Annotated in this window: 418 protein-coding genes, 3 tRNA genes, 1 other RNA gene, 1 pseudogene and 2 riboswitches (1 of these 425 running past the window's edge); of the genes and pseudogenes, 202 read left to right on the forward strand and 221 right to left on the reverse strand. The window is 64.5% G+C overall.

Annotated elements, in window-relative coordinates; translation table 11 throughout:
• Positions 1–48: 48 nt before the first annotated feature.
• Positions 49–1,131, reverse strand: coding sequence for an extracellular solute-binding protein (locus KYK29_RS02445; protein ID WP_437437209.1), 1,083 nt, complete (start codon positions 1,129–1,131; stop codon positions 49–51).
• Positions 1,132–1,161: 30 nt separating this feature from the next.
• Positions 1,162–1,851 carry a TetR family transcriptional regulator C-terminal domain-containing protein gene (locus KYK29_RS02450; protein WP_437437226.1) on the reverse strand — a complete coding sequence of 230 codons (690 nt, stop codon included), beginning with the start codon at positions 1,849–1,851 and terminating at the stop codon, positions 1,162–1,164.
• 354 nt (positions 1,852–2,205) lie between these two features.
• Here KYK29_RS02450 and KYK29_RS02455 point away from each other — a divergent pair, with 354 nt between their 5' ends.
• Genes KYK29_RS02455 through KYK29_RS02470 form a run of 4 tightly spaced genes read left to right on the forward strand, consistent with a single transcriptional unit; the run spans position 2,206 to position 6,881 of the window.
• A complete protein-coding gene (locus KYK29_RS02455) occupies positions 2,206–3,825 on the forward strand; it encodes a phytoene desaturase family protein (RefSeq protein ID WP_254689257.1) in 1,620 nt (539 codons plus the stop codon).
• Entirely contained in the window at positions 3,812–5,389 is a 1,578-nt protein-coding gene (locus tag KYK29_RS02460) for a phytoene desaturase family protein (RefSeq protein ID WP_254689258.1), read from the forward strand. The genes KYK29_RS02455 and KYK29_RS02460 overlap by 14 nt, the downstream gene beginning before the upstream one ends.
• Complete coding sequence (locus KYK29_RS02465; RefSeq protein ID WP_254689259.1) at positions 5,386–6,609, forward strand: aminomethyl transferase family protein; 1,224 nt, start codon at positions 5,386–5,388, stop codon at positions 6,607–6,609. The genes KYK29_RS02460 and KYK29_RS02465 overlap by 4 nt, the downstream gene beginning before the upstream one ends.
• 5 nt (positions 6,610–6,614) lie before the next feature.
• Positions 6,615–6,881, forward strand: coding sequence for a hypothetical protein (locus KYK29_RS02470; RefSeq protein ID WP_254689260.1), 267 nt, complete (start codon positions 6,615–6,617; stop codon positions 6,879–6,881).
• Positions 6,882–6,890: 9 nt separating this feature from the next.
• On the opposite strand, the gene KYK29_RS02475 is transcribed toward KYK29_RS02470, so the two are convergent.
• The 9 genes from KYK29_RS02475 to KYK29_RS02515 form a co-directional block, all read right to left on the reverse strand.
• Positions 6,891–7,544 carry a TetR family transcriptional regulator gene (locus KYK29_RS02475; protein ID WP_254689261.1) on the reverse strand — a complete coding sequence of 218 codons (654 nt, stop codon included), beginning with the start codon at positions 7,542–7,544 and terminating at the stop codon, positions 6,891–6,893.
• A gap of 4 nt (positions 7,545–7,548) precedes the next feature.
• Positions 7,549–10,683, reverse strand: a complete 3,135-nt coding sequence (locus KYK29_RS02480) for a multidrug efflux RND transporter permease subunit (RefSeq protein WP_254689262.1) — start codon at positions 10,681–10,683, stop codon at positions 7,549–7,551.
• An 11-nt stretch (positions 10,684–10,694) separates the two neighbouring features.
• The gene (locus KYK29_RS02485) at positions 10,695–11,957 is read right to left on the reverse strand and encodes an efflux RND transporter periplasmic adaptor subunit (RefSeq protein WP_254689263.1); all 1,263 of its coding nucleotides are present in this window, start codon (positions 11,955–11,957) and stop codon (positions 10,695–10,697) included.
• Between the two features lie 190 nt (positions 11,958–12,147).
• On the reverse strand, positions 12,148–13,149 hold the full coding sequence (locus KYK29_RS02490; protein WP_254689264.1) for an ABC transporter ATP-binding protein: 1,002 nt from the start codon (positions 13,147–13,149) through the stop codon (positions 12,148–12,150).
• An 11-nt stretch (positions 13,150–13,160) separates the two neighbouring features.
• Positions 13,161–14,225, reverse strand: a complete 1,065-nt coding sequence (locus KYK29_RS02495; protein ID WP_254689265.1) for a Gfo/Idh/MocA family protein — start codon at positions 14,223–14,225, stop codon at positions 13,161–13,163.
• Entirely contained in the window at positions 14,222–15,061 is an 840-nt protein-coding gene (locus KYK29_RS02500) for a carbohydrate ABC transporter permease (RefSeq protein WP_254690059.1), read from the reverse strand. The genes KYK29_RS02495 and KYK29_RS02500 overlap by 4 nt, the downstream gene beginning before the upstream one ends.
• Before the next feature lie 19 nt (positions 15,062–15,080).
• Positions 15,081–16,031, reverse strand: coding sequence for a carbohydrate ABC transporter permease (locus tag KYK29_RS02505; RefSeq protein WP_254689266.1), 951 nt, complete (start codon positions 16,029–16,031; stop codon positions 15,081–15,083).
• Between the two features lie 221 nt (positions 16,032–16,252).
• Complete coding sequence (locus KYK29_RS02510; protein ID WP_254689267.1) at positions 16,253–17,512, reverse strand: ABC transporter substrate-binding protein; 1,260 nt, start codon at positions 17,510–17,512, stop codon at positions 16,253–16,255.
• Positions 17,513–17,555: 43 nt separating this feature from the next.
• Complete coding sequence (locus KYK29_RS02515) at positions 17,556–18,449, reverse strand: N-acetylmuramic acid 6-phosphate etherase (protein ID WP_254689268.1); 894 nt, start codon at positions 18,447–18,449, stop codon at positions 17,556–17,558.
• Between the two features lie 194 nt (positions 18,450–18,643).
• Here KYK29_RS02515 and KYK29_RS02520 point away from each other — a divergent pair, with 194 nt between their 5' ends.
• The 6 genes from KYK29_RS02520 (at position 18,644) to KYK29_RS02545 (ending at position 24,270) form a co-directional block, all read left to right on the forward strand.
• Positions 18,644–19,549 (forward strand): glucosamine kinase nucleotide-binding domain-containing protein, encoded by a 906-nt coding sequence (locus tag KYK29_RS02520; protein WP_254689269.1) that lies wholly within the window; start codon positions 18,644–18,646, stop codon positions 19,547–19,549.
• Positions 19,546–20,310, forward strand: coding sequence for a GntR family transcriptional regulator (locus tag KYK29_RS02525; RefSeq protein ID WP_254689270.1), 765 nt, complete (start codon positions 19,546–19,548; stop codon positions 20,308–20,310). Before KYK29_RS02520 ends, KYK29_RS02525 begins: the two co-directional genes overlap by 4 nt.
• Positions 20,311–20,347: 37 nt before the next feature.
• A complete protein-coding gene (locus KYK29_RS02530) occupies positions 20,348–21,370 on the forward strand; it encodes an SIS domain-containing protein (RefSeq protein WP_254689271.1) in 1,023 nt (340 codons plus the stop codon).
• Positions 21,367–22,527: an N-acetylglucosamine-6-phosphate deacetylase gene (gene nagA / locus KYK29_RS02535; protein ID WP_254689272.1), complete on the forward strand. Its 1,161-nt coding sequence runs from the start codon at positions 21,367–21,369 to the stop codon at positions 22,525–22,527. Before KYK29_RS02530 ends, nagA begins: the two co-directional genes overlap by 4 nt.
• Positions 22,528–22,644: 117 nt before the next feature.
• On the forward strand, positions 22,645–23,700 hold the full coding sequence (locus tag KYK29_RS02540; RefSeq protein ID WP_254689273.1) for a dipeptidase: 1,056 nt from the start codon (positions 22,645–22,647) through the stop codon (positions 23,698–23,700).
• A 114-nt stretch (positions 23,701–23,814) separates the two neighbouring features.
• On the forward strand, positions 23,815–24,270 hold the full coding sequence (locus KYK29_RS02545) for a CreA family protein (RefSeq protein WP_254690060.1): 456 nt from the start codon (positions 23,815–23,817) through the stop codon (positions 24,268–24,270).
• A 225-nt stretch (positions 24,271–24,495) separates the two neighbouring features.
• Here the strand turns inward: KYK29_RS02545 and KYK29_RS02550 are convergent, their stop codons facing one another.
• Complete coding sequence (locus KYK29_RS02550; protein ID WP_254689274.1) at positions 24,496–24,849, reverse strand: hypothetical protein; 354 nt, start codon at positions 24,847–24,849, stop codon at positions 24,496–24,498.
• A 171-nt stretch (positions 24,850–25,020) separates the two neighbouring features.
• Entirely contained in the window at positions 25,021–25,485 is a 465-nt protein-coding gene (locus KYK29_RS02555; protein WP_254689275.1) for a chemotaxis protein CheW, read from the reverse strand.
• Positions 25,486–25,662: 177 nt separating this feature from the next.
• On the opposite strand from KYK29_RS02555, the gene KYK29_RS02560 reads away from it, so the two are divergent.
• The 4 genes from KYK29_RS02560 (at position 25,663) to KYK29_RS02575 (ending at position 29,889) form a co-directional block, all read left to right on the forward strand.
• On the forward strand, positions 25,663–25,821 hold the full coding sequence (locus KYK29_RS02560; protein WP_254689276.1) for a hypothetical protein: 159 nt from the start codon (positions 25,663–25,665) through the stop codon (positions 25,819–25,821).
• Between the two features lie 145 nt (positions 25,822–25,966).
• Positions 25,967–26,566, forward strand: a complete 600-nt coding sequence (locus tag KYK29_RS02565; protein ID WP_254689277.1) for an SCO family protein — start codon at positions 25,967–25,969, stop codon at positions 26,564–26,566.
• A 105-nt stretch (positions 26,567–26,671) separates the two neighbouring features.
• Positions 26,672–27,550 (forward strand): 50S ribosomal protein L11 methyltransferase, encoded by an 879-nt coding sequence (locus KYK29_RS02570; protein WP_254689278.1) that lies wholly within the window; start codon positions 26,672–26,674, stop codon positions 27,548–27,550.
• 503 nt (positions 27,551–28,053) lie between these two features.
• Positions 28,054–29,889 carry an aminopeptidase P family protein gene (locus tag KYK29_RS02575; protein ID WP_254689279.1) on the forward strand — a complete coding sequence of 612 codons (1,836 nt, stop codon included), beginning with the start codon at positions 28,054–28,056 and terminating at the stop codon, positions 29,887–29,889.
• Here KYK29_RS02575 and KYK29_RS02580 read toward each other — a convergent pair.
• The 4 genes from KYK29_RS02580 to panC form a co-directional block, all read right to left on the reverse strand.
• Positions 29,879–30,193, reverse strand: coding sequence for an AzlD family protein (locus KYK29_RS02580; RefSeq protein ID WP_254689280.1), 315 nt, complete (start codon positions 30,191–30,193; stop codon positions 29,879–29,881). The genes KYK29_RS02575 and KYK29_RS02580 overlap by 11 nt on opposite strands.
• A 2-nt stretch (positions 30,194–30,195) precedes the next feature.
• Complete coding sequence (locus KYK29_RS02585) at positions 30,196–30,930, reverse strand: AzlC family ABC transporter permease (RefSeq protein WP_254689281.1); 735 nt, start codon at positions 30,928–30,930, stop codon at positions 30,196–30,198.
• Positions 30,931–31,056: 126 nt separating this feature from the next.
• Positions 31,057–31,881, reverse strand: coding sequence for a 3-methyl-2-oxobutanoate hydroxymethyltransferase (panB, locus tag KYK29_RS02590; protein ID WP_254689282.1), 825 nt, complete (start codon positions 31,879–31,881; stop codon positions 31,057–31,059).
• Position 31,882: 1 nt separating this feature from the next.
• Entirely contained in the window at positions 31,883–32,758 is an 876-nt protein-coding gene (panC, locus tag KYK29_RS02595; RefSeq protein ID WP_254689283.1) for a pantoate--beta-alanine ligase, read from the reverse strand.
• A gap of 292 nt (positions 32,759–33,050) precedes the next feature.
• Here panC and KYK29_RS02600 point away from each other — a divergent pair, with 292 nt between their 5' ends.
• The 4 genes from KYK29_RS02600 (at position 33,051) to KYK29_RS02615 (ending at position 37,415) form a co-directional block, all read left to right on the forward strand.
• Entirely contained in the window at positions 33,051–35,000 is a 1,950-nt protein-coding gene (locus KYK29_RS02600) for a DEAD/DEAH box helicase (protein ID WP_254689284.1), read from the forward strand.
• 116 nt (positions 35,001–35,116) lie between these two features.
• Positions 35,117–35,980 carry a TIGR02587 family membrane protein gene (locus tag KYK29_RS02605; RefSeq protein WP_254689285.1) on the forward strand — a complete coding sequence of 288 codons (864 nt, stop codon included), beginning with the start codon at positions 35,117–35,119 and terminating at the stop codon, positions 35,978–35,980.
• A gap of 7 nt (positions 35,981–35,987) precedes the next feature.
• Complete coding sequence (locus tag KYK29_RS02610) at positions 35,988–36,398, forward strand: TIGR02588 family protein (RefSeq protein ID WP_254689286.1); 411 nt, start codon at positions 35,988–35,990, stop codon at positions 36,396–36,398.
• A gap of 102 nt (positions 36,399–36,500) precedes the next feature.
• The gene (locus KYK29_RS02615; protein WP_254689287.1) at positions 36,501–37,415 is read left to right on the forward strand and encodes a M23 family metallopeptidase; all 915 of its coding nucleotides are present in this window, start codon (positions 36,501–36,503) and stop codon (positions 37,413–37,415) included.
• Between the two features lie 2 nt (positions 37,416–37,417).
• Here KYK29_RS02615 and ligA read toward each other — a convergent pair whose 3' ends face one another.
• The 26 genes from ligA to KYK29_RS02745 form a co-directional block, all read right to left on the reverse strand.
• On the reverse strand, positions 37,418–39,574 hold the full coding sequence (ligA, locus tag KYK29_RS02620; protein ID WP_254689288.1) for an NAD-dependent DNA ligase LigA: 2,157 nt from the start codon (positions 39,572–39,574) through the stop codon (positions 37,418–37,420).
• 72 nt (positions 39,575–39,646) lie between these two features.
• Positions 39,647–41,317: a DNA repair protein RecN gene (gene recN / locus KYK29_RS02625; RefSeq protein WP_254689289.1), complete on the reverse strand. Its 1,671-nt coding sequence runs from the start codon at positions 41,315–41,317 to the stop codon at positions 39,647–39,649.
• Positions 41,318–41,336: 19 nt separating this feature from the next.
• The gene (locus KYK29_RS02630; protein WP_254689290.1) at positions 41,337–42,203 is read right to left on the reverse strand and encodes an outer membrane protein assembly factor BamD; all 867 of its coding nucleotides are present in this window, start codon (positions 42,201–42,203) and stop codon (positions 41,337–41,339) included.
• A 149-nt stretch (positions 42,204–42,352) separates the two neighbouring features.
• Positions 42,353–43,309: a UDP-3-O-acyl-N-acetylglucosamine deacetylase gene (gene lpxC / locus KYK29_RS02635; protein WP_254689291.1), complete on the reverse strand. Its 957-nt coding sequence runs from the start codon at positions 43,307–43,309 to the stop codon at positions 42,353–42,355.
• Between the two features lie 328 nt (positions 43,310–43,637).
• A complete protein-coding gene (gene ftsZ / locus KYK29_RS02640) occupies positions 43,638–45,338 on the reverse strand; it encodes a cell division protein FtsZ (protein ID WP_254689292.1) in 1,701 nt (566 codons plus the stop codon).
• Between the two features lie 94 nt (positions 45,339–45,432).
• Positions 45,433–46,764, reverse strand: coding sequence for a cell division protein FtsA (gene ftsA / locus KYK29_RS02645; protein WP_254689293.1), 1,332 nt, complete (start codon positions 46,762–46,764; stop codon positions 45,433–45,435).
• Positions 46,761–47,684, reverse strand: a complete 924-nt coding sequence (locus KYK29_RS02650) for a cell division protein FtsQ/DivIB (RefSeq protein WP_254689294.1) — start codon at positions 47,682–47,684, stop codon at positions 46,761–46,763. Before KYK29_RS02650 ends, ftsA begins: the two co-directional genes overlap by 4 nt.
• Positions 47,672–48,598 (reverse strand): D-alanine--D-alanine ligase, encoded by a 927-nt coding sequence (locus KYK29_RS02655; RefSeq protein WP_254689295.1) that lies wholly within the window; start codon positions 48,596–48,598, stop codon positions 47,672–47,674. The genes KYK29_RS02650 and KYK29_RS02655 overlap by 13 nt, the downstream gene beginning before the upstream one ends.
• Positions 48,599–48,990: 392 nt before the next feature.
• The gene (aqpZ, locus tag KYK29_RS02660) at positions 48,991–49,677 is read right to left on the reverse strand and encodes an aquaporin Z (RefSeq protein WP_254689296.1); all 687 of its coding nucleotides are present in this window, start codon (positions 49,675–49,677) and stop codon (positions 48,991–48,993) included.
• A 169-nt stretch (positions 49,678–49,846) separates the two neighbouring features.
• Positions 49,847–50,821: a UDP-N-acetylmuramate dehydrogenase gene (gene murB, locus KYK29_RS02665; protein ID WP_254689297.1), complete on the reverse strand. Its 975-nt coding sequence runs from the start codon at positions 50,819–50,821 to the stop codon at positions 49,847–49,849.
• Positions 50,818–52,233, reverse strand: a complete 1,416-nt coding sequence (murC, locus tag KYK29_RS02670) for a UDP-N-acetylmuramate--L-alanine ligase (protein WP_254689298.1) — start codon at positions 52,231–52,233, stop codon at positions 50,818–50,820. The genes murB and murC overlap by 4 nt, the downstream gene beginning before the upstream one ends.
• Positions 52,230–53,351: an undecaprenyldiphospho-muramoylpentapeptide beta-N-acetylglucosaminyltransferase gene (gene murG / locus KYK29_RS02675; protein WP_254689299.1), complete on the reverse strand. Its 1,122-nt coding sequence runs from the start codon at positions 53,349–53,351 to the stop codon at positions 52,230–52,232. Before murG ends, murC begins: the two co-directional genes overlap by 4 nt.
• A 46-nt stretch (positions 53,352–53,397) precedes the next feature.
• A complete protein-coding gene (ftsW, locus tag KYK29_RS02680; RefSeq protein WP_254689300.1) occupies positions 53,398–54,549 on the reverse strand; it encodes a putative lipid II flippase FtsW in 1,152 nt (383 codons plus the stop codon).
• A 64-nt stretch (positions 54,550–54,613) separates the two neighbouring features.
• Positions 54,614–56,014, reverse strand: coding sequence for a UDP-N-acetylmuramoyl-L-alanine--D-glutamate ligase (gene murD / locus KYK29_RS02685; protein WP_254689301.1), 1,401 nt, complete (start codon positions 56,012–56,014; stop codon positions 54,614–54,616).
• 7 nt (positions 56,015–56,021) lie between these two features.
• Positions 56,022–57,122, reverse strand: a complete 1,101-nt coding sequence (gene mraY, locus KYK29_RS02690) for a phospho-N-acetylmuramoyl-pentapeptide-transferase (protein ID WP_254689302.1) — start codon at positions 57,120–57,122, stop codon at positions 56,022–56,024.
• A gap of 124 nt (positions 57,123–57,246) precedes the next feature.
• On the reverse strand, positions 57,247–58,680 hold the full coding sequence (locus KYK29_RS02695) for a UDP-N-acetylmuramoylalanyl-D-glutamyl-2,6-diaminopimelate--D-alanyl-D-alanine ligase (RefSeq protein WP_254689303.1): 1,434 nt from the start codon (positions 58,678–58,680) through the stop codon (positions 57,247–57,249).
• Positions 58,677–60,128 carry a UDP-N-acetylmuramoyl-L-alanyl-D-glutamate--2,6-diaminopimelate ligase gene (locus KYK29_RS02700; protein ID WP_254689304.1) on the reverse strand — a complete coding sequence of 484 codons (1,452 nt, stop codon included), beginning with the start codon at positions 60,126–60,128 and terminating at the stop codon, positions 58,677–58,679. The genes KYK29_RS02695 and KYK29_RS02700 overlap by 4 nt, the downstream gene beginning before the upstream one ends.
• A 66-nt stretch (positions 60,129–60,194) precedes the next feature.
• Positions 60,195–61,943 carry a peptidoglycan D,D-transpeptidase FtsI family protein gene (locus KYK29_RS02705; RefSeq protein ID WP_254689305.1) on the reverse strand — a complete coding sequence of 583 codons (1,749 nt, stop codon included), beginning with the start codon at positions 61,941–61,943 and terminating at the stop codon, positions 60,195–60,197.
• Positions 61,943–62,332 carry a cell division protein FtsL gene (gene ftsL / locus KYK29_RS02710; RefSeq protein WP_254689306.1) on the reverse strand — a complete coding sequence of 130 codons (390 nt, stop codon included), beginning with the start codon at positions 62,330–62,332 and terminating at the stop codon, positions 61,943–61,945. Before ftsL ends, KYK29_RS02705 begins: the two co-directional genes overlap by 1 nt.
• A 3-nt stretch (positions 62,333–62,335) precedes the next feature.
• Positions 62,336–63,361, reverse strand: a complete 1,026-nt coding sequence (gene rsmH, locus KYK29_RS02715) for a 16S rRNA (cytosine(1402)-N(4))-methyltransferase RsmH (protein WP_254689307.1) — start codon at positions 63,359–63,361, stop codon at positions 62,336–62,338.
• A gap of 14 nt (positions 63,362–63,375) precedes the next feature.
• Complete coding sequence (gene mraZ, locus KYK29_RS02720; protein WP_254690061.1) at positions 63,376–63,816, reverse strand: division/cell wall cluster transcriptional repressor MraZ; 441 nt, start codon at positions 63,814–63,816, stop codon at positions 63,376–63,378.
• A 409-nt stretch (positions 63,817–64,225) separates the two neighbouring features.
• Positions 64,226–64,622: RNase P RNA component class A (gene rnpB / locus KYK29_RS02725), an RNA gene on the reverse strand.
• 33 nt (positions 64,623–64,655) lie between these two features.
• Positions 64,656–65,834, reverse strand: a complete 1,179-nt coding sequence (locus tag KYK29_RS02730; RefSeq protein ID WP_254689308.1) for an NAD(P)/FAD-dependent oxidoreductase — start codon at positions 65,832–65,834, stop codon at positions 64,656–64,658.
• A gap of 72 nt (positions 65,835–65,906) precedes the next feature.
• A complete protein-coding gene (locus KYK29_RS22620) occupies positions 65,907–66,641 on the reverse strand; it encodes a lytic transglycosylase domain-containing protein (protein ID WP_254689309.1) in 735 nt (244 codons plus the stop codon).
• A gap of 237 nt (positions 66,642–66,878) precedes the next feature.
• On the reverse strand, positions 66,879–67,643 hold the full coding sequence (locus KYK29_RS02740) for an N-acetylmuramoyl-L-alanine amidase (protein WP_254689310.1): 765 nt from the start codon (positions 67,641–67,643) through the stop codon (positions 66,879–66,881).
• On the reverse strand, positions 67,640–68,380 hold the full coding sequence (locus KYK29_RS02745) for a J domain-containing protein (protein WP_254689311.1): 741 nt from the start codon (positions 68,378–68,380) through the stop codon (positions 67,640–67,642). Before KYK29_RS02745 ends, KYK29_RS02740 begins: the two co-directional genes overlap by 4 nt.
• 235 nt (positions 68,381–68,615) lie before the next feature.
• Here KYK29_RS02745 and KYK29_RS02750 point away from each other — a divergent pair, with 235 nt between their 5' ends.
• The 3 genes from KYK29_RS02750 to KYK29_RS02760 all read left to right on the forward strand — a co-directional run bounded on the left by KYK29_RS02750 (position 68,616) and on the right by KYK29_RS02760 (position 71,570).
• Entirely contained in the window at positions 68,616–69,830 is a 1,215-nt protein-coding gene (locus KYK29_RS02750) for a pyrophosphate--fructose-6-phosphate 1-phosphotransferase (protein ID WP_254689312.1), read from the forward strand.
• A 111-nt stretch (positions 69,831–69,941) separates the two neighbouring features.
• The gene (locus KYK29_RS02755) at positions 69,942–70,571 is read left to right on the forward strand and encodes a LysE family translocator (protein ID WP_254689313.1); all 630 of its coding nucleotides are present in this window, start codon (positions 69,942–69,944) and stop codon (positions 70,569–70,571) included.
• Between the two features lie 117 nt (positions 70,572–70,688).
• A complete protein-coding gene (locus KYK29_RS02760) occupies positions 70,689–71,570 on the forward strand; it encodes a transglycosylase SLT domain-containing protein (RefSeq protein WP_254689314.1) in 882 nt (293 codons plus the stop codon).
• A 93-nt stretch (positions 71,571–71,663) separates the two neighbouring features.
• Here KYK29_RS02760 and KYK29_RS02765 read toward each other — a convergent pair whose 3' ends face one another.
• Positions 71,664–72,251 (reverse strand): GNAT family N-acetyltransferase, encoded by a 588-nt coding sequence (locus KYK29_RS02765; RefSeq protein WP_254689315.1) that lies wholly within the window; start codon positions 72,249–72,251, stop codon positions 71,664–71,666.
• An 83-nt stretch (positions 72,252–72,334) separates the two neighbouring features.
• On the opposite strand from KYK29_RS02765, the gene KYK29_RS02770 reads away from it, so the two are divergent.
• Positions 72,335–72,736 (forward strand): ketosteroid isomerase-related protein, encoded by a 402-nt coding sequence (locus tag KYK29_RS02770; RefSeq protein ID WP_254689316.1) that lies wholly within the window; start codon positions 72,335–72,337, stop codon positions 72,734–72,736.
• Here KYK29_RS02770 and KYK29_RS02775 read toward each other — a convergent pair.
• Both KYK29_RS02775 and KYK29_RS02780 read right to left on the reverse strand, forming a co-directional pair.
• Positions 72,721–74,112, reverse strand: a complete 1,392-nt coding sequence (locus tag KYK29_RS02775) for a serine hydrolase domain-containing protein (protein WP_254689317.1) — start codon at positions 74,110–74,112, stop codon at positions 72,721–72,723. The two genes, KYK29_RS02770 and KYK29_RS02775, sit on opposite strands and share 16 nt — an antisense overlap.
• A gap of 68 nt (positions 74,113–74,180) precedes the next feature.
• The gene (locus KYK29_RS02780) at positions 74,181–75,761 is read right to left on the reverse strand and encodes a putative bifunctional diguanylate cyclase/phosphodiesterase (protein WP_254689318.1); all 1,581 of its coding nucleotides are present in this window, start codon (positions 75,759–75,761) and stop codon (positions 74,181–74,183) included.
• 239 nt (positions 75,762–76,000) lie between these two features.
• Here KYK29_RS02780 and KYK29_RS02785 point away from each other — a divergent pair, with 239 nt between their 5' ends.
• The 3 genes from KYK29_RS02785 to KYK29_RS02795 all read left to right on the forward strand — a co-directional run bounded on the left by KYK29_RS02785 (position 76,001) and on the right by KYK29_RS02795 (position 79,116).
• A complete protein-coding gene (locus KYK29_RS02785; protein WP_254689319.1) occupies positions 76,001–76,777 on the forward strand; it encodes a glycoside hydrolase family 25 protein in 777 nt (258 codons plus the stop codon).
• A 96-nt stretch (positions 76,778–76,873) separates the two neighbouring features.
• Complete coding sequence (locus KYK29_RS02790; protein WP_254689320.1) at positions 76,874–78,082, forward strand: lytic murein transglycosylase; 1,209 nt, start codon at positions 76,874–76,876, stop codon at positions 78,080–78,082.
• 104 nt (positions 78,083–78,186) lie between these two features.
• Positions 78,187–79,116, forward strand: a complete 930-nt coding sequence (locus KYK29_RS02795; protein ID WP_254690062.1) for a DMT family transporter — start codon at positions 78,187–78,189, stop codon at positions 79,114–79,116.
• Positions 79,117–79,528: 412 nt separating this feature from the next.
• Here the strand turns inward: KYK29_RS02795 and metF are convergent, their stop codons facing one another.
• The 3 genes from metF to ettA all read right to left on the reverse strand — a co-directional run bounded on the left by metF (position 79,529) and on the right by ettA (position 83,433).
• A complete protein-coding gene (metF, locus tag KYK29_RS02800; RefSeq protein WP_254689321.1) occupies positions 79,529–80,431 on the reverse strand; it encodes a methylenetetrahydrofolate reductase [NAD(P)H] in 903 nt (300 codons plus the stop codon).
• A 1-nt stretch (position 80,432) separates the two neighbouring features.
• On the reverse strand, positions 80,433–81,455 hold the full coding sequence (locus KYK29_RS02805) for an ArsR/SmtB family transcription factor (protein WP_254689322.1): 1,023 nt from the start codon (positions 81,453–81,455) through the stop codon (positions 80,433–80,435).
• 328 nt (positions 81,456–81,783) lie between these two features.
• On the reverse strand, positions 81,784–83,433 hold the full coding sequence (gene ettA, locus KYK29_RS02810; RefSeq protein WP_254689323.1) for an energy-dependent translational throttle protein EttA: 1,650 nt from the start codon (positions 83,431–83,433) through the stop codon (positions 81,784–81,786).
• A 202-nt stretch (positions 83,434–83,635) separates the two neighbouring features.
• Between ettA and KYK29_RS02815 the strand changes: the two genes are divergently transcribed.
• The 4 genes from KYK29_RS02815 to KYK29_RS02830 all read left to right on the forward strand — a co-directional run bounded on the left by KYK29_RS02815 (position 83,636) and on the right by KYK29_RS02830 (position 88,526).
• Complete coding sequence (locus KYK29_RS02815; RefSeq protein ID WP_254689324.1) at positions 83,636–84,595, forward strand: alpha/beta fold hydrolase; 960 nt, start codon at positions 83,636–83,638, stop codon at positions 84,593–84,595.
• The gene (locus KYK29_RS02820; protein WP_254689325.1) at positions 84,592–85,533 is read left to right on the forward strand and encodes a DMT family transporter; all 942 of its coding nucleotides are present in this window, start codon (positions 84,592–84,594) and stop codon (positions 85,531–85,533) included. Before KYK29_RS02815 ends, KYK29_RS02820 begins: the two co-directional genes overlap by 4 nt.
• A 150-nt stretch (positions 85,534–85,683) precedes the next feature.
• A complete protein-coding gene (gene caiB / locus KYK29_RS02825) occupies positions 85,684–86,880 on the forward strand; it encodes a succinate--glutarate CoA-transferase (protein ID WP_254689326.1) in 1,197 nt (398 codons plus the stop codon).
• Complete coding sequence (locus KYK29_RS02830; RefSeq protein ID WP_254689327.1) at positions 86,877–88,526, forward strand: thiamine pyrophosphate-binding protein; 1,650 nt, start codon at positions 86,877–86,879, stop codon at positions 88,524–88,526. Before caiB ends, KYK29_RS02830 begins: the two co-directional genes overlap by 4 nt.
• Positions 88,527–88,599: 73 nt before the next feature.
• Here the strand turns inward: KYK29_RS02830 and KYK29_RS02835 are convergent, their stop codons facing one another.
• Together KYK29_RS02835 and KYK29_RS02840 are read right to left on the reverse strand one after the other, a co-directional pair.
• Positions 88,600–88,938: a protein tyrosine phosphatase family protein gene (locus tag KYK29_RS02835; RefSeq protein ID WP_254689328.1), complete on the reverse strand. Its 339-nt coding sequence runs from the start codon at positions 88,936–88,938 to the stop codon at positions 88,600–88,602.
• Positions 88,939–89,024: 86 nt separating this feature from the next.
• Positions 89,025–89,879, reverse strand: coding sequence for a DUF4432 family protein (locus tag KYK29_RS02840; RefSeq protein WP_254689329.1), 855 nt, complete (start codon positions 89,877–89,879; stop codon positions 89,025–89,027).
• 328 nt (positions 89,880–90,207) lie between these two features.
• Here KYK29_RS02840 and KYK29_RS02845 point away from each other — a divergent pair, with 328 nt between their 5' ends.
• Complete coding sequence (locus KYK29_RS02845; protein WP_437437227.1) at positions 90,208–91,572, forward strand: L,D-transpeptidase family protein; 1,365 nt, start codon at positions 90,208–90,210, stop codon at positions 91,570–91,572.
• Between the two features lie 124 nt (positions 91,573–91,696).
• On the opposite strand, the gene KYK29_RS02850 is transcribed toward KYK29_RS02845, so the two are convergent.
• The 8 genes from KYK29_RS02850 to KYK29_RS02885 form a co-directional block, all read right to left on the reverse strand.
• Positions 91,697–93,220: a globin-coupled sensor protein gene (locus tag KYK29_RS02850; protein ID WP_254689331.1), complete on the reverse strand. Its 1,524-nt coding sequence runs from the start codon at positions 93,218–93,220 to the stop codon at positions 91,697–91,699.
• A 283-nt stretch (positions 93,221–93,503) separates the two neighbouring features.
• Positions 93,504–94,649: an iron-containing alcohol dehydrogenase gene (locus tag KYK29_RS02855; RefSeq protein WP_254689332.1), complete on the reverse strand. Its 1,146-nt coding sequence runs from the start codon at positions 94,647–94,649 to the stop codon at positions 93,504–93,506.
• A 5-nt stretch (positions 94,650–94,654) separates the two neighbouring features.
• Positions 94,655–96,034: an aldehyde dehydrogenase family protein gene (locus KYK29_RS02860; RefSeq protein ID WP_254689333.1), complete on the reverse strand. Its 1,380-nt coding sequence runs from the start codon at positions 96,032–96,034 to the stop codon at positions 94,655–94,657.
• A gap of 63 nt (positions 96,035–96,097) precedes the next feature.
• Entirely contained in the window at positions 96,098–97,468 is a 1,371-nt protein-coding gene (locus KYK29_RS02865) for a glutamine synthetase family protein (protein ID WP_302795376.1), read from the reverse strand.
• Between the two features lie 112 nt (positions 97,469–97,580).
• Entirely contained in the window at positions 97,581–98,648 is a 1,068-nt protein-coding gene (locus KYK29_RS02870; protein WP_254689334.1) for a TRAP transporter substrate-binding protein, read from the reverse strand.
• A gap of 127 nt (positions 98,649–98,775) precedes the next feature.
• Entirely contained in the window at positions 98,776–100,104 is a 1,329-nt protein-coding gene (locus KYK29_RS02875; protein WP_254689335.1) for a TRAP transporter large permease, read from the reverse strand.
• Positions 100,101–100,613 carry a TRAP transporter small permease subunit gene (locus KYK29_RS02880; protein ID WP_254689336.1) on the reverse strand — a complete coding sequence of 171 codons (513 nt, stop codon included), beginning with the start codon at positions 100,611–100,613 and terminating at the stop codon, positions 100,101–100,103. Before KYK29_RS02880 ends, KYK29_RS02875 begins: the two co-directional genes overlap by 4 nt.
• 119 nt (positions 100,614–100,732) lie before the next feature.
• On the reverse strand, positions 100,733–101,503 hold the full coding sequence (locus KYK29_RS02885) for an N-formylglutamate amidohydrolase (protein ID WP_254689337.1): 771 nt from the start codon (positions 101,501–101,503) through the stop codon (positions 100,733–100,735).
• A 192-nt stretch (positions 101,504–101,695) separates the two neighbouring features.
• Here KYK29_RS02885 and KYK29_RS02890 point away from each other — a divergent pair, with 192 nt between their 5' ends.
• From KYK29_RS02890 to KYK29_RS02915, 6 genes are all read left to right on the forward strand, one after another.
• Positions 101,696–102,574 carry a MurR/RpiR family transcriptional regulator gene (locus KYK29_RS02890; protein WP_254690064.1) on the forward strand — a complete coding sequence of 293 codons (879 nt, stop codon included), beginning with the start codon at positions 101,696–101,698 and terminating at the stop codon, positions 102,572–102,574.
• A gap of 99 nt (positions 102,575–102,673) precedes the next feature.
• Positions 102,674–103,777 (forward strand): ABC transporter substrate-binding protein, encoded by a 1,104-nt coding sequence (locus KYK29_RS02895; protein WP_302795377.1) that lies wholly within the window; start codon positions 102,674–102,676, stop codon positions 103,775–103,777.
• 76 nt (positions 103,778–103,853) lie between these two features.
• A complete protein-coding gene (locus KYK29_RS02900) occupies positions 103,854–104,729 on the forward strand; it encodes an ABC transporter permease (protein ID WP_254689339.1) in 876 nt (291 codons plus the stop codon).
• Entirely contained in the window at positions 104,726–105,514 is a 789-nt protein-coding gene (locus KYK29_RS02905) for an ABC transporter permease (protein WP_254689340.1), read from the forward strand. Before KYK29_RS02900 ends, KYK29_RS02905 begins: the two co-directional genes overlap by 4 nt.
• A gap of 13 nt (positions 105,515–105,527) precedes the next feature.
• Positions 105,528–106,589, forward strand: coding sequence for an ABC transporter ATP-binding protein (locus KYK29_RS02910; RefSeq protein ID WP_254689341.1), 1,062 nt, complete (start codon positions 105,528–105,530; stop codon positions 106,587–106,589).
• Between the two features lie 92 nt (positions 106,590–106,681).
• Positions 106,682–106,830: riboswitch (FMN riboswitch) on the forward strand.
• 90 nt (positions 106,831–106,920) lie between these two features.
• Complete coding sequence (locus KYK29_RS02915; protein WP_254689342.1) at positions 106,921–107,394, forward strand: 6,7-dimethyl-8-ribityllumazine synthase; 474 nt, start codon at positions 106,921–106,923, stop codon at positions 107,392–107,394.
• Between the two features lie 291 nt (positions 107,395–107,685).
• Here the strand turns inward: KYK29_RS02915 and derI are convergent, their stop codons facing one another.
• From derI to KYK29_RS02945, 6 genes are all read right to left on the reverse strand, one after another.
• Positions 107,686–108,126, reverse strand: coding sequence for a D-erythrulose-4-phosphate isomerase (gene derI, locus KYK29_RS02920; protein ID WP_254689343.1), 441 nt, complete (start codon positions 108,124–108,126; stop codon positions 107,686–107,688).
• 28 nt (positions 108,127–108,154) lie between these two features.
• The gene (locus KYK29_RS02925; protein ID WP_254689344.1) at positions 108,155–108,922 is read right to left on the reverse strand and encodes a triose-phosphate isomerase; all 768 of its coding nucleotides are present in this window, start codon (positions 108,920–108,922) and stop codon (positions 108,155–108,157) included.
• Complete coding sequence (locus tag KYK29_RS02930; protein ID WP_254689345.1) at positions 108,919–109,704, reverse strand: DeoR/GlpR family DNA-binding transcription regulator; 786 nt, start codon at positions 109,702–109,704, stop codon at positions 108,919–108,921. The genes KYK29_RS02925 and KYK29_RS02930 overlap by 4 nt, the downstream gene beginning before the upstream one ends.
• A 204-nt stretch (positions 109,705–109,908) precedes the next feature.
• A complete protein-coding gene (locus KYK29_RS02935) occupies positions 109,909–110,622 on the reverse strand; it encodes a L,D-transpeptidase (protein WP_254689346.1) in 714 nt (237 codons plus the stop codon).
• A 187-nt stretch (positions 110,623–110,809) separates the two neighbouring features.
• Positions 110,810–111,817 carry a glycoside hydrolase family 25 protein gene (locus KYK29_RS02940; RefSeq protein WP_254689347.1) on the reverse strand — a complete coding sequence of 336 codons (1,008 nt, stop codon included), beginning with the start codon at positions 111,815–111,817 and terminating at the stop codon, positions 110,810–110,812.
• 131 nt (positions 111,818–111,948) lie between these two features.
• Positions 111,949–112,923, reverse strand: coding sequence for a GlxA family transcriptional regulator (locus KYK29_RS02945; protein WP_437437228.1), 975 nt, complete (start codon positions 112,921–112,923; stop codon positions 111,949–111,951).
• Between the two features lie 114 nt (positions 112,924–113,037).
• Here KYK29_RS02945 and bcoG point away from each other — a divergent pair, with 114 nt between their 5' ends.
• From bcoG to KYK29_RS02990, 9 genes are all read left to right on the forward strand, one after another.
• Positions 113,038–113,952 carry a 3-dehydrocarnitine:acetyl-CoA trimethylamine transferase BcoG gene (gene bcoG / locus KYK29_RS02950; RefSeq protein WP_254689348.1) on the forward strand — a complete coding sequence of 305 codons (915 nt, stop codon included), beginning with the start codon at positions 113,038–113,040 and terminating at the stop codon, positions 113,950–113,952.
• Positions 113,953–113,999: 47 nt separating this feature from the next.
• On the forward strand, positions 114,000–115,493 hold the full coding sequence (locus tag KYK29_RS02955) for a carnitine 3-dehydrogenase (RefSeq protein WP_254689349.1): 1,494 nt from the start codon (positions 114,000–114,002) through the stop codon (positions 115,491–115,493).
• Between the two features lie 122 nt (positions 115,494–115,615).
• A complete protein-coding gene (locus tag KYK29_RS02960) occupies positions 115,616–116,776 on the forward strand; it encodes an acyl-CoA dehydrogenase family protein (protein ID WP_254689350.1) in 1,161 nt (386 codons plus the stop codon).
• Positions 116,777–116,778: 2 nt separating this feature from the next.
• On the forward strand, positions 116,779–118,845 hold the full coding sequence (locus tag KYK29_RS02965; RefSeq protein WP_254689351.1) for an acetate--CoA ligase family protein: 2,067 nt from the start codon (positions 116,779–116,781) through the stop codon (positions 118,843–118,845).
• Between the two features lie 5 nt (positions 118,846–118,850).
• Positions 118,851–119,633 carry a carnitinyl-CoA dehydratase gene (locus KYK29_RS02970; protein WP_254689352.1) on the forward strand — a complete coding sequence of 261 codons (783 nt, stop codon included), beginning with the start codon at positions 118,851–118,853 and terminating at the stop codon, positions 119,631–119,633.
• 268 nt (positions 119,634–119,901) lie between these two features.
• Positions 119,902–121,491 carry an ABC transporter substrate-binding protein gene (locus KYK29_RS02975; RefSeq protein ID WP_254689353.1) on the forward strand — a complete coding sequence of 530 codons (1,590 nt, stop codon included), beginning with the start codon at positions 119,902–119,904 and terminating at the stop codon, positions 121,489–121,491.
• Positions 121,491–122,606: an ABC transporter permease gene (locus KYK29_RS02980; RefSeq protein WP_437437210.1), complete on the forward strand. Its 1,116-nt coding sequence runs from the start codon at positions 121,491–121,493 to the stop codon at positions 122,604–122,606. Before KYK29_RS02975 ends, KYK29_RS02980 begins: the two co-directional genes overlap by 1 nt.
• Positions 122,603–123,430: an ABC transporter permease gene (locus KYK29_RS02985; protein WP_254689354.1), complete on the forward strand. Its 828-nt coding sequence runs from the start codon at positions 122,603–122,605 to the stop codon at positions 123,428–123,430. Before KYK29_RS02980 ends, KYK29_RS02985 begins: the two co-directional genes overlap by 4 nt.
• Positions 123,423–125,054 carry an ABC transporter ATP-binding protein gene (locus KYK29_RS02990; RefSeq protein WP_254689355.1) on the forward strand — a complete coding sequence of 544 codons (1,632 nt, stop codon included), beginning with the start codon at positions 123,423–123,425 and terminating at the stop codon, positions 125,052–125,054. The genes KYK29_RS02985 and KYK29_RS02990 overlap by 8 nt, the downstream gene beginning before the upstream one ends.
• A 4-nt stretch (positions 125,055–125,058) precedes the next feature.
• Here the strand turns inward: KYK29_RS02990 and KYK29_RS02995 are convergent, their stop codons facing one another.
• The gene (locus KYK29_RS02995) at positions 125,059–125,493 is read right to left on the reverse strand and encodes an ACT domain-containing protein (protein ID WP_254689356.1); all 435 of its coding nucleotides are present in this window, start codon (positions 125,491–125,493) and stop codon (positions 125,059–125,061) included.
• The gene (locus KYK29_RS03000) at positions 125,490–126,443 is read right to left on the reverse strand and encodes an alpha/beta hydrolase (protein WP_254689357.1); all 954 of its coding nucleotides are present in this window, start codon (positions 126,441–126,443) and stop codon (positions 125,490–125,492) included. Before KYK29_RS03000 ends, KYK29_RS02995 begins: the two co-directional genes overlap by 4 nt.
• Before the next feature lie 162 nt (positions 126,444–126,605).
• On the opposite strand from KYK29_RS03000, the gene KYK29_RS03005 reads away from it, so the two are divergent.
• The gene (locus tag KYK29_RS03005; protein WP_254689358.1) at positions 126,606–126,779 is read left to right on the forward strand and encodes a DUF1328 domain-containing protein; all 174 of its coding nucleotides are present in this window, start codon (positions 126,606–126,608) and stop codon (positions 126,777–126,779) included.
• A 102-nt stretch (positions 126,780–126,881) separates the two neighbouring features.
• Complete coding sequence (locus KYK29_RS03010; protein ID WP_254689359.1) at positions 126,882–127,397, forward strand: hypothetical protein; 516 nt, start codon at positions 126,882–126,884, stop codon at positions 127,395–127,397.
• A gap of 131 nt (positions 127,398–127,528) precedes the next feature.
• Here KYK29_RS03010 and KYK29_RS03015 read toward each other — a convergent pair whose 3' ends face one another.
• The 3 genes from KYK29_RS03015 to KYK29_RS03025 all read right to left on the reverse strand — a co-directional run bounded on the left by KYK29_RS03015 (position 127,529) and on the right by KYK29_RS03025 (position 132,895).
• Positions 127,529–129,073, reverse strand: a complete 1,545-nt coding sequence (locus KYK29_RS03015) for a trimethylamine methyltransferase family protein (RefSeq protein WP_254689360.1) — start codon at positions 129,071–129,073, stop codon at positions 127,529–127,531.
• A gap of 38 nt (positions 129,074–129,111) precedes the next feature.
• Entirely contained in the window at positions 129,112–130,341 is a 1,230-nt protein-coding gene (locus tag KYK29_RS03020) for an aromatic ring-hydroxylating oxygenase subunit alpha (RefSeq protein ID WP_254689361.1), read from the reverse strand.
• 103 nt (positions 130,342–130,444) lie between these two features.
• Complete coding sequence (locus KYK29_RS03025) at positions 130,445–132,895, reverse strand: GcvT family protein (RefSeq protein ID WP_254689362.1); 2,451 nt, start codon at positions 132,893–132,895, stop codon at positions 130,445–130,447.
• Positions 132,896–133,024: 129 nt separating this feature from the next.
• Here KYK29_RS03025 and KYK29_RS03030 point away from each other — a divergent pair, with 129 nt between their 5' ends.
• On the forward strand, positions 133,025–133,879 hold the full coding sequence (locus KYK29_RS03030) for a LysR family transcriptional regulator (protein WP_254689363.1): 855 nt from the start codon (positions 133,025–133,027) through the stop codon (positions 133,877–133,879).
• A 56-nt stretch (positions 133,880–133,935) separates the two neighbouring features.
• Positions 133,936–134,193, forward strand: coding sequence for a hypothetical protein (locus KYK29_RS03035; protein ID WP_254689364.1), 258 nt, complete (start codon positions 133,936–133,938; stop codon positions 134,191–134,193).
• A gap of 60 nt (positions 134,194–134,253) precedes the next feature.
• Here the strand turns inward: KYK29_RS03035 and KYK29_RS03040 are convergent, their stop codons facing one another.
• From KYK29_RS03040 to KYK29_RS03085, 10 genes are all read right to left on the reverse strand, one after another.
• Positions 134,254–135,027, reverse strand: a complete 774-nt coding sequence (locus tag KYK29_RS03040) for an SDR family oxidoreductase (protein ID WP_254689365.1) — start codon at positions 135,025–135,027, stop codon at positions 134,254–134,256.
• An 83-nt stretch (positions 135,028–135,110) separates the two neighbouring features.
• Entirely contained in the window at positions 135,111–136,466 is a 1,356-nt protein-coding gene (locus tag KYK29_RS03045) for a sensor histidine kinase (RefSeq protein ID WP_254689366.1), read from the reverse strand.
• On the reverse strand, positions 136,463–137,119 hold the full coding sequence (locus KYK29_RS03050) for a response regulator transcription factor (RefSeq protein WP_254689367.1): 657 nt from the start codon (positions 137,117–137,119) through the stop codon (positions 136,463–136,465). The genes KYK29_RS03045 and KYK29_RS03050 overlap by 4 nt, the downstream gene beginning before the upstream one ends.
• A 118-nt stretch (positions 137,120–137,237) precedes the next feature.
• Positions 137,238–138,866, reverse strand: coding sequence for a phosphoethanolamine transferase (locus KYK29_RS03055; protein ID WP_254689368.1), 1,629 nt, complete (start codon positions 138,864–138,866; stop codon positions 137,238–137,240).
• Between the two features lie 111 nt (positions 138,867–138,977).
• On the reverse strand, positions 138,978–139,874 hold the full coding sequence (locus KYK29_RS03060; RefSeq protein WP_254689369.1) for a sugar phosphate isomerase/epimerase family protein: 897 nt from the start codon (positions 139,872–139,874) through the stop codon (positions 138,978–138,980).
• 91 nt (positions 139,875–139,965) lie between these two features.
• On the reverse strand, positions 139,966–140,904 hold the full coding sequence (locus tag KYK29_RS03065) for an ABC transporter substrate-binding protein (RefSeq protein ID WP_254689370.1): 939 nt from the start codon (positions 140,902–140,904) through the stop codon (positions 139,966–139,968).
• A gap of 68 nt (positions 140,905–140,972) precedes the next feature.
• The gene (locus tag KYK29_RS03070; protein ID WP_254689371.1) at positions 140,973–141,956 is read right to left on the reverse strand and encodes an ABC transporter permease subunit; all 984 of its coding nucleotides are present in this window, start codon (positions 141,954–141,956) and stop codon (positions 140,973–140,975) included.
• A gap of 46 nt (positions 141,957–142,002) precedes the next feature.
• Positions 142,003–143,544, reverse strand: a complete 1,542-nt coding sequence (locus tag KYK29_RS03075) for a sugar ABC transporter ATP-binding protein (protein ID WP_254689372.1) — start codon at positions 143,542–143,544, stop codon at positions 142,003–142,005.
• A complete protein-coding gene (locus tag KYK29_RS03080) occupies positions 143,541–144,938 on the reverse strand; it encodes an FGGY-family carbohydrate kinase (protein ID WP_254689373.1) in 1,398 nt (465 codons plus the stop codon). Before KYK29_RS03080 ends, KYK29_RS03075 begins: the two co-directional genes overlap by 4 nt.
• A gap of 2 nt (positions 144,939–144,940) precedes the next feature.
• Positions 144,941–145,720, reverse strand: a complete 780-nt coding sequence (locus KYK29_RS03085; protein WP_254689374.1) for a DeoR/GlpR family DNA-binding transcription regulator — start codon at positions 145,718–145,720, stop codon at positions 144,941–144,943.
• Positions 145,721–145,924: 204 nt separating this feature from the next.
• On the opposite strand from KYK29_RS03085, the gene KYK29_RS03090 reads away from it, so the two are divergent.
• From KYK29_RS03090 to KYK29_RS03100, 3 genes are read left to right on the forward strand one after another with little or no spacing between them, the layout of a single operon-like run.
• Complete coding sequence (locus KYK29_RS03090) at positions 145,925–147,043, forward strand: class II aldolase/adducin family protein (protein ID WP_367880964.1); 1,119 nt, start codon at positions 145,925–145,927, stop codon at positions 147,041–147,043.
• The gene (locus KYK29_RS03095; RefSeq protein ID WP_254689375.1) at positions 147,040–148,326 is read left to right on the forward strand and encodes an FGGY-family carbohydrate kinase; all 1,287 of its coding nucleotides are present in this window, start codon (positions 147,040–147,042) and stop codon (positions 148,324–148,326) included. Before KYK29_RS03090 ends, KYK29_RS03095 begins: the two co-directional genes overlap by 4 nt.
• Positions 148,323–149,168: a TIGR01459 family HAD-type hydrolase gene (locus KYK29_RS03100; protein WP_254689376.1), complete on the forward strand. Its 846-nt coding sequence runs from the start codon at positions 148,323–148,325 to the stop codon at positions 149,166–149,168. The genes KYK29_RS03095 and KYK29_RS03100 overlap by 4 nt, the downstream gene beginning before the upstream one ends.
• Before the next feature lie 27 nt (positions 149,169–149,195).
• Here the strand turns inward: KYK29_RS03100 and KYK29_RS03105 are convergent, their stop codons facing one another.
• The 7 genes from KYK29_RS03105 to KYK29_RS03135 form a co-directional block, all read right to left on the reverse strand.
• Complete coding sequence (locus KYK29_RS03105; RefSeq protein WP_254689377.1) at positions 149,196–150,860, reverse strand: glycerol-3-phosphate dehydrogenase/oxidase; 1,665 nt, start codon at positions 150,858–150,860, stop codon at positions 149,196–149,198.
• A 13-nt stretch (positions 150,861–150,873) separates the two neighbouring features.
• A complete protein-coding gene (locus KYK29_RS03110) occupies positions 150,874–152,397 on the reverse strand; it encodes an FGGY-family carbohydrate kinase (protein WP_254689378.1) in 1,524 nt (507 codons plus the stop codon).
• 72 nt (positions 152,398–152,469) lie between these two features.
• Positions 152,470–153,324, reverse strand: coding sequence for a DeoR/GlpR family DNA-binding transcription regulator (locus KYK29_RS03115; RefSeq protein ID WP_437437211.1), 855 nt, complete (start codon positions 153,322–153,324; stop codon positions 152,470–152,472).
• A 118-nt stretch (positions 153,325–153,442) separates the two neighbouring features.
• Positions 153,443–154,390 carry a D-ribose ABC transporter substrate-binding protein gene (locus tag KYK29_RS03120; RefSeq protein WP_254689380.1) on the reverse strand — a complete coding sequence of 316 codons (948 nt, stop codon included), beginning with the start codon at positions 154,388–154,390 and terminating at the stop codon, positions 153,443–153,445.
• A gap of 122 nt (positions 154,391–154,512) precedes the next feature.
• Entirely contained in the window at positions 154,513–155,553 is a 1,041-nt protein-coding gene (locus KYK29_RS03125; protein ID WP_254689381.1) for an ABC transporter permease, read from the reverse strand.
• 12 nt (positions 155,554–155,565) lie between these two features.
• Positions 155,566–157,107 (reverse strand): sugar ABC transporter ATP-binding protein, encoded by a 1,542-nt coding sequence (locus KYK29_RS03130; RefSeq protein ID WP_254689382.1) that lies wholly within the window; start codon positions 157,105–157,107, stop codon positions 155,566–155,568.
• A complete protein-coding gene (locus KYK29_RS03135) occupies positions 157,104–157,754 on the reverse strand; it encodes a DUF2291 family protein (RefSeq protein WP_254689383.1) in 651 nt (216 codons plus the stop codon). Before KYK29_RS03135 ends, KYK29_RS03130 begins: the two co-directional genes overlap by 4 nt.
• 747 nt (positions 157,755–158,501) lie before the next feature.
• Here KYK29_RS03135 and KYK29_RS03140 point away from each other — a divergent pair.
• The 5 genes from KYK29_RS03140 to KYK29_RS03160 all read left to right on the forward strand — a co-directional run bounded on the left by KYK29_RS03140 (position 158,502) and on the right by KYK29_RS03160 (position 163,968).
• Complete coding sequence (locus KYK29_RS03140; RefSeq protein WP_254689384.1) at positions 158,502–160,052, forward strand: FGGY-family carbohydrate kinase; 1,551 nt, start codon at positions 158,502–158,504, stop codon at positions 160,050–160,052.
• Between the two features lie 49 nt (positions 160,053–160,101).
• Entirely contained in the window at positions 160,102–161,613 is a 1,512-nt protein-coding gene (locus KYK29_RS03145; protein WP_254689385.1) for a glycerol-3-phosphate dehydrogenase, read from the forward strand.
• A gap of 7 nt (positions 161,614–161,620) precedes the next feature.
• Entirely contained in the window at positions 161,621–162,556 is a 936-nt protein-coding gene (locus tag KYK29_RS03150; protein ID WP_254689386.1) for a sugar phosphate isomerase/epimerase family protein, read from the forward strand.
• Positions 162,557–162,623: 67 nt separating this feature from the next.
• Positions 162,624–163,568 carry a sugar-binding transcriptional regulator gene (locus KYK29_RS03155; protein WP_254689387.1) on the forward strand — a complete coding sequence of 315 codons (945 nt, stop codon included), beginning with the start codon at positions 162,624–162,626 and terminating at the stop codon, positions 163,566–163,568.
• Positions 163,569–163,752: 184 nt separating this feature from the next.
• Entirely contained in the window at positions 163,753–163,968 is a 216-nt protein-coding gene (locus KYK29_RS03160; RefSeq protein WP_254689388.1) for a hypothetical protein, read from the forward strand.
• A gap of 26 nt (positions 163,969–163,994) precedes the next feature.
• Here the strand turns inward: KYK29_RS03160 and KYK29_RS03165 are convergent.
• Positions 163,995–164,091, reverse strand: a tRNA-Ser gene (locus tag KYK29_RS03165).
• Between the two features lie 129 nt (positions 164,092–164,220).
• Between KYK29_RS03165 and KYK29_RS03170 the strand changes: the two genes are divergently transcribed.
• The 13 genes from KYK29_RS03170 (at position 164,221) to KYK29_RS03230 (ending at position 173,446) form a co-directional block, all read left to right on the forward strand.
• Positions 164,221–165,591 carry a tyrosine-type recombinase/integrase gene (locus KYK29_RS03170; protein ID WP_254689389.1) on the forward strand — a complete coding sequence of 457 codons (1,371 nt, stop codon included), beginning with the start codon at positions 164,221–164,223 and terminating at the stop codon, positions 165,589–165,591.
• A gap of 155 nt (positions 165,592–165,746) precedes the next feature.
• Entirely contained in the window at positions 165,747–165,938 is a 192-nt protein-coding gene (locus KYK29_RS03175) for a helix-turn-helix transcriptional regulator (protein WP_254689390.1), read from the forward strand.
• Positions 165,939–166,004: 66 nt separating this feature from the next.
• Complete coding sequence (locus tag KYK29_RS03180; RefSeq protein WP_254689391.1) at positions 166,005–166,244, forward strand: hypothetical protein; 240 nt, start codon at positions 166,005–166,007, stop codon at positions 166,242–166,244.
• Positions 166,241–168,601, forward strand: coding sequence for a bifunctional DNA primase/polymerase (locus tag KYK29_RS03185; protein WP_254689392.1), 2,361 nt, complete (start codon positions 166,241–166,243; stop codon positions 168,599–168,601). The genes KYK29_RS03180 and KYK29_RS03185 overlap by 4 nt, the downstream gene beginning before the upstream one ends.
• Before the next feature lie 384 nt (positions 168,602–168,985).
• Entirely contained in the window at positions 168,986–169,396 is a 411-nt protein-coding gene (locus KYK29_RS03190) for a hypothetical protein (protein ID WP_254689393.1), read from the forward strand.
• Positions 169,393–169,596, forward strand: a complete 204-nt coding sequence (locus KYK29_RS03195) for a hypothetical protein (RefSeq protein WP_254689394.1) — start codon at positions 169,393–169,395, stop codon at positions 169,594–169,596. The genes KYK29_RS03190 and KYK29_RS03195 overlap by 4 nt, the downstream gene beginning before the upstream one ends.
• Entirely contained in the window at positions 169,593–171,107 is a 1,515-nt protein-coding gene (locus KYK29_RS03200) for a terminase large subunit domain-containing protein (protein ID WP_254689395.1), read from the forward strand. The genes KYK29_RS03195 and KYK29_RS03200 overlap by 4 nt, the downstream gene beginning before the upstream one ends.
• A 154-nt stretch (positions 171,108–171,261) precedes the next feature.
• Positions 171,262–171,729 carry a hypothetical protein gene (locus tag KYK29_RS03205; RefSeq protein ID WP_254689396.1) on the forward strand — a complete coding sequence of 156 codons (468 nt, stop codon included), beginning with the start codon at positions 171,262–171,264 and terminating at the stop codon, positions 171,727–171,729.
• Entirely contained in the window at positions 171,726–172,115 is a 390-nt protein-coding gene (locus tag KYK29_RS03210) for an XkdF-like putative serine protease domain-containing protein (protein ID WP_254689397.1), read from the forward strand. Before KYK29_RS03205 ends, KYK29_RS03210 begins: the two co-directional genes overlap by 4 nt.
• A gap of 2 nt (positions 172,116–172,117) precedes the next feature.
• Positions 172,118–172,567 (forward strand): hypothetical protein, encoded by a 450-nt coding sequence (locus KYK29_RS03215; RefSeq protein ID WP_254689398.1) that lies wholly within the window; start codon positions 172,118–172,120, stop codon positions 172,565–172,567.
• On the forward strand, positions 172,564–172,794 hold the full coding sequence (locus tag KYK29_RS03220) for a hypothetical protein (protein WP_254689399.1): 231 nt from the start codon (positions 172,564–172,566) through the stop codon (positions 172,792–172,794). Before KYK29_RS03215 ends, KYK29_RS03220 begins: the two co-directional genes overlap by 4 nt.
• Complete coding sequence (locus KYK29_RS03225) at positions 172,791–172,982, forward strand: hypothetical protein (protein WP_254689400.1); 192 nt, start codon at positions 172,791–172,793, stop codon at positions 172,980–172,982. The genes KYK29_RS03220 and KYK29_RS03225 overlap by 4 nt, the downstream gene beginning before the upstream one ends.
• A gap of 233 nt (positions 172,983–173,215) precedes the next feature.
• A complete protein-coding gene (locus KYK29_RS03230) occupies positions 173,216–173,446 on the forward strand; it encodes a hypothetical protein (protein WP_254689401.1) in 231 nt (76 codons plus the stop codon).
• A gap of 384 nt (positions 173,447–173,830) precedes the next feature.
• On the opposite strand, the gene KYK29_RS03235 is transcribed toward KYK29_RS03230, so the two are convergent.
• Positions 173,831–173,906 (reverse strand) — tRNA-Ile (locus KYK29_RS03235).
• Positions 173,907–174,060: 154 nt separating this feature from the next.
• Between KYK29_RS03235 and KYK29_RS03240 the strand changes: the two genes are divergently transcribed.
• Positions 174,061–174,810, forward strand: a complete 750-nt coding sequence (locus KYK29_RS03240; RefSeq protein ID WP_254689402.1) for an SIMPL domain-containing protein — start codon at positions 174,061–174,063, stop codon at positions 174,808–174,810.
• A gap of 138 nt (positions 174,811–174,948) precedes the next feature.
• Here the strand turns inward: KYK29_RS03240 and KYK29_RS03245 are convergent, their stop codons facing one another.
• The 5 genes from KYK29_RS03245 to KYK29_RS03260 all read right to left on the reverse strand — a co-directional run bounded on the left by KYK29_RS03245 (position 174,949) and on the right by KYK29_RS03260 (position 177,104).
• Positions 174,949–175,338 (reverse strand): hypothetical protein, encoded by a 390-nt coding sequence (locus tag KYK29_RS03245; RefSeq protein WP_254689403.1) that lies wholly within the window; start codon positions 175,336–175,338, stop codon positions 174,949–174,951.
• A 103-nt stretch (positions 175,339–175,441) separates the two neighbouring features.
• Entirely contained in the window at positions 175,442–175,798 is a 357-nt protein-coding gene (locus KYK29_RS03250; RefSeq protein WP_254689404.1) for a nuclear transport factor 2 family protein, read from the reverse strand.
• Between the two features lie 68 nt (positions 175,799–175,866).
• Positions 175,867–176,289 carry a secondary thiamine-phosphate synthase enzyme YjbQ gene (locus KYK29_RS03255; RefSeq protein ID WP_254689405.1) on the reverse strand — a complete coding sequence of 141 codons (423 nt, stop codon included), beginning with the start codon at positions 176,287–176,289 and terminating at the stop codon, positions 175,867–175,869.
• A gap of 3 nt (positions 176,290–176,292) precedes the next feature.
• Positions 176,293–176,421, reverse strand: a complete 129-nt coding sequence (locus KYK29_RS22435) for a hypothetical protein (RefSeq protein ID WP_302795378.1) — start codon at positions 176,419–176,421, stop codon at positions 176,293–176,295.
• 107 nt (positions 176,422–176,528) lie between these two features.
• Positions 176,529–177,104 carry a transglycosylase SLT domain-containing protein gene (locus KYK29_RS03260; RefSeq protein WP_254689406.1) on the reverse strand — a complete coding sequence of 192 codons (576 nt, stop codon included), beginning with the start codon at positions 177,102–177,104 and terminating at the stop codon, positions 176,529–176,531.
• Between the two features lie 280 nt (positions 177,105–177,384).
• Between KYK29_RS03260 and KYK29_RS03265 the strand changes: the two genes are divergently transcribed.
• Positions 177,385–178,494 carry a branched-chain amino acid ABC transporter substrate-binding protein gene (locus KYK29_RS03265; RefSeq protein WP_254689407.1) on the forward strand — a complete coding sequence of 370 codons (1,110 nt, stop codon included), beginning with the start codon at positions 177,385–177,387 and terminating at the stop codon, positions 178,492–178,494.
• An 88-nt stretch (positions 178,495–178,582) separates the two neighbouring features.
• Here KYK29_RS03265 and KYK29_RS03270 read toward each other — a convergent pair whose 3' ends face one another.
• A complete protein-coding gene (locus tag KYK29_RS03270; protein ID WP_437437212.1) occupies positions 178,583–180,226 on the reverse strand; it encodes an alpha/beta hydrolase in 1,644 nt (547 codons plus the stop codon).
• A 104-nt stretch (positions 180,227–180,330) separates the two neighbouring features.
• Between KYK29_RS03270 and KYK29_RS03275 the strand changes: the two genes are divergently transcribed.
• Complete coding sequence (locus KYK29_RS03275) at positions 180,331–180,723, forward strand: DUF1801 domain-containing protein (RefSeq protein ID WP_254689408.1); 393 nt, start codon at positions 180,331–180,333, stop codon at positions 180,721–180,723.
• A gap of 67 nt (positions 180,724–180,790) precedes the next feature.
• On the opposite strand, the gene rpoD is transcribed toward KYK29_RS03275, so the two are convergent.
• Both rpoD and KYK29_RS03285 read right to left on the reverse strand, forming a co-directional pair.
• A complete protein-coding gene (gene rpoD / locus KYK29_RS03280; protein ID WP_254689409.1) occupies positions 180,791–182,842 on the reverse strand; it encodes an RNA polymerase sigma factor RpoD in 2,052 nt (683 codons plus the stop codon).
• Between the two features lie 404 nt (positions 182,843–183,246).
• Positions 183,247–183,594: a GFA family protein gene (locus KYK29_RS03285; protein WP_254689410.1), complete on the reverse strand. Its 348-nt coding sequence runs from the start codon at positions 183,592–183,594 to the stop codon at positions 183,247–183,249.
• A 185-nt stretch (positions 183,595–183,779) separates the two neighbouring features.
• Between KYK29_RS03285 and KYK29_RS03290 the strand changes: the two genes are divergently transcribed.
• Positions 183,780–184,550 (forward strand): SDR family oxidoreductase, encoded by a 771-nt coding sequence (locus KYK29_RS03290; RefSeq protein ID WP_254689411.1) that lies wholly within the window; start codon positions 183,780–183,782, stop codon positions 184,548–184,550.
• A 10-nt stretch (positions 184,551–184,560) separates the two neighbouring features.
• Here KYK29_RS03290 and recQ read toward each other — a convergent pair whose 3' ends face one another.
• The 3 genes from recQ to KYK29_RS03305 all read right to left on the reverse strand — a co-directional run bounded on the left by recQ (position 184,561) and on the right by KYK29_RS03305 (position 189,020).
• A complete protein-coding gene (gene recQ / locus KYK29_RS03295) occupies positions 184,561–186,408 on the reverse strand; it encodes a DNA helicase RecQ (RefSeq protein WP_254689412.1) in 1,848 nt (615 codons plus the stop codon).
• A gap of 98 nt (positions 186,409–186,506) precedes the next feature.
• The gene (dnaG, locus tag KYK29_RS03300; RefSeq protein ID WP_254689413.1) at positions 186,507–188,474 is read right to left on the reverse strand and encodes a DNA primase; all 1,968 of its coding nucleotides are present in this window, start codon (positions 188,472–188,474) and stop codon (positions 186,507–186,509) included.
• Between the two features lie 96 nt (positions 188,475–188,570).
• A complete protein-coding gene (locus KYK29_RS03305; RefSeq protein ID WP_254689414.1) occupies positions 188,571–189,020 on the reverse strand; it encodes a GatB/YqeY domain-containing protein in 450 nt (149 codons plus the stop codon).
• 338 nt (positions 189,021–189,358) lie between these two features.
• Between KYK29_RS03305 and carA the strand changes: the two genes are divergently transcribed.
• On the forward strand, positions 189,359–190,567 hold the full coding sequence (carA, locus tag KYK29_RS03310) for a glutamine-hydrolyzing carbamoyl-phosphate synthase small subunit (protein WP_254689415.1): 1,209 nt from the start codon (positions 189,359–189,361) through the stop codon (positions 190,565–190,567).
• Between the two features lie 109 nt (positions 190,568–190,676).
• Here the strand turns inward: carA and KYK29_RS03315 are convergent, their stop codons facing one another.
• Positions 190,677–192,065: an MATE family efflux transporter gene (locus KYK29_RS03315; protein WP_254689416.1), complete on the reverse strand. Its 1,389-nt coding sequence runs from the start codon at positions 192,063–192,065 to the stop codon at positions 190,677–190,679.
• 378 nt (positions 192,066–192,443) lie between these two features.
• Here KYK29_RS03315 and yddG point away from each other — a divergent pair, with 378 nt between their 5' ends.
• Positions 192,444–193,358 carry an aromatic amino acid exporter YddG gene (gene yddG / locus KYK29_RS03320; RefSeq protein ID WP_254689417.1) on the forward strand — a complete coding sequence of 305 codons (915 nt, stop codon included), beginning with the start codon at positions 192,444–192,446 and terminating at the stop codon, positions 193,356–193,358.
• A gap of 13 nt (positions 193,359–193,371) precedes the next feature.
• Here yddG and ypfJ read toward each other — a convergent pair whose 3' ends face one another.
• The gene (gene ypfJ, locus KYK29_RS03325) at positions 193,372–194,310 is read right to left on the reverse strand and encodes a KPN_02809 family neutral zinc metallopeptidase (protein WP_254689418.1); all 939 of its coding nucleotides are present in this window, start codon (positions 194,308–194,310) and stop codon (positions 193,372–193,374) included.
• Positions 194,311–194,539: 229 nt separating this feature from the next.
• Here ypfJ and KYK29_RS03330 point away from each other — a divergent pair, with 229 nt between their 5' ends.
• From KYK29_RS03330 to pseI, 11 genes are all read left to right on the forward strand, one after another.
• The gene (locus KYK29_RS03330) at positions 194,540–195,199 is read left to right on the forward strand and encodes a dihydrofolate reductase family protein (RefSeq protein ID WP_254689419.1); all 660 of its coding nucleotides are present in this window, start codon (positions 194,540–194,542) and stop codon (positions 195,197–195,199) included.
• Between the two features lie 77 nt (positions 195,200–195,276).
• Entirely contained in the window at positions 195,277–196,305 is a 1,029-nt protein-coding gene (locus tag KYK29_RS03335; protein ID WP_254690069.1) for a zinc-dependent alcohol dehydrogenase family protein, read from the forward strand.
• A 229-nt stretch (positions 196,306–196,534) separates the two neighbouring features.
• Positions 196,535–200,017 carry a carbamoyl-phosphate synthase large subunit gene (gene carB / locus KYK29_RS03340; protein ID WP_254689420.1) on the forward strand — a complete coding sequence of 1,161 codons (3,483 nt, stop codon included), beginning with the start codon at positions 196,535–196,537 and terminating at the stop codon, positions 200,015–200,017.
• A 159-nt stretch (positions 200,018–200,176) separates the two neighbouring features.
• Positions 200,177–200,653: a transcription elongation factor GreA gene (greA, locus tag KYK29_RS03345; RefSeq protein WP_254689421.1), complete on the forward strand. Its 477-nt coding sequence runs from the start codon at positions 200,177–200,179 to the stop codon at positions 200,651–200,653.
• A 53-nt stretch (positions 200,654–200,706) separates the two neighbouring features.
• Positions 200,707–201,807: a glycosyltransferase family protein gene (locus KYK29_RS03350; protein ID WP_254689422.1), complete on the forward strand. Its 1,101-nt coding sequence runs from the start codon at positions 200,707–200,709 to the stop codon at positions 201,805–201,807.
• Positions 201,808–202,042: 235 nt separating this feature from the next.
• The gene (gene pseB, locus KYK29_RS03355) at positions 202,043–203,041 is read left to right on the forward strand and encodes a UDP-N-acetylglucosamine 4,6-dehydratase (inverting) (RefSeq protein ID WP_254689423.1); all 999 of its coding nucleotides are present in this window, start codon (positions 202,043–202,045) and stop codon (positions 203,039–203,041) included.
• On the forward strand, positions 203,041–204,204 hold the full coding sequence (gene pseC / locus KYK29_RS03360) for a UDP-4-amino-4,6-dideoxy-N-acetyl-beta-L-altrosamine transaminase (RefSeq protein ID WP_254689424.1): 1,164 nt from the start codon (positions 203,041–203,043) through the stop codon (positions 204,202–204,204). The genes pseB and pseC overlap by 1 nt, the downstream gene beginning before the upstream one ends.
• Positions 204,201–204,905, forward strand: a complete 705-nt coding sequence (gene pseF / locus KYK29_RS03365) for a pseudaminic acid cytidylyltransferase (RefSeq protein WP_254689425.1) — start codon at positions 204,201–204,203, stop codon at positions 204,903–204,905. Before pseC ends, pseF begins: the two co-directional genes overlap by 4 nt.
• Positions 204,906–204,909: 4 nt before the next feature.
• Positions 204,910–206,010 carry a UDP-2,4-diacetamido-2,4,6-trideoxy-beta-L-altropyranose hydrolase gene (gene pseG, locus KYK29_RS03370; protein WP_254689426.1) on the forward strand — a complete coding sequence of 367 codons (1,101 nt, stop codon included), beginning with the start codon at positions 204,910–204,912 and terminating at the stop codon, positions 206,008–206,010.
• Complete coding sequence (locus tag KYK29_RS03375) at positions 206,007–206,522, forward strand: GNAT family N-acetyltransferase (protein ID WP_254689427.1); 516 nt, start codon at positions 206,007–206,009, stop codon at positions 206,520–206,522. The genes pseG and KYK29_RS03375 overlap by 4 nt, the downstream gene beginning before the upstream one ends.
• A gap of 4 nt (positions 206,523–206,526) precedes the next feature.
• Positions 206,527–207,585, forward strand: a complete 1,059-nt coding sequence (gene pseI, locus KYK29_RS03380) for a pseudaminic acid synthase (protein WP_254689428.1) — start codon at positions 206,527–206,529, stop codon at positions 207,583–207,585.
• A gap of 31 nt (positions 207,586–207,616) precedes the next feature.
• Here the strand turns inward: pseI and KYK29_RS03385 are convergent, their stop codons facing one another.
• Entirely contained in the window at positions 207,617–208,084 is a 468-nt protein-coding gene (locus KYK29_RS03385) for an Lrp/AsnC family transcriptional regulator (RefSeq protein ID WP_254689429.1), read from the reverse strand.
• A 255-nt stretch (positions 208,085–208,339) separates the two neighbouring features.
• Here KYK29_RS03385 and trxB point away from each other — a divergent pair, with 255 nt between their 5' ends.
• The 5 genes from trxB (at position 208,340) to KYK29_RS03410 (ending at position 213,583) form a co-directional block, all read left to right on the forward strand.
• Positions 208,340–209,314 (forward strand): thioredoxin-disulfide reductase, encoded by a 975-nt coding sequence (gene trxB / locus KYK29_RS03390; protein ID WP_254689430.1) that lies wholly within the window; start codon positions 208,340–208,342, stop codon positions 209,312–209,314.
• 113 nt (positions 209,315–209,427) lie between these two features.
• Complete coding sequence (locus KYK29_RS03395) at positions 209,428–210,324, forward strand: LysR family transcriptional regulator VtlR (RefSeq protein WP_254690070.1); 897 nt, start codon at positions 209,428–209,430, stop codon at positions 210,322–210,324.
• Positions 210,325–210,827: 503 nt separating this feature from the next.
• The gene (locus KYK29_RS03400) at positions 210,828–211,133 is read left to right on the forward strand and encodes an ArsR/SmtB family transcription factor (protein ID WP_254689431.1); all 306 of its coding nucleotides are present in this window, start codon (positions 210,828–210,830) and stop codon (positions 211,131–211,133) included.
• Positions 211,134–211,167: 34 nt separating this feature from the next.
• The gene (locus KYK29_RS03405) at positions 211,168–212,289 is read left to right on the forward strand and encodes an alkene reductase (RefSeq protein ID WP_254689432.1); all 1,122 of its coding nucleotides are present in this window, start codon (positions 211,168–211,170) and stop codon (positions 212,287–212,289) included.
• 193 nt (positions 212,290–212,482) lie between these two features.
• Entirely contained in the window at positions 212,483–213,583 is a 1,101-nt protein-coding gene (locus KYK29_RS03410; RefSeq protein WP_254689433.1) for a calcium:cation antiporter, read from the forward strand.
• Between the two features lie 68 nt (positions 213,584–213,651).
• On the opposite strand, the gene KYK29_RS03415 is transcribed toward KYK29_RS03410, so the two are convergent.
• Positions 213,652–214,854, reverse strand: a complete 1,203-nt coding sequence (locus KYK29_RS03415; protein ID WP_254689434.1) for a pyridoxal phosphate-dependent aminotransferase — start codon at positions 214,852–214,854, stop codon at positions 213,652–213,654.
• Positions 214,855–215,170: 316 nt separating this feature from the next.
• Between KYK29_RS03415 and KYK29_RS03420 the strand changes: the two genes are divergently transcribed.
• The 6 genes from KYK29_RS03420 to KYK29_RS03445 all read left to right on the forward strand — a co-directional run bounded on the left by KYK29_RS03420 (position 215,171) and on the right by KYK29_RS03445 (position 219,981).
• Positions 215,171–216,058, forward strand: coding sequence for an EAL domain-containing protein (locus tag KYK29_RS03420; RefSeq protein ID WP_254689435.1), 888 nt, complete (start codon positions 215,171–215,173; stop codon positions 216,056–216,058).
• Positions 216,059–216,228: 170 nt separating this feature from the next.
• Positions 216,229–216,429 (forward strand): hypothetical protein, encoded by a 201-nt coding sequence (locus KYK29_RS03425; RefSeq protein ID WP_254689436.1) that lies wholly within the window; start codon positions 216,229–216,231, stop codon positions 216,427–216,429.
• A 73-nt stretch (positions 216,430–216,502) separates the two neighbouring features.
• On the forward strand, positions 216,503–217,672 hold the full coding sequence (locus KYK29_RS03430) for a PQQ-dependent sugar dehydrogenase (protein WP_254689437.1): 1,170 nt from the start codon (positions 216,503–216,505) through the stop codon (positions 217,670–217,672).
• A gap of 204 nt (positions 217,673–217,876) precedes the next feature.
• Positions 217,877–218,776 (forward strand): DMT family transporter, encoded by a 900-nt coding sequence (locus tag KYK29_RS03435; RefSeq protein WP_254689438.1) that lies wholly within the window; start codon positions 217,877–217,879, stop codon positions 218,774–218,776.
• Positions 218,777–219,188: 412 nt separating this feature from the next.
• Complete coding sequence (locus KYK29_RS03440) at positions 219,189–219,404, forward strand: cold-shock protein (RefSeq protein ID WP_254689439.1); 216 nt, start codon at positions 219,189–219,191, stop codon at positions 219,402–219,404.
• 133 nt (positions 219,405–219,537) lie between these two features.
• Complete coding sequence (locus tag KYK29_RS03445; RefSeq protein WP_254689440.1) at positions 219,538–219,981, forward strand: BA14K family protein; 444 nt, start codon at positions 219,538–219,540, stop codon at positions 219,979–219,981.
• A gap of 32 nt (positions 219,982–220,013) precedes the next feature.
• On the opposite strand, the gene KYK29_RS03450 is transcribed toward KYK29_RS03445, so the two are convergent.
• Both KYK29_RS03450 and KYK29_RS03455 read right to left on the reverse strand, forming a co-directional pair.
• Positions 220,014–220,655: an MBL fold metallo-hydrolase gene (locus KYK29_RS03450; protein ID WP_254690071.1), complete on the reverse strand. Its 642-nt coding sequence runs from the start codon at positions 220,653–220,655 to the stop codon at positions 220,014–220,016.
• A 184-nt stretch (positions 220,656–220,839) separates the two neighbouring features.
• Positions 220,840–221,004: a hypothetical protein gene (locus KYK29_RS03455; RefSeq protein WP_254689441.1), complete on the reverse strand. Its 165-nt coding sequence runs from the start codon at positions 221,002–221,004 to the stop codon at positions 220,840–220,842.
• Between the two features lie 239 nt (positions 221,005–221,243).
• Between KYK29_RS03455 and KYK29_RS03460 the strand changes: the two genes are divergently transcribed.
• On the forward strand, positions 221,244–221,507 hold the full coding sequence (locus KYK29_RS03460) for a hypothetical protein (RefSeq protein ID WP_254689442.1): 264 nt from the start codon (positions 221,244–221,246) through the stop codon (positions 221,505–221,507).
• A gap of 176 nt (positions 221,508–221,683) precedes the next feature.
• Here KYK29_RS03460 and KYK29_RS03465 read toward each other — a convergent pair whose 3' ends face one another.
• Positions 221,684–222,571 (reverse strand): branched-chain amino acid aminotransferase, encoded by an 888-nt coding sequence (locus tag KYK29_RS03465; protein WP_254689443.1) that lies wholly within the window; start codon positions 222,569–222,571, stop codon positions 221,684–221,686.
• A gap of 241 nt (positions 222,572–222,812) precedes the next feature.
• Here KYK29_RS03465 and KYK29_RS03470 point away from each other — a divergent pair, with 241 nt between their 5' ends.
• The 3 genes from KYK29_RS03470 to KYK29_RS03480 are packed head-to-tail and all read left to right on the forward strand — an operon-like array spanning position 222,813 to position 225,491.
• Positions 222,813–223,319 carry a MarR family winged helix-turn-helix transcriptional regulator gene (locus tag KYK29_RS03470; protein ID WP_254689444.1) on the forward strand — a complete coding sequence of 169 codons (507 nt, stop codon included), beginning with the start codon at positions 222,813–222,815 and terminating at the stop codon, positions 223,317–223,319.
• Between the two features lie 59 nt (positions 223,320–223,378).
• Positions 223,379–224,086 carry a response regulator gene (locus KYK29_RS03475; RefSeq protein WP_254690072.1) on the forward strand — a complete coding sequence of 236 codons (708 nt, stop codon included), beginning with the start codon at positions 223,379–223,381 and terminating at the stop codon, positions 224,084–224,086.
• 22 nt (positions 224,087–224,108) lie between these two features.
• Entirely contained in the window at positions 224,109–225,491 is a 1,383-nt protein-coding gene (locus tag KYK29_RS03480) for an ATP-binding protein (protein ID WP_437437213.1), read from the forward strand.
• Between the two features lie 3 nt (positions 225,492–225,494).
• Here KYK29_RS03480 and KYK29_RS03485 read toward each other — a convergent pair whose 3' ends face one another.
• The 4 genes from KYK29_RS03485 to KYK29_RS03500 all read right to left on the reverse strand — a co-directional run bounded on the left by KYK29_RS03485 (position 225,495) and on the right by KYK29_RS03500 (position 227,887).
• Positions 225,495–225,836, reverse strand: a complete 342-nt coding sequence (locus KYK29_RS03485) for a tRNA-binding protein (protein ID WP_254689445.1) — start codon at positions 225,834–225,836, stop codon at positions 225,495–225,497.
• 84 nt (positions 225,837–225,920) lie between these two features.
• Positions 225,921–226,739: a pyrroline-5-carboxylate reductase gene (gene proC, locus KYK29_RS03490; RefSeq protein WP_254689446.1), complete on the reverse strand. Its 819-nt coding sequence runs from the start codon at positions 226,737–226,739 to the stop codon at positions 225,921–225,923.
• Positions 226,740–226,741: 2 nt separating this feature from the next.
• On the reverse strand, positions 226,742–227,242 hold the full coding sequence (locus KYK29_RS03495; protein WP_254689447.1) for a type III secretion system chaperone family protein: 501 nt from the start codon (positions 227,240–227,242) through the stop codon (positions 226,742–226,744).
• Positions 227,243–227,629: 387 nt separating this feature from the next.
• Positions 227,630–227,887 (reverse strand): accessory factor UbiK family protein, encoded by a 258-nt coding sequence (locus KYK29_RS03500; RefSeq protein WP_254689448.1) that lies wholly within the window; start codon positions 227,885–227,887, stop codon positions 227,630–227,632.
• Between the two features lie 212 nt (positions 227,888–228,099).
• On the opposite strand from KYK29_RS03500, the gene lgt reads away from it, so the two are divergent.
• The 13 genes from lgt (at position 228,100) to ychF (ending at position 242,209) form a co-directional block, all read left to right on the forward strand.
• Entirely contained in the window at positions 228,100–228,945 is an 846-nt protein-coding gene (gene lgt / locus KYK29_RS03505) for a prolipoprotein diacylglyceryl transferase (RefSeq protein WP_254689449.1), read from the forward strand.
• A 13-nt stretch (positions 228,946–228,958) separates the two neighbouring features.
• A complete protein-coding gene (locus KYK29_RS03510; protein WP_254689450.1) occupies positions 228,959–230,059 on the forward strand; it encodes a class I SAM-dependent methyltransferase in 1,101 nt (366 codons plus the stop codon).
• 84 nt (positions 230,060–230,143) lie between these two features.
• Positions 230,144–230,935, forward strand: coding sequence for a peptidoglycan editing factor PgeF (pgeF, locus tag KYK29_RS03515; RefSeq protein WP_254689451.1), 792 nt, complete (start codon positions 230,144–230,146; stop codon positions 230,933–230,935).
• A 26-nt stretch (positions 230,936–230,961) separates the two neighbouring features.
• Entirely contained in the window at positions 230,962–232,113 is a 1,152-nt protein-coding gene (locus KYK29_RS03520; protein WP_254689452.1) for a M24 family metallopeptidase, read from the forward strand.
• A gap of 121 nt (positions 232,114–232,234) precedes the next feature.
• On the forward strand, positions 232,235–232,960 hold the full coding sequence (locus KYK29_RS03525; protein ID WP_254689453.1) for a hypothetical protein: 726 nt from the start codon (positions 232,235–232,237) through the stop codon (positions 232,958–232,960).
• A gap of 129 nt (positions 232,961–233,089) precedes the next feature.
• On the forward strand, positions 233,090–234,022 hold the full coding sequence (locus tag KYK29_RS03530; RefSeq protein WP_254689454.1) for a ribose-phosphate pyrophosphokinase: 933 nt from the start codon (positions 233,090–233,092) through the stop codon (positions 234,020–234,022).
• Positions 234,023–234,195: 173 nt separating this feature from the next.
• Positions 234,196–234,681 carry a Kazal-type serine protease inhibitor domain-containing protein gene (locus KYK29_RS03535; RefSeq protein ID WP_254689455.1) on the forward strand — a complete coding sequence of 162 codons (486 nt, stop codon included), beginning with the start codon at positions 234,196–234,198 and terminating at the stop codon, positions 234,679–234,681.
• Positions 234,682–234,831: 150 nt separating this feature from the next.
• Positions 234,832–236,016 carry a benzoate/H(+) symporter BenE family transporter gene (locus tag KYK29_RS03540; protein WP_254689456.1) on the forward strand — a complete coding sequence of 395 codons (1,185 nt, stop codon included), beginning with the start codon at positions 234,832–234,834 and terminating at the stop codon, positions 236,014–236,016.
• A 207-nt stretch (positions 236,017–236,223) separates the two neighbouring features.
• Positions 236,224–236,838 carry a 50S ribosomal protein L25/general stress protein Ctc gene (locus KYK29_RS03545; RefSeq protein ID WP_254689457.1) on the forward strand — a complete coding sequence of 205 codons (615 nt, stop codon included), beginning with the start codon at positions 236,224–236,226 and terminating at the stop codon, positions 236,836–236,838.
• Positions 236,839–237,049: 211 nt separating this feature from the next.
• On the forward strand, positions 237,050–239,446 hold the full coding sequence (locus KYK29_RS03550; protein WP_254689458.1) for a putative bifunctional diguanylate cyclase/phosphodiesterase: 2,397 nt from the start codon (positions 237,050–237,052) through the stop codon (positions 239,444–239,446).
• Between the two features lie 15 nt (positions 239,447–239,461).
• Positions 239,462–240,214: a substrate-binding periplasmic protein gene (locus KYK29_RS03555; protein WP_254689459.1), complete on the forward strand. Its 753-nt coding sequence runs from the start codon at positions 239,462–239,464 to the stop codon at positions 240,212–240,214.
• 71 nt (positions 240,215–240,285) lie between these two features.
• The gene (pth, locus tag KYK29_RS03560; protein ID WP_254689460.1) at positions 240,286–241,002 is read left to right on the forward strand and encodes an aminoacyl-tRNA hydrolase; all 717 of its coding nucleotides are present in this window, start codon (positions 240,286–240,288) and stop codon (positions 241,000–241,002) included.
• A 103-nt stretch (positions 241,003–241,105) separates the two neighbouring features.
• Positions 241,106–242,209, forward strand: coding sequence for a redox-regulated ATPase YchF (ychF, locus tag KYK29_RS03565; RefSeq protein WP_254689461.1), 1,104 nt, complete (start codon positions 241,106–241,108; stop codon positions 242,207–242,209).
• 132 nt (positions 242,210–242,341) lie between these two features.
• Here ychF and KYK29_RS03570 read toward each other — a convergent pair whose 3' ends face one another.
• The 6 genes from KYK29_RS03570 to KYK29_RS03595 all read right to left on the reverse strand — a co-directional run bounded on the left by KYK29_RS03570 (position 242,342) and on the right by KYK29_RS03595 (position 249,815).
• Complete coding sequence (locus tag KYK29_RS03570) at positions 242,342–242,884, reverse strand: adenine phosphoribosyltransferase (RefSeq protein ID WP_254689462.1); 543 nt, start codon at positions 242,882–242,884, stop codon at positions 242,342–242,344.
• Positions 242,885–242,998: 114 nt separating this feature from the next.
• Positions 242,999–243,877, reverse strand: coding sequence for a cytochrome c1 (locus tag KYK29_RS03575; protein ID WP_254689463.1), 879 nt, complete (start codon positions 243,875–243,877; stop codon positions 242,999–243,001).
• A gap of 27 nt (positions 243,878–243,904) precedes the next feature.
• A complete protein-coding gene (locus KYK29_RS03580) occupies positions 243,905–245,164 on the reverse strand; it encodes a cytochrome b (protein WP_254689464.1) in 1,260 nt (419 codons plus the stop codon).
• A 14-nt stretch (positions 245,165–245,178) separates the two neighbouring features.
• Complete coding sequence (gene petA, locus KYK29_RS03585; protein ID WP_254689465.1) at positions 245,179–245,757, reverse strand: ubiquinol-cytochrome c reductase iron-sulfur subunit; 579 nt, start codon at positions 245,755–245,757, stop codon at positions 245,179–245,181.
• A gap of 249 nt (positions 245,758–246,006) precedes the next feature.
• Positions 246,007–247,875: an ABC transporter ATP-binding protein gene (locus KYK29_RS03590; RefSeq protein ID WP_254689466.1), complete on the reverse strand. Its 1,869-nt coding sequence runs from the start codon at positions 247,873–247,875 to the stop codon at positions 246,007–246,009.
• An 89-nt stretch (positions 247,876–247,964) separates the two neighbouring features.
• Positions 247,965–249,815: an ABC transporter ATP-binding protein gene (locus tag KYK29_RS03595; RefSeq protein WP_254689467.1), complete on the reverse strand. Its 1,851-nt coding sequence runs from the start codon at positions 249,813–249,815 to the stop codon at positions 247,965–247,967.
• A gap of 376 nt (positions 249,816–250,191) precedes the next feature.
• Here KYK29_RS03595 and KYK29_RS03600 point away from each other — a divergent pair, with 376 nt between their 5' ends.
• Positions 250,192–250,656, forward strand: a complete 465-nt coding sequence (locus tag KYK29_RS03600) for a tRNA (cytidine(34)-2'-O)-methyltransferase (protein ID WP_254689468.1) — start codon at positions 250,192–250,194, stop codon at positions 250,654–250,656.
• 13 nt (positions 250,657–250,669) lie between these two features.
• On the opposite strand, the gene KYK29_RS03605 is transcribed toward KYK29_RS03600, so the two are convergent.
• Both KYK29_RS03605 and KYK29_RS03610 read right to left on the reverse strand, forming a co-directional pair.
• Positions 250,670–251,950 (reverse strand): hemolysin family protein, encoded by a 1,281-nt coding sequence (locus tag KYK29_RS03605; protein WP_254689469.1) that lies wholly within the window; start codon positions 251,948–251,950, stop codon positions 250,670–250,672.
• A gap of 121 nt (positions 251,951–252,071) precedes the next feature.
• Complete coding sequence (locus KYK29_RS03610; protein ID WP_254689470.1) at positions 252,072–252,329, reverse strand: hypothetical protein; 258 nt, start codon at positions 252,327–252,329, stop codon at positions 252,072–252,074.
• Between the two features lie 159 nt (positions 252,330–252,488).
• Between KYK29_RS03610 and hemF the strand changes: the two genes are divergently transcribed.
• The 3 genes from hemF to KYK29_RS03625 all read left to right on the forward strand — a co-directional run bounded on the left by hemF (position 252,489) and on the right by KYK29_RS03625 (position 254,105).
• Positions 252,489–253,400, forward strand: coding sequence for an oxygen-dependent coproporphyrinogen oxidase (gene hemF, locus KYK29_RS03615; protein WP_254689471.1), 912 nt, complete (start codon positions 252,489–252,491; stop codon positions 253,398–253,400).
• Positions 253,401–253,498: 98 nt separating this feature from the next.
• Positions 253,499–253,747 (forward strand): hypothetical protein, encoded by a 249-nt coding sequence (locus KYK29_RS03620; RefSeq protein WP_254689472.1) that lies wholly within the window; start codon positions 253,499–253,501, stop codon positions 253,745–253,747.
• A gap of 166 nt (positions 253,748–253,913) precedes the next feature.
• Positions 253,914–254,105 carry a DUF1059 domain-containing protein gene (locus KYK29_RS03625; protein ID WP_254689473.1) on the forward strand — a complete coding sequence of 64 codons (192 nt, stop codon included), beginning with the start codon at positions 253,914–253,916 and terminating at the stop codon, positions 254,103–254,105.
• A gap of 179 nt (positions 254,106–254,284) precedes the next feature.
• On the opposite strand, the gene KYK29_RS03630 is transcribed toward KYK29_RS03625, so the two are convergent.
• Genes KYK29_RS03630 through KYK29_RS03640 form a run of 3 tightly spaced genes read right to left on the reverse strand, consistent with a single transcriptional unit; the run spans position 254,285 to position 256,790 of the window.
• The gene (locus KYK29_RS03630; protein ID WP_254689474.1) at positions 254,285–255,544 is read right to left on the reverse strand and encodes a CCA tRNA nucleotidyltransferase; all 1,260 of its coding nucleotides are present in this window, start codon (positions 255,542–255,544) and stop codon (positions 254,285–254,287) included.
• Positions 255,541–256,176, reverse strand: coding sequence for a CoA pyrophosphatase (locus KYK29_RS03635; RefSeq protein WP_254689475.1), 636 nt, complete (start codon positions 256,174–256,176; stop codon positions 255,541–255,543). Before KYK29_RS03635 ends, KYK29_RS03630 begins: the two co-directional genes overlap by 4 nt.
• Positions 256,173–256,790 carry a DUF1285 domain-containing protein gene (locus KYK29_RS03640; protein WP_254689476.1) on the reverse strand — a complete coding sequence of 206 codons (618 nt, stop codon included), beginning with the start codon at positions 256,788–256,790 and terminating at the stop codon, positions 256,173–256,175. The genes KYK29_RS03635 and KYK29_RS03640 overlap by 4 nt, the downstream gene beginning before the upstream one ends.
• A 181-nt stretch (positions 256,791–256,971) precedes the next feature.
• Here KYK29_RS03640 and KYK29_RS03645 point away from each other — a divergent pair, with 181 nt between their 5' ends.
• From KYK29_RS03645 to KYK29_RS03665, 5 genes are all read left to right on the forward strand, one after another.
• Entirely contained in the window at positions 256,972–257,985 is a 1,014-nt protein-coding gene (locus KYK29_RS03645) for an AAA family ATPase (protein ID WP_254689477.1), read from the forward strand.
• A gap of 14 nt (positions 257,986–257,999) precedes the next feature.
• Positions 258,000–258,920 carry a DUF58 domain-containing protein gene (locus KYK29_RS03650; RefSeq protein ID WP_254689478.1) on the forward strand — a complete coding sequence of 307 codons (921 nt, stop codon included), beginning with the start codon at positions 258,000–258,002 and terminating at the stop codon, positions 258,918–258,920.
• Positions 258,917–261,718 carry a DUF4159 domain-containing protein gene (locus KYK29_RS03655; protein ID WP_254689479.1) on the forward strand — a complete coding sequence of 934 codons (2,802 nt, stop codon included), beginning with the start codon at positions 258,917–258,919 and terminating at the stop codon, positions 261,716–261,718. Before KYK29_RS03650 ends, KYK29_RS03655 begins: the two co-directional genes overlap by 4 nt.
• Position 261,719: 1 nt before the next feature.
• On the forward strand, positions 261,720–263,792 hold the full coding sequence (locus tag KYK29_RS03660; RefSeq protein WP_254689480.1) for a hypothetical protein: 2,073 nt from the start codon (positions 261,720–261,722) through the stop codon (positions 263,790–263,792).
• A 208-nt stretch (positions 263,793–264,000) separates the two neighbouring features.
• On the forward strand, positions 264,001–264,543 hold the full coding sequence (locus KYK29_RS03665) for a glyoxalase superfamily protein (RefSeq protein WP_254689481.1): 543 nt from the start codon (positions 264,001–264,003) through the stop codon (positions 264,541–264,543).
• Positions 264,544–264,567: 24 nt separating this feature from the next.
• Here KYK29_RS03665 and KYK29_RS03670 read toward each other — a convergent pair whose 3' ends face one another.
• Positions 264,568–265,074 (reverse strand): GNAT family N-acetyltransferase, encoded by a 507-nt coding sequence (locus KYK29_RS03670; protein ID WP_254689482.1) that lies wholly within the window; start codon positions 265,072–265,074, stop codon positions 264,568–264,570.
• 299 nt (positions 265,075–265,373) lie between these two features.
• Here KYK29_RS03670 and KYK29_RS03675 point away from each other — a divergent pair, with 299 nt between their 5' ends.
• Positions 265,374–266,363 (forward strand): glutathione S-transferase family protein, encoded by a 990-nt coding sequence (locus KYK29_RS03675; protein ID WP_254689483.1) that lies wholly within the window; start codon positions 265,374–265,376, stop codon positions 266,361–266,363.
• Between the two features lie 6 nt (positions 266,364–266,369).
• On the opposite strand, the gene KYK29_RS03680 is transcribed toward KYK29_RS03675, so the two are convergent.
• On the reverse strand, positions 266,370–266,870 hold the full coding sequence (locus tag KYK29_RS03680; RefSeq protein WP_437437214.1) for an NUDIX domain-containing protein: 501 nt from the start codon (positions 266,868–266,870) through the stop codon (positions 266,370–266,372).
• A 109-nt stretch (positions 266,871–266,979) separates the two neighbouring features.
• Here KYK29_RS03680 and KYK29_RS03685 point away from each other — a divergent pair, with 109 nt between their 5' ends.
• The 3 genes from KYK29_RS03685 (at position 266,980) to KYK29_RS03695 (ending at position 269,207) form a co-directional block, all read left to right on the forward strand.
• Positions 266,980–267,882, forward strand: a complete 903-nt coding sequence (locus KYK29_RS03685; protein ID WP_254689484.1) for a metallophosphoesterase family protein — start codon at positions 266,980–266,982, stop codon at positions 267,880–267,882.
• A gap of 133 nt (positions 267,883–268,015) precedes the next feature.
• Positions 268,016–268,366, forward strand: a complete 351-nt coding sequence (locus tag KYK29_RS03690) for a hypothetical protein (protein ID WP_254689485.1) — start codon at positions 268,016–268,018, stop codon at positions 268,364–268,366.
• 1 nt (position 268,367) lies between these two features.
• Positions 268,368–269,207, forward strand: coding sequence for an anti-sigma factor family protein (locus KYK29_RS03695; protein ID WP_254689486.1), 840 nt, complete (start codon positions 268,368–268,370; stop codon positions 269,205–269,207).
• A gap of 80 nt (positions 269,208–269,287) precedes the next feature.
• Here KYK29_RS03695 and leuA read toward each other — a convergent pair whose 3' ends face one another.
• The 5 genes from leuA to KYK29_RS03720 all read right to left on the reverse strand — a co-directional run bounded on the left by leuA (position 269,288) and on the right by KYK29_RS03720 (position 277,968).
• The gene (leuA, locus tag KYK29_RS03700) at positions 269,288–270,994 is read right to left on the reverse strand and encodes a 2-isopropylmalate synthase (RefSeq protein ID WP_254689487.1); all 1,707 of its coding nucleotides are present in this window, start codon (positions 270,992–270,994) and stop codon (positions 269,288–269,290) included.
• Between the two features lie 497 nt (positions 270,995–271,491).
• On the reverse strand, positions 271,492–272,070 hold the full coding sequence (locus tag KYK29_RS03705; protein WP_254689488.1) for an ATP-dependent Clp protease proteolytic subunit: 579 nt from the start codon (positions 272,068–272,070) through the stop codon (positions 271,492–271,494).
• Between the two features lie 146 nt (positions 272,071–272,216).
• Positions 272,217–273,137: a cation diffusion facilitator family transporter gene (locus KYK29_RS03710; RefSeq protein ID WP_254689489.1), complete on the reverse strand. Its 921-nt coding sequence runs from the start codon at positions 273,135–273,137 to the stop codon at positions 272,217–272,219.
• 163 nt (positions 273,138–273,300) lie between these two features.
• Positions 273,301–275,484: an anthranilate synthase gene (locus tag KYK29_RS03715; RefSeq protein ID WP_254689490.1), complete on the reverse strand. Its 2,184-nt coding sequence runs from the start codon at positions 275,482–275,484 to the stop codon at positions 273,301–273,303.
• A 264-nt stretch (positions 275,485–275,748) separates the two neighbouring features.
• Positions 275,749–277,968: a TonB-dependent hemoglobin/transferrin/lactoferrin family receptor gene (locus KYK29_RS03720; protein WP_254689491.1), complete on the reverse strand. Its 2,220-nt coding sequence runs from the start codon at positions 277,966–277,968 to the stop codon at positions 275,749–275,751.
• A gap of 202 nt (positions 277,969–278,170) precedes the next feature.
• Here KYK29_RS03720 and KYK29_RS22440 point away from each other — a divergent pair, with 202 nt between their 5' ends.
• Positions 278,171–278,998 (forward strand): extensin-like domain-containing protein, encoded by an 828-nt coding sequence (locus KYK29_RS22440; protein ID WP_302795379.1) that lies wholly within the window; start codon positions 278,171–278,173, stop codon positions 278,996–278,998.
• 7 nt (positions 278,999–279,005) lie between these two features.
• On the opposite strand, the gene KYK29_RS03730 is transcribed toward KYK29_RS22440, so the two are convergent.
• From KYK29_RS03730 to KYK29_RS03760, 7 genes are all read right to left on the reverse strand, one after another.
• Complete coding sequence (locus KYK29_RS03730) at positions 279,006–280,685, reverse strand: formate--tetrahydrofolate ligase (RefSeq protein ID WP_254689493.1); 1,680 nt, start codon at positions 280,683–280,685, stop codon at positions 279,006–279,008.
• A 219-nt stretch (positions 280,686–280,904) separates the two neighbouring features.
• Positions 280,905–282,038, reverse strand: a complete 1,134-nt coding sequence (locus tag KYK29_RS03735; protein WP_254689494.1) for a DUF2333 family protein — start codon at positions 282,036–282,038, stop codon at positions 280,905–280,907.
• Complete coding sequence (locus tag KYK29_RS03740) at positions 282,031–283,332, reverse strand: DUF6638 family protein (RefSeq protein ID WP_254689495.1); 1,302 nt, start codon at positions 283,330–283,332, stop codon at positions 282,031–282,033. The genes KYK29_RS03735 and KYK29_RS03740 overlap by 8 nt, the downstream gene beginning before the upstream one ends.
• 88 nt (positions 283,333–283,420) lie before the next feature.
• On the reverse strand, positions 283,421–285,328 hold the full coding sequence (locus tag KYK29_RS03745; RefSeq protein WP_254689496.1) for an AAA family ATPase: 1,908 nt from the start codon (positions 285,326–285,328) through the stop codon (positions 283,421–283,423).
• 4 nt (positions 285,329–285,332) lie between these two features.
• Entirely contained in the window at positions 285,333–286,481 is a 1,149-nt protein-coding gene (locus KYK29_RS03750) for a hypothetical protein (RefSeq protein ID WP_254689497.1), read from the reverse strand.
• Between the two features lie 58 nt (positions 286,482–286,539).
• The gene (locus tag KYK29_RS03755; protein WP_254689498.1) at positions 286,540–287,628 is read right to left on the reverse strand and encodes a coiled-coil domain-containing protein; all 1,089 of its coding nucleotides are present in this window, start codon (positions 287,626–287,628) and stop codon (positions 286,540–286,542) included.
• 177 nt (positions 287,629–287,805) lie between these two features.
• Positions 287,806–288,195 (reverse strand): c-type cytochrome, encoded by a 390-nt coding sequence (locus KYK29_RS03760; protein ID WP_254689499.1) that lies wholly within the window; start codon positions 288,193–288,195, stop codon positions 287,806–287,808.
• 299 nt (positions 288,196–288,494) lie between these two features.
• Between KYK29_RS03760 and KYK29_RS03765 the strand changes: the two genes are divergently transcribed.
• The 6 genes from KYK29_RS03765 (at position 288,495) to ade (ending at position 294,751) form a co-directional block, all read left to right on the forward strand.
• The gene (locus KYK29_RS03765; RefSeq protein ID WP_254689500.1) at positions 288,495–289,445 is read left to right on the forward strand and encodes a choline ABC transporter substrate-binding protein; all 951 of its coding nucleotides are present in this window, start codon (positions 288,495–288,497) and stop codon (positions 289,443–289,445) included.
• Positions 289,446–289,535: 90 nt separating this feature from the next.
• Complete coding sequence (gene choW, locus KYK29_RS03770; RefSeq protein ID WP_254689501.1) at positions 289,536–290,411, forward strand: choline ABC transporter permease subunit; 876 nt, start codon at positions 289,536–289,538, stop codon at positions 290,409–290,411.
• Positions 290,408–291,451, forward strand: a complete 1,044-nt coding sequence (gene choV, locus KYK29_RS03775; protein WP_254689502.1) for a choline ABC transporter ATP-binding protein — start codon at positions 290,408–290,410, stop codon at positions 291,449–291,451. The genes choW and choV overlap by 4 nt, the downstream gene beginning before the upstream one ends.
• A 125-nt stretch (positions 291,452–291,576) precedes the next feature.
• Positions 291,577–292,347, forward strand: a complete 771-nt coding sequence (locus tag KYK29_RS03780) for a HugZ family pyridoxamine 5'-phosphate oxidase (RefSeq protein ID WP_254689503.1) — start codon at positions 291,577–291,579, stop codon at positions 292,345–292,347.
• Between the two features lie 179 nt (positions 292,348–292,526).
• Positions 292,527–292,865, forward strand: a complete 339-nt coding sequence (locus tag KYK29_RS03785) for an ArsR/SmtB family transcription factor (RefSeq protein WP_254689504.1) — start codon at positions 292,527–292,529, stop codon at positions 292,863–292,865.
• Between the two features lie 179 nt (positions 292,866–293,044).
• Positions 293,045–294,751, forward strand: a complete 1,707-nt coding sequence (ade, locus tag KYK29_RS03790; RefSeq protein ID WP_254690075.1) for an adenine deaminase — start codon at positions 293,045–293,047, stop codon at positions 294,749–294,751.
• 16 nt (positions 294,752–294,767) lie between these two features.
• Here ade and bglA read toward each other — a convergent pair whose 3' ends face one another.
• Positions 294,768–296,411, reverse strand: a complete 1,644-nt coding sequence (gene bglA, locus KYK29_RS03795; RefSeq protein WP_254689505.1) for a beta-galactosidase BglA — start codon at positions 296,409–296,411, stop codon at positions 294,768–294,770.
• Between the two features lie 176 nt (positions 296,412–296,587).
• On the opposite strand from bglA, the gene KYK29_RS03800 reads away from it, so the two are divergent.
• Positions 296,588–297,502, forward strand: coding sequence for a sugar kinase (locus KYK29_RS03800; protein ID WP_254689506.1), 915 nt, complete (start codon positions 296,588–296,590; stop codon positions 297,500–297,502).
• 14 nt (positions 297,503–297,516) lie between these two features.
• On the opposite strand, the gene der is transcribed toward KYK29_RS03800, so the two are convergent.
• The 3 genes from der to KYK29_RS03815 all read right to left on the reverse strand — a co-directional run bounded on the left by der (position 297,517) and on the right by KYK29_RS03815 (position 300,330).
• The gene (der, locus tag KYK29_RS03805) at positions 297,517–298,947 is read right to left on the reverse strand and encodes a ribosome biogenesis GTPase Der (RefSeq protein WP_254689507.1); all 1,431 of its coding nucleotides are present in this window, start codon (positions 298,945–298,947) and stop codon (positions 297,517–297,519) included.
• A 35-nt stretch (positions 298,948–298,982) separates the two neighbouring features.
• On the reverse strand, positions 298,983–299,657 hold the full coding sequence (locus KYK29_RS03810) for a tetratricopeptide repeat protein (protein ID WP_254689508.1): 675 nt from the start codon (positions 299,655–299,657) through the stop codon (positions 298,983–298,985).
• Positions 299,658–299,745: 88 nt separating this feature from the next.
• Positions 299,746–300,330 (reverse strand): NnrU family protein, encoded by a 585-nt coding sequence (locus KYK29_RS03815; RefSeq protein ID WP_254689509.1) that lies wholly within the window; start codon positions 300,328–300,330, stop codon positions 299,746–299,748.
• Positions 300,331–300,481: 151 nt separating this feature from the next.
• Between KYK29_RS03815 and KYK29_RS03820 the strand changes: the two genes are divergently transcribed.
• Entirely contained in the window at positions 300,482–301,507 is a 1,026-nt protein-coding gene (locus KYK29_RS03820; RefSeq protein ID WP_437437215.1) for a polysaccharide deacetylase family protein, read from the forward strand.
• Between the two features lie 7 nt (positions 301,508–301,514).
• Here the strand turns inward: KYK29_RS03820 and sbmA are convergent, their stop codons facing one another.
• The 3 genes from sbmA to glpK all read right to left on the reverse strand — a co-directional run bounded on the left by sbmA (position 301,515) and on the right by glpK (position 305,438).
• Complete coding sequence (gene sbmA / locus KYK29_RS03825) at positions 301,515–302,780, reverse strand: peptide antibiotic transporter SbmA (RefSeq protein ID WP_254689510.1); 1,266 nt, start codon at positions 302,778–302,780, stop codon at positions 301,515–301,517.
• A 309-nt stretch (positions 302,781–303,089) separates the two neighbouring features.
• On the reverse strand, positions 303,090–303,842 hold the full coding sequence (map, locus tag KYK29_RS03830) for a type I methionyl aminopeptidase (protein ID WP_254689511.1): 753 nt from the start codon (positions 303,840–303,842) through the stop codon (positions 303,090–303,092).
• Between the two features lie 102 nt (positions 303,843–303,944).
• Positions 303,945–305,438, reverse strand: coding sequence for a glycerol kinase GlpK (gene glpK, locus KYK29_RS03835; protein WP_254689512.1), 1,494 nt, complete (start codon positions 305,436–305,438; stop codon positions 303,945–303,947).
• Between the two features lie 264 nt (positions 305,439–305,702).
• Between glpK and KYK29_RS03840 the strand changes: the two genes are divergently transcribed.
• Positions 305,703–306,476, forward strand: coding sequence for a 3-hydroxybutyrate dehydrogenase (locus KYK29_RS03840; RefSeq protein ID WP_254689513.1), 774 nt, complete (start codon positions 305,703–305,705; stop codon positions 306,474–306,476).
• 138 nt (positions 306,477–306,614) lie between these two features.
• Positions 306,615–307,097, forward strand: coding sequence for a transcription elongation factor GreA (greA, locus tag KYK29_RS03845; protein ID WP_254689514.1), 483 nt, complete (start codon positions 306,615–306,617; stop codon positions 307,095–307,097).
• Positions 307,098–307,116: 19 nt separating this feature from the next.
• On the opposite strand, the gene KYK29_RS03850 is transcribed toward greA (KYK29_RS03845), so the two are convergent.
• On the reverse strand, positions 307,117–307,731 hold the full coding sequence (locus tag KYK29_RS03850; protein ID WP_254689515.1) for a LysE family translocator: 615 nt from the start codon (positions 307,729–307,731) through the stop codon (positions 307,117–307,119).
• Positions 307,732–308,023: 292 nt separating this feature from the next.
• Here KYK29_RS03850 and guaD point away from each other — a divergent pair, with 292 nt between their 5' ends.
• Positions 308,024–309,331 (forward strand): guanine deaminase, encoded by a 1,308-nt coding sequence (gene guaD / locus KYK29_RS03855; protein ID WP_254689516.1) that lies wholly within the window; start codon positions 308,024–308,026, stop codon positions 309,329–309,331.
• Between the two features lie 28 nt (positions 309,332–309,359).
• Here the strand turns inward: guaD and KYK29_RS03860 are convergent, their stop codons facing one another.
• The 3 genes from KYK29_RS03860 to puuE form a co-directional block, all read right to left on the reverse strand.
• On the reverse strand, positions 309,360–309,869 hold the full coding sequence (locus tag KYK29_RS03860; protein ID WP_254689517.1) for an ureidoglycolate lyase: 510 nt from the start codon (positions 309,867–309,869) through the stop codon (positions 309,360–309,362).
• Positions 309,870–309,950: 81 nt separating this feature from the next.
• Complete coding sequence (uraD, locus tag KYK29_RS03865) at positions 309,951–310,457, reverse strand: 2-oxo-4-hydroxy-4-carboxy-5-ureidoimidazoline decarboxylase (protein WP_254689518.1); 507 nt, start codon at positions 310,455–310,457, stop codon at positions 309,951–309,953.
• Positions 310,454–311,383, reverse strand: a complete 930-nt coding sequence (gene puuE, locus KYK29_RS03870; protein ID WP_254689519.1) for an allantoinase PuuE — start codon at positions 311,381–311,383, stop codon at positions 310,454–310,456. Before puuE ends, uraD begins: the two co-directional genes overlap by 4 nt.
• A gap of 124 nt (positions 311,384–311,507) precedes the next feature.
• Between puuE and KYK29_RS03875 the strand changes: the two genes are divergently transcribed.
• On the forward strand, positions 311,508–311,903 hold the full coding sequence (locus KYK29_RS03875) for a PRC-barrel domain-containing protein (protein ID WP_254690077.1): 396 nt from the start codon (positions 311,508–311,510) through the stop codon (positions 311,901–311,903).
• 4 nt (positions 311,904–311,907) lie between these two features.
• Here KYK29_RS03875 and KYK29_RS03880 read toward each other — a convergent pair whose 3' ends face one another.
• Positions 311,908–313,089, reverse strand: coding sequence for an NAD(P)/FAD-dependent oxidoreductase (locus tag KYK29_RS03880; RefSeq protein WP_254689520.1), 1,182 nt, complete (start codon positions 313,087–313,089; stop codon positions 311,908–311,910).
• Here KYK29_RS03880 and mnmC2 point away from each other — a divergent pair.
• Entirely contained in the window at positions 313,088–313,813 is a 726-nt protein-coding gene (gene mnmC2 / locus KYK29_RS03885; protein ID WP_254689521.1) for a tRNA (5-methylaminomethyl-2-thiouridine)(34)-methyltransferase MnmC2, read from the forward strand. The two genes, KYK29_RS03880 and mnmC2, sit on opposite strands and share 2 nt — an antisense overlap.
• Positions 313,814–313,816: 3 nt before the next feature.
• On the opposite strand, the gene KYK29_RS03890 is transcribed toward mnmC2, so the two are convergent.
• A complete protein-coding gene (locus KYK29_RS03890) occupies positions 313,817–316,981 on the reverse strand; it encodes a response regulator (RefSeq protein ID WP_254689522.1) in 3,165 nt (1,054 codons plus the stop codon).
• 136 nt (positions 316,982–317,117) lie between these two features.
• Positions 317,118–317,570, reverse strand: coding sequence for a host attachment protein (locus tag KYK29_RS03895; RefSeq protein WP_254689523.1), 453 nt, complete (start codon positions 317,568–317,570; stop codon positions 317,118–317,120).
• 405 nt (positions 317,571–317,975) lie between these two features.
• Between KYK29_RS03895 and KYK29_RS03900 the strand changes: the two genes are divergently transcribed.
• A complete protein-coding gene (locus tag KYK29_RS03900; protein WP_254690078.1) occupies positions 317,976–319,409 on the forward strand; it encodes a DEAD/DEAH box helicase in 1,434 nt (477 codons plus the stop codon).
• 63 nt (positions 319,410–319,472) lie between these two features.
• On the opposite strand, the gene KYK29_RS03905 is transcribed toward KYK29_RS03900, so the two are convergent.
• The 7 genes from KYK29_RS03905 to chvE all read right to left on the reverse strand — a co-directional run bounded on the left by KYK29_RS03905 (position 319,473) and on the right by chvE (position 328,830).
• Positions 319,473–320,369, reverse strand: a complete 897-nt coding sequence (locus KYK29_RS03905; protein ID WP_254689524.1) for a DMT family transporter — start codon at positions 320,367–320,369, stop codon at positions 319,473–319,475.
• Between the two features lie 146 nt (positions 320,370–320,515).
• Entirely contained in the window at positions 320,516–322,261 is a 1,746-nt protein-coding gene (gene araD, locus KYK29_RS03910) for an L-arabinonate dehydratase (protein WP_254689525.1), read from the reverse strand.
• Between the two features lie 53 nt (positions 322,262–322,314).
• A complete protein-coding gene (locus KYK29_RS03915) occupies positions 322,315–323,748 on the reverse strand; it encodes an aldehyde dehydrogenase family protein (RefSeq protein WP_254689526.1) in 1,434 nt (477 codons plus the stop codon).
• A gap of 51 nt (positions 323,749–323,799) precedes the next feature.
• Positions 323,800–324,795: an AraD1 family protein gene (araD1, locus tag KYK29_RS03920; protein WP_254689527.1), complete on the reverse strand. Its 996-nt coding sequence runs from the start codon at positions 324,793–324,795 to the stop codon at positions 323,800–323,802.
• Between the two features lie 105 nt (positions 324,796–324,900).
• The gene (gene mmsB / locus KYK29_RS03925) at positions 324,901–326,109 is read right to left on the reverse strand and encodes a multiple monosaccharide ABC transporter permease (protein WP_254689528.1); all 1,209 of its coding nucleotides are present in this window, start codon (positions 326,107–326,109) and stop codon (positions 324,901–324,903) included.
• Positions 326,109–327,644, reverse strand: a complete 1,536-nt coding sequence (mmsA, locus tag KYK29_RS03930) for a multiple monosaccharide ABC transporter ATP-binding protein (protein WP_254689529.1) — start codon at positions 327,642–327,644, stop codon at positions 326,109–326,111. Before mmsA ends, mmsB begins: the two co-directional genes overlap by 1 nt.
• A gap of 115 nt (positions 327,645–327,759) precedes the next feature.
• Entirely contained in the window at positions 327,760–328,830 is a 1,071-nt protein-coding gene (chvE, locus tag KYK29_RS03935) for a multiple monosaccharide ABC transporter substrate-binding protein (protein WP_254689530.1), read from the reverse strand.
• A gap of 236 nt (positions 328,831–329,066) precedes the next feature.
• Here chvE and KYK29_RS03940 point away from each other — a divergent pair, with 236 nt between their 5' ends.
• The gene (locus KYK29_RS03940; protein ID WP_254689531.1) at positions 329,067–330,077 is read left to right on the forward strand and encodes a LysR family transcriptional regulator; all 1,011 of its coding nucleotides are present in this window, start codon (positions 329,067–329,069) and stop codon (positions 330,075–330,077) included.
• 27 nt (positions 330,078–330,104) lie between these two features.
• Positions 330,105–330,578: a hypothetical protein gene (locus KYK29_RS03945; protein WP_367880965.1), complete on the forward strand. Its 474-nt coding sequence runs from the start codon at positions 330,105–330,107 to the stop codon at positions 330,576–330,578.
• A gap of 30 nt (positions 330,579–330,608) precedes the next feature.
• Here KYK29_RS03945 and KYK29_RS03950 read toward each other — a convergent pair whose 3' ends face one another.
• The 5 genes from KYK29_RS03950 to KYK29_RS03970 all read right to left on the reverse strand — a co-directional run bounded on the left by KYK29_RS03950 (position 330,609) and on the right by KYK29_RS03970 (position 334,398).
• Entirely contained in the window at positions 330,609–330,836 is a 228-nt protein-coding gene (locus KYK29_RS03950; protein ID WP_254689532.1) for a hypothetical protein, read from the reverse strand.
• 62 nt (positions 330,837–330,898) lie between these two features.
• Positions 330,899–331,693 (reverse strand): 3-methyl-2-oxobutanoate hydroxymethyltransferase, encoded by a 795-nt coding sequence (locus KYK29_RS03955; protein ID WP_254689533.1) that lies wholly within the window; start codon positions 331,691–331,693, stop codon positions 330,899–330,901.
• A 22-nt stretch (positions 331,694–331,715) separates the two neighbouring features.
• Positions 331,716–332,942, reverse strand: coding sequence for an NAD(P)/FAD-dependent oxidoreductase (locus KYK29_RS03960; RefSeq protein WP_254689534.1), 1,227 nt, complete (start codon positions 332,940–332,942; stop codon positions 331,716–331,718).
• An 8-nt stretch (positions 332,943–332,950) separates the two neighbouring features.
• On the reverse strand, positions 332,951–333,268 hold the full coding sequence (locus tag KYK29_RS03965; RefSeq protein ID WP_254689535.1) for a MocE family 2Fe-2S type ferredoxin: 318 nt from the start codon (positions 333,266–333,268) through the stop codon (positions 332,951–332,953).
• A gap of 38 nt (positions 333,269–333,306) precedes the next feature.
• Positions 333,307–334,398, reverse strand: a complete 1,092-nt coding sequence (locus KYK29_RS03970; RefSeq protein ID WP_254689536.1) for a fatty acid desaturase family protein — start codon at positions 334,396–334,398, stop codon at positions 333,307–333,309.
• A gap of 164 nt (positions 334,399–334,562) precedes the next feature.
• Here KYK29_RS03970 and KYK29_RS03975 point away from each other — a divergent pair, with 164 nt between their 5' ends.
• The 6 genes from KYK29_RS03975 (at position 334,563) to iolG (ending at position 341,520) form a co-directional block, all read left to right on the forward strand.
• On the forward strand, positions 334,563–335,594 hold the full coding sequence (locus tag KYK29_RS03975; protein WP_254689537.1) for a LacI family DNA-binding transcriptional regulator: 1,032 nt from the start codon (positions 334,563–334,565) through the stop codon (positions 335,592–335,594).
• Between the two features lie 156 nt (positions 335,595–335,750).
• Complete coding sequence (locus tag KYK29_RS03980) at positions 335,751–336,563, forward strand: TIM barrel protein (protein ID WP_254689538.1); 813 nt, start codon at positions 335,751–335,753, stop codon at positions 336,561–336,563.
• Between the two features lie 247 nt (positions 336,564–336,810).
• Positions 336,811–337,740, forward strand: coding sequence for a sugar ABC transporter substrate-binding protein (locus KYK29_RS03985; RefSeq protein ID WP_254689539.1), 930 nt, complete (start codon positions 336,811–336,813; stop codon positions 337,738–337,740).
• Positions 337,741–337,831: 91 nt separating this feature from the next.
• Positions 337,832–339,370, forward strand: coding sequence for a sugar ABC transporter ATP-binding protein (locus KYK29_RS03990; RefSeq protein WP_254689540.1), 1,539 nt, complete (start codon positions 337,832–337,834; stop codon positions 339,368–339,370).
• Positions 339,371–339,407: 37 nt separating this feature from the next.
• On the forward strand, positions 339,408–340,427 hold the full coding sequence (locus KYK29_RS03995; protein WP_254689541.1) for an ABC transporter permease: 1,020 nt from the start codon (positions 339,408–339,410) through the stop codon (positions 340,425–340,427).
• A 100-nt stretch (positions 340,428–340,527) separates the two neighbouring features.
• Complete coding sequence (iolG, locus tag KYK29_RS04000; protein WP_254689542.1) at positions 340,528–341,520, forward strand: inositol 2-dehydrogenase; 993 nt, start codon at positions 340,528–340,530, stop codon at positions 341,518–341,520.
• A 211-nt stretch (positions 341,521–341,731) separates the two neighbouring features.
• Here the strand turns inward: iolG and KYK29_RS04005 are convergent, their stop codons facing one another.
• The 4 genes from KYK29_RS04005 to KYK29_RS04020 all read right to left on the reverse strand — a co-directional run bounded on the left by KYK29_RS04005 (position 341,732) and on the right by KYK29_RS04020 (position 344,679).
• On the reverse strand, positions 341,732–342,775 hold the full coding sequence (locus KYK29_RS04005; RefSeq protein ID WP_254689543.1) for a Gfo/Idh/MocA family protein: 1,044 nt from the start codon (positions 342,773–342,775) through the stop codon (positions 341,732–341,734).
• Between the two features lie 7 nt (positions 342,776–342,782).
• On the reverse strand, positions 342,783–343,568 hold the full coding sequence (locus KYK29_RS04010; RefSeq protein WP_254689544.1) for a ThuA domain-containing protein: 786 nt from the start codon (positions 343,566–343,568) through the stop codon (positions 342,783–342,785).
• A 147-nt stretch (positions 343,569–343,715) separates the two neighbouring features.
• Complete coding sequence (locus tag KYK29_RS04015) at positions 343,716–344,087, reverse strand: DMT family transporter (RefSeq protein WP_437437229.1); 372 nt, start codon at positions 344,085–344,087, stop codon at positions 343,716–343,718.
• Between the two features lie 31 nt (positions 344,088–344,118).
• A complete protein-coding gene (locus KYK29_RS04020; protein ID WP_254689546.1) occupies positions 344,119–344,679 on the reverse strand; it encodes a TetR/AcrR family transcriptional regulator in 561 nt (186 codons plus the stop codon).
• Positions 344,680–344,799: 120 nt separating this feature from the next.
• Between KYK29_RS04020 and KYK29_RS22445 the strand changes: the two genes are divergently transcribed.
• Both KYK29_RS22445 and KYK29_RS04025 read left to right on the forward strand, forming a co-directional pair.
• Positions 344,800–344,931: a hypothetical protein gene (locus tag KYK29_RS22445; RefSeq protein ID WP_302795382.1), complete on the forward strand. Its 132-nt coding sequence runs from the start codon at positions 344,800–344,802 to the stop codon at positions 344,929–344,931.
• A gap of 20 nt (positions 344,932–344,951) precedes the next feature.
• The gene (locus KYK29_RS04025) at positions 344,952–345,317 is read left to right on the forward strand and encodes a DUF423 domain-containing protein (RefSeq protein WP_254689547.1); all 366 of its coding nucleotides are present in this window, start codon (positions 344,952–344,954) and stop codon (positions 345,315–345,317) included.
• Here KYK29_RS04025 and KYK29_RS04030 read toward each other — a convergent pair whose 3' ends face one another.
• The 4 genes and pseudogenes from KYK29_RS04030 to KYK29_RS04045 all read right to left on the reverse strand — a co-directional run bounded on the left by KYK29_RS04030 (position 345,318) and on the right by KYK29_RS04045 (position 347,735).
• Entirely contained in the window at positions 345,318–345,593 is a 276-nt protein-coding gene (locus KYK29_RS04030) for a hypothetical protein (RefSeq protein ID WP_254689548.1), read from the reverse strand.
• Positions 345,590–345,910: pseudogene (locus tag KYK29_RS04035) on the reverse strand (DUF2325 domain-containing protein); the annotation flags it as partial. The pseudogene KYK29_RS04035 and the gene KYK29_RS04030, both read right to left, overlap by 4 nt.
• 439 nt (positions 345,911–346,349) lie before the next feature.
• Positions 346,350–347,243 carry an energy transducer TonB family protein gene (locus KYK29_RS04040; RefSeq protein WP_254689549.1) on the reverse strand — a complete coding sequence of 298 codons (894 nt, stop codon included), beginning with the start codon at positions 347,241–347,243 and terminating at the stop codon, positions 346,350–346,352.
• A 60-nt stretch (positions 347,244–347,303) separates the two neighbouring features.
• Positions 347,304–347,735, reverse strand: a complete 432-nt coding sequence (locus KYK29_RS04045) for a hypothetical protein (protein ID WP_254689550.1) — start codon at positions 347,733–347,735, stop codon at positions 347,304–347,306.
• A 221-nt stretch (positions 347,736–347,956) separates the two neighbouring features.
• Here KYK29_RS04045 and KYK29_RS04050 point away from each other — a divergent pair, with 221 nt between their 5' ends.
• The 6 genes from KYK29_RS04050 to KYK29_RS04075 all read left to right on the forward strand — a co-directional run bounded on the left by KYK29_RS04050 (position 347,957) and on the right by KYK29_RS04075 (position 353,005).
• Positions 347,957–349,003, forward strand: a complete 1,047-nt coding sequence (locus KYK29_RS04050) for a hemin-degrading factor (RefSeq protein WP_254689551.1) — start codon at positions 347,957–347,959, stop codon at positions 349,001–349,003.
• Positions 349,004–349,029: 26 nt separating this feature from the next.
• Positions 349,030–349,974 carry a heme/hemin ABC transporter substrate-binding protein gene (locus tag KYK29_RS04055; protein ID WP_254689552.1) on the forward strand — a complete coding sequence of 315 codons (945 nt, stop codon included), beginning with the start codon at positions 349,030–349,032 and terminating at the stop codon, positions 349,972–349,974.
• Positions 349,961–351,082, forward strand: a complete 1,122-nt coding sequence (locus tag KYK29_RS04060; RefSeq protein ID WP_254689553.1) for a FecCD family ABC transporter permease — start codon at positions 349,961–349,963, stop codon at positions 351,080–351,082. The genes KYK29_RS04055 and KYK29_RS04060 overlap by 14 nt, the downstream gene beginning before the upstream one ends.
• Before the next feature lie 23 nt (positions 351,083–351,105).
• Positions 351,106–351,894, forward strand: a complete 789-nt coding sequence (locus KYK29_RS04065; protein ID WP_254689554.1) for a heme ABC transporter ATP-binding protein — start codon at positions 351,106–351,108, stop codon at positions 351,892–351,894.
• A gap of 142 nt (positions 351,895–352,036) precedes the next feature.
• Positions 352,037–352,435 carry a hypothetical protein gene (locus tag KYK29_RS04070; protein WP_254689555.1) on the forward strand — a complete coding sequence of 133 codons (399 nt, stop codon included), beginning with the start codon at positions 352,037–352,039 and terminating at the stop codon, positions 352,433–352,435.
• A 108-nt stretch (positions 352,436–352,543) separates the two neighbouring features.
• A complete protein-coding gene (locus KYK29_RS04075; RefSeq protein WP_254689556.1) occupies positions 352,544–353,005 on the forward strand; it encodes a hypothetical protein in 462 nt (153 codons plus the stop codon).
• A 21-nt stretch (positions 353,006–353,026) separates the two neighbouring features.
• On the opposite strand, the gene KYK29_RS04080 is transcribed toward KYK29_RS04075, so the two are convergent.
• The 3 genes from KYK29_RS04080 to KYK29_RS04090 all read right to left on the reverse strand — a co-directional run bounded on the left by KYK29_RS04080 (position 353,027) and on the right by KYK29_RS04090 (position 355,353).
• Positions 353,027–354,541 (reverse strand): sensor histidine kinase, encoded by a 1,515-nt coding sequence (locus KYK29_RS04080; RefSeq protein ID WP_254689557.1) that lies wholly within the window; start codon positions 354,539–354,541, stop codon positions 353,027–353,029.
• Between the two features lie 67 nt (positions 354,542–354,608).
• A complete protein-coding gene (locus KYK29_RS04085) occupies positions 354,609–355,163 on the reverse strand; it encodes an RNA polymerase sigma factor (protein WP_254690081.1) in 555 nt (184 codons plus the stop codon).
• Between the two features lie 7 nt (positions 355,164–355,170).
• Positions 355,171–355,353, reverse strand: coding sequence for a NepR family anti-sigma factor (locus KYK29_RS04090; protein ID WP_254690100.1), 183 nt, complete (start codon positions 355,351–355,353; stop codon positions 355,171–355,173).
• A 164-nt stretch (positions 355,354–355,517) separates the two neighbouring features.
• Here KYK29_RS04090 and KYK29_RS04095 point away from each other — a divergent pair, with 164 nt between their 5' ends.
• Positions 355,518–356,306, forward strand: coding sequence for a response regulator (locus tag KYK29_RS04095; protein ID WP_254689558.1), 789 nt, complete (start codon positions 355,518–355,520; stop codon positions 356,304–356,306).
• A gap of 298 nt (positions 356,307–356,604) precedes the next feature.
• Here KYK29_RS04095 and KYK29_RS04100 read toward each other — a convergent pair whose 3' ends face one another.
• The 9 genes from KYK29_RS04100 to KYK29_RS04140 form a co-directional block, all read right to left on the reverse strand.
• Complete coding sequence (locus tag KYK29_RS04100) at positions 356,605–358,188, reverse strand: FGGY-family carbohydrate kinase (protein ID WP_254689559.1); 1,584 nt, start codon at positions 358,186–358,188, stop codon at positions 356,605–356,607.
• 23 nt (positions 358,189–358,211) lie between these two features.
• Positions 358,212–358,880, reverse strand: a complete 669-nt coding sequence (locus tag KYK29_RS04105) for an HAD family hydrolase (RefSeq protein WP_254689560.1) — start codon at positions 358,878–358,880, stop codon at positions 358,212–358,214.
• Positions 358,881–358,916: 36 nt separating this feature from the next.
• Positions 358,917–360,401, reverse strand: a complete 1,485-nt coding sequence (locus KYK29_RS04110) for a mannitol dehydrogenase family protein (protein ID WP_254689561.1) — start codon at positions 360,399–360,401, stop codon at positions 358,917–358,919.
• A 190-nt stretch (positions 360,402–360,591) separates the two neighbouring features.
• Entirely contained in the window at positions 360,592–361,365 is a 774-nt protein-coding gene (locus tag KYK29_RS04115) for an L-iditol 2-dehydrogenase (protein ID WP_254689562.1), read from the reverse strand.
• Positions 361,362–362,363, reverse strand: a complete 1,002-nt coding sequence (locus KYK29_RS04120) for an ABC transporter ATP-binding protein (RefSeq protein ID WP_254689563.1) — start codon at positions 362,361–362,363, stop codon at positions 361,362–361,364. Before KYK29_RS04120 ends, KYK29_RS04115 begins: the two co-directional genes overlap by 4 nt.
• A gap of 40 nt (positions 362,364–362,403) precedes the next feature.
• Positions 362,404–363,228: a carbohydrate ABC transporter permease gene (locus KYK29_RS04125; RefSeq protein ID WP_254689564.1), complete on the reverse strand. Its 825-nt coding sequence runs from the start codon at positions 363,226–363,228 to the stop codon at positions 362,404–362,406.
• 15 nt (positions 363,229–363,243) lie between these two features.
• Positions 363,244–364,116 carry a carbohydrate ABC transporter permease gene (locus tag KYK29_RS04130; protein WP_254689565.1) on the reverse strand — a complete coding sequence of 291 codons (873 nt, stop codon included), beginning with the start codon at positions 364,114–364,116 and terminating at the stop codon, positions 363,244–363,246.
• A 203-nt stretch (positions 364,117–364,319) separates the two neighbouring features.
• A complete protein-coding gene (locus KYK29_RS04135; RefSeq protein ID WP_254689566.1) occupies positions 364,320–365,630 on the reverse strand; it encodes an ABC transporter substrate-binding protein in 1,311 nt (436 codons plus the stop codon).
• 153 nt (positions 365,631–365,783) lie between these two features.
• Positions 365,784–366,737, reverse strand: a complete 954-nt coding sequence (locus KYK29_RS04140) for a sugar-binding transcriptional regulator (RefSeq protein ID WP_254689567.1) — start codon at positions 366,735–366,737, stop codon at positions 365,784–365,786.
• Positions 366,738–366,988: 251 nt separating this feature from the next.
• Here KYK29_RS04140 and KYK29_RS04145 point away from each other — a divergent pair, with 251 nt between their 5' ends.
• Together KYK29_RS04145 and preA are read left to right on the forward strand one after the other, a co-directional pair.
• A complete protein-coding gene (locus KYK29_RS04145; RefSeq protein ID WP_254689568.1) occupies positions 366,989–368,350 on the forward strand; it encodes an NAD(P)-dependent oxidoreductase in 1,362 nt (453 codons plus the stop codon).
• A gap of 13 nt (positions 368,351–368,363) precedes the next feature.
• Complete coding sequence (preA, locus tag KYK29_RS04150) at positions 368,364–369,677, forward strand: NAD-dependent dihydropyrimidine dehydrogenase subunit PreA (RefSeq protein WP_254689569.1); 1,314 nt, start codon at positions 368,364–368,366, stop codon at positions 369,675–369,677.
• Between the two features lie 54 nt (positions 369,678–369,731).
• On the opposite strand, the gene KYK29_RS04155 is transcribed toward preA, so the two are convergent.
• Positions 369,732–370,370, reverse strand: a complete 639-nt coding sequence (locus KYK29_RS04155; protein ID WP_254689570.1) for an exopolysaccharide biosynthesis protein — start codon at positions 370,368–370,370, stop codon at positions 369,732–369,734.
• A 93-nt stretch (positions 370,371–370,463) separates the two neighbouring features.
• Between KYK29_RS04155 and KYK29_RS04160 the strand changes: the two genes are divergently transcribed.
• Positions 370,464–371,393 (forward strand): DMT family transporter, encoded by a 930-nt coding sequence (locus tag KYK29_RS04160; protein ID WP_254689571.1) that lies wholly within the window; start codon positions 370,464–370,466, stop codon positions 371,391–371,393.
• Here the strand turns inward: KYK29_RS04160 and rutR are convergent, their stop codons facing one another.
• Positions 371,394–372,068 carry an HTH-type transcriptional regulator RutR gene (gene rutR / locus KYK29_RS04165; RefSeq protein WP_254689572.1) on the reverse strand — a complete coding sequence of 225 codons (675 nt, stop codon included), beginning with the start codon at positions 372,066–372,068 and terminating at the stop codon, positions 371,394–371,396.
• 271 nt (positions 372,069–372,339) lie between these two features.
• Here rutR and KYK29_RS04170 point away from each other — a divergent pair, with 271 nt between their 5' ends.
• The 11 genes from KYK29_RS04170 to KYK29_RS04220 all read left to right on the forward strand — a co-directional run bounded on the left by KYK29_RS04170 (position 372,340) and on the right by KYK29_RS04220 (position 385,363).
• On the forward strand, positions 372,340–373,590 hold the full coding sequence (locus tag KYK29_RS04170) for a Zn-dependent hydrolase (protein WP_254689573.1): 1,251 nt from the start codon (positions 372,340–372,342) through the stop codon (positions 373,588–373,590).
• Between the two features lie 64 nt (positions 373,591–373,654).
• Positions 373,655–375,109 carry a dihydropyrimidinase gene (gene hydA / locus KYK29_RS04175; RefSeq protein ID WP_254689574.1) on the forward strand — a complete coding sequence of 485 codons (1,455 nt, stop codon included), beginning with the start codon at positions 373,655–373,657 and terminating at the stop codon, positions 375,107–375,109.
• Positions 375,106–375,483 carry a hypothetical protein gene (locus tag KYK29_RS04180; protein ID WP_254689575.1) on the forward strand — a complete coding sequence of 126 codons (378 nt, stop codon included), beginning with the start codon at positions 375,106–375,108 and terminating at the stop codon, positions 375,481–375,483. Before hydA ends, KYK29_RS04180 begins: the two co-directional genes overlap by 4 nt.
• Before the next feature lie 160 nt (positions 375,484–375,643).
• Positions 375,644–376,456 carry an ABC transporter ATP-binding protein gene (locus tag KYK29_RS04185; protein WP_254689576.1) on the forward strand — a complete coding sequence of 271 codons (813 nt, stop codon included), beginning with the start codon at positions 375,644–375,646 and terminating at the stop codon, positions 376,454–376,456.
• On the forward strand, positions 376,456–376,791 hold the full coding sequence (locus KYK29_RS04190) for a hypothetical protein (protein ID WP_254689577.1): 336 nt from the start codon (positions 376,456–376,458) through the stop codon (positions 376,789–376,791). Before KYK29_RS04185 ends, KYK29_RS04190 begins: the two co-directional genes overlap by 1 nt.
• A gap of 2 nt (positions 376,792–376,793) precedes the next feature.
• Entirely contained in the window at positions 376,794–377,678 is an 885-nt protein-coding gene (locus tag KYK29_RS04195; RefSeq protein ID WP_254689578.1) for an ABC transporter permease, read from the forward strand.
• Positions 377,675–378,547, forward strand: a complete 873-nt coding sequence (locus tag KYK29_RS04200; protein ID WP_254689579.1) for an ABC transporter permease — start codon at positions 377,675–377,677, stop codon at positions 378,545–378,547. Before KYK29_RS04195 ends, KYK29_RS04200 begins: the two co-directional genes overlap by 4 nt.
• Positions 378,548–378,575: 28 nt before the next feature.
• Positions 378,576–379,568, forward strand: a complete 993-nt coding sequence (locus KYK29_RS04205) for an ABC transporter substrate-binding protein (protein ID WP_254689580.1) — start codon at positions 378,576–378,578, stop codon at positions 379,566–379,568.
• Between the two features lie 360 nt (positions 379,569–379,928).
• On the forward strand, positions 379,929–381,080 hold the full coding sequence (locus KYK29_RS04210) for an efflux RND transporter periplasmic adaptor subunit (protein ID WP_437437230.1): 1,152 nt from the start codon (positions 379,929–379,931) through the stop codon (positions 381,078–381,080).
• Between the two features lie 118 nt (positions 381,081–381,198).
• Complete coding sequence (locus tag KYK29_RS04215; RefSeq protein ID WP_254689582.1) at positions 381,199–384,510, forward strand: efflux RND transporter permease subunit; 3,312 nt, start codon at positions 381,199–381,201, stop codon at positions 384,508–384,510.
• Positions 384,511–384,679: 169 nt separating this feature from the next.
• The gene (locus KYK29_RS04220; RefSeq protein ID WP_254689583.1) at positions 384,680–385,363 is read left to right on the forward strand and encodes a Crp/Fnr family transcriptional regulator; all 684 of its coding nucleotides are present in this window, start codon (positions 384,680–384,682) and stop codon (positions 385,361–385,363) included.
• A 41-nt stretch (positions 385,364–385,404) separates the two neighbouring features.
• Here the strand turns inward: KYK29_RS04220 and KYK29_RS04225 are convergent, their stop codons facing one another.
• The 8 genes from KYK29_RS04225 to KYK29_RS04260 all read right to left on the reverse strand — a co-directional run bounded on the left by KYK29_RS04225 (position 385,405) and on the right by KYK29_RS04260 (position 392,615).
• Complete coding sequence (locus KYK29_RS04225) at positions 385,405–386,301, reverse strand: GGDEF domain-containing protein (RefSeq protein WP_254689584.1); 897 nt, start codon at positions 386,299–386,301, stop codon at positions 385,405–385,407.
• An 83-nt stretch (positions 386,302–386,384) separates the two neighbouring features.
• Positions 386,385–387,011 carry a Urease operon accessory protein gene (locus tag KYK29_RS04230; RefSeq protein WP_254689585.1) on the reverse strand — a complete coding sequence of 209 codons (627 nt, stop codon included), beginning with the start codon at positions 387,009–387,011 and terminating at the stop codon, positions 386,385–386,387.
• A gap of 104 nt (positions 387,012–387,115) precedes the next feature.
• Entirely contained in the window at positions 387,116–388,234 is a 1,119-nt protein-coding gene (locus tag KYK29_RS04235; RefSeq protein WP_254689586.1) for a branched-chain amino acid ABC transporter substrate-binding protein, read from the reverse strand.
• Positions 388,235–388,348: 114 nt separating this feature from the next.
• A complete protein-coding gene (locus KYK29_RS04240) occupies positions 388,349–388,693 on the reverse strand; it encodes a DUF6867 family protein (RefSeq protein WP_254689587.1) in 345 nt (114 codons plus the stop codon).
• Between the two features lie 20 nt (positions 388,694–388,713).
• Positions 388,714–389,439 (reverse strand): ABC transporter ATP-binding protein, encoded by a 726-nt coding sequence (locus KYK29_RS04245; protein WP_254689588.1) that lies wholly within the window; start codon positions 389,437–389,439, stop codon positions 388,714–388,716.
• Positions 389,439–390,317: an ABC transporter ATP-binding protein gene (locus KYK29_RS04250; RefSeq protein WP_254689589.1), complete on the reverse strand. Its 879-nt coding sequence runs from the start codon at positions 390,315–390,317 to the stop codon at positions 389,439–389,441. The genes KYK29_RS04245 and KYK29_RS04250 overlap by 1 nt, the downstream gene beginning before the upstream one ends.
• Positions 390,317–391,708, reverse strand: a complete 1,392-nt coding sequence (livM, locus tag KYK29_RS04255; protein WP_254689590.1) for a high-affinity branched-chain amino acid ABC transporter permease LivM — start codon at positions 391,706–391,708, stop codon at positions 390,317–390,319. The genes KYK29_RS04250 and livM overlap by 1 nt, the downstream gene beginning before the upstream one ends.
• A gap of 4 nt (positions 391,709–391,712) precedes the next feature.
• A complete protein-coding gene (locus KYK29_RS04260) occupies positions 391,713–392,615 on the reverse strand; it encodes a branched-chain amino acid ABC transporter permease (RefSeq protein WP_254689591.1) in 903 nt (300 codons plus the stop codon).
• Positions 392,616–393,254: 639 nt separating this feature from the next.
• Between KYK29_RS04260 and KYK29_RS04265 the strand changes: the two genes are divergently transcribed.
• The 3 genes from KYK29_RS04265 to KYK29_RS04275 are packed head-to-tail and all read left to right on the forward strand — an operon-like array spanning position 393,255 to position 396,143.
• Positions 393,255–394,652 carry a KpsE/RkpR family capsule polysaccharide export protein gene (locus KYK29_RS04265; RefSeq protein ID WP_254689592.1) on the forward strand — a complete coding sequence of 466 codons (1,398 nt, stop codon included), beginning with the start codon at positions 393,255–393,257 and terminating at the stop codon, positions 394,650–394,652.
• Positions 394,653–394,674: 22 nt separating this feature from the next.
• The gene (locus tag KYK29_RS04270; RefSeq protein WP_254689593.1) at positions 394,675–395,469 is read left to right on the forward strand and encodes an ABC transporter permease; all 795 of its coding nucleotides are present in this window, start codon (positions 394,675–394,677) and stop codon (positions 395,467–395,469) included.
• Complete coding sequence (locus tag KYK29_RS04275) at positions 395,466–396,143, forward strand: ABC transporter ATP-binding protein (protein WP_254689594.1); 678 nt, start codon at positions 395,466–395,468, stop codon at positions 396,141–396,143. Before KYK29_RS04270 ends, KYK29_RS04275 begins: the two co-directional genes overlap by 4 nt.
• Positions 396,144–396,159: 16 nt before the next feature.
• Here the strand turns inward: KYK29_RS04275 and KYK29_RS04280 are convergent, their stop codons facing one another.
• The 3 genes from KYK29_RS04280 to KYK29_RS04290 all read right to left on the reverse strand — a co-directional run bounded on the left by KYK29_RS04280 (position 396,160) and on the right by KYK29_RS04290 (position 402,372).
• A complete protein-coding gene (locus tag KYK29_RS04280; RefSeq protein ID WP_254689595.1) occupies positions 396,160–398,181 on the reverse strand; it encodes a capsule polysaccharide biogenesis protein in 2,022 nt (673 codons plus the stop codon).
• Positions 398,182–398,242: 61 nt separating this feature from the next.
• Positions 398,243–399,457: a polysaccharide biosynthesis/export family protein gene (locus KYK29_RS04285; protein WP_254689596.1), complete on the reverse strand. Its 1,215-nt coding sequence runs from the start codon at positions 399,455–399,457 to the stop codon at positions 398,243–398,245.
• 593 nt (positions 399,458–400,050) lie between these two features.
• Positions 400,051–402,372, reverse strand: coding sequence for a methyl-accepting chemotaxis protein (locus KYK29_RS04290; RefSeq protein ID WP_254689597.1), 2,322 nt, complete (start codon positions 402,370–402,372; stop codon positions 400,051–400,053).
• 383 nt (positions 402,373–402,755) lie between these two features.
• On the opposite strand from KYK29_RS04290, the gene KYK29_RS04295 reads away from it, so the two are divergent.
• The 3 genes from KYK29_RS04295 (at position 402,756) to KYK29_RS04305 (ending at position 405,592) form a co-directional block, all read left to right on the forward strand.
• The gene (locus tag KYK29_RS04295) at positions 402,756–403,709 is read left to right on the forward strand and encodes a ring-cleaving dioxygenase (protein ID WP_254689598.1); all 954 of its coding nucleotides are present in this window, start codon (positions 402,756–402,758) and stop codon (positions 403,707–403,709) included.
• Positions 403,710–403,796: 87 nt separating this feature from the next.
• On the forward strand, positions 403,797–404,378 hold the full coding sequence (locus KYK29_RS04300) for an NADPH-dependent FMN reductase (protein ID WP_254689599.1): 582 nt from the start codon (positions 403,797–403,799) through the stop codon (positions 404,376–404,378).
• 191 nt (positions 404,379–404,569) lie between these two features.
• Positions 404,570–405,592 carry a helix-turn-helix domain-containing protein gene (locus KYK29_RS04305; protein ID WP_254689600.1) on the forward strand — a complete coding sequence of 341 codons (1,023 nt, stop codon included), beginning with the start codon at positions 404,570–404,572 and terminating at the stop codon, positions 405,590–405,592.
• On the opposite strand, the gene KYK29_RS04310 is transcribed toward KYK29_RS04305, so the two are convergent.
• The 3 genes from KYK29_RS04310 to KYK29_RS04320 form a co-directional block, all read right to left on the reverse strand.
• On the reverse strand, positions 405,570–407,126 hold the full coding sequence (locus tag KYK29_RS04310; RefSeq protein WP_254689601.1) for a VOC family protein: 1,557 nt from the start codon (positions 407,124–407,126) through the stop codon (positions 405,570–405,572). The two genes, KYK29_RS04305 and KYK29_RS04310, sit on opposite strands and share 23 nt — an antisense overlap.
• A 146-nt stretch (positions 407,127–407,272) precedes the next feature.
• Positions 407,273–407,485 carry a hypothetical protein gene (locus KYK29_RS04315; RefSeq protein WP_254689602.1) on the reverse strand — a complete coding sequence of 71 codons (213 nt, stop codon included), beginning with the start codon at positions 407,483–407,485 and terminating at the stop codon, positions 407,273–407,275.
• Positions 407,486–407,967: 482 nt separating this feature from the next.
• Positions 407,968–408,135 carry a hypothetical protein gene (locus KYK29_RS04320; RefSeq protein ID WP_254689603.1) on the reverse strand — a complete coding sequence of 56 codons (168 nt, stop codon included), beginning with the start codon at positions 408,133–408,135 and terminating at the stop codon, positions 407,968–407,970.
• Here KYK29_RS04320 and KYK29_RS04325 point away from each other — a divergent pair.
• On the forward strand, positions 408,134–409,564 hold the full coding sequence (locus tag KYK29_RS04325) for an efflux transporter outer membrane subunit (RefSeq protein WP_254689604.1): 1,431 nt from the start codon (positions 408,134–408,136) through the stop codon (positions 409,562–409,564). The genes KYK29_RS04320 and KYK29_RS04325 overlap by 2 nt on opposite strands.
• Positions 409,565–409,617: 53 nt before the next feature.
• Here KYK29_RS04325 and KYK29_RS04330 read toward each other — a convergent pair whose 3' ends face one another.
• Positions 409,618–410,292, reverse strand: coding sequence for a GntR family transcriptional regulator (locus tag KYK29_RS04330; protein ID WP_254689605.1), 675 nt, complete (start codon positions 410,290–410,292; stop codon positions 409,618–409,620).
• A 129-nt stretch (positions 410,293–410,421) separates the two neighbouring features.
• Between KYK29_RS04330 and KYK29_RS04335 the strand changes: the two genes are divergently transcribed.
• Complete coding sequence (locus tag KYK29_RS04335; RefSeq protein ID WP_254689606.1) at positions 410,422–411,261, forward strand: fumarylacetoacetate hydrolase family protein; 840 nt, start codon at positions 410,422–410,424, stop codon at positions 411,259–411,261.
• A 101-nt stretch (positions 411,262–411,362) separates the two neighbouring features.
• On the opposite strand, the gene KYK29_RS04340 is transcribed toward KYK29_RS04335, so the two are convergent.
• Together KYK29_RS04340 and KYK29_RS04345 are read right to left on the reverse strand one after the other, a co-directional pair.
• A complete protein-coding gene (locus KYK29_RS04340; RefSeq protein ID WP_254689607.1) occupies positions 411,363–411,524 on the reverse strand; it encodes a hypothetical protein in 162 nt (53 codons plus the stop codon).
• 119 nt (positions 411,525–411,643) lie between these two features.
• A complete protein-coding gene (locus tag KYK29_RS04345) occupies positions 411,644–412,270 on the reverse strand; it encodes a thermonuclease family protein (protein WP_254689608.1) in 627 nt (208 codons plus the stop codon).
• Positions 412,271–412,463: 193 nt separating this feature from the next.
• Here KYK29_RS04345 and KYK29_RS04350 point away from each other — a divergent pair, with 193 nt between their 5' ends.
• From KYK29_RS04350 to KYK29_RS04365, 4 genes are read left to right on the forward strand one after another with little or no spacing between them, the layout of a single operon-like run.
• Positions 412,464–412,874 carry a GtrA family protein gene (locus KYK29_RS04350; RefSeq protein ID WP_254689609.1) on the forward strand — a complete coding sequence of 137 codons (411 nt, stop codon included), beginning with the start codon at positions 412,464–412,466 and terminating at the stop codon, positions 412,872–412,874.
• Positions 412,871–413,872 carry a glycosyltransferase family 2 protein gene (locus KYK29_RS04355; RefSeq protein ID WP_254689610.1) on the forward strand — a complete coding sequence of 334 codons (1,002 nt, stop codon included), beginning with the start codon at positions 412,871–412,873 and terminating at the stop codon, positions 413,870–413,872. Before KYK29_RS04350 ends, KYK29_RS04355 begins: the two co-directional genes overlap by 4 nt.
• Positions 413,869–415,377: a glycosyltransferase family 39 protein gene (locus KYK29_RS04360; RefSeq protein WP_254689611.1), complete on the forward strand. Its 1,509-nt coding sequence runs from the start codon at positions 413,869–413,871 to the stop codon at positions 415,375–415,377. The genes KYK29_RS04355 and KYK29_RS04360 overlap by 4 nt, the downstream gene beginning before the upstream one ends.
• An 8-nt stretch (positions 415,378–415,385) precedes the next feature.
• Positions 415,386–416,135: a ChbG/HpnK family deacetylase gene (locus tag KYK29_RS04365; protein WP_254689612.1), complete on the forward strand. Its 750-nt coding sequence runs from the start codon at positions 415,386–415,388 to the stop codon at positions 416,133–416,135.
• Between the two features lie 236 nt (positions 416,136–416,371).
• Here the strand turns inward: KYK29_RS04365 and KYK29_RS04370 are convergent, their stop codons facing one another.
• Positions 416,372–418,819 carry a GcvT family protein gene (locus tag KYK29_RS04370; RefSeq protein WP_254689613.1) on the reverse strand — a complete coding sequence of 816 codons (2,448 nt, stop codon included), beginning with the start codon at positions 418,817–418,819 and terminating at the stop codon, positions 416,372–416,374.
• Positions 418,820–419,069: 250 nt separating this feature from the next.
• On the opposite strand from KYK29_RS04370, the gene KYK29_RS04375 reads away from it, so the two are divergent.
• Entirely contained in the window at positions 419,070–419,675 is a 606-nt protein-coding gene (locus KYK29_RS04375; protein WP_254689614.1) for a cupin domain-containing protein, read from the forward strand.
• An 86-nt stretch (positions 419,676–419,761) separates the two neighbouring features.
• Complete coding sequence (locus KYK29_RS04380; RefSeq protein ID WP_254689615.1) at positions 419,762–420,766, forward strand: GlxA family transcriptional regulator; 1,005 nt, start codon at positions 419,762–419,764, stop codon at positions 420,764–420,766.
• A 57-nt stretch (positions 420,767–420,823) separates the two neighbouring features.
• Here the strand turns inward: KYK29_RS04380 and KYK29_RS04385 are convergent, their stop codons facing one another.
• From KYK29_RS04385 to KYK29_RS04400, 4 genes are read right to left on the reverse strand one after another with little or no spacing between them, the layout of a single operon-like run.
• Complete coding sequence (locus KYK29_RS04385) at positions 420,824–421,774, reverse strand: ABC transporter substrate-binding protein (RefSeq protein WP_254689616.1); 951 nt, start codon at positions 421,772–421,774, stop codon at positions 420,824–420,826.
• Between the two features lie 35 nt (positions 421,775–421,809).
• Positions 421,810–423,357, reverse strand: a complete 1,548-nt coding sequence (locus tag KYK29_RS04390) for an ABC transporter permease (protein WP_254689617.1) — start codon at positions 423,355–423,357, stop codon at positions 421,810–421,812.
• A 4-nt stretch (positions 423,358–423,361) separates the two neighbouring features.
• Positions 423,362–424,423 (reverse strand): quaternary amine ABC transporter ATP-binding protein, encoded by a 1,062-nt coding sequence (locus KYK29_RS04395; protein ID WP_254689618.1) that lies wholly within the window; start codon positions 424,421–424,423, stop codon positions 423,362–423,364.
• Between the two features lie 17 nt (positions 424,424–424,440).
• On the reverse strand, positions 424,441–426,774 hold the full coding sequence (locus tag KYK29_RS04400; protein WP_254689619.1) for a trimethylamine N-oxide demethylase: 2,334 nt from the start codon (positions 426,772–426,774) through the stop codon (positions 424,441–424,443).
• A gap of 139 nt (positions 426,775–426,913) precedes the next feature.
• On the opposite strand from KYK29_RS04400, the gene KYK29_RS04405 reads away from it, so the two are divergent.
• Complete coding sequence (locus tag KYK29_RS04405; protein WP_254689620.1) at positions 426,914–427,912, forward strand: LacI family DNA-binding transcriptional regulator; 999 nt, start codon at positions 426,914–426,916, stop codon at positions 427,910–427,912.
• 35 nt (positions 427,913–427,947) lie between these two features.
• On the opposite strand, the gene KYK29_RS04410 is transcribed toward KYK29_RS04405, so the two are convergent.
• A complete protein-coding gene (locus KYK29_RS04410; RefSeq protein WP_254689621.1) occupies positions 427,948–428,937 on the reverse strand; it encodes a helix-turn-helix domain-containing protein in 990 nt (329 codons plus the stop codon).
• On the opposite strand from KYK29_RS04410, the gene KYK29_RS04415 reads away from it, so the two are divergent.
• The 5 genes from KYK29_RS04415 to KYK29_RS04435 all read left to right on the forward strand — a co-directional run bounded on the left by KYK29_RS04415 (position 428,915) and on the right by KYK29_RS04435 (position 434,543).
• Positions 428,915–430,051: an ABC transporter substrate-binding protein gene (locus KYK29_RS04415; RefSeq protein WP_254689622.1), complete on the forward strand. Its 1,137-nt coding sequence runs from the start codon at positions 428,915–428,917 to the stop codon at positions 430,049–430,051. The two genes, KYK29_RS04410 and KYK29_RS04415, sit on opposite strands and share 23 nt — an antisense overlap.
• Before the next feature lie 46 nt (positions 430,052–430,097).
• Positions 430,098–431,207: an ABC transporter ATP-binding protein gene (locus KYK29_RS04420; protein WP_254689623.1), complete on the forward strand. Its 1,110-nt coding sequence runs from the start codon at positions 430,098–430,100 to the stop codon at positions 431,205–431,207.
• 51 nt (positions 431,208–431,258) lie between these two features.
• On the forward strand, positions 431,259–432,152 hold the full coding sequence (locus KYK29_RS04425; protein ID WP_254689624.1) for an ABC transporter permease: 894 nt from the start codon (positions 431,259–431,261) through the stop codon (positions 432,150–432,152).
• 37 nt (positions 432,153–432,189) lie between these two features.
• A complete protein-coding gene (locus KYK29_RS04430) occupies positions 432,190–432,987 on the forward strand; it encodes an ABC transporter permease (RefSeq protein ID WP_254689625.1) in 798 nt (265 codons plus the stop codon).
• 146 nt (positions 432,988–433,133) lie between these two features.
• Complete coding sequence (locus KYK29_RS04435) at positions 433,134–434,543, forward strand: amidase (RefSeq protein ID WP_254689626.1); 1,410 nt, start codon at positions 433,134–433,136, stop codon at positions 434,541–434,543.
• A 154-nt stretch (positions 434,544–434,697) separates the two neighbouring features.
• Here KYK29_RS04435 and KYK29_RS04440 read toward each other — a convergent pair whose 3' ends face one another.
• The 4 genes from KYK29_RS04440 to mnmA all read right to left on the reverse strand — a co-directional run bounded on the left by KYK29_RS04440 (position 434,698) and on the right by mnmA (position 438,826).
• On the reverse strand, positions 434,698–435,729 hold the full coding sequence (locus tag KYK29_RS04440) for a methionine synthase (protein ID WP_254689627.1): 1,032 nt from the start codon (positions 435,727–435,729) through the stop codon (positions 434,698–434,700).
• 27 nt (positions 435,730–435,756) lie between these two features.
• Positions 435,757–436,746: a DUF1852 domain-containing protein gene (locus KYK29_RS04445; protein WP_437437216.1), complete on the reverse strand. Its 990-nt coding sequence runs from the start codon at positions 436,744–436,746 to the stop codon at positions 435,757–435,759.
• 98 nt (positions 436,747–436,844) lie between these two features.
• A riboswitch (cobalamin riboswitch) is annotated at positions 436,845–437,056 on the reverse strand.
• A 360-nt stretch (positions 437,057–437,416) separates the two neighbouring features.
• A tRNA-Met gene (locus tag KYK29_RS04450) sits at positions 437,417–437,493 on the reverse strand.
• 136 nt (positions 437,494–437,629) lie between these two features.
• The gene (gene mnmA / locus KYK29_RS04455; protein WP_254689628.1) at positions 437,630–438,826 is read right to left on the reverse strand and encodes a tRNA 2-thiouridine(34) synthase MnmA; all 1,197 of its coding nucleotides are present in this window, start codon (positions 438,824–438,826) and stop codon (positions 437,630–437,632) included.
• Between the two features lie 294 nt (positions 438,827–439,120).
• Between mnmA and sciP the strand changes: the two genes are divergently transcribed.
• A complete protein-coding gene (gene sciP, locus KYK29_RS04460) occupies positions 439,121–439,396 on the forward strand; it encodes a CtrA inhibitor SciP (RefSeq protein WP_254689629.1) in 276 nt (91 codons plus the stop codon).
• 171 nt (positions 439,397–439,567) lie between these two features.
• Here sciP and KYK29_RS04465 read toward each other — a convergent pair whose 3' ends face one another.
• Entirely contained in the window at positions 439,568–440,014 is a 447-nt protein-coding gene (locus tag KYK29_RS04465) for a paraquat-inducible protein A (RefSeq protein ID WP_254689630.1), read from the reverse strand.
• A 120-nt stretch (positions 440,015–440,134) separates the two neighbouring features.
• On the opposite strand from KYK29_RS04465, the gene KYK29_RS04470 reads away from it, so the two are divergent.
• The gene (locus tag KYK29_RS04470) at positions 440,135–440,416 is read left to right on the forward strand and encodes a GNAT family N-acetyltransferase (protein WP_254689631.1); all 282 of its coding nucleotides are present in this window, start codon (positions 440,135–440,137) and stop codon (positions 440,414–440,416) included.
• A 107-nt stretch (positions 440,417–440,523) separates the two neighbouring features.
• Here KYK29_RS04470 and KYK29_RS04475 read toward each other — a convergent pair whose 3' ends face one another.
• On the reverse strand, positions 440,524–440,874 hold the full coding sequence (locus tag KYK29_RS04475; RefSeq protein WP_254689632.1) for a flagellar export protein FliJ: 351 nt from the start codon (positions 440,872–440,874) through the stop codon (positions 440,524–440,526).
• A 521-nt stretch (positions 440,875–441,395) separates the two neighbouring features.
• Here KYK29_RS04475 and ctrA point away from each other — a divergent pair.
• The gene (gene ctrA / locus KYK29_RS04480) at positions 441,396–442,094 is read left to right on the forward strand and encodes a response regulator transcription factor CtrA (protein WP_254689633.1); all 699 of its coding nucleotides are present in this window, start codon (positions 441,396–441,398) and stop codon (positions 442,092–442,094) included.
• Between the two features lie 155 nt (positions 442,095–442,249).
• Here ctrA and KYK29_RS04485 read toward each other — a convergent pair whose 3' ends face one another.
• A complete protein-coding gene (locus KYK29_RS04485; RefSeq protein ID WP_254689634.1) occupies positions 442,250–442,612 on the reverse strand; it encodes a response regulator in 363 nt (120 codons plus the stop codon).
• A 104-nt stretch (positions 442,613–442,716) separates the two neighbouring features.
• Positions 442,717–443,388 carry a histidine phosphotransferase ChpT gene (gene chpT, locus KYK29_RS04490; protein ID WP_254689635.1) on the reverse strand — a complete coding sequence of 224 codons (672 nt, stop codon included), beginning with the start codon at positions 443,386–443,388 and terminating at the stop codon, positions 442,717–442,719.
• Positions 443,389–443,605: 217 nt separating this feature from the next.
• Here chpT and KYK29_RS04495 point away from each other — a divergent pair, with 217 nt between their 5' ends.
• Both KYK29_RS04495 and KYK29_RS04500 read left to right on the forward strand, forming a co-directional pair.
• The gene (locus KYK29_RS04495; RefSeq protein ID WP_254689636.1) at positions 443,606–444,190 is read left to right on the forward strand and encodes a DUF1134 domain-containing protein; all 585 of its coding nucleotides are present in this window, start codon (positions 443,606–443,608) and stop codon (positions 444,188–444,190) included.
• Positions 444,191–444,311: 121 nt separating this feature from the next.
• Positions 444,312–445,400, forward strand: a complete 1,089-nt coding sequence (locus KYK29_RS04500; RefSeq protein WP_254689637.1) for a coiled-coil domain-containing protein — start codon at positions 444,312–444,314, stop codon at positions 445,398–445,400.
• A 7-nt stretch (positions 445,401–445,407) separates the two neighbouring features.
• Here the strand turns inward: KYK29_RS04500 and KYK29_RS04505 are convergent, their stop codons facing one another.
• Together KYK29_RS04505 and KYK29_RS04510 are read right to left on the reverse strand one after the other, a co-directional pair.
• Entirely contained in the window at positions 445,408–446,232 is an 825-nt protein-coding gene (locus KYK29_RS04505; RefSeq protein WP_254689638.1) for a TrmH family RNA methyltransferase, read from the reverse strand.
• A gap of 5 nt (positions 446,233–446,237) precedes the next feature.
• Positions 446,238–446,624 carry a hypothetical protein gene (locus KYK29_RS04510; RefSeq protein ID WP_254689639.1) on the reverse strand — a complete coding sequence of 129 codons (387 nt, stop codon included), beginning with the start codon at positions 446,622–446,624 and terminating at the stop codon, positions 446,238–446,240.
• A gap of 38 nt (positions 446,625–446,662) precedes the next feature.
• Between KYK29_RS04510 and KYK29_RS04515 the strand changes: the two genes are divergently transcribed.
• Positions 446,663–447,706, forward strand: a complete 1,044-nt coding sequence (locus KYK29_RS04515) for an RluA family pseudouridine synthase (RefSeq protein WP_254689640.1) — start codon at positions 446,663–446,665, stop codon at positions 447,704–447,706.
• Between the two features lie 224 nt (positions 447,707–447,930).
• A complete protein-coding gene (gene rpoH, locus KYK29_RS04520) occupies positions 447,931–448,836 on the forward strand; it encodes an RNA polymerase sigma factor RpoH (protein ID WP_254689641.1) in 906 nt (301 codons plus the stop codon).
• A 96-nt stretch (positions 448,837–448,932) separates the two neighbouring features.
• On the opposite strand, the gene KYK29_RS04525 is transcribed toward rpoH, so the two are convergent.
• Complete coding sequence (locus KYK29_RS04525) at positions 448,933–451,071, reverse strand: hypothetical protein (RefSeq protein WP_254689642.1); 2,139 nt, start codon at positions 451,069–451,071, stop codon at positions 448,933–448,935.
• 68 nt (positions 451,072–451,139) lie between these two features.
• On the reverse strand, positions 451,140–452,444 hold the full coding sequence (locus tag KYK29_RS04530) for an adenylosuccinate synthase (RefSeq protein WP_254689643.1): 1,305 nt from the start codon (positions 452,442–452,444) through the stop codon (positions 451,140–451,142).
• Between the two features lie 199 nt (positions 452,445–452,643).
• Between KYK29_RS04530 and KYK29_RS04535 the strand changes: the two genes are divergently transcribed.
• The gene (locus tag KYK29_RS04535; protein WP_254689644.1) at positions 452,644–453,528 is read left to right on the forward strand and encodes a DMT family transporter; all 885 of its coding nucleotides are present in this window, start codon (positions 452,644–452,646) and stop codon (positions 453,526–453,528) included.
• A 72-nt stretch (positions 453,529–453,600) separates the two neighbouring features.
• Here KYK29_RS04535 and serA read toward each other — a convergent pair whose 3' ends face one another.
• Positions 453,601–455,196 carry a phosphoglycerate dehydrogenase gene (serA, locus tag KYK29_RS04540; RefSeq protein WP_254689645.1) on the reverse strand — a complete coding sequence of 532 codons (1,596 nt, stop codon included), beginning with the start codon at positions 455,194–455,196 and terminating at the stop codon, positions 453,601–453,603.
• Between the two features lie 75 nt (positions 455,197–455,271).
• Positions 455,272–455,898: the 3' portion of a phosphoserine transaminase gene (locus KYK29_RS04545; RefSeq protein ID WP_254689646.1), read on the reverse strand. 555 nt of this gene lie beyond the right edge of the window; 627 of the gene's 1,182 nt are visible here — the last part of the coding sequence; its start codon lies off the right edge, out of view — the gene reads right to left on this strand; its stop codon occupies positions 455,272–455,274.

Below are 455,898 nucleotides of genomic sequence, written 5' to 3' on the forward strand. Positions count from 1 at the left end.
GGCCCGCAAGGGCGAAGGGATATCGGAGAAAGGTGGCCGCGCCGCCTGTCAGTACCCCGCCTTGATCTTCTCGAACTCCGCGATCATCTTCTGGCGCAGTTCTATCGGCATGGGCGACTGGAACAGCGTGTTGGCGACAAAGGCGTCGACATCGTCATAGCCTTTTTCGGCGAGAATCTCCGGTGCGACGGCGGCCATGCCCTTGGCGTTGGAATGGCCGTAGCCCCAGCTTTCCACCATATAGGCGGCGGCTTCCGGGTCGGTGATGGCGTTGAGATAGTCATAGGCGAGCGCCTCGCTGCCCTCCCCGTCCTTCAGCCGCACATAGCCGCAGACCCAGGTTGAAAGCCCCTCCGTCGTGCCCTTGTTCATGGCCACCGGGATATCGTCGGCCTGAAGCGTGGTGGCGGTCTCGTTCCACGCCCAGGCCAGATCGACCTCGCCGCTGCCCATCGCCTGGCTGAGATCGGTGTTGTCCGTCCAGTAGAGCCGCACGTTCTTGTGCACGGCACGCAGGAAATCCGACGCTTCGGCAAATTGCGCATCGGTCATCTGCGCCCAGTCCTTGAGCCCGATCGCCAGGCTCGCCAGCGCATAGGCGTCGTCCACATTGTCGCCGATCGACACCCGGTCCTTGAACTTCGGGTCCGCGAAGGCCTTGAGCGAGGTCACCTCTTCGGGCTGCACGGTATCGGTGCGATAGGTCAGCACGGTATTGCCCCACTCGAACGGCAGGAACCAGGCCGTTCCGTCCTCCGAGGTCATCAGGTTCTTCATGCCGGAAATGCTCGGCAGGACATCAGCCCAATGGGTAAGCTTCGATGTATCCAGCGGCTCCAGCAATCCCGCCTCGCGCCATTTGACGACGCTCTGCGAGCAGGGGTGCGCAAGGTCCGCCTTGAAGCCGGAGCGCAATTTCTGGAATGCTTCCTCCTCATCGCCGAAAAAGCTGAAATCCGGCGAGCCGCCATGCTTTTCCGTATAGGCCGGGTGGAACGCCGGGTCCTCGTAGCCCGACCAGTCGAACACGGTCAGCGTATCGTCGGCAAGGACCGGAAGGGCGGTCCCCAGTGAAAGGAGCGCGGTCAACGCCGCCATCGTGAAACGTCTTGCGATGATTGCTCTTGTCATGCCGTTCTCCTCCTCTTGTGCAGACCCGGTCTAGGGCGCGGCGGGTCCTTGCCGCGTCAGATGCCTCGGAAAAATATTGACGACAAACTCGATGGCCGCCTCCAGCGCCTTCTCGCGCGTGGTCCCGTCCCCCATCATCAGGCGAAGCCAGAGACCTTCGAGCAGGGCGCAAAGCGAGATCGCCATCGGCTCCGGCGCATAGCTGTATCCGCCCTCCGCCTTCAGTTCAGCGCAAAGCTGGATCACCGTCTCCTGATATTTCACGTCGCGTGCACCGCATAGCGCCTGATAGGTTGGCCGGGATTTCGCCTCGCCCCAGAAGGCGCACCAGGCGGCAAGCTTGCGTTTCGTGCAGATACGGCGGTCGAAATCGGCCTGCACCAGCGCCCAGAGGCGGCTTGCGGCGGAAGGACCGACCCGCTCCAGCGCGCCGCCCCAATGGTCCGCATATTCCTCCGCCATATATTGCAGCGTGGCGACGAGCAGGTTCTCCTTGCTCTCGAAATGAAAATTGACGATGCCGCGCGAAAGCCCCGCTCCGTCCGCGACGTCGGCAAGTGTGGTCTCGGAATAGCCGCGCTTGGCAAGCGAATCGATCGTCGCCTCGATGAGCTGCTGCCGCCGCGTCTCCTTGGAAGCCTTGCGCCCGCGCTTTTCGCCCTCGCCCGAAACCCGCTCCGCAGCCTTCATCGAAGCCTTGCCCGCCGTGCCTGCCCGCATCTTCGTCGCCGCCTTTCCGTCAGGGTCACGCAGCATCGCGATCAGGATCCCGATCCGGCCGGCCCGCTGCCGCCGGGATAAGCGGAAGAAAACGGCCGGCCGTCAAGAACCTTCCGCAGCTTGAACCCGAAGGCGGCTGCGCGCGCCGCGACGGCCCGCCGCTGCCCTGCCGTATCCTGTCTGCCCGCCGTCGCCATGACTTTCCTTCGCCTTCCGCCTCGTTGCGGCTCCGATACCTGAAAAAATTGTAGCGGATAATCAGCCCATTGCAATAACCTTGCTGAACGATCATTCAGAATAACTGGACAACGTTTTGCTTTTGATGCAGCTTTTAGAAACAAGGGAGGCATCGATATGCGGAAATTCGACGCGATTATCGTCGGCGGAGGACATAATGGGCTGGTGACCGCCTGCTATCTCCAGCGCGCCGGCCTCAATGTCGCGGTTCTGGAAAAGAACGGCTGGGTCGGCGGTGCGGCGACGAGCCGGGAGCTGACGCCCGGCTTCCTCTATTCGAACTGTTCCTACGTCTGCTCGCTCTTCCGGCCGGAGATCATGCGCGATCTCGAATTGCCGAAACACGGGCTCCAGGTCATCGCCTACGAGGGCGGCGCGGTCTTCACCCGCGATGGCGACTATCTCGCCTCCTACCGCGACCACGACAGCCATCGCCGCGAGTTTTCCCGCTATTCGAAGCGCGACGCCGAAGCCTACGACCGTTACGCCCGCGACGTCACCCGGCAATGCCGTTTCATTCAGCCGCTGCTGATGCGGACGGCCCCCGACCCCTTCGGCTTCCGCCCGCGCGATATTTCCGAACTGCTCTATCTGGCGCGCAAGTTCGGCGAATTCGGCCCGCAGGAAATGGCGCAGACGCTGCGCTTCTGGACCATGTCGATTGCCGATTTCCTCGACGAATATTTCGAGACCGACGTGATCAAGGCCTATCTGGCGCTCTCGGGCATCATCGGCACGGCGCTGGGGCCGATGTCGCCGGGCACGGCCTATGTGCTGCTGCATCATTACATGGGCGAGGTGGACGGTTCGGTCGGCGCCTGGGGCTATGCGCGCGGCGGCATGGGCGCCGTCACGCAGGCGCTTGCCCGCTCCTTCGAGGCCTCCGGCGGCACGATCCGCACCGATGCCCCCGTGGACAGGATCCTGTCGCGGGGCGGCCGGACGAGCGGCGTCGTTCTGGAGGATGGAGAGGAAGTGCGCGCGCCGCTCGTCGTGTCCAACGCCGATGTGAAGCGGACCTTCCTCGATCTCGTTTCCGAAAAGGACCTGCCGGGCGACTTCGTGCACCGCGTGAAGCATTTCAAGATGCGCGGCTCCTCCGGCAAGGTGAATATCGCCCTCGACAGCCTGCCGGAATTTCCCGCCCTGCCGGAGGGCTCGGCCTGTATTCGCGGCGACATGCATTTCACCGATTCCGTCGAACGGATGGAACGCGCCTATGACGACTGGAAGGCCGGGCGCTGGTCGGCCGATCCCTTCCTCGACATGATGATCCCGACCACCATCGACCCGACCATGACGTCCCCCGGCAAGCATTTCATGAGCTGTTTCGTGCAATATTGCCCGCCGAAACTTGCAGGCCGCGAGTGGACGGACGCCGACCGTGACGCCTTCGCGGAAACGGTGGTCAGCCAGATCGCCGAATATTCTCCCGGCTTCCGCGACCGCATCGTGCATATGGAGGTGCGAACCCCGCGCGAGATCGAACGCGAGGTCGGCATCACGGAAGGCAATATCTTCCAGGGCGAACTGACGTTCGACCAGTTGCTGTTCAATCGGCCGGTGCCCGGCTATGCGCAATACCGCAGCCCCATCGCCGGCCTTTACATGTGCGGCTCCTCCACCCATCCGGGCGGCGGGGTCATGGGCGCGCCGGGCCGCAATGCGGCAATCGAGATCCTGCGCGATCTCAAGCGTCCCACCGAACGGATGAGCAAAGCCCATGAAGTCGTCTGACACGTTGCAATCTTCCTATGACGTCATCGTCATCGGCGCCGGCCACAACGGGCTTGCCGCCGCTGCGAAACTGGCGAAAGCCGGCCGCAGCGTGCTCGTTCTCGAAGCGGCGGCGGAACCGGGCGGCGCGCTGGTCGGCCGGGAATTTTCGCCCGGCTACCGCTCCGCCGGCCTCGGCCATATCCTCAACCGGCTGGACGCCGAGGCCGCGCGGGATATCGGCCTCGACCTGGCCGTCGGCCGCAGCCTCGCCCCCACGACGGCCCTCGACGGTTCGGGACGCGCGGTGGTCCTGCGCGGCGCCTATGGCGAGGAGGTCGAGGGCGTGAGCGCCGCCGACGCCGACGCCTTTTACCGGCTGCGCAAGAAACTGATCTTCCAGGCCGCCGTGCTCAAGCGCTTCCTGCGCCGGCCACCGCCAAGGCTCGACGGGGTTTCGCCCGGCGACATCGCCGGCTTTGCCGCCGCCGGCCTCGGCCTTTTGCGCAAGGGGCGCGGAGAGGCGCGCGACTTCCTGCGCATGTTGCTGATGAATGTCGCCGACGTGGCCGACGAATATCTCGCCGACGACCGGCTGAAAGGGCTTCTGGCCTTCGACGCGACCCTCGGCATCCATCTCGGCCCCCGCTCGCCGACATCGCTTCTCGGGCTCTACTATCGCCTGACGGGCGAGATATCCGGCAAGCCCGGCGGCCAGATCGTTCCCGAAGGCGGAATGGCGGCGCTCGCCCCGGCCTTTCGGCGGGCGGCGGAAAACGCCGGCGTGACGATCCGCTGCAACACGCCCGTCGCACGCGTCCTTGTCGACCGGGGGCGCGCCAGCGGCGTTTTGACGGAGGACGGAACGGAAATCGCCGCCACCGTCATCGTCTCGGCGATCCATCCGCAGAAGACCTTCCTCGATCTGGTCGACCCCGCCGAAAGCGACACCGGTTTCATCCGGTCGATGCGCAATCTGCGCAGCCATGGCAATGTCGCAAGGCTCGACCTCGCGCTCGACCGGTTGCCGACCTTCTCCGGCCTTCCCGCCGATGCGCGACACGGCCGCATCGTGCTTGTCCGCTCGATGGAGCAGGTGGAAACGGCCTTCAACCCGGCGAAATATGGAGAATTCTCCCCCGATCCGGTGATGGAGATCACCTTCCCGAGCCTTGCCGACCCTTCGCTGGCCCCGCCGGGCGGCTGCACGCTTTCGGCGCTCGTCCAATATGCCCCCTACCGCCTGAAACAGGGGTGGGAGAGCGGAAAGCCGGCGTTCCTGAAGATCCTTCTCGACACGCTCGAACAGCACGCGCCCGGCATCGGCTGGTCCATCGCCGCCGCCGACCTGATGACGCCCGTCGATATCGAACGGGAATACAACCTGCCCGGCGGCCACTGGCACCACGGCGAGCTTCAGGCCGACCATCTTCTGGTCAACCGCCCGATCAACGCCGCCTCCCGCTACGCGACACCCGTCGAGGGGCTTTATCTCGCCAGCGCCGGCGCGCATCCGGGCGGCGGCATTTCCGCCCTGCCCGGCTGGAACGCCGCACGCCACATTCTCGCGGGAGCCACGCCATGACCACGATCTTTGCCGAGGGACGCCGCGCCGCGCAAACCCATATTCTCACACCGCGCCTCGAAACGCCTTTCCATGCCCGTCTTGCCGCGCTGGATACGCTCAACGAATGGTACACATGGAGCGGCTGCAAAGCGCCGCACGCCCTTTCCGATCCGGAACTGGAATATTTCGCCATCCGCTCGACGGCAGCGCTTTTCGATATCTCGCCGATGGTGAAATATCGCATCGCCGGCCCGGATGCCGAACGTTATCTCAACCGGCTGACGCTGCGCGACGTGCGCCGGCTCGCCGTCAATCGTGTCCATTATACCGCCTGGTGCGACGACCACGGCCATGTGCTGGACGACGGCACCCTGTTCCGGCTCGGCGAGACGGATTTCCGCCTGTGCTGCCAGGAACGTCACCTGCCCTGGCTTCTGGACAGCGCCTTCGGCTTTTCCGTCGATATCCGCGAGGAAACCGAGGCCGTCGCCGGCCTCGCCCTTCAGGGGCCCACCAGTTTCGCGGTTCTTGCAGCAGCCGGCTTCGGGGACGTCCAGCAGTTGAAGCCCTTCGACAGCACGACGCTTCCCCATGACGACGTCAGCGTGACGATCTCGCGCACCGGCTTCACCGGCGATCTCGGCTACGAGCTGTTCGTGCCGCGCGCGCGTGCGCTCTCGCTCTGGGACCGGCTGTGGACGGCGGGTGCGGCCCACGGCATCCGCGCCATCGGCTATGACGCGCTCAACCAGGCTCGCATCGAGGCCGGCTTCATCGTAGCCAATGGCGATTTCATCACCGCCGACGGCGCGCTTCGCGCCGACCGTGTGCGCATGCCCGACGAGATCGGCCTCGACTGGCTGGTCGATCCGGACAAGCCGCACTTCAACGGCCGCAATGCGATCCTGGCGGCACGGCGGAATCAAACTCTTAAAAACATCCTCGTCGGCCTTGAAATCGAAGGAAATATTCCGGCGGAGCATGCATTGGTCTACCATCGCCGTAAGCATGAGGCCGGCATCGTCACCGCCGGCATCTGGTCCCCCACCGCCAAGCGCAATATCGCGATCGCCAGTCTCGAGCGCCCATATGGCTCGCTCTACAAGGACGATCTCTGGGTGGAGATCTACGCCCTGCGCGAATTGAAATACCAGAAGATGATGAAACGGGCGAAGATCGTACCGCGCCCGTTCCTTCGGCTGGCGCGGCGCAGCGCCACACCGCCGGGCCTGAGGTAGAGATCATGGATGCGCAGACACGCCGCAACTGGCGGATCATCATGACGCCGCCGGGGGCGGAATGGTCCGGGCGGGCGCGCTACGCCGCGGCGATGTATTTCTATCAGCGCGGCGACATGGCGTCGGATACGCTGGAGGTCTATCGCATCTGTTCCAGGATCGACACGGAAAACCCCGTCGACGTCCTCAAGCGCTGGCGGATCGGGGCGGAATGGATCGGGCGGCTGGAGGAGGCTTGCCGAGCCATGGACAGCGCACCGGATCCGCAATGATGGTATCCCTCAACGTCCGCCGGGACACCCATCGCGATCGCTTTCAAGGATCTGGCCGAGCGCGAAGCTGCGGAACAGCCGGCTGACGCCTTCGCGTCCTTCCGCCACGATATCGAAGCGGCGGCCGAACAGCAGCCATTCCGCGCAAAGCCCCTTGATCATCCAGCGCAGGGTCGACGCCGCCGACTGCGGCGTCCAGATCCGGTTCATGCGCCCCTGCTCCAGGGCCCGTGCAAAAACCGTTTCCAGCGCGAGCATATGACGGTCGTCGATATCGTGCTGGCGGGTGCAGACATCGGCGAATTCGCCGCCATAATCGCAGCGCAGCAGGATCGACAGGATGCGCTGGCGTTGCTCATCCCGGGAAAGAAGCTCGATCCATTCGCCGACGAGCCGCTCCATCAGCGCCAGCGCATCGGTTTCCGGAGCCTCCAGTCCTCGGGCGAGAAGGTCTTCCTGCGGCAGCGGCACCGAATTGCAGAGAGCCATGAACAATTCGGAGCGATTGGCGAAATGCCAGTAGATGGCGCCCCGCGTGACGCCGGCCGCGCGCGCGACCTCCTCCATGGAGGCATTGGCGACGCCCTTCTCGTAGAAGACCCGCTCGGCCGCCAGCAGGATCTGCTGGCGGGTTTCCCTGGCCCGCGCCTTGCTTCGACGCATGGCGTCACTCCACGGCGGTCGGCGCGCTTTCGGCGGTCTCCTTGCGCTTGCCGTAACCGAACAACCGCATCACGAAGACGAAGAACACCGGCACGAAGAACACCGCAAGCACCGTCGCCGAGATCATCCCGCCCATGACGCCGGTGCCGATGGCCCGCTGGCTGCCCGAGCTTGCGCCCGAAGCGATCACCAGCGGCAGAACGCCGAGCGTGAAGGCGAGCGAGGTCATGAGGATCGGACGGAAGCGCAGGTGGCAGGCCTCGATGGCCGCCTCCAGCAGCGGCTTGCCCTCCGCCATCTGCTCCTTGGCGAACTCGATGATCAGGATCGCGTTCTTCGCCGACAGGCCGATGATCGCGATCAGGCCGACCTTGAAGTAGACGTCGTTCGACATGTCGCGCAGCATGACGAACAGCACCGAGCCGATCACCCCGAGCGGCACCGCCAGGATGACGGCGATCGGAATCGACCAGCTTTCATAAAGGGCCGCAAGGCACAGGAAGACGAGCAGGCACGACAGGCCGATGAGGATCGGCGCTTGCGAGCCCGACTGGATTTCCTGCAGCGACTGCCCCGTCCATTCGTAGCCGAAGCCCGGCGGCAATTGCGCAAACAGCCGCTCCATTTCCGCAATGGCGTCGCCGGAGGAGAAGCCCGGCTTGGTGTCGCCGCTGATGCGGACGGCGGGATAACCGTTGTAGCCCACGGTCTGCGTCGGCGCCTTGACCCATTCCACCACCGCGAAGGCGGACAGCGGAACCATGCCGCCATTCGAGTTGCGGACGTTGAGGTTGAGGAGATCGGCAACCTGCATGCGCTTGTTCTCGTCCGCCTGCACCGTCACGCGCTGCATGCGGCCCGCATTCGGAAAGTCGTTCACATAGGTCGAGCCGAGATTGGTCGAGATCGTCGAATTGATATCGGCGAAGGTCACGCCGAACGTGTTGGCCTTCTCGCGATCGATGACGATATCGAGCTGGGCGGCGTCCGGCATGCCTTCGAAGCGGACGCCCAGCAGGACGGGGCTCTCGGCGGCAAGGCCGATAAGCTGGTCGCGCGCTGCGGCCAGCGCCGCCTCGCCAAGACCGGCGCGGTCCTGCAGGCGGAAGGAGAAGCCCCCCGTCGTGCCGAGGCCCTGGATCGGCGGCGGCGACAGCGCGAAGCTGATCGCATCCTTGATCTGGCTCATGGCCATCGTGGCCCGGCCGGCGATCGATTGCGCCGAATCGTCCGGCCCGCGCGTGCTCCAGTCATGCAGCGTGACGAAGGCGAGGCCGGCGTTCTGGCCGCTGCCGAAGAAGGAAAAGCCGTTGATCGCGACGATGGTGTTGACCGCGTCCTCCTGGCCGAAGATCTTCTCCGTCTGGGCGATCACCTCGTCCGTCCGGTGGCCGGTCGCCTCCGAGGGGAGTTGCATCATCACGATGACGAAGCCCTGGTCCTCATCCGGCAGGAAGGAGGACGGAAGCTGTATGAACAGATAGCCGAGGCCGGCCAGAAGCGCCACATAGATCACCATGACGCGGCCGATCCGGTGCACCAGCCAGCCGACCGTCGAGGAATAGCCGTGCGAGGTGCGGTCGAAGGAGCGGTTGAACCAGCCGAAGAAGCCGCGCTTCACCTGATGATGCCCCTTCGGCACCTGCTTCAGGAAGCTGGCGCAAAGCGCCGGCGTCAGCGACAACGCGAGGAAGGCCGAGAACAGGATCGATACGACCATCGTCAGCGAGAACTGCTGGTAGATGACGCCGACCGCGCCGGGAAAGAAACCCATCGGAATGAACACCGAGGCCAGCACCAGCGTGATGCCGATGACGGCGCCGGTGATCTGCTTCATCGCCTTGCGGGTGGCTTCCCTGGGCGGCAGCCCCTCCTCCGACATGATGCGCTCGACGTTTTCGACGACGATGATCGCATCGTCCACGAGAATGCCGATGGCCAGCACCATGGCGAACATGGTCAGCACGTTGATCGAGAAGCCCATCGCCAGCATCACCGCGCAGGCCCCGAGCAGCGCGATCGGCACGACGATCGTCGGGATCACCGTGTAGCGGATGTTCTGAAGGAAGAGGAAGATCACGAGGAAGACGAGCCCCACCGCCTCGAGCAGCGTGTGCAGCACTTTCTCGATCGAGACCTTCACGAAGGGAGAGGTGTCATAGGGGATCGAATATTCGAGGCCCGGCGGGAAGAACTTCGACAGTTCGTCCATCCGCTCCTTGATGGCGGCGGAGGTTTCCATGGCGTTGCCGGTCGGGGCGAGCTGGACGCCGATGGCCGCGGAGGGCCGGCCGTTGAGGCGGGTCGAGAAGTTGTAGCTTTCGCCGCCGACCTCGATGCGGGCGACGTCGCGCAGCCGCACGGCCGAGCCGTCGGCATTGGCGCGCAGAACGATGGCGCCGAATTCCTCCGGCGTGCCGAGCTGGCCCTTGATATTGACGGGCGCCGCGATCTGCTGGGTGATCGGGTTCGGCTGCGCGCCGATGGAGCCGGCGGCGATCTGCGCGTTCTGCACCTGGATTGCGGCCGTCACATCGGCGGCCGTCAGGTTGAGGCCGAGCATCCGGTCGGGATCGAGCCAGACGCGCATGGAGCGCTGGGTGGCGAAGACCTGTGCGCGGCCGACACCCGGCACGCGCTGGATCTCGCTGAGCACGTTGCGGTTCAGGTAATCGCCGAGGCCGATGGCGTCCGTCGACCCGTCAAGCGAGGTCAGCGCCACGATCAGCAGGAAGCCGGAGCCCGCCTCGTCGACCTGAACGCCCTGACGCTTGACGCTGTCGGGAAGGCGCGGCTCGACGCGGCGCACGCGGTTCTGCACCTCGACGGCCGCCTGGCCGGCGTCCGTACCCGGCGCGAAGGTGACGTCGATGCCGACCGAGCCGGAAGACGACGAGGTCGATTCGAAATAGAGCAGCCCCTCGATGCCGTTCAACTCGTTCTCGATGAGTTGCGTGACGCTCTGATAGGTGTCCTGCGAGGACGCGCCGGCATAGGTGGTGTTGATCGAGATCTGCGGCGGCGCGACATTCGGATATTGCGAAACGGGCAGCAGCGGGATCGCGATGACCCCGGCCAGCATGATGAAAATGGCGACGACCCAGGCAAAGATCGGCCTGTCGATGAAAAAACCGGGCATCGTTCAGATCCTCACTTCGCTTCCGTTGCGGGCGCGGCATCCGAACCGTCTCCGGCCGTGTCCCCGTCGGGAGAAGGGGCGGCCTCGTCGGTTTTGGCCGGTGCGGCTTCGGCCGGCTGATCGCCCGAAAGCGCTTCTGCGGCAGGCGTCCATTCGGCCGGAGCGACCTCGCCGCCGGGCTGCACCTTCTGGAAGCCCTCGACGATGATCTTCTCCCCGTTCTTCAGGCCGTCGGTGACGACCCAGCGCGTGTCGACCGCCCGGCCGACGGTCACCTGCCGGATGCTGGTCTTGTTTTCGTCGTTGACGACGTAGACCTGCGCCCTGCCGGAGCTGTCGCGCTGAACCGCCTGCTGCGGCACGAGGATCGCATCCTTCTGCACGCCCTGTTCGATCAGCACGCGCACATACATGCCCGGCAGAAGATCGCCCTCGGGATTGGGGAACTCGCCGCGCAGCGTCACCTGTCCGGTCGAAGCGTCGACCGCGGCTTCGGAGAAGAGCAGCTTGCCGTCATGGGCATAGGTGGTGCCGTCGTCGAGAAGAAGCTTCACATCGGCCGCATTGCTGTCGTCGATGAGGGCGCCATCCTCCAGCGCCTTGCGCAGGCGCATGAGATCGGTCGCCGGCTGGGTGAAGTCGGCATAGACCGGATCGAGTTGCTGGATCGTCGCCATGTTCTCGCCGCTGGCGCTGACGAGCGCGCCCTCGGTGATGAGCGCGCGGCCGATGCGGCCGCTGATCGGCGCCGTCACATTGGCGTATTCGAGATTGAGCTGCGCGGAAGCAAGACCGGCATCCGCAATGCCGACGTCGGCGTCGGCCTGCGCGAGCTGGGCGACAGCGTCGTCATATTGCTGGGCCGATGCGACATTCGACTTGCGGAGCTGTTCCTGCCGGTCGGCCGCCTGCCTTGCCTGCATCTGCACTGCCTGGGCGCGGCGCAGCGTCGCCTCGGCGCTGTCTACCTGCACCTGGAAGGGCTTGGGATCGATCCGATAAAGCACGTCCCCCTGCTGAACCATCGAGCCCTGCTCGAACACCCGCTCGACGATGATGCCCGAAACACGCGGACGGACCTCCGCCGTACGGGTGGCGGCGATACGTCCCGGCAGATCGTTGGTCAGCGGCAGCACTTCGGCCTTTACGGTCACGACGGCCACTTGCGGCGGCGGGAAGGCGGCGTCTGCCTGCTGCGCCTGTTCCTCCTTGCAGCCGGCCAGGATCATCAGGGCGCAAAGGGTCGCAATCGAAAAGGGTCTCGTGAAACGCATGGGATCTTCCATCGTCGAAATTCGGCCAGAAGGGCCGCAAAGCTGAAAACAGGCCGATGCGGCGGATCCTTGCCCGGCCTCATCGCAACATACAAACAGGGCTGTATGTTAAATCCTGCCTTTTGACAATCGCGCCGAAAACACAGGCGTGAAGAAATGGCGGATCATCACGATTTTATGATGAGGGGCCTCATCGTATCGCTCGTCCATCAGCGCCGAAGCGGTGCATCTGTTCGCCCGCCGGCGTGGCGAAGACCTCTTCGCCGGGGTGATAGTGATGCTCGCCGAACAGCCGGACCGTGACGATCCCGGCCTTTTCCGATTCGAGATAGAGGATCGTGTCGGCCCCGAGATGTTCCACATGCGCGACATTCGTCGCCCATTCGCCGCTCTGGCGCGACAGCGTGATATGCTCCGGGCGAATGCCGATCGTCCTCGCCTCCTGAATGCCGAGACGCTCCGCATCGATGAAATTCATGCTCGGCGAGCCGATGAAGCCCGCCACGAAGAGATTGGCCGGCCGGTTGTAGAGTTCCATCGGCGAGCCGATCTGCTGGATCACGCCACCGTCGAGCACGACGATCTTGTCGGCGAGCGTCATCGCCTCCACCTGATCGTGCGTGACATAGATCATCGTCGCCTTCAGGTCCCGATGCAGCCGGGCGATCTCCAGCCGCGTATTGACGCGCAGCGCCGCATCGAGATTGGACAGCGGTTCGTCGAACAGGAACAGCTTCGGCTCGCGCACGATGGCGCGGCCGATGGCGACACGCTGGCGCTGCCCCCCGGACAGTTCGGCCGGCCGGCGGTCCAGATAAGGCTCAAGCGACAGCATCGCCGCCGCCGCCTTCACCCGCGTCGCGACCTCCGCCTTCGACGCGCCCGCCTGCTTGAGGCCGAGGCCCATGTTGTCGCGAACATTCAGGTGCGGATAGAGCGCATAGGACTGGAACACCATGGCGATACCGCGTTTGGCGGGCGGCACCGCCGAGACCTCAGCGCCGTCGATCAGGATGGCGCCCGAGGTCGCATCCTCCAGGCCGGCGATGATGCGCAGCAACGTCGATTTCCCGCAGCCCGATGGTCCGACGAAGATGACCAGTTCCCCGTCCTCCACCTCCAGGTCGATGCCCTTGAGGACATCGACCGAGCCGAAGGCTTTGTGCACGGATTTCAATGTGAGAGAGCCCACGAAACGTCCCCTTAGAGCTTGACCGGCCGGCCGGTGCGGACGCTTTCGTCCGCCGCCAGGCATATGCGCAGCGACTGCACGGCGTCGTCCATGTGCCGCGACAGATCGAGGTCCTCGCGGATGGCCCTGAGCACGAAGGCCTGCTCCCGGTCGCACAATTCCTGATGCCCCGGCTCCCCGTCCATGACGAGATCCTCGTCCCGCCGCACGAAAGCGCCGTCCGGTCCCGTTTCGGCGCTGTGCAGGCGGATGACCGCGGTCTTCGTATGGGTGTCGATATCGTCGGACCGGGCGTTCGGGTCCATGACGATGGAGACCGATCCCTTCGGCGACATGACGTCCTTCACGAAAAAGGCGGTTTCCGAGATCATCGGACCCCAGGCGGCCTCGTACCAGCCGAGCGAACCGTCGGCGAACAGAACCTGCAAATGGCCGTAATTATACATCTGCGGCGCGATCTCGTCGGACAGGCGCAGCCCCATGCCGCGAACCTCGACGGCCTTCGCGTCGGTGATCTGGCACATCACGTCGAGGTAATGCACGCCGCAGTCGACGATCGGCGGCGTGCTTTCCAGCAGCGCCTTGTGGGTCGCCCAGGTCGGTCCGCTCGACTGCTGGTTCAGGTTCATGCGGAAGACATAGGGGCCGCCGAGCTTGCGGGCTTCCTCGATGAGACGCATCCAGGACGGATGATGGCGCAGGATATAGCCGACCACCAGCTTGCGGCCGTTGGCGCGGGCGCAGGCGACGACGCGCTCCGCATCCGCCACCGTGGTCGCCAGCGGCTTCTCCACGAAGACATGGGCGCCCGCCTCCATCGCCATGACGGCATAGTCCGCATGACTGTCGGAATAGGTATTGATCGAGCAAAGTTCCGGCTGCAACGCCTTCAGCGCCTCCTTGAAGGAGGGCAGGATCTCGTAGCCGGACAGCGCTTCCGGAAGCGCGACCTTCGAGCGGTTGACCAGCCCGGCGATCTCGAAGCCGGGGTTCTCGTGATAGGCGAGCGCATGGCTGCGCCCCATATTGCCAAGGCCCGCGGAAAGAACGCGGATGGGGGATGCCGTCAAGGTCATTTCACTGCTCCGGAAGTAATGCCGCGGATGAGCTGCCGCGAGAAAGCGAGATAAAGGACGAGAACCGGCAGAATCGCCAGCGACAGCGCCGCAAGCACGGCGTTCCAGTTGGTGACGAACTGGCCGATGAACATCTGTGCGCCGAGCGTCACCGTCTTGGTCGCCTCGCCGGGTGCGAGAATCAGCGGGAACCACAGGTCGTTCCAGATCGGGATCATCGTGAAGACGGCGACCGTCGCCATGGCCGGGCGCACCAGCGGCAGCACGAGACGGAAGAAGATCGCATATTCCGAAAGCCCGTCGATGCGGCCGGCATTTTTGAGGTCGTCGGAAACGGTCCGCATGAACTCCGACAGGATGAAGACCGCAAGCGGGATCCCCTGCGCCGTATAGACGAGGATCAGCGCCGTCAGCGTGTTGACGAGCCCGGTCGCCACCATACCCTGGAGGATCGCCACGGTGCCGAGCCGGATGGGAATCATGATGCCGAGCGCAAGATAGAGCCCCATCAGCGAATTGCCGCGGAAGCGGTATTCCGACAGCGCGAAAGCGGCCATCGCGCCGAACAGCAGCACCAGCGCGATCGCAACGACGGTGACGATCATGCTGTTCTGGAAATAGCTGGCGAAATCGCCCTGCTTGAGAACCGTCGCATAGCCGACAAGGTCGAAGGTCTCCGCCGTCGGCAATTGCATGGGATTGCGGAAGATCGCGTTCCGGCTCTTCACCGAATTGATCAGCGTCAGGAAGACCGGAAAGAGCGAGACCAGTGCATAGGCGACGAGCGCCAGATGGACCAGCGCCATGCGTGAAAACGAAATGCGTGCCCTGGGCAACATGCCAGCTTCTCCCGGCTCAGAACTGGTAGCGGCGGATACGCCGCTGCACGACGAAGAGATAGAAGGCGACGCCGGCGAGGATGATCAGGAACATCACCGTGGCGATGGTCGCGCCCATCGAGCGGTCGCCGAGCTGGAGCTGGAAGCCGAAGAAGGTGCGATAGAGCAGCGTGCCGAGGATGTCGGTCGACTTGTCCGGCCCGGCAAGCGCGCCCTGCACGGTGTAGACGAGGTCGAAGGCGTTGAAATTGCCGACGAAGGTCAGGATCGAGATGATGCCGATGGCCGGCAGGACCAGCGGCAGCTTGATCTTCCAGAACTGGCTCCAGCCGGTGACGCCGTCGCATTCGGCCGCCTCGATCACCTCGTCGGGAATGTTGAGCAATGCGGCATAGATCAGCATCATCGGAATGCCCACATATTGCCACACGGAGATCAGCGACACGGCGATCAGCGCCGAATCCGGCTTGCCGAGCCAGGGGGAAAACAATGATTTCAGCCCGACCAGATCCATCAGATAGGGCGAGACGCCCCAGATCGGCGAGAGGATCAGCTTCCAGATGAAACCGACGATCACGAAGGACAGGAGCGTCGGCAGGAAGATCGCGGTGCGGTAGACGGCGGAAAACCGCAGCTTCGGTGTCGACAGCATGGCGGCGAGCGCCACGCCGATCGGGTTCTGCACCAGCATGTGGATGGCGAAGAAGATGAAGTTGTTCTTCAGCGCATTCCAGAAGTCCGCAGCCCAGCGGGCATCCCCGAACAGCACCTTGAAGTTGCCCAGGCCGACGAAGGTCGACTGGCCGTCCACCGTATTGAACAGCGACAGGCGCAGCGTCTCGACGAGCGGCAGGATCATCACCGCCGTATAGACGAGAACGGCCGGCAGCAGGAACACCGCGATATGCCAGCGGCGAGGCCGTCTCGCCACGCCGGCTGCATCCTGAAAGAGGGTTGCGTCGCTCATGGCCCTGCTTGCTCCGTCCGGTCCATCAATGCCTGCCGTTCCTGCCTGTCGCCCATGCCTGTCGCCCATGGCAACGCGCGCGGTACGCGCGGCCCGCGACCGTCCATGCGAACCTCGGCCTGCAAGATTATGCCGGGGCGGCCGCTTCAGCCCTCCTCCCCGGCGGGGAGGAGGATGACAGGCGAAGGAAGCGCCTGCCGAAAGACGGCAAGGAGCTTGCCTTACTCAGCCGGCTTGTACCAGCTGTCGAGTCCGTCCTGGAGCTTCTTGGCCGCCTCTTCCGGCGTATCGATGCCGTTGATGACGTTGGCCGATTCCGTCCAGGTCTCGTTTTCCAGATTCGGCGTTCCGCGCGACAGGATCTGGTAGGTCGAACGGATCGTCGGCTGGCACTTTTCACGCCAGGAGACGAACTCCTGCGCCAGCGGATCCTCCATCTTCACCGCCGTCGAGTTCAGGCTGAAGAAGCCCGGCAGCGAATTGGCGTAGATGTCGGCGAATTCCGGCGACGCCACGAAGGACAGGAACGTCTTCGCCGCATCCGCATTGGCGCTCTTGGCGTTGAGGCCGATGCCGATATCGTTGTGGTCGGAGATATAGCAGGTGTCGCCCGCCGTCTTCACCGGCGGCGGGAATGCGCCCATGTTGAACTGGGCCTGGGTATTGAACAGGCCGATTTCCCAGGATCCGGCCGGGAAGATCGCCGCGCGGCCGAGCGAGAACAGGTTCTGGCTGTCGGGATAGGTCTGCGCCTCGAAGCCATCGCCGAGATAGTCCTTCCACTTGGCGAGAACGCGGAACGGCTCGACCCAGCCCTCATCCGTCAGCTTCTGCGTGCCGGCGATCAGCGCCTTGCGGCCCTCCTCGCCCTTCCAGTAGGTCGGGCCGATATTCTGGTAACCCATGGTCGCGGCTTCCCAGAGGTCCTTGGTGCCCATGGCCATCGGGATGTAATTGCCGTCGGCCTTGATCTTGTCGAGAAGCGCGAAGAACTCGTCTTCCGTCGCCGGCGGCGCAAGTCCCAGTTCGTCGAAGATGTCCTTGTTGTAGATGAAGCCGTGAATGACCGAGGCCATCGGCACGCAGAAGGTGGTCGCGCCATCGTCCGTCGTCCAGGCGGACCGGGCGACATCGGAGAAGTTCTCCATGCCCGGCAGATCGTTGAGGCTGGTCAGATGCCCCTTGTTGTAGAGTTCCAGAGAGGCGTCGAAGGGGCGGCAGGTGATGAGGTCGCCCGCCGACCCCGCGTCGAGCTTGGCGTTCAGGGCGGCGTTATACTCGGTCGGAGCCGATGGCGAGAACACCACCTTGATGCCCGGGTTCTTCGCCTCGAAGGCCGGAATGATCTTCTCCTGCCAGATGGAAAGGTCGTCGTTGCGCCAGCTTTCGACGGTCAGCGTCACGTCCTCGGCCTGCGCCGCTCCGGCCATGGCGAGAACGCTCGTGGCAAGAAGCAGGCCCCTGATTGTGCTGCGTGTCATGTCTTTCTCCCCTTTTTTGCGCGCATGCGCGATCGAGTTCGTCCTATCCGAATGTTTCGAGGGCCCGGCGCAAGCTCTGCCCCGACCGTTCGAGCGCCGCCGCCGCAGCGCGCGAATCCGCCGCACCCGCCGCCAGCAGCACCGCCGTCTTGACCGAACCGCCGGAGCGCGCAAGCAGGCGTTCCGCCTCGTCGAAATCGACGCCGGCGATATCGGAGACGATGCGCGCCGCCCGCCCCCTCAGCTTGATATTATCCGCCTTGAGATTGACCATATGCCCGTCATGGACATGGCCGAGATGAATGCCGACAAGCGTGGAAAACAGATTGAGGGCGATCTTCTGCGCCGTGCCCGCCCCCATGCGCGTCGAGCCGGAAACCACCTCCGGCGGCGTCGCCAGCACAATGGACGCGTCCGCGCCCGAAAACAGCGGCGCGCCGGGGTTATTGGCAAGCGCCACAAGACGCGCGCCTCTTGCCCGGCCATATTCGGCGACCGCCACCGCATAGGGTGTCGAACCGCTGGCCGAGACGACGACAACGCAATCCTTCGCGCCGATCGCCGCCGCTTCGGCGTCCGCCGCCCCTTGCGCCCGATCGTCCTCGAAGCCGCCGGCCAGATCCTCAAGGCTCGCCATGCCGCCAGCAAGCAGGATAACGATACGTTCGCGCGCGATACCATAGGTCCCGGGAAGCTCAAGCGCATCCGCCATTGCCATCAGGCCCGAACTGCCGGCGCCGGCATAGACGAGGCGCCCGCCCGCCGAAAGCGCGTCCGCCGCAAGCCGCGCAGCCGTCGCGATATCCGCAAGGGCTGCATCGACCACCGCCGCGGCCGCCTTCTGGGCGTCTGCCAGCACCTTCAGCACGTCGACCGGGCGAAGCTCGTCCAGTCCCGCCGCGCTCCGGTGCCTGCCCTCGGTCTCGCCTGTGGCCATCCTCGCTCCTCCTTGGATAAATTAATGCCAAAAAAAGACCAATTGTCTACCGCAAATTAACTTTCGGTTTCATTTTCCCAATACGAAATATTTTAATCTTTATTAATCAACAGGCTACGGTTCGCCCGCATTGCCCGTCAGCTTTCCTCTTGGTTATTGGTATTTTTTTGGTATCGTCAGCGCCGGAGGTTCTCATGGCTCATCACATCCTCGGCATCGATGGTGGCGGCACCAGTTGCCGCGCGGCGGTCGCCGACCGGCAAGGCGTCGTCCTCGGGCGCGGGCGCAGTGGTGCGGCCAATATCCTGACGGACCCCAACAGCGCCATCGTCTCCATCACCGAGGCCGCACGCGCCGCCTTCCGCGACGCCGGGCTCGACGAGGACGGCGTCGCCGACGCCTCGGCCTTCCTCGGCCTTGCCGGGACCAATGTCGGCGACCTGACCCGATATGTGCGCGACCGGCTGCCCTTCCGGCATACGGATATCGATTCCGACGGCCTGATCGCCTTGCAGGGCGCACTCGGCGATGGCGACGGAGCCGTGGCGATCCTCGGCACCGGCTCCATCTATATGGGCCGCCTCAAGGGCGTCACCCGTTATGTTGGCGGCTGGGGTTTCGTCGTCGGCGATCTCGGCGGCGGCGCGCGGCTTGGTCATGCCCTGTTGCAGGAAGCGCTGCTGGCCCATGATCGCGTCCATCCGCCAGGCAGCGCGACCGAAGCCGTACTTGCGGAATTCCGGCACGATCCGCGCCACATCGTCGAATTCGCCCGCCTGTCGAAGCCCGGCGATTTCGGCCGCTTCGCGCCGCTGGTCTTCGAGCACGCCGGAAAGGGCGACGCCTGCGCGCTCGCCCTCATCGAGGCGGCTGCCGCAGCGGTCAACGAATCGCTCGACGCCATCGCGACGCTGAGCGGCGCGCCGCGTCTCTGCCTGCTCGGCGGCCTCGCGCCGCTCTATCCGCCATGGCTTGCACAACGGCATCGGTCGATCCTTGTCGAGCCCGAAGCCGATGCGTTGGCCGGCGCCGTGGCGCTGGCCGCCAGCCACCTCCGCGACCGGATGGGGAAGCAGGCCAGGACGGGGGAACAGGCATGACCGGGACGCTCGCGGCGATCCTCTCGCCGCAAAGCCTTCAGGCCGGCGGCCCCGGGCCGCTCTATCTCAAGCTGCGCCAGGCGCTGGAAGATGCGATCAGTTCCGGAAAGCTCAATCATGGCGACGCCCTGCCACCCGAACGCGATCTCGCCGGCTATGCCAATATCAGCCGCGTCACGGTACGCAAGGCTGTCGACGACCTTGTGAAGGACGGACTGCTGGTGCGCCGCCAGGGGTCGGGGACCTTCGTCGTCAAGCCGGTGGCCAAGGTGGAGCAATCCCTCTCGCGTCTCACTTCCTTCACCGAGGACATGGCGCGACGCGGCCTTGCCACCCGCGCGCGCTGGCTCGACCGCGACCTCTGCCATCCCTCCCCGGACGAGATGATGATGCTCGGCCTGCCGGCGGACGCGCTGGTCGCCCGGCTGGGGCGCCTGCGCATCGCCGGCGACATGCCGCTCGCCATCGAACGCGCCTGTATCTCCGCGGAATTCCTGCCCGACCCGCTGGAGGTGACGGGTTCGCTCTATGCGACGCTGGAGCGCCGTGGCTGCCGGCCGGTACGCGCCGTCCAGCGCATCTCCGCCTACAACATGAAGGACCCCGACGCCTCCATCCTGGATGTTCCGGTCGGCGCGGCCGGTCTGTCCATCGAACGGGTCTCCTACCTTCGTTCCGGCCGGGTGGTGGAGTTCACCCGTTCGGTCTACCGTGGCGACGCCTACGACTTCGTCGCCGAACTGACGCTCTCCGGCCCGTGACGGCCAACGGACGCCGCCAACCGACGAAAGGCAAATCATGCAGACCGATATGCGCCGTGAAATCGATGAGATTCCCGAGGCGGCCGCCCGCTTGCTGGCCAATGCCTCGGATGCCATCGCCGGCACCGGCCGCGCATTACGCAGGCATGACCCGCGCTTCCTGGTCACCGTGGCGCGCGGATCGTCCGATCATGCCGCCCTCTTCCTGAGATACGCCATCGCGCTGACCGCCGGCCGGCCGGTCGCCGCGCTCGGCCCGTCGCTTGCGTCCATTTACGGCGCCCCCCTGAAACTGGAGGGCGGCGCGGCGATCGCCATCTCGCAATCCGGGAAAAGCCCGGACATCGTCGCCCTGGCCGAAAGCGCCACGGCGGGCGGCGCGCTTTCCATCGCGCTCACCAATACGCTCCCCTCGCCGCTTTCGAGCGCCTGCACCCACGCGCTCGACCTGAACGCCGGACCGGAGATCAGCGTCGCGGCGACCAAGTCCTATGTGAACTCCATCGTCGCCGGTCTCGCCATCCTGGCGGAATGGACCGGCGACAGCGCGCTGACGCGCGCCGTCGCAGCGCTTCCCGATCACCTTGCCCGCGCCGTCGCGCTCGACTGGAGCAACCTGTCCGAGGGACTGGCCGGCGCGCAATCGCTCTATGTCCTCGGGCGCGGGCCGGCGCTCGCCATCGCCAGCGAGGCGGCGCTGAAGTTCAAGGAAACCTGCGGCATGCACGCCGAGGCCTATTCGTCGGCGGAGGTGCTGCATGGCCCGGTCGCGCTGGTCGGCCCCGCTTTTCCGGTCATCGCCCTTGCCGCGCGCGACGCCGCCGAGGCTTCGGTGCGCGCCATGGCCGACGAGATCGCCGGACGCGGCGCCTTCGCCTGCGTCACCGCCGATGGCGCAAAACGCGCAGCCGGCCTGCCTTACGTGGCGACCGGCCACCCGCTCACCGACGCGCTGGCCCTGATCGTTCCCTTCTACGGCTTCGTGGAATCCTGGTCGCGCAGCCGCGGCCTTGATCCCGACAAGCCGGTCAATCTCAAGAAAGTGACGGAAACCCGATGAACGCCCTAACCGCCATTACCGGAGCCCGGATCTTCGACGGCGACCTCTGGCACGACGACAGCGCCCTCCTGTTCGAAGACGGCAGGATCGCCGGCATCGTCGGCGAGCGTGAGGTGCCGGCGGCCGCCCGGACGGTGGCCATGGCCGGGCTTTCGCTCGTTCCCGGCTTCATCGATCTCCAGGTCAACGGCGGCGGCGGCGTGCTGCTCAACGAGCGCCCCGACATCGACGGCATCCGCGCCATTTGCGCCGCCCATGCCCGCTTCGGCACCACGGCGCTGTTGCCGACGCTGATCACCGACACGCCCGACGTCACCGAAGCCGCCATCGACGCCGGCGTGAAGGCCCGTCGCTCCGGCGTCCCGGGCTTTCTCGGGCTTCATCTGGAAGGGCCGCATCTGTCGCTTGCCCGCAAGGGAGCCCATGATCCGCAATTCATCCGGCCGATGGAGCAGGCCGATCTCGACCGGACCGTCGCCGCCTGCGCGCAACTCGATGTTCTGCTCATGACGCTTGCACCCGAAAACGTCACCAATGAACAGATCGCCGCTCTGGCCGCCGCCGGCGTCATCGTCAGCCTCGGCCATTCGGACACCGGCTACGCCACCGCCGCCGCGGCGATCGAGGCCGGCGCGCGGATGGCGACCCATCTTTTCAACGCCATGAGCCCGCTTTCCCATCGCGAGCCCGGACTGGTCGGCGCGGTGCTGGATCTCGGCCATGTCCATGCCGGCCTGATCGCCGACGGATATCATGTCGATCCCGCCGCCATCGGCGTGGCGCTGCGCGCCAAGCGCGGGCCCGGCCGCATCTTCCTCGTCACCGACGCCATGGCGCCGCTCGGTACCGACATGACCGGCTTCCGCCTTAACGGCCGCGAAATCTTCCGCAAGGACGGGCGGCTGACGCTTGCCGACGGAACGCTCGCCGGCGCGGATACCGACATGATGGCCTGCGTGCGCTTCATGCACCGGCACGTCGGTCTCGATCTCGACGAAGCCTTGCGCATGGCCTCGCTCTATCCCGCCGAAGCCATCGGCATGACCGGCCGCAAGGGACGGCTGACCCATGGTCACGACGCCGATTTCGCCGCGCTGGATGCAAGCCTCTCGGTCGCCGCCACCTGGATCGGCGGCAGGCCTGCCTTCGCCGCATGAGACCCGCGACCGCTACCACGCGCCTTGCGAGGCGTGGTGGAATCGGCTCTACCCTTGTCCGTGACCGCCGCCGGAATCCGGCGCAGACGGCTCTCAACCCTTGCCCCGGAGTGGCGGATGCAACTGATTTTCGATGGCCATAACGATGTTCTTTCAAGGCTTTGGGATCATGCGCGCGAAGGCGCGGACCCGGTTGCCGAATTCGTCGAGGGAACCGGCAAGGGCCATATCGACGCGCCGCGCGCGCGCAAGGGCGGGCTTGCCGGCGGCTTCTGCGCCATCTATGTCGCGACCCCCGGCGGCTATCCGCCCCGCGTCGTCGACGAGAACGGCCATTATGACATTCCCATGGTCGGGCCGCTGGATCAGGCCGCAGCCCTCGACACGGCGCTGGAAATGGCCGCCATCGCCTTCCGGCTGGAACGCGCCGGGGCGCTCTCGATCTGCCGTTCGACCGCCGAGATCCGCGCCGCGATGGCGGCCGGCCGCTTTGCCGCCGTGCTCCACATCGAAGGCTGCGAGCCGCTTTCCGACAATCTCGCCACGCTGGAAACGCTTCATGCCGCCGGGTTGCGCTCGCTCGGACCGGTCTGGAGCCGGCACAACCGGTTCGGCCACGGCGTGCCCTTCGCCTTTCCCTCCTCGCCCGACACCGGCCCCGGCCTCACCGACGCCGGTTTCGAACTGGTCAGGGCCTGCGACCGGCTGGGCGTGATGATCGACCTTTCCCATATCACCGAACAGGGCTTCTGGGATGTGGCCCGGACCAGCACCGCGCCGCTCGTCGCCACCCATTCCAACGCCCATGCCCTGACGCCGATCTCGCGCAACCTCACCGACCGGCAACTCGACGCCATCCGCGAACGCAAGGGCGTCGCCGGCCTCAACTACGCCACCACCATGTTGCGTCCCGACGGTCTCGAAAACGCCGACACGCCGCTTTCCGACATGGTGCGCCACATCGACTATATGGTCGAACGGATGGGCATCGATTGCGTGGCGATCGGTTCCGACTTCGACGGCGCGACGATCCCGGCGGCAATCGGCGACGCGGCGGGCAATCAGGCGCTCGTCCAGGCGCTTGCCGCTGCCGGATATGACGAGCAGGATCTGGCGAAACTGTGCCGCGAAAACTGGCTGCGTCTTCTGGGAACCGTCTGGCGCGAGACCTGAACCGGATCCCCGCGCGGTTTTGTTGAATGCTCAAGGCCCTGGCAAGCGAACAAGGAGATCCGCATGTCGCAGAAAACGAACCGGGCGAAACGCCTGACGCCGATCGCCGTTCTCATGGCTGTCTTCTCCGCCCTGCCCGCCGCCGCCGAGACCGTGGGCAAGGTCGGCGTCGACTGGATCGGCAACGACATCTATGTCGACGCGGTCACCGATCCCGAGGTCGAGGGCGTCACCTGCCACATCACCTATTTCGACCGCAGCGTCATCGACCGGCTGAAGAAGGGCAACTGGTTCGAGGATCCCTCGAACAACGCGATCGCCTGCCGGCAGAGGGGGCCGGTGACGGTCGGCGATATCGATCTGGGGAAAGGCGGAGAGGAGGTCTTCAAGTCCGGCCTGTCGCTGATCTGGAAGTCCCTGGTGGTCACCCGCATCTACGATCGCAAGAACGATACGCTCATCTATCTCGCCCATTCGCGGCAGGTCACCGAAGGTTCCGCGAAAATGTCGATCTCGACCGTGCCGCTCTACGGTGAAGCGGTCACCTGGAAGAACGGCAAGCCGGAATAAGAGCACCTGATAAAACCTCCGGGCGGAGGATGGCCGAGGGATTCTCCTGCGTCCGCAAGGCGGCAACCGCAGTCGATGCCAGAGGTATCGGCGAGGATTGACGGCGCAGCAGGCGACCAAAAGAACCGGCCAGCCGTCCCCATGAGGTTTCATGGGGTGCTCCAGAAGACGCCCCGGCCATCAACGGGCCGGGGCGCGTTCCGGAATGAATCCTCGAGAAGACCATTACTTGACGTAGACGATCCGGCTGCCGTCGGCGGCGGACTGGATGTCGACGACATTCTGGAGCTGGACGTTCTGCGCGGCAAGCGCTGCTTCCAGAGCCGGATCATTGGCGAGTTCGGCCTGGGTCTTTTCCACCTCGCCGGGCGTGTTCATCTTGCTCTGGAGGCGGTTGAGGTCGGCGCTCAGATTGCTGTCGCCTTCCATCGAACCGATGTTCACGACGCGGATGCTGTCGGTCGAAATCGCGCCGGTGCTCATCGTATCGGCGGGCATGGTTTCCTGCGCGTAGGCCACGCCGGCCAGCGGAGAAACCGCAAGCATCGACGAAACGACGAGTGTAACCATCTTGTTCATGACAATCTCCATTGGTTTCCAGGTGCGGAAAGCAATGGAAAAACGACGACAAGCCCGGACGGTTCCCATAAATTTACGGAAACTGCCGATTGTTACCACATGGTAATCTTCCATCACGTTGACGTGAACCGCCTGAAGCCGGCGGTTCACGCATCAGGAAGAGCCCGATCGTCAGGCGGCCTGGGCGAGTTCGTCCGCGATGACGGTATCCAGATTGAGGAAGCAGACCATCGACTTCTCCAGTGCAACGATGCCGCGGCAGAAGGCGCGCTGGGCTTCGGGAATGATCTCCGGCGGCGGTTGCAGGTCCTCGGCGCGAATGGTCATCATGTCCGAGACCTGCTCGACCAGAAGCCCCACGAGCTTTCCGGCGATGTCGGTGACGATGATCGCCGACCGTTCCGACGGCTCCGTCATCTTCATGCCGAGCCGGCAGGCCATGTCGATGACCGGGATGACCGCACCGCGCAGGTTGATGAGACCGAGCACGTAGGACGGCGTGTGCGGCATCGGCGTCACGGGGGCCCATCCGCGGATTTCCCGGATGGCCATGATGTCGATGCAGAACTCCTGGTCCGCAAGGTGAAAGGAGACGATCTCGAGATAGTCGCCGGACTGCTTGATGGCATTGGACATAACTGGAACTCTTCCCGGATGCATGAATTTTGATGAACCGTGCCAAAGATACATTAACAAAGCCTGAGGAAAGGCCGCTAAAGCTGGCGATCGCCGCTGCCGGAGCCCTTTGGCCCGGCACCGCCGCACCCGCCGGCGGGCATTTTCATTCCCGGCTTTCGACGCTATAGTGACGGCATGAACAGAACCGGCCCATCGCTTGCCCTGCTTTCCCTCGCCCTGCTTGCCGCGGGCGCCGGCGGCGCGCTTCTCGCGGCCGCCTTTTCCGGCTGGATCGAGCACGGGTCCGCGATCTTCCTCAGCCTTGCCGAATCCGGTCTTGCCTGGTGCCTGTAATGCCGTGCTTGCGGCAATTGGCGCCTTTTCCGGTCCTTGCAAAAAGCCTATGGAACAGGCAGCCCGCAGCGTGGCGCCGGCAAAGCCTGACAGGCCGACGTAAAGCCTGACGGGTGAAGGCCTGCCGCATTTCCGAAGGATAGCCATGAAAACCGTACGCCTCACCCTCTGGATCGCCGTTGCCCTCGTCGCGGCCCTTCTCGGCTGGCTGACGCTGGAAATGACCCGCTCGAACCAGGCGACGGCCGAAGGCCCCTTCGGCGTGCCTTTCCAGCTTGTGGCCCAGGATGGATCACCGATCACCGAAAAGGCGTTCACCGGCAAGCCGTCCGCCCTGTTCTTCGGCTTCACCCATTGCCCGGAAGTCTGCCCGACCACGCTGTTCGAGCTGGACGGCTGGCTCAACAAGGTCGATCCCGACGGCTCGAAGCTCCAGGCCTATTTCGTGACCGTGGATCCCGAGCGCGACACGCCGGAGATCGTCGGCCAATACGTCGGAAACGTCTCCAAGCGCATCACCGCCATTTCCGGCGCGCCGCAGGACGTTCTCGCCATGGCCAAGGGGTTCCGCGTCTATTACCGCAAGGTGCCGCTCGACGAGAAGAAGCCCGACGGCGACTACACGATGGATCACACCGCATCGGTCTTCCTGCTCGATTCGCAAGGGCGGTTCCGCGGCACGATCGCCTATGGCGAAAATGCCGAGGTCGCCGAGCAGAAGCTCGCCAATCTCTCCGAAAAATAGCGCAACCGGCAGGAACGCCGGAACCCGCGCAGGACGGCCCGCCCGGCTTTGACCGCGGGCCACCCGCCGTGCTAGGCGGACGCCAGCGCAACAGGGACCGCCACCGTGAGCGAAATCCGCCTCTATACCTCGACGACCGAAAAGGATGCCGGGGCGATTCTCGATCTTCTGACGGATGCCTTCGAGGAAGAGGGCTACGCCATCGCCACCATGGAGGTCGACGAGAAGAACGACGTCTGGGAAGCCTCGGTCTACCTGATGACGAGCGAGGCGGAGGCGATAGGCGAACGGTTCGCCGCCCTGCTCGCCGCCCCCTTCCCCGGCCTTTCGATCGAGCGCGAGGTGCTGCCGGACGTCGACTGGATCGCGCTGTCGCTCGAAGGGCTGAAACCGGTACGGGCCGGACGCTTCGTGGTGCACGGCTCGCATGACCGCGGCGCCGTGCGGGCCGGCGAGATCGCCATCGAGATCGACGCCGGACAGGCCTTTGGCACCGGTCATCACGGCACGACGGCCGGCTGTCTCGAAATGATCGCCGGCGTTCTGCGCTCGCGCAAGATCCGGCGCGTGCTCGATCTCGGCACCGGCAGCGGCGTTCTGGCGATCGCCGCGCGCAAGTTCGCGCCCGTCCGCGTGCTGGCGACCGATATCGATCCGGTCGCCACGAAGGTCGCCCGCGAGAACGTCCGCCTCAACGGCATCACCTCGGATATCACGCTCGAGACCGCGCCGGGTTTCCATTCCACGGCCTTCCGCCGGCACGGACCGTTCGATCTGATCATCGCCAATATCCTCGCCCGGCCCCTGATGCGCATGGCTCCCCGGCTGGCCGCCGAACTTGCGCCGGGCGGCCACGTCATCCTGTCGGGCATTCTCGCCGAACAGCGCTGGAAGGTGCTCGCCGCCTATAACGGCGCGGGCCTGCGCCATGTGCGCACGATCTGGCGCGACGGCTGGGTCACCATTCACCTCGATCGCAACTGAGCGGGAACAAAAAAGAAAGGCGGTGCCAGAGGCACCGCCTTCGGACCGGAAACCCGGCCTTGCCCGCGAGCTGAGGAGGAGGAGTGCTCAAGCGGGCCTATGCATTCCGAACGTCTTCCCGGAGGAGGGAGGAGGAGTGACCGGCAAGACGCCTGATCGGAATGCCTAGCTTTTTCTCCACGTCTGCGAGATCTTCCAAGCAAGATGTAAAGCGTTGACTTTCCATCTCTTTTTCTTGAAGCGCATCTCGCGTTCGCTTCGATGAGGGCCTTATAAAGGATTCGCGCCGAAGGGACAGCATTTTTCGGGCATGGGAGCCATGCAATGAATGCATACGTCCGGCATCAGCGACGGACGGGGCAGTCCTTCCCCTGAAAACGCCGGCGGAGAACCCGTCTTGCGACGCGACTGCGGGCCGCTATTCCCCTGCGCGGGCGTTTCCTCGCCCGCACCGATGCGATAGATTGCCGGCAAGATTCACCAGTCCCCCGGAAGTTTCCCCCATGTTCCAGAGTTTCGACGTCACCTCCACGTCCCGGTTCGGCCGCGAGCGCGCCGATGCTCTCCGCGCCACCTTCGACGGCCTCGGCATCGACGGCTTTCTGGTGCCCCGCGCCGATGAATATCAGGGCGAATACGTGCCGGCATCGGCCGAGCGGCTCGCCTGGCTCACCGGCTTCACCGGATCGGCCGGCATCGCGCTGGTGACGCGCGATCAGGCGGTCGTTTTCGTCGATGGCCGTTATGTCACGCAGCTTGCCGAACAGGTGGACGGCAGCGTTTTCACCGGCGGCGACCTTGTCGACGAACCGCCGCACCTCTGGCTGCCGAAACACGCGCCGAAGGATTTTCGGCTCGGCATCGATCCGTGGCTGCATACGGGCGCGGAAGTGCGGCGGCTGGAAAAGGCGCTGGCCGCCGTCGACGGCGCGCTCGTTTTCCTGCCCCACAATCCGCTCGACCGCCTCTGGACCGGCCGGCCGGCCGAACCGCTCGGCGCCATCGCCATCCAGACGGTCGACCATGCCGGAGAGCTTGCCGGCGACAAGCTTGCCCGGATGGCCGAAGCCACGCGGGCGGCCGGCGCCGATGCGCTCGCGGTCACCGATCCCTCCTCGATTGCCTGGATCTTCAATATCCGCGGCAGCGACGTGCCGCACACCCCGCATCCGCTTGCCCGCGCCATCCTTCCCGCCGAGGGCCGCCCGCAAATTTTCCTCGACAAGCGCAAGACCGGCATCGAGCAGGAAGCCTATCTGACGCAGTTTTCCGACATGCTGCCGCCCGCCCGCTTCGACGGCGAGATCGCCGCCCTCGCCGAGGCGGGACGCCGCATCCTGATCGACCCCGACCACGCACCCTTCGCGCTTGCCGAGGCGATCCGCCGCAAGGGCGGAACACCCGTCGAGGGAGCCGACCCCGCCCGCCTGCCGCGCGCCTGCAAGAACGCCGTCGAGCTGGAAGGCTCCGCCCGCGCCCATCTTCAGGACGGCGCGGCGATGGTCGAATTCCTGGCCTGGCTCGACGGCACGGAACCCGGCTCCCAGACGGAGATCGCGGTCACGAAAAAGCTGGAGGACCTGCGCCGCGAGGTCGGCGAGCGGATGCAGAACCCGCTCAGGGACGTTTCCTTCGACACGATCGCCGGCGCGGGCGCCCATGCCGCGATCATGCATTACCGGGTGACGACGGCCAGCGACGCGCGACTTGAAACCGGCACGCTGTTCCTGATCGATTCGGGTGCGCAATATATCAACGGCACGACGGATATCACCCGCACCGTCGCCATCGGCACGGTGCCGGAAGAGCAGAAACGCTTCTTCACGCTCGTCCTCAAGGGAATGATCGCCATCAGCGTCGCCCGTTTTCCGAAGGGCACGCGCGGCTGCGATCTCGATCCCCTCGCCCGCATCGCGCTGTGGAAGGCAGGCGTCGATTTCGCCCATGGCACCGGCCACGGGGTCGGGTCCTACCTTTCGGTGCACGAGGGGCCGCAGCGCATTTCCCGCCTGTCGACGCAGGAATTGCTCGCCGGCATGATCCTTTCCAACGAGCCCGGCTACTATCGGCCCGGCAGCTTCGGTATCCGCATCGAAAATCTCGTCCATGTCCTGCCGGCCGCCCCAGTCGAGGGTGGCGACATCGCCATGCTCGGCTTCGAAACGCTGACCTTCTGCCCCATCGACCGCCGTCTCATCCTGACGGACCTGCTGACGCAAGAGGAACTGGACTGGCTCAACGCCTATCACGCCGAAACCCGGGAGAAGATTTCGCCTCTTCTCGCTTCGGCGGAAACGCGAGCCTGGCTGGACGCCGCGACCGCGCCGGTCAGCCGGTGACGAACTGCCGGAAGACCATCACCGCCACCCAGCCGATCGCCAGCATCGCCATGGTGCCGGTGCGCATGCCGGCGACGAGGGCGACAAGGATGGCGAAGGCCATATCGATCCCGCCCGTCACGGCGGCCGGGACGACGAGCGTCGTCAGGACGGCGGCAGGCACGGCGCTGAGCGCTGCTTCCATGCGCGGCGGAATGCGCTTCATGCGGGTGATCAGCACATAGCCGCCGAACCGCGTCGCATAGGTGGCAAGCGCGGCACAGACGATGAGCCATACCATATCGGGACGAAACAGCGTCTCCATCGTCACGCCTCCCCTTTCACGGGCAGGCCGACGGGCTCCTCCGCCTCGCCGCCATCCGTCGGCAGCAGCGCGGCGACCGTAATGCCGGCGAGCGCGCCCAGGCTCACATGCCAGGGCGAGCCGACGAAATGCAGCGCCGCCACCGAGCCGACGCCGGAGGCGAACACCACCGGCAGGAAATTCGCGCGGCTGCGGAAGCCGAGGACCAGCCCCATGAAATAGATCGGCAGCAACACGTCGATACCGATGGCCCTGGGATCGCCGATCAGGTTCCCGAGCACTCCGCCGAGAACCGTCAGGAGCAGCCAAGGCAGATAGACGCTGATGCCGAGCGTCATGTACCAGACGAAACTGACCCGCACGCCGCTTTCGCCGCGCCGCTCCGCCTCGGCGAAAAGCGGATCGATCAGCAGGAAGAAACCGGCAAGCTTCTGGCCGAGCGTGAAATGCCGGATATGACGGGCGATGGCCGCCGAATAGAGCACATGGCGAAAATTCACCGCGAAGATCGAAAGAATGATCAGCCAGGGCGCGACATTATGGTTGAACAGTTCGACGCCGACGAGCTGGCTTGCCCCGGCATAGACGATGGCGCTCATCAGCGTCGCTTCGGCGATGGTCAGCCCGTTGTCGACCGCGACCGCCCCGAACAATACGGCGAAAGGCCCGGCCGAAACGGCCACGGCCAGACCGCGCCGCAACGCATCGCGAATTTCCGCTGATCTTTCCGAAGACATCGATACGCCCTATGGTGAACGGTCACAGCCATAGAGCAGGCCCCGGCCCACCACAATCCAATTGGCTTGATGGATGGATCAGGGACACTGATCCGTCCGGCTCCGGTCGGCCCATGCCTTGAAGCCTCACCCCTTGTGCGGCTGGAACGTATGCTCCGGCCCGGGGAAGCTGCGGGCCTTGACCTCTTCCGCATATGTCGCGACCGCCTCGCTGATTTCCGGCGCGAGATTGGCGAAACGCTTCACGAAGCGCGGCTTGAAATCGGTGAAGATGCCGAGCACGTCGTCGATCACCAGAACCTGCCCGTCGCAGGCCGGCGATGCGCCGATCCCGATGGTCGGCGTCTTGATCGTGCCCGTGATTTCCTTCGCCAGCGGCTCGACCGTTCCCTCGATGACGATGGCGAAAGCGCCGGCCTCGTCGAGCGCCACGGCGTCGCGGCGGATCTTGTCGGCCTCCTTGTCGCTCCGGCCGAGCGAGCGATAGCCACCGGTCGTATTGATGAGCTGCGGCATCAATCCGACATGACCGAGGACCGGAATGCCGCGCTGCGTCAGGAAATGCACCGTCTCGGCCATTTCCGCGCCGCCTTCCAGCTTGATCGCGCTGCACCCCGTCTCCTTGAGCACGCGGGCGGCGCTGCGGAACGCGAGTTCCCGGGATTCCTGGTAGGATCCGAACGGCAGGTCGACCACCACGCAGGCGTGGGACGACCCCCGCATGACGGCCTGACCATGGGCGATCATCATCTCGATCGTTACGCCGACCGTGGAATCGAGGCCGTAAAGCACCATGCCGAGCGAATCGCCGACCAGCATGAAATCCACATGCGGATCGAGCAGCTTGGCGATCGGCGTCGTATAGGCGGTGAGGCTGACGATCGGCCGCTCGCCCTTGAGCGCCGTGATGTCGGTCGGGGCAAGCCGGCGTTTGGCTGTGTGTACACTCATCTCAAGCCACCTTCGCGGTTGTCGTGGGTTGCGGGCCGATCACCCGGTTGTCAAGAAGACGCGTGCCGCCGAAACGGACGAAGAGCAACAGCAGCGCCGGCCGGTCGCCGACGCACGGGATTTCGGACAGCGTATCGGGATCGCACAGCGCCACCACCTCCGGATCGGCCAGCGGCTCGGCGCGGATGAAGGCGGTAACGGCCGCCTCGACGCGGCGCGGATCGGTCTCACCGGCGGCGATCAGCCGCTCCGCCTCATCGAGCGCCCGCGGCACGATGGAAGCGGCGGCGCGCTCGTCGGGCGAAAGATAGACATTGCGGGAAGAGCAGGCGAGCCCGTCGGCCTCGCGCACCGTCGCCACCCCGACGACGGTCACGGGCTGGGCGAGATCCTCCGCCATCCGCCGGATGATGGCGAGCTGCTGGTAATCCTTCTCGCCGAAATAGGCGCGGTCTGGCTGCGCGATGTTGAACAGCTTGCTGACGACGGTCGCAACGCCGGCGAAATGGCCCGGACGCACGGAGCCTTCCAGCTTCGCGCCGAGCGCCGGCACGTCGACCACCGTTTCCATCGGGCGCGGATACATGTCGCCGACGCCGGGCGCGAAAAGAAAGTCCACCCCACCGGCCTCCAGCAGCGCCTGATCGCGCGGCAGGTCGCGCGGATAGCGCGCCAGATCCTCGTTGGCGCCGAATTGCAGGGGATTGACGAAGATCGTCGCCACCACGACGTCGTTTTCGGCGCGCGCGCGCCGCACCAGTTCCATATGGCCGACATGCAGATAGCCCATCGTCGGCACCAGGCCGATGCTGCGGCCGCCGCGCCGGTGCGGCGTCAACGCCGCGCGCAGGTCCGCGATGGTGGTGAAGGTCTGCATCGGCGGTTTCTCCTTGCCCTCTCCCGACGATCGCGCCCCGCGATCGGCGCAACGGTCCCTCCGGGCAGCGGCGTTTTATCTTGTGCAGCGCAAAAATACAATCGGCAAAGCCGGCCCTGTGCAATGCGCGGATAGCTGCCCTGCGCAATGCGCGATACCTGCCCTGCGCAATGCGCACTGTACTTTTCCGGCGACCGGCAGTAGGAAGCACGCAAATGAAGCCGGCAGGCTGCCGGACTGAAGCGCGGTCACCCCGAAGGAGGCCGCGTCAACCGATTCCGAAAGATTCCAGATGAGCAATTTCGAAGGCCTCGTTCCGGCGATGGCAAAAGCGTTGGAAAAACGCGGCTATACGTCCCTCACTCCAGTGCAGCTTGCCGTATCCGATCCGTCGATCGGCTCGGCCGACGCACTGGTTTCCGCCCAGACGGGATCCGGAAAGACGGTGGCCTTCGGCCTGGCGCTCGCTTCAACCCTGCTTCCCGAGGCCGGCCGCTTCGAACGGGCTGCAAACCCGCTTGCGCTGGTGATCGCGCCGACGCGGGAACTGGCGTTGCAGGTCAAGCGTGAACTCGAATGGCTTTACGAACTGACCGGCGCAACCATGGCCTCCTGCGTCGGCGGCATGGATATGCGCACCGAGCGGCGCACCCTCGAACGCGGCGCGCATATCGTCGTCGGCACGCCGGGCCGGCTGCGCGATCATATCACGCGCGGCAGCCTCGATCTTTCGGACCTGCGCGCCGTCGTACTGGACGAAGCCGATGAAATGCTCGACCTCGGTTTCCGCGAGGATCTGGAATTCATCCTCATGGCCGCGCCGGAAGACCGCCGTACGCTGATGTTCTCGGCCACCGTGCCGAAGGAGATCGTGGCGCTCGCCGCCAATTACCAGCGCGATGCGCTGCGCATTTCGACGGCGGCCGAACGAGACCAGCACGGCGACATCGACTATCGCGCCCTCGTCGCCGCGCCGGCCGACCGGGAAAACGCCATCATCAACGTGCTGCGCTACTACGAAGCGCGCAACGCCATCGTCTTCTGTTCGACACGCGCCGCCGTGAACCATCTGACCGCCCGGTTCAACAATCGCGGCTTTTCCGTCGTGGCGCTTTCCGGCGAACTCAGCCAGAACGAACGCACCCATGCGCTTCAGGCGATGCGCGACGGGCGCGCCCGGGTCTGCATCGCCACCGACGTCGCCGCGCGCGGCATCGACCTGCCGCATCTCGAACTCGTCGTCCACGCCGATCTGCCGACCAATCCCGACACGCTGCTGCATCGCAGCGGCCGCACCGGCCGCGCGGGCCGGAAGGGCGTGAGCGCCCTCATCGTGCCGCTGCCCGCCCGCCGGCGCGCCGAGCGCCTGTTGCAGGCCGCAAACCTCAAGGCGACCTGGGCGACACCCCCCTCCACCGAGGAGATCCTGCGCCGCGACGACGAAAGGCTGCTGGCCGACCCGATGCTGATCGAAGCAGAAGCCGAGGACGACGGGGCGACCATCGACGCCCTGCTCGAACGCTTCGAGCCGCGCCAGCTGGCCGCCGCCGTCACCCGCTTCTTCAAGACCGGCCGCTCCGCGCCGGAAGAGCTGATCCCGGTATCGCTGGAGCCCCGCAAGCCGCGTGAGCGCATCCATGACGCAGAGACCTTCCCGCGCGAGCCGCGGCCGCCGCGCGAAGCCTTCGGCCCCAGCGTCTGGCTGTCGCTTTCCGTCGGACGCAAGCAGAATGCCGAGCCGCGCTGGCTCATTCCCGTTCTCTGCCGCAACGGCAATATCACCAAGAACGAGATCGGCGCGATCAAGATGCAGCCGGAGGAGACCTATGTGGAACTCTCCGCCGACGCCGCCGACGGCTTCTTCCTCAGCATCGGCCCCAACAGCATGCTGGAGCGCGGCATCCGCGTGAGCCGGCTCGATGGTCAGCCGGACCTCAACGCCCCGCCCCGCAAGCCCCATCGCCCGTACGAAAAGGATGGCCCGCGAGCCGGCCGGAAGCCGGAGGGCGGATTCGGCAAGAAAGGCGGAAACGACCGCAAGCGCGATTTCGACAAGCCCGGCGAGGCCTCAAGGCCGGCAAAGCCGTGGTTCGGCAAGGAACCGGTCGATGGCGGCGATCGCCCCGGCAAGCCCGCCAAGGCCTTTGCGGGGAAAAAGCCCTTCAAGGGCAAGACGGAAGGCAAGCCGGCCAAGCCGGCCACGGGCTACAAGCCGAAGGTTCGCAAGCCCGACCACAGCTGATCGCGGAGGGCTATCCGCCAGGACGCCCCCGGTCCCCGCCCGCCCGCAGACGCAAGGCATCGGAACGGAACCTTGTTCGCAGGGCCGCGTTGTTTCCCGTTCGAGGGGGATAAACGATGCGTAAGGCTGCGGATGGGGACTGCCGGCGGGCGAAAGGCCAGCCGGACAGGCTCGGCCACTTCATCAACGGCCTTGGCCGTGGCGGCGCGGGCGCGTTGCTGTTCGGCATTCCGATGTTGATGACGATGGAAATGTGGTCGCTCGGGTTCTACATCGCCCGCGAGCGCCTGCTCGTCCTGCTGATCGCCCTCCTTCCGCTCCTCGTCCTTCTCGCCCGCCGCATCGGCTTCGAAAGGGTGTCGTCCTGGCGCGAAGCCGGCCGCGACGCGATCGTCGCCTATGGCATCGGCATTTCGGCAAGCGCCATCGTTCTCCTCACCCTCGGCCTGATCACCGGTCATATGTCCGCCCATGAGATCGTCGGCAAGATCGCCATCCAGAGCGCTCCGGCCAGCATCGGCGCGATGCTCGGCCGCAGCCAGCTTGCCAATCGCACTGGAGACGGCAGCGGCGAGACCGAGATCGAGACCTCCTACGGCGGCGAACTGTTGCTGATGGCGACCGGAGCGCTGTTTCTGTCGCTCAACATCGCGCCGACGGACGAAATCATGGTGCTCGTGTACAAGATGACGCTCTGGCACATTCTGGCCGTCGCCCTGCTGTCGATGGCGCTCATGCACGGTTTCGTCTATGCGGTTTCCTTCACCGGAGGGCACGAACTTTCCGCCGGAACGCCGGCCTGGCACGCATTCGTCCGTTTCACCCTGCCGGGCTACGTGGTGGCGCTGGCCGTCAGCTTCGCCGCGCTCTGGATATTCGAACGCCTCGACGACCGCTCCGCTCTGGAAACGCTATCCTGCATGATCGTCCTCGGCTTTCCCGCTGCGATCGGCGCCGCCGCCGCCCGGCTGATCCTGTGAGGCTGCGATGACCAGAACCACCGAGGGGCGCCATCGCGAAAGGCACGATCCGCATTGGATCGAATGGCGGACCGGCTGCATATCGGCTCTTCTCGTCACGGCAATGATCGGCTGGATCGCCTATGAAGCGGTGACCCGGCAAGAAACGCCGCCGGAGCTTGTTGTTACGGCAGGCCGGAGCGAAGCGGTGGCCGGCGGCTATCGCGTACCGTTCGAGATTTCAAATCGCGCACCCACCACGGCTGCCAATGTGATGATCATCGGTCGCCTTGCCGAGAACGGCCGCACTATCGAGGAAAGCCAGGTGCTGCTCGATTACGTGGCTGCGGAATCACGCTCCGCCGGCGCACTTCTCTTCGCGGAAAACCCCGCCGGCCGCACGCTCGATATCCGCCCGGTGGGCTACACGGATCCGTGAACTGGCCATAAGCAAGGAACCATTCGCGTTCCTCGCGGATTTTCCCCGCAGTTCCACCCGTTTCCATTGCAACGAAGAGTATGGAGCCGCGAGACAAGAACCATGGCGACATCCATCCTCATCCTGCTTTCCACCCAGTTGCTCCTGCCGCTGTTCTTCATCCTCTGGCCGTGGCTGCCCCGTCCTGCCGACCGTCTCGGCTGGCTGGTGCGGATCCTCTACGGGGCGTGTTACCTCACCTTCCTCTCGCTCGTCGCGCGCTGGGACTGGATCGCGGTGCCACTCGGCACCGTCTTTCCCCTGGCCTTCCTCGTCGGCGGCGTGCTTTCCTGGTTGCGGGTCATGCGCCGGCCGTGGAACGTTTCGAGGTCCATCCTGCGCGCGCACGGCTTCACCCTGGCGATGGCGATCTTCTTCCTGGCGCTCGCCGCCCGTACGCTGTCCGGCTATGGCTACGGTCCGCGCGCAGTCGTGCTGACCTTTCCGCTTTCGGGGGGAACCTATTTCGTCGCGCAGGGCGGCGGCAACGCATCGATCAACCACCATGCCGCAAACGCCGTCCAGCGCTATGCGCTCGATATCGTCGCCCTCGATCGTTTCGGGCGGCGGGCAAACGGCCTGACGCCGCCCGACCTCACCGACTATGCGATTTTCGAACGGCAGGTGGTAAGCCCCTGCAACGGCGTCGCCATCGCCGTGCATGACGGCAGGCCGGACAATCCGATCGGCCGCACGGATGCCCGCATGCCGGCCGGAAACCACGTCGTCCTTGCCTGCGGCAACGTCCGGGTGATGCTGGCGCATCTGGAAAGAGGATCCATCCTCATCGACGGCGGAGCGGTCGTGCAGGACGGCCAGCCGATCGGCCGCGTCGGCAATTCAGGCAATACGACCGAACCGCACCTGCATATCCACGCCTATGAGGGCGGGACCTTCGACAGCGAGGCGGGACACGGCGTGCCGATACTCTTCGACGGCCGCTTCCTCGTGCGCGGTTCCGTAGTGACGGTCCCCTGACGTCAGGATCCGATTCGCACGAACCAGCCGTCCTCGTCGATAATCTCGATATCGAACTCGCGCGCCTTGTCGAGCTTGGAGCCCGCCCCCGGACCGGCGACCACGAGATCCGTCTTGCGGGAGACCGAGCCGGCCACCTTGGCCCCCAGCCGCTCCGCCATCGCCTTTGCCTCGTCGCGCGTCATCTTCTCCAGCGATCCGGTGAACACCACCGTCTTGCCGGCGACGGGGCTCGAAACGCTTGCCGGCGTATCGTCGGCCTGCGGCGTCACCTCTTCCAGAAGGCGGCCGATGACATCGATATTGCGCGGCTCCTTGTAGAACTCGACGACCGCGCGGGCCACCACGTCGCCGATACCGTCGATCGTGTTGAGTTCGGCCCAGGCCTCGCCCGAAAGCGTCCCGGCCTCTGTCATCGCCGTCCGGAAAGCATCATAGGTGCCATAGGCCCGCGCGAGCGCCTTGGCCGTCGTTTCGCCGACATGGCGGATACCGAGCGCATAGATGAAACGGTGAAGCGCGATGGCGCGGCGCGCGTCGATGGCATCATAGAGCTTGCGAACGCTCACCTTGCCGAAACCGTCGATATTCTCGAGCTTGGCAAGCGATCCCGCCTGCCGCTTCGCGAGCGTGAAGATGTCCGGCGCGGTCCGGATCGACAGCGCCGGATCCTCCGCCCCGAAGAAGAAATCGATCTGTCGCGCCCCCAGTCCCTCGATGTCGAAGGCGTTGCGCGAGACGAAATGCTTGAGATGCTCGACCGCCTGGGCGCGGCAGACGAAGCCGCCGGTGCAGCGGGTGACCGAATCCAGCCGCCCCGTCTTTTCGTGGCGTTCGCGCACCGCATGGCTGCCGCAGACGGGGCAGGTCCTGGGGAATTCGTAAGGATGCGTCTCCGCCGGCCGCTTCTCCATGACGACGTCCAGCACCTGCGGAATGACATCGCCGGCCCGCTGCACGATGACCGTATCGCCGACGCGGATATCGTGCCCCTCGGCGCGGATGCGTTCGCCGCTATTGCCGAGGCCGTCGATATAATCGGCGTTGTGCAGCGTGGCGTTCATCACCACCACCCCGCCGACCGTCACCGGCGCAAGCCGCGCGACCGGGGTCAGCGCACCGGTGCGTCCAACCTGGATGTCGATCCTCTCGACGGTGGTGAAGGCCTGTTCGGCCGGGAATTTGTGCGCCGTCGCCCAGCGGGGCGAGCGCGATCGGAAGCCGAGACGCTCCTGTAGCGCCAACTCGTCCACCTTGTAGACGACGCCGTCGATATCGTAGTCGAGATCGGGCCGGGCAAGACCGATCGCGCGATAATGCGCGATGATATCCTCGACGCGGCAAAGCGTTGCCGTCAATGGATTGACCGGAAAGCCCCAGTTCCTGAAGACCTCGACCATGCCGGACTGGGTTTCCGCTGGCATCTCCGACATCTCGCCCCAGGCATAGGCGAAGAATCGCAGCTTGCGGCTTGCCGTCACGCTCGCATCGAGCTGACGCAGCGATCCGGCGGCCGTGTTGCGTGGATTGACATACGTCTGCCGGCCTTCGGCCGCCATCTTCTCGTTGAGCGCGAGAAAGTCGCTCTTGGCCATATAGACCTCGCCGCGCAATTCGACGACGGCAGGTGCACCCGCAGGCAGGCGATCCGGGATTTCCGCGATCGTCCGCACATTCGCCGTGACGTTCTCGCCGGTCGTGCCGTCGCCGCGCGTGGCGGCGCTGACCAGCCGGCCGTCTTCATAACGGATCGACATGGAGAGCCCGTCGATCTTCGGCTCTGCGGTAAAGGCGATGGAATCGTCCGGCAGGCGGCCGAGGAACCGATAGACGGAGGCCACGAAATCCCGCACGTCGTCATCGGAAAAGGCGTTGTCGAGCGAGAGCATCGGGCGGGAATGGGTGATCGGCGCGAAGGTCGGCAAGGGCGCGGCGCCCACCCGCCGCGAAGGGCTGTCGTCGCGCACCAGCGCGGGAAAGCGCGCCTCGATCGCCTCGTTGCGCCGCTTCAGCGCGTCGTAGTCGGCATCCGGAATCTCCGGCGCATCCTGCCCGTGATAAAGTTCGTCATGTCGCGCGATCTCGGCGGCGAGAAAGGCAAGCTCGGCGGCCGCTTCTTCTTCGGTCAGGGTTTCGACGGGGGTCTTCGCGTTCGCCATGGGATGCTCCGGATTTCGAAAACAGGTTTTAGAGCAAAACCGGAGAAAGGAAAGATCGGCGGGCGACCGCCTCTACAGTCCCCCCGACAGCAGCCGCGCCGCCGCCGCCCGCGCTTCATCCGTAACCGACGCGCCCGCCAGCATGCGGGCGATTTCCTCGGTGCGGGCGCCGTCGTCCATCCGCGCCACGCGGGTCGCGACGGTCTCGCTGCCCGCCACGGGCGCCTTGGAGATCAGAAGATGTGTGGCTGCCCGCGCCGCGACCTGTGGCGCATGGGTGACGGAAAGGACCTGAACGGTTGCCGAAAGCCGCTTCAACCGCTGGCCGATCGCATCGGCCACCGCCCCGCCGACGCCGGTATCGATCTCGTCGAAGACCAGCGTGGGCGCCGAGCCCCGGTCGGCGAGCGCCACCTTGAGCGCCAGCAGGAAGCGGGAAAGCTCACCGCCCGAGGCGACCTTCATGATCGGCCCCGGTCGTGTGCCGGGGTTGGTCTGGACGTGGAACTCGACCGTGTCGATCCCCTGCTCCGTCCCGCCTTCGGGGTCGGTGGAGATCACCACGCTGAAACGGGCGCGCTCCAGCTTCAGCGCCGGCAGTTCGGCCATGACCGCCGCGGCGAGCGCATCGGCCGCATGATGCCGCCTTTCCGACAGCGCACGGGCCGAAAGTTCGAAAAGGGAGCGGGCCTCGCCGAGTTGTCCTTCGAGTTGCGCCAGCTTCTCCTCTCCGGCGTCGAGATCGGCAAGATCGGCGATCATCCGCTCCGTCAGGGCGGGAAGCTCCGTGACCGGCACGGAAAACTTGCGCGCGGCAGCCCGCAGCGCAAACAGCCGCTCCTCGGTCCGTTCCAGTTCCCGGGGATCGAATTCGGTCTTGCGTAGCGCGGCTTCCACCGCCATCTGGGCGTCCGACAGCTGGGCCAGCGCCTGATCGAGCAGTTCGACCGTTTCCTCCAGCAGGCCCGGGGCCTCATGGCTCTTGCGTTCCAGCCGCCGCACCATCGAGGCGATGAGCGGGACCGGCGAGGCGTTGCCGTTGAGGAAATCGCTCGCCTCGCTGATATCGCCGGCGATGCGCTCGGCCTTCATCATGCGCGCGCGGCTGTCGGCCAGTTCGTCCTCCTCCCCGTCCTGCGGGGAGAGCGCCTCCAGTTCCTCGACCGAAGCGCGCAGGTAATCCGCCTCCCGCGCGGCCGCCTCGACCTTCTCGCGATGGCGGCGCAGCGTGCGCTCCGCCTCCTTCCAGCGATGATAGAGCGTACCGACCTCCGCCGCCGCCGGGAAAAGACCGCCGAACGCGTCGAGAAGCTGCCGGTGGGCGTCGGTGTCGACCAGCGCCCGGTCATCGTGCTGCCCGTGGATTTCAACGAGGTTCCGCCCGGCCTGACGCATCAGTTGCACCGAAACCGGCTGGTCGTTGACGAAAGCCCGGGTGCGGCCGTCCGCCGATTGCTGGCGGCGGAAGATCAGATCGCCGTCGTCGTCGATGCCGTTCTCGCGAAGCAGGGTGCGTGCTGCATGGCCCGCCGGAACGTCGAAGACCGCCGTCACCTGTCCCCGCTCGATACCGTGACGCACGAGCGCACCGTCGCCGCGCCCGCCGAGCGCCAGCGAAAGACTGTCGAGAAGAATGGACTTGCCCGCGCCGGTCTCGCCGGTCAGGACCGAAAGGCCGGGCTCGAAACCGAGATCCAGCCGCTCGATCAGGACGATATCGCGGATCGATAGCTGCGACAGCATGTCGTTCCGTTATCTCCGGTCAGGCGCCGATCAGGTTCTTGCCGGCGCGCGAAATCCACGATCCCGAATTTTCGCGGGGTTCCAGCCCCTTGGTCTGCAACAGCTTGTAGCTGTCGGCATACCATTGGCTGTCGGGATAGTTATGGCCGAGCACGGCGGCCGCCGTCTCCGCTTCACTGGCCAGACCCATGGCATAATAGGTCTCGACGAGACGGGCCAGCGCCTCCTCGATCTGGTTGGTGGTGGGATAACGCTCGACAACCGTCCGGAAACGGCTGGCCGCCGCGACATATTCCCTGCGTTCCAGATAATAGCGGCCGATCTGCATTTCCTTGCCGGCGAGCTGGTCGCGGGCAAAACGGATCTTGGTCTGCGCGTCCTCGACATATTCCGACTTGGGATGATTGTCGATCACCGCCTGCATGGCCTCGATGGTCTGCTGGGCGGCGCGCTGGTCCTGCGTCACGCTCGGGATCTGCTTCCAGTAGGCGAGCCCGACGATATATTGCGCATAGGCCGCATCCTCGGACTGCGGATAAAGACTGAGATAGCGCTTGGCGGCGGTGATCGCCTCGTCGTTGCGCCCCTGCCGATAGTTGACGAAGGCGTTCATCACCAGCGCCTTGCGCGCCTCTTCGGAGAAGGGATGCTGGCGGTCGACGGCCTCGAACTTGCGGGCCGCCTCCGTCGTCTTGCCGGCATTGAGGTTCGCCAGGCCCTGCGTATAAAGCGTATCGGCAGGTTCGACCTCGCCCGTGAGCTTGGTGATGTCGATATCCGGATCCGACTGGCAAGCCGACAGAATGGCTGCCGGAGCCGCGACGGCAAGCGCGAGGCAAAGCATGCGCGCCGTCTTCTTCACACCCATCGATCCTGCAACTACCATTTCACAATCCCAAATCGGCGGTGCCCGCTCCGCGGAGCGTTTCATGCCCGCGTTTCTATCTCCAAATGCGCGCGAACCGCAACGCCATGGCGGCGCATTAACGCATTTTTATGGCAGGCGTATCGGGAAAGCGGCAAGTCCGCCTGCCTTCAGGCGGACCAGGGCGCGAATTCGGGAGCGTTGACCGCGATCAGTTCGCGCTGGCCGACGCGCGACCGCGGCGCGGCCGCCTCGACGACCTCATAGGCCGAACGGTCGGCCAGGAGCGCCTTCAGCGCCTGGGCGTTCATCCGGTGCCCGCCGCGATAGGAGCGATAGCAGCCGATGAACTGCGTGCCGGCAAGCGCCAGATCGCCAACGGCATCGAGCGTCTTGTGACGCGCGAATTCGTCCGCATAACGCAGGCCCTCGATATTGATCACCGTATCGTCGTCGGAAATGACGACCGAATTCTCCAGCGACGATCCGAGCGCATAACCGGCCGCCCAGAGCTTTTCCACATCCCGCATGAAACCGAAGGTACGGGCGCGCGACAGCTCCTTGCGGAACGTTCCCGGGGTCAGATCGCCCTTCCAGGACTGTCGCCCGATCAGCGGGCAATCGAAATCGATCTCCACCTCGAACCGCATGCCGTCGTCATAGGGCAGGAACTCCGCCCAGGAAGCCCCCGCCTCGACACGAACCGGCTTGACGATGCGGATATACCGGCGCTTGGCGGCAAGCGTCATCAGGCCGACCTGATCGATCGCTTCGATGAAGGGAGCGGAACTGCCGTCCATGATCGGCATTTCGGCGCCATGCACCTCGATAAGCACATTGTCCAGCGCCAGCGCGTAGAGCGCCGCCATCACATGTTCGACCGTGGCGATCGAGGCCGAGGGGGAAAAGCCCAGAACGGTGCAGAGATCGGTGTTGCCGACCTGGGAGGAAACCGCCCGATACTCATTGACCGTACCGTCGTCGTGCACGCGCTGGAACACGATGCCGCTATCGGCTTCGGCCGGGTGGAAGGTGATCGACACCGGCGCGCCCGAATGGACGCCCGTACCGGCCACCGTCACCGGATTGGCCACCGTCGTCTGGAAACCGAGCATACCGACCGTCATCTTCATTCGCCTCGTTTGGTGCCGGCGGGCGTTCCGTCGACCTGTTTCATGATTGCGGCCCAAGGGAGCCCATGGCGGCGACGCGATGCGCCCGCCTTTCAAATCTCATCCATGTGTCCGACAGCGTCGACCCGATCCGGCAGCCACCGGCGACCGAATCCCGATCGCCCTTGAATTCCGCGTATATCTAGTAGGTCCCTCAGCGTTACACAAATCACTGTTTCTTTCTAATTGTTACGTTAACCCCTCAGCACAAACCATTGGAAAAGCACTCAAAAAAAATGCCCGGAAGAAAATCCGGGCATTTTCGTGACACGACCCGAAGGCCTCAGCTGGTCTGGCGGCGCAGGAACGCCGGGATTTCCAGCTGATCGTCCTCGCTCAGCGCGCGCGGTTGCGGGCTGGCGCGGCCGTGGTCGTCGAGATTGCCGCGACGCGGCGCATAAAGGCTCGCTTCAGCCGACAGCGGCCGGCGCTGTGCCTGGGCCGGCGCCGCGACGGGTTCGCCGGCATGCTGCTCTTCATCCTCACGACGGCCGAGCGACGAGGTGATGCGGCGCAGAAGGCCCATCGGTCCGCGTTCTTCCTGATGTGCTGCGGCCGGCTGCTGGTGCTGGGCGGCGCGATGATCGATTTCGGCCTTCACCACCGGCGGGAAGTCCTCGATCTTCGGCATGCGCACGGCCTGCGGCTCCTGGCGGACGACCGGGGCGGCCGGCTCGAAGCGATGCTGGGCGGCCGGAGCCGGCTGCGGCTGGACCGGGACGGCGCGCTGAACGACAGGCGCTTCGGCCGGAGCGGCGAAGAGACGGCTCTGCGGGCGGAAATCCTCCTGCGGTGCCGCGGCATGCTGCACCGGCGCGGACCGGCCGGCCGGAATGGCCAGTTCCTGCTCCAGGTCGGTTTCCGCGGCGCGGATCGTCTCGGCGACCATGTCGACCGGTGCCGGCTGCGGCGCGGGCGCGGCGGCCTGGAACTGCGGCTGGGCCGGAGCGGCGGCGGGGCGGGCTACAGGCTTGCTGACGTTGCGAAAGTCAGCAGTCCGCGCAGCCACCTCCGAGGCCGCGCGATCGATACCGGTTGCCACGACAGAGACGCGGATAACGCCTTCGAGGTCTTCGTCGAAGGTTGCGCCGAGGATGATGTTCGCGTCCGGATCGACTTCCTCGCGGATACGGGTCGCCGCCTCGTCGACTTCGAACAGGGTGAGATCGCGGCCGCCGGTGATCGAGATCAGCAGGCCCTGCGCGCCCTTCATCGAGGTCTCGTCGAGCAGCGGGTTGGCGATCGCGGCTTCGGCGGCGGCCATGGCGCGGCCCTCGCCGGACGCCTCGCCCGTACCCATCATCGCGCGGCCCATCTCGCGCATCACCGAACGGACGTCGGCGAAGTCGAGGTTGATCAGGCCTTCCTTGACCATCAGGTCGGTGATGCAGGCGACGCCCGAATAGAGCACCTGGTCGGCCATCGCGAAGGCGTCGGCGAAGGTGGTCTTGTCGTTGGCGATGCGGAAGAGGTTCTGGTTCGGAATGACGATCAGCGTGTCGACCGACTTCTGAAGTTCCTGGATGCCTTCCTCGGCAAGCCGCATGCGCCGGCCGCCCTCGAAGTGGAACGGCTTGGTGACAACGCCCACCGTCAGGATGCCCTTGTTGCGGGCCGCCTGCGCGACGATCGGGGCAGCGCCCGTGCCGGTGCCGCCGCCCATGCCGGCGGTGACGAAGCACATATGGGTGCCGTTCAGGTGATCGATGATCTCGTCGATGCATTCCTCGGCGGCGGCGCGGCCGACTTCCGGCTGGGATCCCGCTCCCAGACCTTCCGTCACCTGCACGCCCATCTGGATGATACGCGTCGCCTTGGTCATGGCGAGAGCCTGCGCGTCCGTATTGGCGACCACGAAGTCGACGCCTTCGAGGCCGGCGGTGATCATGTTGTTGACGGCGTTGCCGCCGCCGCCGCCGACACCGAAGACGGTGATGCGGGGCTTCAATTCGGTGATATCCGGCTTTTGCAGCTTGATAGTCATTGTACCCGTTCCTTTCGTTTCCGGCTGCATCGCCAAGCCGGTTGTTCCTAGAATTCGTTGCCGGTCTTTCCCGAAGCTTGCCTCGGCAAAGCCATCAGAAACTGTCCCTCAGCCATTGCCCCATCCGGGCGATACGGCCATTGCCCCCAGTGATTTGCGAGAGCATGCCGCCCTGCGCCGCATGTTCCTCCAGTTCGGCGACCTGCGGATAGATCATCAGGCCGACTGCGGTGGAGAAAGCCGCCCCCTTCGCCGCCGCCGGCAGGCCGGATACACCGAGAGGCCTGCCGATGCGCACGTTGCGGGCCAGGATGCGACGGGCCGCTTCCGGCAGGCCGGTAAGCTGGCTTGCGCCGCCCGTCAGCACGATCCGCTTTCCGACGATCGGCGAGAAGCCCGAGCGCTGGATGCGGTCGCGAATGAGTTCGAGCGTCTCCTCAATGCGCGCACGCACGATGCGCGACAGCAGCGCGCGCGGCACATGGGTCGGCTGGTCGCGGTCGTCCTCGCCGATCGGCGGGATCGCGACGACATCGCGCTCGTCGCCGGCATTCGGCAGGGCCGAGCCATGCACGACCTTGAGCCGCTCGGCATCCTCGATCCGGGTCGACAGGCCGCGCGCCAGATCCGTGGTCACATGATGACCGCCAAGCGCCACCGCATCGGCGTGAACGAGCTTGCCTTCCGCGAAGACCGAGATCGTCGTGGTGCCGCCGCCCATGTCGATGCAGGCGCAACCGAGTTGCATCTCGTCGTCGACGAGCGCCGACAGGCCGCTGGCATAAGGCGTCGCCACCATGCCCTCGACCGTCAGATGCGCGCGGTTGATGCACAGTTCGAGGTTCTTGAGCGCGGCGCGCTCGGCCGTCAGCACATGCATGTCGACCCCGAGCGCATCGCCGAACATCGAGAGCGGATCGCTGATGCCGCGCTCGCCGTCGAGCGAGAAGCCGGTCGGCAGCGAATGCAGGATCGCCCGGTCCTGGCGCAGCGACTGCTGCCCGGCCGCCGCCAGAACCTTGCGCAGGTCGTTGGCGTCCACCTCCTGGCCGCCAAGATCGATGGTGGCGGTGTAGATGTCGCTTTGCAGGCGGCCCGTCGACACATTGACGATCAGGCTCTCGATGGTCAGCCCGGCCATCCGCTCGGCCGCGTCGACGGCCAGCCGCACGACGCTTTCCGCCGAATCGAGGTCGGTGATAACCCCGTTCTTGACGCCGCGCGAACGCTGATGGCCGATGCCGATGACCTCGACATTATGCGTGCGGCCCGGAAGGATCTCGCTTTCGGCGCGCGGCGTCAGCCGGCCGATCATGCAGACGACCTTGGTCGAACCGATATCCAGCACGGACACCACATGGACCCGCTTCGAGGAAAGCGGCTTGAGGCGCGGCAGGCCGAAATGGGAGGAGCCGAAAATACTCATGTTTTCTTCGCTGCCCTTTTCAGTTCCTTCGTCCTTTTCTCCACGGCGGCGGCGCGGCGTTCGAAGGCGCCTTCGCTCAGCCGGATCGTCGTGCGGTCCTCAAGGCGCAGGTCCACGGCCGCGATATCGCGCTCCAGGATCGCCTGCTCGGCTTCGAGCCTTGCGAGAAGGTCCATGGCGCGCGCGACATTGTGCTCCGGCAGCTTCACCACGATGCCGCTATCGAGAAGCAGATTCCAGCGGCGGCCCGCGACCCGCACATAGGCCTGCACCTGCGCCTTGATGTCCGGCCAGTTGTCGAACTCAGCGGAAAAATCGGCCGCAGCCGTTTCCGCATCGCGCCCCACGAACAGCGGCAGCGTGGAAAACTTGTTGTCGCGCAGCGGCGCGATGACGCTGCCGTTCTTCTCGATCAGCGACAGGTCGCTGCCGTGCTGCCAGATCGCGAAGGCCTCGCGCTCCTGCAAGGCGATCTCGACGGTGCCCGGATAGACCTTGCGGACGGTGACGTCCCGCACCCAGGGCAATTCGGCAAGTTGCCGGCGCGCCTCTTCGGCGTCGAGCGCCATGAGCGAGGTCGTGCCGTCCAGCCCGAGTTGCTCCAGGATGTCGATCTCGGACGTCTGGTGATTGCCGGACACCCGCACGTCCTCGATGGCGAAGCCCATCGCCGTCGTCGACGCCTGCGCGACATCCTGCCCGTGCCCGCCAAGCGACATCCCGTAGAAACCGGTCGCACCGAGGAAAAGCACGGCGGAAACCGTTCCCGCATGCCGCGGGATATGGACGCGGCCGGTGACGAGGCTGACGAGCAGGCGCACGGCACGGCGCAACGGCCGCGGCAAAACACGTCCACCTTCCGTCTCAACCGGGCCGCCCGATCGCGCCCTGCCCTTTTGCCTGACGCTCAACGCAAACAAGACGCGTCCTCCACGATCCACTTCAGGAACTCTCCAAAGGAATAGCCCGCATGTTCGGCCATCTCGGGCACGAGCGACGTCGGGGTCATCCCGGGCTGGGTATTGACCTCCAGCCACACGAGATCGCCATCCTGCGAGAACCGGTCGTCATAGCGGAAGTCGGAACGGCTGACGCCGCGGCACCCGATCGCCTGATGCGCCTTGAGCGACAAGGCTTGTATCTTCTGGTAAACATCCGGTGAAATCTGCGCGGGAAGAACGTGCTTCGAACCGCCCTTGGCATATTTCGAATCGTAGTCGTAGAAGGCGTGCCCCTGCGGCACGACCTCGGTAACGCCGAGTGCGACGTCCCCCATGACGGCGCAGGTCAGCTCCCGGCCGTGAACGTAGCGTTCCACCATCACCCGGTCGCCGTAGCGCCATTCGCTGGAGGTGATGACCTGCGGCGGATGCGACTGGTCTTCCCGGACGATCACCACGCCGAAGGACGAGCCTTCGCGCACCGGCTTGACCACATAGGGCGGCTCGATCGGATGCTCGCTCGTGAAGTCGAAGCGGTTCATCACCCGCTCCTCGGCCACCGGGATATCCGCCGCCCGCGCGACGATCTTCGCCTGCGCCTTGTCCATCGCAAGCGCCGAGGCGAGCACGCCGGAATGGGTGTAGGGAATTTCCAGATATTCGAGAATCCCCTGGATCGTGCCGTCTTCGCCGAAAGGCCCGTGCAGGGCGTTGAAGGCGACATCCGGCTTCAGCGCCGCAAGAACACCGGCGATATCGCGGCCGACGTCGACACGCGTGACGCGGTAGCCGACAGCCTCCAGGGCATCGGCACAGGCGTTCCCCGAGGAGAGACTGACCGGTCTCTCCGACGAAAATCCACCCATCAGCATCGCCACATGCTTCGCGCTCATAGAACCCCCGGCGATCCGCGCCCGTTTCGTATTTCCTGTCCGCCCGTCCCGCCCGGACCCGAATTCCTCTCCCGGTCCCGACTCGTCGAGCAGCTTGACACCACTAGAACGGCATTAAGGTTAATGAAGCGTTTACTTTCGTTAACCCGCCGCGTCCGGCACGCAATTTTTCCGCACCGAATCAGGATGCGTCCCGATTCCCCTTCTGGAATCAGAGAGTTGCGGCTGAAGCAAGAGAAAGTGAAAAAATCGCGGAAACGAAAACGGCCGCATGCGGCGGCCGGAAGCGGCAAACCCGCGGTAAACGGCGTTCCGCCGCCGTCTGTCCCCGAGGAAAGGTCGTCACCAGCAGGTGCCGGCCGCCCGTGCGGGGAGCGGCCGGCGTTGCAGGATCAGTCGTCGTCGCCGACGACCTTCCAGATCACGGCGCCCAGCGCCGCGCCGACGATGGGTGCGATCCAGAACAGCCACAATTGACCGAGCGCCGCCGTCTCGGCAAACAGCGCGACGCCGGTCGAACGCGCCGGATTGACCGACGTGTTGGTAACCGGGATCGATATCAGATGGATGAGCGTCAACGTCAGGCCGATGGCCAGCGGCGCGAAGCCCACCGGCGCACGGCCATGGGTGACGCCGAGGATGACGAACAGGAAGAAGGCCGTCAGCACCACTTCCGCGACGAGCGCCGCCATCAGGGAGTAGCCGCCGGGCGACAGGTCCCCATAGCCGTTCGACGCGAAACCGCCGGCCGTGAAACCCGCCGTTCCCGATGCGATGACGTAAAGCACGGCGGCGGCGAGCACCGCGCCGATCACCTGCGCCACGATATAGGGTACGAGGCTGGCGACGGGAAACCGCCCGGCGACCGCCAGCCCGACCGAAACGGCCGGATTGAAATGCCCGCCGGAGATTCCGCCCACCGCATAGGCCATCGTCACGACCGTCAGGCCGAAGGCGAGCGCCACGCCGAGAAAGCCGATCCCGACCTGCGGAAAGGCGGCGGCCAGCACGGCGCTGCCGCAGCCGCCGAACACCAGCCAGAACGTACCCAGAAGCTCTGCCGAAAATTTCCTGAACATTGAAACCCCCTTCGAAACAGGGAATTCCGCCCCTCGCGGAATTCCGTCGCGCAACCTTGACGCGACGGACGCCTTTTCACCCTATCGTTGTGAATGGGGGATGAACGGTTCGGATCGACGGACCCGTCCTGCCGGAACGGCGCCGGCAGGACGGGAAAGCGAAGCGGGATCAGGCCGTGGCGCGGCCGAGGAATTCCTTGATCTCGTATCCCGGCAGGAAACGGCCGATGCGCCGGATTTCCCATTGCAGCAGCACGCCGGAATGTTCCAGAACGCGGCTGCGGACGGTTTCGCCCAGATATTCCAGCTCGTAGCCGGTCGCCTGCCCGGTATTGATCATGAAATTGCAATGCATCGGCGACATCTGCGCGCCGCCGATCATCATGCCCCGGCAGCCCGCCTCGTCGATGACCTTCCAGGCGGAATGACCGTCCGGATTCTTGAAGGTCGAACCGCCGGTCTTCTCGCGAATCGGTTGCACGGTCTCGCGGTGGCGGCGCACGCTATCCATGCGCTCGCGGATTTCGCTCTTGTCGCCGGCCTGCCCCTCGAAGATCGCATGGGTGAAGATCAACCCCGCCGGAACGGAAGAATGGCGATAGGAATAGCCCATGTCGGCATTGCTGAGGACGTGCTTTTCGCCCCTGCGGTCGATGGCGTGCACCTCGACGACCAGATCCTTCGTCTCGCCGCCGTTGGCGCCGGCGTTCATGCGCAGGGCGCCGCCGATGGAGCCGGGAATGCCGTAGTAGAACTCGAAGCCGGCGATGCCGTGATCGAGCGCCATGGCGGCGATATTCTTGTCGGGGCAGATCGCGCCCGCCTTGATCCTGTTCTCGCCGACAAGCTCCAGATCGCCGAACCCCTTGGCCGACAGGCGGATCACCACGCCGGGAATACCGCCGTCGCGGACCAGCAGGTTGGAGCCCACGCCGACCACGGTCAGCGGAACGTCCTCCGGCACGAGCTTCAGGAAGGCCGTCAGATCGTCGACGTCATGCGGCTGGAACATCAGTTCGGCAAGGCCGCCGGCCCGGAACCAGGTCACGCGGTCCATCGGCGCATCGGGCGTCAGACGGCCGCGAATATCCTTCACGCCGTCGCCCAGCGCCTCCAACAGCTTTGCACCATCAACCCGCTTCATGCCACCTGCCCTGAAATTCCCGCCAGTTCGCCCGGCAATGCATGCGCCCAATGGGTGATGTTGCCCGCGCCCAAGAGAACCACAAAGTCGCCGGGCTTTGCAATGCCGGCGACAATCGGCCCCAGCGCCTCCGGAGACGGCAGAAAGCGGGCGTCGCGATGCCCGGCCGCCTTGATGCGCAGGACCAGTTCCTCGGACGTCACCCCTTCGATCGGGTCTTCCCCCGCCGCGTAGATCGGCGCGATCATCACCGTATCGGCCTCGTTGAAGCAGCCTGCGAATTCCTCGACGAGACTGTGGACACGCGAATAGCGATGCGGCTGGTGGACCGCGATGACCCGCCCCCTGCATGCTTCGCGCGCCGCCATCAGCGCGGCCCGGATCTCGACCGGGTGATGGCCGTAGTCGTCATAGATATGGACGTCGTTCCATGTCCCCGTCAGCGTGAAACGACGCTTGACGCCGGCAAAGCCCGCCAGTCCCCGGACGATGGCCTCGGCGCTGATGCCGAGCCGCTGGGCGACGGCGATGGCTGCGGTGGCATTGGAGACATTGTGACGGCCGGGCATCGGCAGGCGCAGGTCCTTGAACGCGATCACTTCGCCGGTGCGGCGGCGGCGGATCTCCACGTCGAAGACCGAGATCGCGCCGTCCATGCGCACATTGCCGAAGCGCACGTCGGCCTGGGGGTTTTCGCCATAGGTAATGACCTTGCGGTCTTCGATCCGGCTGACCATCGCCTGCACCTCGGGATGATCGAGGCACATGACGCCGAAGCCGTAGAACGGCACGTTCTCCACGAACTGCCGGAAAGCGGCGCGCACGGCGTCGAAACTGCCGTAATGATCGAGATGTTCCGGATCGATATTGGTGACGACCGCCACATCCGCCGGCAACTTGAGGAACGTGCCGTCCGATTCGTCGGCCTCCACCACCATCCACTCGCCCTCGCCCATGCGGGCGTTGGTGCCATAAGCGTTGATGATGCCGCCGTTGATGACCGTCGGGTCGAGCCCGCCGGCTTCCAGCAGGGTCGCGACCATGGAGGTCGTCGTCGTCTTGCCATGGGTGCCGCCGATGGCGATGGCGTTGCGGAAGCGCATGAGTTCCGCCAGCATTTCGGCCCGGCGAACCACCGGCAGCAGCTTTTCGCGCGCCGCCATGAGTTCCGGATTGCTCTTCCTGATGGCCGTGGAGACGACGACCACTTCCGCGTCGCCGAGATTTTCCGCCTTGTGGCCGACAAAGACCTCAATGCCCTTGTCGCGCAGGCGCTGTACATTGGCGCTGTCGGCCTGGTCGGAGCCCTGCACGCGGTGGCCGAGGTTGTGCAGCACCTCCGCGATACCGCTCATGCCGATGCCGCCAATGCCGATGAAATGAACGAGCCCTATGCTCTGGGGCATCTTCATGGCCGTTCTCCCTTGAATTGCGCGATCGTCTCGCCGCCCGCAATAGCCTCAACCATGGAGGCGAGCAAGCGCGCGGCATCGGGTTTTCCCGTCTTTCTGGCGCTTGCGGCCATCGTCGCCATGCCGGACGGATCGTGCATCGCTTCGGTTATGAGGGCGGCGAGGCGCTCCGTCGAAAGCGCCGCCTGCGCGATCACCCGCGCGCCGCCCAGCGCCGAAAGCGCCGCCGCGTTCGCCGCCTGGTCGTGATCGAGCGCATGGGGATAGGGCACCAGAATGGCCGGGCGGCCGATCACCGCCAGTTCCGACACCGTCGAAGCGCCGGAACGGCTGATCACCAGATGGGCGGCGGCGATACGCGCGGCCATGTCGTTGAAGAACGGCGAAACCTCCGCCGGAACGGCAAGCTCCTCATAGGTTCGCACGACCTCGCCGCTGTCTTCCGGCCGCGCCTGCTGGGTGATCGAAAGCCGCGCCCGGTCTTCCGGCGCGAGCGCGGCGATGGCCGACGGGATGGCCTTGGAGAAGAATTGCGCGCCCTGGCTGCCACCGAACACGACGAGACGGAACGGCCCGGCCTGCGAGGGCAGATAGGGATTGTCGGCCGCCGCGATCACGGCGGGGCGGACCGGGTTTCCCGTCGCCACGGTCTTCTGCGCATGGCGGCCGCCGCTCTCCGGCAGGAAACCGCCGGCGATCGCCGTGACGCGGTTCGCCAGCGCCCGGTTGGCCCGGCCCATGACGGCATTCTGCTCATGGATCATCGACGGAATGCGCATGCCGGTCGCTGCCAGCAGCGGCGGCAACGTCGGATAGCCACCGAATCCGACCACCACCTTCGGCCGTAGCCGCGCCATCAGCCGGCGCGCCGCGCGCAGGCCCCGCCACAGCGTGAACAGCGAGCGGGCGACGCTGACCGGGTTCTTCGAGCCGATCGTCGCGGAAGGAACCACATGGATCTCGTCTGCGGGAAACTTTCCGGCGAAGCGCTCGGCGCGGCTGTCGGTGACAAGGTGGACCGACCAGCCGCGAGCCTGCAATTCATACGCCAGCGCCTCGGCGGGGAAGAGATGGCCGCCGGTGCCGCCCGCGGCGAGAAGAACGATACCCTTGCTCATGGGACGAGTGCCTTATGCGTTGAATGGAAGCGGACCATATCCCGCATCACTCCGCCGCCACGATGCCGCCGCGAAACAGGCTGCGCTCGGAGGCCCGCTTTTCCGGCCGGCGGCGGGTGAGCGCCAGGATGAAGCCGGCCGTCACGCAGATCGCGATCATCGACGAGCCGCCGTAGGAAATCAGCGGCAGCGTCATGCCCTTGGCCGGCAGCAGTTCGAGGTTCACGCCGATGTTGATCATCGACTGGATGCCGAGTTGCAGCACGAGGCCGGCGACGGCGAAACGGGTGAAGTCGTTGCGCTCGCGGAAGGCATGGTTCAGGCCGCGCATCACCACGAAGGCGAAGATGGCGACGACGACCATGCAGAAGACGATACCGAATTCCTCGGCCGCCACCGAGAAGATGAAGTCGGTATGACTGTCCGGGATGATGCGCTTGACGATCCCCTCGCCCGGTCCCTGGCCGAACCAGTCGCCGCGAATGATCGCCTCGCGGGCGGTGTCGACCTGGAAGGTATCGCCTTCGCCGGTGAGGAAGCGGTCGATACGGCCGGCGACGTGCGGAAGCATCGTATAGGCCGCGAGCAGACCGCCCGCGCCGAGCCCGCCGAGAAGAATGATCCACAGCCACGGCATGCCGGCCATGAAGAACATCCCGCCCCAGACCGCCGCCGTCAGGATCGTCTGTCCGAGGTCGGGCTGGGCGACGAGAAGCACTGCGACGATCCCGAACAGGAGGATGGCGAAGAAGTTTCCGGGGATTTCCGGCTGGCGCGCATGTTCGGCGAAAAGCCAGGCGCAGATGACCACGAAGGCAGGTTTCATGAATTCCGACGGCTGGATGGAAAGGCTGCCGATGGAGATCCAGCGCCGCGACCCCTTCACCTCCACCCCGAAGAACAGCGCCAGCAGCATGGCGGCGAGCGACAGGACGAGCAGGATCATCGCCGCCCGGCGCACCTGACGCGGCGTCAGGAAGGAAGCCCCGAGCATCACCGCGATGGCCGGCAGCAGAAAGGCCGCATGGCGCTTGACGAAATGGAAACTGTCGAGCCCGAGCCGCTCGGCCACCGCCGGGCTCGCGGCGAAGGACAGCATGAAGCCGAGCCCCAGCAGCAGGATGAAAGCCGCAAGGAAGAACCGGTCGATGGTCCAGAACCAGTCCGCCAGTGCACCACGTTCAGCACGACTCACCATGTTTCTATCCTCTCAAGGCGCTTTCCGCCGGCGGTCGCGCCGCCCCGGAAAATCTTGTCAAACGTCAGCCATCGGCCGAAACGAGCATGGTCACGCCCGGCAGCGCCGCCACATGGCCCACGAAGGCGTCGCCCCGCACCTCGAAACTCTTGTACTGGTCGAAGCTTGCGCAAGCCGGGGAAAGCAGTACGGCGGCGGGACCGCCCGCCCGCTCCGCATCCGCCGCCGCGTCCCGCACGGCCTGCTCGAGCGTTCCCGAAATCACGTAAGGCACGGCGGCGCGCAACGTCCCGGCGAAGGTCTCCGCCGCCTCGCCGATCAGATAGGCCTTGGCGATCTTCGGGAAGAAGCCGGACAGCGTCGTGATGCCCCCCTCCTTGGCGAGCCCGCCGGCGATCCAGTAGATACGCTCGAAGCTTGACAGCGCCGGGGCGGCTGCATCGGCATTCGTCGCCTTGGAATCGTTGACGAAAAGCACCTCTGCCCTGCGGCCCACCGGTTGCATCCGGTGCTTCAGGCCGGGAAAGGACGTCAAGCCGGCCCGGATGTCGGCCTCGTCCATGCCGATGGCGAGGCAGGTGGCGATGGCCGCGGCGGCGTTTTGCGCATTATGCGCACCCCGCAACGTCTCGATACCCGCCAGATCGACGATCGCGCGCGCCGCGCCGCCCCGATCCTGCAACAGCCGGGTTCCCTCGGCATGAATGCCGTCGGCAAGCGGATGGCGCTTGGAGATTCGGACGACCGTGGCGCCCGTACGTTCGATCCGGTCGGCGATCCGTTCGCAGAAACCGTCGTCGACGCCGACGATGGCCGTGCGGCTTGCCGCCACCAGCCGTTCCTTGACCCCGGCATAGTGCTGCATCGTGCCGTGCCGGTCGAGGTGGTCGGGCGTGAGGTTGAGCAGGATGCCGACCGACGGATCGAGCGTCGGCGCAAGGTCGATCTGATAGGACGAGCATTCGACGACATGGAAGCGGCCGGCCTTCGGCGGATCGAGCGTCAGGACCGCCGTGCCGATATTGCCGCCGAGTTGCGTATCGCGCCCGCTCGACAGCAGGATATGGGCGATGAGCGCGGTGGTGGTCGACTTGCCGTTGGTGCCGGTTATGGCGATGAACGGGCTGTCGGGCGCATGGACGCGCCGTTCGCGCGCGAAAAGCTCCACGTCGCCGACCACCTCGACGCCGGCGGCATGCGCCAGTTCGGCGCTCCAGTGCGGTTTCGGATGGGTGAGCGGAACACCCGGCGACAACACCAGCGCATCCACCGTGGCCCAGTCGAGCGCACGCAGGTCGCCGGTGGCGATACCCGCGGCGGCGGCGTTCTCGACGCTTGCGGGATTGTCGTCCCAGGCGACGACTTTCGCCCCCCCGGCGGCGAGCGCCAGCGCCGTCGCAAGCCCCGATCCGCCGAGGCCGAACAGCGCGGCCGTCTTGCCCTTGAAGGTGGTGACGGGGATCATCGCCGCCTCACCGCAGCTTGAGGGTGGACAGCCCCACCAGCGCGAGAATGACCGCAATGATCCAGAAACGCACCACGACCTGGCTTTCCGTCCAGCCCTTCTTCTCGAAATGATGATGGATCGGGGCCATCAGGAAGACCCGCTTTCCGGTGAGCTTGAAGGAGGCGACCTGGATGATCACCGACAGCGTCTCGATGACGAAAAGACCGCCGATGATCGCCATGACGATCTCGTGCTTGGTGGCGACGGCGACAGAACCGATGAGACCGCCGAGCGCCAGCGAGCCGGTATCGCCCATGAAGATCGCCGCCGGCGGGGCGTTGAACCACAGGAATCCGAGGCCGGCCCCGATCACCGCCCCGAGCACGACGGCCAGTTCGCCCGTGCCGGGCACGAAATGGATTTGCAGGTAGTTGGCAAAGACCGCATTGCCGGCCAGATAGGCGATGACGCCGAAGGAGGCGGCCGAGATCATGACGGGAACCGTCGCCAGCCCGTCGAGGCCGTCCGTCAGATTGACCGCATTGCCGGCCGCCACGATGACGAAACCGCCGAACAGCACGAAGAAGATGCCGAGATTGACAAGCAGGTCCTTGAAGAACGGAAAGGCGACGGAGGAGCCGAAGGTGGAGCCGGCCGCCCCCGCCGAAAGCGAGGCCCGCATCATGAAATAGGTGGCGATGCCGGCGATCACGAATTCCAGCCCGATCCGCGCCTTTCCGGAAAACCCCTTGTCGGTCTGCTTGGTGACCTTGAGATAGTCGTCGTAAAAGCCGATCGCCCCGAAGCCGAGGGTCACGAGCAGCGTCGCCACCACATAGACGTTCGAAAGGTCGGCCCACAAGAGCGCGCTGCCGACGATGCCGGCGAGGATCATCAGCCCGCCCATGGTGGGCGTACCGGCTTTCTTGAAATGCGTTTGCGGTCCGTCGGCGCGGATCGGCTGGCCCTTGCCCTGGCGGATGCGCAGCGACGAGATAATCATCGGGCCGAACAGGAAGACGATGATCGCCGACGTAAACAGCGCCGCGCCGGTGCGGAAGGTAATGTAGCGAAACAGGTTGAAGACCTGAACGGTATCGGCCAGTTCCACGAGCCAAAGCAGCATTGTCGCCCTTTCCCCAAACAAAGGTTGTCCGCGATCGTCGGCGCCACGCTCGGCCCTGCCTGACGGAACCGGTATCCGATAAAAACAAAGAGGTCCGGCGGACGGGCGTCCGGCCGAACCTCGGTCAGGTGTCGCGCTCCCTCTCCGGGAACGGCGAATATTTGTCAAGCAGGGCGGCGACGATGCGGCTGAAACCGATCCCGTTGGAGGATTTCACCATCAGCACATCGCCGGGGCGCACCGCTTCCAGCGCGAAGGCCGCAAGTTCGTCGGCGTCCTGCCGGTATTCCTTGCGGACGTCCTCCGGGAGAGCGGAAACCAGCGCCGCCATCTCCGGGCCAGCAAGCCAGACATCCTTGATGCCCGCCTCGGCAAGCGGGCTGGCCAGTTCCGCATGGGCTTCGGCGGAAAACGCCCCCATCTCCAGCATGTCGCCGAGAAGCGCCACGCGCCGCCCGCCGTCGTGGGGTTCGCTGTCGCGCAGCAAGGCCAGGGCCGCCTGCATGGAGGCCGGATTGGCGTTGTAGCTTTCGTCGATCAGCGTGAACCAGCCGGCGCCGTGGGAGAGGCGATGGCGACGGCCGCGCCCCTTTTCCGGTTGCAGCGTGACAAGGCCCGCCATCGCCTTTTCGAGGTCGCCGCCGGCCAGATGCACGGCCCCCAGGACGGCCACGGCGTTTTCTGCGATATGCCGGCCTGCCGCGCGCATCGGCACCTCCAGCGTATGCCCGCCGATGAAGGCGCGCAGCACCCCGCCGGCGGGCGTTCCCGTATAATCGATCAGCCGGAATTCGGCGGCGGGATCGGCCCCGAAACCATGGATGTTGGCGACACCCGCCGCGCGCGCGGCTGTTTCCAGCGCTCCATATTGCGCATTGTCGCGATTGAGGATGGCATGGCCGCCCGGCACCACGCCCTCGAAAATCTCGGCCTTGGCGGCCGAAATCTCCTCAAGGTCACGGAAATTGCCGAGATGAGCCGCAGCAATGGTGGTGACCAGCGCCACATGCGGACGGACCATGGCGACCAGCGGGCGGATCTCACCGGGATGGTTCATGCCGATCTCGAATATTCCGTAGTCGGTGTCTTCCGGCATGCGCGCCAGCGTCAGCGGCACCCCCCAGTGATTGTTGAACGAGGCGACGGAGGCATGCACCGCGCCGGAGGGGGAAAGCGCCAGCCGCAGCATCTCCTTGCTGGTCGTCTTGCCGACCGAGCCGGTGACCGCGACGATGCGCGCGGCCGTCCGGTCGCGCGCCGCGCAGCCGAGATCGACCAGCGCCTCCAGAACATCGGGCACGACGATCATCGGCGTGGTGAGGCGGCCGAGCGCCGGCAGCTTCGCCTCGCTGACGACGAGCAGGGCCGCGCCGTTGGCCGCCGCGAGCGTGGCAAAGTCGTGACCGTCGACCCGGTCGCCTTTGATCGCGAAGAAGGCCTCTCCGGCCGAAATCGCCCGGCTGTCGATGGAAATGCCGGTCACGCCCTCCGGCATCGGGCCGACCGGCCGGCCGTGCATGGCGGCGATGAGATCAGCGCTGGTCCAGAGCCATTTCACCGGTCGCACACCTCCAGAGCCTTGCGCAATTCCGCGTGGTCCGAAAACGGCAGGGTCACATCGCCGACGGTCTGCCCTTCCTCGTGCCCCTTGCCTGCGACGATCAGCGTATCGCCCGGTTGCAACATCCCTGCGGCGACACGGATGGCCTCCGCCCGGTCGCCGATCTCGGTCGCGCCCTTCGCGCCCGCCAGAACCTCGGCGCGGATGGTCGCCGGAACCTCCGAGCGCGGATTGTCGTCCGTAACGATCACCACATCGGCAAGCCGCGAGGCGATTTCGCCCATGATCGGCCGCTTGCCCCGGTCACGATCGCCGCCGCAGCCGAAGACCACGATGACCCGGCCGGTGGTGAAGGGACGCACCGAGGCGAGCACCTTTTCCAGCGCATCCGGCTTGTGGGCATAGTCGACATAGGCGAGCGCGCCGTTTCGGGCGTGGCCGACCAGTTCCAGCCGCCCGGATGCGCCGCTCAGCCGTTCGAGCGCCGCCATTGCGACGGAAGCCGGCACGCCCGTCGAAAGGGCGAGACCCGCCGCGACGAGCGCATTGGCGACCTGGAAATCGCCGGCAAGCGGGATGTCGACCTCGTGGATGCCGCCGTCGAAATGGATTTCCGCCGTCTGCTTGTGGCGAAAATGCTCGACCCGCTTCAAGGTGAGATAATCGCCCTTGCGGCCGACCGTGCGAACATCGAGCCCTGCCTTGCGGGCGCTTGCGGCAGCGGCGGCCGACCATTCGTCATCGGCATGGATGACGGCCGGCGCGCCCTTGGCCAGCAGCGTATCGAACAGCCGCATCTTGGCCGCCAGGTAATGTTCGACCGTCGGATGATAATCCATATGATCCCGGCCCAGATTGGTGAAGGCGGCCGCCGAAAGGCGCACACCGTCGAGGCGCGCCTGATCGAGGCCGTGGCTGGACGCCTCCATGGCGGCATGGGTGACGCCCGCCTCGGAAAGTTCCGCCAGAAGGGCATGCAGCGAGACGGGATCGGGCGTCGTCAGCGAACCGTAGTCGTTGCGGCCGGGGGCGATCACCCCCGTCGTGCCGATCATCGCGGCGGCATGCCCCGCCTTCTCCCAGATCTGCCGCGTGAAGGACGCCACGGAGGTCTTGCCCGCCGTGCCGGTCACCGCCACCATGGTTTCCGGCTGGCGGCCATAGAAGCGCGCGGCGGCCAGCGCCAGGAAGCGGCGCGGCTCGGCGACGGTGAAGACCGGCACCGGCGCATCCACGCCCGTTGCGGATGCCACCGCCACGGCCGCCGCCCCGCGCGACACCGCGTCCGCGATGAAAGCGGCGCCGTCCGCCCGGCTGCCGGAAAGCGCGACGAAGAGATCCCCCGGCTTCACCTTGCGGCTGTCGCTGGCGATACCGCCGACATCCGTCGCGGCGGCTACGCCCAGGTCGTATTGTTCGGGTCCGGCAAGGTCTCTGATCTTCATCGTTCGCTCTGTTCGTTCCGTTGCACGCCGTTTCGCTGCCGAATCGGCCTTTCAGTCTTTCTCCGTTCAATAAGACACCAGCAAGGCGGAACCGTCCTCGCCGAACTTCGGCTTTACACCGAGAAGCGCACCGGTCCGCCGGATGATCTCGCCGACCATCGGCGCGGCGTTGAGGCCGGCGGTGCGGCCTCCGTTTTCCCCCGTCTGCGGCGCGTCGATGAAGGTCAGCACCACATATTTCGGATCGTTGATCGGGAAGGCGGAAAGAAAGCTGTTGAAATTCTGGTTGTTGGAATAGCGGCCGTTCACGACCTTGTTCGCCGTCCCGGTCTTGCCGCCGACGTCGAAGCCCGCCACCTGCGCCCGCCGGCCGGAACCGTCATTGGCGTTGAGCTGGAAGAGATAGCGCATCGCATCGACCGTCGAGGGCTTGACCACCACGCGGGCGATGTCGTTCGCCTCTTCCTCCGTTCGCGGCAGGAAGGTCGGGTTGATGAGCTTGCCGCCGTTCATGAGCGCCATGGCGGCGACCGCCGTCTGGAGCGGCGTCGTCGAAACGCCGTGGCCGAAGGAAATGGTGATCGAGTTGATCTTCTTCCATTCGCGCGGCTGCGACGGCGTCTTCACCTCCGGCAGCTCCGTTTCCATCCGGGTGAGCAGCCCCATGCGCGTCAGGAACTCCTTATGCGCGGGAATGCCGACGACATCGGCCATCTTCGCCGTGCCGATATTGGAGGAATACTGGAAAATCTCCGGAACGGTGAGGACGCGATGCTTGCCGTGGAAGTCCTTGATGGTGAAGCCGCCGATGCGGATCGGCGCACGCGCGTCGAAACTGTCGGTAAGCTTCACCTTGCCCGAATCGAGCGCCATCGCCGTCGTGAAGCTCTTGAAGGTCGATCCCATCTCGAACGTGCCGTTCGACATGCGGTTCATCCAGCCTTCCTTCGCCCCTTCGGCCGGATTGTTGGGATCGTAATCGGGATAGGACGCCATCGCCAGCACTTCGCCGCTATGCACGTCGAGCACCACCGCGCCGGCGGCCAGCGCCTCGTATTTCTCCGTGCTGGTCTTGACGACGTCGCGCACGATCGACTGCACCCGCAGGTCGATGGAAAGACGCACCGGCTCGAGCTTGGCGTCGCTGGTCATGCCGATGGCGGCGAGATCGGCAAGCCCCTGATTGTCGATGAAGCGCTCCATGCCGGCGATGCCGCGGTTGTCGATATTGACATGGCCGAGAATATGCGAGGCGACCGGCCCGCCCGGATAGAAGCGCCGCTTCTCCGGCCGGAAGCCGACGCCCGGAATGCCGAGCGCCAGGATGCGGCTCTGCTGCTTCGGCGTAAGCTGCCGCCGCAACCATTGGAAGCGTGATTTCGCCACCAGCTTGCGATAGATCTCGCGGCGGCTAAGATCGGGCAGAACGGTCGCCAGCAGTTCCACCGCCTCGTCCGGATCGACGATCTTGTGGGGTTCCGCATAGAGCGAAACGGTGCGGATATCGGTAGCGAGAAGCTCGCCGTTACGGTCGATGATATCCGGCCGCGAAGCCATGAGGTGGTCGGCCGGCCCGATCGAGGAAACGCTCTCGGGCGAGGCCATGCCATATTGGACGAGACGCCCGCCGATGACCGCGTAGACGAGCCCGAAGCAGCAGATGACGATGGCGACGCGATTGCGCGCCTGCGTGCCGGAGCGCTTGCGGGTGCCTTCGAAGGTCGAGCGGCCCGGCGCGCTACCGGCGCGATTGTCGCCGCCGGCGTTGAAATGCGCCTTGCTCTTGATGACCATGATACGGGACAGAAACGACATCAGCGCGCCACCGATCCGGTTGTGATTGCATCCGCGCCGCCGGCGGGCTTCTTTGCCCTGGCGACCTTGTCCCCGTCCTTCTCGTCCGGTTGCGGCAGGTCGGCGCGCAGCATCGGCAACTCCTGCGACCTGACGATCTGGGTCGGATCCGTCGGGACGAGCTTGAGGTCGTCCTCGAAGACATTCACCAGGCTGTTGAGCCGGCTCGGCTGCGTCAGCAGCGCCCAGTCGGCATTGAGGAGATCGATCGTATCCTCCTCCAGCTTGATTTCCGCATCGAGCTTGCGCACGACTTCGAGCTTGTTCTCGGCCTTGTGCTTGATCGAGTAGGTGACGGTGGCGGCGGCGGTCATGATGGCGATCATCACGATATCGAGCGTTCGGAACATGGTTCAGCCTCCCATCTTCTCAAGGCCGGCAAGGTTGGGCAGGTTGAAGAGCGAAAGATCGTCGTCGCGGGCGGGCGCGTGCGTGCGCTCCCCGGCTCTCAGCTTGGCGGAGCGCGCGCGCGGATTGGCGAAACCTTCCGCCTCGCCCGCCGTCACCATCGGCCGCCCCGCCGGGATAAACGTCGCGGCGCGCTCCACGATCTGCGGAAGATGGCGGGAACCACCGGCCTTGCCGGAACGGTCCTGGAAGAATTTCTTGACGATGCGGTCCTCGAGCGAATGGAAGCTGACGACGACGAGCCGGCCGCCGGGCTTCAGCACCCGTTCGGCGGCCAGAAGCGCCCGCGCGAGCTCTCCCAGTTCGTCATTGACGAAGATGCGCAACGCCTGAAAGACGCGCGTCGCCGGATGGATCTTGTCCTTGGCCTTGCGCGGCGTGACGGTCTCGATGAGGTTGGCAAGCTGTCGGGTCGTCGTGAAGGGCTCTTTTGCACGCGCCTTCTCGATCGCCCGGGCGATGCGGCCAGCCTGTTTCTCCTCGCCGAGAAAGCCGAAGATGCGGATCAGGTCGGAGACTTTGGCGCGGTTCACGACATCCGCCGCCGAGACGCCGGCGCCCGACATGCGCATGTCGAGGGGGCCGTCCTTCTGGAAGGAGAAGCCGCGCTCCGCCTCGTCGATCTGCATGGAGGAAACGCCGATATCGAGCACGACGCCATCGAGCCCGTCGGCGGGCGCATGATCCGCAAGCGCGGAAAAACGTGCGTGAACGAGTGAAAGCCGCCCCTGCGACGCGCCTGCCAGATCCTGCCCGCCGGCAATGGCCGCCGGATCGCGGTCGAGCGCGATCACCCTGGCGCCGGCGGCGAGAATGGCGGAAGTATAGCCGCCCGCACCGAACGTTCCGTCGAGGATGATTTGGTCCGGCTTGACGCAGAGCGCCTCCACGACCTCCGCAAGAAGAACCGGAATGTGACGAATCGGTCCGCCTTCGGCATCAGTGAAACCTCCGCCAAGATCCGCCGCCATTCCGTTTCTCCATTCTACCCCGAGCCCAGTCCTCTCGTCCTGAACTCCCGTCGGGCCTCCGCCTGCGCAGCCTCGAATGCCTGCGGCGCCCAGAGCTGAAAATGATCCGCCCGACCGACAAAGGTCACCTCCGTCGTGACGCCGGTGTAGTCGCGGATGAAATCCGTAACCGCCAGGCGCCCTTCCGAATCGAGCTTCATGAAGACGCCGCCCCCGTGAATGAGGAGCGACATCCGGTTCGCATGCGGCGAGAACGCATCCTCGCCCGCGATCTGGCGCTCGAACCGGTCGAGCAACTCCAGTCCGCCGACGCTGATCGCCGGGAACATGAAATCCTGGAAGCAGTACAGTTCCCGGATATCGCGCTGCGACAGGACGGAGCGGAACGCCGAAGGGACGGAAACCCTCCCCTTTGCGTCGATCCTGTTTGTCGCACTCGACAGGAACCGGTTCATCACGAAATACAGCCGCTTCCCCGGCCGGAGAAAAATGCACGCTCCCCGGCTCATCCAACACAACGCAAAAAGCACTGACCGGCATCGATGCGGCGCGCGAACGCCCCACCGTCCCCGTCCGGCCGGCTTCAAAACTTTGCGATAAACGGACGCTCATGCGTCCTCGTGCAGTATGATTCTGGGATAACATGGGACCATTTGGGCGTCAATGGGAAAGGGCCTCACTCCCGGCTGCGAACCGTCAAACGTTTATGAGCCGTTAAGTTTAACAAATGGTTAGAAACCGGCGTCCTGCGGCTTGTATTTCAGCACGGGGCGCAGGCGGCGCGCTTTCGCCGCCATTGCGCCATCTTAAAAATAGAATAATAAATTCAATTATTTATGGAAAACAAACATCAGGGGGAAAGAAAATGCCAGTTGGCCTGTAAGCCGGGTTCTGTAAGGCTCCGGCCGAAACCGGAACGCGGCAGCCATTCATCTGGGACCGGACTTGCGCCCGGCCTCATGCAACCCACCCGGATGACTGGCCCGGAAACAGGCTGGACCGCTTGCGCGCTCCACGTCATCCCTATTCGGTCTTGCTCCCGGTGGGGTTTGCCGTGCCGGCCATGTCACCATGCCCGCGGTGGGCTCTTACCCCACCCTTTCACCCTTACCTTCGCGCGGAAGGCGGTTTGCTTTCTGTGGCACTTTCCCTGGAGTCGCCCCCGCCGGACGTTATCCGGCACCGTGTTTCCGTGGAGCCCGGACTTTCCTCACCCCGCGGTCTTTCGACCGTTGCGGAGCGCGGCTGCCCGGCCAACTGGCAGGGGCTGCCTATCGCATCAGCAGCCAAAAGACTAGCGAAAATGGAGGGCGAAGTCCGTCGTATAGTCCGGCTCGTCGAGATGGCCGGAGATCAGCAGATCCGCGCCGATGCGGCCGATCTCGTCCGAACTCTTCGCCGCCGTGCCGTTGCCGCCCGCCACAAGCGCCACCCGTTCCCCCTCGACGAAGCCGGCATAGGGATATCCGTGCGTCGTATAGGTCGTGACGCAGGGAAGGGACAGGGCGCGGATCGGCGCAAGCCCGACGATCGACCGCTCGATCATGCGCGTCAGATGCGCGATCGCCGAGGCATCGCCATCGCCATGGAACCAGTCGCGGAGTGCTGCGTCCCCGATGACGATATCCGTCGGATCGCCGCCAATCTTCAGATAATAATGACCGTCCGGATAAAGCACCGGCGGCAGCAGGTAGAAATGCTCGGCCGGATCGCCGCTCTCATCGATCCAGGAGGGCATGTCGCGCCAATCCTGCGCCTGCGCCTCGTCGAGACGGGCAAGCACCACCGTCCGCGCCTTGACGATCAGATCCGGCGTGCGCGCGAGAAGCCCTGCCGCACGGGAAAAGCCGCCGGTCGCGACAAGGACACGCCCGGCGCTCACCGTCTTGCCCGACATAAGCGTGACGACGGCCCGATCCGTTTCGGCGCGCACGCGAACCGCCTCCTCCGGGATCGATACGCCGCCCGCCCGCTCCATGCAGGCGACCTGGGCGGCAACCATCTTGCGCGGATCGATATGGCCTGCGCCACGTCTTTCGAAAATCCCCGCCGCATCGTCCGGCAGGCTGAACCAGGGAAAATCGGCGCGGATCGCCGCCCGGTCGAGGGCCGGCGCATCGAGGTCGAAGCGGCGGGCGACCTCCACCACCCGGCCGACGAAATCGCCGCCCGCCGGGCCGCTGATCAGGCAACCGGTCTCGCTGTAGAAGGGGATGCCGCTTTCGGCCTCGATGGCGCGATAGCGCGCGATGGAACGATTGGCGAGCAGCGCCCAGTCGGGGTCGCCGTCGATGGTGCGTGTGATACGGCCGCTGTCGTAGTGGCTGGAGAAGACGCCGTCATGACGTTTGCGGTCGGCGGGTTCGCCGGGCCCGACAAGCGCCACCCGGGCGCCGTGCCGTGAAAGATGCCGGGCCGCGGCCGCTCCCATCATGCCCCTGCCGACGACCACGAAATCGAAATGCCGCGCCATGCGCTCCTCCATCCTGAACCGGCCCATCACCGGATAAGGGCCGATTCGCTATTGGTAGAAGAGGACGCGGGCTCAGTCGATGATGCTCTGCACCTTGCCGCAATAGCGCTTGGAAACCGGGTTCATGCGCTTGGCGCCGTGACCGGCGTTATACTTGAGGATGGTCCCGCAGGTCGTACCGCCGCCAAGCTGATGGGCGAGCGCGAGATACTTCATGCCGAACTTGATGTTCGTTTCGGGATCGTAGAGCCCCTTGGCGCTGCCGCGATAGCCCATCATCCGCGCCGTCGCGGGTTTGATTTGCATGAGGCCGACTTCACCGGCCCGGCCACGCGCCCGCGGATTGAAGTTGCTCTCCACCCGGACGACCGCATGGGCAAGATCGGCGGGAACGCCATAGGCCGTCGCATAGCTCTTGATCAGCCCGGAATAGCCGCCGCCTGCGCCCGCCGTCTCCACCGGATTGCTCACCTTGGGAAACCCGGCGGTGCTGCTGAAGCTGCGCAGCTTGCCGACGCCCGCCACGTTCTTGCGGTCATCCGTCCGCGTCTTTCCCCTCTTGCCCTCCGCCTTGGCCCTGGACGTAGCCTTGGATTTGGCTTTTGACTTGGTTTTGGAATCGGCTTTGGTCTTGTCTCCCCCCTTGCCGGCCGTCGCCTCGTTGCGGGCAGCGGCGCTCTTGCTTTGGAGCAAGCTCTGGATCGTGACCGTTTCGCTTTTCTTTTCAGCGGCGAAAGCCGCCGAACCGGGGAACATGACGGACGTAGCAAGCCAGGCCGCTCCGCAAGCAGCAAGAAATCTTCTCATCAGGTTTTCTGTCTCCAATGGGCGCAAAGGCAAAGCCCCGGCCGCGCGGCGGTCTTGCCGCGCGTCCCGCGCATTCATATCGATTATCGTTGGTGGCGAGCGCGCCGGTCAGGCCCCTGACCGCTTGCTGCGCTGCAAACAAACGCAACCGGAAAAGACATCCCCAATCGGGTTACCATGTGGCAACACGATAAACTTATCTTACAGTTCGAAATAAATCCGTGAGAACGATGCGTCTCAGGCGCCGGGTCGCGCAAGCCCGGAAAGCAGGCGGTGCAGCGTGTCGATGGTGGAGAAATCCGCGATCCCATCCACCCGTTGCGGCCGGAAATGGCGCTGGAAAGCGGCAATGTCGCCCTCCATTCCTTCCGTATAAACGCCAGTGATTTCCGTAGCATAACCATAGAGCGACAGCATCGTCTGCAACGCCTCGACCGGCTGGCCGCAGTCACCGCGCTGAAAGAAGCGGCCACCGGTGATCGCAGTCGGCTCCACCCAGTGTCCGACACCGGCCGCAAACAGCCGCCCCCAGGGGAAGTTTTCCCCCGGATCGACCTTCCGAATCGGCGCGACATCGCTATGGCCGAGCACCCGTTCCGGCGCGATATCCCATCTTTTGCCGCAATCGAGACACAGTTCGATGACCGCCGCGACCTGTGCTTCCGGGAAATCCGGCAGGCCGCCCGGATGGCCGGCATTGGCGATCTCGATGCCGATGGAGGCGGAATTGATGTCCGTCACGCCCTTCCACTGGCTCTTGCCCGCGTGCCAGGCGCGGTCGGCCTCGCGCACCAGCTGCTCGACGCGACCGTCTTCATGCACGAAATAATGCGAGGATACCTGGCTTTCCGGTGCGCACAGCCATTCGAGCGCGCCCTGCGCCGTCGCCATGCCGGTATAATGCAGCAGGATCATATCCGGCGTGCGCCCGCCGGCCCGCTCGCCGAAATTCGGCGACGGCGCAGCCGTCGCCCCGGCATAGTCGCAGGCAAAGGCGCTCATGCGGCGCAGCGTTCCTTCTCGATCGCCTCATAGGCGGCGTTCAGCGCGGCCATCCGGTCATTGGCGATGCGGCGGAACTCCTGCGGCACCCCACGCGCGACCAGCCGATCCGGATGATGCTCCGACGCCAGCACGCGGTAACGCTTGCGGATCACGGCAAAATCGTCGAAAGGCGAAACGCCGAGAACCTTGTAGGGGTCGCGGCCGCTCACATGGACGTGGCGGGCCGTGATCTGCTCGAAGCGGTCCTCGACCATGCCGAAAATTTCGGCGACGCGCGACAGGAAGGCCATTTCCTTATCGTGGATCACGCCGTCAGCCTTGGCGATATGGAACAGGCCGTCGATGATATCTTCGAGGATCGGGCAGTCGTTCTCACAGGAGACGCATAGCGCGCGCATCTTCTCCGCATAGGCCTCGTAGCCGGCCACGTCCTGACGGGCGAGATTGTAGAGCCGGGCGACATTGGCGGCCTGGTCATCGGGGTATCTGAAGATATCCTTGAACGCATCGACCTCCGAGATGGTGACGATGCCGTCAGCCTTGGCCATCTTGGCCGAAAGGGCGATCATCGCCACGGAAAAGGCGACCTGGCGGCGCGTCTCGGGATCGCCTTCGAACAGCGTGCGCACCGCCTCGACCACGCCCGAAAGCACGCTGGTCGTCGTTTCGGCGACCATGCCGACGAGGCGGTCCCAAACGGCGCTGATGAAGCAGGTGGCGGAATTCTGGAACATGCTGCGATCTTGACCAGACAATTGCGGGGAAAGCAAGATGAACCATGCTTCTCGCAACCGGCGATGACACGATTTTGATGGCCCTCATGAAGCGGTGGCATCTCATCGCACGAAACTTGCTCGACACCGCCCCGTCACGCAATGCGGATAACGTCGCCGTGCCGTTTCCCTTGATGGGATTCTGCGCTAGACAACCAGCCATCATCGAGACGATGCGAACGCTGAAGGAGGAACGATGGCCAGGCAGAAAGTCGCAATGCTGACGGCGGGGGGCCTTGCACCCTGCCTTTCGTCGGCGGTCGGAGGTCTGATCGAGCGCTATAGCGATATCGCACCCGACATCGAACTCATCGCCTATCGCTCCGGCTACCAGGGCCTGCTCCTGGCCGACCGGATCGAGATCACGCCGCAGATGCGCGAAAAGGCGCCGCTTCTCCATCGCTACGGCGGATCGCCCATCGGCAACAGCCGCGTGAAGCTCACGAATGTCGCCGACTGCGTGAAGCGCGGCCTCGTCCAGGATGGCGAGAAGCCGCTGCGGGTCGCCGCCGAACGGCTCGCCGCCGATGGCGTGACGATCCTCCACACCATCGGCGGCGACGACACCAATACGACCGCGGCAGATCTTGCCGCCTATCTCGGGGCCAACGGCTACGACCTGACCGTCGTCGGTCTGCCGAAGACGGTGGACAACGACGTGGTGCCGATCCGCCAGTCGCTCGGCGCCTGGACGGCGGCCGAAGTGGGCGCCGGTTTCTTCGACCATGTCAGCAACGAGCAGAGCGCTGCGCCGAAAACGCTTGTCGTGCACGAGGTCATGGGGCGTCACTGCGGCTGGCTCACCGCCGCCACCGCGCGCGCCTACATCCAGAAGACCCGCGATAATGACTATGTCGACGGCTTCATGATGAACACGGAACTCAAGAATATCGACGGCCTCTACCTGCCGGAAATGGCCTTCAACCTCGAAGCCGAGGCGGAACGGCTGCGGGCGGTGATGGACCGCAGCGGTTTCGTGACGCTCTTCGTCTCGGAAGGCGCCTGCCTCGACGCCATCGTGACCGAGCGTGAAGCCGCCGGCGAAACGGTCAAGCGCGACGCCTTCGGCCACGTCAAGATCGATACGATCAATGTCGGCAACTGGTTTACCAAGCAGTTCGCCTCGCTGCTCGGCGCGGAACGCTCCATGGTGCAGAAGTCAGGCTATTATGCCCGCTCCGCTCCGGCCAATCGCGACGACCTCCGCCTGATCCAGAGCATGACGGATCTCGCCGTCGAAAGCGCGCTCAACAAGGTGTCCGGCGTTACCGGCCATGACGAGGCGCAGGACGGCAGGCTGCGCACCATCGAGTTCCCCCGCATCAAGGGCGGCAAGCGCTTCGACACGTCGGCCCGCTGGTTCGGCGAAGTCATGGAGAGCATCGGCCAGAAGTGGTCCGCATCGGTCTGAGCCGGCCTGCCGTCTCGCCGGGCAAGCCCCGGTCTCCCCGGCGAGACGGCTTGACACGCCCGCCACCCCGTGGCTTGCTTTCCGCACGCCGTTGAGGACCGGGGAGTTTGCATGTCCTTTGAGCACTGGCTGGCGTTTACCGCCGCCGCCACCATCATGCTGGCCATTCCCGGGCCGACGATCCTGCTCGTCGTCTCCTACGCACTCGGCCACGGGCGCCGTACCGCCGGTGCGACGGTCGCCGGCGTCGCGCTCGGCGACTTCACGGCCATGACCGCCTCCATGCTTGGTCTCGGCGCACTGCTTGTGACGTCGGCGATGGTCTTCACAGGGTTGAAATGGGCGGGAGCGGCCTATCTGGTCTGGCTTGGAATCAAGCTGTGGCGCGCGCCGCTGGCGATCGCGCAGGACGGCGACGCGCCGGCGGCGGAACGATCCTCGCGGGTCTTCGCCCATGCCTATGCCGTAACGGCGCTGAACCCGAAAAGCATCGTCTTCTTCATGGCGTTCCTGCCGCAGTTCCTGGACCCCGAACGGCCGCTGCTGCCACAAATGATGATCTTCGAGGCCACGTTCCTGGTTCTCGCCACGGTCAATGCGCTCGCCTATGCACTGCTGGCTTCCGCCGCCCGCCGGACGATCCGCAGGCCGTCGGTGCAGCGGACGGTCAATCGCACCGGCGGCGCGCTTCTGATCGGAGCCGGCATTCTTACCGCCGGCCTGCGGCGCGCAGCCGCATAACCGCCCCGCTTGCCGCTCCGGCCCCGATGGGTTATGGACAAAAAACGGTCACGGCCGATTGATTTGTTCTCTTCCGCGGAACGAAATCCGTTCCCCGGCGAACAGAAAGCGACCACCATGGCATATTTTTCCAGCCTGCGTCCGGCCTGCCGCGCCACGCTTGCCACCACCGGCGTTCTCTTCGCCCTCGCCGGCTGCGCCAGCGTCGCCGACGATGTGACCGCCGGGAAAGCCGTGACGCCGGCTGCGGAGACAGCCTCATCCGGCACGGACGAGGGCGGTGCGGAAGTGGCCTATGCCATCGTTCCTCTCACCAAGCCCGGCACCGAGAATACACCGGATGCCCTACCCGCACCGGTCGCCGGCGGTCCGGCAAGCCCGGAAGCCCCGGTTTCGGCTCTTGCCGGAGCACGCCCCGTGACGGGCGCCGTGGCAGCCGCCACCGCCGCCCTTGCGGAAGGCGAAGCCGATACGCCCGCACCGGAAGCCATGCACATTTCGGCCATGGAGCCCGACTTCGACAGCGGCGAGCCGGAAGGACTGGAACAACTCGTCGCCACGCACAAGGTCGTGCCGCTCGGCAGGCCCGAGCGGACCGCGTCCATCGCGCCGGCAGCAGTGCGGGCCGAGACGCCCTCGCCCACGTCCGGAACGCCGCTCGATGCGCTGATCAGCAAATATGCCGCCCATTACGGCATTCCCGAAACCCTTCTCCACCGCGTCGTGAAGCGTGAAAGCCGGTATAATCCCAAGGCCTATAATCGCGGCCATTACGGCCTGATGCAGATCAAATACGCCACCGCCCGGAGCATGGGCTACGACGGACCGGCGGAAGGCCTCTTCGACGCCGAGACCAATCTCAAATATGCCGGCAAGTATCTGCGCGGCGCTTGGCTCGTCGCCGACGACAAGAACGACGGCGCCGTTCAGCTCTATGCCGCCGGCTACTATTACCACGCCAAGCGCAAGGGCCTGCTGGAAGAGACCGGCCTGCGATAGCCGGTCGATCGCTTTCCGCCCCCGCCGGAAAGTGAAAAGCCGGTAACGGAGGAGGAACACGCCTTCCCCATCCGTCCGGTTCGTCGCCTGCACTCAGATAACCGCCTTCAGCCAGAAGGACATCGGCTTTTTCGTTTCGACGGCCTCCCCGACATCCCGCCAGGAGAAGGTGGTTCGCAGGTCCGGACGCGGCGTATAGCCCCGCCGTTTCCAGAAGGTGTCGAGCGGCATGTAGTCGGCCGGCCGCAACGAATGATCGGCGGGGCGCTCGACGGCGCAGAAGGCGCACCAGTCGAAACGGCCGAGCCGCGCCGCATAGGCCTCGCGCTCCTCGAAGAAGCGCACGCCCAGCCCCCTGCCCCGATAATCGGCCAGCAGCACCGATTCGCCGTAGTAGAAGATCCGTTCGGGCGCGAGCCCGGCGGCGGCGAAAGGCGCCTTGAAGGCTTCGGTCTCATCGGCCATCGGCACGCCCGTCGAGGCCCCGACGATCCGTTCGCCATCGAGGGCGAGCACGAAGAGGCTTTCCGGCGAGCGGGCATAGGTGGCCAGATAGTCCGCCTCGTAATCCTCGCTGCCCTCGTAGAGATAGGGAAAGGCGCGGAACACCGTGATGCGCAGGCGCGCGAGATCCGGGATATAAGGCGATATCGCTTCGCCGTGGACGACTTTGATCTGCATGACCCCTCAACGTTCCCAAAATCCTGAACAATGCTATAAAGCGGCCGGGCCCTTGCCCGTAGGTTCAGGATATGAGGGAAGACATGCCGGCAAAAGAGACGATTCGTGCCTATTATGACGCTTTCAACAGGCAGGATATGGAGGCCTTCTTCAACCTGCTGCACGAAGACGTCGTGCACGACATCAACCAGGGGAGCCGACAGGTCGGCAAGGCGGTTTTCCGCGATTTCATGGTGCACATGAACCGCTGCTATCGGGAAACGCTCACGGATATGGCGATCATGTCGAATGACGACGGCACACGCGGAGCGGCCGAATTCGTCGTGAACGGCCAGTATCTCGCCACCGACGAGGGGCTGCCGGACGCCAGCGGCCAGACCTATGTGTTGCCGGCCGGAGCCTTCTTCGAGATCCGCGACGGCAAGGTCGCGCGCATCAGCAACTATTACAATCTCAACGACTGGGTCGCTCAGGTCGGCGCCTGATCGGCATCCAGCACGTCGAGGATGCGGCGGACGAGCGGCTGCGGCAGATAGCCGAGCCGCGACGGCGTCAGGCCGAGCCGGATCACGGCCAGTCCGCGCGAGGGAATGATGGCGGCCGACTGGCCGTCATGTCCCAGCATCCAGAACGTGTCCGGCGGCAGGCCGTGGGCGGCGTCGCTTTTCGCCCCCGGCCCCTTCAGCCAGGTCTGCATGCGGCTGTAGACGCCGTCCGAACTCGCATTCGGCATCGCCATCGCCGCGACGAACCCGACGGGCAGCAGCCGTTCCCCCTTCCAGACGCCATCCTCAAGCAGGAAGAGCGCGAAACGCGCCCAGTCCCTTGCCGTGGCGTACATATAGGACGAGCCGACGAAGATCCCGGTCTCGTCGGTTTCCATGACGGCGCTTGCCATGCCGAGCGGCCCGAACAGCGCCCTGGCCGGAAAGGACAAGGCCGAAACCCGCCCGCCGACCGCGCCCATCCACAGCCGCGAGATGAGAACGGCCGCGCCGCTCGAATAGTTGAAGCGTTCGCCGGGGCTCGCCGCCAGCGGCCGGGCAAGCGCAAAACGGCTCATGTCGGGCTCGAGGAACAGCATCCGCGTGACATCGGTGACGCTGCCGTATTGCTCGTTGAAGGCAAGCCCGCTTTCCATGGCCAGCAATTGCGTGAGCGTGATGCGGCCGCGCCCGTCGTGCTGCCATTCCGGAAACAGGCCTGAAAGTCCCGCCGGCAGCAATCGCAGCGCCAGCGCCCGGCCGACCAGCGCCGCATTGACCGTCTTGGTCATCGACCACCCGAGAAGCGGCGTCTGCGCATCGAAAGCCAGCCCGTAGGTCTCGCCGACGATCCGCCCCTGATGCACCACCACGGCGGCACGCAGCCCCGGACCGGCAAGCTCCGGATCCTCGAGGAGCGCCACGATACGCGCATCGGCGGCGACAGCCTCGCCGTCGGGCCAGCCGATCGCCGGATCGCCGGCGGCGATCGCCGGCAGGCGAATATCGGAAACGGCCTGGCGGGCCGCGTCGAAGTCGCCATCCGGCACGCTCCCGCAACCGAAGCTTCCGTGCCAGGCGGCATAACCCGGCGCAAACAGCCCGAGGAAATGCACGGTGACGGTTCTGGCGACCGGGTCGACGTCCTGCCGCATCAGCCTCAACAGCGGGTGGCCGGGCGCCTGCACGTCCCTGGCAAGCACCGCCTGCGGATCGCGTCCGGAGACGAAGACGCTGGAGCAGACGGTTTTCGCCGCATAGCCCGAACCGACGAGCAGCAGCGCCGGGGGAGAAACGATGAGCCAGCTCGCTCCCACCGCGAGCAACAGCAGGAGGGCGAGGACCGCCCAACCGGCCAGCCGATAGATTCGTCGCATCGCGGCGTCTCCTTTTCAGCCGGCAGACAATCAGGAAACGTCCGCCATGGAAAGCCTTTTGCCCACGATCATGCCGAGCGCCGCTCCGGCGGACGGGAAAGAAACCCGGTCACGGCCTCGGCGGCGACCGGAGGCGAAACGAGGCTTCCCTGCAATGCCGACGCGCCGCAGTCACGAATGAAGGCAAGCTGGTCCGGCGTCTCTATTCCCTGCGCCACTGTCGGAAGGCCAAGGGCCTTGCCCATCCTGACGATGACGCCGATCAGTTCCGCCGCCTCCCCGCTTTCCGCCGCGGCGGCCACCAGCGCCTGCCCGATCTTCAGCTGGTCGACGGGAAGCGAACGCAAGGCGTTGATGGCGGAAGGCCCGACCCCGAAATCGTCCAGCGCGATGCAGATGCCGCGCCGACGCAACACCTCCAGCCGCTCGCAGACCGCCTCCCTGTCCTCCGCGAAAGCCTGCTCCCGGACCTCCAGCGTCAGCCGGCCGGGCGCAAGGCCGGCGTCTTCCAGGCTGGTCAGGACGTGATCGGAAAAGCCGTCTGCAAGAATCTGCGTGGCGCTGATATTGACGGCGACACCGGTCGGCCCGGGCCATCGGGCCGCTTCGCGACAGGCCTCGCGAATCACCTGCCTGCCGAGGGGAATGGCTAGGCCGGTGCGCTGCGCGACGGGCAGGAAAAGATCCGGCGGCAGAACGCCGCGCGTCGGATGCGCCCAGCGCAGAAGCGCCTCGAAGCCGCGGACCGAACCGCTCTCGGTCCCGACGATTGGCTGGTAGAGCAGGAAGAACGCGTCGTCGCGAAGGGCCTGTTCCAGATCCCGCTCGATTTCCAGCCGGCCCGACAGTTCGGCGGCAAGCTCCGTATCGAAAAGCCGGAAACTGTTGCCGGACCGTTCCTTCGCCCGGTAGAGCGCCAGATCGGCGCGCTTCAGGAGATCGGCGACACGGCGGTCCGAAGGCGCAAGGAAGGTCGCCCCGATGCTGCATCCGCTCGCCACGCGGTTGCCGCCCAACTCGAAAGGATCGCCGAACAGGGCGCAAACCCGCCGGCAAAGATCGGCAACCCTGGTCTGGGACGGAAAACCCGGAACGATCAGCACGAACTCGTCGCCGCCGAACCGGTAGACCCGCGCATCGTCAGCGAAATTGCGCTGCAACCGCCGGGCGATCGCCGCCAGCAGCGCATCGCCGGCATCGTGGCCGAGACTGTCGTTCACATGTTTGAAACGGTCGAGATCGAGAAGCAGCAGCGCCGGCCGTTCGTCTCCCGCCACCGCAACGCTCTCCACGTCCAGCTCCAGCCGCAACCGGTTCCACAGTCCGGTCAGGCGGTCGTGCCAGGCCTGATGCCGCAACCGGTCCTCGATCCGCCGCTGCCGCACAAGCTCCGCAAGAAGCCGCGCCCGCGACCGCCCGATCCCATAGAACCCCAGACCGAAGAGAACCGGCGTCAGCCCGAGGAGGACGGCCACCGGCAGGGAAAGCCCGGACAGCCGCTCTCCGGCGGGAACGCCGGCCACCGCCTCGACAGCGAAGTATGCAGCAGGAAGGATTGTCCCGAAGACGACGCCGGCAAGCGCATAGCGCCGGGCGACCTTGGGCGAAGAAGCTATCGACATCATGTAACCCCGGACCGTTGTGATCATGACAACCTGGGGGCGGCGCGGAAAGCCGCCGGGACCGTTTCTAACGGGCAAATGATGATGGAGTCTTAACAGAGACTTTCCATTCGCCCCCTTAAATTTGCGGAGTGTCAAGGCCGCCTCCCTTCCTGCCGGCAGGAAGGGAGGCCCCCGCGAAGAACGTTTCGCGGCGCGGTCATCCCCCTTTACCGGCCCGGCCATTCGGGGCAGGATCGGGAAACACCTTGGAAAACGGGATTTTCATGCGTCGGTTGCTTCTGGCCCTCCTTCCCTGCGCATTGCTGGCCGCAGCCTGCTCCACCACGGATTACGACGTCCTTTCCACGGTTTCGCCGTCGCGTTTCGATGACAGGGATCCCCACGACTTCGGCACCCGCTCGCCGCATGGCCATCCGGTCCACGGTATCGACGTCTCGAAATGGAACGGCGACATCGACTGGCCGAAAGTGCGGCAATCCGGCGTCGCCTTCGCTTTTCTCAAGGCGACGGAGGGGTCCGACCGCGTCGACAGCCGGTTTTCGCAGTATTGGCGCGGCGCGAAGGCTGCCGGCCTGCCCCATGCGCCCTATCATTTCTATTATTTCTGCTCGACCGCCGACGCCCAGGCCGACTGGTTCATCGCCAATGTGCCGAAGGAGGCGGTACGCATGCCGCCGGTGCTGGATGCGGAATGGAACCCCGCCTCGCCGACGTGCAGGATACGCCCGGCCGCCGAAGACGTCCGGGCCGCGCTCGCGCGCTTCCTCGAACGGCTGGAGAAGCATTATGGCAAGCGGCCGATCATCTACACAACCGTGGATTTCCACCGCGACAATCTCGTCGGCCATTTCGAAACGCATCCCTTCTGGCTGCGATCGGTCGCCAATCATCCCGGGGCGATCTATCCCGCGCGCCGCTGGGCCTTCTGGCAATATACCTCCACCGGCGTCGTGCCGGGCATCGCCGGCGACACGGACATCAATGTTTTCGCCGGCTCGGCCAGCCGCTGGAAACAGTGGTTGGCAGAGGTTTCGCGATGATTTTCGCACAAGCCGCCGCGACCGTCCTCTTTCTTCTTGCTTCCGTCACATTCATCTGAGACAGGCGGGCGAGCAACGGAACAAGGAGCCACCCCCATGCGCGCCATCATGCGGACGACGATCGCTGCAACCTTGACGGCATTTCTTCTCGCCGGCGGCGCCCATGCCCAGGCATCCTCGCAGGCGCCGTCGGCCTGCGGCGGCGATCTTGCGACCTTCCTCGAGGGGGTGAAGGCCGAAGCGATCGCACGCGGCGTCGCGCCGGAGGTGGCGGACCGCGCGCTGGCCGGCGCGCGCATCGACGAGAAAGTGCTGTCGCGCGACCGCGCGCAGGGCGTGTTCCGCCAGACCTTTCTCGAATTCTCGCAGCGCACGGTCAGCCAGTCCCGCCTCGATATCGGCCGCAGGAAGCTGAAGGAACTATCTTCCGTCTTCGCCCGCGCCGAGCAGGACTATGGCGTGCCGGGGCCGATCATCGCCGCCTTCTGGGCGATGGAGACAGATTTCGGCGTGGTCCAGGGTGACTTCAACACGCGCAACGCGCTGGTGACCCTCGCCCATGACTGCCGCCGTCCCGAACTCTTCCGCCCGCAGCTTCTCGCGGCCATCGAGATGGTCGGCCACGGCGACCTCGATCCTGCCGGCACCACCGGCGCCTGGGCCGGCGAGATCGGCCAGGTGCAGATGCTGCCGCGGGACATCATCGCCTTCGGCGTGGACGGCGACGGCGACGGTCACGTCAACGTCAAGCAGAGCGCGCCGGATGCCATCCTGACGGCCGCGAAATTCATCCAGAACCTCGGCTTCAGGCCGGGGCAGCCGTGGATTCAGGAGGTCACCCTGCCAGAGAGCCTGCCCTGGGAGCGTACTGGCCTGCAATCCGGCATGACGGCGGCGGACTGGTTTGCCGCCGGTGTCGTCCCGCGCGACGGGGAGACCGCCTTCGGCCAGCTCGAAGCCTCGCTGGTGCTGCCGCAGGGCCGAAAGGGACCGGCTTTCCTGACCTATCCCAATTTCGATATCTATCTCGCCTGGAACCAGTCCTTCATCTACACCACGTCGGCCGCCTATTTCGCGACCCGGCTTGCCGGCGCGCCGCCCTATGCCCGCACCACCCCGGAGGAAGGCCTTTCGGACGAAAGCATGAAGCAGCTCCAGACCAGATTGCAGGCGCTCGGCCATGACGTCGGCAAGATCGACGGCATCCTCGGTTCCGGCACGCGCACGGCGATCCAGAAGGAACAACTCCGCCTCGGCATGCCGGCCGACGGCTGGGCGACGCGGGCGCTTCTCGACGCGCTCTGAGCGTTTCCGCAAATCGGGTGGCCGCCGGCGCACCGGGTGCTATACCGGGGCGTCCAGGATAATCCGGGGGGTCCTCCGTGGCCGAAGCGACCGCAGCGCTGCGCATGAATGCCCGAACCTGGAGCCTGCTCGCCCTTCTCGGCATGATCTGGGGCGGCTCCTTCTTCTTCGCCCGGGTGGCGGTCGTCCATGTGCCGCCGGCCACGCTGGTCCTCTTACGCGTCGCCATCGCCGCCCTCGCCCTGCATGTCTATGTGGCGGGGCGCTTCGACCTCTATTCGACGCTATGGGCGCGCCGGCGCGAATTTCTGGTTCTCGGCCTTATCAACAATGCCGTGCCGCATATGCTGATCTTCCTCGGCCAGACGGAGATCGGCGCGGGCCTTGCCTCCATCCTCAACGCCACGACGCCGATCTTCACCGTGCTTATCGCCAACCGGCTGACGGAGGACGAAAAGCTTTCCACGCGGAAGCTCGCCGGCTGTCTGGTCGGCCTTGCGGGAACCGCGGTGCTGATCGGCCCGAGCGCGCTTGCCCCTTTGGCCGGGGGTGACGGACCGCCGCTCTGGGCCGTCATCCTGCCCGTGCTCGCCGCCGCCTCCTACGGCGCCGCCGCCACCTATGGCAAACGGTTCCGCACCGTCGCGCCTCCCGTCACCGCCGCCGGGCAGCTCACCGCGTCCACCCTGCTGATGCTGCCCGTCGCCTGCATGATCGACACGCCCTGGCTGCTGCCCGCGCCCCCGCTTCCGGCCGTCCTGGCCGTTCTGGCGCTCGCGCTGCTGTCGACCGCTTACGGATATATCCTCTTCTTCCGCATCATGGCGGAAGCGGGCGCCACCAATACGTCGCTGGTGACGCTGCTGGTTCCCCCGAGCGCGATCCTCGCCGGCATGGTCTTCCTCGGCGAGAAGCTGACCACGCTCGGGATCGCCGGCATGGCGCTGGTGCTTGCCGGACTGGTCGTTCTCGATGGCCGTCTGCCGCTTTTCCGCCGCCGGCCGTCCCGCGCGCGCCGAGGAGAAAAGGCGTGATTCGCGCCACAATGGTAAATGCGCCCTGCCGCCATCCCCTAATCCGGTAAGAATTATGAATTTTTTCTGGCAAAGAAAAAGAACGGAGAATTCAATCCGTTAAGCTTGGATGAGACGGGATTTCCACCCCGCCATGCTGCGCCGCGTCAAAAAAACGTCTTTTCAAGGGCGTTCCTTCGATCGTAATATTAACGTTGCAACACAAGGAGGCAGCCATGGGACTCACACATTCCTTGAATGTTCTGATGATCGGCGCAGCATTCCTCTTCGTCGCAACGATGATCTTCATCTAGGACGATAGACAGTCCGGTAATCAGGACAAAAGAGGGAAAAACCCCCTTCGTGACAATTTGCGCAGATGCATGGCCCGGAATTCCTGGCCATGCATTTTCCGTATGGAGCCCTGAAAACGTCAGGCCGCCGCGCCGGCCGCGCAAGCCGGACGCCGGGCGAAACCCACCCGGTCGCAGACCGCCGAAACCAGCTTGGCGCGGTTCATCGTATAGAAATGGAATTCCCCGATCCCGAGGGCCATCAGGTCCTCCACCTGCCGGGCGGCAAGGTCGGCGGCGATGGCCGCACGCTGGTGCGGATCCTCGTCATGAGGCCCGAGCCGCTCGACAAGCCATGCCGGCACGCTCGTTCCGCACAGGCCGGCGAACTTCCGCACCTGCGCCAGATTGTGGATCGGCAGGATGCCGGGCACGATCGGGATTCCGATGCCGGCGGCGCGGACCCGTTCCAGATAACGCTCGAAGGCGTCGTTATCGAAGAAGAACTGCGTCAGCGCGCGGTCGGCGCCCGCGTCCGCCTTGCGTTTCAACATGTCGATATCCGCTGCCACGTCCAGGCTTTGCGGATGCTTTTCCGGATAGGCCGAGACGGAAATCTCGAAGTCCGCGATGGCGCGCAGGCCGGCGACCAGTTCCGCCGCATTGGCGTAGCCGCCCGGATGCGGACGATAGGGCGTGCCGACGCCGCCGGGCGGATCCCCGCGCAGCGCCACGAAATGACGAACGCCCGCCGCCTGGAAATCGGCGACCACGGCATTCACCTCCTCGCGCGTCGCACCGACGCAGGTGAGATGCGAGGCGGCCGGCAGACCCATGGAGAGCAACCGGCGCACCGTGGCGAGCGTCGGCGCCTTGGTGGAGCCTCCCGCACCATAGGTCACGGACATGAAGCCGGGCCCATAAGCCGAAAGCGCGGCCGCCGTTTCCCACAGTTGGCCTTCCGCTTCAGGGGTCTTGGGCGGAAAGAACTCGAAGGACAGGCGGATATCCCTGCCGGTCGGGCTGATGGTCGCCGGGTTCATGTCAACTCCTTTGTCGGACAGGCCCTTCCAGGGCGGCAGCCTGCCGGCCGTCGTCGCTGCGACGGTCGCGGGCAAGCCAGATGGTGACGGTGAGTGCATCGGCAGCAGGCCGGGGCGCGGAGAGATCGACGATCTCCTCAACCGCAAGCCCCGCCTTCTCCAGCCAGTCCGAAAGCGTCTGATGCGAGAAGCCGAGGCGGATATGCGCATGCTCGTCGCGCAGATGCTCCAGCGCATGCGGCGCAAGATCGACGATGACCAGCCGGCCGCCGGGCCGGAGCATCCGCGCCGCCTCCTCGACCGCCGCCTCGGGCTCGCCGAGGAAATGCAGCACCTGATGGATCGTCACGACGTCGAACTCGTCGCGCTCCAGCGGCAGGTTGAAAATGTCGCCATGGCGGATCGACGCCTTGGTGATGCCGGCCTTGTCGAGATTGGAACGGGCGACGGCGAGCATGTCCCGGCTGGCGTCCACCCCGACCCCGCGCCGGTAAAGCCCCTCGAAAAGCTGGAGGATGCGGCCGGTGCCGGTGCCGAGATCGAGGAAGGCGCCGACCGGCGCATCGCCGATCAATTCGACGAGCTTGGCCTCCACCGCCGCCTCGCTGACATGCAGGCGGCGCATCGCGTCCCATTCGGCGGCATTGCGGCTGAAATAGGCCTGGGCCTTCTCCGCACGGACCTTCTTGAGCGCCCTCAGCCGTTCATCGTCGCGCGCAAGAACGGCGTCCGATCGGTCCGCCGTTTCCAGCAGGCGGTGGACCAGCGCCACGGCCGGCCCGCTCTGGGAGAGCCGGAAATAGGCCCAGGCCCCCTCCTGGTAGCGATCGACCAGTTCCGCCTCCGCAAGCAGTTTCAGATGACGCGAGATGCGCGGCTGCGACTGGCCGAGAATATCCGTCAGATCGCTCACCGTCAGATCGCCGCCGGAAAGCAGCGCGAGCAGACGCAGGCGCGTCGGCTCGCCCGCCGCCTTCAATATCTCAACGATGTCGTCCAGTCCGAGACTGCGCACAGGGCTCATGATCAATCCAATCAAGACATAAAGATATGTTTATGTAATTAAGCCGGCAAAGGCAAGCACCAATTCCGGCCATGATCTTCCCATCAACAGCGGCAAAGAAAAACCCCGGCAGGCGGGGTGCATCGCAGGCCGGGGTTCCGGAAAGTGGGAAACGCGCGCCGGAAGCCGCCGCCGGTGCTTATCCTTTCGTCCGCCGAAGCCTTTCCCGGCAGGGAGAGGAAGGACGAGGAGGCGGCACCCCGGCACAGGCCTGCGGCGTCTTCATCCCGCGCCTGTATCTTCTTGCCCGTGGGCGGAAAATACAGGCGCAGAACAGCGCAAACGGCAATCAGCGCGTCAGGCGCTTGTAGGTCACGCGCTTCGGATTGACGGAATCCGGGCCGAGGCGGCGGATCTTGTCCTTCTCGTAGTCCTCGAAGTTGCCCTCGAACCATTCGACGTGACTGTCCCCCTCGAAAGCCAGAATATGGGTGGCCAGCCGGTCGAGGAACATGCGGTCGTGCGAGATGATGACGGCGCAGCCGGCGAAATTCTCCAGCGCGTCCTCGAGCGCGCCCAGCGTTTCCGTATCGAGGTCGTTGGTCGGTTCGTCGAGCAGGATGACGTTGTAGCCGCCCTTCAGCATCTTGGCGAGATGCACGCGGTTGCGCTGACCGCCCGACAGCGTGCCGACCTTCTGCTGCTGGTCGCCGCCCTTGAAGTTGAAGGCACCGCAATAGGCGCGGCTGTTCATCTCGTGCTTGCCGAGCTTGATGACGTCGTTGCCGCCGGAGATTTCCTCCCAGACAGTCTTGTTGCCGTCGAGCGCGTCGCGGCTCTGGTCGACATAGCCGAGATCCACCGTTTCGCCGACGGTGATCGACCCGTTGTCGGGCGTTTCCTGGCCGGTGATCATGCGGAACAGCGTCGTCTTGCCGGCGCCGTTCGGGCCGATGACGCCGACGATGCCGCCCGGCGGCAACTTGAAGGTGAGGCCGTCGATCAGCACGCGGTCGCCATAGGCCTTGCCAAGCCCCTCGGCCTCGATGACCGTATTGCCGAGCCGCTCGCCGACGGGAATGACGATCTGGGCGTCGCCGGGACGCCGGTCGGCCGCCGCCTTCACCAGTTCGTCATAGGCCTTGATGCGGGCCTTCGACTTGGCCTGGCGCGCCTTCGGGCTGGAGGCGATCCACTCCTGTTCACGCGAAAGCGCCTTCTGCCGGGCGCCCTCCTCCCGCTCCTCCTGCGACATGCGCTTGGATTTCGCCTGGAGATAGGCGGAATAGTTGCCCTCGTAGGGAATGCCGCGACCGCGGTCCAGTTCGAGAATCCATCCCGTGACGTTGTCGAGGAAGTAACGGTCGTGGGTGATCATCAGCACCGCGCCCGGATATTCGCGCAGGTGCTTTTCAAGCCAGGCGATCGTTTCGGCGTCGAGATGGTTCGTCGGTTCGTCGAGCAGCAGCAGGTCGGGCTGCGCCAGAAGCAGCCGGCACAGCGCAACGCGGCGCTTCTCGCCGCCGGACAGGCTTTCGACCGAAGCCTCGCCCGGCGGGCAGCGCAATGCGTCCATCGCCATCTCGACCTGGCTTTCGAGATCCCAGAGGTTCTGGCTGTCGATGATGTCCTGGAGCTTCGCGCCTTCGTCCGCCGTCTCGTCGGAATAATTCATCATCAGGTCGTTGTAGCGGTCGAGGATCGCCTTCTTGTCGGCGACCCCTTCCATGACGTTTTCCATCACCGTCTTGGCGTTGTCGAGTTGCGGCTCCTGCGCCAGATAGCCGAGCGTCGCCCCGTCGGCGAGCCACGCCTCGCCGGTGAATTCCTTGTCGAGCCCCGCCATGATGCGCAGCACCGTCGACTTGCCGGCGCCGTTGGGGCCGAGAATGCCGATCTTCGCATCCGGGTAGAAGGAGAGATGGATGTTCTCCAGTATCTTCTTGTTACCGTAGGACTTGTTCAGCCCCGACATGTGGTAGATGAATTGACGTGCCATTCAGCGTGCTCCGCATCCAGAAAAATTGCCCGCTATGTAGGCGATTAATCCTCCCGCGGCAATGCGCCCGCCCTCGTCGGACCGGCCACGGAGCCCGATTGCATCGGCGCATCGGACCGCGCTCACCAGTGACATGTCAAAACCGGGTCATTGCCTTTCCCCGCCAAATCGCTTTGATGGACGGCGAAGAGGAGATCCGCCGGTGTTTTCTGCGTGGCAGCCATTGGAAAGCCCGAGCGGCGCCACACTCGCCCTGCGGCATGCGCCCGCCGGGGCGGCAGAACGCAGCGTGCTGCTGGTCAGCCACGGCCTTGCCGAGCACGGCGGCCGATATGCGGCCTTTGCGGCGCGCATGGCGGCGGAGGGCCTCCACGTCTATGTTCACGACCATCGCGGCCACGGCCATACCGCAGCGGCAGATGCGCCGGTCGGCCGTTTTGCCCGCCGCGACGGCGCATCGCGCGTGCTGACCGACATGCATGCGGTGCGCGATTATGCCGCCGCCCGCCATCCGGGCCTGCCCGTCCTTTTGTTCGGCCATTCGATGGGCGGCCTCCTCGCGCTCGCCTACGCCGGCCATCATCCCGCAGCGCTCGACGGCCTGGCCGTCTGGAACGCCAGTTTCGAACCGGGGCTTGCCGGCCGCGCCGCCCTGGCGATCCTTGCAATCGAGCGGATGCTGAAGGGCTCCGACGTGCCGAGCGCCTGGCTCGCCCGCCTAACATTCGAGGCCTGGGGAAATGCGGTTCCCGGACATCGAACCCTTTGCGACTGGCTTTCGCACGATCCCGCCGAGGTCGACGCCTATATCGCAGACCCGCTCTGCGGCTTCGATCCCAGCGTTTCCCTGTGGCGCGACATCTTGCGGCTTGCCTATTCGGCCGCCGCACCGGCCGCGCTCGCGCGCCTGCCGAAACGCCTGCCGATCCACATTGCCGGCGGCGACGAGGATCCGGCGACGGATTATGGCCGGGCGATCACCGCCCTCGCGCGACGACTGAAGAAATCCCGTCTTGAGGACGTTACCACGGTCGTCTATCGAGGCTGTCGCCATGAGACGCTGAAGGAGATCCGGTCCCTGCGCGATCCAGCCGTCGACGCGCTGGCCGGCTGGTGCCGGCGGGTCACCCTTGCAGGCCGCCGTTATCCGGAGAACGCATGACGACATCCGCCATTCCGCCGCTGCGCAACGAGATCGGCCTCGGCCTTTTCCTCATGGTGCTTTCGGTGCTGATCTCGCCGGTCATCGATATTTTCGCCAAGCTTGCGGTCACCGCCGTTCCGGCGACGGAGATCACCTTCGTCCGCCTGCTGTTCCAGATGATCGTGCTGGGACCGATCGGCCTGATGCGCGGCACGCTCTTCGACCTCACCTGGCGCAAGACCGGCCTGCACGCGGCGCGCGGCGTCCTGATGGCCGTCACCATGATCAGCTTCGTCACCACGCTTGCGGTCATGGAAGTGGCGGACGCCATCGCGATCTTCTTCGTCGAGCCGATCATCCTGACGATCCTCGGCGCGATCGTCCTCAAGGAGACGATCGGCTGGCGTCGCTACACCGCCTGCGGCGTCGGTTTCTTCGGCTCGCTGCTCGTCATCCAGCCCAGTCTTCAGGAGGTAGGGCCGATCGCGCTCCTTCCCGTCGTCGCGGCCTTTTCGCTGGCGCTGTTCTTCCTGCTGACGCGGCTCGTCTCCCAGAAGGAGGACCCATGGTCGATGCAGTTCCATGCCGGCTTCTGGGGCGCGGTCTTCACGGGCCTGCTGCTGCTCGCCGGCCATGAACTGGACATCGCCATGCTGCAACCGGTCGTGCCCGATCTGGAGAATACGCTCTATATCGCCGGCGCCGCGGTGGCCGCGACCGTTTCCGGCGTCCTCGGCGTCTATGCCTATCGCGCCGCGCCGGCCTCCACGCTGGCGCCGCTGCAATATCTGGAGATCGTCTCGGCCACCATTCTAGGCTGGTGGGTCTTCGGCCATCTGCCGGATGCGGTGAAATGGCTCGGCATCGCCATCATCGTCTCCTCGGGCCTTTACGTCATCTGGCGTGAGCGCCAGATCGGCAGGACGACGGTTCCGTCCCTGCCGCCGGTGATCTGACGGACAGCGGCCGCAGGCGCGGCGGGCATCAGGTCAGTCCCAGCCGTCATGACCTGTCCTGCACCCCCGGCTATCCCCCCTGCCGGCTTTTTGTTATCCAGATGCAGAATGGCGCGGTCCGTGCGCGGCGCATTCTGCGGAGGAGATGGAATGGAGAAGAAGAGCCTGCCCTTGTCCGGCATCAGGGTCGTCGAGCTGGCGCGGGTTCTCGCGGGACCATGGGCCGGCCAGATGCTGGCCGATCTCGGAGCGGACGTCATCAAGGTGGAGCATCCCGAAGGCGGCGACGACACCCGCGCCTGGGGGCCGCCATTCGTCACCGGAAAGGACGGCGAGAACCTCTCCGCCGCCTATTACCACGCCACCAACCGCGGCAAACGGTCCATCGCGGCCGATCTGAAAAGCGACGAAGGCCGGCAGACCGTGCAGCGGCTGATCGCAACCGCCGACGTGGTCATCGAGAACTTCAAGGTCGGCGGCCTCGTCAAATACGGCCTCGATTATGAAACCCTCACCGCGAAGCATCCCCGTCTCGTCTATTGCTCGATAACCGGCTTCGGCCAGGACGGCCCCTATGCCCCTCGCGCCGGCTACGATTATATCGTGCAAGGCATGTCCGGCTTCATGTCGGTCACCGGCGCCCCGGACGGCGAGCCGATGAAAGCCGGCGTGGCGATCGCCGATATCTTCACCGGCATCTATGCGGTGGCGGCGATCCAGGCGGCGCTGATCCACGTCATGAAGACCGGCGAAGGCCAGCATATCGACATGGCGCTGCTCGACGTCCAATCCGCCGTGATGGCCAACCAGAACATGAATTTCCTCGCCTCCGGCGTCGCCCCGGTGCGACTGGGCAACGCCCATCCGAACATCTCGCCCTATGAGGTCGTGCCGACAGGCGACGGCCACATCATTCTCGCTGTCGGCAACGACGGCCAGTTTGGCAAGCTCTGCACGATCCTCGGCCTTGCCGGCATCGCAGACGACGAACGCTTTTCCACCAACCGCGCCCGTGTCGCCAACCGCACCGAGGTGCGCCGCATCGTCACGGAAAAGACCGCGGACTGGACGAAGGCCGACCTGCTTTCCGCCTGCGAACGCGACGGCGTGCCCGCCGGCCCGATCAATTCCATCGCCGAGACCTTCGACGACCCGCAGATCAGGGCGCGCGGCATGCGCATCGATCTTGCCGACGCCGACGGCAACCTCATCCCCGGCGTGCGCACGCCCATCGTCTTTTCCGGCACGCCGCTCGTCTACGACAGGCCGAGCCCCCGGGTGGGAGAACACACCGACGCGGTGCTCGCGGAACTCGAAACCATCGAAACAGGAAAGAAAAGCGCATGAAGACCGGCGGCCAGCTCATCGTCGACGCCCTTGTCGCCAATGGCGTGAAACGCATTGCCTGCGTGCCGGGCGAGAGCTATCTCGCGGTGCTCGACGCCCTGCACGACACCGATATCGACACCCTCGTCTGCCGCCAGGAAGGCGGCGCGGCGATGATGGCCGATTGCTGGGGCCGCCTCACCGGCGAACCGGGCATCTGCATGGTCACGCGGGGACCGGGCGCCACCAACGCTTCGGCCGGCCTGCATATCGCGCGGCAGGATTCGGTCCCGATGATCCTGTTCATCGGCCAGGTGCAGCGCGACGCCCGCGAGCGCGAGGCCTTCCAGGAGATCGAATACCGCCGCGCCTTCACCGAAGTCGCAAAATGGGTGGCCGAGATCGACGATGCCCGCCGCATCCCCGAATTCGTGACGCGCGCCTTCGCCGTAGCCACCTCCGGCCGGCCCGGGCCGGTGGTGCTGGCGCTGCCCGAAGACATGCTGACGGAAGCGGTCGAGGCCCCGGCGGCGCTGCCCTATATGCCGGTGGAGGCTCATCCCGGCGCAACGCAGATCGCGGCGCTGGAGGCGCTTCTGGAGAAAGCCGAACGTCCTGTCGTCATTGTCGGCGGCACGCGCTGGAGCGAGGAAAGCGTCGCCGGTCTGACCGCCTTCGCCGAACGCTGGTCGCTCCCCGTCTCCTGCTCCTTCCGCCGGCAGATGCTGTTCGATCACCTTCACCCGAATTACGCCGGCGATTCCGGCATCGGCATCAATCCGGCGCTCGGCAAGGAGATCCGCGAAGCCGACCTCGTCGTGCTGATCGGCGGCCGTTACTCGGAAATGCCGTCGTCCACCTACAGCCTGCTCGAAAGCCCCTATCCGAAGCAGACGCTGGTCCATGTCCATCCCGATCCGTCGGAACTCGGCCGCGTCTACCGGCCGGCGCTCGCCATCGCTGCCGCGCCCGACGATTTCATCGCCGCTCTTTCCGGTGTCGCGCCCAAGACAGAACCGCGCTGGGCGGCGCGCACCGGCGTCATGCATGAGGCCTATCTGAAATGGTCCGTCCCGCCGAAGACCGGTCCCGGCGACGTCCAGATGGGGCCGATCATGGAATGGCTGGAGGCTAATACGGCCGAGGACACGATCTTCACCAATGGCGCGGGCAATTACGCGACATGGCTGCATCGTTTCCACCGCTTTCGCCGCTTCGCCACCCAGGCCGCTCCGACATCGGGCTCGATGGGCTACGGCCTGCCGGCCGCCGTGGCCGCCAAACAGCTCTTTCCCGGCCGTGAAGTCGTCTGCTTTGCCGGCGACGGCTGCTTCATGATGCACGGCCAGGAGTTCGCAACCGCCGTGCGCTACGGCCTGGCGATCATCACCATCGTCGTGAACAACGGCATCTATGGCACGATCCGCATGCATCAGGAGCGCGATTATCCCGGCCGCGTCAGCGCCACCGATCTGACCAATCCGGATTTCGCGGCACTTGCGCAGGCCTATGGCGGCCACGGGGAAACGGTGGAAAAGACGGAAGACTTCGCCGCCGCCTTCCTGCGCGCCCGCCAAAGCGGCAAGCCGGCGATCATCGAGGTGAAGCTCGATCCCGAGGCGATCACCCCCGCCCGCACGCTTTCGGATATCCGCAGCGGAAAATGACAGAAGCCGGCAGGGGTTTCGCCCGCCTGCCGGCTTCCTTCCCATTCGGGAACGGGGGTCGTTTAGCGAAAACTCATCCGCGGATATGCTGCGTCTGCTCGTAAACCCGCGTCGAGCGGGCGCCGGACCGGCAATAGCCGAGCATCGGCCGCGGCAGCTCGTCAAGCGCGTCGACCATGCCGTGAACGGCGTCGGCCGTCACGCCCATCGAGCCCACCGGAACATGCATCACCTCAAGGCCGAGTTCCTTCGCCCGCGCGGCGATGGCGGAAAATTCGGGCTGGCCGCCCTCCTCGTGATCGGGGCGATGGCAAACGATCGACTTGAAGCCAAGCGCCGCGATCGTGTCGAGATCCTCGACGGAAATCTGGCCGGAAACGGAATATTCGTCATTGATCGCGCGGATATCCATGGGTCTTCCTTTCGAACTCTGCCTGTCGGAACCAACCGGCCACCCAATAAGCGCCGGCCTGCCGGTCGTCAATCCGTGGCGCGCCTTCAGCGCAGCCCGAAGGCAAGGCCATAGGAGGCGCTTTCGCCGGGTGTGAAGGCCGGCGCTTCCCCCGAAGCGATCAACGCGTCACGGGAGGCAAACCTGTGGCTGACCGGCTCGATGCCGAGCACCGCGCAACCCGGCGACTGATTGCGCCATATCTGCAAATAGGGCAGCGTGTCGACACGGAAACGGACATGCAGGCTGCGGCCACCGAGCGCAGCGACGGGGCCAACGGCGATCTCCGCCCACCCCTGCCGCGCCGTTTCGGCCGCCGGCACGCAGAAGACCTTCATGTCGCCCTCATCGAAACGCCAGGGCAGGCCGCCGTCCGGCAACATCGCGCCGGTGAGCCGGGCCTTGTCGTCGAAAAGTTCCGTCGCGATATTGAGATGGTACATGGCAAAGCGCGGCCAGTCGCTTTCGCCGGTGTTGCGCACGACATCCTCCAGCGTGACGCCACCGCTCCGGCGGTCGGCGCGCCAGCGGCGAAAAAGCTCCGCCCTGCCGTTGCGGGCCAGCGTCACCGGCACGCGGCCGCTACAGGAAACGCTGTCCTCGTTCTCCTCCAGCCGGATATCGAAGGCCGGATGCGACGACAGCGAGCCATGCAGGGGATAGCGCCGTCCGTCCGCCGCCCCTTCGACCGGTTCCGGATGGCGGATATGATCCGGCCCGCAGGTAAAGAGCAAACCCGGAAGCGCCCTGTCGATACGCGGGTCGCCATCCGAGGGGATCGCCGCGCCCGGAGCAAGCTCGACGCCATGAAAGACGGCGCTCCCCAGATCGAGCGCCGAATCGGGCGTCAGTTCGATGCGAAAGCCTTGTTCGGGCGTATCTGCGGCAAGCGCCAGGGTCATGGGCCGGATCTCCGGATGAAAGAAGGGACAGGTGTCGGGGCGGGTCCCCCAGTCTGATCGAGTTTCGCCGTCAGGGCAATCGCCGCCGCGCGCCGGCCGTCTTCTGTGTCCCCCAGACAAATCCAGCCACCGGCGACCGGCGTGACAGGATTTCGCAAACCGCGTTGACCAAACGTTCACCATCAGTTCAGAATTTTCATATAAAGGTCGAATTTGGAGTGTTCCGTCCGCCGGACATGGGCTAGGCAGCAGGGCAAGATTCGTGAATTCCATTTTTAAAACAAGTATTTCACTTCTCGCGGCGGCAACTGTCGCCGGCGTCTTCTCGCTGCCCGCCGCAGCCCAGCAGGGTTATGGCCAGCGTGGCGCCGATACCGTCCTCGTCACGCCGGAAGGCGATGTCCTCGACTATGTCCCCTATGATGCCCGGCGCATGCGCGACGGCCGGGGCCGGACGGTCTTCGTCGATGCCTGGGGCAATATCGTCGCCACCGCCATGCGCGCGGACCGCTACTTCGGCCGCAACGAACGCCATGACCCGCGGCGCGGCCGCTATCGGCCGGTGCGCGACTATTCCGGCATGAGCCCGGACTATTATCCGCCGCCGCCGGGCGCCTATGACGGTTTCGGCGACGATCTGACGACCGGCTCCGTGCCGGAAACGCGGGAGGCCATGCCCGGAGACATCGAACGCCAGGCGCTGCCCGAGCCGGATTTCGGCGAAACGCAGCCGCTGCCCGATTTTTCCACCGGCAACGACTCGTTTGCTTCACTGCCGGAGAATGGCGGCGCGGACGGGGAATTCGTGCCCGGCCCGAAATTCGAACCGGCCATCACGCTCGGCAAGCGGACGTCTGCGGAAATCACCGCTCTCCAAGTCTTTCTCGACCGGGAAGGCTTTTCGCCGGGCGTGATCGACGGAAAGAAGGGCTCCAACGTCACCAAGGCCATCGAAGCCTGGCAGAAGGCGACCGGGGAAACGCTCGACCCGAACGATACGGACAGTGTGCTGGAGCGCCTGCGCCTGTCCGGCGGCATGGCGTTCACCACCTATGAAATCACCGCCGCAGACGCGGCCGGCCCCTATGTCGCCTCCATTCCGTCCGACTACGCGGAAAAGGCCGCCATGCCGCATCTTTCCTATACTTCGACCGCCGAAATGCTCGCCGAGAAGTTTCATATGGACGAAAACTACCTGCGGGAGATCAATCCGGGCGTCGATTTCACCATTCCCGGTACGATCATCAAGGTGGTCGACATCGGCCGGCCGAAAACCGGCAAGGTCGCGAAGATCCTCGCCGACAAGGGGCGCAGGCAGGTGCTCGCCTATGACGCGGACGGCCTGCTGATCGCCGCCTATCCCGCAAGCATCGGCTCGACCGATACCCCTTCGCCCTCCGGCACGGTCACCGTGGAACGCGTCGCGCTGAACCCGGGCTATACCTACAATCCGAAAATCAATTTCAAGCAGGGCAACAACGACAAGGTCCTGACCCTCCAGCCCGGCCCCAACGGCCCGGTCGGCGTCGTCTGGATCGCCTTGTCCAAACCGACCTACGGCATCCACGGCACGCCGGATCCCTCGAAGATCGGCAAGACACAGAGCCACGGCTGCGTTCGCCTCACCAATTGGGATGCGACCGAACTCGCCAAGATGACCAGCCCGGGGGTCGTCGTCGAATTCGTCGACTGACCCCGGGAAAAGACCGGTCCCGACCGTGATGCCGGCCGGGCCGTCCCCGTCCTGCACCCGGCCTTGACGGCGAAGGCCGGCGACGCGCCGGCCTCCCTCCCGTTTCCGTTCGTTTTCGCGCGGCTTAGGCCGCGCGCGAATAGCCGGAGTTCACACCCGCCGCCGCGCTGCCGCTGGTGCGGAAGGCGCTGAGCTGGGTGGCGATGGAGGCCGCCTCCTCGGTCAGCGCCTGACTTGCCGCATTGGCCTGCTCGACCATGGTGGCGTTCTGCTGGGTGATCTGATCCATCGCGTTGATCGCCTGGTTCACCGCCAGCAGGCCCGTTGCCTGTTCGGCCGTGCTCGCCCGGATCGACGTGAAGACCGCGCTGACCTCCACGACCTGCGACACGATCTGGCGCAGCGACTGGGCGACATCGTTGACGGAGCGAACACCGTCCTCGACCTGCGCATGCGATTTGGCGATCAGGTTCTGGATGTCCTTGGCGGCGTCGGCGCAACGTTGCGCCAGCGCGCGCACCTCCGAAGCGACGACGGCGAAACCCCGCCCCGCCTCGCCGGCGCGCGCCGCCTCGATACCGGCGTTCAGCGCCAGAAGGTTCGTCTGGAAGGCGATCTCGTCGATCACCTCGATGATATTGGCAATCGCCGAGGAGGAATTCTGGATTTCACCCATGGTGGTGATGGCCTCTTCCACGACGCCGCCGCTGCGCTCGGCGTTCTCGCGGGCCGCCGTCACCAGATTGTTGGCCTCATTGGCGCTTTCGGCCGTCTGGCGCACCGTGGTCGTCACCTGTTCGACGGCGGCCGCGGTCTCCTCCAGATTGGCGGCCTGCCGCTCCGTGCGCCTTGCCAGATCGTCGGAGGCGGCGGCGATTTCCTGCGCGCTCCGATGGATCGATCCGGCGCCGGCACCAATGCTGCCGATCGCCTGCGACAGGGTGGAAAGCGCATAGTTGAAATCCTCGCCGAGCGCCTCATAGGCTTCCGGCAGCGTGCCGGTGATACGCGCCGTCAGATCGCCTTCCGCCACGCGCCGCAGCGCCGCGCCGAACGTATCGCCGACAAGCTTGCGTTCCCCTGCCACCACCTGAGACTGCACCGCCTCCTGCTTGGCGAGGTCGGACATGTCCATATAGACGGAAATCGACAGGTCCATGTCGAGGAACATCGCTTTCACGAGGCTCACGATACGCGCGGCGAAATCATCCACGCTGGCCTGCTCGCGCGAAAAGAGGCCGCCCTTCGGCCAATGGGCCTTTACGGCCTCGGTCAGCAGGTGTTCGGCGACCAGCGCATAGGCGCCGATATACCAGCGCGGCTCAAGTCCGATACGGGCATGAACCTGGCCGATGGTCTGCACCCGCTCGGCATATTCCTTCGAGAACTCGCCAGCGGCGATATTCGCCCAATGGCCGAGTTGCGCATTCTTCGCACGGTTCATATGCGCATCGGAAGAAAACAGATGGCTGACTTCCGGAGTCTTGCGGACGACACCGTAGAAGGTATCGAGCGCGGGACCGAATTCCTTTTCGATCAGCGGCTTGAGCGCGCGCAGGTGACGGCGGGCGGCTTCGTCGAGTCCCATGAACTCCAGGCGACGTTCGAGATCCGGATTCATGCTGGCGGCGTTTTGGGCAGGCTTCATTCCTGGCGATCCTGAGGGAGAGAGGGAGGAAGAAAGCAATATGTCCCGAAAACCGGCTCATCGAGCCGGCCTCGTCCCGTCATGGGCCGCGACGAAGGTGCAAGGCCTTCGCCGGAACAGCGTTCCTTCAGAATATCATTAGGTTAGCGTGGTAAATTGTTTCTTACGCTTACGTCAGAAACGGGGCTTCAGTCGGGGTATTCCACCCCGCCTGTCCAGAGGACGCAAAGAACCCGGAAAGCCGTGCCTTCCGGGTCCCGTATCAGCGCCTGCAAGCGCGTTTTCAGATGCACTCGATGAACAAGGCCCGCGCCGCTTCCAGCGTCAGTTCCACCGGATTACCGCCAGCCGTCGGGTCGACGACCGCCATGGCGGACATCTCGTCGAGCCGGTCCGTGCCGACGCCCAGCGCCGAGAGCTTGTCCGGCACGCCCAGTTCCTCGCGAAGCCTGAGCACATAATCGAAAAAGCCGTCGAAGCCGCCGGCGATGCCGAGATAGGCGGCGGCGCTGGCGATCTTCGCCTCGATGGCCCGGCGATTGAACGTCAAGACCGCCGGCATCACGACGGCATTCGTCATGCCGTGATGGGTGTTGTAGATCGCGCCGACCGGATGCGACAGTGAGTGGATGGCGCCGAGCCCCTTCTGGAAGGCGACCGCCCCCATGGCCGCCCCCGACATCATATGGGCGCGGGCCTCGATATCCGTCCCGTCCTTATAGGCGCGCGGCAGATATTCCTTCACGAGGCGCATGCCCTCCAGCGCGATCCCCTGGCTCATCGGGTGATAGAACGGCGAGCAATAGGCTTCCAGGCAATGGGCGAAGGCATCCATGCCGGTGCCGGCGGTGATGATCTTCGGCATGCCGACCGTCAGCTGCGGATCGCAGATCGTGACCGAAGGCAGGATCTTCGGATGGAAGATCACCTTTTTCGTATGCGTCTCGGAATTCGTGATGACCGAAGCGCGGCCGACCTCCGAGCCGGTGCCGGCCGTCGTCGGCACGGCGACGATCGGCGCGATACCCTCGGGGCTCGCCCGCGTCCACCAGTCGCCGATGTCCTCGAAATCCCAGACCGGCCGCGTCTGGCCGGACATGAAGGCGACGGCCTTGCCGAGATCGAGGCCCGAGCCGCCGCCGAACGCGACGACGCCGTCATGGCCGCCGTCCTTGAAGGCGATGACGCCGGCGTTGAGGTTCCGGTCGCTCGGGTTCGGATCGACCTCGGCGAACATCGCCCGGCCCAGTCCGGCGGCCTCGAGAATGTCGAGCGCCTCCCCGGTGATCGCCATCGTCGACAGGCCGCGATCGGTGATCAGCAGCGGCTTCGTCATGCCGACCGCCTTGCAGTGGTCAGCGAGTTCCTTGATGCGGCCCGCGCCGAACTTGATGGCGGTGGGGTAGCTCCAGTTGGCGGTGATGGTCATGCTGTTCAAGCTTTCCTGAAGTGATAGGACTTGGGTCTCGTGAGGTTATGGAAGCCGATGACGGAGAGGGAGCCGCCGCGGCCCGTTTCCTTGACGCCGGTCCAGCACAGCGCCGGATCGAGATAATCGGCGCGGTTCATGAAGACGGTGCCGGTCTCCAGCTCCCCGCCGATCCGGGCGGCGCGTTCCGGATCGCTCGTCCACAGCGAGGCCGTGAGGCCGTATTTGCAGTCGTTCATCAGGGCGACCGCCTCTTCGTCGCTCTTCACCTTCATGATGCCGACGGTGGGGCCAAACGTCTCCTCCGTCATGAACTCCATCGAATGGTCGACGTCGACGAGGATCTGCGGCGCGACATAGGCGCCGCCGTCGTCGGCCGGGAAGAGCTTGGGATCGACCAGCGCCTTCGCGCCCTTCGCGACAGCATCGGCGACCTGCGAGCGCACGGTCGCCGCGAAACGCTTGTGCGCCATCGGCCCGAGCGTCGTGTCCTGATCCAGCGGATTGCCGAGCTTGTAGTTGGAAACCCAGGCGACGGACTTCTCGACGAAGGCGTCATAAAGATTTTCGGCCACATAGATGCGCTCGATACCGCAGCAGCACTGACCCGAATTGTAGGTCGCGCCATCCATCAGCGTGTCGACGGCGGCGTCGAGATCGGCGTCCGCCATGACGTAACCCGGATCCTTGCCGCCCAGTTCGAGCCCGAGCGGCGTAAAGGTGCCGGCGGCGGCCCGCTCCATCGCCCGCCCGCCCTCGACGGAGCCGGTGAAATTGACGAAGTCGAAGCTCCTGGCGGCGATCAGCGCCGAGGTCGTGTCATGATCGAGGAAAACGTTCTGGAAAACGTCCTCCGGCACGCCCGCCTCGTTGAAGGCCCGCACCAGACGCTCGCCGACGAGCAAGGTCTGCGCCGCATGCTTGAGGATCACCACATTGCCGGCCATCAGGGCCGGGGCGACCGTGTTGATCGCCGTCATGTAGGGATAGTTCCAGGGCGCGACGACGAAGACGACGCCATGCGGCTCCCGTTCGATGCGGCGTTCGAAGCGGTCGCTCTCCTCCACGACGATCGGCGCCAGCGACGCGCCCGCGATCTCCGCGACATAGTTGGAACGCTCGTTGAATCCCTTGAACTCGCCGCCGTAGCGCACCGGCCGGCCCATCTGCCAGGCAAGTTCCGGCACGATCTCGTCGGCCATCTCGTTCACGCGGGCAACACCCTTCAGCACCAGCTGGACGCGCTCTTCGAGCGGTCGTTGCGCCCAGGCTTTCCGGGCTTTTTTCGCGCGGGCGACCACGGCCTGCGCTGCCGCAAGCGGCATCGCTTCACGCTCGGCGTAAACCGAACCGTCAACCGGGGATATGCATTTGATCACGGTCATGATCGATGTCCTGTCGTTCTATCGGAATGTTCAATTCTGGCGCGGGCGCACGCCAGACCGTTCTTACGCTCTCTCGAAACCGCGCGCCACTTCCCAATCGGTGATGCGGCGGTCGTATTCCTCCTGCTCCCATTCCGCGGCCCGCACATAGTGATCGACGACATCGTCGCCGAAAGCCGAGCGCAGCATGTCCGAGTTCCTCAACGCCACCGTCGCATCGCGCAGCGTATGCGGGATTTCCCTGATGTCCTTCCCGCCATAGGCATCGCCGACGAAGGGCGGCTCCAGTTCCAGCTTCTCCTCGATGCCCGCGATCCCGGCCGCCAGCTGCGCGGCCATCGCGAGATAGGGATTGAGGTCCGAGCCACCGACCCGGCATTCGATGCGGATGCCCTTGGTGCCTTCGCCGCAAAGCCGGTAGCCGGCGGTGCGGTTGTCCTTGCTCCAGATCGCCTTGGTCGGCGCGAAGGTGCCGGCGACGAAACGCTTGTAGGAATTGATATAGGGCGCGAGGAAATAGGTGGTGTCGCTCGCATAGGCGAGCAGCCCCGCGACATACATCCGCATCAGGTCGGACATGCCGTAGCGTGCCCCGGTATCGTAGAACTCCGGCGTCTTGCCATCGAGGCTCCAGAGCGACTGGTGAACGTGCGAGGAGGAGCCGGCGGCGTTGTAGTTCCACTTGGCGAGGAAGGTCACCGCCTTTCCGCGCTGCCAGGCGATTTCCTTGGTGGCGTTCTTGATGATCACATGCCGGTCGGCCATTTCCAGCGCATCGGCATAACGCACATTGATCTCGGCCTGGCCGGCCGACGCCTCGCCCTTGGAGTTTTCGACCGGAATGCCCGCGCCGTGCAGCCCGTTGCGCAGCGCGCGCATCACATCTTCCTCCTTGGTGGTCTGGAAAATGTGATAATCCTCGTTGTAGCCGCTCGCCGGGACGAGATCGCGGTAGCCGCTGAGCCGGGCGTCGTCATAGGTCTGGTCGAAGAGGTAGAACTCCAGCTCCGTCGCCATGAAGGCCTTGAACCCCAGGGCTTCGAGCCGCTTCACCTGCTTCTTGAGGATGCCGCGCGGCGAATGGGGCACATCCTTGTGGGTCTGATGGTCGAGCACGTCGCAAATAACGATCGCCGTGCCTTCGAGCCACGGCAGCTTGCGCAACGTCGCAAGGTCCGGCTTCATCGTATAGTCGCCATAGCCGGCTTCCCAGCTTGTCGCCTTGTAGCCCGGCACCGTCTCCATCTCGATGTCGGTCGCCAGCAGATAGTTGCAGCTATGGGTCTCCTCATAACCGCTGTCGATGAAATATTGCGCATGGAAGCGCTTGCCCATCAGGCGCCCCTGCATGTCGACGAGGCATGCGAGAACGGTGTCGATACGGCCTTCGGCCACATCCTTCTTCAGGTCTTCAAAGCGATAGGTCACGGTCATTTGGAGGCGGCCCCGGGGGTTATCCTGTCATGCCGGACCGGACGAAGGCCGTCCGGTCCGCTCTGCTGGGAACCGGCCGCAAAAGCGGCCGGTCCGTGCGTCGTTCGCCGGCTCAGCCGTAGCGATAGGGAGCGCCTGCATTGCGCATCGTTTCCTGATATTTCTTCAGGATCTCCACCACCTTGGCGTTGCGCGGGCTCTGGGCGGCGATCTCGTCCCAGAAGGAAAGCGCCATGTCTTCGACCGTCTTCCACTCGGCTTCCGGAATCGTCGTGAGTTCGAGCTTGCCGCCGGTCGTGCGGTAATGCGCCTCGCCCCACCAGTACCAGTGCTGGCGGTAGTAATGCGAGGAGTCCATCGTCAGCTTGAAGATCTCCTTCAGATGGTCGGGGACTTCGTTCCACTTGTCGGTATTGGCGAAGAACGAGCCCGACCACGCGCCGGAGATATTGTTGGTGAGATAGTATTTGGTGACCTCGGCCCAGCCGACGCTGTAGATCTCGGTTGCGCCGCACCAGGCGATGCCGTCGATCTCGCCGGTTTGCAGGGCGACCTCGATATCTTCCCACGGCAGCGTCACCGGCACCACACCGAGACGCGAGATGAACTGGCCGCCCGTCGGGAACGTGTAGACGCGCAGCCCCTTCAGGTCCTCCAGGCTGCGGATCGGCTTGGTGGTGGCGAAGTTGCAGGGGTCCCATGCGCCGGCCGAAAGCCAGGTCACGCCCGGCACCTCGCCGTAGGCCTCCTCCCAGATCTCCTTCAGGCCGTACCAGTTCCAAAGGACCGGCACGTCGAGGCTGTAGCGCGACGCGAAGGGGAAATAGGCGCCGAACACCGATACGTCGACCGGCGAGGCCATGGAATCGTCATCGCTCTGCGCGGCGTCGATGGTGCCGGCCTGCACGGCGCGGAACAGTTCGCCCTGCGGCACGAGCTGGTCCGACGTATAGAGTTCGATGACCATCTCGCCGTTCGCCGCCCGGTTGAAGGCGTCGATCGCCGGCTTGACGACGTGATCGGCAAGAGCCGGGCCGGCATAGGTCTGAAGCCGCCACTTGATCGGGCTTTGCGCCTTCACATAAGGAGCGGCGAGCGTGGTCGCGCCGACCGCGCCGACACCCGTCAGCACGGATTTGCGCAGGAAATCGCGCTTATTCATAGTCTTGATATCAGTCATTCCAAGCCTCCCATTGAAATAATCGGATCAACTCAGGTGCGGCGGCGGGCTGACCCCTGTCAGCGCAACCGCCGTCTCCTTGTCGTTTTACGCCTTGCTCCATGGCTCCTCCCCGAGCAGTGAACGTTTATCTTTTTCCGGAATAGACCTCCGGCAGCCACATCGCGATGTCCGGGAACACCATGATGATGATCATGCACAGCACCATCAGGAAGAAGAAGGGAACGATGGAGCGGTAAATATCGACGATGGTGATCTCCGGCGGCGCCATCGCGCGCATCAGGAACAGGTTATAGCCGAAGGGCGGCACGATATAGGCGATCTGGCAGGTGATCGTGTAGAGGATGCCGAACCAGATCAGGTCGAAGCCGAGGATCTTCACCAGCGGGATGTAGAGCGGCGCGACGATGACCAGCATGGCCGTATCGTCGAGGAACATGCCGAGGATGATGAAGGAAAACAGCATCATCGACAGCACGCCCCAGGGGCTGAGTTCCCAGGTGTGCAGCAGCAGGTTCTCGATCGCCTTGATCGCGCCGAGACCGTCATAGACGGCGCTGAAGCAGAGCGCGCCCAGGATGATCCACAGGAACATCGCCGAAACCGCCAGCGTGTTGCGTGTCGTATCGTCCAGCACCTTGAAACTCAGCCGTCCCGTCGCCCAGGCCGCCAGCAACGCCAGCAGCGCACCGACCATGGAGGTTTCGACAAGGCTGGTGGTGCCGGTGAGGAACAGGCCCATGATGACGGCGAACAGGCCGAACGGCAGCAGCCCCTCGCGCAGCAGGACGAGCTTTTCACGCAGCGTGATGGTGGCGCGCTCCTCCGCCGGCAAGGCCGGCCCCAGTTCCGGCTGAAGGCGGCAGCGGATATAGATATAGGCCGTGAAGACGATCGCCATCAGGATGAACGGGCCGATGCCGGCGAGCCACAATTGCAGCACCGGCTGGCGCGCGATCATCGCATAGAGGATGAGCACGACGCTCGGCGGCCCCATGATGCCGAGGGACGAGCCGCCCTGGATGACGCCGGTGATCATCACCTTGTCGTAGCCGCGCCGGAGAAGCTCCGGCAGCGCCACCGTGGCGCCGATCGCCATACCGGCGACAGACAGGCCGTTGACCATGGAGATGATGATCATCAGGCCCATGGTGCCGATCGCCAGCCCGCCGCGCACGCCCCCGAACCAGACGTGGAACATGCGGTAGAGATTGTTGGCGATGCCGGATTCCGAGAGCATGTAGCCCATGAAGACGAAGAACGGCACGGTGATCAGCGGATACCAGTTGAGCACCTGGAACGCCGCGTTGAAAGGAAGCTCGAAGGATCCCTTGCCCCACAGCCAGAGCGCTGCTGCGGTTCCCACCGCACCGATAACGCCGTAGACGCGCTGGCCCGTGGCCATGAGCACGAGCATGGAGGCGAACATGAAGACGGTGATAAATTCGGAACTCATGCGATCGGCTTTCCGCGCGCTTCAGCGACATCTTTGAAGAACTGGGCAATCGTCTGGAGCAGCATCATGAAGATGCCGAGCGTCATGACGGTCTTGACGGGCCACAGCAGGGGCGCCCAGGCCGTGTAGTTCTTCTGATTGTAGGTGATCGAATACTGCGTGGAGGAAAGGCCGCCCCAGAACAGCACGATCAGGTAGAAAATCACGAACAGGATGGTGATCGAATCGGTGAACGCCCGCGTTTTCGGCCTCATCATTCCGTAAAAGAGATCCATGCGGACATGCGCGTTCATCTGCATCGAATAGGCGCCGCCGAGCAGATAGTAGGCCGACAGCATGAACTGCGACATCTCCATGATCCAGTTGACCGGGTAGCCGAAAATGACGCGCATCACGGTCGAATAGAGCAGGATCGCACCCATCGGAAAGATCAGGTACATCGCGAAAATGCCGACCTTCCGGTTGATCCAGTCGATGGCGCGCACATAGTGCTTGATGAACTCAGGCATGATCCGGGCTCCCGTCCATGGCGGCCACGTCGCCCGCCTGGCCGAACCGTTCATAGTGCAACGAAAACATCCGTCTCCCCCCTTTCCCGTTCCTTCGCCCGCGGCACCAGCGGCTCCGCTCAGCCCACTTCCGGCGACGACAGGCTCTCGACCAGCAGGTCCGCCAGATAATCGGCGACAGCGCGTTCGCCGGCCTCCTCCCGTATCAGGTCGTTCCGCACCTCGATCATCACGTTGGCGAGGCCGTTGGCAAGCCCATGCTCCCTGAGCGTATGCGTGACGCCGTCAGCAGGCCCGTAGGGCTCGTTGCAGCGTACGTTGTAACGCCCGCCCGCCCGGCCGGCCGCCGCAAGCATGGCCTCGGCAAGCCGCTTGTCCTCGTCGTGGAGGATTCCGATCTCCACATCGCGCCGCTGTCCGAAATAGACCGGCGTGAAGGAATGCACGGTGACCAAGACCGGCCGCAAACCCTCGGCCGCCCGGGTCGCGAGCAATTGCGAAAGCGCCTCGCGGAACGGCAGGTAGAGCGCCTGCGTGCGCGCCTCGCGCGCCGCCTGGTCGAGCCCCTTGTTGCCGGGAACGGCAAAGACCTCGCTGCTCTCCGGCATGGCCGCCGATGCCTCCGGCGGACGGTTGCAATCATAGACGAGACGGGAAAAGCGCTGCCGCACGAGAGGGGCGTCGAGGCGCTCGGAAAGGCGGCGGGCGACGGCAAGGGCGCCCGGATCCCAGGCGATATGACTGTGCAGCGCCTCGTCGCTCAGCCCCAGGGTGCCAAGCGACCTCGGTATGCGCCGCGACGCATGTTCGCAGACGATCACCGCACGACCGCGTGCAGATGTATTTTCGAGAGCGACGGCGTCGCCCTCCTCCTTGGACAGAATTCCCACGCGCCTGATCCCCTCGACCGGCAATTTTTATTATTGAAGAGAATTCTTCACAGATACGCCGGTGTCAACGGCATTATGAAGAAATCTCTTCAAAAAACCATTTGACACACAAGATCGCAGCGATGTTTACTTTTCGAAACTCCGGCAGAGACCGGGGCGCAGGGGAATAATTTGACATCGAATCAAACACCCATGACGGTGTCGGATGTGATCAACGCCCATTTCGCTGCGCTCACGCGCGCCGAGAAGCAGCTGGCCGCGTCACTGCTCGACAATTATCCCGTCTCCGGCCTCGGCAGCATCACGACGGTCGCCGAGAACGCCGGCGTTTCGACGCCGACCGTGGCGCGCATGGTGCAGAAGCTGGGCTATCGCGGTTTTCCGGATTTCCAGGCGCGCCTGCGCCATGAACTGGAAGCGACGCTTTCCGGCCCCATCGCCAAGCACGACCGCTGGGCCGCCAACGCCCCAAACACCCATATTCTCAACCGCTTCGCCGAAGCCATCACCACCAACCTGCGCCAGACGCTGGCGCAGCTCGAAACGGCGGAATTCGATACCGTCGCCGCGCTGCTGGCCGACCGCAAGCGCAGCATCTACATCATCGGCGGGCGGATCACCAAGGCGCTTGCCGACTACCTGTTCACCCATCTCCAGGTCATCCGCCCGAACGTCACGCAGATCTCCGCCAATCCGAGTTCCTGGCCGCATTACGTGCTGAACATGCAGGCGGGCGACGTGCTGGTGATCTTCGATATCCGCCGCTACGAGCAGGAGATGGAGACCCTTGCCCGCACCGCCCACGAGCGCCGCGTCGAGATCGTCCTTTTCACCGATCCCTGGGTTTCGCCCGTCGCCAAGGTCGCCGAACATGCCTTCCGGGTGCATATCGAAGTTCCATCGGCCTGGGATTCGTCGGTCCTGACGCTTTTTATCGTGGAAGCGCTGATCGAAGCGGTGCAAAGTTCCGCCTGGACGGAGACCAGCGGTCGCATGAAAACCCTGGAACAGCTTTTCGAGGCAAGCCGGCTCTTTCGCAAACCGCATCCGCCACCCGGCGACACGTCATGAACCGCCGGGAAAAACTGAGTTGAAACTGTCACGTATCCGTCATCGGCCACCAGTATCAGCTTCACCGAAGCTGCCCGACACACAAAGGAGAACACCGTGATGTCATCCATGCGACGCCTGCTTTCGCTCTCCACCGCCCTGGTGGTCGCCTCCTCCTCGCTGGCCTTTGCCGAACCGAGCGCAGAGCTTGTGGAAGCCGCCAAGAAGGAAGGCAAGCTCACCACGATCGCGCTTCCCCACAGCTGGTGCGGCTATGGCGAGGTGATCGCCGCGTTCAAGGCGAAATACCCGGAGATCCAGATCAACGAACTGAACCCCGACGCCGGTTCGGCCGATGAGATCGAGGCCATCAAGGCCAACAAGGGCAACACCGGCGATCAGGCTCCGGACGTCATCGACGTCGGTCTGGCCTTCGGCCCTTCCGCCAAGGCCGAAGGGCTGATCCAGCCCTACAAGGTCTCCACCTGGGATTCGATCCCCGACGAGGCCAAGGATCCCGAGGGTTACTGGTACGGTGACTACTACGGCGTTCTCGCCTTCATGGTGAACACCGATATCATCGAGAACGTGCCGCAGGACTGGTCCGACCTCCTGAAGCCGGAATATGCCAACAGCGTCGCGCTGTCCGGCAATCCGCTCGGCGACAACCAGGCGATCCTCGCCGTTCAGGCCGCCGGTCTTGCCACCGGTGCGGCTGCCGGCGCCGACGCCGCCGAAGCCGGCGTCAAGTATTTCGCCGAACTCAACAAGAGCGGCAACCTCGTGCCGATCACCGCGCGCACCGGCACGCTCGCCCAGGGCGCCACGCCGATCGTCGTCTACTGGGACTACAACGCCCTTTCAGGCAAGGACGAGCTCAACGGCAATCCGCCGGTCGAGGTGGTCGTCCCGGCGTCCGGCGTCATCGCAGGCGTCTACGTCCAGGCGATCTCCGCCCATGCGCCGCATCCGAACGCCGCCAAGCTGTGGATGGAGCATCTTTATTCGGACGAAGGCCAGCTTGGCTGGCTGAAGGGCTATTGCCACCCGATCCGCTTCAACGATCTCGCCAAGAACGGCAAGATCCCGCAGGAACTGCTCGACAAGATGCCGCCGGCGGCCGCCTATGAGAAAGCCGTCTTCCCGAGCCTTGAAGAACAGGCCGCCGCGAAGGAAGTCATTTCCAAGCAGTGGAGCGCCACGGTCGGCGCGAACATCGAGTAAGCTCGATTCCAACGCATGACCCTTCCCGCTGGATACGGCGGGAAGGCTTTCCGCAAGCCGAAGGGTAGACCGTCCCATGGCCACCATCCCGAGCTTCACGCTCAACCGTCGCACCGTCATCGACTGGCTCGGCGTCGCGCCCTTCATGATCTTCGCGATCCTGTTCCTGATCCTTCCGACGCTTTATCTGGTGCGCGGCGCCTTCCTCACGCAGGAGGGAGCCTTCACGCTCCGCAACATCGCCGATCTCTTCACGCCGACGATCCTCAGTTCCTACTGGATCAGCATCCGGGTTTCGCTGGCGTCCTCGCTCGGCGGCGTGGCAATCGGCTTCATGCTCGCCTGGGCGATCACCCTCGGCGCCCTTCCCGCGTGGATACGCTCCAGCCTGCTCACCTTCTCGGGCGTCGCGTCCAATTTCGCCGGCGTGCCGCTGGCCTTCGCCTTTGTCGCCACGCTGGGGCGCACCGGTCTCGTGACCCTGCTTCTGCGCGACTGGCTCGGCTTCAATCTCTATTCGACCGGCTTCAACCTTCTGTCCTTCCTCGGCCTCACCATTACCTATATGTTCTTCCAGATTCCGTTGATGGTGCTGATGCTGACGCCGGCGCTCGACGGCATGAGGAGGGAGTGGCGCGAAGCGTCGGAAATCCTCGGCGCATCCAACTGGCAATACTGGCGCATGATCGCGCTGCCGATCCTCTGGCCCAGCCTGCTTGGAACGTTCCTGCTGCTGTTCGCCAACGCCTTCGGCGCGGTGGCCACCGCCTATGCGCTGACCGGCAGCTCGCTCAATATCGTCCCGATCGTGCTCTATACCCAGATCCGCGGCGACGTGCTCAACAACCCCAACCTCGGATATGCGCTGGCGCTCGGCATGATCGTCATCACCGGCCTGTCCAACGTCCTCTATCTGTGGCTGCGCTCGCGCGCGGAACGGTGGCAGAAATGAAGTCGTCGCGTCTTTTCGCCTGGATCGCGCTCGCCATCGGGGCCACCTATTTCCTCGTGCCGCTGATCGGCACCTTCGAGTTCTCGCTGCGCATGCGGCGCGGCGAATATTCCTTCGATGCCTATCAGTCGGTCTTCTCCGACATGCAGTTCCGCGCCACCTTCGGCTATTCCATGCTGATGGGATTGCTCACCATCGTCTTCGGCATGCTGCTCGTCGTGCCGACCGCCTATTGGGTGCGCCTGCGGCTGCCGCAGATCCGGCCGCTCATCGAATTCCTGACGCTCCTGCCGCTGGTCATTCCCGCGATCGTCATCGTCTTCGGCTATCTGCGCCTCTATAATTCCTCCTCCTTCCTGCCGCTCACCAATTCGACCAACGGCACCAACCTGCTCCTGATGTTTTCCTATATGACGCTGTCCCTGCCCTATATGTACCGGGCGGTGGATACGGCGATGCGGTCGATCGACGTGGCGACGCTGACCGAGGCCGCCGAAAGCCTCGGCGCGAAATGGCCGACCATCCTGTTCCGCTGCATCTTCCCCAATGTCATGAGCGGCGTGCTGTCGGGCGCCTTCATCACCTTCGCCATCGTGATGGGCGAATTCACCATGGCGGCGCTGCTGAACCGCCCGGCCTTCGGCCCCTACCTCCAGTTCGTCGGCGCCAACAAGGCCTATGAACCCTCGGCGCTCGCCATCATCGCCTTCGCCATCACCTGGCTCAGCATGGGGCTGCTCCAGATCGTCTCCCGTTTCCAGAAAACCGCGCCTGTGAAGGCCTGAGGATTTCCCGTCCATGTCGTTTCTCACGCTCAGCAACATCCAGAAGTCCTTCGGCCCCACCCAGGTGGTCAAGGATTTCGACATGGCCATCGAGAAAGGTGAATTCGTCTCCTTCCTCGGCCCGTCGGGCTGCGGCAAGACCACGGTGCTGCGCATGATCGCCGGCTTCGAGACGCCGAGCGGCGGCACCATCACCATCGAGGACCGGAGCCTGGCGGACCTCAAGCCCAACCAGCGCAATATCGGCATGGTGTTCCAGGCCTATGCGCTCTTCCCGAACATGACGGTCGCCGAAAACGTCGCCTTCGGCCTCAAGGTCGCCGGCAAGCCGAAGGCCGAGATCGACGCCCGGGTGAAGGAGATGCTCGGCCTGATCAAGCTCGATCATCTCGCCGGGCGCTATCCCTACCAGATGTCCGGCGGCCAGCAGCAGCGCGTGGCGCTTGCCCGCGCGCTTGCCCCGAAGCCCCAGGTGCTGCTGCTCGACGAGCCGCTTTCGGCGCTCGACGCCAAGATCCGCGTGTCGCTGCGCGAGGAGATCCGCCAGATCCAGCAGCAGCTCGGCATCACCACCGTCTTCGTCACCCACGACCAGGAAGAGGCGCTTTCGATCTCCGACCGCATCGTCGTGATGAACGCCGGACGCGCCGACCAGATCGGCACGCCTGCGGATATCTACAATCGTCCCGCCACCCGCTTCGTCGCCGGTTTCGTCGGCACCCTCAACCTCATCAAGGCGACGGTGGTCGACCCGGCGGCACATCGTGTCTCGATCGGCGATCAGGGCGTGACGCTGCGCGAGGCGCTCGACGATGCGAAACCGGGCGATGCGATATCGCTGGCGCTGCGTCCAGAAGCCGGCTCGATCGCTCCCGACGCCCGCGGCGACACCGCGCTTGTCGGCACCGTGACGTCCTCCAACTTCCTCGGCTCGGTGATCCGCACCCGCATGGACGTCGGCGGCAGCAGCATCTCCTTCGACATGTTCAACAGTCCCGGCCTGACCCCTCCGGCGGCCGGCGAGACCGTGACGCTGCGCTTCACCGCAAGCGATCTCCTGATCATCCGCGATTGAACGGACCGCAGGGACCGCGCCCCCCATGTCGCGACAGGCGCTTTTTCCGTCGCCTGAGGGTTTGATCCCGGCGCGCCGGTGCGCTAGTCTCCGGCTGTTCTCAGGGCGGGGTGAAACTCCCCACCGGCGGTATCGGGAGAGATCCCGGAGCCCGCGAGCGCCTTTCGCAACTGCGGAAGGGTCAGCAGATCCGGTGCGATGCCGGAGCCGACGGTCATAGTCCGGATGGAAGAGAGCAGGCATGCGGCCCCGCCACGCGGGTTCCACGGACGCGTGCATGTTCGCCCAAGGGGACCGTTGAAAAATGGCTCAACCCTTGAAAGGCCTCCGCATGAATATGAATGCCACTCCCGCCACCCGGATCGCCGTCATCCGCGCCCGCTGGCACGCGGGCATCGTCGACCGGGCGGTCGATTCCTTCGTCGCCGAATGGGTAGCGCTCGGCGGCCGCGCCGAGACTGTCGATATCATCGATGTGCCGGGCGCACTGGAGATCCCGCTGCATGCCCAGTTGCTCGCCCGCACCGGCCGCTATGCGGCGATCCTCGGTGTCGCGCTCGTCGTCGACGGCGGCATCTACCGTCACGATTTCGTCGCCGGAACGGTCGTCGACGCCCTCGTTCGCGTGGGTCTCGAAACGGATGTTCCCGTCCTTTCCGCCGTCCTGACGCCGCATAACTTCCAGGAATCGGAAGCCCATATCGCCTTTTTCCGCGAGCATTTCGTCATCAAGGGAAAAGAAGCCGCCGAGGCCGCCCGTCAGATCATCGACGCTCGCGCGCAGATCGCCATGGCGACGGCCTGACGGCAGAGCGCGGCCGGCTGAAATCTGGCATGAGCTTGTTGAATCTCCATCTCAACGTCTGGAATCAACTTTCAAGCCGCCGCCGGCAATCCTCTGGAATCATTGCTGAAAACAGCAACGCCCGGTCGCATGGACCGGGCGTTCCGTCGAGGGCCTGAAGGGAGGAAAGCCCTCTGTTGTCGCAAAAGCATTTCCCGCTGAAGCGGGGTCGCTTCGGCGTCGGATAATGCGGAAAAAACAACAAGCCGGCGCAATCCCGGTGAACCGGAATTGCCCTGGGCCGCGATGAATTCAGGCCTTGCCGGCGTCGAGCCGGTCGATCGCCTTGACGTTTTCGGCCGAGGAGCCGTTCGGATCGAATTCCGATTCCAGCCAGGTGTCGACAATGGCCTTGGCCAGTTCCGGACCGATGACACGCGCGCCCATGGTGATGATCTGGGCATTGTTCGACTTGGCCGCCCGCTCCGCCGAATAGGTGTCATGCGTCAGCGCGGCCCGGATGCCCGGAACCTTGTTGGCCGAGATGCAGACGCCGATGCCGGTGCCGCAGATGAGGATGCCGCGCTCGTTCTCGCCGGAAACGATGGTTTCCGCGAGCCCCTTGGAAAGGTCGGCATAAAAGCCCGACTTGCTGAGGTTGGTGACCGCGAGGTCCTTCTTCGTGGCGAGATGGGCTTCGATGACGTCGAGAAGCGGCTTGCCGGCGCTGTCGGCTCCGATGACGATTTTCATGGCGAGGTCCTTTCTTGGCTGTAACGGTTCATAGTGCGTTGGAAACGCGGGAAAGAATGTCGAGGTAGCCGTCCACGGCCCAGGCCGAACGGCCGATGAACAGTCCGTCGATATGAGGCATGGCGATGAGTTCGGCCGCATTGCCCGGATTGACGCTGCCGCCGTAGAGCACCGGCACATGCCGGCCCAGAAGACCTTCGGCGACCTTGGCGATCATCGCATGACGCTCGTCGGCATAATCGGCGGTGGCCGGGATGCCGTTGACGCCGATCGCCCAGACCGGCTCGTAGGCGAGAAGGATCTGCGCCTTGCGGGCGTCACCCTCCAGCAGTCCCAGCGCGCCCTCCACCTGCTGCTGTAGCACCGCGTCGGCCCGGCCCGCCTCCCGTTCGGCAAGCGTTTCGCCGATGCAGATCAGTGGCGTGAGGCCGTGGCGCACCGCCGCCGCCGTCTTGAGACCGACGGTCCGGTCGGTTTCGCCGAAATGCTCGCGCCGCTCGCTGTGGCCAAGCTCGACGATATCGAGGCCGCAATCCTTCAGCATCAGCGGGGAAACCTCGCCGGTCCAGGCGCCGGCGTCGTCCCAATGCATGTTCTGTGCGCCGACCTTGACGCTGGTGCCCGCCAGAACCTTCTTCACCTCGCGTACCGCGGTGAACGAAGGGATCACGAAGCGCTGGACGCGCGAATCCCGTTCGCCGTCCGCCGCCTTCAGCGCCTCGGCGAAGGCCAGCGCCTCCGCCAGCACCTTGTTCATCTTGAAACTCGTTCCGACCCAGAGACCCGTCTTGCTCATGCTGCCTGCTCCGATGTTTGCGTGTTTGCCGTCATGAGGGCGATGCCTGCCTCGGCGAGCGCCTCACGGGCGGCCGGCGATACCGTCCCTCCGGTCAGAACCGCGTCGAAGGCGTCAAGCCCGGTGAAGAAATGCAGCGCCTGCCGGCCGAATTTTTCCCGGTCGGCAAGCAGATAGCGGCGGCGCGCCGAGCGCAGCATTTGCCGCTTGATCTGGATCACCTCCTGGTCCTGATGGAACGCCCGCGCGTCCTCGATGGCGGAGGTGGAAAGGAAGGCCGTATCGGCGCGAAGCGACTTCAGCGCCTCCTCCGTCACGATGCCGAAAAAACCGTTGAACTTCTTGTTGAACTGTCCGCCGAGCGCGATCAGCGTCACGCCGGGAACGCCCGAAAGCGTGACGATCGCCGAAAGATTGTTGGTGATCACCGTCAGCGGGCGGATATCGAGCAGCAGTGGCGCCATCGCGCCGGCCGTCGAACTGTCGTCGAGGATGACCGTCTGGCCCGGCTCCACCAGTTCGGCGGCGCGCGCGGCGATCGCGCTCTTCTCGGCCTGCGCGATCCGCTCGCGATAACGGAAGTCGCTCTCGAACTGCGGGCTCGATTCGATCGAGGCGCCGCCGTGCACCTTGCGCAGCAGCCCGGCCTGTTCGAGATCGTCGAGATCGCGGTGGATGGTCATGCGGGAAACGCCGAAGCGATTGGCCATGTCCTCGACGGAAGCGCTTCCAGCCTCCATCAGCAGGTCCATGATGCTGCGACGTCTTTCTTCCGGCTTCATACCTCAAGCGCAGCAGGCGGCCGCGCCCTCCATTACGTGACGAACGGCCGGCTCATTTCCGACCACACGGAAAATATAACATTATTTTGTGATTTTTCAATGTTACATTTCCGAAGGATGTGACATTCCCCGAAAAGACGGCATCGACGAAAACGCCGCCCGGAAACCGGACGGCGCTCATGGACGCAGGCGACGGTGGGCCGGTCAGACCGACAGCGTCGGCTTTTGATAGACGACGATGCGCGCGTGATAGGGAACACGCTTGTAAAGGTCGATCACGTCCTGATTCAGGAGCCGCACGCAGCCCGAGGTGACGGCCTTGCCGATCGATTTCCATTCCGGTGTGCCGTGCAGACGGTAGAGCGTGTCCTTCCCGTCCTGGAAGATATAGAGGGCGCGGGCGCCGAGCGGATTGCGGATGCCCGGCTCCATGCCGCCGTTCTCGACGGAATATCTTTCCAGCGACGGCTGGCGCGCGATCATATCCGCCGGCGGCTTCCAGCGCGGCCAGGGCTGGCGCCAGTGGATGATGCCCTCGCCGCCCCAGGCGAAGCCCTCCCGCCCGAGACCGACGCCGTAGCGCATCGCGGTGCCGCCGGGTTCGACCAGATAGAGGAAACGGTTCGGCGCGTCGACGACCACCGTTCCGGCAGGTTCCCCCGTCGGATCCTTCACCCGCTGGCGAAAATGTTTCGGGTCCATTTCCCGGAAGGGGATGGCGGGAATGAGGTGCCCGCCGTCCTGCACCGCCGCGTAGCGGGCTTCCAGTTCCGCGTCCGACGCCGGCGCGATCGGATAACTGACCCGCCGCGGAACCGGCACGTTCTTCGGCTCCGTTCCAGCGGTGGCGCAGCCGGCAAGCGCGCCCGCAGCCCCCAGAACGAATGCACGGCGCGACAGGATGCTGACGCTGGACATCTTTGAAACCATTTCCCTGGTGAATCGGAACAATAGCCGACCGCTAGCCAATGGGGCGGGCCCATGGCAAGGAAAATCGGGATCACATCTTCGGCATCGGGAAAATACCTGTGGCTCCGGTCAAGGCGGTCGCCCCGCGATGGTTTCGGGCAACGGCCTTGCAATCCGGTGTCCTCTGCGGGGCGCGTCAGCTCGACTGGCCGGCCACCCAGGCGTGCCAGTTCTCCTCGGAGCCGGTGAAGACGTTGAGGTCGATCCGGCCGGAAACGCCCTGCGACAGACCGGACCCGGAATATTGCCAGAAGACCCAGCGGCGGCCGGGATAACGCTGCGAGGGATGCGCGGCGACGGAGCGCAGCCAGAAGGGATAGTCCTTCAGTTCGCCGGTCAGGTTGTCGTCATAGAAATCGGGCGCCGTATAGATGATCGGCCGCTTGCCGTAGTGGCGCTCGACCTTATCCATGAAGACCCGCATCTTCTCCAGCACCACGGCCCGCGAGGGCCGCTTCTTGCATTTGGAGAGCCCGTTCCATTCGACGTCGATCACCGGCGGCAGCGCATCGGGATCGCGCGGAACGTTGCGGATGAACCAGTCGGCCTGCTCTGCCGCCGTGCGGCACCAGTAGAAGAAATGATAGGCGCCGCGCCGGATGCCGGCCTCCTTCGCCTTGCGCCAGTTGGTGGCGAACATCGGGTCGATGTGATCGCCGCCGTCCGTCGCCTTGATATAGGCGAAATTCGCTCCGTGCGCGCGCAGCTTCGTCCAGTCGATATCCCCCTGCCAGCGCGAAACGTCGACGCCATGCACCGGATAATGACGCGGGGTACGCTTGCCGAAATTGATCGGATGGGCGTCACCGAACTGCTGGCCATAGATGCGCGAACGCTTGCGCGAGCGGCCCTCCGTCGCCGGCCTTTCGCTCGGGACGGCGGATTGCGCCCTGGTCACCGCATTCAGGGCGTCGCTGCCGGGCGCCGGGCCGGCCCAGGCGAGCATCTCCTGCGTTTCCCCGGCCTTGACCTCGCCCTGCCCGACCGCGACGGTCGGCACCGGGCCGCTGCTCCGGCTGACGGAACTCGTCGTTTCAACGGAGGGCTTGAGCCCCAGTGCCGCGACGGGATCCGAACTTGAGGATGCGCAACCCGCCAGCGAGACGCAGGCAAGCAGGGTCGCTGAAACAATCGACAGACGCATAGGCACTCGCACGCAAAACAAACCGAGCCCCGCCCCGGCGAATCTGGGACGAATTGCTAACGGAAGATTACCGGCAAATGTTAAATGCAAGGTTTACGCCGGCTCCGGCTTTTCGGGCGACCGGAAAAGCCTCAGCCCTTGGCCGCGGCCCGCAGCCGTCGCCGCGTCTCCGTCGGGCTTTCCCGGTAATGCGCCCGGTAGCTTCGGGAAAAGGCCGAAGACGAATTGAAGCCCGTAAGCGCCGCGATATCGGCGAAATCGCTTTTCGTCTCGATCACCTTGCGGCGCGCCATATTCAGCCGCAACGCCAGATAATGCTGATGCGGCGCGACCCCCATCGTCTCGTGGAAGAGATCCTGGAGATGGCGCGAGCTGATGCCGACCCGCCGCGCAAGGCGCGAAAGCGTCATCGGCGCGTCCACCGTCTCCTCCATCAGCCGCACCGCCTGGCTCACCCGCTGGTCGGCGATCCGCATGTTGCCGAGCGCCGGCACCTGCAAGAGGCCGCCCGCGCGCTCCTGCTCGTAGATGAAGAGCCGCGAGACTTCGAGCGCCAGCGAATAGCCTTGCCGCCGGCGGATGATCTCCAGCATCAGGTCCAGCGTCGGCAGCGAACCGCCGGTGGTGACGCGCTTGCCGTCGATGACATAGCGCTCCTGCATCACCGCGATATGCGGATAGGCGGCGGCGAATTCCTCCCGATCCTCCCAGTGGACCGTCACCGAACAACCGTCCAGAAGACTGGCCTGCGCCAGCAGCCAGCTTCCCGATTCGATGCCGGCCATCAGGCTGCGGTAACGGGCGGTGCGCGAAAGCTGCATGCGCAGCGCCGACGTCGCGCTCGTCCGCCACTGGTAGCTGGAGAGCACGAAAAGCGGCTGCGTCTCCTGCTCCGGCCGGAATGCGCCGTCGACGGGTACGGGAATGCGGCTCAGCGTCTCGACAGGCAGGCCGTCCGGCGAGAACAGCCGCCAGCGATAAAGCTGCCGGCCGGAGATACGGTTGGCGGCGCGAAGCGGCTCGATCACCGAGGCGACGAGAATGAGATTCGTTTCGGGCAGGACGAGGATATCGAGGTCGAGTGTTTCGGAAGAAAGGTCCAGCATGGGGTAAGCTTCAGCGATCACCGCCATAATTGTCAAGATTGCCTCCGAAAAGTGAAAGCATCAAAGTCTTTCTTGTCCCGTAATGACGGCAATGGAATTCTGGGAGGGACAGCCATGCCGCTAGCCATGAACCGCGACGTCTTCATCACCTGCGCCGTGACCGGCTCGGGCGACACGGTCGCCAAATCCAATCTCGTGCCGATCACCCCGAAGCAGATCGCCGATGCCGCCATCGACGCCGCCAAGGCGGGCGCCGCTATCGTGCACTGCCATGTGCGCGACCCGGAAACCGGCGCGCCGAGCCGCCGCAACGACCTCTATCGGGAGGTGACCGAGCGTATCCGCGACGCCGAAGTGGATGTCGTCCTGAACCTGACGGCCGGCATGGGCGGCGATATGATCTTCGGGCCGGTGGAGCAGCCGCTGCCGCTCAATCCCAAGGGCACCGACATGGCCGGCGCGACCGAGCGCGTCTCCCATGTCGCCGAATGCCTGCCGGAAATCTGCACGCTCGACTGCGGCACGATGAACTTCTCCCTTGGCGACTACGTCATGACCAACACGCCCTCCATGCTGCGGGCCATGGCCGGGCTGATGACCGAACTCGGCGTGCGGCCGGAGATCGAGGCCTTCGACACCGGTCATCTCTGGTTCGCCAAGCAACTCGTCGAGGAGGGACTGATCGAGGATCCGGTCCTGATCCAGCTCTGCATGGGCATTCCGTGGGGTGCGCCGGACGACCTCAACACCTATATGGCGATGGTCAACAACGTGCCGGCCAACTGGACCTTCTCCGCCTTCTCCATCGGCCGCAACGCCATGGCCTATCCGGCCGCCGCCGTGCTTGCCGGCGGCAACGTCCGCGTCGGGCTCGAGGACAATCTCTATATCGCCAAGGGCCAGCTCGCCACCAATGCGCAGCTCGTCGAGAAGGCGGTGACCATCGTCGAAGGCATGGGCGCACGGATCATCGGCCCGGCCGAGGTGCGCGAGAAACTGAAATTGCAGAAGCGCGCGCCGCGCGGCTGACGGGATGTGGGGAAGCCGCCCCGCAACGAGAAAAAATGAGGGAACGCATGACCAGCATCCACAAGGCAGCCTGCATCGGCGGCGGCGTCATCGGCGGCGCCTGGGTCGCCCGCTTCGCACTGGCCGGCATCGACGTCAACATCTTCGATCCGCATCCCGACGCCGAGCGCATCATCGGAGAAGTCATGGCCAATGCCGAGCGCGCCTATGGCATGCTCACCATGGCGCCCCTGCCCGCCAAGGGAAAGGTCACCTTCTGCAAGAGCCTTGAAGAAGCCGTCCAAGATGCTGACTGGATTCAGGAAAGCGTGCCGGAACGGCTGGAGCTGAAGCGCGGCGTGCTGACCCAGATCGACGCGGCGGCACGGCCCGACGCCCTCATCGGCTCCTCCACCTCCGGCCTGATGCCGACGGACCTCCAGCGCGACATGAAGCATCCCGAACGTCTGTTCGTCGCGCACCCCTATAACCCGGTCTACCTCCTGCCGCTTGCCGAACTGGTCGGCGGCCAGAAGACCTCGCGCGCCGTGCTGGAGGATGCGAAGGCCAAGCTCGCTCCCATCGGCATGAAGGGCGTGATCATCAACAAGGAGATCGAGGCCTTCGTCGGCGACCGTCTGCTCGAAGCCGTCTGGCGTGAAGGCCTGTGGCTGATCAAGGACGACATCTGCGATACGGAAACGCTCGACGACGTGATCCGCTATTCGTTCGGCATGCGCTGGGCGCAGATGGGCATGTTCGAGACCTACCGCATCGCCGGCGGCGAAGCCGGCATGCGCCATTTCCTCGCCCAGTTCGGCCCCTGTCTCGCCTGGCCCTGGACAAAGCTCACCGATGTGGTCGATCTGGACGACGCTCTGGTGGAAAAGATCGCCGGCCAGTCGGACGCCCAGTCCGGCGCGCGCGGCATTCGCGAACTGGAGCGCATCCGCGACGAGAACCTCGTCGGCATCATGCATGCGCTGAAGGCGAGCGACGAGGGGCGCGGCTGGGGCGCGGGCAAGCTGCTCGCCGAATTCGAGGAACATCTCTGGGCGAACGCCGCACCGGGGAAAGTGGAAATCTCCACCACCGAGCCTCTGCGCCTCGTGGAAACGAAGGTCAACGCCGCCTGGGTCGACTACAACGGCCATATGACGGAGCACCGCTATCTCCAGCTCTTCGGCGACACGTCCGATGCAATGCTGCGGCTGATCGGCGTCGACTTCGACTATGTCGAGGCCGGCCACAGCTACTATACGGTCGAGACCCACATTCGCCATCTCGGCGAAGGCAAGCTCGGCCAGGCGCTTTACACGACGATGCAGATCCTCGGCTACGACCGGAAGCGGCTGCACTATTTCAGCCGCATTCACGACGCCGCCACCGGCGCGGTGATCGCGACCGCCGAGCAGATGTCGCTGCATGTCGACGCCAAGGCCGGCAAGAGCGCCGACGCCCCGGCCGAGGTGCTGGCGAAGATCAAGCCGATCGCCGAGGCCCACGCCGGCCTGCCGGCGCCGGAGGGCGTCGGCCGCAGCGTGGGACAGAAGCATAAATAAGGCGACATTCGCGGCCCTTTCATCGCGCCCTTCGGCGCGCTCCTGCCGGGTGGAGAAGGTTTGGCAGGAGCGGTGAGAGGCCACCGCGCACGAAACGGCCCGCTCGCAGGGAGGAGCAGAGCATGAATTTCGCACTGACAGACGAACAGCAGATGATCGTCGACACCGTCCGCACCTTCGTCGAGACGGAAATCTATCCGCATGAGAACGAGGTCGAGCGCAGCGGTCATGTGCCGCCCGAACTCGGCCGGGAAATCGCCCGCAAATGCAAGGAAATCGGCTTTTTCGGCTGCAATTTCCCCGAGGAGGTCGGCGGCGCGGGCCTCGATCACACCTCCTTCACCCTCGTCGAGCGGGAACTGGGGCGCGGTTCGATGGCGCTCACCGTCTTCTTCGGCCGGCCGTCCGGCATCCTGATGGCCTGCAACGGCGAGCAGCGCGAGAAATATCTCCTGCCGGCCGTCAGCGGCGAGAAATTCGACGCGCTGGCCATGACCGAGCCGGACGCCGGCTCGGACGTACGCGGCATGAAGTGCTTCGCCCGCAAGGACGGCGACGACTGGATCGTCAACGGCACGAAGCATTTCATCAGCCACGCCAACATCGCCGATTTCGTCATCGTCTTCATCGCCACCGGCGAGGAGGACACGCCGCGCGGCAAGAAGAAGCTGATCACCTGTTTCCTCGTCGACCGCGGCACGCCGGGCTTCGAGATCCGCGACGGCTACGATTCCGTCTCGCACCGCGGCTACAAGAACTGCATCCTGACCTTCGACGATTGCCGGCTTCCCGCCTCCCAGGTGCTCGGCGAGGTGCACAAGGGTTTCGACATCGCCAACGACTGGCTCTACGCCACCCGCCTGACGGTCGCCGCCACGTCCGTCGGCCGGGCCCGGCGCGCCTTCGATTATGCCCTCAACTATGCCGCCGAACGCAAGCAGTTCGGCAAGCCCATCGGCGCAAACCAGGGCGTTTCCTTCAAGCTCGCCGACATGATCACCGAGATCGATGCCGCCGACCTGCTCACGCTGTCGGCCGCCTGGCGTCTCGACCAGGACCTGCCGTCCAACCGCGAGATCGCCTCCGCCAAGGTCTACGCCACCGAAATGCTCGCCCGCGTCACCGACGAGGCGATCCAGATCTACGGCGGCATGGGCCTGATGGACGACCTGCCGCTTGCCCGCTTCTGGCGCGACGCCCGCGTCGAACGCATCTGGGACGGCACCTCGGAGATCCAGCGCCACATCATCAGCCGCGACCTGCTCAGACCGCTGGGAGCGTGACGATGACCACGCGGGCCTCCCGTTCCCTCGATCGCCTGATCCGTCCGAAGTCCATCGCCGTCTTCGGCGGAAAGGAAGCGCGGCGGGTCGTGGAGCAATGTGAGAAAATGGGTTTTTCCGGCGAGATCTGGCCGGTGCATCCACGCGAGAGCGAAATCTTCGGGCGCAAGTGCTACCGCTCCGTCGCCGAACTGCCGGCCGCGCCCGACGCCTCCTTCGTCGGCGTCAACCGCCAGCTCACCATCGGGATCATCCGCGACCTTGCCGCGCGCGGCGCCGGCGGCGCCGTCTGCTATGCGTCCGGCTTTCGCGAGGCGGCCAGCGAGCTTGCCGACGGCGACGACCTCCAGAAGGCGCTGGTGGACGCGGCCGGAGACATGCCGATCCTCGGCCCCAACTGCTACGGCTTCATCAACATGCTGGACGGCGCGCTGCTGTGGCCCGATCAGCACGGCATGCTGCGCACCGGGCGCGGCGTGGCCGTTCTCACCCAGTCCTCCAATATCGCCTGCAACATCTCGATGCAGCAGCGCGGCCTGCCGCTCGCCTATATCCTGACGGCCGGCAATCAGGCGCAGACCGGCCTTGCCGACCTCGCCTTCGCCGTACTCGAAGACCCCCGCGTCACCGCCGTCGGCCTGCATGTCGAGGGTTTCGACAGCATCGAGGCACTGGAGCGGCTGGCGCTGCGGGCGCGCGAACTGAAAAAGCCGGTGGTGGCGCTGAAGGTCGGCAAATCCGAACAGGCGCAACGCGCCACCGTCTCGCACACCGCCTCGCTTGCCGGCAACGACGCCGTGTCCTCGGCCCTGCTCGCCCGTCTCGGCATCGGCCGGGTCGAAACGCTGCCGGAGCTTCTGGAAACGCTGAAGCTGCTGCATGTCGCAGGCCCTCTTGCGGGCTATGCCGTCTCGTCGATGAGTTGTTCGGGCGGCGAGGCTTCGCTGATGGCCGATGCGGGCGTGAAGCGGAAGATCATCTATCGCGCGCTCAGGGAGGAGCAGCGCCAGCCGCTGCGCGATATCCTCGGCCAGATGGTGACCATCTCCAACCCGCTCGACTATCACACCTTCGTCTGGGGCGACCGCGAAAAGCAGACCGCCGCCTTCACCACCATGATGCAGGGCGACTACGCGCTGAACCTCGTGGTGCTCGACTTCCCGCGCCTCGACCGCTGTGACGCTACCGATTGGGAAACCACCTGCCATGCCGTCATCGACGCGGCGCGCGCAACCGGCGCGAAGGCCGGGATCGTCGCCAGCATGGGCGAGAACCTGCCGGAAACCATCGCCGGAATGCTGACGGAAAACGGCGTCGTTCCCTTCCACGGCATCGAGGAGGCGCTGGCGGCCGCCGAAACCGCCGCCGCCATCGGCGAGATCTGGTCGAAGCCTCTGCCCGCTCCTCTCCTGAAAGTGGAGCCGGAAGACGGGGACATCGTCACGCTCACCGAACACGACGCCAAGCAGGCGCTTGCCGCCCACGGCCTGCCGGTGCCGCAAGGGGCGGTGGCCGACACGCCGGCGGCGGCCGCCGACGCCGCCGAAAGCCTCGGTTTCCCGGTGGTGCTCAAGGGGCTCGGCGTCGCCCACAAGACGGAAGCCGGCGCGGTGAAGCTCGATCTGACCAGCCGTCAGGCCGTCCTTGACGCCGCCACGGCCATGGCCGGCGTCGCCTCGGGATTCCTTGTGGAGACCATGGTGGCAAGACCCGTGGCCGAACTGATCGTCGGCGCGATGCGCGATCCGGTGGCGGGACCGGTGCTCACCATCGGGGCGGGCGGCATCCTCGTGGAACTGCTGGAGGATTCGGCGATCCTGACGCTCCCGGCAAGCGAGGCGGCGATCCGCGAGGCGATTGCCGGCCTGAAGATCGCCAAGCTGCTCTCCGGCTATCGCGGCGCTCCCGAAGGCGATACCGACGCGCTGGTCGCCGCCGTCGCATCGGCGGCATCCTATGTCGTTTCAAACGCTTCAATCCTTGAAGAACTGGACGTTAATCCCGTGATGGTGCTGCCGCAAGGCCACGGCGTCGTTGCCGCCGATGCACTGATCCGTATGAGAAGGTGATCCTCGTGCCCGGACCGATCCTGCAACGCCGCGAAGGCGGCATCCTCGAAGTGACCATCGATCGCCCCAAGGCGAACGCCATCGATCTGGTGACCAGCCGCATCATGGGCGAAATCTTCCGCGACTTCCGCGACGACGAATCCCTGCGGGTCGCCATCGTCACCGGCGCGGGCGAGAAATTCTTTTGTCCCGGCTGGGACCTGAAGGCGGCGGCGGCAGGCGACGCGGTCGACGGCGATTACGGCGTCGGCGGTTTCGGCGGCATGCAGGAACTGCGCGATCTCAACAAGCCGGTCATCGCCGCCGTGAACGGCATCTGCTGCGGCGGCGGTCTCGAAATCGCTCTTTCCACAGATTTGATCCTCGCCGCCGAACACGCCACCTTCGCCCTGCCGGAAATCCGCTCCGGCACGGTGGCCGACGCCGCCTCGATCAAGCTGCCGAAACGCATCCCCTATCACATCGCCATGGACATGCTCCTGACCGGCCGCTGGCTGGACGCGGCGGAGGCCCATCGCTGGGGATTCGTCAACGAGATCCTTCCTGCCAATCGCCTGATGGAGCGGGCCTGGGAGCTGGCCCGCCTTCTCGAAAGCGGCCCGCCGCTCGTCTATGCCGCGATCAAGGAAGTCGTGCGCGCCGCCGAGGGCGAGGACTTTCAGACAACCATGAACAGGATCACCCGGCGTCAGTTTCCCACGGTCGATATTCTCTATTCCAGCGAGGACCAGCTTGAAGGCGCCCGCGCCTTCGCGGAAAAGCGCGACCCGGTCTGGAAGGGACGTTGACGAAAACACCCTTGCGCCGTCTTTTCCGGAAAGGGAGAGTCCGGAAAAGAAGCATATTGATATCAATAGATTAGAAAATAATTTTACACGACGACCCAGGCATTTAAAACTGCGCCGACAGCGAGAAAAAGGAGGAAGGGAAAGATCGGCGGCCAGATCCGCAATCGGGACAATTATCGGCCCGGAGGTTGCTTTCATGGCCAAAAACGGAAATCCTGCCAACCAAGACAACAATTGCCCGGCAAGGGCCAACAAAGGGAACAGGGGAATGACTGACTACACCAAATATCTCACGACACAGGTCTCGCTCGGCCGCATGAATCGCCGCGAATTCATGGGCCGCGCCGCAGCGTTCGGCATCACGCTGGCGGTGGCTGGAACGATGTTCGAGACGGCGGCCCGCGCGCAGGAACCCAAGCGCGGCGGCCACCTGAAGCTCGGCCTGGAAGGCGCGTCTGCAACCGACTCGAAAGACCCCGCCAAGAACCTTTCCCAGTTCATGTTCGTCACCAGCCGCACCTGGGGCGACATGCTCGTCGAAACCGAGCCGCTGACCGGCCAGCCCATTCCCGCCCTCGCCGAATCCTGGGAACCCTCCGCGGATGCGGCGACCTGGAACTTCAAGATCCGCAAGGGCGTCACCTTCCACGACGGCAAGGAACTGACGGTCGATGACGTCGTCAAGACATTGCAGCGCCATACCGACGAGAAATCGGAATCCGGCGCGCTCGGCGTCATGAAGTCGATCAAGGAGATCAAGGCCGACGGCGATCATCTCATCCTCGTCCTGACCGAAGGCAACGCCGATCTGCCGCTGCTCCTGACCGACTACCATCTCGTCATCCAGCCGAACGGCGGCTTCGACGATCCCGATGCGATGATCGGCACCGGCCCTTACAAGGTCACCAGCTTCGAAGCCGGTGTGCGCGCCACCTTCGAGCGCAACCAGGACGATTGGCGCACCGACCGCGGCTATGTCGATTCGGTCGAGCTGATCGCGATGAACGACACCACGGCCCGCATCGCCGCCCTTTCCTCCGGCCAGCTCCACTACATCAACCGTGTCGATCCGAAGACCGTCGATCTGCTGAAGCGCGCACCGAATGTCGATATTCTCAGCACCTCCGGCCGCGGACATTATGTGTTCATCATGCATTGCAACACCGCGCCCTTCGACAACAACGACGTGCGGCTGGCGCTGAAATACGCGATGGACCGCGAGACGATGCTGCAAAAGATACTCGGTGGCTACGGCAAGGTCGGCAACGACTTCCCGATCAACGAGACCTATGCGCTCTTTTCCGACGATATCGAGCAGCGCGTCTACGATCCGGACAAAGCGGCCTTCCACTACAAGAAGTCGGGCCACAGCGGTTCGATCCTGTTGCGCACCTCCGATGTCGCCTTCCCCGGCGCGGTCGACGCCGCCGTCCTCTATCAGGAAAGCTGCAAGAAGGCCGGCATCAACATCGAGGTCAAGCGCGAGCCGGGCGACGGCTATTGGGCCAACGTCTGGAACGCCCAGCCCTTCTCCACGTCCTACTGGGGTGGCCGCGCGACGCAGGACCAGATGTATTCCACCGCCTATCTTTCGAACGCCGACTGGAACGACACCCGCTTCTTCCGGCCCGACTTCGACAAGCTCCTGCTGGAAGCCCGTTCGGAACTCGACGACGCCAAGCGCAAGGAGATGTACCGGACCATGGCCATGATGGTGCGTGACGAGGGCGGCCTGATCCTGCCGATGTTCAACGATTTCGTGAATGCCTGCACCAAGCAGGTGAAAGGCTATGTCCACGATATCGGCAACGACATGTCGAACGGCTACGTCGCAACCCGCGTGTGGCTGGACTCCTGATGAGCGACCTCGGACCAGCGCGCGGTCCGGAACCGATGGCGAAGCCGGCTGCGGACGAAGTTCCCCAGCCGGCCGGCGCCGCCGGGCCGACTGCGCCCACCCAAGCCGACCTCCCGTCCCAGGACGGCCCGCTCGCGTTCTTCGCCGGCGCCCGCCGGCGCAATCCGCTGATGTCTCTCATTCTCCAGCGCCTTGCCCTTAGCGTCGCGCTGCTGTTTGCCGTGTCGCTGATGATCTTCGGGGGCGTGGAAGCCCTGCCCGGCGATTTCGCGACCACCTATCTGGGCCAGTCGGCCACGCCGCAGGCCGTCGCGAACATCCGCAAGGAACTCGGTCTCGACCAGCCGGCGCCCACCCGCTATTTCCAATGGCTCGGCGGAGCGCTGCAAGGCGATTTCGGAACCTCCTGGGCGTCGCGCAATTCGGTCAGCGAACAGATCGGCAAGCGGCTTGGCAATTCGCTCTTCCTGGCCTTCTTCGCGGCTGCGATCTCGATACCGCTGGCGGTCGGGCTCGGCATGCTGGCGGTGCAATTCCGCGACCGCTTCCCCGACAAGATCATCAACGTCGTATCGCTGGCGGCGATCTCGCTGCCCGAATTCTTCGTCGGTTACCTGCTGATCCTCTTCTTCGCCGTGAACATGGGCGTCGCCACCTTCCCGGCGACCGTCTATGACACGATGACCATCGGCCAGCGGCTGTCCGCCATCGCGCTGCCGACGGCGACACTCGTGCTGGTCGTGCTTGCCCACATGATGCGCATGACCCGGGCGGCGATCCTCAACGTCATGTCCTCGGCCTATGTCGAGACGGCGGAACTGAAGGGGCTTTCCGGCCTCAGGATCATCGCCCGCCATGCCGCACCGAACGCCGTCGCGCCGGTGATCAACGTCATCGCGCTCAACCTCGCCTATCTCGTGGTCGGCGTCGTCGTCGTGGAAGTGGTCTTCGTCTATCCCGGCATGGGCCAATATATGGTCGACGCCGTGACGGTGCGCGACATGCCCGTCGTGCAGGCCTGCGGCCTGATCTTCGCCGCCTTCTACATCCTCCTCAACATGTTCGCCGACATCCTCGCGATCGTCGCGAACCCCAGGCTGAGGCATCCGCGATGAACCTTCGTTCCATTCCGCTCAGCGCGTGGATCGGCATGGCCGGCATCGCCTTCGCCCTCATCTGCGCTTTGTTCGCTCCCCTGATCGCGCCCTATGGCGAAGCCCAGATCGTCGGCTCCGTCTGGGAGCCGGCAGGCGGCACCTTCCTGCTCGGCACCGACAACCTCGGACGCGACCTGTTCTCGCGGCTGATCTTCGGCGCCCGCACCACGATCTTCGTGGCGCTGGCCGCCACCGTCCTTTCCTTCTCGCTCGGCATGCTGCTGTCCTTCACCGCAGCCGTCACGGGAGGATTGATCGACCAGACCTTCTCGCGCTTCAACGATCTGATGATGGCGATCCCGACGCTGATCTTCGCGCTCGTCGTTCTGGCCGTGCTGCCGCAGCAGCTGTGGATCCTGATCCTCGTCATGGCGGTGCTCGATTCGACGCGCGTCTACCGCATCGGCCGGGCCGTCGCGCTCGATGTGGCGGTCATGGAGTTCGTGGAAGCCGCAAGGCTGCGGGGCGAAGGCACCGGCTGGATCATCTTCCGCGAAATCCTGCCCAACACGCTCTCGCCGCTGCTCGCCGAATTCGGCCTGCGCTTCGCCTTCTCGATCCTGTTTCTGTCCACCCTCTCCTTCCTCGGCCTCGGCATCCAGCCGCCGGCGGCCGACTGGGGCGGCATGGTCAAGGACAACAAGGATGGCATCATCTTCGGTATTTCGGCGGCGCTGATCCCCGGCGGAGCGATCGCCGGTCTGGCGATCTGCGTCAACCTCGTCGTCGACTGGCTGATGAAACGGACCTCCAGCCTCAAGGGAGGGCGCGGCGATGGCTGATCTTCTTTCCGTCAGGGACCTCAAGATCGAGGCGACGAGCTATCCGCCCGGCGAGCGGCCAAGAACGGTGACCCTCGTCGAAGGCGTCTCCTTCGACGTCGAGAAGGGCAAGGTGCTCGGGCTCATCGGCGAATCCGGCGCGGGCAAGTCGACGATCGGCCTCACCGCGCTCGCCTACGGCCGCGGCGGCGTGCGCATCACCGGCGGCGAGGTCAGGCTCAACGGCGAAGACCTCCTGAAGCTCTCGCCCGGCGGCATCCGCAAGGTGCGCGGCGCGAAGGTCTGCTACGTGGCACAATCGGCGGCCGCCGCCTTCAATCCGGCTCACCGGCTTGGCGAACAGGTGATCGAGGCCGCCCTGAGGCACGGGGTGATGACCCGTGCGGAAGCGGAAGAGCGCGCGCTCTATCTTTTCCGGGTGCTCGGCCTGCCCAACCCGGAGACCTTCGGCCAGCGCTATCCGCACCAGGTCTCCGGCGGCCAGCTCCAGCGCGCCATGACGGCCATGGCGCTCTGCCCCAATCCCGAGCTGATCGTCTTCGACGAGCCGACGACCGCGCTCGACGTGACGACGCAGATCGACGTTCTGGCGGCCATCAAGCACGCCATCGAGGAAACCGGGACGGCGGCGATCTACATCACCCACGACCTTGCGGTCGTCGCGCAGATCACCGACGATATCCTGGTGCTCCGCCATGGCAAGATGGTGGAATACGGCTCGGTGCAGCAGATCATCGAAGCGCCGCAGGCCGAATACACCCGGGCGCTCGTCAATGTGCGGGGAACCCGCAGCGAGGAGGCCGTCGACCAGTCCGACACGCTGTTGCAGGTGGAAAACATCACCGCCAACTACTCCAACGGCTTCACGGTCCTTCACGATGTCTCCCTGCATCTGCCGAAAGGGCAGACGCTGGCCATCGTCGGGGAATCGGGATCGGGCAAATCGACGCTGGCGCGCGTCATCACCGGCCTGCTTCCGCCCCGGGAAGGCACGATCAGCTTCGACGGCAAGCCGTTGCCGAAGGCGCTGAAAAAACGCTCGAACGACGAATTGCGCCGCATCCAGATGATCTATCAGATGGCCGACACCGCGATGAACCCGCGCCAGACGGTGCGCGAGATCATCGGCCGGCCGCTCACCTTCTATTACGGTCTGCGCGGCAAGGAGAAAAGCGCCCGCGTGAACGAGCTTCTGGACCAGATCGAAATGGGTGGCCAGTTCGCCGACCGCTATCCGGCGGAACTTTCCGGCGGACAGAAACAGCGCGTGGCCATAGCAAGGGCGCTGGCGGCCAGGCCCGAACTGATCCTTTGCGACGAACCGACCTCCGCGCTCGACCCGCTGGTGGCCGAGGGGATCCTCAAGCTGCTCCTGAAGCTGCAGGAGGAAACGCATGTCTCCTACATGTTCATCACCCACGACATCGCCATCGTGCGGGCCATCGCCGACAGCGTGGCGGTGATGCATCGGGGCCGCGTCGTGCGGTTCGGGCCGAAATCGAAGGCGCTCTCGCCGCCTTTCGACGACTATACCGATCTCCTGCTGAAGTCCGTTCCCGAAATGGAGATCGGCTGGCTGGAGCGCGTGCTGAAGACCCGCCGCATGGAAAGCGCCGGCAACTGACGCCTCAAGGTGCAGGCGCCACCCCGCCGCCGGCGGGGTGGCCCGCCGTATGCGACAGCGCCCGCAGGGTTTCAAGCGCCCGGCCGGCATCCTGTTCCGGTACGAAAATGTGGTCGTGATAGAACCCCGCCACCACATTGGCGCTGATGCCGGCGGCCGCCAGCGCCGTGGCAAAGGCCGCCGTCAGCCCCACCGCTTGCAGCGAGGAATGAACCGAAAGGGTGATCATCCGCATCGGCGCGCTTGTCGCAAGGCCTCGCGCCGCGTCCGCCCGCAGAATGAGGGTGACGCCTTCCGCTTCGCGGAAAAGACCGACGGGATCGCGCGCCAGACAGGCGGCCAGATCGTCCGCCGGCACGCTTGCATAAACGAAGCATCCCTCGGCGAGAACCGGCTGCATGGTGGCCAGGAGCGCATCGAGATCGCGTAATCCGCTCATGCCTGAGCCATCCGGCGAAGCGCATCGCACAGCGCGGCGAAGCCGGCGCGGGCGCCCTCGCTCATGAAGCGCGCCCTCAGCCAGGCATGGACCATCTCGCGCTCCTCGCGGAACTCGACCGAAACGCCGGAAAGCGCCAGCCGCGCCGCATAGACGCGTGCGTCGTCGCGCAGCGGATCGTAATGCGCGGCCGTGATAAAGGTGGGCGGAAGCCCTTCGAGACGGCCGGCGGCCAGCGGAAAGGCGTGAGGATGGCCGGCGGGCGCCTTGTAGATATCCCGGTAATAGGCGACATCGGCCGTGGTCAGACCCGGCGCTTCCGCCATTTCCACATAGGAGCCGGCGGAAAGGTCACCGCCGAGCGCGGGATAGACAAGCGCCTGCCCGAGGATGCCGCGCAGTTCCTCGTCACGCGCCTTGAGGGCGATCCCGGCCGCCAGATTGCCGCCGGCACTGTCACCGGCGACGATCACCGGCCGGCCCTCGAGCAGAAGGTCGACCAGCACCGCCCAGCAATCGTCGAAAGCGGCCGGCCAGACGTGTTCCGGCGAAAGCCGGTAGTCAACGGAAACCAGTTCCGCACCGGCGGCCTCGGCGATCTCGGCGCAGATCGCGTCGTGACTGTCGAGCGAGCCGACGACGAAGCCGCCGCCGTGAATGTAGAGGATGCGGGCGCGGGCCGTCAGGGCTGCCGGCCGATAGCGGCGCACCGGGATCCGGCCCGCCACTTTGCCGTCTTCGCTGGTCATGCCCGGCGGCGGCGGCGCATCGAAGGCGGCGCAAAGGGCGTCGTACCAGCGACGCTGCTGGACGACATCCGCATTCGCCGCATCCGGCGGATAGAAGGAATCCGAAAGCGTGAGAAAGGCCAGGATGCCCGCCTCGTCCGGTATCGGCCGCTGCTTGCCTCCGCCATCGTCAGCCTGCTCGTTCTCCGGATCCTCTCTCATCGTCCTCCCCTGCCTGCGCGCTCCATCCCGCTTTGCATCCCGATTGGTCGCACGGCGTCCGTCCCCAGGCAATTGTAATATTTCGCAATCTCCCCGCAACCGGTACCGGCGGCGGGAACGTTTTGCCCGCCCGCGCGTCTTTTCAGAAAAGGAGACGCCATCATGCTCAAATGGGCCCTTATCTTCTTCGTCATCTCGCTGGTTGCCGGCTTTCTCGGTTTCTCCGGCGTTTCGGCCGCCAGCGCGACGGTTGCGAAGGTCCTTTTCGCCATCGCCCTGTTCATTTTTCTCGTCCTGCTGGTTCTTGTTCTCACCGCCGGCAGCCTCGCCCTTTGAGAAACGAAAAAGGCGGCCGGCCCGCGACATATTGCGAAATTGCCCGCATCCGACCTTCCGCCCTCCTTCCGCGCAGGCTATAGGGGGTGCAGGAGGACATGCATGGTCTGGGCATTCCTGGTCGCGGCGGTGGCCATTCTTTATCTCGCACTCCGTTTCCGGCGTTTCCGCAGCTGGGTCGAACCCGTCCTCACGATCGTCGTGGCCATAGGCCTCGCGGCGGCGCTGCTGATCTGGTTCACCGAAGACCGGTCCGTGCCGGGCAATACGGCGACGGGGGCCGCAAACGGCGACCCCGCCTTCGCCGACGCGGTGGTTCTCTCCGATCTTGCCGCCGAGCCGGGACAGACCGGAACGAGCTTCCGCATCAGCGGCACGGTCACCAACGGCAGCGCCACCGCGCTGCAATCCTTCCGGGTCGATATCGTTCTTTCCGATTGCCCGGCGGACGACTGCCGCGAGATCGGGCGCGACAGCGCCCTGATCATCCTGCGGCTGCTACCGGGCGAAACCCGGCCGTTCAGCACCTTCGCGGTGTTTCCCGGCAGCGATCTCACGCCGGTGACCGCCGCGCGCTGGGCCTTCACGCTACGCGATCCCCGCCCGCTGACACGCTAAGGGCATTTCCAGCAAAAGTGTGAAACGGTTTTGCGTCCGGAAATGCGGAAAGCAAAGGGATAGAGCGGTTCTACCGATACCGTGAAAACCGGAACCGCTCTGAGGAGCCCGGCGCGGATCGCATCCGGTCTTCAGAAATAGATGTCGAACTTCTCCCGCACCGCACGGTCGACCGCAAAATCGAACAGCGGCCCGCCGGCCTCCGAAAGAATACGGTTCTTGCGCTCGATCGCCTTTGCCACGAGGTCCGGGCGGCCGATTTCCGCCCATTCCTTCGGGCTCGTGCGGTCGGCGACGGCCGGATAGATATATTCCGTCTGCATCAGCGACAGCGTCTGCGGATCGCCGAGATAATGGCCCGGCCCGTCGAGGCAGACGGAGCGCATCGTCTCCAGAGAAACCGAATCCTCCGTCACGTCGATGCCGCGTACGCAGCGCTGCACCTGGCCGAGAAGATCGTCGCCCAGAACGAGGCTTTCAAGGCAGAAGCCAAGCAGCGAGGCGTGCATTCCCACCGCCTCATAGACCATGTTGAGGCCGGAAAGTCCGGCCATGACGTTGGAGATCGCCTGCTCCCATCCGGCCTGCATATCCGGCAGCTTGGCATCGGCGATACCGGCGGCCGCGCCGCCGGGCAGGCCGTAGAACTGGTGCATCTGCGCGCAGCCGGCCGTCAGCAGCGCCTGCTCGCCCGAACCGCCGGACATCGCCCCGGTCCTGAGGTCCGAAACGAAGGGCCAGGTGCCGAAGATCGCCGGATGCCCCGGCGCCATGGCGTTGACATAGACGACGCCCGCAAGGCACTCCGCCACCGCCTGCACGATGGCGGTGGCAAGCGGCGCCGGCGCCGTCGCGCCCGCCTGCCCCGCCGAAAGCAGCAGGATCGGCATGCCGGCCCGGATGCAGGCTTCCATGGTGATGCAGCTTTCCTCCGCGAACTTCATCGGCGGCACGACGAAGCAGTTGGAATTCGACACGAAGGGCCGCGCCCGCCATTGGTCCTCGCCGCCGGCCATCATGTGAATGAGATCGAAGCAGCCCGGCACATGGGACGGATCGGAAAAACTGGTGCCGACATGCTTGCTGGTGCCGGCGCAGCAGCCGTAAAGCGTGTTGATGTCCATCAGGAAATTATCGGCGACGTCGCGGCAGACCATCGCCCGCTGGAAGAAATGCACATTGTCGAGATGATGGACGATCCGGGCGGCATCGTAGAGGTCCCGTGCCGTCGATTCGCGATACTCCCGTTTCTCGACATCGACGATATGCACCGCAGCGCCCGCCGTGCCGTAATAGACGCGGGTGCCGGAAAGCTCCAGGTCGTACCGGGGGTCGCGGCCGCAAAGCACGATGCCGCGCGCGGCGATGGCCAGCATGTCCTCGACCAGAGCGCGGGGGAAGCGCAGACGCCCGTCGTCGCCGAGGATCGCTCCCGCCCGGGTCATGATCTCGACGCCGGATGCCGGCGCATTGGCAAGGCCGATATTTTCCAGGGCGTCGAGCGCCGCCTCATGGATACGGCGCACGGCGGCCTCCGTCAGCGGCCTGTACTGCCCGCCCGGCAGGCCGGCGCGGACAGGGCGGATATTCTCCGCCAGCGGTGCGGCCCGCATGGCGACACGCGCGGCCCGTCCCCCGGCGCGCCGGGAGGTCTGGGTTGCCTCGATGCTGTTCATTCCAGTCCCTCCCGTTCGTGCTCCATGTGCGGCGCGCTTTACGGCCGGCTGATTTCGTCCAGATACCAGTCGATGTAGCGAAGCTCGTTATGCTCCATCGGCGCGATCGGACCGGGGGTGAAATAGTGCGATTTCACGCCCCGCGCCGTATGCTCGATGATCGCCTTGTCTTCCGCCGTGGTGACCTTCCAGAGCCAGGTGAGCTTTTCGAGATCGTAGTCCCGCCCCTCCTCCGCCTGACCGTCAACGAGCCAGATCAGTTCCATTTCGCAGCTTTCCGCCGTCTTGGGGACAAAGCGGTAGATCATGCCGTGATCGGGATAGCAGACGAGGAAGGTCGTGCCGCCGAGATGGATGGAGGTGACGCCGCCGTCGAAATCCGTGAAGCGCCCCATCAGCGGCGCCACGGCCTTGCCGTCCTCGCTGCCGCTTTCGACCCCGTCGTAAAGCGCATAGCGGAAGGCGTGGATGGCCTCCCGGCCCTCGCGCGAGGTCTGCCAGTGGTTTCCGGAGCCGACCTCGATACCGAGGGATGAGGTCCGCGCCTCCATCGCCGCGTTCAGCGCCTCGATCATGTGCAGCGGCTGCTCCAGCGCATGGGTCTGCGAATATTCGGGATGCGCGGGGCCGCAATGATAGCATTCGACATAGTTCTCGACGGCCAGTTTCCAGTTGGCGTCGACCGGATAGGTTCTGCGATAGGCGACTTTCGCGCTGCCCCAGCCGTATTGGCCGCAGGTCGCCCGCAGCAGGTTCTCCACTTCGGAAAAATCGAGCGGCACGTCTGCGAAGGAAATGAAGATCAGCCCTTCGACGACGCGCACATGCAGTTTTTTCAGGCCATGATCCTCACGCCGGAAATCCTTGGGCATCAGGCGCGCCGCTTTCAGGCTGCCGTCATTGCCATAGGTCCAGGCGTGATAGGGACAAACGAAAACCCGGGCATTGCCCTTCTCCTTCGTGCAGACCTCGGCGCCGCGATGACGGCAGACATTGAGCATCGCGTGGATGGCTCCGTCCGGCGCACGGGTGACGATCACCTGCTCGCAGTCGATGCGGAAAAGCTCGAAATCGTTGACGTTGGGGATCACGCTTTCATGCGCGACGCAGTGCCAGTGCCGGCGGAAGACGCGCTCCATGTCGCGCCGGTAGATGGCTTCATCGTGATAGAAGGCCCGGACGAGTCCATGGCCGGGGCGGTGCTCGGCGACAAGTCGGTCGATCGGATCGGCTGCGGCGGGGATGTTGATATTGTCAGGTTGAAGCATGCCACCCTCGTGGAGGATCGAGACCGGTGCACCCCGACCGGCAAGGTTATTTCAGCATGTCCATCGGCGGCCCGCCGTCACAGCGGCCCGCCGGCAAGCGGCATCATGCGCGCAGTCTTTCATTCATGGGATCGAAAAGCGGACCATCGGGCTGGACGACGGCCTTGAAGCGGTCGCCGTAGATTTCCACTTCGATTTGCGTGCCCGCGACGGCAAGCTCGGTCTTCAGCATGCCGAGCGCGATGGATGTTCCGACGCGATAGCCCCAGTTGCCGGAGGTCGTCTCGCCGACCACCTGACCATCGTGCCAGAGCGTCGACATATAGGGCGCGTCGCATTCGCCGGCCTCGACGGTCAGCGTCACGAAGCGGCGGGTGACGCCCGCCTGCTTTTCGCGCTCCATCGCCGGCTTGCCCTTGAACATCGGCTTCGACCAGTCGACGAAACGTTCGAGCCCGCCCTGCAACACGGTGTAATCGGTCGAAAGATCGCCCTTCCAGGCGCGATAGCCCTTTTCGATGCGCAGGCTGTCCAGCGCCTCCATGCCGAAGGGACGCAGGCCATGCTTTTCGCCCGCCGCCCAGACGGCGTCGAAGATCGCCGCCGTATCCGCGATCTTCGAATGGATTTCCCAGCCCAGTTCACCGGCGAAGGAAACCCGGACGAGCTGGCACCAGCGGCCGGCGATCCGGCAGCTCTGATGGGTCAGCCAGCCTTTTTGCAGATCGGCGTCGCTGACGTCGGCAAGGATGGCGCGCGAATTCGGCCCGGAAAGGATCTGGCAGGAGAAATCGTCCGTCACATTGTCGATCGTGAAATCCGCATTCTCCGGCTTGTGCTTCTCCAGCCATTCGAGATCGTGCCACTCGGCGCTGGCCGCGGTGATGAGGAAGAAGGAATCCTCGTCGAGCATCATCACCGACATTTCGGTGACGATGCGGCCCTTGTCGTCGGAGAAATAGGCGAGGCCGATACGGCCGGGCTTCGGCAGCCTGCCGGTGACGAGCGTCGAAAGCCATGCGCTCGCGCCAGCCCCCTTCACGCGGAAGCGGGCGAAGCCGGGCAGGTCGAGAATGCCGGCGGCTCCGGTGACGGCGCGGCATTCCTCCTCGATGCGCGGTCGCCAGGGGCCTTCGCGGTTCCATGTCTGGGTCGCTTCCGCCGACGTGTCGTCGCCGAGCTTTGCATACCACATCGCCCGTTCCCAGCCGTTGTAGGGCCTGAACTGGCCGCCGAGCGCCTTGATGCGGTCGTGGATCGGCGAGAGTTTCCGGTCGCGGCCCGCCGGCCAGGCGTGCTTTGGAAAATGCATGGCATATTCGTGGCCGTAGATTTCCATGCCCTTGGCCACGCAATAATCCTCGTCGGACGCAAAACGCGTAAAGCGGCGCGGATCGCAGGACCACATGTCCCATTCGGTCTCGCCTTCCGTCACCCATTCGGCCAGCACCTTGCCTGCCCCGCCCGCCTGGCAGATCCCGAAAGTGAAGACGCAGGCCTCATAGGCGTTCGGCACACCGGGCATCGGCCCGAGAAGGGGATTGCCGTCCGGCGCATAGGGGATCGGCCCGTTGATCACGCGCGACAGGCCGGCGGTGCCGAGGATCGGCACGCGCTCGACAGCATCGTTCAGATACCATTCGAGGCGGTCCAGATCATCCGGAAACAGCTGGAACGAGAAATCGTCCGGCATCGGATCGTCCGGCGTCACCCAGTGCGCCTTGCAGTTGCGCTCGTAGGGGCCGAGATTCATGCCCGCCTTTTCCTGGCGCAGGTAATAGGAAGAATCCACGTCGCGCAGCAGCGGCAGCTTCTGGCCGGCCTCTTTCGACCAGGCGGCAAGCTCGGGGATTTCCTCAAAGAGGATATACTGATGGCTCATCACCATCATCGGCACGTCGCGGCCAAACCACTTGCCGACCTCGCGGGCATAATATCCGGCCGCATTGACGACCTTCTCGCAGCGGATTTCACCCTGCGGCGTGGAAATCACCCATTCGTCGCCCTCGCGCCTTGCGCCGGTGGCCGGACAGAAGCGGACGACCTTCGCGCCGAGATCGCGCGCGCCCTTGGCGAGCGCCTGCGTCAGCTGCGCCGGATCGATGTCGCCGTCATAGGGATCGTAGAGCGCGCCCGTCAGGTCGTGCGTTTCGAGGAAGGGGTACTTCGACCGTATCTCGTCCGGCGACAGGATATCGAGGTCCATGCCCTGATAGCGGCCCATGCCGACGACGCGCTTGAATTCCTGCAAACGCTCCTTCGAATGGCCGAGGCGGATCGAGCCGGTGACATGGTAGTTCATCGGATAATCGACGCGCTGCCCGAGATCGCGGTAAAGCGAGGCCGAATAGCGCTGCATGTTCATGATCGACCACGAGGCGGAGAAGGTCGGCACATTGCCGGCCGCATGCCAGGTGGATCCCGCCGTCAGCTCGTTCTTCTCCAGAAGGACGCAATCCGTCCAGCCGGCCTTGGCCAGATGGTAGAGGGCCGAAGCGCCGACCACTCCGCCCCCGATGATAACGACCCGTGCATGCGATGGCAGTCCCGACATTCTCGCTCCTCTTCCTTTGTCCCGGATTTGTGGCAACCAAAGCCCTCTGCGGCAAGCGCAGGATCCGTCTTTATTAATCGAAAAATTCGATTACCATCCGTAGAAACATTCACAAAAAACGGCGTATTCATGCAAATTGTTCTGATTGAGACATTTCTGGACCTGATGGAAACGCGCAATTTCAACCGCACGGCGGAACGGCTGAACATTACGCAATCAACGGTCACCCACCGCATCAACGCACTGGAGGGAACCTTCGGGCGCAAGCTCTTCGCGCGCAACAAGGGCGGCACGCAGCCCACCGCGGCGGGCCTGCGCTTCCTCGATCATGCCAAGGCGCTGCAACACCGGTGGCACGAGGCCGCGCGCGCTGTCGAAAGTGCGGGCGCCTATGAACGGTCCATGCGCATCGGGCTCCAGCACGATCTTGCCGCCGATTTCGCCGGCGACTGGCTGGCGGCGGTGCGCACCGATCTGCCCGGCACCTCGATCTATGTGGAGGTCGACTATTCCAACCAGATGAACCGCGACCTCGGTGCGGGCAATCTCGATCTCGCGATCCTCTTCACTCCGCATTACCTGCCCGACCTGCATTACGAGCGTATCGGCGACGTCAGCTATGAGATGGTCAGCAACAGGGTGTCGCAAATCGAGGACGTCAGGCCGGAGGATTACATTCAGGCGGTCTACTCCCCCGCCTTCGACCGGCTGCATCGCGAGGCGCATCCCGCCCTTTCGACCGCCCCGATCGCCAGCGGCGAGACCACCGCGATCCTTGCCCTGCTGCAAAAGCTCGGCGGCTCCGCCTTCGTGATGGCCGCCGACGCGCGCCGGCTGTTGCAAAGGGGCGCGGCCGGCCGCGTGGCGGGCGTCGAGCCGATCACCCAGCCCGTCTATGCCGCCGTCAACGTCCGCACGCGCCATGCCCACCAGCACCGCAGGATCATAACGGTCATGCAGGCCCTGCTTGCCTCCGCTGCTTGAAACGCGCCGCCGCGACGCTTAAGAACGGCCGGCCGACAGACCGAAGGATCCCCGCCATGACCGCACGCGACCGCTATTCCCGCAAGCTCGAATGCGCCAAATGCGACCACTCCGGCTATGCCGAAGTGTCGGAGGACGACATGCCGAGCCGCGCGAATCCCGATTTCCGGGTCGATTCGCTACCGCATGGCTTCACCACCGAGCGGGCGTCGAAATATCCGGACAGGCACATGATCCGCTGCCGCTGCGGCCATGTCTTCAAGTTCCAGCAGAAGACCGTCTACGCCGCCGGCGGCGAGCCGCGGCGATCCTGAAAGCCGGAGGGGTCGGACGATACCGCCCCGTCCGGAAAGAAAGCGCGGCGGGACGGCCCCTCAGCCGCGCCCGACGAGCGGCATCTTCGTCGCCATCACCGTCATGGTGAGCACATTCGCGTCGAGCGGCAGGCTAGCCATATAGACGACGGCGTCCGCCACGTGCCGGACGGACATCGTGGGCTCGCTGGCGGTCTCGCCGTTCGCCTGCAACACGCCGGCGCCCATCTTCGAGGTCATGTCGGTGGCGGCGTTGCCGATATCGATCTGGCCGCAGGCGATGTCGAAGGGCCGGCCGTCGAGGGCGGTCGACTTGGTCAGGCCGGTGATCGCATGTTTCGTCGCCGTATAGGGCGCGGAATTCGGGCGCGGCGTCGTGGCCGAAATCGACCCGTTGTTGATGATCCGCCCGCCATGCGGCGTCTGCGCCTTCATCAGGCGGACGGCCTGCTGCGTGCAGAGGAACGCGCCGGTGAGATTGGCCGCCACGACAGAATTCCATTGCTCGAAGGAAAGCTCCTCGATCGGCACGGGTGGCGCATTGGTGCCGGCATTGTTGACGAGCACGTCGAGCCGGCCGAATTCCGCACGGATCGCCTCGAACAACGACTCCACATCGGCGGGATCGCCGATATCGCAGCGGATCGCCCGCACGACATGACCGGTTTCTCCCGAAAGCGTCGCGGCGGCCTCTTCCAGAACATCCGTCCGCCGTCCGGTGATCACCACCTTGTAGCCCTCGCCGCTCAGCGCCTTGGCGATGGCCAGCCCGATGCCCGTGCCGCCGCCCGTCACGAGCGCGATCCGTCCCTCTCCGGTCATTTTCCGTTCCATGTCAGATGCTATCTCCCGGTTCCTCATCGTTGCGACCAGGTATCGATAACGCAAACAGGCCGACCGTCAAGCGCCGCCTGCCGTCAAGCGCCGCCCGCCGGGGTTTCGGAAAATACGATCCGGGCCTCCAATCCGCCGGCCCGGCCTGGCACCGGCGAGACCAGCATCAGGCGCGCCTGCATCTGCGCCAGCAATCCGTCGGCGATCGCAAGCCCCAGGCCCGAACCCGCCGCACGTGTGGGGCCCCGGGCGAAACGCTTGCGCAATGCCGTCAGCTCACGTTCGGAAAAGCACGGTCCGGCGTTGCGGATACGAATGTCGCCCTCGGCGGTCACCGCCAGTTCCACCGGCGCGTCCGGCGCACCGTGGATCAATGCATTCTCGACGAGATTGCGCAAAACGATGGCGAAGGCGTCGGCGGTTCCCCTATGCCGCACCTGCGACGACAAGGCGTTGGTGAAATGCAACCGCGCAGGATCCTCCAGTTCCCGGTCGAAATCGGCCGCCACCAGCGCCGCGACCTCCGCCGGATCGAAAACGGTCTCCGCAAGGCCCAGTCCCGCGCTCTCCGCCCGGGCGAGTTGCAGCAGGTTCCCGGCAAGTTTCACCAGCTTCTGCAAGGCCGCCTCGACCTGTTCGGCGCGCTGGCGGCCCGGCATCCCCTTCAGTTCGTCGACCAGCAGCTGCGTCTGCGCCAGCGCCCCGGCCAGCGGCGTGCGCAATTCGTGGGCGCTGTTGGAGGTGAAGGCGCGTTCGGCCGCCAGCGCATCGCGCAGCCGCGACAAGAGCAGGTTTACCGACCGCAGGATCGGCTTCAGTTCCCGCGGCAATCCGCGCTCCTCGATGGCCGCGAGATTGCCACCGTCCTTTTCGCCGATCGCCGCGCGCAGGCCATCGATCGGCGCGAGCGTCCGGCGCACGATGAACAGAACCGTCAGCACCGTCAGGGGAACGATCAGCAGAACCGGCAGCAACAGCGCCGCCCCACCTTCCACCGCCGCCTCGGTCCGGTTGACCATGTAATCCGCCACTTGCAGGAAGACCGTGCCGTCCGGCGAGACCAGCGTGAAAATCCGCCGGACGTCGTCCTGCCAGAAACCCGGCTTCAATGGGGCATCAAACGGGGTCGGAGGCGCACTGCCGGAGCGCAACAGCACCCGCCCGTCCGCCCCCCGCGCCTGATAGGTGAGATATTCCTCCTTCGTCCCGCCGCCGGGATCGGCCGGCCGGAGATCGGGCAAGCCGTTCGTCTCCCGCACGTCGCTCAGCACGAGCGGCATCAGCCGCTCCGCCGTTTCCTCCATCGAACTGTCGAAGATCTCGCCGAACTCGTCCTGCATGACGAAAATGCCGAAGCCGACCGCGACCAGCCAGAAGCCGGTGATCGCCACCGTCAGCCACACCATGAGCTGCCGTGCAAGGCTTGTGCGTTCCCTCATCGGCCCAGCCTGTAACCGATGCCGCGCACCGTTTCGATCGCCGCCCGGCCAAGCTTCTTGCGCAGGCGGCTGACATAGACCTCGACCGTATTGCTCTCGATCTCCGCGCCGAAGGCGTAAAGCGCCTCCTCGATTTGCGCCTTGGAGACCAGCGCCTCCGGCCGGGCCGCAAGCCGGGCCAGAACCGCCCATTCGCGCCCGGACAGGTCGACCGGCCGTCCGGCGACACAGACCCGCCGGTCGGCAAGCTGGATCGACAGCGAGCCGGCATCCAGCACGGCCCTTGCCGAACCCGCATGGCGGCGGGTGACCGCCAGTATGCGCGCGCCGAGCTCCCCGAGATTGAACGGCTTGACGAGATAGTCGTCGGCGCCGGCGTTCAGCCCCTCGATCCGGTCGGAAATCCGGTCGTGAGCGGTCAGGATGATCACCGGCGTCGCATCGCCCGCCGCCCGCAGCGCGTCGAGCAGCCCCAGGCCGGAACCGTCCGGCAGGCGCAGATCCAGCAAAACGAGATCATAGGCCACAGTCGCCGTCGCTTCACGCCCGTTCTCCAGATCACGCATCCAGTCGACGGCGTGCCCGATACCGGCCACATAGTCGCGCACCGCCTCGCCCAGAATGGCGTCATCCTCGATCAGAAGCACACGCACCCGACATTCCTCGCACCGTCCCGCGCCGGCTTCAAGCCGGAGGTCATCGCAGGGAAAGTGAAATCACGTCCCGCCGCCAATCTCAACAGCCATACGGTCGTAACGGCGCCCCGCGTCGCTAGCTCGTCGCATCGAGGCGGCAGGCGGAGACGATATCGAGGGCCGGGTCGCGCACGGCCGTCTCGACATGCATCAGCCCCAGCACGGTGTGGAAGAGGTTGTCGTGCGATTGCGGCTTCGTCATCCGCGCATCGAGGCACCCGGCGGAATAGATCTTTTTCGCCTCCCTGCCGAGCCAGAGCACGAAGGGCACATGCGTCTGCTGCGACGGCGCGATCATATAGGGCGTTCCATGCAGGTAGAGACCGAATTCACCAAGCGATTCACCGTGGTCCGACATATAGAGCATCGCCGTATCGAGCCGGCCCTGTTCGCCGGCGAGACGATCGATCACGCTTGCAAGGATATGATCGGTGTAGAGGATGGTGTTGTCATAGGCGTTGACGATTTCCTCTTTCGAGCAATCGGAGAATTCCGCACTCCGGCAATCGGGCCTGAAGCGGCGGTAGGATTCGGGATAACGCAGATAGTAGGCCGGGCCATGGCTGCCGATCTGGTGGAGAACGAGAACCGTGTCGCGTTTCACCGAACCGATCCAGGCATCGAGCCGGTCGAGAAGCACCTGATCGATACATTCGCCGTCATTGCACAGGCGCGGATCGCCGTCGCTGATCAGGGACTGTTCGCCGACGCGGGAAGCGACCTGCTTGCTGCCGGTATTGTTGTCCCACCATTCGACATCGACGCCCGCATGGCTCAGGACGTCGAGCAGGTTCTCGCTCGCAAGAGCCTTTCTATGGGTGTAGTCGGCGCGGCCGTAGACGGAAAACATGCAGGGCACCGAAACGGCGGTTGCCGTGCCGCAACTGGTCGTATCGGAAAAATAGCGGATATTACGGCCGGCAAGCTCGGGATTGGTCGGGCGTCCATAGCCGCCGAGCGAGAAATTCTCCGCCCGCGCGGTTTCACCGACCACGATGACCGTGAGACGCGGCTTCCTTTCGCCGGTCGCCACGGCGGCGATACGGGCGTCTTCGCCCAGCGGCGCGGCGACGATGGCGACCTCCTCGCTCCGGCCGATGGCGAAATGGACGGCGTTGGCGAACGGGAGGACGGGATTGAGCGTGGCGATCCAGTCGCGGTGCTCGCGCATCGCCGCGGCATAGAAGCGCGCGTGCGAAAGCCCGGTCACCAGCGCGATCGCCACAAGCGGGAGGATGACGAGGAGATTGCCCGCCAGCTTGCGGGGAAACGGCCGGTGGCGAACCCGGACCCAGACGAGCAGCAGCGACGGCAACGCCGCGAAGATCGCCATATGCAGCAGGAAGCCCGCAGTGATCAGATGGCCGGCCTCGGCGGGGGTCGTCTCGGCCGCATTGCGCACCATCTCGCTATCGATCAGGACGCCGTAGCGGTCCATGAACCAGGCGCCCGCCGCCGCCATGAAGATCAGCGTAATGAAAACCGGCTTCATGACGAATTTCACGGAGACCGCCACGAACAGGGCGACATGGAGGCAGGCAAGGCCGATGGCGATGGACACGAGCGGCGCCGGCCGGCCGTCCAGATAGAGCCAGGCCTTCGTCCAGAAGCTGTCGTTCAGGATCGAAAGGACATAGATCGCCGTCACGGCGCTGACGGCGATGCTGCCGATCTGCGGACGGCGAAACGCAAGGGGGTGGAGCATGGGGCTTCCTTTTCCGGCGAAACAGCCCGGCCGTCCGTGACGGCCGCTAAACGCCTCCCATGCTCTTCAAACCTGACATGCCGCTGAACGCCGGCGGATACCCGCGCGACGTCAGGCCGGCAGGTGAGGCATCGCCACCAGTTCGGCCTTGCGCCGCGCGGTTTGAAGGCCAAGCTCGATGAAGCGATGGGCATGGCCGGCAAGCGCCACATTGTCCGTCCACAGATTGCGCCAGATGGCGGTTTTCAGCGACAGATCCTTGTCGACGATGGTGGTGGAAAAGGACTCGAAGGTCACATAATCGTCCCAGCCGATCGCGACCAGCGCGTCGAAGATCGCGGAAAAGTCGATGGTGCCGGTGCCGAGGTAGCCGCGATGGCTTTCGCCGATATGCACATAGCCGATCCTGTCGGCGGCATGGCGGATCGCCAGCCCTACATCCGCCTCCTCGATATTCATATGGAACGTGTCGAGATGCAGGAAGATATTGGAGGCCCCGGTATCCCGGATATAGGCCATGCCCTGCGCTGCGGTATTGAGCATGTTGCTCTCGAAGCGATTGACGATTTCGAGATTGAGCGTGACGCCCGCCGCCCTTGCGCGATCGGCGACCTTCGAAAGCGTCGCCACGCTCGTGTCCCAGCCCTTGCGGGTCAGCGTCCGCTCCTGCTTGCCATGGGAGGAACTCAGGATGCCGGCCAGCTTGCTGCCACCGAGATCACGCACCAGTGCGACGGCCTTGTCGAGGATATCCACCCCTTTCGCCACCACCGCGCCGTCATCGCTGGAAATATCGCCTTCCGGCGGCAGCCCCATGCTGATCGCCACGTCGAGGCCGAGGTCGCGAAGACGGCCCGAAAGCCAGCCGACATCGACTTGCGCGGGGTCGAGATAGGAAAACTCAATGAGCTTGAAACCGAGCTTGTGTGTGCTTTCAAGCGCTTTTTCAAGCTCGGCGCGCGAGGAGCCTGCGCTCCAGACGAAGGAGTGAACACCGATTTTCGACATGAACCCGGCCGCTTTCAGATCGTTGCAAACTGGAGGGAAACGGGACCCGCGACAGCGCCGCGGATCCCGCCGGATGAAATGGCGGACCGCCTTAGCGGGCGGCCGTCCAGCCCTTGTAATCCCCGATGTTGTCGGCGGTGATGAGCTGGGGATCGAGAAGAACGACCGGCTCGGCCGGGGTATCGCCGTTCAGGACCTCGACGCCGAGTTTCAGCGCCTCGCCGGCCATCACATAGGGATCCTGCGATGCGGATGCCTCGATCATCGAGTTGCCGCTGGAAAGCGCCTTTTCGATATCCGGAGCCCCGTCAACCGCCGTGATGAAGAATTCGCTGCGGTTGAGCTGCTTGGCGGCGAGTTCGGCGCCGATGGCGGTCGGATCGTTGATGGCGAAGACCGCGTCGATCTTGTCGAAGCGCGTCAGCAGCCCCTGCATGACGGCAAGGCCGCCATCGCGCGATCCCTGGCCGTTCTGGTCGTCCGACAGGATCTTGATGTCGGGATGCTTGGCGAATTCGTCCTTGCAGCCCTGGACGCGGTCGATGATCGAGGAGGAGGCGGGACCGTTGATGATGACGACGTCACCCTTCCCGCCGAGCTTGTCGGTGATGTACTTGCAGGCTTCCTCACCCGCCTTGACGTTGTTGGTCATCACCGTGACATTGGCCCCCGGCGCGGAAACGTCGAAGGCGGCGACGACGACGCCGGCGTCCTCGGCCTTCTTCACCGCCGGCGCGATCGCCTTGGCGTCGACGGCGTTCAGCATGATGATGTCCACGCCCGCGGCGATGAAGCTGTCGATCTGCGAGACCTGCTTGTTAAGGTCGTAATCCGCCGAAACGGAGATGACCTCGACATTCGGATTGATTTCCCTGGCGCGGTCCTCGATGCCCTTGATGGTCGCGACGAAGAACGGATTGCCAAGCAGGCCAACCGAGATGCCGATCTTGTTCAGATCCTTGGCCGTTGCCGGCATGGCGAGCGCCGCGACCATCGCGGTCCCGACGAGCAGTTTGGAGATGAGACGCATGATTTCCTCCTTCTGTGGCGCCTGTTGCGCCGTTATATCCGGTTGGCACCGGTTCCTCCGGCCGGACCTCACGTCCGGCCAAGCCCTTGCAGCCGATAGCGGTCGAGCGCCACGGCGACGATGATCACGAGACCCTTGATGATGTACTGCCAGATGTCGGAGACGCCGACGAGGATCAGCCCGTTGGAGAGCATCGCGATGATCAGCGCGCCGATCAGCGTGCCCCAGATCGAGCCGACGCCGCCGACGAAACTGGTGCCGCCGAGGATGACCGCGGCGATGGCGTCGAGTTCGTAGGCCTGGCCGAGTTGCAGCCCGTTGGCGGCATAAAGGCGGGCCGCCGACATGGCGCCGCCCAGCCCCGACATCAGGCCCGACATCGAATAGACGAAAAGCAGCACCAGCGACACCTTGATGCCCGTGAGCCGCGCCGCCTCCGAATTGCCGCCGACGGCGTAGATCCAGGTTCCCAGCACGGTGCGTTTCAGGATCACCCAGGATACGAAGATGGTGGCAAGCGCGATGATCGCCAGCCACGGCACGCCGAACAGCGTGCCGTTGCCGATGAAATCGAACGGCAGGTCAGGATTGAAGACGGTCGTATCGTTACCGAGCAGACGGGCGATGCCGCGGATCGCCGTCAGCGAACCGAGGGTGACGATGAACGGCGGCAGGCGCATCCAGGCGATGATCGCGCCGTTGGCGAAGCCGCAGGCAAGCCCGATGCCGATCGCCGCCGGCACGCCGAGCATGCCCATGTCCGGCACCAGCGAGACGATGACGGCCACCATCGCCGAGGCGGCGAGGATCGAGCCCACGGAAAGGTCGATGCCGCCCGTCAGGATGACGAAGGTCATGCCGGCCGCCAGCACCGTGTTGATCGACGCCTGCTGCATGACGATCGACAGGTTGTTGACGGTCAGGAAACGGCCGCTCAGCAGATGAAAGCCCACGGCGAGCAGCACGAGCACCGGCAACATGCCGAGCGCGGTCAGCGTCGAGCGCAATTTCAGCTTGTCCATCCGCGTCTGTTCGGTTTCGCTAGCACTCATGGTTCGGTTCCGCCTCTTCTGTCAGGTCTTTTCTCATCGTCTGAAATCAGGCCGCTTCGCCGGCCGAGCCGGTCGCAAGCGTCATGATCGCCTCCTGCTCCAGCGGCCTTTCCGCCGAGCCGACGATTTCCCCGGCGATCCGCCCCTCGCGCATGACGAGCACGCGGTCGGCGATACCGAGGATTTCCGGCAGGTCGCTGGAGATCACCACGATGGCGATGCCCTTACGGGCCAGTTCGTCGATAATGCGATAGATTTCGGACTTCGCGCCCACGTCGACGCCGCGCGTCGGCTCGTCGAGGACCACCACCTTCGGCTCGGTCTCCAGCAGCCGCGCCAATAGCGCCTTCTGCTGGTTGCCTCCCGAAAGCGCGCTGACGTTGATGCCTGTTCCCGGCGCGCGGATCGAAAGCGACTTCACGGCGCGCTGCGCCCGCTCCCGCGCTTTCGAAAAGTCGAGGAAGCCGCCCCTCATCGCGTCCTGCGGGATTACGCCGATATTGATGTTGTCGCTGATCGACATGTCGAGGAAAAGGCCGAGCGCCTTGCGATCCTCGGTGAGATAGGCGATGCCGGCGTCAAGCGCCTGGCGCGGCGAATGGACGGAGACCGGCTTGCCGTCCAGCCGCATCTCGCCCGTCGTCGACGTATCCGCGCCATAGACGAGACGCGCCAGTTCGGTTCGTCCCGAGCCGACGAGCCCGGCGATGCCGAGCACCTCGCCGGCCCGCGCCTCGAAGGAGCAATCGTGCACGCGCACCCCGTCGCCCATGTTGCGCACCGAAAGCACCGCCGGCCGTTCGCCGCCCGGCTGGCTGTGCTCCTTCTTGTAAAAGGACGAGAGATCGCGGCCGACCATCATCGACACGAGCCGGGAGGCCGAAAGCTCGGACCGGTCGAGCGTGCCGACATAGGCGCCGTCACGCAGGACGCTGACCCGGTCGGAAAGCTGGTAGATCTCTTCCATGCGATGGCTGATGTAGATGACGGCGATGCCGTCGGCCTTCAGCCGGGCGATGACGTCGAAGAGCCTGCCGGTCTCCCGGGAGGTCAGCGACGTCGTCGGTTCGTCCATGACGATGATGCGGGCGCTTGTCGTCAGCGCACGGGCGATCTCCACCATCTGACGTTCGCCGAGCGACAGTTCGGACACCATGCGCGCCGCCGAAAAGCCGATTCCGAGCTGCTTGAGGATCGGCTCCGCCCGCCGGCGCATCGCCGCGCGATCGGCGAAGCCGTAACGGGCGGGCTCCGATCCGAGGAACATGTTCTGCGCCACCGTAAGGTTCGGCGCAAGCGACAGTTCCTGATAGATCACGGCGATGCCGTACGCCCGCGCCTTCATCGGATCGCCAAGCGCCACCGGTTCACCGTCGATCAGCACCGAACCGCCGGGATCGGCCGTATAGGCGCCCGAAAGGATCTTCATCAGCGTCGACTTGCCCGCGCCATTCTCGCCCATCAGCGCATGGACCTCGCCCGGATGGGCCGTCAGCGAGACGTCGGACAGGGCTTTCGAGGCGCCGAACGTCTTGCTGATATTGCGCATTTCCAGGAGCGGCCGCCCCTTCTCCGCCGTTTCGCTCATGCCTGTCTCTCCTCCCGCTGCCCTGAAAGATCGCCGCGCATCTCCTCCACGCGGCGGCGCCATTCCTGCCGATAGTCCGAAAGCCCGGCGATGGCCGCCGCCCCGGCGGTCGCGCAATCGTTGACGAAAGGGTTGCGCCCGAGCGCGTCGAAGACGAGCGCCGCCGCGCCGAAAGCGCTGCCTTCGGGATTGCCGCTCGTATGCACCGTCTGTCCGGGCCGCAACGCCGCCAGCAGCGCGGCATAGAGCCCTGTTTTCACCAGCCCGCCGTCGATGACGATCGTGTTGCCGGACCCCATCAGGTCGAGCGACAGGTCGGTCATCAGCGTCACATAGAGAAGGGCGGCTGCGGCCTTCTCCTCGCCTTCCACCGTCGGGCCGACGAAACGGCCCTCATGGCCCGGCACCGGCCCGCCGGCGGCGAAGGACGGCAGCGCGAAGGCTCGCTTGGCGATGACGCTGGCGATGGCCGCTTCCCCGACCGGCCGGTTCCAGCCCCCGCTCGCCACCTCATATTCCCGCCCCCCCATGAAGCGGATGGTCGCGACGGGTCGATGGTCGACAGTGACATTGGCCAGCATGTCGCGTCGAGGATCGAGCGCCTCCAGCGGACTTGCCGGATTGAAGACGATCACCCAGGTGCCCGTCGACACCAGCGTGAAGTCGGAAAACCCGAGGGACCGGTAGAAATAGAGCGCCGAATTGCTGTCGTGCACGCCGTTATGGACCGCAACGTCGCGCAGGCTGCCGTCATTGAGAACCACGCGGTGGCTGCCGATGACGCTGCCGGCCGGTGCGAAGGCCGGCATCTTCTTCCGCCACCCCATGCGGTCGACGAGGCTGCTGAAATCGTCCTTCAGCGGCGCCCAGAGATTGGAATGGCAGCCGAGATAGGACACTTCCGACACCGCGCGACCGGTGAACTTCCAGCCCCAGAACTGCGGATAGGCCAGGATCGCCTGCGTCCGGGCGAGAAGGTCCGGCTGACGTTCGCCGAGCCAGAGAATATGGCGCGCATAATTAAGGCCGAGCGGCAGCGGCGGCGAGAAGGTCTCCGAAAAATCCGGTGCAAGCGGATCGATACGCGCGGCGATGTCGGCCGGCGGCTCCTGTTCGTAATCCAGCACGGGATGCAGAAGCCTGCCCCCCGCCGTCAGCGCGAAGGTGCATCCATGGCCGGAAAAACACATGCGGCCGACGCCGTGCTCCGCCACGACACGCCTCAGTTCGCCGCGCATCCAGTCGAACAGCGCCGCATCGTCGAGAATGCGCAGGCCCTCCTCTTCCCGCCAGACAGGCCGCGTGCGCGCCTCGTCGACGATCACCCCGTCCGCAGAAACGACGAAAAGCTTGGAATTGGTCTTGCCAAGATCGAATACGGCAATGGGCGTCATGCTCAATTCACTCCTCCCGTATGCGCGATCATCACCGTGACGCCGGCGTCCTCCATCATCTTCGCCGCCGCATCCGTCAGCCCGTCATCGGTGACGATAGTGCCGACGCGCGAAAGCGGCAACGCCACATGACGCGGCTGGATCGCGAATTTACGGCTGTCGGCCAAGAGCACGATCTCGTCGGAACAGGCCGCAAGCTCGCCGATCGCCTTGACCACCAGCGGATGGGATTCAAGCAGTCCCCGGCTGCCGATCCCCTGCGTGCCGAGAAAGAAACGGGAAGCGAAGAAGGCGGGCGCGCTGCCGGCCGGATCGTGCACGATGCCCGGCTCGCGAAAGAGTTCGCCGCCGGCCAGCGAAAGCTGGCAGGTGCCGTGCTCGCCGAGGTGGGCGGCAAGCGGCATGGAGTTCGTCCAGATCCGCAGGCTACGCCGGGCCAGAAGCAACCCGAGCTGGTAGCAGGTGGAACCGGCATGGACGATGATGGCGTCGCCGTCGCGCACGAGGCTTTCCGCGCGGCTGGCGATGGCGCGCTTGGCCTCCACCGCGATATCGCGGTTCTCGTCATAGGGACGGGCGGAAAGCCGCCCGCTGTCGGACGGCTCGATGGCCGACACGCCGCCGTAGACCTTTCGCGCCTGGCCGGATTCGTGAAGCTTGTCGATATCGCGACGGATCGTGGCCGGCGACACGCCGAGCCGCTCCTGCAACTCGCGCACCGAAGCGAAAGGCGTCTCGCGCAGCAGGTCGACGATGGCCCTGTGGCGCTCGGTGTCGTTCACGGCATCCTCCCTGCTGCTCACTCCCTGAAAGAAAATAATCACAGTCGTCACCGATTATCAATGCCGATGAGCACATTCATTCACTGTTGACGACAATCAATCACCGTCCTACGATCCAGAACGTAGTTCGCTCAGCCCGGCGACCCGCCTGGACGCGATCCGATCTCGCACACGCAGACCCACGCACGCAGAAAGGAACCCGCCATGACCGCAGGCATGCGACCGGAGGATACGCCCGTCATGACCGCGGGCCTGCGACCGGAAAATACGAAGACGTTCGACGCCTTCCTGGCGCTTTCGCGCGAGATCGGCGCCGACATGCTCAAGACCCAGGGGGCGGGCGGCAACACGTCCTTCAAGCAGGAGGGCATCCTGTGGGTAAAGGCCTCCGGCACCTGGCTGTCGCAGGCCGGCGAGCGCGACATCATGGTACCGGTCGCGATAGAGCCGCTTGCCGCAGCCCTGCGGGCCGGTGACCCGCGCGCGGAAAAGGCGACGGATTTCATCATCGCCGGGCGCAACGGCTCGGGCCTTCGCCCCTCCATCGAAACGAGCTTCCACGCCGTCCTGCCGCAGACGGTGGTGGCGCATTACCATTGCGTCAACACCATCGCCCTTTCCGTGCTGGAAGACCGCGACGCGATGATCGCCGAACGCATGGCGAAAGTGCCGGACCTCACCTGGGCGACCGTTCCCTATCGCCGTCCCGGCACGCCGCTCGCCCGCGAAATCGACCGCGTGGCCGGCGACCGGCCCGACGTGCTCATCCTCTACAATCACGGCATCGTCGTTACCGGCGAGACGGTGGACGAGGTCCGCCTGCGCATCGCCCGTGTGACCGAAGCGCTTCGCCTGCCTGAACGGGAGGGCGCGCCAGCCGATCCCGCAGCGCTTGCCGCACGGGCGGCCCACTCGGGTTTCCACCCGGCGGAGGACTGCCGCAGTCACAAGACGGCCCTCGACGCGGCGAGCGCTACCGTCGCGACCGGCGGCTCGCTCTATCCCGACCACGTCATATTCCTCGGCACGGAAATCGGCGTCCTGGCCGGAGACGAGACGGTGAACGCCCACGCCGCCGCCCGCAAGGCGGAAGGCCGCGACATGCCGAAAATGCTGCTCGTTCCCGGAGAGGGCGTGCTGCTGTCGGACGAACTGACCGCCGGCGGCCGCGTGATGGCGCGCTGCCTTGCCGAGGTCGCGGTTCGCATTCCGGCCGACGCCCGGCTGGTCTATCTCGATGCGGCGCAGGAATACGAACTCACCCATTGGGAGGCCGAGCAATACCGTCAGGCGCTGGATCGTCAGGAAAGCCAAACGGCATGAGCGCATCCGGCAGCGCCCGTGCCCCGGCTGTCGCCCTTGGCATCGATCTCGGCACCTCGGGCGCACGCGCCGCGGCGCTGGCGGCCGACGGCACCATGGTCGATCTGGCCGCTGCCCCCTTCCCCGACGCGGCGGCAAGCCGCAGCCCCGCCGCATGGTGGGCCGGCGTCCGCGCCTGCCTTACCGAAATCGCCGCCCGCACGCCGCTCGACACGATAGAGGGCGTGGCCGTGGACGGCACCTCGGGCACCGTGCTCGGCATCGACAGGAGAGGCGCGCCCGTCACCGCCGCCCTGATGTACAACGACCCCTGCCCCGACGCCGACATCGTCGGGCGCATCGCCCGGCACGCGCCGGAAAACAGTCCGGCGCGCGGCGCAAGCTCCGCGCTCGCCCGCGCAATCCGTCTGTCGCGCGAAGCCGGCGTGGAACACGTCGTCCATCAGGCCGACTGGATCGCGCTGCAACTCGGCCTCCCCCGGCCTGCCACCGACGAGAACAATGCGCTGAAGACCGGCTATGATCTTGCCGCCGAACGCTGGCCGGACTGGCTGGAGCGCTGCGGCATGGACATCGCCCTTCTCCCGCCGGTGGCGCGCGCCGGCGCGCCGCTGGCCGGTATCGGCGGACCGGCCCGGGCGCTCGGCCTTCCCCCTGCCGCCCGTTTCCACGCCGGCACCACCGACGGCTGCGCGTCCTTCCTCGCGACCGGCGCCGGCGCCGCCGGAGACGGCGTCACAGCGCTCGGCTCGACACTGGTGATCAAGCTTGCCTGCCGGACGCCGGTCGATGCCGCGCAATACGGCATCTATTCCCATCGCGTGCTGGATTTCTGGCTGGCAGGCGGTGCATCCAATGCCGGCGGCGCGGTCATCCGCCGTTTCTTCGACGACGCGGAACTGAAGGCGCTCACGCCACATCTGCGCCCCGAGGAACCGACCGGCCTTGCCTACTATCCGCTCGCCCGGCCGGGCGAGCGCTTCCCCGTCAACGATCCCGACTGGCCGCCGGTGCTGGAGCCGCGCCCCGCCGACGATCGCCTCTTCTTCCAGGGGATCCTCGAAGGGCTGACGCGGATCGAGAAATCGGGTTACGATCGGCTGGCCGAACTGGGCGGCCCGCCCCTTCGCTCGCTGCGCACGGTCGGCGGCGGCGCGGTCAATCCCGCCTGGACGCGGATGCGCGAAACCGCCCTCGGCGTTCCTTTCCTGCCGGCCCGCTCGGCGGAAGCCGCCGTCGGGGCTGCATCGCTGGTTCTTGCCGCACGGAGCCTTCCGCCATGACGCTTGCCGCCGTTACGTCGCTGGATGACCTCGCCGCCCGCTACGACGCCTTCCTCGTCGACCAGTTCGGCGTGCTGCGGGACGACGAACGGGCCTATCCCGGCGCAAACGACGCGCTGCTTCACCTGAAGGCGCGCGGCAAGACCGTCGTCATCCTTTCCAACTCCGGCCGCAGCGGCGACTATAACGCCGGGCGGCTGATGCGCCTCGGCTTCGACCGGGCCGGCTTCGACCGCTTCCTGACCTCCGGCGACGTTGCTTACGACATTCTCGCCCGGGAAACGGCGGGCGACAGCGGCCGCACGCGCTGCCTCACCATATCGAGCGGCGGCGATCACGATCTGGCGGACCGGCTGGCGTTCGAAAGTGTCGAGGACGCAGCCGAAGCGGACGTGGTGATCATATCCGGCAGCGAGGCCGAAACGATCCCGCTTGCCGCCTACCGCGAACGTCTCGCACCGGCGGCGGCGCGCGCGGTGCCCTGCTATTGCACCAATCCGGACCGGCACAAACTAACACGCGGCGGCGCGATCGCGCCGGGCGCCGGCAGTATCGCGCTTGCCTATCGCGATCTCGGCGGCCCCGTCCGCTGGTTCGGCAAGCCCTATCCCGCAATCTACCGCCATGCCCTGACGCTTCTCGCCCCCGTGCCGGAAAACCGTGTCATCTGCATCGGCGACAGCCTCGAACACGATATTCGCGGCGCGGCCTGCGCCGGCCTCGCCAGTTGCCTCGTGCGCACCGGCATTCTGGCGGAGAAGGACGAGAGCGCCCTGACCGCGCTTGCCGCGGAATACGGCGCATCCCCCGACTTCGTCCTCCCCCGCTTCCGCCATCCCTGAAGCGGGACATACGGGGAGACACGCCCCTCAAAGGCTTGCACGATTGACCGCCCGCAGCTGTTCGGCCAGCGTCGCAACTTCGGCCTCACGCCGGCCTTCGTCCCAGCCGAGCGCGACGGCGGCGACAGCAGCAATTTCGGCCAGCCCCGCCAGCGTCAGCCTGCCCTCGATCGCCAGCGTCGTGCGGCGCATGACGATATCGGAAAGATGACCGACCATTTCGTGACGCGCGATCCAGTCGATTTCGCCCCGGGTGTAGCCCTCGACATGGGCGAGCGGCGCATCCTCGCCATGCCCGATATGGGCCAGGATGGCATCGGCGGTCGTCCCGTAACGAGCCAGCAGCGCCTCGATGCGCGCGGCGGAGAGGCCGCTACCTGCAACGCGTTCGGAAATCCAGCGGCGACGGGACGCCGCGTCCACCGGAAAACCGCGCCCGCCACCGATCGGCAGCATCTGCGTGCTGACCTTGCGGCTGCGGCCCAGCCGGGAAAGGATCGTATCCGTCACCTCCTCCGCAAAGCCGCGGAACGTCGTCCATTTGCCGCCGACAAGCGAGATGACGGGAAACGGCCGGCCGGCGGCAGGCTCCGCGACGGGCGCCGAGTGATCGCGGCTGATGAGGCCGGGCCGGGTGGCGTCCGACACTGGAAGCGGCCGGATGCCGCTATAGGCATAGACAATCTGGTCGCGGCCGAATTGCAGCTTCGGCAGGAGCGAACGCAGGCTGGCGAGGAAATAGTCGATCTCGTCCTCCTCGCAGCGCACCGTATCCGCATTATCCGCCTTGATGTCCGTCGATCCGACCAGCGCGAGGCCGAGGAAATCGTAGACCAGGCAGATGCGCCCGTCGTCCGCCTCGAAATAGATCATGCGGCCCTTGAGGCTTTCGACCAGTTCGGGATGCCGCAGCAGGATATGCGAGCCCTTCGTGCCGCCGATCAGCCTGCCGGAAATCCCGAGCGTCGCATTGACGTCGTCGATCCACGGGCCTGCCCCGTTGATGACGATGCCGGCGCGGACCTGCCGTTCGACGCCGTCGCGATCCTGCAGCAGCAGCACCCCGTCCTGCTGGCCGCGGAGCGTCGCGCCGTTCATGGCGCGCGACTGCGGGCTTGCGTCGAGGCCGTCGCGCAGCAATTCCCAGACCAGCCGTTCCGGCCGGCTGATCTTCGCATCGTAATAGATGCCGCCGGCGACGATGCGCGGCGTGAGCGCCGGCATTTCCGCCAGTGCCTTGCGGCGGAAGAAGAACCGGTGCCTCGGCATCACGCGATGGCGCGCGCCATAGAGATCGTAGAGCGTCAGGCCAATCTTGATCAGGACGGCGCCACGGCTGCGCGGCGCGGTGGTGGAGCCGAACAGCGTGCGCAGCGCGGCGAAGGCCCCCTTCATGAGCGAGAAGGACGGAATGAAGGTCGGCAGCGGCTCGACGCAGTGCGGCGCATTGCGCAGGAGGAGATTGCGCTCCAGCGTCGATTGCGCGACCAGACCGAGTTCCCCCGTTTCCAGATACTTGATGCCGCCGTGGATGAGGCGCGAGGGCGCAGCGCTGGTGCCGGAGCCGAAATCGGCCTTTTCGACGATCAGGCAGGTGAGCCCCTGGAGGCAGAGATCCCGGAAGAGCCCCGCCCCGTTGATGCCGGCGCCGAGGATGACGACGTCGAAAGTATCAGCTGTTGCATCCGTCATGATGGAGATCCTGCTATTGCGCCGCGTCGCCAAGACGCCTGAGCCTTGGCCAGAGCGGCTTCATCGCCTCGGCGAGATCGAGGAATATCCGGTATTTCTCGTCATAGGCGCGCTGCCGGCCGGGGTCCGGCTCATTGGTGGTCTCGATCAATGCCAGGTCGCGCGGATCGTCGGTGGGCGAGGCGAAAAGGCCCGCTCCGGCACCGGCGCACAAGGCCGCGCCCCAGGCCGCGGCCTCTTCGGTCCGCGTCGCGGTGACCGGCAGGCCGAGGATATCGGCGAAGAGGCCGGCCATGGCGGGATTGCGCGAGATGCCGCCCGTGAGGCGGGCGGAGGCCGGCGCGAACCCGTCGCGCAGCGCATCGACATGGACGCGATGGTTGAAGGCGATCCCTTCCAGCACCGCGCGCACCAGATCGCCCCGGTCGTGCCAGGCATTGAGGCCGTAGAAGCCGGCGCTCGACGCGCCGCCGAAGGGCGAGCCGAAAAGATAGGGATGGAAGAAGACGCTCGACGGCCGCCGGCATGCGGCCGCAAATTCCTCGCCGACGATGTCATGAATGCTCTTGCCGGAGGCTTCGGCCTGCCGCGCATCGCCGCCCCGGAATTCCTCGATGAACCAGTCATAATTGGCGGTCGAGGCGGGCGAGATGGACATGTTGTTCCATTCGCCGGGCAGGATGCCGTTGCGGCAGAACCAGCGGCCGTCGACTTTCGGCGCGCGGGACACCGTCTCGTTGATCGAATAGGTTCCCGCGATGACCGCGACCATGCCCTCGCCATAGCCGCCCATCCCGAGCGCGGACGCCGTGACGTCGTGGAGGCCGGCCATGACGGGCGTGCCGGCGACGAGCCCGGTCAGGCGCGCCGCCTCCGCCGTCACGCCGCCGACAACCTCGGTCGAGGCCGCCATCGGCGGCTGCCGGCCGGCAAGCCGCTCCAGCCCGAACAGGCCGAATGCGTCCCCGGCATAGTCCTGGGTTCGCACATCGGTGAAGGACGTGCTCGCTTCCGTCCGGTCCGTGCCGATCGTGCCGCTAAGACAGAAGCGCAGCCAGTCCTTCGCCGCGATGAAATGGGCGATACGGGCATAACGCTCCGGCTGATGCTCGCGGATCCAGCGCAGGATGGCCGAGGGCGCCGAGGCGTGGGGCTTCTGCCCGGTCAGTTCCAGCGCGCGTGCGCCGACCTCGCCCTCGTTCCAGGCGTCGGCGATTGGCCCGGCGCGCGTATCGAGCGAAACGATGGCCGGGCCGAGCGGCCTGCGATCCCCGTCAAGCAGATAGATGCCGTCGCCATGGGCCGTCGCGGCGATCGCGACGATATCGGAGGCCGGACGGCCGCAGGCGGCCACCGCTTCGCGGATGGCGTCCGCCGTCGCCGCCCACAGGCCGTCCATGTCGCGCTCGACGTGTTGCGGCGCGGGGATCAGTTGCGGCACGCGGCGGCGGGCGATGGCCAGCACCGTTCCGTCCGCATCGAAGATGACGGCCTTGGTCACCGTCAGGCCGCTGTCTATCCCCATGATGCAAGGCATTCATACCTCCATTTTCCGGCGGATGGCGGACCGGAGCGGCAAGGTCGATGCCTCCGGGGCCAGGCCGAGGCCTCAGTCGGCCTGCTCCCCTTCCGCAACGATGACGTTGATCCCCTTCGTGCGCATGCGCGACAGGTGGGAGATCGGAATATCCTCGTCGACGATGACGACATCGAATTCCTGAAGCGCTGCGAAATGGTGCAGCGCGCGCCGCTCGAATTTCGTGTGATCCGCCAGAAGCACGCGCTTCGCCGAGCTTTCGAACATCGCCCGCTTGGTTTCCACCGTCTCCGGCGACTGGTGGTAGACCATGTCGTCGACGATCGCCGATAGCGACATGAACACGGTGTCGGCGCGCAGCCGGCGGATTTCGTTGGTGGTGATATGCCCCATGAAGGCGTTGCACCAGTTGTAGAACCGCCCCCCGAGACAGACGAGGTTGAGATCGCTCACCTCCTTCAGCTCGTTGATGAGGACGAGCGAATTGGTGATGACCGTCAGCGGCACCTTCGCCGGCAGGAATCGGGTCATCTCGTGCACCGTCGTGGCGTCGTCCATGAAGATCGCCTGCCCCGGCTCGACGAACTGCATCGCGGCCCTGGCGACGGCTTTCTTCTCCCTGGCCTGCCGGGTGGCGCGATAGGCGTCGGAGGATTCGATCAGGCTCGTCGGCGCCGCCGAAACGACGCCCCGCGTCTTGCGGAACAGGCCGCGGCTGACGAGTTCGTCGACATCGCGGTGCGCCGTCATCAGGCTGATGCCGAAACGCTCGGTCAGGTCCTCGATGCGGATCGAGCCTTCGGCGATCACCGTCTCGGCGATCATCTGTCGGCGCACGAGCTGGCGGGCATGCCGGCTGTCGCTCGGCAATTCCTCCGCCAGAAGATCCCTGACATCGATTTTCCTGTTCACAAGAGACCCCGCCATGCTTCGTCGATAGAGCTGCCGTCTCGTTATCGGGCCACGGGAAGAATGCCAAGCCGGCCTTTCCGGGAAATACCGGGGCCGGGCAAGGGAGCGCCCCCAAGGGCGCTCCCGCCGTCGGTTACTCGCTCAGGACGAAGGGAGCGGTATACTTGTCGACATTGTCCTTGGTGATCAGCAGGCAATCGAAGAGCTGCTTTTCGCTGGCAGCACCCGTCTCACCGGTCTTGATCACATTATCGGCCTGCTTGACGGCTTCTGCCGAGAAGATGGCGACCGGCTGGAGAACGCTGTACTGGAGTTCGCCGGCCTTGATGGCGGCGACAGCATCCGGCGAACCGTCGAAGCCGCCGACCTTCACCTGCTCGAGCTTGCCGGCTTCCTTGAGGGCCGCAATCGCGCCGAGAGCCATTTCGTCGTTACCGCTGATCACGCCGATGATGTCCGGATTGGCCTGAAGCAGGGACTGCATCTTGGCGTGGCCCTTGGTGCGGTCCCAGTCGGCCACTTCACGGCCGACCTTTTCGAGATCCGGATACTGCGTCAGCACGGTCTCATAGCCGTTCGAGCGCGTGGCCGCATTGTTGTCGGCCGGAGCGCCGAAGAGCTCGACGTATTTACCGCTGTCGCCGACCGCCTCGACCCACTGCTGCGCACCGAGTGCTGCGCCCTGCGCGTTGTTCGAGACGAGCTGCGCCTTGGCAAGGCCTTCCTGGTTGATCTCGGCATTGACGAGGATGACCGGGATACCGGCGGCGACGGCCTTCTTGACCGCGCCGACGGAACCGTCGGCATTCGCCGGATCGAGGATGATCGCCACCGACTTGTTGGTGATCGCCGTGTCGATCAGGTTGCTTTCCGTGTTGGTGTCGCCCTTGTGAGCGCCGACATTGGCGGTATAGCCGAGCTTCTCGGCCGTCGCCTTGGCAACCTCGCCTTCCGTGAACCAATACGGGTTGGACGGATCGTTGACGATGATCGTCATCAGGCCCTCGGCACTGGCCGAGCTGAAGAGCAGCGGCATGGCGGCGGCTGCCGCGAAGAGTACACGCATACCTTTTTTGAACATGGTCTCACTCCCTTTGTTGAGTCCGGTTGTGCCGAATTCCGGCGATAGTCCACTTCCCGCTCCCGGGCCACTCGGTGGTCCGCCTCTCCCGGGCGCAGTCAGTTCGAGCCGGCCGCCGCTTCTCAGCGTCGGCCGTATTTGATGCTGTTCAAGAGAACGGCGGTAACGATCACGGCGCCGGTGAAAACCGTCTGCCAGTAGGCCGAGACGCCGATGATCACCAGGCCGTCCGACAGGAAGCCGATCACGAAGGCCCCGAGCATGGTGCCGATCACCGTGCCGCGGCCCCCCGTCAGGGCGGCGCCGCCGATGACGACGGCGGCAATCGCCGTCAACTCGTAGGTGGTGCCGGCCGTCGGCCCGGCGGAGGTGAGCTGCGAGGAAAGCACGAGACCCGCGACGGCCGCGCACATGCCGCAAAGCATGTAGACGATGATCTGCACGCGCTTGACCGGCACGCCCGACAGTTCCGCCGCGCGTTCGTTGCCGCCCGAGGCATAGAGCCAGCGGCCGAAGGCCGTGCGCGTCAGGAGGACATGGCAGACGACCGCGAAGACGAAGAGGACGAGGACGCCGATCGGCACGCCGGCCAGACGATTGAACCCGAGCCAGTCGAAGCCGGTGTTGCCAAGCTCCGGACGGCCGCCGAGATTGTTGTAGGTCAGCCCGTTCGTCATCAGGAGCGCAAGGCCGCGCGCGACATAGAGCACGCCGAGCGTCGCGACGAAGGCGGGTACGCGCAGATAGGCGATCAGAACGCCATTGACCGCGCCGACCGCGGCACCCAGCAGGCAGGTCAGGATCACCACGACCCAGACCGAAGGATAGAGAATGATGCCGAACTGCGGCAGCGTGACGCCCTGCATCAGGAAACCGGCGACGACGCCGGCAAAGCCCAGCGTCGAGCCCACGGAAAGATCGATGCCGCCGTTGAGGATGACGAGCAGCATGCCGATGGCCAGCAGGCCGAAGATCGCGACATGCGACGCCATGATCAGGAAGTTGCTGACGGTGAAATAGTTCGGTGACATCAGCGAGAAGACCACGACGATGGCGATCAGCGCGAAGAAGGCGCGCCCCTCGAACAGGAGTTCGACAAAGCTCTTCTTGCGCTTGCTGCCGTTCGTCGTCGCCTTCGTGTCGATTGCGGGTGTGACTGACATGCTCGAGCGCTCCTAATGGGCATGCACGGCTTCGCCCGAGGCGGCCATGATCTGTTCCTTGGTCGCGTCAGGACCGAATTCCGCGGAAATGCGGCCGCGCCGCATGACGATGATGCGATGGGCGATGCTCAGGCATTCGCCGACCTCGGACGTGGTGTAGACGACGGCAAGCCCCTGCCGCGCACGCTCGGCGAGCAGCTTGAAGACCTCGGCCTTGGCGCCGATGTCGATGCCGCGGCTCGGCTCGTCGAGCAGGATGACCTCAGGTTCCGTCGCCAGCATCTTGCCGATCACCACCTTCTGCTGGTTGCCGCCGGAAAGCGAGCCGATCTCCGCAGCCCCGCCATCGGTCTTGATATGCACCTTGCGGATCGCCGCGCCGACCAGCCCCGCCTCGCGGGCGGCGGAGGTGAAGAGACCGCGCGTAAAGGCGCCGAGGCTGGCGAGCGAGAGGTTGCGGCCGACCGTCATCGTCTGCACGAGGCCGTCGCGCTGCCGGTCTTCCGGCACGAGAACGAGGCCGTCGCGGATGCATTCGGCAATCGACTGCCCGGTGATGTCGCGCCCCTTCAGAAGAACCTTGCCGGCCGTCGCAGCGAGGCGGCCCGCGACCGATTCGAGCAGTTCCGTGCGTCCCGCCCCCATGAGGCCGTAGATGCACACGATCTCGCCCGCGCGCACCGAAAACGACATGTCGTCGACGACCGAATAGCCGGCGCCGCCCGGGTCGGGCACCTTCAGCCCCTCGATCTTCAGGGAGACCTCGCCCATCTCGTAGCCGGTCGGCGGCGATCCGAGATCGAAATTGTCGCCGACCATGTGCCGGACGATCCATTCCAGATCGATATCCTTGCGCTCGGCATAGGCCGTCATCGTACCGTCGCGCAGCACCACCGCATGATGGGTGATCTGCAGGGCCTCTTCGAGGTGATGCGAGATATAGACGATCGAGACGCCGCGGCCGGTGAGGTCGTGGATGACCTTGAACAGGACCTCCACTTCCGAGGCGGAGAGCGCCGAGGTCGGCTCGTCCATGATCAGGATGCGCGAATTGACCGAAAGCGCGCGCGCGATCTCGACGATCTGCTGCTGCCCGAGACGCAGGTCCTCGACAGGCGTCAGAGGATCGATATCCTCCTCCAGTTCCGCCATCAGGAGCCGCGTCTGGCGCTCCTCCTCGGCGAAATCCACCCCCGTCGCCGTCATGATCTCGCGCCCCATGAAGATATTGTCGCGAACGTTCATATTGGGTGCGAGGCTGAGTTCCTGATGGATGATCGAGATGCCCCGGTCGCGCGCCTGGGACGATGACGCGAAGACGACCGGCTCGCCATCGAGAATGATTTCGCCCAAGGTCGGCTGCTCGACGCCCGAAAGGATTTTCATCAGCGTCGACTTGCCGGCGCCGTTTTCCCCGAAAAGGGTCGTCACCTGGCCGCGATGGATGTCGAAATTGACGCCCTTGAGAGCATGGACGCTGCCGTAGGACTTCGCCACGTTGCGCGCGGCGAGCACGACATCGTCCTTCGGGCCGTCTTCGGGAAGCGCGCTCATTGGACGTCGAACCGCACGGGCGTGACGATCCAGCTTTTCGGATTGACCAGCTTGAAGACGCCCGTCACCGATACGGTCCGGCCGGCAAGCGCTGCCGGATCGATGTCGCCGAGCACGACCTTCTTCACCTCGTTGTTGATGGCGGAGCCGGCATCCTGATATTCGATCTGGTTCTTGAACTGGCCGAATTCGATCTGGCCGGTCGCATCGCGCAGGTCCGTGCCGTTCAGCGCCGGGCCGGTCTGCACGCGAACGGTCAATTCGGCGGGGAGCCCTTCGACGGCCACCACATTGTAGTTCGCCTTGCGCTCGCCGACGACGCCGGTGAAACGGACCGGAAGCACCGGGCCGATCGAGGTCGCGACGCCATATTTCTCGCCCGCCGCCGCCCTGTCGGCGGCGATCGCCTGCGACAGCTCGACCGCGTCGACGGCGCGCGTCTCGACGTTCTGCCGGATGACCGGGAACTGTTCGGCGCCATAGGCCTCCGGCGAGAATTTCTGCACCCGGACATCGGCTTCCGAGCCGATGCGCACGATCGTCGTGTCGAAGGCCATCGCGCCGACCAGCACGACGGCGGCGGCAATGCCGATCCAGCGATAGGACCGGACGGGCGGCGGCGATTTCGAGATCATGGCATCCGTCATGTCTGTGACCCTGCGGTTGAATGGAAAAACGTCAGCGGGAACACCGGAACACGCCGGCAGGCCGGCACACAGCGCCGTCACCGGGCATCGATATCCGCCAAACAGAACATGTCATGACATCCTCCCCATGATCGACGCCGGCCAGATCTCCTCACCTGCCCGCTGCCGCACTGCACATTCGTTTCGCACTTGCGATATTAATGTGTGATATGTCCCATAGTGTATGTTAAATCTCGCAGACGTGTCAATCGCCTTTTTCGCGTTACCACACCCTGGAAACACCGCCCACACTACGCCGCGCGCGCCGGAAGCCGGATCGCCGCCCAGCCGAGTGCCTCAACGTCACCTCGACGGAGAAGGCGTGGAAAATGCCATCAACACCCTGTTTTAAATCTCTATTTTTCAGAAAATCAGCGCCTGCGGGAAACATAAGCCCGCACACAGCCCTCGCCCGCGATCCCCAGACCCTCGCCCCATCCCGGTCCGTCACTCCTCTCCTTATCAATCCATCATAGCTGAAAAAAAATTCGATGGCGAAAAATTTTACGAGACATGTGGTAGCTTTATGTTATGTTCTTTTGCGAAGTTCCGGAGGTCTGCGTTAAATTCCTTGTCGGGTCGGCATGACCCTGGCCGGAAAGGCCGGAGGAAAGATGCGCGCCTTCACGAGACAGTCGGAGGATCGAATGCGTTGTTTCTGGTCAGGCGGGACGACATGGACCGGCACGCGCCGCGCGGATGCGCGGCATGGCTGAGACGGCGGATCTGATCATCGGCATCGACGCCGGCACCTCGGTGATGAAAGCCGTCGCCTTCACGCTTTCCGGCCGCCAGATCGCCAGCGCCTCGGTGCGCAACAGCTACCGGACCGGAGAAGACGGATCCGTCACCCAGTCGCTCGCCCAGACATGGAGCGACTGCACGCGCGCGCTACGCGCGCTTGCCGACAGGATCGAACGTCTCTCCGAACGCGCCGCGGCCATCGCCGTCACCGCGCAAGGCGACGGGACATGGCTTGTCGGCGCTGGAAACCGCCCGGTCGGCGATGCCTGGCTCTGGCTCGACGCCCGCGCGGCGCCGACCGTCGAGCGGCTTGCCGCGACCGACGCCGACCGCACTCGCTTCGAAGCGACGGGTACGGGCCTCAACACCTGCCAGCAGGGCGCGCAGCTTGCCCATATGGACCGTCATTTCCCGGAACTGCTCGATGGCGCGGAAGTCGCCATGCATTGCAAGGACTGGCTTTACCTGAACCTCACCGGCGTTCGCGCCACCGATCCGTCGGAAGTCAGCTTCACCTTCGGCAACTTCCGCACCCGCCGCTATGACGACGATGTGCTTGCCGCCCTTGGCCTCACCCACCGGCGCGCACTGCTGCCGGACGTGATCGAGGGCACGCAGACCGTTCATCCACTGACGGCCGAAGCCGCCGCCGCCTCCGGCCTCAAAGCCGGAACGCCTGTCTGCCTCGGTTATGTCGACATGTGCATGACCGCGCTTGGCGCCGGCGTGCGGAGCGAGGGCCGCAACGCCGCCTGTTCGGCCATCGGCTCGACCGGCGTTCACCTCCAGGCGAAATCCGTTTCGGAGGTCGTGCTGAACGCCGAGCGGACCGGCTATGTCATCGCCCTGCCGATTCCCGGCGTGGTGACCCAGGTCCAGACCAACATGGGGGCGACGATCAACCTCGACTGGCTGCTTCAGGTCGGCGTCGATCTTCTCGCCGAATTCGGCGTCACGGCCGGCCTCGACGACATGATCGGCCGCGTCGACGGCTGGTTTTCCGCCAGCAAGCCCGGCAATATCCTCTACCATCCCTATATTTCCGAGGCCGGCGAACGCGGTCCCTTCGTCAATGCCCGCGCCCGCGCCGGCTTCACCGGCCTTTCCAGCCGGCATCGTTATCCGGACCTCGTGCGTGCCGTCGTCGAAGGTCTCGGAATGGCGACGCGCGACTGCTATGCCGCGATGGGCGCGCTTCCCGCGGAACTGCGCGTCAGCGGCGGCGCGGCCCGCTCCGCCTCGCTGCGCAACACGCTGGGTGCGGCCCTCGGCGTTCCCGTCCGCGTCAGCGCGCGCGAGGAGGCGGGCGCGGCCGGCGCATCGATGATGGCGGCCGTCGCCATCGGGGCCTATCGCAACATGGACGATTGCATCGCCGACTGGGTCACCCCCGAACTGGGCGCGGCCGAACAGCCGAAGCCTGAGGAGGCCGAGCGCATGACACGCCTCTTTGCCGCCTATACCGATGCGCGGCGAGGCATCGCGCCCGCCTGGGACATTCTGGCTGCACGCTGAGCGAAACGACGATGGCGCCGCCGCCTGGAGGGCGCCGAAGGAGAACGAGATGAACGAACCCGAGCCTATTGACCTCTTCGTGATCGGCGGCGGCATCAACGGCGCTGGCATCGCGCGCGATGCGGCGGGGCGCGGGCTGAAGGTCGTCTTATGCGAGAAGGACGATCTCGCCGAAGGCACGTCCTCGCGTTCCGGCAAGCTCGTGCACGGGGGGCTGCGCTATCTCGAATATTACGAGTTCCGTCTCGTGCGCGAGGCGCTGATCGAGCGCGAGGTGCTGCTGAATGCCGCCCCGCACATCATCTGGCCGATGCGTTTCGTGCTGCCGCACAGTCCCCGCGACCGGCCCGCCTGGCTCGTCCGGCTCGGCCTTTTCCTCTACGATCATCTCGGCGGCCGCAGGAAACTGCCCGGCACGCGCACGCTCAATCTCCGGCGCGATCCGGAAGGTGCGGCACTTCTCGATCAGTATACCCTCGGCTTCGAATATTCCGACTGCTGGGTGGACGACGCCCGTCTCGTGACGCTGAACGCCATCGGCGCCGCCGAAAAGGGCGCGGTGGTTCTGACCCGTTCGCCGGCCGTCTCCGCCCGTCGCGAAGCCGGCGCATGGACCGTGACCACCCGGAACAGCACGACCGGGGAAACGCGCACCTTCCGCGCCAGATGCCTCGTCAACTGCGCCGGCCCATGGGTTTCCGACGTCATCGACCGTGTCGCCGGCTCCCGTTCCCGGCGCAATGTGCGCCTCGTGAAAGGCAGCCATATCATCGTGCCGAAATTCTGGACGGGCGCGAACGCCTATCTCGTGCAGAACCACGACAAGCGCGTCATCTTCATCAATCCCTATGAGGGCGACAAGGCGCTGATCGGCACCACCGACATCGCCTACGAAGGCCGGGCCGAGGACGTCGCCGCCGACGAGACGGAGATCGACTACCTGCTGAAGGCGGTGAACCTCTACTTCAAGGAGAAGCTGCGCCGGCAGGATGTGCTGCACGCCTTTTCCGGGGTTCGCCCCCTCTTCGACGACGGCAAGGGCAATCCCTCCGCCGTGACGCGCGATTATGTCTTCGACCTCGACGAGACCGACGGCGCGCCGCTGCTCAATGTCTTCGGCGGCAAGATCACCACCTTTCGCGAGCTTGCCGAGCGCGGGATGCATCGCCTCAGGCACATCTTCCCCGATATGGGCGACGACTGGACGGAAAAGGCCCCGCTTCCCGGCGGCGACATGCCGAACGCCGATTATGAGACCTTCGCCAACACCCTGCGCGACGCCTGCCCCTGGATGCCGCGCAAACTCGTGCATCACTACGGGCGGCTGTACGGCACGCGCGCGAAAGCGCTGATCGCCGGCGCAACCGGCCTCGACGATCTCGGCCGGCACTTCGGCGGCCAGTTCTACGAGGCCGAGGCCCGTTATCTCGTCGCGGCGGAATGGGCTGAAACGGCAGACGATATTCTCTACCGCCGCACCAAGCATTATCTGCATCTGACGGAAGACGAGCGCGCCGCCTTCACCGAGTGGTTCGCATCCACCCGCCTTGCCGCTGCCTGAGGACGCCATGGCCCTGACCCTGTCGCTGAACACCAATCCGCTGGTCAACCGCTTCGCCGATCCCGACGATCTGATCGAGACCGTCGCGCGCGATCTGCGTCTGCGCGACCTCCAGCTCACGCACGAATTCATCAACCCGAGCTGGAACGCCGCGACGATCCGCCGGCTGACGCGCCGGATGGACAGGGCGCTCCAGCGCACCGGCGTGCGCGTCACCTCGGGCATGACCGGCCCCTACGGCCGCCTCAATCATTTCGGCCATCCCGACGCGGACGTACGCCGCTACTATATCGACTGGTTCAAGACATTCGCCGACATCATCGGCGATCTCGGCGGAACCGCCGTCGGCACCCAGTTCGCCATCTTCACCTATCAGGACTTCGACGATCCGGTCCGGCGCGAGGACCTGATCCGGATCGCCATCGACTGTTGGGCCGAAGTGGCCGAACACGCCAGAAACGCCGGGCTTTCCTACGTCTTCTGGGAGCCCATGAGCATCGGCCGCGAATTCGGCGAGACGATCACGGCCTGCCTGTCGCTCCAGGAACGGCTGACGGCCGCCGGCATGGCGATCCCCATGTGGATGATGGCGGACATCGACCATGGCGACGTCACCTCTAAAAACCCGGATGATTACGACCCCTATGCTTGGGCGCGCGCCGTTCCGGCGGTCTCGCCGATCATCCATATCAAGCAAAGCCTGATGGACAAGGGTGGCCACCGGCCTTTCACCGCCGCGTTCAACGCGAGGGGACGCATCCAGCCGGAACCGCTTTTGCAGGCCTTTGCCGAAGGCGGCGCGGTCGACAACGAGATATGCCTCGAACTGTCCTTCAAGGAACGCGAACCGGACGACCGGCAGGTCATTGCGCAGATTGCCGAAAGCATCGCTTTCTGGGCGCCCTATATCGAAACCGGCGCATCGGATCTCAGGCCGGGCTGACCGCCGCCCGCCCTTTCCGCGGTTCGATCGCAGGGCGCTGCGGTTGCAGAGGACGACAGGACATCCGATGACCGATCATGAAGACTCCCTCGCCGTCCGCGCCGCCTGGCTGCATTATATCGGCGGCTTCACCCAGTCCGCCGTCGCCAAGCGGCTCGGCATTCCCTCGGTGAAGGCGCACCGGCTGATCGCCCGCGCCGTCGCCGAAGGCGTGGTGAAAGTCAGCATCGACGGCGATATCGCCGAATGCGTCAATCTCGAAGTCGACCTCGCCACCCGCTACGGGCTCGACTATTGCGAGGTGGCGCCCGACGTCGACGACGACGCGCTGGCGCTGACCACGCTCGGCCATGTCGGGGCGGACTTTCTCCGGCGCGAGATCGAGCGCGGCGAGGCGGCCGTCATCGGCTTCGGCCACGGGCGCACCCTTTCGGCGGTCGTGCGTCATCTCCCGCGCATCGGCGCAAGCGGCACGCGCTTCGTTTCGCTGCTCGGCGGCCTGACCCGCAACTATGCCGCCAATCCCTATGACGTCATGCACCGGCTGGCCGCCAAGACCGGCACCCAGGCCTATGTCATGCCGGTGCCCTTCTTCGCCAATACCGAGGAGGATCGCGAAGTCCTGCTCTCCCAGCGCGGGGTCAGCGACGTGTTCAATCTCGCGCGCAGCGCCGATCTCAAGCTTGTCGGCATCGGAACGGTCGACAACCAGGCGCACCTCGTCACATCCGGCATGTTGCAGCCCGATGAACTGGCGGAGATCGCCGAACTCGGCGGCGTCGGCGAATTACTCGGCCATTTCTTCGACAGCAAGGGCCGCATCCTCGAGACGACGGTGACCGCCAGAACGCTCGCCGCATCCTTCTCCGACTCGGGCAACGACCGGATCGTCGCGATCGCCGGCGGGTCTGCAAAAACCGAAGCCATCCGCGCGGTGCTGCACAGCCACCGACTTCACGGCCTGATCACCGATGAACGCACGGCGCGCCTGCTCCTGCAAAGCTCCGCATGAAGACCGTCGCTTCGGGCCGCACCGGGGCGCAAACGAGCCGCCTGCGCAAAGGGCGGGAAGCCCGCTTGTCCCGATCCGTTCGATTGGTCATTATCCGGCCGCACGCGCAAGGGACGAAAGCCGATCGCTCCGGCGATCCGGGGCCGCCCCCGGCCGGCTTCGCCTTCACGGAGGGGCGAGAAGGATGACACCGGAAAGCTTCATCGATTTCTTCAGATCCCGCCACGGCTGGAAATGCCGGCCGGGATCTGCGATCTTCGAAGACCTGACCCGCTTCGCCACCGACCAGGCCACCTCCCCCCACGACATCGCCGATCTATACGTGATCTTCTGCGTCACACACGCAATCAAGCCAAAAGACACCGGACCGCAAAAGACCGGTCAACCAAACAGCCCATGAAGGCCACCTCTGGAATTTGGTGGAAATGGTGGGCCCGGAGGGACTCGAACCCCCAACCAAGCGGTTATGAGCCGCTAATTAGGGGTCTATAGTATCATTCTTGTGACCGCAATTTACCTTCCCTCTTGGTGCCAAGTGTCAATTTTATAAGGCTTTTTCGCGGCCATTGGTAACAAGCGGTATCATTGCGTTTTTCTGGAACACCTCCTATGTTGTAGCCCACACGTAGCACATAGGGGAGCGCGGGCTACAATGACCAAGAGGCCCAAATCAGAGTTCAATCAGAAATCTGAACTGAAAGACACATCGTTCAAGGCGATGAAGGTGAAGTATCGAACTGACCCTGACACCGGAAAGAAGACAGCGGTTCGATGGGATTGGATGGATACAGAAGTTCGAGGCTTCGGCGTGCGCGTTGGCACAACTGGCAAGCGGACATTCATGCTCTTTACGCGGTTTCCGGGATCGCACGCTCCGACACGTGCCGAGCTTGGGGAGTATACCGGGGCGGGCGGGATGACCTTGGCGCAAGCCAGAAAGAAGGCCGGAGATTGGCGCGAAAAAATCCGCAATGGGGTTGATCCCCGCGACGAACAAAAAGCTGAATTGGCTGAGAAGGCGCGGAGGCGCGAAAACACCTTCAAGTCCGTTGTCGAGGATTACATTGCCGATCTGCCAACCCGAAAGCGCAACCGCCATATTGAGCAGGACGAGCGCGAGATTCGCCGCGAGCTTCTGGACCCGGCTCGCAATGACTGGATGGATAAGCCCATTGCTGAAATTACAGACGAGCACATAGCGGAGCTAATCGGCGCAATCCGTGACCGTCCTGCTGTCGGCATGGCCTACAATTCTCTTGGACACATCAAATCTATTTTCGATTGGGCAATGTGGCCTGAGCGTCGTCGTGGATACGGCCTGACGGATGATCCGACGCGGAACTTGAAGCCAAAGTATCTACGGCTGCCATCAAAAACTGAAACAGCCCGGACTCGTGTGCTTAGCGATGACGAATTGCGAGCCTATTGGAATGCGGCGGATTCAATCCCGTATCCCCTTGGGCCATTCTTCAAGCTGCTGCTACTGACAGGGCAGCGAAAGTCCGAGGTGTCGGACGCTGAGCGCAGTGAGTTCGATGTCGGCGCAAGGCTTTGGACTATCCCGGAAGTTCGGGTGAAGATGGGGCAGGATCATTTACTGCCCATGTCCAGTGCCATGATTGAGCTTGTTGAAGGGCTGCCGAAACAAGGCAATGGTGATTTCATTTTCAGCGACCGACGGACGAAAGGCGCGAAGCCAATTAACGGCTTCGGTCGGGCGAAGAAGGCGCTCGATGAAAAGATGCTGGAGTGTTTACGGGAGAAAAATCCCGATGCGGAACTTCGTCACTTTGTCCTGCATGACGTGCGGCGCACTGTTCGCACCCGTCTTTCCGCGTTGACTAAATCGGAAGTGGCCGAGCACGTCATCGGTCATTCCAAGCAGGGCATTCAGCGAGTCTATAATTATTATGAGTATTTGCCAGAAATGCGGGAGGCGCTGGAGGCTTGGGCAGGTGCGCTTGACCGAATTGTGAACCCGCCCACCGGCAACAATGTGCTGGAATTCGCGGCAGGAAGCTAAAAAAAGATCAATGAAATCAATAGAAATCTTGTTGACATGTGGCACTTTCACAGATTTTAGGATATGTCAATGGGGGTGCGCTAGCCATTACCCTCTTTTCTGACTATACTCTGTGTGTTGCGGCAGTGAACCGCGTTTAACCATAGGATATAGCAATGCGACTCTTAAATATTACAGAACTTCGGACAATCAAGGGCGTGGATTTCTCCAAGCCCCAAATCTATCGAATGATCGCTGAAGGCCGCTTTCCGCGCCAGCTCCCGATTTCGGAGAAACGAGTCGCTTGGCTCGAATCTGAAATTGATGCGTGGATTAGGGAACGAGCCGATGCGCGTATGGCAGCATGAAAAAACCGCCAAGCGAGGTCCAGTCGCGAAGCGGTCGTTTCATTTGGATATAGGAATTAAAGCACAGTGAATATAGCACGTAAATTGCCGGTTGGTCAAGACCTTCCCGGTGTCATCCCGCCCCTCGATGCGGACAGCGACCGATTGTTGTATCTCGTCATGGACGAGCTGCATCGAAGGAAACTTCCAACCATCATCGAACACGCGGAAAAACTCGACTACGTTTATTGGTCGGAAAGCCGGGGCGAATGGGTCCCTACGTTTTGCCCCGATAAGGTTTACGAGTTCATGCGGGGGATTCGATGACAGCCAGCCTCAAAATTGCACAAAATCTTACGGCGAACGGCTGGCCCATTCTCGCCGCCAACAGCAACAAAGTCCCCCTCCACCGCGCGTGGGGGGAGACGCAGCTAACCGCCGACGATCTCGACCGGTATTTTTCGGGAACGTCAAATCTTGTCGGCATTGTCACCGGGCAGCGTTCCGGCGTGTTCGTCATTGATCCCGACGAGAAAGACGGGAAGAACGGTATTGCCGAGTTTCTAAAGGCCGGTGACGTTCCCGCGACCTATACGGTCAAAACGCGTTCTGGCGGGCGTCATTATTATTTCCGCCATCCGGGGCCGGGAACTTCGATTATCAATAAGACGGAGTTTCTCCCCGGCGTCGATGTTCGCGGCGATGGCGGCTACGTAGTCGCGCCCGGCAACGAGGGTTATCACGTCATCGATGGCTCTGAGATAGCTTACGCGCCAGAATGGCTCCTAAAGCTTGTTGCAAAACAGGGGTTGCCGGGGGTCGAAACGATCCCCGAACCGATCAATCCGCTCACGACTGATGAGCACGCTGAAGCGCTGAGGCGTGCTGAAATTTACCTCAGTAACATCAATGCGGATTGTAGCCGGGACCAATGGCTTTCCGCACTGATGGGCGTTCATTCAATGACGCATGGAAGCGGCGAGGGCTTTGAACTTGCGGATCGTTGGAGTGCTACCGGTGGCGAAAGCTACAAAGGCTCGAAAGACGTTGCGGATCGTTGGCGGTCCTTCACCTTTGATCGTTCAGACGGTATCCGCGAAGGTACGTTGCGCCATTTGACAAGTGGCACCAATGCACAATTGCAGGTCGCATTTCCGGACATTCCAGTCGGTGAGCTACCCGCACCGACTAAGCAACCGGCACAGCTTCCCCAAATTTGGAACGTGCCGGAAGTTCACATAATGGCGGACGCTGCTGAATTGGCCTTGCTGTCAGCCGATGTTCCGTTCTTCCAGCGTGGCGGGAAGCTTCGCCAGCCCATTGTTACCGATGACGGGGCAATCCTGTCAGAAGTCACGGCGACGAAGATGGTCGATCATCTTTCACGGGTTGCGCGGTTCACGAAGCTGGTCAACAACAAGAGCGGCCCGAAGGAAGTGCAGATTGCGCCGCCGATGAACATTGCGCAGATTGTTCTATCGCGTGATGGTGAGTGGAAGTTTCCGCACGTTCATGGCGTGGTTTCAACTCCCACGCTCCGCCGTGATGGTTCAATCTTGTCAGCGCCGGGATATGATCAAGCGTCGGGATTGTTCGTCGTGAACCCTGTCACGCTGCCAGCAATACCGGATCAACCGACACGGGACGATGCGCTTGCGGCCCTGCAACTGATTGCTGGCCTATTCCGCGAGTCGCCATTCATAGATGAGGCAAGCCGATCTGTTGCGCTCTCGGCATTTATGACGCCGATTGTACGTGGTGCGATGGACGTTGCTCCACTTCACGCCATGGCCGCGCCTGAAATGGGTTCTGGCAAGACCTTTATATGTGACGTGACATCGGCAGCAGTGAACGGCTTCCGATCAATGCCAGCGCTATCGCACGTCAACGCGACGGAAACGGAAAAGCGACTCACGGCTAAATTGCTACAGGGTCAGCCGACCGTTTTGCTGGACAACGTGAATGGGTCGCTCGGTTCTGACTTCTTGTGTCAGGCCGTCACCGCCCCGGTCGTGGAAGTTCGCCCGCTTGGTGTTACGGAAATCAAAACCATCCGAAACACTCATACGCTTTATGCAACGGGCAACAATTTGCGGGTGGCGAATGACATGGTGCGCCGCACGATCCGGGCGACACTCGACGCCCGATCCGATCAACCATGGCTCCGGGTGTTTTCCGGCGATCCCATTGGTGACGTGTTGCGTGATCGTGGTCGCTATATCGCCGCTGCGTTCACTATTGCCCGCGCCTACATCGCAGCCGGAGAGCCGTCTGTCGTTGGTCAATATGCGTCATTCGGTGAATGGAACGCCCGCGTCCGGTCACCGCTCGTTTGGCTCGGCATGGCTGATCCGCTGGAAACCCAACAGGCGCTCCGGGGCGACGATGAAGGTCGTGAAGTTCTGGCGCAGATCATTGACGCATGGCCTGAAAATGGCGCGTTCACAGCTGCCGAAATTATCAGCTGGTCAAGCGATCCTATGAACGCTCATCATGGTGCGAAGTTGCGGGGGTTGCTCGAAATGACACCCGCAAGACACCCGCAAAACGCGGGGGTAACACCCGCAAGGCTGTCAAAGTGGCTCCGGGATAATGTCAATCGAATCGTTGATGGCCGTAAAATAGCGATGAACGAGGACGCTCACCGTAAGGTTAAGGTCTTTTCGGTCGAAACCTGCGGGTGACTGCGGGTGTTGTGCGGGTGTTGTCTGAGTATAACACCCGCATCATTTATTCATATTTTTCAATGCTTTGAGATGCGCTGCGGGTGTTGCGGGTGTTGTTTTTTATTCTAGAGGCTCAAAGTTTTTAAGTCGTACTAATTTCTATTGGGCACCTGATAGATTCACAAACAACACCCGCAACACCCGCAAAGGCTCAATTTCCCCTCTGGAAAGTCTGGAAAATCGCAGCCCGTTGCATCCTCCGGGCTTGTGACTTTTTTCCTAAATCTAAAACCAAGCGGTTCACAGCCGCGTGGGCAACATAGGCAACCCCTTGAATCTCATGCTATCTAAGGGTTTGAAGGCCCGTATGCGCTACATCTGGGCTACAAATCGAGGATTTACATGCAAAATTTGCCGGGCGTTGCCCCTGATATACAAACGAGAAAGCCGCCAATTGCCGCCACGAAAGACACAGGAAAGCTAAGGCTTCGCACCTTGTCGGATTTGGACGGTCGATCAACCGCCTACAAAATCGCGGCGGGTCTTCGCGACGACATGATTGCCGATGCTGGCGGTGTGGACGCCCTGAGCGCCGTAAAGGTCAAGCTCGTCGAGTCAGTCGCCACGATGACCGCCGTTATCGAGCATTATCACAGCCTCATCCTGTCCGGTGACACGACTGTCCCGCTCGGTGAGCTTGCCACCTTGACGAACACGCGCAATCGCACGGCGCAACTGGTCGGGCTTGGTAAAGCATCGAAGACGCTGGATTTGGACGATTATGTCAGCCAGACCTACGGGGCGAAACAATGAGTGCCGCCGACACCTATGCCGTGACCGTCCTTCGCGATGCTGTCGAGACGGCCATCATGGAAGGGCGTTTGTCGCCGCTCCAATCTTTCACCATGCGTTTGTTTTTGTCCGAAATGGAGAAGACCGCCGAGCCTGCTAACTATCATCGCCGGGCCAATATTGTCGGGCGATTTGTAGATGCCGTTGAGGCGATGCAATGACGCCAGAACAGAAGATTATGAACGCCCTTGCCGATACCAACCTTATCGGCGCTGGCCTTGCTCCTGACGGGAACATCGCAACATGGCGCAATTGGTTCGTCATCGTGAAAGCCGCCCTTGGTCTTGGCGACACGTTGAACGACGAAGAACTTGCACTGTTCAAGCGCCTAAGCGGCGGTCGCGACGTGCCATCGAAGAGAGTCCGGCGTTGCGTTGTCTTCTCCGGGAGGCGGTCAGGCAAGTCGAACGTCACCAGTGCCATCGGCCTTGGAACGGCATTGTTCGCTGACACGTCCATGCTCAAACCCGGTGAAATTGGTCACATGATGGTTGTGTCACCGACACGCGATCAATCGGCCAGCATCATGAATTACGCCGAAGGCATGGCGTCGGCTAGTCCGTTGATCGAACGTCGCATATCGGGGCGCAGCGCCGAAACGCTTAGCCTGAATGATGGTCGTGTTGCGTTGACTGTGAATGCAGCCTCGCACCGTACCACACGCGGAAAAACGCTCCTTGGTGCGATTATTGACGAGGCGACACAGCTTCGTGACGCTGAGAGTGCCACGCCTGACGTTGAACTTGTGCGCGCTCTTGCGCCCGGCCTCCTAAGCACCGGTGGAACGCTTTGGGTTATCTCGTCGGCCTATCGCAAACACGGCTGGATGTATTCGCAGTGGAAAGAGTTCTTCGGCCGGGATTCCGATGACGTGCTGGTCATTCAGGCCGCCACACATGACCTCAACCTGACGATGACCGAAGAGTCGATCCTTGCGGCTATCGCTGACGATCCAGAAGCCAACCGGGCCGAGTATCTCAGTGAGTTCCGCGACGATATTGGATCGTTGATAGATGACGCCACGGTTGAAGCGGCTATCAATTACGGTCGGCCTGCGGAATTGCCTTTCATTCGTGAGAATATGAAGCATCTGACCTTCTTCGCGGATATTTCTGGCGGCAGGCATGATGCCAGCACGTTGTGCGGCGGATTTAAAAACCCCGATGGCGTGTTCATCCCGGTCGGCCTATGGGGCCGTGACGCGCCGCACGATCCGGCTGCGGTGATTGCCGAGTTCGCACAGATCATTCGACGCTATGGACGCAATAGCGTCGTTTCTGACAATTACGCTGGCACGTTCGTTTCCGGCAATTTCGAGCGTCACGGCATCAAGTTCACCCGGTCGAGCATGGTGAAATCGACCATCTATCTCGAAAGCGTGCCGCACTTCATGCAAGGCAAAGTCGAGTTGATCGACCACAAGAAGGCACTTCGGGAGCTTCGTCTTCTAGAGCGTCGGGTCAGTAAATCGGGCAGAGATGTGGTGGACCACCCGAAAAATGGGTCAGACGACTACATAAACAGCCTGCTTGGTTGCCTCGTACACGTCATGAAGCCGCCGAGGAATCAGACTTGGGTCGGCCCGACCATCATCTTGGATGGCGTCATTCAAGATGGCCGGAATTATACGGGTGATTATCTCCCTCCCGGCGCGACTCGCTCATATTGGTAGCGGCATCAATCACAATGTCGCCACAAATGATTTTGCAATTATACTAAAGAAAACTATATATAACTCAAATATACACTTGAGAGACTGACTAGGCAATCCTTTGAATACATTGTATTATCCTGAATAACAGATCGTTATTACTCAGGATTTATTAATGTCAACAGCAACTGAAGAACTTGCCAAACTTGAAGACTGGTTTCGCTCCGAGCGTGAAAAGCTTGCCGAACAGGTCGAGGCCGAGAACGAAAAAGCCCGGCAAGCTAATGAGAAAGCCGAGGAAAAGCGCATCGCCGCGCTCAAGGCCGAGGCAGGGGAACATGCGCGTTACATCGTCGAGGACGTATCTGCGAAGCTGGACGTTGCAATTGCCGAGGTCGCCAAGTTGCTCAAGGAACGGCTCGCCGCCTTCGACGAAATCCACTCGCGCTACTCGTCGGTTTGCAACCCCGGTCATCACGCCCGGAACCCGCGCATCAATTCGGGATGTCTGGGCGAGATTTTGAATATCGCGCTGCGTGAACGTCGGGCTCCGCTGGAGGGTGGTTACAAGCTCGCCGACATGCGCGCCCTTGGTGCTGTGTACAGCCCGCCGGAGCCGAAAAAGAAGGCGAAGGCTGAATGAGTACCGATGTAGAAGTCCTGAAGGTCGCGGAAGAACGCTTACTTATCGGATGGGCAGCAGTAGCCGTTGAAAACAATGCTATCGTCACAGACCTCGAAGGCGACCAGTTTGACGACCCGGAAGACCTCCTGAAGGCCAGTACGGATTTCATGGCTGACACGCGGCAGTCGCTTCTCCGACATTCCGGGGGACAGGTCGGCACCGTTCTCCACTCCATGCCGTTAACGCCTTCGGTTTGCAAGGCACTCCGAATTGATACGGGAGGCCGCTTCGGATGGGCGGTCGGCATCAGGATTGATGATGACGAGGTGTGGTCTGCTGTCAAATCCGGCCAGCTTAGGTCCCTAAGTATCGGTGCAACCGCCACCAGACATGAAGGAAATTAATTATGGCTCGCCGACCGAAACGACTTCGCAACCTTCGCATCCGGGAAATTTCCTTGTGCGAGCGCGGTATGAATCAACATGCCGAGATTGTCCTTCACAAAGCCGCTGATCCCGCGCCGGAATTTCCCTCCATCGCTGAAGTCGCCAAGGCATTGACCGGTGCCAGTCCGGAAGTGCTCGAAATCTTCAAAGCGCAACAGGATGAGATGCGCAAAATGCTCGCCGAATTTTCCATTGATAAACAGGATGAAAACATGACCGACCCGAACCACCACTGGAACAAAGCCGTCTCGGAGTACGCCGAAAAGAACAATCTCCCGATTTCCAAGGCCGCTGTGGACATTATCACGGCACGTCCGGACATTGTAGAACGCGCCTACAGTCTTGATGCTCAGACTGCCGTCGCCCGCGAACAGGCGAAGCAAACCCAGCTTTACGGTGGCGCGGCATGAGTACCGCCATGGGAAGGCTTATCACGGCTCGGCAAAATGAGCTTGCGGCGGAATACGGCAGCGAGAAGCGAGTGCCGGTCTCCCTCTGGAATCCCAGTTACATTCATAATTTTCTGCGCGCTAATCGGTCTGATGAATATTATGCCGCGATAAAAGCTGACGACGAAGCATTCGAGGTTAATCGGCGGAAGCAAGCCAAGCGCATTCATGAAGAGATGTACGAATGAACTGGCGCAAAATCGCGGAAGAAATGGGCGCTGTGCAGGCCACTGGATCAAGCTGGAAAAGGAAAGTCGCCGTTACCCTTGGGAAGACTCAAGGGACTGGCGGCTGGTCGCGGCGCATTGTGGAATCCGAAATTGACGGAAAATCGTCTTGGGATCGCGCCGCCGAAGCAGTCTTGAAAGATCAATGAGAATTACACCGGGCTGGACGTTGGCCCGGTGTAAGGGGTGGTGAGTGACCTTCAGACCATTCACCACCCTACCAGATCGGACCATCTGTGTGTCTTTGTGACCGTGGTCTGGTGCGGGAAGTGATGCCGGTCATGAACCCCGCAAAACCGCCGCCGCTGCGGCCCATTAAAAGCGGCAATCACGACAAGGGGCGGCTCACGGGTCGCCCCTTTTCATAACGAAGGATTTTTGAATGTCGAAAACACAACGCGCCGAACAGATGCTGACGGAAAAGCAGCGTGCGACCCTGTGGAAACTGCACAGCTCTGGTAATTACGAACCGGAGAATCTAGCCGAACGCTACGGAATGTCCGAAACTGAATTTGAGTGGTACATCGTCTCAATGCAGGCCGAGCATAACGCGAAACAGCGTAAGAAAACCGATTGGGCTGCTAGGTTTGCTGAGCATCGGGCGGCGACCTAACGCCGTCATGCAAGAAAACCGACTCCCCAAATGAAGGAGCCTTAGCGTCCATGGGGCCTGTGACGGGGAAGTCAATTGTCAGGACCACTCCATCATTAATGTCAATTTTCACTGAAATGTTTTTGGGTTTGTGAACTGTGTAGCCGTCATTTTCCGACGGCGTTACTCCCCTTGCTGCCATGTTGGCTACCATTACAGCTTTAATAGCGCTTTCGATCCGCTCTCTAATGTTACGGTCACTCATTCCACACCTCCCTGTGGTTATCCCCCACGCTACCACATCGGCACGGAATCAAAAGCCGCGCTCCCGTAGCCCAATTTGTAGCCCAGATCGAGTATATCCCAAACTACAAAATAAAATATCTAATAATTTCAAGGTTTTAATGGTGGGCCCGGAGGGACTCGAACCCCCAACCAAGCGGTTATGAGCCGCCGGCTCTAACCATTGAGCTACAGGCCCGGTCCGGCGACAAGCGACGGGAACCGCCGGTCAATGGCCGCCGGCGGTGCGCATCGTCTAGACGAATTTTCGGCGACCGACAAGCGCCGCCGCATTGCGCACACATTCACGGGCGAGAAGCCGTCAGGGACACAACCGGATGGAGATACCTCCCATGATGAAAAAGACCTTCGCCCGCCGCTCCAGCGCCGGCCTTTTCGCCTTTTCCCTCGCGCTTGCCGCCGCTGTCCCCCTGGCCCATGCCGAAGACAAGGCCGGGCCGCGCGAGGCGACCATCGCGGTCACCGGGGAAGGCCGGGCTGAAATGGCCCCCGACATGGCGCTGATCGATCTCGGCGTCGTCAAGGCCGAGAAGACCGCCCGCGAGGCTCTGGACGCCAACAACAAGGCGATGGCCGATATTCTGGCCGCCCTCAAGGAGGCCGGGATCGCCGAGCGCGACCTGCAAACCTCCGGTTTCTCGATCAACCCGCAATATCAGTATCCGCAAAGCTCCACCGGCGAAAATCCGCCGCCGGTGCTGGTCGGCTACCAGGTTGCCAATACCGTGACGCTACGGGTGCGCGACCTGTCCCGGCTGGGCGAGATTCTCGACAAGGCCGTGACGCTGGGCGCCAATCAGGGCAACGGCATCCGCTTCGTCAACGACAAGCCGGAGACCGCCGTCAGCGAGGCGCGCAAGAAGGCCGTCGAGAACGCCATCGCCAAGGCGAAGGAACTGACGGACGCCGCCGGCGTCTCGCTCGGCCGCGTGCTGGAAATCTCCGAGACCTCCTATCGCGCCGAACCGATGCCCATGGTGCGCGCCATGGCGAAGGATTATGCCGAAAGCGCCGTGCCGCTGGCAGCCGGCGAAAACAGCTACTCCGTCATCGTCAACGTCACTTTCGCGCTGAACGACTGACATCCCCGGCGGGAGGGACCGCAAGGCTGCCCTTCCCGCCCGCCGGCAGACAAACCGGAAGAAAACCGCACCTCGACGCGAACGGCCCGCCCGGCAGATCCCGGGGCGGGCCGTTCGTTGACGATTGCGGCCGCTCCGTCAGCGGGAGATGCGCGGGCAACCGCGCACATTGGCGAAACTGATGCGGGCGATATGCGAATAGCGCAGGCCGGCGACTACGATACGCCGCGGCGAGGCTTCGACGATACGGGCGCGGCGCAGGCCCGCATCCTGCGCCTTCTGCGCGGCGAGCCACGGCGCGCAGCGGCCGCGATCACGGTGCGGCCCGCGACGATGATAGCGGTCACGACCGTGGTCAGGCATCTGCGCCCAGCCGGCGTCCCGCCCGTGAAAGCCGTTGCGATAGCCGGCCTGTACCACCTCGGGGCTGGTTCCGCTTGCCGCAAGAGCGGCCGGCACCGATGCGGCCAGCGCGCCGAGGCCGAGCATGGCCATCAGAAAAACGGTCTTTATCGGGAACGGCATCATCGGCTCTCCTTCGGTTCTTGCCGGGGCATCGGCCCCGGACGATCGGAAGGAATTCTGCAATCCGGCCGCTGAACGCAGGCGAAACCGGCCGTTCAGCCGCCGTTCAACTTCCGCCGGAAGACAATAGCGCAAGCCGCAGGACACGCCCCTCCTCCACCTCGATGAGGAGCGCCGCCTCGCGGGAGCGGGCCGTCCCGTCGGGCGACCAGCCGCGCGCCGTCAGCCGGACGGCGATATTGCCGCCGCTCCGATCCTCCATCACGAGAGCGTCGCCATAGGTTTCATCGCTTGCCTGGAAGTGGCGGGCCAGCCGCTCGCGAAGCGCCTCGCGGCCCATGTCCATGCCGCCGCCGAAGCCGGAAAGTGCGATCTCCTCGTCGGCCAGCGCCGCCAGTGCGGAAAAATCGCGGGCGTTGAGCGCCGCGACGACGGCGTGTGCGATAGGGCTGTTGTCTGCCATGATCCTCTCCTCTGGCTGCCTTCTCCAAACGGCCCTGCCCGCCGACGGTTCCCTCACGCAAGGGTCCCTCAGGCGGAAAGGTGTAGCGCGATCTCCCGCTGGTGCGGCCGGTCGCGATGCTCGAAGAGATAGAGACCTTGCCAGGTGCCGAGCGCCAGTTGTCCGCCGATGACCGGGATGGCGAGGGAAACCGGCGTCAAGGCCGCCTTGATGTGCGCCGGCATGTCGTCCGGCCCCTCCAGCCTGTGGGTGATCCAATGCATGGAGCGATCGTCCGACGACGGCACGAGCCGGCGGAAAAACGCCTCCAGATCGCGCCGCACGTCCGGATCGGCGTTTTCCTGAACGAGCAGCGAACAGGACGTGTGCCGCACGAAAAGCGTCAGCAGCCCTGTCTCCTGCCCTGCATCGCGCACGAAGGCGACCGCCCGCCCGGTGAATTCGTAAAGGCCCTGTCCCCGGGTGGCGACGGTAACGATACCCTGCGTCATGCCCTATGCGCCGAGGAACCAGAAGACGCCGCCGCCGACCGCGATGAAGACGATGATCAGGCCCAGCAGCCGGGCGAGCCCTTCGTTGGTGTTCGTGGTGTTGCCGACGATGGCATAATAAAGATCGACCATTCCTTCGTCCTTTCCTGCCAGACGCATCCTTGAGCATCGTACCGGAAACACCCGGCCGGAGGAAACAGCCCGTTCCACCCCGCCGGGTGTTTCCTATTATGCGTCTTCTACCAGCCGGCGCCGCAGGCCCGCATCTGGCGGGCATAGTTCGAGGCCATGCTCGCCGCCCGTTTCGCACCGTTCTTCGCCGTGGTGCTCCAGTTGCCGCGCTTGTAGCCGGTATGGCCATGGTAATAGGCGATATAGAGCCGGTAGGTATCGTTGAGCGCGATACCGTTGCGGGTATGGCTCTGGTGGTGATACCAGCCGATGAAACGGATCGCGTCGCCGAAATCGGTGCGGCTGGCCGTCCAGCGGCCGGTCTCCTGCTTGTAACGCGCCCAGGTGCCGTCGAGCGCCTGGGAAAAGCCGTAGGCCGTCGAGGCGCGTTTCCAGGGAATGAAGCCGAGGAGCCAGGTGCGCGGCGGTCGGGCGTTATGCCGGAAGCCCGATTCCGTATAGATCGTCGCCATCAGCACCGGAACGGGAACGCCATATTCGCGCTCCACCTTGTGGGCCGCCCGGCGCCAGTTGTTGAACAAGCCGTCTCGTTGCTCGAAGATGGCGCAGACGTTCTGCGTCTGTCGCGGGACAGACGCGCAGCCGGCAAGCAACAGGAGGACGACGACCAATACGCAACGCATCGCAAATCCTCACTTTTCGCGAGGATTTATAATTCGTGAATCTTAACATTTCCTTTTTTCTCAAATGCCGCGGACCGGGCGGCAGGCAGAGCCCGTCGCTATTATTTTGTTGCGCTTTCGAGCGCCATTGCCTAATCAATCTAACGCGCGGCGAGGCTATGGCGCACGTTTGTTCCGCCCGCCCGGGGAGCGTTCCGACTTCAGGCCTGTGGTAAAATGCCCGCCGGCGCGGGCGCCGGCCCACAACCGGGGTTTCGAAAGACCACTTGAGGAGAGATTCATGAAGAAAAAGAAGATTTTCGCTGGCGCGCTGCTTGCAGCTTCGGTCGCCTTCGCTCCGCTTGCCCACGCCGATATCGTGATCGGCCTCGTCGCTCCGCTGACCGGCCCGGTCGCCGCCTATGGCGATCAGGTCAAGAACGGCGCCGAAGCCGCCGTCGCTGAAATCAACAAGAACGGCGGCATTCTCGGCGAGCAGGTCGTCCTGAAGCTGGCCGACGACGGCGGCGAGCCCAAGCAGGGCGTTTCGGCGGCCAACCAGCTCGTCGGCGAAGGCATCCGCTTCGTCGTCGGACCGGTCACCTCCGGCGTCGCGGTCCCGGCTTCCGAAGTCTTCGCGGAAAACGGCGTCCTCATGGTCACGCCCACCGCCACCGCTCCGGACATCACCGCCCGCGGCCTGCCCAATATCCTGCGCACCTGCGGCCGCGACGACCAGCAGGCCGAAGTCGCCGCCAACTATGTGCTGGCGAACCTGAAGGACAAGAAGGTCGCGATCATTCACGACAAGGGCACCTACGGCAAGGGCCTTGCCGATTCCTTCAAGGCCGCGCTCAATGCCGGCGGCGTGGAAGAAGTGCTCTATGATTCCGTCACGCCGGGCGAGAGAGACTTCAACGCACTGATCACCCGCCTGAAGGCCGACGGCGTGGAAGTCATCTATTTCGGCGGCTACCATCCGGAAGGCGGGCTGCTCGCCCGTCAGCTCAACGATCTTTCGGTCAAGGCGCTGATCATCGGCGGCGAGGGTCTTTCCAACAGCGAATACTGGGCGATCGGCAACGAAGCCGCCGCCGGAACGATGTTCACCAACGCCACCGACGCGCTGAAGAGCCCGGATTCACAGACGGCCGTCAAGGTTCTCGCCGAGAAGGGCATTCCCCCGGAAGCCTTCACGCTCAACGCCTATGCCGCCGTGGAAGTGCTGAAGGCCGGCATCGAGAAGGTGGGCAGCGCCGACGATTCCGCCGCCGTCGCCGCCGCGCTGAAGACCGGCGAACCGATCCCCACGGCCATCGGCCAGCTCACCTATGGCGAGGACGGCGACCTCACCTCCCAGAGCTTCTCGCTCTTCAAGTGGGAAGACGGCAATATCGTCGCCGCCGAATAAGGTCTTAACGGCCCAAATTGCAGACGCCGGGGTTTCAGCCCCGGCGTTTTCGTTTGTGGAAGGGAGCGCCGGACAAGCCGCCACGGCCTCATCGCCGCGCCCGGAACCGTTCCTTCAGCCGGGCGATATCCGCCTCGTCCCAATCCGTCACCCGCGTCACAGCGATCCATGGGTCGATATAGTGTTCGCCGGCGTAGACATGGCCAAGCCCCATCGGCGCAGTGGTCGCCATGGCCATATCGAGCGTCAGCTGGAGCAGCGTCACGACCGGATACCACTGGAAGGCGGGAGAAACGTCCGGCCCGCGCGGCGCCGCCATGAAGGCCGGCTGTCGATAGAAGGCATAGGGATCGTAGAAGGTCACCGGATCGCTGGCATATTGCAGATAGACGATGCGCATCGGCCCCCAGTGGTCGCCCGCCTCCGGCAACGCGTTGCGCTGGCTGGTGAAGCGGACATAGGAGCCATCGCGGAAGCGCGGAAGCCAGGCGGGCGAACCGGGATTGCGGCCCGCCGTCATCGCCCGCCAGATGCGGCTTTGAAACGGCGGGCCGGCCCATAGCGCGCCCTGATAGGGATCGCCGATCACCTCGAAAAGCTCCGCCGATTGTTCGGAGGAAAGCGCGCCGAGGCTGAGGCCGTGAAGATAGAGCTGCGGCCGGCTGTCCTTCGGCAGGGTCGTCCAGTGATCGTAGACCGCCCTGAACAGCGCACGGGCGGCTTCCGCTCCGTAGTCGGGCTCGGCCAGCAGAGACAGCCAGCTTGCCAGATAGGAGTATTGGATCGCCACGCTGGCGATATCCCCACGGTGAAGATATTCCACCGTATCGAGCGCCTCCGGGTCGATCCAGCCGGTTCCCGTAGGCATGACGACGAGAAGCACCGAACGCTCGAAGCCGCCGACACGGATGAGTTCCGCAAGCGCCAGTTCGGCCCGCGCGGCAGCTGTATCGGCGGCGTTCAGCCCGACGTAGACGCGCAGCGGCTCCAGCGCCGGCCTGTCGGTAAAGGCGGCGATCGCCATGCGCGACGGCCCGCCGGACACGAAGGCGCGCCCCATCCGGCCAAGGTCCTCCCAGCGCACCAGCGAGGCGGTGCTGCCGGATTTCATCGGATCGTCGGGCTTGGCGGTCTCCGGCTCGACAAGCTGGTCGAGCGCCCGGAAAGACGAATCCGCCATATGCAGCACACCGCGGAACAGCACGCCCTCGGCCGCCATCCAGAACAGCGCCAGCGCCAGAAGCGTCCCGATCAGCACGGCAAGCCGCGCCGGCGCGGCGCGGCGTGACGTCCGGGTCAAGAGCGTGGCGACGAGGACGAACAGACGTCCGATCAGCAGGATGGACAGGAAGACGGCAAGCGCGATCAGCCCGACATAAAGGGGATGCGCCGTTTCGATGGGCGGAAGCTGCATGATCGCGCGGATGGAATTCTGCCATTCCGCCGTCCGCCACAGGAACACCAGCACGATGACGCCGCAGATCGCACCCGCCGCCCCGGTCATCCGCAGACGCATCCGCCCCGTCGGCTCCGGCAGTTCGAGCCAGCGCCACAGGCATTCGAACAGCACGCCGAGCCCGTAACCGCATCCCATGGCGACCCCGGACAGCAGGCCCTGCGTCACATAGGTGCGCGGCAGAAGGCTCGGCGTCAGCGACGCGGCAAAGAAAAGCGTGCCGAGGACAAGGCCGGCGATGGAGAAGGAAAACAAAAGCCGTTGGAAGATCGCCATTCCCGTCATACTCAATAAGGACCGCCGCACGGCCGTAACCGGCAAACAACTTGGCACGGCGGGCGCGGAGGGGCAATCTTGCAGAAACAGGGAGACCGTGACGAATGACGCCTATCGGAAAGGAAGCGTCGGCGGACGATCCGCAAGCCTATCTGGCCCGGCTTTCCGGCTGGCGGAAACAGACGGTGGAAACGCTGCGCGCCACCATCCTTGCCTCCGGAGCGCTGAAGGAAGGCATCGGCTGGGGTCATCTCGTCTATTCCGCCAGCGGCCCCGTCCTGCTCGTGCGTGCGGAAAAGGGCCATGTGCTCCTCGGTCTCTGGCGCGGTCGTGGCCTGCGCGACATCGAGCCGCGCCTGCGGCCGGGCGGCCGTCGCGACATGGCGACGATGGCCTTTCTGGAGGGCGATACGGTGGAAACCCGGATCGTCTCGCGGCTCGTGCGGGAAGCGGTGCGGCTGGACGCCAGACTGGGCGACCCGACCACCGCCGGCTGACCCCGAAAACGACAGGACCCCGCAGCTGCCGGCTGCGGAGTCCTGATGAAAGCGAACGGCGTGCGCCTCAGCTGTCGAGGAACGACCGCAGCTTGCGCGAACGGCTCGGGTGCTTGAGCTTGCGCAGCGCCTTGGCCTCGATCTGGCGGATGCGCTCACGCGTCACCGAGAACTGCTGGCCGACTTCCTCCAGCGTGTGGTCGGTGTTCATGCCGATACCGAAGCGCATGCGCAGAACGCGCTCCTCGCGCGGCGTCAGCGAGGCGAGAACCCGGGTCGTCGTCTCGCGCAGGTTCGCCTGAATGGCGGCGTCGATCGGCAGAAGCGCGTTCTTGTCCTCGATGAAATCGCCGAGATGCGAATCCTCTTCATCCCCGACCGGGGTTTCGAGCGAAATCGGCTCCTTGGCGATCTTCAGGACCTTGCGGACCTTTTCCAGCGGCATGGCCAGCTTTTCGGCCAGTTCTTCCGGCGTCGGCTCGCGGCCGATCTCATGCAGCATCTGGCGCGAGGTGCGGACGATCTTGTTGATCGTCTCGATCATATGCACCGGAATGCGGATCGTGCGAGCCTGGTCGGCGATCGAGCGGGTGATCGCCTGCCGGATCCACCATGTCGCATAGGTGGAGAACTTGTAGCCGCGGCGATATTCGAACTTGTCGACCGCCTTCATGAGGCCGATGTTGCCTTCCTGAATGAGGTCCAGGAATTGCAGGCCGCGGTTGGTGTATTTCTTGGCGATCGAGATCACCAGGCGAAGGTTGGCTTCGACCATCTCCTTCTTGGCGATGCGGGCCTCGCGCTCGCCCTTCTGCACCATGTGCACGATACGGCGGAATTCCGAAATGGAAATCCCCGTCTCGGTAGCGAGGTTCTGGATCTCCTGGCGGATATCGCGGATCGTCGCGTTCTCGCTCCGGGCGAATTCCTTCCAGCCCTTGCTGGAAAGATTGCCGATCGACTTCATCCAGTTCGGATCGAGTTCCGCGCCGGTATACTGCTCTAGGAAGGAATCGCGGCGCACACCGTAGCTTTCCGCCAGACGCAGCAGCCGGCCCTCGTTCTGCACGAGGCGCTTGTTGATGTCGTAAAGCTGCTCGACGAGACTGTCGACCCGGTTCTGGTTGAGCGACAGCGACTTGACCGCCGTGATCAGCTCGTCCTTCAGCTCCTTGTAGCGGCGCTCCTGGGCCGGCGACAGCGTGCCGGTCGCCTGCAGGCGGGCTTCCACCTGCTGGTCCTGCAGCTTGCGCAGCTTCTTGTAGGTCTCGGCGATCGTGTCGAGCGTCTCCATGACCTGCGGCCGCAGTTCCGCCTCCATGGCGGCGAGGGAAAGGTTGGACTCGTCGTCGTCCTCTTCCTCTTCCTCGGCCTGCGCGTTTCCGCCGACATTGGTGATGTCGTCGTCATTGGCCGCCGAACGGCTTTTGCGCGCCTTTTCCTTCTCCTCGGCCGCCTTGCGGTCGGCCTCGATCTTTTCCGGGCTCTGGAACTGCGGCGCAGCCTTCGCCTCGGGACCGGAATAGGTCGTCTCCAGATCGATGATCTCGCGCAGCAGCGTCTGGCCTTCGTTCAGTTCGTCGCGCCAGATGATGATGGCCTGAAACGTTAGCGGGCTTTCGCAAAGACCGGCGATCATCGTCTCGCGACCGGCTTCGATGCGCTTTGCGATGGCGATCTCGCCCTCGCGCGAAAGCAGCTCGACCGAGCCCATCTCGCGCAGATACATGCGCACCGGATCGTCCGTACGGTCGGTCGGCTCCTTCTTGCGCGCGGTCGCAAGCGCCGTGCCGGCGCTCGGGCTGGTCAGTTCGCCGCCTTCCGCCTCCGCATCGTCGCTGTCTTCTTCCTCGCTTTGCGCGCCCTCCTCGGCATCCTCGTCCTCGATGACGTTGATACCCATGTCGGAGAGCATCGACATGGTGTCCTCGATCTGCTCCGAGGTCACTTCCTCGGACGGCAGCACCGAGTTCAACTCGTCCATGGTCACATAGCCGCGCTTTTTCGCGGCCTTGATCATTTTCTTGACCGCGTCATCGGAAAGATCGAGAAGAGGGCCGTCGGTAGCGCCTTCGCGTTCGTTCTCGACTTCCTCGTTCTCTTTGACCTTTGTCGCCATCTATACGTCGCTTTCCTGAAGCATCCAGTTTCGAACGGTTCCGTTCCGCAGCAATCGTTCACCTTCCGGCGAACACCACCGCGAATCAACGTCCCTGACCTACCGGAGTGACAATTAAATCCCGATTAACCACGCCCCGATCTGTGGAAACGTGGCCTTCGTTGCCGAAGCAACACGATTGACATGACTTCCCGACCCGCCGTACCCGTTCCATCTGCGCCACAATGGTGATTCCCACTATTTCCGGTTCCGTCAAGCGTTTCCGGCAAAAAAGGCGTAAATGCCTCCGATTCGGGCTTGCGGACTGGATATGCGACGGATCCGGCTGATCACCCATCATGTAGGAAGCGCCGGCGGAAAGACAAGCCCTTCGCCCGACAGGGCCTGCCGCACCGATTCGCCTCTCAGAACGACCGCCCGTCGACCTTGCGCACCGTCAACGCATCCAGATCGACCGCGGGGATACAACGCAGATTGACCGCCGCCATCCGGTTACCCTCCCCGTCCACGCCCTCGCTATAGGGCGCCACGCCGCAGATCGGACAGAACCGGTGGTCGATCACATGCTTGTGGAACCGGTAGACGGAGGCGTTTTCCTCGGGCGTCGCCAGCACGAAACGGTCGTGCGGAACGAAAGCCAGCAGCGATCCCTTCCGGCGGCACATCGAGCAGTTGCATTCGATCGCGGCTTCGAAATCACCCTCCACCTCGAAAGCGACGTGACCGCAATGACAGCTTCCCTCGTATTTCATATCGTTCCTTCCTTCACCTTCGCCTCTTGCCGCCCCGCAATGAAAAGTCTAGCGCGGCGGACGTCTTCGTAAAGACCCGAATTCGAAAACGGGCCGTCCGGCGCACGATCCGCCCTCGACGGCCGGCCGAAAACCTTGACAGCACGACGCTGTCTCTGTCCGTTTGCGGCGGAAAGGACGGTTTCATGAGCATTTTCGAACGATTCTCCCAGACGGGGCGCGTGGCGCTGGTGACGGGCGGGGCGCGCGGGCTCGGCTTCGAGATCGCCCGTGCCCTCGCGCAGGCCGGGGCGCATGTGGTGCTGACCGGGCGCAACCGGCAAACGCTCGATACCGCGGTTACCGCCATCGAAACGGCCGGCGGCAGCGCCTCGGCGAGCGTCTTCGACATCGCCGACGGCACCGCGCAAAAGGAGGCGCTCGCCACGATCGAGAAGGGCCACGGACGGCTCGACGTGCTCGTCAACAATGTCGGCGCGCGCGACCGAAGGCCGCTGGCCGAAATGGACGACGCGGCGATCGACGCATTGATCCGCACGGATCTCGTCGCCGCCGCCACGCTGGCGCGCGATGCGGCGGCGATCATGAAACGGCAGGGACACGGTCGCCTGATCGCCATCACCTCGATCAACGGCCATGTGGCCCAGCCCGACGACGGCGTCTATCCGGCGGCCAAGCATGGGCTGACCGGCCTGATGCGCGGCATGGCGGTGGAATTCGGCCCGCACGGCATCACCAGCAACGCCATCGCGCCCGGCTGGTTCGCCACCGAGACCAACGCCGCGCTGGCCGCCGACCAGACGCTGACGCCCTTCGTGCGCCAGCGCATTCCGGTCGGGCGCTGGGCAAGGCCGGACGAGATTGCCGGTGCAGCGCTGTTTCTTGCAAGCGACGCGGCCTCCTTCGTCAACGGCCATGTCCTCGTGGTGGACGGCGGCATGACCGTGCGCATGTGAGGAAACCGCCCTATCCGTCGAAATCCTCGATCACCGCGAGGAAGGCGTCGCCGAAGCGATCCCGCTTCGTCTCGCCGATGCCGGGAATGTCGAGCAGTTCCTCCCGGTCGCGCGGCCGCTCCCGGGCAAGCGCGATCAGCGTGGCGTCGGGGAAAACGACATAGGGCGGCACGTCCAGTTCCCGGGCGAGCGACAGTCGCTCGGCGCGCAGACGCTCGAAAAGCTCCAGATCGGAACCGGCAAGGTTCGACCGCTCCCGCGCGGCCGGCGAACCGGCCCGCGCGCCTTTGCGGCCGGCCGGCGCGCGATCCTTGCGGAACAGCACCTGCCGCTCGCGGCGGAAGACCGCCCGCGCCTCCGGCTCCAGCCGGAACGCCCCATAGGCGGTATGGTCGACGCTGACCAGGCCGGCGGCAAGCAGCTGCCGGAAGATCGACTGCCAGACGCGCGGCGCGATATCCTTGCCAGCGCCGAAGACGGGCATGTCGACATGTCCGAAGCGCGTGGTCTTCTCGCTGGCGTTGCCGACGAGCACATCGATCAGATGACCCGCCCCGAACCGTTCGCCGGTACGATAGACGGCGGCGAGCGCCTTGATCGCCGCCTCGGTGCCGTCCCAGGTCTCGACCGGATTGCGGCAGCTGTCGCAATGACCGCATTGGCCGGGATGAGCCTCGCCGAAATGGGCGAGGATCGCCTGCCGCCGGCAGCCCGCCGTCTCGCAGATGGCCAGCAGCGCATTCAGCTTGGCCCGTTCGATACGCTTGACCTCGTCGGCAGCCCCGCCTTCGTCGATCATCCGGCCGCGCTGGACCACGTCGGCCATGCCATAGGCCATCCAGGCTTGCGACGGCAGGCCGTCACGCCCGGCGCGGCCGGTCTCCTGATAATAGGCCTCGACGGATCCCGGCAGGTCGAGATGGGCGACATAGCGCACGTCCGGCTTGTCGATGCCCATGCCGAAGGCGACCGTCGCGACGAGGCACAGGCCTTCTTCCTTGAGAAAGGCGTCCTGATGGGCCTCGCGTATCGTCCGGTCGAAGCCGGCGTGATAGGGCAGCGCCCGGATCCCCTGCGTGTTCAGCCACGCCGCCGTCTCCTCCACCTTGGCGCGCGAGAGACAATAGACGATGCCGCTTTCGCCCTGATGACGCGACAGGAAACGCAGGAGCTGCTGGCGCGGCTGGTCACGCTCGGCGATCTCGTAGGAGATGTTCGGCCGGTCGAAACTGGTGGTGAATATCCGCGCGCCGGAAAGGCCGAGCCGTTCGATCATGTCGTCGCGGGTGTGCGGGTCGGCAGTCGCCGTCAGCGCGAGGCGGGGGACGCCGGGATAGCGCTCTTTCAGCATGCCGAGCGCACGATACTCCGGCCGGAAGTCGTGCCCCCATTGCGAAACGCAATGGGCCTCGTCGATGGCGAAGAGCGCAAGGGAGGCGCCGGCCACCAGTTCCGCGAAACCGTCGGTGACGATACGCTCCGGCGTCACATAGAGCAGGTCGAGATCGCCCGCCCGCAGCCGGTCGCGCACCGCGAGATATTCCTCGCGCGACAGCGAGGAATTGAGCGCGGCGGCGCGAACGCCGAGCTGCGTCAGCGCCTCCACCTGATCGCGCATCAGCGCGATCAGCGGCGAGACGACGACGCCCACCCCCATGCGGCAGAGCGCCGGGATCTGGAAGCAGAGCGACTTTCCCGCCCCCGTCGGAAACAGCACCACCGCGTCGCCGCCCGCCGCCACATGCTCCACGACGGCCTCCTGCTGGCCGCGGAAAGCATCGTAGCCGTAAACGCGCTTCAGGATGTCGAGGGGCGACGGTCGGCCGGCGGCCGTATCGGAGGCGGGAGAATGGAACATGCGAATCGGTCTTTCGTATGCGCGAAACTATGGGGGCTGCGCCAGCCCGGGGCAAGCCGCCACGGCGCGAGACGGCCCCATGGCCGCAGCGGCCCCGGTCAAGAGGCCGCCGGTCCCTTCACCCGTCCCGACAGCACGCCGAAGCCCTCGATGATGGCCTCCTGGTTCTCCATTCGCCCTGTCTCCAGTTGCACCTCCTGAAGGGCGCGCAGGATTTGCGGCACCCGCTCGCCGTCGCCGTCCTCGGTGGCCTCGGCAAGCTCGCGCTCCAGTTCGCGGCGCTGGCGGGCCAGGGCGCGGGTGCGCTTGTGCAAGGCGAGCGCCTGCAAATAGCCTTCCCGCGCGTCCTCCGGCGCGGCCTCCGCCGTGGCGGTCCAGAGACGGGAATTGCGGACCTGCTGTTCCAGACCTTGCAGGATGCCGCCGAAGCCCGCCGCCTCCAGCTCTTCGACAAGCCGCTCCCGTTCGAGCCGGGCGCCGACCGAGCCGGCGATGCCGAGCAGGCAGGCCCACAGCCGCTGGAGATCGCGGTTTTCGTAGTCGATGGCGGCAACGTCGTCATATTCGCTGAACAGCAGGACCGGGTGATTGACGATGGTCAGCGCCAGAACGCTCTCGCGCAGCGCCGGCAGCGCTTCGGCCCCGCGCACCAGCGCCGAGCGCGTCAATCGCTCCGAGGCGCCCGCGGCGACGGCGCCGTCGCCCGGCGATCCGCGCATGCCGCCCCGCGCGCCCTGCCGGTTTCCGCGAAAGCCGCCGCGCTCTCCGCCGGGCCGCTGCGGCGGGCGGAAATAGGCGTTGAACCGATCACGCATCTCCTGCTGATAATGACGGCGCACGTCCTCGTCGGCGATGGTGGCGGTAATCCGGCGCAGCCGCGCTTCCAGTTCGGCCCGGCTTTCCGGCGTATCGAGCGTGGAGGCCTGCAATTCGCGGCTCCAGACCACCTCGGAAAGCGGACGGGCGCTCGCCACCACCTTGTCGAAGGGCGCGCGGCCCTCGTCGCGCACGAGATCGTCCGGATCCTTGCCGTCCGGCAGGAGAGCGAAACGCGCCGTGCGATTGGGGCGGATCAGCGGCAGCGCCAGATCGGCGGCGCGATTGGCGGCCCGGATGCCGGCTCCGTCGCCGTCGAAGCAGAGCACCGGCTCCGGCGTCACCTTCCACAGGAGATCGAACTGGTTTTCGGTGAGCGCCGTGCCGAGCGGCGCGACGGCATTCTCGATCCCGGCCTGATGGAGCGCGATCACGTCCATATAGCCTTCCACCACGACGACCGTGCCCGCATCGGCCGCCGCCCGGCGCACGCGGGCGAGATTGTAGAGCACGCTGCCCTTGTGGAAGAGTTCCGTCTCGTTGGAGTTGAGATATTTCGCCGGCGCGTCGGGCGACATGGCCCGCCCTCCGAAGGCGATGACCCTTTCGCGCGCCGACAGGATGGGGAACATGATGCGATCGCGGAACCGATCGTAGGAAACGGGTATTTCCGGCCCGTGGACGACGAGGCCGCAGGCCTCGATCGCCTCCTTGTCGACCCCCTTCCCGGCCAGGAACTCCTTCAGCGCGTTGCGGCTGTCCGGCGCATAGCCGAGGCGAAAGGTCTCGATGGTCCGGCCCGTCAGGCCGCGGTCGCGCAGATAGGCGCGCGCCCTCGCGCCCGCCGGCGTCTGAAGCTGATCCTCGAAGAAGCGCGTCGCCATCTCCATGACCTCGACGAGGCCCATGCGCTCCTTTTCCCGCCGTTCGGCCTGCGGATCGGGCTGAGGCATGGAAACCCCCGCCATGTCGGCGATCTGCTGCACGGCTTCGGGAAAGCTCAGTCCCTCCAGTTCGGTCAGGAAGCGGAAATGGTCGCCCGATGCGCCGCAGCCGAAGCAATGGTAACGCCCCTTGCGGTCCTCGCAATGGAAGCTTGGAGATTTCTCGCCGTGAAACGGGCAGCAGGCCCAGTAATCGGCGCGCGAGACGTTGGTCTTCCGGCGATCCCAGGTCACGCGGCGGCCGATCACGTCCGAAATGGGGACGCGGTCTCGGATCTCGTCAAGGAAGGCGTTGGAAAAGCGCATGATCACCTCTGTCGAGGTTCCTATACCCCCGACGCCGCTCCCCCGCCAGCAATACCCGGCCGCCCACAGCAATCCACAGGCGGCCGGCGGGTCGTGCTACTTCAGAAGTTCCTTCACCAGCCCCGAGGCCTTGGCGAAATCCATCTGGCCGGGATAGCGCTCCTTGAGGGCGTTCATGCATTTGCCCATGTCGCGAAGGCCCTGCGCGCCGGTCTCCCGCACCATGGTGGCGCAGGCCTCCTTCATCTGTTCCTCGGTGAATTGCGCGGGCAGGAAATCCTCGATGACGGTGATTTCCTCCCGTTCCTGCGCGGCAAGCTCCGGGCGGCCGTTCTCGGCGAAGACCTTGGAGGATTCCTCGCGCTGCTTGATCATCTTGGCGAGGATCAGCAGGATATCCTCATCCGTCACCGGCCCCTTGCCGGCGGTGCGGTTGGCGATATCCCGGTCCTTGATGGTGGCAAGGATCAGACGGAGTGTCGTGACGCGGCAGGAATCCCTCGCCTTGAGGGCGGTCTTGAGGGCGTTTGCGAATTCATCACGCATTTTTCTTCTCCACTGAAAGCCTCCCGGTTATGGAAGCGGGAACGGGCTTTATCCTGTGCATCCTGGGCACGCTCATAGACCGGCAAGCGGGCTTGCCGCAAACGGATTGCACAAACGATTGAATCTATTCGTTTTATATTTCCGCTCAATTCACAGGCGGCGGTTGACCGCATCAGCGGCTTTGTTTATTTTCCGGCACCTGCACGAAAATTGGCAATCAGGGCGAACCAACGCGGGTTTCCGCGCGCCCTCGCTTGCAACTTGCTCAGTCTGCGACAGAAATGGTGCCCGGTCCCGGTGCTTTCAAGCCCGCGCCCGGCGCCGGAAACGGGATACTCATGACCTCCACACCCGCATGGACCACCGAAAAGCCGACCGCCCTGCTCGTCCTCGCCGACGGTACGGTCATCGAGGGCAAAGGCATCGGAGCCACCGGCAAGGCGACCGCCGAGGTCTGCTTCAACACCGCGCTGACCGGCTATCAGGAAATCCTGACCGATCCTTCCTATCTCGGCCAGATCGTGACCTTCACCTTCCCGCATATCGGCAATACCGGCGCCAATGACGAGGACATCGAAGACCTGACGCCTGCCGCGCGCAACGGCGCGGTCGGCGTCATCTTCAAGGCCGACATCACCGACCCCTCCAACTATCGCGCCAGCCGGCATCTGGACCGGTGGCTGAAGGAGCGGGGCGTGATCGGCCTTTCCGGCATCGACACCCGCGCGCTCACTGCCTGGATCCGCGACAATGGCGCCCCCAACGCGGTGATCGCCCACGATCCCAACGGCGTCTTCGACATCGAGGCGCTCAAGGCGGAGGCCCGGCAGTGGACCGGCCTGCTCGGACGCGATCTCGCCAAAACGGCCACCTCCGGCCAGTCTTCGCGCTGGAACGAGACGACCTGGGTCTGGAACGAGGGCTACGGCGAGCAGGCCGAAGGCGACGCGAAACACCACATCGTCGCGCTCGACTATGGCGTGAAGCGCAATATCCTGCGCCTCTTCACCAGCCTCGGCTGCAAGGTCACCGTCCTGCCGGCGACGGCGAGCGCCGAAGACGTATTGGGACACAAGCCGGACGGCGTCTTCCTTTCCAACGGTCCCGGCGATCCGGCGGCGACCGGCGAATACGCCGTTCCGGTGATCCGCGCGCTGATCGACGCGGGCCTGCCGATCTTCGGCATCTGCCTCGGCCACCAGATGCTCGGACTGGCACTCGGCGCGACCACCGAGAAGATGCATCAGGGCCACCGCGGCGGCAACCACCCGGTCAAGGACCACACGACCGGCAAGGTGGAGATCGTCTCGATGAACCACGGCTTCGCGGTCTCCACGCAATCGCTGCCGGAGGGTGTGGAGGAAACCCATGTCTCGCTGTTCGACGGCAGCAATTGCGGCCTGCGCGTCCTTGGCAAGCCGATCTTCTCCGTCCAGCATCATCCGGAAGCATCCCCCGGCCCGCAGGACAGCCATTACCTCTTCCGCCGTTTCATCAATCTCGTGCGCGAGCGCAAGGGCGAGCCCGCCATTGCCGAACACGCCTGAAGCGGCAGACCCCTTTTCCGAATTCCGGCCTTGCGGCCCCCTTTCCGACCGGAAAGGGGGCCATATCTTTTTCAGATCCTTCCCGGATGTCCGCAGCCGCCCGCTTTCGTCAGGACGCCATCTCCGCGATGATCCCGCGCGCCATCCGGTAGTAACGCCAGTTGAGCAGCACGGAAGCCGTGGCAAGGCCGCTCAGGAAGCCGATCCACACGCCGATGCCGCCGAGCCCTATCGGGAAGGCGAGCCCCCAGGCACAGACGAAACCGATCGGCCAATAGGAAACCAGCGCAAGCAGCATGGGCACCCGCGTGTCCTTCAAGCCGCGCAGCAGGCCGGCGGCGATCGCCTGAAGCGCATCGACGAGCTGGAAAATACCGGCGATCACCACGAACGGGCCGGCGATCGCCAGAACGGCCGCCGAATCGCTGCCGCCCTTGTCGAGGAAGATGGCGGCCAGCGTCGTCGGCATCGTCGCGAAGAGCAGGCCGCCGCAAACCGCCACGACAACCGTGACCGCCACCACCGCCCAGGAGGCGCGCGCCAGCCCCAGCCCGTCGCCCCGCCCGTGGGCGACACCGACGCGCACCGTTCCGGCCTGCGCCAGCCCGAGCGGAATCATGAAGGCTATGGACGCCAGTTGCAGCGCGATGCCATGGGCGGCAAGCTCCAGCGTGCCGATATTGCCCATCAGCAGCGAGGCTGCGGCAAACAGCGTCGTTTCGGCAAGCACCGTCAGGCCGATCGGCAGGCCGAGCATCAGCACCTCGCGGAAGGCCTGCCAGTCCGGCCGCCAGAAACGGACGAAAAGCTCGTAGCTGCGGAGCTCGGGTCGACGCTGGATATAGATGACCATCAGCACGAAGCTCAGCGTGTTGACCCCGAAGGAAACGATGGCCGCGCCTTCCATGCCGAGCGCCGGAAAGCCGAAATGGCCGAATACCAGCGCATAGGCGAAGATTGCATTGGCGATGAGGACGATCACCGTCAGATAAAGCACGATGGCCGCCTGCCCGTGGGCGCTGACGAGGCCGCGCAGGGTCATGAAGAGCAGCGCCGGCGCAAGGCCCCATTGGGCGATGGCGAGATAATCGCCTGCAAGCTTCGCCACTTCCGGCCGCTGGCCGGCCGCAAGCAGGATGCCCTCGGCGTGATAGAAAAGCGGGATCATCAGCACCGCGTAAAGGATCGACACCCACATGCCCATGCGCACCGCCCGGCGCACCGAAATCCTGTCGCCGCGGCCGTAGGCATGCGCCACCATCGGCATCACCGCATTGGCGAAGCCGGAGCCGAAGATGAACACGGTGAAGAAGAACTGGCCCGCCAGAACGATGGCGCCGAGATGCGCCGCGCCCAGCCGTCCGAGAATCACCACGTCGGTGGTGTGGATGCCGAGTTGCGCGAGCTGCGCGCCGATCAGCGGTATACCGAGCGTCAGCGTCGCCCGGAAATGGGCGGCCCAACTGTTGTCTTCACGAAGGATCGCCGGATTGTCCATGATGGTCCCGCCTTTCCGGCCGTTCGGATCACATCTTTGCGCCGCAATCAATCCAATAGATTTGATGATCCGATCAGACCTGCCGAAACACCGGGCGGATATAGAGCACCTAACCAAACCTTAGGGCGGAGGATGGCCGAGGAGTTTTCATTCGCCTGCAAGGAGCCGGCCGCAGTCGATGCCGGAGGCATCGGCGAGGTTTGGCGACACCGCGGGCGACGAAAAGAACCGGCCAGCCGACTCCACGAGGTTTGGTTAGGTGCTCTTGGCCTGAACGCGACAGGGAAAGCTGCAATCGCATCGTGGCGGCAAGCGCGATCATGCAATAGTCCTTCCGGCCGTCGCCAATCGTTTCCTTCACGCCACTGCGGTTACTGCATGTCCAGATCCATCTCGACCCTCATCGGTTTCCTCGCCATCCTCACCTGGTCTTTCCTTGCGCTTCTGTCGACGGCCGCAGGCCCGGTGCCGCCGTTCCAGCTGGCCGCCATGACCTTCTTTCTCGGCGGCATGGCCGGGGTGGCGAGCTGGCCGTTCCGACCCGGCGCCATGAAGGCGCTCCGCCAGCCCTGGCAGGCCTGGGCGCTCGGTGTCTCGGGCCTTTGCATCTATCACTGCGCCTATTTCTTCGCGATCCAGGCCGCACCGCCGGTCGAGGTCAGCCTGATCGCCTATCTCTGGCCGCTGCTGATCGTCGTCTTCGCGTCCCTTCTGCCGGGAGAAAGGCTGAAGGCGCAGCATGTCCTCGGCGTGGTGCTCGGGCTTTCGGGCGCGGTGGCGATCATCACCCGGGGCGGCAGCGTCGGCCTTGCCGGCGGCCTCATGCCGGGCCATCTGATCGCCTTCTTCTGCGCCTTCGTGTGGTCCGGCTATTCCGTTCTGTCCCGCCGCTTCGGAAGCGCGCCGGTGGATATGGTGGCCGGCTATTGCCTCGTCACCGCCGCCGTCGCCTTCCTGCTGCATCTCGGGCTGGAGGAAACCGTCTGGCCGGCCGCCCCCTCGCAATGGGCCGCGATCGCCGTCCTCGGGACTGTTCCGCTGGGCGCCGGCTTCTATGCCTGGGACTGGGGATGCAAGCACGGCGACATCATGGTGCTCGGCGCGCTTTCCTATGCCGCGCCCCTCCTGTCCGTCGTCGCGCTGCTGGCCTTCGGCTATGGCGCTTTCCACTGGTCGGTGGCGCTTGCCTGCGGCCTCATCGTCGCCGGCGCGCTCATTGCCGCCCGCGACATGCTCCTTCCGCGCAAGGCGGCAAGTCCGGCTCTGCCCGCAGCCGCCACGCCGGACGCCTGATACGCCCGCCGGCTCAGATATCGCCGGCGAACGTATCGCAATCGCCGACACGGCCGCTGTCGAAACCGCGCTTGAACCAGCGCCGCCGCTGTTCGGACGTGCCGTGATTGAAACTTTCCGGCACCACATAGCCCTGCATGCGCTTTTGCAGCGTGTCGTCGCCGATCTGCGTGGCGGCGTTTAGCGCCTCCTCCAGATCCCCGCTCTCCAGCAGGCCCTTCTGCTGCGTATAATGTCCCCAGACGCCGGCATAGCAATCCGCCTGCAATTCGACGCGCACCGACATGCGGTTCGCCTCGGCTTCGCTCATCGAACGGCGCTGCTGGTTGAAGCGCGGCAGGACGCCGGTCAGGTTCTGCACATGATGGCCGACCTCATGCGCCACGACATAGGCCTGTGCGAAATCACCGGCCGCATCGAACTTGCGGGCCAGTTCGTCGAAGAAGCTCATGTCGAGATAGACCTTGCTGTCGCCGGGGCAATAGAACGGGCCGGAGGCCGCCGAGGCGAAACCGCAGGCCGACTGCACCGAACCGGAAAAGAGCACCATCTTCGGCTCCTGATAGGTGACGCCCGAGGATTTGAAGATGCCGTTCCAGGTGTCTTCCGTCTCGGCGAGCACCGTCGCCATGAAGGCCTTCGTCTCTTCTTCCTGCGGCGAGGAACGCCGGCTGGCCGTTTCAGTCTGCTCGAAGCCGGGCGTATTGGCCGTGCCGCCCTCGCCCAGCACCTGAAGCAGGTCGATTCCCATGGACTTGAAGATGAAATAGACGACGACCAGAAAGATGATCGTACCGAAGCTGAAACCGCCGCCGGCCCGCCGCGCGCCGCCCGTCCCCATCGGAATGCGGAAACCGCCGCCCCGTCCGAAGGGATTGCGGCCGCCCGCGGAAGGCCCGGCCCCGCGCCTGTCCTCGATATTGCCTGACTGGCGGCGACCCTTCCATTCCATGACGCTCTCCCTCGCACTGCTTGCCGACGAACGTTCCGGTTTCGATTTCGTTCCCCTCGACTTATAGGCGAGGCGCATCGCCAGGCAAAATGAAAACCGCTGGAGGAAACGGAAACCGGAGCGGCAGCTACGGGACAGGATTTCGGCTATTTTTATTCTGTCCTACCGGAACACGGACGGCCCGAACGTCTTTTCCCGGGACCAACCCGAACAAACGAGGAGAATCACGATGAGAAAGATCGTAGTCGGCGCATTCGTGAGCCTTGACGGCGTCATGCAGGCGCCTGGAGGACCGGAAGAGGATCCGGTCGGCGGTTTCCGCTTCGGAGGCTGGGTGGCGCCGCTTTTCGACGACACCCTCGGGGCTGCCATCGACGCGCTTTTCGCGCGGCCTTTCGATCTCCTGCTCGGCCGCAAGACCTATGATATCTTCGCGGCCCATTGGCCTTACGCCGGACCGGAGGATCCTATCGGCTCTCTCTTCGACAGGATCCATAAATATGTCGCGACCCGCAACGCGGATTTCGTGGCGGACTGGCAAAACAGCAGCCTGCTCCTGCCGGACGCCGTGGCCGCCGTGCGCGCCCTGAAGGCCGGCGACGGACCGGATCTCCTGACGCAGGGATCGACGGACTTCCTGAAGAGCCTGTTTGCGCACGATCTCGTCGACGAAATCCACCTCTTCACCTTCCCGCTGATCCTCGGCAAGGGCAAGCGGCTGTTCGGCGAGGAAAGCATGCCCGTCGGGATGAGGCTCGTCGCGTCGCAGGCGACGCCGAACGGCATCACCATCGGCCACTACCGTCGCGACGGCGCCGTCACCACCGGCTCCTTCGAATTCGACCAGCCGACCGAGGCAGAACTGGCCCGCCGGCGCAACCTCGCCTGAGGGAACGCCCGGACGGGAACTTGACCGCCGCCGCCCTTCCCGCTCCTATGGTCGGCGGGAAACCGGGGGAGGATATGATGCTGGCAGGCCGGCTGGAAGGAAACGGCAGCTTTTTCGTGCGCGAGGTGGAAACACCCGTTCCCGGGCCGGGCGAACTGCTGGTGCGCATTGAGGCGGCGGGCATCTGCGGCACCGACCGTCATCTTTTCCGCGGCGAATTCCCCTCCCGGCCACCCGTCACGCTCGGCCACGAATTTTCCGGCATCGTCGAGGCAACGGGCGCGGGCGTCACCCGCTTCCGCGCCGGCATGCGGGTGACGGGCGACCCGAACATCGCCTGCGGCGGCTGCGCGCAATGCCGGCGCGGACGTGTGAACCTCTGCGAAAACCTGGTCGCCATCGGCATCCACCGCGACGGCGGCTTTGCCGAGCATGTGACCGTTCCTGAAAATCAGGCTTACGAACTGCCGCTGTCGCTGCCGCCGGAACGGGGCGCCTTCTGCGAGCCGCTGGCCTGCTGCCTGCACGCCGTCGACAAGGCGGAAATCCGGGCGGGCGCATCCGTCGTCGTGCTCGGCGGCGGGGTCATCGGCATGCTCACGGTGCAGCTCGCGCGGCTTGCCGGCGCCGGTTCCGTCATCCTCGCGACCCGTCAGGCCGTGCGTCGCTCGCTTGCCGAAGAGATCGGCGCGACAGGCTCCTTCGACCCCGCCGCGCAGGATATCGTGCCGGGCATCGCCGGCCCGGACGGCCTTCTGCCGGGCGGCGCGGATATCGTGTTCGAATGCGCAGGCGTCGCCGAAACGGTGCGGCAGGCTCCCAAACTTGCCCGCAGCGGCGGCACGGTCGTCCTTCTCGGCGTTCTGCCGCAAGGCGAAACGGTGGAGATCGAGCCTTTCGACCTGCTTTTCCGCGAGGTGAAGCTGCTGACCTCCTTCCTCAATCCCTTCGTCCATGGCCGCGCCGCCGCGCTCATCGCCTCCGGCGCAATCGAGGTCGACCGTCTGGTCTCGCGCTGCATCGGCCTTGCCGACCTGCCCGACGCCATCGCCAACCCGCCCCGCCCGGGCGAGATCAAGGTGCTGGTGATGCCGGGACTTGCCTAGAAGAAGGCCGCCATCCCCGGCCGTGCTCGCCGCCACCGTTTTCCCCGCAGGGCGCCGTCGACGCATTTTCCTGTCGATTCGCCAATTTTCGGGGTTCCGCTCGGCACGGCATTTGCCTATAAGCCGCTTCTAGCCTTGAAAGACCATAAATGCGCGCCCGGCCGGTGATCCTCCCACCACGGCCGGTTTTCCGCGCGCGCGGCCAAAGCGACAAGAACGGATAGAAAAGATGCCCAAGCGCCAAGATTTGAAATCGGTCCTCATCATCGGCGCGGGGCCGATCGTCATCGGCCAGGCCTGCGAATTCGACTATTCCGGCACCCAGGCGGTGAAGGCGCTGAAGGAGGAAGGCTATCGCGTCATCCTCGTCAACTCCAATCCGGCGACGATCATGACCGACCCGGGTCTTGCCGACGCGACCTATGTCGAGCCGATCACCCCGGAAGTCGTGGCGAAGATCATCGCCAAGGAGCGCCCCGACGCGCTGCTGCCGACCATGGGCGGCCAGACGGCGCTCAACACCGCCCTCTCGCTCAAGCGCATGGGCGTGCTCGACCGCTACAACGTCGAGATGATCGGCGCGAAGCCGGAAGCCATCGACATGGCCGAGGACCGGGCGCTGTTTCGCGAGGCGATGGCCCGCATCGGGCTCGAAACGCCGAAATCCGTGCTGGCCAACGCCACGGACATCAAGGATCAGGATCGCAAGAGCCATGAGGCCGAGCGGGCGAAGCTCAAGGCCGACCTGTCCGGCGAGGCGCTCGACAACGCGCTCGACGAACTGGAAAACCGGTGGAACCTCGGCGAAACCGACCGCAAGCAGCGTTACATGAGCCACGCCATGGCGATCGCCGCACAGGCGCTGGACGAAATCGGCCTGCCGGCGATCATCCGCCCCTCCTTCACGCTCGGCGGCACCGGCGGCGGCATCGCCTACAATCGCTCGGAGTTCTTCGACATCGTGTCAGGCGGCCTCGACGCATCGCCGACGACGGAAGTGCTGATCGAGGAATCGGTGCTCGGCTGGAAGGAGTACGAGATGGAGGTCGTCCGCGACAAGGCGGACAACTGCATCATCATCTGCTCCATCGAGAACGTCGATCCGATGGGCGTGCATACGGGCGATTCGATCACCGTCGCCCCGGCGCTGACGCTGACGGACAAGGAATACCAGATCATGCGCAACGCCTCCATCGCGGTGTTGCGCGAGATCGGCGTGGAGACCGGCGGCTCGAACGTGCAGTTCGCCGTCGACCCGAAGAACGGCCGCCTCGTGGTCATCGAGATGAACCCGCGCGTCTCGCGTTCCTCGGCGCTCGCCTCCAAGGCGACGGGCTTCCCGATCGCCAAGGTGGCCGCCAAGCTGGCGATCGGCTACACGCTCGACGAGCTTGAAAACGACATCACCGGCGGCGCGACGCCGGCCTCCTTCGAGCCTTCCATCGACTATGTCGTCACCAAGATCCCGCGTTTCGCCTTCGAGAAATTCCCCGGCGCGCAGCCGACGCTGACGACCGCCATGAAGTCGGTCGGCGAGGTCATGGCCATCGGCCGCACCTTTGCCGAATCGCTGCAAAAGGCGCTGCGCGGCCTCGAAACCGGCCTCACCGGCCTCGACGAGATCGAGATCCCCGGCCTTGGCGACGGAAACGACCGCAACGCCATCCGCGCCGCCATTTCCACGCCGACGCCGGATCGCCTGCGCATGGTCGCCCAGGCCCTGCGCCTCGGCCATTCACCGGAAGAAGTCTTCGAATCCTCCAAGATCGATCCGTGGTTCATCGCCCAGTTCAAGGCGATCGTCGACATGGAAGCGCGTATCCGCGAGCACGGCCTGCCGGAAGACGCCGAAAACCTGCGGATGCTGAAGGCCATGGGCTTTTCCGACGCCCGCCTCGCCACGCTGACGGGCAAGCGGCCGAAGGAGGTGGCGGAACTGCGCAACCGTCTCGACGTGCGGCCGGTCTTCAAGCGCATCGACACCTGCGCGGCGGAATTCGCTTCGCCCACCGCCTATATGTATTCCACCTACGAAACGCCCTTCGCCGGCTCGACCCGCTCGGAGGCGGGCATTTCCGACCGCAAGAAGATCGTCATCCTCGGCGGTGGCCCGAACCGCATCGGCCAGGGCATCGAATTCGACTATTGCTGCTGCCATGCCGCCTTCGCGCTGAAGGACGCCGGCTATGAAGCGATCATGATCAACTGCAATCCGGAGACGGTCTCGACCGACTACGATACGTCCGACCGCCTCTACTTCGAACCGCTGACGGCGGAAGACGTCATCGAGATCCTGAAGGCCGAGCAGACGAAGGGCGACGTGGTCGGCGTCATCGTGCAATTCGGCGGCCAGACCCCCCTCAAGCTCGCCGAAGCGCTTGAAAAGAACGGCATCCCGATCCTCGGCACCGCGCCGGACATGATCGACCTTGCCGAGGATCGCGACCGCTTCCAGAAGCTCCTGCAAAAGCTCGACCTCACCCAGCCGAACAACGGCATCGCCTATTCCGTCGAACAGGCCCGCCTCGTCGCCGCCGAGATCGGTTTTCCGCTGGTCGTGCGTCCGTCCTATGTTCTCGGCGGCCGCGCCATGCAGATCCTCCATTCGGAAACCCAGCTCCAGAGCTACCTGCTCGACACGGTTCCGGAACTGGTGCCGGAAGACATCAAGCAGCGCTACCCGGCCGACAAGACCGGCCAGATCAACACCCTGCTCGGCAAGAACCCGCTGCTCTTCGACAGCTACCTGAGCAACGCCACGGAAGTCGACGTCGACGCGCTTTGCGACGGCGAGAACGTTTTCGTCTCCGGCATCATGGAGCATATCGAGGAAGCCGGCATCCATTCCGGCGATTCGGCCTGCTCGCTGCCGGTGCGCACCCTGTCCCGGGAAATCGTCGACGAACTGGAGCGCCAGACCGAGGCGCTCGCGAAGGCGCTGAATGTCGGCGGCCTGATGAACGTGCAATACGCCATCAAGGACGGCACCATCTATGTGCTGGAGGTCAACCCGCGCGCCTCGCGCACCGTGCCGTTCGTCGCCAAGGCCATCGGCGCGCCGATCGCCAAGATCGCCGCCCGCGTCATGGCCGGCGAGGCGCTCGACGCGGCGATCTCCGCCTATGGCGAGAAGCCCGATCCGCGCAACCTGAAGCATATCGCCGTCAAGGAAGCCGTCTTCCCCTTCGCCCGCTTCCCGGGTGTCGATACGCTGCTTGGGCCCGAAATGCGCTCGACGGGCGAGGTCATCGGCCTCGACACCGATTTCGCGCTGGCCTTCGCCAAGTCGCAGCTCGGCGCCGGCGTCGACCTGCCGCGTGACGGCGCGGTCTTCGTCTCCGTGCGCGACGAGGACAAGGATCGCATCCTGCCCTCGGTCCGCATGCTGACCGAAATCGGCTTCCGGGTGCTCGCAACGTCGGGGACCGCCCGCTTCCTCGGGGAAAACGGCATCGAAGCCACCAAGGTCAACAAGGTGCAGGAAGGCCGCCCGCATGTCGAGGACGCCATCCGCAACCGTCAGGTGAGCCTGGTCTTCAACACCACCGACAGCTCCAAGGCGATCTCGGACTCCAAGTCGCTGCGCCGGGCCGCGCTGATGCAGAAGGTGCCCTATTACACGACGGTCGCAGGCGCGGAATCCGCCGCCCACGCAATCCTCGCGCTGAAGCAGGGCCAGCTTGAAGTTCGCCCCTTGCAGGCCTATTTCTAACGGGCCGCCGCGGAGCGAAACATCTGGCTTTCGCTCCGCGATATCTGTTATAAGCGGCGTTTGAATGCTTTCAACGGTTCCGGGGGTTTCTCCGGGGACCGTTTTCTTTTGCGTGCGTATGGCCCCCGGACCCGACGCTGCGGACTAAGGACAGGAAACATGGTTGAAAAGGTTCCGATGACCCACGGTGGGTTCGTCAAGCTACAGGAAGAGCTTCGCTGGCGTCAGCAGGAGGAGCGCCCTCGCATCATCGAGGCGATCTCCGAGGCGCGCGCTCATGGCGACCTTTCGGAAAACGCCGAATACCATGCCGCCAAGGAAGCGCAGAGCCACAACGAGGGCCGGATTTCCGAACTCGAGGACTTCGTGGCGCGTGCGGAAGTCATCGATCTTTCCCGCATGTCCGGTTCGAAGGTGAAATTCGGCGCGAAGGTGAAGATCGTCGACGAGGACACCGACGAGGAAAAGATCTACCAGATCGTCGGCGACCAGGAAGCCGATGTGAAGGAAGGCCGCATCTCCATCTCCTCGCCCATCGCGCGCGCGCTGATCGGCAAGGAAGTCGGCGATTCGATCGAAGTCAACGCTCCCGGCGGCTCCAGAGCCTACGAAATCCTCGAAGTGAACTGGGGATAGGCCTCACCGGCCCGCAATAGCAGTGGCCCGCAATAGCAGTGGAGAGACCGGGAATGGCGCGCAAACCCGTGCTGCTCACCTATATCAACGGCATGCCGGATTTCGAGAGCCTTTACCCGGTACTCGCCGTGCTCGAGGCCCGCGGCCGGATCGACGTGCGGACGGTGATCTATTCGAAGCTGCTGCGCAAGGAGCCCCGGCTCGAACAGACGTTCCGGCATTACGGGCACACGCCCGTCGCCGCGTCGAAACTGCGGATGAAATTCCTGTTCGGCCAGCCGATGCGCGACGCCGACGCCGTTCTCGGCATCGCCGATCCTCTCTGGGACACGACCACACGCAAATTGCGTAGCAAGCATGTGGTGCGCGTCGGCAAGCCGGCGATCTTCCTTCAGCACGGGGCTTACCAGCGGGGCGTCAATGCCCGCTGGATCGCCGACCCCATGCGTTTCTACTCCAGTCTCATCCTGTTCTGGGAGCCGCTTGGAGAAAATCGCGTGTTCTTCGAAGCCGAAACGGCGGCCCGGATCCGGCCGGTCGGCTTCACCAAGCAGCATGTCCTGCCGCCAAAGGCGCTGTCGCCGGAACTCACCTCGTGGATGGAGCGCTACAGCCGGCGGCTTCTCATCTGCCAGTCGTTCCGCTGGGGGCTGGGGCGCTTCCAGAAGGACCACATCGATCATTTCTACGATATGGTCGACACCCTCCTCAGCCGCCATCCCGACCTCGGTATCGTTATCCGCTCGCATCGCGGCAAGGTTCGCCGCAACCACCGCATGCATGATCGCTCCTTGCGTAAGAAACATGATAATGTCATGTTTTCACATCAATATTCCGGCCCCATGAAGGGCTTCACCATCCATGACGCGCTCGATGTCGTGGACGGTATGATCTCGCCGGTCTCCACGACGGTGCTCGACTGTCTCTATCGGGACAAGCCGACGGCCGTCTTCGCCGAGGAGACCCCGCTGTTCGGGCAACTTCCGCAGATCGCCGGCCTGGAGGACGCGGAAGCCTTCATCGAAAGCCTCCGGCGGCCCGGAGCGTTCGGCGAGGGCGTTCTGACGCAATTCGGCCAGTTGGACAGGAACCTGACGAGAGCGGCCGAGGAAATCGAAACGTTCCTGCTGCAACAGTCGCCCGGCCAGGCCTGAACCCGCTCCGCAGCCACCCGCCGCCCGGACGCCAAGCGCTTGACCTTACCGGCGCAACGCCGCAATAGATCAGTTCAAGCAAAAGTGCGCAGCGGTTTTAGTCGCAGCGGTTTTGCGTCCGGAAATGCGGCCAGGGCAAAGAGACAGAGCGGCTCTACCGGCCCTGTGAAAACAGGAACCGCTCTGGAACGTTTGGCAAACACCGCCCGAAAGGGCCAGAACAGGTACGAAATCAATGCTAGAAGGTAAATCCATTCTTGTAACGGGAGGGACGGGGTCGTTCGGCAACGCCTTCGTTCCGATGACGCTCGCCAAATACAATCCCAAGCGGATCGTCATCTATTCGCGCGACGAGATGAAGCAGTGGGAGATGGCCAAGAAGTTCCAGAACGATCCGCGCGTGCGCTTCTTCATCGGCGACGTGCGCGACAAGGAACGGCTCTACCGTGCGCTCGACGGCGTCGAATTCGTCGTTCATGCGGCGGCCACCAAGATCGTCCCGACGGCCGAATACAATCCCTTCGAATGCGTCAAGACGAACATCAACGGCGCGATGAACCTGATCGACGCCTGTATCGACCGCAAGATCCGCCGCGTCGTGGCCCTTTCCACCGACAAGGCGTCGAGCCCGGTCAATCTCTACGGCGCCACCAAGCTCGCCTCCGACAAACTGTTCGTTTCCGGCAATGCCTATGCCGGCGGCCATGACACCCGTTTCGCCGTGGTGCGCTACGGCAACGTCATGGGATCGCGCGGTTCGGTCATCCCCTTCTTCCTGTCGATCCGCGACAAGGGCGAACTGCCGATCACCGACGAGCGCATGACCCGCTTCATGATCAGCCTGGAACAGGGCGTGGAACTGGTGTGGCACGCCTTCTCCGACATGGAGGGCGGCGAGATCTACGTCAAGAAAATCCCCTCCATGAAGGTCTCCGACCTCGCCCGCGCGGTCGCCCCGGAGGCCCGCCAGAAGATCGTCGGCATCCGCCCCGGCGAAAAGCTGCACGAACAGATGATCGGCGAGGAAGACGCTCACTACACGTTCGAATATCCGGAGCATTTCAAGATCCTTCCGGCCATCAACAACTGGTACGAGACGAGCGAGCGGATCAAGGACGGCGTGCGGGTGCCCGAAGGGTTCAGCTACACGTCCGACAACAACAAGGACTGGATGAGCGTCGAGGCGTTGCAAGCCTGGATCAGCGCCAACCGGGACAAGATCGGGGCGATCTGATGATACCTTACGGCCGCCAGGACATTTCCCAGGCCGATATCGACGCGGTCGTGGAGACCCTCCAGTCCGATTTCCTGACGCAGGGACCGGCGGTCGAACGCTTCGAGAAGGCCCTCACCGACTATTGCGGCGCGGCTTTCGGCGTGGCGGCCAATTCCGCCACATCCGCCCTGCATATCGCCTGCCTCGCACTCGGCCTCGGGCCGGGCGACCTCCTGTGGACCTCGCCGATCACCTTCGTCGCCTCGGCCAATTGCGGCCTTTATTGCGGCGCCGACGTCGACTTCGTCGATATCGACCCGGAGACCTTCAACCTTTCTCCGGTCGCTCTGGAGCGGAAGCTGGAGGCGGCCCATGCCGCCGGCCGGCTTCCCAAGGTGATCGTGCCGGTGCATATGACCGGCCAGTCCTGCGACATGGCGGCGATCGCCGCACTTGCCCGGCGCTACGGCGTAAGGGTGATCGAGGATGCCTCCCACGCCATCGGCGGACGCTACCGCGACGCGCCCATCGGCAACTGCGCCTTCTCCGACATCACGGTCTTCAGCTTCCATCCGGTCAAGATCGTCACCACCGCCGAAGGCGGCGCGGCGATGACCAACGATCCCGCACTCGCCGAACGCATGCGGCTTTTCCGCTCCCACGGCGTCACCCGCGACGAACGGCTGATGACCCGGCCGGCCGATGGCCCCTGGTATTACCAGCAGATCGAACTCGGCTACAACTACCGCATGACCGACCTGCAAGCGGCACTCGGCGTCAGCCAGATGAACCGCGTCGACGACTACGTCGCCCGCCGCCACGCCATCGCCGACCGCTATGACGCGCTGCTTTCCGGCCTGCCGGTGAAGCCGCCGCTGCGCCGGACCGACGGCCGCTCGGCGCTGCATCTCTATGTCATCCGCCTTGCCGCCGAAACGCTGGCCGCGCCGGGACACCGGGCGGTCTTCGAGGGGCTGCGCGCCCGTGGCGTCGGCGTCAACCTGCATTACATCCCCGTCCATACGCAGCCCTATTACGAAGCGCGCGGCTTCGCGCCGGGCGATTTTCCCGAGGCTGAAGCCTATTACGCCGCCGCGATCAGCCTGCCGATGTTCCCGACGCTCGGCGAGGCCGATCAGGTCCGTGTCGTCGACGCCCTCAAGGAAGCGCTTGCCGTATGAAGATCGCCATCATCCCGGCGCGCGGCGGCTCCAAGCGCATTCACCGGAAGAACGTGAAGCTCTTCGCCGGCGTTCCGATGATCGTCCGCTCGATCCGCACCGCGCTCGAAAGCGGGTGTTTCGACCGCGTCGTCATCTCCACCGACGACGACGCGATCGCCGGCACCGCTCTTGCCGAGGGTGCCGAGGTACCGTTCCGCCGGCCCGCCGAACTCAGCGACGATCATACGCCGACCGTCCCGGTCATCCGCCATGCGCTGGAGTTCATGCTCGATCGCGGCGAGAAGATCGAGGCCGCCTGCTGCATCTATGCCACCGCGCCCTTCATGCGCGCCGATGACCTGCGGGCCGCTCACGACCTGTTTTGCGCAAGCGATGCCGACTATGTCTTCGCCGCCACGGAGTTCGCCTTTCCGATCCAGCGGGCGATCCGCCTCGGCCCGCAGGGCGAGATCGGCATGTTCCATCCGCAGTATCAGGACAGCCGGTCGCAGGATCTGGAGCCCGCCTATCACGACGCCGGCCAGTTCTACTGGGGGCGGACCTCGGCCTGGCTTGCCGGAACCCCGATCTTCGGCCCGAAATCGCGGATCCACCTGATGCCGCGCTCGCGTGTCCAGGACATCGACACGCCGGAAGACTGGCGGCAGGCCGAGCTGATGCTCAAAGCGCTGGAGGCCGCACCCGAGGCGGAGGGCTGACCCCATGGCCCCACGCATCGTCTTCCGCGCCGACGCCTCCACCGAGATCGGCCTCGGCCACATCATGCGCTGCCTGACGCTTGCCGACGTCTTGCGTCAGCGCGGCGCGAAAATCGCTTTCATCTGCCGTGACCTGCCGGGTTTTACGCCGGAACTGGTGACGGATCGCGGCTATCGGCTCGAACGCCTGCCGGCCGGCGCCCCCGGACAGGGCGGCCCCGCCGAGCCCGCCCATGGCCATTGGCTCGGCGCGCCGCTGGCCGACGAGATCGCCCGGTCCTCGGCCATATTGGCCGGCGGCGTCGACGGGCTGGTGATGGATCACTACGCGCTCGACCGGCGCTGGCAGCAGGCCATGCGTCCGCTGGCGCGCCGCCTCATGGTCATCGACGACCTCGCCGACCGCGCGCATGACTGCGACCTGCTCCTCGACCAGACGCTCGGCCGCCGGCAGGACGATTACCGCCCGCTCGTTCCGGCGGGAACCCGGCTGCTGCTGGGAACCGCCTATGCGCTGCTGCGCCCCGGCTTCGCCGCCGCCCGGGCGGCCTCGCTTTCCCGGCGCGCCGGCCGTAACACGCCCGAGCGCATCCTCGTGTCGATGGGCGGTGTCGACAGGCTCAATCTTTCCGCCCGCGCCCTCGAAGCGCTTGCGCCCTGCGCGGCCTTGATGCCCCTTGCAGTGACCGTTATCCTCGGCCCTGCGGCGCCATGGCGAAAATCCGTGGCGGCGCTGGCGGAAGGCTTGCCCTTCCCGGTCGAACTGGCCGTCGATCCGCCCGATATTCCGGCGCTCCTTGCGCATTGCGATCTTGCCATCGGCGGCGGCGGCGGCTCCGCCTGGGAGCGATGCGCGATGGGATTGCCGAGTATCGTCGTGGTCATGGCCGAAAACCAGATCAACGGCGCCGAGCAACTCCGGCGGAAGGGCGCTTCCGTGACGATCGGCTCGCCCGACGACATGGCCGCGCGGATACCGGCGCTCATGGCCGAGCTTGGAGCCGAAGGCCGGCTTGCGGCCATGAGCGCCGCCGCCGCCGGCATCGTCGACGGACTGGGCGCGCCACGGGTGGCGGATGCATTGTGGAACGAGATGGGAGAATGACGAAGAACGATATCCTGCGGCCGCTCGCCCCGGCGGATTTGGAAATGGTCCGCAGCTGGCGCAATCATCCCTCCGTGCGCGACTATATGCTCACCCGGCAGGAAATCACCGCCGGGGCGCATCGCGAATGGTTCAACCGCCACCGGGACGATCCCGGCCGCGCGCTGCTGGTCTTCGAGTGCGAGGGAACGGCAAAAGGGTTCGTGCAGTTCACCCCGTCCCTTTCGGCAGGCGTTGCCGACTGGGGCTTTTACACCGCGCCGGACGCACCGAAGGGCACGGGCCGCCGGCTCGGCCGCGCGGCGCTTGCCGAGGCTTTCGGCCGTCTCGGCTACCAGCGGCTGTGCGGCCAGGCGCTCGGCGGCAATGCCGCGTCGATCCGCCTGCACGAGGCGCTCGGTTTCACCGAGGAAGGACGGCTGCGGCGGCACTTCTTCGACGGAGCCGGCTGGCACGATCTCGTGCTGTTCGGCCTATTGAAAAACGAATGGCAGGAAAGCCAGCGAGGATGACGCCATGACGAAGCGGATAACCATCGACGGTCGCGAAATCGGACCGGATCGTTCCCCCTATGTGATCGCCGAACTGTCGGCCAATCACAACGGCAGGCTGGAGACGGCGCTCGCCATCGTGGAGGAAGCGAAGAAGGCCGGCGCGGACGCCGTCAAACTACAGACCTACCGCCCCGACACCATCACGCTCGACAGCGACGGCGAGGACTTCCAGATTCGCGGCGGCCTGTGGGACGGCGAGACCCTCTACAAGCTCTATGAGAAGGCCCATATGCCGTGGGACTGGCACAAGCCGCTGTTCGAGCGGGCGCGGGCGCTCGGCATCACCATCTTCTCCTCGCCCTTCGATACGACCGCCATCGACCTTCTCGAAGACCTGGGCGCGCCAGCCTACAAGATCGCCTCCTTCGAGGCGGTGGACCTGCCGTTGATCCGCTATGCCGCCTCCACCGGCAAGCCGCTGATCATCTCGACCGGCATGGCCGACGCGGAGGAGATCGGCGAGGCCATCGAAGCGGCGCGCGACGGCGGCGGCAGGGAGATCGCCGTCCTCCATTGCGTGAGCGGCTATCCCGCCCCGGCCGAAGACTACAATCTGCGCACCGTCACGGACATGATCGAACGCTTCGGGCTGGTGACCGGCCTTTCCGACCACACGCTCGACAATGTCACCGCCATCGCCGCTGTCGCCCTTGGCGCGTCCATCGTGGAAAAACATTTCACGCTCGATCGCTCGGGCGGCGGCCCGGACGACAGCTTCTCGCTGGAACCGGCGGAAATGGCGGCGCTGGTCCACGGCTGCAAGACCGCCTGGAGCGCGCTCGGCGGCGTCAACTATGCCCGCAAGTCGAGCGAGCAGGGCAATGTCCAGTTCCGCCGTTCGCTCTATTTCGTGACGGATATCGACGCCGGAGAAACCATCACCGCGGAAATGGTGCGCAGCGTCCGGCCCGGCTTCGGCCTCGCGCCGAAGCATCTCGACCGCGTCCTCGGCCGGACGGCGGCGCTGCCGGTCCGCCGCAACACGCCCGTTACCTGGGAAAGCATCGGCCTTGCGGAATGAGGCGGGAGGCTCCTGCCTCTCTCCTTACGATTTACAATTCCACCAGCCCCGCCTTCTTCACCTGCCGGATCGTCAGCATCGTGCGCACCGTGTCGACCTGCGCGTTGGCGGCCAGTTCCTCGATGACGAAGTCCTGGAAGCGGGAAAGATTCCTGGCCACGCAATGCAGCAGGAAATCGCTTTCACCCGACACCATCCAGGCCTGGCGCACGATCGGCCATCCGGTCGTCGCCGTCGCGAAGGCCTTGAGATTGGCCTCCGACTGGTGCTTCAGGCCGATCATGCAGAACGCGACGAGATCGTAGCCGAGCGACGGGGCGTTGAGGATTGCCGCATAGCCCTCGATAATGCCCGCCTCCTCCAGCTTGCGCACGCGGCGCAGGCACGGGGGCGCAGAAATACCGGCGCGCGCGGCCAGTTCCACATTGGTCATGCGCCCGTCGGCCTGGAGTTCCTTGAGGATGCGGATATCGATGGCGTCGAGTTCTGCGCGAAACATGTGCGGGATACGAACCTTTCCTGATGACGACCGGATATGATGTGAATCGCTCGATCCACGCAATATTCTTACGAGTAAAGGCACAAATATGTCACGCGGCGGCGCGGGACTGTTGGCAAAGGCGGTTGCACACTTGAAACTCCGGCCCTGCCTCCCCTAAATGGGAGCGAACGCCAATCCAGCAGATTTTCCGCCCGGCGCGCCATGCGTCGGCGGACGATAATGGGGACGAGAAGCGTCCCGGAAGGAATGACCATGTCCGCGCGCCACGTCAAGGTGCTGATCATCGGCTCCGGCCCCGCCGGTTATACCGCCGCCATCTATACCGCCCGCGCCATGCTGGAGCCGGTGCTGATCGCCGGTCTGGAGCAGGGCGGCCAGCTCACGATCACCACCGACGTGGAGAACTATCCGGGCTACGCCGATCCGGTCCAGGGTCCCTGGATGATGGAGCAGATGCTGAAGCAGGCGCAAAATGTCGGCGCGGAGATCGTCAACGATCTCGTGACCGGCGTCGATCTCGACGTGCGCCCCTTCCGCATCACCACCGACAGCGGGGCGGAATGGACCGCCGATGCGCTCATCATCGCCACCGGCGCGAAGGCCAAATGGCTCGGCATCGAATCGGAGCAGAAGTTCCAGGGATTTGGCGTCTCGGCCTGCGCCACCTGCGACGGCTTCTTCTATCGCAACAGGGACGTGATCGTCGTTGGCGGCGGCAATTCGGCCGTCGAGGAAGCGCTCTATCTTTCCAATCTCGCAAAGACGGTGACGCTGGTCCACCGCCGTGACAGCCTGCGCTCGGAGAAGATCCTTCAGGAACGTCTCTTCGCGAAAGAAAACGTCTCCCTGCTCTGGGATCACGAAGTCATCGAATATCTGGGCGGCGAGGCGAAGCCGCCGATGCCGGCCGCCGTCAACGGCGTGCGCCTGCGCAACACGAAGACCGGCGAGATTCGCGACATGGCGACCGACGGCGTCTTCGTGGCCATCGGCCATGCGCCGGCAGTCGAACTGTTCAAGGACAAGCTGCGGCTGAAGCCGAGCGGCTATCTGTGGACGGCGCCCGGCTCGACCGCCACCGACGTGCCCGGCGTCTTCGCGGCCGGCGATGTCGCCGACGATATCTACCGTCAGGCCGTCACCGCCGCCGGCATGGGCTGCATGGCCGCGCTGGAATCCGAAAAGTATCTGGCGGGCCATAGGCCTGTCGCAATTGCGGCCGAATAGAAGCCGCCAACAAGGGCGGCGGGAATCATTCCGACCGCCCACGTGGGAACAGCAGGATCAGCAACCAGGCGGGCCGCACGGCTTTTCCGCCAGGAGGACACATGGGGGACAGAATGTCGCTCGATTGGGATAAGCTGCGGATCTTCCATGCCGCGGCCGAAGCCGGTTCATTCACGCATGCCGCCGACAGGCTGCATCTGTCGCAATCGGCAATCAGCCGGCAGGTAAGCTCGCTCGAACAGGACGTCGGGATAAAGCTCTTCCATCGCCATGCGCGCGGCCTCATCCTCACCGAGCAGGGAGAGATTCTCTATCGCACCGCCCACGAGGTTCTGATGAAGCTCGAAAGCGTGCGCGTGCAGCTGACCGAGAACACGGAAAAGCCGAGCGGCAAGCTGCGCATCACCACGACGGTCGGCCTCGGCCAGGGGTGGCTGACCGACAAGATCCAGGAATTCCTCGCGCTCTATCCCGACATGCAGGTGCAGCTAATCCTCGACAACGAGGAGCTGGATGTGAACATGCGCCACGCCGATTGCGCCATCCGGCTGCGCGAACCGCAGCAATCGGACCTCATCCAGCGCAAGCTCTTTACCGTGCACATGCATGTCTATGCCGCGCCCTCCTATATCAACCGCTACGGCGAGCCGCAGTCGGTCGACGATCTCGACAAGCACAAGATCATCACGTTCGGCGAGCCGGCGCCCGCCTATCTGCTCGATGTGAACTGGCTGGAAATCGCGGGCCGCGATTCCGACAACCCGCGTCCCTCGGTGCTGCAAATCAACAGCCAGACCTCCATCAAGCGCGCCTGCCTGCTCGGCATCGGCGTCGCGATGCTGCCCGACTATATCGTCGGCCGGGATCCCGGCCTGCTCCAGCTTCCGGTCAGCGCCGACATTCCCTCCTTCGACACCTATTTCTGCTACCCGAGCGAGATGAAGAACGCCGCAAAGCTCAAGGTTTTCCGCGACTTCATCGTGGCCAAGGCAAGAAACTGGAACTTCTGAGGGAATCCGCCAAGGTCTGCACCTGTTGCATGGCTGTCATGCACATTCATCGGTTGATGTTGGCGGTGAAAACCACCATATCACCCTCAGCTGATGCACTTTGGTGGCTTTTTCCTCCCAGTGCCACCGCAGCAGCTGTTCCCCTCTGGAGGTTTTATTACCTTCAAAACTATAAGGGCCCAGGTTAATCTTGCGGCCCTCTTTTTTTGCCTTGCGTTTCCCGCATGGGTGCCGACCGTATCTTCGCCTTCCCATAAAATTCCGGCATCGGCCTTGAAGCGGGCCATCGCCGCGCCATATCTATTGTAGTCGGCGCAAACGCGGTTTTCCCTCCCCTGCCGCGCGCCGGCTGTTCCCCTCTGGAGGTCCATGGACCTTCAAACCTGAAAGGGCCCAGGCATTGCTTGAGGCCCTCTTTTTTTATCCCTCCCTTGTAACGCTGTGCGCGCCTTCATATATCGCGAGAAACCGATATGATGTTCGTTCATTCGCGATATACCGACATGACTGAAACGGCTACCGACGAAATCTTCAAGGCGCTCGCCCATCCGAAGCGGATCGAGATCCTTGCCTGGCTGAAGGAGCCGGAGCGGCATTTCGCGAGTCAGGAACATCCCCTGGAATTCGGCGTCTGCGCCGGGCAGATCGAAAAGCGCTGCGGCCTTTCCCAATCCACCGTATCCGCTCATCTCGCCATCCTGCAACGGGCCGGGCTCGTCACGACGCGCAAGGTCGGCCAGTGGGTCTTCTTCAAGCGCAGTGAGGACCATATCGCCGCCTTTGTCGGGAAGCTTTCCCGCTCTCTCTGATTTCCCTTTTCCTCCAGCAAAAAGAAGGATTTCCATGACTTCGCTTTTCGACCCCCTCAAGATCGGCGACATCCAGCTTTCCAACCGCGTCGTCATGGCGCCGCTGACGCGCAACCGTTCGCCGCGCGCCATCCCCAATACGCTCAACGCCGTCTATTACGAGCAGCGCGCCTCCGCGGGCCTCATCATCACGGAAGGAACGCCGATCACCCAGCAGGGCCAGGGCTACGCCGACGTGCCCGGCCTCTATACGCCGGAAGCGCTGGAAGGCTGGAAGCAGGTGACGGACGCCGTGCACAAGGCCGGCGGCAAGATCGTCACCCAGATGTGGCATGTCGGACGCGTCTCGCATGACAGCCTGCAACCCGGCGGCGGCAAGCCGGTCGCTCCTTCCGCCATACGCGCCGCCGCCAAGACCTATCTTCTCAATAGCGACGGCAGCGCCGGCTTTGCGGACACCTCGCAACCCCGCGCTCTGGAACGCGATGAGATCGGCGGTATCGTCGAGGACTATCGCCGCGCCGCCCGCGCCGCAATCGATGCCGGCTTCGACGGGATCGAAATCCATGCCGCCAACGGTTATCTGATCGACCAGTTCCTGCGCTCCGGCAGCAACCACCGTACGGATGAATACGGCGGTTCGATTGAAAACCGCAGCCGCTTCCTCCTCGAAGTCGTCGAGGCGATCACAAAGGAAATCGGCGCCGGCCGCACGGCGATCCGCATCTCGCCGGTGACGCCCGCCAACGACGCGGCCGACCCGGATCCGCAACCGCTCTTCACCCATGTCGTGGAGCGGCTTGCGAGATACGAGCTTGCCTATATCCATATCATCGAAGGGGCGACGGGCGGGCCCCGCGACTTCCAGCAGGGCGACAGGCCGTTCGACTACAAGGCGCTGCGGGCCGCCTATGCGGCGGCCGGCGGCAAGGCCGCCTGGATGGTCAACAACGGCTATGATCGCACGAGCGCCATCGATGCGGTGGCAAGCGGCCATGCCGACCTCGTCGCTTTCGGCAAGCTCTTCATCGCCAATCCCGATCTCGTCGAGCGGCTGAGAAACGACACCGCGCTCAACGCCGCCGACCGGGACACGTTCTACGGCGGCGGCGCCAAGGGCTATACGGACTATCCGGCGCTGGAAAACGTCGCCTGAACAGCCGGCTTCCGGCCGATTGAAACAGCGTCCGCGGCTTCCTCGCCGCGGACGTTCCTTTTTAACCTCGCCCGGCCAACCGCGATCGATTCAAACGGGATCGAGTGCGATGCGGGCGGAAAACCGCTCTACACTTTTCCGCATCCGGCTCTAGATCTACGGCCAGTCCCATCGCCGAGGAGTGGCCGCATCCATGCTTTCCAGCCTGTTGAAGGAGCGTTTTCTGTTCATCGGCCTGGCAATGGCCATTCTCGCCTATGCGATGGAACACAGTCTTCTCGAAATGGGGCGCCTGCCGATGCTGGCCGGCGCCGTCCTGATCATCGCGGCGATCGTGCTCGTCTCGACCCGCGTCGCCCATCACGCCGAGGTGCTCGCCTCGAAAGTCGGCGATCCCTATGGCACGATGATCCTGACGCTCTCGGCGGTTCTGGTGGAGGTGGTGATCCTCGCCATCATGATGCAGGGCGAAACCTCGCCGACGCTGGTGCGCGACACGATCTACGCCGCCGTGATGCTCGACATCAACGGCATTCTCGGCCTTGCCGCCCTTCTCGGCGGCCTGCGCCACGGCGAACAGCCCTATAACGACGACTCCGGCAAGACCTACGGGGTGATGATCCTGACGGCCATGGGCATCTCGATGATCGTGCCCGAATTCGTGCCGCCGGAAAGCTGGCACTTCTATTCGGCCTTCACCATCGGCGCGATGATCGCGCTTTACGCGCTCTTCCTGCGCATGCAGGTCGGCCCGCACAGCTATTTCTTCAGTTACGCCTATCCGCGCGCCGGGCGGAAGGAACAGCGGGCCGAGGCCTCCGTCCCTGGTGACGAGAGCGAATCCGCACCGCTCGCCATCGCCGTCATCGTCATCGGCGTCGTGCTGATCGGCGCGCTGGCGGAGGTGATGTCGGTCCTGCTTACGGCCGGCCTCAGGGGAACCGGCGCGCCGCCGGCGCTGATGGCCATCGTCGTGGCGGCGATTTCCGCAGCACCGGAAATCCTGACGGCGCTGCGCGCGGCCCTCGCCAACCGCATGCAGTCCGTCGTCAATATCGCCATGGGAGCGTCGCTTTCCACCGTCATCCTGACCGTGCCGGTCATGGAGGCGATCGCGCTCTACACCGGCCAGCCGTTCATCATGGCGATGTCGCCGGTGCAGACCATCATGGTGACGATCACCCTGATCGCCGCCGCGATCAACCTCAACGACGGCGAGACCAACGCCATCGAGGGGATGACCCATTTCGTGCTCTTCGCCACCTTCCTGATGCTGACGGCCATCGGCCTCTAGGCTCGCCGGTCATCACGAAAAAGGGGCGCGCTTGCGCACGCCCCCGAACCGGCAAGACCGAAGATCGCCTATTTGCAGGCGGCGCAGAAACGCTGGATGCGCTTGCAGGCCTCTTCCAGCAGCGCCTCGGATGTCGCGTAGGAAATACGGAAGTTCGGGCCAAGGCCGAAGGCCGAACCATGCACCACCGCAACGCCTTCGGTTTCCAGCAGCTCCGAGACGAAATCCTCATCCGTCTCGATCACCTTGCCCGACGGCGCGGTCTTGCCGATCAGCCCCTTGCAGGACGGATAGACATAGAAAGCCCCTTCCGGAGACGGGCATTCGATGCCGGTCGCCTGGTTCAGCATGGAGACGACGAGATCGCGACGACCTTCGAAGATCCTCTTGTTTTCCGGGATGAAATCCTGGGTGCCGTTCAGCGCCTCGACGGCGGCCCATTGGGCGATCGAGCAGGCTCCGGATGTCTGCTGGCCCTGGATCATGTCCATCGCCTTGATGAGCGCAAGCGGGCCGGCCGCATAGCCGATCCGCCAGCCGGTCATCGCATAGGCCTTGGAAACACCGTTCATGGTCAGCGTGCGGTCGTAAAGGCCGGGCTCGACCTCCACCGGGGTTGCGAACCGGAAGTCGCCATAGGTCAGATGCTCGTACATGTCGTCCGTCAGCACCCAGACATGCGGGTGCTTCATCAGCACGTCGGTCAGCGCCTTCAGCTCGTCATGGCTATAGGCCGCGCCCGATGGATTGGACGGCGAGTTGAAGATGAACCACTTGGTCTTCGGGGTGATCGCCTTTTCCAGGTCCCCGGCGGTCAGCTTGAATTTGCTTTCCTGCGTCGTGGCGACGAAGACCGGCGTGCCGCCGCACAGCGACACCATTTCCGGATAGGAAACCCAATAGGGCGTCGGGATGATCACCTCATCGCCCGGGTTCATCGTCGCCATGAAGGCGTTGAAGAGGATCTGCTTGCCGCCGGTGCCGACGATCGTCTGGGCGGGCGTATAGTCGAGATTGTTCTCGCGCTTGAACTTCCGAACGATCGCCTCGCGCAATTCCGGAATGCCGGAAACCGGCGTGTACTTCGTTTCGCCGCGCTGGATCGCCTTGATGGCCGCCTGCTTGATATTGTCCGGTGTATCGAAATCCGGCTCGCCCGCGCCCAGGCCGATCACGTCCCGGCCCTTGGCTTTCAGTTCCCGGGCTTTCTGGGAAACGGCGATGGTGGCGGAGGGCTTCACACGGGAGAGAGCGTCGGCAAGAAAGGCCATGATGAAAATGTCCTGTTCGGGTTCGGGAGAGGGCGTCGGCCATGGAGCGGAACCCCGCCTCCATGACGTTTAGGTCTATGTCGAATGTAGCCTCTTCTTGCAAGCGCGAAGGGGGAAAAAATGCGGGAAGCCCGGCTCTCGCGCGGCTTTTCATCCATGCCGTCCCGACCTCCACCGGACCTTGCCCGCCGGCGGCCGGCGATGCACGACGTGGTTGCAGGACGCCTCCCTCGGATATCGCAGCGTGAAAACTTAAGACGGCGTTAATGCACGCGCTCTATACTCCGGTCAGGCCAATTTGCGGACGGTGAGCGAAATGAACGAGAAAAGCATCTTCGCCAACCTCGTGCGGGAGCCGGACGGCGCCGTCAGCGCCGTCTACGGCGCCTACCGGCTGCAATCCGCGCTGCAACCGCTCTTCTGCGAAGACGAAGGCGGCAATCTGCATATCGAGGCGTTCGAGGGCTGGATCCGCGCCAGTTTCGACGGCCTCCCCTGCCCGCCTCCGGAATTCTTCCGCCGCGTGCCTGAAGCCGATCGCGCCGCCGTCGACAGCCTCTGCCGCAGCCTGCATATCCTGAATGCCGGCGCGCTGCGCCGTGACGGCGTCGGCGTCATCGTCAATATCGAGCCGCATCTCTTCGCGGAACCGCAGGCCCTCCGGCAGGAAATCGATCGCCTGCGCCTGACGGCCCGTGAGGCCGGACTGCAACCGGACCGCATCGCCTGCAAGATCCGCGAGCGCTCCGGCGACGAGGCCAGCCTGCCCGACCGCGTCGCCGCCCGCCTGCATGCCGGCGGTTTTTCCATCGCTATCGATGAATATGCCGGCGAGGACCGCGATCTCGATCGTCTCCGGCGGCTGGAGCCGCAACTCGTCTCCTTCGACACGTCCTGGCTGCGCAGTTTCACCCGCAATCCGGCAGGGCTTGCGCTGGTGCGCGTGGTCATCGGCCAGTTCGAGGAGAACGGCATTCGCGCCATCGTGTCCGGGATCGAAACGCAGGAGCAGATCGATCTCTGCCATGCCCTCGGATCCCCGCTCATGCAGGGCTATCTGCTCGCCGGTCCCGAGCTTGCGCCGACCGGGTTCGACCTGCGCTTTCCCGAACCGGCCCTGTCGCGGGCAGGCCGCCCCGCGGCCGGCGGCATGCGCAGCGCAAGACCGGCAAGACAGTTCGGAAGGCGGCGCGCCAGCGTATGAGGGCGCCGTCCCGTTTCCGGCCCGGCGCGGGAAGAACGGAAAATTTACCATGCCTCGTTCTTGCCGTGATATTTCTGGGGCCTTGCCGCAATTCGGTCCTCCTGCGGACGACTTCTGCACGCCATTCTCGCTTCCTGTCGAAGGCGAATTGATGCAAAGCGGGGACCATCATGTTTCTGGACGAAGACAAGATCACCAGGAAGCCGAAGGCGCGCGAAGCCCGCGCCCTGTTCCTCATCGCCATGACGGCGCTCATCGCCTGCATCGTCATGGTCGTGAGCCTGCTGTCGCCGCCCGCCATCGCGCTTGACCATATCAAGACCTCCAGCATCAAGGCCCCCGCGGCGGACACGCAGCCCGCGAAAAAGTGACCGCCCCGCGCCGTCACCATCCTTGAAAAGCCCGGCGGGCCGGGCCAGTCTGGGAGAAGGAGCGGAGATGACCATGCAACCACCCATCAAGACAGAACGGAATTGCCGGCGGCAGGCGGCCGGAGCGGTGCTTGCCGCCATTCTCCTGCTGGCAACCCCCGTTTCGGCTGAGGAGCGTGATTTTCCGAGCAAGCGGGTTCCGCTGCGCGTCGAAACGCTGGCGGAAGGCCTGCAACATCCCTGGTCCGTGGAGGTCCTGCCGGACGGCGGCTATCTCGTCAGCGAGCGGCCCGGCCGGCTTCGTCTCATACGCGACGGCAAGGTTTCCGCGCCGCTTGAGGGCGTGCCGCAGGTTGTCGCCGAAGGTCAGGGCGGGCTGCTCGACATCGCCCTGTCGCCCGATTTCTCCGCCAGCCGACGGCTTTATCTGACCTATAGCGCCTCCGGCGACGAAGGCACGGGAACGGCCGTCGCCAGCGCGCGCCTGTCGCAGGACGCCACGCGACTGGAGGATACGACCCGCATCTTCCTGATGAACCGGCTGACACCGAGCGGCCACCATTTCGGCTCCCGTATCGCCTTCAGCCGCGACGGCAGCCTGTTCTTCGGCATCGGCGACCGTGGCGAAGGTTCGCGCGCCCAGGATCCGCGCGATCATGCCGGCTCGATCATGCGCATCGATCCGGACGGCGCTCCGCACGCCCAAAATCCCTATCTCGGCACCGCCGGGGGATTGGCGGAAATCTGGTCGATCGGGCATCGCAATCCGCAGGGCCTCGCCATCGATCCGCAGGACGGCCAGCTTTTGACCGTCGAGCATGGCGCACGCGGCGGCGACGAGATCAACAGGCCCGAATCCGGCCGTAACTACGGTTGGCCGCTCGTTTCCTACGGCCGCCATTATTCCGGCGCGGAATTCGATCTCGGATCCTCCGCCGCCGGCTACGAACCGCCGCTCTATTACTGGGACCCCTCCATTGCGCCGGGCGCGCTCGCCGTCTATCGCGGCGCGATGTTCCCCGAGTGGGAGGGCAACCTTTTCGTCACCGCCCTGAAGTATCAGTTGCTGGCCCGGCTCGAACGGGACGAAAGCGGCGCCATCGTCGCGGAGGAACGGTTGTTCGGCGGGGAATTCGGCCGGCTGCGCGACGTGATCGTCGCCCCCGACGGCGCGCTCCTGCTTCTGACCGACGAGGAAAACGGCGCGCTGCTGCGCGTTTCGCGCGCGCCCGAAACCGAATAAGGGCCAGCCCCTCCCGCCGGCCCTTGCCCGCCCGTCCGCCGCCTGCTAGAGCACGTCTAGCCGGGACGACAGCCCCGGCGTCGGATAATGCGGTAAAAACAATAAACTAGAGCAATCCCGGCGAACCCGATTTCACCGGAAACGCTCTGGCGCGAATGCGGGCGTCGGTGCTGCGTCCATCCTCGTGGAAACCGGGCAAGAGACATGACACGCGCGCAGGCGAACCTTCTTCTGTTGCTGGCCGGCGCCATCTGGGGCGCGGGCTTCATCGCCCAGTCGACCGCCATGGAATCGCTTGGCCCGATGTGGTTCATCGGCCTGCGCTTCGCCCTTGCCACGCTGGTCGCGCTGCCGGTAGCGCTGTGGGAGAACAGGCGCGCGACGCAGCCCGTCCGCCGCTCCGACCTTGCGGGCTTCGTGGCGATCGGCCTTGCGCTTTTCGCCGGTGCCGGTTCGCAGCAGATCGGCCTGCTCACCACGTCCGTCACCAATTCCGGCTTCCTGACCGGTCTTTACGTCGTCTTCACGCCGATCCTGACCGTGTTCTTCCTGCGCCGCCGTCCCCATTGGGTGATCTGGCCGGCCGCCTGCATGGCCACCGCCGGAATTTTTCTTCTCAGCGGCGGCTCGCTGGCGGCCCTCACCGTCGGCGATATGCTCACCATCGTCTGCGCGGTGTTCTGGTCGATACAGATGATCCTCGTCGGCGTCTACGCCGTCCGCTCCGGTCGCCCCGGCACGCTGTCGCTGGTGCAATTCGCCGTCTGCGCCGTCTTCGGATGTATGTTCGGCGCAATCTTCGAGCCGATCAGCCTCACCGCCATTCAGGGCGCGCTGGCGGAAATCCTCTACGCAGGCCTCTTTTCCAGCGGCTTCGCCTTCATCCTCCAGAACGTCGCGCAACGCTATACCACCGCACCCCAGGCGGCGATCTTCCTGTCGAGCGAAGCGCTTTTCGCCGCCCTCTTCGGGGTGCTGCTGCTCGGCGAGCGGATCGGCCCGGCAGGCTATGTCGGCTGCGCCGTGATCTTCGCGGCCATGCTGGCGGTGGAACTGGTTCCCGGACTGTTTTCCGGCCGCAGGAAACTCGCCGCGGAGGCGTGAGCGCCCGGCTGCGGATCCGGCTTGCACTTGGCCGGCTCCAATATAAACCGGATCAATGCTATGGAGGCAGCGTCAAGCCGGCGTGTTTCTTGACGGATCGCCTGAATTGCGGCCGTTGTGCGGCCTTTTCGAGCATCACGGAAACTTTTGCTTGCCAATTCGACATAAACACAGCACTCTTGCACTGTTCGGGCAATTTGCGAACACGGGAAGACCTTAATAAAAGCGTGCCGGAGACGCGAAAAAAATTCCGGACGGTCGGCGTCAGGGCCATCGCAGGATTGCTCGGCCGGCCGGCTGCGGTTAACGGGACCCTTTCCTCAAACGTCGAGAACTGCCTGCCAAACGCCCCCAGGGGCAACACTGTTATGCTGCTCGCCGCGAGCCGGGCAGAGAGAAAAGGACCTGACGCATGGCCGAAACTGGCACTGTAAAATTCTTCAACACCGACAAGGGCTTCGGCTTCATCAAGCCCGACAACGGCGGCGCGGACATCTTCGTACATATTTCTGCCGTACAGGCTTCCGGCTTGACCGGCCTTTCGGAAAACCAGAAGGTAAGCTTCGACACGGAACCCGATCGCCGCGGCAAGGGCCCGAAGGCGGTTAACCTCCAGATCGCCGACTGAACGGCGCTCGACAGGGATTCACGTTGAAGCCCGGCAGCGATGCCGGGTTTTTTTGTTCAGCCGCCATTCACGCGGACACATCCAGATTGACGACATCGACCGGCCTGCTGCCGGTCTTCAAAGGACCGTCGTCATGAACAGAACCCTCAAAACCCTCGTAGTGGGCGCAGCCCTTGCCGCAACGACGCTGACGGCAACCACCGGCATCGCGCAAGCCCGCGACCGTCACTGGCGCGGCGACGATTATCGCAAGCCCTATTATCGCCACCACGATCACCGCGGCCGTGACGCCGTCATCGGCGGCGCGCTGGGGCTGGCCACCGGCCTGATCGTCGGAAGCGCCATCGCCAATCAGCAGCCACGCTATGACGAACGCCGGATCTATGTGGAACCGGAATATTATCCGCAACCGCGCCCCGAGCCGCGCGTCGTCTACCGGCCCGTCGCCGCGCCGAGCTACGAACCCTGGACGCGCGCCTGGTACGATTACTGCTCCAGCCGCTATCGCTCGTTCAACCCGGATACGGGCACGTTCCTGGGGTATGACGGCCGCACGCATTTCTGCGAGGCCGAGTAAGCGCGTCGTCCGGCGGTCGCTGCCGCCGGACCTTACAGACCGCGCAGGAACGGATTGGTGCGGCGCTCCTCGCCGATCCGTCCACCCGGGCCGTGGCCGCAAAGGAAACCCACCTCATCACCAAGCGGAAACACCTTGTCGCGGATCGAGGCGAGCAACTGCTCATGATCGCCCCCCGGCAGATCCGTGCGGCCGATCGAACCCTGGAACAGCACGTCGCCGAGATGGGCGAAGCCCTGGGCGCGATGGAAATAGACGACATGGCCGGGCGCATGCCCCGGGGTATGATAAACCTCGAACTCATGATCGCCAAAGGAAACCCGGTCCCCGTCGGAAAGCCACCGGTCGGGTACGACATTGGACACTTTCATCGGCACGCCGAACATCGCGGCCTGCGCTTCGAGCTTCTGCAACAGTGGCAGGTCGTCGCGATGAGGGCCGACAATTTCCACATCGAGCGCCTCCTTCAGTTCCTTCGCGCCGCCGGCATGGTCGATGTGACCATGCGTGAGCCAGATCGCGCGGATCGTAATACCGTTTTCCGCAATCGTTCGCAGGATGACGTCGACATCCCCACCCGGATCGACGACCACGCCTTCGCGGGTCTCGGTATCGAAGAGAACGGCACAATTCTGCTGAAAGGGAGTGACGGGAATGATACCCGCCTGAAGCATGCCCATGAGGTCCTCGCCAGATGACGGCAGTTCCGACGAAAAAGAGCCCGCTTTCGCGTCCGGAACTGCGCTAAAACGATGGGATAAAGCATCGCCGGTGATCCCGTTTCACCAGACAGGCTCTATCGCGTCGCTTCCTATAACCGTGCGAACGCGGAAAGGCCACGCCGGAAACGACGACCGGTCACCGCAGGGCCGATATCCGGGACACCTCCTGCGCCGGCGGCGTCGCCGATACGGTGGTGACGAGAAGCGCCGCCACGGCAAGATTGACGGCGGCATAGAGATAGACGAGCGGGCGAAGGCGCTCGACGACCGGGTCCTTGCTGTTTCCGGATTTCGATTGCATGGTTCCATCCTCATTCGCCGGCATGACAGCCAGCCTCGCATGCAGGTTGCAACGGGCGGCAGACGCGGTGGTTCCGCGCCATAGGCGGCTTCATTCCGATTAGTGGGGCGATCACAATCACCTCCCCGCCCGCCATGGCCTTCGAAATGCGGCCCCGCTCACGCGGAGAAATTGACAGACGCCCGCTTTCTCAGCACGCTGCCATTGCCGAATCTCTCGGTGATCGGAAGGGGGAAATCATGGAAGCATTGATGCCTATCGTCACGCAGCTCATTGCCGGCGCCATCGGCGGGAATGCGGCAAGCGCTGCGATGAAACAGGCGGCCGTCAGCACTGTTGTCCGCACCATCGTCGGGGCCATCGGCGGCATCGGCGGCGGCTTTCTGCTCCAGGCGCTCGGCGGCGAGGCCGGCCTGACCGGACTGGTCGCCGACGGTATCGGCGGCCTTATCGGCGGCGGCGTTCTTACCGCCATCGTCGGCGCGGTGCTCGGCAAGAAGTAAACCGCTTGCTGAAGAGCGGGCGATCCAGTGCCGGCTCTCCGCACCGCCCGCTCCCCCTGGGGAGCGGTGAAGCCACCGCCGCGCGGAAAACACGGCGCGCAAACCACGAAGGCGGCCCCATCGGAATCGGAGCCGCCTTCGTATTGGGGTTACCGGATCTGAAACCGGCGCGCTGCCTATTCCGCGGCGGCGGCGACCGGATAGACTTCCTTCATATAGTCGTTCATCAGCGTTTCGCTGATCGTGCCCGGCACGAAGCGGTAAGGTCCGATTTCAGAAACCGGCGTCACCTCGGCGGCCGAACCCGTCAGGAAGCATTCGGAGAAGCCTTCCAGTTCTTCCGGCAGGATCGCCCGTTCGACGACCTCGAAGCCCCGGCGGCCGGCAAGCTCGATGACGGTGCGGCGCGTGATACCGTCGAGGAAGCAATCCGGCACCGGCGTATGGATGACGCCGTCCTTGACGAAGAAGATGTTTGCGCCGGTCGCTTCCGCGACCTGGCCGCGGTAGTCGAGCATCATCGCATCGGCGTAGCCCTTGGCTTCGGCAGCGTGTTTGGAAATGGTGCAGATCATGTAAAGGCCGGCGGCCTTGGACTTCGACGGCGCGGTGCGCGGATCGGGACGGCGGTATTCGGCGATGTCAAGGCGGATGCCCTTCAGCTTTTCCGCAGCGTCGAAATAGCTGCCCCATTGCCAGATGGCGATGGCGACATTGATGCGGTTGTTCTGCGCCGAGACGCCCATCATTTCCGAACCGCGCCAGGCGATCGGGCGCACATAGGCCTCGGAGAAGCCCTGACGCTTCAGAAGCTCATTGCTCGCCGCGTCGAGTTCCTCGACGGAGTAGGGAATCCTGAACCCGAGGATTTCCGCCGAATTGTGCAGGCGCTGGTTATGCTCGGTGAGCTTGAAGATGCGGCCGCCGTAGGCACGCTCGCCCTCGAACACGGCGCTCGCATAATGCAGTCCATGCGTCAGCACGTGGATCTTCGCATCCTTCCAGTCGACGAATTCGCCGTTGAACCAGATTTGCCCGTCCAGTTGATCGAAAGGAACTGCCATTGTGTGGTCCTCCGGCGCGCTACGCCATTCATGGATGTTGATTGTGCCGTCTGTTACGGTCTAACCAGAACAGACTGGGGATTACCGCATCGTCGGGATAATCCGGATCAAGGTCCGGCGAGGCACCGAATATGCTTCGGCCCGCCACAACCCTCAAATCGGGGTGGAAACTATCAACGGGTACAATATATGTCAACGAGACTGACATATATTGGCATATATTTCGCAAGGACGGCTTTCGATGAAAGGAAATGACATCTTTGCCCAAAGCGTGGCGGACGAGCCTGCATCCACGACCCGGAACGGCGACAGCCTGGCCGACGATCACGGCGTCGAATTCGATATCATCGAGGCCCTGTTCTTCGCCTATCGGGATTTCATCTCCGATCCCGACGCGATCCTCGCCCTCAGCGGTTTCGGCCGCGCCCATCACCGCGTCGTGCATTTCGTCACCCGCCAGCCGGGCATGACGGTGGCCGACCTGCTCGATACGTTGAAGATCACCAAGCAGAGCCTCGCCCGCGTCTTGAAGCAACTTGTCGATTCCGGCTATATCCAGCAGGTGACCGGCCCCGAGGACCGGCGCCAGCGCAAGCTGTATCCGACCCGCTCGGGCCGTGCCCTGGCGTTCGCCCTCGCCGAGCCGCAATCCCGTCGCATCAATCGGGCATTCGAGGGCATGAGCGCGGACGAGCGCCGCGCGGTGGCCCGCTTCCTGGCCGGCATGCAGAACGCCCGCGACGCATGACCGGAAAACGGACGGAGGCCGGAGACCAACGTGTGCCAGAGGACAAGGAGCCGATCCCGATGACCCCCGCCGGCGTTCCCTGCGACGATGCCGCGCATCTCCTCGTCGTCGACGATGATACCCGCATCCGCGACCTGCTCGGCCGCTATCTCGCCGATCAGGGCTTTCGCGTCACGGTCGCCGGCGACGCCGACGAGGCGCGACGCAAATTGCGCGGGCTCAATTTCGATCTGATCGTCATGGACGTGATGATGCCCGGCGAAAGCGGCCTGTCGCTGACCAAAAGCCTCAAGGAAATCCGCTCGGTTCCCATCCTCATGCTGACGGCGCTTGCCGAAACCAACGCCCGTATCGAAGGGCTGGAAGCCGGCGCCGACGATTATCTGTCAAAACCCTTTGAGCCGCGCGAACTGGTGCTGCGCATCAACAACATCCTCAAGCGCAGCGCACCCCCGTCCGTGCCGAAGATCGAGCAACTGATGTTCGGCCCCTATACCTTCTCGCTGGTGCGCAAGGAACTGAAGCGCGGCGGCGACACCATTCGCCTCACCGACCGCGAACAGGAGATCATGCTGCTCTTTGCCGAACGGGCCGGCGAAACCATTCCGCGCCATGAACTGATCGGCGGGGAAGCGGACGTCGGCGAGCGCACCATCGACGTGCAGATCAACCGTCTGCGCCGCAAGATCGAGGACGACCCGTCGAATCCGGTCTGGCTCCAGACGGTGCGCGGCATCGGCTACCGGCTGAGCGTGGAGCAGGCGTGAGCCGGCGGGCCGGGGTGGAACCGTGACCGGCAAGGCGCAAACCCTGCGCCAGCGGCTTGGCGCGGTCCTTGAAGGCTGGCGGCGGTTCGCCCGCTGGCTGCGACGCCGCATGCCGACAGGCCTTTACGCACGCTCGCTGCTCATCATCATCCTGCCGATGGTGATCCTGCAAACGGTCGTCGCCTATGTCTTCATGGAGCGCCACTGGCAACTCGTCACCCAGCGGCTGTCGATGGCCGTCACCCGCGACATAGCCGGCATCGTCGACCTCATCCAATCCTTTCCGGAGCCCGTCCAAACCGACCAGATCGTTCGCATCGCCCGCGAAAGGCTGGCGCTCAATATCGCCATCGAACCGGGCACCGAACTGCCGCCGCCGCGCCCGAAGCCCTTCTTCAACATTCTCGACGAGATCCTGAGCGAGGAAATCCGCAAGCAGATCCGCCGTCCCTTCTGGATCGATACGGTGGGCGACAGCAATCTCGTGGAAATCCGCATCGTTCTCGACAACGAGGTCCTGCGCGTCTACGCCCGGCGCAACCAGGCCTATGCCTCCAATACCCATATCTTCATCCTGTGGATGGTCGGCACGTCGCTGGTGCTGATCAGCATCGCCATCCTCTTCCTGCGCGGGCAGATCCGCCCGATCCTCGCGCTTGCCCGAGCGGCCGAAAGCTTTGGAAAGGGACAACCGACGCCGGAGGATTTCGCACCGCGCGGAGCGGAGGAGGTACGCCGCGCCGGCCTTGCCTTCATCCTGATGCGCGAGCGCATCGAACGGCAGATCGAACAGCGGACAGCCATGCTGACCGGCGTCAGCCACGACCTGCGCACGATACTGACCCGCTTCAAGTTGCAACTGGCGCTCGCCGGCGACAGCCCCGAACGCGAAGGACTGAACAGCGACGTCGCCGACATGGAGACGATGCTGGAGGGTTATCTCGCCTTCGCGCGCGGCCAGCAGGAGGAGGACGTCGCCCGCGTCAGCCTTTCCGGATATTTCCGCAAACTCGCCGCGGAGGCCGAACTGCACGGCTCCGCCTTCTCCAGCAGCGTCGATGGCGACGACGAGATTCTCGTCCGGCCCAACGCCTTCGCCCGGCTGATCGGCAATCTCGTCTCCAATGCCATGCGCCACGCCGCAAGCGTGCGCGTGACATCGGCAAACCGCGATACATGGCTGGAGATCACGATCGACGACGATGGGCCGGGCATTCCGGAAAGCGCGCGCGAAGACGTCTTCAAGCCCTTCTTCCGCCTCGATACCGCGCGCAATCTCAACGCTTCCGGCACCGGCCTCGGCCTTGCCATCGCGCTCGACATCGCCCGCAGCCACGGCGGCGACGTCACGCTCGGCGACAGTCCGATGGGCGGGCTTCGGGTGACCGTGCGCCTGCCGGCCTGAGGGCTACATCAGCCGGTGGCCGTTCGGCACCGGCTGCTCGACGGCGGCCAGCACGATCGCGCCGTCACCGTCCGCAAAGCCCAGCGTCAGGACCTCGGAACGCACCGGCCCGATCTGGCGCGGCGGGAAATTGACGACGCCCAGCACCTGCCGGCCCACCAGCCCTTCCGGCGTATAGTGCACGGTGATCTGGGCCGAGGATTTCTTCAGGCCGATGTCCGGTCCGAAATCGATCACCAGCTTGTAGGCCGGCTTGCGCGCCTCGGGAAAGAGATCGGCCTCGACGATGGTGCCGACACGGATGTCGACCCGTTCGAAATCGGCAAAAGTGATGGTCTCGCTCATGAAATATCCTCGATCGATGCCGAGCTTCCTGCCGGCAAGAGCCTGTGGCCTTCCAGCGGGAAACAGGACCAGCGGGCGGAACGGTCAGCCCGCCAGTTCTTCCGCCCGCTTGCGGGCAGCGGCGACCGCCTTGTCGAAAAGCGGCTGCATGCCGTCTTCCGCCATCAACACCGCCAGCGCCGCCGCCGTGGTGCCGCCCGGCGAGGTCACATTCTGACGCAACCGGCCCGCGTCATCGGGGGACTGATGAAGCAATTCACCAGCCCCCGAGACGGTTTCCCGTGCCAGACGCATGGCGAGGTCCGCCGGCAGGCCGAGCTTGCGGCCTGCTTCCGCCATGCACTCCACGAGATAGAAGACATAGGCCGGCCCGCTGCCCGAAAGGGCGGTGACCGCATCGATGTCGGCTTCGCTTTCGACCCATTCGACCGGGCCGCTCACCTTCAGCAGACCATCGACGGTCCCGCGTTGGGCGGCGGTGGTCCGGGCGTTGGCGAAGGCCCCGGTAACGCCGCGTCCGACCATGGCCGGCGTATTGGGCATGGCGCGCACCATCGCGGCCTCGCCGAGATGGCTTTCCAGATTGGCGAGCGTCTTGCCGGCGGCGACCGATACGACCACCGTGTGCGGCCCGACGAGCCCTTTCAGCGGCGGCAGGACCTGATCGACGACCTGCGGCTTCACCGCGATAAACAGCACCCCGGCCTCCAGGCCTTCCGGCGCGGCGGTAACATGGCGGGCGCCGTTTTCGGCGATCAGCGCCGCCATCGCCGGCGCCGGACCGGGATCGACGACGAGAACCGACGCGCCGGGAACGCCGCTCTTCAGCCAGCCCGCCAGCATGGCGCCGCCCATATTGCCCGCGCCGACAAGAACGATGGGGCCGGTTTCCGCAATAGTCATGCTCACGCCTCTCCGTGTGTCTCGAACAGGACGGCATCGACCGCCGACTGGGCGTCCATACCGGACCAGACGACGAACTGGAACGCCTGGAAATAGGCCTCGCAGGCTTCGAGCGCGCTCGAAAGCAGCACCTCGACCTGACGGTTCGTCGGCTCCGCCCCGCCGGCCAGCAACAGCGACTGGCGGAAAATCACCACGTCCTCGCGCCGCCAAAGATCGAAATGCCCCATCAGCACCTGGCCGTTCACATGCGACAGCAGGCACAGCACTTCGTTGACCCGGCTTTCGGGGACCTTGATATCGAAGGCGCAGGCCAGATGCAGCGCCTCGAATTCCTCCATCCAGGAAAAGGAGACGTGGTAGTCCGCCCATTTTCCCGCGACGGTCATCGCGATCTCGTCCTCGCCGGAGCGTTCGAAGCTCCAGTCGTTATTGGCGGCGACAAACTCGATCATGTCGACCGGGTTGGACTGACGTCCGATATCCAATTCCATCAAGCTCATGCGTCACCCTCTCGGCCGGCGGGCATGCGTCATCGCGCCTACACGCGCCACGCGGCAAACCATTATCCTGTCCAACACTGAATGATTGCCCGGCTTTTGCGCAGTCTGGGCGATCTACCCTGCCCGAACCTTGCGCCGTCCGTTTCGAATCATCTTTTAAAATCAGTGTATAACGGCGGAGTCATGACGCCAGCCCCCAGGCCCCCGTTTTGTCCGCACGGTTGTGGAAAGAGGCTGTGAAAATGATTCAGGCCGAAGCCTTAAGAGATTCAGCCAAAAGAGCTTTTTGGAAGTGTCCACAGGGGTAAAAATTTTATTAAAAAAAACGGTTGGCGCGGTCGTGACCGCCCCAACCGAATCTCGTCTGTGCCGGAACGAAACGACGGCTTACTCGCTGGCCGGCAGCCGGGCCTCCAGCGCCTCGATGCGCTTGCGCAACGCCTCGTTCTCGTCGCGCGCCCGGATCGCCATTTCCCGTACCGCCTCGAATTCCTCGCGCTTGACGAGATCGAGACCGTTCAACGCGCGCTCGGCCTGCGCGCGGAACATGGTTTCCGCCTCGCGGCGCACCCCCTGGGCAGCGCCGGCCGCATCGGTCATCAGCTTGGCGAAGTCGTCGAGAATGCGGTTCGTACCGTTGGTCATGACATGCCCTCCTCGGGAGTGGGTTTCCTGACGCGCCGCCCCGCAGGACCGCGTCCTGTCGGCTGAGGTAGGGCCTGACACGCCGCCTTGCAAGCGGATTCCGGTGGATCACCGCCCTTCCCGCCCGCCCGGACCGGTGCTTTGTCGCTTTCGCGCCTTGACCCTGCCACAAGCCGCCCCCATGTTCCGCGAAAACTGGAAGACGCATCCCCTTGACAAGTCCCGCCACGCTTTTCGCCATCCTGCCCTTTCCCGAGATCGACCCCGTCGCCTTCTCGGTCGGGCCGGTCGCCGTCCACTGGTACGGCATCGCCTATGTGGCCGGCATCATGCTGGGCTGGCTTTACGCCCGCCGGCTGCTGGCGACGCCCGGCCTCTGGGGCGGCGAACCGCCGATGACGCGCGAGGCGCTCGACGACTTCCTCGTCTGGGCCGCCGCCGGCATCATCCTCGGCGGACGCATCGGCTACATTCTCTTCTACGACTTCGACAACGTGCTGGCCGATCCGCTGCGCGCCGTCCAGATATGGAACGGCGGCATGTCCTTTCACGGCGGCCTGCTCGGCACCACCGTCGCCATGGCGCTTTTCGCAAGACGCCGCGGCATCGCCATCTGGAGCCTGTTCGACATCGTCTCCGCCGTCGTGCCGATCGGGCTGTTCTTCGGGCGCGTCGCCAATTTCATCAACGGCGAACTATGGGGCCGACTCTCCGACGCGCCCTGGGCCGTGGTCTTTCCCGAAGCCGGCCCCTTCGCCCGCCATCCGAGCCAGCTTTACGAAGCGGGTCTCGAAGGCATCGTGCTGCTGCTTCTGCTGGCGCTCGCCATCTATCGCTTCGGCGCGCTGAAGCGCCCCGGCCTCGTTACCGGGTTTTTCGTCAGCGGCTACGCCTTGTCGCGCATCACGGTCGAATTCTTCCGCGAGCCGGACGCCCAGCTCGGCTACCTCGCCGGCGGCTGGCTCACCATGGGCATGCTTTTGTCGCTGCCGATGCTCGCCATCGGCCTGTGGGCCATCTTCCGGACGCGCCCCGCCCGCGCCACCTCCGACCTCTGACCGGAACCGCCCCATGCCGACGCCCCTTGCCCGCAAGCTCAAGGCCCTCATCCGCGCTGCCGGCCCGATCAGCGTGACGGACTATTTCTCGCTGTGCCTGGCGGATCCGGAGTACGGCTACTACCGCACCCGCGACCCCTTCGGGACCGCCGGCGATTTCGTCACGGCGCCGGAAATAAGCCAGCTGTTCGGGGAGATGCTCGGCGTCTTCCTCGTCCATGCCTGGCAGAAACACGGCGCGCCGGCAAATGTCCGCATCGCCGAGATCGGCCCCGGCCGCGGCACGATGATGGCCGACATGCTTCGTGTCATCGCCCGCCTTGCCCCCCCGCTCCATCAGTCCGCCACGGTCCACCTCGTCGAGACGAGCCCGAAGCTGCGCGCCATCCAGCGCGAGACCCTCGGCACCCACGCCTCCCGCATCACCTGGCACGACAGTTTCGAGGAACTGCCGGACGGTTTCGTGCTTTTGGCGGCAAACGAGCTTTTCGACGCCATCCCGATCCGGCAATTCGTCAAGACCGCCTCGGGTTTCCGCGAACGCATGGTCGGCCTCGACGCGGAAGGCAGCCTCACCTTCGCCGCCGGCGTCGCCGGCATCGACCCGGCGCTGCTGCCCGATCACCATCGCGCCATGCCCGAGGGCGCCATTTTCGAGATCGCGCCGGCCCGCGAAGCCGTAATGGCGACCATCGGCGAACGGATCGCCCGTTTCGGCGGCACCGCGCTGGTGATCGACTACGGCCATCTGGCGTCCGGCTTCGGCGATACCTTGCAGGCCGTCCTGAAACATGAATTCGACCCGCCGCTCGCCCATCCCGGGGAAGCGGATCTGACGAGCCATGTGGACTTCGAAAGGCTCGCGGCGGCAGCCGTCGATGCGGGGCTGCATATCCACGGCGCGGTGCATCAGGGCGATTTTCTCGTCGGCCTCGGCATCGGCGAGCGCGCCTCCTCGCTCGGCCGCGATCGCGACGCCATGACGCAGGAAACCATCCGCCTGGATGTGGAGCGGCTGGCCGGCGCCGGCGCCGGCAATATGGGCGATCTCTTCAAGGTGCTCGCCGTCGGCAGCGCGCCTCTGGCGCTTTTTCCCTTCCGTCGGCCCGATTGACACAAGGGACGGGGGAAGACAACATCGGGCCGATTTGCGTCCGCCGCAATGCAGCCTGCCCCTAACCAGCCCAGCCGAGAGACGATGAACGACCCTGCGCCCGTCCTTCCCATCGAAAGCCCCCTGCTGGCCGCAAAGGCGGGAAATGCTGCGCGCCACGGCTTTTTCACCCGTACCGGCGGCGTATCGGCCAATCTCTACCGCGGCCTCAACGTCGGTTTCGGCTCCAAGGACGAACGCGGCCACGTCGCGGAAAACCGCGCCCGCGTCTGCCGCTGGTTCGGCGTCGCCCCGCAGCGGCTCGCGACCGTCCACCAGGTCCATTCTCCCGATGTGGTGACGGTCGGTGAAGACCATGACGGCGCGCGCCGGCAGGCCGACGCTCTCGTCACCGCCACGCCGGAGCTGGTGATCGGCGTGCTGACGGCCGATTGCGGCCCGATCCTGTTTTGCGATCCGCAGGCGGGCGTGGCGGGTGCTGCCCATGCCGGATGGAAAGGCGCATTGGGCGGCGTGCTCGAAAACACCATCGCCGCCATGGAACGGCTCGGCGCGAAGCGGGAACGCATCGCAGCCTGCCTCGGCCCTTCGATCGGCCCGCAGAATTATGAGGTCGGCCCGGAATTCGTCGAGCGCTTCGTGACGGCCGATCCGGATTATGAACGCTTCTTCGTCCCCTCGGACAAGCCCGGTCATGCCATGTTCGACCTGCCGGGGCTGACGACCGAACGGTTGACGAAGGCCGGCGTCGCGGCGGAAAATCTCGATCTCTGCACCTATCCGGACGAGGAGCGCTTCTTCTCCTACCGGCGCGCGACCCATCGGGGCGAGCCGGACTATGGCCGACAGATGTCGGCGATCATGATCAGGGCGTGATGCCCGCAGACGAGGGAGGACGAGCGATGGCTCTTCCGTTCGACACAGAAGAATACGCCAATCGGCTCCAGCGCCTGACGGCCCGCATGCGGGAGGAGAAGCTGGACGCCATGCTGCTTTTCGCGCAGGAAAGCATGTATTGGCTGACCGGCTTCGACAGCACCGGCTACGCCTTCTTCCAGACGCTGGTGGTGACGGCGGACGGCGCCATGCAGCTGCTCACCCGCTCCGCCGACCTGCGACAGGCGCGCAACACCTCCACCATCGAGAAGATCGAGGTCTGGATCGACCGCGCCAATGCCGATCCGACCATGGATCTGAAGGGCCTGCTGTCGGACCTCGACCTGCTCGGCTGCCGCATCGGCGTCGAATACGATACTCACGGGCTGACCGGCCGCAACGCGCGGCTGCTCGATCGCCAGCTCCAGAGTTTCGGCGAGATCGTCGACGCCTCCGGCCTCGTCAACCGGCTGCGCCTCGTCAAGAGCCCGGCCGAGATCGCCTGCGTGGAGACCGCAGCGCAGCTTGCCGACACGGCGCTCGATGCGGCGCTGCCGCTGATCCGGCCCGGCGCGGACGAGGCGGCGATCCTCGCGGCCATGCAGGGCGCGGTCCTTTCCGGCGGCGGCGACTATCCGGCCAGCGATTTCGTCATCGGCTCGGGCCCCGATGCGCTGCTCTGCCGCTACAAATCCGGCCGGCGCAGGCTTGAGGCCAACGATCAGCTCACCCTCGAATGGGCGGGCGTCAGCGCCCATTACCACGCCACGATGATGCGCACCGTTCTCATCGGGGAGCCAACCAATCGCCACCGGGAGCTTTACAGCGCCTGCCGCGAAACGATCCAGGCGATCGAGATGGTGTTGCGTCCCGGCCATTCCTTCGGCAGCGTCTTCGACACCCATGCGCGCATCATGGACGAGCGCGGGCTCGCCCGCCACCGGCTCAACACCTGCGGCTATTCCCTCGGCGCGCGTTTCTCGCCCACCTGGGTCGACCACCAGACCTTCCACGCCGGAAACCCCCAGGAAATCGAGCCGAATATGTCCCTCTTCGTGCATATGATCATCATGGATTCCGATTCCGGAACCGCCATGACGCTCGGCCAGACTTATCTGACGACAACGGATACCCCGAAGCCGCTATCGCGTTTCGGCCTCGATTTCATCGAGATCTGAGCCCGGAATCCGGCCGGCAGGCGATATCCCGCAATTGACAGCCGGCCGGCCGGCCCCCCATAAAACCGTGCGGGAAACGAAGGGGGCCCCGGGAGTCTCCGCAAGAACACGGACGACGACGATGCATGAGCTGACGAAACGGCTGGCGCTCATCGGCCTTGTGGCCATCCTTGGCGGTTGCAACAGCACGGATGCGCTGACGCCGCAGGTGGATGTCGGGGGCAGCTTCAACTCGCCCCCGGTCACCCAGAGCGACCTCGACCGGATGAGCGCCGAGCAGACGCCTGCCGCCCCGCGGCAATCCGCCTTCACCGAAACCGGCGATACCGGCAGTCCGGCCGCCAATACGCTGCAAGCCCAGGCCGACGCGCTCGCCCGCAATGCCTCCCGGCAGCAGCCCGCAGGCGGCGAAGCAGCACGGGTAGCGGTGGAGGAACCGGCGCAGGCGCAGGAAACGGCCGCCGCCGCACCCGCGCAATCGGCCGGTTCCGTCCGTTTCCTGCCGATCATCGGCGCGCCGGTGCAGGCCGTCACGCCGCTTTCCAAACGGCTGGCGAGCGAAGCCGGCGCAAGCGGCATCACCATCAAGAGTTCGTCCGACAATTCCAGCCAGCATATCCTCAAGGGTTATTTTTCGGCGATGGCCGACAAGGGAAAGACGACCGTGATCTACGTCTGGGACGTGCTCGATCCCGGGGGCGCGCGGCTGCACCGCATCCAGGGGCAGGAAACCGTCGAGGGACAGGCTGGCGATCCATGGGCCACCGTCCCGGCCCGCACGATGGAGGACATCGCCAGCACGACGATCCGCCAATATCTGGAGTGGCGTGATGGCGCGCGGGGATAATGTTCCGACGCATCCTTCGTCTATCATACGAAATTCACAGAAACGCCGCCGAAATCCGGCAAAGCCCTTGCATTCGCCTGTGGTGCCGCTTAAAGGCGGGCCATCAGCATAGATACAGGCGGACCATAGATGAAGGTTTTCGCGGGCAACTCGAACCGGCTTCTTGCCGAAGCGATCTGCAATTATCTGAATGTTCCGCTTGGTCGCGCCACGGTTAGACGTTTCGCCGACCAGGAAATCTTTGTGGAAATTCAGGAGAACGTACGCGGCGAGGACGTCTTCGTCGTCCAGTCGACGTCCTTTCCGACAAACGACCACCTGATGGAACTGCTGATCATGATCGATGCGATCCGCCGTTCCTCGGCGCGCCGCATCACCGCCGTGATCCCCTATTTCGGCTATGCCCGCCAGGACCGTAAACCCGGCCCGCGCACGCCGATCTCCGCCAAGCTCGTCGCCAATCTGATCACCGAGGCCGGGGCCGACCGCGTGCTCACCCTCGACCTTCATGCCGGGCAGATCCAGGGATTCTTCGACATCCCGACCGACAACCTCTATGCCGTGCCGATCCTCGCGCGCGACGTGAAGGAAAGCTACAATCTGAGCAACGTCATGGTCATCTCGCCCGACGTCGGCGGCGTGGTGCGCGCGCGTGCGCTGGCCAAGCGGCTCGACTGTATGCTGGCCATCGTCGACAAGCGGCGCGAGCGGCCCGGCGAATCCGAGGTCATGAACGTGATCGGCGACGTGTCCGGCAAGGATTGCCTGCTGATCGACGATATCGTCGATTCCGGCGGAACGCTCTGCAATGCCGCCGAGGCGCTGCTGAAGAACGGCGCGACCAGCGTCACCGCCTATATCACCCATGGCGTGCTGTCGGGCGGCGCTGTCGCCCGCGTTACCTCGTCCAGCCTCAAGGAACTGGTGATTACCGACACCATCCAGCCCACAACGGCAGTCCAGACCGCGCACAACATCCGCGTCATCACCACCGCCGGCCTGCTCGGCGAAGCGATCAATCGCACCGCCGCGGAAGAATCGGTATCGAGCCTGTTCGACTGAGCCTCCCGCGACGGTTCTTCGCGACGAACCCCTTTCCAGGCTGCGGCTTCCGACAGGTCGGTGCCCCGTTCTTCTTTTACACGCGAAACCATTTTCGATTCCGTGCATTCTGTAAATTCCGGCTCCCCGTATCCTGCGGTGGAGCCGGCTTCATGCATCGAGGAGAGGGACCCATGACATCGAAGACGCTTTTCATCCGTCGCTGGGCGGCACGCGCAGGCCTCCTGCTCGCCGCCGGCACGCTTGCGGCCTGCACCGTGGAGCCCGGCCCCGGCGGTGGCGGACATTATCGCCCGCGCCCGCCGCAGCAGGCCTGCACGATGGAACACGCGCCCGTCTGCGGGCAGCGCGGCAACGATCGCCAGACATTCGGCAACAGCTGCATGGCGCGCGCCAGCGGCTACAACATCGTCAGCCCCGGTGAATGCAGGCCCGGCAACCGGCCGGAACGTCCGGGCCGCGACCGTCCCGATCGCGCCTGCACGCGCGAATATGCGCCGGTCTGCGGCGAACGCGGCCGCACACGCCAGACCTTCGCCAACGCCTGCGAGGCGCGTTCAAGCGGTTATGACATCGTCGGTCGCGGCGAATGCCGGGCCAGCAACCGGCCGGATCGCCCGGATCGCGATCGCCACGACCGGCGTGACCAACGCCGCTGACCGCATCGCCAGCGCCCCGGCGCCAGACCGTAACGACCCCGCGCGCCATGCCGCGGGGTCGCTGTTTTTCCGGGAGACCCGGCCAGCCATTTTCAATCCACCTTCCGCCTGCTACCAATGCCCCCGTTCCTCACAGCAGCGAATCCCGCCATGTTTCGTGATTTTTCCGCCCAGGCTCTTTTCATGGGGCTTCTCACCGCCTTCGTCGGCTTCGCCAGTTCCTTCGCCGTCGTGCTGCACGGGCTGACGGGCGTGGGCGCGAGCGAAGCGCAGGCGGCCTCGGGCCTGATGGCGCTTTCCGTCTCCATGGGGGTCTGCGCCATCGTCCTCAGCCTGTGGACCCGCCTGCCCGTCTCCATCGCGTGGTCGACGCCGGGGGCGGCCCTCCTCGCCAGTTCCGGCGCGGTCGAGGGCGGCTTTGCCGCAGCTGTCGGCGGCTTTCTCGTCTGTGCGCTGCTGATCGTGGTGGCCGGCCTGTGGAAGCCGCTCGGGCGCATGGTCGCCGCCATTCCCGCCGCACTTGCCAATGCCATGCTCGCCGGCGTGCTGATCGGGCTGTGCTTCGCCCCCGCCCAGGCCGTCGCCTTCGATCCCTGGCTCGGCCTGCCGATCGCGCTCGCCTGGGTGCTGGTCGGCAGCTTCAATCGCCTTTATGCGGTGCCGGCGGCACTTCTCGCCTTCGTCGGGGTCCTCGCCTTCGGTATCGACATTCCGGATGGCGCCTTCGCGGGGGTGACGGGCTCGCTGCTGCCGCAGCCGGAAATCGTCACCCCGGCCTTCAGCATCGCCGGCCTCGTCGGCATCGCGCTGCCGCTTTTCATCGTCACCATGGCCTCGCAGAACATTCCCGGCATCGCCGTGCTCAAGGTCAACGATTACAATCCCGATCCCGGACCGCTTTTCGCCGTCACCGGCTTCTTCTCGTTGCTGTCCGCCCCCTTTGGCGGCCATGCGGTCAACCTCGCAGCCATCACAGCCGCCATGTGCGCCGGCAGCGACGCCCATCCCGATCCTGCCCGGCGCTATTGGGCGGCCATCAACGCCGGCGTCTTCTATATCGTCTTCGGACTCGCGGCGGGCGCGGTGACGGCCTTCGTCAATCTTGCGCCGCCGATCCTGATCCAGGCGGTGGCCGGCCTCGCGCTGATCAGCGCCTTCGCCGGATCGGCCCTCAACGCCTTCCGGGAAACCGAAAACCGCGAGGCGGCGGCCGTCACGTTCCTGGTCACCGCCTCCGGCGTCAGCTTCGCCGGCATTTCCGGCGCCTTCTGGGGACTGGTCGGCGGTGCGCTGATGATGATGCTCGCCCACCATGCGCGGAAGCTGAAGGCATAGCCCGGCCTTTCGCGGCGAAAAACCGCGCCACAAACGGTAGGCAACCGGCCTGCGGGCCTTGCATTTCCAGCTGTTCTCGTTTACGCAGCGCCATCCGCGCAGACACCCTTGGAGGCAACGCGGACGAGGCTTTCACGAAATCCTCCAACCTTGTCCGGCCGGCCATCACGCCGGAGAGGTTCTCCAATAACATCGAAAGGTTACGCCATGAGCACCGAAATTCAAGAGCTCAAGGCCGAAACGCGCGAACGGGTTGGTAAGGGGTCCTCCCGTGAACTTCGCCGCAACGGCCTTATTCCCGCAGTCATCTACGGCGACAAGCAGGAACCCCTTGCCATCGCCGTCTCGACGAAGGACGTCACGCAGCGCATCCGCGCCGGCGGCTTCAGGACGACCATTCTTGCGATCGACGTCAACGGCGAGAAGATCAACGTCCTGCCGAAGGACTACCAGCTCGACCCGGTTCGCGACTTCACGCTCCACGTCGACTTCCTCCGCGTCACGGGCAACACGCATGTCACCGTAGACGTTCCGGTCCGCTTCCTCAACGAAGACAAGGCTCCCGGCATCAAGGCCGGCGGCGTTCTGAACGTCGTGCGCCACGCCGTCGAGATGAACGCGCTCGCCCGGAACATTCCGGAAGCCCTCGAAGTCGACCTCACCGGCCTCAAGGTCGGCGACAGCGTTCATATCTCCCATGTCAAGCTGCCGCGCGGCACGACCCCTGTCATCGCCGACCGCGACTTCACGATCGCCACGATCGCCGTTCCGGCCGCAGGCGTTCAGGAAGAAGCCGAAGACACCGCAGCTACCGAAGAATAAGCCCCTTCCGGCTTGCTCCAGTCGAAAAGCCCCGTATCCGGCCGGATGCGGGGCTTTTCCTTTTCCATCCGCAATCTTCGCGAAACGCCGGCCGGTGGGAATATTTGCGAAGCCGCGCTTCAGCAACATTTAAGACTTTGATGAAACGTTGAAGGCCGGGGAAGAGAAACGAAAGGGCCGATGTTACGTCGGCGGGCAGGGGGCTGCCGCAATGAAAATGCATTCGGTCGAAAGCCGGTTCATCGCGATCGTCGTCGGCGCCCTGTTCGTCTTCGTCGCACCGATGTTCCTGCTCTTCCTGCTGGTCACCTCCGATCGCACCGATCGCGATCAGATGCGGGCCACCCGGACCGTTCTGGACGCCAATATCCAGGCGCTCGGCAAGCCCCTATGGGATTTCGACCGGGAAAGCATCGGGCGCACCGTCGCCGTCCTCGACGAGAAGCCGGCGGTTCTCTACGTGCGCGTTCGCGACACCGAAGGGCTCATCGACATCCGCACGCCGGGCGCGCCGCCGGGCCGCGATCAGGCACGCACCGTCGTCACCCAGGATATCTTCCACGCCACGGGCAAGAGTTTCCAGCAGGTCGGATCGGCGGAGGTCTGGATTGCGCGGCGAAGCCTGCTGTCCCGCTTCACGCATGACGAGATAGCGATCTTCACCATTTTCCTCTTTGCCGTCGGGACCCTCATGGTCGCCGCGATCATCGGCAATCGCTTCACCGTCATCCGCCCGCTGTTGCAACTGACGGCGGCCATCGAGGCGACCCGTCGCCTCGGTTCGCGCCACCATGTCGACTGGACGTCGCGCGACGAGATGGGAACGCTCGCGCGCAGCTTCAACGAGATGCAGATGGAACTGGAGCGGGAGGAAAACGAGCTGAAGCGCGCCCATGCCCGCGCAACCGAAATCTATAATCTCACCCCGGCGATGCTCTTTTCCATCGACGCGAACAATCGCATCACCGCCGTCAGCGATTATTGGCTGCGGGCGACCGGTTATAGCCGGGAGACCGCCATCGGCGAGGATTTCACCCGCTTCGTAGAGGAAACCGCGCGCGAAACCTACCGCCGCCGCCACGAAACACATCCGGGAGAAGACGGCAGTTGCACGGTGACGGTTCGCTTCCGTCGCGCCGACGGCAGCATGATGGACGTGCTGATACTGGAAACGGGACTTGCCGAAGGCACCGGCCGAAAGCCCCTGTCGCTTTCCGTCATGACCGACGTGAGCGAATTGAAGGAAGCGGAAAACCGCAACCATCGGCAGGCGATCACCGATCATCTCACCGGCCTGCTCAACCGGCAGGGCTTCGAATTGACCCTGGACGAGATGTTTGCGAGCGCCAGCCGGTTCAGTCAGCAGCTTGCCTGCCTCTTCGTCGACCTCGACCGCTTCAAGTGGATCAACGACAATCACGGCCACGCCACAGGCGACACCGTGCTGTGTCAGGTCGCGTTGCGGCTGCGCCGGCAGTTGCGCCCCGGCGACGTCATCGCCCGGCTCGGCGGCGATGAATTCGCGATCCTGCTTGCGGGGCCAAACGCCCGGGACCTGGCGCTGGACGTCGCCGAAAGACTTGGCGTCGGCCTCCGCTCGCCCCTGCTGGCGCCAAGCTGCGAGATCAGCGTCAGCGCCAGCATCGGCATCGCCGTCTATCCCGATCACGCCGCCTCGGCTGCCGATCTCCTGCAAAAGTCCGACATGGCGATGTATGCCCGCAAGCGTGACGGCAAGAACGGCGTACAGCTTTTCGACAGCGACATGGCCGATATCGTCCGCAAGCGCCGGGATACGGAAACCTCGATCGGCGAGGGTCTTCGCGACGACTGGTTCGAGGCCTATCTCCAGCCGATCATCCGTCTCGACGACGGACAGGTCGCCGGCTTCGAGGCGCTTATGCGCCTGCATCACCCGCAGAAGGGCGTCCTGCCGCCGGCCGACATCATCCGCATTGCCGAGGAAACGGGGTCCATCACCCGCATCGGAGACCGCATCCTGTCGAAGGCCCTCGCCAATCTGGCGGTCCTATCGCAATTGCCCGAGCTTGCCGACACCTATCTCGCCGTCAATTTCTCCCCTTTGCAGTTCGAGCCCGCCCTGCCCTCCCGCCTTGCCGCGCTGCTCATGGAAAACGGGATCGTCGCCCGCCGCGTCGTCGTGGAAATCACCGAGGACGTGCTGATGCTCGACAGTCCGGTGGTGCGCGAGGTGCTGGATGCGCTTCGCACGCTCGGCTGCCGCATCGCGCTCGACGATTTCGGCACTGGCTATTCCTCGCTCAGCTACCTGAACCGCTTCCCGGTGGATATCGTCAAGATCGACCAGTCCTTCACCCGGTCTCTGGCCGACGATGAAACACCGGTCTGCCGCAAGAGCCGCATGCTGGTGGAAGGCATCCGCACCATCTCCCACCAGATGGGATGCACCGTGGTGGCGGAAGGCATCGAGACGGAGGAGCAACGCGCGATCCTGCGCGGCATGAAGATCGAATTCGGCCAGGGTTACCTTTTCAGCCGGCCGCTGACCCTCGATGCGATGCTCCGGCATTTCCGGGACAGGCATGACGAACAAGCCCCCCTCAAGTCCGCTGCCGCCGCGTCCTGACGGAAAGAAAGAAAGATGACGATGAAGATACCGGCTCTGCTCCTTTGGTTTCTTCTCGTTCCAATTCCGGCGGCGCTTGCCCAGACGGTGCATTTCGTGACGGAGGAATATGCTCCCTTCAACCACTCCGAAGGCGGCAGGATCGTCGGCGCCTCCGTCGAGCAGGTCGAGGCGATCGCCCACGCCGCCGGCATCTCCTACACCCTGGAGATCATGCCGTGGGCCCGCGCCGTCGCGCTGGCGGAACACCAGCTGATGCATTGTGTCTTCACCGCCGCCCAGACCCGCGACCGGCATGACCGGTTCCAATGGGTGCAGCCACTTCTCAAGGACCGCATGGTCCTCCTGAAACGCAGAGGCAACCCCATCGCGGTCCGCACCATCGGGGAGGCGGTGAAATTGCGGATCGGCGCGCAGCGCGACGACTACAGCATCGATCTTCTGCGGGAGCGCGGCTTCACCGACATCGACCTCGCCACCGATATCGACATCACGCTCGGCAAGCTGCTGAGCGGCCGCATCGACCTGATGCCCACGTCCACAACGACCTTCGAAGCCCTGAAGCAGGCGAAGCATCCGGTCGAGCCGGCTATTCTGATGGACGGGCAGACGTACGGCCTCGCCTGCCATAAGGCCATGCCGCAGGATCTTGTCCACCGCCTCCAGGCGGCGCTCGACAGGCTGATCCTGTCCGGCGATCAGGATCGCATTTTCGCCGCACATGGCCTGTCGCTTGCACGCTTTGCGGCCGTCGAAAAAGAGAAATGAACGCGGATGGTTGACTTCCGGCCGGTTTCACGGTGGTGAGAGGGACGGAAAACCCTTCAGGCTGAACCATCATGCTGATCATCGCCGGGCTCGGCAATCCGGGCGCCAAATATGCGGACAACCGCCACAATATCGGCTTCATGGCCGTCGACGCCATTCACCGCAAGCATCCCTTCTCGCCCTGGGCGCGCAAGTTCAAGGCGGAGATATCGGAAGGTGAGCTTGCCGGCGAGAAAGTACTGCTTCTCAAGCCGCAGACCTTCATGAACCTGTCCGGTGATTCCGTCGGCGAGGCCATGCGCTTCTACAAGCTTGCGCCGAAGGATATCGTCGCCATCTACGACGAACTGGACCTGCCGCCCGGCAAGGCGCGCCTCAAGACCGGCGGCGGCCATGGCGGCCACAACGGCATCCGCTCGATCGATGCCCATTGCGGCAAGGACTATCGGCGGCTGCGTCTGGGTATCGGCCATCCGGGCGTCAAGGAACTGGTCACCCGCCATGTGCTCGGCGACTTCGCCAAGGCGGACCGGACCTGGCTCGATCCGCTGCTCGACGAACTGGCCATCAACGCGGGCATGCTGGTGAAAGGCGAGGATTCGCAACTCATGAACAAGCTGGCTCTGGCGACGGGCAGCAAGCCCGATGCCGGCGGGCCGGCGGAAAAGAAGCCCGGCGGCCAGTCCCATATCCGGGCGGCCCGCAACCATGCCCAGCCGAAGATCCTGCCGGCGACCGGCCCGATGGCCGAGATGCTGCGCAAACTCATGGGTAAGCGCGACGACTGAGGCCGCGCCGCCCTCTTGCGGGCCGCAAGCCCACCCCTTGACCATCGCGTGGCCTTCCCCCATAGCGGGGGTACGGATTTTCAAGACGGACGGACCATCTTCCATGGGTTTCAAATGCGGTATCGTCGGACTGCCGAATGTCGGCAAGTCGACCCTCTTCAACGCGCTGACCAGAACGGCGGCGGCGCAGGCTGCCAATTATCCCTTCTGCACGATCGAGCCGAACACCGGCGAGGTGGCCGTGCCCGATCCGCGCATGAAGGCGCTCGCCGCCATCGCCGGCTCCAAGGAGATCATCCCCACCCGCATCTCCTTCGTCGACATCGCGGGCCTCGTGCGCGGCGCGTCGAAGGGTGAAGGCCTCGGCAACCAGTTCCTCGCCAATATCCGCGAAGTCGACGCCGTCGTGCATGTGTTGCGCTGTTTCGAGGACACCGACATCACCCATGTCGAGGGTCGCATCGATCCCGTCGCCGACGCCGAGACCATCGAGACGGAGCTGATGCTCGCCGACCTCGACAGCCTGGAACGCCGCGTCGAACAGACGCGCAAGCGCGCCACCGGCAAGGACAAGGAATCGCTGGCGCAGCTTCCGATGATGGAGGCCTCGCTTGGCCTGTTGCGCGAGGGCAAGCCCGTGCGCACGCTTCTGAAAACGCTCGGGGCCGACGAACTGCTGGTGCTTCAGGGGCTGAACCTGCTGACGGCGCATCCCGTGCTCTATGTCTGCAACGTCGCCGAAGCGGAAGCCGCCACCGGTAACGAGCATACGCGGGCGGTAGAGGAAATGGCGAAGGCCCAGGGCGCGCAGGCCGTCGTCATATCCGCCGCCATCGAAGCCGAGGTCGCCCAGCTTCCCGAAGAGGAGGCAGCCGAATTCCTCTCCGCGCTCGGCCTTTCGGAAGCCGGCCTCGACCGGCTCATCCGCGCCGGCTACAAGCTGCTGGACCTCATCACCTATTTTACGGTCGGTCCCAAGGAAACCCGCGCCTGGACCATCGAGCGCGGCACCAAGGCGCCGCAGGCCGCCGGTGTCATCCATTCGGATTTCGAACGGGGCTTCATCCGCGCCAACACCATCGCCTATGACGACTATATCGCCTTCAAGGGCGAGACCGGCGCCAAGGAGGCGGGCAAGGCCCGCGACGAAGGCAAGGAATATGTCGTGCAGGACGGCGACGTCATTCACTTCCGTTTCAATACCTGACGGAACGGCCGGCCCGATGGGCCGGCATTCCCGGCGATGACAGGATGGACTGGCCCTGCCCGGCGCACGCCGGCTTGCCTTGCAGCCGGGTGGGACACTTTTAAAACACTTCCCTTGCGCCCTATGGCCGCGTCAGTGCCCCGGAAAGGCGACGAGCGTGTTCACCTCGACGCCGAGCGCCTCCAGCTTGCGGCGGCCGCCGAGATCCGGCAGGTCGATGACAAAACAGGCCGCCACGATATCCGCACCCATCTGGCGCAGGAGCTTCACCGCGGCCTCCGCCGTGCCGCCGGTGGCGATCAGGTCGTCCACAAGGATGACCTTCTCCCCGGCATGGACGGCGTCCTTGTGCATCTCCATCTCGTCGACGCCATATTCCAGACTGTAGGCGATGCGCACCGTCTCGTGCGGCAGCTTGCCTTTCTTGCGGATCGGCACGAAACCGGTTGAAAGCTGATGGGCCATGGCGCCGCCGAGAATGAAGCCACGCGCCTCGATGCCCGCCACCTTCGCAACGCCCCTGCCGGCGTAGGGGTGGACGAGTTCATCCACGGCGCGGCGGAAGGCGCGCGGATTGCCGAGCAGCGTGGTGATATCGCGGAACATGACGCCGGGCTGCGGATAGTCCGGAATATTGCGGATGGCGGCGGCAAGATCTTCTTCAAGGCTGGACATGGAACCATCCGGTAAAACGAGAAACGGTGCGATGCGTTTATGGCAGGCCGGAGACCGGCCCTCAACGAAAAAGGCGGCCCGCAGGCCGCCTTTTCCTTCGAGCAGTGATGCCGCTCAATGTTCCTTGCTGGCGTAGACCGACTTCTTCGTCAGGTACAGCAGGCCGGTGAAGATCACCAGGAAGACCATGACCATGAAGCCCGTGCGCTTGCGGTCTTCCAGATGCGGCTCGGCGGCCCACATCAGGAAGGCGGAAACGTCGCGCGAATACTGATCGAGCGTCTGCGGCGCGCCGTCGTCATAGGTCACCTGATCGTCGGAGATCGGGGGAGCCATGGCAAGGGCTGCGGCATTGGCGAAATAGGGGTTGTAATAGGTTCCTTCCGCGACCTCGACGTTGGCCGGCGGCTCTTCCTCGTAACCGGTCAGCAGCGAGTAGATGTAGTCCGGGCCGCCTTCCTGATACTGCGTGAAGATATCGAAGACGAACTGCGGGAACCCGCGGGTGACGCCGCGCGCCTTGGCGATCAGCGAGAAGTCCGGCGGGGCCGCGCCGTTGTTGGAGGCGGCGGCCGCTTCGTGGTTCGGATAGGGCGACGGGAAATAATCCGACGGGACGGCCTTGCGGGTGAACATCTCGCCATCGCCGTCCGGCCCGTCCTCGACCTCGTAGTTGGCCGCGAAAGCCTTGACCTGCGCGTCCGAATAGCCGAGCGCTTCCAGCGTGCGGAAGGACACCAGGCTCATCGAATGACAGGCCGAGCAGACTTCCGTGTAGACCTTCAGGCCGCGCTGAAGCTGACCCTTGTCATAAGTGCCGAAGGGGCCGGCGAAGCTCCAGTTCACCTCCCTGGGCTTATGGAGCGGGTAATGCGGGGTCGCATGTTCGGCTTCCGCTCCCGCGGCCGCCGGCTCTTCCTGCGCGGTGGCCAGCGTGATGCCAAATCCGGCGACCACTGCCAGCGACACGATGCCTGCAACAAGCTTTTTCATTGTCATGTTTCCTTTCGCCGCTCGCTATCAGGCCTTGGCGCTTTTCTGTTCCAATACGGCTTCCGTAATGGAGTTGGGGATGCGCTTCGGGGTCTCGATCAGGCCGAGGAGCGGCATGATGACGATGAAGAAGCCGAAGTAGTAGAGCGTGCCGAGCTGCGACAGGATGACATAGATACCTTCGGCAGGCATCGCGCCCAGCCAGCCGAGCATGATGGCGTTGGCCACGAAGATCCAGAAGAACAGCTTGTACCACGGGCGATAGACGGCTGAACGGACCTTGGACGTATCGAGCCAGGGCAGGAAGAACAGGATGATGATCGAGCCGAACATCACCAGAACGCCGCCGAGCTTGGAGTCGATGGGGCCGACGTTGAAGGTGATGGCGCGCAGCATCGCGTAGAACGGCAGGTAGTACCATTCGGGAACGATGTGGGCCGGGGTCTTCAGCGGATCGGCCGGAATATAGTTGTCCGGGTGGCCGAGGTAGTTCGGCATGTAGAAGATGAACCAGGCGAAGACGATCAGGAAGACCGAAATGCCGAGCGCATCCTTCATCGTCGCATAGGGCGTGAAGGCGACGGTATCGGTCTTGGACTTCACCTCGACGCCCGTCGGGTTCGTCTGGCCCACCACATGGAGCGCCCAGATGTGCAGGACGACGACGCCGGCGATCATGAAGGGCAGCAGGTAATGTAGCGCGAAGAAGCGGTTCAGCGTCGGATTGTCGACGGCGAAGCCGCCGAGCAGGAACTGCTGGACCCAGTCGCCGACCCAGGGGAAGGCCGAGAAGAAGCCGGTGATCACGGTCGCGCCCCAGAAGGACATCTGGCCCCACGGCAGGACGTAGCCCATGAAGCCCGTCGCCATCATCAGCAGGTAGATCACGACGCCGAGGATCCACAGCAGTTCGCGCGGCGCCTTGTAGGAGCCGTAATAGAGGCCGCGGGCGATGTGGAGATAGACGGCGATGAAGAAGAAGGATGCGCCGTTGGCGTGCATGTAGCGCAGCAGCCAGCCGTGGTTCACGTCGCGCATGATCTTTTCGACCGAATTGAACGCGACGGACGTCTCCGCGGCGTAATGCATCGCCAGCACGATCCCGGTCAGGAGCTGAACGACAAGCATGACCGACAGCATGGCGCCGAAGGTATAGGCGTAGTTCAGGTTGCGCGGGACCGGGTAGGAAATGAAGCTGTCATGGACCATCCGCGGCAAGGGCATGCGCGAATCGATCCATTTTTCGATACCGGTCGACGGCTGGTAGGTTGAATGATCAGCACTCATAATCAGTAGTCCCCTCAACCGATCTTGATGACATTGTCGGAAACGAACGCGAAGGTCGGAACGGCGAGGTTCTCCGGCGCCGGGCCCTTGCGGATACGTCCGGCGGTATCGTAGTGCGAGCCGTGGCAGGGACAGAACCAGCCGCCGAAGTCGCCGGCCTGGCCGAGCGGGACGCAGCCGAGATGCGTGCACGAACCGATCATGACGATCCAGTTCTCCTTGCCTTCGCCGGCCGAGCGATCGATATCGGTCGCCCCTGCGTCCGCCGGCAGGTTGGCGTTGCGCGCGATCGGGTCCTTGAGGTCGGCGAGCGCGACCGCATTGGCCTCCTCGACTTCCTTGTCGGTGCGGTTACGGACGAAGACGGGCTTGCCGCGCCATTTGACCGTCAGCGACATGCCGGGCTCGAGGCTGGAGACGTCGACCTCGATCGAGGCGAGCGCAAGCGTCGAGGCGTCCGGGCGCATCTGGTCGATGAAGGGCCAGGCCGCCGCCGCAGCGCCGACGACGCCGGCCATGCCGGTGGCCAGATAAAGAAAATCGCGGCGAGTGGGCTCGCCCAGGGATTCGCTTGATGTCTCGTGTTCGCTCACGGCTAAACCATCCTCTCACGCAATGTCTGCGGAAACCGCAACGCCCCTTGGAAACCGGCAATATCCGGACACAATACGGCCATAGATTCCCCGTCAATCCGGCGCGTTCTATGCTTGATCGCAAATTATGTCCAGCCTTGGCAAGGGGATGAGGGCACATTGTCGCGGGAAAATCCGCCCTCGGCCCGCCGTCACCATCGGCGGGGGTTTCCCGGGAGCCGGCGCAAGGCCCGGCAAGCTTCCCCCGGCCTATTGCGCCGCCGCGTCGTGGCCCAGAAATCCGCCCGACTGGCGCGCCCACAGGCTGGCGTAAAGGCCGCCGTGCGCGACCAGCGCCGCATGGGTCCCCTCCTCCACGATCCGGCCGTGATCCATGACGATCAGGCGGTCGAGCGCGGCGATGGTGGACAGGCGATGGGCGATGGCGAGAACGGTCTTGCCGTGCATCAGTTGCTCCAGATTCGACTGGATCGCCGCCTCGACTTCCGAATCGAGCGCCGATGTCGCCTCGTCGAGCACCAGGATCGGCGCATCCTTCAGCATCACCCGGGCGATCGCGATCCTCTGGCGCTGGCCGCCGGAGAGCTTCACCCCGCGCTCGCCGACATGGGCGTCGTAGCCCTGCCGTCCGCGCTGGTCGCTGAGCGCCATGATGAAATCATGCGCCTCCGCCCGGCGCGCCGCCTCGACCATTTCCGCTTCGCCCGCGTCGGGATCGCCGAACAGGATATTGTCGCGGATCGAACGGTGCAGCAGCGCCGTATCCTGGCTGACCATGCCGATATGGGCGCGCAGCGATTCCTGCGTGACGGCCGAAATGTCCTGGCCGCCGACAAGAATGCGGCCGCCCTCCAGGTCGTAGAAGCGCAGCAGCAGGTTGACAAGCGTGGATTTCCCCGCCCCCGAGCGCCCCACGATGCCCACTTTCTCGCCCGGCCTGATGGCCAGCGACAGCCCCTCGATCACCCCGGACGGGCGGCCATAGTGGAACGTGACGTTCTCGAAGCGGATATCCGGCCGGCGCGCCGCAAGCGGCACGGCATCCGGCCGGTCCACCAGCCCTATCGGCTGGGAAATGAGGTCCGCCGAATTCTGGATGGTCCCGACGTTGCGCATGATACTGTTCAACTGCGTCATCAGGCGATTGAGCAGGAAATTGAGCCTGAGGACGAGCGCCAGCGTGAAGGCCACCGCTCCGGAACTGATGAGGCCGGAAAGCCAGAGATGGATACAAAGCACCGCCATGCCGGCGATCATCAGCCCGGACAGGAAGGCCATGCTGGCGCGAACGCCGGTGAGCAGGCGCGTGAAGCGCAGGATGGTGTCCTGGAAGATGTCGAAGCCGTTGCGGATATAACGGTCGTTGGCATCGTCGCGGCCGAAGAGCTTCAGCGTCTGGATATTGGAATAGGCATCCACCATCCGTCCGCTGATCATCGAGGCGGCTTCGGCGGACTGGCGCGCCTGCTCGCGGATCTTCGGCACGAAATAGCGCGCCAGCACCGCGAAGGCGCAAAGCCATCCGACGACGACCGCCGCAAGCCGCCCGTCGAGCCCGCCGACGAGGACCAGCGTCGTGGCGGTATAGATCGTCACGAACCAGACGCTTTCCATGAACGAGGTGATGACATCGCCCGTCGCCTGCCCGGCGGACCAGACCTTGGTGACGATGCGGCCGGAAAAATCGTTCTGGAAGAAGGAAAGCGACTGGCGCGCCACATGTACATAGGATTGCCAGCGCACGAGATTGTAGAAGCCGGGCGTGATCACCTGCTGGTCCACCAGCGCCGTCAGGAAAGCCACGACGAAGCGCAGGACGCCGACCAGCAGCAGCATGACGACCAGTTCTCCGCCATGCGCGGCGAGCAGTCCGCTCCAGCCGTCCCCCGGCCTGACCGTCGCCAGCATGTCGACCAGCCGACCGACGAACCAGAAAGTCGCCGCCTCGATCCCCGCCGTCACGCCGCCAAGCACGAGAAGCGCCGCAAACGGCCCCCTCGCCTGGCGGACATAGAACCATACGAAAGCCGCCAGCCCCGCCGGCGGGCGAAGGTCGTCCTGCCGTGCGAAAGGTTGGATCCAGTTTTCGAACCAGGAAAAAAGCGGCCGGAAGATCATGTCTCCGATATAGGTTGTTTTGCCCGGCGGGCAAATTAAAGATCGGAAAGGCGAGGCCGGCCCGGATGCGGGGCCAGCCTCTTTTCGCCCTATTGCGCCGCTGCCGTATCGGCGTCGTCGGCGATGAAGCCGCCCGACTGGCGGCTCCAGAGGTCGGCATAGATGCCGCCGTTGGCCACCAGTTCGGCATGGGTCCCGGTCTCATGGATCCGGCCCTTCTCGAGAACGACGAGACGGTCCATTTCCGTCAGCGTCGAGAGGCGATGGGCAATCGCGATCACCGTCTTTCCCTGCATGAGGGCGAAGAGGTTCTCTTGGATCGCCGCCTCCACCTCGGAATCGAGCGCCGAGGTCGCCTCGTCCAGCACGAGAATAGGCGCATCCTTGAGGAAGACCCGGGCGATCGCGACGCGCTGGCGCTGGCCGCCGGAGAGCTTCACGCCCCGTTCGCCGACCTGCGCGTCGAGGCCGCTGCGGCCCTGCTGGTCGACAAGCGTCTCGATGAATTCCCAGGCGTTGGCCTTCCTTGCCGCCTCGATGATCTCCGCGTCGCTCGCTTCCGGCTTGCCGTAGGCGATATTGTCGCGGATCGAGCGGTGAAGCAGCGAGGTATCCTGCGTCACCACGCCGATCTGCGCGCGCAGGCTGTCCTGCGTGACGGTGGTGATATCCTTGCCGTCGATGGTGATGCGGCCGGATTCCAGATCGTAGAAGCGCAGCAGCACGTTCATCAGCGTCGTCTTGCCCGCACCGGAGCGCCCGACAAGGCCGACCTTCTCCCCCGCCCGGATCTCCAGCGACAGATCCTCGATCACCCCCTTGTTCTTGCCGTAGTGGAAGCGGAGATGTTCGAAGGCGATCTCGCCCCTGGCCTGCGCGAGCGGGGCTGCGTCCTTGCGGTCGGAGATATCGTGCGGCTTGGTCATCATGCCCATGCCGTCATAGACGGTGCCGATGTTTTCGAACAGCGCCGTCACCTCCCACATGACCCATTGCGACATGCCGTTGATGCGCATGGCGAGGCCCACGGCGACCGCCACCGCGCCGACCGAAACGTCGCCGGCCATCCAGAAGTGGATGCCGATGGCCGCCGTGGCGAAAAGCGCAAGGACATTGTTGATGTCGATGGTGATGTTGAACAGGGTGATCAGCCGCATCTGGCGATGCACGGTCACGAGAAATCCGTCCATGCCGTCGCGCGCATAGGCCTCCTCGCGGCCGGCATGCGAAAACAGCTTCACCGTCGCGATATTGGTGTAGCTGTCGACGATGCGTCCCGTCATCATCGAGCGCGCATCCGCCTGCTGGCGGGAGATCACCATGAGTTTCGGCACGAAATACCGCAGGATCAGCCCATAGACGACGAGCCAGACAAGAAGCGGCATGACCAGCCGGTAGTCCGCCGCGCCGATGACCGCGATCATCGAGACGAAATAGCTCACCACATAGACGAAGACGTCGATGATCTTCATCACCGTCTCGCGCACCGAAAGCGCCGTCTGCATGACCTTCGTCGAGACGCGGCCGGCGAACTCGTTGGAAAAGAACGTCATGCTCTGCCGGATCAGGTAGCGATGCATCTGCCAGCGGGCGATCATCGGGAAGTTGCCCGCGAGCGCCTGATGCATGGTCAGCGTATGGAGCGCGCCGAAACCGGGGATGATGAGAAGCAGCAGCGCCGCCATCCAGATCAGCGTCTTGCCCTCGCGGGCGAGGAACGTCTCGGGATCGCTGCCCGAAAGCCAGTCGATGATATTGCCGAGGAACTGGAACAGCACCACTTCCGCGACACCGAGCACCATCGAGCAGACGCCGAGCAGTATGAGCCAGGGCGCGGCCGGACGCGTATAGTGCCACAGGAAGGCGAGGAGGCCCTTCGGCGGCAGGCCGGGCGCCTCGGAAGGATAGGGATTCAAACGACTTTCGAACCAGCCGAACATTGGCTCACTCCATGAAATGCAAGGCGGAGCCGGCGCGACAGGCGATCGGTCCCGGGCTCCCGAAGGACGTCGCGGCGCGGGCAAGGCGTCACGCAGCGAATCGGAAAAGAAATGCTGTGAAGGAAAGGAAGAGAATAGCGGCGGAACGTCTAGACGAGACGGGGCGTAATCCCGGCCGGAAGGCGCAGCCGATTCGATTTATCCATCGTCACCCTCCCTTGTCTCGCGTTGCAGATGCGCCCTGAATAGCCCGGAACGGCGGTTTTTTCCAGTCACCCCGCCGCGGTTTCCTCGCCCCGGGTCCCTCTGTTGCCATATCGACACAGATTGACTAAGCCGTGGCCGGTCTTTCACCGCGCTCCCCTACGGCGGCTCCATGTCCGGTCTCAGCATCGCTCTTTACCAGCCCGACATCGCCGGCAACACCGGAACGCTGCTGCGTTTTGCGGCCTGCCTCGGCCTTTCGGTGGAAGTGATCGAACCGGCGGGATTCGATCTTTCGGATCGCAGCCTGCGGCGCGCCGGCATGGATTATCTCGCGTCTGCCGCCCTCACCCGCCACATAAACTGGGACCGCTTCGAGACATGGAGAAAGGCGGAAAACCGCCGCCTCGTGCTCGCATCGACCCGGGCCGCGACACCCTATACGGATTTTCGCTACCAGCCGCGCGACATCCTGCTCTTCGGCCGGGAGAGCGCCGGCGTGCCCGATCCCGTGCATGAGGCCGCCGACGGACGGGTGCTGATCCCGATGCTGGAGGGCCGCCGCTCGATCAATATCGCGCTTTCCGCGGCGATGGTCTGCGGCGAAGCCTTGCGCCAGACGAAAAGTTTTCCCTGACGCCCGCGGCAGATCATCCGAGGTGGGACGCCAGCAGCTTGTCGACCCGCCGCCCGTCCATGTCCACCACTTCGAAACGCCAACCGAGCGTGTCGGTGACATCTCCGGTCTTGGGCAGGCGCCGCAGGGACTCGATCACCAGTCCGGCGGCCGTCTGATAACCCCGGCGGGCGGGAAGCGTGAAACCGAGGCGGTCGGCCATTTCATCGATCGGCATGGAGCCGGCAATCAGCCAGGAACCGTCCTCCCGCTGCACCGCATGTTCGTCGTCGCCTTCCTCCGTATCGGCGCGGAAGACGCCGGCGATGGCCTCCAGCACGTCAGTCGGGGTCAGAACGCCTTCGAAATGGCCGTATTCGTCATGAACGAGCATCATCGGCACCGGCGTGTCGCGAAGCTGCTCCAGCACGCGCATCGCGTCCAGCGTGTCCGGCACGATGGGCGCGGGACGGATATGGGTGCGAATGTCAAAAGCCTCACCGGACAGCATGGCGGCGAAAAGTTCACGCTTCTGGACGATGCCGACGATGGTTTCCGGCCCGCCGTCGGCGACGGGCAGGCGCGAATGCGGGCTCTCGATGAGTTGCTGGCGGATTTCCTCGAGGCTGTCGCCCAGATCGATCCAGTCGACGTCGTTGCGCGGGGTCATGAGCCCGCGCGCCTCGCGATCGGAAAAACGCATGACGCCGGCGATCATCTGTTTTTCGCCGCCCTCGATGACGCCTGCGGCCTCCGCCTCCGCGACGATGGTCTTGATCTCTTCGTCCGTCACGGTGCTTTCCGACACCGCGCTCTGGCCGAGCAACTTGAAAATCGCCCTTGTCGAAGCGTCCAGGATCCACACGGCCGGCGCGCCGACCCGCGCCAGAAGCGACATTGTCGGCGCGACGACGATGGCAAAACGCTCCGGATTGCGCAACGCCACCTGCTTCGGCACGAGTTCGCCGACGACCACCGACAGATAGGTGATGCTCGAGATGACGATACCGTAGCCCAGCGGATCGACGAGCCACGGCGCCACGCCCTGTTCGGCCAGGATATCGCGCAGCCGGCCGCCGAGCGCCGCGCCCGAGAAGGCCCCCGCAAGGATGCCGATGAGCGTGATGCCGATCTGCACGGTGGAGAGGAACTTTCCGGGATTTTCCGCCAGTTTCAGCGCCGAGGCCGCGCCACGCGAACCTTGGGCGGCCAGCGTCTTCAGCCGCAGCTTGCGCGACGAAACGATAGACAATTCGGAAAGAGCAAAAACCCCATTCAAAAGGATGAGGAAAACAGCGATCGCGAGTTCGAACAAGTACGATGAGCCGCGCTTGACCCGCAACGGCGCCTTTCGGTTATTGGCGATGGCCGGAAGATAGGCAACGCTCGCCCCGCCGTCAATATGGACAAGCACACAGGCTCGACTGCGGAAGGGTTTAATCGGCGCTGCTCAGCCGCCGCATGGTGAATTCCACCCGATCGCCGTCGAGCGCGCGCCAGCTTTCCACCGCCGTCCAATAGGCCGCCTTGGGCCATTGATCGAACCATTCACGCGCCTTTTCGCGCGCCGCCTGCCGCTCCATGCAGAAGGTTTCGCGTACGAAGGCCCCTCCGCCCGCCGCTTTCATCTGCCGATGGCGTTCGATCTGGCGGCGAAGGCCATGAAGCGGCGGCGGACCTGGAACACGCGCCATGGGATTTCCCTCCGGACACTCCTTTTTCCTCCTGGAAAGATAAGCGACGCCGGCCGGTTTTGCGAGTCGGCCGCCGTTTCCGTACGGTTGCAAAACGGCGTAAACTTGAGGACTGTGCGCAAAGCGATTCGGAGACGCTGCCGCCGGAGGCATGAGAACATGGAACGACCCGACCTGCCGCAAGGCTTGCCCGAAGATATCGGCGACAAGATGGCGATGGCCCGCGCCTGGTTCGAGCAATTGCGCGACCTGATCTGCGGCGCCTTCGAAACGATCGAGGACGATCTGGAAGGTCCGCTTTCCGACCAGCCGCCCGGCCGCTTCGAGGCGCGCGACTGGTTGCGCGAGAATGGCGAAGGCGGCGGCGGCCGCATGTCGATGATGTCGGGCCGGGTCTTCGAGAAGGTCGGCGTTCACACCTCCACCGTACACGGGGAATTCTCGCCGGAATTCAGGAAGCAGATCCCGGGGGCCGAAGAGGATCCCGCATTCTGGGCTTCGGGCATCTCGCTGATCGCCCATCCGGTCAATCCCAACGTTCCGGCCGTGCATATGAACACCCGGATGGTCGTCACCACCAGCCACTGGTTCGGCGGCGGCGCGGATCTGACGCCGGTGCTCGACCGCCGCCGCGCCATGAGCGACCCGGATACGATCCTCTTCCACAAGGCGATGGAAATCGCCTGCAATCGCCACGCCGTCGCCGACCACGCGAAGTTCAAGCAATGGTGCGACGAATATTTCTTCCTCAAGCACCGCAACGAGCCGCGCGGCACCGGCGGCATTTTCTACGATTGGCTGCACTCGTCGGAGGAACTGGGCGGCTGGGACGCCGATTTCGCCTTCACGCAGGACGTCGGCCGCGTCTTCGCCATGGTCTATCCAAAAATCGTGCGGGCGAATTTCAACGAGGACTGGACCGAGGCGGACCGCGACGAGCAGCTCGTGCGCCGTGGCCGATACGTCGAGTTCAACCTGCTTTACGACCGCGGCACGATCTTCGGCCTCAAGACCGGCGGCAATGTCGATTCGATCCTGTCGTCGCTGCCCCCGGCCGTCCGCTGGCCGTAAGGCCGCCGACGGTAACAATCCGATACGGCCTTGTGATTATCCGTGATCGCCTTTGCATGATAGACTGCGCCCAGCATGATTTCATCGAGGAGGTTATCATGGTGATGACGGTACGCAGTGCCTCTGAGGCGGGTCCCGCCCCGCAATCCTCCGGGTCTATCGACCGGCTTGCCGAAGCCTTGCGAGCCGAAAGCGGCGTGGACCTTCCCCGGGCCTATTTCATCGAGGAGGCGCGCCGTCGGCTGGCCGGCGGCCCCGTCTACGATATTTCCGGCAGCAAGCCCGGAACGGAACTCCAGTCCTCCGCCTGCTTCGACGCCTGGGCCAGGAGCGGGCACGACGCCTGAGCGGAGCACCGGAGCCTTTGCCGCGCCGGTCGTCTCTGCTAGAGTATTTCCCGCCGGAGCGAGATCGCTTCGGCGTCGGATAATACGATAGAAACAATATACTGGAACAAATCCGGCGAGCCGGACTTGCTCCGGGGTCGCTGCGTTGAAACGACAGGAGATGGTCATGAGACTTTTTGAATGCGGTTCACTCGTTCCCGGCTGCGACTGGCACACCCGCGCCGACGATGACGCCGAAGTCGTCCGCCGCGCCGTGGAGCACCTTCGCAGCGCCCACGGCGAGACCACGATCCGGGAAAATATGGTCGACAACATCAAGGCGCGCATCGTCAACGAAAAAAGAGCCGATGCCGCCTGATCGCCGTCCGTCCGCCTTTCGCTAGAGCGGTTCCGGTTTTCACAAAATCGGCGGAACCGCTCTATCTCTCTATTCTAGCCGCATTTCCGGACGCAAAGCCGTCTCGCACTTTCGCTGGGAATGCTCTGACCGCCCGGTCGGGCGCAAACATCACGCGGCCGGGCCCCGCGCCCGTCCCGTCATCCTTCCTTCGCAAGTTCCTGCGCCCGGGCGAGCAGCGCCGCCTGATCCTTGAGAAAATTGCCGTCCACCCATTCGTCCTCGATCCGCGCCAGCATCGCCCCCACCCCCGGACCGGCCGGAATGCCCAGCGCCAGCACATCGGCCCCTGACAGCGGAAAAGCCGGCCGGCGCCAGGTTTCGGCGCGCGCCAGCAATCGCTGCCATGCCCCCGTCACGGCAAACCCATCCGGCTCGGCAAGGCCCCGCGCCCGGCTCGCCGCCAGGGCCAGCCGGCACCGCATGACGAGACCCTCCGGCCCGCTCCGGTAGATCAGGCGATCGAAGGCGGTCGCGGCGATCGTCGGCTGGACCGCCGGCGCCTGCGCCCATCGCTCCAGCGCCGTCGCCTCCGCCCGCGACAGGCGCAGCCGCGCAGCAAGGGTGGCGAGCCGTTCGGTATCCGGCGGAACCATCGCCGCGAGCCTCAACAGGCTGTCGGGCGACCAGCCGAACGCCTGTTCCGCCGCGACGAGGCCGGGAATGGCGTCGATGCCCCATTTCTCGGTCTCCGGCAGGATTTCCGTCAACACCCCCGTTTGCCGCATCCACAGCAGTGCGCGGCCCGGATCGGGGGCTGCGAGCAGCTTCTTCGTTTCCGCCCAGATCCGTTCGGCCGAAAGCGTCGACAGACGGTCGCGCGCCCGGGCGCAGGCGCGTAGCCCCTCCGCATCCGGACGGCCGCTGCCATAGAGCGCGAAGAACCGGAAGAAGCGCAGGATGCGCAGGTAGTCCTCGGCGATCCGCGTGGCGGCGTCGCCGATGAAGCGCACCGTCCGCGTCCCGATGTCCGGCAGGCCGCCCACCAGGTCGATCACCGAACCGTCCGCGGCGGCATAGAGCGCATTGATGGTCAGGTCGCGCCGCTCGGCGTCGGCCTGCCAGTCGGTGCCGAAGGCGACCTCGGCATGGCGGCCGTCCGTCGCGACGTCCCGGCGCAATGTCGTCACCTCGAAGGGCCGCCCCTCCACGACCAGCGTGACCGTGCCATGCGCGATACCGGTCGGCACCGCCTTGATGCCGGCGGCTCCGGCCCTTTCCACGACCGTTTCCGGCCGCAGCGTCGTGGCGATGTCGACATCTGCGACGGGCAGGCCCATCAGGCTGTTGCGCACCGCGCCACCGGTGACGCGCGCCTCGCCACCGTCCGCGTTCAGGAGCGAAAGCACGCGTCGAAGCGCCGGATCGGCAAACCATGCCTGCCCTGAAACCGATGTCATGCATAGAGCCTTTCGTAGATCACCCGGACGATACCGGCGGTGATGCCCCAGATATTCCAGCCCTCGTAGGGCATGCGATAATAGTGCCGTTCGTCGCCGAGCCAGACGCCGCTGCCCGTCTCGTGATTGCGCGGATCCATGAGGAAGGAAAGCGGCACCTCGAACACCGCGTCCACTTCCGCCGGGTTCGGCGTCAGCCGGAAGCCGGGCTGCACCACCGCCAGAACCGGCGTGATCACGAAACCGGACAGCGCCCGATACTGCGGCAGCCTGCCGACGGGCTCGATGAAATGGCGGCCGAGGCCGATTTCCTCTTCCGTCTCGCGCAGCGCCGCCGCCTCGACGTCCCGATCGCCGGTGTCCACCGCCCCTCCCGGAAAGGCCACCTGGCCGGAATGCTTGCGCAGGCTCGTCGTGCGCCGGGTGAAGATGACGCGGGCGTCATCGCCGCCCCCGTCCACCACCGGCACGAGCACGGCGGCGTCGCGCAGCGCCATGCCTTCCAGATGCGGGATCGTCGCCGGGTTGAGCAGGCTGTCGCCATGATCGCGCCAGGCGCCCGCGCCGATGGTGTGCGTCTGTGCTTCGGCGCGCCGGCGGAAATCCGCGGCGCTGTAGTCCGGACGGCTCATCGCGTCAGCGCTTCCAGTTCCGCCGCCGGCATGACCGGGAAGACCGCGCCGGACGAGCGCACCGAAAACATCGCCACCCCGTCGACCTCGATCGTCTCGCCGAGCGCCGCCAGATCGTACATGACGGCGCGTGACACAAGCGCCTCCAGCCGGCCACGCACGAGAAGATAGGGCTTCAGTTCGGCATTGTCCCCGGCGATGGCGAAACGCAGCGGATGGTCCGCTCCTGCCGTCACCACGTCGCCGACATTGGTGCGGAAGGTCAGCACCTGCGCCTCCCCTTCGCCGGCGGCGTCCATCTCCACCGCGATGAAGGGCGCGTCGGCGATACGGATGCCGACCTTCTCCACCGGGGTCACCAGATAGGTGCCGCCGTCCGCGTCCTTGCGCAGCACCGTGGAGAAGAGCCGCACCAGGGCCGCGCGGCCGATCGGCGTGCCCATGTAGAACCATGTGCCGTCGGCGCGGATCTCCATATCCAGATCGCCGCAGAAGGGCGGATCCCAGCGCTCCACCGGCGGCAGACCGCGCCCGCCGGTCTCCGCCGTGGCGCGGGAAATCAGCGCCGCAAGGCCGGCAGCGTCGCCGGTCGTCCTAATTTCGTTCATTGCCATCGTTCCGTCCCGGTTGCTCCCTATCCCGTTTCCAGAAAGAGGTGGATGGACCCCGTCCTCCACGAGATAGTCATTTCACGGTCGCTTGTCAGCCATGAGAGGGCTAATAAGCTTGAAACCGGCGGACGGGCGCGGCGCGGCCGCGATTCGTCCGGCGCGAAACCGGCACTGGAGACCGACCATGGGCGTTGCCAATTCCCTCGAGACGAGCCTGGACGAGAAAACGGTGATCGCCGCCGCCGAACGGGCGCTGGCCGATATCGCCGCCATCCGCCGGGAAGTCGCCAAAGTGATCTTCGGCCAGGAAAGCGTCGTGGAGCACACCCTGCTTGCGCTCCTGTCCGGCGGGCATGCGCTGCTGGTGGGCGTGCCGGGGCTGGCCAAGACCAAGCTCGTCACGACACTTGGAACCGTGCTCGGCCTGTCGGCAAGCCGCATCCAGTTCACGCCGGACCTCATGCCGTCGGACATCCTCGGCTCGGAGGTGATGGACCAGGACGAGAACGGCAGACGGTCCTTCCGCTTCGTGCCCGGCCCGATCTTCACGCAACTGCTGATGGCCGACGAGATCAACCGCGCCTCGCCGCGCACCCAGTCGGCCCTGTTGCAGGCGATGCAGGAATATCACATCACCGTCGCCGGCGCGCGCAACGACCTGCCGAAGCCCTTCCATGTGCTCGCCACCCAGAACCCGCTGGAACAGGAAGGGACCTACCCGCTGCCCGAGGCGCAGCTCGACCGCTTCCTGTTGCAGGTCGACGTGAACTATCCCGACCTCGAGGCCGAACGGCGCATCCTGCTCTCGACGACCGGCGTCAGGGAGGCCGAGGCCGGCGCGGCCATCACCGCCGGCCGCCTGGAGGAAATCCAGATGCTGATCCGCCAGATGCCGGTGAGCGAAACCGTCCTCGACGCCATTCTCTCGCTGGTGCGCTCGGCCCGTCCCGGCCACGGCGTCGCCTCCACCGACAAGCACGTCGCCTGGGGTCCCGGACCCCGCGCCGGCCAGGCGATGATGCTTTGCGCCCGCGCCCGCGCGCTCTACGACGGCCGCCTCGCCCCCTCCGTCGACGACGTGATGGCGCTCGCCGAACCGGTCTTGCAGCACCGCATGGCGCTGACCTTCGCCGCCCGCGCCGATGGCATGTCCCTGCGCGACGTGATCGCCGATCTCGTCCGGCAGGCGAAAAACTGACCGGAGCGCGCGCGATGGCGACGATCGGACGGACGGTTCAGCCCACACCGACGCACGACGCGCTCTCGCGGGCGCAGGCGCGCGCCGCGCTCGTTCCCGACTGCATGGTCGAGGCCCGCCGCCTCGCCAATACCGTGATCGCCGGCTGGCATGGCCGCCGCAAACGCGGTATCGGCGAGAATTTCTGGCAGTTCCGTCCCTATGTCGACGGCGAAAGCCTCTCGCGCATCGACTGGCGGCGCTCGGCCCGCGACGATCATACCTACGTGCGCGACCGGGAATGGGAGGCAGCCCATACGGTATGGGTCTGGGCCGATCTCTCGCCCTCGATGATGTACGGCTCCACCCTCGCCCCGGTCTCCAAGGAAAGCCGCGCGCTGGTGCTGATGCTGGCGCTGGCCGAGATCCTCGCCCGCTCGGGCGAGCGCATCGGCTGCCCGGGCGTGCTGGAGCCTGTCGCCGCGCGTAATGCCGCCGAACGGCTCGCGGCCGCCCTGCTCCACGCCCACCCGGGCGAGGGCCTGCCGGACACCGGCATGATCCGTAGCTCAAGCGATATCGTGCTCTTCGGCGATTTCCTCGATCCCGTGGAAAGCGTGATGGAACGGCTTGCTCCCCTCGCCCGCCGGGGGCTGCGCGGCCATGTGGTGGAAGTGGCGGACCCTGCCGAGGAGATTTTCCCTTACGCCGGACGCACGGAATTCACCGACCCGGAGACCGGCCTGCGGCTCACCGCCGGACGCGCCGAACACCTGAGGGATGACTACACCCGGGCCTACCGGGCAAGACGGGACACGCTGGCAGACAGCCTGCGCCACCTCGGCTGGAGCTTCATTCCGCACCGGACCGACCGGCCCGCCTCCGAAGCGCTGGCCGCTCTTCACATGTATCTTTCCGGCCTGCCGGCGATGGCCGCAAGGGGCGAGAGCCGATGAGCGCCTTCGCCTTCGCCTTTCCTGCGGTTCTTGCGGCGCTCGTGCTGCTGCCGGCGATCTGGTGGCTGTTGCGGCTGACGCCGCCGAAGCCGCTCGTCGAGGTCTTTCCGCCGCTGGCCGTTCTCGCGACCGTGCTGAAACGCGAGGAAACACCGGCACGCAGCCCCTGGTGGCTGACGCTGCTGCGCATGGCGCTCGCCGCCGCCGTCATCCTCGCCATCGCCGATCCGGTCTTCAACCCGCGCGACAACACGCTCGCGACAAACGGTCCCCTCGCTCTGGTGATGGACAACAGCTGGGCGAGCGCCACGGACTGGCCGGCCCGGGTCACCGCCGCCGAAGCCCTGATCAGCGATGCGGAAGCCCGCGATCTGCCGGTTGCGCTGGTGCTGACGGCCGAACGACGCCAGGACGCCGTGCCCGTCGACGCCGCGACGGCACGCAAGCACCTCGCCGCCGCCGCGCCCCGCCCGCTGCCGGCAGACCGCATCCCCGCCATCGCCGCACTGCGCACGGCGCTCGACGGAACCACGCCCGGCACGCTCGCCTTCATCGGCGACGGCATCGCCGGGGAAGATGATGAAGACCCCGTCGCCGCCCTTCTTTCGCTTGCGCCGGCCGAATTCCGGCTGATCGAGGCGGACGGCGCCTCCGCTCTCGCCATCACCGCCGCCGAAAACGGCGCCGACGCCCTCACGCTCACCCTTACGCGGCTTGCCGGCAACAGCGAACGGACGGTGCCGCTCACCGCCCACGATGCACGCGGCAGGCCCATCGCGACAGGTACCGCGCATTTTGCAGCCGGCGAGACAACGGCCCGGGGCACGATCGCCGCGCCCTTCGAGCTGCGCAACGACTTCACCCGCGTGACGATCGACGGACTTGCCAACGCCGGCGGCACCTATCTGCTCGACGACGGTTTCCGCCGCCGCCGCGTGGCGCTTCTGTCCGGCGAAGTCGCGGATCCGGGCCAGCCGCTGCTGTCCCCGCTTCATTATATCGACCGGGCGCTGACGCCCTATGCCGATATCGTCCGGCCGAACGCCGCCGATCTTTCCGCCGCGGTGACCGAACTGCTCGAACAGAAGCCCTCGGTGCTGATCATGGCGGACATCGGCCGCCTGCCGGATATCGCGCAGGCCGAACTACGCGACTGGATCGAGGCGGGCGGCATGCTGGTGCGCTTCGCCGGCCCACGGCTTGCTGCAGCCCCCGCCGACGACCCCCTCGTGCCCGTGCTGCTACGCAAGGGCGAGCGTGCGCTCGGCGGCGCTTTTTCCTGGTCCGAACCGCAGTCGCTCGCCGCCTATCCGGCGGCAAGCCCGTTTTCCGGCATGCGCGCACCCGAAAATATCCTGGTGCAACGACAGGTGCTGGCCGAGCCGACGCCCGACCTTGCCGAGCGCACCTGGGCCAATCTCGCCGACGGAACGCCGCTGGTGACGACCGGGCCGCTTGGCGCGGGACGCATCGTGCTCTTCCATGTCAGCGCCGAGACCGGCTGGTCAAACCTGCCGCTTTCCGGCGATTTCGTCGAAATGCTGCGCCGGACCGTACAGCTCGCGCGCAGCGGCGGCGCTGCCGCCGGCAACGGCGGGCAGGCGAAGGCGCTGCCGCCCTACCGGCTCCTGACCGCAAACGGCACGCTCGCCGCCGCCACGGGCGAGGCCCGCCCGCTTGCGCCGCAGGACGGCGCGCCGAAAGCCGCGACCTTCGATAATCCGCCCGGCCTCTACGGCAGCGAGGAAGGCTATGTGGCGCACAACCTCCTGCCCCCCGGCCACACGATCCGCCCGCTTGCGGTTCCGGAGGCGACGACCGTGCTGCGCGAAGCGCTCGCCGGCGGTCAGACCCTGTCGCTGAAGCCCCATCTCTTCGCGCTCGCCGCGCTGCTGCTTCTTGCCGATTGCATCGTGGTGCTGCTCATGGCCGGGGCGTTTTCCGCCCGTGCGCCCGCGCGTCGTGCAACGGCGGCGCTTCTGGCGGCCTTCGTCGCAAGCGCGATCCTCGCCGCGCCGCAGGACAGCCGCGCCGCCGACGAAAAACCCGGCGACGCGGCGATCTTCTCCCGCCTCGACACAACTCATTTCGCCTATGTGACGACCGGCGAGGCGGAGGTGGACCGTATCTCGGAACGCGGCCTTGCCGGCCTGAGCGAATTCATCACCTACCGCACGGCGCTGGAGCCGGGCGCGCCGGTCGGCGTGGATATCGCCAGCGACGAGCTTTCCTTCTATCCGATCATCTACTGGCCGATCAGCGCGACGGCGCCGATGCCCGACAACGCCGCGGTCGCCCGCATCGACGCCTATATGCGCAACGGCGGCACGGTCCTCTTCGACACCCGCGACCAGATCGTCTCGCTGGACGGCGGCGCGGCGAGCGCCAATACCCGGCGCCTACAGGAAATTCTCGCCGATCTCGACATTCCGCCGCTGGAACCCGTTCCCGCCGATCATGTGCTGACCAAGGCCTTCTACCTGCTTGCGGACTTTCCCGGCCGCTACACCGGCAGTCCCTTGTGGATCGAGGCGCAGTTCGACCGCAGCGAGGACCAGTCGCGCCCGGCCCGCGGCGGCGACGGCGTTTCCCCGATCATGATCACCGGCAATGATTTCGCCGCCGCCTGGGCGGTCGACAACAACGGCATGGCCCTGCTGCCCACCGTGCCGCCCGACGAGATCCAGCGCGACCACGCCTTTCGCGTCGGCGTCAATATCGTGATGTACATGCTCACCGGCAACTACAAGGCCGACCAGGTGCATGTGCCGGCGCTGCTCGAACGGCTGGGGCAATGACATGACGGTACAATTTTCGCCGCTCCTGCCCTGGTGGGCCATCGCCCTCTTCGCCTTCGTCGCCCTTCTTCTGGCCGGTCTCGGCCTGTGGCGGGGCCTGCGCGGCGCGATGCTGCGGGCGACCGCGCTCGCCCTTATCACCGCCGCCCTCGCCAATCCCGTGATCCTGCAAGAAGACCGCGAGGCCCTCACCACCATCGTTCCCGTGGTCGTCGATCGCAGCCAGAGCCAGGACAATCCCGAACGGACAGCGATGACCGACGCGGCGCTTGCGGGACTGAAGGAGCGTCTCGCCCACTATCCGCGCATCGAGCCGCGCATCGTCGAGGCGAAGGACGACGCATCCGCCGAAGCGCCCTCCACCCGGCTTTTCGAGGCATTGTCGGCAGCCACGGCCGATGTGCCGCCGTCGCGTGTCGGCGGAGCGATCCTGATCACCGACGGTCAGGTGCACGATATTCCCGACGCCGATGCCGCCACGGGCTTCGACGCGCCGGTCCATGCGCTGGTCACCGGCCGGCCGGACGAGTTCGACCGCCGCATCGAGGTGGTGAACGCTCCCCGCTTCGGCATCGTCGGCGAACCGCAGGATCTCACCTTCCGCGTGATCGACGACGGCGCTGCTCCAGGCGGCGGCGCACGGGTGACCGTCCGCCTCAACGGCAACGAGATCGCCTCGGAGATCGCCACCCCCGGCACGGAGCAGCCGCTGCGCTTCACGATACCGCGCGGCGGCAACAATATCCTGGAATTCGAGGTCGACCCGCTCGACGGCGAGATCACCACGGCCAACAACCGTGCGGTCCACGTCGTCGAGGGCATCCGCGAGAACCTGCGCGTGCTGCTGGTCTCCGGCGAGCCGCACGCCGGCGAACGCGCCTGGCGCAACCTGCTCAAGTCGGACACCGCCATCGATCTCGTGCATTTCACCATCCTGCGGCCGCCGGAAAAGCAGGACGGAACGCCGATCAACGAACTGTCGCTGATCGCGTTTCCGACCCGCGAACTGTTCGTCGACAAGATCGGCGAGTTCGATCTGATCATCTTCGATCGCTACCAGCATCGCGGCGTGCTGCCGATCCTTTATTATGACAACATCGCCCAATATGTGGAAAACGGCGGCGCGCTGCTGATCGCCGCCGGGCCGGAGCACGCCGGCAACGATTCGATCGCCGGGACCCCGCTTTCCGTGGTCCTGCCGGCCTATCCGACCGGCGCGATGAACGAAACCGCCTTCTATCCGCGCCTGTCCGAAGAAGGGCGCAGGCACCCCGTGACGCGTGGCCTGGAAGGCGCGGAGAGCGAACCGCCGCACTGGGGCCGCTGGTTCCGCACCGTCGATGTCGGGCAGCCGCAGGGTCATGTCGTCATGGAAGCCAACGACGGCAAGCCGCTGCTCGTCCTTAACCGCGCCGGCAAGGGCCGTGTCGCCATGCTGCTGTCGGATCAGGGCTGGCTGTGGGCGCGCGGTTTCGAGGGCGGCGGTCCCCATGTCTCGCTCTACCGGCGCACCGCGCACTGGCTGATGCAGGAGCCGGCGCTGGAGGAGGAGGCCCTGACCGCCCGCGCCTTCGGCCGCACCTTGCAGATCGACCGCCAGACGATCGGCGATGCGCCGGGAACCGCGCGGCTGAAACTGCCGTCCGGCCGCACGCGGGACGTCAGCCTCGACGCCTTCCAGCCCGGCCTCTATCGCGCGGAAATCGATACGGCGGAAACCGGTCTCTACGAGATCGAGAACGACGGGCTGACGGCGCTCGTCCATGTCGGCATCGTCGACGCGCCGGAGTTCAAGGCGACCGTATCGACCACCGAAACCTTGACGCCTCTCGCCGAGGCGACGAAGGGCACGGTGCGCCGGCTGGTGGATGAAGCCGGCGACGCGGTTTCCCTTCCCGCGCTGCTTCCCGTCAACGGCCAGGTCCGCACCACGGACCGCAACCGCCTTTCGCTCCGCATGACCGACGAGACGGTGCTGAAGGGGGTCGACTCGCTAGCGCTTTTCGCCGGTTTCGCCGGCGTCGGCTTCCTGTTGCTGGCTTTCTCCGCCCTCTGGTATCGCGAAGGCCGTTGAAACCCCGGCACAGGGTCATCCGTTTTTCGCTGGCGCATCCGCCGTCCCTCGCCTATCGTGCCCGCACGGCCGGAGGCGGCCGGCAGACCCGCGCCTTTCATGGCATGGCGAACGCCTCCATAGACCAGAGCCTTACCGTTCATCGTTTGGCGAAGGCGTCGGCAATGCGGGCACTGACGAAGACTTCGCCCGAGCGAAAGGAACGGACATGCGCGATTATCGCGATGCCAAGGCCATGGCCAAAGCCATGCGGGAGGCCCTCGCCGCCCGCGATCTGCAAATCACCCATAGCGAAGCGCTGGAGATCGTCGCCCGCCAGTTCGGCCTGGAGACCTGGAACATCCTGTCGGCGAAGATGGAGCCGGCCGCCCTTCCGCCGGCCGGCAATATCGCCTTCGAGCAGGCCGTGCCGATCGTGCGCATCTTCGACGTGGCCAAGGCGCATGAATTCTATCTCGGCTTTCTCGGTTTCTCGGTCGATTGGGAGCACCGCTACGGCGATAGCTTCCCGCTCTATACCCAGGTCTCGCGCGGCGGCCTGCGGCTGCATCTCTCCGAGCATGCCGGCGACGCGACGCCCGGCTGCAATATGGTCGTCTATATGCGCGGCATCCGCGCCCTCCATGAAGAACTCATCGGGAAGAACTACCGTTACATGCGGCCCGGCCTGGAGGACGAGGGAACGCGGCTGGAGGTGACGGTGATCGATCCCTTCCAGAACCGTATCCGCTTCATGGAACTGAAGGACTGAGACGGCCGCGAGGCCGCCCGATCCTCATTCCCGCCATGCGATGACGCCTTTCAGGCGCTCGTGAACATCGGGCGTGAAGGGCGCGACCAGAACCCGGGCCGGGTCGACCGGGCCGGGAAACTCCAGCGCCTTGAAGGCGACTTTCTCAAAGCCGAGCGGCCCGTAATAGGGCGGGTCGCCGACGAGGATGACCGCCTCGGACCCCTTGCGGCGGGCCGCCTCAATCGCGATCCGCACCAGTTCGCGGCCGATCCCCCGGTTCTTGTGCGAGGATCGCACGGCCAGCGGGCCAAGCAGATGGCCTCTCACGCCGCCGGCCTGCACCGGCGTCATGCGGACCGAAGCGATGGTCTCGCCCCTGTCGTCACAGACAAAGGAAAGCGACCGGTCGTGCGGTCCCTGTTCGCGAATGCGCGCCGCCGCCCGGACGTGACGTCCGGGCCCGAAGGCCTCGGCATTGATGATTTCGATGATCGCGTCCCGGGACGCGTCTTCCGGCAGATAGGCAAGATCGTGCTTGAGCATGTTCATGAAGAGAGAAACCCTGTACGAAGCTGAGGATGCGCGGCTGCACGCGCGGGCGTGCGCGGAAGATAGCGTCAGCGTCGTCGTGGGGTTCCCATATAGAACATATCCGTCTTTCCATCATTCTTGCGCGCCAGCCGGCGCGCGAAAACCGATCTCCGGCATCCTCTTCGCCGATAGCAGAAAAACCCCGCCTGTCAAAGCGCAAAACGCACTGTTCAACGAATGGCGGCCTGTCGGGCACGGCCGCATGGGCTATGTATAGGACAAGAACCGTGCCCGACAGGCGCAAAAAGGAGAAGATCATGGGTATGCTCGTTGACGGCGTCTGGCATGACGTCTGGTATGACACGGAGTCCACCAAGGGCCATTTCGAACGTTCGGCGGCGCAATTCCGCAACTGGATCACCGCAGACGGCGCGCCCGGTCCGTCGGGGGACGGCGGTTTTGCCGCCGAGGCCGGCCGCTATCATCTTTATGTCTCGCTCGCCTGTCCCTGGGCGCATCGCACGCTGATCTTCCGCAAGCTGAAGAAGCTGGAGGACCTGATCTCCGTTTCGGTCGTCGACCCGCTGATGCTGGCCAGGGGCTGGGAGTTCAAGGACGGGGATGGCGACACCGTCGACCACCTGTTCGGCGCGGCGACCCTTGCCGACGTCTATCTCAAGGCAAACGCCCATTACAGCGGCCGGGTCACCGTCCCGCTGCTGTGGGACAAGAAACGGAACCGCCCCGTCTCCAATGAATCGGCGGAGATCATCCGCATGTTCAACACGGCCTTCGACGGGATTACCGGTTCGCGCGCCGACTATTATCCCGAGCCGCTTCGCGCCGGGATCGACGCGCTCAACAGCGAAATCTACGACACCGTCAACAATGGCGTCTACAAGGCCGGCTTCGCCACCACCCAGGAAGCCTATGCGGAAAATGTCGAGAAACTCTTCGCCATGCTCGACAGGCTGGAGGAACGCCTTTCCACCCGGCGCTATCTGACGGGCGAGCGGCTCACCGAGGCCGACTGGCGGCTCTTCACGACGCTGGTGCGCTTCGACGCTGTCTATGTCGGTCATTTCAAATGCAACATCCGGCGGATCGCCGACTATCCGAACCTCTCGGGCTATCTGCGCGAACTCTACCAGATGCCGGGCATCGCCGAGACGGTGAACATGCGCCACATCAAGGAGCACTATTATCGCAGCCACGCCACGATCAACCCGACCGGCGTCGTCCCCCTGGGGCCGCTCCTCGAGCTTGATGCCCCGCACGGGCGCGAGCGCCTGAAGGCTGCGGCCTGAGGAACGCTACCAGACATCGGAAAACGGCGCGCGGCCGGCGATTTCTTCGAGGCGGCGGCGCGTGGCCGCCGTGGTCCCGGCCGGAAGCTCGTCCAGCCTGAAGAAGGCGGCTTCCACGATCTCCCGGTCGGAGCGCCGCGGGGCGGTCTGGCGCACACGATCACAGCGATAGAAGAGAACGTGATCGCGCTTGCTGGTCTGCCGGTTGAAATAGACGTTGAGCAGCACCGGCGGCGCGCCGAAAACGAGGTTCCCCTCCTCCCTCAGTTCCTTGGCCAGCGCCTCGACCGCCGTTTCCCGCCGCTCGATGCCGCCGCCCGGCAGGTGCCAGCCCGGAACGTAGCTGTGCCGCACCAGGAAGATCCGCCCCGCCTCGTCGAAACAGGCGGCGCGCACCCCCATGGTCATGCCGCGCGTCCAGGCGAAACAGACATGCGCCAGCCGCAGGGCGAGACGTGCGGCAAGCCCCCTGCGCGGGCCTTCGGGAAAGGGCATCTTCGATTCCATTGCCGCACTTCGCTCCAGGCCGGCCGCCGAATCAAGCCGGTCGCGCAGAATCCGCGATATTTGTCCGTCCTCGCGTTTCCCTTCCGCCGCGAATGCTCTAATGAGAACCATGTTCAGACTTGCGCATATTTCGGACGTCCATCTCGGCCCCCTGCCCGCACTGACCTTCCTGGAACTCTTTTCGAAACGCATCACCGGTTTCGTGAACTGGCATCGCAATCGCCGTCGCCATCTCTTCGCCAACACGCTCGACATCGTGCTGGAGGACATCGAGCGGCGCGATCCCGACCATCTGGCGATCACCGGCGACCTCGTCAATCTCGCCAGCACCCTGGAGATTGCGGCGGCGCGGCAATGGCTGAACGCCGCCGGCACGCCGGAAAATATCTCCCTCGTTCCGGGCAATCACGACGCCTATGTGCGCGGGGCTTATGAAAAGGCCACCCGCGCCTGGTATCCCTACCTGCGCGGCGATGAAGCGCCGATGGAATGGGAGGAAGACCGGCATCTCTTTCCCTATCTGCGCGTGCGCGGCCCCGTCGCGTTGATCGGCTGCTCGACCGCCGTCGCGACGCCTCCCTTTTCGGCAAGCGGCTACTTCGGCAGGCGACAGGCGCGCGAGACGGTCAACCTGCTGCGCGAGGCCGGAAAGGCCGGCCTTTTCCGCGTGGTCATGATCCACCACCCGCCGATCCGTGGCGCGACCGCACTGCACAAGCGGATGATCGGCATCCGCCGCTTCGCCGCGACAATCTCCACCGGCGGCGCAGACCTCGTGCTGCACGGCCATACCCATCTCGACACCGTGCACTGGCTGGAGAGCGGCGGAAAGGCGGTGCCCGTCGTCGGCATCGCCTCCGCCTCGCAGGGACCGGGCGGGCACAGGCCCCCCGCCGGCTACAATCTGTTCGAGATTTCCGGCGGACCCGGCAACTGGAACCTGATGCGCGAACGCTATGCGCTGACGCCCGACGGCCTGGCGCTGACACTCGGCGAAACGACACGCTTTTGAAGAATATGCCAAACCACACGGATGCGAGGCCTTCCGGCTTGCGAAGCCGGGGGAGAATGTTTCATATCAGTCGGTCGCCACCCCAAAGGCGTGCAAAAAGAGCGACGATCCAGACCATCCCTTTGGAAAAACGATGCAGCCGGCGACACCATCCAGCAAGTTCCCTCCTCAATTGGTCGATATGCTGCCGAAACTGCGCCGTTTCGCCATGACCCTGACGCGTGGCGGCAACAATGCCGAGGGTCTGGCGCTCTCCTTCCGGCCGGAGGAGAGCCATAAGAGACCGGCGTGCATCGATGCGGACCGGCGGCACTGTCCGCGCATCGGCATCCCCTCCGCCGGGGCGGCTTGTTCCAGACAATTGCGCAGCCGGATCATGACGATGCCGAAGGGACGTTCCAGCGCCTTCCCGCTCCTGAACGTCGAAGGCCACAACGACCGGACGGCCGCCATGATCGCGGAAGCGACGGAAAGGAAGGCCTGACGTGGACAGCACACAGGGTTTCCCGCTGGAAGTGCGGCTATCGGCCTATCTCGACGGTCGGCTCCCGGAGGCGGAAATGGAAGAGATCGATACATTGCTGGCAAACGACGCGGACGCCCGCGCGGTCCTGGGAAGGCTGAGAACCGGCAGCGCGTCCGATATGCGCGCCTTCGGGACACCGTCGCAGGAGCCGGCTCCGGCAGCGCCGGCGAAGGCAATAACCGAGGCCGCCGCGCCGAAGGCCGGGACACCGCCGGAAAGCGTCGGTCCCGCCGCGGCAAGGGTGTCGCGCCGCCGCCGGCGTTTCTGGATGCAGACCATTTCCGCCTCGCTCGCCCTCTTCCTTGCAGGTGCCGCCGCCGGATACCTGATCGCCATGGGACGGGAGGCCGGCACACCGCCGCAGATCGCAGTCACCCGTGGCTGGCTCGACGATATCGCCGATTACCATCGCATCTATTCGCGCCAGACCCGCCACCTGACGGAAGTTCCCGCCGGCGACGACGATCATATCGTCGAATGGCTGAGCGCCAGCACCGGCGTCACGTTCCGGCTGCCCGACCTTTCGGCGCAGAAGCTGATCTTCGAAGGCGCGCGCCTGCTGGTGGCCGGCGGCAAACCGACCGGCCAGCTTCTCTATCGCGACACGGACGGAGAGATCTTCGCGATCTGTTTCCGTCAGGGCGAGCCGGTCGAGAGCCGGACGGCCCTGACGGAGAACATGCGCAACGATATCGGCCTGGTTTCCTGGCAGCGGGGCACCGCGGTCTTCGTCGTCGTCGGTCCTTCCGCCGACCCCGACCTGGAACGGCTGGCGGAGACGGTTTCCACCACGATCTGACGGTATGATCCTGGCCGATCGGGCCATCGGTGCGTCTCCCGCCGCAGGAAATCCGGCGGGAGACGGGCGGATTGCCGTCGTCAGCGCCGTTCGGCGAGCACGCGGTTGGCGGCCGAGACGATCGCCTCCAGCGAGGCGGCCACGATATTGGTGTTGATCCCCACCCCGAAGAGCCGGCCGCCGGGATGCTCCACCTCCACATAGGCGATCGCCGCGGCGTTGGAACCGTGTTGCAGCGAATGTTCCGAATAGTCGGCAACCGACATCGGAATGCCGAGATAGATCGAAAGCGCGTTGATGAAGCCGTCGATCGGGCCGGTGCCCGTGCCTTCGATCTTCTTGGCCTCGCCGCCGTCCGTGATATCGGCGCCGACGATCCGCACGCCCTTGCTCTCCGGATCGGGATAGGTGTGGTGATCGACGAAGCGCAGGCGCGTGCCGGGCTGCGTCACGTAATGCTCCATGAAGCGTTCGTAGATGCGCTTCGAGGGCAGTTCCACGCCTTCCTCGTCGGTGATGCGCTGGATTTCCTCACGGAATTCCACCTGCAGGTTGCGCGGCAGGTTGATGCCGTGATCGGCCTGAAGGATATAGGCGATGCCGCCCTTGCCCGACTGCGAGTTGATGCGGATGATCGCCTCGTAGGAGCGGCCGACGTCCTGCGGGTCGATCGGCAGATAAGGCACTTCCCACAGCGGCTTGTTGGCCGTCCTGATGGCCTTCATGCCCTTGTTGATGGCGTCCTGATGCGAGCCGGAAAAGGCGGTGTAGACCAGTTCGCCGACATAGGGATGACGATCCGCAATGGCCATTTCGTTCGAATATTCATAGACGTCCTTGATCCGCTCGATATCCGAGCAATCCAGCATCGGATCGACGCCCTGCGTGTACATGTTGAGCGCCAGTGTCACCACGTCGACGTTGCCGGTGCGCTCGCCGTTGCCGAACAGCGTGCCCTCGACGCGGTCCGCCCCCGCCATCAGGCCGAGTTCGGTGGCGGCGATGCCGGTGCCGCGGTCGTTGTGCGGATGCAGCGACACGATGATGTTGTCGCGATTGTCGAGATTGCGGCACATCCATTCGATCTGGTCGGCATAGACGTTGGGCGTCGCCATCTCGACGGTGGAGGGCAGGTTGAGAATGAGCTTGTTGTCGGCCGTCGGCTTCACGATCTCGGCCACCGCGTTGCAGATCTCCAGAGCCACCTCCAGCTCGGTGCCGGTGAAGCTTTCCGGCGAATATTCGAAGCGGTAGTCGCCGCCCGCCTTGGCCGCCATGTCCATGATCATGCTGGCCGCGTCGGTGGCGATCTGCTTGATGCCGGCGACGTCCTTGGCGAAGACCACCCGGCGTTGCAGCTCGCTGGTGGAATTGTAGAAATGGATGATCGGCCTGTGCGCGCCCTCGAGCGCCTCGAAGGTGCGGGTGATCAGTTCCGGCCGGCACTGGACCAGAACCTGCAAGCTCACGTCGTCCGGCACATTGCCTTCCTCGACGCACCAGCGGTTGAAATCGAAATCCGTCTGCGAGGCGGAGGGAAATCCGACCTCGATCTCCTTGAAGCCCATGTCGACGAGCAGCTTGAACATCCGCGCCTTGCGGTCATGCCCCATGGGATTGACCAGCGACTGGTTGCCATCGCGCAGGTCCACCGAACACCAGATCGGCGCCTTGGAGATGACCTTCGACGGCCACGTGCGATCCGGCAGGGCGACCTGCGGATAGGGCTGATACTTGACGGCGGCTTCAGGCATGCCCTGCCTGGGGGAATAGGTCTTCACAATCATCGCGTTTACTCTTCGTGTCCCGGCATTCGCCAGATCCGTCTTAGCGCAGCGAAAGTCGCTTGGCGACGGCGAATGCCGGCCCTCATGGGCCGGAGGCGGATCAGAAAATGGGATTCGAGGAGCTATGGCCTGGCGGGCTGTTCGGCCGCCGGGCGCTCCTCAACGGACCCGGCAACCGCGCGTAAGGCCGAGAAGAAGAAGCGAGGAGAAGCCGCGCGAACGCTCGCGGACGGCAGCACGGCCGCGCGAAACCCGTTCGATGATCTGTACGCCGGTCTTCAACATGACCCGGCTTATAGCCGGGGCGCGGCGCAAGCGCAAGCGTGCAGGCAGGGATTTTCGATGAAGGGGCGCCGGCTCGACGCTGCGGGAGCCCTTCACCGAAGGGCGCCCTCCCCCCCGACGGAGGGCTCCGGCGGGGGAGAGGCGGTATTCCGGTCGTTTCCTTCCTCCGATTGCGGCGGGAAATCCCCGGAAAACGCAGGAAGGCGTCGACGTCAGATGTCGGCCTGCGCCGTCACGATCCGCGAAACGAGGCCATAGGCCTTGGCGTCCTCGGCGGAAAGCCAGTAGTCGCGGTCGGTATCCTTGGCGATCTTCTCGACGGGCTGGCCCGTGGCCTCGGCGAAGATCGCGTTCAGGCGTTCGTTCATCTTGATGATCTCGCGCGCCTGGATCTCGATATCGGAGGCCATGCCGCGCGTGCCGCCGGACGGTTGATGCAGCAGGAAACGCGTGTTGGGCAGGCAGATGCGGCGTTCCTTCGGCGCGGCGACATAGATCAGCGCACCGGCGGAGGCGACCCAGCCCGTCCCGATCATCCAGACCTTCGGCTTGATGAACTTGATCATGTCATGGATCGAATCGCCCGATTCGACATGGCCGCCCGGCGAGTTCACATAGATGCGGATGTCGTCGTCGCTGGCTGCGGCCAGCGCCACCAGTTGCGAGCAGACCTTCTGCGCCAGCTCCTGGTTGATCGGCCCGTAGATGAAGATCGAACGCGACTTGAAAAGGTTCGCCTCCGTTTCCTTGCCCAACGGCAGTTCCGTTTTCTTGTCGTCCTCGTCGCTCATCCAAAATCTCCGGCATTGATCGGTCAGGTAAGTCTGTCGCTGTCAGATAGTGCGACTCATCCGCCAAGACAATGCAACAAAACAGCCGCCCGGGGATAGAGCATGCGTGCGACGCCCGCAAACAGGGTAAACGTCGCCGCCGGGGCTCATCGCGTCGCCGCAGGCGTAACGCGCACGCGCTCCCCATGCGCCTTTTCCGTCTCCGGCTCCACATGGATGGCGATCCGCGCCCCCGGTTGCGCCTTGCGGATCGCCTCCTCCAGCCGGTCGCAGATGTCATGCGCGGCCCCGACGGACATGGCGGCCGGCACGACGAGATGAAAATCGACAAAGGTCGCCTGCCCTGCCCGGCGGGTCTTGAGGTCGTGCACGCCGAGCGACCCGTCCCCATGCGCGGCGATGGCCGCCTTGATCGCCGCCGCTTCCTCCGGCTCCACGGCACGGTCCATCAGCCCGTCGACCGAATGGGCGATGACCCGCCAGCCCTGATAGAGGATATGGAGCGCGACGACGACCGCGAGCAGCGGATCGAGAATGGCAAGGCCCGTGACGATAGCGAGAATAAGCCCGGCGAGCACTCCGACGGAGGTCACCACATCCGAAAGGACATGCTGGCCGTCGGCGGCAAGCGCCGGCGAACGATAGCGCCGCCCCGCCCGGATCAGCACCATGGCCCAGGCCGCATTGATCAGGCCCGCGAGGAAGTTGACGGCAAGCCCCGGAACCGGCGCCTCCAGGACTCTCGGAGCGAAGAGCGCCGGTACGGCCTCGAAAAGGATGAGGATCGCGGCAACGGCGATCAGCACGCCTTCCAGAACCGCCGAAAGATATTCAGCCTTGTGATGACCGAAGGGATGGCTGCGGTCGGCCGGCTTCGCCGCATAGGTGACCGCCGCGAAGGCCGCCACCGCCGCCACCACATTGACGGTCGATTCCAGCGCATCCGAAAGCAGCGCCACCGATCCCGTCAGCCACCAGGCGAGAAGCTTCAGGCCCATCACGAAAAGCGACAACGGGATGCCGAAAAGCGCGATCCGCTTGATCGTCGCCGTATTCCTGTCCGTCATGGGTCTCTCCCGTGCAGATGCGACCGAATTGCAGGATTTGCGCCCTTCAACGCAAAACCGCGCGCACGGGGACGTGCACGCGGTCTTTTCTCATGCGGTTCTATGAACCCGATCGCAGCCCTTGTCAAAGCCGCACGCCATCGGCCCGCAAACGCGTCCGGCTCTACGCCGCGCTCCCCTTCTTCGACAGGCGGGCCACCACGTTCTCGATCATCCGCATGCCGGCATCCTGACCAAGCGTCATGATCGACTCGGGATGGAACTGCACCGCGGCCACCGGCTCGCTGGCATGCTCGATCCCCATGATCGTGCCGTCCTCGCTTTCCGCCGTGATGATGAAATCGCGCGGCAGCGTGGCCGGATCGGCGAAGATCGAATGATAGCGGCCGACCGTCACCTCACGGCCGAGACCGGAAAAGACGATGCCCGGCTCCAGCACGCGGATGCGCGAGGGCTTTCCATGCATCGGCACCGCAAGCTGGCGCAATTGTCCGCCATAGGCCTCCGCCAGCGCCTGTAGTCCGAGGCAGACCCCGAAGATCGGCAACTTGCGGGCGCGCGCCTTGGCGATCGTCGCCTTACAGTCGAAATCCTTCGGGCTCCCGGGACCCGGCGAAAGGACCACGAGATCCGGCCGGAGCCGCTCGAAAGTCTCCTCCGGCACGGGCGTGCGCACCGTCGTCACCGTGGCGCCCGTCTGGCGGAAATAATTGGCGAGCGTATGGACGAAGCTGTCCTCGTGATCGACGAGCAGGATATTCACCCCGGCGCCGACGGCGGCGACGTCGCGTTTCGAGGCGCCGGACTGACCGGCCTTGGCGTCACGGATGGCAGCGATCATGGCGGAGGCCTTCAGTTCGGTTTCGGCTTCTTCTTCTTCCGGGTTGGAATCGTAAAGCAGCGTCGCTCCGGCGCGCACTTCGGCAATCCCGTCCTTGATGCGAATGGTGCGCAGCGTCAGCCCGGTGTTCATATCGCCATTGAAGCCGACCATGCCGATCGCCCCGCCGTACCATGCCCGCGGGCTCTTCTCATGCGCCTCGATGAAGCGCATCGCCCACAGTTTCGGCGCGCCGGTGACGGTCACCGCCCAGGCATGGGAGAGAAACCCGTCGAAGGCGTCCATATCGTCGCGCAACCGCCCTTCGATATGGTCGACCGTATGGATGAGGCGCGAATACATCTCGATCTGCCGGCGGCCGATGACCTTGACGGAGCCCGGTTCGCAGACGCGGCTCTTGTCGTTGCGGTCGACGTCGGAGCACATCGTAAGCTCCGACTCGTCCTTCTTCGAATTCAGCAGCTTCAGGATCTGCTCGCTGTCGGCGATCGGGTCGTCGCCGCGCTTGATGGTGCCGGAAATCGGGCAGGTCTCGATGCGCCGGCCCGAAACCCGCACGAACATCTCCGGCGAAGCCCCGACCAGATACTCCTGATCCCCCAGATTGATGAAGAAGGAATAGGGCGACGGGTTGATCGCCTTCAGGCGGCGGGAAATTTCCGACGGCTTGCTGTCGCAGCGCTCGAAGAACTTCTGGCCCGGAACCACCTCGAACAGGTCGCCGCGGCGGAAGCTCTCCTTGGCCTTGACGACGAGTTCGGCATATTCGCCCGGCCGATGATCGCCATGCGGCGGCACGGTATCGACGGCGCGGAACGGGTCCGCTGCAATGGCCGCCTGCCGGTTCTCGGTCGTCAGGCCGTCATGCGTGAAATCGTAGCGGTCGAACCACGCCTTGGCGGCATAGTGATCGACCACAAGGATCTCGTCCGGCAGAAACAGCACCATGTCGCGCTGGCCGGCCGGCCGCTCAAGCTTCAGGTCGATGGCGTCGAACTGGAAGGCGAGATCGTAGCCGAAGGCTCCGTAGAGCCCGAGGTTGGAATCTTCCGCCGAATGGAAAAGGTCGGTCACCGCACGAAGGACGGTGAAGACCGTGGGCATCTTGGACCGTTCTTCCTCGTTGAAGACCCGCTCGGGCGCCGTGACGGAAAGGTCGAGGCGGGTCGCCGTGCGCGCACCGAGAACCAGTTCCGGCACCGTGGCGAGCCGCGCGGCGATGAGGGAGAGCAGGACCTCGCCGCGCCCGTTATAGGCTTCGATCCAAACCGAGCGGCCGAAGGAGGAAATGGCAAGCGGCGGATCCACGACGGCGGTGTCCCAGCGGGTATAGCGGCCGGGATACTCGTAATTCGAGGAAAAGACCGCGCCACGCCGGGAGTCCAGCATCTCGACGCAACCGTCGATGGCCTTGGCGTAATCCGCCTCGCGGCGTCGCCGCGTGACGGTAACGCCGCCTCGGGTCAAGTAGGTTTCCACGCCGTCTTCCAGCACTCTCGTGGCCATTTCGCTTCTCCGTTTCCAGGCCCGGTTTCCGCGCGGCCGAAATGAAAAAGCCGCCTCGAAATCTCCGGGCGGCTTGTCGTCTCAATCATGCACATGACTGGTCAAGGCCGCCTCAGCGCGCCCACCACCAGTTAGCGATGTTGTTCATCTTCCTCATGGCGGAAAGTGTTAGCGCGAAGCAGAGGGGCGCGCAAGAGGCGCAACCACACAACGACATGAAAGGGCGGCCTGGGCCGCCCTTCGCATATTCATCAGATCGACACGTCAGAAGCGCTGCGTTAGCGAGATCTTGAACGACCGTCCCACCTCGGAGAAATACGGCTGCGTCGCAGGCGTCACCGTCGCGGAGCGGACGTTGATGGCGTCGTAGTATTCCTTGTCGAAAAGGTTGTAGACACCGGCGCGAACCGTCAGGCCTTCGACTTTCTCCGGGCTCCACCAGGCCGTCAGATCGACGATGCCGTAGCCCGGCGCCTTGAAGGTGGCGGTCGACTTGTCGGAGACGGCTTTCGCGCCGATCCAGGTCAGGTCGGTGCCCCAGGTCTCAGTCGCGTAACCGACGCCGAGCACGGCCTTCAACGGCGCCACCGACGCGAGATAGGCGCCCGTGTCGAGGTTCTCGCCCTTGGCATAGGCGAGCGCGCCGTTGACATGGAAGCCGTTGTCGAAGCGCTTGTGCACAGCAAGTTCGACACCCATGATGCGAACCTTGTCGAGGTTCTGGAATTCCGTCACACCCATCGGATAGGTCGGATCGAAACCGAGCGTGACAGCCTCGATGAAGTTGCGGTAGCGGTTGTGGAAGGCACTGAAGCGCCCGCCGAAGTCCTCGTCACCGAGGCGCGCGCCGACCTCGAAGCCGTGGCTGGTTTCTGAATCGAGACCCGCATTGCCGCGCCGCAGATAGGTGCCGGGGCCGCCGAACGTGCTGTAGAGTTCACCCGCCGTCGGCGCACGGAAGCCCATCGCCCATTGGCCGTAGACTTCGACCAGATCGCTCGGGCGATATGCGAGACGCAGTTTCGGCGAGATTGCCGAGTCGCTGAATTCCGCCGGCAGGGCCGGACTCGCGTAGTTGTTGGCAAAGGCGTCCGTCATCTTGGGTGTGCGTTCGACCCAGTCAAAGCGCACGCCAGGCGTCAGATAGAAGCCGCTCGTTCCGAAGCCGATCTCGTCGTCCAGGAAAATGCCGAACCTCTTGCTGTCGACGCGCGGTTCGTCGGCCTGGTTCGTGTGCAGGAAGTTGCAGCCGAAAAGGGCTGGCGGATAGGGCGGCGGACCGCAATTGTCGGTACCGGAAGCATACTGCTCTGCGCGACCGGTCGCGAGGTCGAGGCCGGCCACGACGCGGTGGGTGAGATCGCCCGTCGTGAAGGTCTTCTCCGCGGAGCCCACGAAGCCGAATGTCTGCTCTTCGTAGTCGTTCTGACGGGTGATATCGCCGAGCGGCGCGCTGGTGTAGCGAACCCCTTCGTACCCGTCGCTGCGCAGCTGCTTGAGCCAGTAAAGCGAAGCCACAGCCGAATCGAAGAACCCGCCGCCGTCATAGGCATAGTCGAGCGAGACACGGTCGCGGTCGGCGTCCTTGAACGTGTTGTATTCGCCCGGCCGGTAATTGCCGGCGAGAGACTGCGCTCTCCGGTCATCCGTTTCGAGTTCCTTGCGGAACCGCTCGGCCGTCACGCCGAACATATGACCGCTTTCCGCATAGTGGCGGACCTTGAAGAGCAGGTTGTGCTGGTCGTAATCCGCCGGATTCGCTTCCGTCCGTGTAGAGTCGTAGCCGCCGATATTGCCTTTGGTCCGAGTCTCGTCTCCCCTCTTGTAGGAGCCCTGGAAGAGCACCGAGGTATTCTCGAAACGCTTGGCGACCGCGGCGGACGGCGCGAAACTGTTGTCGCTGCTGTCATAGGTGAACTTGGCGATTCCGCCCCAGTCGCGACCCTCGCGGATGAGATCCTCGGGCTCCAGCGTACGCAGTCCGAGCGCGCCGCCCAGCGCGCCGCCGCCGGCACGGCTGGAATCCGAACCGCGCATGACATCGACCGCAGACAGGGCGGAGAAGTCGAAGGCGTCGACGCCGCCGCTGGCACCGCGGGTCGTATCGAAGAGATAGGGGACAGGAATGCCGTCGATCGTGGTCAGGACGCGCGGGCCTTCCAGCCCACGGATATTCACGGCGCCCGTGTTTCGGTTGAAGTTCACACCCGGCTCAAGGCTGCGCCCGAGATCTTCGATACTGGTGATCTGCTTCGCCTCGATTTCAGCGGCTGTGGTCGTCGTTGCCAGCGGCGTATCGGCAATGCCCGTGCCTACGTTCTGGACCCGTTTGCCCTTGACGACAATTGGCTGAAGCGTCGTACTACCTTCGGTAGAGGCTTCGTCCTGGGAAGCATCCTGTGCGGATACAGATGTGGCGGAGAGCGACATGACGGCGAGCGCCGTGCATGCCAGGAGAGCGGAACGAAGGCACCGGGCCTGCATGTCTGATCCTCATCGAGTTCGAGCCGCACAAAACCGCATGGCAGCGCTAAAGCGCCGCCATGGTCAGGCCCGGCGGAAGTATGGCAAAAGCGTGGTCACGGCGTTTTTTCGCCTTGTTCATCGCTAGGAAACATGAATACTAATGTCAACATATAAAATATGACTTTGTGGCTCAACTATCGAACCGTTGCATCGAATCCACATGCCGCGGTCGCATGGCGCCTGCAACCAAACCAGACCTGACGCGTTTTTCACCTGCACAACAGGAGACGCGCTCATTCCCGGTTACCGATCCATTTCCATCGTCATCGCCGTATTTCTTGCCGCCGGCAGCACCTCTCTTCCGCGGGAAGGTCCCCTGCCCGTCCCCCGGTCACAGGGCCACGGACAGCCGGCGGAACGGCCGGAAGCGGCGCGGACCGAAACACCGCAGGATGACGGAAAAACCGCCGGAAATCCCAATGAAGACGAGACCGCGGCGGCCTTCGCCGCCTGCCGCGAAGCCTTGCGCGCGGCAGGCGCGGATTTCGAAGAGGCCGAAGCAATGTCGGAAGGTCCGTCCTGCGGCATCGAGCGGCCGATCCGGCTGGCGGAACTTCCCGGCGGCGTGAAGGTCGAGCCGGCGGCGACCCTGCGCTGCGAGACCGCGCTGCAACTGGTGCGCTGGATGGAGGGATCGGTGAAGCCTTCGCTTGAAGCCGCCATGCCGGGAGAGGCGATCACCGGCCTTTCCCAGGCGTCGGCCTATGTCTGCCGCAATCGCAACAATGCCGCCGGCGGCAAGGTCTCCGAACACGCCTTCGGCAACGCCGTCGATATCGCAGCCTTCACGCTCAGGAGCGGCGCGACCGTGACCATCCGCCCCGTCGAACGCGATTCCACGCTGGAGGGCGCATTCCAGCGGGCGATCACCGAAGCCGCCTGTCTCTATTTCACGACCGTTCTCGACCCGGGCAGCGACGCCGCGCATGAGACGCATCTGCATCTCGACGTGAAAGCGCGGCGCGGCGGCTACCGCTACTGCTGGTAGGGTAAGATCAGGAGAGACCTTCGATGTCGCCGTCCTGATTGAGGAAGATACGCTCCGACGAGGGTGTTCGCGGCAGGCCGGGCATGGTCATGATCTCGCCGGTGATAACCACGACGAACCCGGCCCCCGCCGACAGCCGGACCTCCCGGATCGGAACCGTGTGGCCGGAGGGCGCGCCGCGCAGGTTGGGATCGGTCGAAAAGGAATATTGGGTCTTCGCCATGCAGATCGGCAACCGGCCGTAGCCCTGCTCCTCCCATACCCGCAACTGCTCCCGCACCGATTTATCGGCAATGACGTCGCTGGCGTGGTAGATATCCTTGGCGATGGTCTCGATCTTCTCGAACAGCGGCATGTCGTCCGGATAAAGCGGCGAGAACTGCGACAGCCCCGCTTCCGCAAGCTCCACCACCTTATGGGCAAGGTCGACGATACCGGCCGAACCTTCCGCCCAGTGCCGGCAGACGATGGCCCGCGTGCCCATCGTGGCGACGTAATCCTGGATCACCTGAAGTTCCGCTTCCGTATCCGAGGAGAAATGGTTGATGGCCACCACCGCCGGAAGACCGAATTTCTTGACGTTCTGGATATGGCGGCCGAGATTGGCGCAGCCGCGGCGGATCGCCGCCACATCTTCCCGCCCGACATCGTCCTTCTTAACACCGCCGTTCATCTTCATCGCCCGCGCGGTCGCCACAATGACCACCGCATCCGGACGCAGACCCGCCTTGCGGCACTTGATGTCGAAGAACTTCTCCGCGCCGAGATCGGCCCCGAAGCCGGCCTCCGTCACCACGTAATCGGCGAGTTTCAAGGCCGTTCGCGTCGCCACGACCGAATTGCAGCCATGCGCGATATTGGCGAACGGCCCGCCATGGACGAAGGCGGGATTGTTTTCCAGCGTCTGCACCAGATTCGGCTGCATGGCGTCCTTGAGCAGCACGGTCATCGCTCCGTCGGCCTTGAGATCGCGGGCGAAGACCGGCGTCTTGTCGCGTCGATAGCCGACGATGATATTGCCGAGCCGTCGTTCCAGATCCTTGAGGTCCCGCGCCAGACAGAGGATCGCCATGACCTCGGAGGCCACGGTAATGTCGAAGCCGGCCTCGCGCGGAAAGCCGTTCGCCACGCCGCCGAGGGAGCAGACGATATCGCGCAGCGCCCGGTCGTTCATGTCCATCACCCGCCGCCAGGCGATGCGGCGGATATCGATGCCCAGTTCGTTGCCCCAGTAGATGTGATTGTCGAGAAGTGCTGCAAGCAGGTTGTGCGCCGCCGTGATGGCGTGGAAATCGCCGGTGAAATGGAGGTTCATGTCCTCCATCGGGACCACCTGCGCATAGCCCCCGCCGGCCGCCCCGCCCTTGACGCCGAAGCAGGGGCCGAGCGAGGCTTCGCGAATGCAGATGACGGCCTTCTTGCCGATACGGTTGAGGCCGTCGCCGAGCCCGACGGTCGTCGTGGTCTTGCCTTCGCCGGCCGGCGTCGGATTGATCGCCGTGACGAGGATCAGCTTGCCGTCCTTCCGCTCCTCCTGCTGGCGGATGAATTCCGCACCGACCTTCGCCTTGTCGTGGCCATAGGGCAGCAGATGCTCCGCCGGTATGCCGAGCCCCGCGCCGATCTCCAGGATCGGCTTCTTGCGCGCCTCGCGCGCGATCTCGATATCGGATTTCACCTCCGCCATTGCCGCCTCCCCCTTCTGAAAGCCGTCGGACGCGTTGCGGTCTCCTCCCCGGCACGCGTCCGCATCCCTTTATCCATGGCGCGACCATTCAGCGGCAAGCCTGAAGGCTTGGCGCGCCCGAATATGCCGCCCCATGGACGGGAAACGACAATCCACAGCAAAATTGCGCCACCGGCGGCGGCTTTGCGCCGCCGGCCACGGATTGAGGCCGGAAAACCGCTATCGCGCCAGCACGTCGCGGATTTCCACGAGATTGGAGCGCACCCGCAGGATATAGAAGCCCATGGTGGCGAGATGGGTCGGCATGATCCAGCCGTCTTCGCGACCGTTCGAGATGATGACCGGCTGGATGCGCAGGGCGGCGCGCAGCTGCTTCAGCGTTTCCGTCCAGAGCTGCGTGATGCCGCGCTGGGCGATGACGGAATCGAAATCCGCCCCCGCTCCCGAAAGCACGCCGTAATAGCCGTAAAGCTGGCCATAGGCGAACCAGAAGCGATCGTCGGCCCGCGTGTCGAACCAGCCGCCGTTATGGAATTCCGAGCGCTCCCGGATGATGGCGGAGGTGTTGCCGAGATCGTTGGCGATACGGTCGAGGAATTCGATGAAATTGTCGGCCCGGCCGTCGAAGGTCGCCTCGCAGGCGGCAAGCGAGGTGTTGAAGGCGCGCAGGTCCCGCATCGCCGCGCGGTAGAAACTCGGCGTCGGCGTCTTCGGCCCGAAGGGGTTGAGGCCGAAATACCAGGTTCCCTCGTTGAATTGCAGGTTGCCGCGCGCCGCCTGAAGGTTGTTGTTGACGCCCGAGGTGCCGCGAACCCGCCCGAGCGAATCGACCAGTTCGACGGTGGTGCGCCGCACGGCCTGATTGATGCCGCGCTGGAAGGACGCCTTGTTGTCGAGCCAGGGCGTATCGTCCCAATCGAGGCCGAACAGGCCGGTCTTGTAAAGCAGCATGGAGGAAACCCATGCGTTATGGTTCACGTTGAGGTCGATGAGATCGGCGGCCACGTCGACGATCGCCGAAGCCTGGCAGACGTTTGCCGGAGCCGTCTCCCCGGCCGCAGCCGCCGTCGTGACCGGCTGCCCGGCATCGTTCTTGCGGGCATTGAGATTGTAGGCGTTGACATAATCCGGATCGAAGCCGGTCCAGACCTGCGTGTTCCAGACGAAATAGCCGTAACCGGCGACAATCAGCAAAAGAACGACGCCGATCGGCCCCTTGATGATCCAGCTCCGCCCCCGATACCAGCCGGCAACGGTGACGAAGGGCCACAACACAAAGGCGACCGCCTGACCGATCCCCCGGCCGACCGCCGAAAAAAGGCGCTGAAAGAACGCGACGACCGGATCAAGCATGTAATTTGTCCTTTCTGATGCCGAAGAGTTTCCTGCGGAAGGCAGCCTTGTCCCGCAGATAGGTCTCCGTCAACGTCGCGACCACATAGGCGCGAAACTTTTCATCGAACCTTTCGTAATCGGCGTAGAAACCCTGCTTGTCGAAAACGAAGCGAGAAACGAAATCGAACGGCGTCAGCCGGGCGATCAGCCGGTTGACGAGCCACTGGTCCGGATGGGCCGGCGCCGCGCGCACCAGAAGGAAGCGCCGCTGCGGCGCGATCGCCTCCATACGGATCTCGCCGGTCGCCGCCACGGTGCGCATCGCCTCCTGAAGGAAGGGGTAGAGCCCGTCTTCCGCCACCAGCGCGGCGTTGCGATGCACCCAGGTCTGCATCCATATGCGGTCCGCCTTCGCAAGATCGACCGCCGGATCGGCACGATGGACGAGCCCGGCAAGCACCATGTCGGCGCGATGGCGATAAAGGCCGGACGGCTCCACCCAGGAGGCGCGCGGCAGTTCCAGCCGCTTCGTGCGGACGAGAAAATCGAAGATCCGCTTGTGGTCGTCCAGCGCGATATAGCTCACCTGCCAGGGCCGCGAACGGCGGAAGCCGGGAACCGACGGATCGCAGATCACGGTCGTCGTCCTGTCGTCGAGGAAGACGAAGACACCGCCGAAATGGTTCGCCCAGAACGCCTCGTGGCGGAACACCAGCCGGTCCGGCACCAGCGCATTCTGGCGGATGTCACCGGTCTGCCGCGCCAGTTCCACCATGCGCTCCAGCATCGCGTCATCCGCCCAGGCATTCGGCACCGTCGTCAGCCGGTCGACAAGGCCCCGCAGTTCCGCCGCCTTGCCGAGCATGTCCTCGGCAGAAAGCACCCGGAAGCGCACTTCGCTGATCGACAGGAGATCGTCCACATCGCGCACGACGGAAACCGACTCCTCGATCTCGCCATAGAGCGCGTCGCGAATGGTGATGGCGTTGATCGCCCGCGCGTTGGCGGCGAAGAATTCATGCATCAGGGCGGCGGTGTTGGAAAAGCTCGTATGCACCACCGGCAGTTCCACCTGATCCGGCATCATGACGATGAAGCGGCGGTTGACGCTGTTTGGATCGAGATAGTCCCGGTCTCCCAGTTCCTCGGCGATTTCCGGCGAGAAACCCGTCATGTCGATGCGGAAACGCGACAGCGCCGTGCGCCGGTTGCCGAAGGCGTCCAGCGCCTTGTTGTAGCGCTCGACCAGATGCGGTTCCTCGACCGGCAGCAGCCGCCCGTAGAGCAGTTCGGCTTCGACAAGACGGTTCATGGCCGCACCGATACAGGCAGGAAAACGTGCCGGGGCGGGCAATTTCCATGGGCCGCCGCAGTCGTCTTCAACACGGGCTTCCGCTTTCTCACCAGCGCCCCTCCGTCTTCATCGTCTCGATTTCGAGGATCGCCTTTTCACGCTGGCGTTCACGGCGGATGATGTCGGAGACCGCAGCGGCGTCGGATGCGTCGGTGTAGCGGAACTCCGAATCGGCGTAGCGATTGATCTCCTGAAGCACCATTTCCATGGTGATCGGCCCGCGCAATTCCTCGATCATCGCCTTCTTCTCGTCGTAGCTCCGGCGCATGAAGGCGTCGGGCGTCGCAAACCAGTCGTCCGGCAGATCCACGTCCATGGCGCGCATCTTGACGGCATCGGTGATGTTGCGGATGGCGCGGCCGGTAAACCGCGGCTCGGCAAGCTTGATGGCGTGCAGGTAGCGGCCGATATCCTCCAGCGTGCGGATCGCCCCATGCTCCTTTTCATGGCGCTGCCAGACGGCGAGAAGGCCGTCTTCCTGCGGTTCGGAATGCCGGTCGTAGGAGGTCAGGACGGCCCGCCGGATTTCCTGTCCGGCAAAAAGCGGGTGATCGCCGAGCGGAATGGCGTGATTGCGGCCGACGAGCAGCGCGAAGATGTCGATATAATCGCTTTCCGTCTGCGGCCCGTCCACCAGCCAGCGGGCGCCGGCGCGCTGGCGCAGCGCATCGTCGACATTTTCCGGATAGTTGGAGAACATGCCGAAGGTGCAATTGCCGCGCACCACCGTGGAGGCGCCGGCGAAACTTTCCATCAGCACCGCCGTCACCTCGTGCTGGCCCGCGGACGCCCGGTCGTCGGAGCGCTTCGCCGCCACCTGGTCGACATCGTCGATGGTGCCGAAACCGATCGTCTTCGGGTTCATGACGTTGGTCACGAACTCCTTGCAGTTCTGGCCGGACTTGCCCTGATAGGAGGAAATCTGGTCGACGCCGAAATTCTCGTAATGGAAGGCGTAGCCGGCGACCGCGCAATAGTCGTTGAGAAGGCCGGCCAGCATCTGGATGAGGATCGTCTTGCCGGTGCCCGGCATGCCGTCGCCGATGAAGGTGAAGAGGAAACCGCCAAGCTCGACGAACGGGTTCATCTGCCGCTCGAAATCATAGGCGACGAGCATCCGCGCAAGCTTCATCGCCTGATATTTGGCGATGTGATTGCCGATGATCTCCTCCGGCTTCTTGAAGGCCATGACCAGCGGCCCGCGCTTGCGGCCGGGCGCGACGTCGAAGCCGTCAAGAACAAAATCGTCCTGCTCGATACGGATATGGGCGTTCGCGAAGCCGGAAAGCCCGCTGAAGCGCGCCTTTCGGCCGATCAGCCCTTCGAGCGCCACACGCGCGAAGGCGCGCGCCCGGCTGGTGAGCGCCGCATCGTCCGACGCGCCGGCAAGCATGCGGTCGAGACCGGCCACCATGCTTTTCAGCGCATCCTGCGGCGTATCGAAACGATAGTCCGGCTCATCGCCATCCTCGACGGGCTCCGCCTCGCCCGAAAGGGTCGCGCCGAGATAGGCCGCGAAGGTGAAGGATGCCACATAGGCGGAGGCCGCTAGCAGCGCCTTGAAGCGGTCCGCTTCCGCGCCGGCAAGCGGCGACTGGCAATTGCGCGCTTGCAGGCTTTCAAGATCGCTCTGCCGCGAGAAGGCATCGGCCACCGCCAGCGCCACCTGCAATCCCCGCCGCGCCCGGTAAAGCACCGCATGCTGCTGCGGCGTCAGCAGCGGATCGTCGGCGCGCACGGACTGGATGGTGCGAATGAGTTCCACCTCCCGGCTTCGTCGCACCCCGCCCGTGGAAACAGGGGAAACGAAGCGCCGGCCGGTCCCGGCGAGCGTCGTGCCGCCGCCGGCGTCGCTTTCCAGAATGGCGATCTTCGTCACGAGGCTCTGCGCCACCGCGCGATGCACGGCGATATCGTCCTCGCGGATGGCGGTAAGACCTGCGTTGAGGCTCATCGGTTCATACCTCGCTGATCACCTGGTTTCCGGAGATCACATGCACCTTGTAGTCTCCGAAGATATTCTCCGCCTCACCCGCCGCATAGAGCGCCTGATAGGCGTCATGCGGCACCAGCGCGTGTTTCTCATAGGCGCTGACCCCCATGCGCACGGCCTCCAGATCGCCGGTCTCGACATGGAATTCCTCCTGCGCCGGGGTGGAATTCCAGAACCCTTTCCGCGCCGGTCGCTCCGCCGTGGAAAACACCTCCTGCACCGTCCAGGTAAGCAGCCAGGCGTTTTCCGGCCGGCGAACGCGGGACAGGATTCCGTTAACCCGCTCATTGTTCTCCGTGACGCCGGCCGAATAGAACGGGCCGAGCACGATGCGACGGAGCTGCTTGGGATGCAGCGCCGGGAAATCCCTGTCCAGATTGGTGGCGATGGTGACCGGGGACAGCGAATAGGCGCTGTTTTTGAGCGCGAAGTCGTCGAACAGTCTGGCAAGCTCCGGATTGAGCAGCCCGCCGACCGGCAGCGGGATATCCACCTCCGGGTCGAGCCTGCCCTCCGGTGTCACCAGCATGTCGACGATCGTCTCGCTCGAATCCTCGATGGTCGCCATATAGACCATGGGCAGGGTCGCCGTGCCGTCGAAAGCCCCCCAGCTAACGATGTAATAGGGCCGCATGGTCTTGGGATTGACGGCGACGCGGATGGTTTCCGGCAGCACGAAGGGCGAGAAGATGTCCCCCTTGCCGATCTGTTCGAGATAGAGCCTTTCGGCCATGCGCGCCTGGAGCACGGCGGGAAAGGCTTTCTGCCGCAGGATGAAATCCGCCATCTCGACGCGCAGCTGATCGGCGGTCGGCATCGCCGCAAGACGCTGTTCCGCGCTCTGGCGGTCGTTTTCAAGCTCCAGCACGTTCTGGAACACCGGAAAACCGCTTTCCGCCCGGGAAATGCGGAACTGATCGACGAAGCCGATGCGGTTCTCCCAGCAGGCGAAGGACGCCTTCAGCCGGGCGAGATAGGGCATCACCGCCTCACCCACGACGCTGTTGCGATAAAACGGCGAGTTGCGGTCGGCAAGGAAGACTTCGAGGCCTGCCAGCGCAGAACGGATCGTGGCGAAATACTGGCCCACAGGGCTGTCGGCGGCGATGTTCATGCGGCCGCCGTCCCCGCGACGCCGCTCTCCATCCTGCGGGACAACACGACGGCCCCCATCACGGCTTCACGTAATCGGCGGCGTTATGCTTGTCCATCACCTCCTGGAAGCGGCGCGTGAAGGCGTCGTCGGCAAGTTTCTTGCGGCGCTGGATATCCTGCGTGGCGATCATGTTCTTCTCGTGCATCTCGAGCAGATCGCCGATATGGCGCTGCGCCGCCGAGCCGATGCCGGCCATGGTCTCCTCGGCCGCGGTGTCGACCTGGCTGCCGAGCGTATTGATCTTGTGGGCCACATCCTGCTGCGCGGCCGTCTTCAGCGAGTCCTCCAGCGCCTTGTAGAGCACGATGCGCTGTTCGGTATCGATGGTCAGCTTGTTGATCAGCGTGTTCTGCGCGGCGATCTGGTTGTTGAGCGAATCGACGAAGGTCTGGAACATCGAGGTATAGCGCTCCAGCGTCTGGCTTTCGGCCAGCAGCTCCTGCTCCTTCGCCTGCATCTGGTTGTATTCCGTCGCCAGCGCCGAGCGCTCCCCTTCAAGATCGGCGCGCGTCTTCTGATCCGTGGAGGCGGCGATGCGATTTTCCACATCGAGAAGCGAGGGATTGAGTTCCTCGATGCGCGTCTGCGTGGCCTCCAGCGTCGCCATGGTCGTCTTGCGCCGCTCGATCACCTGCACGAGGCTCGTCTCGGAGGTCTTGTAGCGTTGCTCCAGGATGGTTTTCTGTTCCTTGAGGATACCGACGATCGTATCGGATTTGGCGAGCAGTTCCTGGAGATTGCCGGCAAGCGACATGTTGCGCACCCGATCGGTCCGCAGACGCTGCATCTTCTGCCTGGAGAAAAGCCCGATGAACTTCTCGTAGCCCGTATAGTTCTTCATGCTTTCGAATTCCGAACCGAAGACGTTGGTGGCGTCCTCCAGCCCGATGATCAGGTCGGCGATATTGCTTTCCATCACCTTCTGCTGGGCGATGACGTCCTCTATACGGGCGTTCTCGATATCGAAATCGGCGTCGCCAAGCCGGGTGTCCGCCTTGGCGAACTGCTCCAGCAGGGTGCCGGATTGCTCCAGCTTGCCGCGCATCTGGTCGACAGCGCTCCGGGTCCTTTCGATCTCCGTGTCGAAATTCTGAAGTGTGGCCATCGGCTTTTCCCTTCCTCGTTACCGGCAGGCGCGCTTGACGCCCGATCCATTGCGCAGACCGTGACCCTATACGAATCCGGCCGGGCGGAAACCCGCTCCGGCGCGCGCCCGCAGAAGATGTGGGACGGCCGCCCGCCCCCGCAAGAGCAGACAGGGGATTTTGCAACGGAAAACGGACTATTGTGCCGGAGGATCGCGAAGATAGGCGATCAGGTTGGCGATGTCCTGCGGCTTCTTCAGTCCGACGAAACTCATCGCGGTGCCCTTCACCATGGCCTTGGGCGACAGGAGATATTCGCCAAGCAGCGCCTCGTCCCATACTTTGCCGCCCTCGGCGAAGCCGAGCATGGCCTTCGAATAGCTGAAGTCCTCCACCGAGGCGACGGGACGGCCGATGATACCGGCGAGCGTCGGCCCGACCCGGTTCACGGGCTCGGTGGTGTGACAGGCGGCGCATTTGCGAAAGACGGCCTTGCCGGCGACCGCGTCGCCTTCCTCCGCCAGCGCAGGGACGGCCAATGCCGGCGACAGCAGACAGAGCGCCAGTCCTATTCCCGCGGTTCTCACAGGTTTTCCTTTCCCCGCCCGCCTCGATGAGCGCTGCTGACGTCATCCCGGTGGCGGCGGCGACAGGAAGCATACGTGTCGCCGCCGCGGATTTCCACCTGCCCGCTGTGTCTGCTTTTTGCGGACAGAGCGCAAAATCCACAGAAAAGCGCAAGGCCCGTTGCCTGCGACACTCAGATGCCGAATTGCGAAACAGCCGAAGGTTTTTGAACGGCCCATCCCCGTCGATATGGGTTAAACAGCTTGAAAGCATGACGTTTTGATGATTGGCTACGACACTAATTTTTAGGGGAACGAAAATGAAGACTTCATCGCTTATCAGACTGACGCTTGCCGCCGCCGTGTCGGCCATGGCTTTCGGCGCCGCCGCCGCCGAACCAGAAAGCTGTGGCAAGGTGCGCTTCTCGGACGTCGGCTGGACGGACATCACCGCCACGACGGCGCTCGCCACGACCGTCCTGAAGAGCATCGGCTACGAGACGGACGTGACCGTGCTCTCGGTTCCCGTCACCTATACGTCGCTCAGCAACAATGACATCGACGTCTTCCTCGGCAACTGGATGCCGACCATGGAGGCCGACATCGCGCCTTTCCGTGAGGACGGCTCGGTCGAAACCGTCCGGGTGAACCTCGAGGGCGCGAAATACACGCTGGCGACCAATGCGAAGGGGGCCGAACTCGGCATCAAGGACTTCAAGGACATCGCCACCCACAAGAGCGATCTCGACGGCAAGATCTACGCCATCGAACCCGGCAACGACGGCAACCGGCTGATCATCGACATGGTTTCGGACAACAAGTTCGATCTCGGCGACTTCGAGGTGGTGGAATCCTCCGAGCAGGGCATGCTTTCCGAAGTGGCGCGCGCCGAACAGGAAAGCCATCCGGTCGTCTTCCTCGCCTGGGAGCCGCATCCGATGAACGCCAACTTCAAGCTTACCTATCTTTCCGGCGGCGACGACGTGTTCGGCCCGGACTTCGGCGGTGCGACGGTGCTGACGAACGTGCGCAAGGGCTACACCGAGGAATGCGCGAACGTCGGCCAGTTCCTGAAGAACCTCTCCTTCACCCTTGCCATGGAAAACGAGGTCATGGGCAAGATCCTGAACGACAGTCAGGATCCCGACAGCGCCGCGACCGACTGGCTGAAGGCCAATCCCGCCGCCATCGAACCCTGGCTTGCAGGCGTCACCACCCGGGACGGCAGCGGCGAAGCCCTGCCCGCCGCCAGGACCGCTCTCGGTCTTTGATGACCGGGTCAGGGGCGGGAAGCCGGCTTCCCGCCCTGTCTTTCGGCCCCCATCATCGCCTCGCCAACAACCGGACAGGGACATAGACCCGTGGACTGGCTCACCGTCACAAAACTACCGATAGGGCCGTTCGCCAAGGAGGCCGTGAACTGGCTGACGACGAACGGCAAATCGTTCTTCGACTTTCTCAAGGTCATCCTGCAAGCCGGCATCGATGCGATGCTTTACCTGTTGCAGGCCCCCTTCATCGCCAGCGCCGGCGGAAAATTCGCCTATGCGCTGTTCCTCATCGCCATCGTGACCGGCGTCAGCTGGTATTTCCGCCGCTCGCGCAGCGTCGCGGCCTTCACCTTCTTCGGACTGCTGCTGATCGTCAATCAGGGCTACTGGAAGGAGACGACGGAGACGCTGGCGCTCGTACTGGCGGCCACCGGCGTCAGCATGGTCATCGGCGTTCCGCTCGGCATCGCGGCGGCGCGGCGGCCCTGGTTCTACGCCATCCTGCGGCCCGTGCTCGACCTGATGCAGACGATCCCGACCTTCGTCTATCTCATTCCGGCGCTGATCCTCTTCGGCCTCGGCATGGTGCCGGGCCTGATCGCCACGGTGATCTTCGCCATTCCCGCGCCGATCCGCCTCACCCGCCTCGGCATCATCTCGACGCCGCCGGCGCTGGTGGAGGCCGCCCAGGCCTTCGGCGCGACGCCCATGCAGGTGCTGCGCAAGGTGGAATTGCCCTTCGCCACGCCGCAGATCATGGCCGGCCTCACCCAGACCATCATGCTCTCGCTTTCCATGGTGGTCATCGCCGCGCTGGTCGGCGCCAAGGGGCTCGGCGTGCCGGTCGTGCGCGCGCTCAACACCGTCAATATCTCCATGGGCTTCGAGGCCGGCCTCTGTATCGTGATCCTCGCGATCATCCTCGACCGTCTCTTCCGTTCTTCCGGCGAAGGAGAGCTGTCATGAGCGCCGTCGTGACCTTCAGCAACGTCGATATCGTCTTCGGCGACGATCCGCAGGCGGCGATCGCACTGATCGACGCGGGCAGGACCCGCGACGAGATCGGCGACGAAACCGGACTTGTGGTGGGCGTCGCGGACGCCACGCTGTCCATCGAGGAAGGCGAGATCCTCGTGCTGATGGGCCTGTCCGGCTCCGGCAAGTCGACGCTGCTGCGCGCCGTCAACGGTCTGGCGCCGGTGGTGCGCGGCGAGGTGCTCGTCCATACCGCCTCCGGCGCGCTCAACCCCTACAAGTCGACGGCGAAGGCGCTGCGCCAGTGCCGGATGCACACGGTCTCCATGGTCTTCCAGCAGTTCGCGCTGCTGCCCTGGCGCACGGTGGCGGACAATGTCGGCTTCGGCCTGGAACTGGCCGGAATCCCGGAAACCGAGCGCAAGGCGCGCGTCGCCGAGCAGCTCGAACTCGTCAATCTGGCGCAATGGGCGGACCGACGCGTCAACGAGCTTTCCGGCGGCATGCAGCAGCGCGTGGGCCTCGCTCGGGCGTTCGCCACCGGCGCGCCGATCCTCCTGATGGACGAACCCTTCTCCGCCCTCGACCCGCTGATCCGCACGCGCCTCCAGGACGAGTTGCTGGAGTTCCAGCGCCGGCTGAAGAAGACCATCATTTTCGTCAGCCACGACCTCGACGAAGCGTTCCGCATCGGCAACCGCATCGCCATCATGGAGAGCGGCCGGATCATCCAGTGCGGCACGCCGCAGGAAATCGTCAAGAACCCGGCCAATCAGTATGTAGCGGATTTCGTGCAGAACATGAATCCGATCACCATGCTGACGGCGCGCGACGTCATGCAGGAAGGCGCAAGCGGCGCCGGCGGCGTCACCGCGACGGCCCGGCTCGACACCCCGCTCGTGGATATCCTGGAGGCCATGGCGCGCCAGCCGGGCAATATCGGCGTGGTCGACAATGGCGCCGTGATCGGCACCATCGACGCCCAGAACGTGGTCAGCGGCCTCACCCGCCACCGCCGCCGCGATGACTGACCGGCCGGACGCCGGTCTCTTCCGCTTCCCGCCTCCCGTTATGCGGGCCGCCTCGATTTTCTCCTTGAAGCAAGGCGTGTAGCGGGGCAGAAGGAAGGTCAGGCAAGCAGAAAAAGGAGCCGGCGATGGCACAGGGGACGAAGGACAGGGCGAGCGTTCTGCAAGAGACGGACGACGATGCGCGTCGGCTCGCGCGCATTCTTCTGCGCTCCGCCAGAAGCTGCGCGCTTGCCGTTCTCGAGCCGGAAACCGGCTTTCCCTTCGCCACCCGGACCCTGACCGGCATCGACACGGACGGCACGCCGGTCATTCTGGTCTCCGGGCTGTCCGCGCATACGCAGGCGCTGAAGGCCGACCCGCGCGCCTCCCTGCTGGCCGGCGAACCCGGAAAGGGCGATCCCCTCGCCCATCCGCGCCTGACCGTGACCGTGCGCGCCGAAGAGGTGCCGCGGGACGGCGAGGCGCATCGCACGCTGCGCGAGCGCTTCATCCGCCGCCATCCCAAGGCGAAGCTTTACGTGGATTTTCCGGACTTCCGCTTCTTCCGCCTTGTTTTGCAACGCGGAATGCTCAACGGCGGCTTCGGCAAGGCCTTCGTCCTGTCGGCCGAGGATCTGGCGATCCGCTCTCCGGCCCGCGCCGCGCTCGCCGCCGCCGAAGCCGGCGCGGTGGAACACATGAACAGCGATCACAGGGACGCCGCCGGTGTCTATGCACGCCATTATTGCGCGGCGCGCGACGGTGACTGGACACTGGTCGGCATCGACGCCGCCGGTATCGATCTGGCGAGCGGCGACCGGCTGAAACGGCTCGAATTCGAGCAGGAACTCGAAAGCGCCGAGGCGCTTCGCGGCGAACTCGTCCGGCTGCTGCGGCAGGCGCGCGGAGACGGTTGACGATCGCTCATGGCATGATGCGAGCACGCCGCTGGATCGAAACTACCCCACAATGCTCTTTATACGTGCACAAGACCCCCGATTTCTTGCTCTTGCTGATCATGGTTTTGTTTATATGCTAACGCGCGTATTTACGAAAAAGCACATATTTTAAAGTACAAAGCGAGGAGCGGGTGAGGATGGAGAAGCTTAGCGAGACGGAACATACACAGGCGGAAGTTGCAGCCGAATTCCTCTCCGCCATGGCCAATCCGAAGCGCCTGCTGATCCTCAGGATCCTCGTCACCGGCGAAATCGCCGTCGGGGCGCTCGCCGCCCGCGTCGGCCTCAGCCAGTCGGCCCTGTCGCAACATCTCTCCAAGCTGCGCGCGCAAAATCTCGTGACCACCCGTCGCGACGCGCAAACGATCTATTATTCAAGCAAGTCCGACGCCGTCCTGACGGTGCTCGATGCGCTGAACCGCATCTATGACGAAAGCGACGACGCCCTGCCCCGGACGAAGCTCCGCATCGCCTGACCGCGTCGCTGGCCGCCCTTTCCTTCCGCACAAGACCAACCGGGCGACCCCGGCAAAGGCAAAACCAGCCTTGAGGCCGGAAGCAAGAGGATGGCGATTTCGGGTGTTCCCGTTTCTACCGGAAATGCTCTAGAATCCGCACCCGTCCGGGCGCATCGGACTTCAGGCAGAGGGGACGCATCATGATCGAACTGGAACGCCGCATCGACCAGGGAACTGGCCGGGAACCCGCCGACATCGTGCTGAAGGGCGGCCGCTTTCTCGATCTCATCACCGGCGAACTGGTCGCTTCCGACATCGCCATCTGCAGCGATCGCATCGTCGGCACCCATGCAAGCGATTATCACGGCCGGCGGGAGGTGGACATCGCCGGCCGCATCGTCGTGCCCGGCTTCATCGATACGCACCTGCATATCGAATCCTCGCTGGTGACCCCGCATGAATTCGACCGCTGCGTGCTGCCCCATGGCGTAACCACGGCGATCTGCGATCCCCACGAGATCGCCAATGTGCTCGGCACGGAAGGCATCCAGTTCTTCCTCGACAGCGCGATGGAAACGATCATGGATATCCGCGTGCAGCTTTCGAGCTGCGTTCCGGCCACCCATCTGGAAACCGCCGGCGCGGATCTGCCGGTCGAGCGGCTCCTGCCCTTCCGCAGCCATCCGAAGGTGATCGGGCTTGCCGAATTCATGAATTTCCCGGGCGTCATCCATAAGGACACCGTCTGCCTCGCCAAGCTTGCGGCCTTCCAGGACGGCCATATCGACGGCCATGCGCCGCTGCTTTCCGGCAAGGACCTCAACGGCTATCTCGCCGCCGGCATCCGCACCGACCACGAATGCACCACGGCCGCCGAGGCCCTGGAGAAAATCCGCAAGGGCATGCATATCCTCATCCGCGAGGGATCGGTCTCCAAGGATCTCATGGCGCTTCTGCCGCTGCTGACCGAGCGCCTTTCGCCCTTCGTCGCGCTCTGCACCGACGACCGGAACCCGCTCGATATCGCCGAGCAGGGCCATCTCGATCATATGATCCGCACGGCGATTGCCGAAGGCTGCGAACCGCTGGCCGTCTATCGCGCCGCCTCCATCTCCGCCGCCCGCATCTTCGGCCTGCCCGACCGGGGCCTTGTCGCCCCCGGCTGGCGCGCCGACCTCGTGGTTGTCGACACGCTGGAGAATTGCCGGGCGGAGATGGTGTTTTCCGCCGGCCGACTCGTCGACGACGCCCTTTTCGCCACCCGCGCGCCCGTGGCCCCGGTCGGCCTCGACAGCGTTCGGGCGCGACCGGTACACGCGGCGCATTTCGCGGTTCCGGTCGCAGAAGGCGAAACACCGGTCATCGGCATCCTGCCCGGCAAGATCATCACCGAGCATCGCCGCTACCGGCTGCCGGCGACAGGCAATCAGGCGACCGTCGATCTGGAGCGCGACATCCTCAAGGTCGCCGTCATCGAACGCCATGGCCGGAACGGCAATCACGCCAACGGCTTCGTGCAGGGTTTCGGCCTGAAGAAAGGCGCGATCGCCTCCACGGTCGGCCATGACAGCCATAATATCTGCGTCGTCGGCGCGAATGAGGAAGACATGGCGCTGGCCGCAACCCGGCTCGGCGAGATCAACGGCGGCTTCGTCGTGGTGGAGAACGGCCGGATCACCGGCGAGATCGCGCTTCCCGTCGCCGGCCTGATGAGCCTTGAACCCTATGAGACCGTGCGCGACACGCTGCAACAGTTGCGCAAGGCCGCCCTTGCCCTCGGCGCAACGCTGGAGGAACCCTTCCTGCAACTCGCGTTCCTGCCGCTGCCGGTGATCCCGCACCTGAAGATCTCCGACCGCGGACTGGTCGATGTGGACCGCTTCGCCCTGATCGGCAACGGCTGATCCGGAGACGGCGGCCTTACAGCCGCGTGCAGACCATATCCAGCGGGTCGAGGTGGATCGTGCCGTCCCGGATCTTCGAGCCGAAGCCGGGAACCGCCAGCGGTTCACCATGCTTCAGCGCCTTTGGCGGCGCGAACTCCGCCTTCTCCCGCGTGAGATTGAAGATGAAGAGCAGCTTTTCGCCGGCTTCCTCACGCGTAAAGGCGAGCAGGTCCTGGTTCGAGGGCAGGAAGGTCATGTCGCCGGCGCGCAGCACCGCATGGGCTTTGCGGAAGGCAAGCGTTTCACGGTAATGGTTGAGCACGGATCCGGCCGTCTTTTCCTGCGCGTCCACGGCAAGCCGGGTGTGATCGGCCGGCACCGGCAACCATGGCTTCGCCGTGCTGAAACCCGCATGCGCGGCCGCCTGCTGCCAGGGCATCGGCGTGCGGCAGCCATCGCGTCCCTTGAAGGCGGGCCAGAAGCGGATGCCGTAAGGGTCGCGCAGGTCCTCGAAGGCGAGAGCGGCTTCCGTCAACCCGAGTTCTTCGCCCTGATAGAGGCAGATCGAGCCGCGCAGCGTCGAAAGCAGGGTGATCGCCAGCTTGGCGACACGCTCCCGCTCTTCCGGGGCGTGAACGAAGCGGCTGACATGGCGGTCGACATCGTGGTTGGAAAAGGCCCAGCAGACCCAGCCGTCCGTCACCACCTTCTGGAAACTCTCGACGCATTTGCGAATATGGCCGGCCGTGAAATCCGGCCCGAGCAGATCGAACGTATAGCACATGTGCAGCTTGTCGCCGCCGCTCGTGTATTCCGCCACGGTCTTCAGCGAGCGGGCGCCGTCGCCGACCTCGCCGATCGTCGTCCGCCCTTCGTAGCGGTCGAGAAGGGCGCGCAGACGCTGGAGGAAAACGACGTTTTCCGGTTGCGTCTTATCATGGCGATGACTCTGCATGCCATAGGGATTGACGTCCGGCGCATCGAGCCCGATCTCGTCGACGCCCGGCGCATGCGGCGGATTGTTCTGGAGCTTCCGGTCGTGAAAATAGAAATTGACCGTATCGAGCCGGAAGCCGTCGACGCCCCGGTCGAGCCAGAAGCGGACGGTTTCGAGCAGGGTGTCCTGCACCTTCGGATTGTGGAAATTGAGATCCGGCTGCGAGGTAAGGAAATTGTGCATGTAGTATTGCCGGCGCACGCCGTCCCATTCCCAGCCCGGCCCGCCGAAGATCGAAAGCCAGTTGTTCGGCGCAGTGCCGTCCGGCTTGGGATCGGCCCAGACGTACCAGTCCGCCTTGTCGTTCGTGCGGCTCGAACGGCTCTCCACGAACCACGGGTGCTGGTCGGAGGTATGCGAGATCACCTGATCGATGATCACTTTCAGGCCGAGGCGATGGGCCTCCGCCAGCATGGCGTCGAAGTCGGCCAGCGTGCCGAACATCGGATCGACGTCGCAATAGTCCGACACGTCATAGCCCATATCGGCCATCGGCGACTTGAAGAAGGGTGACAGCCAGATCGCATCCACCCCGAGCGAGGCGATATGACCAAGCCGCCGGGTGACACCCTTGAGGTCGCCTATGCCGTCGCCGGTCGTATCCTGGAACGAACGCGGATAGACCTGATAGATCGTCGCGCCACGCCACCAGTCGTCACTCTGTCTTCGGGTCTTGGGCATGCCTGCTTGCTCCTGTCCGGGAAGATCCCCGTCAGGTGTAGCCCGCTCCCGCCGGAGCGTAAACGCCGCGCACCGGCTTTTTTCCGCAAGCGGACGGGGCAGGCCCAAGGCTCGCCTTGCTCCCGCGCCCCTTTGCCGGTATGCCGCATGCGGCGCGAAACCGGAAGGGGCAAGGCATGGCGGGACGGCTGTTGACGATCGGCGAATGCATGGTGGAGCTGATGCAGGCCGAAGGCGGCCTGTTGCGCAAGAGTTTCGCCGGCGACACCTTCAACACCGCCTATTACGCCCGGCATTATCTTCCGGCCGACTGGACGGTCGACTATTTCTCCGCCGTCGGCAACGATGCGATCTCCGGTGAGATGCTTACCTTCATGCAGGGCCACGGCATCGGCACGGATCATGTCCGGCGCATCGAGGGACTGTCGCCCGGCCTCTATATGATCCATCTGAAGGACGGGGAGCGCAGCTTCTCCTACTGGCGCTCGGCATCCGCCGCCAGGCTGCTGGCGCGCGACGGCGACCGGCTGCGGGCAGCCGTCGATATCTCCGACATCCTCGTCTTTTCCGGCATCACGCTGGCGATCCTGCCGCCGGAGGACGTGGAAACGCTGCTTGCCGAACTGCGGCGGGCCAGGGCGGCCGGCAAGCGCATCGTCTTCGACCCCAACATCCGCCCCCGCCTCTGGGACGACGCCGACCGCATGCGCGAGACGATCAGCGCCGGCGCCCGCGCTGCGACCCTCGTCATGCCAAGCCTCGACGACGAGACGACCCATTTCGGCGACGCCTCGCTCGACGAGACCATCGCCCGCTATCGCGGCCTCGGCGTCGCCGGGATCGTCGTGAAGGACGGAGACAAGGGCGCAACACTCGATTTCAGCGGCGAACGCACCCATGTCCCGTCCGCCAAGGCCGAAGCCATCGTAGACACGACGAGCGCCGGCGACAGCTTCAACGGCGCATTTCTCGCAAGGCTCGCGACCGGCGCGACGCCGGAGGCCGCCGCCCGTTTCGCCGCCGCCGTCGCCGCCGCCGTCATCCAGCACCATGGCGCGCTGGTCGCCGGGGAGAAACTGCCGGCAGCCTGAAACCGCGCAGCGAATTAATGGATCTTGCGCGACTTCTTCGGCTTGAACGGGTTTTCCGACGCCTTGAGATGGATGCGGATCGGCACGCCGGGAAGATCGAAATCAGCGCGCAGGCCATTGGTCAGGAAGCGGATATAGGAATCCGGCAAGGCGTCCGCCCGCGTGCAGGAAATCATGAAGCCCGGCGGACGGGCCTTCACCTGCGTCATATACTTGAGCTTCAGGCGGCGGCCCGAAACGGCCGGCGGCGGATGCTGCGCCTGCTGCATCTCCAGCCAGCGGTTGAGCCTGGCCGTGGAGATCCGGCGGTTCCAGACACGGTCGGTATCGATGACGGCCTGCATCAGCTTGTCGAGCCCGCGTCCGGTCTGGCCGGAAACCGGCACCGCGCGAATGCCGCGCGCCTGCGGCAACAGCCGCTCGGTCTTCTCGCGCAGTTCCGCAAGCGCTGCCTGCGGATCGTCGATCAGGTCCCATTTGTTGAATGCGAGCACCGCGGCGCGTCCTTCGCGCAGCACGAGATCGACGATCTGCAAGTCCTGCTTCTCGAAGGGAATGGTCGAGTCGAAGACGATCACCACCGTCTCGGCAAAGCGGATCGCCCGCAGGCCGTCGGCGACCGAAAGCTTTTCCAGCTTCTCCTGCACCCGGGCCTTGCGGCGCATGCCGGCCGTATCGAACATTTTGATCGTCCGGCCCTTCCAGTTCCATTCCACGGAAATGGAATCGCGCGTGATGCCGGCTTCCGGGCCGGTCAACAGCCGGTCTTCACCGAGAAAGCGGTTGATCAGCGTCGACTTTCCGGCATTGGGCCGGCCGACGATGGCCACGCGCAGCGGCTTCGTCTCGTCGTACTCGGGTTCGTAATCGTCGTCCTTTTCCGCTTGCTCCGCGCGCAGATCGACGTCGGTGACCGCCTCGTCCTCCCCTTCCGGCGGAAAAACGCGCTCCTCGCCGAGGGCTGCGACGATAGCGTCGCGCAGGTCCAGCATGCCCTGGCCATGTTCGGCGGAGATCGGCGTCGGATCGCCGAGCCCGAGCGTGAAGGCATCGTAAAATCCGCCGTCGGAGCCCCGCGCTTCCGCCTTGTTGGCGACCAGAACGACGGGCTTGCCCTTGCGCCGCAGCATCTCGGCCAGCGACTGGTCGACCGGGGTCAGCCCGGTCTTGGCGTCCACCACGAACAGCGAAAGATCCGCCTCGTCGATCGCCATCTCGGTCTGGGCGCGCATGCGGCCCTGCAACGTTTCGGGCGCGGCCTCCTCGAGACCCGCCGTATCGACGATGCGGAATTTCAGGTCGATCAGGCGCGCGTCGCCCGGCCGGCGGTCGCGCGTGACGCCGGGCGTGTCGTCGACCAGCGCGAGCTTCTTGCCCACCAGCCTGTTGAACAGCGTGGATTTGCCGACATTGGGGCGTCCGACAATGGCGACTGTGAAGCTCATGTCAGGTTCCGTTTCGATGACCGGCGCAGGCCGGTTCAGGAGGAAATCTTGCCGCTCGCCGTCATCAGGTCGAGCAGCATCTGCGCCCGGTTGGCGACGTTGCGCGGGGTCTCGGCGTCAGCCAGAATAGCCTCGAACCATTCCCTGGCCCGCGCGAAATCCTCATGACGATAAGCGGAAAGGCCAAGGACCTCGCGGGCCGAATGACGCATCGCGCCCTGCGGCGTCGCCAGTTGCTCGGCCTCGGCCGAAACCTGCTCGTAGCTGCCGGCGTCCACCAGCAGATAGGCCGCGCGCAGACGCGCCGCGTCCCTGAGCGCCGCCGGCACAGACGTATCCTTGGCGATCGCCGTGAAAGCGGCAACCGCACCGTCGACATCGCCGCCTTCGGCCTTCAGCGAGGCGGTGCGCATGCGCGCAAGCACCGGATAGGCGCCGAAGCCCTCCTTTTCGAGCTTGTCGAGCGCCGCCATGGCCTCGTCGCTCTTGCCTTGATCGGCAAGCGTCAGCGCGATGAGGAATTCGTCGCCGGCAGCCGAGGTCTTGCTGTCGCGCCAGTAATCGTAGCTCACCTTGCCGATGGTGCCGACGACGACAAGCACGGCGGCCCCGATGAGGATGCGGCCGAAGCGTCGCCAGATCAGCCGCATCTGATCGGAGCGGAGTTCCTCATTGACCTCGCGGATGAAGCTGTCGTCCTGGTGTACCATTCCCTGCCCGGCTCTTGCTGACGATTGGAGTTCGCGCCTTCTACCCCATTTTTACCCGCTTGTAAGGGGGCAGCGGCGAAAAGGAACGTCAGGCCATCGGGCTGACGCCGATCAGCCATTCATGCAGCTTGAGCACGATGGCGAGGTAGAGCACCAGACCGGCCGCCGCGGCCATGATGTCGTAGCGGGCGGAGACGAAGACCGGCAGCAGCGTCTCGCCGGAAGCGATGCGCTTTTTCAGCGATATCCGCAGCACGACCGCCCAGGCGAGGATGGTGACGAAAAGCAGCACCGAATAGCTTTCGCCATTGGCGAGAAGATGCGCCAGCGCCCAGATCTTCACCGACACGAGGACCGGGAACTTCAGCCGCGTCCGGATATGGCCCGCCGGCAGCAGGCCGGCGACGAAACAGATCGAGGCGATCAGCATCAGCGTCAGCGCGATATGGGCCATGAAGGTCGGCGGTGTATAGAGCATCTCACCGCCGGAATCGCGCGCCATCACGAAGCCGCAGACGATCATCGCCAGACTGGCAAGCGAGGCAAGGCCATGCAGGGTCATCCAGCCCGGCTTGCCGATCCTGGCGATACCGGCGGCGCGAAGCCCCGGCGCGAAGGGGCGGATGAGGTGGGTGACGAGAAAGAGAACGAGACCGGCGACAAGCAAGGCCATGAAAGTGCTCCTGAAAGAAAGGACCGGCGGAAAGCCGTTCATCATGGAATAGCCGCGGTTCGGCGAGAACGCCACCCCGTTCGGGGGCAGATCAAAGGATTGCCGCATTCGGAAGGAATAGGACACCCCTAGCAAATTGTCGCGGGTGCCCATGCTTTCCCTCCTTCGCCTCCCCTCCGCCTCGAAATCTCTCGCCTGCCTGCTTACGGCGACTGCCGCCGGCATGCCGGCCCTCGCCGCAAACGAGCCCGCCAGCCCGCAAAAGCCGCGGCAACTGGTGATCGTCTCTTTCGACGGCGCGCATGACAATCTGCTATGGGAAAAGAGCCGCGCCATGGCGAAGCGGACCGGCGCGCATTTCACCTATTTCCTGTCCTGCACCTTTCTGTTCCCGAAGGCCGAGCGCGCCGGCTATCAAGCCCCGCACGAAAAGCGCGGCCGCTCCAATGTCGGCTTTGCCCCGGACAGGGAGGATGTGCTGTTGCGGCTGGGAGAAATCTGGCTTGCGCGGCTGGAGGGGCACGAGATCGGCAGTCACGCCTGCGGCCATTTCGACGGCGGCAAATGGAGCGCCGCCGACTGGACGGCCGAATTCGCCTTCTTTCGCAAATCTCTCGAGAACGGCTGGAAGAATATCGGCGCAGGCGAGCGCGAGCCGGCCGGCTGGGCGGACTTCGCCCAAAGCGCCATCAAGGGATTTCGCGCGCCCTATCTCTCCGCCGGCCCCGGCCTCGTGAAGGCGCTGGAGGACGGGGGCTTCACCTATGATGCGAGCCTCGTTTCCAACGGGCCGGCCATGCCGGTGACCAGCGGCGGCCTCCGCCGCTTCGCCTTGCCGCTGATCCCCGAAGGACCGGCGAAAAGGCCCGTCATCGCCATGGATTACAATCTCTTCGTTCGCCATTCGAAGGGCAAGGAGACGCCGCAGGAGAGCGCCGCTTTCGAGGAACGTACGCTCGCCGCCTTCCGCTCCGCCTTCGAGGCGCAATATGCCGGGGAAAGGATCCCGCTCCAGCTCGGCTTCCACTTCGTCGAAATGAACGCCGGCGCCTATTGGCGCGCCCTCGACCGCTTCCTGGCGGAAACCTGCAAGCGCGAGCAGGTTGCCTGCGTCAGCTACGCCGAGGCGCTGGATATCCTCGACAGCGAGGAGAAGACGGCGAAACCCGCCCTGTAGGGCGGCCTCAGCCGGCCAGTTCCTCCTTGCCGCCGACATCCATGAACTGCTGGTCGATGCTCGGCAGTTCCACCCCGTCGATAGCCGCTTCGAAGGCCTTCAGACGCTTGTGGATCGACTGGAGTTCGATGATCGTCGACCATGAGTTGACGAGATACTGGAACGAGCCGGACACCTGCCCGAAGGCGGTGAGGATCTGTTGCAGGATGCCGTAGGTGATCTTGCCGCTGACGATCGTTGGCACGAGGATGAAATAGACGAAGAGATTGTCCGCCTGGAGGTAGAAGGATCGGGCGATGTTGAAATAGAGATAGTGGAAATAGAGGCGGAAATAATTGCGCCGGACGTTGTCGAACAGCTCGCGCACCGTCGGAGGCTGGGCTTTCGACCCATCGTCCTCGCCATAGACCAGTTCCTTGCGATAGGCCGCCTCGACGCGCTGGTTGCGGAACTCCAGCCCCGGCAGCTTGATGCCGACGGTGGCGAGAAGCCCCGTTCCGAACGCCGACCAGAGGATCGCAGCCCAGAACAGCGCATGCGGCACCGCCCCGAAGACCGGCAGCGTCGAGACATGGCTGGAGAGCGCGAAAAGCACCGGCAGGAAGGCGATCAGCGTCATCACCGCATCGATCAGGCTGACGCCCAGGCCTTCGGCGATATTGGCGAAGCGCATGGTATCTTCCTGCACGCGCTGCGAGGCCCCTTCGATATGGCGCACACGGTTCCACAGCGACATGTAGTAATTGTTCATGGCGGTGCGCCAGCGGAAGACGTAGTGGCTGACGAAGAACCGGGTGACGACATAGACGAAGACGCTGATGAAGGCGATCTGGCAGAAAATCAGCATCAGGTCGAAGAAATCCTGCGTGGTGACGCCGTTCGTGCCCTGGAGCGCGTTCTGGAGCGTATCGCCGAAGGGACGCCGCCAGTTGTTGATCGCCAGCGACACCTGCACGCTGAAATAGGTCGAGAAGATGATAAAGGCCGAACCCCAGATCGACCAGGGAGTCCATGGATTGTCCTTCGCCTTCACCTGCCAGAAGGCTCCGAACAGCAGGGTACAGGTCAGGAAGTAGAGATAGAACCAGATGTTGTCGGAGGTGACGAAATAGCCGAGCCCGACCGGCGGATCCGTTCCTTCCGGCAGTGGCGGCAGTCCGATCACCGCGCCAAAATCCGCGCCGACCGTGTACCACACCCCGATGGCGAAAAGCGTCCAGGCGACCAGGGAGGAAAAGAACAGCTTCGGCTGCGGGAAGAACGAATGGAACAAGGGGTGAGACTTTCGATGATGGAAGGAGCGGCCATGCCGCCGGTTCGCGCCGAAACTAGAGGACTTTCGGCACGCCGCCAATCACCGCCGGCCCGCCTTACCGAGATTTAATGAAAGGCCGGAACGCTCTCGCCCCAGCCTTAAGAGCACCCGATAAAGCCTCCGGGCGGAGGATGGCCGAGGGATTTTAGTTCGCCTGCAAGGAGCCAACCGCAGTCGATGCCGGAGGCATCGGCGAGGATTGACGACACGGCGGGCGACGAAAAGAACCGGCCAGCCGACCCCATGAGGTTTGTCAGGTGCTCCAAGTCAGCCCGGCAGCGTCAGGATCAGCGGTCCGTCGCGGGTCACCGCCACGGTATGTTCGAACTGCACGGTCGGCGCCTTCGGCTCGCTGTAGAGCGTCCATTCATCGGCTTCGCCATTGTCGGCCCACTGGCCGCCGAGCGACAGGAACGGCTCGACCGTGAAGACGAGCCCCTCGTTCATGTGGCGCTTTTCATGCGGATCCGGCCAGGTCGGAACCTCGGAAGGGTCCTCGTGCAGGCTGCGGCCGACGCCGTGGCTCGCAAGATTGGTGATCAGCGTATAGCGGTTCTTGCGGGCGAAGGCGCCGATGGCGTTGCCGATGCCGGCGAGCGGCCGGCCCGTCCTGACCTCCTTCAGCCCGACCCACATGGCGCGCTTTCCGTCGCGGCAGAGACGCTCCACCGCCGGCGTGGCGCGCCCGACCACGAAGGATGCGCCGGTATCGGCGAAATAGCCGTCGAGTTCGGCCGAAACATCGATATTGACGAGATCGCCCTCACGGATGACCCGGTCGCCCGGAATGCCGTGGGCCACTTCCTCGTTGACGCTGATGCAGGTCGCCCCGGGAAAGCCGTAGCATTGCTCGGGAGCGGAGCGCGCGCCCGCCGCTTCCATCATCCGGCGGCCGATCAGATCGAGTTCCGCCGTCGTCATTCCGGGTCGCATGGCGCTCGCCATATGCTGGAGCACATTCGCGCAAATGCGGCCGATGGCCTTCATGCCTTGCAGGTCGTCGTCGTTTCCAAGCGTCATTCGTCGTTCCTTTCCCGGCCCGCATAGCACGGCCGGACGACGCTGTCAGGCGGGCGACCGGCGCAAGCTTTCCCTGTCCGGCGGATTTTTTCGCGCGCCCTTTCAGTTCACGCTGAGCGTGCGCCGCACGGCGTCCTTCCAGCCGCGAACCTTCGCGGCGCGTGTCCTGTCGTCCATCTGCGGCTCGAAGCGGGTGTCCCGCGCCCAGGATTTCGCAAAGCCCTCGCGGCCGGGCCAGACGCCGGCGCGCTGTCCGGCAAGCCAGGCCGCGCCCAGCGCCGTCGTCTCCGCGATGGTCGGGCGGTCGACAGGCGCGTCCAGAATGTCGGCGAGGCGCTGCATCGTCCAGTCGGACGCGACCATGCCGCCATCGACGCGCAGCACCGTTTCCTTGCCGTCGCTCTTCCAGTCCTTGTGCATCGCGTCGAGCAGGTCGCGCGTCTGATAGCAGACGGCTTCCAGCGCCGCGCGGGCGAATTCCGCCGGCCCGGTGTTCCGCGTCATGCCGTAGATCGCCGCGCGCGCATCGGGATCCCAGTGCGGCGCGCCAAGACCCGTGAAGGCCGGCACCAGATAGACCGCCTGCGCCGGATCGGCCTGCGCCGCCAGTTCGCCGGTGTCGGCGGCCGAGCGGATGATCTTCAGTCCGTCGCGCAGCCACTGCACCGCCGCCCCGGCGATGAAGATCGAGCCTTCCAGCGCATAGGTCGTCTCGCCGTCGAGCCGGTAGGCGATGGTGGTGAGCAGACGGTTTTTCGAGCGCACCATGTCGGGACCGGTATTGAGCAACGCGAAACAGCCGGTGCCATAGGTGGATTTCAACATGCCTGGCTCAAAGCATGCCTGGCCGATGGTGGCCGCCTGCTGGTCGCCGGCGACACCGAGGATCGGGATTGCCGCGCCGAACAATCCCTTCTCCGTCACGCCGAAATCGGCGGCGCAATCGAGCACCGCAGGCAGCATCGCCTTCGGCACCCGCAGAATATCCAGAAGCTCGTCGTCCCATTCGTTCGCCGCGATATTGTACATCAGCGTGCGGCTGGCGTTGGTGGCGTCCGTGACGAAGGATTTCCCTCCCGTCAGCCGCCAGATCAGGAACGTGTCGATCGTGCCGAAGCAGAGTTCTCCCTTGGCCGCGCGCGCCCGTGCGCCCTTGACGTTGGACAGCAGCCAGGAAAGCTTCGTGCCGGAGAAATAAGGGTCGAGCAGCAGGCCGGTCTTCTTCGTGAAGGTCTTTTCCAGATCCTGCTTCTTCAGCTTCTCGCAATAGGAAGCGGTGCGCCGGTCCTGCCAGACGATGGCGTTATGAAGGGGCCGGCCGCTTTCCCGCTCCCAGACGACGACCGTCTCGCGCTGGTTGGTAATGCCGATGGCGGCGATGTCGGAGGCCTTGAGGCCGGCGCTCCTGAGCGCCGTCTCGACGGACCACACCACGCTTTGCCAGATTTCCTCCGGATCGTGCTCGACCCAGCCGGAACGGGGAAAATGCTGGGTGAACTCCTTCTGGCCGGAACCGACCGCCTTCCGGTTTTCGTCAAAGACGATCGCCCGGCTCGAGGTCGTGCCCTGATCGATCGCGAGAACATATCCGCCCATGCGTTCCTCCCCTGCCTGCGGCCGCTCCCATGGCCTTCAAAATCTTCAATACGACATGGATTCGAATGTCAAAAGAAAATAAACCGAAAGTCCATGCCGCGCCGACGCGGATGCGAATCCGCCGGCCCCTCTTCCGGCCGGAGCCTAGACCATGTCCGCCAGGGGTGGAAAGCCGATTGTCATGGGCCGGGGTTTGCGCTTAGGCTACCGCAGCGCACCATGCTCCGGCAGCGCCGGAAATCCACGAGCGGGAGAAAGAGGACCATGAAGAGCGTTATCGTCACCGGCTCCACCAGCGGCATCGGTCTGGCTATCGCCACCGCTTTTGCGGGCAGCGGCGCCAACGTCATTCTCAACGGCTTCGGCGAGGCCGGCGAGATCGAGGCGGTTCGCGCGCGGCTCGATGGCCTCGGCGAAGGTCGCGTTCTCTATCATCCGGCCGACATGACCAGGCCGGAGGAGATCGCCGACCTGATCGGGACGGCCGCCGAAGAATTCGGCGGACCCGATATCCTCGTCAACAACGCCGGTATCCAGCATGTGGAACGGATCGAGGACTTCCCGGTCGACCAGTGGGACCGGATCATCGCGATCAACCTGTCCAGTTCCTTCCATACGATCCGGGCCGCCGTTCCGCACATGAAGCGGAAGGGCTGGGGACGCATCGTCAATGTCGCCTCGGCCCACGGCCTCGTCGCATCGCCCTTCAAATCCGCCTATGTCGCCGCAAAGCACGGTATCATGGGCCTGACGAAGACCGTGGCGCTGGAAATCGCCGAAAACGGCATCACCGCTAACGCCATCTGCCCCGGCTATGTGCTGACGCCGCTCGTCGAGAAGCAGATCCCCGACACGGCGCGCGCCCGCGGCATCAGCGAGACCGAGGTGAAGAACGACGTCATGCTGAAGCTCCAGCCGACCAAGGAATTCGTCGCCGTCGAGGAGGTCGCCGCAATTGCGATGTTCCTGGCCAGCGACGCGGCGAAGTCGATCAACGGCACGCATATCTCCGTGGACGGCGGCTGGACGGCGCAATAGCGCCCGCAATACCTCACCGCCTTTTCCCGCCGGCTTGCCCGCAAGGCTTCCGGCGGATGCACAACATGCTACCATGCCCCAAATCGACAGACGCCCGCAGCGCTTCGCAAGCCCGGGGGAAAGAATGGAGTCCGGACATTGAGCGTCGCCTTCATGAAGGAAGAAAGTGCCGAAACCGCATCGGAAACCCTTTTGCCCGACCGGCCGATCTCTCCCCATCCCAATCTCGTCACGGCAACCGGACTGGCCGCGCTGGAAGCGCAGCTTGCCGAGGCCCGCACGGCTTACGAAGCGGCGAATGCCATCGAGGACGCCAACGAACGCCGCCGTCAGGCGGCCGGCCCCTTGCGCGACGTGCGCTACCTTGTCGAGCGGCTTCGCACGGCACAGGTCGTTTCCGAGCCGGCATCCAGCGAAATCGTCGCCTTCGGCAGCAAGGTGGCCTTCAGCCGCGACGACGGCCGCGTGCAGACCTATCGCATCGTCGGAGAGGATGAGGCCGATCCGAAGGCCGGCTCGATTTCCTACGTTTCCCCCGTCGCCAAAGTCCTCATGGGCAAGGCCGTCGGCGAGATCGCCAGCCTCGGCGACCAGGAACTCGAAATCCTGACCATCGCCTGAAAGCGACGCATCGCGCGCGTCACCGCGACCAGAGCAGGCGGCCTCCCAGCACGATCAGGGTTGCGCCCATCACGCGTTCGATGCCGGTCCTGAAGCGCAGGAAGCACGCCGACACGCGCGGATTGGAAAAGAACAGCGCCATGCCGCAATACCAGAGCATCGACATGGTGAAACAGGTAAGCGCGACCGTCACATAGAACCAGATCGGCGCCTGCGCGGGAATGACCAGCGCGAAGATGCTGCCGAAGAAGGCAAAGGATTTCGGATTGGTCATGCTGACGATATAGGCGCGCCGCATCGCCGCCCGCCAGTCTATCGCGGCGGCGGCGAGCGCATTTTCCGGCCGCGCCGCCTGGCGGATCATCCTGATGCCGAGCCATACGAGATAAAGCGCACCGACGACCTGCAAGGCGAGATGCAGCCAGGCGAAATGCGCAAGCAGGAAACCCAGCCCCGCCATCGCCGTCACGGCCCAGGTGAGCGAGGCGCAGGCAAGACCGAGCCCCGCAAACAGCCCGGCCGCCCGCGACACCGTCATGCTGGTGCTGGTGACGATGATGAAATTCGGCCCGGGGCTGACGAGAGAAACGAAATAGACGCCGACCAGCAGGATGAATGAATTGACGTCGTCCATCGCACCTTCCCGTTTCGCTGGCCCGTTTTCACTGGCCCGTTTTTGCTGGCCCGCCGTCGCTGGCGATGTCGCAGCAATACGTCGAATCGGCGCTTTCCGGAAGAGGAAAGACCGCCCGTGGAACGCACGCCGCCATTCCGCGATCTTCGAACGCAGAGATTGCGTTCTCCGCCCATGCGATCTATCCCGGACGGGATGCAACCCGTGCCGTGCGGCGACCCGCCGGCAGGGCGGAGGGCGTGGTCCCTCATCGCCACGGGCGTGAGACAACCGTCGACGGGAGTTTACCGATATGAGCGCCACCCTGATCCGCGCGCGCCTGCTTTCCTTCCTGCGGCGCCCGCAATCGCGCGACGACACGTCAAGCTATCGCTATGAGGAGGATGGCGGCCTTCTCGTCGAGGCCGGGCGCATCGCCGCCGTCGGCCCCTATGCGCGGGTGCGCGCCGACGCCCCCGCCGGGACGGAGGAAATCGACCACCGGCCGCAGCTGCTGCTTCCCGGCTTCATCGACGCGCATCTGCACTTCCCGCAGATGCAGGTGATCGGCGCCTATGCCGCCGACCTGCTCGAATGGCTGAACACCCACACGTTTCCCGAGGAATGCCGGTTTGTCGAAAGCGAGCATGCCGCCCGCATCGCCCGGCATTTCTACGACGAGATGATCCGCCACGGCACGACGACGGGCGCGGCCTATTGCTCCGTTCACAAGGCCTCGGCCGACGCCTATTTCGCCGAGGCGCTCCGGCGCGGCATGTGCATGATCGGCGGCAAGGTGATGATGGATCGCAACGCCCCGCAGGGCCTGCTCGATACGCCGGAAACGGGCTATGACGAAACCCGGGCGGTGATTTCCGAATGGCACGGCAAGGGCCGCAACCATGTCGCCATCACGCCGCGCTTCGCCATCACCTCGACGCCGGCGCAGATGGAAATGGCCGGCGCACTCGCCCGCGAGTTTCCCGACCTGCACATCCAGACGCATCTTTCGGAAAACCACGAGGAGATCCGCGTCACCTGCGAGCTTTATCCCGAAGCCGTCGACTATACCGATATCTATGCCCACTACGGCCTGCTCGGTCCGAAAAGCCTGTTCGGCCATTGTATCCATCTCTCCGGGCGCGAGGCCGACGCGATGAGCGAGGCGGGCGCGGTGGCGGTGCATTGCCCCACCTCGAACCTCTTCCTCGGCTCCGGCCTGTTTCCCCTGAAAGACCTTCTGCGGCGCGAAAAGCCGGTGCGCGTCGCCGTCGCCACCGATGTCGGCGGCGGCACGAGCTATTCCATGCTGAAGACGATGGACGAGGCCTACAAGATCCAGCAACTGCTGGGCGAGCGGTTGAACCCCTTCGAGAGTTTCCACCACATGACGCTCGGCAATGCCGAGGCGCTGTCGCTTGCCGACCGGATCGGCACGCTGGAGGTCGGCATGGACGCCGATTTCGTGGTGCTGGACGCCGCCGCCACGCCCGCCATGGCGCTGCGGATGGAGGTCGTCCGCTCGCTTGCCGACGAACTTTTCCTGCTCCAGACCATGGGCGACGATCGCGCCGTGCGCGAGACCTACGTTGCCGGGAGACCGATGAAAACCGGCCTGTAGACAAAAGCCACAAGGCTGTCCGTGTCGCTCATACCGTCGTTTCTTCGGGACCGTCGATGACGAAGGGCCTGTCGTAATAATATTCCTCCAGATTGAGGCCCTCGCCCGCCCGGTCGACGACGATGAAATCGCTGCGCCCGCCCACCGCGACCAGCGGATGGTGCCAGACGTTGCGGCGATAATTGACGCCCTGTCGCCCGCCGGCGAGAAACGCCTGCGGCCGGCCCGGCCGGCCGTCTTCGTCGGCAGCCACCACGACCAGCCACGGCCGGTCGTCGACCGGCGAGAAACTCTGGCTGCCGAAGGGGTGCCGCTCCATCATGTCGACCTGATAGGGAAAGGCGCGCGGGGTGGCGCGGAAGATGTTGATGATCACCGTCGCACCCGCCCCCGCTGCCTCCACCTCGGCCAGCGCATGATAGCGCTCGGTCGTGCCGTTGTTGATGAGACGCAGGGTGGACGGCGCGGTCTCGATGACCGTGCCGAAGGGCGCGAAGGCCTCCGGCGTCAGCGGGAGGATGGAAAGCCGTTCGTTCATCGGCAACCTGCCTTCCGGCGACGGCCCACCGGGAAAATCGAAAAGAGAGGCCGGCCGACGGGCTGCGCGGCCGGTGAAATGTCATACATGGCCGTCTCCGGGGATGAGGGCTTGCAGCCGCAGGAGCGCGATACGCTCCACCTGCGCCTTCGCCGTCTCGAACTCCTGTTCGGGGCTATTGTCGATACGTCGCTCGAAAGCCGCAAGGATATCGGCTTTTCCGAGGCCTTTCACGGCGATGATGAAGGGAAAGCCGAATTTCTCGCCATAGGCGCTGTTGAGCGCCGTGAAGCGGGCGTGTTCTTCCGGCGTCAGCCGGTCGAGGCCGGCGCCCGCCTGCTCCTTGCGGCTGTCCTCGGTCAGTTCACCGGCGATCGCCAGCTTGCCCGCAAGGTCCGGATGGGCGCGGAGCACGCCGAGCTGTTCTTCCCGCGTCGCTTGCCGGAATGCGGTCGTCAGCGCGGCATGCACGGTCGCGGCGCTGAAAGGCGGCGTCACCGCGCCGGCGTCGAGCGCCCGTTCGGCGATGAAGGGCGAATGTTCGAAGACGCCGCCGTAGCGGGCGAGAAAGTCCGGCCTGTCGATCATGCCGCATCCCCCCTGTCCGGATGATGATGCTCGATCCAGTGCCGGGCGATGTCGATACGGCGCGGCGCCCAGACCTTCTCATGCCCGAGGACGTAATCGACGAAGCGGGCGAGCGCCGCCGCCCGGCCGGGACGGCCGGCCAGCCGGCAGTGAAGCCCGATATTCAGCATCTTCGGGCTGCCCTCCCGGCCTTCCTCGTAGAGCACGTCGAAGGCGTCCTTCAGATAGGCGAAGAACTGGTCGCCCGAATTGAACCCCTGTGCGGTGGCGAAACGCATGTCGTTGGTTTCGAGCGCATAGGGAATGATCAGGAAGGGCTTGCCGTCGGGGCCGGGGACCCAATAGGGCAGATCGTCGGCGTAGGAATCGGAGGAATAGACGAAACCGCCCTCTTCCATGACGAGCCGCAGGGTATTGCCGGAAGGCTTGCCCTGATACAGGCCGAGCGGATGCGATCCGGTCAGCTCCGTGTGAAGCCGCACCGCATCGCGAATGTGCTGGCGCTCCACTTCTTCCGGAACGTCCTTGTATTCCAGCCAGCGGTAACCGTGGCTGGCGATCTCCCAGCCCGCCTCCTTCATCGCGGCGACGGCTTCCGGATTGCGCGCCATGGCGAGCGTCACCCCATAGACGGTGACCGGCACGTTGCGGCGCGTGAAAAGCCGCCACAGCCGCCAGAAGCCGGCCCGTGCGCCATACTCGTAGATCGATTCCATATTGAGGTTACGCTGGCCCTGCCAGGGCTGCGCGCCGACGATCTCCGACAGCAGGCATTCCGAGGCCGGATCGCCGTCGAGAATGCAGCTTTCCCCGCCCTCCTCGTAATTGACCACGAACTGCACGGCGATGCGCGCGTCACCCGGCCAGCGGACGTTCGGCGGCGTGCGGCCATAGCCGACGAGGTCACGCGGATATGTCTCTGTCATGAAAGCCCCTCTGCGAATAGTCGCGACGGTAGCACTCAGGCCGCGAAAGTCGAGCAAAATCGGACCCATAGCCCCGATCCTCGCCCTCTTTGGAACCGATCGGCCACCTCACCGTTCTCCTTTTATCGCAACAAGGAGAACCATCATCGCCATTCAGGACGCCAATATCCGGGAGACCCACGAACTCATCGCCAGCGACAAGGTGGAAGGCACCAGCGTCTACGGCGGCGACGGCAAGCATATCGGCGCGATCGAGCGGCTGATCCTCGACAAGCGCAGCGGCCGCGTGTCCTATGCCGTGCTGAGCTTCGGCGGGTTCCTGGGGATCGGCCACGATCACTATCCCCTGCCCTGGGGCAAGCTGAACTACGATGAGGATCTCGGCGGCTACCGCGTCGACGTGACCAAGGAGCAGGTCGAAAATGCCCCGCATTACGGCAACGATGCCGACTATGAATGGGACCGCAAGAACGGCAAGGTGATCCACGACTATTATGGCGTGCCGCCTTACTGGATGTGAGCGGTCAGGCGAGGCCGGCTTTTGCCAGATGCGCCTCGACAGTGAAGGAGGACGGCAGGCCGGAAGGGCCGCCGTCCCCTATCTGGCCTGTCACCACGCGGGCGAGCGCGGCGGCAAGCCCGAAGCTCACCTTGAAGCCGCCGGTCATCAGGCTGACAGCGGGATGGTCCGGATGCCGCCCGACCATGGGATCGCGGCCGATCGCCTTGGGGCGAAGGCCGGCCCAACGCTCGACGACCGGCGCTTTCTCCAGAAGCGGAGTCAGTTGCCGCGCCCGCGCGATCAGGTCTTCCAGTTGCTCATCGGTGGTAAACGCGGTCTCGAACGCATTTTCACTGGTACTGCCCACCGCCACGAGGCCGTTTTCATGCGGCACGATATACAGGCCATTGGCAAACAGCAGCGGCAGCGCCGGATCGATATCCGCGCGCAAGAGCGCCGCCTGCCCCTTCACGGCGAAACCCGCCGGCCGCTTCAGCGCCGGCCCGAGTGTTGCGAGCAGATCGAAGGTCTCCACCCCCGCCGCCAGCACGCAATGTCCGTAGTTGCAGGTACCGCCATCCTCGAAAAAGGCGGTCTGCGTCCCGGGATCGAGCCGCGCGAGACCCGCGCCTTCGCAAAGCGTGACGTGAGGCAGACGGGAAAGCGCCGCCACAAGTGCCGCAAGAAGGCCGCGCGGCGAGACGCGGGCGGCCAGCCCGTCAAAGGCGACGCCGTTTTCCATGGCATTTTCCGCCGGCCAGTTTACGACCGGCGGCCGGTCGCGCACATCGAAGGAAAACGCGCGCCCGCCGCTTTGCCAGAGCGTCGCCGCAGCCGCCGCACAGCCAAGGGCGAGGCCGCGATGATGCGCTTTCGGCAGCGGTATCAGCCGGCCCGACCGGCGATAGCCGGTCGACAGGCCGGTTTCGGCCTCCAGGCCGGCGATCTCGGCCTCCAGCGCCACCAGCGACTCGAACTGGAAGGCTGTCTTGGCGTCCCAGCGGTCCGGCAGATGCGGCATCAGCGCGCCGAGCATGCCGCCGCTTGCGCCGGCGCCGATCCGCCGACGCTCGGCAAGCAATACAGAAAGGCCGGAACGGGCCGCGAAATATGCCGTCCACAGCCCCATGATCCCGCCGCCCGCCACCAGCAGGTCCACCGCCGGTTGACCCGCAGGCCGGCTGGGCCTATCGCCATGCTCCATGGTTGATCACAATCCTGAACCCTCGCCGCAATCCACCGCGATGCTTGAATGGCACGACGGCGATATGCCTTATTCGCGAGCCTTTGACGATCATTTTTATTGCCGCAGCGACGGCCGCCTCGAATGCGGACATGTCTTTCTGGCCGGCAACGGACTGCCGCGGCGCTGGCATCAGCCGGGCCATTTCCGCATCGGCGAACTCGGCTTCGGCACGGGCCTGAACTTCTGCGAGACCTGGCGGCAATGGCGCAGCGCCGCCCCGGCCGGAGCCTGCCTCCACTTCACGTCCTTCGAACTCTTCCCGATGCGGGCCGACGATATCGGCCGCGCTCTCTCACACTGGCCGGAGATCGAAAGGGAGCGCGCCGCCTTGCTCGACGCCTGGCCGGAAAACCCGGAAGGGCGGATCACAATCGCGCTCGCTCCGGACATCCGCTTGACCGTCGTATGCGGGGCGGCCCTTGCGGGCCTTCTTGCGGAGGAAAGCTGTTTCGACGCCTGGTTTCTCGACGGTTTCGCGCCCGCTCGCAATCCGGAGATGTGGTCGGCGGAGCTGATGGCCGCCGTCTTCCGTCACACGGTCCCCGGCGGGAGTTTCTCCACCTATGCCGCCGCCGGATTCGTCCGGCGCAACCTCCTTGCTGCCGGCTTCACGGTGGAACGCCGCGCAGGCTTTGCCGGCAAGCGGGAGATGCTGTGCGGAACGCGGCCTGCGGCGGACTGAAGCCTATCGCAGGCTCCCCTGCGCCGGCACCGGCCCATGCCCGGAAAGCCAGCGCTCCAGCATTTCCTCCAGCCGGTCGGCGCTGATCGGCTTGGTGAGGATATCGTCCATGCCTGCGGCCAGGCAGGCGTCGCGATCGTCTTCCAGCACATGCGCTGTCACCGCGACGATGGGCACGCGGCGCTTGCCTGCCGGCTCCGCGCTTTCGCCTTCGATGTCCCGGATCTTCCGGCTTGCCTCGAGGCCGTTCATGACCGGCATGGACACATCCATCAAAATCATGCGCGGGGCGCTTTCCCGGAAAGCCGCCACCGCCTCCGCACCATTGCCGACAAGGCGGAAACGCAAGCCGGCCAGGTGCAGAAGCTGCGTGAAAAGAATGCCGTTGACCTCGTTGTCCTCCGCGACAAGCACATCGAGCAGCCCATCGGCCGAAGCCGCCGCGACCGGCGCCGGACGCAGCGGCAGCACGGTGCCGGGCCTTGCCGGCGCAGTATGCATGCGCCTTTCCCGAACCACGTCGCAAAGGGTTTCGCGCAGCAGCGCCGCCCGCACCGGCTTCATCAGATGCGCCTCGATATGCTGCACGCAAAGGAGAGCGTCGTCCTCACCCCCGCCGATCGCGGCCAGCCCGACGATGGCGAGATGCGCAGCCCACGGCAGGGTGCGAAGCGTCCGCACGATCTCGCCGGCTTCCGGCACCGCCTGATCGAGCACCACCGCATCGACGCTCACGCCCATGTCTTCGGCCGCCACCGCCACGGCGAAAGCCTCCGCCGCCGATCCGACCGCCGTCGCGTCGAAACCCCATCCCGTCAGCATCTCGCAGGTGGCCTGGCGCGACACCGGATGGGCGTCCACGATCAGGACGCGCGCGCCGGAGAGGTCGGCCGGCAGCGGCCGCTCGGGGAAGACGGTGACCGATTGCGTCATCGGCAGGCGCACGGTGAATACGGATCCCTTGCCCACCGTGCTTTCCGCCGACAGCGTGCCGCCGAACAGGCGCACCAGACCGTCGGTGATGGCGAGCCCCAGGCCCGTTCCCTCGTGGCGGCGCGTGGACGATGTATCGATCTGCGAGAATTTCTCGAAGATCGCCGTCATCTTGTCCGCCGCGATGCCGACGCCCGTGTCCTCGACCCGAAGGACGATCTCGATATCGCGCACCGTGCCCGGCCGCGCCTCCATGTCGATCAGCACATGGCCGCGATCGGTGAATTTCACGGCATTGCCGACGAGATTGGTGACGATCTGGCGGAAACGCCCGGCGTCGCCGACGACGCTCTGCGGCATGTTGCCGGCGCCCCTGACAACCAGCGCCACGTTCTTTTCCGCCGCCTTCGCCGACAGCAGCGTCGCCACATCCTCAACCGCCTCGACGGGGTTGAACGGCATATCGCGCAGCGTCATCTGACCGGCGTCGATCCTGGAGAAATCGAGAATATCGTTGATGATCGTCAGGAGCGAATTGCCGGACTTCACCATGATGTCGATGAAGGTCTTCTGCCGCGTATCGAGGTCCGACTTCGCCAGAAGCTCGGCCATGCCGAGAACACCGTTCATCGGCGTGCGGATCTCATGGCTCATATTGGCGAGGAATTCCGACTTGACCCGGTCGGCCGTCTCCGCCCGCTCGACAAGCCGGCGAAGCTCCTCCTCCCGGCTTTTCAGGTCCGTGATATCGGTGAAGACGAGCACGCTGCGATCATAACCCGTCGACGTGGCGTCCAGCCGGATCCAGCGTCCCGCCGCGCTCCGGAGCGTCAGCGAAAGGCTCTCGCCGGCCAGAACCCGCGCCGGGAACTGCGACGCCTCCACCAGTCCTTCGTCCTGCCGGCCGGCCGGAACACCGCATGCGGCGCAATAATCCAGAATGGCGCCGACGTCGTTGCCCGGCGCAAGCAGCGCGGGCGACATGGCGATCATTTCCAGCAGCGCCGGGTTCGACAGCACCACCTCCCGGCCCTCGACGATGAGCAGTCCCTGGCTCATGGAGGAAACCGCATCTTTCACCAGGCTCCCGACATCCGCCAGGGCGCTGCGCGCCTCCAGCACCTCGCGCTCGCGCTGGCGGCTCTCGGTGATGTCGATATAGGTCAGAAGGCAGCGATCGCCGGAGATGGGGCGTCCCGCCTCGATCAGGACGCGACCATCGGCATAGGCCACCTCGCAGGTCGCCATCCGGCCGGCCCTGATCGTTTCCAGCCGCTCTCGCGCCGTCTCCGGCCCGGATAACGGCCCGCTCTCGCCGGCCTTCGGCTCGCGTTCGCTCTGGAACCGCAGGAGATCCGCGAAGGACTGTCCGGCGACGGGTGGCGAGACGCCTTGCCACAGCGCCTCGAAGGCGTCGTTCACATGCTCGATCCTGCCCGCCGCATCGACCACGACGATGCCGACAGGAAGCGATTCGACGACGCTGCGCAGATCGGACTGGACCGCCTCGGCCTGCCGCTGCGCTTCCATGAGCTGATTTTCGCGCGACCGCAACACCGTGGTATCGGTCACCGAACCCATGAGATAGCGCTTTCCGTCAAGCGTCGTGACGCCGCATATCCGGGCGACCGTCGGCACGGTGCTCCCGTCCGGGCGCTCGAAACTGATCTCGGCTTCCAGCATTTCGCCGCTTTCGAGCGCCCGCTGATTATGACCGTGCAGGACGGCACCCATGCCGCCATGCATCTCGCGCGTGGTGCGGCCGAGGATATCCGCGGTGTTTACCCGCATCAGGTCCCTGTAAGCCCGGTTGGCGAAGACCAGCCGCTGCGCCTCATCGCGGACGAAGCTCGCGACGGGCAACGCATCGAGCAGCGCCCGATAGAGACCGATCTCCCCTGCCGGTTCGGCGATCGGCATGAAAACGGCGATCAGCACGGCATGGCCCCCGGCCAGCCGGTCGCGCCGGAAGGAGATATCGAAGCAGCCGCCTTCCGGATGCACATAGCGGAAACGGGCCGCTGCGCCGAAAATCAGGCAACGCTTCTCGCGCTCGGCGATGTCCTCGTCTTCTGCGCCTTCGAAGCCTTCCGAAGGGTCCCCGCCAAAAAGCGCCTTATAGGCTTCATTGACCGCAAGGCAGCGCAGGTCGCTGCCCTTCACATAGGCCGGGTGGGGATTTTCCCGGATATGCGCGCAGGCAGCCGCCAGCAATTCGTCGTGTTCGTCAGCCACGCGGCGTTCCCCGGGCATTGCGGTACGTCATGATTTTACCGTCCCGCACTAACACCGAACCGCTGAACGGTTGGTTAATATTTCGTTGCCGGATATCGCGCCCGCCCGCTGGAACAGGCCAGCGGACGGGCGGCGCTCAGGCGTCGAACATGATCGAGCGGACCGACGAAATGAGCTTGTCGGTGGGCAGGCTGCTGAAGTTCTTGTCGATTTCGGCCGTCGTCAGCGTGCGGACACGATCCGAGAGCCTGCCGCGCAGGTCGCCGAGCGTCTGCGGCGCCGCGCACAGCACCAGCCGGTCAAATTCCCCTTTCGCCGCATAGTCGTCGATCCTGTCGGCGATCTCGGCGGCGAACCTCTGCTGTTCCTCGCGAACGGGATCGCTCGGGTAATCCATCGCCGAGCGGCCGGGGCCGACGGAAGAATGGCTTCGGCCGGGTCTGTCGGTCATGATATCCTGCGCCTTGCGGACCTCCGTGCGGAAAATTTCCTGTTCGGGATTCTGACGCCCGTCCTTGATGAGGTTCACCCCCTTGAGCAAGCGGGCCTGGGTGCCATCGGCTGCGAGAATCCAAGTCGTACCGGTCATCTTTCACTCCCTTGGTGAGGTTCAGGTCGGTGCACAGACGCAAAACTGCGCCTGCAAGCATCCAACAGGATTGTGGCAGGATGATCCTTGAGACGGCGCAATCCGCCCTCCGGTGCCGCTGTCGCAAAAACGCCGCTTGACTTTTACGGGCGGAAAGACGACATGAAGCCCGCAAGCGTCGCCCTTCGGCCGCCGCGTGAGCGTGCCTAGCGATATCCCGGATATGGGACGCGAAGAAGGAAAAGCGCAGGGATACCCAATCCGCCCTTTGGCGGAAGACTGCGCCAGACGAAAGCGACCAACCCACAAGTTCCCATTTCACGCGGGGTTCTTGACGCCAGACGGAACCGGAAGTGCATGCCGCCTTCCGGCGAAAGACGTTTGGTGCCCCCGAAAGGTATGACATTGACCACTTTCCACGACCTCGGCCTCTCGAAGACCATCGTCGACACGCTTTCCGCACTCGGTTTTTCCACTCCGACCCCGATCCAGGAAAAGGCCATCCCGCTCGTTCTCGATGGCAGCGACCTGATCGGTCTCGCCCAGACCGGCACCGGCAAGACGGCCGCTTTCGGCCTGCCGATGATCGAGAAGCTGCTGGCCGACAGCCGTCGGCCCGACCCGCGCAATATCCGCGCCCTGATCCTCGCCCCGACCCGTGAACTGGTGAACCAGATCGCCGACAATCTGCGCGATTTCGTGAAGAAGACGCCGCTGCGCGTCGTCACCGTCGTCGGCGGCGCCTCGATCCACAAGCAGACGCAAATGCTCGACCGCGGCACCGACATCCTCGTCGCGACCCCCGGCCGCCTGCTCGATCTCATTGCCCGCAAGGCCGTGACGCTGACGCAGGCCCGTTATCTGGTGCTCGACGAAGCCGACCAGATGCTCGACCTCGGCTTCATCCACGACCTGCGCAAGATTTCCAGGCTGGTGCCGAAGAACCGCCAGACACTGCTGTTTTCGGCCACCATGCCGAAGCTGATCGCGGAGCTTGCCGGCGAATACCTCGTCAACCCGAAGAAGGTCGAAGTGGCCCCGCCCGGCAAGGCCGCCGACAAGGTGGAGCAATATGTCCACTTCGTGCCCGGCAAGGATCAGAAGACGCAGATCCTCAAGCAGACCCTGACGGATAATCCGGACGGCCTGTCGCTGGTTTTTTCCCGAACCAAGCACGGCGCGGAAAAGCTGATGAAGCACCTCGACCACGTCGGCTTCAAGGCGGCCTCGATCCACGGAAACAAGAGCCAGGGCCAGCGTGAGCGCGCGCTGAAGGCCTTCCGCGACGGCGAGATACGTGTTCTCGTCGCCACCGATGTCGCCGCGCGCGGCATCGATATTCCCGGCGTCACCCATGTCTATAATTACGACCTGCCGGAAGTCCCAGACGCTTATGTGCACCGCATCGGTCGCACCGCCCGCAATGGCCGCGACGGCATCGCCATCGCCTTCTGCACGCCCGACGATGTCCATCTGCTGCGCGATATCGAACGGCTGATGGGCATCAGCATCGCGGTGGCCAGCGGCGACGTCCCGGCCGGCAATCTTCCCGGCGCCGGCGGCAAGTCGAAGAAGGGCCGCAACGGCCGGGGCGGCGGCCAGCACGCCGCCAACGGCCGCGCCGGCAAGCGTCCGCAGCGCCAGTCCTTCGGCGATCGCGGCCAGCCGACGGCCGAGGGTGGCGCCGACGCCGGCAAGCGCGCATCCGGCCGTCCGCCGCAAAAGCAGGGCGAACGCCACAACCGCAACCATGCCGGTAACGCAACCGGCCAGCCCGGCCGCCCGCCACGCCAGGGCCGGCAGCGCCGGCCGGAAGGCCAGCATCGCGAACAGGCCTGATCGGGCCTGCATATAGATCGGGAAACGGCGGCCTTCGGGCCGCCGTTTCTTCTTGCGCCATCGTCAGGCCCGATCCGCAGCCGTCACGCCCGTATCGCGACGATTGGTGAGATAGACCCCGACCGCCACGATGACGGCCCCGAGGATCATCGACGTCGTCAGCTCTTCGCCGAGGATGACGGCGGCCTGCAAGGCCGCGATGGGCGGGACGAGATAGATCAGCGACGCCGCCCGCGAAACCTGCCCGCGCCGCAGAAGATAAAGCAGCAGCAGGATCGCCCCCATCGAGATCCCGAAGACCGACCAGAGCAGCACGGCGAGGAAGCCGAAACCCCAGTCGACATGAAAATCCTCCAGCATGAACGCCAGCGGCAAGGTCACGATCAGCGCGCCGGCATATTGCAGCGTGGCGATGGCGCGGATATCCCCGGCAGGCAGATACTGCTTCTGATAGATCGTGCCATAGGTCACGGCCGCCATGCCGAGGATATTGACGACGATGGCGAAGACGGGAATTTCAGCAGAGCCATGACCGAAGAATTTCGGCAACACGGCGATCAGCACTCCGAAAAAGCCGAGACAGAGCCCCCCTTTCTGCATTCCGCTCAACCGTTCGCCGATGAGGAAGGACGCGGCAAGCGCCGTCATCAGCGGCTGGAGCGCGGCGATGATCGAGGAAAGCGCCGCCGGCACGCCCTGACCGATCGCCCACCAGACGGCGGCAAGATAAATGCCGTGCAGAAACATGCCCGAAACCACCGCATGCACGATCACCCGCCGCTCGCGCGGCCAGGTCACCCCGGAAAGCCGGCAGAAGGCCGTAAAGGCGAGCGCCGCCACCACATAGCGGATCGTCAGGAAGGTCAGCGGCTCGGAGACGAGTGTCCCGAACTTGGCGACGACCCAGCCCGTGGACCACAGCAGGACGAAAATGGCCGGAGCCAGGCGATCGAGGGTCATGGATGCTCCGGCGCGGCAAGAGGAACCCGAGCGTTAGATCCTGCCCTTCGGAAGATCAAAACAATTCGCCTGATACTAAGGTTCAATGCACAGCAAGCGGCCATGACGCGGCGCGGCGGAAACCGCACCGCGTCATGGCCGTCGCCTCAGTGGCTGTCGCGGTCCATCGGGATCCGCGAGCCGCGCTGGCCGACGAGGAAGTCGAGATCCGCGCCGGTATCGGCCTGCATCACCGTCTTGACGTAGAGACCGCCGTAGCCGCCGACGAGCGGCTGGACGGGATTGACCCAGGCCGCCCGGCGGCGGGCCAATTCCTCATCCGGAACCTTCAGTTCCAGCTTGCGGGCGGGGATATCCACTTCGATGATATCGCCGTTCTCCACCAGCGCCAGCGGGCCGCCGTCGGCGGCTTCCGGCGCGGTATGCAGGATGACCGTGCCATAGGCGGTGCCGGACATGCGGGCGTCCGAAATGCGGATCATGTCGGTGATCCCTTTCTTCAGCACCTTGGGCGGCAGGCCCATGTTGCCGACCTCGGCCATGCCCGGATAGCCCTTCGGCCCGCAATATTTCAGCACCATGATGCAGGTCTCGTCGATATCGAGATCGTCGCGGTTGATGCGGGCGTGATAGTCCTCGATGCTTTCAAACACCACGGCGCGGCCGGTGTGCTGCATAAGATGCGGCGAGGCGGCCGACGGTTTCAGCACCGCCCCCTTCGGCGCGAGGTTGCCGCGCAGCACGACGATGCCGCCCGAAGAGGTCAGCGCCTTGTCGGCCGGCAGGATCACGTCCTCGTTCCAGTTGACGACGTCCTTGACCTCGTCCCATACCGTCTCGCCGGAGACCGTCAGCGCGTCCTTGTGCAGGAGGCCGGCCTCGCCGAGGCGCTTCAGCACGACGGGCAGGCCGCCGGCATAGAAGAACTCCTCCATCAGGTACTTGCCCGACGGCATCAGGTTGACGATGGTCGACACGTCGCGGCCGCAGCGGTCCCAGTCGTCCAGTGTCAGATCGATGCCGACGCGGCCGGCGATGGCGAGCAGGTGGATCACCGCATTGGTCGAGCCGCCGATGGCGGCATTGGTGCGGATGGCGTTCTCGAAGGCCTGCCTGGTCATGACCTCGGAGGGCTTCAGATCGTCCTTGACCATCTGGACGATGCGCCGGCCAGTCAGTTGCGCCATGACCCGGCGACGGGAATCGACCGCCGGGATCGCGGCGTTGCCGGAAAGCGCCATGCCCAGCGCCTCGGCCATCGACGCCATGGTGGAGGCGGTGCCCATGGTGTTGCAGGTGCCGGACGAGCGGCTCATCGAGGCTTCCGCCTCAAGGAACTCGGCCTGCGTCATCTCGCCGGCCTTCACCATTTCGGAGAATTTCCACAGATGCGTGCCCGAGCCGACGCGCTCACCGCGGAAATAGCCGTTGAGCATCGGCCCGCCGGTGACGACGATCGAGGGCAGGTCGACCGAGGCCGCGCCCATCAGCAGCGACGGGGTGGTCTTGTCGCAGCCGACCAGCAGCACACAGCCATCCATCGGCTGGCCGCGGATCACCTCCTCGACCGCCAGCGCGGCGAGATTGCGGAACATCATCGCCGTGGGGCGGAAGGTGTTTTCCGACGCCGAGAAGACGGGCACCTCCATCGGGAAGCCGCCCGCCTCCCACACACCGGCCTTCACCTTCTCGGCAAGCTCGCGCAGGTGGCCGTTGCACGGCGTCATGTCCGACCAGGTGTTGAGGATGCCGATCACCGGGCGACCGTCAAACAGGTCGTTCGGATAGCCCTGGTTCTTCAGCCAGCCACGGTGGTAGATCGCATCGCGACTGGTGCCGCCGAACCATTCCTGCGATCTCAGCTTGCGCGGCCATTCTGCTTTCTTCGTCATGTCTCTTACTGCCCCTGAACGGACCGACCGGCCGAAGCCGGTCGGCCTGCGCCTCACGCCATCGTGTAGGCGGTCTTGACGGTTGTGTAGAATTCGCTGGCGTATCTGCCCTGCTCGCGCGGCCCGTAGGAAGAGCCCTTGCGGCCGCCGAAGGGCACATGGAAATCGACGCCCGCCGTCGGCAGGTTGACCATCACCATGCCGGCCTCGGAATTGCGCTTGAAATGCGTGGCGTGCTTGAGGCTCGTCGTGGCGATGCCGGAGGAAAGGCCGAAGGCCGTGTCATTGGCGACGGCAAGGGCCTCATCGTAGTCCTTGACGCGGATAACGGCCGCGACCGGGCCGAAGATTTCCTCGCGGGAAATCCGCATCTGGTTCGTCGCCTCGGTGAAGAGCGCCGGTTGCAGGTAGAAGCCGGGATTGTCGCGCTCCAGCCGCTCGCCGCCGAAGGCGAGCTTCGCGCCCTCCTGCCGGCCGATCTCGATATAGTCGGTATCCTGCTTGAGCTGGCTCTCGTCGACGACCGGGCCGACATGCGTGCCGGCCTTCAGCGCGTCGTCGACGACGACGCCTTTCAGCCGCTCGATGGCCGCCGCCACGAAGCGGTCGTGAATACCCTCGGTGACGATGACGCGCGAGGATGCCGTGCAGCGTTGGCCCGTCGAGAAGAAGGCCGAATTGACAGCGGCCTCGACCGCCACGCCGATATCCGCGTCGTCGAGCACGACGAAGGGGTTCTTGCCGCCCATTTCGAGCTGGAACTTGCGGTTATGCTCGATGGAGGCGGCCGCGACGCGCTTGCCGGTTCCGGTCGAGCCGGTAAACGTGATGGCGTCGACGTCGGGGCTGTCGAGGATCGTCTGGCCGACCACGGAGCCGCGTCCCATGACGAGGTTCAGGACGCCGCCGGGCAGGCCGGCGCGCACGAGGATGTCAACGATCGCCCAGGAACTGCCGGGAACCAGATCGGCCGGCTTGAAGACCACGGTGTTGCCGTAGCAGAGCGCCGGCGCGATCTTCCAGGCGGGGATGGCGATCGGAAAATTCCACGGCGTGATGATGCCGACGACGCCGACCGGCTCGCGGGTGACCTCGACGCCGACCCCCGGCCGCACCGACGGCAGCGTCTCGCCGGCCAGTCGCAGGCATTCGCCGGCGAAGAAATCGAAGATCTGCCCGGCGCGCACCGTCTCGCCGATGCCTTCGGCGAGCGTCTTGCCCTCCTCACGCGAAAGCAGCCGGCCGAGTTCGTCCTTGCGGGCGAGGATCTCGTCGGCGGTCTTGCGGAGAATGGCGTGGCGTTCGAGGACGCCGGAGCGCGACCAAGCCGGGAACGCCGCCTTCGCCGCGGCGATCGCCGCCTTGGTGTCTTCTGCGGAAGCACGGGCGTATTCGCCCACGACGTCGTTGGTGTTCGACGGGTTGATGTTCTTCGACGCATCCGTGCCGACCCACTCGCCGGCGATGAGGTTCTGGTGAATTGTCATGGTGTCATGTCTCCTGTCACTGGCGGCCAGGCAGGCCGACCGCCTTGCGAATTACAGCTGGCGAACGACGATCTCTTCCTCGGAAGCGACGGCCAGCGGATTGCGCAGCGGCAGCCCGAAGCCTTCCGCACCGATCTCGAAGACGTCGCCCGCTTCCGTACGGATCCCGTCGCCGAAAGACAACGTCGCCGTGCCGAACATATGGACATGCACATCGCCGGGCGCACGGAAAAGCCCGTATTTGAAATGGTGATACTCAAGATTGGCGAAGCTGTGCGACATGTTCGCCTCCCCCGATACGAAGGGTTTTTCCCACAGAAGCTTGCCGCCGCGCAGGATACGCGAGAAGCCGCGGATATCCTCCGGCGGCGCGCCGATACGGATTTCCGGACCGAAGCTCGCCTGCCGCAGCTTCGAATGGGCGAGATAGAGATAGTTGATCCGCTCCGTCACGTGATCGGAAAACTCGTTCGAAACGGCAAAGCCCACGCGGAAGGGCGTCCCGTCGTCGGCGATCACATAGATACCCGCCATTTCCGGTTCCTCGCCGCCGTCGAGCGCGAAGGAGGGCGAGGTGAGCGCCGCGCCGGGCGCGACGGCCTGCGTGCCGTTGCCCTTGTAGAACCACTCCGGCTGCACGCCCTTCTCACCGGCCGCCGGCTTGCCGTTTTCGAGGCCCATGCGGAACATCTTCATCGAATCGGTCAGCGTCTCCTCGGCCGCTTCCGTCGTCTTCTTGTGCATGGAATCGCGCGTCGCCGCCGAGCCGAGATGGGTGAGCCCCGTGCCGGTGAGGTGCAGATGCGCGGGATCCGGATGGGTGATCGGCGCAAGCATCCGCCCCTCGCCGTAGGCGGCCTCAAGGTCCACGGCCTCGCCCAGCCCCTTCGCCTCGATCACCGCGGCGAGAGAGCGGCCGCTGTTCGCCGCCTCGAGCGCCAGCGCATGGACGCTTTGCGCGCCCTTCACCGCCCGGGCGGGCCCGCCCTCCTCGCGCATTGCTACGGTGATGGAGCCATCGGCATTGCGGATCTGCGATATCAGCATGGTGTCGTCTTCCTTCCCGGACGCCGGCCCGCAGCCTGAGCGTCCCTTTACCCGGCGTCGCCGCCGTTCAACAGTCAATTGGTCGTGGGGACCGACCGCTTCGGATCAGCCCTTGTTCTTATTGTAGACGTCGAAGAACACGGCGGCGAGCAATACCAGACCCTTGATGAGTTGCTGATAGTCGATGCCGATGCCCACGATCGACATGCCGTTGTTCATGACGCCCATGATGAAAGCGCCGATGACCGCGCCGGTGATCTTGCCCACGCCGCCCGACGCCGATGCGCCGCCGATGAAACAGGCCGCGATCACGTCCAGCTCGAAGCCGACGCCGGCTTTCGGCGTCGCCGAGTTGAGGCGCGCCGCAATGATCATGCCGGCAAGGGCGGCAAGCGCTCCCATGTTGACGAAGGCATAGAAGGTCAGCCGCTCAGTGTTGATGCCCGACAGTTTCGCCGCCTTCTCGTTGCCGCCCATGGCGTAGATGCGACGGCCGACGGTCGTGCGGGTGGTGACGAAAGTATAAAGGGCGATCAGGACGCCCATCACGACCAGCACGTTGGGCAGCCCCCGGTAGGTGGCGAGCTGGAAGCCGATGAAGATCGCGACCGCACCCATCACGCCCATCTGCACGAGAAAGAAGCCGAAGGGCTCGTTCTCGCTGCCGTGCTGCTCGTTCACCCGACGTTCGCGCAGCCCGGCATAGACGGCATAGGCCACCAGCGCGACGACCGCCACGAGCGCCACATAGTTCTTGATGACGCTCGTGGCGGGGTCGGTGAACGACAGGAAATCCGGGATGAAGCCGGTGGAAAGAACCTGGAAGTCCTTCGGGAACGGTCCCACGGGGCGGCCGCCGAGCACGACATAGGTCATGCCGCGGAAGACGAGCATGCCGGCGAGCGTGACGATGAAGGAGGGAATCTTCTGATAGGCCACCCAGTAGCCCTGCGCCGCCCCCATCAGTGCGCCGGCCATGATGCACAGCGGCACGACGGCGATGGCCGGCAATTGCCATTTCACCAGCATGATCGCCGATATCGCGCCGATGAAGGCGACGATCGAGCCGACCGACAGATCGATATGCCCCGCCACGATGATCAGCAGCATGCCGAGCGCCATGATGACGATGAACGAATTCTGGAGCACGAGATTGGTGATGTTGACCGGGCGGAAGAGCACGCCGTTCGTGACGACCTGGAAGAAGATCATGATCATCACCAGCGCCACGAGCAGGCCGTATTCGCGGATGTTCCTCTTGAGATAGTCCCCGACAGAGGGCTGTTTTTTCGGAAGCGTCGTGTCGGTGGCCATTAATGTTTCTCCCCGGAGCGCATGATGGCGCGCATGATCGATTCCTGGCTGGCTTCCTCCCGCGAAAGCTCCGCCACGATCCGTCCTTCGTTCATGACATAGATGCGGTCGCAGGTCCCCAGCAGTTCCGGCATTTCCGACGAGATCATCAGAATGCCTTTTCCTTCGGCCGCAAGCTGGTTGATGATGGTGTAGATCTCATATTTGGCGCCGATATCGATGCCGCGCGTCGGCTCGTCGAGGATCAGCACCTCGGGATTGGTGAACAGCCATTTCGACAGGACGACCTTCTGCTGGTTGCCGCCCGAAAGATTGACCGCCTCCTGATAGATCGAATGCGAGCGGATGCGCAGCTTCGAGCGATAGCCGGTGGCGACCTGCGCCTCCTTGCGTTCGTCGATGATGGCGTTGCGCGACACATCCTTGAGATTGGCGAGCGTGGTGTTGTGCATGATGTTGTTGATCAGCACGAGGCCGAGTTCCTTGCGGTCCTCGGTCACATAGGCAAGCCCCGCCTTCACCGCCTTCTCGATGGTCGAGACGTCGACGGGCTTGCCGCGCATCCGCACCTCGCCGGTGATCTTGTGACCCCAGGAGCGGCCGAAAAGGCTCATCGCCGTTTCCGTGCGCCCCGCCCCCATCAGGCCGGCGATGCCGACGACCTCGCCGGCGCGCACGCTGAAGGAGACATCGTGCAGGAACTGCCGGTCGCGATGCTGCTGGTGGTAGACGTTCCAGTTCTTCACCTCCAGCAGGGTCTCGCCGATCCGCGGCTCGCGCGGGGGATAGCGATCCTCCATGTCGCGGCCGACCATGCCCTTGATGATCCGGTCCTCGCTGATGTCCTGCCCGTGACAGTCGAGCGTCTCCACGGTGCCGCCGTCGCGCAGGATGGTGATCTGGTCGGCCACCTTCTTGATCTCGTTCAGCTTGTGGGAAATGATGATGGAGGTGAGGCCCTGCGTGCGGAATTCCGTCAGGAGCTTCAGCAGCGCATCGGAATCCTTTTCGTTGAGCGACGCGGTCGGCTCGTCGAGGATGAGCAGGCGCACCTTCTTGGAGAGCGCCTTGGCGATCTCGACGAGCTGTTGCTTGCCCACCCCGATATCGGTGATCAGCGTGGAGGGCATTTCCCGCAGCCCGACCTTGTCGAGCAGTTCCTGCGTGCGCTTGAAGGTCTGCGGCCAGTTGATGACGCCATTCGTCGCCACCTCGTTGCCGAGGAAGATGTTTTCGGCGATGGAGAGCAGTGGCACCAGCGCCAGTTCCTGATGAATGATGATGACGCCGAGATGCTCGCTATCGGAAATCGTGGAAAAGCGGCGGACCTCGCCGTCGAAATGGATTTCGCCCTCGTAGGTGCCGGCCGGATAGACGCCGCTCAACACTTTCATGAGGGTCGACTTGCCGGCCCCGTTTTCCCCGACAAGCGCATGGATCTCGCCTTCGCGGACCTTCAGGTTGACATTGTCGAGCGCCTTCACGCCCGGAAACGTCTTCGTGATTTCCCGCATTTCGAGAAGAATTCTGCTCATGTGCAAGCTTCCAGTGACCGTCTCCCGGCCGTTCCGATCGGATTGGGCCGGCCTTCCGGCGGCATATCCGGGATGAAGCGGGCCCGCGCGGCAACGCGAGCCCGCCGGACGGCGATCAGTTGTCGATCTGGTCTTCCGTATAATAGCCGGCGCCGACCAGGATGTCCTTGGCGTTGGACTTGTCCACGGCGACGGGCTTCAGCAGGTAGGACGGAACGACCTTGACGCCGTTGTCATAGGTCTCGGTGTCGTTCACTTCCGGCTCCTTGCCCTCCATGACCGCGTTGACCATGTTGACAGCGACCTTTGCCAGTTCGCGCGTGTCCTTGAACACGGTCGAATACTGCTCGTCGGCAAGGATCGACTTGACCGAGGGCAGTTCCGCATCCTGGCCGGTGACGACCGGCATGAGCATGTCGCCGGAGCCGTAACCGACACCCTTCAGCGCCGAGAGGATGCCGATGGAAAGACCGTCGTAAGGCGAAAGAACGCCATCGACGCGACCGTCGGTATAGGTCGAGGACAGGAGGTTTTCCATGCGCGCCTGGGCGACCGAGCCATCCCAGCGCAGCGTGCCGACCGTCTCCATGCCGCTCTGGCCGGATTTGACGACGATGTCGCCGCTGTCGATCATCGGCTGAAGCACGGACATCGCGCCGTCGTAGAAGAAGAAGGCGTTATTGTCGTCCGGCGAACCGCCGAACAGTTCGACGTTCCAGGGCTTGGTGTCGGGGAAGCGGGCCTTCAGCCCTTCCACGAGGCTGCTCGCCTGAAGCACGCCGACCTGGAAATTGTCGAAGGTGGCATAATAGTCGACATTGCCGGAATCGCGGATCAGGCGGTCATAGGCGATGATCCTGACGCCGGAATCGGCCGCCTTCTGGAGAATGTCGGACAGCGTCGTGCCGTCGATCGCGCCGATGACCAGAACCTTGGCGCCCTTGGTCACCATATTCTCGATCTGCGCGAGCTGGTTTGGAATATCGTCATCGGCAAATTGCAGGTCCGGCTGGTAGCCGGCCTCCTCGAAAAGCTTTTCCATCGTCTCGCCGTCGGAAATCCAGCGGGTCGAGGTCTTGGTCGGCATGGAAATGCCCACCATGCCCTTGTCCTGGGCGAAGGTCGGGGCCGCAAACGATGCCACGCTGATGGCCGCCGCGGCGAGGAGCGAAGTGATGCGTTTCATATAGAGGTCTCTCCCTTGTACTGCGCCGGCCGGAAATAGCGGCCGGGCAAGAATGCGTGCGCAAGGGCTTGAAAACCGTCTCCCGGGCAGCCGGCACAGAGCCACCCCTCCCGGCCCGAGCGCACATTCGCGCAAACTGATACGAATTGCCATAACTGTCAAATGCAATAAACTTCTCAATCCATATCGGAATAGATATATAAAGAGTGATATGTCATATTTTTAGGGGACTGGCGATGCGCGGTATCCATGACGACCTTACCGAACGGCTCTTTTCCGACGAAAGCAGCAAGACCCTCCAGGCCACCGGCCTGTTGCGCAGCGGCCTCAAGCTCAGCCACCTGCGCCTTGTCGTGGCCATCGAGGAACACAAGCAGGTGAGCGCGGCGGCCGAAGTGCTGAACATTTCCCAGCCCGCCGCCTCGCGCATGCTTCATGAAGTGGAGACGATCCTCAAGGCTTCGCTTTGCGAACGGGTTCCCCGCGGCGTCGCGCTGACGGAGGCCGGCCGCGCCTTCGCACGACGCGCCCGCACCATCCTCCTCGAACTGCGGGAGGTGGACCGCGAACTGTCGGCGCTGAAGTCCGGAACCGGCGGCTCGGTGCATCTCGGCTCCGTCACCGCCCCCGCCATCAGCCTCGCCGTGCCCGCGATCCAGCAGGTGAGCGCGGTCTATCCGGGCATAGAGATCAATGTACGGATCGAGACGAGCAACATACTCGCCCGGGAATTGCTCGCCGCACGGCAGGATTTCATCATCGCCCGCGTGCCGGACGATCTCAATCCGCGGCTTTTCAATGTTACCGAGATCGGTATCGAGACGGCCTGCCTCATCGTGCGCAAGGGCCATCCGCTGCTGGAAAAGCCGAAGGTCGGCCTTGCCGACCTGCCGCAATACGACTGGGTGTTCCAGCCGGTCGGCAGCCTGTTGCGGCGACGGGTCGAGGAACTGTTCATCGCCGAGGGCGTGCCGCTGCCATCGACCGTCGTCAACACCTCTTCCGTTCTCTTCACCATGGCGATCGTCTGCGGCTCCAACGCCATCGCCCCCGTTGCCCGCGACATGGCCGCCTTCATCGCGCAGAACGGCGGCAAGGCCGGCGAGATCGCCATTCTCGACACCGACTTCGAGATCCGGATAAAGCCCTACAGCCTGATTTCGGCGAAGGGACGGGACCTGCCGCCGAGCGCCAAACTGCTCTATGATCTCATCCTGCAACGCAGCCGGACACTGTCGCCGGACTGAAACAACGGGTTTCCCATGATGTTCGGCATGTCGGTCTTCGAATCGGTACTGGAACGGCTGAGGCAAGAGGCCGACGAAGGCATGTCGAAGGAGGGGACGGCGGCGGACAGCCGGGAACCCGCCGGCCGGCGCAGTCCTTCAGGCGGCTTTACCGGCCTTGGAACGGGAGCGCCCTTCGTCTCGGGACGGCAGGCGGATGCCGCCTATCGCGAGATCGGGGAGCCGGCCACGCCCGCCCCTGCGCCCCCGCCCGAAGCGCCGCCACCGCATCTTCTGCGCATTGCGCCGGAAGAGATCGCGGCCGACCTTGCGCTGACGGGAAAGGAAACCGTCGAAGCCCTGCTGGCCCGCCGTCGCGCGTTTGCGCGCGACAACCATCCCGACCGCGCACCGGCGGCACTGCGGGCGAACGCCACCTTGCGCATGAAGATCGCCAACATGCTGATCGACGAAACCATCCGGCGAAGCGGACCGGGGAGCGGCGCGAAGGCCGAACGCTGAAAACCCGTGGCGACAAAGGCCACGCCGGGTTCAGGATTTCTCCTTGCTCTCCTCCTCCGGCTTCGCCACGCCGTCGGACGGCTTGTAGAACAGCAGCAGCTGGGCGAAGGCGTAGGCTGCGACGATCAGGAAGATCGTGCCCCAGGCCTGTTCGCCGTTGTAGAATTCGACCGCCGTCCAGCCGGAACAGATGCCGACAAGCAGCAGCCGCACCCAGAGCGGACGATAAAACGGATGGTTGGGATCGATGAACTTCATGAATGTCTCCTCGCGCCGGACGCGCCTACATAGGCGGTTTTATCACGCGGGAAAACCCGACTTCATCCATCCAGCCGCGCAAGAAAGGCGGATAGTTCCTCTTCCGCGATGCCGACCAGATGCTGCCGGGCCGGATAGGCGCCCGAACGCACATCCTCGACATACTCACGGAACGCGGCGATCCGCTCCTGCTGCAAGCGATCGTATTCGGCGGCGAAGTCGCGGTAGACCTTGGCATGGCGTGGATAATGGCCGCGATGCTCGCCGAGCACGTCCTCCGCGAAGAGATATTGCGCATCACATCCCGTTCCCGCGCCCATCGACAGCATCAGCAACGACGTTCGCGCGCTGATCGCCGAGGCGACCTCACCGGGAACGACCTCGATTTCCGCCGCGAAGGCTCCGGCCTCTTCCAGCGCCTTCACCTGCCGCCAGATTTCCAGCGCGCTCTCCGCCGTCTTGCCGACCGCGCGAAAGCCGCCGGTCCAGGTGGCCTTGGAAGGAATGAGACCGACATGGCCGCAGACGGGAATCCCCTCTTCCCGCAGCCGGCGCACCGTCGAAAGCCCGGCGACGCAATAGACGGCGTCGCCGCCGGCCTGCATCGCCCGGAACGCGCCGCGCAGATAATCGTCGGTCGTGACGAAATCGCCGTAATCCAGCCCCGGGAAGGCGAAGACCGAAGGAGCGGCCTCGCGGAAGGCCGGCCCGAGCAGCGACGGCGGCACGGAAACAAGATCGACACCCGCCCGTTCGGCAGCTTCCGCCGCCTCGAGGGTGACGACGCGCAGCATGGAAAGCTGGCGTTTGCCCTTGATCGCCAGCAGATCGGCGACAGTCGGCCGCTTGGTCTTCATCTCATTCTCCCGAAAACGCCGTTCACGCGGCGAGCAGTTTCTTCAATTTCGTATCCGGCGAGGCGAGGTCCGCGGGATTGGCGCGCACGCCGGCGGCGATCAGCATTTCCGCCAGCCGGATATCGCGCGCCACCGCATTGCCCGGGCCGATGCCGCTTGCGGCGATCAGCCGTCCGTCGGCGGCGAGATGGAACAGGATGAAGGCACCCTCCCCCATATCGCGGCGCACCGTTTGCGCCGCATCGTCCGCAAGGCCGGCGATCTGCAAGGTCAGGTCATATTGATCCGACCAGAACCACGGCACCGCCGACGCCGGCTCGTCGCCCCCCAGCATGTTCGCTGCCGCGAGAATGCCCTGTTCCTGCGCATTGCGCCAGGATTCCAGCCGCACCCGACGGCCGCCGTAGAGCGGCAGCGGATAGGACGTGCAGTCGCCTGCGGCGAAGATATCCGGATCGGAGGTGCGAAGGTGGCCGTCGACGGCAATGCCGTTGTCGACGGCAAGACCGGCCGCCGCCGCCAGTTCCGCATTGGGGATCGCCCCGATGCCGACGACGAGCAGGCTCGCCGGGACGACACGGCCGTCCGAAAGCCGCACCCGGACTTCGCCGGGCGTTTCCTCGACGGCCGCGACCGTGGCGCCGCACAGGATCTCGACCCCTTCGGCGGCATGCCGCTCGGCGACGCGACCGGCGATCTCCACCGGCACGCCGCGCGTCAGGATGCGCGGAAGTCCCTCAAGCAGCGTCACCGTCGCGCCCAGCCGGCGGGCGCTGGCCGCCAGTTCCAGGCCGATGAAGCCCCCGCCGAGAATGGCGACATGGCTGCCCCGGGAAAGATGGCCGCGGATGGCGACGGCATCGTCGTGGCTGCGCAGCGCCCGGATACGCCCGGCGGAAAAGGGCGCGCCGGGCAGTGCGCGCGGCCGTGCGCCGGTCGCCAGCAACAGCCGGTCGTAGGGAAAGGCCGCGCCATCCGAAAGCACGACACGCCGCCCGGCCCGGTCGATCGAGGCCACCGTACGGCCGCAGACGAGCGCGATGCCCGCCTCGCCGTAACGCTCCGCCTCGGCGACGAGTTTCGGCCCCGCGCCCGCGACGAGCGCGTCCTTCGACAGCGGCGGGCGTTCGTAGGGAAGATGGGTTTCCGAGCCGATCAGCGTGATCGTCCCGTCGAACCCCCTGTCGCGCAGGGCGAAAGCCGCGCGTGCGCCGCATTCACCGGCGCCGACGATGACGAAATCCGTCATGGAAACCCTCATGAAATCGAGATGAAGACCGTGCCGCTCTCGACCTTGACGGGATAGGTCCTGAGATTGATGCAGACGGGCGCGCCCTTGGCTTCGCCGGTCTTGTAATCGAAGCGGCCGTTATGCTTGGGACATTCGATGATGTTGTCCATCACCAGCCCGTCGGCGAGATGGATCTTCTCGTGCGTGCAGAGCCCGTCGGTGGCGTGATAGGTGTCCTCCGGGCTGCGGTAGATCGCGAAGGTGCGTCCGTCGTGATCGAAACGGATCACGTCTTCCTCATCGATCTCCCCGGCGTCGCAAACCTCGATCCAGTTATCGCTCATGGTCATCTCCTCCAGAGTGTTTCCGTTGCGCCGGCCGGTTATTCGGCCGCCTGCGCGACCGGGTCGGCGTGAAAGTCTTCCTTGTAGGGGCGCGCGGTCGGCGGCAGTTCGCGCTTGAGGAAATAGTCCTCATTGCGAAGCTGGCGCAGGAAGGCCGGAAGCATTTCCCTGTAGCCGTTCCAGATCGACGGATTGGGCGCGGGCAGGTCATGCCGGATCATGGCATGCAGCCGCGGCAGCGCGTGATAGGGCACCATGGGGAACATGTGATGCTCCACATGATAATTCATGTTCCAGTAGATGAAGCGGCTGACCGGATTCATAAGGACGGTGCGGCTGTTCAGCCGGTGGTCGACGACGTTGTCGGCAAGCCCTCCATGCTGCAACAGGCCGGTCATCACGTGATGCCAGGCGCCATAGAGGCGCGGCAGGCCGATCAGCATGGCCGGCAGGATCGATCCCATGAAGAAACAGAGCGCGATCGTCGCGGCATAGATGGCCAGCCAGACGCGGGCGATACGGATCGCCTTCGGCCATTCGGATTCCGGCACGAAGGTCTTTTCCGCCGCGCTCATGACACCGGCCGCGTTGCGAAGCATGTCGACCATCGCATACCAGGCATCGAGGATGCCGAAGAAATTGAGCGCGAGGCGCGCCAGATCCGGCGGCCGCATGACCGCGATCTCCGGGTCGCGGCCGACGATGACCGTATCGGTGTGATGGCGGGTATGGCTCCAGCGCCAGGTCACCGGATTGCGCATGATCATGAAGCAGGCGATCTGATAGACGACATTGTTCATCCACATCGTCCTGAAAGCCGTGCCATGGCCGCATTCATGCCAGCGGGAATCGGACGCCGAGCCGTAGAGCACGCCGTAGACGAGGAAGAAGGGCACCGCCCACCAGCTTCCCCACAACCAGACGCCGAGCCCTCCCGAGACGACCATGGCACCGAGCCAGATCACGGTATCGCGAATCGCCGGCCCGTCGGCGCGCTGCATCAGCGCCTTCATCTCCTTGCGCGCGACATCCGTATGATACCATTCGGCGGCGGCAAGACCGCTTGCAACCGATGCCTCGGCATCCCGGCCGAGAAGGCTGTAGTCCCGTTTCGAAGGCGTCATCGCCATGTCATCCTCCTCCTTGGCACGACGGCCCGCAAGCCGCATGCCTCACTCGTTGCAAGGATGATAGCCTTCCCGCTTGCGCGCCTCAATCCAGCCGTGATAGATTACATCAAATACTATCATATTCATTCATTAGCGCATGATGGAATCGTCTCAGGGAGGAGATCATGGCCTCAAGGCCCACCATTGCCGATCTCGCCCGGGCCGCAGGCGTCAGCGTGGCGACCGTCGACCGGGTCCTGAACGGCCGTCATCGCGTCCGCGAGGAGACCGCGCGCCGCGTCTATGACGCCGCCAACGCGATCGGCTATCACGCCATAGGCCTCCTGCGCCAACGGGTCTTCGAGGATCTGCCGCAGTACCGGCTGGGCTTCTGCTTCCAGCGGCCGGGCCAGGCCTTCTACCAGAATTTCGCCCGCGAGGTGGAGGCCGCCTGCAACGCCTTCACCGCGGCGCGGATCGTCCCCCAGATCGACTTCATCCCCACCCAGACGCCGGCCGCCATGGCGGAAATGCTGCGCGGCCTCGGCCTGCGAAACCAGGCGCTGGCGGTCGTCGCACCCGATTATCCCGGCACCACCACCATGGTGGAGGACCTGAAAAACCGGGGAATACCCGTCTTCTGCCTGCTGTCCGACTTCGCCATCGACGTCCGCCAGGGCTATATCGGCCTCAACAATCTGAAGGTCGGCCGCACGGCCGCCTGGATGATCGCCAGAGGCGCGAAGCGGCCGGGCAAGGTGGCGATCTTCGTCGGCAGTCACCGGTTCCACGGCCACGAATTGCGCGAGATCGGCTTCCGCTCCTTTTTCCGGGAGAAGGGTCCGGGTTTCGAAGTGCTGGACACATTGGTCAATCTGGACACCAGCGAGATCACCCATGAGGCGACGGCGAACCTTCTGGCGCAGCATCCTGATCTGGTCGGCCTCTATGTCGCCGGCGGCGGCATGGAAGGCGCCATATCGGCGGTGCGGGAAGAGGGCTTTGCCGGGCGAATCCAGCTCGTCGTCAACGAACTGACAGCGGAATCGCGCGCGGGCCTTGCCGAAGACATCGCGACCATGGTCATTCACACACCGCTTCCCGCGCTCTGCCGCGAACTCGTCGCGCTGATGGTGGCCGCCATCGAAAAAGGCGATGGCGCGGTCGCCGGCCAGACCTTTCTGCCCTTCGACATCTTCACGCCCGAGAATATCTGACCAGTATGAGGGAATTCCCTCATGGCCTCGCTACAAAAATCGCACGAATGATGGCGTCATCGCGTCTCTACGCTTTGACGCCCGGCGCCGGTATCCCGATCCTCGCACGCGCATACGAGGCCCGCCCCGCGGCCTGCGACCGGAGGAACACCACCCATGCCGTCCCTGACTTTCGCCCTCAACCATATGACCGCGCCGGCGCTGACGCTGGACGCCTTCTTCGCCCTTTCCGTATCGCTGGGCATCAGGGCCGTCGAGATCCGCAACGATCTTGCCGGAAACGCCATCCTTGACGGCACCACGCCGGAGGCCGTGGCCGCGCTGGCGGAACGCCACGGCGTGACGATCATCTCGATCAATGCGCTCCAGCGTTTCAACGAATGGTCGCCCGCCCGCGCCGGGGAGGCCGGGGCGCTGATCGATTATGCCGCCGCCTGCGGCGCCCACGCCCTCGTGCTCGTTCCGAAGAACGACGGGACGGGGCAGGCCGACGGCGAACGGCAGGCAAATCTGCGCGAAGCGCTCACCGCCCTGAAGCCGATGCTCGACGCCGCCGGCCTGATCGGCCTGGTCGAGCCGCTCGGCTTCGAGATCTGCTCGCTGCGCTCCAAGCGTGAGGCCGTGGAGGCGATCCAGGCCATCGGCGGCGAGGAGACCTTCCGTCTCGTCCACGACACGTTCCACCATCACCTTGCCGGCGAACAGGCGCTGTTTCCCGAATTCACCGGTCTGGTCCATATTTCGGGCGTCGAAGACCCGGCAATCGCCGTTTCCGACATGCTCGACGACCACCGCGTGCTGGTCGGCCCCGCAGACCGGCTGGCGAACATCGACCAGATCAGGGCGCTCCGCACGGCGGGCTATGACGGCCCCCTGTCCTTCGAGCCGTTCTCCCCGGCCGTCCACGCCGCGATCGATCCCGCAGCCGCGATCACCGAAAGCATCGGCCATATCCGTGCGGCCCTGTGATCGGGCGGACCGGCGGATTTTCCGCCGGTCGTTTTCCCCAGGCAGAGCACGGCGCGCGCCGATGAAGAATGGATCAGCTTGACGCCGCAAAAAGAAAATGGAATAAACATTCCGTAAATAGAAAAAATCGGTCTTTTTATTCTGTCTTCGTTCCACGCCTCCGGGGAGGAGCAGGGACAGGACATCGAAAGACCGGCATCCGGATCCGTTTGTGGCGCCCCGGACGCCGTATGAGGAGGAGAACGACATGAAGAAAATGCTTATGGGCGCCGCGCTTGCCGCCATGATGTCCACGGCCGCCCATGCCGAGACGATCGGCGTTTCGATGGCCCTGTTCGACGACAACTTCCTGACCGTCCTGCGCGGCGGCATGTCCGAATATGCCGAAACGCTCGATGGCGTCACATTGCAGATCGAGGACGCCCAGAACGACGTCGCCAAGCAGCAGAGCCAGATCCAGAACTTCATCGCTTCCGGCGTCGACGCCATCATCGTCAATCCGGTCGACACCGACGCCACGACCGCCCTGTCCAAGGCCGCCACCGAAGCCGGCATTCCGCTGGTCTATGTCAACCGCGAGCCGATCAACATCGACGACCTGCCGGAAAAGCAGGCTTTCGTCGCCTCCAACGAAAAGGAATCCGGCACGCTCCAGACGCAGGAAGTCTGCCGCCTGCTGGAAGGCAATGGCAAGGTCGTGGTCATGATGGGCGAACTGTCCAACCAGGCCGCCCGCGTGCGCACCCAGGATATCCACGACGTCCTCGCCACGGATGAATGCAAGGGTCTTGAGATCGTCGAGGAACAGACCGCAAACTGGCAGCGTACGCAGGGCCAGGACCTGATGACCAACTGGCTCTCCGCCGGACTGGAATTCGACGCGGTGATCTCCAACAACGACGAGATGGCCATCGGCGCGGTCCAGGCCCTGAAGGCCGCCGGACGCACGATGGACAGCGTCGTCATCGCCGGCATCGACGCCACCCAGGACGCGCTTGCCGCCATGGCCGCAGGCGACCTCGATGTCACGGTGTTCCAGGATGCCGCCGGCCAGGGCAAGGGATCGGTCGACACCGCCCTCAAGCTCGCCCGCGGCGAAGCGGTGGAAACGCGCGTCTATATTCCCTTCCAGCTCGTGACTCCGGCCAATATCGCCGACTTCCAGGCCAAGAACTGACCGGCCGCAGGCCGCTCGGTAGCGGGCGCGCGCCCGAACGGATGCGCGCCCGACGTTTCGTTTCAACTTGCTTCGGAGGGAGGAGGAGACGATGGTCAGCCCGACCACCATGGCCGCGATCCGCACGAGCGGCGCTGCCCCCAACGCCGAATATCTCCTGACTGCGGAAGGAATCCGCAAGGAGTTCCCGGGCGTCGTGGCGCTCGACGATGTCCAGTTCCGGCTGAAGCGCGGCACCGTGCATGCCCTGATGGGCGAGAACGGTGCGGGAAAATCCACGCTGATGAAGATACTTGCCGGCATCTACACGCCGGACAAGGGCGACATCCGCCTCAAGGGCCAGGCGATCCGACTCGATTCGCCGCTCGACGCGCTCGAAAACGGTATCGCCATGATCCATCAGGAACTGAACCTGATGCCCTTCATGACGGTCGCCGAGAACATCTGGATCCGCCGGGAGCCGAAGAACCGCTTCGGCTTCGTCGACCACGCGGAAATGCGCCGGCTCACCGCCGACCTCTTCGCACGGCTGAAGATCGCCATCGACCCCGAGACCCAGGTGCGCGACCTCTCCGTCGCCAACCGTCAGATGGTCGAGATCGCCAAGGCCGTCTCCTATGAATCCGACGTGCTGATCATGGACGAACCCACCTCCGCGCTCACCGAACGGGAGGTCGCGCATCTCTTCGAGATCATTCGGGACCTGCGCCGCCAGGGCATCGGCATCGTCTACATCACCCACAAGATGAACGAACTGTTCGAGATCGCCGACGAGTTCTCGGTGTTCCGCGACGGCAAGTATATCGGCACCCATGCCTCGACGGACGTGACCCGCGACGACATCATCCGCATGATGGTCGGCCGCGAGATCACCCAGATGTTTCCGAAGGAGGACGTGCCGATCGGCGATGTCGTGCTGTCGGTGGAGAACCTCACGCTCGACGGCGTCTTCCACGACGTTTCCTTCGAGGTGCGGGCCGGCGAAATCCTCGGCGTGGCCGGCCTCGTCGGCTCCGGCCGCTCGAATGTCGCCGAAACGCTCTTCGGCGTGACGCCCGCCAGCTCCGGGACCATCCGCATCCACGGCAAGCCCACCGTCATCGACAGTCCCAATACCGCGATCCGCAACCGCATGGCGTTTCTCACGGAGGACCGCAAGGAGACCGGCTGTCTCCTGATCCTCGACATTCTGGACAACATGCAGGTCGCCGTCTTGCAGGACAAGTTCGTCAGGAACGGTTTCGTTTCGGAAAAGGAACTGATGCGGGTCTGCGAGGACATGAGCCGCCGGTTGCGCGTCAAGACGCCGAACATGCACGAACGCATCGAGAACCTGTCGGGCGGCAACCAGCAGAAAGTGCTGATCGGCCGCTGGCTGCTCACCGATCCGCGCATCCTGATTCTCGACGAGCCGACGCGGGGGATCGATGTCGGCGCCAAGGCGGAAATTCACCGCCTCGTCACGGAACTCGCCCGCAACGGCGTCGCCGTCATCATGATCTCCTCGGAAATGCCCGAGGTGCTCGGCATGAGCGACCGCATCATGGTCATGCACGAAGGTCACGTCACCGGCTTCCTCGACCGTTCGGAAGCGACCCAGATCAAGGTCATGGAACTGGCTGCCCAGTAGGAACCGGGGCCGCAAGACGGCTGTAATGGAGGTAAACATGAGCACGAATTCCGCCGCGCAGGCCCAGGTCGCCGCGCAGAAAACGGCCCGCCGGCTACCGCCGGAAATCAGTATCTTTCTCGTCCTCGTCGGTATCGCGCTGATCTACGAGATCCTCGGCTGGATCTTCATCGGCCAGAGCTTTCTGCTCAATCCCCAGCGCCTGACGATCATGATCCTCCAGGTCTCCGTCATCGGCATCATCGCCGTCGGCGTGACGCAGGTGATCATCACCGGCGGCATCGACCTGTCCTCCGGTTCGATGGTCGGCATGACGGCAATGATCTCGGCGAGTTTCGCGCAGGCCTCCACCTGGCCGCGCGCGCTCTATCCGTCCCTCACCGACCTGCCCTTCATCGTGCCGGTAGCCGTCGGCATCGGCATCGGGCTATTGGCCGGCCTCATCAACGGCCAGCTCATCGCCCGGACGAAGATCCCGCCCTTCATCGCCACCCTCGGCATGATGGTGTCGGCGCGCGGCGTCTCCAAATGGTATACGAAGGGCCAGCCTGTCTCTGGTCTCTCCGAACAGTTCACGTTCATCGGCACCGGCGTCTGGCCCGTCGTCATCTTCCTCGTCGTGGCGCTCATCTTCCACATCGCCCTGCGCTACACCCGCTACGGCAAGTTTACCTATGCGATCGGCGCGAACGTCCAGGCCGCCCGCGTCTCCGGCATCAATGTCGAATCCCATCTGGTGAAGGTCTACGCCATCGCCGGTGCGCTTGCCGGCCTTGCCGGCGTCGTCACCGCCGCCCGCGCCCAGACGGCGCAGGCCGGCATGGGCGTGATGTACGAACTGGACGCCATCGCCGCGACGGTCATCGGCGGCACCTCGCTGGCCGGCGGCGTCGGCCGCATCACCGGCACGGTCATCGGCACGATCATCCTCGGCGTCATGACATCGGGCTTCACCTTCCTGCGTGTCGATGCGTATTATCAGGAAATCGTCAAGGGACTGATCATCGTTGCCGCCGTCGTCGTCGACGTCTACCGGCAGAAGAAACGCAAGACCTGACGCCTGTTCCGCGAGGCTCCGCGGCGCCTTTGCGGGGCGGGCGCCACGCGCCCCGCACTTCCCGGCAGGCTCCGCCTGCGTCACCACAGAGAGAATGAAGATGACTGTGAGATTTGGTCTTCTCGGCGCAGGCCGCATCGGCAAGGTCCATGCGAAAGCCGTCACCGGCAATCCCGACGCGACGCTGGTCGCCGTCGCCGACGCGTTTCCCGCCGCCGCCGAGGCAATTGCCGCGCAATATGGCTGCGCGGTCCGCACCATCGAGGAAATCGAGGCAGCCGGCGACATCGACGCCGTCGTCATCTGCACGCCCACCGACACCCATGCCGACCTGATCGAACGGTTCTCCCGCGCCGGCAAGGCGATCTTCTGCGAAAAGCCGATCGATCTCGACGTCGACCGCGTCAAGGCCTGCATGAAGGTGGTCGAGGAGACCGGCGGCAAGCTGATGGTCGGCTTCAACCGCCGCTTCGACCCGCATTTCATGGCCGTTCGCAAGGCCATCGACGACGGCCGCATCGGCGATGTCGAGATGGTGACGATCACCTCGCGCGATCCCGGCGCCCCGCCGGTGGACTACATCAAGCGCTCCGGCGGCATCTTCCGCGACATGACGATCCACGATTTCGACATGGCCCGCTTCCTGCTCGGCGAGGAGGTCGTCTCGGTCTCGGCGACGGCCGCCGTGCTGGTCGACCCGGAAATCGGCAAGGCCGGCGACTATGACAGCGTCTCCGTCATCCTCCAGACGAAGTCCGGCAAGCAGGCGATCATCTCGAATTCGCGGCGCGCCACCTACGGCTACGACCAGCGCATCGAGGTGCATGGCTCCATGGGGATGGTGGCGGCCGAAAACCAGCGCCCCGTCTCCATCGAGGTCGCCAATGGCGATGGCTATACCCGTCCGCCGCTGCACGACTTCTTCATGACCCGCTACACCGAAGCCTATGCCAACGAGATTGCAAGCTTCATCGCGGCCATCGAGAAGGGCGCCGCCATCTCGCCATCCGGCGCAGACGGCCTTGCTGCCCTCGCCCTTGCCGATGCGGCCGTGAAATCGGTCGAGGAAAAGCGCCAGATCGCCGTCGCCTGACCGACCTTCCCGGGATGGCGCGGTCGGCCGGCATGCCCGACCGCAGGCCGCTGACAACCCCCGTCGCTTTTCGGCGGGGTTTGTCATGTTCGATTGTCGACGTCGGATTTCGGATACAGGCGATGGCTGGCGGCGGGAGGATGCGTCCTCATGCCGCCGCCCGGATCATTCGCGGCTCTGACCGGCTCTCGTCCCGCCCGAATTTCCCGCCTCAGACCTCCATCTCGCGGCGCTCCCGCTCCGTCTCGATGGCAAGATCGAGGACCTTCTGCAACCCCGCCGCATATCGGAAGCCGGGCTCCAGCTGCACGCCCGCCACCACGGCGGCTGCGAAACGCTGGTAGTTGGTGGGAACGACATCCGCCTCGATATCCCGCCAGACCGCAAGCTCCACGTCTTCCCCGAGACAGCCGCGCAACGACGAGGCTTCGGGCGTATGAATCACTTCCAGCGCGCCCCTGTCGCCATGAAGCCGCAGGCGCAATTCGTTGAGATGACCCGTCGCCCAGCGGCTGGCATGAATGACCCCCAGCGCACCATTGGCAAAATCGGCCGTCATGGCGAAACTGTCGTTGGCGTCGAGTTCGTATTCGCCGATACGATTGTCCGGCGCCTTGTCGAAGGCCCGCAGTCTCGCGAAGATGCGGATGACATCGCTTGCCGCCGCATAGCTTGCGAAATCCAGGATATGGATACCGACGTCGCCGAGCACGCCATTGGAGCCGTGCCGCGTGGACAGCCGCCAGAGCCACTGGCTTTCCGTCGTCCAGTCACCCCAGGCTTTCGAAACGAGCCAGCTTTGCAGATAGGACGCCTCGACATGGCGCACCCGGCCGATCTCGCCGGCGAGCACCAGCGCGCGCGCCGCCTGGAGCGGGGCGACGTTTCGATAGGTGAGATTGACCATGGTGACGAGGCCGACCGCCTCGGCGGCCCGCGCCATGTCCTCGGCCATCGCAGCATTCTCCGCCAGCGGCTTCTCGCAGAACACATGCTTGCCGGCCGCCAGGAGGGCAAGCGTCGTGGAATGGTGCGCACGATCGGGCGTGACGTTTGCCGCCGCATCGAAGCCGTCCCAGGCGATCGCCTCCTCCAGCGAGGAGAAGACATGAGCAATGCCGTAGCGATCGGCAAAGGCCTTTGCACGCTCCGCGTCGACATCGACGGCGCCCGCCAGTTCGACACCGCCGATGGCCGCGAAATGCTGGGCATGGGTGCGGGCCATGCCGCCCGTTCCGAGAATGAGAAGACGCATGCAGGCCTCAGCGATAGCCGGCTTCGCCGGGCTGGTGAAGTTTCGGCCCCCGTTCGACGATGGGCTCGGGCGCACGATCCACCGGCACATTGGGCGCCTCGTGGATGCCGGTATGAGCCGCCTGCGGATTGAAAGCCCATTTCACGCCGTTGACGAGCACCCTTTGAACCGTCGTGTCATGATAGGTCGGATAGGTCTCGTGGCCGGGGCGGAAATAGAAGACATGGCCCGCGCCGCGCCGCCAGGTCATGCCGGAACGGCATACTTCCCCGCCGGCGAACCAGGAGATGAAAACGGTCTCCAGCGGCTCGGGAACCGAGAAGGGCTCGCCGTACATCTCCTCATGCTCGAGAACGAAATGATCGCCGAGCCCGGACGCTATGGGATGGCCCGGATCGACCACCCAGATACGCTCGCGCTCGCCGGCCTCGCGCCATTTCAGCGCGCAGGGCGTGCCCATCAATCGCTTGAAGATCTTCGAGAAATGGCCCGAATGCAGCACCAGGAGCCCCATTCCCTCGTAGACGCGCCGCGCCACCCGCTCGACCACGGCGTCCTCGACTGCGCCATGGTCCTTGTGGCCCCACCAGACCAGCACGTCGGTCTCCGTCAGCCGGGCTTCGCCAAGGCCATGCTCCGGTTCCGCAAGCGTTGCGGTCGTCGCGCTGATCGACGGATCGCGGTTAAGTGTGGCGGCGATGGTGTTGTGCATGCCGTCCGGGTAGATCGAGCGAACGATCGCATTGGTCTGCTCGTGGATATTCTCCCCCCATACGACAGTGCGTATCGTCATGGCTTTCTCCTCGTGAGCGAGCGGCGCGGGCTGCAACCGCGCCTGCAATCGCTTTCCATATGTGTCCCGACCGGTCCGCCGACAAGCCGTTCCGCCTGCGAAAACTGCCCCCTGTATCCGTGGATCGCCCGCTTGCGCGCCTTGACATCAATGGAAGGTCGACTTCGAAAACAGATTGAGAACCAGCACGCCGGCGATGATCAGGCCGAGGCCGAGCATGGCGGCCAGATCGAGCTTCTGTCCGAAGACGAAGACACCGACGAGGGAGATCAGCACGATGCCGAGACCGCTCCAGATCGCATAGGCGATCCCGACCGGCACATAGCGCAGGCTCCAGGACAGGAAAAAGAAGGCGACGCCGTAACAGACGATCATGGTGATCGTCGGCACAAGGCGGGTGAAATGTTGCGCGGCCTGCATGGCCGAGGTGCCAAGCACCTCGAAAACGATGGCCACGATCAGGATGGCGTAGACGGTCGTCATGTTCATTGGAAGGTCTCCGGCTCGCCGCGCGGCGATATCTGCACCCCGAGCAAGGATCGAGGCGGGGTCACGAATGGGTCAGGGCGATAAGCTTTTCTCGCAGCACCTGTCGCTGCATGGGCTCCAGAACCGGCGCTCCCAGCAGATCGGCAAGCCACAGGCCGTCGATCGCGCAGCGCGCCAGCACGGCGTCCGGCGAGGAATCCGTTCCGACATGCCGCGTCAACCGGTCCTCCGTCCAGCGGCGCATCCGCTCGCGCAGATGCGGCTCCGAAAGCAGGGCGGTCGTCAGGACCATCCAGCCGTCCCGTTCCTGTTCATCCTGAGCGTCGAAACAGGCGGAAAGATAGGCCCGGGTGAAGCGCCCGTGCGGCTCAGGATCAGCCGTCATCCTCTCCGCCAGCGCCCGGTCGAATTTCGCCGTCAGATCGTCGAACAGCCCGTCCATCAGCGACAGCTTGTTGGGAAAATGGTGCAGCAGCCCGCCCTTGCTGACGCCCGCCGCCTGCGACACCGCATCGAGGGTGACGCTGCCCGGCCCCTTTTCCAGCGACAGTTTCGCCGCAACCTCCAGCAATTGCTGGCGGACGGCCTCCGGCTGCTTCTTGCGATGATAAGCCTTGCTCATGACAAAACATACCGTCTGGACGGTTTCTCGTCAACGAATATGCGGGCGCTTCGCCGCAGCCGGCGGCCATTGCCTGTCGCCCCGGCGAACGGTAAGACCGGCCGGACAAGGAGAGAGATCATGGCGGAGCGGCCAGCGGGCGGAGATGACGAAAGCGGCGCGACGATGCTCCATGAGGCGATCGCCGACCACGAACCGGTGACGCCGGCGACACGGCTTGCCCGTCACATGCAGAACACCCAATCCGATTGACCCTTTTCAAGGACAGGATCATGACCTTCACGACCCGCTCGCTGACGCTTCTCATCGCCGGCCTCATGGGCTTCACCGGCGTCGTCACCGCAGCCGCCGCCTCCCATGGCGCCGACCCGCGCCTCATGGCCGGCGCCTCCGCCATGTGCCTTGCCCACGCTCCGGCGCTGATCGCCCTTCATGCCGTCTGGCAGACGATGCGCAGCGCCGCCCTCGCCGCGTTGCTGCTGGCGATCGGCACGGCGCTGTTTGCAGGCGACCTCGTCTTCCGCCATTGGAACGGCCACGGGCTCTTTCCGATGTCGGCCCCGACCGGCGGCATGATCATGATGGCGGGCTGGCTGGCGGTGGCGGCCGGAGCGTTTCTGCCGCGCCGGCCGGAGTGATCAGGCGCTTTCCCGCCCGCAGCGTCTGCGCCCGGAAGGCGGGAAGGCCACGATGTTGTCGCTGCGCCCGCCGTCCGGCGCGCCACTCCCGGAAACCGGCGGGCGAGGAACGCGCGCCGGGAAAGCCACGACCGCAGCCGCAGGCCCGCCTGTGGTTTCCGCATGCGCCCTCTCCGTCAGCAGGGCGAGAAGCTCGGGCACGAGGCCGTCGCCGTTCGGCGCCGCCAGGCCATGCAGGCCAAGCAGCGTGAAATCCGGCATTTCCTTGTCGTTCACTGCCTGTCGTTCCCTTCGCTCAGCGTCTGAAGCGCGCGCTCGAAGGAGGATTTGCTGCCGTTGCGCAGCGGCACGAAGGCCTTTTCCCACTTCTTACAGCCCGTCTTCACCCGGATACAGGCATCATGACTGATACAGTCGATGGGGCAGAAAACGCAGTCGACCGACGGCAGCACGTTATCGATGCGGGACACCGCCTCGCGAAGACCGCCGTCATGATGGATGAGATTGGCACCGTAGGAACTGGCGATCTGGCGCAGATGGGCCACCTGGCAATCCCGCCCGCCGACATAGAGAAAGCTGCGGCCTTCCAGGCTCGCCCTGCTTTCGCTGTCCAGCGTTTCCGGCTCCCGGTCCATCGCCTGCCGCTGACGGCGCTTTTCCCGTATTGCCTTTCTTTCGGCTTCGCCGGTCCGCCGCTTGACGCGCGTAACCTCGATGCTGCGCGGCGGCGGGGACGCTCCGGCAACGGCCTCCCGCCGGCCTTCGGACTGTCGCCGCACATCGGCAAGCTGACGTTCGAGATCGGCAATACGCCTGTCACGCTCGGCGATCATCGCCCTGAAAACCGCATCCGTACGGTTGGAGATTGTCGAGGTCATGCAGATTCCCTTTCCTGCTGCGCGCTGCATCGGCGCCCGGCACCGGCCAACCCTACAAAACATGAGTTTCATAGTAAAGTATAAACATGACTGAAATTATCATGTTTAAACGCAAAAAATATCCCGCCGGGCCGGGGCGCGGCGGGAAACCGGTTCAGTTAAAGACGATGGGAACGTTGAAGGGCCAGTTGGAGCGGCCAGCCGCATCGGGAATACGCGCGAAAGGCGCCGCGCGACGGACCGAATCGACGGCCGCCTGATCAAGCGCCGGCTGGCCGGAACTGCGCGCGATGCGGATGGCGTTCGCCTCCCCGCCGGCGCCGACGACAAAGCTGACGACGACGCTGCCGCGGCCGCCGCCCGGAACACGCCGCTTGGCGCGGTTGATCTTGTTGCGCACCTTGCCGGGATAGTTGCTGACGGCAGCGTTGCCGGCCCGTGAGGACGTGCCCTTGTTCTGGCCGCCAAGCGAGGCCGTCTTCGCGTTTGCCGATCCATCCACCTGCCCGCGCGACGCCGTCTGCTTCGCCTTGCCTTCCTCGCCGGCCTTGCGCACCGGCTTGCGCTTCGGCTTCTTCTCCTCGACCTTCTTGACCGGCTTTTCCTTGCGGATCTCCGGAACCGGCTGGATGCTTTCCTCGGGAACGATCTCCGGCTTGATTTCCGGAATGGGAATGGCGGCGATCTCGATTTCCGCAGACGGCACCGTCAGGATCTCCTCCGGTTCGGCGATGACGGGCTCCGCCTCCACGGGCCGCATATCCTCGACGATCTCCGGCTCGATTTCCTGCGGCTGTATCTCCGTCACCTCCGGCTCGACCATGTCGGGCGCTATCGCCTCGGGTGTGATCGTTTCCTGCGGATTGCCCGATTCCACCATCTCGAAGGCGCTGCTGCCAAGCATCGCCACTTCCGAGACGACTCCGCCGGCGATCAGCGCCTCCTCGCTTTCCTGCGACGGAGACATCGTGAGAATTGCGGCGGCACCCGCATGCCCCAGCAGTGACAGGACGACCGCGCTACCCCACAACCACCTGCTTCCAGCCATGTTTTTCACCCGTCTTTATCAATCCGCACCGTAGGCGGCCTCATGCCGCCCCGGCTCCGTTCAGCCTTCGAGCCCGGCCTCGGTCTTCGAACGCGTCACGATCCCGTCCATGCAGCGGCCCTCGGCAACGCCCTCGCCCTGGCAGACCGGCGCATCGTTGATCAGCAACGACTTCACACCCTCGCAGCTGATGCCCGGAACGTCGAACTGGCGCACCTTGGACTTGCCCGCAGGCAGGTCGCGAAAATCGAGAAGCGCCAGCCGCTCCACCGTTCCCTGCGCGTTGAAGATGACGAATTCGAACGAAACTTTCGAAAGGTCCTGCTCCAGTCCGCTGGCCGCGACGAAGGTGAACTTGCAGCCCTTGTCCGTCGAGGCCAGTCCGTTAAGCTCGATCTCCAGCCCCTTGGCCGGCGCGGGGTCTTGCGCCATGGCCACGCCGGTTGCCCCGGTCGCCAGGACCATGGAGAGGAAAAGGGTTCGCGCGATCATCAGCCTGCCTGTCCTTGAAACTTCCTCACCGCCGAGCCATCGCTGGCGGCGGACAATTAACATGAGTTTTATACGCCGGTATTGCCTGCATAGGCAAATATGAGTAAGAAAGTCAAGATACAAGTGGCGAAAATTCCTGCAACTGCCTGTTTTTCCTCGGGCTTTGCGCAGGAATGCCGTCGACAGCACGGAAACAGCTTTCCACAACCAAGGCCAGACTCATGACTGAAACGACTTGTCCCTCTCCTTCCGAAATCCGCGCCTTCCGCGCCGAGAACCCCAAGATGCGCGAGCGTGACATCGCCGCCCAGCTCGGCATTTCCGAAGCCGCACTCGTTGCGGCGGAAGTCGGGCTGACGGCCGTTCGCATCGATGGTAGCGCCAACCGTTTTCTGGAGCGCGCCGCCGAACTCGGCGAGGTCATGACGCTGACCCGCAACGAAAGCGCCGTCCACGAGAAGATCGGCCCCTTCGAGAAGGTGACGACCGGCAAGCACGCTTCGATCGTGCTCGGCGAACAGATCGACCTGCGCATTTTCCCCGGCACCTGGGCGCATGGCTTCGCCGTGACCAAGACCGACGGAGAGACGATCCGCCGCAGCCTCCAGTTCTTCGACAAGACCGGCAACGCCGTGCATAAGGTGCACCTGCGCCCGGCTTCCGATCTTTCCGCCTATGAAGCGATCGTCGCCGATTTCCGCCTGGAGGACCAGTCGCAGGAATTCGTCGCCGCCCCCGCCGGAAAGAGCGCCGAAACAGGCCCGGTCGATGTTGCGGCCCTGCGTGAAAGCTGGAGCAACATGACCGATACGCACCAGTTCTTCGGCATGCTGAAGAAGCTGAAGATCGCCCGTCAGGACGCCGTTCGCAGCGTCGGCGAGGATTTCGCCTATCAGGTCCGCCAGGATGCCGCCGACGCAATCATGCGCACCGCCGCCGAACGCAAGACCGACATCATGTGCTTCGTCGGCAACAACGGTACGGTCCAGATCCATACCGGCCCGGTGGAGAAGATCCAGCAGATGGGTCCCTGGCTCAACGTGCTGGACCCGACGTTCCACCTGCATCTGCGCACCGATCACATCCACGAGTGCTGGATCGTGCGCAAGCCGACGAAGGATGGCCACATCACGTCTCTGGAGGCCTATGACGCCGCCGGCGAAATGATCATCCAGTTCTTCGGCAAGCGCAAGGAAGGCAACGCCGAAAGCGAAGAATGGCGGGCGATCGTCGACAGCCTGCCGCGTCAGGAAAGCGCCGCCGCCTGAAGACGAAACCGCGAGGGACCATAACCATGCGCACAGCCCATCCCATCCGCCGGGCCCGGCAGGCGGCCCTTGCGGCATTCGCCCTTTCGGCCACTATCTTGCTATCCCCGGCGGTGCCGGGACTTCACGGTTTCGCTTCGCCGGCCTTCGCCGACGAAGCGGCTGCGATCGATACCTCGCGCCTCGTCTCTATCGGCGGCGCGGTGACCGAGATCGTCTACGCCTTGCAGGAAGGCGACCGGCTGGTGGCGCGCGATTCCACCAGCCTCTATCCGCCGGAAGCCGAAAAGCTCCCCGATGTCGGCTATATGCGGGCGCTCTCCCCCGAAGGGGTGATCGCCCTCAATCCCTCGGCGATCCTGGCGGTCGAAGGCAGCGGCCCGCCCGAGGCGCTCGCCGTCCTGAAGGATGCCGGCGTTCCCTTCGTGACCGTGCCGGAAGGCTATGACCGCGAGACGATCCTCAGGAAGATCACCGTCGTCGGCGAGGCCCTGGGCGTTCCGGACAAGGCGAAGGCCCTTGTCGACACGGTCTCCGCCGATCTCGACCAGGCCATCGCCCTTGCCGCCGCGCGGCCGGAAAGCGAGCGCAAGCGGGTCCTCTTCGTCCTGAGTTTCCAGGGCGGGAAGATCCTGGCGGCGGGCAGCCATACGGCGGCCGACGGCATCATCCGTCTCGCCGGTGCCATCAACGCCACCGACGACACGTTCCAGGGCTACAAGCCGCTTTCCGACGAGGCCGTCATTAACGCCAGTCCCGATGTCATCCTGATGATGAACCGCGGCGCGGAGGAGAATATCGACACGGAACTGCTCGCCCATCCGGCCGTCGCGCTGACGCCGGCCGCCGCCAACAAGGCGGTCCTGCGGTTCGACGGCCTGCATCTGCTCGGCTTCGGCCCGCGGACGGCGTCGGCTGTCCGCGGCCTCAACGAAGCGCTTTACGACAAGAACGACCATGTCCCTCAATGAAGCCCTGGGCGACAAGCCCGTGCACCGTTCCCGCATACCCCGCGCCTCGGCCCGCCGGGCGGATGGCGACCGCACCGCCATCGCGCGGCTGACGCTTGTGCTGTTGCTGGTGTTGTCCGTGGTTTCCCTGTTGCTGTCCGTCGCCACAGGCGCATCCGACGCCTCCGTTCTCGGCGTCCTCAAGGCGCTACTGACCGGCGCGGAGGACACCGTGCTCAGCATGCGCGACCGCATCATCGTGTTCGACATCCGCCTGCCCCGCGCACTGCTCGGTTTCCTCATCGGCGCCGCCCTCGCCATGTCGGGCACCGTGATGCAGGGTCTTTTCCGCAATCCGCTCGCCGATCCCGGGCTGGTGGGCATTTCCTCCGGTTCGGCGCTCGGCGCGGTGCTCGTGATCGTGCTCGGCAGCAGCCTGCCGGCCGGCATCGTCTTCACGCTCGGCGCCTATACACTCCCGATCGCCGCTTTCGGGGGCGGTCTCGCCACCACGCTCCTGCTCTACCGGATCGCCACCCGGGGCGGCCAGACGTCCATCGCCACCATGCTGCTCGCCGGCATCGCCATCGCCGCCCTGGCCGGCGCCGTCACCGGCATCCTCGTCTATATGGCCGACGACAAGCAGTTGCGCGACGTCACCTTCTGGGGCCTCGGCTCGCTCGCCGGCATGACCTGGCTCAAGGTATTCACCGCCGGCCCCCTCATTCTGCTGTCGCTGCTCGTCGTGCCGTTCCTGGCGCGCGGCCTCAATGCCGTGACGCTCGGGGAGGCGGCGGCCTTCCATATGGGCGTCAAGGTCCAGCGCCTGAAATACATCGCGGTGGTGACCGTGGCGGCGGCCGTCGGCGCCTCCGTCGCCGTCAGCGGCGGCATCGGGTTCGTCGGCATCGTGGTGCCGCATCTCCTGCGCCTCGTCATCGGACCGGATCACCGCTATCTGCTGCCCGCTTCCGCCCTTCTCGGCGGCGTGCTGCTTTTGGCGGCCGACATGCTGGCGCGCACCATCGTCGCCCCCGCCGAACTGCCGATCGGCATCATCACCGCCCTGGCCGGCGCGCCCTTCTTCCTCTGGGTGCTGCTGCGCGACCGCGCGCGCAGCGGCTGGTGAGGGAGCCCGCCATGGAAAACCACATGATCCGCGCAAGCAACCTCACCGTCCGCCTGTCCGGCAAGACCATCGTGCAAGGCGTCTCGCTGGAGGCCCGGGCGGGCCAGATCACGGCGATCGTCGGCCCGAACGGTTCCGGCAAGACGACGACCCTCAAGGCGGTGGCGGGAGAAATCGCAAGCGAAGGCGCTATCACGCTCAACGGCCGCGACATCCGCGCCCTGGAGCCCTGGCAGCTCGCCGTTCGCCGGGCGGTGCTGCCGCAGGCGGCCGTGGTCGCCTTTCCCTTCACCGTACGCGAGATCGTCCGCCTCGGCCTTTCGGTCGGCCCGAACCGTCACGCCGAACGCGTCGAGACCATCACCTCGGCAGCGCTTGCCGCCGTCGACCTGGCAGGCTTTGCCGGCCGCTTCTACCAGGAGCTTTCCGGCGGCGAGCAGCAACGGGTGCAGCTTGCCCGCGTGCTGTCGCAGATATGGGAACCGGTGCTTGACGGCGAACCCTGCTTCCTGTTGCTGGACGAGCCGGTTTCCGCCCTCGACATCCGTCACCAGCTCGCCGTCATGCGGCTGGCCAAACGCTATTGCGAAGGCGGCGGCGGCGTCATCGCCGTCTTGCACGACCTCAACCTCACCGCCCTCTTCGCCGATCACATGGTGATGATGCGCGGCGGCAGGGTGGTCGAGGCCGGGCCGCCCGTCTCCGTCATGACGGACGACGCCATGGAAGCGGTTTTCGGTTGCCGCATGTGCGTGAACGGCGTTCCCTCGCATGGCATTCCCTTCGTTCTCCCCCAGACCGCCCGCGTCTGATACAACCCTTGCAGGCGGCCGGAACTTTTCCCCGTGCCATCCGTTGAAGAGCGGACAACCGTTCCGCGAAAGATGCGGGACGGCCCACCCCTGTGCGTTTCAGGACATACCTGCGCATTCCAGGATACAAAGGAGATACGGCATGGCCACTGGACGGCTTTCATCACGCGGAAAATCCCTTCGGGACGGACTTCAGGACGACGCAAAGGCGGCACAGCAGCAGATCGACGAACTCCGGGAGGAAATCGCCGCGCTGACAAGCCTGCTCGCCCGCGACGCATCGGAGGGCGCAGGCAAGGTGAAGTCGAAAGTCAGGGCCGCCGGCGCACGCGCACGTGACGCCGCCGAGGACCTCAAGGGACGCGCCGAGGACGATTTCAGCGACCTGATCTCGGCAGGCGAGGATTTCCTGTCCGACTTGCAGAAGCGCTATCAGGATTCGGGCCAGAGGCTTTGCGAGACGGTTCGCGAACGTCCCCTCGCCACGCTCGGCCTTGCCGCCGCCGCCGGCTTCCTCCTCGCCTCGCTCTGGCGGCGCTGAGGCAAAGCCGAAAAACCCAAGCAACGCTGAGGCGAAGCCGAAAAGCTCAGGCAACGCCGAGGCGAAGCCGAAAACACGAAACCGCGCGGGATGCGTCAGGCATCCCGCATGAACAGGCGGAGTTTCATCGCGATGCTGTCACTGGCGGCCGTTCTCTTTCAAAATCTCTTCACCCGGGTCGGCGATCGCGTCGAGGAAACGGTCGCGGTCGCAAGGCGCAATGCGATCGCCTTCGCGCTGATCGGCCTGATGATCCTCACCGCCTACGTGCTGGCCGTCGTCGCAGGTTGCATCCTGCTTGCCGAGCGCTACGGGGCAGTGCCTGCGCTATTCGGCCTTGCCGGCGGCTTTGTCGTGCTGGCGCTGATCGTTTACGGTGTTCTGGCAGCCGCCAACCGCCGCGAGCGGGAACTGGCCCGCCTGCGCCGGGAACGGCTCGACAACCGGCGCGATCTTCTCGCCACGGCGGCGGCGCTGACCGGGCGCAAGCCGCTGGCGGCGACCGGCCTGGCGCTGGCGATCGGCTTCCTGCTCGCACCGAAATCGCGCCGCCGATCCGGCGGGGATTAAGAAACCGGCAGCGCAGGGCGGTCAGATCGGCCCCAGCGGCAGCCGCACCACGGCGGTCAGGCCCTGGGGCAGATATTCCACATGCACCACGCTGCCGAGAATCTTGTCGAGGCTACGCTCGATCAGGATCGAGCCGAAACCGCGATGCTTCGGCGGCAGAACCGGCGGCCCGCCGATTTCGTGCCAGGTCATGTTCAAGACGCGCTGGCCATCCTCGGCAATGACCCGGGCGGTGATCACCACCTTGCCCTCGGCGCGCGAAAGCGATCCGTACTTGCGGGCATTGGTGACCAGTTCATGCAGCACCAGCCCGAGGCCCACGGCCTGATCCGGCCCGAGTTCGACCTCGTCCTTGTGGATTTCCACCTGTTTTTCGTAGTCGGTCACATAGGGATAAAGCTGCTTGTGCAGAAGGATCTTGAGGTGGATCACGCCCCACTCGTGATCGCTGAGCAGGGCATGGGCGTCCGAGAGCGATTGCAGGCGTCCCGCAAAGGCGGTCATGAACTCGACCGGATCGCTGGTCTGGCGCAGGGTCTGGCGGGCCAGCGACTGGAGCATGGCGAGCGTGTTCTTCACCCGGTGGTTCAGTTCCCGCAACAGGAGCCGCGTGCGCTGCGAGGCAAGCTGGGCGTCGGTCACATCGATATTGACACCGACGAACAGGGTTGGCCGGCCGGTCGCATCCCATTCATGCACCCGGCCGCGCGCCAGCAGCCACCGGCCGGTCTTCGCCGCCTGGAACAGGCCGTCATATTCCTGTCCGCTGGCCAGCGCTTCACGCAGCCGCTCCATCGTCACCTTCCGGTTGGCCGCATGCACGGCCGTGAAGAAGCGTCGCGCCTTCATCGGCCGCGCGGCCGGCACGCCGAGCATGCGATAGAAGGTCTCGTTGCCGGAAACGTAGCCGGTCGACAGATCCCACTGCCAGCTTGCGACATTGGCCGCATCGAGCGCCAGCACATGCCGTTGTCCTTCCTGCCGGGAGACCTCGACGGCCTGCGCACGGCGACGGGCTTCCTCCTTCAGCCGCAACAGCGACGCCGCAAGCGCCGCAAGCCGGACCAGCCGCTCAAGGGCGGCCGGCGGAGGAACATCGCGCGGTTCGGTATCGAAAACGCAGACGGTTCCCACCGCCTGGCCATCCATCAGGATGGGTGCACCGGCATAAAAGCGCAGATGCGGCGCGTCGATCACGCCCGGAAGATGCGAAAATCCCGGATGCAGCGTGGCGTCCCCGACAGCAAGCGGCCGCTGGCCGGATGCAGCAAGCATCCGCACGCAAAAGGAATCGCGCGACGGCGCCCTTATATCGCTTGTGCCGACGCGGGCGAGAAACCATTGATCCTCGGGACCGAGCACCGTGACGAGCGCGAGCGGAACCTCGAACTGTTCCGCCGCAAGCGCGGCGATGTCGTCGAAATCCGGATCCGGCCCCGGCCGTACGGGCAACGCCGCCTCCAGTCCGGCAAGCCGGTCGGGGGCATTCAGCGTCCTCTCGACCTCGGACCAGGATATGGCGTTTTTCTTTCCCATAAGCCTTCGGTAGGTAATTCCGCGCGCATCTTCACGCTCTGCCGGCTGGCCTCGATCAGATCGCGGCTCAGGAAACGAATGCCCGCGACGTGACCGGGGCGGAAACCGCATCGGGACCGTAATCGCTCTCGCCATCCACTTGCAACAGTTCCTGCAAGCGCTGGCGGGCGCGATTGACGCGGCTCTTGATCGTACCGAGCGCGCAACCGCAGATTTCGGCCGCCTCTTCATAGGAAAAGCCCGACGCCCCGACCAGAATGATCGCCTCGCGCTGTTCGTCCGACAGCTTTTCCAGCGCCTTCTTGAAATCCTGCATGTCCATCGACCCGTATTGGGCCGGATGCTGGGCAAGATTTTCCGTGAAGACGCCGTCGCTGTCCTGCACCTCGCGGCCACGCTTGCGAAGCTTGCTGTAAAGCTCGTTGCGCAGGATGGTGAACAGCCAGGCCTTCATGTTCGTTCCCATTTCGAACTGTTCCTGCTTCGCCCAGGCCTTCATGATCGTGTCCTGCACCAGATCGTCCGCCTGGTCATGCCGTCCTGTCAGCGATATGGCGAAAGCCCGAAGGCTGGGAAGAACCGCAAGCAGTTCCCGCTTGAAATTGGTCTGCTCCTGAACCATCAACCCCTCACTCGGTCCGTTGCGCGCCGCGTTCAACGGCATCCAGCTTTTCCAGAAGTTCCAGAAACCGCCGCGGAATAGTTTCCTCTTGCGCGGACTGGTAGAATTTCTTTAGCCTTAACGCAATCTGAGCGTTTGGATCGTTGGGTTTCGCCGAGTCCTCGGCCACTGACATCTTCTTTCTGTTCACGCTTGCCACTTTCCGGCTACCATCCTCACTATACCGCAGATTTCTGCATTGCTCCGGCCGGAAATGCGCGGAGGGAAAAAAAGTTCCCTAAACCGGAACTGAAAATCGGCTCAGGCGTTTCCCGTCCAGAATAATCGATCGAATAATGAAACAGGGAACATATCATGTCGCTTTCCGACCGTATCGGCCCGCATCTGCCGGCCCTCCGTCGCTACGCGCGCGCGCTGACGGGCACCCAGTCTTCCGGCGATGCCTATGTCGCCGCAACGCTTGAGACCATCCTCGTCGACCCGGGCGCGATGCCGCAGGACGGCGATGACAAGACCGTATTGTTCGGTCTGCTGAGCCGTATCATCGCATCCTTTCCGATCTCGATGACCCGCGGCGCGGTCGTCCCCGGCGGGGAAGCCCCCTTCGATCTTTCCGGCGTGCCGCCCATCGGCCGCCAGGCCCTGCTTCTCGCCACCGTCGAGGGCTTTGGCGTCGAGGAAACCGCCCATATCCTGGACAGCGACGGGGCAACGATCCGCGGCCTGCTCGACGGCGCCTTCGCCGAAATCGCCGCGCAGGCGCAGACCGGCATCATGATCATCGAGGACGAGCCGCTGATCGCCCTGGACCTCGCCCATATGGTCAACGGCATGGGCCACCGGGTCACCGGCATCGCCCGTACGCAGGCCGAAGCCGAAGCCCTCTGGGCCCACAGTCATCCGGGTCTGGTGCTCGCCGACGTGAAACTGGCGGATGGCAGTTCCGGCATCAGCGCCGTCAACACCATCCTGTCGCGAACCAATATCCCGGTGATCTTCATCACCGCCTATCCCGAGCGCCTGCTGACAGGCGAGTGCCCCGAACCGGCTTTTCTCGTCTCCAAGCCGTTCAACACCGAGCAGGTGAAGGTCCTCATCAATCAGGCGCTGCTTTTCACGCCCCAGACCCACGCGGCGGCCTGACCCTCCTCCCGGTAGCCCCGCGCGGCGGTCGGCGGCGGCAGGCTTCGGCCTCGCCGCCGCCGCCTTTGTCTCCCGTCGAGGAAGAATTCGACGTTCGCCTAACGAAACAGCCAGCGCCGGGAAGCGCTGGCTGTCTTCAATTCCACGGACCGGAGGGGGAACGGTATCGTGGTTATGTCTGCGGCCGAGGGCCTCGCATCGGGGGAATGCGCTGGCCGCGACACCTTTAAAACCCGTCCGCCCGCGCTTTGTTCCCGCTGCGATAAAATTCTTCGAGATCCGTCCGTCACCCGGTTCCTCAGTTGATCGCCTCCAGTTCGCGGCGATGGCGATGGAGCGTGAGGAAGCGGCGGTAGTCGCGATCGTAGCCGGCCTTGCGGCCGGGATCCGGAAAAAGCGTCCGGCCGCCCGGATACATCGCCGCTCCGGCAGCGGCGAGATCGGAATAGAGCCCACCCGCGACGGCCGCCGTCATAGCCGTTCCGAGCAGCATCCCATCGCCCTCATGCGTCACCACGAGCGGACGGCCCGTGACGTCGCGGTAGAGTTCCGTCAGGAGGGGGTTACGCAAGTGCCCCCCGGTCAGATGAAGCGCCTCGGGCGCATAGCCGCAGGCTTCGAACTGTTCAAGGACATGACGGATACCAAGCGCGATGGCGATGGCGCTACGCCAGTAAAGCCGGCAGAGCCCGTCGAAGGAGGCATCGAGCGTCAGGCCGCTGATCACGCCCAGCGCATGGGGATCGCCAAACGGCGAGCGATTGCCGTGGAAATCGGGGAGAACGTGCAGCCGCGCCGCGAAAGCCGCCCCCTCCTCCCGCCGTAACGCCGCGATCCGCGCCACGATCTCCGCATGCCGGGCCGCAGTCGGCTCGCCGCCGGCGCTGTGGCCGCGCACGAGATGATCGAGCAGCGCGCCCGCCGCCGATTGCCCGCCTTCCATCAGCCAGAAGCCGGGAAGCGCGGCTTCGTAATAGGGGCCCCAGAGCCCGAAGCCCGGCTTCATCTGCCGCGACAGCGCGACGATGCAGCTCGACGTGCCGCCGACCAGCGCGAACTGGCGCTCCAATACGTCCGGCGTGCCGGCATAGGGACCGAGAACGCCGAGCGCGCCCGCATAGGCATCGATGAGGCCGGCGCCGGCCACCACGCCGTCATCGAGGCCGAGTTCCGCCGCCGCTTCGCGGGTCAGCCGCCCCACCGGCCGGCCGGCCGGCAGCGTCTCCGTCGGCAGCCCGCCCCGCCCGGTCAGATCGGACAACCCGATCGCCGCAAGGAAGCTTTCGTTCCAAGGCTGCGCCTCATGCGCCAGATAGTTCCATTTCGCCGTGGTGGTGCAGCGCGATCTCGCGGGCGAACCCGTCGCCCGCCAGGTCACGAAATCCGCAAGATCGAAGAAATAGCCGGCCCGCGCCCATTGCTCCGGTCGGTTCCGCTTCAGCCACATCAGCTTCGGCATCTGCATTTCGGGCGACATGACCTCGCCGGCATGAAGGAGGGCGGGGTGCCGGGTCGCCGTGCAGAAATCGGCCTCCGCCAGCGCCCGATGATCAAGCCAGACGATGGTGTCCCAGCGCTCGTCGCCGTCTTCGGAAACGGCCAGCGGCCGGCCGGCCCGGTCGCGCACGACGAGCGAGCAGGTGGCGTCGAAACCGATCGCCGCCACGCGTCCCGCCGCCACGCCGGCCAGCCCGCAGGCCTCGCGCACCGAGGCGCAGACGGCGCGCCAGATATCCTCGGAATCGTGGTCGGCATGATTTTCGCGCGGCCGGCGCATGGCGATGGGACGATCCGCCCGCGCGAGCATCGCGCCGCCCCGGTCGAACACCCCCGCCCGCGCGCTAGCTGTGCCGATATCCACCGCCACGATCAGATCGCGCATCAATCGTCTTTCCTGCCGCCCTGTTACCGGCCGACAAACTGTAACAAATCCCGCATGTCGTCAAACAGGGCGTCCGGAGTAAGCGCGCGCAGCGTCGCGCGATGGCGATCGTTGCGGGCATGCGACCCGCCGGCGAAGGCGACGACGCGCATGCCGGCCGCCTTTGCCGCCTCGATGCCGGCCGGACTGTCTTCCACGACGACGCAACGTTCCGGCGGCGCGCCCATGGCGGCGGCGGCGTGAAGGAAGAGGTCGGGCGCGGGCTTGCCGTGCGTCACCATGGTGGCGCTGAAGATATGCGGCTCGAAGCGAGCCAGCAGTCCCGTGACCGTGAGGGAAAGGCGAATCCGCTCCGGTTGGCTCGACGAGGCGACGCAACAGGCGACCGGCAGCCGATCGACGGTCTCGGCCAGTCCCTCGATCGGCTTCAACTCGGCGCGGAAGCGCTCGTAGAGCCGCTGGCGCATCCTGTCGAGGAACCGCGCGTCGACGGAAAGCCCGTGCTCGTCGCGCAGGATTTCCGACATGCTCTTGAGGCTGCGGCCGAGAAAGCGCTCATAGGCTTCCTCCTCGCTCATCTCCACGCCGGCCGCCGCCAGCGCCTCGACCAGCACGGCGACGGAAATCGGCTCGCTGTCGACCAGCACGCCGTCGCAGTCGAAAATCACCAGTTCCGTCGTGCGCGCATCCATTCCCTCACTCCGTTGCCGCCCGGATCGGCCGGGTTCCTATCCGGCCAGTCCGCCGCCGATATAGAGCTTCAGGGTCTCGCGCGTTCCCTTTTCGTAAAGCGTGCGCAGGGCATGGGCGAAGCGCCGCCGGAACAGGGTGGAGCCCGCGACCTCGCCGAAAATATCGGAAAGCGCGAGGAAGGCGTCCGGATCGTCCTGCGCCTTCAGCGCCGCCGCCTGTAGCCGTTCGGCGTTGGCGTCGTTGAAAGCGATGGCCCTGCCGCTATCGGTGGTGCCGGCCGAATAGCGGCACCACAGCGCCGAGACCAGCGCCAGGCCGACGACATCCTCGCCCCGGGAAAGCCGGTCGGCGGTCGACGGCAGAATGAATTTCGGCTGCCGGTTGGAACCGTCCTGGGCAAGCCGCGGAATGGTGTCGCCGATCTTCGGATTGGAAAAGCGCCGCTCGATCAGATCGAAATAGTCGCCGAGATCGGTATCGGGAACCGGGGGAATGACCGGAATGATCTCCTCATGCTCCAGCTTGGCGAGAAAGGCGCGGATATCCGCGTCCTCCATCGCCTCATGCACGAAATGGATGTCGAGCAGTGCCGCCGGATAGGCGATGGCCGCATGGCCGCCGTTGAGGATGCGGATCTTCATGTGCTCGTAGGGAGCCACGTCCGGCACGAACTGCACGCCGACCTTTTCCAGCGCGGGCCGGCCCTGCGGGAAGCGGTCTTCCAGAACCCACTGCTTGAACTCCTCGCAGAAGACCGGCCATTGATCATCGATGCCGTATTGCGAGGCGACGATGCCGATTTCCCGTTCGCCCGTGGCCGGAGTGATGCGGTCGACCATGCCGTTCGGAAAGGCGACATTCGCATCGATCCAGTCGGCAAGTGCGGGGTCGGACAGGCGGGCAAGCCCCGTCACGGCCGCATGGGTCACCTCGCCGTTGCCGGGAATATTGTCGCAGGACATGACGGTGAAGGGCGCGATGCCCTGGTCTCTGCGGGCCTTGAGCCCGGCGGCGATGAGGCCGAAAACCGTCTTCGGCGCGGACGGGGCGGCGGCGTCGGCGACGATCGCCGGATGGGCCGGATTGAAGACCCCCGAGGCAGGATCGATGAAATAACCGCCCTCGGTGATCGTCAGGGAGACGATGCGGATCGCCGGGTCGGAAAGCTGTCCGACGATCGCCGCCACGTCGCCCGGCTGGAGATAGCCGATCATCGCCCCGGTGATGCGCGCGCCGCTGCGGTTGTTGTCCTGCTCGACCACCGTGGTCAGCAGGTCCTGGGCCGTCAGCTTGTCGCGCATCGCCGCGTCCGACGGCAGGACACCGGCGCCCACGATGGCCCAGTCGTGATCTTCGCCGAGGTTGAATAGATCGTCGAGATAGACCGCCTGATGCGCCCGATGGAAATTGCCGATGCCGAAATGCACGATACCGGCCCTGAGCGCGGAACGGTCATAGGCCGGAACGCCCGCTTTCTGCGCAATATCCTCAAGGTTGGCGAGCGACAGTTTCGTGGTCATGATCCAATCCTTCCGGACCGGGTCAAGGGCCGGTCCTGCCTTGATCGCGATGAATTCGGGGCGGCTCGACCGGAATTCATGAACGCGACCGATTCCAAAGTGATAGAACGGGATGCGGGCGGAAAACCGCGCTCCATTTCTCCGCATCCCGCTCTGGTGTCGTCATGGCCTCGCCGCGCGCCCGCGCGGATCAGCTCATCCAGTTGCCGCCGTCGACATTGTAGGTCTGGGCGACGATGTAATCGCTCTCGGCGGAAGCGAGGAAGACAGCCATGCCGGTCAGATCCGCAGCCGTCCCCATGCGACCGTAGGGAACGGCCTCGCCGACCAGCTTCTTCTTTTCGCCGGACGGCCGCTTCTCATATCTGGCGAAAAGCGCGTCGACGCCGTCCCAATGCTCGCCGTCGACCACGCCGGGGGCGATGGCGTTCACATTGATGCCGTGCCGGATCAGATTGAGCCCGGCCGACTGGGTGAGGCTGATCACCGCGGCCTTGGTGGCGCAGTAGACCGCCACAAGCGCCTCGCCACGCCGGCCGGCCTGGCTCGCCATGTTGATGATCTTGCCGCCACGGCCCTGCGCGATCATCTGTTTCGCCACGGCCTGCATGGTGAACAGCGTACCGGACACATTGATGGCGAACAGCCGCTCGTAGCTCTCGCGGGTGATTTCGACGATCGGCGCGAGATCGAACAGCGCGGCATTGTTGACGAGGATGTCGATGCCGCCGGCCTCGGCCACGCAGGCCGCGACCGCCGCGTCGATGGAGTCCTGCCGCGTCACATCCATTTCCACCGCATAGGCGGCCGCGCCGATTTCACCGGCGCTCGCGCGCGCCCGCTCGATATTGATGTCGGCGATGGCGACGCGCGCGCCCTCGCGCACGTAGGCCTCGGCGAACGCCCGGCCGATGCCGCGCGCCGAACCGGTGATCAGCGCACTCCTGCCTTCCAGCCTTTTCATCGGATCGCCTTTCCGGCGGCGTCGAAGCGATGGATGCGGCTGTCCTCGGGATCGAGGAAAACGGTATCGCCGTGACTGCCGGTGAAATCGCCGGACGCCCGCACCGTGAGGATGCCGATCTCCCCGGCGTTGACATGCAGGAAGGTGTCGGAGCCCAGATGCTCGGCGACGCCGACGGTGCCTTTCCAGCGGCCGCTCTCCTTCGACAGGCGGATGTGCTCCGGCCGGATGCCGACCGTATGCGCGCCGAAGGGCTCGGCAGCACCACCCTTGACGAAATTCATCCGCGGCGACCCGATAAAGCCGGCCACGAACAGGTTGTCCGGCCGATTGTAGAGATCGAGCGGCGAGCCGACCTGCTCGATGTTGCCGGCGTTCAGCACGACGATCTTGTTCGCCATCGTCATGGCTTCCACCTGGTCGTGCGTGACATAGACCATCGTGGTCTTGAGGCTCTGGTGCAATTCGCTGATTTCCAGCCGCATCGTCCCACGCAGCGCCGCATCGAGGTTCGACAGCGGCTCGTCGAAGAGAAAGGCCGACGGCTCGCGCACGATCGCCCGGCCGATGGCCACGCGCTGGCGCTGCCCGCCCGACAGTTGTCCCGGCCGGCGCTCCAGATAGTCGGTGAGGTTCAGCACCCGGGCGGCCTCCGTCACCTTCCTGTCGATCACCTCGGGGCTCACCTTGGCCATCTTCAGCGGAAAGGCGATATTGTTCTTCACCGACATATGCGGATAGAGCGCGTAGGACTGGAACACCATGGCCAGTCCCCGCCGGGCCGGAGCAGCGCTCGTCACATCCTTGCCGTCGATCTCGATTGTGCCGCCCGTCGTATCCTCAAGACCCGCGATGAGGCGGAGCAGCGTGGACTTGCCGCAGCCCGAGGGGCCGACGAAGACCACGAATTCTCCATCCTCGATCGTGAGGTCGATGCCCGGAATGACCTGTGTGGTGCCGAAGCTCTTGTTGACGTTTTTCAGGACGATCCTGCCCATGGGTTCCCTCCCCGGTCGTTTGGCCGGTCTTTCGTTCGTCTTACTTCACGGCGCCGAAGGTGAGGCCGCGGACAAGTTGTTTCTGGCTGAACCAGCCCATGATCAGGATGGGCGCGATGGCAAGCGTCGAGGCCGCCGAGAGTTTCGCCCAGAACAGCCCCTGCGGGCTGGAGAATGACGTGATGAAGGCCGTCAGCGGCGCGGCGTTGGTCGTCGTCAGCCGGATCGTCCAGAAGGCCTCGTTCCACGCAAGAATGATGTTCAGCAGCATGGTCGAGGCGATCCCCGGCACGGCCATCGGCGTCAGGACATAGACGATCTCGCCCCAGAGAGAAGCGCCGTCCATCCGCGCCGCCTCCAGGATCTCGCCGGGGATTTCGCGGAAATAGGTATAGAGCATCCACACGACGATCGGCAGGTTGATCAGCGTCAGCATGATGGTGAGGCCGATCCGCGTGTCCAGCAGGCCGAAGTCGCGGAAGATCAGGTAGATCGGCACCAGCACCGCCACCGCCGGCATCATCTTGGTCGACAGCATCCAGAGCAGGATGTCCTTGGTGCGCCGGGTCGGCGAGAAGGCCATCGACCAGGCCGCCGGCACGGCCACCAGAAGCGCCAGCAGCGTCGAGCCGAGCGACAGCACGACCGAATTCATGAAGGGCTTGAAGTAGTCGCGCTGGGTATGCACCGTCACGTAGCTTTCCAGCGTGAAGGACGGCACGAGGCTGAAGCCCTGGATGGCCTCCGGTTCCGTCTTCAGCGAGGTCAGGACGGTATAGAGGATCGGGAAGAAGATGATCAGCGCAACGAGCCAGGCGACGATCGTCGCGATGGTCTTGCGGCGGTTTGAAACGGCGCGGGCCATGATCTCCTCCTGTCCTTACTTGTCGAGGTTCTTGCCGACGGCGCGCATCAGGAAGATGGCGACGACATTGGCGAGGATGACGGCGATGATGCCGCCGGCCGACGCGCCGCCGACATCGTAGCCGAGAAGCGCAGTACGGTAGATCAGGAACGGCAGGTTGGTCGAAGCGTAGCCCGGCCCGCCATTGGTGGTGACGAGAATTTCCGCATAGACGCCGAGCAGAAAGATCGTCTGGATCAGGATCACCACGGTGACGGCGCGCGCCAGATGCGGCAGCGTCAGATAGACGAACCGGCTGAAGGCGCCCGCGCCGTCCATTTCCGCCGCCTCCACCTGCTCTCCGTCAAGCGATTGCAGCGCCGTGAGCAGGATCAGCGTGGCGAAGGGCAGCCACTGCCAGGCGACGATGATGATGATCGAGAACAGCGGATATTGCGCGAACCAGTCCACCGGCTGGAAGCCGAGCGCCCGGTTGATGTCCGCCAGCACCCCGTATCCCGGATGCATGATCATGTTCTTCCAGATGAGCGCGGCCACCGGCGGCATGACGAAGAACGGCGAGATGATCATGATCCGCACGATCCCCTGCCCCCACATCGGCTGGTCGAGCATCAACGCGATGGCGATACCGCCGACCACGGTGATCAGCAGCACCCCGCCGACGATCAGAAGCGTGTTCCAGATCGACTGGAAAAACGCCGGATCGGTATAGAAATACTGATAGTTGAAGAGCCCGGCCCAGCTGACATTGGCCGGGTTCAGGAGGTTGTAGTTCTGGAACGAGAACCACAGCGTCATCGCCAGCGGCACGACCATCCAGACCAAAAGCAACACCACAGACGGCGCCAGCATCAGCCGCGCCAGACCACGCGTATTTTCCGTCGCCATGAGACGGCCCCTCCCGATTGGCCGGAACCTCCGGCCGCCACAAGTCCCTTTTGCGTTCGGCAGGGCGCAATCCCGCATCCTGCCTGCCCGCCGGCATCCTCTCCCCGAAAACGGGGAGAGGGGCGCGTGGTGCGGCCTGTTGTTTTCCTCTTCGCAGAAAAGAGGTCCCCGCAGGAATTATAGCCGCACCCCGGCTTTTCGCATCACTTGATGTAACCGGCGCGTGTCATCTCGCGCACAGCGATCGTCTGGGCCTGCGCAAGCGCGTCATCCACGGAAGACTGGCCCGCAAGCACCGCCGAGAAGAGCTGGCCCACCGTCGTGCCGAGGCTCTGGAACTCGGGGATCGCCACAAACTGGCCACCCGTATAGGGCACCGGCTTGACCGAGGGCTTGGTGATGTCGGCTGCGTCCATCGCCGCAAGGGTCGGCGCCGCGAAGGGAGCCGCCTTCTGGTACTCGGCGTTCTTGTAGAGCGAGGTGCGCGTGCCCGGAGGAACGTTCGCCCAGCCTTCCTTGCTGGCGACGAGTTCCGTATAGGCCTTGTCGGTCGCCCAGGAAATGAACTTCTGCGCGGCCTCGGCCTTGGTCGAGCTTGCCGGAACGGCGAGGTTCCACGACCACAGCCAATGGCCGTGGTTGCCGTTGCCGGTATCCGGGAAGATCGCGTAACCGACCTTGTCGGCGACCGTCGAGTCGTTCGGGTTGGATACGAAGGAGGCGGCGACCGTCGCGTCGATCCACATGCCGCACTTGCCCTGCTGGAACAGCGTCAGGTTCTCGTTGAAGCCGTTCGAGGAGGCGCCCTGCGGGCCGGCGTCCTTCATCATGTCGACGTAGAACTGGAGGGAAGCCTTCCATTCCGGCTGGTCGAACTGCGGCTGCCAGTTCTCGTCGAACCAGCGGCCTCCGAAGGAGTTGTCGAGTGCGGTGAGGAACGCCATGTTCTCGCCCCAGCCGGCCTTGCCGCGCAGGCAGATGCCGTTGACGTCCGCATCGCGGTCGGTGATCTTGCGGGCGGCCTCGCCGATGAATTCCCAGGTCGGGGAATCCGGCATGGTGAGACCGGCCTTCTCGAACAGGTCCTTGCGATACATGATCATGGCGGATTCGCCGTAGAACGGCGCGGCATAGAGCTTGCCGTCCAGCGACAGGCCGCCGCGGATCGCCGGCAGCAGATCGTCGACATCGTAATCGTCGCCAAGCCCGTCGAGCGCGACCAGCCAGCCCTGCTTCGCCCAGATCGGGACCTCGTAGTTGCCGATCGTGACGATGTCGTACTGGCCGCCCTTCGTCGCGATGTCGGTGGTCACGCGCTCGCGCAGCACGTTTTCCTCAAGCGTGACCCACTCGACCTGAATATCCGGATTCTTCGTCGTGAAGTCGTCCGTCAGCCCCTGCATGCGGATCATGTCGCCATTGTTGACCGTGGCGATCGTCAGCGTCTCGGCATGGGCGAAACCGCAAAGCAGAGCCGCCGTGCTCGCGCCCAGCATTAGGGTTCTCAAATTCATCGTATCCTCCCCGGAAGGTTATGAGCATTTGCTTCGCTCATGGGCAATTACTCACATTTCCATGGCGCGAGTCAACGGTCATTCAATGCTGCGGTGCACAAGTGGCAGCCTGCAACTTGAATCCATTCGGAAATTTGCGGGGATAAAGGCCGCTCAGGCGGCCAGCAGGTGGCGCGCGGTCGTCTCGTCGGTGATGACACCGTTGATCATGCGACCGCGCAAGGCCGCCAGCAGCGCCGCATATTTGCGCGCGCCCTTGGCAAGACCCACGACCGTCGTCGTCTCGCGGGACGGCAACGGCACCGAGGCGACACGTTCGTTGATGCTGCCGTCGAGCAAGCGGCCGTCCCGATCGAACATCCAGCCGCAGATCTCGCCCGCCGCCCCCTCGTCCATCAGCCGCGCCATTTCCTGCGGATCGAGGAAACCGTCGAGGCAAAGCGGTGCGTCCGCCCCCAGTTCGCCGATACCGACGAAGACCGCGTCCGCCTCGCGTCCAAGCTTCAGGGTGGATTGCACGAGGCTCTGGCGATGCAGCAGCGCCCGCTCCTCGGCCGAGGAGACGAGAACTGGCAGCGGCATCGGATAATGCCGCGCCTTGACCGCATCCGCCATGGAGAAGATGACGTTGTAATAGGCGGCCGAACCGTCGGGACCGATATTGCCGGTCAGCGACAGGATCCGGTGCTGCGGGCATTCCATCGGCGGCAGCTGGTCGATGGCGGCCTTGAGCGTACGCCCCGTGCCGACCGCCAGCACGATCGGATCGGTCTTCCTGAGCCAGCGCTCGATTTCCGCAGCGCCCGCCTCGGCGATGCCGACCGTCGTCGAGGATGAGCCGGGATCGGCCGGCACCACGTCCACATGGACAAGATCGAACCGCTCGCGCAGGGCCTCGCCAAGTTCCATACAGGCGGCGATCGGATGATCGAGACGCACCTTGATCAGCCGTTCGGCGACCGCCAGCGACACCAGCCGCTGCGCCGACTGACGGGAAATCCCCATCGCCGTGGCGATCTCGTCCTGCGTGCGGCCGGCGACATAATAAAGCCAGCCGGCTCTTGCCGCATCATCCAGCCGCCCGCCGGCTTCCATCCGCTTCGCCATGACCTGACCCGCCCTTTGTTCGAACTGCTGCCATCAAACCGGCCATTCTGTCAAACGCCCGAGGCCAGGCAAACGGACCGGCCGATGACCCTCCGGCCGTTGTCCGGAGCAAAAACATGACGCGCCGCGTCAGGGTTTATTGCGCTGCAACACCTGAGAATCCGGCGTTTCCCGAAATTTTACCGTTTGATAAAAAAATAAAGCTGGGTTACCGTTCACCCATTCAAAGCCCACGCGAATGGGAGATAAAAATGGGAACGACGCAATCTGGGATCCACGGAGGGCGGCTTGCGCCCGCCGATTACGAGAGAAACTTCTCCGATCTTCACCCACCCCTCGACCGGCACGAGGCCCTTGTCGCCGCCGACCGCTGTTACTTCTGCCATGATGCGCCCTGCGTGACGGCCTGTCCCACCGCCATCGACATTCCGATGTTCATCCGCCAGATCTCGACCGGCAATCCGCTCGGTTCCGCCAGGACGATCTTCGATCAGAACATCCTCGGCGGCATGTGCGCCCGGGTCTGTCCCACCGAAACGCTGTGCGAGCAGGCCTGCGTGCGCAACACGGCCGAAAGCCGTCCGGTGGAGATCGGCCGTCTGCAACGCCATGCAACCGATGTGGCGCTTGCCGCCGGCCATCCGTTCTACAGGCGTCCCGAACGCAGCGGAAAGGCGGTCGCGGTGGTCGGAGCGGGGCCGGCCGGGCTTGCCTGCGCCCACCGTCTCGCGCTGAAGGGCCATGACGTCGTGATCCTCGAGGCACGCGAAAAATCCGGCGGCCTCAATGAATACGGCATCGCCACCTACAAGACGGTCGATGATTTCGCGCAACGGGAGGTCGACTATGTACTCTCCATCGGCGGCATCGAGGTCAAACACGGCGTGAAGCTGGGGCGAGACTTCACGCTTTCCGACCTGATGGCCAATTTCGACGCCGTCTTCCTCGGCATCGGCCTTGCCGGCGTCAACGGCCTCGACGTCGAGGGCGAAAACCTGGCCGGCGTGGTCGACGCGGTCGATTTCATCGCCGGGCTGCGTCAGGCGCAGGACAAGGCTGAAATCCCCGTCGGGCGGCGCGTCGTCGTCATCGGCGGCGGCATGACCGCCATCGACGCCGCCGTGCAGGCGAAACTGCTCGGCGCGGAAGACGTGACGATCTGCTACCGCCGCGGCAAGGAGCATATGAACGCTTCGCCCTTCGAGCAGGATCTGGCCACCTCGAAGGGCGTGACGATCCGCCACTGGCTGCAACCGCGCCGCATCGTCGCCCGCGAGGGCCGCGTGGCCGGCGTCGAGGTGGAATATACCGAACTGCGCGACGGCCGGCTTTCCGGAACGGGCGAGATCGGCATTCTGGCGGCGGATCAGGTCTTCAAGGCGATCGGCCAGACCTTCGCGGCCGGGGGTCTCGCCAGCCTCGCCATGACCGGCGGCCGCATCGCCGTCGATGCCGACGGGCGCACCTCCATGGCCAATGTCTGGGCGGGCGGCGATTGCGTGCGGGCCGGCGAAGACCTGACGGTCACCTCCGTCGCACAGGGTCGCGATGCGGCCGAATCCATCAACCGGGCGCTGACCGCGGACACGCGGCAGGCCGTGGCCGTCGCCTGAGGGAGTGAGAGACATGGCTGATCTTCGCAGCACCTTCGCCGGCATCGCCTCGCCCAATCCCTTCTGGCTCGCCTCCGCGCCGCCGACCGACAAGGCCTATAATGTCGAGCGCGCCTTCAGGGCCGGCTGGGGCGGCGTGGTTTGGAAGACCCTCGGTTCGGAAGGACCGCCGGTCGTCAACGTCAACGGCCCGCGCTACGGGGCGATCTGGGGCGCCGACCGCCGGCTTCTCGGCCTCAACAACATCGAGCTTATCACCGACCGCGATCTCTATGTGAACCTGCGCGAGATGAAGCAGGTGAAGATGAACTGGCCGGACCGGGCGCTCGTCGCCTCGATCATGGTGCCCTGCGTCGAGGAGGAGTGGAAGGCGATCCTGCCGCTCGTCGAGGAGACGGGAGCCGACGGCATCGAGCTGAATTTCGGCTGTCCCCACGGCATGTCCGAACGCGGCATGGGGGCGGCGGTCGGTCAGGTGCCGGAATATATCGAAATGGTCGTGCGCTGGTGCAAGCAATATACCCGCATGCCGGTCATCACCAAGCTGACGCCGAACATCACCGACATCCGCAAGCCCGCCCGCGCCGCCCACGCCGGCGGCACCGACGCCGTGTCGCTGATCAACACCATCAACTCGATCACCTCCGTCGATCTCGACAGTTTCTCGCCCGAGCCCTCCATCGGCGGCAAGGGCAGCCATGGCGGCTATTGCGGCCCGGCGGTGAAACCCATCGCCCTCAACATGGTGGCCGAGATTGCCCGCGACCCGGAAACCCGCAGCCTGCCGATCTCCGGCATCGGCGGCGTGACGACATGGCGGGACGCCGCCGAATTCCTGGCGCTCGGCGCGGGCAATGTGCAGGTCTGCACCGCCGCCATGACCTATGGCTTCAAGATCGTCGAGGAGATGATCACCGGCCTGTCGGGCTGGATGGACGCCAAAGGGCACCGGAGTCTTGCCGATATCGTCGGCCGCGCCGTGCCGAACATCACGGACTGGCAGTATCTCAACCTCAACTATGTCGCCAAGGCGCGCATCGATCAGGACGCCTGCATCAAATGCGGCCGCTGCCACATCGCCTGCGAGGACACCTCGCATCAGGCGATCACCCAGTTCGTCGACGGCGTCCGGCATTTCGAGGTGCTGGAGGAAGAATGCGTCGGCTGCAATCTCTGCGTCAACGTCTGTCCGGTCGACAACTGCATCACCATGGTCGGCCTGGAACCCGGCACGCTCGACCGGCGCACCGGCAAGCCCGTCGATCCCGATTACGCCAACTGGACGACCCATCCCAACAACCCGATGGCCCGCCAGGCGGCGGAGTAAGTCGCCGCCGCTCCAACGCACCCTTCCGCCGGCAGGCGGCGGGGTGTCTTCGTTTCAGCCGAACAGGTTGAAACTCTGCCCGGCGCTATAGGCGACGAAGGCGATCGCCCCGAAATAGACGACCGTCAGCGCGATCATCGCGTAGCCGGCCGCCACGACAAGGCCGTCGCGCTGCGAAATGCCGGCCGAAAGCAGGAGCGCCGCCACGGCCGGCAGCGTATTGGAAAAGGGAATGAGGCTCAAAGGCAGCATGAGCAGGAGGCCCGCGCCCATGAGAGCCAGACCGTTCACCCGGTTGACCATTGCGCCGCTCGTCAGGAACGGCAGGCGCGGCTTGAAGAACCGGTCGATGCGCTTGAGAAAACGCACCCCGCGCTCCAGCACCGGCACGAGGCGTCCGCTCTCCAGCCGCCGGTCGGCGATCCGGCCGGGAAGCCATGGCAGGCGATTGAGCGTGACCGCCGCGCTGACCAGCACGATACCGGCTCCGAAAACCGTCGAAACGCCGGGGATCGAGACCGGAACCAGGAAGGGAAGCGAAAGGAATCCGCAAAGCAGCAGCAATCCGTTCTCGCCCATCGTCGCCAGCAGATCGCGCAATGTGACGTAGTCGCCGCGAATGGAGCCGATCACGTCCTCCAGCAGCTCACTCGTCTTGCGCGTCGTATCCTTGAACTCCACGGCGGTCGTCATGCGGTTCCCCTTCTTCGCTTTCCGTGCCAAGAGGCAGGCGAATGCGGCGATTTCCGGTCCGCCGCGTGCGCAAGAGACCATAGGATCACTTTCTTGACGAAGCGTATGCCCTCCAGCACACCGGCGACGCGGGTGATTTCCGCCCGCGACAGGTTCGGCGGCCATCTTGCGATGCTGCTCTTCGCCGTGCTGATCGCCGGTTCCTTTTCCTTCGGCGGGCTGGCGGCACAGCATATGCAGGCCGCGCCGCTGATGCTGTGGCGCTATCTCCTCACCACGCTGGTCATGATCCTCATGACATTCGCGATCTTCCGCACGCCCATCGCCCTGCCGCACCGGCCATGGCGCTTCGCGGTGCTCGGCGGGCTGATCGCATTCTATATGCTGACGATGTTCGTGGCGCTGGAATTCACAAGCCCCGTATCGACCGGCGCGGTCTTCACCCTCATGCCGCTTCTGAGCGCCGGTTTCGCGCTGCCGGTGCTCGGCCAGAAGACGCGCCCCGGCGTCCTGGCCGGACTGGTCATAGCCGCCGCCGGAGCGGTCTGGGTAATTTTCCGTGGCGACATCGACGCCATTTTCGCCTTCGACATCGGCCGCGGCGAAATGATCTTCTTCGTCGGCGTCGTCTGTCACGCGCTCTATGTGCCGCTCATTCGCCGCTTCGACCGGGGCGAGCATCCGATGGTCTTCGGGCTCTGGGTCACCGTCTTCGCCATGCTCTGGCTGATGCCGGCCGGCGCACGGCAGCTTGCGGCCACAGACTTCACCGCGCTGCCGGCCGGCGTTCATGCCGCGGTCGCCTATCTGGCGGTGGTGACGACCGCCTTCACGTTCCTGCTGCTGCAATATGCGGCGGTGCGGCTGCCCGCCTCGAAGGTGCTCGGCTACGGCTATCTGACGCCGAGCTTCATCATCCTGCTGGAAGGGATCCTCGGCCACGGCTGGGCGAGCCTGCCGGTCCTGGCCGGCGCGGTCGTCACCGCCTGCGGCCTCGCGCTGATGGCGGCGCTGCCCGACTGATCAGGCCGCATCGAAGGCCGACGCCGCGCCCGTCCCGCTGCGAACCGCAAGACCGCCGAGGAAAAGCTGTTCAAGGAACCACGCCGCAGCCTCGAAACGGTCGTCACCGGCAAGCCCCTCCCCCAGCACCGCCCGCACCTGCACGTCGAAATCGGCGTAATGCTGCGTCGTCGCCCAGATCGAGAAGATCAGGTGATAGGGATCGCAATCGCCGATCTTGCCCGCCTTGATCCAGGCGCGGATCACCGCCGCCTTCTCATCGACGAGCGTCTTCAGCGGCCCCTTCAGCTCGTCTTCGATATTGGGCGCGCCCTGGAGCACCTCATTGGCGAAAAGCCGGCTCTCCCGCGGAAAATCCCGCGACATTTCCAGCTTGCGGCGGATATAGCCGCGAATTTCCGAAACGGGGTTGCCCGAGGCGTCGAAGGCGCGCAGCGGATCGAGCCAGGTGTCGAGAACACGGCCGATCAACGCCCGATGCATCGCCTCCTTGGTGCGGAAGTAGTAAAGCAGGTTCGGTTTCGACATGCCCGCCACCTCGGCGATCTGGTCGACCGTCGCGCCCCGGAAACCGTGCAGCGAGAACACTTCCAGCGCCGCCTCGAGGATCAGTTCCTCCTTTTCCTCCTGAATGCGGGTGCGCCGCTGCGTCCGTGCTGCTCTGGGTAGTGCCATCTCGTTCCCGGGCCTCCTGCCACACACGAAAGTGCCGTGAAATCCACCAGTTTTCCCGACCCGATTTCTGGGCACAGGCGCGGAGATTCTGGTTTTTCGGCTTGAGTGCCGCAGTGGAAGCTGTAATGTTTACCAACCGGTCAAATTATCGGGCAGTTGCCGATCAAAGGCAACCGCTGATCCGGAGGCGCAGCAAAAATCAACAATCGCGCCCCAGCCGGTGGGAACAGATAAAGGTCCGCGAGGGCCTGAAGACTTGGGAGCATATGGCATGGCTGCACCCGGCGAGAACATGCGTGTCAACGCGGACCGCCTGTGGGATTCCCTCATGGACATGGCGAAGATCGGCCCCGGCGTCGCCGGCGGCAACAATCGCCAGACCCTGACCGACGCCGACGCCGAAGGCCGGCGCCTGTTCCAGACCTGGTGCGAGGCGGCGGGCCTGACGATGGGTGTCGACACCATGGGCAACATGTTCATGACCCGCGCGGGGACCGACCCGCAGGCGCTGCCGGTCTATGTCGGCTCGCACCTCGACACCCAGCCGACCGGCGGCAAATACGACGGCGTGCTCGGCGTACTTTCCGGCCTTGAGGTCGTCCGCTCGCTGAACGACCTCGGCATCGAAACGAAGCACCCGATCGTCGTCACCAACTGGACGAACGAGGAAGGCGCGCGCTTCGCCCCCGCCATGCTCGCCTCCGGCGTCTTCGCCGGCGTGCATTCACAGGATTACGCCTATGGCCGCAAGGACCCGGAAGGCAGGACTTTCGGCGAGGAACTGAAGCGCATCGGCTGGGCCGGCGACGAGGAAGTCGGCGCACGAAAGATGCACGCCTATTTCGAATATCACATCGAACAGGGTCCGATCCTCGAAAGCGAGAAGAAGGATATCGGCGTCGTCACCCACTGTCAGGGCCTGTGGTGGCTGGAATTCACGCTGACCGGCCGCGAGGCCCATACCGGCTCGACGCCGATGGCCCTGCGCGTCAACGCCGGGCTCGCCATGGCCCGCATCCTCGAAATGGTGCAGACGGTCGCCATGGAGAGCCAGCCGGGCGCCGTCGGCGGCGTCGGCCAGATGGTCTTCTCGCCCAATTCGCGCAACGTACTGCCGGGGACGGTCGTCTTCACCGTCGACATCCGCTCGCCGGATCAAGGGAAGCTCGACGGCATGCGCGCGCGCATCGAGGCGGAAGCGCCGGAGATCTGCGAGGCGCTCGGCGTCGGCTGCTCCGTCGAGGCGGTAGGCCATTTCGATCCCGTGACCTTCGATCCGGCGCTGGTCGAAACCGTGCGCAAGGCCGCGAACGATCTCGGCTACAGCCACATGAACATCATCTCGGGCGCCGGTCACGACGCCTGCTGGGCGGCCAGGGTCGCGCCCGCCACGATGATCATGTGCCCCTGCGTCGGCGGCCTCTCGCACAACGAGGCGGAGGACATCTCGAAGGAATGGGCCGCCGCCGGCGCGGACGTGCTGCTTCATGCGGTGATCGAGACGGCGGGGATTGCGGAGTGAGGGACTGCTTCCGGCGGCAACCGCCCTCTCGACCGGCCATTCCTGAAAAAACGGGGGAACAACCATGAGCATAGTCATCAAGGGCGGAACCATCGTCACGGCGGACCTGACCTATAAGGCGGACGTCAGGATCGAGAGCGGCAGGATCGCCGCGATCGGCCCGAATCTTTCCGGCGACGAGGTTCTGGACGCGACGGATTGCTATGTCATGCCGGGCGGCATCGATCCGCATGTGCATCTCGAAATGCCCTTCATGGGCACCTATTCCACCGACGATTTCGAAAGCGGCACCCGGGCAGCCCTTGCCGGCGGAACGACGATGGTGGTCGACTTCTGTCTTCCCGAGCCCGGCCAGTCGCTACTCGATGCGCTGAAACGCTGGGACAACAAGTCGACCCGCGCCAATTGCGACTATTCCTTCCACATGTCCGTCACCTGGTGGGGCGAGCAGGTGTTCGACGAGATGAAGACGGTGGTCGAGGAAAAGGGCATCAACACCTTCAAGCACTTCATGGCCTACAAGGGTGCGCTGATGGTGAACGACGACGAGATGTTCGCCTCCTTCCAGCGCTGCGCGGCGCTCGGCGCACTGCCGCTCGTCCATGCCGAAAACGGCGACATCGTCGCCGCCATGCAGCAGAAACTGATGGATGAGGGCAACGACGGGCCGGAGGGCCACGCCTATTCGCGGCCGCCGTCGGTCGAGGGCGAGGCCACGAACCGCGCCATCATCATCGCCGACATGGCGGGCAGCCCGCTCTATGTCGTGCACACCTCCTGCGAGCAATCGCACGAGGCGATCCGCCGCGCGCGGCAAAACGGCATGCGCGTCTTCGGCGAACCGCTGATCCAGCACCTGACGCTCGACGAGAGCGAATATTTCGACAAGGACTGGGACCATTCCGCCCGCCGCGTCATGAGCCCGCCGTTCCGCAACCGGCAGCATCAGGATTCGCTCTGGGCCGGCCTTGCCAGCGGCTCGCTGCAGGTGGTCGCCACCGACCATTGCGCCTTCACCACGGAGCAGAAGCGCACCGGCGTCGGCGATTTCCGCAAGATCCCCAACGGCACCGGCGGCCTGGAAGACCGCATGCCGATGCTCTGGACCCACGGCGTCCGCACCGGCCGCCTCACCATGAACGAATTCGTCGCCGTCACCTCCACGAATATCGCCAAGATCCTCAATATCTATCCGAGGAAGGGCGCGATCCTCGCCGGCGCGGATGCGGATATCGTGGTCTGGGATCCGAAGCGCTCGAAAACGATTTCCGCCGGCGCCCAGCAGTCGGCGATCGACTACAACGTCTTCGAGGGCAAGACGGTGACCGGCCTGCCGCGCTACACGCTGACGCGCGGCGTCGTCGCCGTCGAGGAAGCGGCGGTGAAGACCCGCGAGGGTCATGGCAAATTCGTTCGCCGCGCGCCCTTCCCGGCGGTGAATACGGCGCTTTCCACCTGGAAGGAGATCACCGCGCCCCGCAAGGTGGAGCGGAGCGGCATCCCGGCGAGCGGCGTATGACCCCGCCCGGCCCCGCTTTTTCCGCCTCCATTCTCGCGCTTGCGTTTACGGCCGGTCCGGCCGCGGCTGGCATCGTCGACGGCGTCTATGGCGACACCGAAGGCTGTCTCTATGCAGCCACCGGTGAAAGCGACGGCGCGGAGATTTTCGTCCTGCTGAACGACGACGGTGTCACCACCGCCGTCTCCCGCTGCGTTTTCACAGGCCCGGGCCGGGAGGTCGGCGGCGCCGTGCGCGTCATGGCGGATTGTCACGAGGAGGGTTCACCCGCGCCGACGCCGACAGAGCTGACGCTGACGCCCGATCATGGCGGCATCACCATCGGCTTTGACGACGGCAGCCGCTGGGGGCCGCTGATGCGGTGCGGCAGGTGAGGGTCGCCGTGCCGCATATCCCCCTTTTCCGTCCACCGGCATGGGCTCGTCCATCCCCCTGTCGCCGCCGTCCATCCGATCCTGATGGCGTCGCCGCGCACAAAGCGGCCGTGCGGGCGTCGCAGCCTGCCGCAGCCCCTCCGACGAAAGGCGCCGACCGATGAACGCCCTCCCGAAAACCATCGTTTCCGAAACCGTCGTCTCGGCCACAGGCCTCGGCCTCACCTTCCAGACCGCGGACGGCCCGGTCGATGCGCTGACGGGCGTCGACCTCGATGTCCGCAAGGGCGACTTCGTCTCATTCATCGGGCCGTCGGGCTGCGGCAAGACCACCTTCCTGCGCGTCATCGCCGACCTCGAGAAGCCGACAGCGGGCCGTATCACGGTCAACGGCATGAGTCCCGCGGAGGCGCGCCGGAACCGCGCCTACGGCTATGTCTTTCAGGCCGCCGGGCTCTATCCCTGGCGGACGATCGAGAAGAACATCGCCCTGCCGCTGGAGATCATGGGCTATTCGAAGGAGGATCGGCAGGCGCGTATCGAGCGCACGCTCGATCTCGTCAACCTGTCCGGCTTCGGCCGGAAATACCCCTGGCAGCTTTCCGGCGGCATGCAGCAACGCGCCTCGATCGCCCGGGCGCTCGCCTTCGACGCCGACCTGCTGCTGATGGACGAGCCTTTCGGCGCGCTCGACGAGATCGTGCGCGACCATCTCAACGAACAGCTTCTCAAGCTCTGGGCCGCCACCCGCAAGACGATCTGTTTCGTCACCCATTCCATTCCCGAGGCGGTCTATCTCTCGACGAAGATCGTCGTCATGAGCCCCCGTCCCGGCCGTGTGAGCGACGTGATCGTCTCCACCTTGCCGGCCGAACGGCCGCTCGGCATTCGCGAGACGCCGGAGTTCCTCGCCATCGCCCAGCGGGTCCGCGAGGGCCTGCGCGCCGGCCACAGCTACGAGGAGCACGCCTGATGCAGCTGCCCTATATGCTCTGGCTCTTCGGCGCGACATCGGTGTTCATCAGCGCCGCGGCCTTGTCGCGCGCCTATATCGGCACGACGAACAGCCTCTATCTCCTGGTGTCGATGACGCTCTACGTCATCGGCAACCTGATGATGCTGAAGGTGATGCGCGCGGGCGGGCTCGGCCTTGCCGTCTCCCTATCGGCGATCCTCCAGCTTTTCCTCGTCAACATCATCGCCTTCCTGTTCTTCGGCGAGCGCCTCAATGCCACTCAGCTTGCCGGCGTCGCCCTCGGCATCCTTTCCATGGGCCTCATGCTGATGCCCTCGCCGGCGAGGAACTGACCATGCGGCAACAGAGCTTCGTCAAGGACCGCCTGCTTCCCATCGGCGCCGTGCTGGTCGCCATCACCGTGCTCTGGTATGTCTTCGCCGTTGTCCTCAACGCACCCTTCGAACGCGATACGGCGGCCCGCGCCGGCACGCAGATCGGCTTCATGGAGATCCTGCCGAAGACGCTCGCGCAGGAACGCCCCGTGCTGCCCGCGCCCCATCAGGTCGTCGCCGAACTCTGGGACACCACGGTCAACAAGGCCGTCACCTCGAAGCGCAGCCTCGTCTATCATGCCTGGATCACGCTTTCGGCCACGCTTCTCGGCTTCGCCATGGGCGCGATACTCGGCATCCTGCTGGCCGTCGGGATCGTGCACAACCGGGCGATGGACCGGTCGCTGATGCCCTGGGTGATCGCCAGCCAGACGATCCCCATCCTCGCCATCGCGCCGATGATCATCGTCGTTTTGAACGCGGTGGGGATTTCGGGCCTCATGCCGAAGGCGCTGATCTCCGCCTATCTCTCCTTCTTCCCGGTCGTCGTGGGCATGGTGAAGGGATTGCGCAGCCCGGAGCAGGGCCAGCTCGACCTCATGCACACCTATAACGCTTCGGCCGCCCAGACATTCCGGAAACTGCGCTGGCCCGCCTCCATGCCCTATCTCTTCACCTCGCTGAAGGTGGCCGTCGCCATCTCGCTGGTCGGGGCCATCGTCGGCGAGTTGCCGACCGGCGCGGTGGCCGGTCTCGGCGCGCGGCTGCTTGCCGGCTCCTATTACGGCCAGACGGTGCAGATCTGGGCGGCGCTCTTCATGGCGGCCGGCGTCGCCGCCCTTCTGGTGGTGATCGTCGGCATCGCCCATACCCTCGTTCTCCGGCGCATGGGAGCACGGGCATGAACTGGCTTCCCCTCACCGCCGCCATCCTTTTCTGGCTTGCCGCCTGGGCCTTCAACGAGCGGCTGGTCCGCCGGACATTCCGGTCCCCGGTGGCCGATCGCGCAGCCCGCGTCGCCGTGCCTTTGCTGTTCGGCGTCACCGTGCTGGTGCTCTGGGAGGGCATCGTGCGGGGTTTTGCCATCCCCTCCGTGCTGCTGCCGCCGCCGAGCATGATCTGGACGCGGCTTATCGGATCGCTGCCGATCCTGTGGGCCGACTTCCGCCAGACATTCCTGAAATCGGTGCTGACCGGCTATGCGCTCGGCTGCGGCCTCGGCTTTCTCGTCGCCATCCTCATCGACCGGTCGCCTTTCCTTCAGAAAGGCCTGCTGCCGCTTGGAAACTTCGTTTCGGCCCTTCCCGTCATCGGCGTCGCGCCGATCATGGTGATGTGGTTCGGCTTCGACTGGCAATCGAAGGTCGCCGTTGTCGTGATCATGACCTTCTTCCCCATGCTGGTGAACACGGTCACCGGGCTTGCCGCCACGAGCCACATGGAACGCGACCTGATGCGGACCTATGCCGCCGACTGGCGGCAGACGCTGGTGAAGCTCAGGCTGCCCGCCGCCTGGCCTTTCATCTTCAACGCGCTCAAGATCAATTCGACGCTGGCCCTTATCGGCGCCATCGTGGCCGAATTCTTCGGAACCCCCATCGTCGGCATGGGGTTCCGCATCTCCACGGAGGTGGGGCGCATGAATGTCGACATGGTCTGGGCCGAAATCGCGGTGGCAGCCGTCGCCGGATCGGCCTTCTACGGGTTGGTGGCGCTCGTCGAGCGGATCGTCACCTTCTGGCACCCGTCTGTCCGCAGCGGACAGGCGTCGTGATAACGCAACGATAAAAGGGGAACTGCACATGAATACGAAAATCGCATCCATGCTTCTGGCCGGCGCATTCTCGCTGGCGGCGTTCCAGGCCGCAGCCGCCGACAAGGTGACGCTGCAACTGAAATGGGTTACCCAGGCCCAGTTCGGCGGTTATTACGTCGCCAAGGACAAGGGCTTCTACGAGGAAGAAGGCCTCGACGTCGAGATCAAGCCGGGCGGCCCCGATATCGCGCCGGCGCAGGTGATCGCCGGCGGCGGCGCGGATGTCGTCGTCGACTGGATGCCCTCCGCGCTCGCCACCCGCGAGAAGGGCGTCGCGCTGGTCAATATCGCCCAGCCGTTCAAATCCTCGGGCATGATGCTGACCTGTCTCAAGGAGAACCACGTCACCGGGCCGGACGACTTCAAGGGCAAGACGCTCGGCGTCTGGTTCTTCGGCAACGAATATCCGTTCCTGTCCTGGATGAGCCATCTCGGCATACCGACGGAAGGCGGGCCCGACGGGGTGACGGTCCTGAAGCAGGGCTTCAACGTCGACCCGCTGATCCAGAAGCAGGCCGCCTGCATCTCCACCATGACCTATAACGAATACTGGCAGGTGATCGATGCCGGCATCTCGCAGGATGATCTCGTCAATTTCCGTTACGAGGATCAGGGCGTCGCGACCCTGGAAGACGGCCTCTACGTGATGGAGGACATGCTCGACGACCCGGCCTTCAGGGACAGGATGGTCCGCTTCGTGCGCGCCTCCATGAAAGGCTGGAAATATGCCGAGGAGAACCCCGACGAAGCCGCCGACATCGTGCTGGAGAACGACGCCACCGGTGCACAGACCGAAAAGCACCAGCGACGCATGATGGCGGAGGTCGCCAGATTGACGGCCGGCTCCAACGGCGCGCTCGATGAGGAAGACTACAAGCGCACCGTCGCCACGCTGCTCGGCGGCGGCTCCGATCCCGTGATCTCCAAGGAGCCGGAAGGCGCCTGGACCCACATGATCACCGACGAAGCGTTGAAATAGACCCATGTTTGCGGCACGTTTCCACCGCCGGTAGGCGGGAAACGTGCCGCAACGCAATCACGCTCCCCGGGGGCATCCTTCTTGGGGGCCGGACCGCCTTGACGCGCGCGCCGGCCCCCAATGCCGCGTTTTGCGACCCCATTTTACGCATGCGAATGGAAAGACGCCTTCAGATCGCCCGATATCCAGAATATTGAGGCACCATCGCGTTCCCCCTTGTAAGCGAACGGGGCGCCGCTTAAATATCTGCGACCGGAAGATCCGCGCGATGTCCGGATATCGACAGAAACGGCAAGCACGCATTTGAAAGCTCGGCCCATGGCTTCTGCATACAGCAAGGCACTTTCCGTTTCCCTCGCGATGCTTCTGAGCCTGACGCCGCTTGCCGTGCGGGCCGCCGATACGGCGGCCGGGGAAGACACGGCGGAAAACCTGCCGGCCATCGTCGTGGCGGCTGCCACGACCCGCACGGTCGTCGACCGGGTGATCGCCACGGGAACCGTGGAGCCCGTCGAGGAGGTCTCCGTCGCGCCTCTTGTCGAAGGCCTGTCGATCCGCACGCTCGAAGCCGATATCGGCGACAGCGTCGAGGCGGGCGCCACGCTGGCGACGCTGAACGACGACGCCCTGCTTCTGCAGAAAAGCCAGTTGGAGGCCGGGCTTGCCAAGGCGCAGGCCGGCCTCGCCCAGACCCGGGCGCAACTCGTTGAGGCGCAGGCGACGGCGCGTGAGGCCGCCTCCGCCCGTGATCGCGCCCGAAGCCTGGCCAAATCCGGCACCCAGTCCCAGGCCGCGCTCGACCAGGCGGTCGCCACCGCGGAAGCAGCCCTTGCCCGGGTCGATTCCACGGAGCAGGCGATCGCCGTAGCCGAGGCGGATATCCGCCTCGCCGAGGCGCAGATCGCCGATGTCGACCTGAGGCTTGCCCGCACCATCGTGAAATCGCCGGTCGCCGGCGTCGTTTCCACGCGCAGCGCCCGGATCGGCGCGATCGCCAGCGGTGCGGGGACACCGCTCTTCACCATCATCCGCGACGGCGCGCTGGAGCTTGAGGCCGATGTCGCCGAAGACATGATCCTCAAGCTCGCCCCCGGCCAGAAGGCGAAGATCACGCTGGCCGGCGGCGCCGCGCGCCTGAGCGGCGCAATCCGGCTCGTCGCGCCGACGCTCGACGCCCAAAGCCGCCTCGGCCGTGTTCATATCCGCCTCGACGAGCCTGCCCGCGCGCGGGCGGGGATGTTCGCAAGCGCGGAAATCATCGCGGAAGAGCACGAGGGCGTCGTCCTGCCGCTGTCGGCCGTCACCACGGCACGCGGCGAAACGCTCGTCCGCCAGGTGGTGGATGGCGTGGTCCGGCTGATTCCGGTTGAAACCGGCATTCAGGACGGTCAGGTGATCGAGATCGTCAGCGGCCTTGCGGCCGGCGACGAGGTCGTCGCCAAGGCAGGCGCCTATGTCCGCGATGGCGACCGCATCAATCCGGTGCGGCCGGAACAGGCGGCCGCCAACTGACCCGGCACCGCGCCCCAACGCAACGGCATGAGGATGGACAACGATCCTCCGCAGCAAAGACGCGGGCAAACGGCGGCCAGCAAGGCGCGGCCGCCACCGCAACGAGGACTTTGAGGACATGAATTTTTCAGCTTGGTCCATCCGCAATCCGATTGCGCCGCTGCTGGCTTTCGTCCTTCTGGTCTATGTCGGCATCCAGTCCTTCTATACGCTGCCGATCACCCGTTTTCCGAATATCGACGTCCCCATCGTCGCGATCAGCGTCACCCAGAGCGGCGCCGCGCCGGCCGAACTCGAAGCCCAGGTGACCAAGGAGGTGGAAGACGCGGTCGCGGGCATTTCCGGCGTCAAGGACATCATGTCCACGGTGACGGACGGCAGTTCCGTCACCTCCGTCCTGTTCGAGATCGAGGTGCCGACGAACCAGGCGCTTCAGGATGTGAAGGACGCGATCGACCGGATCCGCAGCGATCTTCCCGCCTCCGTCGAGGAACCCGTCGTCACCAAGATCGACGTCGAGGGGCAGGCGATCCAGACCTTCGCCGTCTCCTCGCCCGACATGACGATGGAGGAGCTTTCCTGGTTCGTCGACGACAAGGTGAAGCGCGCGCTGCAAGGTCAGGCAGGCATCGGCAAGGTCGACCGCTTCGGCGGGGCCGACCGCGAGGTGCATATCGATCTCAATGCGGACAAGCTCGATTCCTTCGGCATCTCCGCCGCCGACGTCAATCGCCAGCTCCGCAGCATGAACGCCGATCTCGGCGCCGGCCGCGGCCAGATCGCCGGCGCCGAGCAGGCGATCCGCACGCTTGGCGACGCCCGCTCGGTGGAAAAGCTCGCCGCGACGATGATCGCGTTGCCAAACGGCCGTTTCGTGCGCCTGTCCGATCTCGGCGCCGTCTCCGATACCTATGAGGAGCCCCGCTCCTTCTCCCGCTTCAACGGCAATCCCGTCGTGACCTTCGCCGTATTCCGCTCGAAGGGGGCAAGCGAGGTGACCGTCTCGGAATCGGTCGCCGCCGCGCTCGACACGGTGCGGGCGCGCTATCCGGAGGTCGCCATCGAGAAGGTCGACGATTCCGTCTATTTCACCTATGGCAACTACGAGGCGGCGCTGCACACGCTGATGGAGGGAGCCCTGCTCGCCGTCATCGTCGTGCTGCTTTTCCTGCGCAACTGGCGGGCGACGCTGATTTCGGCCGCCGCGCTGCCGCTTTCGGTGATCCCGACCTTCTTCGTCATGGACATGCTGGGCTTTTCGCTCAATCTCGTGTCGTTCCTGGCGCTGACGCTCGCCACCGGCATTCTTGTCGACGACGCGATCGTCGAGATCGAGAATATCGCCCGCCATATCCGCATGGGCAAGACGCCCTACCGGGCGGCCATCGACGCGGCGGACGAGATCGGGCTGGCGGTCATCGCCACGACCTTCACCATCATCGCCGTCTTTGTCCCGGTCTCCTTCATGCCGGGCATACCGGGCCAGTATTTCATCCAGTTCGGCCTGACGGTGGCCGTCTCCGTCTTCTTCTCGCTCGCTGTCGCGCGCCTCATCACGCCGCTCATGGCCGCCTATCTGATGCGGTCCGGAGACGCCGACGGCCACGGCGAGGAAAAGGAAGGCGTCTTCATGCGCGGCTATACCTGGCTGGTGCGCAAGACGACCGGGAAATGGTACAGCCGCTATGCGACGCTCCTCGGGGCGATCGTCTTCCTCATCGGCTCGCTCGCCCTGCTTTTCACCGTTCCCGGCAGTTTCATGCCGCCGGAGGATGCCTCCCGCATCGTCCTCTCCGTCGAACTGCCGCCGGATGCCATGCTGGAAGACACGGACCGCACGACGAGCGCGGTCTACGACCGGGTGAAGGACATCCCCGGGGTATCAAGCGTCTTCGTCCTTGGCGGCTCCTCTCCGAAAGGCGACCTGGAACTGCGGCGCGCCTCGATCACCGTCATTCTCGACAAGCTCGACCATTCGCTGGTCCGCAAGCTGGTGAACGACGTCGCCGGCCGGATTCCGCTGATCGGCCCCCACCTTCCGAAGGTCGAGGCCGAAGGCCGCGTCCGCCCGCAATGGGACATCGAGAAGGACATTTTCGCCGCCCTCAGGGATATTCCCGACGTTCGCGTCATCAAGCTCAACGATCGTGGGGAACGCGATCTCTCGTTCAACCTTCTCTCCAACGACGAGCAGGCCCTGAACGAGACGGTAGCGGCGCTGGAGGCGAAATTGCGCGCCGATCCGCTGCTGGCCAACGTCAGCTCGGAAGGCTCCCTGCCCCGCCCCGAATTGCAGATCCGCCCGCGCGACGACCAGATGGCCCGCCTCGGCATCACCACGGCGCAGATCGCCGAGGTGGTGCGCGTCGCCACCATCGGCGATATCGACGCGCTCCTGAGCAAGATTTCGCTCGACGACCGGCTGATCCCGATCCGCGTGCAGGTCGACCGCGACCTGCGCAGCGATCTGGCGGCGATCCGCAACCTCAAGATCACCGCCGCCAGCGGCGTAAGGGTGCCGCTGGCGAGCGTGGCCGACATCGACTATTCCGAGGGTCCAAGCTCGGTGAAGCGCTACGACCGCAACCGCGTCATATCGATCGGCTCGGACCTGAAGCCGGGGATCGCGCTCGACACCGCAAGCGCCCGCTTCCGGGAGATCGCCGAAAGCATCGACATGCCGCCGACCGTCCAGTTCACGGAAAGCGGCGACGCCGAGATCCAGGCGGAGATGCAGCAATCCTTCGCAAACGCCATGCTGCTCGGCCTGCTGCTCGTGCTCACGGTGCTGATCCTGCTGTTCAAGGATGTGGTCCAGCCCTTCACCATCCTGCTGTCATTGCCGCTCGCCATCGGCGGGGTCGCGGCAAGTCTCGTCCTCACGCAGAACTCGCTGTCCATGCCCGTCCTCATCGGCATCCTGATGCTGATGGGCATCGTGACGAAAAACGCCATCCTGCTGGTGGATTTCGCCATCGAATCCATGCATCGCGGCATGGATCGTCTCGAAGCCATGGTCGAGGCCGGACGCAAGCGCGCCCGTCCCATCGTCATGACGTCCATCGCGATGTCCGCCGGCATGCTGCCCTCCGCGCTCGGCGTCGGGGAAGGCGGCTCCTTCCGTTCACCGATGGCCGTCGCGGTCATCGGCGGCATCATCGTGTCGACCGTGCTTTCGCTGGTCGTCGTGCCGTCGTTCTTCCTGATCATGGATGACGTCTCGCGCTTCCTCGGCTGGGTCTTCGGCCACTTCGTCGGCCGCAGGGACGAGGAGCGGCTGGCGCTGAAGCCGGAGGAACTGACACGGCTCGCCGACCGGACCAGCCAGAACGTCGGCGAGCTGGAAAAGCGCGTCGAGACGCTGGAAAGAAAGAATGCGGAGCGCAAGCCCTTTTCCGTGGTCCACCGTTCGACACTCGCCGCCGAATAGCGCCAGCCTCTCACGCCTGCGACAAATCACCGCAAGCCGGCGTCGCCGCTTTCGCTGCTTGATCGAAATCAAACAGGATCACACCGGTGTCGGTTAGAGTTCCGGCATCCAGAACCGAAACTGAAGGGAAACCTTCCGGTCTGGCATGCGGGAGCTTGGAGTGAGACCGATGAACAGGCTGACGAGACCCGGTGCGCGGGAGCGCGAAACCCTGCTGAATTCCGCCTTCCTGTCACAGCTCGGTGTCGAGAGCGTTACGGCCCTGATGGAGATGGTGGTGATCGGTAGCCTGCCGGCGCGCCAGATGCTCTTTCGGGAGGGCGATCCGGCCGAAACACTGCATTGCGTGCTTTCCGGCTATGTTCGCGCCTATCGGCTGGACCCGGACGGCCGCGAGGCGGATATCGCGCTTTACCGCACCGGCGATCTTGCCGGCGTCAGCGCGGTGCTGCACGGTCACCGCTACGCGGCAAGCGCCCAGGTGGCGGAAACCGCGACACTCGCCCGTTTCGACCTGCGCCGGGTGCGCGAACTGGCAAGCCGCCGCGCCGATCTCGCGCTGGCGCTGGCGACGACACTCTCCCGGCAACTGGAAAACGCCTTCACCTGCATTGCCGACGACCGGCTCCACACCGCCCCGCAACGCGTCGCCCGCTATCTTCTGGCGCAGTGCCCGCAGGACGGCGCCGCCGCCAATTTCCGTCTTCCCTTCCAGAAAAGTCTGCTCGCCGGCAAGCTCGGCCTTGCGCCCGAAGCGCTTTCGCGCGCCTTCTCGTCCCTGCGCGACCACGGGGTCAGCGTACGCGGGCGTCTTGTGCAGATTGACGATCCGGAAACATTGCGCCGCCTTTAGAGCGGTTCCGGTTTTCACAGAACCGCTCCATCTCTCTGTTTCTACGCAATTCCGGACGGAAAACCGCTTCGCACTTTTCCCGGCATTGCTTTAGCCTTGGCGCCACCCGTACGACGCCGGCCGCCGGCGGGTTGCTTGCGCGACGCAGGCAGTTTCTCCGTTTCATCCGCATAGACGACCCGATTGCGACCATAGGATCTGGCGAGATGCAGCGCCCTTTCGGCGGCGTCGAACAATCGGCCGGGGGGCTGTGGATCCCTGCCGTCCGCAACCCCTGTTGAAACCGTCACGCGGATCACCGCTTCGCCCTCCGTCACCTTGCGCGATGCGATGCTGCGCCGCGCCTCCTCGACCAGAAGCCGCGCATCGTCACGAACGTCCGTACGGATGAAAATCGCAAAGGTCGCATCGCCGATCCGCCCGGCCAGATGCGGTTGCGGGAAGATACGAAGCAATTCATCGGCAACGGCCATAACCGCCGCGCCTCCTGCTTCCCGGCCATGGCGCTCCTTGACGAGATCGAAACAGTCGATATCGAGCAACATGAGGAAGCCGCGCCGCAACCGGACGTCAAGCGCCCTTTCGAAAGCCACGCGATTGAGAAGGCCGCTCTCGTCATCCCGATCGCGCAGTTGATCGAGACTGCTTCGCAAGCGCGCAAGCTTCCGCCCGCCGAGCACCAGCAGCCAGCCCAGCAGCGCCAGGACGCCGGCCACCGCAAGCGCGTTGGCGGGGCTGTCGGCCGGCGGCCGCGAAGCATAGGGGGCCGTATGTGGCAGATCGAGATAGTCGAATATCGCCGCACCGGCCAGGCAGACAGCCGCCGACAGCGTCGCCGTCATGAGGACGGCGTCCAGCAGGAGCGTCGGTATATCGCCACCCGTCCTGAACGGGTTGAGCGCGATCCAGGCCCGGATGCGGGCCAGCCTGACAAGCATGGATATCTCCGTTGTCCATGCCCTGTACTAGCCGGATTTGTTTCCGGGACAGCTAATAAAACCAGTTGGAATTTAGGCGTTCGTCAATTTTTCCTGCCGGCGTCCAGCCGGTGCAGGCGTCCCCCGGCGACAAGGCTGTCCACCCATTGCCGTTCGGCGGCGAAAGGATGCCGCTCCCAGCCCTCGTGACCGAAGCCGGCGATCACGATCTCATCCCGCGCTCCGGCCAGATTTTGCAGGACGTCGGCGATGACGATGGCCCCGGAACTCGGCACCGCATAGGGGTGCGGCCGGAACGTCTCAAGCTGGGCTTCAAGCGCGACATGCAGCTCCGCCGGCACGATCCGCATGTCGCGACCGCTTTCGGCGGCGAAGCGCTCGAAGTCCGGCGTATAATCGTCGCAGAAATCGTCGAGATCGGGATAGCGGGCGAGAAGTTTCGGCCGCAGGGCAGCATAGAAAACAGGATCACGCACGCAGCAGAAGCTGGCGGCGGCGCGAACCGGCGCCAGCGCGCGCCAGCTGTCGCCGTCAAGCATGGCGCGGGCCGGCCGGCCGGTATTGCAGAGCGCGACGATATCCGTCTTCCGCCCGCCCCTGCCGACGGAACGGCAATCGTTGAAACGGATCACCAGATCGGCCGCATCGATGGGCGTGCTCAGGCCAGCGGGAATGCTCCCGTTCCCGACGATGGCGATCCGGCGGGACATTCCTTCCTCCTCGGGCGATTTCCGTGGCGCCGACGAAAAGGCCCGGCGCAAGGCCGGGCCGAAACGATACGGGCGACCGGCAGGCCGCCCGTCTCCAGGAACGACTATTCGTTCTGGAAGTAGGTGTACTTGCCGTCCTCACCCTTGCGCCACGTATAAATGACGTAGTCGGGGCGGGTGATGTCGCCCTTCTCCGTGAAGCTCAGCTCACCGATCGCCGTGTTGAACGGGCCGCCCGACTTGATGGCTTCCGCCACAGCCTGCGGATCCGTGCCGCCCGCCGCCTTGGCTGCATCGGCGATCACCTGAACGGCCGCATAGGAGTAGAGCGTATAGGCTTCCGGCTCGAAGCCCGTGGCGCGGAACTTCTCAACGAGTTCAGCGGCCGCCGGGTTCTTGCGCGGATCGGGCGCAAACGTCATCAGCGTGCCGTCGACGGCATCGCCGGCGATGGAGGCAAGCTCGTTGTTGACGACGCCGTCGCCCGAGATGAACTGCACCTTGAGACCCTGGTCTGCGGCCTGCCGTTCGATCAGGCCGAACTCGGTGTGCAGACCGCCGAAATAGACGACGGAAACGCCCGCGTCCTTCATCTTTGCGATGAGGGCCGAGAAATCCTTGTCGCCGGCGTTGATGCCTTCATAGAGGGCTTCGGTGACGCCCGCGTCGTTCATCGCCCGTTTGGTTTCGTCCGCCAGGCCCTGACCGTAAGGGGTCTTGTCGTGTACGACGGCGATCTTGGCGTCCTTGTAGTTCGCCACGATGAACGCGCCGGCGACCCCGCCCTGCTGGTCGTCGCGGCCGCAGGTGCGGAACGTGTTCCACAGGCCGCGCTCCGTATAGGTCGGGCTCGTCGAGCCGGGGGAGAACTGAAGAAGCCCGTTCTCCGCATAGATCTCCGAGGCCGGGATCGAGACGCCGGAGTTGAAGTGGCCGATCACGAACTGAACGCCGTCCGCCACGAACTTGTTGGCGACGGAAACACCCTGCTTGGGGTCGGAAACGTCGTCGCCGAGAACGATCCTGATCTGCTCGCCGTTGATGCCGCCCGCTGCGTTGAGGTCGGCAATCGCCTGTTCAGCCCCCTTCTGGATCTGTGCGCCGAAGGCCGCGTTCGGGCCGGTCAGCGGCGCGCCGATACCGATGACGACATCGGCCCAGGCATTTCCGCTGAAAGCAACGACCGCCGCCAGCGCAACCGCCGACATAAGAGACTTCTTCATGTTGTCACTCCCAAGTTTAAAGACGGGCCTGTTCTGATAACGGTCGCAACACCCGCCAACATTGCGCCGGTTTTATTATAAGTTCCCGGCGCGACGTCGCCGCGCCGCCAGAGCTTATTTCCCCCTCCAGGAGAAAGGCGTCGCCTTCTCGTAAAGCCAATAATACATCTGCGTCATCTGGCGCGTCCGGTAGAAGCGGTAACCGGCGATAGAAAACAACAAAAGCACCACCGTGTCCACGATATAGTATTGCAGCGCAAACATCGTGCCGCCGAACAGCGCATGGTGGATGAAGCGGATCGCCACGCCCAGCAGCAGCACGTAGATCGCAAGAGTCCGGAGGCCCTGCCAGTTCTCAGCGCAACTCTTGCCGGTGCGCCACGCCGTCCAGCCGCCCATGATGACGGTGATGAACAGGAACTGCCAGACCGACGGTTCTTCGTAGAGAATTCCCTGCATCGTCTTGTCTCCTTCCCGCCTTAGTGGCGCCCGCCTTCGAGATAGGCCGCGCGCACTTCCGGATTGGCCAGAAGCTCCATGCCCGTTCCGCTCATCGTCACCTTGCCGTTCACCATGACGTAACCCCGGTTCGACAGTTTCAGCGCCGCGAAGGCGTTCTGCTCCACCAGGAACACCGTGAGGCCCTGCTCCTTGTTGAGGATCTTGATCGCATCGAAGATCTGCTTGACGATCAGCGGCGCGAGACCGAGCGAGGGTTCATCGAGCAGAAGCAGCTTGGGCCTGGCCATCAGGGCGCGGCCGATCGATAGCATCTGCTGTTCGCCGCCCGAGAGCGTGCCGCCACGCTGGGCCTGACGCTCCTTGAGGCGGGGAAAGAGCGTGAAGATCTTTTCCACGTCCTCGTCGAAATACTTCAGGTTGTCGAGGCTCGCCCCCATCTGGAGGTTCTCGTAAACCGTCATGCGCGGGAAGATGCGCCGTCCTTCCGGCGACTGCGCGATCCGGAGCCGGGCGATCCGGTGGGTGGGCAGGCGGGTGATATCCTCACCCTCGAAGGTGATCGTGCCGGCGCGCGCCTGTGGATCGCCGCAGATCGTCATCATCAGGGTCGACTTGCCGGCGCCGTTGGCGCCGATGAGGCAGGCGATCTCGCCGCGCTTCACGTCGATATCGACGCCCGCGAGCGCGCGAATATTGCCGTAGTAGGTCTCCACGCCCCGAACGCTGAGAAGGGTATCGCTCATCAGTGCTTCCCTTCCTCTTCGATTTCCTCGATTTCCTCGATCACTTCCTCGACCTCTTCGTCCTCGACGCCCAGATAGGCCGCGATGACCTTCGGATCGTTCTTCACATGATCCGGCGTGCCGTCCGATATCTTCTGCCCGTATTCCAGCACCACGACATGGTCCGAAATCTCCATGACCACCGACATGTCGTGCTCGATCAGCAGGATGGAGGTGCCCGTCTCCCGGCGGATACCGGTCAGCAACGTGTTCAGCGCCAGCGATTCGCGCGGATTGAGGCCCGCCGCCGGCTCGTCGAGGCAGAGAAACTCCGGTTCGGTGCACATGGCCCGCGCGATCTCCAGGCGGCGCTGGGCTCCATAGGGCAGGTCGCCGGCCGGGTCGTCCGCCCGATCGGTCAGATCCGCCTTTTCGAGCCAATGGCGCGCCAGCTCGATCGATTCGGCCTCCGCCTTCTTGTAGGCCGGCAGACCGAAAAGGCCGAGGAACGTGTAGCCCGACGCCCTCATCAGCGTGTTATGCTGGGCGACCAGCAGGTTTTCCAGAACCGTGAGGCCGGTGAAGAGCCGGATGTTCTGGAAGGTGCGGGCGACCCTGGCGTCCTTGGTGATCTCGAAATCCGCCATCCGCTCGAGCAGGAAGGTCTTCCCGGACTTCTGCGTCATCGAGATCATGCCCATCGTCGGCTTGTAGAAACCGGTGACGCAGTTGAAGACCGTGGTCTTGCCCGCGCCGTTGGGACCGATCAGCGCCGTGATCTCGCCACGCTGCGCCTCGAAGGAGAAGTCGTTGATGGCCATCAGTCCGCCGAAGCGCATCGACAGATGCTCGACCTTGAGAATGGGATCGTTCTTCATCGTATTCATCTCGGGCGCCATCAGCCGTGCCCTTCCTTGGTAAAGCTGCCGGAAACCGTCTTGCGTTCCTTGAGGAAGGCCGTCGGTTCACGGCTTCCCACGAAGCCGCGCGGCTTCCAGACCATGACGATGACCATGGCGAGGCCGAAGATCAGCATGCGATAGAGTTCCGGCGTGAAATCCGCCCCGAAGACCTGCTTGAGGAACTGCATCTCGCGCAGGAGCTCCGTGCCGCCGATCATCAGCACCGCGGCGACGGCGATGCCGACCAGCGATCCCATGCCGCCGAGAACGACGATGGAAAGGATGATCGCCGATTCGAGGAAGACGAAGGATTCCGGCGAGACGAAGCCCTGCCGCACGGCAAAGAAGGAACCGGCGAAGCCGCCGAACATCGCGCCCGTGGCGAAGGCGGTGAGCTTCGTCGTCACCGTGTTGATGCCGAGCGAGCGGCAGGCGATCTCGTCTTCGCGCAACGCCTCCCAGGCGCGGCCGACCGGCATGCGGCGCAATCTTACCGTCACATAGGCGGTGAGCAGCGCCAGCGCCAGAACCAGGTAGAACAGGAAGATCTTGTAATAGGCCGACGACATCGGCAGTTCAAAGACCTTGGCGAAATTGTTCGGCGCACCGACGTCGAAGGACCAGATACCGAAGACCGAGGCCTTCGGAATCCCCGAGATGCCGAAGGTGCCCTTGGTGACGTCCGTCCAGTTGATGAGGACGAGGCGGATGATCTCGCCAAAGGCGAGCGTCACGATGGCGAGATAGTCGCCCTTGAGACGCAACACCGGGAAGCCCAGGATAACTCCCCAGAAGGCCGCAAGGATGCCGGCGAGCGGCAGCAGCAGCCAGAAGGAGAAACCGAAATACTGCGAAAGCAGCGCGTAGGAATAGGCGCCGACGGCGTAGAAGGCGACATAGCCGAGATCGAGCAGGCCCGCGAGGCCGACAACGATGTTGAGCCCCCAGGCGAGCATCACGTAGATAAGGATCTGGATGCCGAAGTTGTCGACCCATTTCAGCGAGCCCTGCACGCCGAAAATCGCCACGGCGAGGATGGGATAGACGATGAGCGCGACAACCGCCAGGACGACGAAGTTCCGCTTGAGGAAACCTTCCGGCCGCGCCGTTCCCGCCCGGGCAGCGGCCGCCGCCTTGCGGGCCGCAAACCACGGACGGATATAGGCAACCGTCAGGAAGCGGCCGACCGCCGCCACCAGGACGAAGACCGCCAGCAATCCCCAGCGCTGGTTCAGCACCAGTTCGTTGCGGATGTTCTGTGTGGTTTCGAGACCGACGAAGAGGAAGAACAGGCCGAGCGATACGACGCCGGCATAAAATCCCTCGCGCAGAGCCCGCGCCGTCAGAGTCCCGCCGGCGCCCTCTCGGGTAGTGGTGATGTTGGCCATGAAATCAAACCTTTTCGACTTCCGGTCGTCCGAAGATGCCGGACGGCTTGAAGATCAGGACGATGGCGAGAATGGAGAAGGTCGCCACATCCTTGTAGTCGATGGTGAAATAGGCGGACCACAGGCTTTCGATGAGGCCGATCAGCAGGCCGCCGATCACCGCGCCGGGAAGCGAGCCGATGCCGCCCAGAACCGCCGCCGTGAAGGCCTTGACGCCCGGAATGAACCCGTCGGTGAAGACGACCACGCCGTAATACATCAGATACATGGTGCCTGCGACAGCGGCGAGGCCGGCTCCCATGATGAAGGTGATCGAAATGGTGCGGTCGACGTCGATGCCCAGCAATGCGGCCATCTTGCGATCCTGTTCGGTGGCGCGCTGGGCGCGGCCGAGCGCGGTCTTGTTGACCACATACCAGAACACCGTAAGCAGCACCGTCGTCAATACGACGATGACGATCTGCTTCAGCGAGATCGAAATGCCGAAGACGTTGTAGACCGACGACACCAGCGGCGGGATCGGCTTGTTGCGCGGCCCTTGCGTCACCTGGACGAAGTTCGACAGGGTGATCGACATGCCGATCGCCGTGATCAGCGGCGCCAGACGGAACGAGCCGCGCAGCGGCCGGTAAGCCACCTTTTCGATGGTCCAGTTCCATAGCGCGGCCGTCAACATCGCCGCCGCCATCATCAGCAGAAGCAGCAGAACGGTCGGCAGGCCGACGAAAACACTGGTCAGAACGAGAAAAATGATCAGCGCGGCGAAGCCGCCCAGCATGAAGATATCGCCATGGGCGAAGTTAATCATGCCGATGATGCCGTAAACCATGGTATAGCCAATGGCTATCAGGCCATAAATAGATCCAAGCGTCAGCCCGTTCACGAGCTGCTGGATGAAGTATTCCATTGTCCATTCCCCCGGATGCGATCGCCGAACGGCGGCATCTCTTGTTTTTTGCTCTCTCAAGCCTGTCAGACAACCCGGATTCCATACCGCTTTCGAGACAAAAGGGAAGCCTAAAATGGCTCTACCGACAATTTCTTTGGTGAATTGCGGCAAAGGGTGTGCATCCTTTCGGAAATAGGCAGCAAGGGAAACACTGCGGCAAGAAGGATGCTACATTTGGCAAGAAGATACTACGAAAGTAGCATAGCGCGATGATTGTGCGAGCACAGGAGACCATGCTTGCAGTTGCGCCGCCGGCATCCTCTCACTCCCGGCGATCTTCTGCGGTCGTCGGCATTGATCTTCGATGCGCGGTAAAACCAATGCCTTGCGAAACAAGAGATATTCCATCCCGGATCGTCGGGCCCACCAATGCAGGCGATCGATCTCCGACCGCCGTTCTCGCCCCCGTCTGCGATGGCGGCCGGACGATCTTCCCGGCGAAAGGTCGAGGAATAGCCGCAATGATCCGAATCCCGCCGCGACGGCTGCTCCGGTTCGCGCGATAGAATTTGAATCCCGAGGCGCTTTCGCATAGACTGCCGCACGATGTGCGCGGCCCGGCGCAGGTTTAATGTTTCATCGGATCGAGTGAGCTCCTTGCAAGACGAGAAAACCCCCGCCGCTTCACAAACCGGTAACACCCTCGCCTCCCAGGCGAGCAACCTGCTCGATATCGCCAAGGAGCGCGCCATGCGCCGCGCCGAGCGGCAGAAGGTCCGGCTGCTGCGGCCCGGAGGACGGCCCCGGCCGACGAATCTCGACGACGAGGGCTCCCTGCCGACGCGACGCCAGAACACCGAGAAGGTCGACAATGTCACCGCGATCCTCCAGCTTCCCGAACTGGCGAAGCCCCGGAACAGACTGCCGTGGACCTGGCTGTCCTTCCTCGCGGTGGTGATCGTGCCGACGGTTCTGGCCAGCCTCTACTACGCTTTCATCGCCAGTCCGCAATATATGGTGGAATCGCAATTCGCCGTGCGCGGCTCGACGCAGAATTCGCTGAGCGCGCTCGGGCTCAGCATCGTCGGCAGCTCCGCCCCCCATGCAAGCGACTCCTATGTGGTCGCCGATTATATCCAGTCGGCGCAGATCCTGCTCGACATCAAGGAGCGCGTCGGTCTCGACGTCCGGAGCCTCTATACCAAGCCGGACATCGACTTTCTTTATCGCGAGGACGCCGACAAGTCGCTAGACGAATTCCGCGACTATTGGCGCAGCATGATCAATGTGAGTTTCAACTCGACGACCGGCAACGTCACCCTGCGGGTCTTCGCCTTCACCTCGACGGACGCAAGGGCCATTTCCGACGCCATCCTGAAGGTCTCCGAGGATCTGGTGAACTCGCTGTCGGAGAAATCGCGGCAGCAGCTCATCGGTGTCGCCACCGAACAGGTCAGCCTGTCGGAAGACCGGCTGCGCAACGTGCGCAGCCAGATGACGGAATTGCGCCGCACCGAACAGGCGGTCGACCCGGCCGCCATCGCCTCGATGGAATCGGCGATCATTTCCGGCCTGGAACAACAGCTCGCCGGCCTCAGGACCCGCTACAAGGCCCTGCTCGACACACTCGATCCCGACGCGCCATCCGCCCGCGTGATCGAACGTCAGATCGTTGCGCTGGAAACCCAGCTTGGCGAGCAGCGCAACCGGCTGAGCGGCGGCAGCGGCGGGGAGAATGCATCGAGCGAGAAGACGTCGCGCAGCGCCGGCGTCTTGAGCGCGCTTCCCGACATGATCGCCCGCTTCTCGGAGCTTACCGTCGAGGAAGAGTTCGCGACCAAGGCCTATACGATGTCGCTGGCCGCTCTCGAGGCCGCCATTCAGGAGGCGCGCAAGCAGGAACTCTATTTCGGCGTCTACGTGACGCCCCGGACGCCGGAAGTCGCTCTCTACCCGCTGTCGCTTCTCAATACCGGCATCGTGCTGCTCGCGGCTTTCTGTGTCTGGGTGATCGGCTATTTCGGCTTCCGCTCCATCAGAGAACACGCGATCTGAAGTTGCGAGAACGGCCCCTGCAATGACGGTGATCACCGAAAAGTCATTCCGTTACGCGCTCAGCGAAAACGTCCGGATCGTTTCGACCCTCGTCGTACGTAACGCCGTCGCCCGCTTCGGGGAGAGCAAACTCGGCTTCGTCTGGGTCCTGCTGGAGCCCATCATCTACGTCGGCATCTTCCTCCTCATACGGGCGGCAATGAGCGCGGCGGTGACCTTCGGAGACAGCGCCGCACTTTTCCTGCTTGCCGGAATCTTCGGCTTCCGCATGAGCCGCGGCATAGCAAAAAAAGGCGAAAACGCCATCACGGCCAACCAGCCGCTGCTGACGTATCCGCTTGTTCGCCCGCTGGATACCGTGATCGCGGCGTGCCTTCTAGAAACGACGATCTGGCTGGTCGTCTGCGCGCTGTTCATCTCCGGCCTCTCGGCCGCCCTTGAGCGCACTGTTATCGTCTATCCCGGTGAATTGACGGCCTGCCTGCTGGCGATCTTCTATTTTGCCTTCGCCACCGCGGTTTTCAATGCAACGGTCGGCGCGCTCGTTCCACGATATTTGATGGTTATCGGCATGCTCAACATGCCGCTGATGTTCGCCTCGGGCGTATTCTTCATGCCATCATCATTTCCGCCGGATATCCAGTGGTATCTCTCCTGGAATCCGTATCTCCATTGCGTCGAATGGTTCAGGACGGCCACCTATCTGGACTATATTCCCGTTCTCGATAAAACCTATCTGCTCGCCGTCGCCACGGTGCTCCTCACGGTCGGACTGGTGCTCGAGCGCCTGTTCCGCCACAAGATTATCGAAACATGATCATTTTTGACAACGTCAGCAAAACGTTCCCGCAACCCGGCGGCGGTAGGAAGGTCATCCTCGACCGCTTCACCGCCGCGTTCCGGCCGGGTGTGAACATCGGTATCCTTGGCCGGAACGGTGCGGGCAAGTCGACCCTGATGAACCTCATCTCCGGCGGAGATATGCCGAGTTCCGGACGCATCCTGCGCGAAGGGAATATTTCCTGGCCGCTCGGCTTTCGCGGCGGCGTGCACGGGAAAATGACCGGCGCCCAGAACACCCGCTTCATCGCCGAGATCTACGGCAAGGACCGCCGCAAGGTTCTCGACTATGTCGCGGAATTCTCCGAGCTTGGCCCCTATATGGATATGCCGGTCCGCACCTATTCCGCCGGCATGAAGGCGCGTCTCGCCTTCGGCATCTGCATGGCGATCGAGTTCGAATATTATCTCATCGACGAAGTGATCGCGGTGGGCGATTCCACCTTCAAGAAGAAATGCCAGGCCGTTTTCGAGGAACGGCGGGAAAACGCCACCCTCCTTCTGGTCTCGCACTCGGCCGGCCTGTTGCGCGCCTTCTGCGATATCGGCGGCGTTCTCCACAACGGCCATCTCACGTTCTACAACGACATCGAGGAAGCAATCGAGGTCCATGAGGAACTGCTCCTTGCAGCGGAGCCGTTGCCCGCCTGACAGCGGCGTGGACCGATCAGAGTTTCCGGTCCCGTCGCCGCGCCTGTAATCGCGTGACGGCACGGGCGATCCGGCCGCCGAAAGCAAGGCCCCTTCCCTGCTTCGTCGGGGAAAGGACGGCGATTTCCTCGACGAGGTCTTCCGGACGGCAGGGCAGCCGGCTCACCGGATGCACATAGAAAGGATAACGGATCAGACTGGCCGCAACCAGCGTCTGAAGGTCGATCCGCCGGCTGCGCCGCGGAATGGCCAGGCGATCGTCGGTCAATCCCCAGCCGGCATAGAAGGGTGCGCCATGCGTTCCCACCGGCTTTCCCCGCAGCAGCGCCTCGAATCCGGAAAGCGAGGTCATCGTCTCGATCCGGTCCGCCCAGGCGATCCATTGCAGGATATCGCCGGAGCGAACGATCACATCGGCCTCGACCGGCGTCCGCCCGCCATTCCGGACCCCCGAAACCACGTCCGGATGCTCCTTATAAGCGATGAAGGCATCCGGATAGAGATCCCGCACCGCCGCAACCAGCGCCGCGTTCGAACGCACGGCCGGCGAGCCGAAACGGATCGACGCATCCTTTTCCACCTGGCCGGGAACGAGAACCTTCAGCCGCCCGTCCGCGACATCGGGCAGATCCGCCCCGCTTGACAGATTGTATTTCGACACGCCTCGCTGCACGAGCAGGCGGGTGAGCCGGTCGGCGCGCGCGCGTATGGCGTCGTCGAACACACCATGGGCGATACAGGCCTCCAGCCCGCTTTCGCCCCGGGCATCGTAATAGATATGCGCCGCCGGATCGATCGCCACCGAGGAGGGAGGGGTCAGGTCGACCCCGAGGCCTCGCGAGCGGATGAAGCCGTCCTCGATGCGTAATGTCGCCACGCCTTCCGGAAGAGGCGCGTCGGATCCCCAGACGGCCACGGCCCCGTCCTTGCGGATCGCAGCCCGGAAGGCGCGTCCTGGCGAGCGGAAATGCACCGGATCCCCGCCCAGCCCCTTGAGGAAGGGGGAAAGCGCCCGCCGCTTCCAGCCGGAAAGGCCGGCGGTGAACACCGGCCGCGTGAGCCGCTGCCGCTGGTCGCGCACCGCAAGCGCCTGCTCGACCGCGCGCTCCATCCGGCATTCCGTTCTGCTGTGCAGGTCGAGATAGCGCGAATAATCGATATAGGCCGCATGAAAGACCTGTTCGAGCGAGGCCGGCCGGCGACCGGCGGGAACGGCGGCATGGTCGACGGTCAGGCCGCGGCCGCTGTAGTAGGTCGTGCCGAAACAGTGGACGATGCGCCCGGCCATCAGCGCCTCGAAGCCGAGCTGGCTCGATACCGTATAGACGCCGTCCGCCGCCTCGAGCAGCGGCCAGGGGTTCATGCGCGGCGGGATGACGATATCGAGCTTGAGTTCGGCGGCAGCTTGACGAAGCAGGCTCCGGGAGCCGGCCGCCGGGTGGCTGCGGACGACCAGACGCCGGCCCGGATAGGTCTCCGCCGCATGAAGCAGCATATCGCGGACCGTGGCCGGCCCGGCGCCGGCGCCGGCCAGCGACGCATCGCCCACGACCTGATCGATGAGCAGCACGAAGGATCGGCCGGCGTGAAGGCCGGCCTCTTTCAAGGAGACGGGCGGGCTGTTGTTATATTTGGAAAGCCGCTCGCGCCGCAGAAGTTCGATCAGGCCCCGCGCCCGCGCCAGTTCGGCCTCCGTCTCCACAGGCCGGGCCAGAAGCTGCTCCAGCCGGTTGGGCGAGCCTGCGTCGAAATAGATGCCCGGACCGTCGATGACATAGGAATGCGCCGGTTCGTCATCACCGGGCGCAAAACCCTTGAGGAAACCGTCTTCGAGGATAATCGCCTGCTTGTCGTTGCGGGCGGCAAGCCTGAGCGCGCGGCCGGCCGAGGGACGCCGGCCCCAGCCGATGAAGCCGTCGATACGGCCGAACGGCCAGGCGACGATATCCGCCTGAAGCAGTGTCGCGATATCCTGGCGCTTCCGCCAGAGACCCTGCGAAACCACTGCATAGGTTTTTCGCCGCTTACCGCCCGCCATGCCGATTCCGCATCGCTTCCGCTCCAGCTGACGACGGGTCTCCCGTTGCGCTCATCCCGCCCTAGCGGTCGAGGATACGCGTCGCATTCCAGGCGACACTGGATGTATTCGAGACGATATTCAGGAACTTCGACAGATCCGTCGCGATATGACGCGCCAGATAGACCACGTCCTTGTTGCGGACGGGGAAGGACTGAGCCACGATGTAGCTTTGCGTGGCGGCCAGATCGAGCCTGTAGACGATCGGATAGCGGCCTTCGGAATCCGGGGCCATGCCGCGGGCGATGAGATCGCGGAAGCGGGCGTCTCCGACGACGGCGCGATAGACGTTCTCATATTCGTAGCGGAAGACGAAATAGCCTTTCGGATCCGCGGTCGCGACATTGCCGCCGCCGGCAAGCGCCGCAGCCTCCACGAGGCTGAGGTCGGCGGCCTCGAACGGAATCTTGCCGCTCCTCTTCGTCTGGCCCAGCGCCGAGAAGGTCTGCGGATCGTAGCTGACGTATAGCTGGTCGTCCGGCTTGATGATGATGTCATCCTTCGGATTGTCGATTACCGACTGGAGCAGCACCGAGGCCGAACGGCCGCCTCGCTTCAGCGTGACATAGGTGTCATAGGGCGGCTTTACCGGCCCGCCCGCATGCGCCAGAACGTCCGTCAGATGCTCGGGATTGAGGCCGAGCGGCACGACCGAGGCGCTGCGGACATCTCCGAGCACGGAGACCGTCCGGGAAGCGTTGCTGGCCAGCGCCACGATGACGTCCGGCTCGACCGCCTTGGCCTTCAGCGCATCGACGATGGTGGCGCGCGCCGAATCGATCGTCATCCCGGCGAAACGCACCGATCCGACATAGGGGATCTGTCCATGTCCGTCGGGCTGGACGACGACGGGGATCATCGTCGACTTGTGATCGGTGGTGGAGAAGAGCCCATCCGGCCCGGCTTCGAAAATGGTGACCTGCAACGCATCGCCGACGCCGATGACCGGGGTGCCGCTGGCTCCGCCGAAGCCGAAGGTCTTGGCGAGGCCCGGGCGACCATGATCCTTCACCGCATTGGCGACCCGCTGGTCGATATCGATGACGTCGAAGACGATCTTCGCCCTGGAGGTGGCGCGGCTGCCGCCGTCCGCCCCGGCCGAAATGACCTCATGGGTCAGCGGTCCGTCGCTCGGCACCATGCAGCCTGCCAGCAGCAGCGTCGTGCCTGCCGCGAAAACGCGGGCGAGACGTTTCAATCCCTTGAGCGAATGGCCCGAGCCTTGAATTCCGGTCATCACAATGCATTTCCCTTGGCCCGCGACCATGCGGACGCGGGAATCGACGGCCCTGCCCGCCATGGCGCCCATGGCATAGGCAGCAGAACCGGCTGTCCGTCAAGTCGCAATCGCTCGGCCTCGTTTCATCCGTTTTGCCCCGCCATCCCTCCGGCACTCTTGCGCAAAGCTCTTGCATATTCGTTACGACAAGAAAAGGCGTTGCATCTTGCCGCTTGAAAAATCAAATCTTTCGGCAATTCTTTTCCACATCACTGCGGCATAAAAACCGCACGTCCCGCATTCTGGGGCCGGCGATCCGGAAACCGCCGGCGGGCGTGAGGCTTCTCAAGCGAGCCCCTGCACCGGCCGGCGGTTTCGGCGCGGCGCTCTCTTCAAGCGCCGGCGGTCCCCTCTGGACCATTCGTCAGGAAGCAGGAAGCGTGCCAGAAAATCCGGGGCATCGATTTCAAGGCTTATCGGGAGCCGGTGCGCGGCACGCCTGCACATTATCGCGCCAGCCGGAACGGAATCGCCCGGAAATCAAGCATCGCGCATGCCGGGCCGGCGGCACGCGATTGCATGCCGCCGGCTCGGCGAACGGGAAGCGACGATCAGAACTCCTGCCAGTCCTGATCGACAGCGGCGGCGGCCTGACCGCCACCGACGGCGCGTGCCAGCCGGCCGACGAGGGCCCGCGCCCCCGAGACCTGCGGCCGCCCCTCTTCGGGTGCCAGGACCGGCGACGGAGAACGGGCGCGCGGCGTGTCGCAGCCAAGCCGGAACTGCCCGAGAAGCTCGTTCAGGCCAGCGGTCTCCTTGGCGAGAGCATGGCTGGCCGCAGTCTGCTCCTCGACCATGGCAGCGTTCTGCTGCGTGCCCTGGTCGATGGAATGCACCGCGGCGCTGATCTCGTTGAGCCCGGTCGACTGTTCACGCGCCGAACGGACGATCGCCGCCACATGCTGGTCGATTTCCTGCACCTGCTGGACAATTTCCGCAAGCGCGGCGCCGGTTTCCCCGACAAGGGTGACGCCGGCGTGAACCTGCTCGCCGGACTTGTTGATCAGCGTCTTGATCTCCTTGGCGGCATTGGCCGAGCGCTGGGCCAGTTCACGCACTTCCTGCGCCACGACGGCAAAACCCTTGCCGGCCTCGCCGGCCCGCGCCGCCTCGACACCCGCGTTGAGGGCGAGAAGATTGGTCTGGAAGGCGATATCGTCGATGACGCCGATGATATTGGAGATTTCCCGCGACGAGCTTTCGATCACGCTCATCGCCGTCACGGCCTGGCGAACCACCTCGCCCGATTTCTCGGCGCCCCCACGGGTGCGCTCGACGAGATGGCCTGCCTCCTCCGCGCGCTGCGAGGCGTCACGCAGCGACGTCGTGATTTCCTCCAGCGCCGCGGCGGTTTGCTCGACGGAGGCCGCCTGTTGCTCGGTGCGCTTGGCGAGATCGTCGGAAGCCGTGCGGATTTCCGCCGTACCGGCGCCGATCGCCTGCGCATTGACGCCGACCGAACTGAGCGTCGCCTGCAATTTCTCCAGCGACTGGTTGAAATCCTGACGGATACGATCGAGCGTGTCCGTAAAGACCGTCTCGATGCGATGGGTCACGTCGCCTTCGGCAAGCTTCTGCAACCCCTCGGCCAGCGCATCGACGGCGATGCGGGTCTGGTGCTCGCGCTCGGCCGCCTCTTCCGCACGCTGGCGGCGCTCCTCTTCGGAAAGGGCCCGGCTTTCCTCCGCCTCGTTTTCAAGATGGGTTTTTGCCAGGGTCGCATCCCGCAGCACGGCCAGCGACCGCGCCATCTCGCCGATCTCGTCCTGCCGGCCGGATTCGGAGAGATCGACATCCGTCCGCCCGCCGGCGATCTCGCTCGTCGCGGTGATGACGGTATCGAGCCGCTTGCGGAAACGGGCGGCGAGAAGCCAGCCGATCACCACCAGCAGCCCGGCGGCAAGCGCGATCAGGGCAATCGAGGTCAGGGCCAGCGACGTGAGCTTGGCGAAGAGAACGGACTTGGGCACGGTGACCACCATATGCCAGGTCGTCTCCGGCAGAAGCCGCACCGGCACCGCCACGGCCACCTGTACGACACCGGCCGGATCCGTTATCTCGCGGGCGGTTTCCGGATTGGCGATCGCCTGTTCCCAGGCTGCCGCGTCAAGGCCGGCCTCCTTCAACGACTTGCCGAGAAGGCTTTCGTCCGCATGGGTCACGATCCCGCCGGCCTGGGTGATCAGCGCGACCGAACCTTCGCCGAGCGGCCGGATCCGGGCCATGTCGGCGGCAAGCGAATCGAGCGCGACGTCGACACCCGTTTCGCCCCGGAACACGCCGTCATAGAGCAGCGGCACCATATAGGACGTCATCAGCACCGTCTTGCCGCCGATGACATAGGAATAGGGTTCGGCAAGCAGATCCTTGCCCGTCGCCTTCGGAATCTGGTAATAGTCTCCCGGCCCGGGCGTGTCGTAGTCGACGAGCGCCTCCATGCCGACCTTGCCTTCGGAGCGGACGAAATAGGGAATGTAGCGGCCGGTCGCATCATGTCCCGGCGTGCCGGCATAATCCGCGTCCCGTCCGTCGAAAGCGTTCGGCTCCCAGCCGGTGCTGACACCGAGCGCGAAGGGATTGTCGTCCATCAGCTTCAGGAAATACCGGTTCATCGCCTCGCGGCTCGGCTCGCCGGAACTCGTCATGGCGTAAAGGGCCGAGCGCATGTTCCAGCTCAGGCCCTTCATCTGCATGAAATAGGTCTCGACCTTGGCCGCGCTCGCCTCGGCGGCGGTCACCATTTCGGACATCGACCGTTCCTCGACGGCCCGATAGGAAAGCCACAGCAGCATGCCTGCCGTGGCAACGGTCGTCGCAACCCCCGTCGCCACGATGGCGAACATGTTTCGGGCTGTCGCAGTCTTCGGATACATGAAACGTCTCCTCACCACCGGCAAGGAAAGCGATGCCGGCACACTTCATGAATAAAAGGGGGCATGCCGCGCAAGCGGCGCAAAAAGGAACGAAATCATTTCGCAAGATCACAACAATAGATTGAAGGCGGTTTATGAAACGATAAGAGTCGGCGGCGGTGCCTTGCGCAGCAGCCGGCCATTGCCGGTCGGCGGATACGATTGTTTCAGGGACCTGACGAAAATACCGGTCATATAGTGGTATCGTTCGGTGAATGGAGACGATCCGTTCGCTGTAACGGGCCTACCGGAGGGAGAGCATAACAGCGATATTCCGGGTCAAAGGCTCTCGTTTCATGGGGGCAGCCACCTGAAAGCCCGCCACGGCGGCGGAGGAGACAACCATGACCCTTGAACTCACCGGCATCCACCACCTGACCGCGATAACCGCCGACGCCCGCGAGAACCTGCGCTTCTACACGCAGGTCCTCGGCCTGCGCCTCGTCAAGAAAACCGTCAATCAGGACGATACCAGCGCCTATCATCTCTTTTACGCCGACGGCCTCGCCTCGCCCGGCACGGACCTGACGTTCTTCGACTGGCCGGTCGGCCACGAGCAGCGCGGCACGCACAGCATCTCGCGCACCGGCCTGCGCGTCGCAAGCAGCACGACGCTCGACTGGTGGAAGGCGCGCTTTGCGGCGCAAAACGTGAAGGCAGGCGAAATTCGCGACATCGGCGGGCGCGCGTCCCTTGATTTCGAGGATGGCGAGGGCCAACGCTTCCGCCTCGTCGTCGACGATGGCGATGCGCCGTCCCATCCCTGGGACAGAAGCCCCGTTCCGGCCGAACACCAGATCAAGGGGCTCGGACCGATCACCATCAGCGTGCCCGACATCCGCAATACCGAGGCCGTGCTCGTCCACGTCATGAACATGACCGAGACCTCCACCTATCCCGCGCCGGAAGGCACCGGAACGGTGCATGTCTTTTCCATGGGCGACGGCGGCCCGGCGGCGGAACTGCATGTCGCGGTGGAACCGGAACTGCCGGTCGCCCATCAGGGCGCGGGCGCGGTGCACCATGTCGCCTTCCGCGCGCCGGACCTCGAAGCGCTCAACGCCTGGACCGAGCGGCTGCGCGGCTTCCGCCTGCCGTCCAGCGGCGAGGTCGAGCGCTTCTACTTCCGCTCGCTCTATTTCCGCGAGCCGAACGGCATCCTGTTCGAGATCGCCACCGACGGCCCCGGCTTCGCGGTCGACGAACCGCTGGAAAGTCTCGGCGAAAGCCTGTCGCTCCCGCCCTTCCTGGAGCCGCGCCGCGCGCAGATCGAGGCCCGGCTGAAGCCGCTGGAATGAAAAACGGCCCGGCGGGAAACTGTCCGCCGGGCCTTCCCGTTTCCGGGCCGATCCCCGTCCCTCAACGCAAGTACGCAAGAGCACAGCATGACCGTCAGACTGGTTGGAATTTCCGGAAGCCTGCGCAAGGCATCCTTCAACACCGCGCTGCTGCGGGCCGCCGCCGAGCGGAAGCCGGCAGGCGTCGAACTCGTGGAAGCGACGATCCACGGCATTCCGCTTTATGACGCCGACATCGAGGCGGAAGACGGCATCCCCGAAGCGGTCACACGACTGAAGGATCTCCTCGCCGGTGCGGATGGCGTCATCCTCTTTACGCCCGAATACAACAATTCGCTGCCCGGCGTCTTCAAGAACGCCATCGACTGGATGTCGCGCCCGGCCGCCGACATTCCGCGCGTCTTCGGCGGCAAACCCTTCGCCATCACCGGCGCCTCGCCCGGCAATTTCGGCACCCTGCTTTCGCAAGAGGCCTGGCTGCCGGTCATGCACACGCTCGGCACCGTTCCCTGGTTCGGCAGCAAGCTGATGGTCTCGCGCGCCGGCTCCGTCTTCGAAAACGGCGCTATCGTCGACGAAGCGACAGGCAGAAGGCTTGCCGATTTCATCGCCGGCTTCGCCGCCTTCGTGGCGGACATCAGACGCCGGGACGAAAGCCGGATCGGATGATCGTCCGGACCCGGCGATTATCCGCAGCGTCGAGCGCTCCGGTTCTTCGAGACCCAACATGGGGCGTGGCTGCGGCCGATCGTCGGCTCGCCGTCCCTGAAGCGAGAGCACACACCATCACGACGCATCAGGCGGAACCAAATTGACGCGCGGCGGGCGCTGCTGCATCCTTGCGGCAGGGGAGAGACGCCATGGCGAATTCGAATGGAACGGAACCGGCATCGTCCGCGTCGCTGTTTCTGTCGACCTCGGCACTTCCGGCACGCGACCGGCTTCCGGTCTGGCGCGAAGTCTTCGGACAGACGATGGTGCGCCTTGACATCGAGCCGGTGAAAGGCACCTCGTTTCACGCCGAAGGCGAATTGCGCGTCCTGCCGGGAGCCGCCCTCGCCGCCGTGACGGCCACGCCCTTCCGGGTGTCGCGGACACCGCGGCTCATCGCCGGCGACATGGCCGACATGATCTTTCTCGTCACCGCCGACACACCGCTTCATGTCGCCCAGAACGGCCGCGAACATCTGCTCGACGCCGGCGACGCCATCTTTCTGCGCGGCAACGAGCCCAGCGTCATCCAGTCCCGCGAAAGGGCGAAAGTTACCAACATATCGGTCCCGCTCGACGAATTGGCGCCCCTGCTCGCAAACGGCCGCGATCTTTCGATGACCGTGGCGCACCGGCAGGACGAAACGCTCGGCCTGCTTCTCGGCTATATGCGGCTGCTGCAAAGCCGGCCGATGCCGCTCTCCGACGAACTCGGTCGTCTCACCGCCCGCCATATCCGCGATCTGATGGCGGCGCTGACCGGATCCCCGCCGGATCACGCCTCCCCTGTCGGCGAACGCGGCGGCGTGCGCGCGGCCAGGCTTCGGGCGATCAAGGATGACATCGGCAGACATCTTTGCGAGCCGGGACTTTCCATCGACACGCTTGCCACGCGCCACGGCATTTCGCCGCGCTACATCCGCAAGCTGCTCCACGAAGAGGAGACGACGTTTTCCGACTTCGTCCTCGGTTTGCGACTGGAGCGATCGCGCCGGCTGCTGCTCCGGCCGGATCAGGCCCTGCGCACGATCGCCTCGATCGCCTACGCATCGGGCTTCGGCGACCTGTCCTATTTCAACCGCGCGTTCCGTCGCCGTTTCGGCATCACACCGAGCGTCATGCGCGCCCGGCCAGCCGAAGAGGCCGGCGTCACCCCACGAGGCGCTGCTTGAAGTCCCGGGCGGCTTCGAAATCGGCGACACCGATATCGTGGCCGGCCGGCAGCAGCCGGTTCTCCACATTCGCGCCCGCCGCCGCCAGCAACGTCTCCAGCCTGGCCGCATAGGGACCATAGGGATCGCTGCCGCCGGTCAGCATCAGGACGTTCACACCGGCAAGATCGGCGTCCGGCACCTCTTCCAGCACGTTCATGCCGCGCATCAGCACCGCGTTGCGCACGATCCCCGGATAGAGCAGCATCACCGCTGCCAGCATGTTCGCCCCGTTCGAATAGCCGAGAAACACCGTTTTGCGCGGATCGAGATCATAGGCCGCATTCGCCCCTTCCATGAAGGCTGCAAAGGCCTCCGCCTCGCCGCGAATGTCGTTCTGATCGAAGGTCACGGCGTCGAGGCGGCGGAAGAAGCGCGGATACCCTTCCTCCACGCTGCGCCCGCGCGGACTGAGCAGCACGGAGCGCGGGGCGATCCGCACGCCGAGCGGCAACAGGCTCGTCTCGTTTCCACCCGTTCCATGCAGCACCACCAGGGCGGTGCCGTCCGGATCGTCGGGACGATGCAGGCGATGGATGAAAGGCAGGTCTCGTTCGGTCATTCTGTCTTCTCCTGGCAAGGAAAATTGCGGCAGCCGCGCCACGATATCCTGCGGATCGGCCTGGAAGTGCCCCGGGACGAACAGACGCCGTCCCAGCGTTTCAAGCGGTTCGTCAACCGTCATCCCCGGTCCGTCGGTCGCATATTCCAGAAGCGCCCCGTCCGGCTCGCGGACATAGAGCGAATGGAAATAGACACGATCGTGCATATTGACCGGGCCGGAATTTTCCCGGTCGAGCCGTTCGGCCAGCGCCGCCACAGCGGTCGTGTCCGGCGCCCGCAGCGCCACATGGTCGATGATGCCGGTACCAGGCGCAGCGGACCAGAAACCGCCGGCGTCGCGAATATCGATCACGTCGCCGGCTGCGCCTGCAAGCCGCAGCATGCCGTTCGCCTCGGCGAGCGGCCGAAAGCCGAAATACCGGGTGATGAAGGCCGCCGTATCGGCGGGTCTTTCCGAAAGCATGGTAACGCCACGGATGCGCTGCACCGCCTCGTCCGGCCCGATGCCCGCCATCGTCCGGGGAGCCGCCGCGCAGACGCCGGCCTGGCCGACCAGCTTGACGATGATGCCGTCCGGATCCTTCAGGCGCAGCACCGGCTCACCGAATTCCTGCGCCGGTCCGTCGACGGCGATGTTCCGGCCGATCGCCCGCGTCAGCCAGAAGCCGATCGCCTCCGGCCGGATCGCCAGCGCGATCTCAAGCGCCTGCCCCTGTCCGGCACGCCCCGGAGAACCATCTTCCCATGCGAGAAAGGTGATCAGCGATCCGGGACTGCCGGCGGCATCGCCGTAGAAAAGGTGAAGCTGGCCTGCGTCTTCGAAGCCGGCCGTCCGCTTGACGAGCGCAAGGCCGAGGAAATCGACGTAGAAATCGACATTCGCCTGGATTTTTCGGGTGATGGCCGTGATGTGATGGATACCGCTGGTCATGGGCGCCTCCTTTGGAAGACACACAATCAGGATTTCCCCGGGCGCGCCAGCCGGCCTTCAGTGAATGGACTGTCCAGGAAAAGTGACCGGAGAGGGCGCTTCCGACCCGCCACCCCCGAAGCGGCGGCGGGTCGGAAAATCGCAATTCATGCGACGGCGGCCGTCGACGGCGGCACGCGCGACGCCGGCGTTTCGGCAAGGAGGCGACGGATCGCAGCACGCGCCTCGTCGGCCGACGCGAAGCGCTTGGCGTCCAGATCCCAGACCGAATATTTGACAGCGAGAAACTTCAGCCGATCCTCGTCCGGGACGACGACGCCCACGGCTTCACCACCGATTTCAATAACCTGCTTTTGCATAACTGCTCCTGCCGCGCCATTGGCACAGACACTTCCGAAGAGTTCGTTTGAATCGAATTGAGGGAGACGGGGTTACATTCGGAGAAGGGCCGAACGCGTTTTTCCCAAAATCGTTCCACGACAGGAGAACGCCACGCAGATGGAAGCGCTGTCGTCGAGATCATACATGAAACGCTCCTTTCGTTGGCGCCGAGGGTGCAATGAGCGCCTCCCCGGGGGGCGGGTCGAACGATACGCATACGACCCTGACATGACTGCTCGAACACATAGGCCGACCTCCCTGGCTTGTCAATGGATTCGGCTTTTTCTTGGAAAAAATTACCGCATTATTTGTAGGACAATCTGATTCCAAGAATACTGTTTGCATACAGGGCATCTGCCAGAAAAATATGTCGCCTGGATGAATTTTTTACGGAAAACATGCGACGCAACCGGAGGAAATCCGGAAGCGACCGGAAAACACGCTCCGCGCGCAGCCCGCGTCAGGCTCCAAGCCCCTCCGCGCGCCTTTCCGGCCACACCCGCTGGGGATATTCGCCATGGTACCATTCTTTTTTCACGGAGCGGGGTCGATCTTCCTGCCAAACATGAATAAAGAGTGAATCACTCATTTCAGCCAGCACGCCGTAATGGCCGTAGGGAAAGATCATGAAATTCGCCACGACCCTTCTTCCGCTGAGCATGCTCCTCCTGTCGGGCTGCGTCGTAGGCCCCGATTACAAGTCTCCCGATAGCGCGCTGCCGGCGAAATTCTCCGAGGCCAGCGCGAAAAGCGCAGGCGACGTGACGCTCAGCCCGTGGTGGGAATCCTTCCGAGACCGCCGCCTCAACGATCTCGTCCATCAGGGCATGAACCAGAACCTGACCGTTCTACAGGCGCTGGAGCGGATCACCGCCGCCGAGGCCGACGTCGTCATCGCCGGCGCCGGCGCGCTGCCGAGCCTCAACGCCTCGGCCGACGCGACGGCGAGCGGCCAGCACGGCGGCTATCTGGCGCGCACATCCCCGACCGGCAGCAACACCAATTCGTCGAAGTCGATGAACGCAGGCCTCGGCGCCTCCTGGCTGCTCGATTTCTTCGGCCAGTACCGTCGCTCGAAGGAGGCCGCCAACGCCTCGCTCGACGCCGCCTATGACGACGTCAACGTCGCCCGCCTCGCCTATCTATCCGACCTCGTATCGAGCTACATCAGCGCCCGCTACTATCAGGAAGCGCTGGCGCTCAGCCGCAAGAACCTCGAATCACGGCGCGAGACGCTGAACCTCACCAACGAGATCAAGTCGGCGGGCGCCGCCTCAAGCCTCGACGTGCTTCAGGTCGAAGGCCTCGTCAACCAGACGCTGGCCGACCTGCCCGGTCTGGAAACCGGCTTCCATCAGGCGGCCAACCATATCGCCACCCTGCTCGGCGTTCCGGCCAGCACGATCACCGCCAGCCTGACCAAGGGTTCGCCCCAGCCGATGCCCCGCAATGCGGCCCAGGCCGGCCTGCCCGCCGATCTCATCCGCAATCGCCCGGACATCCGCGCCGCCGAGCGTCGCCTGCAAGCGGCGACCGCCTCCATCGGCGTGGCCGAGGCCGATCTCTACCCGAGCATCGAGCTTGGCGGCTCGATCGGGGCGACGCGCAACTTCACGCGGGCGGCGACCGGCAACCTGACGAGCTGGTCCTTCGGCCCGTCTCTGGTGCTGCCGATCTTCAACGGCGGCGCATTGCAGGCGCAGGTCAAGATCGCCCGCTCGCAGGCGGAGCAGCAGTATCTCACCTGGAAGCAGACCGTGCTTCAGGCCGTGGAAGAAGTCGAGACCGCACAGATCGCGCTGAACCGCGACGCCCGCACCGTCGCCGCCCTGCGCAAGGTCGTGCAGTCCTACGAGCAGACCCTGGACCTCGCCCGCGAAAGCTATCGCGGCGGCGCGAGCACCATTCTCGACGTGCTCGATGCCGAGCGCAATGTGGCGACCGCCCGCCTTTCGCTGGCCGCAGCCATCCGCCAGCTCGCCAACGACTATGTCTCCCTCAATGTGGCGATCGGCGGCGGCTCTTCCATCGGCACGCCGGTGGTGGCGAGCCGGTAACACCGGCGTGCCGGTCGGCCCGCATCAGGCGGGCCGGCGGATCGGAAACGACCTCAGCTCTCGAAAAAGATTTCCAGCGCCGCAGCAGTGCGGCCGTAGTGCTCCTTCAAGGCGCTTGCGGCTCTTTCCGCATCGCGCGAAAGCGCCAGGTCCATCAGCGTCCGGTGCTCGCCGGCCACATCCCGCGCCGCGCCGTCGAGGCTGACCGACATGCGGCGATACCGGTCGGCCCGCCTGAAGAGGTTGCGGCAGATCTCCAGCAGGGTCGGCGATCCGCAAGCCGAGATCAGAGCCGCATGGAACGCTGCGTGCCGCTCCTCCCAATCCTCACGCATGGCGGATGGAATGTCGTCGCGCGCCTGGGGAATACGGGTGAGCAGATGGTGGCTCGCCAGCACCCGGCCCTCCCATTCCGCATCCCCGTTCAGCACCGACAGACGAAAGGCCTCTCCCTCACAGAGCTGGCGCGCCGCCGTGATATCGCGCAATTCCGCCAGCGAGAGGCGGGCGACGCTGTAGCCGCGATGATCGTCGAGAGTCGTGAAGCCCTCGGCGGTCAGCCGTGTCAGCGCCTCGCGCACCGGCGTCACGCTCATAGAGCACAGCGCTTGCAGGTCGGCGAAACGGAGCCGCTCTCCCGGCCCGAACGCACCGGAGCGGATCTGCTGCCGGATCCGTTCATAAGCGTCGCCCGCAAGGGTCCTGCCGCCGGGGCGCTTCTGCTCCATACCATCACCCTTCATGCAAAGTCATAAGGATTTTCGAAAATCATTGACTCCATGTAAAACTCATGAAAGCTGAAGTGCAATCAAAATCCGGAGCCGGCGGGTCGCCGCTCCCCATTCATGGAGAACAGGATGAAACTGGTGCGCTTTGGCGCGGCCGGCGCGGAAAAGCCCGGCCTGATCGATGCGGACGGCAAGGTTCGCGACCTTTCGGGCGTTGTGCCGGATATCGCCGGAACCGTGCTCGCCCGTGCCGGACTGGAGCGGCTGCGCGCGCTCGATCCGCTAAGCCTTCCGCTCGCACCCGAGGCAAGCCGCCTTGGCGCCTGCGTTGGCGACGTCGGCAACTTCATCGCCGTCGGCCTCAATTACGCCGACCACGCCGCTGAAAGCGGCATGGCGGTTCCAAGCGAGCCGGTGCTGTTCAACAAGGCTCCCTCCTGCATCGTCGGCCCCGACGATACCGTCCTCATCCCGCGCGGCTCCGAAAAGACCGACTGGGAAGTGGAATTGGCGCTCGTCATCGGAGAGCGGGCTTCCTATGTCTCAGAGGCCGATGCGCTGGACTATGTGGCGGGCTATTGCATTTGCAACGACGTTTCCGAACGCGCCTACCAGGCCGAGCGCGGCGGCCAGTGGATGAAGGGCAAGGGCTGCCCGACCTTCGGTCCACTCGGCCCCTGGCTCGTCACCACCGACGAGGTCGACACCGCCGACCTCGCCATGACGCTGCGGCTCAACGGCGATCTCGTCCAGAACGGCTCATCGAGCACCATGGTCTTCAAGGTGCCCTTCCTGATCCACTACATCTCGCAGTTCATGATCCTGGAGCCCGGCGACGTCATCACCACCGGCACGCCTCCCGGCGTCGGCATGGGCATGAAGCCGCCGCGCTACCTGAAGGCGGGCGACCGCATGGAGGTGGCCATCGCCGGTCTCGGCGTCCAGCGCCAGACCGTCGCCGCAGCCTGAACGGACAGGCCGGACAGGCGGGAGCAATCACCCCCTTGTCCGGCCACGAACAAAGCGACGAGGCCTGAGGCTTTACCATCATGTTCCCCGGACGAATGCCCTCAATGCACGCTGCCGGCGTGGAATTCGTCGTCGAGAATACGAAATGCCTCGTCGAGCGCGGCGACGAGAATGTCGGTCAGCGCATCCGGATCGTTTTCGAGGAGGAAAAGAGCGACCGTCGCATTGTCCGGATCGCTGTAGCTTTCGATTTCGTTCGACATCTCATTGTCCCTTCTGATCCGGCATCATCCCGGTATCACGAAACTTAGGGACACTGGCTTGCGCATGGCTTGTGCAGGAAAGGGCGGCTTATACGAGACGACATAGGGCTGCGCCCTGCTCAGCTGCACCAGGACTGGTGTCGGCCTGTCCACGGCCGGGCCAGTCCCTCGCGCACCAGATGGGAACCGACGGACTGACCGTCCCGCATAACGACCCGCCTCGACAGCCCGGAGCCCGACGCATCCCCGCTGCCCGGCGCGACCGTGACCTGACCGCCGTTGAGAAGTTCGCGCAGCCGCAGCTTGGCGTCGCCGCCACGCAGCCGCTCCGCATCGCAACGCGCATCGGCGACGGCCGGCGCATCGATATCCGCAAGCCGCACCTTGCGGCCGGCATAGAGGATGGTATTGCCGTCAAGCACGCAATAATCGGTCTGCGTCGTGCAGATGAACCATTTCCCGGAAAAAGCAGGCAGTTTCTCCGCTACCGGCGCCTGCGGCCGGGCCGCCGGCACTGCGGACACCGCCGTCCGGCGTTCGGCAGGCTTCGCCCCGCGCTCGATCGAGGCGGTGCGCACGGCGGTATCCGTACGCGGCGGCTTCGCCTCGCGCCCGTCGAGATAGACGATCCCGGCGATCATCGCCACGCCCAGCAGATACCAGGGGGCCATGCCGCTGCGGCCCGCGCCGGAACGCGCCTTCCGCCGTGTCGTCTTCCTGCTGCGTTTCGCCGCCGTTTTCGCCATCGTCTTCTCCTGGCCGGGACAATGCGATGATCTCTTGAAGATATGGTTACCGAAACGCCACCCCGCGTCAGCGCGACCGGAACGGCGGGCATGCGGCCGCGACCGCCGAAGCGGTAGCAATCACGCGGCAAGTCCTGTATGGACCACGGATTGGCCAATTCCAGCAGCAGCGGCGTTGAATTCCGTCATTCCCATGCCACCACTTACGCCATATATCGCTCTTGCAAAGCGCTTCTTCACCTTCGGGGGCGGCTCGCTCATCGGCGCGGTGATCGACTATGCCGCGACGCTCCTCGCCATCCGTTTCCTTGGCCTGTCGCCGCAGGTCGCGCTGGCGCTGGCCATGACCGTCAGCGCGTCGGTGGTCTTCTGCTATCACGAGACCATCACCTTTCCCGGCCGCAAGACAACGCGCCTCCTGCCACGCTATGTCCGCTTCATGCTGCTGGCGGCATTGGTGCTGGCGCTCCGCGTGGCGGCGCTGCATGTGCTGACGATCGCCGGCCTGCCGGTCCCGATCGCGCTTGCGATCGTCATCGTCGTCGTCTCGCTCTTCAACTTCGCCGCTTCGTCGATGTTCGTCTTCTTGAAAGGGAATGAATGAACGCCCGGAACCTCGCGATCGTCGTGCCCATCTACAATGAGGCCGAGAACCTTTCCGCGCTCGTCTTAAGGCTGAACCGGATCGCCGCATCCATCGCCGGGGATCACGGCCTGTCGGTAAGCTACGTTTTCGTCGACGACGGCAGCCGCGACGGCAGTTTCGCCCTTCTCAATCACCTCGACTATGACGGGCGGCCGGTCCGGCTGCTGCAATTCTCGCGCAATTTCGGCAAGGAGGCGGCGCTTTCCGCCGGCATCGAGGCCGCGCCGACCGCCGACGCCATCATCATGATGGACGCCGACCTCCAGCATCCGCCCGAACTCGTCCTCGATCTCGTGCGCATCTGGCAGAGCGAGGACGTCGACAGCGTCTATGCCTACAAGGAGGACCGCCGCGCCTCCGAGGGCTGGCTCAAGTCGATACTGACCGGCGGTTTCTACTGGATCATGAATCGCGGGACGCGTTTCGACATCACCGAGAACGCCGGCGACTTCCGCCTGATCAGCCGGCGTTTCGCCGATGCGCTGCGCCAGTTGCCGGAAAGCGAGCGCTTCATGAAGGGACTCTACGGCTGGGTCGGCTTCCGCCAGCGCGGCATCCCGATGACGCCGCCGCCGCGCCTGCACGGCACCTCCAGCTTCAATGCGTTGCGCCTCGTCGCGCTCTCCTTCGACGCGATGACGAGTTTCACCACGACCCCGCTGCGGCTGATGGCGCTGGCCGGGCTCTGTATCGCCGCGCTCAGCGGCTTCTACGGCCTTTATATCGTGATCGAGCGCCTGTTTTTCATTTCGAGCGGCATCGGCATCTCGTCGGTGCTCGCGCTGGTGGCCTTCTTCGGCGGCATGCAGATGATCTTCCTCGGCCTGCTCGGCGAATATATCGGCAAGACGGTGCTCGAGGCGAAGCGCCGCCCGCCGTACGTGCTGGCCGAAGACCGGACGCTCGGCGCGCCCGCGTCCAGCGAAACCACTCCGCAAGAGCAGGAAACACCATGACCGCCGGAACATACAAGATCTCGGCCACCATGCTTTTCATCCTGATCCACTGCCTTGTCTGGTGGGTTACGATGATCGCCGCGAAAGCCCCCCTCGACGGCTATGGCGATATGCTCGAGGTCTACGCCTGGTCGCAGCACTGGCTCGCCGGCTCCGACAAGCATCCGCAGTTCCTGCCCTGGATGGCCAAACTCTGGTTCATGGTCGCACCGAAAAGCGTCGCCTCCTTCTATCTGCTGTCGGCGGTCAATCTGGCGGTCGCGCTGCTCGGCATCGCCGCACTCGGCCGGGCGCTGAAGCTCGACGAACGGCAGGTCGCCGTCGCAATTGCCCTGAGCGTGCTGGCCCTGCCCTATCTCACCCTGTCCAGCAAGCTCAACATGAACGCTATTTGCCTTTCGACCTGGCCCTGGGCCGCTTGGGCCTTCGTGCGGGCAAGCGAGAGCGAAAACCGCCGCCGGACGCTTCACGCCGCGCTGCTCGGCGTGCTTGCCGCCATCACGATGCTGTCGAAATACTATGCGGTGGTGCTGCTCCTGCCGCTCTTCGCAAGCCTTCTCATGCCCTCCCGGCGCTGGCTGTGGCGCACGGCCATGCCCTGGATCGCCGGCCTCGCCTTCTTCCTCGTCCTCAGTCCCCATATCTATTGGCTGCTCAATCACCGTCAGGCGCTTGCCTACGCCAGCGAACAGGGAGCCGGCGGCGGCCTCGGCGAAACCGCGCTCTACATCGGAAAATTCGCGATCGCCCCCCTTCTCTACTGGCCGATCCCCCTCCTCATTTCCATCCTCCTCCTGGTCGAAGGCGGCATCGGCGCGCGCCTTGCCCGGCTCGCACGCCTGCCGAAAGACGGAAACCTCCTGCCCTTTCTCGTCATCGGCCCCTGGCTCACCGCCCTCCTATTCTCCGTGGCCGGGCTCGCAGTCCTCTCGACCCCCTGGGCGATCCCGATCGGCTTTGCCTATACGCTTTATCTGGTGCGCAATGCCGATACGGCCGCGCTTGCGAAGAACGGCCCGCGGATCATCCGGGCCTTCCGGATCGTCTGGCCGCTGCTCATCCTGGGCGGCGTCGCCATCGGCATGATGCAGGGTGTCAAGGGCGACTTGCGCCACTACAAGCCCGAGGCCGAGGCCGCCCGCGCGGCCATCGAGACCTGGCAAAAAGGCCACGACCGACCGCTCCGCTGGGCAGCCAGCGGCATAAACGCCGCCTCGCTCGCCTTCTTCGCCCCGGCCCCCATCGAAGCGCTGCCGGCGCTGCCCGACCGCCTGCCCGCCTTTTATCCGCCGCGCAGCGAATGGAAGACGGAGGCCGGCGTCATCGTCTGCTCGCTTGCGCCGGCCGGAAAGACCGACCAGGCCTGCCTCGACGAGACGGCGGCCTGGGCGGAGCAGAACGGCCTCGCCGCGGAACAGGCGACGATCATCGTCCGCCGCAGCGGCCTGCGGTTCCCCGACCCCGTCGATTTCGAGCTGGCGGTCGTCTACGTCTCACCGGAGTGAGGCGCGGGATGCGGATCGCCGACGATTTCGGGCTTGGCCGGCTGCACGACCGCGTGATCCTCGACCTGCTCGAAAGCGGGCAGATCGACGGCACCTCCGTCATGATCGACGGAGCGATCGACGAAGCCGACATGAAACGCCTGCGCGCACTGCGACAGCGCGGCGCGCAGGTCGGCCTGCATCTCAATCTCACCCATGGGTTCACGCCGGAAACAGTCCGTATGCCGCTCGGCAAGCTGATCCTTGCCGGGCTTTCCGACCGGATACCGGCCGATGTGCAGTCACAATTCCAGCGGCAGGCGGAAGCCTTTCGCGTCGCGTTCGGCTCCCTGCCCGACTATTACGACGGCCATCAGCATTGCCACTGCCTGCCGGGGCTGGCTACGCTCGCCGCCCGCCTGCCCCGCGCCCCGGCCACATGGATACGCGTGCCGCTGCCGGCGACGCCGGCCGGCCTTTGGCGCAATCTGCGCGCAGGAGGCCCCAAGGTCGCGTTCATCGCCGCCTTCGCGTTTGCGGCAAGACGGCGTTTCCGCGCATCCGGATGGCCGGCCAACACGGACTTCTCCGGCTTCCTTCGCCTCGACCGTCCCGAGCAGGTCCGCCGCTGGCTTCCCCGGCTTCTCCAATCGGCGAGCAAAGATTGCCTTGTCATGGTTCACCCCGGCTCCGCCCACGACGCCGGCCAATGCCCCGCCCACGCCCCCGAAAGCCGCGCGATCGAAGCATCCACGCTCGGCGCCTGGCAGAGCAGCTAAACGACAGAGCACCTTCCGATGTCCGTAAACATCGGCCGCCGTCGTGTCGAAGCATGTCCCATACGCTCCCGCACCGCCTTCAACGGCAGTCCGGGCCGCCATCCTCGGGACGGTTGATCAGCCACGCCGCATAGAAGCGCCGGAGCAAGTGCGGGCCGGTATTTCGCCTTGAGGATTGGTCGAGGGGGATTATGCCACGCGCGGCATCAGCGCCCCCCCCCGACAATTCTAGTATTTTACATTTTCGTCCGCGCGGCCTTCGGATCGTACATGGGGCGGAGCGAGGCTTCGGCCGCATAACGCTTTCCGGCGACTTCGATTTCGTAGGTCGACGCCAGCACGTCGGCTTCGGTTTCACCGGCGCAAGGAACATATCCCATGCCGATCGCACCGCCGAGGAAATGGCCGTAATTGCCCGACGTGACGATCGAGACAATCTTGCCGTCGCGCACCAGCGCCTCGTTGTGGAAGAGAAGCGGTTCCGGATCGGTGAGCTTGAACTGCAACATCCGGCGCTTGAGGCCCGCTTCCTTCACCTTCAAGACGGCATCGCGGCCGATGAAATCGCCCTTGTCCGTTTTGACGGCAAAGCCGAGACCGGCTTCCAGCACGTGATCCTCATCGGTGATATCGTGGCCGAAATGCCGGAAGCCCTTCTCGATGCGGCAACTGTCCAGCGTGTGCAGGCCGCAGAGCTTCAGGCCGAGATCGCCGCCAGCCTCCTCGATCGCCTCGAAGACATGGGCCGTCTGGTCACTGGAGACATAAAGCTCCCAGCCGAGTTCGCCGACATAGGTGACGCGGTGGGCGCGGGCGAGACCCATGCCGATCTCGATCTCCTGCGCCGTGCCGAACGGGAAGGCCTCGTTGGAGAAATCGTTCGGGCTGATGCGCGTGATGAGGTCGCGCGACTTCGGCCCCATGAGGACGAGCACGGATTCAGAGGCCGTGACATCGGTGATGACGACGAACTCCTCCGGCTGCAACTGCTTGCGCATCCAGGCGAGGTCGCGCTGGAGCGTCGCACCGGGCACGACTGCGAAGAAGGCGGTTTCGGAAAGCCGCGTCACCGTCAGGTCGCTCTCGATACCGCCGCGCTCATTGAGCATCTGGGTATAGACGATCTTGCCGGGAGCGACATCCATCTGGTTGGCGCAGAGGCGTTGCAGGAAGGCCAAGGCATCGCGGCCCTCGACGCGGATCTTGCCGAAGGACGTCATGTCGAACAGGCCGACGCCCTCGCGCACCGCCATATGCTCCTCGCGCTGGTTTTCGAACCAGTTCTGCCGCTTCCAGCTATAGCGATACTCCCGCTCCTGCCCCTCTTTCGCAAACCAGTTGGCCCGCTCCCAGCCGGCGACTTCGCCGAAGACCGCGCCGCGCGCCTTCAGGTGCTCGTGCAGCGGCGAGCGACGAACGCCGCGCGACGTGGCCATCTGGCGATAGGGGAAATGGTCCGCATAGAGCAGACCCAGCGTTTCGGAAACGCGCTCCTTCAGATAGCTGCGGTTCTTCTGGAACGGCTGGGCGCGGCGGATATCCACCTCCCAGAGATCGAAGGGCGGCTCGCCATCGTTCATCCATTGCGCCAAGGCCATACCCGCGCCGCCGGAGGAGACGATGCCGATGGAGTTGTAGCCGGCGGCGACCCAATATCCTTTGAGTTCCGGCGCTTCGCCGAGATAGTAGCGGTCATCCGGCGTGAAGCTTTCCGGGCCGTTGAAGAAGGTGTGGATGCCGGCCGTTTCCAGCATCGGCATGCGATTGACCGCCATCGAAAGGATCGGCTCGAAATGGTCGAAATCCTCCGGAAGCTGATCGAAGCAGAAGTCCTCGCGAATGCCTTCCATGCCCCAGGGCTTGGCCTTCGGCTCGAAGGCCCCGAGCAGCATCTTGCCGGCGTCTTCCTTGTAATAGGCGCATTCGTCCGGAACGCGCAGGACCGGCAGGCGGGACAGGCCCTCAATCGCTTCCGTGACGATGTAGAAATGCTCGCAGGCATGGAGCGGCAGGGTGACGCCGGACCGCGCCGCCAGATCGCGCCCCCACATGCCGCCGCAGTTGACGACGAGATCGGTCTCGATCGTCCCCTGCTCCTCGCCTTGCGCCCAGGACACGCCGGTGACGCGCCCGTCACGATCATGGACGGCCGTCACCTTGACGTTCTCGATGATCCTCGCGCCGCGCTGGCGCGCACCCTTGGCGAGCGCCATGGCGATATTGGCCGGGTCGCACTGGCCGTCGAGCGGCAGATGGACGGCCCCGAGCACGTCGGCGATATTGAGGTGCGGATAAAGGGCCTTCACCTCCTGCGGCGAAATCTCCTGCACATCGACGTCGAACGCCCGGGCGAGGCTTGCCTGACGGTAGATCTCTTCCTTGCGTTCTTCCGTCAGCGCCACGGTGATGGAGCCGTTCTGGCGCATGCCGGTGGCGATGCCGGTCTCCGCTTCCAGCTTGACATAGAGGTCGGCGGAATATTTCGCCAAACGGGTCATGTTCTGCGAGGCGCGCAACTGGCCGATGAGACCTGCCGCATGCCAGGTGGTGCCGGAGGTCAATTGCTTGCGTTCCAGCAGGACGACGTCGGTCCAGCCAAGTTTTGCAAGATGATAGGCGACGGAGCAGCCGGAAATGCCGCCCCCGATGATGACGACGCGTGCCTTGGAGGGGATATTGCTCATGGCGGGTTCTTTCGTTCTGCAGGTCAAGACGGGGAGCCGGCCCGCGATCGCGAGCATCGAAACCATGTCATAGGCAAAAAACTTTTACAATCATAAAAAAATGACCTTGATTTTTTACAGATGTATCGGCACCTTCTGCATAGACAGCAAAATTCCTTGAGAATCCGCGTTCAGGATTTCACGGATGCATGGTTTGTGTTCTATCCGGGAGTTCGAAGCCATCGCAATTGAATTGACATGAGGTACGGCCATGCCGCCCAGGGCGTTTCGCAGAGCTGAGGATTGGAAACACGCCGATCCCGACGAAGACATCGCGATCGGCGGGCAGATACGGGAACTCAGGAAGGTCAAGGGGCTGACGCTTCAGCAGGTCGCCGACGCGGCGGGGATATCGGTGGGCTACCTGAGCCTGATCGAGCGGAACCAGTCGAAGCTGCCCATCGGCGTGCTGAGGAGGATCAGCGATACGCTCGGCGTGCACATGAGCTGGTTCTTCCACGCCAATGACGCGCCGGCGCATGAGAAGGATGTCGTCGTACGCGCGCACAACCGGCGGCGCTTCACCTTCACCGGGCTGGGGATCGAGGAGGAACTGCTGTCGCCGAACCTCAGCGGACCGCTGGAAATGCTGCTCAGCACGATCGAGCCGGGGGCCGACAGCGGCGACTATACGCATGACGGCGTCGAAGCCGGCCTGGTCCTTTCGGGGAAGCTCGATCTCTGGATCTCGGGCCAGTTCTTCCAGCTCGAGCAGGGCGACAGCTTCTCGTTCAAGAGCACGGAAGTGCATCGCTGCGCCAATTCCGGTGAGGAACCGACCAGGGTCGTCTGGGTCATCACCCCGCCGCACTACTGAGGCCGGCCGACAAGACGAGATTTCCACGCCCACCCGCTGCGGGCGGGACGGCGGAGCCATGCCGACACACCTGAGGATGCAGACGCATGCAGCAACAGATGTTCGATCTATACCTCATGCCCGATTTTTCGCTTCAGGCATCCTCCTCGGTGATCGAGGTTCTGCGCCTTGCGAACGAAACGCTGGGCTGGGAGGCCTATGGCTGGCGTCTTCTCACCCTCGATGGCGATCCGCTCCGCTCGGGCTGCGGCACGCGGATCGTGCCCGATCTTTCATGGGAGAAGGTGCGTGGCGTGCAGTCGGCGCGCGGAACCGACGCACACCCGGTGGTCTGCGGCGGGAACCTCGTGCCCGAGCGCTTCCGGCCGCTCGAATTCTGGCTGCGCGAATGCCGCTACCGGCAGCGCAGGATCGTGGCCATCGGAAGCGGCCTCTATGCGCTGGCGCGGACCGGCCTTGCGAAGGGCAGACGCTGCGCAGTTCACTGGGAGCAGTTCCCGGCCTTCACGGAGGCGTTTCCCGAGATCACGGCCGTGCAGACCGCCTTCGAGATAGACGGCGACCTCTATACCTGCCCCGCCGGCGATGCGGCGTTCGATATGTTCCTCAGCATCGTCGAGCGGGATTTCGGCCGCTCCGCCGTCAATCGGATTTGCGAGAAGGCGATCGCGCATCGTGTCCGGGAGAAGGGCGAGCGGCAGCGCCTGCCGATGCAAACCCGGCTTGGCATCGGCCACCAGACGCTGATCGCCATCGTCGAGCGCATGGAGGCGCATATCGGCGAACCGATGGCGCTGGAGCGCGTGGTCGATGCGTCGAGCCTGTCGCGCCGCCAGGTCGAGCGCCTGTTCCGGCGCGAGCTCGGCCAATCGCCCGCGCGCTATTACCTGAACATGCGCCTGGAGCGGGCGCAACTGCTTCTGCGCACATCGTCGCTCTCGGTGGTGGAGATCGCCATCGCCTGCGGCTTCGTGTCGGCCTCGCATTTCTCGAAGACCTATCGGGAAACCTACGGCGTCACGCCGATAGAGACGCGGGGCGAAGCGGCAAGAGGCCGCAGGAGACGGCAGGACGCCTACGCCGAAACCTGAAAAGGCGCCCCGTGGAACGGGACGCCTCGCACGCGAAATCTCCACCGCTGGAAAACGCTACTTGATCCAGCCGTTCACCACGTCCGGGTTGGCGGCGACCCAGTCCTCGGCCACGTCGGCCGGGTGCTTGCCGTCGCGATCGATCAGCAGGATCCATTCGTTGACCGTCGCCGGGTCGAGACGCATCTGGCTGAGGAAACGGGCGACCGGCGGATTGCGCTGTTCGAGCGACTTCGAATAGGCGACGTAGATCAGCGCGTCCGAACTGACGCAGGAAAATTTCGACGCTTCCAGCCAGTCCTCCTTGTCGAGCGCCATCGCCTCGCAGCCGTCGGTGCGCTCCGGCTCCGACAGGGCCGAAAGCTCGTAGGCCGCGTGGATCCACTCGGGCGTCCAGTAGTAGAAAAGGATCGGCCTCTCGTTGGCGATGGCCGCCTTCAGCTGCGACTTGAAGGTCGCGTCCGGCACGACCTCGGCCTCCCAGAGTTCCGAGAGACCGTAGCTCTTGAATTTCACCTGCCACATCTTGGTCGAGGCCCAGCCGGCGTCGCCCGCCCAATATTCGCCCTTGCCGTTGCCGTCCTTGTCGAACAGGGCGGCGATATTCGGATCGCGCAGGTCCTCGATCGACTTGACCTTGTCGGCGAGATAGCTCGGCACATACATCCGCTGGGTGCCGGGATAGGGCTCGTTATGCGCCACCGTCTCAGCACCGTCGATATAACTGTCCCAGATCCCCTGGCGGTTGGGCATCCACAGGTCGGGATAGACGTCGGCGGAGCCGTCCCCCTTGTCCATGCCGGCAGCGACGAGCGAGCCGTCGGACAGGCCGCTGACGATCTCGGCCTCCGACTTCAGCGGCCCTTCGATCACCGCCTTGATCACCGAGCCGATGGCCTTCGCCCCGGTCCAGGTGAGGTCGCCGATCGCGATCTTCTCCTGCGCATGGGCGGATGTGGCGGTTAGCGCCGCGGCGGCGGCGAGCGCGAGGAATGTCGAATGCTTCATGCTGGTTCCCTTCTTTGCTTATGAATCGCAGACGATTATCGTTGCGGACGCCTCGCCTTCTGGATAACGCGGTCGATCATCATCGCAAGCAGCGCGATGCCGAAGCCCGCCAGGATGCCGCGGCCGATCCGCGTATTCGACAGGGCCTCCGTAACGACGAAGCCCATTCCGCCCGCTCCGATCAATGCGGCGATCACCACCATGGACAGGCTCATCATCACCACCTGATTGACGCCGGCCATGATGGAGGGCAGCGCGAGCGGCAACTCGACCTTGGTCAGGAGCTGGCGCGGCGTCGCACCGAAGGCGAGTGCCGCCTCCCGGGTGTTCTCCGGCACCTGCCGGATACCGAGCGCGGTGAGCCGCGCCATCGGCGGCATGGCGAAGATGACGGTCGCGAGAATGCCGGGCGGCTTGCCGATCGAGAAGAACGCGACGGCGGGCAGCAGATAGACGAAGGACGGAATCGTCTGCATCACGTCGAGAACAGGCGTGGCGATGCTGCGCACGAGGCTCGACTTGGCGATCCAGATGCCGAGCGGCAATCCCACGAGGATACAGATGATCGAGGCCGCGACCACCAGCGACAGCGTGTCCATCGCCGTGTTCCAGAAGCCGAACAGCGCGAGATAGGCAAGCGACGCGCCGACGAAGGCCGCCACGCGCCCGCCCGCCCAGCGATAGGCGACCGCAAGCAGCACGCCCGCCGTCACCGGCCACGGCGTTCCGACGAAAACGGCGGTGATGATACCGAGCATCGCGCGCAGGAAGGCGGTGAAGGAATCGAAGAAGATGCCGTAGAAAGCCGTCAGATAACCGACGCTATCCTCGATATGCTGGGAGATGAAGGTATTGAGATCGACGGGCGGCAGGTTCTCGCCGGCGGGCTTGCGCACCAGGTTGCGCGTCCCGTCCTCATTGCGCGGGAAGCTGATCTCGTCCGGCCGGTCCAGCCAGAACAGCGTCGGGAAATCACCGATGGCGAGGCAGTTGAAACGGTCCTTGAACGCAACGCTCTCGCCGTCCTGTAGCGCCCGGTCCTGCCGTTGGCAGGCCCGCGGCTCGGGCGCGAACTGCGTGGCGCGGTAGAGCGTGAGCGGCCATATCAGGAGAAGCGCGAGCAGAGCGGGAAGCAGGCGCGAATACCGCAAACCCGAAGGCCGGCCGTGGTCGATCCGCCACCGCTCGTATTGCCGCGCATAGACCCGGTCCGCCAGCCAGCCGAACAGCAGACGCCCGATGACGAAGACGAGGATCGCCGCCCAGAACGAACTGACCTCCCAGGCTTCGAAGCGGGTGACGAGGAATTGCTTCTCGTCGATCACCGCCTGTTCGGCCGCCCCGGCATATTTATAGGCGAGCGCCAGGCAGACCGCCGCGACGAGGTCGAGCGCGAAGCCGATCCAGAACAGAAATCCGTTCGCGCGCGTCGCCGCCCAGAGGAAGCCGCCGGCCGCAGCGCTCCAGTTCACATGCCAGAAAGGCAGGCGGTTTCTCTGGAGCCTCGAAATGGCGCTTGCATAATAGGCGTCGCTCCTGCCGGCGAAATCCCGGAACATCCGCGCTTCCGTACCGTGATCCATATGATTACGCCTCCCCCTGAACACCGCGCAGAAGCGCATCTTTGGTGACGATCCCCACCGCCTTGTCATCCTCGAACACCACGATCGGCTCCTTGCGGCGGACGGCGATGCGCACGAGATGGTCGAGATCGTCGTCGGGCCGCGCCGAAGGACATGTTTCCAGATCCGGCAGCGGTCCGTTCTCCCGCTCGTATTTCTCCACCGGCTCCATGAGGTTTCCGGCAAACAGCAGCTTGAGCTTGGAGATGCCCTCGACGAAATCCGAGACGTATTTGTCGGCCGGCATCGTCACGATCTCGGTCGGCGTCCCGACCTGAACCACCACGCCATCCTTCATGATGGCGATCCGGTTGCCCATCCGGATCGCCTCGTCGAGATCATGGGTGATGAAGAGCGTCGTCTTGCGCATGTCACGGCTGAGCGACAGGAACTCCGTCTGGAGCCCCCGGCGGATGAGCGGGTCGAGCGCGGAGAACGGCTCGTCCATCAACAGGATGTCGGGATTAGCGGCGATCGCCCGGCCGAGACCCACGCGCTGCTGCATGCCGCCGGAAAGCTCGCTCGGCATCCGGTCGCCGTAGCCCTGAAGGCTCACCTTGCGCAGCACGTCTTCCGAGACGTCGAAGCGCGTGCGCGCGTCGACGTTCCGCAGTTCCAGCGCAAAGGCGATATTGTCGCGCACGCTGCGATGCGGCAGCAGCGCCATGTTCTGAAACACCATGCCGATCCGCTTGGCCCGGAGCGCGCGAAGCTCCTCCGCATTCAGCTTGCCGACATCCGTGCCGTGGATCCTGATCGAGCCGGCGGTGGGTTCGATCAGCCGGTTCACATGCCGCACCAGCGTCGACTTGCCCGAACCGGACAGGCCCATGATGCAGAAGATCTCGCCCTCGAGGATCGACAGGCTGACATCCTGCACGCCGACCACCGCGCCGAACTGCTGCAAGACCTCGGCCTTGGAGAGGTTGCCGGAGCGGATGGCCGCAAGCGCGGCGGCGGGCTGGGGTCCGAAAATCTTCCAGACGTTGCTCAGCTCGATGCTGTACGAAGAAGCGGGATCAGTCATGGGCTCTCCGGAGGTACTCAGGCGCGGGGTTTTTCGCGCGCCGCGTCGAGGAACGGCAAGGTCGTCACGGTGGCGGCGAGGCGCTTCATCCGGCCGTCCAGCCGGCCGATCTCCAGTGCCGTCCCGGTCACGGCGTTCTCCACCGCGATCCGCGCCATTGCGATGGCTGAACCAAGCTCCGGCGAACGCGTGGCGCTGGTGACGACGCCCACCTGCTCACGGCCGAGGAAGACCGGATCGCCATGGGCCGGAAGGTCGTTGCCGCCGAGGAGTAGCCCCATCAGGCGGCGGCGCGGCGAGACGCTGTTGCGCTCCAGCGCCGCCCGGCCGACGAAGTCGGCCTTCTTGAGATCGACGGCGAAGCCGAGCCCGGATTCGAAGGCGTCCACATCGGGACCGAATTCCGCGCCGCGGGCCATCAGGCCGGCCTCGATGCGCAGCATATCCAGCGCCTCCGCTCCCATCGGCACAAGGCCGTGCGCCGTACCCGCCTCGATCAGCGTGTCCCAGATCTCCTCCGCGTTGGCGCGATCACAGAAAATCTCGTATCCGAGTTCGCCGGTGAAGCCGGAGCGGGCGAGCATGAAGGGCGCGCCCTGCCCGTCGCGCAGCCGCGCCAGCGTGAAGCCGAACCATTTCAGGTTCTGCAAGGTGGGCTGGCTCTCCTTGGTGAACACGACCTTCTCCAGGATCGCCCGGCTCTTCGGCCCCTGGATCGCCAGACTCGGCATCTGCTCGGAGAGCGACTTGATCCAGACCCGGAGGCCGAGCTTTTCCGCCTGTTCGCGCAGATGGAGCGAGGAATCCTCCGTGCCGCAGCACCAGCGGAAGAGATCGGGGGCGAGTCGGAACAGCGTCCCGTCGTCGAGTACGCTCCCCCGCTCGTCGCACAGCAGGGCGTAGAGACCGCGATTGACGGCGAGCCTGGCGACGTCGCGCGTCAGGCAATGCTGGAGCAGCCTTTCGGCGTCCGGCCCCATGACGTCGTATTTGCGCAGGCTCGACATGTCCTGAAGCGTCGCCGCCCGCTTGCAGGCCCAATATTCCTCGACCGCCCCCGTAGCGTCGTAGCGCGTCGGCAGCCAGGTGTTGCGCGCGACGGCATAGGCGCGGGTGAGCCTGCTCGTCTTTTCATGGAAGGGGCTGTTTTCTGTCTTCATGTCCCTGTCGTCGATGTTCGTGCGGTACACCACCGCGCGGGATATCGATGTCTTCTCCTCATAGACGCGGACATGGATATCGGTGGGGTTCCAGTTGTTGATCGGGTCGATGTCGTCCGGGCAGGCCGTCGAGACGCAGACAAGGTCGGTCAGCGCCTCCATGACCACGTAGTCGCCCGGCCGCGACCAGGCCTCGTCCGAGCGCAGCACGTTGTTGGTCGGAAGAATCCACGAGTTGAAGAACAGGTTGATCGCCGGCCAGGCGCGCCGGCGCTGGATGCCGTAGGGCGCATAGACCTCCGAGATATTGTCGGAGCAGTTCACATGGCCGGGAAAGCCGCGCTCCTCGTAGCCGTAGCCGGTGCAGGCGAGCGCGAAGGAATCGTGCCGGCCGACCGTATCCTGCCGCACCGCGAGCAGCGGGCGAATGTCCTGATCGTAATATTTGTCATGCAGGCCGGGCTGGGGATAGGCCCGCCCCGTCGCCGAGCGCGTCACCGTCCCGTCGATATAACGCTCGATACCGGCGTCCAGCGCATCCGCCCGCATCGCCATGAAGTCGGAACATTGTTGCCCCTCGACATCGATGATCTGGATGAACTGTCCCTTGCGAACCTGATAGGCAAAGGCTGTCGCGCGCGGCACGCGCCACTCGTCCACGACCTTGCCGAGCGGATCGGGCAGAGCCAGCCGGGTGTTTGCGCGGCCGCCACGGATCTGCACCGAAAGCCGCCCGCCTCCGCCATGCAGCAGCCCGTCCCGCAAGATCGGCAGGATGAGATAGATCGCGCAGGCCCGTTCCGCCTTCAGCACGATCTGCGTGCCGGGTTCAGCCTCGGCGTCGAACAAACCGGCCGCCGGGAGATCGTCGGCGTCCATGCCGCGCGCGGCGAGCCGCTCCCGTATCTCGCGCCGGTCGAACAGCAGATCGCGAACCGCAGCCTGACCGGCGGCTGCAAGGCCCAATGCATCCAGACAGCAGCGGTTCGCATCCTCCGCCACGGCGACGATCGCGCAGGCTGTCCCGCCCTCCTCATTGGTGATCGAGATCAGCGCGCCCGCGCCGATCTCGAAGCGGCGGCAGGCGCCATAGGCGATCTGCTGCGGCCGGGACGCCTCGTCCTCGAGGCCGCGATAGATCGCCGAGGGATAGGACCGCTGCGGGACTCTGGCTTGATTCGGTGCCGGCACGCCTGCCTCCACTTGAAGTTGATCGCACCGCAGGTTAACAATTCAGCCCATGGTAACGTTTTCATTTGTGTGGAAACGTTACCACTTGACGGCAGCTCCATGTCAAGAGAAAAGTTTGTCACGAGGATTACAGGTCACCATGAACGTCACGGACAAAACCATCAGGCATGTCGCGCGGGAAGCCAACGTATCGGTGACGACGGTGTCCCGCGTCATGAACGGCTCCGAGAAGGTTAGCCCCGCGACGCGGGAGAAGGTTTTGAAAGCCGCCGAGAAACTGCACTTCACTCCCAGCCGCACCGCCATCGCCCTGGTGACCAAGCGAACGCGGACCGTCGGCGTCGTCGTCCCCTATCTCGACAACTCGATCTTCTCGTCGATGATCCACGAGATCGAGCAGACGCTGTCAGAACTGGGCTATTTCCTGGTGATCGCCGTCTCCAACAACCGCATCGAGGAGGAGACCAAAAGCGCCGACAGGCTGCTCGCCATGGGTGCGGAAGGCCTCATCCTGTCCGGCGCGGATCACGACGCGGCGCTGCTCTCCCGCCTCGGCGTCCGGAACATCCCGGTGATCTTCACCAGCATATGGAACGAGGCGGCGGAATATCCGACGATCGGATACGACAACTTCGGGCTGGCCCGGATCGCGGTACGGCATCTGGAGAAACTCGGCCACAGGAGCATCGCGGTCCTGCACGGGCCGAGCGACCGCAGCGACCGCACGCGCGAGCGTATCCGCGGCCTCGTGGAGGGAAAATCGGACCGGACGACCCTGCTCTTCTTCGAGGGCGAGGTAAGCGCCGAAGCCGGCGCGCGGGGAACCCGCCGCGCCCTTGAGAGATCGCCGAAGCCCACGGCCGTGATCGGCCTCTCGGACATCATCGCCCTCGGCGCGATCTTCGAGGCGAACCGGCAGGGCCTGACCCTGCCCGCCGACCTCTCCATCATGGGCTTCGACAATCTGGAATGGTCCGAGGAATGCTGCCCGCGTCTGACGACGCTGGAACTGCCCACCCGCCGGATGGCCCGGGCGGCGGCGGAGGCCATCGTCGCGAAGCTGGAGACCGATCAGCCGATCGCGCCCATCTGCTTCGACGGTTCCCTGATCATCCGCGAATCCACGGCTCCGGCGTAACCCACACGGAGGCGGCGGAAGGATCAAACCGCGCTTCAACTGGTATCCGGCGCGCCCATGACGGACGGAAACAGGACGTGATAGAGTTCATTCTGCGATGAAATCCTCAACTTCGCATAGAGCCGCTTGCGGAGGATCTTGACCGTGCCCAGAGCGATACCGAGCGCCGCTGCGATCGAGTGGTTGGAATGCCCCTGAAGAATCAACGCCGCGACCTGGGATTCGCGCGGTGAAATCCCCCTTGGGGTCAGCGATTTCGCATAATCGTATATGCGCGACGTCGTTTCGTTGAGGTCTCTCAACCCTTCCTTGCGATCCGACGCCAGGATCGTCCCGCCCCAATGCCGAACCATGAGTGCGCTCAGAACCGGCTCCATTCGCCGCAATTGCCGTATTTCATGCGCGCTATAGCTCCCCGACGCCGGCGTCCGCCCCATCGAATAGACGAAACACCAGCGGCTGGAGAGATTCTGGACGATACCGATCTCGTCCACCAGCGGCAGTTTATTGTAATAGGACGCGTAATATTCGCTCTGGAAGAACCGGTCCGGCGCGATGTCGCGTATCGGATAGAGACCCGACGCGGTGCCGTTGATGGTGCACTGATAGAACGGGTCGAGCAGATACGCACCCCGGGCATAGCGCTTCAGATACTCACGTTCCGAATGCGCATCGAAATCCCGGAACAACTCCAGGGGGACCGTTCCGGCCGAGAAACCGATGACGAGGGTTATATCAACCGGAACGATCCGGTTGATGAACCCCATCAGCGCCTTGGGAAAGGCATCGGTTCCCTCGCAGGCGATCAAGGCCCCGACGCGCGCGATTTCTCCCTGCATCAAGTTCGCCGTACCCTTTTTCATCGGCGTTCGTATCCCCTTCGTGGTCATATAATAGAGGTTTTGTATCCTCTTGGGGATATATCTTATCTGAAAGCCTGTGTCATTCTCCGGAAAACAAGGGAACGGGGCATCAAGCCCGAACAGCGGACCAGGAGGCCTCATGACAGATTCATCGTCGCTCAACCTCGCCATCGCGCATGCCGTGCAATCGCGCCGCGCCTTCCTGCGGACGGGGCTGGCCGCGACGGCGGCGCCCCTGGTGCTTGCCACCTTCGGCGGACAAAGGCAGGCCCGGGCCGAGGACATCGAACGCATGTTGAACATCATGGGGTGGTCGGAATACGTTTCGCCGGAAAATATCGCCGCCTGGGAGGAGAAGACCGGCGCGCGCTTCGTCTTCGACGGCTATTCCAGCAATGATGAAATGCTGTCGAAATTGCAGCTCTCGGGCGGCGAAAGCGGCTACGATCTTGGAATGAACACGGACTTCATGATCCCGCTGCTCATCAGGCGGGGCCAGATCCGGAAGCTCGACAAATCGCTCATCCCGAATATAGAGCATATCGGAGCCGACTTCCTCAATCGCGATTTCGACCCCGGCAACCAATATACGATCCCCAAGACATGGGGTTCGCAGGGATATCTCTACGACAAGTCAGCCATCCAGCGGCAACTGGCGTCCTGGGGCGATTTCCTGGACGCTGCGCGGAACGAGGCGAGCGGACAGGTCGCTCTTCTGGACGATCCGCTGTCGATCGCGCCCCTGATGTGGAAGGACGGCATCTCGTGGAACACCACCGACGAAAAGGTGCTGGACCGTGTGGAAGCCGAAGCCCTGGCGCTGGCCCCTCACATCCGGACGTTCAATACCTATCCCCAGCAGGACGTGGCAAGCGGCACCGTGAAGCTCGCCCAGAACTGGAACGGCTACAGCCGTCTCGTCATCGCGTCTTCCGGCAACCCGGATCTGGAGTTCGAGTTCGGCGGGCCGATCACGGAATTCTGGCTGGACAGCTATCACCTGCCAGAAGGCGGCAGCCATCCGAAGGCCGCGCATGACTGGTTGAACTACATCCTCGATCCGAAGGCCGCCGCCGCCGAGACGACCTACACCGGCTACCCGACCGCCGTACCCTCCTCCTCGACATTCCTCGCCGCCGATATTGCGACAAGCCCGATCATCTGGCCGTCGAGCGAGATCATCCAGCGGGGCGAGCTGACGAAGCGCAACGAGTCCTATGAACGCAGGATAGCGATCTTCACCAAGTTCAAGGCCGCCGCCGCGGTGGCGCAATGAACATCAGGGAAACCCGTTCCGGCGCCTCCCGAGAAGGTCAAACACGATGAGCACCGCAATTTCCGTTCAAGGCATCACCAAGCGATACGGGAATTTCGTCGCCCTGAACGGCGTCGATCTCGACATCGAACACGGTGAGTTCCTGTCGCTGCTGGGACCCTCCGGGGCGGGAAAAACGACCATCCTGCGGATGATCGCCGGCTTCGACCGTCCGGACACGGGCCGGATCTCGATCCTCGATCGCGACATCGTAAACCTGCCGCCGCACAAGCGGCCGGTCAACACCGTCTTCCAGAACTATGCGCTTTTCCCGCACATGAGCGTCGCCGACAATGTCGCTTACGGCCTCCGTCAGGAAAGGACCAGCGCGGACGAGCGCAGGGCGCGGGTACGCGAAGCCCTCGACATGGTGGAGATGACCACCATGGCGCATCGGCGGCCCGACGCACTCTCCGGCGGGCAACAGCAACGGGTGGCGCTCGCCCGCGCCCTCGTCAAGCGCCCGGCGATACTGCTGCTGGACGAGCCCCTGGGCGCGCTCGACCGCCGCCTGCGCGCGCAGATGCAGATCGAGCTCAAGGCATTGCAGCGGGAGACCGGGATCGCCTTCGTCCTGGTGACACACGACCAGGACGAGGCGCTGGCGCTCTCCGACCGGATCGTCGTCATGCGCGGCGGCCAGATCGAGCAGATCGGCACGCCAAGCGAACTCTACGATCTGCCACGTTCGGCCTTCGTCGCGAATTTCATCGGCTCACAGAATTTCCTGCAAGGCGATTTCGAGCAGTCCACCGGCCGCTTCACGACGCCGGAGGGAATCGTCATTTCCGCCGCCTGCGTCGAACCGGGCGCGGCGGGAGAGGCGCTCGCCGCCGTCCGCCCGGAAAACACCGCGATCACGACATCGAGGCCGGAGGGGGTGTCGAACGCGGTCCATGGCCGCCTCATCCAGGGACTGCATATGGGCGACAGTATCGAATATGTCGTTCGTCCGGCCTCCGGCGGCGCCCTCTTCAGCCGCCAGCCACGCAAGGGGACCCCGGAAATGACGATCGGGACCGACGTCTGGCTTTCCTGGTCGCCAGAAGAGACGTCGATCTTCCAGCCGGACGCCGAAATCGTCGCGAACCTGCTGAAATCCACCAACCGCGGGTGAAGCGCGGGGCGATCCCCGCCGTTCGGCAAATTTCCAGTGAAGGATGGTTCCATGAGGCATATGAATGCCCTCTCCAGAAAATGGCTGCCCCTGCTGCCGGCGACCGCATGGTGGGCGTTCTTCTTCCTCGCATCGCTTATCGGCATCGTTCTCTACAGTTTCGCGTTGAAAGCGCCGATCGATGCGGAAAACCCCGTCTCCTTCGAAATCCTTTCGCTATCGAACTATGGCGAAGCGCTCTCTTCGGTCTATGTGCATGTATTCTGGATCACCATCAGGACGGCGGGGGTAGGAACGGCGATCTGCTTGCTGGCAGCCTTTCCCGTCGCCTATCTGCTGGCGACGCGGATACGCCCGCAATGGCGCCTCTGGCTGCTGTTTGCGATCATCTTTCCGTACTGGGTCAGTTTCCTGTTGCGCACCTTCGCCTGGCGCATCATCCTCGCGCCGGAGGGCGCTTTCTCGAAAGCGCTGCAACACCTCGGCATCCTGCCGGGACCGCTGACCTTGCTGGATACCCAGATGGCGGTCCAGATGGGCATCATCTACAATTACCTGCCCGTCGCCATTCTTCCGATCTTCGTCGCCCTCGAACGTATCGACCCCGCCCTGCGGCGGGCCAGCGCCGATGTCGGCGCGGGCAAGGCGACGACGTTTTTACGCATCACCCTGCCGCTGGCGATGCCCGGCCTGGTCGGCGCGGGAATCCTGACCTTCGTCCTGGCGGCCGGCGACTACGTCGTCCCCGCGATCCTGGGCGGCGCACGCGGCCTCATGATCGGACGGCTGATCGCCCTGCAAATCCTGGAGGCCCAGAACCTGCCTCTCGGCGCCGCGATGGCCGTGGTGCTGATCGTCGCGCTGCTCGCCGCCGGCCTGATCGCCGCGCTGCTGCTGGCGATTGTCAGGCGCGTGGACCGTCGCCTGCAAGGAGCCTCCCTATGATCGAGAAAATTTTATCCGGCCCGGAGCGGTGTTTGCGATGAACAACGATATTGTAGGCATGCTGCTCAAGGCGTGGACGGTCCTGGTCATCGCCTTCCTCTTCATTCCGATCGGCGTGGTGATCCTGTATTCGTTCAACGGCGGGCGCATCCTGTTCATCTGGGAGGAATTCTCCACCTTCTGGTATGCGGCGGCCCTCGACAATCACCGGATCCTCAACGCCCTCGACGTCTCGCTTCGCTCGGCGCTCCTCAACGTCGCCATTTCCGTGGCGCTGGGCACGGCGGCCGGCATCGCCATCGCCCGCCATGCGGGCGTATGGACGAAGCCGTTCATGTTTCTGGTGGGTCTTATTCTCGTCACGCCGGAACTCGTGTCGGCGATCGGCCAGGTCATCTGGTTCAACCGCGTGGGGCTGGACCAGGGGATCTTCCGTCTGGCGATCGCGCATTCACTGTTCAATACGGCTCTGGTGACGGTGATCGTGAGAGCCCGCGCCGAGGGGATCAGCCAGACGCTGGAGGAAGCCGCGGGCGACCTCGGCGCACCGCCCTGGCGGTCCTTCCTCCAGGTGACGTTGCCGCTGATGCTTCCCGCGGTGATCGCCGGCGCGCTCCTATCCTTTACCTACTCCTTCGACAACGTGATGATATCGCTGTTCGTGCAAAGGCCCGGAGCATCGAGCCTTCCGGTCTATATCCTGTCGTCCTTCAAAGCGGGACTGCGGGGAGACGTGGCCGCCGTCGTGGTCATGACGCTGTGCGTGACAATCGTCCTGGTCGTTCTGTCGGCCCTGCTTCTTCGCGGCGGCGCACGGCGGGTCAACGCCTTCTAGAGCATTTCCGGTGAAATCCAGCTCACCAGAATTTCTCTAATATATTGTTTTTACCGCATTATCCGATGCCGAAGCGGCCTCGCTTCGACTGGAAATGCTCTAACGCACCGGCGACCGTCGGTTCCCTGTCTTCATGAGGTTAAAAAATGGCCGATCTGGATCTTTGCTATCGTAGCGCCATGGATCTGGCGAAGTCCGTTTCACGCGGCGACATCTCGCCGGTGGAACTGATCGAGAATACACTTGCCCGCATCGATGCCGTCAATCCGGTTCTGAACTGCTTCACCGAGGTCTATGAGCAGGATGCAAGGAAACAGGCCGGACTGGCGGAAGACGCGGTGCGCCGGGGAGACACGCTGGGACCGCTGCACGGCATTCCCGTTGCGATCAAGGACTTCACCCCGGTCAAGGGAAAGATAACCACGAAGGGCTCCTGCGTCTTTCGGGACAACATCTCGGAAAGCGACGCCATCGTGGTGGAAAACCTTCAGCGGGCCGGCGCAATTGTGGTCGGCAGGACGACGACACCCGAATTTACCTATTCGAGCCTGACCGACAGCCGGCTCTGGGGAATTACCCGCAACCCCTGGAACACGGAGCGCACACCGGGAGGATCGTCCGGCGGCGCCGCGGCCGCCGTCGCTTCGGGATGCGTTCCTCTGGCCGAGGGAACAGATTCCGGAGGGTCGGTGCGTATTCCCGCCTCTCATTGCGGCATCGTCGGCATGAAGCCCAGCTTCGGGCGCATTCCCTATGAATTCATGCCCAGCCAATATGACTGGATGACCAGCCACGGCCCCCTGTCGCGCACGGTCGGCGACGCCGCGCTGTTCCTGTCCGTCTGCCAGGGGCCGGACACGCGCGATCTCCAGGCCGTCGTCCCGAAACTCGATTTCAGCGATCTTCCGGCTGTCCCGGGAGCAAAAAGACGTTTGGCGCTTTCCAGTGATCTCGGCTGCTACGACGTGGACCCCGATGTGGCCGCGAACCTTGTCGAGTGCTCCCGCGTATTCGCCGATGCCGGATACGAGATCGAGGAGGTCGATCTCGGCTGGACATCGAGCTTCCTTACCGCGTGGTGGTCTACCTGGGACGTCTTCATGGCGACCAATTTCGGCCGGTATCTCCACGATTTCGAAGACCAGATGCACCCGACGCTCGTTGCGGCCATCAGGAAGGGGGAAAAGATATCCGCCGTCGAACTGCGGCAGTTCGAGGAAATCTTCACCGATGCCTGGCGGAAGCTTGCGGTGGTTCTGGAACGCTGCGACGCGCTTCTTTGCCCGACCGAGGCGATCCCTGCTCCTCCGGTCGGCTATGATGAAGCCGCTTCGATCACGCTGTCCGCCAGCGGCAGGCTGTCGGCCATGGATATGACGATGCAGTTCAACGCGCTGCTGGTGCCCGCCATATCGGTTCCCTCGGGTTTCTCGCGCGACAGGTTGCCGACAGGTCTGCAAATCATCAGCGGCCGCGGCAGGGATGACATCGTGCTTGCACTGGCGGCTTTGCTCGAGCGCCTGAAGCCCTGGGCATCCCATCGGCCGCCGCTTTGAGCAAAAGACCGTGTCCGGAGGATATTGCGTCGCTCCAGCAGCCCGCGGAGGAACGATCGGATCGTGCTGACAACACTGACCGCCGAGCCGGGACGCGACATACCGCTGCGAAAAGCGGCTCTGTCCCCAATGTCAAATCGGTGATCCCCCATATTCATGAGGCAGAGAGTTCTTTTCGGACAATTTCCGCGCCGGCGCTCAGCGCCTGGAGCTTTCCTGTCGCCACGCGCCGCGAGAGGGGCGCCATGCCGCAATTGGTGCAGGGATAGAGCTTGTCGGCATCAACGAACCGCAGGGCCTTTCGCAGGGTTTCTGCGACGTCCTCAGGCGTCTCGATAGTGTTGGAGGCTACATCGATGGCCCCGACCATCACTTTCTTGCCGCGAATGAGCTCGATCAGTTCCATCGGAACGTGGGAATTGTGGCACTCCAGCGAGATCAGGTCGATGCTGGATTTCTGCAGTTTGGGGAATGACTCCTCATATTGCCGCCACTCCGATCCGAGTGTGTTCTTCCAATCGGTATTGGCCTTGATGCCATAGCCATAGCAAATATGGACGGCCGTCTCGCATTTGAGCCCCTCAATGGCCCTTTCCAGGGTGGCGACACCCCAGTCATTGACGTCATCGAAGAAGACGTTGAAGGCCGGCTCGTCGAACTGGATGATATCGACACCCGCGGCCTCGAGTTCCCTGGCCTCCTCGTTGAGGATCCTGGCAAATTCCCCGGCGAGTTTCTCCCGGCTCTTGTAGTGTGCATCATAGAGCGTATCGATCATGGTCATGGGGCCTGGCAGGGCCCATTTGATGGGCTGCGTGGTCTGCTGGCGCAAGAATTTGGCATCTTCGACAAAAACCGGCCTTGGGCGCGACACTGCGCCAATGACAGTGGGAACGCTTGCGTCGTATCGGTTGCGGATTCGGACGGTCTCGCGCTTCTCAAAATCGACGCCATCGAGATGCTCGATGAATGTCGTGACAAAATGCTGGCGCGTCTGTTCGCCATCGCTGACGATATCGATGCCGGCCTGTTGCTGATCGGCCAAGGCCAGGCGCAATGCGTCCTGTTTGCCCTCGGTCAGTTCCTCGTCCTGCAACAGCCAGGGTGACCACAGTTTTCCGGGCCGGGCGAGCCAGGATGGCTTGGGCAGGCTGCCGGCGGTCGAAGTGGGAAGCAGTGTTTTCATGGATTGGACCCTTCTATTCTATTCCGATCAGACGGCGGCGTTGGCGGACCATTGCGCGAGCACGGCCCGATACGGTTTGATGAAATGTTCTTCGGCGAATTTGCCTTGTTCCACAGCCAGGCGGCTGCGTTCGTCCCGGTCGTAGACAATGCGGGTGAGCGAATAGTCCTGATGCTTGAGGTTCGGCTGATACAAGGCGCCCGCAGCGGCATTCGCGTTATAGATTTCAGGCCGATAGATCCGCTGGAACGTATCCATCGTGCTGATCGTGCTGATGAGTTGCAGGCTGGAATAGTCGCCGAGCAGGTCGCCGATAAAATAAAAAGCCAACGGCGCGACGCTGCCCGGGGGCATGAAATAGCGGACCTGCATTCCCATTTTCGCGAAATATCGGTCCGTCGACGAGGGTTCGTCCTGGCGGTATTCGACGCCCATGATGGGATGACGGTTGGCGGTTCGGTGATAGGTTTTGCTGCTTGATGCACTGATGCAGATGACCGGTGGCTTGCCGAAATGGCATCTGTACGTGTCCGAGCGCAGGAAGCTCTTGAACAGGCTTCCATGCAGATCGCCAAAATCGTCGGGAAGGCTGAATGTCGGCTCGTTGCAATTGTGCTCCGGCAGCACGACACTGAAGTCGTAATCCCTGACATATGAAGAGAAATTGTTTCCGACAATGCCCTCGATGAGCGTATCGGTCTCATGATCGACAACGGTCGTTTTGAGGATTTCGATCAGTGGAAAGGCCTTGCCGCCGGCGATGCTCATCTCGACGGAGATGATGTCAAGCTTGACCGAATAGCGGTCGGCCCTGGGGTTATCCCAGGAGGCCAAGGCGTTGAAACGATTGTCGATCATTCCGAGGGCGTTGCGCAGGTTCTCCCGGCGCGTTGTGCCTCTCGCCAAATTGGCGAAATTGGTCGTCAGACGCGTGCTTTCCGCAGGATGGTAATCCTCATCGAACGGAATGCTGTTGATTGAAAACGCAGTGGTCAGATTTCGAGGTTGAGACATCATTGCCCCTCGTATGTTGGGGGCATGGGTCAGCGGACGCATAGCGAGACGGATCGCGAAGATACGACCGCGCTACGGCACACCGGGACACCCCGCCCGTGGACGTTACTTCGCCTCAGGCAGGTCTCCTGGCTCACGGGTCGACACCTCGGTCCGTCTTCCCAGGGTTTCCCCCAGTGACATGCTGGACTTTGGCTCGCCGTTTACAGTTGCGGGGGCAGCGCCGGCATTTCCGTAAACGGAGCACCGGCTTCCCTCTTAGCCTCAGCTGATTGCAGGCAATCGCTGAGGAACCTAGGCACTACTACCTTTCTACGCGCGCCACCAGAAGTCAATAGCATATCAAGATATCTTTATATCTCTAAATCAAATAGGGTTACTGCGTTCGAGAATAGCCCATGACATCCGGGCCTTGAGGGCGAATACTATGCGATTTAATCCTCATGCGCCCCGTTTGACAGGTTGCGCTCTGATGACATTGGTTATGACATGGAAAGAGTTTTACCACATAGCCCACGGCTGATCCCGCTAACGCGATGAGCGGGACGGCAAATCCGAGCAAGGTCACCCAGATTGGCACAGCTTCATTCATAAAGTCCCCTCGACGCGAAAGGAACAAACCGCTACCATAAAACGCAATTTATAGAATGAAATCAGGTATTTAGTGGATACTTGGTAGCGGAGGAGGGATTTGAACCCCCGACACAAGGATTATGATTCCTCTGCTCTAACCTACTGAGCTACTCCGCCATCGGGATCGTCAAGCCTTGAAAAACAGGGCCATTCTGCATCCGGTGCGCGGCTTATAGGGCGGGGGTCGGGCGGGTGTCAAGCGACCTCGGCACAAAAAACGCCTTATCCGCAAAGGCCCCGGCGGCGTGCCTTCTCAGGCGGCGGCGGGGGTGGCGAGAATACGCTTCAGCGCCGCCTCCGCGGCCGGTTCCCGCTCCGAACGGAGGATGAAGCCGCCGCCGAAGATACGGGCGTCCGGCCCCTCGCCGGAATAGAGCGCGCAGGCCTGCCCGGGGGCCACGCCGGGCTCGCCCTCGGCCAGTTCCACATAGATGCCGCCGGGGCCGGACAGGAGCCGCGCTGGACGCGGGGGACGCGTCGAGCGCACCTTGGCGTAGCAATCGAACCCCCGCTCGGCGGCGGCCGTAAGCGCTCCGTCACCGAGCCAGTTGATGTCGCGCAGATAGAGCCGCCGGGTTTCCAGCGCCTCTTTCGGCCCGACGACGACACGGCGCGAGCGCGCATCGAGATAGACGACATAGAGCGGGTCGCCCGTGGCCACGCCGATGCCCCGGCGCTGACCGATGGTATAATGCACGATGCCCTCATGCCGCCCGAGCACGCGGCCGTCGATGTGAACGATATCGCCCGAAAGCGCCGCGTTGGGCTTCAGCTTGTTGACGATATCGGAATATTTTCCCTGCGGCACGAAGCAGATGTCCTGACTGTCCGCCTTCTTCGCGACGACGAGACCCATGTCTTCGGCCAGCGCCCGCGTTTCGGCCTTGGAGAGATGGCCGAGGGGGAAGCGCAGATAGTCGATCTGTTCCTGCGTGGTGGCGAAGAGGAAATAGCTCTGGTCCCGCTCCGCATCGACAGGGCGATGAAGCGCGCGGCGATGCGGGGCGTCCGGCGCCGGATTCAGTCGCGAACGGATATAGTGGCCGGTCGCCAGCGCATCCGCGCCGAGGTCCCGGGCCGTCGCCAGCAGATCGGCGAATTTGACGGTCTGGTTGCAGGCGACGCAGGGGATCGGCGTTTCGCCGGCGATATAGCTTTCAGCGAAGGGATTGATCACCGTCTCGCGGAAGCGCTTTTCATAATCGAGCACGTAATGCGGAATGCCGAGCGTTTCGCAGACGCGGCGGGCGTCGTCGATATCCTGCCCCGCGCAGCAGGAGCCGGCGCGATGCACGGCCGCCCCGTGATCGTAGAGTTGCAGCGTGATGCCGAGAACGTCATAGCCTTCGCGTTTGAGGATCCCGGCCACCACGGAACTGTCGACCCCGCCCGACATGGCGACGACGACACGGGTATCTTCCGGCTTCCTGTCGAAATCGAGACTGTTCACGCTGGTTCCGCTCCGCTTCGCCAACCCGTCCGCCCGGCGGGCGCATAGCGCCTTTCCTATTGCCGAAATCCGGCTGTTGCAGCGCTTTCGCGCCTTCGGCCGACATATAGAAACTTGAGGCCGCAAGAGCAAGGGAATGCTGGAAATCAGCGTCTTCAGCCGCGCCGCAATGGCACACAGACACCGCGAAGCCGCTCAAATGATTAGAAAAATGTTACTCGGCGCTTAGGCAAATCTTAAATGTGGCGGACTAGAGTGCCGCCCATATGGTCTTGAGTTTATGTAGAGAGTGCAATGACCGACCTGATACGACCCCGCGTTAAATACGTCATCGGCCCCGATGGCAGTCCTCTGACGATCGCCGATCTGCCGCCGGCCAATACGCGGCGCTGGGTAATCCGGCGGAAGGCGGAAGTCGTCGCCGCCGTGCGCGGCGGTCTCCTCAGCCTGGAGGAAGCCTGCGAGCGCTACGCGCTGACGGTCGAGGAATTCCTGTCCTGGCAATCCTCTATCAACGACCACGGCCTTGCCGGCCTGCGCACCACCCGCATCCAGCAGTATCGCCACTAGAGCAATTCCAGCAAAAGTGCGCAGCAGTTTTGCGTCCGGAAATGCGGCTAAAACAAAGAGATAGAGCGGTTCTAGCGTTTCTGTGAAAACCAAAACCGCTCTGGATTTCCAGCCGGAACAACGTCGCTTCGGCATCGGATAATACGGCACCCGGATTGCCGTCGCGGCCGCTCAATGCGGCCGCAACCGTATTTGCAGCACACCGGAAAGAACGACGGAAGCGGCGTAGAACCAGAGCCCCGGCTGGGTGAACGCCGACGCCATTCCGCTCGTCTTGGCGGCCACGATCACCAGCGCCACCAGCATCACGTCCATCATCGACCATTTGCCGAGCACCGGCAGCAGACGGGCAAGCCTGCTGTCCCTGCCCTTTTCGGCAGGCGCCGTCACCTCCACCGCGATGCCCACGAGCTTCACCAGCGGGAAGAAGACGGAAAACAACGCGACGAGCACGGCAAGCGCGCCGTTTTCCTGCGTCCAAAGGGACAATATGAGTTCCACCAGCGAGGGCGTCTCGTTGAAGAAATAGAGCTTCTCGAAGCGGACGAGCGGCAGCACCAGCCCCAGCGCCAGACAGAAGACCGAAAGGACGAGACAGAGCGGAACGAACAGGATCATGACGGCCGGAAATCCTCCCCTGACGCCTCATAGCATCGTGCATATGCTCCCAGCCACCTCTTGCGCGGACCGAAGCGAAAGGAAAGGATGGGCCGAACACAACGGCGCGGGAGCATGCCAATGGAGATCCGGACGGAAGACAACGGCTCGAAAGGGCGCTATATCGCCACGGTCGAGGGGCATGAAGCGGAAATGACCTATTCCCGCGCCTCGCCACATCTCATCATCGTCGACCACACCGGCGTTCCGGACGCCCTTCGCGGCAAAGGCGTGGGCCAGGCGCTTGCCGCCCACGCGGTCGAGGCCGCGCGCAAGGGCGGCTGGAAGATCATGCCGCTCTGCCCCTTCATGCGCGCCCAGGCGATGCGCCACAAGGAATGGAGCGACGCCGTCGACCTCTGACGCCACTGTTCACGACGCGGAAAGCGGAGAAAAGGCCGGCGGAAACGCAAAGAGCCCTCGGGAGCGGCTCGGCACCGCTCTCGAGGGTTCTTCCCGGCAATCCGGGATCAGGCGCGCAGCCGGACGGCGTTATCGCGTTCCTCCAGCGCCGTCGCCTTGGCGCATTCGGCTTCCGCCTCCTCCAGCGCCAGTTCCGCCGCATCCTGCTGGACCTTCAGCTCGCGAATGGAGACCTGAAGGTTGTCGGAGCGCTGGCGTGCGGCCTTGGCGAAGGTCGGATAGGCGAAATGGCTGGGATCGGTGATCCCCGACTTCTTTTCCTCGATGGTGATCTGATTTTCGAGTTCCTTCGACATCCGCTCGAATTCGGCCATCATCAACTGGAGCTGATCCAGTTGCCGTCGTTTTTCTTTCACCTGAAATTCCTTCAGGCGAACTAGGCTCTCACGCGACTTCATACGCAATACTCCCGTGGATAGCGAGACCCCGGCATGGGAACGGACGGCATCGAAAAGAAAGCCGCCTGCCCCCGCATTCCCATCAGCCTCCGGCGGCCGCTTTCGCTGCGCCGCCGCAAGCCGTATTTCCGCCCTTGCCCGGCATGGACGGCCGGGCTCCGGAAAAATTCCAGCGATCTTAACAAAATCCTACCGCTGGTAACCTTTCGTTTACGGGCATCGTTAATCATAGGGTCGATGATTTAAGGCTCAGTAAATGCCTCACATGAAAAACGAGTGATCGCATTGATGAGTCGAAAGAGTCGGTTAACGAGGTTTCCTAACCTGTTTCATTAAGAAATTCGTTTCCGATTCATATATGAAATCAGGAGCCTGCCTAAAATATTTAACAATTCGATACACCTTGCCAGAGGGAATCAGAATTTGTTAACCATTCCATGGCAGCCTCCAAATCAGGCAACGACTGGATCCGTATCGCGTAGGGGGCCAGAAACCTTTGAGCGGCGGAAAAGGGGACAGATATGCGGGTTCTTCTCATCGAGGATGATAGCGCGACGGCGCAGAGCATCGAATTGATGCTCAAGTCCGAAAGTTTCAACGTGTACACCACCGACCTTGGCGAGGAAGGTGTCGATCTCGGCAAGCTGTACGACTACGACATCATTCTGCTGGACCTCAATCTCCCGGATATGTCGGGCTACGAGGTGCTTCGCACCCTGCGCCTGTCCAAGGTCAAGACGCCGATCCTCATCCTGTCCGGCATGGCCGGTATCGAGGACAAGGTGCGCGGTCTCGGCTTCGGCGCCGACGACTATATGACCAAACCCTTCCACAAGGATGAACTGGTCGCCCGTATCCACGCCATCGTGCGCCGCTCCAAGGGCCATGCCCAGTCGATCATTTCCACGGGCGAACTCGTCGTCAACCTCGACGCCAAGACTGTCGAAGTCGGCGGCCAGCGCGTGCATCTGACGGGCAAGGAATACCAGATGCTCGAGCTGCTTTCCCTGCGCAAGGGCACGACGCTGACCAAGGAAATGTTCCTGAACCACCTTTACGGCGGCATGGACGAGCCGGAACTGAAGATCATCGACGTCTTCATTTGCAAGCTGCGCAAGAAACTCGCAGGCGCCGCCGGCGGTGCGAATTATATCGAGACGGTCTGGGGCCGGGGCTACGTCCTGCGCGAACCCGACAACGACATTCTCGAAAGCGCCTGAAGACCCCCCGCCACCCGCTCCCGGTTTTCTATCAACCCGCCGTCTGCCGGCGGGTTTTCTTTTTATAAGCGCGCAAACGAAAACGTGGACGCCACTCCCGAAAGAGACGTCCACGTCGGCGAAAGGGAATTATTCGCTGTTTTCGTTCCTGGCGTTCAGGCGGCAAGCGAGAGATTGCCGAAAACCTGCGTGAGGATCTTTCGATCGAAGGGCTTGAGCAGGAAATCGTCCGCCCCGGCGCGTTTGCCCATCATCATCTTGCGCAGGTCCGCCTCGACGACGCAATAATAGACCCGCACCGCCTTGCCGTTCGGCAGCATCCGTACGTTGCCGATGAGTTCCAGCGCACCGTCCATGGTCGCGTCGACGATCAGGATATTGGGCAGCTCCGCCTCACAGCGCGCAAGAGCCTCCAGCGAGCTTCCCGCTTCGAGCACCAGGAAACCCAGGCCCGAGAGGATGCGCTTGCCGACCTTGCGGACGACATCGGAACCGTCTGCGATCATCAGTCGCTGCATTGTCCGCTCCTATCCTCCCGCTCGAACGAGCGGGAACGATTACAGCTTCAAAGGCTAGCGGGAACTGGCAAACAAAGCGTTAGCGAAGATGCTTAACGCGCGCCTCAGACGCTGGATTCGGCCGCCTGTTCCGCGGGCGTCATGCGGGCGCTGAAGACGATCTCCTCGCCGTTCGAGACGACGTCGAGCGTCATGCCGGCCTCCTCGGCGAGCAACACCGTATAGTAGGGCTGGATCGTGTGGGCATCGATCGCCTCTTCCGGCGTGCCCGAGAGGATTTCGATGAATTTCGGCGGCACGCGCAGCATCCGGCCCTTGGCGACAAGGCGGAAGACCGCGTCGAATTCGGGGTTCTCCAGCGAGATATCGATGGAACCGCCGCGCGGAATCGAGCCATAAGCGACGAGGAAGAGATTAAGCAGCAGCTTGACCCGGTTTTTCGCAACGATGGCACGCGGGCCGGTCCAGGTAATTTCCGTCTTCTTCTCGGCAAGGGCGAAATCGCGCGCCGCCTTTTCCGCCTCCCCCGTATCGATCGAGGCGCCGACCGAGCCGGATGCTCCAAAAGCAAGACGGGCGAATTTCAGCCGGACGGAAGCATTGAGCGCGCTCGTCCGGATCAGATCCATGGCTTCGACGTCGGCGCCGCCTTCATCCAGCAATTCGAGACCGTTGTTGATGGCGCCCACCGGCGAAATGATGTCGTGGCAGACGCGACTGCACAGAAGCGCCACCAGATCGGGGCCGGCCAACGTAAGGTTCGGATTCTTCGCCATAGGATTCTCCAAGATCATCGCATCCCGTTCCTCGCAAACAGCCGCACACGAGGCGGCGGCGTGGACATATGGGCGACGCATAGCACGCCGGAGTTGCCCGAAGCATGCCGGTTAGAAAGACAGTCATAATGACACCACATTTGGTAAACCGATTGTTAATATCCTGGGATCAAATTGCGGCCTGTAACGGCATGCGAACCAGGAAGGCAAACGGCACATGACTGTTTCGAAACTGTTCACGGCGGCGGTCCGGCTTTTCGGGCTGCTGCTGTTCCTCCTGCCGGCGGCAGGACCTGTCGCGGCCCAGAACGCCAGCGGCGGCCAATATACCATGCAGGAGATCGTCGACACCGGCCACAACTTCTTCGGCAGCGCCTCGGGCGGCCTTGCCAAAGTGGTGGAGCGCGCGTTCGAATCCTACGGCCTGCCGAACGGCTATATCCTCGGGCAGGAAGGTTCGGGGGCCTTCGTCGCCGGCCTGACCTATGGCGAAGGGACGCTGAACACCAAGAACGCCGGCCAGCACCCGGTCTTCTGGCAGGGTCCGTCGCTCGGCCTCGATATCGGCGGCCAGGGCAGCCGCATCATGATGCTCGTCTACAATCTGCCGGACGTGCAGAACCTCTATGACCGCTTCGGCGGCGTTTCGGGCGCCGCCTATGTGGTGGCGGGCGTCGGCATGACGGTTCTCGTCAGGGACGAGCTTGTCATCGTGCCGATCCGCACCGGCCTGGGCGCGCGGCTCGGCATCAATGCGGGCTATCTGAAGCTGACGCGCGATCCCACCTGGAACCCCTTCTGAGCGGCCCGTATCGAGACAAGGCATGCATGCGACGGACGGATCGACCGTCCGGCCCCCTGTGCCAGGCCGCCGGCGCGCGCTATAGTATCCGCCGGCGACCCGCTTTGGAACGAACAGGCCCGTGATCCAATACGCTCTTCTCTTCGCACTCGGCTTTCTTGCCGCCACGCTCGCCGGTCTGCTGATCGCCCCCGCGATACAGCGGCGCATCGTCGTCTTCACCGAAAACCGGATGAAGGCGACCATGCCCCTGAGCCCGCAGGAAGTGCGCGCGCAGAAGGACATGGCGCGCGCCGCCTATGCGGCAGAGACCGCAAGATTGTCGCAGGACATTCGCAAGGAGCGGCAAAAGCTGACGGACGAACGGGTGCGCAACGAGAAGCTGATCGCGCAGGCCGGCGCCATCGCCACCGAAAATGCCGAACTGCACAGCCATATCGCCGACATGGAGGTCGAGGCGAACGATCTCCGGTCTGCGATCCGTCGCGTCGAACTGACCGTGGACCAGTTGAAAACGGCGCTTGCGGCGGCCGATCGCGAAAGCCGGTCCAATGCCGCTGAAACCACCCGGCTCGCCCGACAGGCCGAACACCTGATCGCCGATATGGACAACATGCGCATCGACCTGTCCGGCCGCGACATGTCGATGGAAAGCCTCAAGGCCCGTGTCACCACCCTGCGGGACGAACGCGACCGGCTGCGCGAGGAAATGAAGAGCGCCTCGCGACAGGTCACCGCGCTCGAACTCCGGTTGTCGCGCGAGAAGACCCGCGCCGGCGAACTGGAGGACCGCCTCGCCCGCGAAGTCGCCGGCAGCGCCGACAAGGACGAGGCCATCGAGCGACGGGCGTCCGAAATCACGCGTCTTCGCGAAAGGATGAACGAATTGACGATGGAGCAGGCCCCCGACGCAAACCACGTCCTTTCCCTGCCAACGCCGGCGCTGGTCGACGTGAACGCGCTGGAGGAGGACGTGCGCAATCAGGGCGCAGCGCTCTGCGAACGGCTGCTGGCCGCCACCGGCCCGGACAAGGATGCGCTGTTGCGGCGGGAAATGTCCGATCTTGCCGCCCGGATGATCGTGCTGACGGCGGCGCGCGAAGGCCCGGCCTCGCCGATCCCTGACCTGGTCGCCGACAGCGAGCCATCCGGCGATCCGGACGGCCTGGCGGCCGAAGTACGGCGGCGGCTTCCCCGCAGCGATCCCTGAACGTCGATCAGGCGATACGCCCCATGGCGAGCGCGATCCGGTAAAGCGCGATGCCGCTTGCCGTGGCGACGTTCAGGCTGTCCAGCCCCGGATGCTGCGGGATGCGGGCGGTGCGGAAAGCCGCAAGGATCGACGCGGGCAACCCCTCCCCCTCCGTGCCGAGGACCAGCGCCATCCGCCGGGACGGCGCTATCGTGCCGATCGTCGCCGTTCCGCGCGGCGACAGTCCCCAGATGTCGAAGCCTGCCTCCGCAAGGAGCCGAAGCAGCGCGTCTGCCGGCAGATCGCGGGCGAAGGGAACCCGCAGCACCGAGCCGACCGATACCCGGATCGCCTTTCGATAAAGCGGATCGCAGGACGTTTCGTCTAGAAAGACCGCATCCGCCCCGAAGGCCGCCGCATTGCGGAAGACGGAGCCGACATTGTCGTGGTTCGACAATCCGCAACCGACGACGATCAGGCTGCGCTGCGGCAGTGCGGCAAGTCTGGCGGCGGCATCGGCGGCTGCGGGCCGGCGGCCGAGCGCCAGCACGCCACGATGCATCGGAAATCCGGCGATGGCATCGAAAACGTCCGAGGACGCCACATAGACCGGCACCCCATCGGGAAAGGCCGAAAGGATCTCCGCCAGTCCGGCCAGCCGGTTTTCGAGCAGCAGAAGCGCTTCGGCGGCAAAGCCGCGTTCTTCCGCCTGCGCCAGCACTCGCACGACCACCGTCCCTTCCGCGATGAAACAGCCCTTGCGGCCGACTAGATCGCGCTCACGGATGGAGACGAAACCGGCGATGCGCGGATCGGCCGGATCCTCGATGCGGATCGGTGTCGCGGCCATGCCCGTCAGTGGTCCCGGACGTCGATCTCCGCGACGATGCGGTTGGCCGTGATATCGAAGAGCAGCGCCTTGCGCGTTCCGTCCGGCAGCACTCCGTAGAAGAGGATGCGGTTGTCGGCCTGCGAGACGGAAGAAACCGCAAAGCCCGCGGGCAGCACCGCCGTGGCGCGCAGGGGCGCATCGCTCGGCACGCTCAGCGCATCGCCGGCCTGCTGAACCGGCTTGCCATCCCGCACCGTCACCTTGTAGACAATGGCCGCAAGCACCGCCATGAACATCAGCAGCATGATGCCGCCGGAAATCAGTTGAAGACGCATCAGCTTCCGGCGGACATTCTCCATCACCGGATCGAGCGGCTGGTCTTCCTGTTCCTCGTGATCGACGTTGGACATGGCGGGCGGCCCCTCCGGAAAATAGGCATGAATGAACGATGACCGACCCCTTTAAAGAAGCCGAGGCGACAAGGAAAGTCCTGACCGCACCGGAAGACGCAAGCGGACGCATCGACGCCTGGCTCGCAACGACGCTTTCCGGCGATTATTCGCGAAGCCGCATCAAGGCGCTGATCGAGGAAGGCGCCACGCTCGTCAACGGCGCGGTGATGACCGAGCCGAAGCAAAAGGTACAGCCGGGCGACGTCATCGAGGTCGCCATGCCCGTTCCACGCGATCCCGAACCCCGCGGCGAGGACATCCCCCTGGAGGTGCTGCACGAGGACGAGGACCTCATCGTGCTCGTGAAGCCCGCCGGCATGGTGGTGCATCCGGCGGCCGGCAACTGGACCGGAACGCTGGTCAATGCGCTCATCCACCATTGTGGCGCGAGCCTCTCCGGCATCGGCGGCGTGCGGCGGCCGGGCATCGTGCATCGTCTCGACAAGGAAACGAGCGGCGTCATGGTGGTGGCCAAGAACGATGCGGCCCATCGTCATCTCTCCGACCAGTTCGCCGACCATGGCCGCAACGGCCCGCTGGAACGGGCCTATCAGGCCGTCGTCTGGGGTCGGCCGCGACAGTTGAAGGGAACGGTGAACGCTCCCCTCGGCCGCGCCGGCGACCGTACCAGGCGCGCCGTCAAGCGCGAGGACGCCGAAGACGCCCGCGAGGCGATCACCCATTACGCCGTGACGGAGCGGTATGGCGAGACGCCCGACGGCGCCAGCCTCGCCTCGCTCGTCGAATGCCATCTCGAAACGGGGCGCACCCATCAGATCCGGGTGCACATGGCGCATATCGGCCATCCGCTGATCGGCGATCCGGATTATGGCCAGGCCTTCCGCACCAAGGCCAATCGCCTGCCGGACGAAGCGCGCCTCGTCGTCGAACGCTTCCGCCGCCAGGCGCTCCATGCCTTCCTCCTGCAATTCGAACATCCCTCGACCGGCGAGACCTTGCGTTTCGAAGCGCCGCCGCCCCCCGATCTGGAGCGGCTGATCGAGGCGCTACGCCTGGTCCGAACGGCCGGAAGCCCTTGATTTCCGGCCGTTCGTCCCCAGATTAACTGAGATCGCCGCGACATGTCCGCCCACGCCCGCTCACGCAGGCGTGAATGCCGTTGCGCCTTGAACCATTGTTTCGCCATACCTATCTGTAATCGTGGTGGGGTCGATTGACCCACGCGAGCCGGGCCGACATTCGTCGAAAGGCCGGCGCGGAAAAGGCTTGCCGTCAAGGGAGCCGTTGGAGAAAGGGGTGCAGAATGGCCCGAAATACATTGCCGTCGATCACGGCCGGAGAAGGCGGTCTCAACCGCTATCTCGATGAAATCCGCAAATTTCCCATGCTTGAGCCGCAGGAAGAATACATGCTGGCCAAGCGTTATCAGGAACACGACGATCGTGGCGCCGCCCACAAGCTGGTCACCAGTCACCTCCGTCTGGTCGCCAAGATCGCCATGGGCTACCGCGGCTACGGCCTGCCGATCGGCGAAGTCGTTTCCGAAGGCAACGTCGGCCTGATGCAGGCCGTCAAGAAATTCGACCCCGAACGCGGCTTCCGCCTTGCCACCTATGCGATGTGGTGGATCAAGGCGTCGATCCAGGAATATATCCTGCGCTCATGGTCGCTTGTCAAAATGGGCACCACCGCCAACCAGAAGCGGCTGTTCTTCAACCTTCGCCGGATGAAGAGCAAGATCCAGGCCATCGACGACGGCGACCTGAGGCCCGATCAGGTCAAGGAAATCGCCACCAAGCTCAAGGTCTCGGAGGAAGAGGTCGTCTCGATGAACCGCCGGCTGTCCGGCGACGCCTCGCTCAACGCGCCGATCAAGGCCGGTGAAGGCGAATCCGGGCAGTGGCAGGACTGGCTCGTCGACGAGAACGACAGTCAGGAAACGACGCTGATCGAGCAGGACGAACTCGAAACCCGCCGCGCCCTGCTGGCCAGGGCGATGGACATCCTCAACGATCGCGAACGCCGCATCTTCGAGGCCCGCCGCCTCTCCGAAGACCCGCTGACGCTGGAAGAACTGTCGACGGAATTCGATATCAGCCGTGAACGCGTCCGCCAGATCGAGGTCCGCGCCTTCGAAAAGGTCCAGCAGGCGGTGCAGAAGTTTGCCGAGGAACAGGCGAAGGCGCTCCGCGTGGTCGAGGACGCCTGACCCCCTGCCCGGACGACATAAGCGATGGATCCTAAAGGAAAAAGCCCGGCAACCCGCCGGGCTTTTTCGTAAGGGCAGGACGTTGCCTGCCTGCTGCTACTGGCTGCTGGCGGCGTCGCGCGATGCCCAGGCCTTCATCACCGTGTCGAAGGCTTCCGCGCCCGTCGCTCCCTTGTCCAGCGTGAGCAGCGCCCGGCGGCCATTGCGATAGGTGATCGGAATGTCGATCCAGTTGCGGGTCCGCAGAAGTTCGGTGTTCTTGGCGATCGCTTCCGGAAAATCGTTGAGCGCGATCATATGGAAATCGTCGGTGATCTTCGCCGGAACAGCGATAAGCAGATCGCCCCGGTCCTGTTCCGTCCGTTTCATGGCGATACGCTGGACGCTGTCGATGCCGCCGCCTTCGAAGCTCTCCGGCAGCGAGAAGACCAGTTCGACGATATGGCTGGCCGGAAGCGACTGATCGGCGTTGCGGCGGAAGGTCACGAGCGCCGTCAGCCCGTTGGAAGGAACATTGAGCTGCGCCCGCACCACCGGCTCCGGCCGGGCGTCTCCGCCGGGCGATTCCTCCGCGACGCTCCAGGCGACCGTACCTTCGATGGCCGTGGGGCTGGTCTGCCCGAGCCGTTCCTCATAGAGGAACATCTTCTGCGCTACGCCGATCGCCGACGGGGATCCAGCCTGCGTGCCGGTCTCGGCGGGCGCGGCGCCGGCCGTTGCCGCCGCGTCCTCGCCGGTTGCCGGCGCATCGCCGTCCGGTGTTTCCCCGGTCGCCAGTTGCGCCGTCTCGCTGGACTGCCCCGCGACAGACTTTCCTTCCTGACTGTCCGTCCCGTCGAGTGACGGCGCCGGGCCTTCGTCCACTTCGCTTCCGTCCGCCAGCAGGCGCTGCGTGAATTTGCCGCTTTCGTTCTGCCCGGTGCCGGCGGAAGCCGTCTCCTGCACGCCGCCGTCCACATCTGTCGGGCCTTCGTCCGAAGCCGCCGGAGCGATATCGGACGATCCATCCGCCGTCTCTGTCGCGGCCTCGCCCGTCGTCGCCGAACCGGTCTGCGATGCCGTCAGGCTTTCGAACCATGCGTTGACGCTGTCACGGTTGAACCAATAGGCCGCGCCCGCGCCGCCGACGATCGCGACACCGCACAGCAGGACCGCCAGCGTGGCGACATTCAACCGCGACTTGCGTGGTTCCGCGCGGAACGAACGCTGCGGATCGCGGGCCGGGGTTTCCGCAGCCGAAGCGGCCGCCGCCGTTGTCCCATTTTCCTGCGGCGTCATCGGTTCCGCAAACGCGGAAACCTCTCCGGCAGGCGCGGTGAGATCTTCCAGATCATCCCAGTCGTCCTGCTCCGGCGCATTTTCGAGATCGCCGCCTGACGGCTGCTCCGGCCATTGCAGCCGGGGTTCGTCGGTATCCGGCAGAAGTGCTTCCACAGCCTCGTCATCGACCGCAATGACCGGGGTCGCCGCGCCCCAGTTCCATTCCGCTTCGGCCGAAGGCATCCGCGCGTCGCCCACCGGCGCCGCCTCCTCGGCTTGCGCATCGTGAACCGGAAAGACGTCTGCCGGTCCCTCGACCGGCTCTGCGGGCTCGTCCGCCACATGCCAGGACGGCACATAATCGTCCGCCGCCTCGCCTTCCGCGTGCCAGGAGGGTTCGGAATGAGCTTCGGGCACGACGGGTTCCAGCGGCTCTTCGGACACCGGAGCGGGCTCTATCGCTGCATGAGGTTCCGGAGGCTGTTCCTCCGCAATCCCTTCCTCGGCCGGGACGGCGTCTTCCGGCCCGGCGTCGGTTTCCGACGGCGGCTCCCCGGAAGGCTCGGGTTCGATGGCGGGGCCAGGCGTTTCCGGCTCGCCGATTTCCGGTTCCGGCTCGATGGCAGGCTCAGGCCGGGTTTCCGGTTCGATGACCGGCTCGGCCACTGTTTCCGGGTAAGGCTCCGGCTCGGGTTCCGGCGCCACCGGGACGGCAGCAGCCGGTTCCACCTCCGGTTCGGACGCGACGTCCTCGGGCGGCAGCGCCTCGGCATGCTCGCCCTCGACGTCTTCGATCGCCGCTTCCAGCTTGTCGAGCTGGCGCTGGATAAGCTCATCGGAAGGCCGCGGGTTCATCGCCTCGAGTTGCCGGCGCACGGCTCCGCGCGCCTTCTCGTAGACTTTCTGCCGCATCTCGGGTGTATCGGCCGAGAGGCCGGCCACCGCCCTCCGAATGACTGCTACAAAATCCGCCATCAGAACTTTCCGTCGTGTCCGGCCCCTATTCGCGGAAGCGAGGCACGGAACTGGTTTCGAAAGTGAGATTAATCTTCAAAGGGATCGGTCACAAGTATGGTGTCGTCCCGCTCCGGGCTGGTGGAAAGCAGGGCCACCGGTGCGCCGATCAACGCTTCGACCTGCCGGACATATTTGATCGCCTGCGCGGGCAGGTCGGCCCAGCTACGCGCGCCGACCGTCGATTCCTTCCAGCCTTCCAGCGTGATGTAGACCGGCTCGACGCGGGCCTGCTGGCCCTGGCTCGCCGGCAGATGATCGATATCCTGGCCGTCGAGCTTGTAGCCGACGCAGATTTTCAGTTCGTCGAGGCCGTCGAGGACATCGAGCTTGGTGAGCGCGATGCCGGTGATGCCGTTCGTCGCCACCGACTGGCGCACCAGCGCGGCGTCGAACCAGCCGCAACGGCGCTTGCGTCCGGTGACGGTGCCGAACTCGCGGCCACGCTCGCCGAGGAACTGGCCGATCTCATCGTCAAGCTCGGTGGGGAACGGACCCTCGCCGACGCGCGTCGTATAGGCCTTGGTGATGCCCAGCACATAGCCGAGCGCGCCCGGCCCCATGCCGGAGCCCGCCGCCGCCTGTCCGGCAACGGTATTGGAGGAGGTAACGAAAGGATAGGTGCCGTGATCGATATCGAGAAGCGAGCCCTGCGCACCCTCGAACAGGATGCGCGCGCCGCGGCGGCGCTGCTTGTCCAGAAGCAGCCAGATCGTGTCGCGGAAGGGCAGCACGCGCTCGGCGACCGACGTCAGCTCCTGCATGATGCTGTCATGGGAGATTTCCGCCTCGCCAAGGCCGCGGCGAAGCGCATTGTGATGTGTCAGCAGGCGCTCCACCTTGGCCGGCAATGTCTCGACGTCGGCAAGATCCATGACGCGGATCGCGCGGCGACCGACCTTGTCCTCATAGGCCGGGCCGATGCCGCGGCGGGTCGTGCCGATCTTGACGCCGGAATTGGACGTGGAAGCGGCATCCTCACGGATGCCGTCGAGTTCGCGGTGCAGCGACAGGATCAGGGTTGCATTGTCGGCGATACGCAGGTTTTCGGGCGTAATCTTGACGCCCTGCTTTTCCAGCTTGTCGATTTCAGCGATCAGCGCATGCGGATCGACGACGACCCCGTTGCCGATCACCGCCATCTTGCCGGGACGCACGACGCCGGACGGCAGGAGCGAGAGCTTGTAGCTGGTGCCGTCGATGACGAGCGTATGACCGGCATTGTGCCCGCCCTGGAAGCGCACCACGATATCCGCGCGTTCGGAAAGCCAGTCGACAATCTTGCCCTTGCCTTCGTCACCCCATTGCGACCCGATCACCACGACATTCGTCATTTCGTCTTTCCCGTTTTCGCGCACGCCGTCGCGCGCCTGACACAAACCCGCGCATCTATACTGTGTTGCTTTCGGGAAAGCGACCCTGCGGAATCGATCATCTTTTCTTTTTGCATGACATTGCGGCGTTTTTGTCCTTATGTGACGCGTTCGCCGGGCCGCCTGGCCCCTTGCCAGTCCTCCCGCGGATAGACCCGTCGTGCATCGCAAAGCCTATCTCTACCTCTGTATAACCTCGCTCTTCTGGGGCGCCAATTCGGTTGCCGGAAAGCTGGCGGTCGGCCATATCAGCCCCATGCTGCTGACGACGCTGCGCTGGACCGTCGCCCTCCTCGTCATCCTCGCCCTGATGACGCCGCAGGTGAAACGCGACTGGCCGATGATCCGCCGGCACTGGCTGCTGCTCCTGCTTTACGGCGTCTTCGGCTTCACCGCCTTCAACGCGCTGCTCTATTCCGCCCTCGGCTATACCAGCGCCATCAATGCGGTCATCGAACAGGCCGGCATCCCGATGCTGATCTTCGTCTTCAACTTCGTCCTTTTCCGGATCCAGGCCTCCCTCGCCCAGATCGCCGGCTTCACGGTGACGCTGCTGGGCGTGCTGTTAACCGCCGCTCATGGCGATTTGTCGGCGTTGAGCGAGCTTGAGTTCAATTTCGGCGATGCGCTGATGCTCGTCGCCTGCATCATCTATGCCGGCTATACGGTCTCGTTACGCTGGAAGCCGGACATGCACTGGCAGAGCTTCATCGCCGCTCCGGCCTTCGGCGCGCTTTTGAGCGCGCTGCCCCTGCTGCTGTGGGAAATATGGCAGGGCGCGCTGATCCTGCCCGACGCCACCGGCTGGACGATCGTGCTTTACGCCGGCATCTTTCCGTCGCTGCTGTCCCAGGTGCTCTACGTGCGGGGCGTGGAGATGATCGGCGCAAATCGCGCCGGCCTTTTCATCAATGCCATCCCCGTCTTCGGCACACTGCTGTCGATCGTCCTCGTCGGGGAGCGCCTGGAGACCTTCCATGTGATGGCGCTGCTTCTGGTGCTGGGCGGCATCGCGGTCGCCGAATGGGGGCGGCCCCGCACCTGATCCCCCCGCCAAAACGGCGAAAGCCGCCCGGACATGCCGGACGGCCTTCTTCTTCGTCTTGGGAGGACGAAATCAGTCGACGTTGAAGACCAGCGACTTGACCTGCCGGATCGCCGGATTGGCGCCGAGCCTGTCCAGAACCTCCTGCGAGACCGGCTTGTCCACATAGAGCAGGGCGATGGCGTCGCCGCCCTCCTTCTGCCGGCCGAGCTGGAAGTTGGCGATATTGACCTTCGCCTCACCCAGCACCGTGCCGATGAAGCCGATCATGCCGGGCACGTCGGTATTGGTGATATAGACCATATGGTTGCCGACATCGCCGTCGAGGTTGATGCCCTTGATCTGGATGAAACGCGGCTTGCCGTCGGAAAAGACCGTGCCCGCGACGGAACGCGTCTGGTTCGCCGTCGTCACCGTCAGCCGGATATAACCGTCGAAGACGCCGGATTTGTCGCGCTTGACCTCGGACAGGATGATGCCCTTCTCCTTGATCATGACCGGCGCCGAGACCATGTTGACGTCGGCGACCTGCGGGCGGATGAGGCCGGCCAGCGCCGCGCTCGTCAGCGCCTTGATGTTCATCCCGGCGGTCGCGCCGTCATACAGGATCTCGATCTCCTTGATCGCGCTTTCCGTGACCTGGCCGACGAAAGCGCCCAGCACATCGGCAAGGCGGATGAACGGCTTCAGGAGCGGCGCTTCCTCCGCCGTGATCGACGGCATGTTGATGGCGTTGGAAACCGCGCCCCTGATCAGGTAGTCCGACATCTGCTCGGCGACCTGCAAGGCCACGTTCTCCTGCGCCTCCGTGGTCGAAGCGCCGAGATGCGGCGTGCAGACGACGTTCGGCAGACCGAAAAGCGGGCTTTCCGTCGCCGGCTCGACCGCGAAGACGTCGAAGCCCGCACCGGCGACATGACCGGACCTGATCGCTTCGGCAAGCGCCGCCTCGTCGACGAGGCCGCCGCGCGCGCAGTTGACAATGCGAACGCCCGGCTTGGTCTTCGCCAGCGCCTCGGCATCGAGGATGTTGCGGGTCCTGTCGGTCAGCGGCACATGCAGGGTGATGAAATCGGCCTGCGCCAGCAATTCGTCCAGTTCGACCTTGGTCACGCCCATTTCCTCGGCGCGCTCCTTCGACAGGAAAGGATCGAAGGCGATCACGTGCATCCTGAGCCCGATGGCCCGGGCGCAGACGATCGAGCCGATATTGCCGGCGCCGATGACGCCCAACGTCTTGCCGGTGATCTCGACACCCATGAATTTCGACTTTTCCCATTTTCCGGCCTGGGTGGAGGCATCGGCGGCGGGAAGCTGGCGGGCGACCGCGAACATCAGCGCGATGGCATGCTCGGCCGTGGTGATCGAGTTGCCGAACGGCGTGTTCATGACGATGATGCCGCGGCGCGAGGCGGCCGGGATATCGACATTGTCGACGCCGATGCCGGCGCGGCCGACGACCTTGAGGTTCGTCGCCGCCGCGATCAGCTTTTCCGTCACCTTGGTGGCGGAACGGATGGCGAGACCGTCATAATTGCCGATGATCTCGGCGAGCTTTTCCTTGTCCTTGCCGAGCTTCGGCTGGAAATCCACGTCGATGCCGCGGTCGCGAAAGATCTGGACGGCGGTTTCCGAGAGTTCATCGGATACGAGTACGCGAGGTGCCATGAAAGGCCTCCTTCAATCGGTCGGAATGATGATAGGGCATGGGCTTCGCCCGAAGGACGAAGCCGGATCGCGAAATCAGGCCGCAGCCTTGGAAAGGGTCGCCTTCTGCGTTTCGAAGGCCCAGGCAAGCCACGGCATCAGCGCCTCGACATCGGCGGTGTCGATGGTCGCGCCCGTCCAGATGCGAAGGCCGGACGGCGCGTCGCGATAGGCCCCGATATCGAAGGCGACGCCCGCCTTGTCGAGCAGCGAGACCATCGCCTTGGCGAAAGCGGCCTGCGCATCGGCATCGAGCGCCAGCACGTCCTTGTCGGCGATCGTCAGGCAGACCGACGTGTTGGAACGGGTCGCCGGATCCCGGGCGAGGTTTTCGATCCAGTCGTTCTTCTCGATGAAATCGAAGATGACGGCGGCATTGGCGTCGGCGCGCGCCATCAGCGCCCTGAGACCACCGATCCGCTTCGCCCAGTTGAGCGCATCGATGTAATCCTCGACGCAAAGCATGGAGGGCGTGTTGATCGTCTCACCGCGGAAGATGCCCTCGATCAGCTTGCCGCCCTTGGTCATGCGGAAGATCTTCGGCATCGGCCAGGACGGCGTATGGCTCTCCAGCCGCTCGACGGCGCGGGGGCTGAGGATGATGACGCCATGACCGCCCTCCCCGCCAAGCACTTTCTGCCAGGAGAAGGTGGTGACGTCGAG

It is taken from the genome of Shinella daejeonensis (assembly GCF_024281235.1).
Lineage (GTDB): Bacteria > Pseudomonadota > Alphaproteobacteria > Rhizobiales > Rhizobiaceae > Shinella > Shinella daejeonensis.

Excerpts from the sequence above, each read along its gene's own strand:
- KYK29_RS02445 (WP_437437209.1), bottom strand. The coding sequence starts at position 1,131 with ATGACAAGAGCAATCATCGCAAGACGTTTCACGATGGCGGCGTTGACC.
- KYK29_RS02450 (WP_437437226.1), bottom strand. The coding sequence starts at position 1,851 with ATGCGGGCAGGCACGGCGGGCAAGGCTTCGATGAAGGCTGCGGAGCGG.
- KYK29_RS02455 (WP_254689257.1), top strand. The coding sequence starts at position 2,206 with ATGCGGAAATTCGACGCGATTATCGTCGGCGGAGGACATAATGGGCTG.
- KYK29_RS02460 (WP_254689258.1), top strand. The coding sequence starts at position 3,812 with ATGAAGTCGTCTGACACGTTGCAATCTTCCTATGACGTCATCGTCATC.
- KYK29_RS02465 (WP_254689259.1), top strand. The coding sequence starts at position 5,386 with ATGACCACGATCTTTGCCGAGGGACGCCGCGCCGCGCAAACCCATATT.
- KYK29_RS02470 (WP_254689260.1), top strand. The coding sequence starts at position 6,615 with ATGGATGCGCAGACACGCCGCAACTGGCGGATCATCATGACGCCGCCG.
- KYK29_RS02475 (WP_254689261.1), bottom strand. The coding sequence starts at position 7,544 with ATGCGTCGAAGCAAGGCGCGGGCCAGGGAAACCCGCCAGCAGATCCTG.
- KYK29_RS02480 (WP_254689262.1), bottom strand. The coding sequence starts at position 10,683 with ATGCCCGGTTTTTTCATCGACAGGCCGATCTTTGCCTGGGTCGTCGCC.
- KYK29_RS02485 (WP_254689263.1), bottom strand. The coding sequence starts at position 11,957 with ATGCGTTTCACGAGACCCTTTTCGATTGCGACCCTTTGCGCCCTGATG.
- KYK29_RS02495 (WP_254689265.1), bottom strand. The coding sequence starts at position 14,225 with ATGACCTTGACGGCATCCCCCATCCGCGTTCTTTCCGCGGGCCTTGGC.
- KYK29_RS02505 (WP_254689266.1), bottom strand. The coding sequence starts at position 16,031 with ATGAGCGACGCAACCCTCTTTCAGGATGCAGCCGGCGTGGCGAGACGG.
- KYK29_RS02510 (WP_254689267.1), bottom strand. The coding sequence starts at position 17,512 with ATGACACGCAGCACAATCAGGGGCCTGCTTCTTGCCACGAGCGTTCTC.
- KYK29_RS02515 (WP_254689268.1), bottom strand. The coding sequence starts at position 18,449 with ATGGCCACAGGCGAGACCGAGGGCAGGCACCGGAGCGCGGCGGGACTG.
- KYK29_RS02520 (WP_254689269.1), top strand. The coding sequence starts at position 18,644 with ATGGCTCATCACATCCTCGGCATCGATGGTGGCGGCACCAGTTGCCGC.
- KYK29_RS02525 (WP_254689270.1), top strand. The coding sequence starts at position 19,546 with ATGACCGGGACGCTCGCGGCGATCCTCTCGCCGCAAAGCCTTCAGGCC.
- KYK29_RS02530 (WP_254689271.1), top strand. The coding sequence starts at position 20,348 with ATGCAGACCGATATGCGCCGTGAAATCGATGAGATTCCCGAGGCGGCC.
- nagA (WP_254689272.1), top strand. The coding sequence starts at position 21,367 with ATGAACGCCCTAACCGCCATTACCGGAGCCCGGATCTTCGACGGCGAC.
- KYK29_RS02540 (WP_254689273.1), top strand. The coding sequence starts at position 22,645 with ATGCAACTGATTTTCGATGGCCATAACGATGTTCTTTCAAGGCTTTGG.
- KYK29_RS02545 (WP_254690060.1), top strand. The coding sequence starts at position 23,815 with ATGGCTGTCTTCTCCGCCCTGCCCGCCGCCGCCGAGACCGTGGGCAAG.
- KYK29_RS02550 (WP_254689274.1), bottom strand. The coding sequence starts at position 24,849 with ATGAACAAGATGGTTACACTCGTCGTTTCGTCGATGCTTGCGGTTTCT.
- KYK29_RS02555 (WP_254689275.1), bottom strand. The coding sequence starts at position 25,485 with ATGTCCAATGCCATCAAGCAGTCCGGCGACTATCTCGAGATCGTCTCC.
- KYK29_RS02560 (WP_254689276.1), top strand. The coding sequence starts at position 25,663 with ATGAACAGAACCGGCCCATCGCTTGCCCTGCTTTCCCTCGCCCTGCTT.
- KYK29_RS02565 (WP_254689277.1), top strand. The coding sequence starts at position 25,967 with ATGAAAACCGTACGCCTCACCCTCTGGATCGCCGTTGCCCTCGTCGCG.
- KYK29_RS02575 (WP_254689279.1), top strand. The coding sequence starts at position 28,054 with ATGTTCCAGAGTTTCGACGTCACCTCCACGTCCCGGTTCGGCCGCGAG.
- KYK29_RS02580 (WP_254689280.1), bottom strand. The coding sequence starts at position 30,193 with ATGGAGACGCTGTTTCGTCCCGATATGGTATGGCTCATCGTCTGTGCC.
- KYK29_RS02585 (WP_254689281.1), bottom strand. The coding sequence starts at position 30,930 with ATGTCTTCGGAAAGATCAGCGGAAATTCGCGATGCGTTGCGGCGCGGT.
- panB (WP_254689282.1), bottom strand. The coding sequence starts at position 31,881 with ATGAGTGTACACACAGCCAAACGCCGGCTTGCCCCGACCGACATCACG.
- panC (WP_254689283.1), bottom strand. The coding sequence starts at position 32,758 with ATGCAGACCTTCACCACCATCGCGGACCTGCGCGCGGCGTTGACGCCG.
- KYK29_RS02600 (WP_254689284.1), top strand. The coding sequence starts at position 33,051 with ATGAGCAATTTCGAAGGCCTCGTTCCGGCGATGGCAAAAGCGTTGGAA.
- KYK29_RS02605 (WP_254689285.1), top strand. The coding sequence starts at position 35,117 with ATGCGTAAGGCTGCGGATGGGGACTGCCGGCGGGCGAAAGGCCAGCCG.
- KYK29_RS02610 (WP_254689286.1), top strand. The coding sequence starts at position 35,988 with ATGACCAGAACCACCGAGGGGCGCCATCGCGAAAGGCACGATCCGCAT.
- KYK29_RS02615 (WP_254689287.1), top strand. The coding sequence starts at position 36,501 with ATGGCGACATCCATCCTCATCCTGCTTTCCACCCAGTTGCTCCTGCCG.
- ligA (WP_254689288.1), bottom strand. The coding sequence starts at position 39,574 with ATGGCGAACGCGAAGACCCCCGTCGAAACCCTGACCGAAGAAGAAGCG.
- recN (WP_254689289.1), bottom strand. The coding sequence starts at position 41,317 with ATGCTGTCGCAGCTATCGATCCGCGATATCGTCCTGATCGAGCGGCTG.
- KYK29_RS02630 (WP_254689290.1), bottom strand. The coding sequence starts at position 42,203 with ATGGTAGTTGCAGGATCGATGGGTGTGAAGAAGACGGCGCGCATGCTT.
- lpxC (WP_254689291.1), bottom strand. The coding sequence starts at position 43,309 with ATGACGGTCGGTATGCTCGGTTTCCAGACGACGGTGGCCAATCCGGTG.
- ftsZ (WP_254689292.1), bottom strand. The coding sequence starts at position 45,338 with ATGACTATCAAGCTGCAAAAGCCGGATATCACCGAATTGAAGCCCCGC.
- ftsA (WP_254689293.1), bottom strand. The coding sequence starts at position 46,764 with ATGAGTATTTTCGGCTCCTCCCATTTCGGCCTGCCGCGCCTCAAGCCG.
- KYK29_RS02655 (WP_254689295.1), bottom strand. The coding sequence starts at position 48,598 with ATGAGCGCGAAGCATGTGGCGATGCTGATGGGTGGATTTTCGTCGGAG.
- aqpZ (WP_254689296.1), bottom strand. The coding sequence starts at position 49,677 with ATGTTCAGGAAATTTTCGGCAGAGCTTCTGGGTACGTTCTGGCTGGTG.
- murB (WP_254689297.1), bottom strand. The coding sequence starts at position 50,821 with ATGAAGCGGGTTGATGGTGCAAAGCTGTTGGAGGCGCTGGGCGACGGC.
- murC (WP_254689298.1), bottom strand. The coding sequence starts at position 52,233 with ATGAAGATGCCCCAGAGCATAGGGCTCGTTCATTTCATCGGCATTGGC.
- murG (WP_254689299.1), bottom strand. The coding sequence starts at position 53,351 with ATGAGCAAGGGTATCGTTCTTCTCGCCGCGGGCGGCACCGGCGGCCAT.
- ftsW (WP_254689300.1), bottom strand. The coding sequence starts at position 54,549 with ATGGTGAGTCGTGCTGAACGTGGTGCACTGGCGGACTGGTTCTGGACC.
- murD (WP_254689301.1), bottom strand. The coding sequence starts at position 56,014 with ATGATCCCCGTCACCACCTTCAAGGGCAAGACGGCCGCGCTGTTCGGC.
- mraY (WP_254689302.1), bottom strand. The coding sequence starts at position 57,122 with ATGCTGCTTTGGCTCGTGGAACTGGCCGATACCGTTCAGGTCTTCAAC.
- KYK29_RS02700 (WP_254689304.1), bottom strand. The coding sequence starts at position 60,128 with ATGAAGATCAGAGACCTTGCCGGACCCGAACAATACGACCTGGGCGTA.
- KYK29_RS02705 (WP_254689305.1), bottom strand. The coding sequence starts at position 61,943 with ATGTCGTTTCTGTCCCGTATCATGGTCATCAAGAGCAAGGCGCATTTC.
- ftsL (WP_254689306.1), bottom strand. The coding sequence starts at position 62,332 with ATGTTCCGAACGCTCGATATCGTGATGATCGCCATCATGACCGCCGCC.
- rsmH (WP_254689307.1), bottom strand. The coding sequence starts at position 63,361 with ATGGCGGCGGATCTTGGCGGAGGTTTCACTGATGCCGAAGGCGGACCG.
- mraZ (WP_254690061.1), bottom strand. The coding sequence starts at position 63,816 with ATGAACCGGTTCCTGTCGAGTGCGACAAACAGGATCGACGCAAAGGGG.
- KYK29_RS02730 (WP_254689308.1), bottom strand. The coding sequence starts at position 65,834 with ATGGCGCGGCATTTCGATTTCGTGGTCGTCGGCAGGGGCATGATGGGA.
- KYK29_RS22620 (WP_254689309.1), bottom strand. The coding sequence starts at position 66,641 with ATGAGAAGATTTCTTGCTGCTTGCGGAGCGGCCTGGCTTGCTACGTCC.
- KYK29_RS02740 (WP_254689310.1), bottom strand. The coding sequence starts at position 67,643 with ATGAGCGCCTTTGCCTGCGACTATGCCGGGGCGACGGCTGCGCCGTCG.
- KYK29_RS02745 (WP_254689311.1), bottom strand. The coding sequence starts at position 68,380 with ATGTTCCAGAATTCCGCCACCTGCTTCATCAGCGCCGTTTGGGACCGC.
- KYK29_RS02750 (WP_254689312.1), top strand. The coding sequence starts at position 68,616 with ATGGCCAGGCAGAAAGTCGCAATGCTGACGGCGGGGGGCCTTGCACCC.
- KYK29_RS02755 (WP_254689313.1), top strand. The coding sequence starts at position 69,942 with ATGTCCTTTGAGCACTGGCTGGCGTTTACCGCCGCCGCCACCATCATG.
- KYK29_RS02760 (WP_254689314.1), top strand. The coding sequence starts at position 70,689 with ATGGCATATTTTTCCAGCCTGCGTCCGGCCTGCCGCGCCACGCTTGCC.
- KYK29_RS02765 (WP_254689315.1), bottom strand. The coding sequence starts at position 72,251 with ATGCAGATCAAAGTCGTCCACGGCGAAGCGATATCGCCTTATATCCCG.
- KYK29_RS02770 (WP_254689316.1), top strand. The coding sequence starts at position 72,335 with ATGCCGGCAAAAGAGACGATTCGTGCCTATTATGACGCTTTCAACAGG.
- KYK29_RS02775 (WP_254689317.1), bottom strand. The coding sequence starts at position 74,112 with ATGCGACGAATCTATCGGCTGGCCGGTTGGGCGGTCCTCGCCCTCCTG.
- KYK29_RS02780 (WP_254689318.1), bottom strand. The coding sequence starts at position 75,761 with ATGATCACAACGGTCCGGGGTTACATGATGTCGATAGCTTCTTCGCCC.
- KYK29_RS02785 (WP_254689319.1), top strand. The coding sequence starts at position 76,001 with ATGCGTCGGTTGCTTCTGGCCCTCCTTCCCTGCGCATTGCTGGCCGCA.
- KYK29_RS02790 (WP_254689320.1), top strand. The coding sequence starts at position 76,874 with ATGCGCGCCATCATGCGGACGACGATCGCTGCAACCTTGACGGCATTT.
- KYK29_RS02795 (WP_254690062.1), top strand. The coding sequence starts at position 78,187 with ATGAATGCCCGAACCTGGAGCCTGCTCGCCCTTCTCGGCATGATCTGG.
- metF (WP_254689321.1), bottom strand. The coding sequence starts at position 80,431 with ATGAACCCGGCGACCATCAGCCCGACCGGCAGGGATATCCGCCTGTCC.
- KYK29_RS02805 (WP_254689322.1), bottom strand. The coding sequence starts at position 81,455 with ATGAGCCCTGTGCGCAGTCTCGGACTGGACGACATCGTTGAGATATTG.
- ettA (WP_254689323.1), bottom strand. The coding sequence starts at position 83,433 with ATGGCACGTCAATTCATCTACCACATGTCGGGGCTGAACAAGTCCTAC.
- KYK29_RS02820 (WP_254689325.1), top strand. The coding sequence starts at position 84,592 with ATGACGACATCCGCCATTCCGCCGCTGCGCAACGAGATCGGCCTCGGC.
- caiB (WP_254689326.1), top strand. The coding sequence starts at position 85,684 with ATGGAGAAGAAGAGCCTGCCCTTGTCCGGCATCAGGGTCGTCGAGCTG.
- KYK29_RS02830 (WP_254689327.1), top strand. The coding sequence starts at position 86,877 with ATGAAGACCGGCGGCCAGCTCATCGTCGACGCCCTTGTCGCCAATGGC.
- KYK29_RS02835 (WP_254689328.1), bottom strand. The coding sequence starts at position 88,938 with ATGGATATCCGCGCGATCAATGACGAATATTCCGTTTCCGGCCAGATT.
- KYK29_RS02840 (WP_254689329.1), bottom strand. The coding sequence starts at position 89,879 with ATGACCCTGGCGCTTGCCGCAGATACGCCCGAACAAGGCTTTCGCATC.
- KYK29_RS02850 (WP_254689331.1), bottom strand. The coding sequence starts at position 93,220 with ATGAAGCCTGCCCAAAACGCCGCCAGCATGAATCCGGATCTCGAACGT.
- KYK29_RS02855 (WP_254689332.1), bottom strand. The coding sequence starts at position 94,649 with ATGACCATCACCGCCAACTGGAGCTACCCCACCGCCATCAAGTTCGGC.
- KYK29_RS02860 (WP_254689333.1), bottom strand. The coding sequence starts at position 96,034 with ATGACCGTGATCAAATGCATATCCCCGGTTGACGGTTCGGTTTACGCC.
- KYK29_RS02865 (WP_302795376.1), bottom strand. The coding sequence starts at position 97,468 with ATGACCGTGACCTATCGCTTTGAAGACCTGAAGAAGGATGTGGCCGAA.
- KYK29_RS02870 (WP_254689334.1), bottom strand. The coding sequence starts at position 98,648 with ATGACTGATATCAAGACTATGAATAAGCGCGATTTCCTGCGCAAATCC.
- KYK29_RS02875 (WP_254689335.1), bottom strand. The coding sequence starts at position 100,104 with ATGAGTTCCGAATTTATCACCGTCTTCATGTTCGCCTCCATGCTCGTG.
- KYK29_RS02880 (WP_254689336.1), bottom strand. The coding sequence starts at position 100,613 with ATGCCTGAGTTCATCAAGCACTATGTGCGCGCCATCGACTGGATCAAC.
- KYK29_RS02890 (WP_254690064.1), top strand. The coding sequence starts at position 101,696 with ATGACGGTGTCGGATGTGATCAACGCCCATTTCGCTGCGCTCACGCGC.
- KYK29_RS02895 (WP_302795377.1), top strand. The coding sequence starts at position 102,674 with ATGTCATCCATGCGACGCCTGCTTTCGCTCTCCACCGCCCTGGTGGTC.
- KYK29_RS02900 (WP_254689339.1), top strand. The coding sequence starts at position 103,854 with ATGGCCACCATCCCGAGCTTCACGCTCAACCGTCGCACCGTCATCGAC.
- KYK29_RS02905 (WP_254689340.1), top strand. The coding sequence starts at position 104,726 with ATGAAGTCGTCGCGTCTTTTCGCCTGGATCGCGCTCGCCATCGGGGCC.
- KYK29_RS02910 (WP_254689341.1), top strand. The coding sequence starts at position 105,528 with ATGTCGTTTCTCACGCTCAGCAACATCCAGAAGTCCTTCGGCCCCACC.
- KYK29_RS02915 (WP_254689342.1), top strand. The coding sequence starts at position 106,921 with ATGAATATGAATGCCACTCCCGCCACCCGGATCGCCGTCATCCGCGCC.
- derI (WP_254689343.1), bottom strand. The coding sequence starts at position 108,126 with ATGAAAATCGTCATCGGAGCCGACAGCGCCGGCAAGCCGCTTCTCGAC.
- KYK29_RS02925 (WP_254689344.1), bottom strand. The coding sequence starts at position 108,922 with ATGAGCAAGACGGGTCTCTGGGTCGGAACGAGTTTCAAGATGAACAAG.
- KYK29_RS02930 (WP_254689345.1), bottom strand. The coding sequence starts at position 109,704 with ATGAAGCCGGAAGAAAGACGTCGCAGCATCATGGACCTGCTGATGGAG.
- KYK29_RS02935 (WP_254689346.1), bottom strand. The coding sequence starts at position 110,622 with ATGTCCAGCGTCAGCATCCTGTCGCGCCGTGCATTCGTTCTGGGGGCT.
- KYK29_RS02940 (WP_254689347.1), bottom strand. The coding sequence starts at position 111,817 with ATGCGTCTGTCGATTGTTTCAGCGACCCTGCTTGCCTGCGTCTCGCTG.
- KYK29_RS02945 (WP_437437228.1), bottom strand. The coding sequence starts at position 112,923 with ATGCTGGACCTTTCTTCCGAAACACTCGACCTCGATATCCTCGTCCTG.
- bcoG (WP_254689348.1), top strand. The coding sequence starts at position 113,038 with ATGCCGCTAGCCATGAACCGCGACGTCTTCATCACCTGCGCCGTGACC.
- KYK29_RS02955 (WP_254689349.1), top strand. The coding sequence starts at position 114,000 with ATGACCAGCATCCACAAGGCAGCCTGCATCGGCGGCGGCGTCATCGGC.
- KYK29_RS02960 (WP_254689350.1), top strand. The coding sequence starts at position 115,616 with ATGAATTTCGCACTGACAGACGAACAGCAGATGATCGTCGACACCGTC.
- KYK29_RS02965 (WP_254689351.1), top strand. The coding sequence starts at position 116,779 with ATGACCACGCGGGCCTCCCGTTCCCTCGATCGCCTGATCCGTCCGAAG.
- KYK29_RS02975 (WP_254689353.1), top strand. The coding sequence starts at position 119,902 with ATGACTGACTACACCAAATATCTCACGACACAGGTCTCGCTCGGCCGC.
- KYK29_RS02980 (WP_437437210.1), top strand. The coding sequence starts at position 121,491 with ATGAGCGACCTCGGACCAGCGCGCGGTCCGGAACCGATGGCGAAGCCG.
- KYK29_RS02985 (WP_254689354.1), top strand. The coding sequence starts at position 122,603 with ATGAACCTTCGTTCCATTCCGCTCAGCGCGTGGATCGGCATGGCCGGC.
- KYK29_RS02990 (WP_254689355.1), top strand. The coding sequence starts at position 123,423 with ATGGCTGATCTTCTTTCCGTCAGGGACCTCAAGATCGAGGCGACGAGC.
- KYK29_RS02995 (WP_254689356.1), bottom strand. The coding sequence starts at position 125,493 with ATGAGCGGATTACGCGATCTCGATGCGCTCCTGGCCACCATGCAGCCG.
- KYK29_RS03000 (WP_254689357.1), bottom strand. The coding sequence starts at position 126,443 with ATGAGAGAGGATCCGGAGAACGAGCAGGCTGACGATGGCGGAGGCAAG.
- KYK29_RS03005 (WP_254689358.1), top strand. The coding sequence starts at position 126,606 with ATGCTCAAATGGGCCCTTATCTTCTTCGTCATCTCGCTGGTTGCCGGC.
- KYK29_RS03010 (WP_254689359.1), top strand. The coding sequence starts at position 126,882 with ATGGTCTGGGCATTCCTGGTCGCGGCGGTGGCCATTCTTTATCTCGCA.
- KYK29_RS03015 (WP_254689360.1), bottom strand. The coding sequence starts at position 129,073 with ATGAACAGCATCGAGGCAACCCAGACCTCCCGGCGCGCCGGGGGACGG.
- KYK29_RS03020 (WP_254689361.1), bottom strand. The coding sequence starts at position 130,341 with ATGCTTCAACCTGACAATATCAACATCCCCGCCGCAGCCGATCCGATC.
- KYK29_RS03025 (WP_254689362.1), bottom strand. The coding sequence starts at position 132,895 with ATGTCGGGACTGCCATCGCATGCACGGGTCGTTATCATCGGGGGCGGA.
- KYK29_RS03030 (WP_254689363.1), top strand. The coding sequence starts at position 133,025 with ATGCAAATTGTTCTGATTGAGACATTTCTGGACCTGATGGAAACGCGC.
- KYK29_RS03035 (WP_254689364.1), top strand. The coding sequence starts at position 133,936 with ATGACCGCACGCGACCGCTATTCCCGCAAGCTCGAATGCGCCAAATGC.
- KYK29_RS03040 (WP_254689365.1), bottom strand. The coding sequence starts at position 135,027 with ATGGAACGGAAAATGACCGGAGAGGGACGGATCGCGCTCGTGACGGGC.
- KYK29_RS03045 (WP_254689366.1), bottom strand. The coding sequence starts at position 136,466 with ATGAGGGAACGCACAAGCCTTGCACGGCAGCTCATGGTGTGGCTGACG.
- KYK29_RS03055 (WP_254689368.1), bottom strand. The coding sequence starts at position 138,866 with ATGCTCCACCCCCTTGCGTTTCGCCGTCCGCAGATCGGCAGCATCGCC.
- KYK29_RS03060 (WP_254689369.1), bottom strand. The coding sequence starts at position 139,874 with ATGTCGAAAATCGGTGTTCACTCCTTCGTCTGGAGCGCAGGCTCCTCG.
- KYK29_RS03065 (WP_254689370.1), bottom strand. The coding sequence starts at position 140,904 with ATGCGTCTCATCTCCAAACTGCTCGTCGGGACCGCGATGGTCGCGGCG.
- KYK29_RS03070 (WP_254689371.1), bottom strand. The coding sequence starts at position 141,956 with ATGAGTGCTAGCGAAACCGAACAGACGCGGATGGACAAGCTGAAATTG.
- KYK29_RS03075 (WP_254689372.1), bottom strand. The coding sequence starts at position 143,544 with ATGAGCGAAACGGCGGAGAAGGGGCGGCCGCTCCTGGAAATGCGCAAT.
- KYK29_RS03080 (WP_254689373.1), bottom strand. The coding sequence starts at position 144,938 with ATGACGCCCATTGCCGTATTCGATCTTGGCAAGACCAATTCCAAGCTT.
- KYK29_RS03090 (WP_367880964.1), top strand. The coding sequence starts at position 145,925 with ATGACCGCAGGCATGCGACCGGAGGATACGCCCGTCATGACCGCGGGC.
- KYK29_RS03095 (WP_254689375.1), top strand. The coding sequence starts at position 147,040 with ATGAGCGCATCCGGCAGCGCCCGTGCCCCGGCTGTCGCCCTTGGCATC.
- KYK29_RS03100 (WP_254689376.1), top strand. The coding sequence starts at position 148,323 with ATGACGCTTGCCGCCGTTACGTCGCTGGATGACCTCGCCGCCCGCTAC.
- KYK29_RS03105 (WP_254689377.1), bottom strand. The coding sequence starts at position 150,860 with ATGACGGATGCAACAGCTGATACTTTCGACGTCGTCATCCTCGGCGCC.
- KYK29_RS03110 (WP_254689378.1), bottom strand. The coding sequence starts at position 152,397 with ATGCCTTGCATCATGGGGATAGACAGCGGCCTGACGGTGACCAAGGCC.
- KYK29_RS03115 (WP_437437211.1), bottom strand. The coding sequence starts at position 153,324 with ATGGCGGGGTCTCTTGTGAACAGGAAAATCGATGTCAGGGATCTTCTG.
- KYK29_RS03120 (WP_254689380.1), bottom strand. The coding sequence starts at position 154,390 with ATGTTCAAAAAAGGTATGCGTGTACTCTTCGCGGCAGCCGCCGCCATG.
- KYK29_RS03125 (WP_254689381.1), bottom strand. The coding sequence starts at position 155,553 with ATGTCAGTCACACCCGCAATCGACACGAAGGCGACGACGAACGGCAGC.
- KYK29_RS03130 (WP_254689382.1), bottom strand. The coding sequence starts at position 157,107 with ATGAGCGCGCTTCCCGAAGACGGCCCGAAGGACGATGTCGTGCTCGCC.
- KYK29_RS03135 (WP_254689383.1), bottom strand. The coding sequence starts at position 157,754 with ATGACGGATGCCATGATCTCGAAATCGCCGCCGCCCGTCCGGTCCTAT.
- KYK29_RS03140 (WP_254689384.1), top strand. The coding sequence starts at position 158,502 with ATGGCTGAGACGGCGGATCTGATCATCGGCATCGACGCCGGCACCTCG.
- KYK29_RS03145 (WP_254689385.1), top strand. The coding sequence starts at position 160,102 with ATGAACGAACCCGAGCCTATTGACCTCTTCGTGATCGGCGGCGGCATC.
- KYK29_RS03150 (WP_254689386.1), top strand. The coding sequence starts at position 161,621 with ATGGCCCTGACCCTGTCGCTGAACACCAATCCGCTGGTCAACCGCTTC.
- KYK29_RS03155 (WP_254689387.1), top strand. The coding sequence starts at position 162,624 with ATGACCGATCATGAAGACTCCCTCGCCGTCCGCGCCGCCTGGCTGCAT.
- KYK29_RS03160 (WP_254689388.1), top strand. The coding sequence starts at position 163,753 with ATGACACCGGAAAGCTTCATCGATTTCTTCAGATCCCGCCACGGCTGG.
- KYK29_RS03170 (WP_254689389.1), top strand. The coding sequence starts at position 164,221 with ATGACCAAGAGGCCCAAATCAGAGTTCAATCAGAAATCTGAACTGAAA.
- KYK29_RS03175 (WP_254689390.1), top strand. The coding sequence starts at position 165,747 with ATGCGACTCTTAAATATTACAGAACTTCGGACAATCAAGGGCGTGGAT.
- KYK29_RS03185 (WP_254689392.1), top strand. The coding sequence starts at position 166,241 with ATGACAGCCAGCCTCAAAATTGCACAAAATCTTACGGCGAACGGCTGG.
- KYK29_RS03190 (WP_254689393.1), top strand. The coding sequence starts at position 168,986 with ATGCAAAATTTGCCGGGCGTTGCCCCTGATATACAAACGAGAAAGCCG.
- KYK29_RS03195 (WP_254689394.1), top strand. The coding sequence starts at position 169,393 with ATGAGTGCCGCCGACACCTATGCCGTGACCGTCCTTCGCGATGCTGTC.
- KYK29_RS03200 (WP_254689395.1), top strand. The coding sequence starts at position 169,593 with ATGACGCCAGAACAGAAGATTATGAACGCCCTTGCCGATACCAACCTT.
- KYK29_RS03205 (WP_254689396.1), top strand. The coding sequence starts at position 171,262 with ATGTCAACAGCAACTGAAGAACTTGCCAAACTTGAAGACTGGTTTCGC.
- KYK29_RS03210 (WP_254689397.1), top strand. The coding sequence starts at position 171,726 with ATGAGTACCGATGTAGAAGTCCTGAAGGTCGCGGAAGAACGCTTACTT.
- KYK29_RS03215 (WP_254689398.1), top strand. The coding sequence starts at position 172,118 with ATGGCTCGCCGACCGAAACGACTTCGCAACCTTCGCATCCGGGAAATT.
- KYK29_RS03220 (WP_254689399.1), top strand. The coding sequence starts at position 172,564 with ATGAGTACCGCCATGGGAAGGCTTATCACGGCTCGGCAAAATGAGCTT.
- KYK29_RS03225 (WP_254689400.1), top strand. The coding sequence starts at position 172,791 with ATGAACTGGCGCAAAATCGCGGAAGAAATGGGCGCTGTGCAGGCCACT.
- KYK29_RS03230 (WP_254689401.1), top strand. The coding sequence starts at position 173,216 with ATGTCGAAAACACAACGCGCCGAACAGATGCTGACGGAAAAGCAGCGT.
- KYK29_RS03240 (WP_254689402.1), top strand. The coding sequence starts at position 174,061 with ATGATGAAAAAGACCTTCGCCCGCCGCTCCAGCGCCGGCCTTTTCGCC.
- KYK29_RS03245 (WP_254689403.1), bottom strand. The coding sequence starts at position 175,338 with ATGATGCCGTTCCCGATAAAGACCGTTTTTCTGATGGCCATGCTCGGC.
- KYK29_RS03250 (WP_254689404.1), bottom strand. The coding sequence starts at position 175,798 with ATGGCAGACAACAGCCCTATCGCACACGCCGTCGTCGCGGCGCTCAAC.
- KYK29_RS03255 (WP_254689405.1), bottom strand. The coding sequence starts at position 176,289 with ATGACGCAGGGTATCGTTACCGTCGCCACCCGGGGACAGGGCCTTTAC.
- KYK29_RS22435 (WP_302795378.1), bottom strand. The coding sequence starts at position 176,421 with ATGGTCGATCTTTATTATGCCATCGTCGGCAACACCACGAACACCAAC.
- KYK29_RS03260 (WP_254689406.1), bottom strand. The coding sequence starts at position 177,104 with ATGCGTTGCGTATTGGTCGTCGTCCTCCTGTTGCTTGCCGGCTGCGCG.
- KYK29_RS03265 (WP_254689407.1), top strand. The coding sequence starts at position 177,385 with ATGAAGAAAAAGAAGATTTTCGCTGGCGCGCTGCTTGCAGCTTCGGTC.
- KYK29_RS03270 (WP_437437212.1), bottom strand. The coding sequence starts at position 180,226 with ATGGCGATCTTCCAACGGCTTTTGTTTTCCTTCTCCATCGCCGGCCTT.
- KYK29_RS03275 (WP_254689408.1), top strand. The coding sequence starts at position 180,331 with ATGACGCCTATCGGAAAGGAAGCGTCGGCGGACGATCCGCAAGCCTAT.
- rpoD (WP_254689409.1), bottom strand. The coding sequence starts at position 182,842 with ATGGCGACAAAGGTCAAAGAGAACGAGGAAGTCGAGAACGAACGCGAA.
- KYK29_RS03285 (WP_254689410.1), bottom strand. The coding sequence starts at position 183,594 with ATGAAATACGAGGGAAGCTGTCATTGCGGTCACGTCGCTTTCGAGGTG.
- KYK29_RS03290 (WP_254689411.1), top strand. The coding sequence starts at position 183,780 with ATGAGCATTTTCGAACGATTCTCCCAGACGGGGCGCGTGGCGCTGGTG.
- recQ (WP_254689412.1), bottom strand. The coding sequence starts at position 186,408 with ATGTTCCATTCTCCCGCCTCCGATACGGCCGCCGGCCGACCGTCGCCC.
- dnaG (WP_254689413.1), bottom strand. The coding sequence starts at position 188,474 with ATGCGCTTTTCCAACGCCTTCCTTGACGAGATCCGAGACCGCGTCCCC.
- KYK29_RS03305 (WP_254689414.1), bottom strand. The coding sequence starts at position 189,020 with ATGCGTGATGAATTCGCAAACGCCCTCAAGACCGCCCTCAAGGCGAGG.
- carA (WP_254689415.1), top strand. The coding sequence starts at position 189,359 with ATGACCTCCACACCCGCATGGACCACCGAAAAGCCGACCGCCCTGCTC.
- KYK29_RS03315 (WP_254689416.1), bottom strand. The coding sequence starts at position 192,065 with ATGGACAATCCGGCGATCCTTCGTGAAGACAACAGTTGGGCCGCCCAT.
- yddG (WP_254689417.1), top strand. The coding sequence starts at position 192,444 with ATGTCCAGATCCATCTCGACCCTCATCGGTTTCCTCGCCATCCTCACC.
- ypfJ (WP_254689418.1), bottom strand. The coding sequence starts at position 194,310 with ATGGAATGGAAGGGTCGCCGCCAGTCAGGCAATATCGAGGACAGGCGC.
- KYK29_RS03330 (WP_254689419.1), top strand. The coding sequence starts at position 194,540 with ATGAGAAAGATCGTAGTCGGCGCATTCGTGAGCCTTGACGGCGTCATG.
- KYK29_RS03335 (WP_254690069.1), top strand. The coding sequence starts at position 195,277 with ATGCTGGCAGGCCGGCTGGAAGGAAACGGCAGCTTTTTCGTGCGCGAG.
- carB (WP_254689420.1), top strand. The coding sequence starts at position 196,535 with ATGCCCAAGCGCCAAGATTTGAAATCGGTCCTCATCATCGGCGCGGGG.
- greA (WP_254689421.1), top strand. The coding sequence starts at position 200,177 with ATGGTTGAAAAGGTTCCGATGACCCACGGTGGGTTCGTCAAGCTACAG.
- KYK29_RS03350 (WP_254689422.1), top strand. The coding sequence starts at position 200,707 with ATGGCGCGCAAACCCGTGCTGCTCACCTATATCAACGGCATGCCGGAT.
- pseB (WP_254689423.1), top strand. The coding sequence starts at position 202,043 with ATGCTAGAAGGTAAATCCATTCTTGTAACGGGAGGGACGGGGTCGTTC.
- pseC (WP_254689424.1), top strand. The coding sequence starts at position 203,041 with ATGATACCTTACGGCCGCCAGGACATTTCCCAGGCCGATATCGACGCG.
- pseF (WP_254689425.1), top strand. The coding sequence starts at position 204,201 with ATGAAGATCGCCATCATCCCGGCGCGCGGCGGCTCCAAGCGCATTCAC.
- pseG (WP_254689426.1), top strand. The coding sequence starts at position 204,910 with ATGGCCCCACGCATCGTCTTCCGCGCCGACGCCTCCACCGAGATCGGC.
- KYK29_RS03375 (WP_254689427.1), top strand. The coding sequence starts at position 206,007 with ATGACGAAGAACGATATCCTGCGGCCGCTCGCCCCGGCGGATTTGGAA.
- pseI (WP_254689428.1), top strand. The coding sequence starts at position 206,527 with ATGACGAAGCGGATAACCATCGACGGTCGCGAAATCGGACCGGATCGT.
- KYK29_RS03385 (WP_254689429.1), bottom strand. The coding sequence starts at position 208,084 with ATGTTTCGCGCAGAACTCGACGCCATCGATATCCGCATCCTCAAGGAA.
- trxB (WP_254689430.1), top strand. The coding sequence starts at position 208,340 with ATGTCCGCGCGCCACGTCAAGGTGCTGATCATCGGCTCCGGCCCCGCC.
- KYK29_RS03395 (WP_254690070.1), top strand. The coding sequence starts at position 209,428 with ATGTCGCTCGATTGGGATAAGCTGCGGATCTTCCATGCCGCGGCCGAA.
- KYK29_RS03400 (WP_254689431.1), top strand. The coding sequence starts at position 210,828 with ATGACTGAAACGGCTACCGACGAAATCTTCAAGGCGCTCGCCCATCCG.
- KYK29_RS03405 (WP_254689432.1), top strand. The coding sequence starts at position 211,168 with ATGACTTCGCTTTTCGACCCCCTCAAGATCGGCGACATCCAGCTTTCC.
- KYK29_RS03410 (WP_254689433.1), top strand. The coding sequence starts at position 212,483 with ATGCTTTCCAGCCTGTTGAAGGAGCGTTTTCTGTTCATCGGCCTGGCA.
- KYK29_RS03415 (WP_254689434.1), bottom strand. The coding sequence starts at position 214,854 with ATGGCCTTTCTTGCCGACGCTCTCTCCCGTGTGAAGCCCTCCGCCACC.
- KYK29_RS03420 (WP_254689435.1), top strand. The coding sequence starts at position 215,171 with ATGAACGAGAAAAGCATCTTCGCCAACCTCGTGCGGGAGCCGGACGGC.
- KYK29_RS03425 (WP_254689436.1), top strand. The coding sequence starts at position 216,229 with ATGTTTCTGGACGAAGACAAGATCACCAGGAAGCCGAAGGCGCGCGAA.
- KYK29_RS03430 (WP_254689437.1), top strand. The coding sequence starts at position 216,503 with ATGCAACCACCCATCAAGACAGAACGGAATTGCCGGCGGCAGGCGGCC.
- KYK29_RS03435 (WP_254689438.1), top strand. The coding sequence starts at position 217,877 with ATGACACGCGCGCAGGCGAACCTTCTTCTGTTGCTGGCCGGCGCCATC.
- KYK29_RS03440 (WP_254689439.1), top strand. The coding sequence starts at position 219,189 with ATGGCCGAAACTGGCACTGTAAAATTCTTCAACACCGACAAGGGCTTC.
- KYK29_RS03445 (WP_254689440.1), top strand. The coding sequence starts at position 219,538 with ATGAACAGAACCCTCAAAACCCTCGTAGTGGGCGCAGCCCTTGCCGCA.
- KYK29_RS03450 (WP_254690071.1), bottom strand. The coding sequence starts at position 220,655 with ATGCTTCAGGCGGGTATCATTCCCGTCACTCCCTTTCAGCAGAATTGT.
- KYK29_RS03455 (WP_254689441.1), bottom strand. The coding sequence starts at position 221,004 with ATGCAATCGAAATCCGGAAACAGCAAGGACCCGGTCGTCGAGCGCCTT.
- KYK29_RS03460 (WP_254689442.1), top strand. The coding sequence starts at position 221,244 with ATGGAAGCATTGATGCCTATCGTCACGCAGCTCATTGCCGGCGCCATC.
- KYK29_RS03465 (WP_254689443.1), bottom strand. The coding sequence starts at position 222,571 with ATGGCAGTTCCTTTCGATCAACTGGACGGGCAAATCTGGTTCAACGGC.
- KYK29_RS03470 (WP_254689444.1), top strand. The coding sequence starts at position 222,813 with ATGAAAGGAAATGACATCTTTGCCCAAAGCGTGGCGGACGAGCCTGCA.
- KYK29_RS03475 (WP_254690072.1), top strand. The coding sequence starts at position 223,379 with ATGACCCCCGCCGGCGTTCCCTGCGACGATGCCGCGCATCTCCTCGTC.
- KYK29_RS03485 (WP_254689445.1), bottom strand. The coding sequence starts at position 225,836 with ATGAGCGAGACCATCACTTTTGCCGATTTCGAACGGGTCGACATCCGT.
- proC (WP_254689446.1), bottom strand. The coding sequence starts at position 226,739 with ATGACTATTGCGGAAACCGGCCCCATCGTTCTTGTCGGCGCGGGCAAT.
- KYK29_RS03495 (WP_254689447.1), bottom strand. The coding sequence starts at position 227,242 with ATGAGCTTGATGGAATTGGATATCGGACGTCAGTCCAACCCGGTCGAC.
- KYK29_RS03500 (WP_254689448.1), bottom strand. The coding sequence starts at position 227,887 with ATGACCAACGGTACGAACCGCATTCTCGACGACTTCGCCAAGCTGATG.
- KYK29_RS03510 (WP_254689450.1), top strand. The coding sequence starts at position 228,959 with ATGCCGACGCCCCTTGCCCGCAAGCTCAAGGCCCTCATCCGCGCTGCC.
- pgeF (WP_254689451.1), top strand. The coding sequence starts at position 230,144 with ATGAACGACCCTGCGCCCGTCCTTCCCATCGAAAGCCCCCTGCTGGCC.
- KYK29_RS03520 (WP_254689452.1), top strand. The coding sequence starts at position 230,962 with ATGGCTCTTCCGTTCGACACAGAAGAATACGCCAATCGGCTCCAGCGC.
- KYK29_RS03525 (WP_254689453.1), top strand. The coding sequence starts at position 232,235 with ATGCATGAGCTGACGAAACGGCTGGCGCTCATCGGCCTTGTGGCCATC.
- KYK29_RS03530 (WP_254689454.1), top strand. The coding sequence starts at position 233,090 with ATGAAGGTTTTCGCGGGCAACTCGAACCGGCTTCTTGCCGAAGCGATC.
- KYK29_RS03535 (WP_254689455.1), top strand. The coding sequence starts at position 234,196 with ATGACATCGAAGACGCTTTTCATCCGTCGCTGGGCGGCACGCGCAGGC.
- KYK29_RS03540 (WP_254689456.1), top strand. The coding sequence starts at position 234,832 with ATGTTTCGTGATTTTTCCGCCCAGGCTCTTTTCATGGGGCTTCTCACC.
- KYK29_RS03545 (WP_254689457.1), top strand. The coding sequence starts at position 236,224 with ATGAGCACCGAAATTCAAGAGCTCAAGGCCGAAACGCGCGAACGGGTT.
- KYK29_RS03550 (WP_254689458.1), top strand. The coding sequence starts at position 237,050 with ATGAAAATGCATTCGGTCGAAAGCCGGTTCATCGCGATCGTCGTCGGC.
- KYK29_RS03555 (WP_254689459.1), top strand. The coding sequence starts at position 239,462 with ATGACGATGAAGATACCGGCTCTGCTCCTTTGGTTTCTTCTCGTTCCA.
- pth (WP_254689460.1), top strand. The coding sequence starts at position 240,286 with ATGCTGATCATCGCCGGGCTCGGCAATCCGGGCGCCAAATATGCGGAC.
- ychF (WP_254689461.1), top strand. The coding sequence starts at position 241,106 with ATGGGTTTCAAATGCGGTATCGTCGGACTGCCGAATGTCGGCAAGTCG.
- KYK29_RS03570 (WP_254689462.1), bottom strand. The coding sequence starts at position 242,884 with ATGTCCAGCCTTGAAGAAGATCTTGCCGCCGCCATCCGCAATATTCCG.
- KYK29_RS03575 (WP_254689463.1), bottom strand. The coding sequence starts at position 243,877 with ATGAAAAAGCTTGTTGCAGGCATCGTGTCGCTGGCAGTGGTCGCCGGA.
- KYK29_RS03580 (WP_254689464.1), bottom strand. The coding sequence starts at position 245,164 with ATGAGTGCTGATCATTCAACCTACCAGCCGTCGACCGGTATCGAAAAA.
- KYK29_RS03590 (WP_254689466.1), bottom strand. The coding sequence starts at position 247,875 with ATGATCTTCCGGCCGCTTTTTTCCTGGTTCGAAAACTGGATCCAACCT.
- KYK29_RS03595 (WP_254689467.1), bottom strand. The coding sequence starts at position 249,815 with ATGTTCGGCTGGTTCGAAAGTCGTTTGAATCCCTATCCTTCCGAGGCG.
- KYK29_RS03600 (WP_254689468.1), top strand. The coding sequence starts at position 250,192 with ATGTCCGGTCTCAGCATCGCTCTTTACCAGCCCGACATCGCCGGCAAC.
- KYK29_RS03610 (WP_254689470.1), bottom strand. The coding sequence starts at position 252,329 with ATGGCGCGTGTTCCAGGTCCGCCGCCGCTTCATGGCCTTCGCCGCCAG.
- hemF (WP_254689471.1), top strand. The coding sequence starts at position 252,489 with ATGGAACGACCCGACCTGCCGCAAGGCTTGCCCGAAGATATCGGCGAC.
- KYK29_RS03620 (WP_254689472.1), top strand. The coding sequence starts at position 253,499 with ATGGTGATGACGGTACGCAGTGCCTCTGAGGCGGGTCCCGCCCCGCAA.
- KYK29_RS03625 (WP_254689473.1), top strand. The coding sequence starts at position 253,914 with ATGAGACTTTTTGAATGCGGTTCACTCGTTCCCGGCTGCGACTGGCAC.
- KYK29_RS03630 (WP_254689474.1), bottom strand. The coding sequence starts at position 255,544 with ATGACATCGGTTTCAGGGCAGGCATGGTTTGCCGATCCGGCGCTTCGA.
- KYK29_RS03635 (WP_254689475.1), bottom strand. The coding sequence starts at position 256,176 with ATGAGCCGTCCGGACTACAGCGCCGCGGATTTCCGCCGGCGCGCCGAA.
- KYK29_RS03640 (WP_254689476.1), bottom strand. The coding sequence starts at position 256,790 with ATGGCAATGAACGAAATTAGGACGACCGGCGACGCTGCCGGCCTTGCG.
- KYK29_RS03645 (WP_254689477.1), top strand. The coding sequence starts at position 256,972 with ATGGGCGTTGCCAATTCCCTCGAGACGAGCCTGGACGAGAAAACGGTG.
- KYK29_RS03650 (WP_254689478.1), top strand. The coding sequence starts at position 258,000 with ATGGCGACGATCGGACGGACGGTTCAGCCCACACCGACGCACGACGCG.
- KYK29_RS03655 (WP_254689479.1), top strand. The coding sequence starts at position 258,917 with ATGAGCGCCTTCGCCTTCGCCTTTCCTGCGGTTCTTGCGGCGCTCGTG.
- KYK29_RS03660 (WP_254689480.1), top strand. The coding sequence starts at position 261,720 with ATGACGGTACAATTTTCGCCGCTCCTGCCCTGGTGGGCCATCGCCCTC.
- KYK29_RS03665 (WP_254689481.1), top strand. The coding sequence starts at position 264,001 with ATGCGCGATTATCGCGATGCCAAGGCCATGGCCAAAGCCATGCGGGAG.
- KYK29_RS03670 (WP_254689482.1), bottom strand. The coding sequence starts at position 265,074 with ATGAACATGCTCAAGCACGATCTTGCCTATCTGCCGGAAGACGCGTCC.
- KYK29_RS03675 (WP_254689483.1), top strand. The coding sequence starts at position 265,374 with ATGGGTATGCTCGTTGACGGCGTCTGGCATGACGTCTGGTATGACACG.
- KYK29_RS03680 (WP_437437214.1), bottom strand. The coding sequence starts at position 266,870 with ATGGAATCGAAGATGCCCTTTCCCGAAGGCCCGCGCAGGGGGCTTGCC.
- KYK29_RS03685 (WP_254689484.1), top strand. The coding sequence starts at position 266,980 with ATGTTCAGACTTGCGCATATTTCGGACGTCCATCTCGGCCCCCTGCCC.
- KYK29_RS03690 (WP_254689485.1), top strand. The coding sequence starts at position 268,016 with ATGCAGCCGGCGACACCATCCAGCAAGTTCCCTCCTCAATTGGTCGAT.
- leuA (WP_254689487.1), bottom strand. The coding sequence starts at position 270,994 with ATGATTGTGAAGACCTATTCCCCCAGGCAGGGCATGCCTGAAGCCGCC.
- KYK29_RS03705 (WP_254689488.1), bottom strand. The coding sequence starts at position 272,070 with ATGAGCGACGAGGACGACAAGAAAACGGAACTGCCGTTGGGCAAGGAA.
- KYK29_RS03710 (WP_254689489.1), bottom strand. The coding sequence starts at position 273,137 with ATGACGGACAGGAATACGGCGACGATCAAGCGGATCGCGCTTTTCGGC.
- KYK29_RS03715 (WP_254689490.1), bottom strand. The coding sequence starts at position 275,484 with ATGGCCACGAGAGTGCTGGAAGACGGCGTGGAAACCTACTTGACCCGA.
- KYK29_RS03720 (WP_254689491.1), bottom strand. The coding sequence starts at position 277,968 with ATGCAGGCCCGGTGCCTTCGTTCCGCTCTCCTGGCATGCACGGCGCTC.
- KYK29_RS22440 (WP_302795379.1), top strand. The coding sequence starts at position 278,171 with ATGCCGCGGTCGCATGGCGCCTGCAACCAAACCAGACCTGACGCGTTT.
- KYK29_RS03730 (WP_254689493.1), bottom strand. The coding sequence starts at position 280,685 with ATGGCGGAGGTGAAATCCGATATCGAGATCGCGCGCGAGGCGCGCAAG.
- KYK29_RS03735 (WP_254689494.1), bottom strand. The coding sequence starts at position 282,038 with ATGCTTGATCCGGTCGTCGCGTTCTTTCAGCGCCTTTTTTCGGCGGTC.
- KYK29_RS03740 (WP_254689495.1), bottom strand. The coding sequence starts at position 283,332 with ATGAACCGTCTTGTCGAAGCCGAACTGCTCTACGGGCGGCTGCTGCCG.
- KYK29_RS03745 (WP_254689496.1), bottom strand. The coding sequence starts at position 285,328 with ATGAGCCTCAACGCAGGTCTTACCGCCATCCGCGAGGACGATATCGCC.
- KYK29_RS03750 (WP_254689497.1), bottom strand. The coding sequence starts at position 286,481 with ATGAACATCGCCGCCGACAGCCCTGTGGGCCAGTATTTCGCCACGATC.
- KYK29_RS03755 (WP_254689498.1), bottom strand. The coding sequence starts at position 287,628 with ATGGCCACACTTCAGAATTTCGACACGGAGATCGAAAGGACCCGGAGC.
- KYK29_RS03765 (WP_254689500.1), top strand. The coding sequence starts at position 288,495 with ATGAAGACTTCATCGCTTATCAGACTGACGCTTGCCGCCGCCGTGTCG.
- choV (WP_254689502.1), top strand. The coding sequence starts at position 290,408 with ATGAGCGCCGTCGTGACCTTCAGCAACGTCGATATCGTCTTCGGCGAC.
- KYK29_RS03780 (WP_254689503.1), top strand. The coding sequence starts at position 291,577 with ATGGCACAGGGGACGAAGGACAGGGCGAGCGTTCTGCAAGAGACGGAC.
- KYK29_RS03785 (WP_254689504.1), top strand. The coding sequence starts at position 292,527 with ATGGAGAAGCTTAGCGAGACGGAACATACACAGGCGGAAGTTGCAGCC.
- bglA (WP_254689505.1), bottom strand. The coding sequence starts at position 296,411 with ATGCCCAAGACCCGAAGACAGAGTGACGACTGGTGGCGTGGCGCGACG.
- KYK29_RS03800 (WP_254689506.1), top strand. The coding sequence starts at position 296,588 with ATGGCGGGACGGCTGTTGACGATCGGCGAATGCATGGTGGAGCTGATG.
- der (WP_254689507.1), bottom strand. The coding sequence starts at position 298,947 with ATGAGCTTCACAGTCGCCATTGTCGGACGCCCCAATGTCGGCAAATCC.
- KYK29_RS03810 (WP_254689508.1), bottom strand. The coding sequence starts at position 299,657 with ATGGTACACCAGGACGACAGCTTCATCCGCGAGGTCAATGAGGAACTC.
- KYK29_RS03815 (WP_254689509.1), bottom strand. The coding sequence starts at position 300,330 with ATGGCCTTGCTTGTCGCCGGTCTCGTTCTCTTTCTCGTCACCCACCTC.
- KYK29_RS03820 (WP_437437215.1), top strand. The coding sequence starts at position 300,482 with ATGCTTTCCCTCCTTCGCCTCCCCTCCGCCTCGAAATCTCTCGCCTGC.
- map (WP_254689511.1), bottom strand. The coding sequence starts at position 303,842 with ATGACGCTTGGAAACGACGACGACCTGCAAGGCATGAAGGCCATCGGC.
- glpK (WP_254689512.1), bottom strand. The coding sequence starts at position 305,438 with ATGGGCGGATATGTTCTCGCGATCGATCAGGGCACGACCTCGAGCCGG.
- KYK29_RS03840 (WP_254689513.1), top strand. The coding sequence starts at position 305,703 with ATGAAGAGCGTTATCGTCACCGGCTCCACCAGCGGCATCGGTCTGGCT.
- KYK29_RS03850 (WP_254689515.1), bottom strand. The coding sequence starts at position 307,731 with ATGGACGACGTCAATTCATTCATCCTGCTGGTCGGCGTCTATTTCGTT.
- guaD (WP_254689516.1), top strand. The coding sequence starts at position 308,024 with ATGAGCGCCACCCTGATCCGCGCGCGCCTGCTTTCCTTCCTGCGGCGC.
- KYK29_RS03860 (WP_254689517.1), bottom strand. The coding sequence starts at position 309,869 with ATGAACGAACGGCTTTCCATCCTCCCGCTGACGCCGGAGGCCTTCGCG.
- uraD (WP_254689518.1), bottom strand. The coding sequence starts at position 310,457 with ATGATCGACAGGCCGGACTTTCTCGCCCGCTACGGCGGCGTCTTCGAA.
- puuE (WP_254689519.1), bottom strand. The coding sequence starts at position 311,383 with ATGACAGAGACATATCCGCGTGACCTCGTCGGCTATGGCCGCACGCCG.
- mnmC2 (WP_254689521.1), top strand. The coding sequence starts at position 313,088 with ATGGTTGATCACAATCCTGAACCCTCGCCGCAATCCACCGCGATGCTT.
- KYK29_RS03880 (WP_254689520.1), bottom strand. The coding sequence starts at position 313,089 with ATGGAGCATGGCGATAGGCCCAGCCGGCCTGCGGGTCAACCGGCGGTG.
- KYK29_RS03895 (WP_254689523.1), bottom strand. The coding sequence starts at position 317,570 with ATGACCGGTACGACTTGGATTCTCGCAGCCGATGGCACCCAGGCCCGC.
- KYK29_RS03905 (WP_254689524.1), bottom strand. The coding sequence starts at position 320,369 with ATGACCCTCGATCGCCTGGCTCCGGCCATTTTCGTCCTGCTGTGGTCC.
- araD (WP_254689525.1), bottom strand. The coding sequence starts at position 322,261 with ATGACGAAGAAAGCAGAATGGCCGCGCAAGCTGAGATCGCAGGAATGG.
- KYK29_RS03915 (WP_254689526.1), bottom strand. The coding sequence starts at position 323,748 with ATGACAATTCACCAGAACCTCATCGCCGGCGAGTGGGTCGGCACGGAT.
- araD1 (WP_254689527.1), bottom strand. The coding sequence starts at position 324,795 with ATGCTGATATCGCAGATCCGCAATGCCGATGGCTCCATCACCGTAGCA.
- mmsB (WP_254689528.1), bottom strand. The coding sequence starts at position 326,109 with ATGGCCACCGACACGACGCTTCCGAAAAAACAGCCCTCTGTCGGGGAC.
- mmsA (WP_254689529.1), bottom strand. The coding sequence starts at position 327,644 with ATGAGCAGAATTCTTCTCGAAATGCGGGAAATCACGAAGACGTTTCCG.
- chvE (WP_254689530.1), bottom strand. The coding sequence starts at position 328,830 with ATGAAACGCATCACTTCGCTCCTCGCCGCGGCGGCCATCAGCGTGGCA.
- KYK29_RS03940 (WP_254689531.1), top strand. The coding sequence starts at position 329,067 with ATGCGCGGTATCCATGACGACCTTACCGAACGGCTCTTTTCCGACGAA.
- KYK29_RS03945 (WP_367880965.1), top strand. The coding sequence starts at position 330,105 with ATGTCGGTCTTCGAATCGGTACTGGAACGGCTGAGGCAAGAGGCCGAC.
- KYK29_RS03950 (WP_254689532.1), bottom strand. The coding sequence starts at position 330,836 with ATGAAGTTCATCGATCCCAACCATCCGTTTTATCGTCCGCTCTGGGTG.
- KYK29_RS03955 (WP_254689533.1), bottom strand. The coding sequence starts at position 331,693 with ATGAAGACCAAGCGGCCGACTGTCGCCGATCTGCTGGCGATCAAGGGC.
- KYK29_RS03960 (WP_254689534.1), bottom strand. The coding sequence starts at position 332,942 with ATGACGGATTTCGTCATCGTCGGCGCCGGTGAATGCGGCGCACGCGCG.
- KYK29_RS03965 (WP_254689535.1), bottom strand. The coding sequence starts at position 333,268 with ATGAGCGATAACTGGATCGAGGTTTGCGACGCCGGGGAGATCGATGAG.
- KYK29_RS03970 (WP_254689536.1), bottom strand. The coding sequence starts at position 334,398 with ATGGCGATGACGCCTTCGAAACGGGACTACAGCCTTCTCGGCCGGGAT.
- KYK29_RS03975 (WP_254689537.1), top strand. The coding sequence starts at position 334,563 with ATGGCCTCAAGGCCCACCATTGCCGATCTCGCCCGGGCCGCAGGCGTC.
- KYK29_RS03980 (WP_254689538.1), top strand. The coding sequence starts at position 335,751 with ATGCCGTCCCTGACTTTCGCCCTCAACCATATGACCGCGCCGGCGCTG.
- KYK29_RS03985 (WP_254689539.1), top strand. The coding sequence starts at position 336,811 with ATGAAGAAAATGCTTATGGGCGCCGCGCTTGCCGCCATGATGTCCACG.
- KYK29_RS03990 (WP_254689540.1), top strand. The coding sequence starts at position 337,832 with ATGGTCAGCCCGACCACCATGGCCGCGATCCGCACGAGCGGCGCTGCC.
- KYK29_RS03995 (WP_254689541.1), top strand. The coding sequence starts at position 339,408 with ATGAGCACGAATTCCGCCGCGCAGGCCCAGGTCGCCGCGCAGAAAACG.
- iolG (WP_254689542.1), top strand. The coding sequence starts at position 340,528 with ATGACTGTGAGATTTGGTCTTCTCGGCGCAGGCCGCATCGGCAAGGTC.
- KYK29_RS04005 (WP_254689543.1), bottom strand. The coding sequence starts at position 342,775 with ATGCGTCTTCTCATTCTCGGAACGGGCGGCATGGCCCGCACCCATGCC.
- KYK29_RS04010 (WP_254689544.1), bottom strand. The coding sequence starts at position 343,568 with ATGACGATACGCACTGTCGTATGGGGGGAGAATATCCACGAGCAGACC.
- KYK29_RS04020 (WP_254689546.1), bottom strand. The coding sequence starts at position 344,679 with ATGAGCAAGGCTTATCATCGCAAGAAGCAGCCGGAGGCCGTCCGCCAG.
- KYK29_RS22445 (WP_302795382.1), top strand. The coding sequence starts at position 344,800 with ATGGCGGAGCGGCCAGCGGGCGGAGATGACGAAAGCGGCGCGACGATG.
- KYK29_RS04025 (WP_254689547.1), top strand. The coding sequence starts at position 344,952 with ATGACCTTCACGACCCGCTCGCTGACGCTTCTCATCGCCGGCCTCATG.
- KYK29_RS04040 (WP_254689549.1), bottom strand. The coding sequence starts at position 347,243 with ATGGCTGGAAGCAGGTGGTTGTGGGGTAGCGCGGTCGTCCTGTCACTG.
- KYK29_RS04045 (WP_254689550.1), bottom strand. The coding sequence starts at position 347,735 with ATGATCGCGCGAACCCTTTTCCTCTCCATGGTCCTGGCGACCGGGGCA.
- KYK29_RS04050 (WP_254689551.1), top strand. The coding sequence starts at position 347,957 with ATGACTGAAACGACTTGTCCCTCTCCTTCCGAAATCCGCGCCTTCCGC.
- KYK29_RS04055 (WP_254689552.1), top strand. The coding sequence starts at position 349,030 with ATGCGCACAGCCCATCCCATCCGCCGGGCCCGGCAGGCGGCCCTTGCG.
- KYK29_RS04060 (WP_254689553.1), top strand. The coding sequence starts at position 349,961 with ATGTCCCTCAATGAAGCCCTGGGCGACAAGCCCGTGCACCGTTCCCGC.
- KYK29_RS04065 (WP_254689554.1), top strand. The coding sequence starts at position 351,106 with ATGATCCGCGCAAGCAACCTCACCGTCCGCCTGTCCGGCAAGACCATC.
- KYK29_RS04070 (WP_254689555.1), top strand. The coding sequence starts at position 352,037 with ATGGCCACTGGACGGCTTTCATCACGCGGAAAATCCCTTCGGGACGGA.
- KYK29_RS04075 (WP_254689556.1), top strand. The coding sequence starts at position 352,544 with ATGAACAGGCGGAGTTTCATCGCGATGCTGTCACTGGCGGCCGTTCTC.
- KYK29_RS04080 (WP_254689557.1), bottom strand. The coding sequence starts at position 354,541 with ATGGGAAAGAAAAACGCCATATCCTGGTCCGAGGTCGAGAGGACGCTG.
- KYK29_RS04085 (WP_254690081.1), bottom strand. The coding sequence starts at position 355,163 with ATGGTTCAGGAGCAGACCAATTTCAAGCGGGAACTGCTTGCGGTTCTT.
- KYK29_RS04095 (WP_254689558.1), top strand. The coding sequence starts at position 355,518 with ATGTCGCTTTCCGACCGTATCGGCCCGCATCTGCCGGCCCTCCGTCGC.
- KYK29_RS04100 (WP_254689559.1), bottom strand. The coding sequence starts at position 358,188 with ATGCGCGATCTGATCGTGGCGGTGGATATCGGCACAGCTAGCGCGCGG.
- KYK29_RS04105 (WP_254689560.1), bottom strand. The coding sequence starts at position 358,880 with ATGGATGCGCGCACGACGGAACTGGTGATTTTCGACTGCGACGGCGTG.
- KYK29_RS04110 (WP_254689561.1), bottom strand. The coding sequence starts at position 360,401 with ATGACCACGAAACTGTCGCTCGCCAACCTTGAGGATATTGCGCAGAAA.
- KYK29_RS04115 (WP_254689562.1), bottom strand. The coding sequence starts at position 361,365 with ATGAAAAGGCTGGAAGGCAGGAGTGCGCTGATCACCGGTTCGGCGCGC.
- KYK29_RS04120 (WP_254689563.1), bottom strand. The coding sequence starts at position 362,363 with ATGGGCAGGATCGTCCTGAAAAACGTCAACAAGAGCTTCGGCACCACA.
- KYK29_RS04125 (WP_254689564.1), bottom strand. The coding sequence starts at position 363,228 with ATGGCCCGCGCCGTTTCAAACCGCCGCAAGACCATCGCGACGATCGTC.
- KYK29_RS04130 (WP_254689565.1), bottom strand. The coding sequence starts at position 364,116 with ATGGCGACGGAAAATACGCGTGGTCTGGCGCGGCTGATGCTGGCGCCG.
- KYK29_RS04135 (WP_254689566.1), bottom strand. The coding sequence starts at position 365,630 with ATGAATTTGAGAACCCTAATGCTGGGCGCGAGCACGGCGGCTCTGCTT.
- KYK29_RS04140 (WP_254689567.1), bottom strand. The coding sequence starts at position 366,737 with ATGGCGAAGCGGATGGAAGCCGGCGGGCGGCTGGATGATGCGGCAAGA.
- KYK29_RS04145 (WP_254689568.1), top strand. The coding sequence starts at position 366,989 with ATGGGAACGACGCAATCTGGGATCCACGGAGGGCGGCTTGCGCCCGCC.
- preA (WP_254689569.1), top strand. The coding sequence starts at position 368,364 with ATGGCTGATCTTCGCAGCACCTTCGCCGGCATCGCCTCGCCCAATCCC.
- KYK29_RS04155 (WP_254689570.1), bottom strand. The coding sequence starts at position 370,370 with ATGACGACCGCCGTGGAGTTCAAGGATACGACGCGCAAGACGAGTGAG.
- rutR (WP_254689572.1), bottom strand. The coding sequence starts at position 372,068 with ATGGCACTACCCAGAGCAGCACGGACGCAGCGGCGCACCCGCATTCAG.
- KYK29_RS04170 (WP_254689573.1), top strand. The coding sequence starts at position 372,340 with ATGGCTGCACCCGGCGAGAACATGCGTGTCAACGCGGACCGCCTGTGG.
- hydA (WP_254689574.1), top strand. The coding sequence starts at position 373,655 with ATGAGCATAGTCATCAAGGGCGGAACCATCGTCACGGCGGACCTGACC.
- KYK29_RS04180 (WP_254689575.1), top strand. The coding sequence starts at position 375,106 with ATGACCCCGCCCGGCCCCGCTTTTTCCGCCTCCATTCTCGCGCTTGCG.
- KYK29_RS04185 (WP_254689576.1), top strand. The coding sequence starts at position 375,644 with ATGAACGCCCTCCCGAAAACCATCGTTTCCGAAACCGTCGTCTCGGCC.
- KYK29_RS04190 (WP_254689577.1), top strand. The coding sequence starts at position 376,456 with ATGCAGCTGCCCTATATGCTCTGGCTCTTCGGCGCGACATCGGTGTTC.
- KYK29_RS04195 (WP_254689578.1), top strand. The coding sequence starts at position 376,794 with ATGCGGCAACAGAGCTTCGTCAAGGACCGCCTGCTTCCCATCGGCGCC.
- KYK29_RS04200 (WP_254689579.1), top strand. The coding sequence starts at position 377,675 with ATGAACTGGCTTCCCCTCACCGCCGCCATCCTTTTCTGGCTTGCCGCC.
- KYK29_RS04205 (WP_254689580.1), top strand. The coding sequence starts at position 378,576 with ATGAATACGAAAATCGCATCCATGCTTCTGGCCGGCGCATTCTCGCTG.
- KYK29_RS04210 (WP_437437230.1), top strand. The coding sequence starts at position 379,929 with ATGCTTCTGAGCCTGACGCCGCTTGCCGTGCGGGCCGCCGATACGGCG.
- KYK29_RS04215 (WP_254689582.1), top strand. The coding sequence starts at position 381,199 with ATGAATTTTTCAGCTTGGTCCATCCGCAATCCGATTGCGCCGCTGCTG.
- KYK29_RS04220 (WP_254689583.1), top strand. The coding sequence starts at position 384,680 with ATGAACAGGCTGACGAGACCCGGTGCGCGGGAGCGCGAAACCCTGCTG.
- KYK29_RS04225 (WP_254689584.1), bottom strand. The coding sequence starts at position 386,301 with ATGCTTGTCAGGCTGGCCCGCATCCGGGCCTGGATCGCGCTCAACCCG.
- KYK29_RS04230 (WP_254689585.1), bottom strand. The coding sequence starts at position 387,011 with ATGTCCCGCCGGATCGCCATCGTCGGGAACGGGAGCATTCCCGCTGGC.
- KYK29_RS04235 (WP_254689586.1), bottom strand. The coding sequence starts at position 388,234 with ATGAAGAAGTCTCTTATGTCGGCGGTTGCGCTGGCGGCGGTCGTTGCT.
- KYK29_RS04240 (WP_254689587.1), bottom strand. The coding sequence starts at position 388,693 with ATGCAGGGAATTCTCTACGAAGAACCGTCGGTCTGGCAGTTCCTGTTC.
- KYK29_RS04245 (WP_254689588.1), bottom strand. The coding sequence starts at position 389,439 with ATGAGCGATACCCTTCTCAGCGTTCGGGGCGTGGAGACCTACTACGGC.
- KYK29_RS04250 (WP_254689589.1), bottom strand. The coding sequence starts at position 390,317 with ATGGCGCCCGAGATGAATACGATGAAGAACGATCCCATTCTCAAGGTC.
- livM (WP_254689590.1), bottom strand. The coding sequence starts at position 391,708 with ATGGCCAACATCACCACTACCCGAGAGGGCGCCGGCGGGACTCTGACG.
- KYK29_RS04260 (WP_254689591.1), bottom strand. The coding sequence starts at position 392,615 with ATGGAATACTTCATCCAGCAGCTCGTGAACGGGCTGACGCTTGGATCT.
- KYK29_RS04270 (WP_254689593.1), top strand. The coding sequence starts at position 394,675 with ATGACGGTGATCACCGAAAAGTCATTCCGTTACGCGCTCAGCGAAAAC.
- KYK29_RS04275 (WP_254689594.1), top strand. The coding sequence starts at position 395,466 with ATGATCATTTTTGACAACGTCAGCAAAACGTTCCCGCAACCCGGCGGC.
- KYK29_RS04280 (WP_254689595.1), bottom strand. The coding sequence starts at position 398,181 with ATGGCGGGCGGTAAGCGGCGAAAAACCTATGCAGTGGTTTCGCAGGGT.
- KYK29_RS04285 (WP_254689596.1), bottom strand. The coding sequence starts at position 399,457 with ATGACCGGAATTCAAGGCTCGGGCCATTCGCTCAAGGGATTGAAACGT.
- KYK29_RS04290 (WP_254689597.1), bottom strand. The coding sequence starts at position 402,372 with ATGTATCCGAAGACTGCGACAGCCCGAAACATGTTCGCCATCGTGGCG.
- KYK29_RS04295 (WP_254689598.1), top strand. The coding sequence starts at position 402,756 with ATGACCCTTGAACTCACCGGCATCCACCACCTGACCGCGATAACCGCC.
- KYK29_RS04300 (WP_254689599.1), top strand. The coding sequence starts at position 403,797 with ATGACCGTCAGACTGGTTGGAATTTCCGGAAGCCTGCGCAAGGCATCC.
- KYK29_RS04305 (WP_254689600.1), top strand. The coding sequence starts at position 404,570 with ATGGCGAATTCGAATGGAACGGAACCGGCATCGTCCGCGTCGCTGTTT.
- KYK29_RS04310 (WP_254689601.1), bottom strand. The coding sequence starts at position 407,126 with ATGACCAGCGGTATCCATCACATCACGGCCATCACCCGAAAAATCCAG.
- KYK29_RS04315 (WP_254689602.1), bottom strand. The coding sequence starts at position 407,485 with ATGCAAAAGCAGGTTATTGAAATCGGTGGTGAAGCCGTGGGCGTCGTC.
- KYK29_RS04325 (WP_254689604.1), top strand. The coding sequence starts at position 408,134 with ATGAAATTCGCCACGACCCTTCTTCCGCTGAGCATGCTCCTCCTGTCG.
- KYK29_RS04320 (WP_254689603.1), bottom strand. The coding sequence starts at position 408,135 with ATGATCTTTCCCTACGGCCATTACGGCGTGCTGGCTGAAATGAGTGAT.
- KYK29_RS04330 (WP_254689605.1), bottom strand. The coding sequence starts at position 410,292 with ATGGAGCAGAAGCGCCCCGGCGGCAGGACCCTTGCGGGCGACGCTTAT.
- KYK29_RS04335 (WP_254689606.1), top strand. The coding sequence starts at position 410,422 with ATGAAACTGGTGCGCTTTGGCGCGGCCGGCGCGGAAAAGCCCGGCCTG.
- KYK29_RS04340 (WP_254689607.1), bottom strand. The coding sequence starts at position 411,524 with ATGTCGAACGAAATCGAAAGCTACAGCGATCCGGACAATGCGACGGTC.
- KYK29_RS04345 (WP_254689608.1), bottom strand. The coding sequence starts at position 412,270 with ATGGCGAAAACGGCGGCGAAACGCAGCAGGAAGACGACACGGCGGAAG.
- KYK29_RS04350 (WP_254689609.1), top strand. The coding sequence starts at position 412,464 with ATGCCACCACTTACGCCATATATCGCTCTTGCAAAGCGCTTCTTCACC.
- KYK29_RS04355 (WP_254689610.1), top strand. The coding sequence starts at position 412,871 with ATGAACGCCCGGAACCTCGCGATCGTCGTGCCCATCTACAATGAGGCC.
- KYK29_RS04360 (WP_254689611.1), top strand. The coding sequence starts at position 413,869 with ATGACCGCCGGAACATACAAGATCTCGGCCACCATGCTTTTCATCCTG.
- KYK29_RS04365 (WP_254689612.1), top strand. The coding sequence starts at position 415,386 with ATGCGGATCGCCGACGATTTCGGGCTTGGCCGGCTGCACGACCGCGTG.
- KYK29_RS04370 (WP_254689613.1), bottom strand. The coding sequence starts at position 418,819 with ATGAGCAATATCCCCTCCAAGGCACGCGTCGTCATCATCGGGGGCGGC.
- KYK29_RS04375 (WP_254689614.1), top strand. The coding sequence starts at position 419,070 with ATGCCGCCCAGGGCGTTTCGCAGAGCTGAGGATTGGAAACACGCCGAT.
- KYK29_RS04380 (WP_254689615.1), top strand. The coding sequence starts at position 419,762 with ATGCAGCAACAGATGTTCGATCTATACCTCATGCCCGATTTTTCGCTT.
- KYK29_RS04385 (WP_254689616.1), bottom strand. The coding sequence starts at position 421,774 with ATGAAGCATTCGACATTCCTCGCGCTCGCCGCCGCCGCGGCGCTAACC.
- KYK29_RS04390 (WP_254689617.1), bottom strand. The coding sequence starts at position 423,357 with ATGGATCACGGTACGGAAGCGCGGATGTTCCGGGATTTCGCCGGCAGG.
- KYK29_RS04395 (WP_254689618.1), bottom strand. The coding sequence starts at position 424,423 with ATGACTGATCCCGCTTCTTCGTACAGCATCGAGCTGAGCAACGTCTGG.
- KYK29_RS04405 (WP_254689620.1), top strand. The coding sequence starts at position 426,914 with ATGAACGTCACGGACAAAACCATCAGGCATGTCGCGCGGGAAGCCAAC.
- KYK29_RS04415 (WP_254689622.1), top strand. The coding sequence starts at position 428,915 with ATGACAGATTCATCGTCGCTCAACCTCGCCATCGCGCATGCCGTGCAA.
- KYK29_RS04420 (WP_254689623.1), top strand. The coding sequence starts at position 430,098 with ATGAGCACCGCAATTTCCGTTCAAGGCATCACCAAGCGATACGGGAAT.
- KYK29_RS04425 (WP_254689624.1), top strand. The coding sequence starts at position 431,259 with ATGAGGCATATGAATGCCCTCTCCAGAAAATGGCTGCCCCTGCTGCCG.
- KYK29_RS04430 (WP_254689625.1), top strand. The coding sequence starts at position 432,190 with ATGAACAACGATATTGTAGGCATGCTGCTCAAGGCGTGGACGGTCCTG.
- KYK29_RS04435 (WP_254689626.1), top strand. The coding sequence starts at position 433,134 with ATGGCCGATCTGGATCTTTGCTATCGTAGCGCCATGGATCTGGCGAAG.
- KYK29_RS04440 (WP_254689627.1), bottom strand. The coding sequence starts at position 435,729 with ATGAAAACACTGCTTCCCACTTCGACCGCCGGCAGCCTGCCCAAGCCA.
- KYK29_RS04445 (WP_437437216.1), bottom strand. The coding sequence starts at position 436,746 with ATGATGTCTCAACCTCGAAATCTGACCACTGCGTTTTCAATCAACAGC.
- sciP (WP_254689629.1), top strand. The coding sequence starts at position 439,121 with ATGACCGACCTGATACGACCCCGCGTTAAATACGTCATCGGCCCCGAT.
- KYK29_RS04465 (WP_254689630.1), bottom strand. The coding sequence starts at position 440,014 with ATGATCCTGTTCGTTCCGCTCTGTCTCGTCCTTTCGGTCTTCTGTCTG.
- KYK29_RS04470 (WP_254689631.1), top strand. The coding sequence starts at position 440,135 with ATGGAGATCCGGACGGAAGACAACGGCTCGAAAGGGCGCTATATCGCC.
- KYK29_RS04475 (WP_254689632.1), bottom strand. The coding sequence starts at position 440,874 with ATGAAGTCGCGTGAGAGCCTAGTTCGCCTGAAGGAATTTCAGGTGAAA.
- ctrA (WP_254689633.1), top strand. The coding sequence starts at position 441,396 with ATGCGGGTTCTTCTCATCGAGGATGATAGCGCGACGGCGCAGAGCATC.
- KYK29_RS04485 (WP_254689634.1), bottom strand. The coding sequence starts at position 442,612 with ATGCAGCGACTGATGATCGCAGACGGTTCCGATGTCGTCCGCAAGGTC.
- chpT (WP_254689635.1), bottom strand. The coding sequence starts at position 443,388 with ATGGCGAAGAATCCGAACCTTACGTTGGCCGGCCCCGATCTGGTGGCG.
- KYK29_RS04495 (WP_254689636.1), top strand. The coding sequence starts at position 443,606 with ATGACTGTTTCGAAACTGTTCACGGCGGCGGTCCGGCTTTTCGGGCTG.
- KYK29_RS04505 (WP_254689638.1), bottom strand. The coding sequence starts at position 446,232 with ATGGCCGCGACACCGATCCGCATCGAGGATCCGGCCGATCCGCGCATC.
- KYK29_RS04510 (WP_254689639.1), bottom strand. The coding sequence starts at position 446,624 with ATGTCCAACGTCGATCACGAGGAACAGGAAGACCAGCCGCTCGATCCG.
- KYK29_RS04515 (WP_254689640.1), top strand. The coding sequence starts at position 446,663 with ATGACCGACCCCTTTAAAGAAGCCGAGGCGACAAGGAAAGTCCTGACC.
- rpoH (WP_254689641.1), top strand. The coding sequence starts at position 447,931 with ATGGCCCGAAATACATTGCCGTCGATCACGGCCGGAGAAGGCGGTCTC.
- KYK29_RS04525 (WP_254689642.1), bottom strand. The coding sequence starts at position 451,071 with ATGGCGGATTTTGTAGCAGTCATTCGGAGGGCGGTGGCCGGCCTCTCG.
- KYK29_RS04530 (WP_254689643.1), bottom strand. The coding sequence starts at position 452,444 with ATGACGAATGTCGTGGTGATCGGGTCGCAATGGGGTGACGAAGGCAAG.
- serA (WP_254689645.1), bottom strand. The coding sequence starts at position 455,196 with ATGGCACCTCGCGTACTCGTATCCGATGAACTCTCGGAAACCGCCGTC.